The organism is Pseudomonas sp. 01L34, from assembly GCF_056400265.1.
Map to the genome: position 1 here is coordinate 1 of NZ_JBFTSX010000007.1, position 426,592 is coordinate 426,592.

Annotated in this window: 376 protein-coding genes, 6 tRNA genes, 1 rRNA gene, 5 pseudogenes and 1 riboswitch; of the genes and pseudogenes, 182 read left to right on the forward strand and 206 right to left on the reverse strand. The window is 59.1% G+C overall.

Annotation, left to right across the window (positions count from 1 at the left end):
• The 3 genes from AC1DQM_RS21715 to AC1DQM_RS21725 form a co-directional block, all read left to right on the forward strand.
• Positions 1-2,907, forward strand: a 2,907-nt coding sequence (locus AC1DQM_RS21715) for a beta strand repeat-containing protein (RefSeq protein WP_477746837.1), incomplete at its 5' end; no start/stop codon positions are given.
• 24 nt (positions 2,908-2,931) lie between these two features.
• Positions 2,932-3,633, forward strand: a complete 702-nt coding sequence (locus AC1DQM_RS21720) for a hypothetical protein (protein ID WP_477746838.1) — start codon at positions 2,932-2,934, stop codon at positions 3,631-3,633.
• A 715-nt stretch (positions 3,634-4,348) separates the two neighbouring features.
• On the forward strand, positions 4,349-5,560 hold the full coding sequence (locus AC1DQM_RS21725; protein ID WP_477746839.1) for a phage integrase: 1,212 nt from the start codon (positions 4,349-4,351) through the stop codon (positions 5,558-5,560).
• On the opposite strand, the gene AC1DQM_RS21730 is transcribed toward AC1DQM_RS21725, so the two are convergent.
• Positions 5,553-6,089: a hypothetical protein gene (locus tag AC1DQM_RS21730; RefSeq protein ID WP_477746840.1), complete on the reverse strand. Its 537-nt coding sequence runs from the start codon at positions 6,087-6,089 to the stop codon at positions 5,553-5,555. The genes AC1DQM_RS21725 and AC1DQM_RS21730 overlap by 8 nt on opposite strands.
• 116 nt (positions 6,090-6,205) lie before the next feature.
• Here AC1DQM_RS21730 and AC1DQM_RS21735 point away from each other — a divergent pair, with 116 nt between their 5' ends.
• From AC1DQM_RS21735 to AC1DQM_RS21765, 7 genes are all read left to right on the forward strand, one after another.
• Positions 6,206-6,406, forward strand: a complete 201-nt coding sequence (locus tag AC1DQM_RS21735; RefSeq protein ID WP_122683291.1) for a helix-turn-helix domain-containing protein — start codon at positions 6,206-6,208, stop codon at positions 6,404-6,406.
• Positions 6,407-6,791: 385 nt separating this feature from the next.
• Positions 6,792-7,082, forward strand: a complete 291-nt coding sequence (locus AC1DQM_RS21740) for a hypothetical protein (protein ID WP_477746841.1) — start codon at positions 6,792-6,794, stop codon at positions 7,080-7,082.
• On the forward strand, positions 7,079-7,351 hold the full coding sequence (locus AC1DQM_RS21745; protein ID WP_477746842.1) for a DUF3077 domain-containing protein: 273 nt from the start codon (positions 7,079-7,081) through the stop codon (positions 7,349-7,351). The genes AC1DQM_RS21740 and AC1DQM_RS21745 overlap by 4 nt, the downstream gene beginning before the upstream one ends.
• Positions 7,348-10,254 carry a DUF927 domain-containing protein gene (locus tag AC1DQM_RS21750; protein ID WP_477746843.1) on the forward strand — a complete coding sequence of 969 codons (2,907 nt, stop codon included), beginning with the start codon at positions 7,348-7,350 and terminating at the stop codon, positions 10,252-10,254. The genes AC1DQM_RS21745 and AC1DQM_RS21750 overlap by 4 nt, the downstream gene beginning before the upstream one ends.
• Before the next feature lie 93 nt (positions 10,255-10,347).
• A complete protein-coding gene (locus AC1DQM_RS21755; RefSeq protein ID WP_477746844.1) occupies positions 10,348-11,292 on the forward strand; it encodes a chromosome segregation protein SMC in 945 nt (314 codons plus the stop codon).
• A complete protein-coding gene (locus AC1DQM_RS21760; RefSeq protein ID WP_477746845.1) occupies positions 11,255-11,443 on the forward strand; it encodes a hypothetical protein in 189 nt (62 codons plus the stop codon). The genes AC1DQM_RS21755 and AC1DQM_RS21760 overlap by 38 nt, the downstream gene beginning before the upstream one ends.
• 68 nt (positions 11,444-11,511) lie before the next feature.
• A complete protein-coding gene (locus AC1DQM_RS21765) occupies positions 11,512-11,877 on the forward strand; it encodes a histone-like nucleoid-structuring protein, MvaT/MvaU family (RefSeq protein ID WP_477746846.1) in 366 nt (121 codons plus the stop codon).
• Positions 11,878-11,947: 70 nt separating this feature from the next.
• On the opposite strand, the gene AC1DQM_RS21770 is transcribed toward AC1DQM_RS21765, so the two are convergent.
• Positions 11,948-13,333, reverse strand: coding sequence for a GTP pyrophosphokinase (locus AC1DQM_RS21770; RefSeq protein ID WP_477746847.1), 1,386 nt, complete (start codon positions 13,331-13,333; stop codon positions 11,948-11,950).
• A 431-nt stretch (positions 13,334-13,764) separates the two neighbouring features.
• On the opposite strand from AC1DQM_RS21770, the gene AC1DQM_RS21775 reads away from it, so the two are divergent.
• Positions 13,765-16,500 (forward strand): tetratricopeptide repeat protein, encoded by a 2,736-nt coding sequence (locus tag AC1DQM_RS21775; RefSeq protein ID WP_477746848.1) that lies wholly within the window; start codon positions 13,765-13,767, stop codon positions 16,498-16,500.
• A gap of 240 nt (positions 16,501-16,740) precedes the next feature.
• On the opposite strand, the gene AC1DQM_RS21780 is transcribed toward AC1DQM_RS21775, so the two are convergent.
• Complete coding sequence (locus tag AC1DQM_RS21780; RefSeq protein WP_477746849.1) at positions 16,741-18,114, reverse strand: FRG domain-containing protein; 1,374 nt, start codon at positions 18,112-18,114, stop codon at positions 16,741-16,743.
• 135 nt (positions 18,115-18,249) lie between these two features.
• Here AC1DQM_RS21780 and AC1DQM_RS21785 point away from each other — a divergent pair, with 135 nt between their 5' ends.
• Positions 18,250-19,119, forward strand: a complete 870-nt coding sequence (locus AC1DQM_RS21785; RefSeq protein WP_477746850.1) for a TIR domain-containing protein — start codon at positions 18,250-18,252, stop codon at positions 19,117-19,119.
• A 739-nt stretch (positions 19,120-19,858) separates the two neighbouring features.
• Complete coding sequence (locus AC1DQM_RS21790) at positions 19,859-21,061, forward strand: GNAT family N-acetyltransferase (RefSeq protein WP_477746851.1); 1,203 nt, start codon at positions 19,859-19,861, stop codon at positions 21,059-21,061.
• Positions 21,062-21,598: 537 nt separating this feature from the next.
• On the opposite strand, the gene AC1DQM_RS21795 is transcribed toward AC1DQM_RS21790, so the two are convergent.
• Positions 21,599-21,675: transfer RNA gene (locus AC1DQM_RS21795), tRNA-Arg, on the reverse strand.
• A 291-nt stretch (positions 21,676-21,966) separates the two neighbouring features.
• Between AC1DQM_RS21795 and AC1DQM_RS21800 the strand changes: the two genes are divergently transcribed.
• The gene (locus AC1DQM_RS21800; RefSeq protein WP_018926377.1) at positions 21,967-22,200 is read left to right on the forward strand and encodes a hypothetical protein; all 234 of its coding nucleotides are present in this window, start codon (positions 21,967-21,969) and stop codon (positions 22,198-22,200) included.
• A gap of 23 nt (positions 22,201-22,223) precedes the next feature.
• On the forward strand, positions 22,224-22,403 hold the full coding sequence (locus tag AC1DQM_RS21805) for a PA3371 family protein (protein ID WP_018926378.1): 180 nt from the start codon (positions 22,224-22,226) through the stop codon (positions 22,401-22,403).
• Here AC1DQM_RS21805 and phnN read toward each other — a convergent pair.
• Positions 22,378-22,950, reverse strand: coding sequence for a phosphonate metabolism protein/1,5-bisphosphokinase (PRPP-forming) PhnN (gene phnN, locus AC1DQM_RS21810; RefSeq protein ID WP_026286446.1), 573 nt, complete (start codon positions 22,948-22,950; stop codon positions 22,378-22,380). The genes AC1DQM_RS21805 and phnN overlap by 26 nt on opposite strands.
• Positions 22,951-23,335: 385 nt before the next feature.
• Between phnN and AC1DQM_RS21815 the strand changes: the two genes are divergently transcribed.
• Positions 23,336-23,662 carry an Arc family DNA-binding protein gene (locus tag AC1DQM_RS21815; protein ID WP_018926380.1) on the forward strand — a complete coding sequence of 109 codons (327 nt, stop codon included), beginning with the start codon at positions 23,336-23,338 and terminating at the stop codon, positions 23,660-23,662.
• A 107-nt stretch (positions 23,663-23,769) separates the two neighbouring features.
• Here AC1DQM_RS21815 and mgtE read toward each other — a convergent pair whose 3' ends face one another.
• Positions 23,770-25,212, reverse strand: coding sequence for a magnesium transporter (gene mgtE, locus AC1DQM_RS21820; protein WP_018926381.1), 1,443 nt, complete (start codon positions 25,210-25,212; stop codon positions 23,770-23,772).
• Between the two features lie 321 nt (positions 25,213-25,533).
• Between mgtE and AC1DQM_RS21825 the strand changes: the two genes are divergently transcribed.
• Complete coding sequence (locus AC1DQM_RS21825; RefSeq protein ID WP_138866955.1) at positions 25,534-26,052, forward strand: cell envelope protein SmpA; 519 nt, start codon at positions 25,534-25,536, stop codon at positions 26,050-26,052.
• A gap of 19 nt (positions 26,053-26,071) precedes the next feature.
• Here the strand turns inward: AC1DQM_RS21825 and AC1DQM_RS21830 are convergent.
• From AC1DQM_RS21830 to ltaE, 7 genes are all read right to left on the reverse strand, one after another.
• Positions 26,072-26,148: transfer RNA gene (locus AC1DQM_RS21830), tRNA-Arg, on the reverse strand.
• 71 nt (positions 26,149-26,219) lie between these two features.
• Positions 26,220-26,296: transfer RNA gene (locus tag AC1DQM_RS21835), tRNA-Arg, on the reverse strand.
• A 107-nt stretch (positions 26,297-26,403) separates the two neighbouring features.
• A tRNA-Ser gene (locus AC1DQM_RS21840) sits at positions 26,404-26,494 on the reverse strand.
• Positions 26,495-26,556: 62 nt separating this feature from the next.
• Positions 26,557-26,745: a carbon storage regulator CsrA gene (gene csrA / locus AC1DQM_RS21845; protein WP_002554426.1), complete on the reverse strand. Its 189-nt coding sequence runs from the start codon at positions 26,743-26,745 to the stop codon at positions 26,557-26,559.
• 188 nt (positions 26,746-26,933) lie between these two features.
• A complete protein-coding gene (locus AC1DQM_RS21850; protein ID WP_007934911.1) occupies positions 26,934-28,175 on the reverse strand; it encodes an aspartate kinase in 1,242 nt (413 codons plus the stop codon).
• A gap of 91 nt (positions 28,176-28,266) precedes the next feature.
• Positions 28,267-30,888, reverse strand: coding sequence for an alanine--tRNA ligase (gene alaS / locus AC1DQM_RS21855; RefSeq protein WP_018926383.1), 2,622 nt, complete (start codon positions 30,886-30,888; stop codon positions 28,267-28,269).
• A 146-nt stretch (positions 30,889-31,034) separates the two neighbouring features.
• The gene (gene ltaE / locus AC1DQM_RS21860; protein WP_477746852.1) at positions 31,035-32,039 is read right to left on the reverse strand and encodes a low-specificity L-threonine aldolase; all 1,005 of its coding nucleotides are present in this window, start codon (positions 32,037-32,039) and stop codon (positions 31,035-31,037) included.
• Positions 32,040-32,237: 198 nt separating this feature from the next.
• A riboswitch (FMN riboswitch) is annotated at positions 32,238-32,408 on the forward strand.
• Positions 32,409-32,523: 115 nt separating this feature from the next.
• On the opposite strand from ltaE, the gene AC1DQM_RS21865 reads away from it, so the two are divergent.
• Entirely contained in the window at positions 32,524-33,033 is a 510-nt protein-coding gene (locus AC1DQM_RS21865; RefSeq protein WP_019582888.1) for a 6,7-dimethyl-8-ribityllumazine synthase, read from the forward strand.
• A gap of 186 nt (positions 33,034-33,219) precedes the next feature.
• On the opposite strand, the gene astE is transcribed toward AC1DQM_RS21865, so the two are convergent.
• From astE to AC1DQM_RS21900, 7 genes are all read right to left on the reverse strand, one after another.
• Positions 33,220-34,230 carry a succinylglutamate desuccinylase gene (gene astE / locus AC1DQM_RS21870; protein WP_477746853.1) on the reverse strand — a complete coding sequence of 337 codons (1,011 nt, stop codon included), beginning with the start codon at positions 34,228-34,230 and terminating at the stop codon, positions 33,220-33,222.
• Positions 34,231-34,242: 12 nt separating this feature from the next.
• Positions 34,243-34,533 carry a hypothetical protein gene (locus tag AC1DQM_RS21875; protein WP_018926388.1) on the reverse strand — a complete coding sequence of 97 codons (291 nt, stop codon included), beginning with the start codon at positions 34,531-34,533 and terminating at the stop codon, positions 34,243-34,245.
• A 72-nt stretch (positions 34,534-34,605) separates the two neighbouring features.
• Positions 34,606-35,952 (reverse strand): N-succinylarginine dihydrolase, encoded by a 1,347-nt coding sequence (gene astB, locus AC1DQM_RS21880; protein ID WP_018926389.1) that lies wholly within the window; start codon positions 35,950-35,952, stop codon positions 34,606-34,608.
• A gap of 51 nt (positions 35,953-36,003) precedes the next feature.
• The gene (gene astD, locus AC1DQM_RS21885) at positions 36,004-37,473 is read right to left on the reverse strand and encodes a succinylglutamate-semialdehyde dehydrogenase (protein WP_477746936.1); all 1,470 of its coding nucleotides are present in this window, start codon (positions 37,471-37,473) and stop codon (positions 36,004-36,006) included.
• The gene (gene astA / locus AC1DQM_RS21890; RefSeq protein WP_018926391.1) at positions 37,470-38,495 is read right to left on the reverse strand and encodes an arginine N-succinyltransferase; all 1,026 of its coding nucleotides are present in this window, start codon (positions 38,493-38,495) and stop codon (positions 37,470-37,472) included. Before astA ends, astD begins: the two co-directional genes overlap by 4 nt.
• Positions 38,496-38,574: 79 nt before the next feature.
• Complete coding sequence (gene aruF, locus AC1DQM_RS21895) at positions 38,575-39,594, reverse strand: arginine/ornithine succinyltransferase subunit alpha (RefSeq protein WP_007934901.1); 1,020 nt, start codon at positions 39,592-39,594, stop codon at positions 38,575-38,577.
• A gap of 132 nt (positions 39,595-39,726) precedes the next feature.
• The gene (locus AC1DQM_RS21900) at positions 39,727-40,947 is read right to left on the reverse strand and encodes an aspartate aminotransferase family protein (RefSeq protein WP_064616456.1); all 1,221 of its coding nucleotides are present in this window, start codon (positions 40,945-40,947) and stop codon (positions 39,727-39,729) included.
• Positions 40,948-41,233: 286 nt separating this feature from the next.
• Between AC1DQM_RS21900 and AC1DQM_RS21905 the strand changes: the two genes are divergently transcribed.
• On the forward strand, positions 41,234-46,090 hold the full coding sequence (locus AC1DQM_RS21905; RefSeq protein WP_477746854.1) for a dermonecrotic toxin domain-containing protein: 4,857 nt from the start codon (positions 41,234-41,236) through the stop codon (positions 46,088-46,090).
• A 31-nt stretch (positions 46,091-46,121) separates the two neighbouring features.
• Here AC1DQM_RS21905 and AC1DQM_RS21910 read toward each other — a convergent pair whose 3' ends face one another.
• The 7 genes from AC1DQM_RS21910 to acs all read right to left on the reverse strand — a co-directional run bounded on the left by AC1DQM_RS21910 (position 46,122) and on the right by acs (position 53,877).
• Positions 46,122-47,102, reverse strand: coding sequence for a GlxA family transcriptional regulator (locus tag AC1DQM_RS21910; protein ID WP_007934898.1), 981 nt, complete (start codon positions 47,100-47,102; stop codon positions 46,122-46,124).
• A gap of 112 nt (positions 47,103-47,214) precedes the next feature.
• Positions 47,215-47,979, reverse strand: coding sequence for an ABC transporter ATP-binding protein (locus tag AC1DQM_RS21915; RefSeq protein ID WP_477746855.1), 765 nt, complete (start codon positions 47,977-47,979; stop codon positions 47,215-47,217).
• 27 nt (positions 47,980-48,006) lie between these two features.
• Entirely contained in the window at positions 48,007-49,119 is a 1,113-nt protein-coding gene (locus tag AC1DQM_RS21920; RefSeq protein WP_018926394.1) for a succinylglutamate desuccinylase/aspartoacylase family protein, read from the reverse strand.
• Position 49,120: 1 nt separating this feature from the next.
• Positions 49,121-49,819 (reverse strand): ABC transporter permease, encoded by a 699-nt coding sequence (locus tag AC1DQM_RS21925; RefSeq protein ID WP_018926395.1) that lies wholly within the window; start codon positions 49,817-49,819, stop codon positions 49,121-49,123.
• Positions 49,816-50,505: an ABC transporter permease gene (locus tag AC1DQM_RS21930; RefSeq protein WP_007934894.1), complete on the reverse strand. Its 690-nt coding sequence runs from the start codon at positions 50,503-50,505 to the stop codon at positions 49,816-49,818. The genes AC1DQM_RS21925 and AC1DQM_RS21930 overlap by 4 nt, the downstream gene beginning before the upstream one ends.
• 90 nt (positions 50,506-50,595) lie before the next feature.
• Positions 50,596-51,369, reverse strand: a complete 774-nt coding sequence (locus AC1DQM_RS21935) for an ABC transporter substrate-binding protein (protein ID WP_096480937.1) — start codon at positions 51,367-51,369, stop codon at positions 50,596-50,598.
• 552 nt (positions 51,370-51,921) lie between these two features.
• Complete coding sequence (acs, locus tag AC1DQM_RS21940; protein WP_111454806.1) at positions 51,922-53,877, reverse strand: acetate--CoA ligase; 1,956 nt, start codon at positions 53,875-53,877, stop codon at positions 51,922-51,924.
• Positions 53,878-54,244: 367 nt separating this feature from the next.
• Between acs and AC1DQM_RS21945 the strand changes: the two genes are divergently transcribed.
• From AC1DQM_RS21945 to AC1DQM_RS21980, 8 genes are all read left to right on the forward strand, one after another.
• A complete protein-coding gene (locus AC1DQM_RS21945) occupies positions 54,245-54,508 on the forward strand; it encodes a DUF2790 domain-containing protein (protein ID WP_477746856.1) in 264 nt (87 codons plus the stop codon).
• A 182-nt stretch (positions 54,509-54,690) separates the two neighbouring features.
• Positions 54,691-54,963 (forward strand): hypothetical protein, encoded by a 273-nt coding sequence (locus tag AC1DQM_RS21950; protein ID WP_258613248.1) that lies wholly within the window; start codon positions 54,691-54,693, stop codon positions 54,961-54,963.
• Between the two features lie 655 nt (positions 54,964-55,618).
• Complete coding sequence (locus AC1DQM_RS21955) at positions 55,619-56,869, forward strand: ribonucleotide-diphosphate reductase subunit beta (RefSeq protein ID WP_007934889.1); 1,251 nt, start codon at positions 55,619-55,621, stop codon at positions 56,867-56,869.
• Between the two features lie 389 nt (positions 56,870-57,258).
• Positions 57,259-57,792 (forward strand): BRO-N domain-containing protein, encoded by a 534-nt coding sequence (locus tag AC1DQM_RS21960; RefSeq protein WP_082920829.1) that lies wholly within the window; start codon positions 57,259-57,261, stop codon positions 57,790-57,792.
• Positions 57,793-57,910: 118 nt separating this feature from the next.
• Complete coding sequence (locus AC1DQM_RS21965) at positions 57,911-58,624, forward strand: HNH endonuclease (protein ID WP_064621205.1); 714 nt, start codon at positions 57,911-57,913, stop codon at positions 58,622-58,624.
• 189 nt (positions 58,625-58,813) lie between these two features.
• Positions 58,814-60,004, forward strand: a complete 1,191-nt coding sequence (locus tag AC1DQM_RS21970) for an S-type pyocin domain-containing protein (protein ID WP_064616448.1) — start codon at positions 58,814-58,816, stop codon at positions 60,002-60,004.
• 10 nt (positions 60,005-60,014) lie between these two features.
• Positions 60,015-60,266, forward strand: a complete 252-nt coding sequence (locus tag AC1DQM_RS21975) for a pyocin S6 family toxin immunity protein (RefSeq protein WP_064616446.1) — start codon at positions 60,015-60,017, stop codon at positions 60,264-60,266.
• A 56-nt stretch (positions 60,267-60,322) separates the two neighbouring features.
• Entirely contained in the window at positions 60,323-60,520 is a 198-nt protein-coding gene (locus AC1DQM_RS21980) for a colicin E3/pyocin S6 family cytotoxin (protein WP_477746857.1), read from the forward strand.
• Positions 60,521-60,593: 73 nt separating this feature from the next.
• Here AC1DQM_RS21980 and AC1DQM_RS21985 read toward each other — a convergent pair whose 3' ends face one another.
• Positions 60,594-61,019 (reverse strand): helix-turn-helix domain-containing protein, encoded by a 426-nt coding sequence (locus AC1DQM_RS21985; RefSeq protein ID WP_082920914.1) that lies wholly within the window; start codon positions 61,017-61,019, stop codon positions 60,594-60,596.
• Between the two features lie 237 nt (positions 61,020-61,256).
• Here AC1DQM_RS21985 and AC1DQM_RS21990 point away from each other — a divergent pair, with 237 nt between their 5' ends.
• On the forward strand, positions 61,257-62,246 hold the full coding sequence (locus AC1DQM_RS21990) for a hypothetical protein (protein WP_064616442.1): 990 nt from the start codon (positions 61,257-61,259) through the stop codon (positions 62,244-62,246).
• Between the two features lie 7 nt (positions 62,247-62,253).
• Here the strand turns inward: AC1DQM_RS21990 and AC1DQM_RS21995 are convergent, their stop codons facing one another.
• Together AC1DQM_RS21995 and AC1DQM_RS22000 are read right to left on the reverse strand one after the other, a co-directional pair.
• A complete protein-coding gene (locus AC1DQM_RS21995) occupies positions 62,254-63,429 on the reverse strand; it encodes a hypothetical protein (RefSeq protein WP_477746858.1) in 1,176 nt (391 codons plus the stop codon).
• 100 nt (positions 63,430-63,529) lie between these two features.
• Entirely contained in the window at positions 63,530-64,348 is an 819-nt protein-coding gene (locus tag AC1DQM_RS22000; RefSeq protein ID WP_477746859.1) for a sulfite exporter TauE/SafE family protein, read from the reverse strand.
• A 112-nt stretch (positions 64,349-64,460) separates the two neighbouring features.
• On the opposite strand from AC1DQM_RS22000, the gene AC1DQM_RS22005 reads away from it, so the two are divergent.
• On the forward strand, positions 64,461-65,228 hold the full coding sequence (locus tag AC1DQM_RS22005) for an AraC family transcriptional regulator (protein WP_477746860.1): 768 nt from the start codon (positions 64,461-64,463) through the stop codon (positions 65,226-65,228).
• A gap of 58 nt (positions 65,229-65,286) precedes the next feature.
• Here the strand turns inward: AC1DQM_RS22005 and bglX are convergent, their stop codons facing one another.
• Positions 65,287-67,650 (reverse strand): beta-glucosidase BglX, encoded by a 2,364-nt coding sequence (gene bglX / locus AC1DQM_RS22010; protein WP_477746861.1) that lies wholly within the window; start codon positions 67,648-67,650, stop codon positions 65,287-65,289.
• A 254-nt stretch (positions 67,651-67,904) separates the two neighbouring features.
• Between bglX and AC1DQM_RS22015 the strand changes: the two genes are divergently transcribed.
• Positions 67,905-68,222 carry a helix-turn-helix domain-containing protein gene (locus AC1DQM_RS22015; protein WP_018926408.1) on the forward strand — a complete coding sequence of 106 codons (318 nt, stop codon included), beginning with the start codon at positions 67,905-67,907 and terminating at the stop codon, positions 68,220-68,222.
• An 11-nt stretch (positions 68,223-68,233) separates the two neighbouring features.
• Positions 68,234-68,428 carry an XRE family transcriptional regulator gene (locus AC1DQM_RS22020; protein WP_477746862.1) on the forward strand — a complete coding sequence of 65 codons (195 nt, stop codon included), beginning with the start codon at positions 68,234-68,236 and terminating at the stop codon, positions 68,426-68,428.
• 44 nt (positions 68,429-68,472) lie between these two features.
• Here AC1DQM_RS22020 and AC1DQM_RS22025 read toward each other — a convergent pair whose 3' ends face one another.
• Entirely contained in the window at positions 68,473-69,531 is a 1,059-nt protein-coding gene (locus AC1DQM_RS22025) for an MBL fold metallo-hydrolase (RefSeq protein WP_019581425.1), read from the reverse strand.
• 215 nt (positions 69,532-69,746) lie between these two features.
• Between AC1DQM_RS22025 and AC1DQM_RS22030 the strand changes: the two genes are divergently transcribed.
• Together AC1DQM_RS22030 and AC1DQM_RS22035 are read left to right on the forward strand one after the other, a co-directional pair.
• Positions 69,747-70,355, forward strand: coding sequence for a TetR/AcrR family transcriptional regulator (locus tag AC1DQM_RS22030; RefSeq protein ID WP_477746863.1), 609 nt, complete (start codon positions 69,747-69,749; stop codon positions 70,353-70,355).
• A gap of 141 nt (positions 70,356-70,496) precedes the next feature.
• Complete coding sequence (locus AC1DQM_RS22035; RefSeq protein ID WP_018926412.1) at positions 70,497-71,042, forward strand: DUF1003 domain-containing protein; 546 nt, start codon at positions 70,497-70,499, stop codon at positions 71,040-71,042.
• Here AC1DQM_RS22035 and AC1DQM_RS22040 read toward each other — a convergent pair.
• A complete protein-coding gene (locus AC1DQM_RS22040; protein ID WP_477746864.1) occupies positions 71,017-71,976 on the reverse strand; it encodes a LysR family transcriptional regulator in 960 nt (319 codons plus the stop codon). The genes AC1DQM_RS22035 and AC1DQM_RS22040 overlap by 26 nt on opposite strands.
• Positions 71,977-71,991: 15 nt before the next feature.
• Between AC1DQM_RS22040 and AC1DQM_RS22045 the strand changes: the two genes are divergently transcribed.
• Both AC1DQM_RS22045 and AC1DQM_RS22050 read left to right on the forward strand, forming a co-directional pair.
• Positions 71,992-72,699, forward strand: coding sequence for a CTP synthase C-terminal region-related (seleno)protein (locus AC1DQM_RS22045; RefSeq protein WP_477746865.1), 708 nt, complete (start codon positions 71,992-71,994; stop codon positions 72,697-72,699).
• Entirely contained in the window at positions 72,696-73,019 is a 324-nt protein-coding gene (locus tag AC1DQM_RS22050) for an antibiotic biosynthesis monooxygenase family protein (protein ID WP_064616427.1), read from the forward strand. The genes AC1DQM_RS22045 and AC1DQM_RS22050 overlap by 4 nt, the downstream gene beginning before the upstream one ends.
• A 72-nt stretch (positions 73,020-73,091) precedes the next feature.
• Here AC1DQM_RS22050 and AC1DQM_RS22055 read toward each other — a convergent pair whose 3' ends face one another.
• Complete coding sequence (locus AC1DQM_RS22055; RefSeq protein ID WP_019581430.1) at positions 73,092-73,418, reverse strand: DUF2025 family protein; 327 nt, start codon at positions 73,416-73,418, stop codon at positions 73,092-73,094.
• A 236-nt stretch (positions 73,419-73,654) separates the two neighbouring features.
• Between AC1DQM_RS22055 and AC1DQM_RS22060 the strand changes: the two genes are divergently transcribed.
• The 3 genes from AC1DQM_RS22060 to AC1DQM_RS22070 all read left to right on the forward strand — a co-directional run bounded on the left by AC1DQM_RS22060 (position 73,655) and on the right by AC1DQM_RS22070 (position 76,579).
• Entirely contained in the window at positions 73,655-74,782 is a 1,128-nt protein-coding gene (locus AC1DQM_RS22060; RefSeq protein ID WP_477746866.1) for a glycerophosphodiester phosphodiesterase, read from the forward strand.
• A gap of 172 nt (positions 74,783-74,954) precedes the next feature.
• Positions 74,955-75,260: a PepSY domain-containing protein gene (locus tag AC1DQM_RS22065; protein ID WP_007934833.1), complete on the forward strand. Its 306-nt coding sequence runs from the start codon at positions 74,955-74,957 to the stop codon at positions 75,258-75,260.
• A 158-nt stretch (positions 75,261-75,418) separates the two neighbouring features.
• A complete protein-coding gene (locus AC1DQM_RS22070) occupies positions 75,419-76,579 on the forward strand; it encodes a GAF domain-containing sensor histidine kinase (RefSeq protein ID WP_477746867.1) in 1,161 nt (386 codons plus the stop codon).
• Positions 76,580-76,595: 16 nt separating this feature from the next.
• Here AC1DQM_RS22070 and AC1DQM_RS22075 read toward each other — a convergent pair whose 3' ends face one another.
• Together AC1DQM_RS22075 and AC1DQM_RS22080 are read right to left on the reverse strand one after the other, a co-directional pair.
• Positions 76,596-76,958 (reverse strand): hypothetical protein, encoded by a 363-nt coding sequence (locus AC1DQM_RS22075; RefSeq protein ID WP_111454785.1) that lies wholly within the window; start codon positions 76,956-76,958, stop codon positions 76,596-76,598.
• Positions 76,959-77,252: 294 nt separating this feature from the next.
• Positions 77,253-78,878, reverse strand: coding sequence for a methyl-accepting chemotaxis protein (locus AC1DQM_RS22080; protein WP_018926422.1), 1,626 nt, complete (start codon positions 78,876-78,878; stop codon positions 77,253-77,255).
• Positions 78,879-79,153: 275 nt separating this feature from the next.
• Here AC1DQM_RS22080 and AC1DQM_RS22085 point away from each other — a divergent pair, with 275 nt between their 5' ends.
• The 4 genes from AC1DQM_RS22085 to AC1DQM_RS22100 all read left to right on the forward strand — a co-directional run bounded on the left by AC1DQM_RS22085 (position 79,154) and on the right by AC1DQM_RS22100 (position 83,858).
• Complete coding sequence (locus tag AC1DQM_RS22085; protein ID WP_018926423.1) at positions 79,154-80,176, forward strand: transporter; 1,023 nt, start codon at positions 79,154-79,156, stop codon at positions 80,174-80,176.
• Positions 80,177-80,450: 274 nt separating this feature from the next.
• A complete protein-coding gene (locus AC1DQM_RS22090) occupies positions 80,451-82,067 on the forward strand; it encodes an inorganic phosphate transporter (protein ID WP_477746868.1) in 1,617 nt (538 codons plus the stop codon).
• 205 nt (positions 82,068-82,272) lie between these two features.
• Positions 82,273-83,139, forward strand: a complete 867-nt coding sequence (locus tag AC1DQM_RS22095; RefSeq protein WP_138866930.1) for a 2OG-Fe(II) oxygenase family protein — start codon at positions 82,273-82,275, stop codon at positions 83,137-83,139.
• Entirely contained in the window at positions 83,136-83,858 is a 723-nt protein-coding gene (locus tag AC1DQM_RS22100) for a TylF/MycF/NovP-related O-methyltransferase (RefSeq protein ID WP_018926426.1), read from the forward strand. Before AC1DQM_RS22095 ends, AC1DQM_RS22100 begins: the two co-directional genes overlap by 4 nt.
• 60 nt (positions 83,859-83,918) lie before the next feature.
• Here the strand turns inward: AC1DQM_RS22100 and AC1DQM_RS22105 are convergent, their stop codons facing one another.
• Positions 83,919-84,356 (reverse strand): multidrug/biocide efflux PACE transporter, encoded by a 438-nt coding sequence (locus tag AC1DQM_RS22105; RefSeq protein ID WP_018926427.1) that lies wholly within the window; start codon positions 84,354-84,356, stop codon positions 83,919-83,921.
• Positions 84,357-84,445: 89 nt separating this feature from the next.
• Between AC1DQM_RS22105 and AC1DQM_RS22110 the strand changes: the two genes are divergently transcribed.
• A complete protein-coding gene (locus AC1DQM_RS22110) occupies positions 84,446-85,300 on the forward strand; it encodes a LysR family transcriptional regulator (protein ID WP_018926428.1) in 855 nt (284 codons plus the stop codon).
• A 123-nt stretch (positions 85,301-85,423) separates the two neighbouring features.
• On the opposite strand, the gene AC1DQM_RS22115 is transcribed toward AC1DQM_RS22110, so the two are convergent.
• The 3 genes from AC1DQM_RS22115 to AC1DQM_RS22125 form a co-directional block, all read right to left on the reverse strand.
• On the reverse strand, positions 85,424-86,659 hold the full coding sequence (locus AC1DQM_RS22115; RefSeq protein ID WP_477744600.1) for an RNA polymerase sigma factor: 1,236 nt from the start codon (positions 86,657-86,659) through the stop codon (positions 85,424-85,426).
• A 76-nt stretch (positions 86,660-86,735) separates the two neighbouring features.
• A complete protein-coding gene (locus AC1DQM_RS22120; protein ID WP_018926430.1) occupies positions 86,736-87,080 on the reverse strand; it encodes a YciI family protein in 345 nt (114 codons plus the stop codon).
• Positions 87,081-87,178: 98 nt separating this feature from the next.
• The gene (locus AC1DQM_RS22125; protein ID WP_018926431.1) at positions 87,179-87,604 is read right to left on the reverse strand and encodes a YybH family protein; all 426 of its coding nucleotides are present in this window, start codon (positions 87,602-87,604) and stop codon (positions 87,179-87,181) included.
• Positions 87,605-87,743: 139 nt separating this feature from the next.
• On the opposite strand from AC1DQM_RS22125, the gene AC1DQM_RS22130 reads away from it, so the two are divergent.
• Positions 87,744-88,229, forward strand: a complete 486-nt coding sequence (locus AC1DQM_RS22130) for a GNAT family N-acetyltransferase (RefSeq protein WP_018926432.1) — start codon at positions 87,744-87,746, stop codon at positions 88,227-88,229.
• 19 nt (positions 88,230-88,248) lie between these two features.
• On the forward strand, positions 88,249-88,854 hold the full coding sequence (locus AC1DQM_RS22135) for a pyridoxamine 5'-phosphate oxidase family protein (protein WP_007934805.1): 606 nt from the start codon (positions 88,249-88,251) through the stop codon (positions 88,852-88,854).
• Between the two features lie 53 nt (positions 88,855-88,907).
• Here AC1DQM_RS22135 and AC1DQM_RS22140 read toward each other — a convergent pair whose 3' ends face one another.
• The 5 genes from AC1DQM_RS22140 to AC1DQM_RS22160 all read right to left on the reverse strand — a co-directional run bounded on the left by AC1DQM_RS22140 (position 88,908) and on the right by AC1DQM_RS22160 (position 91,638).
• Positions 88,908-89,249, reverse strand: coding sequence for a type II toxin-antitoxin system RelE/ParE family toxin (locus AC1DQM_RS22140; RefSeq protein ID WP_477744598.1), 342 nt, complete (start codon positions 89,247-89,249; stop codon positions 88,908-88,910).
• The gene (locus tag AC1DQM_RS22145) at positions 89,242-89,508 is read right to left on the reverse strand and encodes a type II toxin-antitoxin system Phd/YefM family antitoxin (RefSeq protein WP_477744597.1); all 267 of its coding nucleotides are present in this window, start codon (positions 89,506-89,508) and stop codon (positions 89,242-89,244) included. Before AC1DQM_RS22145 ends, AC1DQM_RS22140 begins: the two co-directional genes overlap by 8 nt.
• Positions 89,509-89,607: 99 nt before the next feature.
• A complete protein-coding gene (locus AC1DQM_RS22150; protein ID WP_477744596.1) occupies positions 89,608-90,096 on the reverse strand; it encodes a GNAT family N-acetyltransferase in 489 nt (162 codons plus the stop codon).
• A 324-nt stretch (positions 90,097-90,420) separates the two neighbouring features.
• Positions 90,421-90,906: a GyrI-like domain-containing protein gene (locus AC1DQM_RS22155; protein ID WP_477746869.1), complete on the reverse strand. Its 486-nt coding sequence runs from the start codon at positions 90,904-90,906 to the stop codon at positions 90,421-90,423.
• A gap of 69 nt (positions 90,907-90,975) precedes the next feature.
• Positions 90,976-91,638 (reverse strand): LysE family translocator, encoded by a 663-nt coding sequence (locus tag AC1DQM_RS22160; RefSeq protein WP_018926436.1) that lies wholly within the window; start codon positions 91,636-91,638, stop codon positions 90,976-90,978.
• Between the two features lie 138 nt (positions 91,639-91,776).
• Here AC1DQM_RS22160 and alaC point away from each other — a divergent pair, with 138 nt between their 5' ends.
• Entirely contained in the window at positions 91,777-92,985 is a 1,209-nt protein-coding gene (gene alaC / locus AC1DQM_RS22165; RefSeq protein ID WP_007934798.1) for an alanine transaminase, read from the forward strand.
• A gap of 65 nt (positions 92,986-93,050) precedes the next feature.
• Here alaC and AC1DQM_RS22170 read toward each other — a convergent pair whose 3' ends face one another.
• On the reverse strand, positions 93,051-94,403 hold the full coding sequence (locus AC1DQM_RS22170) for a GntP family permease (RefSeq protein ID WP_018926438.1): 1,353 nt from the start codon (positions 94,401-94,403) through the stop codon (positions 93,051-93,053).
• An 81-nt stretch (positions 94,404-94,484) separates the two neighbouring features.
• Complete coding sequence (locus AC1DQM_RS22175; RefSeq protein WP_477746870.1) at positions 94,485-95,018, reverse strand: gluconokinase; 534 nt, start codon at positions 95,016-95,018, stop codon at positions 94,485-94,487.
• A gap of 215 nt (positions 95,019-95,233) precedes the next feature.
• On the opposite strand from AC1DQM_RS22175, the gene gntR reads away from it, so the two are divergent.
• Entirely contained in the window at positions 95,234-96,265 is a 1,032-nt protein-coding gene (gene gntR, locus AC1DQM_RS22180; RefSeq protein WP_018926440.1) for an HTH-type transcriptional regulator GntR, read from the forward strand.
• 64 nt (positions 96,266-96,329) lie between these two features.
• A complete protein-coding gene (locus AC1DQM_RS22185) occupies positions 96,330-96,962 on the forward strand; it encodes a glutathione S-transferase family protein (RefSeq protein ID WP_477746871.1) in 633 nt (210 codons plus the stop codon).
• A gap of 57 nt (positions 96,963-97,019) precedes the next feature.
• Here AC1DQM_RS22185 and AC1DQM_RS22190 read toward each other — a convergent pair whose 3' ends face one another.
• Positions 97,020-97,958, reverse strand: a complete 939-nt coding sequence (locus AC1DQM_RS22190) for a LysR family transcriptional regulator (RefSeq protein WP_477746872.1) — start codon at positions 97,956-97,958, stop codon at positions 97,020-97,022.
• 99 nt (positions 97,959-98,057) lie between these two features.
• On the opposite strand from AC1DQM_RS22190, the gene gstA reads away from it, so the two are divergent.
• The gene (gene gstA, locus AC1DQM_RS22195) at positions 98,058-98,660 is read left to right on the forward strand and encodes a glutathione transferase GstA (RefSeq protein ID WP_192351725.1); all 603 of its coding nucleotides are present in this window, start codon (positions 98,058-98,060) and stop codon (positions 98,658-98,660) included.
• A gap of 57 nt (positions 98,661-98,717) precedes the next feature.
• Here gstA and AC1DQM_RS22200 read toward each other — a convergent pair whose 3' ends face one another.
• From AC1DQM_RS22200 to AC1DQM_RS22215, 4 genes are all read right to left on the reverse strand, one after another.
• Positions 98,718-99,731, reverse strand: coding sequence for an ABC transporter substrate-binding protein (locus AC1DQM_RS22200; RefSeq protein WP_086944518.1), 1,014 nt, complete (start codon positions 99,729-99,731; stop codon positions 98,718-98,720).
• Complete coding sequence (locus tag AC1DQM_RS22205; RefSeq protein ID WP_018926446.1) at positions 99,728-100,291, reverse strand: sigma-70 family RNA polymerase sigma factor; 564 nt, start codon at positions 100,289-100,291, stop codon at positions 99,728-99,730. The genes AC1DQM_RS22200 and AC1DQM_RS22205 overlap by 4 nt, the downstream gene beginning before the upstream one ends.
• 158 nt (positions 100,292-100,449) lie before the next feature.
• Positions 100,450-101,241: a phosphate/phosphite/phosphonate ABC transporter substrate-binding protein gene (locus AC1DQM_RS22210; protein WP_111454771.1), complete on the reverse strand. Its 792-nt coding sequence runs from the start codon at positions 101,239-101,241 to the stop codon at positions 100,450-100,452.
• A gap of 24 nt (positions 101,242-101,265) precedes the next feature.
• On the reverse strand, positions 101,266-102,207 hold the full coding sequence (locus AC1DQM_RS22215) for a fatty acid desaturase (RefSeq protein ID WP_111454770.1): 942 nt from the start codon (positions 102,205-102,207) through the stop codon (positions 101,266-101,268).
• Positions 102,208-102,547: 340 nt separating this feature from the next.
• On the opposite strand from AC1DQM_RS22215, the gene AC1DQM_RS22220 reads away from it, so the two are divergent.
• The gene (locus tag AC1DQM_RS22220; RefSeq protein WP_477746873.1) at positions 102,548-102,967 is read left to right on the forward strand and encodes a GNAT family N-acetyltransferase; all 420 of its coding nucleotides are present in this window, start codon (positions 102,548-102,550) and stop codon (positions 102,965-102,967) included.
• Between the two features lie 19 nt (positions 102,968-102,986).
• On the opposite strand, the gene def is transcribed toward AC1DQM_RS22220, so the two are convergent.
• The 3 genes from def to AC1DQM_RS22235 all read right to left on the reverse strand — a co-directional run bounded on the left by def (position 102,987) and on the right by AC1DQM_RS22235 (position 104,824).
• Positions 102,987-103,526, reverse strand: a complete 540-nt coding sequence (def, locus tag AC1DQM_RS22225) for a peptide deformylase (RefSeq protein ID WP_477746874.1) — start codon at positions 103,524-103,526, stop codon at positions 102,987-102,989.
• The gene (locus AC1DQM_RS22230; protein ID WP_018926452.1) at positions 103,523-104,467 is read right to left on the reverse strand and encodes a YihY/virulence factor BrkB family protein; all 945 of its coding nucleotides are present in this window, start codon (positions 104,465-104,467) and stop codon (positions 103,523-103,525) included. The genes def and AC1DQM_RS22230 overlap by 4 nt, the downstream gene beginning before the upstream one ends.
• A gap of 165 nt (positions 104,468-104,632) precedes the next feature.
• Entirely contained in the window at positions 104,633-104,824 is a 192-nt protein-coding gene (locus tag AC1DQM_RS22235; RefSeq protein ID WP_018926453.1) for a CsbD family protein, read from the reverse strand.
• A gap of 201 nt (positions 104,825-105,025) precedes the next feature.
• Between AC1DQM_RS22235 and AC1DQM_RS22240 the strand changes: the two genes are divergently transcribed.
• Positions 105,026-105,403 (forward strand): hypothetical protein, encoded by a 378-nt coding sequence (locus AC1DQM_RS22240; RefSeq protein ID WP_018926454.1) that lies wholly within the window; start codon positions 105,026-105,028, stop codon positions 105,401-105,403.
• 217 nt (positions 105,404-105,620) lie between these two features.
• Here AC1DQM_RS22240 and fadD1 read toward each other — a convergent pair whose 3' ends face one another.
• Both fadD1 and fadD2 read right to left on the reverse strand, forming a co-directional pair.
• On the reverse strand, positions 105,621-107,321 hold the full coding sequence (fadD1, locus tag AC1DQM_RS22245; RefSeq protein ID WP_018926455.1) for a long-chain-fatty-acid--CoA ligase FadD1: 1,701 nt from the start codon (positions 107,319-107,321) through the stop codon (positions 105,621-105,623).
• 356 nt (positions 107,322-107,677) lie between these two features.
• Positions 107,678-109,366: a long-chain-fatty-acid--CoA ligase FadD2 gene (fadD2, locus tag AC1DQM_RS22250; protein WP_477746875.1), complete on the reverse strand. Its 1,689-nt coding sequence runs from the start codon at positions 109,364-109,366 to the stop codon at positions 107,678-107,680.
• 233 nt (positions 109,367-109,599) lie between these two features.
• On the opposite strand from fadD2, the gene AC1DQM_RS22255 reads away from it, so the two are divergent.
• Complete coding sequence (locus AC1DQM_RS22255; RefSeq protein ID WP_018926457.1) at positions 109,600-110,544, forward strand: alpha/beta hydrolase; 945 nt, start codon at positions 109,600-109,602, stop codon at positions 110,542-110,544.
• 43 nt (positions 110,545-110,587) lie between these two features.
• Positions 110,588-111,058 carry a MaoC family dehydratase gene (locus tag AC1DQM_RS22260; protein WP_019581456.1) on the forward strand — a complete coding sequence of 157 codons (471 nt, stop codon included), beginning with the start codon at positions 110,588-110,590 and terminating at the stop codon, positions 111,056-111,058.
• Positions 111,059-111,346: 288 nt separating this feature from the next.
• Here the strand turns inward: AC1DQM_RS22260 and AC1DQM_RS22265 are convergent, their stop codons facing one another.
• Positions 111,347-111,814, reverse strand: a complete 468-nt coding sequence (locus AC1DQM_RS22265) for a ferritin-like domain-containing protein (RefSeq protein WP_477744591.1) — start codon at positions 111,812-111,814, stop codon at positions 111,347-111,349.
• 202 nt (positions 111,815-112,016) lie between these two features.
• Between AC1DQM_RS22265 and AC1DQM_RS22270 the strand changes: the two genes are divergently transcribed.
• Both AC1DQM_RS22270 and AC1DQM_RS22275 read left to right on the forward strand, forming a co-directional pair.
• On the forward strand, positions 112,017-112,253 hold the full coding sequence (locus AC1DQM_RS22270; RefSeq protein ID WP_007949456.1) for a DUF3820 family protein: 237 nt from the start codon (positions 112,017-112,019) through the stop codon (positions 112,251-112,253).
• 25 nt (positions 112,254-112,278) lie between these two features.
• A complete protein-coding gene (locus AC1DQM_RS22275; RefSeq protein ID WP_477746876.1) occupies positions 112,279-113,460 on the forward strand; it encodes an aminotransferase class V-fold PLP-dependent enzyme in 1,182 nt (393 codons plus the stop codon).
• 2 nt (positions 113,461-113,462) lie between these two features.
• On the opposite strand, the gene AC1DQM_RS22280 is transcribed toward AC1DQM_RS22275, so the two are convergent.
• The 4 genes from AC1DQM_RS22280 to zwf all read right to left on the reverse strand — a co-directional run bounded on the left by AC1DQM_RS22280 (position 113,463) and on the right by zwf (position 117,401).
• Entirely contained in the window at positions 113,463-114,188 is a 726-nt protein-coding gene (locus AC1DQM_RS22280) for an intradiol ring-cleavage dioxygenase (protein ID WP_477746877.1), read from the reverse strand.
• A gap of 360 nt (positions 114,189-114,548) precedes the next feature.
• On the reverse strand, positions 114,549-115,214 hold the full coding sequence (locus tag AC1DQM_RS22285; RefSeq protein ID WP_018926462.1) for a bifunctional 4-hydroxy-2-oxoglutarate aldolase/2-dehydro-3-deoxy-phosphogluconate aldolase: 666 nt from the start codon (positions 115,212-115,214) through the stop codon (positions 114,549-114,551).
• Positions 115,215-115,231: 17 nt separating this feature from the next.
• Positions 115,232-115,945 carry a 6-phosphogluconolactonase gene (gene pgl, locus AC1DQM_RS22290; RefSeq protein WP_111454767.1) on the reverse strand — a complete coding sequence of 238 codons (714 nt, stop codon included), beginning with the start codon at positions 115,943-115,945 and terminating at the stop codon, positions 115,232-115,234.
• Positions 115,932-117,401, reverse strand: coding sequence for a glucose-6-phosphate dehydrogenase (zwf, locus tag AC1DQM_RS22295; RefSeq protein ID WP_018926464.1), 1,470 nt, complete (start codon positions 117,399-117,401; stop codon positions 115,932-115,934). The genes pgl and zwf overlap by 14 nt, the downstream gene beginning before the upstream one ends.
• A gap of 227 nt (positions 117,402-117,628) precedes the next feature.
• On the opposite strand from zwf, the gene AC1DQM_RS22300 reads away from it, so the two are divergent.
• Positions 117,629-118,489 carry a MurR/RpiR family transcriptional regulator gene (locus tag AC1DQM_RS22300; protein WP_172901244.1) on the forward strand — a complete coding sequence of 287 codons (861 nt, stop codon included), beginning with the start codon at positions 117,629-117,631 and terminating at the stop codon, positions 118,487-118,489.
• Positions 118,490-118,549: 60 nt separating this feature from the next.
• Here AC1DQM_RS22300 and AC1DQM_RS22305 read toward each other — a convergent pair whose 3' ends face one another.
• From AC1DQM_RS22305 to edd, 11 genes are all read right to left on the reverse strand, one after another.
• Positions 118,550-119,404 carry a D-hexose-6-phosphate mutarotase gene (locus tag AC1DQM_RS22305; RefSeq protein WP_064616385.1) on the reverse strand — a complete coding sequence of 285 codons (855 nt, stop codon included), beginning with the start codon at positions 119,402-119,404 and terminating at the stop codon, positions 118,550-118,552.
• A 116-nt stretch (positions 119,405-119,520) separates the two neighbouring features.
• Positions 119,521-120,867, reverse strand: coding sequence for a carbohydrate porin (locus tag AC1DQM_RS22310; protein ID WP_018926467.1), 1,347 nt, complete (start codon positions 120,865-120,867; stop codon positions 119,521-119,523).
• A 129-nt stretch (positions 120,868-120,996) separates the two neighbouring features.
• Entirely contained in the window at positions 120,997-122,157 is a 1,161-nt protein-coding gene (locus AC1DQM_RS22315; protein WP_018926468.1) for an ABC transporter ATP-binding protein, read from the reverse strand.
• 2 nt (positions 122,158-122,159) lie between these two features.
• Positions 122,160-123,005, reverse strand: a complete 846-nt coding sequence (locus AC1DQM_RS22320; RefSeq protein WP_019581464.1) for a carbohydrate ABC transporter permease — start codon at positions 123,003-123,005, stop codon at positions 122,160-122,162.
• Positions 122,998-123,906 carry a carbohydrate ABC transporter permease gene (locus AC1DQM_RS22325; protein ID WP_018926470.1) on the reverse strand — a complete coding sequence of 303 codons (909 nt, stop codon included), beginning with the start codon at positions 123,904-123,906 and terminating at the stop codon, positions 122,998-123,000. Before AC1DQM_RS22325 ends, AC1DQM_RS22320 begins: the two co-directional genes overlap by 8 nt.
• A gap of 142 nt (positions 123,907-124,048) precedes the next feature.
• Positions 124,049-125,350 (reverse strand): ABC transporter substrate-binding protein, encoded by a 1,302-nt coding sequence (locus AC1DQM_RS22330; protein WP_064616384.1) that lies wholly within the window; start codon positions 125,348-125,350, stop codon positions 124,049-124,051.
• 117 nt (positions 125,351-125,467) lie between these two features.
• Positions 125,468-126,727 (reverse strand): D-mannose isomerase, encoded by a 1,260-nt coding sequence (locus AC1DQM_RS22335; protein WP_477746878.1) that lies wholly within the window; start codon positions 126,725-126,727, stop codon positions 125,468-125,470.
• A 231-nt stretch (positions 126,728-126,958) separates the two neighbouring features.
• Positions 126,959-128,428 carry an ATP-binding protein gene (locus tag AC1DQM_RS22340; RefSeq protein ID WP_018926473.1) on the reverse strand — a complete coding sequence of 490 codons (1,470 nt, stop codon included), beginning with the start codon at positions 128,426-128,428 and terminating at the stop codon, positions 126,959-126,961.
• Complete coding sequence (locus tag AC1DQM_RS22345) at positions 128,418-129,149, reverse strand: response regulator (RefSeq protein ID WP_007934711.1); 732 nt, start codon at positions 129,147-129,149, stop codon at positions 128,418-128,420. The genes AC1DQM_RS22340 and AC1DQM_RS22345 overlap by 11 nt, the downstream gene beginning before the upstream one ends.
• Positions 129,150-129,309: 160 nt before the next feature.
• Complete coding sequence (locus tag AC1DQM_RS22350; RefSeq protein WP_086944506.1) at positions 129,310-130,260, reverse strand: glucokinase; 951 nt, start codon at positions 130,258-130,260, stop codon at positions 129,310-129,312.
• Positions 130,257-132,083, reverse strand: coding sequence for a phosphogluconate dehydratase (gene edd / locus AC1DQM_RS22355; RefSeq protein ID WP_018926475.1), 1,827 nt, complete (start codon positions 132,081-132,083; stop codon positions 130,257-130,259). The genes AC1DQM_RS22350 and edd overlap by 4 nt, the downstream gene beginning before the upstream one ends.
• Before the next feature lie 219 nt (positions 132,084-132,302).
• Between edd and gap the strand changes: the two genes are divergently transcribed.
• The 16 genes from gap (at position 132,303) to AC1DQM_RS22435 (ending at position 150,468) form a co-directional block, all read left to right on the forward strand.
• Positions 132,303-133,304, forward strand: a complete 1,002-nt coding sequence (gene gap / locus AC1DQM_RS22360; protein ID WP_477746879.1) for a type I glyceraldehyde-3-phosphate dehydrogenase — start codon at positions 132,303-132,305, stop codon at positions 133,302-133,304.
• Between the two features lie 18 nt (positions 133,305-133,322).
• Complete coding sequence (locus AC1DQM_RS22365; RefSeq protein ID WP_064616377.1) at positions 133,323-133,787, forward strand: methylglyoxal synthase; 465 nt, start codon at positions 133,323-133,325, stop codon at positions 133,785-133,787.
• A 206-nt stretch (positions 133,788-133,993) separates the two neighbouring features.
• The gene (locus AC1DQM_RS22370; protein ID WP_477746880.1) at positions 133,994-135,325 is read left to right on the forward strand and encodes a CoA transferase; all 1,332 of its coding nucleotides are present in this window, start codon (positions 133,994-133,996) and stop codon (positions 135,323-135,325) included.
• Between the two features lie 447 nt (positions 135,326-135,772).
• Entirely contained in the window at positions 135,773-137,200 is a 1,428-nt protein-coding gene (arcD, locus tag AC1DQM_RS22375) for an arginine-ornithine antiporter (protein ID WP_086944504.1), read from the forward strand.
• Positions 137,201-137,251: 51 nt separating this feature from the next.
• Positions 137,252-138,508: an arginine deiminase gene (arcA, locus tag AC1DQM_RS22380; protein WP_477746881.1), complete on the forward strand. Its 1,257-nt coding sequence runs from the start codon at positions 137,252-137,254 to the stop codon at positions 138,506-138,508.
• A 69-nt stretch (positions 138,509-138,577) separates the two neighbouring features.
• Positions 138,578-139,588 (forward strand): ornithine carbamoyltransferase, encoded by a 1,011-nt coding sequence (locus tag AC1DQM_RS22385; protein ID WP_064616373.1) that lies wholly within the window; start codon positions 138,578-138,580, stop codon positions 139,586-139,588.
• Positions 139,589-139,682: 94 nt separating this feature from the next.
• Positions 139,683-140,612 carry a carbamate kinase gene (arcC, locus tag AC1DQM_RS22390; protein ID WP_018926482.1) on the forward strand — a complete coding sequence of 310 codons (930 nt, stop codon included), beginning with the start codon at positions 139,683-139,685 and terminating at the stop codon, positions 140,610-140,612.
• A 79-nt stretch (positions 140,613-140,691) separates the two neighbouring features.
• Positions 140,692-141,054, forward strand: a complete 363-nt coding sequence (locus AC1DQM_RS22395) for a DUF5064 family protein (RefSeq protein ID WP_019651449.1) — start codon at positions 140,692-140,694, stop codon at positions 141,052-141,054.
• A gap of 145 nt (positions 141,055-141,199) precedes the next feature.
• Positions 141,200-142,711, forward strand: coding sequence for a sigma-54-dependent transcriptional regulator (locus AC1DQM_RS22400; protein ID WP_477746882.1), 1,512 nt, complete (start codon positions 141,200-141,202; stop codon positions 142,709-142,711).
• Between the two features lie 190 nt (positions 142,712-142,901).
• Positions 142,902-143,051 (forward strand): hypothetical protein, encoded by a 150-nt coding sequence (locus tag AC1DQM_RS22405; RefSeq protein WP_018926485.1) that lies wholly within the window; start codon positions 142,902-142,904, stop codon positions 143,049-143,051.
• 272 nt (positions 143,052-143,323) lie between these two features.
• Positions 143,324-143,698, forward strand: coding sequence for a glycine cleavage system protein GcvH (gcvH, locus tag AC1DQM_RS22410; RefSeq protein ID WP_018926486.1), 375 nt, complete (start codon positions 143,324-143,326; stop codon positions 143,696-143,698).
• A gap of 11 nt (positions 143,699-143,709) precedes the next feature.
• Positions 143,710-146,562, forward strand: a complete 2,853-nt coding sequence (gene gcvP / locus AC1DQM_RS22415; protein WP_086944501.1) for an aminomethyl-transferring glycine dehydrogenase — start codon at positions 143,710-143,712, stop codon at positions 146,560-146,562.
• Between the two features lie 180 nt (positions 146,563-146,742).
• The gene (locus AC1DQM_RS22420; protein ID WP_018926488.1) at positions 146,743-148,119 is read left to right on the forward strand and encodes an L-serine ammonia-lyase; all 1,377 of its coding nucleotides are present in this window, start codon (positions 146,743-146,745) and stop codon (positions 148,117-148,119) included.
• Between the two features lie 33 nt (positions 148,120-148,152).
• A complete protein-coding gene (gcvT, locus tag AC1DQM_RS22425) occupies positions 148,153-149,277 on the forward strand; it encodes a glycine cleavage system aminomethyltransferase GcvT (protein WP_018926489.1) in 1,125 nt (374 codons plus the stop codon).
• A gap of 393 nt (positions 149,278-149,670) precedes the next feature.
• A complete protein-coding gene (locus tag AC1DQM_RS22430) occupies positions 149,671-149,883 on the forward strand; it encodes a cold-shock protein (RefSeq protein WP_007934683.1) in 213 nt (70 codons plus the stop codon).
• A gap of 96 nt (positions 149,884-149,979) precedes the next feature.
• A complete protein-coding gene (locus tag AC1DQM_RS22435; RefSeq protein ID WP_019581477.1) occupies positions 149,980-150,468 on the forward strand; it encodes an RDD family protein in 489 nt (162 codons plus the stop codon).
• A 63-nt stretch (positions 150,469-150,531) separates the two neighbouring features.
• Here the strand turns inward: AC1DQM_RS22435 and nadA are convergent, their stop codons facing one another.
• The 18 genes from nadA to AC1DQM_RS22525 form a co-directional block, all read right to left on the reverse strand.
• Positions 150,532-151,590, reverse strand: a complete 1,059-nt coding sequence (gene nadA / locus AC1DQM_RS22440; RefSeq protein WP_018926491.1) for a quinolinate synthase NadA — start codon at positions 151,588-151,590, stop codon at positions 150,532-150,534.
• A 262-nt stretch (positions 151,591-151,852) separates the two neighbouring features.
• Positions 151,853-151,928, reverse strand: a tRNA-Lys gene (locus AC1DQM_RS22445).
• Positions 151,929-151,991: 63 nt separating this feature from the next.
• The gene (gene queC, locus AC1DQM_RS22450; RefSeq protein WP_018926492.1) at positions 151,992-152,684 is read right to left on the reverse strand and encodes a 7-cyano-7-deazaguanine synthase QueC; all 693 of its coding nucleotides are present in this window, start codon (positions 152,682-152,684) and stop codon (positions 151,992-151,994) included.
• Position 152,685: 1 nt separating this feature from the next.
• Positions 152,686-153,333: a 7-carboxy-7-deazaguanine synthase QueE gene (gene queE / locus AC1DQM_RS22455; protein ID WP_018926493.1), complete on the reverse strand. Its 648-nt coding sequence runs from the start codon at positions 153,331-153,333 to the stop codon at positions 152,686-152,688.
• Between the two features lie 166 nt (positions 153,334-153,499).
• On the reverse strand, positions 153,500-154,339 hold the full coding sequence (gene ybgF, locus AC1DQM_RS22460) for a tol-pal system protein YbgF (RefSeq protein ID WP_026286449.1): 840 nt from the start codon (positions 154,337-154,339) through the stop codon (positions 153,500-153,502).
• 6 nt (positions 154,340-154,345) lie between these two features.
• Positions 154,346-154,843 carry a peptidoglycan-associated lipoprotein Pal gene (gene pal, locus AC1DQM_RS22465; protein WP_003178634.1) on the reverse strand — a complete coding sequence of 166 codons (498 nt, stop codon included), beginning with the start codon at positions 154,841-154,843 and terminating at the stop codon, positions 154,346-154,348.
• A 52-nt stretch (positions 154,844-154,895) separates the two neighbouring features.
• Positions 154,896-156,164 carry a Tol-Pal system beta propeller repeat protein TolB gene (gene tolB, locus AC1DQM_RS22470; protein WP_018926495.1) on the reverse strand — a complete coding sequence of 423 codons (1,269 nt, stop codon included), beginning with the start codon at positions 156,162-156,164 and terminating at the stop codon, positions 154,896-154,898.
• 29 nt (positions 156,165-156,193) lie between these two features.
• The gene (gene tolA, locus AC1DQM_RS22475; protein ID WP_018926496.1) at positions 156,194-157,273 is read right to left on the reverse strand and encodes a cell envelope integrity protein TolA; all 1,080 of its coding nucleotides are present in this window, start codon (positions 157,271-157,273) and stop codon (positions 156,194-156,196) included.
• The gene (tolR, locus tag AC1DQM_RS22480; protein WP_167331185.1) at positions 157,273-157,725 is read right to left on the reverse strand and encodes a protein TolR; all 453 of its coding nucleotides are present in this window, start codon (positions 157,723-157,725) and stop codon (positions 157,273-157,275) included. Before tolR ends, tolA begins: the two co-directional genes overlap by 1 nt.
• A gap of 23 nt (positions 157,726-157,748) precedes the next feature.
• A complete protein-coding gene (gene tolQ / locus AC1DQM_RS22485; protein WP_018926498.1) occupies positions 157,749-158,444 on the reverse strand; it encodes a protein TolQ in 696 nt (231 codons plus the stop codon).
• A complete protein-coding gene (gene ybgC, locus AC1DQM_RS22490) occupies positions 158,434-158,901 on the reverse strand; it encodes a tol-pal system-associated acyl-CoA thioesterase (protein ID WP_007933231.1) in 468 nt (155 codons plus the stop codon). Before ybgC ends, tolQ begins: the two co-directional genes overlap by 11 nt.
• A 127-nt stretch (positions 158,902-159,028) precedes the next feature.
• Entirely contained in the window at positions 159,029-160,090 is a 1,062-nt protein-coding gene (gene ruvB / locus AC1DQM_RS22495; protein WP_018926499.1) for a Holliday junction branch migration DNA helicase RuvB, read from the reverse strand.
• Positions 160,091-160,702 (reverse strand): Holliday junction branch migration protein RuvA, encoded by a 612-nt coding sequence (gene ruvA / locus AC1DQM_RS22500; RefSeq protein ID WP_007933256.1) that lies wholly within the window; start codon positions 160,700-160,702, stop codon positions 160,091-160,093.
• Positions 160,703-160,817: 115 nt separating this feature from the next.
• Positions 160,818-161,342 carry a crossover junction endodeoxyribonuclease RuvC gene (gene ruvC, locus AC1DQM_RS22505; protein ID WP_018926500.1) on the reverse strand — a complete coding sequence of 175 codons (525 nt, stop codon included), beginning with the start codon at positions 161,340-161,342 and terminating at the stop codon, positions 160,818-160,820.
• A 163-nt stretch (positions 161,343-161,505) separates the two neighbouring features.
• On the reverse strand, positions 161,506-162,252 hold the full coding sequence (locus tag AC1DQM_RS22510; protein ID WP_018926501.1) for a YebC/PmpR family DNA-binding transcriptional regulator: 747 nt from the start codon (positions 162,250-162,252) through the stop codon (positions 161,506-161,508).
• A gap of 120 nt (positions 162,253-162,372) precedes the next feature.
• The gene (gene aspS, locus AC1DQM_RS22515) at positions 162,373-164,148 is read right to left on the reverse strand and encodes an aspartate--tRNA ligase (RefSeq protein ID WP_018926502.1); all 1,776 of its coding nucleotides are present in this window, start codon (positions 164,146-164,148) and stop codon (positions 162,373-162,375) included.
• Between the two features lie 122 nt (positions 164,149-164,270).
• The gene (locus AC1DQM_RS22520) at positions 164,271-164,492 is read right to left on the reverse strand and encodes an FmdB family zinc ribbon protein (protein ID WP_010457489.1); all 222 of its coding nucleotides are present in this window, start codon (positions 164,490-164,492) and stop codon (positions 164,271-164,273) included.
• A gap of 136 nt (positions 164,493-164,628) precedes the next feature.
• Positions 164,629-164,967, reverse strand: a complete 339-nt coding sequence (locus AC1DQM_RS22525; protein ID WP_258613221.1) for a ribbon-helix-helix domain-containing protein — start codon at positions 164,965-164,967, stop codon at positions 164,629-164,631.
• A 463-nt stretch (positions 164,968-165,430) separates the two neighbouring features.
• Here AC1DQM_RS22525 and AC1DQM_RS22530 point away from each other — a divergent pair, with 463 nt between their 5' ends.
• Positions 165,431-166,033, forward strand: coding sequence for a cold-shock protein (locus tag AC1DQM_RS22530; protein ID WP_019651434.1), 603 nt, complete (start codon positions 165,431-165,433; stop codon positions 166,031-166,033).
• Between the two features lie 60 nt (positions 166,034-166,093).
• Here AC1DQM_RS22530 and AC1DQM_RS22535 read toward each other — a convergent pair whose 3' ends face one another.
• Both AC1DQM_RS22535 and AC1DQM_RS22540 read right to left on the reverse strand, forming a co-directional pair.
• A complete protein-coding gene (locus tag AC1DQM_RS22535; protein ID WP_018926506.1) occupies positions 166,094-166,303 on the reverse strand; it encodes a SlyX family protein in 210 nt (69 codons plus the stop codon).
• A 3-nt stretch (positions 166,304-166,306) separates the two neighbouring features.
• Positions 166,307-166,732: an HIT family protein gene (locus AC1DQM_RS22540; RefSeq protein WP_007933275.1), complete on the reverse strand. Its 426-nt coding sequence runs from the start codon at positions 166,730-166,732 to the stop codon at positions 166,307-166,309.
• 897 nt (positions 166,733-167,629) lie between these two features.
• On the opposite strand from AC1DQM_RS22540, the gene AC1DQM_RS22545 reads away from it, so the two are divergent.
• Complete coding sequence (locus AC1DQM_RS22545; protein WP_477746883.1) at positions 167,630-168,958, forward strand: OprD family porin; 1,329 nt, start codon at positions 167,630-167,632, stop codon at positions 168,956-168,958.
• Positions 168,959-169,098: 140 nt separating this feature from the next.
• Here the strand turns inward: AC1DQM_RS22545 and AC1DQM_RS22550 are convergent, their stop codons facing one another.
• Together AC1DQM_RS22550 and AC1DQM_RS22555 are read right to left on the reverse strand one after the other, a co-directional pair.
• Positions 169,099-169,941, reverse strand: coding sequence for a mechanosensitive ion channel family protein (locus AC1DQM_RS22550; protein ID WP_477746884.1), 843 nt, complete (start codon positions 169,939-169,941; stop codon positions 169,099-169,101).
• Between the two features lie 136 nt (positions 169,942-170,077).
• On the reverse strand, positions 170,078-170,563 hold the full coding sequence (locus AC1DQM_RS22555; protein WP_018926510.1) for a YajQ family cyclic di-GMP-binding protein: 486 nt from the start codon (positions 170,561-170,563) through the stop codon (positions 170,078-170,080).
• Between the two features lie 140 nt (positions 170,564-170,703).
• Here AC1DQM_RS22555 and AC1DQM_RS22560 point away from each other — a divergent pair, with 140 nt between their 5' ends.
• From AC1DQM_RS22560 to AC1DQM_RS22570, 3 genes are read left to right on the forward strand one after another with little or no spacing between them, the layout of a single operon-like run.
• A complete protein-coding gene (locus AC1DQM_RS22560; protein ID WP_026346058.1) occupies positions 170,704-171,621 on the forward strand; it encodes a putative 2-dehydropantoate 2-reductase in 918 nt (305 codons plus the stop codon).
• A 45-nt stretch (positions 171,622-171,666) separates the two neighbouring features.
• Positions 171,667-173,703, forward strand: coding sequence for a sensor histidine kinase (locus tag AC1DQM_RS22565; RefSeq protein ID WP_064621203.1), 2,037 nt, complete (start codon positions 171,667-171,669; stop codon positions 173,701-173,703).
• A 2-nt stretch (positions 173,704-173,705) separates the two neighbouring features.
• The gene (locus AC1DQM_RS22570) at positions 173,706-174,287 is read left to right on the forward strand and encodes a cob(I)yrinic acid a,c-diamide adenosyltransferase (protein ID WP_018926513.1); all 582 of its coding nucleotides are present in this window, start codon (positions 173,706-173,708) and stop codon (positions 174,285-174,287) included.
• A 50-nt stretch (positions 174,288-174,337) separates the two neighbouring features.
• On the opposite strand, the gene AC1DQM_RS22575 is transcribed toward AC1DQM_RS22570, so the two are convergent.
• From AC1DQM_RS22575 to secA, 4 genes are all read right to left on the reverse strand, one after another.
• Positions 174,338-175,282, reverse strand: coding sequence for a Nudix family hydrolase (locus tag AC1DQM_RS22575; RefSeq protein WP_477746885.1), 945 nt, complete (start codon positions 175,280-175,282; stop codon positions 174,338-174,340).
• Entirely contained in the window at positions 175,279-175,911 is a 633-nt protein-coding gene (locus AC1DQM_RS22580; protein WP_477746886.1) for a glutathione S-transferase family protein, read from the reverse strand. The genes AC1DQM_RS22575 and AC1DQM_RS22580 overlap by 4 nt, the downstream gene beginning before the upstream one ends.
• A gap of 146 nt (positions 175,912-176,057) precedes the next feature.
• Positions 176,058-177,275 (reverse strand): bifunctional glutamate N-acetyltransferase/amino-acid acetyltransferase ArgJ, encoded by a 1,218-nt coding sequence (argJ, locus tag AC1DQM_RS22585; protein ID WP_019581492.1) that lies wholly within the window; start codon positions 177,273-177,275, stop codon positions 176,058-176,060.
• Positions 177,276-177,394: 119 nt separating this feature from the next.
• The gene (gene secA / locus AC1DQM_RS22590) at positions 177,395-180,130 is read right to left on the reverse strand and encodes a preprotein translocase subunit SecA (RefSeq protein WP_018926517.1); all 2,736 of its coding nucleotides are present in this window, start codon (positions 180,128-180,130) and stop codon (positions 177,395-177,397) included.
• Between the two features lie 307 nt (positions 180,131-180,437).
• On the opposite strand from secA, the gene AC1DQM_RS22595 reads away from it, so the two are divergent.
• Positions 180,438-180,893, forward strand: a complete 456-nt coding sequence (locus AC1DQM_RS22595) for a DUF721 domain-containing protein (protein WP_018926518.1) — start codon at positions 180,438-180,440, stop codon at positions 180,891-180,893.
• 59 nt (positions 180,894-180,952) lie between these two features.
• Here AC1DQM_RS22595 and AC1DQM_RS22600 read toward each other — a convergent pair whose 3' ends face one another.
• Complete coding sequence (locus AC1DQM_RS22600; RefSeq protein WP_111454752.1) at positions 180,953-182,440, reverse strand: helicase HerA-like domain-containing protein; 1,488 nt, start codon at positions 182,438-182,440, stop codon at positions 180,953-180,955.
• A 183-nt stretch (positions 182,441-182,623) separates the two neighbouring features.
• Here AC1DQM_RS22600 and AC1DQM_RS22605 point away from each other — a divergent pair.
• The 5 genes and pseudogenes from AC1DQM_RS22605 to AC1DQM_RS22625 all read left to right on the forward strand — a co-directional run.
• Positions 182,624-183,655, forward strand: a pseudogene (locus AC1DQM_RS22605) (HAMP domain-containing protein); the annotation flags it as partial.
• A 93-nt stretch (positions 183,656-183,748) separates the two neighbouring features.
• Entirely contained in the window at positions 183,749-184,513 is a 765-nt protein-coding gene (locus tag AC1DQM_RS22610) for a methyl-accepting chemotaxis protein (RefSeq protein WP_425439644.1), read from the forward strand.
• Positions 184,514-184,698: 185 nt separating this feature from the next.
• Positions 184,699-185,820 carry a glycosyltransferase family 4 protein gene (locus AC1DQM_RS22615; RefSeq protein WP_086944495.1) on the forward strand — a complete coding sequence of 374 codons (1,122 nt, stop codon included), beginning with the start codon at positions 184,699-184,701 and terminating at the stop codon, positions 185,818-185,820.
• Positions 185,813-186,589, forward strand: coding sequence for a DUF2334 domain-containing protein (locus AC1DQM_RS22620; protein ID WP_477746887.1), 777 nt, complete (start codon positions 185,813-185,815; stop codon positions 186,587-186,589). Before AC1DQM_RS22615 ends, AC1DQM_RS22620 begins: the two co-directional genes overlap by 8 nt.
• Positions 186,586-187,581, forward strand: a complete 996-nt coding sequence (locus tag AC1DQM_RS22625) for a lysylphosphatidylglycerol synthase transmembrane domain-containing protein (protein ID WP_138866910.1) — start codon at positions 186,586-186,588, stop codon at positions 187,579-187,581. Before AC1DQM_RS22620 ends, AC1DQM_RS22625 begins: the two co-directional genes overlap by 4 nt.
• 151 nt (positions 187,582-187,732) lie before the next feature.
• Here the strand turns inward: AC1DQM_RS22625 and AC1DQM_RS22630 are convergent, their stop codons facing one another.
• Both AC1DQM_RS22630 and purU read right to left on the reverse strand, forming a co-directional pair.
• On the reverse strand, positions 187,733-187,909 hold the full coding sequence (locus AC1DQM_RS22630; protein WP_173861182.1) for a hypothetical protein: 177 nt from the start codon (positions 187,907-187,909) through the stop codon (positions 187,733-187,735).
• A gap of 81 nt (positions 187,910-187,990) precedes the next feature.
• Positions 187,991-188,839 carry a formyltetrahydrofolate deformylase gene (purU, locus tag AC1DQM_RS22635; RefSeq protein WP_018926525.1) on the reverse strand — a complete coding sequence of 283 codons (849 nt, stop codon included), beginning with the start codon at positions 188,837-188,839 and terminating at the stop codon, positions 187,991-187,993.
• 327 nt (positions 188,840-189,166) lie between these two features.
• Here purU and mvaT point away from each other — a divergent pair, with 327 nt between their 5' ends.
• Positions 189,167-189,544: a histone-like nucleoid-structuring protein MvaT gene (gene mvaT, locus AC1DQM_RS22640; protein WP_007903853.1), complete on the forward strand. Its 378-nt coding sequence runs from the start codon at positions 189,167-189,169 to the stop codon at positions 189,542-189,544.
• A gap of 98 nt (positions 189,545-189,642) precedes the next feature.
• On the opposite strand, the gene sbcB is transcribed toward mvaT, so the two are convergent.
• On the reverse strand, positions 189,643-191,073 hold the full coding sequence (gene sbcB, locus AC1DQM_RS22645; RefSeq protein WP_477746888.1) for an exodeoxyribonuclease I: 1,431 nt from the start codon (positions 191,071-191,073) through the stop codon (positions 189,643-189,645).
• A 183-nt stretch (positions 191,074-191,256) separates the two neighbouring features.
• Between sbcB and AC1DQM_RS22650 the strand changes: the two genes are divergently transcribed.
• From AC1DQM_RS22650 to AC1DQM_RS22685, 8 genes are all read left to right on the forward strand, one after another.
• A complete protein-coding gene (locus AC1DQM_RS22650; protein ID WP_018926528.1) occupies positions 191,257-191,982 on the forward strand; it encodes an RDD family protein in 726 nt (241 codons plus the stop codon).
• Complete coding sequence (locus AC1DQM_RS22655; RefSeq protein ID WP_064616342.1) at positions 191,979-192,956, forward strand: stage II sporulation protein M; 978 nt, start codon at positions 191,979-191,981, stop codon at positions 192,954-192,956. Before AC1DQM_RS22650 ends, AC1DQM_RS22655 begins: the two co-directional genes overlap by 4 nt.
• A complete protein-coding gene (locus AC1DQM_RS22660; RefSeq protein WP_477746889.1) occupies positions 192,943-194,487 on the forward strand; it encodes a DUF4129 domain-containing protein in 1,545 nt (514 codons plus the stop codon). The genes AC1DQM_RS22655 and AC1DQM_RS22660 overlap by 14 nt, the downstream gene beginning before the upstream one ends.
• Positions 194,484-195,647: a DUF4350 domain-containing protein gene (locus AC1DQM_RS22665; protein WP_477746890.1), complete on the forward strand. Its 1,164-nt coding sequence runs from the start codon at positions 194,484-194,486 to the stop codon at positions 195,645-195,647. Before AC1DQM_RS22660 ends, AC1DQM_RS22665 begins: the two co-directional genes overlap by 4 nt.
• The gene (locus tag AC1DQM_RS22670; RefSeq protein ID WP_018926531.1) at positions 195,644-196,645 is read left to right on the forward strand and encodes an AAA family ATPase; all 1,002 of its coding nucleotides are present in this window, start codon (positions 195,644-195,646) and stop codon (positions 196,643-196,645) included. The genes AC1DQM_RS22665 and AC1DQM_RS22670 overlap by 4 nt, the downstream gene beginning before the upstream one ends.
• Before the next feature lie 205 nt (positions 196,646-196,850).
• Complete coding sequence (locus tag AC1DQM_RS22675) at positions 196,851-198,182, forward strand: DUF58 domain-containing protein (protein ID WP_477746891.1); 1,332 nt, start codon at positions 196,851-196,853, stop codon at positions 198,180-198,182.
• A 142-nt stretch (positions 198,183-198,324) separates the two neighbouring features.
• Positions 198,325-198,573: a hypothetical protein gene (locus tag AC1DQM_RS22680; RefSeq protein ID WP_064616337.1), complete on the forward strand. Its 249-nt coding sequence runs from the start codon at positions 198,325-198,327 to the stop codon at positions 198,571-198,573.
• Positions 198,574-198,847: 274 nt separating this feature from the next.
• Positions 198,848-199,234 carry a DUF6124 family protein gene (locus AC1DQM_RS22685; RefSeq protein WP_371924385.1) on the forward strand — a complete coding sequence of 129 codons (387 nt, stop codon included), beginning with the start codon at positions 198,848-198,850 and terminating at the stop codon, positions 199,232-199,234.
• A gap of 53 nt (positions 199,235-199,287) precedes the next feature.
• Here AC1DQM_RS22685 and AC1DQM_RS22690 read toward each other — a convergent pair whose 3' ends face one another.
• Positions 199,288-199,647: a PilZ domain-containing protein gene (locus AC1DQM_RS22690; protein ID WP_477746892.1), complete on the reverse strand. Its 360-nt coding sequence runs from the start codon at positions 199,645-199,647 to the stop codon at positions 199,288-199,290.
• 237 nt (positions 199,648-199,884) lie between these two features.
• Complete coding sequence (locus AC1DQM_RS22695) at positions 199,885-200,259, reverse strand: tetratricopeptide repeat protein (protein ID WP_064616335.1); 375 nt, start codon at positions 200,257-200,259, stop codon at positions 199,885-199,887.
• 173 nt (positions 200,260-200,432) lie between these two features.
• Between AC1DQM_RS22695 and pyk the strand changes: the two genes are divergently transcribed.
• On the forward strand, positions 200,433-201,884 hold the full coding sequence (gene pyk / locus AC1DQM_RS22700; protein ID WP_018926537.1) for a pyruvate kinase: 1,452 nt from the start codon (positions 200,433-200,435) through the stop codon (positions 201,882-201,884).
• A gap of 97 nt (positions 201,885-201,981) precedes the next feature.
• Here the strand turns inward: pyk and AC1DQM_RS22705 are convergent, their stop codons facing one another.
• The 3 genes from AC1DQM_RS22705 to AC1DQM_RS22715 all read right to left on the reverse strand — a co-directional run bounded on the left by AC1DQM_RS22705 (position 201,982) and on the right by AC1DQM_RS22715 (position 204,914).
• Positions 201,982-202,731: an enoyl-CoA hydratase-related protein gene (locus AC1DQM_RS22705; RefSeq protein WP_064616334.1), complete on the reverse strand. Its 750-nt coding sequence runs from the start codon at positions 202,729-202,731 to the stop codon at positions 201,982-201,984.
• Positions 202,732-202,879: 148 nt separating this feature from the next.
• Positions 202,880-203,815, reverse strand: coding sequence for an iron-sulfur-binding ferredoxin reductase (locus AC1DQM_RS22710; protein WP_018926539.1), 936 nt, complete (start codon positions 203,813-203,815; stop codon positions 202,880-202,882).
• Positions 203,808-204,914 carry a GGDEF domain-containing protein gene (locus tag AC1DQM_RS22715; protein ID WP_026286454.1) on the reverse strand — a complete coding sequence of 369 codons (1,107 nt, stop codon included), beginning with the start codon at positions 204,912-204,914 and terminating at the stop codon, positions 203,808-203,810. The genes AC1DQM_RS22710 and AC1DQM_RS22715 overlap by 8 nt, the downstream gene beginning before the upstream one ends.
• 461 nt (positions 204,915-205,375) lie before the next feature.
• On the opposite strand from AC1DQM_RS22715, the gene AC1DQM_RS22720 reads away from it, so the two are divergent.
• The 4 genes from AC1DQM_RS22720 (at position 205,376) to AC1DQM_RS22735 (ending at position 211,843) form a co-directional block, all read left to right on the forward strand.
• Positions 205,376-206,899 (forward strand): fumarate hydratase, encoded by a 1,524-nt coding sequence (locus AC1DQM_RS22720; protein WP_007938826.1) that lies wholly within the window; start codon positions 205,376-205,378, stop codon positions 206,897-206,899.
• A 216-nt stretch (positions 206,900-207,115) separates the two neighbouring features.
• Positions 207,116-208,876: a sensor histidine kinase gene (locus AC1DQM_RS22725; protein ID WP_477746937.1), complete on the forward strand. Its 1,761-nt coding sequence runs from the start codon at positions 207,116-207,118 to the stop codon at positions 208,874-208,876.
• A complete protein-coding gene (locus AC1DQM_RS22730) occupies positions 208,876-210,210 on the forward strand; it encodes a sigma-54-dependent transcriptional regulator (protein WP_477746893.1) in 1,335 nt (444 codons plus the stop codon). Before AC1DQM_RS22725 ends, AC1DQM_RS22730 begins: the two co-directional genes overlap by 1 nt.
• 313 nt (positions 210,211-210,523) lie before the next feature.
• Positions 210,524-211,843 (forward strand): MFS transporter, encoded by a 1,320-nt coding sequence (locus AC1DQM_RS22735; RefSeq protein ID WP_018926549.1) that lies wholly within the window; start codon positions 210,524-210,526, stop codon positions 211,841-211,843.
• A 112-nt stretch (positions 211,844-211,955) separates the two neighbouring features.
• Here AC1DQM_RS22735 and AC1DQM_RS22740 read toward each other — a convergent pair whose 3' ends face one another.
• Entirely contained in the window at positions 211,956-212,711 is a 756-nt protein-coding gene (locus tag AC1DQM_RS22740) for a COG4705 family protein (RefSeq protein ID WP_018926550.1), read from the reverse strand.
• 206 nt (positions 212,712-212,917) lie between these two features.
• On the opposite strand from AC1DQM_RS22740, the gene AC1DQM_RS22745 reads away from it, so the two are divergent.
• Positions 212,918-213,109, forward strand: a complete 192-nt coding sequence (locus tag AC1DQM_RS22745) for a hypothetical protein (protein WP_018926551.1) — start codon at positions 212,918-212,920, stop codon at positions 213,107-213,109.
• A 160-nt stretch (positions 213,110-213,269) separates the two neighbouring features.
• Positions 213,270-213,899: a flavin reductase family protein gene (locus AC1DQM_RS22750; RefSeq protein WP_018926552.1), complete on the forward strand. Its 630-nt coding sequence runs from the start codon at positions 213,270-213,272 to the stop codon at positions 213,897-213,899.
• Here AC1DQM_RS22750 and AC1DQM_RS22755 read toward each other — a convergent pair whose 3' ends face one another.
• Together AC1DQM_RS22755 and AC1DQM_RS22760 are read right to left on the reverse strand one after the other, a co-directional pair.
• The gene (locus AC1DQM_RS22755; protein ID WP_018926553.1) at positions 213,900-214,130 is read right to left on the reverse strand and encodes a hypothetical protein; all 231 of its coding nucleotides are present in this window, start codon (positions 214,128-214,130) and stop codon (positions 213,900-213,902) included.
• Positions 214,131-214,171: 41 nt separating this feature from the next.
• The gene (locus AC1DQM_RS22760; protein WP_026286455.1) at positions 214,172-214,525 is read right to left on the reverse strand and encodes a putative quinol monooxygenase; all 354 of its coding nucleotides are present in this window, start codon (positions 214,523-214,525) and stop codon (positions 214,172-214,174) included.
• A 336-nt stretch (positions 214,526-214,861) separates the two neighbouring features.
• On the opposite strand from AC1DQM_RS22760, the gene AC1DQM_RS22765 reads away from it, so the two are divergent.
• Positions 214,862-215,791: an AraC family transcriptional regulator N-terminal domain-containing protein gene (locus AC1DQM_RS22765; protein ID WP_476212286.1), complete on the forward strand. Its 930-nt coding sequence runs from the start codon at positions 214,862-214,864 to the stop codon at positions 215,789-215,791.
• Positions 215,792-215,914: 123 nt separating this feature from the next.
• Here the strand turns inward: AC1DQM_RS22765 and AC1DQM_RS22770 are convergent, their stop codons facing one another.
• The 6 genes from AC1DQM_RS22770 to AC1DQM_RS22795 all read right to left on the reverse strand — a co-directional run bounded on the left by AC1DQM_RS22770 (position 215,915) and on the right by AC1DQM_RS22795 (position 223,424).
• Positions 215,915-216,970, reverse strand: a complete 1,056-nt coding sequence (locus tag AC1DQM_RS22770) for an ABC transporter ATP-binding protein (protein ID WP_018926556.1) — start codon at positions 216,968-216,970, stop codon at positions 215,915-215,917.
• An 18-nt stretch (positions 216,971-216,988) separates the two neighbouring features.
• Complete coding sequence (locus AC1DQM_RS22775; protein ID WP_258613202.1) at positions 216,989-217,837, reverse strand: ABC transporter permease; 849 nt, start codon at positions 217,835-217,837, stop codon at positions 216,989-216,991.
• Positions 217,834-218,742, reverse strand: a complete 909-nt coding sequence (locus AC1DQM_RS22780) for an ABC transporter permease (RefSeq protein ID WP_019581522.1) — start codon at positions 218,740-218,742, stop codon at positions 217,834-217,836. The genes AC1DQM_RS22775 and AC1DQM_RS22780 overlap by 4 nt, the downstream gene beginning before the upstream one ends.
• A gap of 265 nt (positions 218,743-219,007) precedes the next feature.
• Entirely contained in the window at positions 219,008-220,111 is a 1,104-nt protein-coding gene (locus AC1DQM_RS22785) for an extracellular solute-binding protein (RefSeq protein ID WP_018926559.1), read from the reverse strand.
• A gap of 218 nt (positions 220,112-220,329) precedes the next feature.
• Positions 220,330-221,778, reverse strand: coding sequence for an aldehyde dehydrogenase family protein (locus AC1DQM_RS22790; protein WP_305411337.1), 1,449 nt, complete (start codon positions 221,776-221,778; stop codon positions 220,330-220,332).
• A gap of 8 nt (positions 221,779-221,786) precedes the next feature.
• Entirely contained in the window at positions 221,787-223,424 is a 1,638-nt protein-coding gene (locus AC1DQM_RS22795; RefSeq protein ID WP_064616327.1) for a 5-guanidino-2-oxopentanoate decarboxylase, read from the reverse strand.
• 159 nt (positions 223,425-223,583) lie between these two features.
• Between AC1DQM_RS22795 and AC1DQM_RS22800 the strand changes: the two genes are divergently transcribed.
• Positions 223,584-224,465 (forward strand): LysR substrate-binding domain-containing protein, encoded by an 882-nt coding sequence (locus AC1DQM_RS22800; protein ID WP_018926562.1) that lies wholly within the window; start codon positions 223,584-223,586, stop codon positions 224,463-224,465.
• A 60-nt stretch (positions 224,466-224,525) separates the two neighbouring features.
• Here the strand turns inward: AC1DQM_RS22800 and AC1DQM_RS22805 are convergent, their stop codons facing one another.
• Together AC1DQM_RS22805 and AC1DQM_RS22810 are read right to left on the reverse strand one after the other, a co-directional pair.
• Positions 224,526-225,140: an NAD(P)-dependent oxidoreductase gene (locus AC1DQM_RS22805; protein WP_477746894.1), complete on the reverse strand. Its 615-nt coding sequence runs from the start codon at positions 225,138-225,140 to the stop codon at positions 224,526-224,528.
• A gap of 191 nt (positions 225,141-225,331) precedes the next feature.
• A complete protein-coding gene (locus AC1DQM_RS22810) occupies positions 225,332-226,213 on the reverse strand; it encodes an MBL fold metallo-hydrolase (RefSeq protein ID WP_111454714.1) in 882 nt (293 codons plus the stop codon).
• Between the two features lie 114 nt (positions 226,214-226,327).
• On the opposite strand from AC1DQM_RS22810, the gene AC1DQM_RS22815 reads away from it, so the two are divergent.
• Entirely contained in the window at positions 226,328-227,233 is a 906-nt protein-coding gene (locus tag AC1DQM_RS22815; protein ID WP_258672547.1) for a LysR family transcriptional regulator, read from the forward strand.
• 94 nt (positions 227,234-227,327) lie between these two features.
• Complete coding sequence (locus AC1DQM_RS22820; protein WP_477746895.1) at positions 227,328-227,504, forward strand: hypothetical protein; 177 nt, start codon at positions 227,328-227,330, stop codon at positions 227,502-227,504.
• A gap of 133 nt (positions 227,505-227,637) precedes the next feature.
• Here AC1DQM_RS22820 and AC1DQM_RS22825 read toward each other — a convergent pair whose 3' ends face one another.
• Complete coding sequence (locus AC1DQM_RS22825; protein WP_477746896.1) at positions 227,638-228,549, reverse strand: helix-turn-helix domain-containing protein; 912 nt, start codon at positions 228,547-228,549, stop codon at positions 227,638-227,640.
• 179 nt (positions 228,550-228,728) lie between these two features.
• On the opposite strand from AC1DQM_RS22825, the gene pobA reads away from it, so the two are divergent.
• Positions 228,729-229,922 (forward strand): 4-hydroxybenzoate 3-monooxygenase, encoded by a 1,194-nt coding sequence (gene pobA / locus AC1DQM_RS22830; protein ID WP_018926568.1) that lies wholly within the window; start codon positions 228,729-228,731, stop codon positions 229,920-229,922.
• A gap of 78 nt (positions 229,923-230,000) precedes the next feature.
• On the forward strand, positions 230,001-231,518 hold the full coding sequence (locus tag AC1DQM_RS22835) for an MDR family MFS transporter (RefSeq protein WP_477744535.1): 1,518 nt from the start codon (positions 230,001-230,003) through the stop codon (positions 231,516-231,518).
• 277 nt (positions 231,519-231,795) lie between these two features.
• Here the strand turns inward: AC1DQM_RS22835 and AC1DQM_RS22840 are convergent, their stop codons facing one another.
• The 3 genes from AC1DQM_RS22840 to AC1DQM_RS22850 form a co-directional block, all read right to left on the reverse strand.
• Positions 231,796-232,665 carry a hypothetical protein gene (locus AC1DQM_RS22840; RefSeq protein ID WP_018926570.1) on the reverse strand — a complete coding sequence of 290 codons (870 nt, stop codon included), beginning with the start codon at positions 232,663-232,665 and terminating at the stop codon, positions 231,796-231,798.
• A gap of 116 nt (positions 232,666-232,781) precedes the next feature.
• The gene (locus AC1DQM_RS22845) at positions 232,782-233,774 is read right to left on the reverse strand and encodes an NAD-dependent epimerase/dehydratase family protein (protein ID WP_477746897.1); all 993 of its coding nucleotides are present in this window, start codon (positions 233,772-233,774) and stop codon (positions 232,782-232,784) included.
• Between the two features lie 68 nt (positions 233,775-233,842).
• On the reverse strand, positions 233,843-234,736 hold the full coding sequence (locus AC1DQM_RS22850; protein ID WP_018926572.1) for a LysR family transcriptional regulator ArgP: 894 nt from the start codon (positions 234,734-234,736) through the stop codon (positions 233,843-233,845).
• A 96-nt stretch (positions 234,737-234,832) separates the two neighbouring features.
• Here AC1DQM_RS22850 and AC1DQM_RS22855 point away from each other — a divergent pair, with 96 nt between their 5' ends.
• From AC1DQM_RS22855 to AC1DQM_RS22900, 10 genes are all read left to right on the forward strand, one after another.
• Positions 234,833-235,234: an ACT domain-containing protein gene (locus tag AC1DQM_RS22855; RefSeq protein ID WP_477746898.1), complete on the forward strand. Its 402-nt coding sequence runs from the start codon at positions 234,833-234,835 to the stop codon at positions 235,232-235,234.
• 7 nt (positions 235,235-235,241) lie between these two features.
• On the forward strand, positions 235,242-235,844 hold the full coding sequence (locus tag AC1DQM_RS22860; RefSeq protein ID WP_477746899.1) for a LysE/ArgO family amino acid transporter: 603 nt from the start codon (positions 235,242-235,244) through the stop codon (positions 235,842-235,844).
• Positions 235,845-236,020: 176 nt separating this feature from the next.
• Positions 236,021-236,617 (forward strand): superoxide dismutase, encoded by a 597-nt coding sequence (locus tag AC1DQM_RS22865; RefSeq protein WP_007938876.1) that lies wholly within the window; start codon positions 236,021-236,023, stop codon positions 236,615-236,617.
• A 341-nt stretch (positions 236,618-236,958) separates the two neighbouring features.
• Positions 236,959-239,010, forward strand: a complete 2,052-nt coding sequence (locus tag AC1DQM_RS22870) for a putative bifunctional diguanylate cyclase/phosphodiesterase (protein WP_477746900.1) — start codon at positions 236,959-236,961, stop codon at positions 239,008-239,010.
• A 144-nt stretch (positions 239,011-239,154) separates the two neighbouring features.
• Positions 239,155-240,489 carry an imelysin family protein gene (locus AC1DQM_RS22875; protein WP_305411326.1) on the forward strand — a complete coding sequence of 445 codons (1,335 nt, stop codon included), beginning with the start codon at positions 239,155-239,157 and terminating at the stop codon, positions 240,487-240,489.
• Positions 240,490-240,760: 271 nt separating this feature from the next.
• On the forward strand, positions 240,761-242,188 hold the full coding sequence (locus AC1DQM_RS22880; RefSeq protein ID WP_477746901.1) for a di-heme oxidoreductase family protein: 1,428 nt from the start codon (positions 240,761-240,763) through the stop codon (positions 242,186-242,188).
• Positions 242,189-242,215: 27 nt separating this feature from the next.
• On the forward strand, positions 242,216-243,280 hold the full coding sequence (locus AC1DQM_RS22885; RefSeq protein ID WP_018926578.1) for an imelysin family protein: 1,065 nt from the start codon (positions 242,216-242,218) through the stop codon (positions 243,278-243,280).
• Positions 243,281-243,294: 14 nt separating this feature from the next.
• Positions 243,295-244,392, forward strand: coding sequence for a DUF1513 domain-containing protein (locus tag AC1DQM_RS22890; RefSeq protein ID WP_018926579.1), 1,098 nt, complete (start codon positions 243,295-243,297; stop codon positions 244,390-244,392).
• A gap of 214 nt (positions 244,393-244,606) precedes the next feature.
• On the forward strand, positions 244,607-245,755 hold the full coding sequence (locus tag AC1DQM_RS22895; protein ID WP_477746902.1) for an efflux RND transporter periplasmic adaptor subunit: 1,149 nt from the start codon (positions 244,607-244,609) through the stop codon (positions 245,753-245,755).
• Positions 245,756-245,768: 13 nt separating this feature from the next.
• On the forward strand, positions 245,769-248,795 hold the full coding sequence (locus AC1DQM_RS22900; protein ID WP_477746903.1) for a multidrug efflux RND transporter permease subunit: 3,027 nt from the start codon (positions 245,769-245,771) through the stop codon (positions 248,793-248,795).
• A 57-nt stretch (positions 248,796-248,852) separates the two neighbouring features.
• Here AC1DQM_RS22900 and AC1DQM_RS22905 read toward each other — a convergent pair whose 3' ends face one another.
• From AC1DQM_RS22905 to colR, 4 genes are all read right to left on the reverse strand, one after another.
• On the reverse strand, positions 248,853-249,080 hold the full coding sequence (locus AC1DQM_RS22905; protein WP_082920824.1) for a hypothetical protein: 228 nt from the start codon (positions 249,078-249,080) through the stop codon (positions 248,853-248,855).
• Positions 249,081-249,221: 141 nt separating this feature from the next.
• A complete protein-coding gene (locus AC1DQM_RS22910) occupies positions 249,222-249,890 on the reverse strand; it encodes a class I SAM-dependent methyltransferase (protein WP_064616321.1) in 669 nt (222 codons plus the stop codon).
• A gap of 141 nt (positions 249,891-250,031) precedes the next feature.
• Complete coding sequence (locus AC1DQM_RS22915; RefSeq protein WP_064616320.1) at positions 250,032-251,312, reverse strand: sensor histidine kinase; 1,281 nt, start codon at positions 251,310-251,312, stop codon at positions 250,032-250,034.
• A complete protein-coding gene (gene colR, locus AC1DQM_RS22920; protein ID WP_007938890.1) occupies positions 251,302-251,985 on the reverse strand; it encodes a two-component system response regulator ColR in 684 nt (227 codons plus the stop codon). The genes AC1DQM_RS22915 and colR overlap by 11 nt, the downstream gene beginning before the upstream one ends.
• Before the next feature lie 201 nt (positions 251,986-252,186).
• Here colR and AC1DQM_RS22925 point away from each other — a divergent pair, with 201 nt between their 5' ends.
• A complete protein-coding gene (locus tag AC1DQM_RS22925; protein WP_138866895.1) occupies positions 252,187-254,136 on the forward strand; it encodes an LTA synthase family protein in 1,950 nt (649 codons plus the stop codon).
• Between the two features lie 53 nt (positions 254,137-254,189).
• Positions 254,190-254,933: a phosphatase PAP2 family protein gene (locus tag AC1DQM_RS22930; RefSeq protein ID WP_064616318.1), complete on the forward strand. Its 744-nt coding sequence runs from the start codon at positions 254,190-254,192 to the stop codon at positions 254,931-254,933.
• Between the two features lie 175 nt (positions 254,934-255,108).
• Here AC1DQM_RS22930 and groL read toward each other — a convergent pair whose 3' ends face one another.
• The 4 genes from groL to AC1DQM_RS22950 form a co-directional block, all read right to left on the reverse strand.
• Positions 255,109-256,755 carry a chaperonin GroEL gene (groL, locus tag AC1DQM_RS22935; protein WP_018926587.1) on the reverse strand — a complete coding sequence of 549 codons (1,647 nt, stop codon included), beginning with the start codon at positions 256,753-256,755 and terminating at the stop codon, positions 255,109-255,111.
• A 49-nt stretch (positions 256,756-256,804) separates the two neighbouring features.
• Positions 256,805-257,098: a co-chaperone GroES gene (locus AC1DQM_RS22940; protein WP_018926588.1), complete on the reverse strand. Its 294-nt coding sequence runs from the start codon at positions 257,096-257,098 to the stop codon at positions 256,805-256,807.
• Positions 257,099-257,343: 245 nt separating this feature from the next.
• Entirely contained in the window at positions 257,344-257,820 is a 477-nt protein-coding gene (locus AC1DQM_RS22945) for an FxsA family protein (RefSeq protein WP_019651370.1), read from the reverse strand.
• A 66-nt stretch (positions 257,821-257,886) separates the two neighbouring features.
• Positions 257,887-258,618, reverse strand: coding sequence for a HugZ family pyridoxamine 5'-phosphate oxidase (locus AC1DQM_RS22950; protein WP_026286457.1), 732 nt, complete (start codon positions 258,616-258,618; stop codon positions 257,887-257,889).
• 165 nt (positions 258,619-258,783) lie between these two features.
• Between AC1DQM_RS22950 and AC1DQM_RS22955 the strand changes: the two genes are divergently transcribed.
• Complete coding sequence (locus tag AC1DQM_RS22955; protein ID WP_018926591.1) at positions 258,784-259,542, forward strand: SDR family oxidoreductase; 759 nt, start codon at positions 258,784-258,786, stop codon at positions 259,540-259,542.
• Positions 259,543-259,606: 64 nt separating this feature from the next.
• Here AC1DQM_RS22955 and apbC read toward each other — a convergent pair whose 3' ends face one another.
• A complete protein-coding gene (apbC, locus tag AC1DQM_RS22960; protein ID WP_477746904.1) occupies positions 259,607-260,701 on the reverse strand; it encodes an iron-sulfur cluster carrier protein ApbC in 1,095 nt (364 codons plus the stop codon).
• A gap of 319 nt (positions 260,702-261,020) precedes the next feature.
• On the opposite strand from apbC, the gene metG reads away from it, so the two are divergent.
• From metG to AC1DQM_RS23000, 8 genes are all read left to right on the forward strand, one after another.
• Positions 261,021-263,075 carry a methionine--tRNA ligase gene (gene metG, locus AC1DQM_RS22965; RefSeq protein ID WP_086946091.1) on the forward strand — a complete coding sequence of 685 codons (2,055 nt, stop codon included), beginning with the start codon at positions 261,021-261,023 and terminating at the stop codon, positions 263,073-263,075.
• A gap of 144 nt (positions 263,076-263,219) precedes the next feature.
• Entirely contained in the window at positions 263,220-263,789 is a 570-nt protein-coding gene (locus AC1DQM_RS22970) for an electron transport complex protein RnfA (protein WP_064616316.1), read from the forward strand.
• A complete protein-coding gene (gene rsxB, locus AC1DQM_RS22975; RefSeq protein WP_477746905.1) occupies positions 263,786-264,790 on the forward strand; it encodes an electron transport complex subunit RsxB in 1,005 nt (334 codons plus the stop codon). The genes AC1DQM_RS22970 and rsxB overlap by 4 nt, the downstream gene beginning before the upstream one ends.
• Positions 264,777-265,769 carry an RnfABCDGE type electron transport complex subunit D gene (locus AC1DQM_RS22980; protein ID WP_018926597.1) on the forward strand — a complete coding sequence of 331 codons (993 nt, stop codon included), beginning with the start codon at positions 264,777-264,779 and terminating at the stop codon, positions 265,767-265,769. The genes rsxB and AC1DQM_RS22980 overlap by 14 nt, the downstream gene beginning before the upstream one ends.
• Positions 265,766-266,377, forward strand: coding sequence for an RnfABCDGE type electron transport complex subunit G (locus AC1DQM_RS22985; RefSeq protein ID WP_064616314.1), 612 nt, complete (start codon positions 265,766-265,768; stop codon positions 266,375-266,377). The genes AC1DQM_RS22980 and AC1DQM_RS22985 overlap by 4 nt, the downstream gene beginning before the upstream one ends.
• The gene (locus tag AC1DQM_RS22990; RefSeq protein ID WP_018926599.1) at positions 266,370-266,984 is read left to right on the forward strand and encodes an Rnf-Nqr domain containing protein; all 615 of its coding nucleotides are present in this window, start codon (positions 266,370-266,372) and stop codon (positions 266,982-266,984) included. The genes AC1DQM_RS22985 and AC1DQM_RS22990 overlap by 8 nt, the downstream gene beginning before the upstream one ends.
• A complete protein-coding gene (gene nth / locus AC1DQM_RS22995) occupies positions 266,981-267,619 on the forward strand; it encodes an endonuclease III (RefSeq protein WP_018926600.1) in 639 nt (212 codons plus the stop codon). The genes AC1DQM_RS22990 and nth overlap by 4 nt, the downstream gene beginning before the upstream one ends.
• 107 nt (positions 267,620-267,726) lie before the next feature.
• The gene (locus AC1DQM_RS23000; protein WP_018926601.1) at positions 267,727-267,906 is read left to right on the forward strand and encodes a PA3496 family putative envelope integrity protein; all 180 of its coding nucleotides are present in this window, start codon (positions 267,727-267,729) and stop codon (positions 267,904-267,906) included.
• 91 nt (positions 267,907-267,997) lie between these two features.
• Here AC1DQM_RS23000 and AC1DQM_RS23005 read toward each other — a convergent pair whose 3' ends face one another.
• Positions 267,998-268,624, reverse strand: a complete 627-nt coding sequence (locus AC1DQM_RS23005; RefSeq protein WP_018926602.1) for a response regulator transcription factor — start codon at positions 268,622-268,624, stop codon at positions 267,998-268,000.
• A gap of 565 nt (positions 268,625-269,189) precedes the next feature.
• Here AC1DQM_RS23005 and AC1DQM_RS23010 point away from each other — a divergent pair.
• Complete coding sequence (locus tag AC1DQM_RS23010) at positions 269,190-269,771, forward strand: hypothetical protein (RefSeq protein ID WP_477746906.1); 582 nt, start codon at positions 269,190-269,192, stop codon at positions 269,769-269,771.
• Between the two features lie 174 nt (positions 269,772-269,945).
• Here the strand turns inward: AC1DQM_RS23010 and AC1DQM_RS23015 are convergent, their stop codons facing one another.
• Entirely contained in the window at positions 269,946-271,163 is a 1,218-nt protein-coding gene (locus tag AC1DQM_RS23015; protein ID WP_020799894.1) for an argininosuccinate synthase, read from the reverse strand.
• Between the two features lie 129 nt (positions 271,164-271,292).
• Positions 271,293-272,201, reverse strand: a complete 909-nt coding sequence (locus AC1DQM_RS23020; protein ID WP_018926605.1) for a flagellar protein MotY — start codon at positions 272,199-272,201, stop codon at positions 271,293-271,295.
• 157 nt (positions 272,202-272,358) lie between these two features.
• Between AC1DQM_RS23020 and pyrC the strand changes: the two genes are divergently transcribed.
• Positions 272,359-273,405 (forward strand): dihydroorotase, encoded by a 1,047-nt coding sequence (gene pyrC / locus AC1DQM_RS23025; protein WP_018926606.1) that lies wholly within the window; start codon positions 272,359-272,361, stop codon positions 273,403-273,405.
• Positions 273,402-274,079, forward strand: coding sequence for a ribonuclease T (rnt, locus tag AC1DQM_RS23030; protein WP_007938919.1), 678 nt, complete (start codon positions 273,402-273,404; stop codon positions 274,077-274,079). The genes pyrC and rnt overlap by 4 nt, the downstream gene beginning before the upstream one ends.
• Before the next feature lie 76 nt (positions 274,080-274,155).
• Here rnt and AC1DQM_RS23035 read toward each other — a convergent pair whose 3' ends face one another.
• Positions 274,156-274,758, reverse strand: a complete 603-nt coding sequence (locus AC1DQM_RS23035; RefSeq protein ID WP_018926607.1) for a peroxiredoxin — start codon at positions 274,756-274,758, stop codon at positions 274,156-274,158.
• A 314-nt stretch (positions 274,759-275,072) separates the two neighbouring features.
• On the opposite strand from AC1DQM_RS23035, the gene AC1DQM_RS23040 reads away from it, so the two are divergent.
• Entirely contained in the window at positions 275,073-275,291 is a 219-nt protein-coding gene (locus tag AC1DQM_RS23040; RefSeq protein WP_018926608.1) for a bacterioferritin-associated ferredoxin, read from the forward strand.
• 200 nt (positions 275,292-275,491) lie between these two features.
• Positions 275,492-275,965, forward strand: a complete 474-nt coding sequence (gene bfr, locus AC1DQM_RS23045) for a bacterioferritin (RefSeq protein WP_007898512.1) — start codon at positions 275,492-275,494, stop codon at positions 275,963-275,965.
• 105 nt (positions 275,966-276,070) lie between these two features.
• On the opposite strand, the gene grxD is transcribed toward bfr, so the two are convergent.
• From grxD to AC1DQM_RS23060, 3 genes are all read right to left on the reverse strand, one after another.
• Positions 276,071-276,412, reverse strand: a complete 342-nt coding sequence (gene grxD, locus AC1DQM_RS23050) for a Grx4 family monothiol glutaredoxin (RefSeq protein ID WP_007938922.1) — start codon at positions 276,410-276,412, stop codon at positions 276,071-276,073.
• A 97-nt stretch (positions 276,413-276,509) separates the two neighbouring features.
• Positions 276,510-278,618 (reverse strand): molybdopterin oxidoreductase family protein, encoded by a 2,109-nt coding sequence (locus AC1DQM_RS23055; protein ID WP_477746907.1) that lies wholly within the window; start codon positions 278,616-278,618, stop codon positions 276,510-276,512.
• 133 nt (positions 278,619-278,751) lie between these two features.
• Positions 278,752-279,042: a hypothetical protein gene (locus tag AC1DQM_RS23060; RefSeq protein WP_018926610.1), complete on the reverse strand. Its 291-nt coding sequence runs from the start codon at positions 279,040-279,042 to the stop codon at positions 278,752-278,754.
• Between the two features lie 406 nt (positions 279,043-279,448).
• Between AC1DQM_RS23060 and argF the strand changes: the two genes are divergently transcribed.
• On the forward strand, positions 279,449-280,369 hold the full coding sequence (gene argF / locus AC1DQM_RS23065) for an ornithine carbamoyltransferase (protein ID WP_026286458.1): 921 nt from the start codon (positions 279,449-279,451) through the stop codon (positions 280,367-280,369).
• On the forward strand, positions 280,366-281,475 hold the full coding sequence (locus AC1DQM_RS23070) for an ABC transporter ATP-binding protein (RefSeq protein WP_019581557.1): 1,110 nt from the start codon (positions 280,366-280,368) through the stop codon (positions 281,473-281,475). Before argF ends, AC1DQM_RS23070 begins: the two co-directional genes overlap by 4 nt.
• 48 nt (positions 281,476-281,523) lie before the next feature.
• Here the strand turns inward: AC1DQM_RS23070 and AC1DQM_RS23075 are convergent, their stop codons facing one another.
• The gene (locus AC1DQM_RS23075) at positions 281,524-282,306 is read right to left on the reverse strand and encodes a PhzF family phenazine biosynthesis protein (protein ID WP_026286459.1); all 783 of its coding nucleotides are present in this window, start codon (positions 282,304-282,306) and stop codon (positions 281,524-281,526) included.
• A 117-nt stretch (positions 282,307-282,423) separates the two neighbouring features.
• On the reverse strand, positions 282,424-282,894 hold the full coding sequence (gene ybaK, locus AC1DQM_RS23080) for a Cys-tRNA(Pro) deacylase (protein WP_007938929.1): 471 nt from the start codon (positions 282,892-282,894) through the stop codon (positions 282,424-282,426).
• A 369-nt stretch (positions 282,895-283,263) separates the two neighbouring features.
• On the opposite strand from ybaK, the gene AC1DQM_RS23085 reads away from it, so the two are divergent.
• The 11 genes from AC1DQM_RS23085 (at position 283,264) to AC1DQM_RS23135 (ending at position 295,906) form a co-directional block, all read left to right on the forward strand.
• Complete coding sequence (locus tag AC1DQM_RS23085) at positions 283,264-284,115, forward strand: MIP/aquaporin family protein (protein WP_019581559.1); 852 nt, start codon at positions 283,264-283,266, stop codon at positions 284,113-284,115.
• A 76-nt stretch (positions 284,116-284,191) separates the two neighbouring features.
• On the forward strand, positions 284,192-285,697 hold the full coding sequence (gene glpK, locus AC1DQM_RS23090; protein ID WP_138866890.1) for a glycerol kinase GlpK: 1,506 nt from the start codon (positions 284,192-284,194) through the stop codon (positions 285,695-285,697).
• 95 nt (positions 285,698-285,792) lie between these two features.
• Positions 285,793-286,548 (forward strand): DeoR/GlpR family transcriptional regulator, encoded by a 756-nt coding sequence (locus AC1DQM_RS23095; RefSeq protein ID WP_007938932.1) that lies wholly within the window; start codon positions 285,793-285,795, stop codon positions 286,546-286,548.
• 321 nt (positions 286,549-286,869) lie between these two features.
• Positions 286,870-288,408 (forward strand): glycerol-3-phosphate dehydrogenase, encoded by a 1,539-nt coding sequence (gene glpD / locus AC1DQM_RS23100; RefSeq protein WP_018926617.1) that lies wholly within the window; start codon positions 286,870-286,872, stop codon positions 288,406-288,408.
• A 433-nt stretch (positions 288,409-288,841) separates the two neighbouring features.
• The gene (locus AC1DQM_RS23105) at positions 288,842-289,756 is read left to right on the forward strand and encodes a glutamate/aspartate ABC transporter substrate-binding protein (protein WP_026286460.1); all 915 of its coding nucleotides are present in this window, start codon (positions 288,842-288,844) and stop codon (positions 289,754-289,756) included.
• A 164-nt stretch (positions 289,757-289,920) separates the two neighbouring features.
• Positions 289,921-290,667, forward strand: a complete 747-nt coding sequence (locus AC1DQM_RS23110; protein ID WP_018926619.1) for an amino acid ABC transporter permease — start codon at positions 289,921-289,923, stop codon at positions 290,665-290,667.
• Positions 290,667-291,338, forward strand: a complete 672-nt coding sequence (locus tag AC1DQM_RS23115; protein WP_018926620.1) for an amino acid ABC transporter permease — start codon at positions 290,667-290,669, stop codon at positions 291,336-291,338. Before AC1DQM_RS23110 ends, AC1DQM_RS23115 begins: the two co-directional genes overlap by 1 nt.
• Entirely contained in the window at positions 291,335-292,069 is a 735-nt protein-coding gene (locus AC1DQM_RS23120; RefSeq protein WP_018926621.1) for an amino acid ABC transporter ATP-binding protein, read from the forward strand. The genes AC1DQM_RS23115 and AC1DQM_RS23120 overlap by 4 nt, the downstream gene beginning before the upstream one ends.
• Positions 292,070-292,341: 272 nt before the next feature.
• A complete protein-coding gene (gene aauS, locus AC1DQM_RS23125) occupies positions 292,342-294,243 on the forward strand; it encodes a two-component sensor histidine kinase AauS (RefSeq protein ID WP_064616311.1) in 1,902 nt (633 codons plus the stop codon).
• Entirely contained in the window at positions 294,240-295,568 is a 1,329-nt protein-coding gene (gene aauR, locus AC1DQM_RS23130; protein ID WP_086946084.1) for a two-component response regulator AauR, read from the forward strand. Before aauS ends, aauR begins: the two co-directional genes overlap by 4 nt.
• A gap of 8 nt (positions 295,569-295,576) precedes the next feature.
• On the forward strand, positions 295,577-295,906 hold the full coding sequence (locus AC1DQM_RS23135) for a GlpM family protein (protein WP_172901245.1): 330 nt from the start codon (positions 295,577-295,579) through the stop codon (positions 295,904-295,906).
• Positions 295,907-295,983: 77 nt separating this feature from the next.
• On the opposite strand, the gene AC1DQM_RS23140 is transcribed toward AC1DQM_RS23135, so the two are convergent.
• Positions 295,984-296,892, reverse strand: a complete 909-nt coding sequence (locus AC1DQM_RS23140; protein WP_111454730.1) for a hypothetical protein — start codon at positions 296,890-296,892, stop codon at positions 295,984-295,986.
• Entirely contained in the window at positions 296,889-297,584 is a 696-nt protein-coding gene (locus AC1DQM_RS23145) for a hypothetical protein (RefSeq protein WP_064616308.1), read from the reverse strand. Before AC1DQM_RS23145 ends, AC1DQM_RS23140 begins: the two co-directional genes overlap by 4 nt.
• Positions 297,585-298,160: 576 nt before the next feature.
• Here AC1DQM_RS23145 and AC1DQM_RS23150 point away from each other — a divergent pair.
• Positions 298,161-298,514 (forward strand): DUF6124 family protein, encoded by a 354-nt coding sequence (locus AC1DQM_RS23150; protein WP_477746908.1) that lies wholly within the window; start codon positions 298,161-298,163, stop codon positions 298,512-298,514.
• A 164-nt stretch (positions 298,515-298,678) separates the two neighbouring features.
• Here AC1DQM_RS23150 and AC1DQM_RS23155 read toward each other — a convergent pair whose 3' ends face one another.
• Together AC1DQM_RS23155 and metE are read right to left on the reverse strand one after the other, a co-directional pair.
• A complete protein-coding gene (locus tag AC1DQM_RS23155; RefSeq protein ID WP_477746909.1) occupies positions 298,679-299,713 on the reverse strand; it encodes an alpha/beta fold hydrolase in 1,035 nt (344 codons plus the stop codon).
• 244 nt (positions 299,714-299,957) lie between these two features.
• Complete coding sequence (gene metE / locus AC1DQM_RS23160; protein WP_477746938.1) at positions 299,958-302,270, reverse strand: 5-methyltetrahydropteroyltriglutamate--homocysteine S-methyltransferase; 2,313 nt, start codon at positions 302,268-302,270, stop codon at positions 299,958-299,960.
• A gap of 119 nt (positions 302,271-302,389) precedes the next feature.
• On the opposite strand from metE, the gene metR reads away from it, so the two are divergent.
• Positions 302,390-303,307, forward strand: coding sequence for a transcriptional regulator MetR (metR, locus tag AC1DQM_RS23165; protein WP_018926627.1), 918 nt, complete (start codon positions 302,390-302,392; stop codon positions 303,305-303,307).
• 167 nt (positions 303,308-303,474) lie between these two features.
• On the opposite strand, the gene AC1DQM_RS23170 is transcribed toward metR, so the two are convergent.
• The 4 genes and pseudogenes from AC1DQM_RS23170 to nosR all read right to left on the reverse strand — a co-directional run bounded on the left by AC1DQM_RS23170 (position 303,475) and on the right by nosR (position 306,670).
• Positions 303,475-303,990 (reverse strand): N-acetyltransferase family protein, encoded by a 516-nt coding sequence (locus AC1DQM_RS23170; protein WP_477746910.1) that lies wholly within the window; start codon positions 303,988-303,990, stop codon positions 303,475-303,477.
• Between the two features lie 2 nt (positions 303,991-303,992).
• Positions 303,993-304,631, reverse strand: a complete 639-nt coding sequence (locus AC1DQM_RS23175; protein WP_064616303.1) for a LysE family translocator — start codon at positions 304,629-304,631, stop codon at positions 303,993-303,995.
• Between the two features lie 36 nt (positions 304,632-304,667).
• A pseudogene (locus tag AC1DQM_RS23180) lies at positions 304,668-305,101 on the reverse strand (NUDIX hydrolase).
• A 216-nt stretch (positions 305,102-305,317) separates the two neighbouring features.
• A complete protein-coding gene (nosR, locus tag AC1DQM_RS23185) occupies positions 305,318-306,670 on the reverse strand; it encodes a response regulator c-di-GMP phosphodiesterase, NosR family (protein ID WP_019581571.1) in 1,353 nt (450 codons plus the stop codon).
• 257 nt (positions 306,671-306,927) lie between these two features.
• Between nosR and AC1DQM_RS23190 the strand changes: the two genes are divergently transcribed.
• From AC1DQM_RS23190 to AC1DQM_RS23215, 6 genes are all read left to right on the forward strand, one after another.
• Complete coding sequence (locus AC1DQM_RS23190; protein WP_018926632.1) at positions 306,928-309,234, forward strand: GGDEF/EAL domain-containing response regulator; 2,307 nt, start codon at positions 306,928-306,930, stop codon at positions 309,232-309,234.
• Entirely contained in the window at positions 309,231-311,093 is a 1,863-nt protein-coding gene (locus AC1DQM_RS23195) for a putative bifunctional diguanylate cyclase/phosphodiesterase (RefSeq protein WP_064616301.1), read from the forward strand. The genes AC1DQM_RS23190 and AC1DQM_RS23195 overlap by 4 nt, the downstream gene beginning before the upstream one ends.
• A 44-nt stretch (positions 311,094-311,137) precedes the next feature.
• Positions 311,138-312,097, forward strand: coding sequence for a cytochrome-c peroxidase (locus tag AC1DQM_RS23200; RefSeq protein WP_477746911.1), 960 nt, complete (start codon positions 311,138-311,140; stop codon positions 312,095-312,097).
• On the forward strand, positions 312,094-313,905 hold the full coding sequence (locus AC1DQM_RS23205) for a DAHL domain-containing protein (RefSeq protein ID WP_230139328.1): 1,812 nt from the start codon (positions 312,094-312,096) through the stop codon (positions 313,903-313,905). Before AC1DQM_RS23200 ends, AC1DQM_RS23205 begins: the two co-directional genes overlap by 4 nt.
• Positions 313,902-315,308, forward strand: coding sequence for an ATP-binding protein (locus AC1DQM_RS23210; protein ID WP_086946077.1), 1,407 nt, complete (start codon positions 313,902-313,904; stop codon positions 315,306-315,308). The genes AC1DQM_RS23205 and AC1DQM_RS23210 overlap by 4 nt, the downstream gene beginning before the upstream one ends.
• A 280-nt stretch (positions 315,309-315,588) precedes the next feature.
• The gene (locus AC1DQM_RS23215) at positions 315,589-317,208 is read left to right on the forward strand and encodes an FMN-binding glutamate synthase family protein (protein WP_018926637.1); all 1,620 of its coding nucleotides are present in this window, start codon (positions 315,589-315,591) and stop codon (positions 317,206-317,208) included.
• Here AC1DQM_RS23215 and AC1DQM_RS23220 read toward each other — a convergent pair.
• From AC1DQM_RS23220 to AC1DQM_RS23230, 3 genes are read right to left on the reverse strand one after another with little or no spacing between them, the layout of a single operon-like run.
• Entirely contained in the window at positions 317,186-318,781 is a 1,596-nt protein-coding gene (locus AC1DQM_RS23220; RefSeq protein WP_477746912.1) for a glycosyltransferase family 39 protein, read from the reverse strand. The two genes, AC1DQM_RS23215 and AC1DQM_RS23220, sit on opposite strands and share 23 nt — an antisense overlap.
• Positions 318,771-320,279, reverse strand: coding sequence for a glucosyltransferase domain-containing protein (locus tag AC1DQM_RS23225; RefSeq protein ID WP_477746913.1), 1,509 nt, complete (start codon positions 320,277-320,279; stop codon positions 318,771-318,773). The genes AC1DQM_RS23220 and AC1DQM_RS23225 overlap by 11 nt, the downstream gene beginning before the upstream one ends.
• A 1-nt stretch (position 320,280) precedes the next feature.
• Entirely contained in the window at positions 320,281-321,222 is a 942-nt protein-coding gene (locus AC1DQM_RS23230; protein ID WP_019651333.1) for a glycosyltransferase family 2 protein, read from the reverse strand.
• 257 nt (positions 321,223-321,479) lie between these two features.
• Between AC1DQM_RS23230 and AC1DQM_RS23235 the strand changes: the two genes are divergently transcribed.
• Positions 321,480-322,604: an OpgC family protein gene (locus AC1DQM_RS23235; RefSeq protein ID WP_138866879.1), complete on the forward strand. Its 1,125-nt coding sequence runs from the start codon at positions 321,480-321,482 to the stop codon at positions 322,602-322,604.
• A 54-nt stretch (positions 322,605-322,658) separates the two neighbouring features.
• Here AC1DQM_RS23235 and AC1DQM_RS23240 read toward each other — a convergent pair whose 3' ends face one another.
• A complete protein-coding gene (locus AC1DQM_RS23240; protein ID WP_018926642.1) occupies positions 322,659-324,080 on the reverse strand; it encodes an amino acid permease in 1,422 nt (473 codons plus the stop codon).
• 503 nt (positions 324,081-324,583) lie between these two features.
• On the opposite strand from AC1DQM_RS23240, the gene AC1DQM_RS23245 reads away from it, so the two are divergent.
• The 3 genes from AC1DQM_RS23245 (at position 324,584) to AC1DQM_RS23255 (ending at position 333,703) form a co-directional block, all read left to right on the forward strand.
• Complete coding sequence (locus AC1DQM_RS23245) at positions 324,584-325,042, forward strand: REP-associated tyrosine transposase (RefSeq protein WP_026286462.1); 459 nt, start codon at positions 324,584-324,586, stop codon at positions 325,040-325,042.
• 335 nt (positions 325,043-325,377) lie between these two features.
• Complete coding sequence (locus AC1DQM_RS23250) at positions 325,378-328,488, forward strand: transglycosylase domain-containing protein (protein WP_477746914.1); 3,111 nt, start codon at positions 325,378-325,380, stop codon at positions 328,486-328,488.
• A 148-nt stretch (positions 328,489-328,636) separates the two neighbouring features.
• Positions 328,637-333,703 carry an NEL-type E3 ubiquitin ligase domain-containing protein gene (locus AC1DQM_RS23255; protein ID WP_477746915.1) on the forward strand — a complete coding sequence of 1,689 codons (5,067 nt, stop codon included), beginning with the start codon at positions 328,637-328,639 and terminating at the stop codon, positions 333,701-333,703.
• A 51-nt stretch (positions 333,704-333,754) separates the two neighbouring features.
• On the opposite strand, the gene AC1DQM_RS23260 is transcribed toward AC1DQM_RS23255, so the two are convergent.
• The 7 genes from AC1DQM_RS23260 to AC1DQM_RS23290 form a co-directional block, all read right to left on the reverse strand.
• The gene (locus AC1DQM_RS23260; protein ID WP_018926645.1) at positions 333,755-334,969 is read right to left on the reverse strand and encodes a hypothetical protein; all 1,215 of its coding nucleotides are present in this window, start codon (positions 334,967-334,969) and stop codon (positions 333,755-333,757) included.
• Positions 334,970-335,007: 38 nt separating this feature from the next.
• On the reverse strand, positions 335,008-336,255 hold the full coding sequence (locus AC1DQM_RS23265; RefSeq protein ID WP_477746916.1) for a hypothetical protein: 1,248 nt from the start codon (positions 336,253-336,255) through the stop codon (positions 335,008-335,010).
• Positions 336,256-336,279: 24 nt separating this feature from the next.
• A complete protein-coding gene (locus AC1DQM_RS23270; RefSeq protein ID WP_457327279.1) occupies positions 336,280-336,780 on the reverse strand; it encodes a CS1 type fimbrial major subunit in 501 nt (166 codons plus the stop codon).
• Positions 336,781-336,783: 3 nt separating this feature from the next.
• Positions 336,784-337,524: a molecular chaperone gene (locus AC1DQM_RS23275; RefSeq protein ID WP_457327278.1), complete on the reverse strand. Its 741-nt coding sequence runs from the start codon at positions 337,522-337,524 to the stop codon at positions 336,784-336,786.
• Between the two features lie 41 nt (positions 337,525-337,565).
• Entirely contained in the window at positions 337,566-338,849 is a 1,284-nt protein-coding gene (locus tag AC1DQM_RS23280) for a hypothetical protein (protein WP_457327277.1), read from the reverse strand.
• On the reverse strand, positions 338,849-341,371 hold the full coding sequence (locus AC1DQM_RS23285) for a CS1-pili formation C-terminal domain-containing protein (RefSeq protein WP_026286465.1): 2,523 nt from the start codon (positions 341,369-341,371) through the stop codon (positions 338,849-338,851). Before AC1DQM_RS23285 ends, AC1DQM_RS23280 begins: the two co-directional genes overlap by 1 nt.
• Before the next feature lie 109 nt (positions 341,372-341,480).
• Positions 341,481-341,969 carry a CS1 type fimbrial major subunit gene (locus AC1DQM_RS23290; protein ID WP_018926651.1) on the reverse strand — a complete coding sequence of 163 codons (489 nt, stop codon included), beginning with the start codon at positions 341,967-341,969 and terminating at the stop codon, positions 341,481-341,483.
• A 517-nt stretch (positions 341,970-342,486) separates the two neighbouring features.
• On the opposite strand from AC1DQM_RS23290, the gene AC1DQM_RS23295 reads away from it, so the two are divergent.
• Together AC1DQM_RS23295 and AC1DQM_RS23300 are read left to right on the forward strand one after the other, a co-directional pair.
• Positions 342,487-343,068: a PadR family transcriptional regulator gene (locus tag AC1DQM_RS23295; protein WP_064616276.1), complete on the forward strand. Its 582-nt coding sequence runs from the start codon at positions 342,487-342,489 to the stop codon at positions 343,066-343,068.
• Complete coding sequence (locus AC1DQM_RS23300) at positions 343,065-343,856, forward strand: siderophore-interacting protein (RefSeq protein WP_111454748.1); 792 nt, start codon at positions 343,065-343,067, stop codon at positions 343,854-343,856. Before AC1DQM_RS23295 ends, AC1DQM_RS23300 begins: the two co-directional genes overlap by 4 nt.
• 175 nt (positions 343,857-344,031) lie before the next feature.
• On the opposite strand, the gene AC1DQM_RS23305 is transcribed toward AC1DQM_RS23300, so the two are convergent.
• The 3 genes from AC1DQM_RS23305 to AC1DQM_RS23315 all read right to left on the reverse strand — a co-directional run bounded on the left by AC1DQM_RS23305 (position 344,032) and on the right by AC1DQM_RS23315 (position 346,458).
• Positions 344,032-344,676 carry a Pr6Pr family membrane protein gene (locus AC1DQM_RS23305; RefSeq protein WP_477744512.1) on the reverse strand — a complete coding sequence of 215 codons (645 nt, stop codon included), beginning with the start codon at positions 344,674-344,676 and terminating at the stop codon, positions 344,032-344,034.
• 2 nt (positions 344,677-344,678) lie between these two features.
• Positions 344,679-344,909 carry a VF530 family protein gene (locus AC1DQM_RS23310; RefSeq protein ID WP_018926655.1) on the reverse strand — a complete coding sequence of 77 codons (231 nt, stop codon included), beginning with the start codon at positions 344,907-344,909 and terminating at the stop codon, positions 344,679-344,681.
• 160 nt (positions 344,910-345,069) lie between these two features.
• Complete coding sequence (locus tag AC1DQM_RS23315) at positions 345,070-346,458, reverse strand: aminotransferase-like domain-containing protein (RefSeq protein WP_477746917.1); 1,389 nt, start codon at positions 346,456-346,458, stop codon at positions 345,070-345,072.
• A 348-nt stretch (positions 346,459-346,806) separates the two neighbouring features.
• On the opposite strand from AC1DQM_RS23315, the gene AC1DQM_RS23320 reads away from it, so the two are divergent.
• From AC1DQM_RS23320 to lon, 6 genes are all read left to right on the forward strand, one after another.
• The gene (locus tag AC1DQM_RS23320) at positions 346,807-348,012 is read left to right on the forward strand and encodes a benzoate/H(+) symporter BenE family transporter (protein ID WP_477746918.1); all 1,206 of its coding nucleotides are present in this window, start codon (positions 346,807-346,809) and stop codon (positions 348,010-348,012) included.
• A gap of 140 nt (positions 348,013-348,152) precedes the next feature.
• Positions 348,153-349,391 carry a serine hydroxymethyltransferase gene (gene glyA, locus AC1DQM_RS23325; protein ID WP_305411269.1) on the forward strand — a complete coding sequence of 413 codons (1,239 nt, stop codon included), beginning with the start codon at positions 348,153-348,155 and terminating at the stop codon, positions 349,389-349,391.
• 242 nt (positions 349,392-349,633) lie between these two features.
• A complete protein-coding gene (locus tag AC1DQM_RS23330; protein WP_064616270.1) occupies positions 349,634-351,016 on the forward strand; it encodes a carbohydrate porin in 1,383 nt (460 codons plus the stop codon).
• A 150-nt stretch (positions 351,017-351,166) separates the two neighbouring features.
• A complete protein-coding gene (locus tag AC1DQM_RS23335; protein ID WP_477746919.1) occupies positions 351,167-353,575 on the forward strand; it encodes a glucose/quinate/shikimate family membrane-bound PQQ-dependent dehydrogenase in 2,409 nt (802 codons plus the stop codon).
• 368 nt (positions 353,576-353,943) lie between these two features.
• Positions 353,944-354,318, forward strand: coding sequence for a DUF6124 family protein (locus AC1DQM_RS23340; RefSeq protein WP_019651315.1), 375 nt, complete (start codon positions 353,944-353,946; stop codon positions 354,316-354,318).
• A gap of 275 nt (positions 354,319-354,593) precedes the next feature.
• Complete coding sequence (gene lon, locus AC1DQM_RS23345; protein WP_477746920.1) at positions 354,594-357,011, forward strand: endopeptidase La; 2,418 nt, start codon at positions 354,594-354,596, stop codon at positions 357,009-357,011.
• An 812-nt stretch (positions 357,012-357,823) separates the two neighbouring features.
• Here lon and AC1DQM_RS23350 read toward each other — a convergent pair.
• Positions 357,824-360,895, reverse strand: coding sequence for an efflux RND transporter permease subunit (locus tag AC1DQM_RS23350; protein WP_477746921.1), 3,072 nt, complete (start codon positions 360,893-360,895; stop codon positions 357,824-357,826).
• 6 nt (positions 360,896-360,901) lie between these two features.
• On the reverse strand, positions 360,902-362,002 hold the full coding sequence (locus tag AC1DQM_RS23355) for an efflux RND transporter periplasmic adaptor subunit (RefSeq protein ID WP_477746922.1): 1,101 nt from the start codon (positions 362,000-362,002) through the stop codon (positions 360,902-360,904).
• Positions 362,003-362,096: 94 nt separating this feature from the next.
• Here AC1DQM_RS23355 and AC1DQM_RS23360 point away from each other — a divergent pair, with 94 nt between their 5' ends.
• On the forward strand, positions 362,097-362,741 hold the full coding sequence (locus AC1DQM_RS23360; protein ID WP_018926667.1) for a TetR/AcrR family transcriptional regulator: 645 nt from the start codon (positions 362,097-362,099) through the stop codon (positions 362,739-362,741).
• 64 nt (positions 362,742-362,805) lie between these two features.
• On the opposite strand, the gene AC1DQM_RS23365 is transcribed toward AC1DQM_RS23360, so the two are convergent.
• Positions 362,806-363,588, reverse strand: a complete 783-nt coding sequence (locus AC1DQM_RS23365; RefSeq protein WP_086946360.1) for a class I SAM-dependent methyltransferase — start codon at positions 363,586-363,588, stop codon at positions 362,806-362,808.
• Positions 363,589-363,681: 93 nt separating this feature from the next.
• Here AC1DQM_RS23365 and AC1DQM_RS23370 point away from each other — a divergent pair, with 93 nt between their 5' ends.
• Entirely contained in the window at positions 363,682-364,302 is a 621-nt protein-coding gene (locus tag AC1DQM_RS23370; protein WP_018926669.1) for a hypothetical protein, read from the forward strand.
• A gap of 35 nt (positions 364,303-364,337) precedes the next feature.
• Here the strand turns inward: AC1DQM_RS23370 and AC1DQM_RS23375 are convergent, their stop codons facing one another.
• The 6 genes from AC1DQM_RS23375 to ppc all read right to left on the reverse strand — a co-directional run bounded on the left by AC1DQM_RS23375 (position 364,338) and on the right by ppc (position 370,960).
• Complete coding sequence (locus tag AC1DQM_RS23375; RefSeq protein ID WP_477746923.1) at positions 364,338-365,159, reverse strand: isocitrate lyase/PEP mutase family protein; 822 nt, start codon at positions 365,157-365,159, stop codon at positions 364,338-364,340.
• A gap of 31 nt (positions 365,160-365,190) precedes the next feature.
• Positions 365,191-366,051 (reverse strand): DUF72 domain-containing protein, encoded by an 861-nt coding sequence (locus tag AC1DQM_RS23380; protein WP_138867658.1) that lies wholly within the window; start codon positions 366,049-366,051, stop codon positions 365,191-365,193.
• Positions 366,048-366,353, reverse strand: coding sequence for a hypothetical protein (locus AC1DQM_RS23385; protein ID WP_007940187.1), 306 nt, complete (start codon positions 366,351-366,353; stop codon positions 366,048-366,050). The genes AC1DQM_RS23380 and AC1DQM_RS23385 overlap by 4 nt, the downstream gene beginning before the upstream one ends.
• A gap of 257 nt (positions 366,354-366,610) precedes the next feature.
• Positions 366,611-367,285 carry a tRNA (adenosine(37)-N6)-threonylcarbamoyltransferase complex dimerization subunit type 1 TsaB gene (tsaB, locus tag AC1DQM_RS23390; protein WP_477746924.1) on the reverse strand — a complete coding sequence of 225 codons (675 nt, stop codon included), beginning with the start codon at positions 367,283-367,285 and terminating at the stop codon, positions 366,611-366,613.
• A gap of 93 nt (positions 367,286-367,378) precedes the next feature.
• Positions 367,379-368,026 (reverse strand): adenylate kinase, encoded by a 648-nt coding sequence (gene adk / locus AC1DQM_RS23395; RefSeq protein WP_018926674.1) that lies wholly within the window; start codon positions 368,024-368,026, stop codon positions 367,379-367,381.
• 303 nt (positions 368,027-368,329) lie between these two features.
• Positions 368,330-370,960, reverse strand: a complete 2,631-nt coding sequence (gene ppc / locus AC1DQM_RS23400; protein WP_064616255.1) for a phosphoenolpyruvate carboxylase — start codon at positions 370,958-370,960, stop codon at positions 368,330-368,332.
• A 202-nt stretch (positions 370,961-371,162) separates the two neighbouring features.
• On the opposite strand from ppc, the gene AC1DQM_RS23405 reads away from it, so the two are divergent.
• The 3 genes from AC1DQM_RS23405 (at position 371,163) to lptF (ending at position 373,037) form a co-directional block, all read left to right on the forward strand.
• A complete protein-coding gene (locus AC1DQM_RS23405; protein ID WP_477746925.1) occupies positions 371,163-371,507 on the forward strand; it encodes a pilin assembly protein in 345 nt (114 codons plus the stop codon).
• A gap of 286 nt (positions 371,508-371,793) precedes the next feature.
• A complete protein-coding gene (locus AC1DQM_RS23410) occupies positions 371,794-372,192 on the forward strand; it encodes a DUF4398 domain-containing protein (RefSeq protein WP_018926677.1) in 399 nt (132 codons plus the stop codon).
• 56 nt (positions 372,193-372,248) lie between these two features.
• Entirely contained in the window at positions 372,249-373,037 is a 789-nt protein-coding gene (gene lptF, locus AC1DQM_RS23415; protein ID WP_305411259.1) for a lipotoxin F family OmpA-related lipoprotein LptF, read from the forward strand.
• A gap of 254 nt (positions 373,038-373,291) precedes the next feature.
• On the opposite strand, the gene AC1DQM_RS23420 is transcribed toward lptF, so the two are convergent.
• From AC1DQM_RS23420 to AC1DQM_RS23500, 17 genes and pseudogenes are all read right to left on the reverse strand, one after another.
• The gene (locus AC1DQM_RS23420; RefSeq protein WP_007940182.1) at positions 373,292-373,621 is read right to left on the reverse strand and encodes a PA3694 family proteiin; all 330 of its coding nucleotides are present in this window, start codon (positions 373,619-373,621) and stop codon (positions 373,292-373,294) included.
• Positions 373,618-374,532, reverse strand: coding sequence for an alpha/beta hydrolase (locus AC1DQM_RS23425; RefSeq protein ID WP_477746926.1), 915 nt, complete (start codon positions 374,530-374,532; stop codon positions 373,618-373,620). Before AC1DQM_RS23425 ends, AC1DQM_RS23420 begins: the two co-directional genes overlap by 4 nt.
• Positions 374,533-374,662: 130 nt before the next feature.
• On the reverse strand, positions 374,663-375,913 hold the full coding sequence (locus AC1DQM_RS23430) for a flavohemoglobin expression-modulating QEGLA motif protein (protein ID WP_172901247.1): 1,251 nt from the start codon (positions 375,911-375,913) through the stop codon (positions 374,663-374,665).
• Between the two features lie 63 nt (positions 375,914-375,976).
• Positions 375,977-376,531, reverse strand: a complete 555-nt coding sequence (locus tag AC1DQM_RS23435) for a hypothetical protein (RefSeq protein ID WP_064616250.1) — start codon at positions 376,529-376,531, stop codon at positions 375,977-375,979.
• Between the two features lie 71 nt (positions 376,532-376,602).
• Entirely contained in the window at positions 376,603-377,319 is a 717-nt protein-coding gene (locus tag AC1DQM_RS23440) for a TetR/AcrR family transcriptional regulator (protein ID WP_064616248.1), read from the reverse strand.
• A gap of 102 nt (positions 377,320-377,421) precedes the next feature.
• A complete protein-coding gene (lysS, locus tag AC1DQM_RS23445) occupies positions 377,422-378,924 on the reverse strand; it encodes a lysine--tRNA ligase (RefSeq protein WP_018926680.1) in 1,503 nt (500 codons plus the stop codon).
• A 68-nt stretch (positions 378,925-378,992) separates the two neighbouring features.
• Positions 378,993-380,088 (reverse strand): peptide chain release factor 2 gene (prfB, locus tag AC1DQM_RS23450; protein ID WP_096481021.1). Its coding sequence is split into 2 segments (ribosomal slippage): positions 378,993-380,015 and positions 380,017-380,088, totalling 1,095 coding nucleotides; the frame shifts between segments, so codons are not numbered across the junction.
• A gap of 283 nt (positions 380,089-380,371) precedes the next feature.
• Entirely contained in the window at positions 380,372-381,373 is a 1,002-nt protein-coding gene (locus tag AC1DQM_RS23455; protein ID WP_018926681.1) for a response regulator, read from the reverse strand.
• Between the two features lie 48 nt (positions 381,374-381,421).
• On the reverse strand, positions 381,422-382,432 hold the full coding sequence (gene cheB / locus AC1DQM_RS23460; RefSeq protein ID WP_477746927.1) for a chemotaxis-specific protein-glutamate methyltransferase CheB: 1,011 nt from the start codon (positions 382,430-382,432) through the stop codon (positions 381,422-381,424).
• A complete protein-coding gene (locus AC1DQM_RS23465; RefSeq protein WP_477746928.1) occupies positions 382,429-384,735 on the reverse strand; it encodes a response regulator in 2,307 nt (768 codons plus the stop codon). The genes cheB and AC1DQM_RS23465 overlap by 4 nt, the downstream gene beginning before the upstream one ends.
• Complete coding sequence (locus AC1DQM_RS23470; protein WP_018926684.1) at positions 384,732-385,415, reverse strand: chemotaxis protein CheW; 684 nt, start codon at positions 385,413-385,415, stop codon at positions 384,732-384,734. The genes AC1DQM_RS23465 and AC1DQM_RS23470 overlap by 4 nt, the downstream gene beginning before the upstream one ends.
• Positions 385,412-386,686 (reverse strand): CheR family methyltransferase, encoded by a 1,275-nt coding sequence (locus tag AC1DQM_RS23475; RefSeq protein ID WP_477746929.1) that lies wholly within the window; start codon positions 386,684-386,686, stop codon positions 385,412-385,414. The genes AC1DQM_RS23470 and AC1DQM_RS23475 overlap by 4 nt, the downstream gene beginning before the upstream one ends.
• On the reverse strand, positions 386,683-387,219 hold the full coding sequence (locus tag AC1DQM_RS23480) for a chemotaxis protein CheW (protein ID WP_477746930.1): 537 nt from the start codon (positions 387,217-387,219) through the stop codon (positions 386,683-386,685). Before AC1DQM_RS23480 ends, AC1DQM_RS23475 begins: the two co-directional genes overlap by 4 nt.
• A pseudogene (locus tag AC1DQM_RS23485) lies at positions 387,219-388,394 on the reverse strand (methyl-accepting chemotaxis protein); the annotation flags it as partial. The pseudogene AC1DQM_RS23485 and the gene AC1DQM_RS23480, both read right to left, overlap by 1 nt.
• Positions 388,368-389,021, reverse strand: a pseudogene (locus tag AC1DQM_RS23490) (MCP four helix bundle domain-containing protein); the annotation flags it as partial. The pseudogenes AC1DQM_RS23485 and AC1DQM_RS23490, both read right to left, overlap by 27 nt.
• Positions 389,022-389,223: 202 nt before the next feature.
• Complete coding sequence (locus AC1DQM_RS23495) at positions 389,224-391,638, reverse strand: hypothetical protein (protein WP_477746931.1); 2,415 nt, start codon at positions 391,636-391,638, stop codon at positions 389,224-389,226.
• Between the two features lie 285 nt (positions 391,639-391,923).
• Positions 391,924-392,046, reverse strand: a pseudogene (locus tag AC1DQM_RS23500) (tellurite resistance TerB family protein); the annotation flags it as partial.
• Positions 392,047-392,372: 326 nt separating this feature from the next.
• Here AC1DQM_RS23500 and ydcS point away from each other — a divergent pair.
• From ydcS to AC1DQM_RS23525, 5 genes are all read left to right on the forward strand, one after another.
• Positions 392,373-393,524 (forward strand): putative ABC transporter substrate-binding protein YdcS, encoded by a 1,152-nt coding sequence (gene ydcS, locus AC1DQM_RS23505; RefSeq protein ID WP_018926690.1) that lies wholly within the window; start codon positions 392,373-392,375, stop codon positions 393,522-393,524.
• A 272-nt stretch (positions 393,525-393,796) separates the two neighbouring features.
• A complete protein-coding gene (locus tag AC1DQM_RS23510; protein ID WP_018926691.1) occupies positions 393,797-394,834 on the forward strand; it encodes an ABC transporter ATP-binding protein in 1,038 nt (345 codons plus the stop codon).
• Between the two features lies 1 nt (position 394,835).
• The gene (locus AC1DQM_RS23515; RefSeq protein ID WP_019581622.1) at positions 394,836-395,780 is read left to right on the forward strand and encodes an ABC transporter permease; all 945 of its coding nucleotides are present in this window, start codon (positions 394,836-394,838) and stop codon (positions 395,778-395,780) included.
• Positions 395,770-396,594 (forward strand): ABC transporter permease, encoded by an 825-nt coding sequence (locus AC1DQM_RS23520; RefSeq protein WP_019581623.1) that lies wholly within the window; start codon positions 395,770-395,772, stop codon positions 396,592-396,594. The genes AC1DQM_RS23515 and AC1DQM_RS23520 overlap by 11 nt, the downstream gene beginning before the upstream one ends.
• Positions 396,595-396,750: 156 nt before the next feature.
• On the forward strand, positions 396,751-398,175 hold the full coding sequence (locus AC1DQM_RS23525) for a gamma-aminobutyraldehyde dehydrogenase (protein ID WP_477746932.1): 1,425 nt from the start codon (positions 396,751-396,753) through the stop codon (positions 398,173-398,175).
• An 88-nt stretch (positions 398,176-398,263) separates the two neighbouring features.
• On the opposite strand, the gene AC1DQM_RS23530 is transcribed toward AC1DQM_RS23525, so the two are convergent.
• Positions 398,264-398,449: a hypothetical protein gene (locus AC1DQM_RS23530; RefSeq protein WP_007940616.1), complete on the reverse strand. Its 186-nt coding sequence runs from the start codon at positions 398,447-398,449 to the stop codon at positions 398,264-398,266.
• Between the two features lie 410 nt (positions 398,450-398,859).
• Here AC1DQM_RS23530 and AC1DQM_RS23535 point away from each other — a divergent pair, with 410 nt between their 5' ends.
• A complete protein-coding gene (locus tag AC1DQM_RS23535) occupies positions 398,860-400,485 on the forward strand; it encodes a glucan biosynthesis protein D (RefSeq protein ID WP_019581625.1) in 1,626 nt (541 codons plus the stop codon).
• A 73-nt stretch (positions 400,486-400,558) separates the two neighbouring features.
• On the opposite strand, the gene AC1DQM_RS23540 is transcribed toward AC1DQM_RS23535, so the two are convergent.
• The 3 genes from AC1DQM_RS23540 to AC1DQM_RS23550 form a co-directional block, all read right to left on the reverse strand.
• On the reverse strand, positions 400,559-401,665 hold the full coding sequence (locus AC1DQM_RS23540) for an NADH:flavin oxidoreductase/NADH oxidase (protein WP_018926696.1): 1,107 nt from the start codon (positions 401,663-401,665) through the stop codon (positions 400,559-400,561).
• A 229-nt stretch (positions 401,666-401,894) separates the two neighbouring features.
• Positions 401,895-403,604, reverse strand: coding sequence for a single-stranded-DNA-specific exonuclease RecJ (gene recJ / locus AC1DQM_RS23545; RefSeq protein WP_477746933.1), 1,710 nt, complete (start codon positions 403,602-403,604; stop codon positions 401,895-401,897).
• A gap of 67 nt (positions 403,605-403,671) precedes the next feature.
• Positions 403,672-404,214, reverse strand: coding sequence for a YaeQ family protein (locus tag AC1DQM_RS23550; RefSeq protein ID WP_007940622.1), 543 nt, complete (start codon positions 404,212-404,214; stop codon positions 403,672-403,674).
• Between the two features lie 149 nt (positions 404,215-404,363).
• Here AC1DQM_RS23550 and AC1DQM_RS23555 point away from each other — a divergent pair, with 149 nt between their 5' ends.
• Positions 404,364-405,563 (forward strand): CaiB/BaiF CoA transferase family protein, encoded by a 1,200-nt coding sequence (locus AC1DQM_RS23555; protein WP_018926698.1) that lies wholly within the window; start codon positions 404,364-404,366, stop codon positions 405,561-405,563.
• Complete coding sequence (locus tag AC1DQM_RS23560) at positions 405,544-406,470, forward strand: TIGR02285 family protein (RefSeq protein WP_138866857.1); 927 nt, start codon at positions 405,544-405,546, stop codon at positions 406,468-406,470. The genes AC1DQM_RS23555 and AC1DQM_RS23560 overlap by 20 nt, the downstream gene beginning before the upstream one ends.
• Positions 406,471-406,641: 171 nt before the next feature.
• Here AC1DQM_RS23560 and AC1DQM_RS23565 read toward each other — a convergent pair whose 3' ends face one another.
• From AC1DQM_RS23565 to queA, 12 genes are all read right to left on the reverse strand, one after another.
• Positions 406,642-406,929, reverse strand: coding sequence for a DUF3509 domain-containing protein (locus AC1DQM_RS23565; protein ID WP_019581629.1), 288 nt, complete (start codon positions 406,927-406,929; stop codon positions 406,642-406,644).
• 343 nt (positions 406,930-407,272) lie between these two features.
• Entirely contained in the window at positions 407,273-408,628 is a 1,356-nt protein-coding gene (locus AC1DQM_RS23570; RefSeq protein ID WP_477746934.1) for a transporter substrate-binding domain-containing protein, read from the reverse strand.
• A 133-nt stretch (positions 408,629-408,761) separates the two neighbouring features.
• Positions 408,762-410,171 (reverse strand): threonine synthase, encoded by a 1,410-nt coding sequence (thrC, locus tag AC1DQM_RS23575; protein ID WP_019651847.1) that lies wholly within the window; start codon positions 410,169-410,171, stop codon positions 408,762-408,764.
• A 66-nt stretch (positions 410,172-410,237) separates the two neighbouring features.
• A complete protein-coding gene (locus AC1DQM_RS23580; protein ID WP_018926703.1) occupies positions 410,238-411,542 on the reverse strand; it encodes a homoserine dehydrogenase in 1,305 nt (434 codons plus the stop codon).
• 134 nt (positions 411,543-411,676) lie between these two features.
• Entirely contained in the window at positions 411,677-412,408 is a 732-nt protein-coding gene (locus AC1DQM_RS23585; RefSeq protein ID WP_477746935.1) for a DsbC family protein, read from the reverse strand.
• Between the two features lie 264 nt (positions 412,409-412,672).
• Positions 412,673-413,569, reverse strand: coding sequence for a site-specific tyrosine recombinase XerD (gene xerD, locus AC1DQM_RS23590; protein WP_019651849.1), 897 nt, complete (start codon positions 413,567-413,569; stop codon positions 412,673-412,675).
• A 136-nt stretch (positions 413,570-413,705) separates the two neighbouring features.
• Positions 413,706-414,254: a glycine zipper 2TM domain-containing protein gene (locus AC1DQM_RS23595; protein WP_018926705.1), complete on the reverse strand. Its 549-nt coding sequence runs from the start codon at positions 414,252-414,254 to the stop codon at positions 413,706-413,708.
• Between the two features lie 120 nt (positions 414,255-414,374).
• Positions 414,375-415,289, reverse strand: a complete 915-nt coding sequence (gene secF / locus AC1DQM_RS23600) for a protein translocase subunit SecF (RefSeq protein WP_018926706.1) — start codon at positions 415,287-415,289, stop codon at positions 414,375-414,377.
• A gap of 9 nt (positions 415,290-415,298) precedes the next feature.
• Positions 415,299-417,167: a protein translocase subunit SecD gene (secD, locus tag AC1DQM_RS23605; protein WP_018926707.1), complete on the reverse strand. Its 1,869-nt coding sequence runs from the start codon at positions 417,165-417,167 to the stop codon at positions 415,299-415,301.
• Between the two features lie 63 nt (positions 417,168-417,230).
• Positions 417,231-417,566 (reverse strand): preprotein translocase subunit YajC, encoded by a 336-nt coding sequence (gene yajC / locus AC1DQM_RS23610; protein WP_007934009.1) that lies wholly within the window; start codon positions 417,564-417,566, stop codon positions 417,231-417,233.
• A gap of 43 nt (positions 417,567-417,609) precedes the next feature.
• Complete coding sequence (gene tgt, locus AC1DQM_RS23615) at positions 417,610-418,725, reverse strand: tRNA guanosine(34) transglycosylase Tgt (RefSeq protein ID WP_019651852.1); 1,116 nt, start codon at positions 418,723-418,725, stop codon at positions 417,610-417,612.
• A gap of 14 nt (positions 418,726-418,739) precedes the next feature.
• Complete coding sequence (gene queA / locus AC1DQM_RS23620) at positions 418,740-419,789, reverse strand: tRNA preQ1(34) S-adenosylmethionine ribosyltransferase-isomerase QueA (RefSeq protein ID WP_105344839.1); 1,050 nt, start codon at positions 419,787-419,789, stop codon at positions 418,740-418,742.
• Between the two features lie 107 nt (positions 419,790-419,896).
• On the opposite strand from queA, the gene AC1DQM_RS23625 reads away from it, so the two are divergent.
• The 5 genes from AC1DQM_RS23625 to AC1DQM_RS23645 all read left to right on the forward strand — a co-directional run bounded on the left by AC1DQM_RS23625 (position 419,897) and on the right by AC1DQM_RS23645 (position 426,191).
• Positions 419,897-419,981, forward strand: a tRNA-Leu gene (locus AC1DQM_RS23625).
• Positions 419,982-420,144: 163 nt separating this feature from the next.
• Entirely contained in the window at positions 420,145-421,464 is a 1,320-nt protein-coding gene (locus AC1DQM_RS23630; RefSeq protein WP_090316474.1) for a tyrosine-type recombinase/integrase, read from the forward strand.
• A gap of 908 nt (positions 421,465-422,372) precedes the next feature.
• Complete coding sequence (locus tag AC1DQM_RS23635) at positions 422,373-423,350, forward strand: integrase domain-containing protein (protein ID WP_090316471.1); 978 nt, start codon at positions 422,373-422,375, stop codon at positions 423,348-423,350.
• The gene (locus tag AC1DQM_RS23640; RefSeq protein WP_090316468.1) at positions 423,347-423,622 is read left to right on the forward strand and encodes a hypothetical protein; all 276 of its coding nucleotides are present in this window, start codon (positions 423,347-423,349) and stop codon (positions 423,620-423,622) included. Before AC1DQM_RS23635 ends, AC1DQM_RS23640 begins: the two co-directional genes overlap by 4 nt.
• Before the next feature lie 196 nt (positions 423,623-423,818).
• On the forward strand, positions 423,819-426,191 hold the full coding sequence (locus AC1DQM_RS23645; protein ID WP_090316466.1) for a TOTE conflict system archaeo-eukaryotic primase domain-containing protein: 2,373 nt from the start codon (positions 423,819-423,821) through the stop codon (positions 426,189-426,191).
• A 277-nt stretch (positions 426,192-426,468) separates the two neighbouring features.
• Here AC1DQM_RS23645 and rrf read toward each other — a convergent pair.
• A 5S ribosomal RNA gene (rrf, locus tag AC1DQM_RS23650) occupies positions 426,469-426,584 on the reverse strand.
• Positions 426,585-426,592: the final 8 nt, after the last annotated feature.

The following is a 426,592-nucleotide window of genomic DNA, read 5'->3' on the forward strand; positions in this document are numbered from 1 at the left end:
ATCTCGGTCACGCTCACGGTCGACAGCGGCTCGTTAACGGCCGCGACAGCAGGCAGTGTCACGATCAGCGGCTCAGGCACCAGCAGCATCGTGCTCACGGGTACCCTCACCAACATCAACACTTACCTGGCCACGGTCGCCAACCAGCCGACCTACACCCCAGCTGCCAATGCCAACGGTACGGTCACCCTGACCATGCTGACTAATGACGGCGGCAACACGGGCACTGGTGGTGCGCTGAGCGACAGCGACACGATCAACATCAACATCACCGCGCTCAATGACGCACCGGTGAACACGCTGCCGGCAAGCTACACGACGAATGAAGACACCGCATTCAAGCTCAGCGGCCTGTCGGTGGCAGACGTCGATGCAGGCGCTGGCAGCATCTCGGTCACGCTCACGGTCGGCAGCGGCACCTTGACGGCCGCGGGAGCAGGCAGTGTCTCGATCAGTGGCTCGGGCACCAGCAGCATCGTGCTCACGGGTACCCTCGCCAACATCAACACTTACCTGGCCACGGTCGCCAACCAGCCAACCTACACCCCGGTTGCCAATGCCAACGGCACGGTCACCCTGACCATGCTGACCAATGACGGTGGCAACACGGGCACTGGTGGTGCATTGAGCGACAGCGACACGATCAACATCAACATCACCGCGGTCAATGACGCGCCGGTACTGTCCGGGACAGCTCCGACGTCGGTCAATGTCAGCGGCGGTGTATTGGTGAGTTCGTTCCTGAGTTCCACTGATGTGGACAGTGGTGCACTGAAGGGCATCGCGATCACCGCTGCGACCCGCACAAATGGCTCTACTGGCAAGTGGCAGTACTCAACAGACAGTGGATCGACGTGGACAGATGTCGGCACGGTAAGTACGAACTCGGCGCTGCTGCTACGTAGCGGAGACTTAGTACGCATGACCGGTAACGGAAATGCGGGAGATCTAACCTACAAGGCGTGGGATCAGACGTCGGGCACGTTTGCGACGAAGGTCGACCCTGGCTCAGGCGGGGGTGCCAGCGCGTTCAGCACGACCAGCGTTACATGGTCGGTCACTCACCCGGCAGGCACCGCCGGCGAGCCGATCAACTTGGCTCTGGTCAACCCGTCGGCGGATCACAGTCTTCCTGTCACGGTAACGATCACCGGTGTTCCAGCGGACTGGATAGTGAACGGCGCCACGCATCTCGGCGGCGGCAGTTGGTCGGTCACCACTATCGACCCCTCGGTACTCACCGTCACTACGACGGCAGGCTACGTCGGCGCTATGGTGTTACATGTAACGGAGACTTGGACCAATGCAGACGGGACCACAGGAAGCGCCATCATCTCGGACAACGTAGAGGCTTACGCCCCAGGCTCACCAATCTTCGCCTTGTCCCTCAACGACAACCTGACCGGCTCGTCCGGTGCCGACACCTTCGTCTTCGCCCAGCCGATCGGCAACAACCAGATCTACAACTTCGATGCCGCAGCGGACAAGATCGACCTGATCGGCTTCACAGGCGTCACCGGCTTTGCTGACTTGAGCATCACTAACGACGCAAACGGCAATGCGCTGGTCAGCATAGGCACTGGCCAGACGATCACCCTGAAAGGTGTCGATGCGGCGAGCTTGAGCGAAGCGAACTTCCAGTTCGATGTCGACCCGCTCACCAACAACACCGGTACCCTCACCATTGCCGACGGCGCGATCATGCCGTTCGGTGGCAGTATCCATAACAGCGGCACCATCGAGCTCGGCTCCGCCGGCAGCGCGACCAGCCTCGAGGTTCTGTTCCGTGGCGCGACCTTGACCGGTGGCGGCCAGGTGCTGCTATCCGACAACGCGCAAAACGTGATTTTCGGCGGCAGCGCCGACACCGTACTGAACAACGTCGACAACCGCATTTCCGGCGCCGGCCAGTTGGGTGCCGGGCAGATGGTGCTGATCAATTCGGGGCTGATCATGGCCAGCGGGCTGAACAGCCTGGTGCTCGACACCGGCACCCACACCATCACCAACAGCGGGGTGCTGGAGTCCACGGGCCCAGGCGGCATGACGGTGGCCAGTACGGTCGAAAACACCGGCCACCTGTGGGCCAATGGTGGTGACCTGCGCCTGCTGGCCGACGTGACCGGCGATAGCAGCGCGACCATCGACGGTAACGCGACCCTGACCTTCTCCGGTGCTGCACACGGGTCCGTCGCCTTCCACGGCGAAGGCGCGGGTACGCTGGTGATCGCACAGGCCGAAACAGCGGGCTCGCTGGCCGGCATCCTCGGCCTTGAGAGCAATGACATGCTGACGTTCGGCAATCTCACTTTCGGCGCCAACACCCAACTCAGCTACAACACCAACGCCTCTGGCGCCGGCGGCCTGCTGACAGTGGACGACGGCGTGCATCGGGCCGAGGTGAACCTGTTGGGGCATTACTCGGCGGAAGACTTCCAGGTCACCGACGGCGGCGCGGCCGGCACTCAAGTCAGTTACCACGGAGAATCCAGCGGCACGCTGGTGGGCACCATGCTCGCAGACACGATCAATGGTGGCGACGGCAACGACATCATCGTGGGCCGTGGCGGTGCAGACACACTCAGCGGTGGCGCGGGAGCCGACGTGTTTGCCTACTTCAACGTGAATGAAGGCGGCGATCATATCCTCGACTACAACTACGCCGAAGGGGACAAAATCGACCTCTCCGCACTGCTCAAGGCCAACTTCGTCGCCGGCACCAGCCAGGTGTCGGACTTTGTCCAAGTGGTGCAGACCGGCAACGACATCACCGTGAAGGTAGACCCTGATGGCGCAAGCAATGGCAAGAATTTCGTCGATGTGGCGGTGCTTGACCACGCTGGTACGCCTGGGCCCGATCTGGTGCGCACCTGGTTCGGGGATGCGGAGCATACGCTGACGGCTTGATCGTGGGCTGGGGTTGAGCAGTTGATGATGGTGGAGACCAGGGATGGTCGCCCCTTTAGCGCGCAGGCATCCCTGCAGATTACTGGCAACAAATATGAAGTCCACGACACCAACGTGAAATCCAAGCATGACGCGCCCAGAGGGGGGTGTATGTTCCGATGGATGAGGGAACTTTGGGTGGGATCGGAGCTGGTCGAGTTTGAGAGCTCGTTCGGACTGGCGGAATCTGTTGAGCGCCTGAAAGCCGCGACCCGGCACTGGGCTATGTTTACACCTTTTCGAGAAGCGGCCGTGGGAACGGTGACAGAGTCTCGCGTTTCGCTCCAACGTGTCATCCCGATGGTACGCAACTCATTCAAGCCACTTTTCGTCGGCCGATTCCAGGTGCGCCAAAACCAGGTCGTGCTAACCGGGCGTTTTGCGCTGCACTGGTCCGTTAAGCTCTTCATGGGCTTCTGGTTCGGGTTTTGTGTGCTTTTTACAGCATTGGCGTTGTTTACCGCCGTACCTGGGCCGCACGCCACATTCATGCCGCTGGAGGGGCTTGCGATGATGGCCTGTGGGATTGGCGTGATGCGGATCTGTATGTGGTTTTCCCGCAACGATCAGGCATGGCTGTCTGAGGTCATTCGCACGGCGCTGAGTAATCAGGTCGCGATGCATCAAAAGGTTTGCCGCCCAATGAGCTTCGGAGCTCCCCAAAGCGGCCACCCACTGTCATCGTGATTGTCACAGCGGTGCTCGCCCTCCAAGGGCTCATGTTCTGCGTTTCTGCCATAACGGATATCCAGCCTTCCCTGGGCGATCCAAGTGGTTCGGTCTTTACCCATTATGCAGACGTTAGACTTCGCTATCTTTCCGTAATCTATGGCGCCGTTATGCTCCCGCTGGCTTTCGACGTTTACCGACAGCGCATGTTTGCCTGGCGAATGGGGTTCCTGGCGCTTGTTGGGGGGGCAGCCCTCCAGGCGCTTGGCTTGCTTGCCCGAGAGGATCTTGGCAATGCGCGTCAAACCATAATCTTCTGCGTCGCCTCCCTGGTGATCACCATCGTCTGGGGGTGTTGGTGGTACGCGCAGCGCGTCCATTTTCACGATTGATCGGGAAAGAGTCGATAGACCGCATGACACGACAGTTATGAAAAAGCCCCGCCAGATAACAATCTGAGCAGGGCTTTTCTCTTTGCTTAAAGCATACCTGTTGCACCCACCTAGCACCCATGAGGGTTAAGCAGAGAAACAAAAAGACGCTGTAGGCCTTGGATTATATGGTGTCCCAGGGCAGGTTCGAACTGCCAACCTTCCCCTTAGGAGGGTCAATTCAAACGCCACCCCGCCTGACAAAGCCCCATAACCACGGGGCTTTTCGTCCGGTTGCGTCCGTGAAAACGGCCCCGTATAGTTATTTTTGCTGCCACGGTGCTGTCACGGAGTTGTACTGCTTGAAAACGAAGATCACCCAAAAGCTCATCAACAACTTGGCCACCGAGCCGAAAGCGTACCGCGTGCATGACACTGTGCAGCCTGGTCTGTTCATCCGCGTGCTGCCGAGCGGACATAAATCCTACATGGTCACCTGGGGGCGCAACAAGAATGCCACCCTCGGCCGCGTCGGGGTGATGACGCTTGATCAGGCGCGCACCGAGGCCGCCCAGTATCTTGCCGATGCGCACGCCCACGGAGAACCGCTGGCGATCACTCAGGGCCGGAAGGGAGCCGCCCTCCCCACCTTGCGCGAATTCATCGACGACACCTATATGCCGTGGTTCGAGATACATCACAAAGGACATGAGAAGACCCTGCACACGCTCGACAACAACTTCGAAGCGATCATGCCTCAGCGTCTCGACTCTATCACTGGTCGCGATCTTGAGCAGATCCGCACCGGATGGATGCAGGCCGGCAACAAGCCTTCGACTGTAAATAGAAAAATGGGTTCGATCAGCGGCGTGTTTAGCCGAGCCGTTGAATGGGAATACATCGCCGCGCATCCGCTGGCCAAGCTGAAACAGCTCAAGGTCGACTCAATGGGACTGGTCCGCTATTTGGATGCCGACGAGACAAAGCGGCTACGCGAAGCCTTGGATGCCAGACAGGAAGAAATGCGGGCCGAGCGCGAGACTGCAAACAAGTGGCGGGCAGACCGCGGCAAAGAGTTGATGCCGAGCTTGCTGCAACTGCCCTTCACCGACCACCTGAAGCCCCTGGTGCTGGTATCGCTGAACACCGGTATGAGACGCGGCGAGCTGTTCGACCTGAAATGGTCGGCGGTGAACTTTCAAACGAAGACAATCACCGCCGCCGGCGCCACCACTAAAACGAGCGACACGCGGCATATCCCGATGAACAAGGAAACCTTCGGCGTGCTGGAGGATTGGAAAAAGCAAGTTGGGAAGTCCCGGTACGTTTTCCCAAGTCAGGCCGGCGGCCGTCTGGAGGACGTTAAAAGCGCCTGGCTCAATTTAATGGCGAGGGCCAAGATCAAGGACTTCCGCTGGCACGATATGCGTCACGACTTCGCGTCACGCCTGGTAATGGCCGGCGTACCGCTGAACACGGTACGGGATCTGTTGGGGCATGCCGATATCAAGATGACACTTCGATATGCCCACTTGGCGCCGGAAACAAAAGCCGCGGCGGTTGAACTCATTTAGCCAGAGATTGAGCCCGCATACTTTTGTAATCGGCATAGCCCGGCTGAAGCGGCTTGTTGCTTGCCAGAAACCTCACATATTCCTCAACAATTGGCCACTCCTTCTCTACCAAGGCAAGGTTCACCCGAGGCTGAATTCGCGGCTTGAAACCAAACTTCTCTGTCGAACCATTCAAATCCCCGAAAACATCGAACTCCCCATCGAAATATTTATCGTCATTGATAAACATAGCGACCATCGACAACTCCTCCCCGGCGAAATCAGACCCGAGCGTTCCTGCGCGTAGCTTGTAGAGAGTTTCATTCTCCGACCAGATCGCAGTGAATGCGACCATGAAACTGATTTTTTCCAGCTTTTGCGGAGCTTTAAACGGGTTCGTGATGATTCTGTCATTCATCCCATTCTCAAGGCATGACTCCAGGATCTTCACGATTTTCTCGTTGCGTGATGCCGCCAGCAGTTCAAGCGCAGCTTTAAGGTAGGGATCGACCCTAGCCGATAGAACAACCTTCTTCGAACGATTTGCCATTTACTCGCCTCGCGATGTCTACAAACTTTTTGCTTGCAGATGATGTTACTTACAAATAGGATGTTTACGTCCGGGCTAGTATCGTACAGTCCGCCCCACCGTTCAAGGACAAGCTAATGAACAACCCCGAACACATCGCACCTCTTGCAGTTAGCGTTGAGGACGCTGCCCGCGTGGTTGGCTATTCGAGATCAGGAGTTTATGAGCTCATCGCTTCTGGCGACCTTAAGGCTTTCAAACTCGGACGGCGTCGTCTGATTTTGATGACTGAGCTCAAGGCTTGGATTGAACGCGCAGCAAAGGAAGGCGCCCGGTGAACGCGGTAGCGGTCGAGGGGGCAATATTGGCTGGGATGCTCCCTAGAAGACTGGCCCTAGGACTGGCTTTAGTAGAAAGAAGTGTCGAGCCAGTGTTCGTACCACTGACTCGACTGTCGCACAGCAAATCTGAGCAGACCACAATGCAACCGCCAAAGCATATCACCATCCATTTGATAGACCATAAGGGCGTGATCCTTGATAGGCACAGCTTGTCGAAAACGACACGTTTGATTGACCTTGAGGCACTCCGCTGTCGTGGCGTCTCTAGAGTGGAAGTACCACGTGCTATCCCCACTAAGCAAGATATGGACTCCGCTGAATGGGCAGGCTACAGCGCTCAAAAAAACAAAAAAGAAGACTTTGGAATCGCAGGGGAGCATCAATGAACAATGTCCTGAGTTTCACCCTGCCCGAAGATCTGCTCTGCGTAGACAAAGGCGTTGAAGCCGGTGTGCCGATCGACGCTATCACCTGCGCAATTGCACGCGCTGACTCGGTGTTGACCCTACTCGAAGACCACTTTGAAAGCGAAGGCGACAGACCTCGCTTAGCCAATCACGTACTGGCAGCGGTTATTTGGGACGTGCGCGGCACCTTGGGCCTCATCAAAACCCTCACGCTGCATGGTGACGCCTCCTCTGTTCCTATGGAGCAGAAAGGCGGTGCGCTATGACGCCACCCACCACACTTGGCCGAGCTGCGTTTACACGCGTGAACGCTACTAATCAGAAGCTGTTTCGAGTCAACGCCGGTATACCGGTCGAAGATGCGCTGGAGATGGCTTCGCAATTCCAGCAGCACGCCAATCAGCTCTCTTTTGAAGCTGCCATGAGCGACCACGGCGAACGTTTCAGTTGGCCTGCTCTGTACCTGGGCGAGATGGCCAAAGCCCTGATCGATGACATCAACGACGCGCTATTTGCGTCAAGGGTCGACACATGACCCAACACAAAAATACCACCAGTAAACGCCTCAGCTTCGCCGACGTAAAAGCCGCCGCGCTGAAAGACATTGATCGTGTCCTGTCGCACTGGCTGCCAAACGGCAAACGCGTGGATGGCGGCAAGGAATACACCGCCCCGAATCCGACCCGCAGCGATAAGCGCGCCGGGTCGCTCAAGATCAGTTTGAGCAAGGGCACGTGGGCCGATTTCGCCACCGGCGACAAGGGCGGCGACCTGATCGATCTGGTGCGTTATCTGGACGGCGGTACCGACGTCGAGGCCTGCAACAAACTGGCTGACTTGCTGAGCGTCTCACCCGGCGGCTCCCAAGCAAAGCCAGCGCCCGCTAAGACAAAAGCGCCTGAGTGGATAGCCATCCAGCCGATCCCCGCCGAGGCCATGAACAAGTGCCCGGCCACGCATCGGCAACACGGCGCGCCGTCCAAGGTGTGGATTTACCGAGACACACAGGGTCAGCCGCTCATGGCGCTTTACCGCTTCGACCTTGGTCCGGATGAGGACGGCAAGCCGAAGAAGGTCTTTGCGCCACTGACTTGGTGCCAGCGCGCCGATGGCCAAACCAAGCAATGGCGCTGGCAGGGTCTGCCAGAACCGCGTCCACTGCTGCGCCTTGATGAACTGACCCAGCGCGCTGACGCACCGGTTGCCCTGTGTGAGGGCGAGAAAGCCGCCGACGCCGCAGCTGAATTGCTGCCCGGTTACGTGGTCACCAGTTGGCCGAACGGCTCCAACTCCTGGCACAAAACCGATCTGACACCGCTCAAAGGCCGCGACATGCTGTTATGGCCAGACAACGACGTCAGCGGCAAAGCCTGCATGGAAGTCGTCGCCGACAAACTGCGCGAGATTGGCGCCGCGTCGGTCCGGGTAATTTCGCTTGATGTGTTCATACGGAAGCCTACGCTCAAAAACGACCGCGCCGCCTTCACCAAAGGTGGTCAATGGGACGACGGCGACGATGCAGCCGATGCACTCGCCAAAGGCTGGACAGCCGCCCATTTCACCGAGCTGGAAAGCAGAGGCGAACTGTTCGGTGATACTGTCGAAAAGTCGGAGCCTAAGCAGACTGAAACCAAACCGGAGCCGAAGGCAAAAACAGCGGCCAAGCGCCCTGCAAAATCGAAAAGTGACCTGATGCCCGGTGGTTTTCGCCTTACGTCCGAAGGGGTGTTTTATGCGGGCGATGACGGCGAGGCGCGGCCAGTGTGTTCCTCACTGGAAATCCTTGCCCGCACTCGTGACGACAAAGGCCACAACTGGGGCCTGCTGGTCGAGTTCGACGATCCAGACGGCGCGAAGAAGCGGTGGAACATCCCGGCACGCACCATGACCGGCGACTTCGGCAAGGACGTTCTCGGCCCGTTGGTGGATATGGGCTTGCGTCTCGCCGGAAGCCGCTCGGGACGCAATGCACGTAATGACCTGCAGAGTTACCTCGGCGGATTCGACAGCGCGCAACGAGCGCGGCTGGTCACTCGTTTGGGTTGGCACAACAGCGCCTTCCTACTGCCCGAGCAACAGGTCGGCGCGCACAGCGAACACCTGCACTTCTATGAAGCCGGTGCGCAGCTTCCACCCATCAGCGAAGCGGGCACGCTTGAGCAGTGGCAGGAGCAGATCGGCGCGTTGTGCGCGGGCAACCATCGCTTAGCGTTCGTGGTCGGCGTGGCCTTTGCTGGCCCGCTGCTCCACATGCTTGGCCATGAGTCGGGCGGGTTCCACCTGTACGGCGACAGCTCGGGCGGCAAGACCACGCACTTGCAAGTTGCCGCCTCGATCTACGGCGGGCCGCGCTTGGTGCGTTCGTGGCGGTCCACTGACAATGCGCTTGAATCCATCGCCGCCGCGCATTCCGACGGCCTTCTGGTGTTGGATGAAATTGGCATGTGCGATCCGCGCATCATCGGCGAGACGGTGTACATGCTCGGCAACGGCACCGGCAAGGCGCGCGCCAATGATCGAGGCCAAGCAGGCCGGCAGGTACAGGAGTGGCGTCTGCTGTTCCTCTCCACTGGCGAGAAGACACTGGCTCAGCACATGGCCGAGGCCAACAAGGAGCTGAAAGCAGGAATGGAGGTACGCATGCTCGCGGTCCCGGCCGATGCAAGCAAAGGCCTCGGCATGTTCGACGCACTCAACGGCTTTGAGGATGCGGCGTCACTGGCCGACGCGCTCAAGGCACGGGTAGCGAAGTATTACGGCACTCCACTCACCGCTTTCCTCACTGCGCTGTGCGAACCGGGCAAACACCACGGTTGGTCCGCCATCCTGCGACGCACGCTTGAAGGCTTTATCGCCCAGTCGCTACCGGCCTCGGCCAGCGGGCAAGCACAACGTGCAGCAGCTCGTTTTGGCCTCGCGGCCGCAGCGGGTGAGCTGGCCACCGCGATGGGGATTACCGGCTGGCCCGATGGGACTGCCACCACCGCCGCTCGTGTGTGCCTCAACGCATGGATGAACGAACGGGGCGGCGCGGGTAACTTCGAGGGGGATGCGATCTTGGCGCGGCTGCGCCAAGTCATTGAGCGCTTCGGCGAAAGTCGTTTCACACGTTGGGAATCGGCGGCGGCAAAGATCGACGAACACGGCCCGCGCACCATCGACCGCCTCGGATTTCGCAAGACGCTCGAGCACGGACTGGGCGACTCCCTTCACACCACCAATACCTACTACGTGCTGCCCGAGTCATGGCGCTCGGAGATCTTCCGGGGCATGAACATCAATGCAGTGAACAAGGAGCTGCTACAGCGCGGCGCTCTAGAGCCTGGGAGCGATGGCAAGGCATATAGCTTGGTCCGTCTGCCCGGCCTCGGCCCGCAACGTTGCTATATCGTGAAGACGATTCCGGGAATGGATGAGAGCGAGGCTCGGGCTGCCTGAGGGCATCTCCGCTGATCGAGGTAGCGCCGGCTTATTTCCGGCCTCGCCAGCCGTTCAGCCAACCCACAATCGAAATGAACAGAGACCAAACAGATGAACGAGATCCAAGAGCTGAAAGACCGTCGCGACCAACTGCTGACCGAGGCAGACCAACTGCACGCCGAACTGCTGCCACTTGAGGCCGTGCTGGAAAGCGAGGAACCCATCGAGCCAGATCGAGCACGCGAACTGCGGGACAAGTACAACGAGCTGAAAAGGAATTTCGATTCCCGCAAGTTCAACGCTGAGCTTGTAGATCGGAAGATCAGTCGCCGTGAGGACCTCGCCAATTGCGATTCCCTGATGGCTGGATACGTCGAAGCAATGACTAACTGGAAAGCGGATGAGCAGGAGCTGAACGAAAAGCGTCAGAGCCTCGGCACCCGCCTGGAGCAGATCCAACAACAGGCGGTAGAGGACATGGCCAAAGCTCGACAGGCCGAGACCGACGCCGCCACTGCGTATGCGCAGGCGGTCGCATGGGGTGACACAGAAGGCGAGGAATCTGCCAACACGGATGCGCAGAAGGCCGCGAAAAACCTTACAGCTGCCTCCGAGCATAACCGTCGGCAATCCCTGATCATGACTGCCTTGGAGCAGGAACTGGTCACCGTAGATACATACATCGCCGAAGCCCAGAAAAAATATGAGGGGATAGAACGCCACGCCCTCTTTCTTTCGAAGACGGTGTTAGAGGAGAAATGGAACCAGGCTGCAAAAGCGTTATTCGATGTGGGCGGAAAACTGTGGGCAAATTACAATCTACTTGGCCTTGACCAGGTTGCACTTATGAAACTGGCCGTTCCAGAGGAAGGTGAGAACTTCGGTAAGTGGACGTGGCAGGAACTTTCCGACCGCGCGCGTCAGCACACCGCACAGGACTTACTTCAGCTCAACGAGCTGCCGATACCGCAACAGACTGAAGAAGTGAGCCATCTGAAACAACGCAAGGATGAACGTAATGAACAAACCACTACAGAACAGCGCGAGCTTGTCTGATGCGCTCAAAATTCGGAAAGCCCATCTGAATGCCTTGCTGAAAACCATCGACGCGCGCCAGGGTAAAACCAGTCAAATACAAACACTGACCATCAATGCGATTAAATCGGAAATGGCGCATATTGAGAGCCAGCTGAAACGCCGAAAATAGTGCTGAACTCATAACCAGCTATACCCCCCTAATAAACACATACGGCCTCTCAGAACAAGGGAATCAGAATGTCCAAACTCGCAGAATACCGTCAGCTGGAAAAACATCTCGCCGAGCAACTCCAAGCATTGGAAGCACTGAAAGGTGATGATGGACTGAAGAAAGAAATCGAGTTCGAAACGAAGCTGCGCAAGCTGCTCGAGCACTATGGCTTCAGCCTGAAGCACATCATCAATCTGCTGGATCCGCATTCCACGGCCCGTCGCCAAGCCGCAGCTCCGGCCGCCAGCACACGCAAACCACGCGAACTCAAGATCTACAAAAACCCGAATACCGGTGAAGTCATCGAAACCAAGGGGGGGAATCACAAAGCGTTGAAAGAGTGGAAAGCAGAATACGGCGCTGACGTCGTCGAGGGATGGCTGAAGAAGTAAGACAGCTTCATCTGAAAAAGGGCCCAGGCGGGCCCTTTTTAGTTCATCCCGCCTCTTGGCCATGGGCCATTTAAGGGCGATGCGATTCAACTAGAGACTTCAATTGCTTCGTCAATTCACGTAGCTCTTCTGAAACCGCCTTAACGCTTTCCTGCTTCGGCGCATCAATGCGATGGACAAGCCGATTTCGGAATTCTTGAATCCGCTTAATTGCCGCTGCCTGGCCAATCGTGAGCCCAACTTGGGAATAATATCGTTGGAGCATCGAAAACATGCGCGAGGGCGCCCACAAGCCGGAATCAGCGGGACTCATATCTCTCAGTAACGTGGTGAGCAGCCGCTCGAATTCTACCCACAACTGAATGAACTCACCGATGGCCTCCTGCTGCTGACGTGTCTCGCCCGTTAGCAAAGATACCGAAGGCGTAGGCTCAACCCGCCGTATATGCTCATATATCGCGTACCGGCTCGGATCCTCTATCAGAATTTGGTCTATCACTTGTTCAGACAATGGGCGTTTTTCAAAGTCGTTATGCAGAGGCTGCACGTATTGGGCCAAGTTTTCGGGCTTGTTCAAGCCCAGCGACTTCAGTAAGTCAAACAATGTATCAACCTTACCCATTGCTGCTTCTGTCACGGTTGCCTCACCCAGTGCAGCTCTAGCGAGATCTATCAATGACGCCGCCAAGTCATAGTGATTAGAAAACTCACGACCTTGGGTAGATGCTCTTTGCTCACCAGCTCTTTGCAGCCGCTCAAGCGCAATTTCGCCGGATAGCACCAAACCGTTAAGCTCGTCTAAAATTGAATACTCCTCAACCGACAACTCACCTTGAAGCGGCTTGTATACCAAGTCATGCTCCACCTCTGACCATGCGTGCATAAGCACAGAAGCGACCTGAATTTCGACTTTCGCCTCGGCATACCGTTGATTGGAGTCATGCAACGACGCCTCTTTCAAAACCACACGGTAGTGCGTGGCCCAGTATCCAGAAAAACGTTTTTTATATGATGGTGCTGCAGCTGTTGGAAACTCTTTTGGTGCCTCGGTCAGATCGAATAACGCTTCAATTATGCGCCCCACCTCTTGCCGCTCACCTGGGAAATAAAGGGCAACCCGAACCCCTGCTAGGTCAACAATGTCATCGAAAATCGCAGAGACGGTCTCATACTGGCGCTTCAACGCGCGCTGTCTGACCTTTGCCTCCAGACGGGTCGGGTTTTTCGCTCGTGAGGTAACAATTGCTCGCACGCCCGCTGACCGCAAATTAGCCTCTAGGCTCTGAGCGACCATGCGACAGGCTTGTTCGTAGAAATCGTATTCCTTGCGGTAGCGGGCGATAAACTCTGAGACGAGATCCAAGATATTCTTCCATTGAATTAAGCTGCCGCGCGCTATCGACATTACACTTGCCAAGCGCTTGGTTGAATAGCAGGCAAGGTAGCGGATAGCCACCACTGTGTCTACGAATGGCCTGCTCCCCTGATAGCGGCAAATAGTTATTCGATAGGGTTAGCCGGCTATGCCCCGTTCTATATGTCGAATAGCAAAGGGTAACCGTTATCGCATTCTACCGCCCGCTCCCGGGCGAGACGACAGGCAGCAACCGGCCAAGAGCGGTCTCTCCACGTGTACAGAGGAAGGGGCGTATCGGGTTCCGTCGGCCATGCTTCCCTCCCAACGAGAGAAGCTGCGCTCGCCACTTCAAAAGCGACCCATTTAGAATCATTTCGATTCTCAAATCCTTACCTTCAGAATTAATGCAATCTTGCTCTAATCAATGCATAGCCTGCAGACCAGTTCGCCATACATCATGGATTGCCTGCAAAAATCGTGATAAAAGCATATTTTCGAGTCGACTAACTTCACAAAAGGACTAGCTGATCATGTCAGTCAACAGGCGGAAGACCGCAATGGTTTTGCATGAGTTGGAGATATCTCTAGGCAATTTTATCCTTGACACAGAGATAGATTCGTCGCGAATACCTGAAAACCTTATAGATGAAATAGTTGCAAGAGAAAAAAATAATCAACGCCCTTTCGACTCAAGCAAAATTAAAAACATCGTAGAGGCGACCTATATTGATGAGCTTTTTCAAATACTTATAGAAATAACTAAAGACACTTCCATTCATCAGTTCCTTATAGCTTTACGAGAAAATTTTATAAAGTACGGCATTTACGAGATCAGAAACACGATCTCTCATCCCAATAGACCTTTTCTTGATCCTTATTGGTACAGGCTTGCCGCTGTAGCATCTGACCCCATCATTGACATCCTAGGTTTAAACCAAGTCAGAAAGTCATTGATTTCCGCTGAGAACGGAGAAATTATTGACCCACCTGAAGATTGGATAACAAAATCTATTTGGCAAATCAAAAATAATCTTCCAGAGCGCTTTGATCATGCCATCACAGGTTTAGTAGGAAGAAAAAAAGAAGCTGATGATTTGCTTAAGCTTTTAAATAACCCAAGAGTTAACACTATTGCCATAGTCGCGCCTGGCGGACTGGGGAAAACCGCTTTAGCCTTAGACTTATTAGACAAAGTGGTAAAAACGCCGGAAACATCAACCTGGTGCGACTGTTGTATTTTTGCCTCATTAAAAACAGAGATGCTAACTTCTGAAGGATTAGTCAAGCTAGACGCAATTCAAACTATCGAGGAGATCAAGTCCTCGCTCCTTAAAAATCTTAATGAAATCTATGAGATTGAGGCAGCTAGCTTTGAATCCGCATGCGACTCATTAAAAGACAAAAAAGCGCTGCTTTTTATAGACAACTTAGAAACACTGCTAATTGACCACCCCAAAGAGTTTGAAAGCTTTAACTACTCACTCCCGCAGTCTTGGCGCCTCCTGGTAACAAGCCGAATCGCAATCAGCCATGCGAGCATCATCTCTCTAGAAGCGTTAAAGCCAAGTTCTGCTGCATATCTTGCAAGGGTTTACTCGTCTCGTCGTGGAGGCGGAACGCTTCAAGATGATAAGCTTAACGAAATCGCAACAAAGTGTTTTTGCAATCCGCTTGCAATACGATTAACGCTCGATCTCTTTCTCTCAGGTAAGGACATTCCGCAATCAATCAGTGTTGCAAATAAAGAGATCGCTAGTTTTTCATATAGCAATCTAATTGAAACGCTTCCCGATATCTCCGTGCGTATTTTGGAAGCTTTGTTTATTGAGGGCAATAGTACTAGATCGGATTTGGGCGAGTTATTAGGTCTTAACAGAGATGAACTCGCAGCGGGGATTTCAGAGTTAAGTAACACAAGTCTGCTAGGTAGAGAGCTGACAGATGATGGTGAAGTTTTTCAACTTAGCGGTTCAATCACCGATCTTTTGTTGACAAACCCAAAAAATATATCTATCCGACGTGAAATCCAAGACCTCGTCACAAGGCGTCGAACCAAGGTTAGGGAAATCGATATTCGTCAAGCAACCCAAAAAATCCCATCTTACCGGTGGGACTATATTCCTACCAATATTCATCAAGGCTTGAAAATTCTGTTAACAGATCTTAATCGCTCTATGAACAAGCTGTATCTAAAACAAGAAAAAGCCGTATTGTTCACCAAAAAATTCGCTGATGCAGAACACATATATGGCGAGCATGCAATCTTTAATAGAGGCTATGGAATAGTTTACCAAGCACTCAATGCAAAAGATTACGCAATAGATCACTATAAAAAAGCTATATCGCTCGATCCAGAAGATCCGAACGCCAAACTATTGCTAGCCTTGCTCTATCACTCGACAGCTGAATATGAACCTGCAATGGCGTTATACGACACTCTTGTAAGTGAGAGTTGGCATCAGAAAAAAGACCTTGATACATCGTTGGCTGCTGAGGTTGTGAACGGTCGCTTCCTGACTTTATTATATACTCACGGTTATAAAACTATTTTAGATGATACAAAGGACTGGAAGAATCAAGGTGAACTTCGAGGCTTATACGGTGCTTTCCGAGCGAGCGCTTTAAAGCGAGAGGCCGAGACAACCGTAAATGAGAGCACCGATTACACCATAGGTATTATGACTCGAGCTATTAGGATACTCGATGATGTGTTTAGGAATGACGGTTACACTAAGAGGATATGTCTCCAAGCAAAAGGTATTTTTGATGAGCTTGCCTTTCTCCTAAGCAGAAGCGATTATGACAGAGATCTTGAATTTTCGGAGCATGCACTACAGTTCATAAATCAGCATTTAACTAACTCTACAGAATATATGAAGTACCGCGAGGATGATTATGTTTCTCAGCTGGTGACAAAACTCTCCAAGCTCCAAATTCCGAACAACCCTTTTACAGGAAAAAACTGGTCTCAAATAACAAGCAAGCGAGCGACTGATATCTCTGAGGAAATAGAACACGATAAAGAGTTGGTGATAGTGTCTATTGCAAGAATCCCTAAGGGCAGAGATAAGGTTACGCCAAAGTTCTTGTTTGCGCTTAACGATACGACTGAATATTTTATTCACTTTGAGAATATGGTAGGCCATAGCTTCCAGGAGTGGCGCCAACTTAAAGTTGGCGGTCGGCTTGCAGTTAAGATCGCTCCGCCCGAAATGCAAGAGGCAGGCAAAGCTAGAAAAGTAATTGAAGCTCATGTATTGCGATGAATATCTAATTTAGATAAATGATTCAGCTCCCTTTATAAAGTTGTATTGGGGGCTGATTTCAAACATCGACTGCGCGGGCGAATCTCATCTCTTAAATCATATGATCATAGCCAGTTACGCTTGGCTATGACGGCGTACGCATTACATGATAAATTTTTTGTTCAAAGACATTACTTGTGGAGCAGTCCTCTCAGATCAATTTACTCCGTGATAATTTAAATTTATGTCCGCTCGAATACGCTAGTAGGGCTCGCCCCAAGTAGCACGTGGATCAGAGGTAAGATCAACACCGTTCTGAACGTATAGGCCGGGTTCGACACATTTCAACCACCGGTCCTTCAACGAAAGATCAATCCGGCCAAGTAAGCTGAAATTCTCTGCGTGATCCGACCCGCACCTGCAGTCGCCCTCATGCGTAACACGCTCCCAACCACCATTGCTGTCGATCCGGTAATGCAATCCATAGAAGCGACCGACGCCCATGATGCGCAGTCCCGGATGATCAACGCCATACTCAAAAACACAGACAATGTCTTCAGGCATCTTCACGATTCCCACGCCCTTCCCATATCGTGTGTCCATCCCATGGTAAACAAGACCATCCAGCTCGATAGAGATCTCGTCATACTCCTCAAGCAGCTTGTTGATCTCCGGAAGGATGAAGCGAGGCGCACTAGCTCCGTGATACAAGGAGCTACCGCATAGAAGCTGGGCCATTTGTGTGGGGGGCGCGGTCTGGCAAGCTGGCGGAGGCGGAAGATCTCTGGTCCAGAACGGTCGGTACATCGCGCTCCGAGGCGGCATGTGCTTTTGAAGATGCCAGGAGTACTCTGGAAGCTCCAGTGATCGCCGGAAGGCCTCGAGGCCGTCATCTGGGACGTGTCGCATCTTTTCCCATGGCATCGCCAGCAGCTCGCGATACACAGGATCGTCCGAAGGCTCAGGGAATAGCCAGCCAGCGCTATACTCCCCCGCGAAGTTGCGCAGAACCTCTGCCGACGCGGTGATATGACAAAGGATGCAATCACCACTTAGACCACTCTGAATCAAAGGGCCAACCATGTACGCGTCTTGTCGTACGTATCGCGGCGCTCCCTGGTCTGTGGCGATTTCTGATAGGTGAACCGCCTGAATTCCGGACTGTCGAAGCGACTTTTGGCATATTAGGTAGAGGTGACCTATGTCCTCGGTTGGTACAAACCACGCATTGAGTGTGCGCAGCCAGACCGGGTCCTCGAAACAGTCTTCAACCAAGTTAACTGCGATCTTTGACTCAAACTTATTGCTTGCAAACCAAGCGGCAACGCGCGGATCACCGGAAGCATCTAGGAAAAACGAGCGAAACCCATAGTGCTGTAGGATCGCTTGATTGGTGGCTATATCGCCGGTCTCCTTCCAGCCGAGTACTAGATGCTGCAGGGCCCTCTTTGCGTAATAGGTCCACTTAATCATCAGATCGGGCACGCACCCCTGACGCTGAAATGAGGTTGACAATGAAGGGAGACCATTAGAATTGGGGTAGTGCTGGGCTTGCCCCCTGTAAAGAACGCCGGGTCCAAATCGTTCGATAGTCACCCTGAGCTCTTCAAGTGTCTCGCAGTGCAGCCTTTCCATGCTCCCTCCCTTTTCCCGGCACTCAGGCTCGGTGGCCCCCGGCGCTAACACAGCTTAGCCCAGACAACCACCGCTATCCTTGCCTATAGGTGATAATGTCTTTATCACATATAGAACAAGAAAGGATTTGCTGCGATGGCCCGAGTTAACACCCCAGTAACTGCTATCCCAAAACCACAATTGAGTCCGCACGGCATCGAACGAGCCATTGATCGATTGCAGGAGCGTGTCGATGAGCTTGATGGGTTTGATGTCCAAACGCTCGTGGAGGGGCGTTCTCCCGAAATCACCTCATTAGAGGTAGCAATAAAAGACACGTTAGGACGTTGTTTTGGTGAACACACATCGGTTTTCAACCGGTTCCAATCGGCAGCCGATCTGCAGTACTTCAGCATGTCTTTGTATGGGGATGTAGATTACTTAACACCTACAAGAAGAAACATCGCCAATGCCATTGCGCTCCTGAAACAGGCGCAGCGTACTTTAAGGGAGGATCTGGCCGACCATGAGCATGCGGCTACGTTGAACACTCCAGTTGCCGTTGATAATGTTCAGCGAGCATTGCTGCGTAAAGTGTTCGTAGTGCACGGCCATGATGAAGGTGCACGGGAAACTGTCGCTCGTTTCCTAATGCAGCTGGGCTTCGACCCTATCATCTTGCATGAGCAAGCCAACCAAGGCCGCACGGTCATGGAGAAAGTCGAAGCGCATGGGGACGTGGATTTTGCCGTGGTGCTGCTGACCCCGGATGATGAGGGCAACGCCAAAGGTGGTACGCCAGAGCCGCGAGCCCGGCAGAACGTCTTGTTGGAGTTGGGCTATTTCCTGGGCCGCCTGGGTCGTGACAAGGTGTGTGCGCTGAAACGCGGCACTCTGGAGATCCCCAGTGATTTCGCCGGTGTGGTGTGGGAGTCCATGGACGGTAACGGCTGGAAGCAAGCCTTGGGCCGTGAACTGGAAGCCGCCGGTCATGAGATCGACTGGAACAAGGTCATGCGGGGCTAAGTGCTGGGTTTCCTTGGTTCCTGGCTATTAACTACATGCGTAACACCTTTCCGCAGTGTTACACCAAACACAGGTGAGACTCCAAGCAGGTGTTACTAAATTTTTAGCCTTTAAATTCAACGGGTTAAATAAATTTGTAACACCCGTAACTCACGTAACACGGTATTTGACAGGTATCTGTCCCCGCTCCCCGTTAGCAATGCGCTCCACCAGCGAGGCGATTCCATCAGGAGCCGGGGCCCCTGACGCATTAAGACAAACACGGGGTCGGAAACCCGCGTGATCGTGTTAGCGGAAAAATGCCCAGCTTAGTGAACAGGTGAACCAGGTGAACTGCAGTTCACCAGTGCATTTGCACTATGAATCGGAATGTCGCTGGGGACCCTGGGCATTTCAGATAGACACGGGGCAAAGAACCCGCGCGTTCGTGTTAGCGGCTGGATTTTTTAAGTTAGTTGACAGGTTGACGGAGTTGACTCGGTTGACCAACGCCAAGCGTGCGTTATCAGCAACACAAAGGGGCATCATTACCGACACGGTAACGATGCTCCTTTTTCTTCAAAATCCTTTCAATTTCAACGATTGAAATTTCAGTAAGCTGCGTAGCCTGTCGCTAACACGATGTCGCGGGTTTCCGACCCCGTATAGCGCGAAAGTCCTCAGGGTCCCCAGCAGTTTTTTCGACTGAGATAATCGATAATGGGTCTCCATGCTATGCATACCGTTTGAGTGGATGTAGATGCGTAAAAGACTTAGCTGCAAAACGCTTGAAACACTTTTCGAGCTGGTCAAGGAACAACGTCTCGCTCCGCCAGACCCACGATACTTATTTCCGGAAGAAGAGGGATTACTGAAGGCTCGAGCTATTCGCTCCGCCTCCCTGGAGGAGCTAATCGAGCGAACAGAACATCGAGGTCTCTCTCGCCTAAATCGGCTGATTCAGGACCTAGCTTCCTATTTCGACATCCCCAGCCAAACCATCTATTGGAAACCCAGTAGGCCTGATGACGAGGCACTCGGCTCTGCGGGCTTCACTGCCAGCGATGCAGTGGGGTTGCTGATTCATCTGCAAGGTTTAGGGCTGCGCGTCCGGCCTCATGTATTGGTGAAGCGGTTCCTGAAAGGCTTCACCGGCAGAGACCTGCTTACAGACACAGAGATGGAAATCTTCTACTACGAAAAAAAACGGCAACGCCAAATTTACATCCTTCGGTCTGATCATGAAGATCGATACGGCAGTCGGACCGAAGAGACCTTCAAAGATACTAATGGCTACCGATTTGTCATGACGCGTACAAACGGGGAGCCGCTTCAGCTGGAGGTACGCGGCCCGCAATACCGGGCAGTAAAGCAGATCGACAAGACCTGCAACTATTGCGGTGCTGCATACCTTACCAATAGCCCCAGTTCCGCAAGGGCTCACCGTCAAGAGCACACCCGTGTCAGGCATTTGATTGACCCCGCCCCAAGTCTTCGCTTCGCAAAGCGCTTAACTGCTCACTCGTGTCCGGAGAAGGTCGATTCAACTGCTCCACTATGGATGCACGAGGAGGTACGCAGAAGAGCCATTCAATTCCGACGAGATTTCCGCTATGACTTTCTGCAATGGGATGGCGGCGCAAATCGGGCTGCAAGCGGGGGTTGTCATGGACACCTCTTTGCGGTCAATGACACCGAACACCAGGGAGTGATTGCTGGCGCATGCGCCTTTTTTCCCGAAAAGGAAGGTCGGTGGTGTCTAGGCTGGATTTGGATAGCACCCCAGTATCGTAGGAAGGGAGTTCTCGAAAGCAGATGGAGCTCGTTTCTTGAGCAATATGGTGATTTCACAATTGAGCACCCTCTCTCCACCGCCATGCATGAGTTTGTCGTTAAACACGGCACGACTCATCAAAAAGGGCAGCTCAGCACCTTCCACAAAGAAATCACATCCACCGTCTAGCCACCGTCTCCGTCTAGCAACGAAGCTGCCTCCTCACGACAGGCCCAAAGTGACGTTACGGGTGTTACACGCGTTACAGAGCCACGCATACCATTGATATATATAGCTTTTATTGATGTAACACGTGTTTTTTTGCCCCTATAGGCAGCATGTTACGCATCCGATAGGTGTTACAGCGCCAGTCCTTATGCCACTTTGCTGGCGGGCTCCTCCCTTCCCCGCTGTGACTCAGGCAAGTCGCGGGCTTAGTAGCCCAAATGGGGCATGGGGAGCAGCGAGTTCAATTGGACGGGTGCCCCAGATAGATACGTGGCAACGCGACGGCAAAGCATCGTGCAAAAAAGATTGAATTGATAAGAGTGGAAACCGAATACGCGCCTATCGCTGAGCGCGAACGGCTCAAAGGCTCGATGACTGAGAGGAGTAAAACGCCAGAGGACAGCTCCCAATCGCCAGATTACGAAGCTCGTTGCTGTCACCCTGCTGTCACAGCTTTCTCTCGGCAAACAAGAATCAGGCTGTAAGCTTTGAATTATATGGTGTCCCAGGGCAGGTTCGAACTGCCAACCTTCCCCTTAGGAGGGGGATGCTCTATCCAATTGAGCTACTGAGACACAAGTTGCGCGCAAGGAATGCGCGGCGATGGACGGCGTGCATGTTAACGGGCAGGCCCGCTTTTGTCATGTCGTCCGTAGGGCTTTTTAAGTGTAGGCAGACGCCCCACGGTAGCGTGGCTTTGTTTACCGTGCAAATTGCATCACCGCAAAATGCCATCATTGCAAAATGCAATGCCGGCATTTTGTTAAAATAGCGTAATTCTTTGTTTTTAAAGGATTTAATAGCCGTTAAACTTTTGGCATGCGGGCTGCTTCGACTGTTCTCAAAGAACGAAGGAGATCAGCCCCATGAACAGCGCTCTTTTAGTCGCGAATGCAGTCGCCCTGGCGGTTCTGTTGGGTTTTCAGTTCTTCCCCGCAAACGACGCTGCGATGGTTGCCCAACGCACGCCCCATGACCTGCAGCTGCAAAAAGCGCCTCAATGGGCAGTCACGAGCGATCAACGCAGTTTTGTCAGCCAAGAGCTGAGCCAGGAAAGTCTTCAACCCCGCACGCAGTCTTTTGAACGCTTGGTATTTTGAACCACCTCATCAGGAAGCACAGCATGTCCAAATCAGCCGCAGGGTTTCTCATCCTCGCTCTACTGAGTGGCATCCTTCATCTGTCATTAGTCCAGGACACGATCGTCACCCTGCCCCTGATTGCCTGCGGCGTGTTCAGTGCGCTGTTCGTGCTGGCGCTGATCGCCGGGCGCAAGATCAAGTTCGATCCGGTTCTGCGCTGACGCTCAGCAACTCCAGAAGACTGGCAACGGTGACCGCAAGGTCGCCGGAGTTATCGAGTCGACGGATTTGCGTATCACCGATTGTGTCGTCAGCCGTGAACAGCGCATTGCGGCACAGTCTCGCTTCAATTTCTGCCGGGCTTTCACGCCCCCGCCGTAGCAGGCGCTCTCGCAGAACGTCATCCTTGACCGTCAACAGCACCGGCAACAGCGTGGGATAGCGCTGTTGCGCTTCTGTCAGGTGGCCGCGCGAAGCATTGATCAGCACATCGCGTCCTTCCTTGAGCCACTGGTCTATACGCACAGGAATACCGTAATCGAGCCCATTGGCCTGCCACGAAAGCGCGAAATCCCCATTGTTTCTGCGTCGCTCGAACTCTTCGCGGGACACCTCAATGGCGTCTTCGCCGACGGACTCAGCCGAGCGCGTAATAACCCGCCGCACGACTTCACAATTGCGCACCCGCAACGGCCCGCGAGCGGCTTCGATGAGGCTGTCCTTGCCGGATCCCGAAGGCCCCATTAAATAAATCAGCCTGCCATCCATCCTGAAATCATCCCATACCGTCCGTCTGCCCTAGTAAATCGGCCATTTGCCACTATCCTGTTAAGGTAAGGAACAAGGATCGAATCCGCATAGCATGCACCTTCAGGCGTCTTCGGGCATCACCTGTCGGGCAAGAGGACGCGGTCAGCGATACGGACTCATGGGATGTTTTCAAACCAGTCCGCATTTCTGATAATAGGTGCTGGCATTAAGCCTTTACCCAGATCAATATTTGTCACAGAATTGACGCCAATGATCTGGCTAATTTGAGGCATGATGCGCGCCTCTATCAATTCAGGTTGAACATTTGGTCGGAGTGCTTGTCCTATCTGACATCCTGCGGCCTATCCCGAGAACCGCTCCCCTGAACTAACCGGTTAAATATATGCGCCCATTGAAACAGGCAATTTATTCCAGCCGTACGGCTGACAAGTTCGTCGTACGTCTGCCAGACGGAATGCGTGAACGCATTGCCGAGGTGGCTCGCAATCATCATCGCAGCATGAATTCCGAAATCATCGCGCGTCTTGAGCAGAGTCTTATTCAGGAAGGCGCGTTGGGCGAAGAATTGAGCATGCGCCTGGACAGCCCCGAGCTGTCATTACACGAACGCGAACTGCTGCAACGCTTCCGCCAACTCTCCCACCGCCAGCAAAACGCTCTGGTTTCGCTGATCGCCCATGATGCCGAAATGGCTGCAGACGTTTCCTGATTCATCCTGAAAGCTCAAGCCAGCGTAATTGCTGGCTTTTTTTTGCCTGAAATTCAGCCCCTCAAAAAAAAACCCGCCGATTGGGCGGGTTCTTTTGAGGTAGAACGTCAGAGCAGAAAAATCGTCGCCAGCCCGAGAAAGATGAAAAAGCCACCACTGTCGGTCATGGCAGTGATCATCACACTCGCGCCCATTGCCGGGTCGCGCCCAAGCCGCGCCAGGGTCATCGGAATCAACACGCCCATCAATGCCGCAAGCAACAGGTTAAGCGTCATGGCGGCGGTCATCACCACGCCCAGGGACCAACTGCCATAAAGCAGGTAGGACACCACACCAATCACTCCACCCCAGACCACGCCATTGATCAAGGCGACCGCCAACTCCTTGCGCATCAACCTCGACGTATTGCCGGTACTGACCTGGTCCAGCGCCATGGCCCGAACGATCATGGTGATCGTCTGGTTACCCGAGTTACCGCCGATACCCGCCACGATCGGCATCAATGCCGCGAGCGCTACCAGCTTCTCGATAGAGCCCTCGAACAGGCCGATAACCCGTGATGCAACGAACGCGGTGATCAGGTTTATCGCCAGCCAGGCCCAACGGTTGCGCAGGGACTTCCAGACTGACGCAAAAATATCTTCTTCTTCGCGCAGACCCGCCATGTTGAGAACTTCGTTTTCGCTCTCTTCACGAATCAGGTCGACCATTTCATCGATGGTCAGACGACCGATCAGCTTGCCGTTCTTGTCCACCACCGGGGCCGAGATCAAGTCGTAACGCTCGAACGCCTGAGCGGCCTCGTAGGCGTCTTCGTCCGGATGAAAACTCACCGGATCGCTGGCCATCACTTCCGAGACCTGTTTATCCGGGTCGTTGACCAAAAGGCGCTTGATCGGCAACACGCCCTTGAGCACGCCGTCGTAATCGACCACGAACAGTTTATCGGTATGGCTTGGCAACTCTTTGAGACGACGCAGGTAACGCAACACCACTTCAAGACTGACATCCTCACGGATGGTCACCATCTCGAAGTCCATCAGCGCACCGACCTGCTCCTCGTCATAGGACAACGCGGAGCGGACGCGCTCACGCTGTTGAGCATCGAGGGTTTCCATCAGCTCGTGGACGACGTCTCGCGGCAGCTCGGAGGCCAGGTCAGCAAGTTCGTCGGCATCCATGTCCTTGGCCGCCGCCAGGAGCTCGTGATCGTCCATGTCGGCGATCAGGGTTTCACGAACCGAATCGGATACTTCGAGCAGAATGTCGCCGTCGCGGTCGGCCTTGACCAACTGCCAGACGGTCAGACGATCGTCCAGTGGCAAGGCTTCAAGGATGTAGGCAACGTCAGCGGAGTGCAGATCATCGAGCTTGCGTTGCAACTCGACGAGGTTTTGCCGGTGAACCAGGTTCTCGACCCGGTCGTGATGCGGACCTTCCTGGCGATGAGTCAGGTCTTCGACCACCCGCTGGCGCTGCAGCAGCTCAACGACTTGAGCAAGGCGGTCCTGCAAGCTTTCCTGCGTTTTCTTTACTTCAACTTCAGACATAGGCGAACTCCACTCCCAGCAGCGGGGCACGCCGGAAGGATCAATCAGTCAATTCATGATTGTAAAAACGGGGTACTGAGTAACTACTGGGTAAGTCCATGGAGGTATTCCACAAGCCCCGGCGGGGCTGACAGGCGCAATGATAACACCGCCTGACGGTTTTAAACGTGAAAAAATCGCGGCTGAAACAAGCGCTTGCGAGACAAACCTGAGCGCCGTCCTGATCCATGGAACTGCGACGACTCATCCTGAAAAGAAAACACACCGCAGTCGAAAAATGTAACGGCTACCCTTGATATGGACCGTCAAGGAGGACGTCGAATGCCACGGAATGCTAATTATTTTTTGCTTGCCGCCCTGCTCTGCCTGCCGCCCTGGGCGTTTGCTACGACCATCCACCGGTGTGAAGCCCCCGACGGACGCATCACCTTCACGACCTTGAGCTGTACGACCGGAGAAAGCCTTTCGCTTCAGGAAGTACGCACGTTTTTGCCTGGCAGCACGACAGCCCTGATGCCAGAAGCCGAGGTTCGCGAAACATCAAGTATGAAAAACCCAAGGAGAGAGCCGACGGTCGTTGGTCAGTCCGAGGACAAATGTGGAAATCAGCTCGGCGCGAAGGAACGCCGCATCGCGATCATCAATCAAAGAGTGGTTGCCGGCATGAGCCAGCAGGACGTCGAAAGCGCTCTCGGCAAGCCAGACAAAATCAGCACTCGCAATTCAGCCATGAGCTACCGCTACGACAACAAGCGAGGGCGCAGTGCTCACATCGAGTTCGATGAGAAAGGTTGTACCAAAGGAAAAGCCAAATCGCAGACGGCAAAAAGCCCGCGTTAAACGCGGGCTTTTTGGTGTTTGGTGCACTCGACAGGATTCGAACCTGTGACCGCTCGGTTCGTAGCCGAGTACTCTATCCAGCTGAGCTACGAGTGCATTTGTGTTTTTATACCAGATCACAACTGGTTGAAGCCAAGTTACTCACATTGCTGCAAACAACTCTTAAATGGTGCACTCGACAGGATTCGAACCTGTGACCGCTCGGTTCGTAGCCGAGTACTCTATCCAGCTGAGCTACGAGTGCATTTGTTGCCGCGCATTATAGGCCGTTAAATCTTTTTGTAAAGCACTTTTTCTAGTAATTTCAACAACTTACCGAAGAAGCCAGATTACAACGTACTAAACAAATAATGGCGGAGAACGGGGGATTCGAACCCCCGACACCCTTTTGAGGTGTACTCCCTTAGCAGGGGAGCGCCTTCGGCCACTCGGCCAGCTCTCCGCAACACGGGGCGTATATTAACCAGCTTTATCCCCGTTTGCAAACATAAAAAACGATAAAAATTAATGGCTTGGTTCTTCGTCCTTCTCTTTCTTGATACGCAGGTAAATTTCCTCACGGTGCACAGCCACCTCTTTCGGGGCGTTGACACCAATACGCACTTGATTTCCTTTAACGCCGAGCACGGTCACGGTGATTTCGCCATCACCAATAATCAGGCTTTCTGCGCACCGACGAGTCAGAATCAGCATACCTTTCTCCTCACGCATTTCATTTCAGGGACAACAGTCTGCAAAAAAAAGGCATTCGACCTACAACCGAAAAGGTCGCGGCCCTACATGCCTGAGTATTGACTAGCGCGAGCAAAAGAACAGTTTTGGTACGCACCATTCAAAAAAACGAAGGGCGCGGTCAGACCGCGCCCTTCGGGGGGAACGCATTACTCGCCCTGTCGGGCCGGCGCGTCCAGTTCGAAAGCTGTGTGCAGGGCGCGCACAGCCAGTTCCAGGTACTTCTCTTCGATCACCACGGACACCTTGATTTCCGAAGTCGAGATCATCTGGATGTTGATGCTTTCTTTGGCCAGGGATTCGAACATGCGGCTGGCCACGCCTGCGTGGGAACGCATGCCGACGCCAACGATCGAGACCTTGGCAATCTTGGTGTCGCCAACGACTTCACGGGCACCGATCTCGCGAGCGGTGTTTTCCAGCACGGATTGCGCCGCCTGGTAGTCGTTACGGTGCACGGTGAAGGTGAAGTCGGTGGTGTTATCGTGCGCAACGTTCTGCACGATCATGTCGACTTCGATGTTCGCGGCGCTGATCGGGCCGAGAATCTTGAACGCCACGCCCGGGGTGTCTGGCACGCCACGGATGGTCAGCTTGGCTTCATCGCGGTTGAAAGCGATGCCGGAAATGATCGGCTGTTCCATGGTTTCCTCTTCATCAATAGTAATGAGGGTGCCCGGACCCTCCTTGAAGCTGTGCAGTACGCGCAGCGGAACGTTGTACTTGCCGGCGAACTCGACCGCACGGATCTGCAACACCTTGGAACCGAGGCTGGCCATTTCCAGCATCTCTTCGAAGGTGATCTTGTCCAGACGCTGAGCCACAGACACCACACGCGGGTCGGTGGTGTAGACGCCGTCGACGTCGGTGTAGATCTGGCATTCGTCAGCCTTCAGGGCTGCCGCCAGCGCCACGCCAGTGGTGTCGGAACCGCCACGACCGAGCGTGGTGATATTGCCGTGCTCGTCGACGCCCTGGAAACCGGCGACAACCACCACACGACCGGCCTTCAGGTCACCGCGAATCTTCTGGTCATCAATCTGCAAGATACGCGCTTTATTGTGCGCGCTATCCGTCAGAATCCGTACCTGGTTGCCGGTGTACGACACCGCTGGCACGCCACGCTTGATCAGCGCCATGGCCAACAGTGCAATCGTCACCTGCTCACCGGTGGAAACGATCACATCCAGTTCGCGCGGAACCGGTTGGCCGTCGCCACTGATTTGCTTGGCCAGATCGATCAGACGGTTGGTTTCGCCGCTCATTGCAGACAGCACAACCACCAGGTCATCGCCCGCATCGCGGAATTTCTTAACCTTGTCGGCGACCTGCTCGATTCTCTCGACAGTGCCGACTGAGGTGCCTCCAAATTTCTGTACGATCAAAGCCATTTCAAAGCCGCCTCTGCCCATGAAGGGCGCCCAATAAATCACTCAAACAGCGTTCTGGCCCGCTACTAGACCGCGGACCAGGCACACTGCCTTATAAACCCTGCTCTACAAATGGAACAGTCAGGGCCAATGCGGCATCCAGTGCGCCAGCGTCAGTACCACCGCCCTGCGCCATGTCTGGACGACCACCGCCCTTCCCGCCCACTGCCGCAGCAGCCTGCTTCATCAAATCACCGGCTTTGAGTTGGCCAGTCAGGTCTTTGGTCACGCCTGCAACCAGAACGACCTTTTCCTCATGGACACTGCCGAGCAGGATCACTGCGCGGCCGAGTTTGTTTTTCAGTTGATCGACCAGCGCCAGCAGCGCCTTGCCGTCCTGACCGTCCAGACGCACGGCCAGCACTTTCACGCCTTTGACGTCCAGGGCAGAAGCCGACAGATCGTCGCCCGCCGCGCTGGCCGCCTTGGCCTGCAACTGCTCGAGTTGCTTCTCCAGCAGACGGTTGCGCTCCAGCACAGCCGACAGCTTGTCGATCAGGTTATCGCGGCTGCCCTTGACCAGGTTGGCCGCTTCCTTGAGTTGTTCTTCTGCAGCATTCAAGTAGGCCAGTGCCGCGGCACCGGTGACTGCCTCGATACGACGCACACCCGAAGCCACACCGCCTTCGCTGATGATTTTCAGCAGACCGATGTCGCCGGTACGGGTGGCATGAATACCGCCACACAGCTCGACGGAGAAATCGCCCATGCTCAGCACACGAACGCTGTCGCCGTACTTCTCGCCGAACAGCGCCATGGCGCCTTTCTGCTTGGCGGTTTCGATGTCGGTTTCTTCGGTTTCAACTTCGGAGTTCTTGCGAATCTCGGCGTTGACGATGTCTTCCAGCGCCTTCAACTGCTCAGGCTTGATCGCTTCGAAGTGGCTGAAGTCAAAGCGTAGACGCTGACTGTCGACCAACGAGCCTTTCTGCTGAACGTGCTCGCCCAGCACCTGACGCAATGCAGCGTGCAACAAGTGAGTCGCCGAGTGGTTCAGCGACGTCGCATGGCGCACTTCGGCATCGACATGAGTCTCCACCGGAGCACCTACGATCAGGCTGCCCGAATCCAGCACACCGTGGTGCAGGAACGCACCGCCGGTCTTGGTGGTGTCGCGCACGTCGAAACGCGCAGCGCCAGCCTGGAGGAAGCCGCAATCACCAATCTGACCACCGGATTCGGCATAGAACGGCGTCTGATCGAGAACGACCACGCCCTCTTCGCCTTCGCTCAGTACGTCAACCGATTGCCCTTCTTTATAGAGAGCAACGATTTTGGCGGAACCACTGTGAGCGGTGTAACCGGTGAACTCGGTGGCCACATCAACCTTGACCAGGCTGTTGTAGTCCATGCCGAAGGAGCTGGCGGAGCGGGCACGCACGCGCTGGGCTTCCATCTCGCGCTCGAAGCCTGCTTCGTCGATGGTCAGGCTGCGCTCACGGGCGATGTCGCCGGTCAGGTCCATCGGGAAACCGTAGGTGTCGTAAAGCTTGAACACCACGTCGCCCGGCACCACGTCGCCTTTGAGTTCGGCCAGATCCTGCTCGAGGATTTTCAGGCCCTGCTCCAGAGTCTTGGCGAATTGCTCTTCTTCGGCCTTCAGCACGCGCTCGATGTGCGCCTGCTGGGATTTCAGCTCAGGGAATGCTTCGCCCATCTCGGCGACCAGGGCCGCAACGATCTGGTAGAAGAAGCTGCCCTTGGCGCCCAGTTTGTTGCCGTGACGGCAAGCGCGACGAATGATCCGGCGCAGTACATAACCGCGACCTTCGTTGGACGGCAGCACGCCGTCGGCAATCAGGAAGCCGCAGGAACGGATGTGGTCAGCCACGACTTTCAGGGAAGCCTGATTGTCGTTGGTGCAACCGATGGCCTTGGCCGATGCGCTCAGCAGGCTCTGGAACAGGTCGATTTCATAGTTCGAGTGAACGTGCTGCAGCACGGCACTGATCCGCTCAAGACCCATGCCGGTGTCCACCGACGGGGCGGGCAACGGATGCAACACGCCATCGGCGGTGCGGTTGAACTGCATGAACACGTTGTTCCAGATTTCGATGTAACGGTCGCCGTCTTCTTCCGGCGAGCCCGGTGGGCCACCCCAGATGTCGGCGCCGTGATCGTAGAAGATCTCGGTGCAAGGACCGCACGGGCCGGTATCGCCCATGGTCCAGAAGTTGTCGGAAGCGTACGGCGCGCCCTTGTTGTCGCCGATGCGAACCATGCGCTCGGCCGGTACACCGACTTCTTTGGTCCAGATGTCGTAGGCCTCGTCATCGCTGGCGTAGACGGTCACCCAGAGCTTTTCTTTCGGCAGGTTCAGCCATTTGTCGGAGGTCAGGAACGTCCAGGCAAAGGTAATGGCGTCACGCTTGAAATAATCACCGAAGCTGAAGTTACCCAGCATTTCGAAGAAGGTGTGGTGACGGGCGGTATAACCGACGTTTTCCAGGTCGTTGTGCTTGCCGCCGGCACGCACGCATTTCTGGCTGCTGACGGCGCGGGTGTACGCGCGCTTTTCCTGGCCCAGGAAGCAGTCCTTGAACTGGTTCATCCCCGCGTTAGTGAACAGCAGGGTTGGGTCGTTGCCCGGAATCAAAGAGCTGGAGGCTACACGGGTGTGGCCTTGCTCTTCGAAGAAGCGAAGGAAGGCTTCACGGATTTCTGCGCTTTTCATTAGGTTCTTCCACGGAGGCTGCGGCCAAAGGCCTGTGCGAAACGTCAACAGACGAAGCGACGGCAAAGGGCCGCATTATATCGGCCCTGCGCGCGGGGTACAGCGTGTTTATACGATAGAAACGGTCAATTGGACCGCTAACGCGATCAGATGCGGGAAAACTCGACGAATGTAGCGACGACCTGCTCGATTTGCGCACGGTTGACGTCCATGTGCGTGACCATTCGCAGACGAGCGGCAGCGCTGAGCTTGACCCAGCGTGTCGCGGCGAAGGCCTTGATCGCTTCGGCCTTGTCGCCCATTTTCACGTAAACCATGTTGGTCTGCACCGGCTCGACCTCATACCCCGCCGCCCGCAGGCCTTCGGCCAGCCATTGTGCGTTGGCATGGTCGTCGGCCAGGCGCTGAACATTATTATCCAGCGCATACAGCCCCGCCGCCGCGAGAATCCCGGCCTGGCGCATGCCGCCACCGACCATCTTGCGCAAACGCCGAGCCTTGGCGATCAACTCGACCGAGCCGCACAGCACCGAACCGACTGGCGCACCCAGGCCTTTGGAGAGACAGACCGACACCGAATCGAAATGCTGAGTGATATCCCGGGCATCGACACCCAGCTTGACCGCCGCGTTGTAGAGCCGCGCGCCATCCAGATGCAGCGCCAGGCCATGCTCACGAGTGAAGCGGCGAGCCTGGGCCAGGTACTCCAGCGGCAGCACCTTGCCCTGCATGGTGTTTTCCAGTGCCAGCAAACGGGTGCGCGCGAAGTGGAAGTCGTCCGGTTTGATCGCGGCGGCGACTTGCGCCAGGTCCAGCGAACCATCGGCTTGCACTTCCAGCGGCTGCGGTTGGATCGAACCAAGCACCGCCGCGCCACCACCTTCGTACTTATAGGTGTGGGCCTGCTGACCGACAATGTATTCGTCACCGCGCTCGCAGTGGGCCATCAAGCCCAGCAGGTTGCTCATGGTGCCCGTTGGAACAAACAGCGCCGCGGCAAAACCCAGTCGTGTTGCCAGCTCGGCTTCCAGACGATTGACCGTCGGATCTTCGCCATAAACGTCGTCACCGGTGGCGGCATTGGCCATCGCGTCGAGCATCCCTGCGGTCGGTTGGGTGACGGTGTCGCTGCGAAGATCGATAACGCTCATGAATCTGGCCTCGGTAAACAGGGGAAAAATCCGTTTCGGAAAGGAATTACTGCGGTCATGCCGACAATTAATCAAGCCTTGAACGAGGAAAAGAGGCTGTATGCCTTCGGAAAAGCCGATAGCAATCATCAGAAAGCAGCCATGCACGCCCCATAAATATGTGTTAAAAACGCTTCGCCGCCAAACAATCTGGCGGCAAAACGTTCTCAGGGCGGGGTGTAATTCCCCACCGGCGGTAATTGCGCGCAATGCGCATAGCCCGCGAGCGCTTGGCGACAGGCACGGCAATGGCTGTGATGGCGGCAAGGTCAGCAGACCCGGTGTGATCCCGGGGCCGACGGTCATAGTCCGGATGAAGAGAGAACGGGATTGACGCCGCCCAGGTTCCGTACCAAAGCGCCGTCCGCAGACACGTGTGCCTGCGTACCCTTAAATCCCATTCGATTCATAACGCCCTGTTTTTCACACAAACAGGAGTCAGAACATGCAACCCACCGCAATCGATAGCAAAAGCAAAAACCATCAGGGCGAGCGCGTCGCGTTCATCCAGGCCTGCTGGCACAAGGAAATCGTCGATCAGAGCCGTAAAGGCTTCGTCGCTGAAATGATTGCCCAGGGTTATCAGGAGTCGGACATCGATTTCTTCGAAGTCGGTGGCGCCTTTGAAATTCCGCTGCACGCCAAGTTGCTGGCCAAGTCCGGTCGTTATGCCGGCATCGTCGCCGCGGGCCTGGTGGTCGATGGCGGCATCTATCGCCACGAATTCGTCGCCCAGTCGGTGATCAGCGGCCTGATGCAGGTTCAGCTGGAAACCGAAGTGCCAGTGTTCTCGGTGGTTTTGACCCCGCACCACTTCCACGCCGGTGAAGAACACCAGAAGTTCTTCTTCGAGCATTTCGTGCATAAAGGTCAGGAAGCGGCGAAGACGTGTGCAGATACGCTGCACAAGACTCGCGCATTGCGCCGCAGCGAGCCTCGCGCGGTAGCTGTCTAAACACCGATAAAACTTGTGGGAGGCGGGCCTGTGTGGCGAGGGGGCTTGCCCCCGTTCGGCTGCGAAGCAGTCGTAAATCCAGATAACTTGGTTTGTCTGGACCCAAACCGGGGGCCGCTTCGCGACCCAACGGGGGCAAGCCCCCTCGCCACACAGGCCCGCTCCTACATTTGACGGGTGTTGTGCCTAGACCAGGTTTTCGTCGGTGGTCGGTACGACCAGGATGCCAGCGCGCAGGCCGTTCTTGACCCTGGGGTTCGGGAAGATGATCCGGGCGCCCTGCTCTTCGATGATCCAGCGGGTATTGGCGATATCCTCGGCAAGCACATAACCCACTTTCAATTCCGAAAAGTTTTCGATGTCCGCCGGCAGGTTCAGACGGAAGTTATCGCTGTGCTTGATCACTTCCCGGGCCACGCTGAACAACTGCAACCCTTCCAGCCCTTCATCGGTCATTGGCGGCTCGGTGCCTTCGATGATCTGCTTCAGGCGGGTTTCCAGCAGGCTGACGTTGACCCCTTCGTTCTGCCCGAACGGCCGGGCCTTGCCCAGCTCCAGGGTGAAGGACTCGGCATCGAGCTTGTCGTAGGTGTAGGAGCTGAAGACGATGGAGGGTTTGTTCTGCAACAGCACCGCTTCCATACCGGCGGCGCGCAAGCGAGCCAGCTCCTGGCGCGAATGCTGACGGCCTTCTTTCCAGGGGTAGAGGGCGAATTGCTCGATTTTCGAGCCACGGATTGCCGTGTGCAGGTCGTAGTGCAGACGGTTACGGTCCGGCAGGCTGAAGAACGTCGCCGCCAGCCGCTCCAGCTCACAAGCGCGCAAGGCCTCGGAACCGCTGCTTTGTTCGTGACGGCCGTTGAACAGCCGATTGACGTCCTGCTCGATGAAACGCTCACCGCGACGGATGGCCTCGGGATTGCCGAACAGGAACAGAATACGGGCGCGCGGCTTCAAGTCACCGCGGGCGATGTCATGCAACAGGCGATCGAGCAGCTCGATCGGCGCTGTTTCGTTGCCATGGATACCGGCCGACAGCAGCAGGTCCAGGCCATTGTCGCGAGCTTCAGGTGGCCGGACTTCCAGCGCACCTTCGCTCAACCAGCGCATCCGTACGCCTTCGACAGTCAGTTGAGTCTTCTCCGCCGGTTCGCGGCCGGCGAGGGTCAGTTCAAGCAGTTTGCCGAGGGCGAGCATAGAGCGGTTTCCTTAGTGGTCGTGATTGCAATCCGGGCCGTGCACGTGGTCCTCATCATCACCGAGATCAGCCGGTTCCATCTCCAGTTGCAGACTTACCAGATTAGTCGCCAATGGGCGCAGCAGCAGGTTGGCGTATTCAGCGTCACCCTCTTCGACGTCCACGCCGATCAGCAGCTGGCCACGGCCGTCCTGCTGGATCCACAGCTCTTTGCCTTGCCACATGACCGCGACGCGGGTGCAGGAAGTTTCCAGTTGCGTGCCGTCGGTGTCTTCAAGGATCAGCTGCAGGGTATCGCTCATGTATTTACGCTCTCATCTGGAGATTAAGCGGCGCGCTTGCCATTCATATAAAAAGCCAAAGCGCGCCGACTATCAATTGATCTGGAATGGATAAACCGCGCCCAGTTTAAGGATTTGCGTCAGTTCATCCAGTGCCGTCCGGCACTCAAGCAACAATTGCGGGTCCGCCAGATCGTTTTCGGTCATGCGGTCGCGGTAGTGCTTGTCGACCCACTCGGTCAATGTGCCGTACAACGGAGCCGTCATGATAACCCCTTGGTTGACGGCCGCCAGTTCGGTTTCGTTGAGGGCGACGCGCAACCGCAGGCAAGCCGGGCCACCGCCGTTCTGCATGCTCTGCTTGAGATCGAAGACTTTCACTTCGCGGATCAGGCCGCCAGAGCTGGTCAGGCCTTGCAGGTACTGCCAGACGCGTTCGTTGCCATGGCATTCTTCCGGCACGATCAACAACATGGAGCCGTCAGGACGCGACAGCAGTTGGCTATTGAACAGGTAGGAACGAACGGCGTCTTCCACGGTGACCGCGGAACGCGGTACGCAGATCGACTGAAATTTCCCACCGACTTTTGCCAGTTTACCTTGCAGCTCAGCGAGCATCTGGTCGGTGTCGAGGAAGGCGTCCTCGTGATAGAACAGCACCTCGCCGTTGCCCACGGCGATCACGTCGTTATGGAACACGCCCTGATCGATCACCGAAGGGTTCTGCTGGGCGTAGACCACGCCGTCATCGCTCAAGCCATGCAGGCGAGCGACGGCCTGGGAGGCTTCGAGGGTCTGGCGCGCCGGGTACTTCTGCGGGGACGGATAACGGGTGTCGAACGCGCTACGACCGAACACGAAAAACTCGACGCCGGCTTCACCGTAGTCACGGCAGAAACGGGTGTGGTTGGCCGCGCCTTCGTCACCGAACTGCGCCACGGCCGGCAACGCGGCGTGGTGAGCAAAGTGTTTCTGGTCAGCGAACATCGCGCCCAGCACGCGACTGGTGGTCGGGTGCTCGATGCTGCGGTGGTATTTGCAGTTCAGGTTAGCGGCGGTGAAATGCACACGACCGTCGGCGGTGTCGGCACTCGGGCTGACCGTGGCGGCGTTGGCCACCCACATGCTCGACGCCGAGCAACTGGCAACCAGCAGCGGCATCGCGTCTTTGGCGGCTTGCTCGATCACTTGCGCGTCGGTGCCACTGAAACCCAAGCGACGCAGGGCGGCTACGTCAGGGCGTTCCTGTGGTGCGAGCACGCCTTGCTGAAAGCCCATATCCATCAGCGCTTTCATTTTCGCCAGACCTTGCAGCGCCGCTTCCTTCGGGTTCGAGGATTGCTGGCTGTTGCTCTGGGAGGCGACGTTGCCGTAGGACAGGCCACCGTAGTTATGGGTCGGCCCCACTAGACCGTCAAAATTGACTTCAAAGGATTTCATCAGCGAGGCTCCACAAGAATCTGTTGTTATAGGCTGCTACAAGGGTCTGTCTTACGACATGCGTACGCCGGGCGTAAGGGCCGCTGGCAAGGTCAGGCTCGGGGTTTCCAGCGAGGCCACCGGGTACGCGCAGTAATCCGCCGCGTAGTAGGCGCTGGCGCGATGGTTGCCCGAGGCGCCGACGCCGCCGAATGGCGCGCTGCTCGCCGCACCGGTCAGCTGCTTGTTCCAGTTGACGATACCGGCGCGGCTTTCCAGCCAGAACTGCTGATAACGCGCTTCGGAATCCGACAGCAAACCAGCCGCCAGGCCATAAGCGGTGTCGTTGGCTTCAGCGATCGCCGCTTCAAAATCAGCGTAGCGGATCACTTGCAGCAGCGGGCCGAACAGCTCTTCGTCTGGGCGATCGGCAACCGCTGTCACGTCCAGAATGCCCGGGGTCAGCAACGCAGCCTGAGCCTGGGGCTGAGTCATTTCCAGCAGCGCCACGGCGCCGTTGGCCAGCAGATGCTCTTGCGCTTCCATCAGGGCTTTCGCAGCACCGAGGGAAATCACCGAGCCCATGAACGGTGCTGGTTGCTGATCGAACGCACCGACTGAAAGGGTCGAGCTGACCGCCACCAGACGCGCCAGCAGCGTATCGCCCCAGGCGCCTTGCGGCACCAGCAAGCGACGGGCGCAAGTGCAACGCTGGCCGGCAGAAATGAACGCCGACTGAATGATGGTGTAAACGGCCGCATCGAGATCAGCGACCTGATCCACCACCAGCGGGTTATTACCGCCCATTTCCAGCGCGAGAATTTTGTCTGGACGACCGGAAAACTGCTTGTGCAGATGATTGCCGGTACGGCTGGAACCGGTGAAGAACAGACCGTCGATGCCCGGGTTCGCCGCCAGGGCGATACCGGTTTCGCGAGCACCTTGCAGCAGGTTCAGCACGCCGGCCGGCAGACCGGCTTCGATCCAGCACTTGACCGTCAGCTCGGCGACTTTCGGCGTCAGTTCGCTAGGCTTGAACAGCACACTGTTACCGGCCAGCAGCGCCGGCACGATGTGACCGTTCGGCAAGTGACCAGGGAAGTTGTAAGGACCGAACACCGCCACCACACCGTGCGGCTTGTGACGCAATACAGCGGTGGCGTCGCCCAACGGGCTGCTCTTCTCGCCGGTGCGTTCGCGGTAGCTCTGTACCGAGATGGCAATCTTGTTGACCATGCTGGTGACTTCAGTCGCCGCTTCCCACAAGGGTTTGCCGGTTTCTTCACCGATGGTGCGAGCCAGTTCGTCGGCGTGATTCTTCAGCGCGGCGGCAAAGGCTTCCAGCACACTGATGCGCTCTTCCAGGGTACGACGGGCCCAGCCCGGGAATGCCTGACGCCCGGCTTGCACGGCCGACTCGACCTGAGCAGCAGTGGCGCCTTCGCCGGCCCACAGCACTTGCTGGGTCACCGGGTTGACCGATTGAAAGCTTTCACCCTGGCCGGCCAGCCATTCACCAGCGATGTATAGCGAATTCATTATTTCGACTCCCGAGCTGCAGACAACGGAACGGCGCGTACTTGATCGCCAGCGTTGAGTTGAAGACGTTTGGCGGTCAGCGGATCAACCACCAACGTGCCAGCGGCAAAGCGTGCTGGCGCGGCAGTGATCCGGCAGTCTTCGCGCTTGCGGTTATGGATCAGGAACGGCGTGGCGTCATCACCCGGGGTGCCGATGGCCAGCACCAGCGCCTGGCTGTCGCGCACTGCGCGGATCTTGGCGGTTTCGCACTCCACCGCAGGGCCTGCGTCGAAAATGTCGACGTAGCCTTGGTAACTGAAACCTTCACTCTTGAGCATCGCCAGGGCCGGCTCGGTGTCCGGGTGAACCTGGCCAATCACGTTGCGCGCGTCTGGCGACAGGAAGCAGGTGTACAGCGGGAATTTCGGCATCAGTTCGGCTATGAACGCCTTGTTGCCCACGCCAGTGAGGTAGTCGGCCTGGCTGAATTCCATCTTGAAGAAATGCCGGCCCAGGCTTTCCCAGAACGGCGAACGCCCGGCTTCGTCGGACATGCCGCGCATCTCGGCGATGATCTTGTTGCCGAACAGTTGCGGGAACTCGGCGATGAACAGCAGCCGCGCCTTGGCCAGCATGCGGCCGTTGAGGCCACTGCGGTAATCGGCGTGCAGGAACAGCGAGCACAGTTCAGAGTTGCCGGTCAGGTCGTTGGCCAGGAACAGCGTCGGAATTTCGCGGTAGATATTCAGCTCTTGCGAGGCACTGACCGTCAGGCCCACCCGGAAGTTGTACCAAGGCTCACGCAGGCCGACGGCGCCGGCAATCGCGGAAATACCCACCACGCGGCCATTGTCGTCTTCGAGTACGAACAGGTAGTCCGCATCGCCCCGCCCGGCTTCGCCGCGGAAGGTTTTCTCGGCCCAGCCAACCCGATGGGCCAGACGCTCTTCGTTGGCCGGCAAAGTGGTCAGGCCGGTGCCGGTGCTGCGGGCCAGGTCGATCAGAGCGGGTAAATCGCTGCTGCGTACGGGACGAACGATCATGCTATCTCCTCAAACGGGCCGCTTGCGCCACCCGCGAAATTTCGCTGCTTTCCAGACATTTTTCTCCAGGAAGCAGGCGTCAAACCGCCACCAGGCGCACGCTGGCACCTTCACCGACGCCCAAGGCTTCGGCCGCTTCAAGATCCAGGGTCACCGGTTTGCCCGGCGCGTAATCGAGCTCGAGCAACACCGCGCGGTAATCCTGCAACTGGGCATTGGCCACCAGATACTGACGACCGGCGCCTTTGACCGGCTCACCGATTTTCACCGGGACCACACGGCTCTGGGCGATCGAACGGATCCCCGAGACGCGGGCATGCAGAGTCGGGCCACCATCGAAAATATCGATGTAGTGATCGGTCTCGAAGCCTTCGCGCATCAGGATGTCGAAGGTGATTTGCGCCCGCGGGTGCACCTGGCCCATCGCCTCTTGAGCGGAGTCCGGCAGCAACGGCACGTAGATCGGGTAATGCGGCATCAGCTCGGCGAGGAACGTGCGGCTCTTCAAACCACACAGACGCTCGGCTTCGGCGTAGTTGAGGTCGAAGAAGTTGCGACCGATGGCATCCCAGAACGGCGAGTCGCCATTTTCGTCGCTGTAACCGACGATCTCGGTCACCACGGAATCGGCAAAGCGCTCCGGATGGCTGGCCACGAACAACAGACGGCCACGAGAGTTGAGCTCCGCCCAAGGCGTGCCCACCAACTCCCTCTGCACGTAGAAACTGGTCAGCAAGCTGTTGCCGGTCAGGTCGTGGCACTGGGAGAGCACGTGGATCTTGTTGTGAATCTTCAGCTCGCGGGAGGCGTGCACGAACGTTTCGTTTCGAAAGCTGTAGAACGGCTCGGAATAACCGGCCGAGGCAACGATGGCCGAACAACCGACCAACTTGCCAGTGGCGGTGTCTTCGAGCACGAAGAAATAGCTCTCTTCACCGTTGAAGCTCACTTCGGCGGCGAACGAAGCTTCGCTTGCGGCGATCTTGTCGCTCAGGCGTTCAACGTCATCCGGCAAGGAAGTGACACCAATCGGGCTGTCCGCAGCCAGACGCTGTACCTCGCCCAGATCAGCCATTTGCGCGGGGCGCATCACCAGCATGGTGTCACTCCTTTCTTAACATCAGGTTGGCGAATTGCGCCAACTCAGGGAAAAAAATGCCGGGCAGGCCCGGCACAGGAAATAATCTCAACGCCTATCTATTACGATAGGCGCTGAGGAGCACTGTATGAATCAGGCTTGCGTCAGCTTGGCCACGGCGCGTTCGAAGCGGTCCAGACCGGCATCGATATCGGCGTCTTCAACCACCAGGCTTGGCGCGAAACGAATCACGTCCGGGCCGGCTTGCAGAATCATCAGGCCTTCACGCTCGGCGGCGTTGAAGATGTCCTTGGCCTTGCCTTTCCAGGCATCGGCCAGCACGCAACCGAGCAGCAGGCCCAGGCCACGGACCTGAGTGAAGAGGCCGTATTTCTCGCCGATCTGCTCAAGACGGGTCTTGAACTTGTCGTGCTTGGTTTTGACACCGTTCAGCACTTCGGGCGTGTTGATCACGTCGATCACCGCTTCAGCGACCGCGCATGCCAGCGGGTTACCGCCGTAGGTGGTGCCATGGGTGCCGACGACCAGGTGTTTGGCCAGGTCTTCGGTGGTCAGCATCGCTGCGATCGGGAAACCGCCGCCCAGGCTCTTGGCGCTGGTCAGGATGTCCGGGGTCACGCCGTAATGCATGTAGGCGAACAGCTCACCGCTGCGGCCCATACCGGTCTGGACTTCGTCGAAGACCAGCAGCGCGTTGTGCGCATCGCACAGTTCACGGGCGCCTTGCAGGTAAGACAGCTCGGCCGGCAGTACGCCGCCTTCGCCCTGGATCGGCTCCAGCACCACCGCGCAGGTCTTGTCGGAAACAGCGGCTTTCAGCGCGGCCAGATCGTTGTAAGGCACGTGGGTGATGCCGGTGATCTTCGGACCGAAGCCGTCGGAATACTTCGACTGGCCACCGACGTTCACGGTGAACAGGGTACGGCCGTGGAAGCTGTTGAGCGCGGCAACGATTTCGTACTTCTCGGTACCGAAACGGTCATGGGCCACGCGACGGGCCAGCTTGAAAGCGGCCTCGTTGGCTTCGGCGCCGGAGTTGCAGAAGAACACACGATCGGCAAACGTAGCGTCGACCAGCTTATGGGCCAGGCGCAAGGCCGGCTCATTGGTGAACACGTTGGACACGTGCCACAGCTTGTTCGCCTGTTCGGTCAAGGCAGCGACCAGCGCCGGGTGCGCATGGCCCAGTACGTTAACGGCAATCCCGCCGGCGAAGTCGATCAGCTCGCGGCCAGTCTGGTCCCAGACACGGGAACCGGCGCCACGCACAGGAATGAAAGCGGCAGGCGCATAGTTGGGAACCATTACCTGGTCAAAATCGGCGCGTTCTACCGCAGCGTGCTCAACGGACATCGGAGTCTCCTGATGAGGAACACTCGCCTGAAACTGGCGAGCGATGAGGGGATTGTAAGGACAGTTTTCAGCCCGGCCTTGCCGCCAAGCGACAACTTCTTATAGCGCAAACACCGGTTTTGCCCGGGTTTACGGCAATGCGACATATAGGGTCGCAAAGGCGCAGTTTAAACCGCCGGCACAGGTTATAGGCAGGCTTGTCGACCGATGCGGTAAATATGTACCGCACGCAGTGCTTCATCGTCTGTTTTGCTGGCGACTCATCCAAACGCTAAGGGAATAGCGCATGAGCCAACTCGAAAACGATCACCCTAGGGCCGCTGGCGACGATCACTTCGTCACGCAGCCGGATGATCATTACCATCACCTGTTCAACAATCTGCCCGCCTGGGCATTAGAGGCATCGCTTGAAACCCGCAGCGCTCTCAAGAACACCACGCTTGCGACTCCCCAATGGCATAGCACCGCGACACCTTCACAGCATGCCTCGCTGAAAAAGCTCAGCCAGGAACACTGGCACCATCGAAATCGTCTGGATTCAAAGCTGTCGACGCTGAAAAACCCACGGGCATTTGCCGAACCCCTTCTCATCGCGGCCCTGAAAACCCGGTTTGGTCTGGAACTGGACGTCAAGACCACCTTCCTGCGCCTGTACATCCCACAAACCGTGACCCTGTTCAAAATCAACACCGGGGCCGCCCGCACCTGGACGGTATCGCTGCTCGATGCCGCGCTGCATAACTTCCAGGAATCGGAAACAGCCGCAGATGCCTTCGAATCCGCTTCGACCTTCATTACCGAGCCGTCGTCCACAGGGCAGTTCGAAACGTTGCCGGCGATCAAGCACAAAATCACGGTCCAGGCCTTCGCCCGGCTATGCCGTGAACTCGATATCGGTGGCCAGTACACCGCGTATCTCAAGGAATTTGTGGGGCTGACCAACCCGGTGGCCGGTGCCGCGTTGAAATCCAGCACGATCGGCCTGAACAAGGCCGCACTCAGGTCGGCGCTGCAGATGGCACACATCCGCAAGGATATTCCAGATGATGCGCACCTCGCGCTCCTGCGCATGGTTGAAGGAGGTTCGAGGGCGCGACTCAATGGCCAGCCGCTCTATGGCCACGACCTGACCCTGATGTCATCCTCGCTGACCGGCATTGTCATTTTCGCGCCGAGCCTTGAGCGGGCACGCAAGAGTACGCGGCTCATTGCCTATATTCCCGATGACCCAGAACATCCGCTCAAGCAATATCCCGACACGCTGGCGTTCATGACCGATCTGACCCGCAAGCTGCGGACAGCCGCTTATCAAACGTTCTTCAGCCGGTTCGTCGAGCACAAGGAACGCGGACACTTTTTCGCCGATCTCAACAGCCGCCTCCAGACCGTGACCTGGCATCAGCACCAGCCCGGCGATCCATTGCCGAGCTGGCGCGAAACGCCGGTCGAGCGTCCCAATCTGCGTTTCTCCGTGCTCCCGATCAAAGCGGACCTGTGGAACCATGGCTATCAGCGGCAGCTGAACAAAATCCTCAACGACGCCGGCACTGTCGCCGTCTCCACCGCCAGCGCCGATCGAGACGCCCGCTGGGCATTGTGGGATGCCTTCAGCAAAGTGGCCTCCAGGATCCTTGAAGCTGCGTCGTTCGTGGCGGCGCCCTTGGTGCCGTTGCTTGGTGAATTGATGCTGGGATACATGGCCTACCAGTTACTGGACGAGAGCTTCGAAGGCATCGTGGACATGGCTGAAGGGCTGAAAACAGAGGCCTTCGGACACCTGATGACGTTCGTCGAAACCGTCGTTCAAGTCGGGACATTCGCGGTGGGCGGTGCAATCGCCGCCGGCGCCTTCAGCCGGCTTCTGCCCCGTGAAGCCGTCGCGCTCATCGACCCGCTCAAACCTGTCGCCACAGCCGGAGGCAAAACCCGTTACTGGATGCCGGATCTCACACCTTATGAACAGACACTCAGTTTGCCCGAAGGGGTAAAGCCCAATCATCTGGGCTTGTACCCACACGCGGGCAAAACGATGCTGCGCCTTGAGGGAAAACTGTACTCAGTGAAACCCGACCCCATGTCGGACAGGTTCCAGATTGAGCATCCGCGCCGCAACAATGCTTATCAGCCGTCGCTGCGGCATAACCACCACGGCGCCTGGCAAACCGAACTGGAGCAACCGCTGTACTGGGAGCGGGAAAAGGTCATGCGTCGTCTTGGCCATAGTGTCGAGTCGTTCACCAGTGCCGAGCGCGAACAGATCCTGCGGATCAGCGGCTACCACGACAACGTATTGCGCCAGGCGCATGTCGAAAACTATCGCCCGCCGTCGCTGCTGACTGACACGATCAAGCGTTGGCGGATCAACCGTGACATCGAAACGTTTATCGAACAGATCGGCAGCGATCAACCCGGGCACTATCAAAAAGCCGATACCGCCCTGCAGCATGCACTGCTGACACGCCATGACTCATGGCCGGTCGATACGCCACTGCCGTCACCGGCAACTCAAACGCCAGCCTTCAGACAGCAAACGGCAACACTGGCCCGCCAATATCGCAAGTCGTTGTTCGAGCGGCTCTACAGCACTCAGGAACACACCGATGATGTGCAGGTTCAGCAACTGCTCGCCGATGTGCAGGGCCTGCCGACCGATGTGGCGCAAGAGCTGGTGAGCAATGCCACCGGCACCGAGTTACGCCAGCTGCACGGTGGGCGCGTGCCTCAGCGGCTCAAGGACGCGGCGAACAAAGCCATGGAGGCAGTCCGCGCAACCCGCGCCTATGAAGGCCTTTATTCCGACGCGCTGGAAAACGTCGACACCCACAGAGTGGCCCTGCACAGCCTGAACGCACTGCCCGGCTGGCCGGACGGACTACGCATCGAAGTGCGGGATTACTCCAGCGAGGGCACCGTGCGCGACAGCATTGGCCCGACCGATGCAGCCATCGTGAAAACACTGCTGGCCAACGAGGATGGCTCCTATCACGTTGATCAGGAGACACCCGGTGATTTCTACCAGGCACTCTTTCAAACGTTGCCCCAGGCCCATCGCAATGCGTTCAGCCCTGCCATCGCTGACGCCCAGGCCCTCAGACAGCGCATTGCCGAAAACGCGCTGGACCAGCCGACGCTACGCACTCTGTTTGCCAGGCATCCCCATCGAAAACCCTACTACGACCCGGCCACCATGCGCCTTCCCGGTGGTGCGGAGGGCTATGACCGCGGCAATCGCATGACACCCACCCTCAACGACAGGGTCCGGGAGGTTTATCCCGATCTGTCCCAGGATCAATTGCAATCCGTGGTCCAGGCGTTGCAAAGCCACCCTGATGGCGCTCGGGTAGCACTCTCACGCGTACACCGCGAGCTGAACCGATTGCATCTGGATCTGGGTCGATGGATCAGCGAAGCCTCGACGGCGCACCCCGACACCGGGGTTGCGTTGAGCGCCCTGGAGCGCCAGGCCGAACAACACATTCGCAGGTTGCTGGCGCAGGAAATCCAGCGCGCCTGGCGGCGCCAAACCGATCGGGATTTTGACACCGCGGACGACATGGAGCGGTACGTGCTCAGGTTCGACGAACCGATGCTGGGTGATCTGCCATCGTTGACCGCAGATTTCAGTCATGTGTCGCTGCTGTCCCTGGAAGGCAGCCATGCAGCGCAAGGTGTTGCTGGTTTTCTACAGGGCTTCAGCGGACTTCGCCGACTGGAACTGCGCCGTTTCTCCCTGACCACCCTCCCCGATGCCATCACCCGGATGCCGCAGCTTGAAGCGCTGGTGTTAAGCGATTGCGGCATCAGGGTAGACGCCCCCACCTGGTTGAAGCTGACGTCATTAAACAAACTGACCATGCTGGATCTTTACCGCAACCCGTTTGAAACGGTGCCCCGCATCGACTCGATGACTGAATTGACCCATCTGGACCTGAGCAGCACCAACCTGACCGAAATCCCGCCCGGCACTCTGCAACACCCGCGCCTGGACACCCTTCTGCTGATGAACAATGGAATCAGCGAACTGCCGGCAGCCTTGTTCGACAGTCCGCTGTATGAAAAGCGTGGCATACACCTCACGCACAATCCGGTTTCCGACAGCTCGCGACAACTCATCAAAAACCATCACGTCGACAGCGCTTTCGACATGGGCGTTTTCGCACCCGAGGCAGACATTGATCGTGTCAGGGCACTCTACCCAGGCATGGAAGTCGAGCAAGCCAGCGAGTTCGTCTACGAATTGCCCGGCACGCTGGAGGAAGGTCGGGTAGCGTTGACGCGCCTGGAAGAAGAGCTGAGCCAATTGAGGAACGATCTGTCTGCCTGGACCGCCGCTCTTCCGGACCTGCATCCACTGACAGACGAACCCTTCAGCGCAGCTCAACTGCTTGTCGAGCACGCCAACCGCGACGAATTCAAGCAAGCCCTTGAGAACTGCTGGCAACGGGATGCGGAGCTGGATAACTTCAGCGATACGCTTGAACCCACCTACGATCTGACACTTTCCACGGTCATCAATGGAGAACTGCCTGCCCTGAGCGCTGATTTCAGCCATGTGTCGTCACTGGAGTTTCGCAGTGCGGAGGGGGTGACGCGCATCGGACGTTTCCTGGAGTCCTTTCCCAACCTGAAAAGCCTCAGGCTGCGCAGCTGTGACCTTGGCGACATACCGGAGGCGGTGTTCAAAATGGGTCAACTCAGGGCTATGTCACTCCCCGAGTGTCGCGTCAGTCTGTCATCAGAATCGGTCGCCGCCCTGGCGGGGATGGAACAGCTCGACTATCTCGACCTGGGCTCGAACCCGCTAGGACAGACGCCTGATGTGAGTCAGATGCCGGCACTGGCGACCGTGCTGCTGAACGACACCGGCATCAACCGGATACCGGATGGACTGTTACAGCTGGCCGAGCTGGACTGGGCAGACTTGAGCGGCAACGCCATCACCGAGGTGCCCAGTGACTTGTCGGAACTGCCGGTGGACGTCGCAGATAATATTTCGTTGAGGGGAAATCCATTTTCCGAGGAAAGCCTGTTACGGCTGATCGCTTACTTCGAACGCACGGGCGCGGATTTTGGTGTGGAAGCCGTGATCAATCGGGGTGAAATAGAAATCTCCGACTCTGAAGGTTCCGAGATCGACGAGTAGTACAGCGCTCGATCATGACGCGGTTGATCGATCAACCGCGCTCCGACGGCACCGACGACAACTCGAACGGGCTGCTGCTGCGCCGCTGGTTGCGATCTTCCCGCGGCGTAGCACCGAAGAAGTTGCGATAGGCGCTGGAGAAATGCGGCCCCGAAGAGAAGCCACACGACAGGCCGATCTGGATGATCGACTTGCTGGTTTGCATCAACATCTGCCGGGCCTTGTTCAGGCGCAGTTCCAGGTAGTACTGGCTCGGCACGCGGTTGAGGTATTGCTTGAAGATCCGCTCCAGCTGCCGACGCGATACGCACACATGCTGGGCGATTTCGTCGGTGGTCAGCGGCTCTTCGATGTTGGCTTCCATCAGCAACACCGCCTGGGTGAGCTTCGGATGACTGGAACCCAAGCGGTTCTGCAACGGAATACGCTGGCGCTCGCCGCCCTCGCGAATGCGTTCGACCACCAGTTCTTCCGACACCGCACCGGCCAGTTCGGCGCCGTGATCACGGGCCAGCACCGCCAGCAACAGGTCGAGCACCGACATGCCGCCGCACGCGGTCAAGCGATCACGATCCCAGTCGAACAGGTGACTGGTGGCAATCACCTTCGGGAAACGCTCGGCGAAATCGTCCTGCCAGCGCCAATGCACGGCAGCGCGATAACCGTCGAGCAAACCCAATTGCGCCAACGGGTAAACACCGGCTGACAATCCGCCGATCACACAACCGGCGCGCACCAGTTGTTTCAGCGCACTGCTGAGCGGCGGCGCGAGAGAAGTCGGTGGTTCGTCGGCGAGCAGGAACAGTTTCTGAAAGTTTTCGAGCTTGCCGGCCCATGGCTCACCGGGCAGTTGCCAGGCGCCGTCGGTCGGCGGTTCGGCCTGCAAAAACGACAATTCGTAAACAACGTCCGGGTGCACACGCTGGGCAACACGCAAGGCCTCCTCAGCCAGCGCAAGCGTCAGAGCTTTAGTGCTGGGCCAAATCAGGAAACCAATTCGATGGGCAGTCATGGCGGGCAATCCGAAACGAAAACAGTGTTAAAGCCAAAGGCGGCTGCAACCAAATTAGACCATCTGGCGCGCGGTGCGCAGCATGACCTAATTTGGTGCGTAACGGGAGCGATTACTTGAGGCTGCCCGAGAGGAATTGTTGCAAGCGTTCCGACTGCGGATTGACCAGCACTTCGCGCGGGTTGCCGCTTTCTTCGACGACGCCTTTGTGCAGGAACACCAGCTGGTTCGACACTTCACGGGCAAAGCCCATTTCGTGCGTCACCACCACCATGGTCCGGCCTTCCTGTGCCAGGGCCTGCATGACTTTCAGCACGTCACCCACCAACTCCGGGTCGAGGGCCGAGGTCGGTTCGTCGAACAGCATCACTTCGGGTTCCATCGCCAGCGCACGGGCAATCGCCACACGCTGTTGCTCGCCACCGGACATGTGACCCGGGTAGGCGTCCTTGCGATGAGCCACGCCAACCTTGTTCAGGTAGTGCTCGGCTTTCTCGCGGGCTTCGGCCTTGGACACACCGAGCACATGCACCGGCGCTTCCATGATGTTTTCCAGCGCGGTCATGTGCGACCACAGGTTGAAATGCTGGAACACCATCGACAGGCGCGAACGCATGCGTTGCAGCTGTTTCGGGTCGGCGGCTTTCAGCGCGCCGTTCTTGTTGGCAACCAGTTTCAACTCTTCGTTGTTGAGCAGAATCTTGCCCGCGTGCGGCTGCTCGAGCAGGTTGATGCAACGCAGGAAAGTACTTTTGCCGGAGCCACTGGAGCCGATGATGCTGATCACATCGCCAGCTGCCGCTTTCAGGGACACGCCCTTGAGCACTTCGTGACTGCCATAGCGTTTATGCAGGTCTTGGACTTCAAGTTTGTACATGCGGTCGGTTCTCACAAAAACAGTCAGTCAGTCGTTGAGCAAGCGCCCGTGACGCAGCGCTTCGCGCCCCGCCACCTTGGCCAGCCAGAAACCGGGTTGGGCGTAACGCAGCCGCTCAATGGCAAACAGCACCCCGGACGTACCAGCACACACCGTGCTGACCCGATCCGCCAGCGGATCGATCACTTCAAAAATCTCGTCGCCTGCTTCAACCCATTCACCGGGTTTACGCAGAAAACTCAGCACGCCAGGATGCGGCGCGAACAGCAATTCGGTGCCTTCGAACGGCATGCCTTCGCACGCGTCTTGCGCAGGCTTGGGCCATTCACCGCCGATCAAGCCTTGCTCGGCGAGGAACGCCAGAATGCCTTCGGCGTGAGCTTCTGCCTCAGCGCGACCGGTATCGGCCTGACCACCCAGTTCGATGGTCGTCGCCAGGCAGGCCAGTGGAATCTGCGCATCCGGGAACAGACGCGACAAACGCAGCCACGGCAGCGAGCACGCTTCGTCAAAGGAACTGCCGCCGGAATCTTCCGCCAGCAGACCGACCTTGACGTTCAAGTGCGCAGCCAGTGAACGCCAGTGCGACCAGTGTTGCGGCAAGGCGTACATGTGCAGCGCCGCTTCGCAATCGCAATGCAGATCCAGCACCACATCGGCGGTGCAGGCATGGCTGAGCAAGATACGCTGCATGCCTTGCAACTGGCTGCTCGCCTCTGGCAAAGCTGCCAGGTGATCGCTCATGGCCTGACGGATGAGTCGAATATTGGCATGCGGATCATCACCCAGATGCCCATCGAGTTCGGCGGCCACCGGCGCACTGAGTTCGACGAAATCCCGGTTGAAGTTCTTACCGCTGCCCGCTTCGAAACGCCCCTGATGATTGCCTTGCAGCAATTGACCCAGGCCCAATGGATTGGCCACCGGCACCAGTTCGATCACACCGTTGAGCAAGCCTTGAGCTTCAAGTTCGGTCAGGCGCTTTTTCAGCTCCCAGGCGGTGCGCATCCCAGGCAGTTCATCGGCGTGCAGGCTGGCCTGGATATAGGCCTTGCGCTCGCCAGCACCGAAGCGGAACACCGAGATCCGGCGTTCACTGCCCAGGTGGCTCCACGGCAAAGCATGATCGATACGTTCCATATCAATGCTTCCGCGGGGCCAGATAGCCCAGCCAGCGGTGTTCGGCCATTTTGAACAGGCGCACCAGAATGAACGTCAGGCACAGATAGAACGCGCCGGCGGTGATGTAGGCTTCGAACGGCAAGTAGAACTGAGCGTTGACCGTGCGCGCGGCACCGGTGATGTCGATCAGGGTCACGATCGACGCCAGACTGGTGGTCTGCAGCATCATGATCACTTCGTTGCTGTACTGCGGCAGCGCCCGGCGCAGGGCCGATGGCAGCAGGATCCGCTTGTACATCTTGATGCGTGACATGCCCATGGCCTTGGCCGCTTCGATCTCGCCGTTCGGCGTGGCGCGCAGGCTGCCGGCGATGATTTCGGCGGTGTAGGCGCTGGTGTTGATCGCGAAGGCCAGGCACGCACAGAACGAGGCACTGGACAGCCATGGCCAGAGGAAGCTTTCACGCACGGTTTCGAATTGCGCCAGACCGTAGTAGATCAAGAACAGCTGCACCAGCATCGGCGTGCCGCGGATCACGTAGGTGAACAGCCAGGCACTCATGTTGACCAGCGGCTGCTTGGAGACGCGCATCAGCCCCAGCGGCAGTGCCGCCAGCAAACCGAAGAACAGCGACAGCGCGAGCAGTTTGAGGGTGGTCACCAGCCCGCCGAAGTACAGCGGCAAGGCATCCCAAATGACGTTGTAGTCGAAGATCATAGCTCAGCCGCCCTTACGCCTACCGAGTAGCGCTTCTCAAGATGACGCAATGCCAGCAACGAGACGCTGGTGATCACCAGGTACATCGCCGCCACCGCGAGGAAGAAGGTGAAAGGCTCGCGGGTAGCGTCTGCTGCCTGCTTGGCCTTGAACATCATGTCTTGCAGACCCACCACCGAAATCAGCGCGGTGGCCTTGGTCAGTACCAGCCAGTTGTTGGTGAAGCCCGGAATCGCCAGCCGAATCATCTGCGGCACCAACACCCGGAAGAACACCTGAAAACTGCTCATGCCGTACGCCATGCCGGCTTCTGCCTGACCTTTGGGGATCGCCATGAACGCACCACGGAAGGTTTCCGACAGGTACGCACCGAAGATGAAGCCCAGGGTGCCGATACCGGCGGCCAACGGGTTCAGGTCGATGTAGTCGTCATAGCCGAGCATCGGCGCAACGCGGTTGAGCAGGTCCTGGCCGCCGTAGAAAATCAGCAGGATCAGCACCAGATCGGGAATACCGCGGATCACCGTGGAATACAGATCGCCCAGCCAGGCCAGCCAGCGCACCGGCGACAGACGCAGCGCAACGCCGATCAGCCCCAGGACGATGGCCAGGGCCATGGACGACAAGGCGAGCTGAAGCGTCAGCCATGCGCCATCGAGGATGACAGCCCCGTAGCCTTTCAACATGATTCAGGTCCTCGAAAGTTGGGATGAAAAAATGGCGCAAACCTCAGAGATCCTGTTGCTTGCGCCATTTCGGACTTGTTGCGGGGACGATTACTTGCCGTAGATATCGAAGGCGAAGTATTTGTCCTGGATTTGCTTGTACTTGCCGTTCGCGCGAATGGCCGCGATCGCGGTGTTGATCTTGTCTTTCAGCGCGTCGCCCTTGCGAACCGCGATCCCTACGCCGTCGCCGAAGTATTTGACGTCGGTGAAGGCTGGGCCAACGAAGGCGAAGCCCTTGCCGGCGTCGGTTTTCAGGAAGCCGTCATCCAGCAGGGTAGCGTCTGCCACGGTGCCGTCGAGGCGGCCAGCGGCCACGTCGAGGTAGATTTCGTTCTGCGAACCGTAAGGCTTGATCTCGGCACCCAGCGGGGCCAGGACTTCGCGGGCGAAACGCTCGTGGATCGAACCACGTTGCACGCCGATGTTCTTGCCCTTCAGCTCAGCCAGGTTTTCGCTGACTTGAGTGCCGGCCTTCATGACCAGGCGAGCCGGGGTGTTGTAGTACTTGTTGGTGAAGTCCACGGATTTCTTGCGGTCTTCAGTGATCGACATGGACGACAGGATCGCGTCGATCTTGCGCACTTTGAGTGCCGGGATCAGGCCGTCGAACTCTTGCTCGACCCACTGGCACTTGACCTTCATCTCTTCGCACAGGGCGTTGCCGATGTCGTAGTCGAAACCCACGATGCTGCCGTCCGGTGCTTTGGAGGCGAACGGAGGGTAAGCCGCTTCGATACCGATTTTCAGAGGTTTTTCATCGGCGAATGTCGGCAGGGACAGCACGGACAGTGCCAGGGCGCCAAGCAGCACGAGTTTCTTCATCTTGGGACTCCATCGGTAAAGGGCAAAAACGGCAGAGTGAGCGACAGCCCAATATGCGAATGGTTAAACCAAAAAGCGGTGCTGCGTCCTAGGAACCGTGCGCTGATTTCAACGCAGGCAACGACGAGCGAGTGATTGGCATTCTAACGACAGGCCAGAAGCCGATATTTCTTCAATGCGACAACAAATTACAGAAGCACCGAGAATGCCGCTTGGGCACGTTGACAGCTCTGCAATTTCATGCAAGAGCAAAAGACAGTGAACCGATCTATGTTGCAAATTGCGGGCCTATTATTGGCAAACCCTTCTAATCCGGCAAGCGTAGCGTTGTGTCTTATTTTTCATGACGATTGAGAAGCCCTGAAACGGGGCTTTGCGTTTCCCATTGCCTCGTTATCGGGCAGGCGGTTACACATTCAGTAACTTGAAAGGTGATGGGTAACAGTGGGAAAGGGCCTACGGGGGAAGCCGATAATTATTGGTTGAAGATCAGTACGAAAAAGCCCCACCAGGCTCAACACCTGGCAGGGCTTCGATGACTCCGAATGCTACTTACGCAACATTCATCGTCTTGTGCGTATCAATCAAATGCTGCACCACACCCGGATCCGCCAGGGTGGAGATATCGCCCAACCCATCGTATTCCGCCGTGGCGATCTTGCGCAGAATCCGGCGCATGATCTTGCCCGAGCGGGTTTTCGGCAGGCCCGGCGCCCACTGAATCACATCCGGCGAGGCAATCGGACCGATCTCTTTACGCACCCAGTTCTTCAGCTCCAGGCGCAGTTGCTCGCTCGGCTCTTCGCCCGCATTCAACGTGACGTAGACATAAATGCCCTGCCCCTTGATGTCGTGCGGTACACCCACCACCGCCGCTTCGGCGACTTTCGGGTGAGCGACCATCGCACTTTCGATCTCGGCGGTGCCCATGCGGTGGCCGGAAACGTTGAGCACGTCATCCACGCGACCAGTGATCCAGTAGTAACCGTCTGCGTCACGACGCGCACCGTCACCGGTGAAGTACATGCCACGGAAAGTCTTGAAGTAGGTGTCGACGAAACGGTCATGGTCGCCATACAGCGTACGCGCCTGGCCTGGCCACGAGTCGAGGATCACCAGGTTGCCCTCGGCAACGCCTTCGATGATGTTGCCCAGGTTGTCCACCAACGCCGGCACCACGCCGAAGAACGGCCGTGCTGCCGAGCCAGGTTTCAGCGCGTGAGCGCCCGGCAGCGGGCTCATCATGTTGCCGCCTGTTTCGGTCTGCCACCAGGTATCCACGATCGGGCAACGGGACTGGCCGACATTCTTGTAGTACCAATCCCACGCTTCCGGGTTAATCGGCTCACCGACCGAACCCAACAGACGCAGGCTGCTGCCATCGGCGCCTTCAACAGCGGCAGTGCCCGACGCCATCATCGCGCGGATCGCGGTCGGCGCGGTGTAGAGGATGTTGACCTTGTGCTTGTCGACAACCTTCGCCACCCGGGTGATATCCGGATAGTTCGGCACGCCTTCGAACAGCACCGTGGTCGCGCCATTGGCCAGCGGGCCGTAGACAATATAAGTGTGGCCAGTGACCCAACCGACGTCGGCGGTGCACCAGTAGATTTCGCCCGGGCGGTAGTCGAACACTCGCTCGTGGGTCATCGCCGCATACAGCAGGTAACCGCCGGTGGTGTGCTGCACGCCCTTCGGCTTGCCGGTGGAGCCAGAGGTATAAAGGATGAACAGCGCTTCTTCGGCACCCATCTCTTTCGGCGCGCAGACACTGCCCGCCACTTTCATCAGGTCTTCGTACCAGATGTCGCGATGCTGGTTCCACTTGATGTTGCCACCGGTGCGCTTGCACACAATGACTTTCTGGATGCTGCTGGTTTCCGGGTTGGTCAGCGCGTCGTCGACGTTAGCCTTGAGCGGGATCTTCTTGCCGGCACGAACGCCTTCGTCTGCAGTGATCACCACTTTCGAGCGGCAGTCGATGATGCGACCGGCCAGGGCTTCCGGCGAGAAACCACCGAACACCACCGAGTGAATCGCGCCGATCCGGGTGCAGGCCAGCATGGCGACCACGGCTTCGGGGATCATCGGCATATAGATGGTCACCACATCGCCACGGTGCACATCCTGGCCGCGCAAGGCGTTGGCGAACTTGCAGACTTGTTCGTGCAGCTCGCGGTAGGTGATGTTGCGGCTTTCGGCAGGGTCATCCCCTTCCCAAATAATCGCGACTTGATCGCCGCGCTCGGCCAGATGACGGTCGAGGCAGTTGTAGGAAACGTTCAGCGTGCCGTCGGCGAACCATTTGATGTCGACATGGTGATCGTCGAAGGACGTCTGCTTCACCGTGGTGAAAGGCTTGATCCAGTCAAGGCGCTTGGCTTGTTCGCGCCAGAAGCCGTCCGGGTTGACGACCGATTGCTGGTACATGGCCTTGTAAGTGGCCTCGTCAGTCAGCGTATTGGCTGCTACCTCGGGACGAACGGGATACAAAGAAGCCGCACTCATCTTTCTTACCTCGGTGGAATAGTTGTTTTTGTATGGCCCCAGTTGTAGCCGGGGCGGGCCTATAGAACCATTCGACGATGGTAGTAACAAGCCCCTACAAAATGTGGCTATACCGCGACGAAGCGCTCAAACCCACTGTTTTAGGGGGTTCGATGATTATTACCAAATCTGCCAAAGGTGTTTATCAAAAGCACAGCTATATGCCCGTCATGCCCAGGCCTAAAATCGGTCTCGCCAACACGGCAATGTGATTAACCCAGTTGCAGCCCCCACGAAGGCAGTTAATCCAAGACTCTTTACTAAAGCTCCACACGCAATCCTAAAAAGATTGCGTGACCCCATTCGACCTCAGAAAGGTAAATTCGAAATGAAAGCTTTATTGGTTCTGGCCCTCAGCAGTCTGTGCGCAACCGCCATGGCAGATGAGGCCCCGACTGATGTCGCACAGCAACCACCCGTCGTCGAGGAATACACCTACTCCACCCACCTGGACATCGCCAAAGTTATCTCGATGAGCGAAATCCCGAACGTCTGCGAAGTAGTCCCGGCCAAAATGGTCTACGACGACTCCAAAGGCCAGCGACACATTCTGCGCTACAGCGTCATGGGTAACGGCTGCTCCAACGGCTGATCCGCCCCACTTTTATCTCCCGAGGCTCGACCCATCCTTTTTTAGAGACCAGATGAAGCGCCGAGCCTTGCATCGATAAATACGATTGTTTTAAGCGTTTATTTGCACTTTTTAATCTAATTATCTGGCGTAGTATGAATTCCACACCAAGGCAAAACGCCAACGAACCTGGAGCCACTACCATGAAAACCAAACTGATCCTCGCCCTGACCCTTTCCGTTTTGGCCGCCAACACCTTCGCCGCTGACGGCTACGACCGCACTGGCTCGGCTGTTTTCAACGATGCGGCTGTCGCTTCTGACGGTTACGACCACACCGGTTCTGCCTCTTTCGCGGCTGACGGTTTTGATCGTACGGGCGCTGCCAAAGTCGCTGCCGATGGCGCCGATCACATCGGTGCAGCCAAAGTTGCTGCTGATGGCTCTGACCGCGTGGGTGCCGCTCGTTTCAGCTGAAACCCGGCGCGACATCACAGCCCGACTTCGGTCGGGCTTAGTTGTGTCTGGAGTGGTTGAAAATCGACCAAAACCACAACATGTAGTGAAAAACAGGGTTTTTTGGTTGTTTTTTGAACAACGCTTTTCAAGACTCTTTGCGGCTCAGAATTGCACACAATCTCGTCCACAAAACCCCGTCTATTGCTCTGTAAGCCCCGTCCCATCTGGCTTGCGCCGTCACAGCCGCCCGTAATGGTGCGAACACCCCGGCCTCACCGTCAAAAACCAGCCGAAACAGGCGAAAAAAAAACTTCCTCCGCCAAAGCCCTGTAAACCCTCGCTCCAACCTGAAAACGCCCCTCGCCGAGCCCTCCAGGTGCCATTTCGCCGCACCACGGGGCCGAAAATTTCCTTATAATGCGGACTTAAACGGGCCTGCAATATTCCCTTACAGGGGTGAAAAGCCAGTCTGAAGCCCACGCAGAGCGGTTCACGTTCTCTGCGCCCATCAGCGGCTTCGGAACACCCGTACAAAATTCTGTTTATTGCCTGCGTTGTACTGCTGCAACAAACGATTTCCTTTAGATCCAACGCGGCCAGAACCGGCCGTGTGAAAAACCAACCTATCAGTTTTCACACGGGCAACTGGCCCTCACGCAGGAGACGACACGTCATGCTGAGCTGGGACGAATTCGACAAAGAAGATGACGGCGAAGTCGCTGTAAAAGGCGCCAATGCCGGCCACGCTTCTGAAGCCAACATGGACCGCCTCGACAGCGCCGGTGGTGCCGCCGCTCAAGAGGCCCGCGCCGTGACCGCGACGGACTCCGCCGCGATCGCCCGCGCCAAGGCTGCCCTGGATTCCCTCGACGTCGCCGAAGGCCTCGCCGAACTGGAAGGCGCCTCTGCCCGTGTTGCTGTCGATGAAAAGCGCATGATCAACTGCCGCGCCGACCTCAACCAGCTCGTGCCATTCAAATACGACTGGGCATGGCAGAAGTACCTGGACGGCTGCGCAAACCACTGGATGCCGCAAGAAGTCAACATGACCGCCGACATCGCCCTCTGGAAAAACCCGGAAGGCCTGACCGACGACGAGCGCCGCATCGTGATGCGCAACCTCGGCTTCTTCTCCACCGCCGACTCCCTGGTTGCCAACAACCTGGTCCTGGCCGTGTACCGCCTGATCACCAACCCGGAATGCCGCCAGTACATCCTGCGCCAGGCCTTCGAAGAGGCGATCCACACCCACGCCTACCAGTACTGCATCGAATCGTTGGCCATGGATGAAGGCGAAATCTTCAACATGTACCACGAGATCCCATCGGTCGCGAAAAAAGCCACCTGGGGCCTGAAATACACCCGTTCGATCTCCGATCCGAAGTTCGAAACCGGCACCGTCGAAACCGACAAAGAACTGCTGCGCAACCTGATCGCCTACTACTGCGTTCTGGAAGGCATCTTCTTCTACTGCGGCTTCACCCAAATCCTCTCCATGGGCCGCCGCAACAAAATGACCGGCGTCGCCGAGCAGTTCCAGTACATCCTGCGCGACGAATCCATGCACCTGAACTTCGGCATCGACGTGATCAACCAGATCAAAATCGAAAACCCGCACTTGTGGGACGCCGAGATGAAGGAAGAAGCTTCGCAGATGATTCTGCAAGGTACTCAGCTGGAGATCGAATACGCTCGGGACACCATGCCTCGTGGGGTGTTGGGCATGAATGCGGCGATGATGGAGGATTATCTGAAGTTCATCGCTAACCGTCGTTTGTCACAGATTGGGTTGAAGGAAGAGTATCCGGGGACGACGAACCCGTTCCCTTGGATGAGCGAGATCATGGACTTGAAGAAAGAGAAGAATTTCTTTGAGACTCGGGTTATTGAGTATCAGACTGGTGGGGCTTTGAGCTGGGATTGATTTCCGAGTTCGCCGTGATTTGACGATGTAAATCGAAAAATCGAATTGCAAGAGGCCCCGATCTGATCGGGGCCTTTTTATTGGGTAAGAAGATTCTCACTGATTCGACCCTCATTACCAAAACTCCTACAACAATTCCAGCACCGTCCGCATTGATGTCGTTTCAGAGCATCTCTAAGCTCTATAGCAGGTGCCTAAGAAACGCCCAACGTAGAAGCTAACTTCCTTTCCACAGTACGCGCGCTGATATCAGCGATATACGCGTAATCCTGTGAGTGGGAGAAACAGCCTGTTGGGATTTCTTAGATCCTCTACGTCGGGTTCCGGCCCTCTTCCACTCATACGTAGAGGTAATGGATATGCCTGCAGAAACTCCACACCGATCGGTCATGCGTGATCCCTTTAGGCCGACGATCTTCACCCGCCACAACCTTCACCTCCATGCCCTTCTTCTTGAAAATCAACCATGGTTCTGCGCCCGCGATGTTGGCCGTTTGATGGGTGTCCATCTGAGTAATCGTATGGTCAACAAACTGGATAATGATCAGCGTCGCGTTTTGTGGATTGAGTATTTCCGGCAACCAGAAAAACAGTTGATGCTCAGCGAGTCTGGCGTGTATGCGCTGTTGGTGTATCACTACGTTCCAGGGAATCGGTTGCTGCGAGAATGGTTGACCCATCAGGTGGTGCCAGCCTTACGCGATGCAACCCCCTCGGAAAATTCGGATCGTCCGATGTTGAGTGTCTTAGATTGGCCGGAGATGTCGTTGAGTTTGCTTCATTGGCAGAATGAAAGTTGGATTCGGCTTCGGGACATGCCGTACCTGTTGAGCGATCAATCGCAGCGGCGCGTTACAGTGGTTAGGCCTTGGTGGCGGAAGGTTGCGGAGGTGTTTCAGTCTTCGAAGCATTCGGTGGGTTAGAGCGACGTGTATTTGTAGGATCGCTTGAGCGATGCGTCGGTCTTTTCTGTAGGAATTTTCGTAGACAGGTGTAATGGCCACTCAGTATCGTCCGAGGGTTTCAACCCTCGGCGATTGTATGGACACTGGAAAGAGCAACAGCGATTGGAGTGACGAGGAGATTCAGGCTGCGGTCGATGCCTATCTCAGCATGTTGTCACGCGAGCAAAGCGGTCAGAAGGTCAATAAGGCTCATGAGAATCGCGTCCTGCGCGAAGGAGCCTTAGCGGGCCGCACCAAAGGTTCGGTTGAATTTCGGATGCAGAACATCTCTACCGTGTTGGTCGAACTCGGGCGAGATCGCATTGAGGGATACAAACCTGCCAAGAATGTCGGCGCGAATGTTGCGCATAGCATTCGTGAAGCGTTGAACGCGCCGAATACTGTAACGCCAGAAGACTTTGCCCCGACCGCCGATGAAGCAACGCTAGAACAACGTGCTGCCAAACTTGAGAAGCAACCGTTCAAAGGCGAGCCGAAGGGGATTTTGAAACCACAACAAGTGCCGAGCTCGGGCAACTCTTTTGTACGCGATCCTGAGGTTAGAGCCTGGGTGCGGAAAGAGGCCAAGGGTATCTGCGAGGGTTGCGGAAAACCGGCTCCGTTTGAAAAGGACGGCAGGCCGTTTCTTGAGGTTCATCACGTTAAGCATTTGGCGCAGTTTGGATCGGATCGTCCTAGCAATGCTGTGGCTCTGTGCCCGAACTGTCATCGACGTTGTCACCATTCGAGCGACCGGGATGAGTTCACAGCTTCACTGTTTCAGAAGGTGAAGCGGTTGAAGTTTGAGTGATTGGGCCTGGAAAACTTCATCGGCGCATGTTCACTAAGGCGGCGAGTCGTAAGGATTGCGCTGCCGTCCTGAAAAAAGAAAACACCTAGAGTCATCCAGGACTCGTCCTACAGCCACGATTAGCCACGTTCGTTAATGTCGCGCAGCCCCTTTTCCGGGGCTGCCGATGGATGAACGAAAGGATGATCAGTGGCTGGCAATAAGGACATTCCGCGGATTAAGAATCCACCCTCCGGTGATGGGCATCACGTCACCCACCGCTACATGACGGCCACCGAATTGGCCGAGCGTGACGCCAGACAAAAAGCTTACGAGGCCATGCTGGCCAGGCAAGACGCCTTCGAACACAGCCGTCAGGTCATAGCGGAAAAGCAGAGGCTCACTCAAGCAGGATGTGTCTTCGCCAAGTCCTGCAAGCTGCCGGACGCCATCATCGACTACTCGAATCCCTCAGGGATGGTGCCGACCGATAGCCTGAAAGACTACGGCGACCTGATTCTGCTGGGTGCTCGCGAAGCGGATGAGTCAGGCGCTATGCCACTGAAGAAGATCAGTGGCGCAGCGATCCCCGTCGGTCTGGGCTCTCTCGCCTTGGTCGGGTCGGCATTCGCTGCTGCTCCCGTGGCCACAGCGAGCGCCGTAACAGCAACGCTGGTTGGCCTTGTTGCGCTGGTCATACCATCGAGTCTGGGCGACAGCTCGCTTTACACCGACGACCAACTCCGTGCGCTCAAACAGGCCCGTACCCGCGTTCGCCTGCAGGTCGAGCAACAGACTGACGGCAGCCTCAAGGGATATGGTTTCTACACCGGCAAAAATCGCGATTGGGAAATGGTTGATGTTGTGCAGTTCACATTGCGTGGCACCCAGCAGGTGGCTGACCTGGGTGACGGCATTGAACTGATCTGGACACCGGCCGTGGATGGTTCCGACATCCTGGGCATTCCGGCGCTGGAGGCTGCCCCGCAAGCGCCGCATATCTGGGTTTACCCGCCAACGAAAGCGGCTGATAGCATCATCGTGAACCCGGTTTATCCGCCGGAATACAAGGATTTCATCCTCGTGTTTCCGGCTGATTCAGGGATTAGGCCGGTTTACATTGTTCTCAGTCAAACCGGTGATCATTCGTATTATGACCACCCGAAAACGCTTCCCGCATTTCCAGATACAACCCGAGTAAAGTCGAAGTCATCTGTTCAAGGGGGAGGAAGGAAACGCGCTCGTTGGGTTGACCGTAAGGGGCGAATTTATGAATGGGACTACAAAAGTAATGCTGTGGAAAAATACGACAAACTCGGAGTCCATTTAGGCGAATTCAACCACATCACAGGCGAACAAACAAAACCTGCGAAACCAGGCAGAAAAACCTCAAGAAACTAAGGATTACAGCATGCGCTACCTTTCAATAACTGGCTTTTATCCGGATGACAAGCAGGACGACTCTTTGCAGTTTGAGCTGGATATCGAAGGAACTGAGCTCAATGAGAAAGTTGCCCATCTTATTGAATCGAAGCCACTAAACGAAGTGGAACCAGGAGAATTACTTTTAAGCGAGAGTCAGGTAATGACGCTGTCAGAACTTCTAGGCGTCAGTTTTCCTGAGGGTCTAGAGTACTTTATGGGCACTTGCGCCAAGCAATGAAATCCATTGTCACAATTAGTCAAATAAAGCCCTGACCAATCACACTGATCGGGCTTTTGCTCAAGAAAACCCAATACAAGGGAGGACTTCGGGATCGCAGGACTGATGCGAAGGGTAGAACAATTTACGAGTGGGATATTGTTCATGGTGAACCTGAAGCCCTGTCAAAATCTGCCGACATCCGAATCTTCCCCTTTAATCGCCCAGGCTTGCGCGTCTGCGGTGAATCGACATGGGGCAGCAGGCCCAGATAAGGCTTGCCGGCCTTGGTGATCACCACCCTGTCGCCCTGCCATGCACGCGCACCTACGGATTTTGCGTCATCACTCAATCGGCCGGGCCCTTATCGCCATCCTTGGTCTTTGTTGTGGCTCGCAACGTAGCCACTCTATTAAGCTGTCCTGCGGACTTGCGTTTAGGATTGGCGCCGCGAACGGGCGCTTTGGAAACCGGCTTTTGCTGCCCAAGCGGCGGCGTGTGAAGAGTTGTGGCAATGGTCAGCCCCAGACGCAGCCCGAACTTCCTCAGGATGGCTTCGAGGGTGCTGACGGTCGGATTAGCCTTGTCCTTCTCGATCTGGTACAGCGCCTTGGTCGACATCTTGCACATGGCTGCAAAGGTTTCCTGGTCGAAACCGGTCACCTCAAGCCTTAGCCGACGAATAGCGGTGCCCAGGGTTTCGATCCCCGTCACATGCTGCATGACGATGTCGTCAATGAGCTCCCTGCGCCGTTCGTTGGTGTTCTCTTTCATCGCAGCCCCCCATTCAACCAGGCGTCCTAGCATGGCTTGCCACACAGTCGGAACTATAATGCCAACTATCGTGGCTCAACCCTCCACTTCCAGCAGTATAATTCCGGTTATGCTCGCACGTCCTGCCTATTGACCGGTGCATTGCTACGGATTTTGCGCTGTGCCAAAAACATTCAGTGCAACCCTCCCCACCTCCCGCTATTAATACCCGTCCCCTCTCAAGGACCCGAGCCCGCCATGAAATTCGACCTCGCCTACTGCCTCAGCCTCGACGACAAGCTGTCGATCTATGATGTGCGCGATCTGAATTTCGATGAAACCATGGATTTCGATTCCGCCAAGGAGCATTTCCAGTGCCCCAACGATGCCTGCCGTTTGGCATTCGATGCGGCCAACGTGTTGGGAACGTTCAACGCCAAGAATGTGAATTACGTGCGCACGCCGCACTTCAAGAACATGCCCAGCACGCGGCATGTGGCGGATTGTCCTTATGTCAGTCTGAAGATGCCGGCGTCGGGTGTGGAGGCGGACGGGGCGGAATCGGATGACGGTCGGGAGGAGCATTTTCCGTCGGAGTTGTTGCTGACTCGGCGTGAGTATGTGCGTAAGCCTGCGAGCCCGGCGGTGGCAGCGGATGTTTTGCGCGATGCCCCGACTCTCACTTCAGCGAGCAGTAACGTCGAGCAGCCAAGCCGGGAGTCGGCGCCGGACAAGACCAGTGTCTTCGCACACCCGGTGGAGTGTTTTGTGTCGAACTTCACGGACAAGGAGCTGCTCAAGCGCATGCCGCTGAAGATTGGCGAGCACACGGCGCCCTATGGGTCGTTCTTCAAGAAGATCGAGTACCTGCAGGACAACAAGGGGCTGATTTACTGGGGCAAGATCAAGGAGATCAAGGATTACACCCAGAGCTTTCGCATCGATTTCGAACAGAAGGTCTGGTTCAAGCAAGCGGACGAGGCGAAGAAGAAGCCTTATTCGGTCAACGTTTATCTGAGTAAGAAGCTGATCGACAACTACCGCAAGCGCAAAGCGTTTCTGGAAGAGATCAAGCACGCCGTCGACAGTGATGCCGAGTTGTATTGCTTCTTTTATGGCGTGACGCCAGAGTTGAAGCAGGTGCCTAGCAAGAAAAACCCCGAACAGACGTTCGGGGTGTTCAGTGCCAACATCGAGAACCTGGATCACTTCATTATTCGTGAAGCGCCGGGGTTGGCGGATCAGTGACTTCGCCTCAGGGCAGTTGCAGCGCTACGCCGCCGGGATGTTGTTTGATGAGGCTGTAGGGCAGGACGCCCCAGCCAATGTTTCGGCAGACGGCAGACACGTGAGGGAAAGACGGCTCTAACTTGATGCCTTTTTCGGTGAAGTACCAATCCGGATAGTGCCAAGGGTAGTCGTCGTTGTAGCCGCAGTCGTTCTCCCCTTCAGCCGTTGTCGTCATTTCCTTGGGATACAGCTTAAGCAGTTGCGCCACCAGCCAAGGCGCCAGCTCCTTGGACCGGTAGTCGTAATAGACAGCGGATGACTCGGATGAAGATTCATCGTAGTCGTAGATTTTTTGCTCGAAATGCAGCGGTTTGCCCTGCCCCACCCACAGCACGTCATCAAGCGTCAGGACTTTCCCGGTACGGGTATCAAGATTGAGCGCCTCATTGTACTGATCCGGGTAAGCCCCACCGCAGTAGTACTCGAATGAGATAGTCGCGCTCATGACGGAGGACGTCATCCACAACGGCTGAATCCCCTGATTGTAGTAGCCCTGTTTGCCATCGACGTAGCACCCGAAATGCCCCACCACGCCCTGCCACAACCGCGCCATCAACTGCTGATTGATACGCTGGCGCGTTTCAGCGGTGTACCCCGAAACCACTTCAAACCCTTCCATTTTTGTCTGTGGCTCGCCCCACCATTGCAGCGTGTACCCTATGAACGTTTCGGTCCGTCCTTGTTTGAGTTTCAGGCCTTGCAGACGCAGATATTCGTATGGCGCCTTGTCATGGAGTCTGACGAGATAGGGCAACGTTTCGGCGGACACTGGCGGGAGTTTGGCTTGCTGTAATTCGACCTTGAGGACTTTGCCTTGTGGACTGGTCCATTCGCCGGACCAACCGTCGGGCTTGGGATGCAAGCGAATTTGCGGGACAGTTTTACCCTCATCGTCAGCCTGGCTGCCCTCGTCGAGTATCAGGGTTTCGCCTTCTCTATTTCCGGTGAGTACTAGATCACTGCGATACTTTTGGTAAAAGTACCGCCCCTCACTGCCGTTGGCGTTCACCTCCAGCACAATCGGCGATTTGCCCACAGTTCCGGTGTAAACCTGAGTGCCATTTTCAGCCCACAGCGCGGTAGAAAAAGTTGAACACACCAACACGACAATGCCGGTCAGACGAAACAGTCCTTTGAACATCAAAACATCCTTGAGTGAATCGAGCGCTGCTCGCGAGAAGTTGTCGCGGATTATGGCGAAGCAACGTCCGAGAATCGATGGAAAGCTACGCCGATAACACTCAACCCAGACACATGCTAAGCATCACCACTACCAGCAAACCAATATAAACCCGCGCATGCACCCGATCCGGTATCCGCCCGATCCACGGCGTGGCCAGCCGAATCCCCACCAGCGACCCAAACGTCAATACCGTAAACGCCAGCACATCCACATAACCGACAAACCACGGTCCCAGATCAAACTCGGTAAACCCCGCCATCGCCATATAGGTCAGCGTTCCGGCCACCGCAACCGGAAGACTCAATGGATTAGCCATGGATGTGGCTTGCGACATGCTGAGGCCACAGCGTCTTAGCAACGGCACGGTCATGACGCTGCCGCCCACCCCAAGAAACGTGGCGATAGCGCCAATTCCCACACCGCCGCCAGACACTTCTGCCCCGCCCAATCGCCGTGGGATTTCGATGTAGGACTGTGTAAGAAAACCGCGTCTGAACAAGCAATCCAGAATGGTCACGCCCAGGTAAACGATGAAGGCAAAACGGATCAACTCACCACTCGCCCACATCGCGACCACAGCTCCGACGATCGCGCCCAAGCCGATGAACCCGCCCAACGGCCACAAGTAATGGCGAATGAGATTGCCGGCGTGGTGATGTTTTCTGGTGGCGATTAGCGCATTGACGATCATCACGCAGGTCGAGGTGGCTACGGCAATGTGCATCGCCGCTTGGCCGATGGGGTCGTCGATGCCGTGGCTGGCCGTGAGCATGCGGTACAGCAAGGGCACGACGACAAATCCGCCGCCGAAGCCGAACAGCACGGCGGTGACGCCGGTCATGCAGCCGAAGAGTGCCAGCAAGAGGTAGAAAAACATCGCGCATCGTCCGTGGGTTGAGAGTGGCCGACGATAGAGCGATATGGCTTGGCCTGCTTCAGCAAGTCAGCCAATAATGTTTGCGTTTACGCCAACCGCTGGGTGCCGCTCGATGCGCAATGTTTCGATTGATCTGCTGGACGACACGCCACGGCCGGTGGTGGCCATCGGTACGGATTATCCCGACGGTCATCGGTTGCCGCGCCATACCCATCGACGGGCGCAGTTGTTGTATGGCGCCACCGGGGTGATGCAGGTGAGCACGCTCGACGGCAATTGGGTGGTGCCGCCGCAGCGGGCGGTGTGGATTCCGCCAGGGGTGGCGCATGAGGTGTTGATGCTGGGGGTGAGCACTCGCAGTGTGTATATCGAACCGGGGGCGGTTGATCTGGGCAGCCGCTGCCAGGTGATCAGTGTTTCGCCGTTGCTGCGGCATTTACTGATGGAGGCGGTGGAGGTTGCGCTGGAGTACGACGAGGCCGGGCGCGATGGGGCGCTGATCGACTTGTTGCTGCATGAACTGGCGCGTAGCGCTCATTTGCCGCTGCACATTCCGCTGCCTGTGGATTCGCGGTTGCTCGGGTTGTGTCAGAGGTTTCTCCGGCAACCGAACGCTCACCAATCGCCGCAACAATGGGCCGATCAGTTGCATATCAGTTTGCGTACGTTCAATCGTCTGTTCCGCCAACAAACCGGGCTGAGTTTCAGCCAATGGCGGCAGCGGGCCTGCGTGGTGCTGGCCTTGGCGCGGCTGGCGGTGGACACGCCGGTGACGCGCATTGCCCTGGATTTTGGTTATGAAAGTCCGGCGGCGTTTTCGACGATGTTTCGTCGCGTGTTGGGGCAGGCGCCGTCCGTTTGGTTGGAGGGGGCGAAATGACCCCGTAGGAGCGAAGCTTGCCCGCGAAGAATGCACCGCGGTTTCCAGGGATTACGCATCATCGTTCTTCGTGGGCAAGTCGGATCGCCGCACCGCTCGCGTCTACAGGTTCTGCACCAGGCGGATGATTGTCTTGAGTGGCTTGTTCTGACAGCAATTCAAAGCTCTGCTCCTTCACATCCTGGGAATCCAGGCCGATTTGCACCCGGAACTCACCCGGCTCGGCGACGTATTCCAGTTGGGCATTGAAGAACTTCAAGTCGTTCTCGTTAATGCTGAAGTGGACTGCTCTCTCCTCGCCGGCCTTGAGCATGATTTTTTGGAAGTTTTTCAGTTCTTTGACCGGCCGGGCGACGGAGGCAACGACATCGCGGATATACAGCTGAACCACCGTTTCGCCGTCACGCTGGCCGGTATTTTTCACCATGATGCTGGCGACGAGGTTGTCGGTCTTGTTCAGTGTGGTCGAAGACAGGGCCATGTCGGTCAGGCTGAAATCGGTATAGCTCAGCCCATAGCCGAAGGGGTAAAGCGGCCCATAGGATTGATCGAAATATTGCGACGTGTAGTTGCGAAGCGCACCCGGCAGATACGGACGGCCGGTGTTCAGGTGGCTGTAGTAATTGGGGATCTGCCCCACGGAACGTGGAAAGGTGATGGGTAATTTGCCGGACGGGTTGTAGTCACCGAACAATACATCCGCAACGGCGTTGCCTCCCTCGGTACCGCTGTACCAGGTTTCCAGAATCGCATCGGCCTGTTTCTGCTCCTTGCCGATCGACAACGGCCGACCGTTCATCAATACCAGTACCAGCGGCTTGCCGGTGGCTTTCAGGGCGGTGATCAATTCACTCTGGCGCCCCGGCAGATCGAGGCTGGTTCGACTGGCCGCTTCATGGGACATGCTGCGGGGCTCGCCCACCACGGCGATGACAACATCGGCTTGCTGTGCAACCTTGACTGCTTCGTCAATCATTTCTTCTGCCGGGCGAGGGTCGTTGGCGATTTCAGACACGCCCTGGTATTCCAGGTATTTAACAACCTCCTGATCCTCCTCGAGATTGGCGCCTCGGGCATAGATCAGCGAGCCCTGGCTCATCGCGCTTTTCAGCCCGTCGTAGATCGTCACCGATTGCGCGGGCACACCACTTGCAGACCAACTGCCCATGATGTCGACGGTACTTTTTGCCAACGGGCCGATGAGCGCGATCGTGCTCTCTTTTTTCAGCGGCAAGAGCCCGTTTTCATTCTTCAACAGCACCAGTGTCTTGCGTGCCACTTCACGGGCCTGCGCTCTGTGCAGATGGTTTTCGGCGTTGTTATCAGCAGCGCTTTCACTGGCAGCGCCGAGGCGCCGGTAAGGGTCTTCGAATAGCCCCATGTCGTACTTGGCACCCAGTACTTCCCGCACCGCGTCATCAATATCGCTCTGGGAAATGGCGCCAGACTCAAGCAGCCCTGGCAACTCCGGCCCATAGGAGGAGTCGTTCATGCTCATATCAATGCCGGCCCTGATGGCGAGCCTGGCCGCGTCGCGAGGATTCCTCGCAACACCGTGCTGAACCAGATCGGTGACCCCGTTATGGTCGCTGATGACCAGTCCCTTGAAGCCCCACGCTTTGCGGAGCAGGTCCTGCATCAACCATTTATTGGCCGCCGCCGGCACACCATTTATCGAGTTAAGCGCCGCCATGACGGCTCCCGCGCCACCCTCGATCGCCGAACGATAAGGTGGCAGGTAGTCCTGGTACATTCGGGTCAGGCCCATGTCGACGCTGTTGTAGTCGCGCCCTCCTTCGACAGCCCCATACAACGCAAAGTGCTTGGCGCTGGACATGATGCTGTCGGGCGCGTTCAGGCTTTGTCCCTGGTAGGCCTGGACCATCACTCTGGCAATGCGCGAAACCAGATAGGTGTCTTCACCGAAGCCTTCGGATGTGCGCCCCCAGCGAGGATCACGGGCGACATCGATCATCGGGGCGAAGGTCATATCGATACCGTCCGCACTGGCTTCTTTCGCCGCCGTTCGACCGCTCAACTCGATGGCGTCCATATCCCAACTGGAGGCCAGGGCCAGGCCAATGGGGAAAATGGTTCGATGACCGTGTATCACGTCCCAACCGAAAAACATCGGTATCTTCAGGCGGCTTTGTTGAGCCGCGTCCTGCATGGGGCGGTTTACATAACGGCTCACAGAGCCATACGTCCCCCCGATTCGCCCGGCAGTGATCTCCTGGCAGATTTTTTCGGGCGTCATCTTGTCATCGATAGCGATCAGCCGCAGTTGGCCGACTTTTTCGTCGAGGGTCATCTGATTGATGAGGTTGGTGACAAAGGCATCTTTGTCTGGCGATACCGTATCGGCCAGGACCGGCAGAGTTGTAAAGCTGATCAGGGCACATAGCAGACGTAGTCTTTTCATGATTCCCTTCCCCGCATAACGCTGTGGCGCACCGCCTTTGAAACGCCACCTTTCCGGCATTGAAGATCAGAAGGCTGGCGTTCAATCATTTGGAGCTTTCAGGAAACCGCCTAGAGACAGCGTAGTCGGTCCAACGCCCCTGCCTGAGCGAAAAAAGAGAATCGATCAAAAAATGAGTTTGATCCGGGCGCAAAACAACTGTACAAAAACACAGTACATTTTCGAATCGCCACGCTCGATCCCCGGAGAAAACCATGGCCTCTCTTGCAATGAAAATCACCCTGGAACGCATCGCCCTCTTCCAGTTCACCCCCGCCCACTGCGCCCAGGCCCGAGCGATGCTGGGTTGGAGTGTGGAAGAGTTGTCCGAGGAATCCGGGGTTTCCGTTGACGCCATCCAGCGATTCGAGGCGCAGCGTAATGTACTGGATGTCACGCGGCTGGCGTTGGCGTATCGGTTTGAATCGCAAGGCCTGGTGTTCTTCCCGGGGTTTGCACCGGGCCGAGGGATGAATGTGAAAGGGTCCACACCGAATCCGGTGGGGCGGGCGGATTATGCGATGGTTGAGTGAGGTTGCAGCAGATGCGGGCCAAAGCCGAACACGTTATGAAAATAGGCATGCTCCTCGAAACCGGTCAGCTGAGTCAGGCTGAGGCGGCCCATAGGCTTGGATTGTCTGAGGAGGAACTGAACGAAATACTCCGTGGAGAATTTTGCGATCTGACCGTGGCAAAAATCTCGGAATATACAAAGCCGTTACTGGACGAACACAGCTGAAAAGCCCGGGGCGCTTGCACCGCCAGCGCCCAGGCAGCACAACATCAAGCGTTCTGCACTGTCGCCTGATCGCTTACATCTTCCACACCCAACCACCACGCGCCACCACTCTGCGGATACATCACGTTGAACGCCTCGCCCATTTGCGGCGTGGTGATCGATACGTTCCGTTCCCAGGCCAGCGCCAGAATACGGTCGAAAGGTTCGTACCAGGCGTGCATCGACAGGTCGAAGGTACCGTTGTGGATCGGCAGCAACCAGCGCCCTTTAAGGTCGATGTGCGCTTGCAGGGTTTGCTCGGGCTGCATGTGCACGTGAGGCCACTCGACGTTGTAGGCGCCGGTTTCCATAAGGGTCAGGTCGAATGGGCCGTACTGCTCGCCGATGCGTTTGAAGCCGTCGAAGTAGCCGCTGTCGCCACTGAAGAAAATCCGCGTGTCGCCGTCGATCATCACCCACGATGCCCACAGGGTGCTGTTACCGTCGAACAGCCCGCGACCGGAAAAGTGCTGCGAAGGTGTGGCTACGAATTGAAGGCCATCGACCTCGGTGCCCTGCCACCAATCCAGTTGGCGCACTTTGCTGGCGTCGATGCCCCACTTGATCAGGGTGTCCCCCACGCCCAGGGGCGTGAGGAAGTAGCGGGTCTTGTCCGCCAGTTTGAGCACGGCCTGATAATCGAGGTGGTCGTAGTGATCGTGGGACAGGATCACCGCTTCAATCGGCGGCAGGTCTTCGAGGCTGATCGGCGGCTGGTGGAAACGCTTGGGGCCGGCCCATTGCACGGGCGAGGCGCGTTCGGCGAAGACCGGGTCGGTGATCCAGAACTTGTCCTGCAGCTTGAGCAGAAGCGTGGAATGGCCCAGGCGATAGACGCTGTGGTTAGGCGCGGCAATCAACGCCGCCTGGGTCAGGGTTTGCACCGGAACGGGGGCCGACGGCCGGGTGTCGTGCGGTTTGTTGAAGATGAAGTTCCACAGGATGCGCAAGGTTTTGCGAAAGCCTTCGCGCTGCACCGGCACATGGTTTCGGTACTGCCCTTGAGCCTGGCGGGACGCTTCAGGCGTTGAAGCGTTGTTCGCTGGGGAAGTTGAAGTGTCCATGACTGAATGACTCCAGAAAAACCGCACAATCGACGATTTTCCGCTTGGGACGATAAATGGCCAAGGCATGCACGCATCAGCCGAAGATTCAATTTCTCACGGTGCAGGATTAACACAACATTACACTGCACAGTGTAGTTTCTAGGTTGCATCAAAGCCGATCACAAGTAAACTACCAAGTGTAATTCTCCACTTTTTCCTGCCGAAGCGTACTTATGACAGCTCCACAGCGCCTCACCGACCGAAAACGCGAAGCCATCATCCTGGCGGCGATTGCCGAATTCCGTACCCACGGTTTCGACATCACCAGCATGGACAAGATCGCCGCCACCGCCGGCGTGTCGAAGCGCACGGTGTACAACCACTTCCCGAGCAAGGAAGAGTTGTTTGCCGAAATCCTCAATCAGTTATGGACCCGAGTAACGGCCGAACAGGAAACGGCCTACCGCCACGACCTGCCCCTGCGCGATCAGTTGCGCCTGATGTTGCAGGCGAAATTGCAGATGCTGGCCGATGACAATTTTCTCGACCTGGCGCGGGTGGCGATTGCCGCCACCATCCACTCTCCCGAGCGTGCGCAGAACATGGTTGCCCGAATGGGTGAGCGCGAAGAAAGTTTGACCGTGTGGATTCGTGCCGCCCAGGCCGATGGCCGCTTGAAACAGGTCGCGCCTGAGTTCGCTGCGCAACAGATCCACGGGTTGCTCAAGTCCTTTGCCTTCTGGCCGCAGATTTCCATGGGCCAAACGGGCCTGTCGCCCGAGATGCAGCACACAGTGGTGGAATCTGCGCTGGACATGTTCCTGGCGTGCTATGAGTGCTGAACCGAGCTGCAAAAAATGACAACGTCCGCCACTTTATCGCTGTTCGATCGCTCTGAATAAAAACACCGAAATGTGTTTCTGAATGAGACTGGCGCTGGAGCTATAGTGAGCCTCAGTCCCATCCCCTCTTCAGAGAGCATCATGAGCACTCCGACCCACGAAACCGAAACCGAAATCACCGGCCCCGTCGATCACCTGCGCTTCCATCGCCCTCACGCGCACTTGGCACCTACTTTCGGTACCGACCGTTTTGCCCTGCGCGCCGAGGCTTTTGCGCGGTTCTTTGGCACGCCGACCTTCCTTGGCGCCCAGACCTTGGTGGTGGTGATCTGGATTTGCCTGAACCTGTCCGGCGTAACCCAATTCGATGTGTACCCCTTCATCCTGCTCAACCTGGCGTTCAGCCTGCAAGCGGCCTACGCCGCGCCGCTGATTCTGCTGGCCCAGACGCGTCAGGCGGCGCGGGACAAAGCCCAGTCCGAAGCCGATGCGCGACATCGTGAAGCCTTGGCCATCGCCAACAGTGAACGTCAGGCCCAAGCCGCGCGGAACACTGCGCAACTGAAGGAGTTGCTGGAGCAAAACACCCGGCTCACCGAAATCACCAAGACCCTGACTGAGCGCATCGAAAGCCTGACCTCGGAAATGCATCAACACTTCATCAGCAAGGAGCCACCGAAGGTTTGATCCGGAGCGCCCGCCCCAACTCGTCGAACAACGTCACCACCGAGCGCAACGCGCGGCAGTCCGGGCGGGTCAGCAGCCACAGCGCGGTGTCGTAACCGTGCAGGGGCTCGGTCAACGGTTGCAGTCCGTCACCGATCAAAAAGTCCGGCAACGCCGCGACGCCCAGCCCGGCCCGCACCAACTCAGTCACCGACAACATGCTGTTGCAGCGATAGCCGGGTGTAACGCCAGGCAACTGCTGGCGCCGCCAGGCGACGGTGGGGTGATCGGGAAGAAAGTCGTCCGGGGCGATCCAGGTCAATGAGGCCAGGTCGTGGGATTCGACCGATTGCAGATAGGCCGCGCTGGCACAGACCCGGTAGGAAATGTCTGCCAATCGCCGGCCAACCAGATGCTCGGGCGGGGTGCGGGTCAGCCGCAAGGCGATGTCGGCGTCGCGGCGGCTGAGGTTGGCGAAGTCGTTGGAGGTGCAGAGTTCAATAGTCAGTGCCGGGTAAGACGGCATGAACCGCGCCAGTGCCGGTAACAGCAGACTTTGCAGGACCGAATCGGTGCAGGTCAGGCGCACGGTGCCGCTGATGATTTCTCCGCCCTGCTCCACGCCAAGGCGCGCCGCCTCCAGTGCTTGTTCGGCGCGTTCAGCCTGCTCGGCCAGGGTCTGAGCCAACGTGGTAGGCAGGTAACCGGTGCGGCTCTTTTCGAACAGTTGCTCGCCCAGCGCGGCTTCGAGTCGACGGACCGCGCGAAACACCGTCGAAACGTCGACCTTCAACAACGCCGAAGCCCGGGCCAGAGAGCCGCCGCGCACCAAAGCGAGGATCAGCGACAGGTCGGGATAGTCCAGCTGATAGTGCATCGATGCATTGATCACTTGGGATAACGCCAATATTGATTGCGTGAACGCCAATCTATAGTCGGTGCCAGAAATCAACAAGCGTCGAGATCACTCATGGAAACCAACGCCATCCGCATTGCCCTGATCGGTGACTACGATCCACACGTCACCGCCCATCAAGCCATCCCCGTCGCCCTCGGCATGGCCGCCGAACACACCGGCATGAACCTGCAGTTTGAATGGCTGGCCACCGACCGCATCACCGCCGATACGCCACTGGACGACTTCGATGGGTTCTGGTGTGTACCCGCCAGCCCTTATCGCAACATGGATGGCGCGCTACGGGCAATCCGCTTTGCCCGGGAACAACAACGGCCGTTCCTCGGCACGTGCGGCGGTTTTCAGCACGCGGTACTGGAGTTCGCCCGCAACGTATTGGGCTGGGAAGATGCCGAACACGGCGAGACTTCGCCCGACGCGACACGGGCGTTGCTCACGCCGCTGACCTGTGCGCTGGTGGAAGCCGTCGACAGCATTCATTTGGTTGAAGGCTCATTGATCGCCAAGGCGTACGAAAATGCGGAGATTCGTGAAGGCTATCACTGCCGTTACGGTGTGAATCCCGAGTTTGAACGGCAGCTACTGACGCGACAGTTGCACGCGGTTGGCCACGATTCGGCGGGGGATCTGCGGGCAGTGGAGCTGAAGGATCATCCATTCTTTGTCGCAACGCTGTTCCAACCGGAACGCGCCGCGCTCAAGGGCCTGCTGCCGCCATTGGTCAAGGCGTTGATCGAGGCCTGTGCGAGGAAAAATTCATGATCGCCCAGACACCTGCAGCACCTTACTACGCAGTGATTTTCACCTCGCTGCGCACCGAAGGCGACCAGGGTTACGAACAGGCCGCCGAACGCATGGTGGAACTGGCCCGTGAGCAACCCGGCTTCCTGGGCGTGGAATCGGCCCGGGGCGCGGATGGGCTCGGGATTACGGTGTCCTACTGGGACAGCGAAGCGGCGATCCTGGCCTGGAAGCATCACCCCGAGCACAGCGCGATTCGTGAACGCGGGCGATCGACCTGGTATTCGGCGTGTCATACGCGGGTGTGCAAGGTTGAGCGGGCCTATGCGTTCAAACAGTAAATGATGCGGCGTTCTGGAGGCCGTCTTCGCGGGCTTGCCCGCGAAGACGCCAGAACAGCCACCGCAAAACCCTCACCCCCGCACCAAACTCCTCACCGCCGTAATCTGCGGCACGTCCTGTCGATTCATGTACACCCGCAACGGCTCGGTGATGTTGATCCGGTCGTCGATGTTCTGGTCCAACAGCAACTGAATCAGTTCGCGCTTGAGCGTCATGGTCTGCTCGGGGCCGGGTGCCCAGACGAACTCACTGGTAGGGATGATGCCGTCGTCGGCCACGTCCATGCCGAAAGCGTCTTCACTGAAGCGCACGATGTACTGGCCGGTTTTGCGATTGAGGCCGACGAAGCCTTTGAGTTGGTCGGCGGCCTGGCAAATGAGCTGGGAAGTGATGCGCATGGTAAACCTCACAAAAGGTCGCTAAGGACCGGTGATCGATGGTTTACACGCAGGGCAAGTGAACGGGTTTCCCTCTGTCGGGGAAACTGCAGGTGTGAAGATTACTGCAAAGAGCCGCACAAAAGCGTCGAAGAAATCTTCTTTAAACACGTTTATGTCGGTCTGGTGATAGCACAAGCGGCGCTCAGTTGTTAAAAGATACGTCTTTGAAAACTCATCGCAAAAGGACTTCGACCATGCCTGCCACCTTCACCAAGAGCGCGCTGCTGCTGAGCCTGATGCTCGGCCTCGGCCAGGCACAGGCCACCAGCGAGCCAAGCCCCAGCGCACTGGCAACCCGCCTGGGCATTCCGCACCCGGCGGTGATCGCCCACCGTGGCGCCTCTTTCGATGCACCGGAATCCACCGCCGCAGCCTACAAACTGGCTCGCGACCTGGGTGCCGACTACCTGGAAATGGACCTGCAACGCAGCAAGGATGGTGTGCTGTTCGCCCTGCACGACAACAACCTGCAACGCACCACCGACGTCGCTACCAAATTCCCTGAGCGCAAGGATAGCCCGGCCAACGAATTCACCATCGCCGAACTGAAAACCCTGGATGCCGGCAGCTGGTTCAACACGGCGTACCCGGATCGCGCGCGTCCTGGCTACGTGGGTCTGAAGATCCTGACCCTGGACGAAATCATCGACATCGCCCAAGGCAATCCACTGCACAAGCCTGGCCTGTACATCGAAACCAAAGAGCCGAAGCAGTTTCCCGGCATCGAACGCGATCTCAAGGATAAATTGCAGGACCGTGGCTGGCTGAGCCCGACGGGTTCCAAACTGGCAAAAAGTAATCTGGCGGTCGGCCAAGGGAAAGGCAAAGTCGTGCTGCAAACCTTCGAGAAGAGCAGCCTCGAACTCCTCGAGAAGGAGATGCCGCAAGTGCCGAAAATCCTGCTGTTGTGGGTCGGCGAAGGCAGCATCGAGCCGAAATCCAAAGTGACGTTCGCTGAGTCCGGAGACAAGGACAAGGCGACTTACTACGCCAAACAGGAACCGAAGGACAAAGCCGAATTCCAGCAATGGGTCGAGTACGCCAAGGCCCAGGGCGCTATCGGCACCGGGCCTTCTGCCGCGCTGACCAAGGGCGGCGATCAGAGCTATTCGGACCTGGTGAAACCGTGGATGAACCAGTTCACCCACGATCAGGGCATGCTGGTGCACGTCTACACCATCGACGATGCCGTGGATTATCAGAAAGTGATGGATGCCGGTGTCGATGGCATCTTCACCAATCGCGCCAGCGAACTGCTGAAGTTCTATAAGCGCCCGGCGGCGGCGAGCGTTGCGCAGTTGTTGCAGAACAACGGGTACTGATTGGCGCCAGGCGCTGCACCGCGTCGTCCCCATCGCGGGCAAGCCACGCTCCCACAAGGTCTGCGCAAAACCTGTGAGAGCGTGGTTGCCCGCGATTGTTTTTTTAAGGGTGAATTAAGTTGCGCTGTTTAACCTGATCCCACTTAAACAGCTCCTCCAAGGAAAGAACTTGATGAAAACCTTAACTGCCCTGTTCACCGCTGCTGCCCTGACCCTCACCGCAGGCCTGGCCCAAGCTGATGTTCGCGTCGACCAGATCCCCGAGTTGGTCAAAAGCGGCAAGATCAAACCCCTGGAAGAAATGAACCAGGCCGCGCTGAAGTTGCATCCGGGCGCCACGATTACCGATACCGACCTGGATAACCACTTCAACGGTTACGAATATGAAGTGGAACTGCGTCTGGCTGACAACACCGAATGGGACGTGGACTTCGATGCCGCCACTGGCAAGGTCCTGAGCAACAAACAAGACAAGTGATTCAACGGCAAAAAGCCGCACGATCTTCGGGTCGTGCGGCTTTTTTGCGTTCGTCGTAAGGCAAATCGCTGAAGTAATGAACGAAGTCGCGCCCTTTTGCGCAGGCCCGCTAGAATCCCTCAACACCACTCAGCATGTTGAAGCAGAGAACCACGGATATGGGGCAAACAGCGGCAGCAGACATCGCTACGATCGGCCGGATCAGCGCGGTGCCGGCGGTTCTTCAGGTGATCAGTGAGCTGACCGGGTTGCGGTTCGCCGCGGTGGCCCGCGACATCGACAACACCTGGATCGCCTGCGCGGTGCTCGATCGACTGGATTTCGGCGTGCAAGTGGGCGATGAACTGCAGCTGGTCTCCACGCTAAGCGACGAAATTCGCCAGGGCCAGCACTCGGTGGTCATCGACAAGGTCAGTGAAGACCCGCTCAGCCGCGATCATCCCTTCGAAAGCTACATTGCGGTGCCGATACTTCGCACCGATGGACGCGTCTTCGGCACCCTCTGCGCCCTCGATCCTGATCCCGCGCCGCTCAGGTCCAGCACGATCCAGAGCACCATGGAATCCTTCGCCCGGATGCTCGCGCTGCAGATCGAGGCCGAAGAAAACCTGCAACGGACCGAAGCGGCGCCGATCAAGGAACATAAAACCACCGAACTGCGCGAACAGTTTATCGCCGTGCTCGGCCATGACCTGCGCAACCCCTTGTTCGCCATCAGCGCTGGCGCCGAAATGCTCCTGCGCAAACTCAAAGACCCGCCAAATGAGCAACGGGTGCGGCATATCCTCACCAGCGCCCGGCGTGCGACCAAACTGGTCGATGATGTGCTGGACTTCGCGCGCGGGTCATTGGGTCGCGGCATCCCGGTGAATATCGAGCCGTGCCCTGATTTGGGGGATGTGCTGCGGCATGTGATCGCCGAAATCCAGAGCATTCACCCCAAGCGCATTATTCAGTCGTCGATTGGCGACCTGAGCGACATTCACTGCGATCGCGAACGGGTTGCGCAGTTGCTGTCCAACCTGCTGGCGAATGCCGTTGTCCACGGCGATCCCGACGGCCCGGTCGAGGTCAGTGCGCAGGTCAACGAAGGGCACTTCATATTGAGCGTGAAAAACCACGGGCTGATTGCCGAGGATGCGCTGCAGCATCTGTTCCAGCCCTACTCGCGACCGACCGGCGGAACACCGCAGGCCGGCCTCGGGTTGGGGTTGTACATTGCCAATCAGATTGCGCTGGCCCATGGGGGGCAGCTTGATGTGAAATCGACGCAGTCCCATGGAACGACGTTCATATTCACGCTGCCTTTGACGCGGTGACGACAGCCTCAATGTCTTAGACCGCGTTAGCGTGACTCACGGACGATTGGCTGTTAAACATCTCGACCTTGGCACGGAAAGAACTTGAGGTGGAGGTCGATCCATCCAGATGCTTGATCGTGTAGTAAGCCTCCGCAGCGACAGCCACCTGACTCAGCGCTCCTTTGTCCAAAGGAATGTGTATGGGAAAGAAATCACCTTGTCGATATTTGTGATAAGCAACCTCCACGTTGCCAAACTTCACGAAGATTTCTTCGCCCTCTACAAATTCTTCCCGTGCCGGGATGATTACTTTCGGAATCACTGGGTCTGCTTCATCAACGAAAAAAATGATCGACTGTCCACCGACAACAGTCATAGGGTTCAATGTTTCGGTCATCGCAATGCTCCTTGTGAAAGTACTGGCACAGGTTCAGTTTGAGTAGGCGCGCCAAGGGATATCTAGCGCCGCGAGAAAAAAACTGTCTACTGTCAGAAATAACAGGTACCGCTGAAATCGGGCGTCTTGGTTGCAAGTACCCGATCAACGGCACACCGACCTTAACAAGGTGTACAGCTGTAATGCTTAGGGATCAGGCCGAGGTGCTGACCACCGAATCCGCCGTACTGCCACCTTCATCCTGCAACGCCTGTGTACCGACTCGGTAACCGATTCGATACACAATCCATTTCACTAGGCGCTCAACCGCGCCGTTACCTCATTCAATTGCCCTGACAGCCCATGCAGGTTGTGGCTGGCCGCTTCGGTGCGCTGCACGTTGTCCAGGTTGGTGCTGGCGATGCTGGTGATTTCGGTGAGGTTGCGCGAGATGTCTTCGGCCACTGAAGTCTGTTCTTCTGCGGCGGTGGCGATCTGGCGGTTCATGTCGCGAATGGCTTCCACGGCATGGGTGATCCGCTCGAGCATGGCGCCGGCCTGGGTCACTTGTTCGACGCTTTGCTCGCTGCGCGACTGGCCGCTTTCGATGGCCTGGGCCGCGTCCACCGCACCGGTTTGCACGGTTTGAATGATCTGGTTGATCTCGATGATCGACGCCGCCGTGCGCTGGGCCAGGCTGCGTACTTCATCAGCGACCACCGCAAAACCGCGCCCGGCTTCACCGGCACGGGCCGCTTCGATTGCCGCGTTGAGCGCCAGCAGGTTGGTCTGTTCGGCAATGCCGCGAATCACTTCCAGCACCTTGCCGATGCGCCCGCTGTCTTCTTCCAGACGACGGATGACCGTGGCGGTGTTGGCGATTTCGCCACGCATTTGGGTGATGGTGTGAATGGTGCCCTGCATGACCTTCTCGCCTTGCTGGGCGGACTGATCGGCATCGTCGGCCGCACGTGCCGCTTCGGCAGCGTGGCGCGCGACTTCTTGCGCGGTGGCGGACATTTCGTTCATCGCCGTGGCCACCTGATCGGTGCGATTGAACTGCTCGTTGGTGCCGCTGGCCATAAGGCCGGCAATCGAGTTCAGCTCACCGCTGGCACTGTCCAGGTCCGACGCGCTGCGCTGTAAACGACTGAAGGTTTCGGCGAGGAAATCGCGCAAGGTGTTGGCGGCTCTGGCCAGGTTGCCCAACTCGTCCTGACGGGTGCTGGCCACGCGCTCGGCGAACCGGCCCTGACTGAGTTGCGCCACGTAGTCGATCAGTTTGCGGATCGGCTCCACCAGGTTGCGATTGACCAGCCACAGACTCAACAAACCAATCAGCAGGCCCGACACCAGCATCACCGCGAGCCCCGACAACACCGTCTGATCGGCACTGGCACTGATCAATTTCGATTGTTCGACACTCTGCTTGCGCAGTTCGCCGACCAGTTCATTCATCTGCTCGCTGGCGGCGCGGTCCACGCCCTTGACCGCATTGTCGCCGGCCGCTGGGTCGGCACCGGCCGCCACGTAGGCATCACGGCCCTTCTGATACGCCGCACCTAATACACGATGCTCCTCACGCAGGCGTTCGATGCGGGTCTTGAGTTGCGGCTCCATACCCTTCTGCCCGGCCAGTTCACCAAGGATACCCTGCACATTGCGCTGCCCCTCCTCGAACTGCTTCCAGTATTTGTCCAGGTCCGCGGGTTGCTTGCCGCGCAGCAGGACGTTTTTCCACTCCTGAACCTGCACCTTGAATTGCAGGTTGGCTTCATCGATCAGTTGCGAGGTGTGCAACGGGCCTTCGATCAGGTTCGCGTAGTTCTGAACGCCGTTGGACAAAAAGTGAAAGCAGGCCAAAGCGATCAACAACATCGCCAACAGGCTGCCGCTCAACAGGGCGAGAATTTGTGCTCGAAGGGACTTTTGTAAAGACATCGGGAAGTACTCGAAACAGGAAAGAGGCACGCGGATGAAGGCGTGAAAAGTATCCGGACATCCCTGTCTGCCACGTTGGCCCTTGGCCGAAGGCGCGCAAACGTAACCTAAGCGTGATCGGCGTTCCAGAGCGATTCTTGAGGAGAATCCGACCATCGGTATCGCAATCGTTTGCGTACACCTTGCCGTCACAAAATCGTCATGAGCGCTTGCAATGATGGGGCTCAAGTGAACCTGTGAAACCCGCGACAGGCGCCTCCCCGCAGCGAGACTTCATGAACCACAGCATTGATCAACGCCATCGCGATTCCGACCTGTTCGGCCTGCTTTACGGTTTCAGTTTTCGCCCCGGCGAGCGCGGTCGAGAGATCGATTCGGCCAAGGCACTGCACTGCCTGCAACAACTGGACGACAGTGATGAGTTTCTCTGGCTGCACCTGAACCTGGCCCATGCGGCGTGCGAGCGCTGGATGAAAAGCCATCTGGAATTGCCCGACGAGTTTTTCGAAGCCTTGCACGAGGGGTCGCGTTCGACGCGCATCGAGCATGTCGATTCGGCGTTGCTGGCGGTGGTCAACGATGTGGTGTTCAACCTCAGTAGCATGGTTTCCTCGGATGTCTCGACGCTGTGGGTCTGCGCTCGCAGTCGGCTGATCATCAGCGCGCGCCTGCAACCGCTGCACTCGGTGGACAAGCTGCGCTCTTCGGTGAAGGCCGGTGAATGCTTTCGCTCACCGCTGGAATTGCTGGTGCATTTGCTGCGTGATCAGGGCGAAGTGCTGACGCAGATCGTGCGCAAGACCAGCCTCAGTGTCGATCAGATCGAAGATGAATTGCTGTCGTCGCGCCTGTCCACCAACCGCGCCGAACTGGGCGCCAACCGCCGGGTGCTGGTGCGCCTGCAACGGTTGCTGGCGCTGGAGCCGGGCTCGTTGCTGCGCCTGCTCAATCGTCCGCCGCAATGGTTGCAGAAGGAGGACGTCAAGGAGCTGCGCAAATCCACCGAGGAGTTTGCGCTGATCATCAACGACCTCACCGCCCTAGGTGAGCGGATCAAACTATTGCAGGAAGAAATCGCCGCCAATCTCAACGAGCAGAGCAACCGCACGCTGTTCACCCTGACCGTGGTCACGGTGTTGGCGCTGCCGATCAACATCATTGCCGGTTTCTTCGGCATGAACGTCGGCGGGGTGCCGCTTGCCGGGGATCCGGAGGGGTTCTGGATTCTGGTGGCACTGGTGGCGACGTTTACCCTGATTGCCGGGCGCTGGGCGTTTCGTAAGCGGCGCGATTATTAAGCAAAGTACCAAGGCCTTATCCCAATCCTGTGGCGAGGGGGCTTGCCCCCGTTGGGCTGCGTAGCGGCCCTTATCGGGTTTATTCATTCAAACCGCATTCTCTGGTTTTACGACTGCTTCGCAGCCGAACGGGGGCAAGCTCCCTCGCCACAGGTATTTGCCTGCCTTAGCATCCGGCATCACAAAAAAACCAAACACTGACCCAGCGCAGTCTCACTGTAATATTTAGCAACGATCATGGCCGATACTCCTTCTCTGCTCAGGATTGTCCGGCATGGCTACGCCTTCCTTCACCGCCGCCTCCCAGGCGCCCGCCAGCGGCGCCAGGCCGCAGTTCGATAAAAAACCCGGCCTGCTCACCTTCGTGATGTTCTTTGCCGTGCTGGGCAGCGGGCTGTTGTTCACCGCCTACAGCCTGATGCACGACATGAGCGAACTCGGCACGGTGGTCACCACCTGGACGCCGTTTCTGCTGTTGGGCGTGGCACTGCTGATTGCCTTGGGCTTTGAGTTCGTCAACGGTTTTCACGACACTGCCAACGCCGTGGCGACGGTGATTTACACCCACTCCTTGCCACCGAATTTCGCCGTGGCCTGGTCCGGGTTCTTCAACTTCCTGGGGGTGTTGCTGTCGAGCGGCGCGGTGGCGTTCGGCATCATCGCCCTGTTGCCGGTGGAGCTGATTCTGCAGGTCGGCTCCTCTGCCGGTTTCGCGATGATCTTCGCCCTGTTGATCGCCGCCATACTGTGGAACCTCGGCACCTGGTGGCTGGGTTTGCCGGCTTCTTCGTCGCACACCCTGATCGGTTCGATCATCGGTGTCGGCGTGGCTAATGCCTTGATGCACGGCCGCGACGGCACCAGTGGCGTGGACTGGGCCCAGGCAACCAAGGTCGGTTACGCGTTGCTGCTGTCGCCGCTGATCGGCTTCGCATTCGCCGCGTTGTTGCTGCTGGCGTTGCGTGTCTTCGTCAAAAATCGCGCACTGTACAAGGCCCCGAAAGGCGACACCCCGCCACCGTGGTGGATTCGTGGCATGTTGATTCTGACCTGCACCGGCGTGTCCTTCGCCCACGGCTCCAACGACGGCCAGAAAGGCATGGGCCTGATCATGCTGATTCTGGTGGGCACGCTGCCGATGGCGTATGCGCTGAACCGCACCATGCCGGCGGATCAGGCCTTGCAATTCGCCGCGGTGGCCGAAGTCACCCAGCAAGCCCTGATGAGAAACACACCGCTGCCGATGCCCACCGATCCACGCCCGGTGCTGACCGACTACATGCGCAACAAGGAAGCCACCCCGCAACTGATCCCCGCCCTCGCCGCGTTGGCGGGCCAGATCGGTAACGAAGTGAAGGGTTACGGCTCGCTGTCGAAAGTCCCGGCCGAAGCGATGGGCAACGTGCGCAACGATATGTACCTGACCAGCGAAACCATTCGCCTGATGGACAAGAACAAGGTCGGAAACTTCGACACCGACACCACCGGCAAGCTGCAGTTGTTCAAGCAACAGATCGACAACGCCACGCGGTTCATTCCGCTGTGGGTGAAGATCGCGGTGGCCATCGCCCTGGGACTGGGCACCATGGTCGGCTGGAAACGCATCGTGGTGACGGTCGGCGAGAAAATCGGCAAGACGCACCTGACCTACGCCCAAGGCGCCTCGGCAGAAACCGTGGCGATGCTGACCATCGGCGCCGCCGACATGTTCGGCCTGCCGGTATCGACCACCCACGTGTTGTCTTCAGGCGTGGCCGGGACCATGGTCGCCAACGGTGGCGGCTTGCAGATGAAGACCATCCGCAACCTGCTGATGGCCTGGGTACTGACCTTGCCGGCGGCGATTGTGTTGTCGGGCAGTTTGTATTGGTTGTTCACCAAGTTTTTCTGAAGCCCCGCAATACCCTGTGGGAGCGGGCTTGCCCGCGAAGGCGGACCGACAGTCGACTCATCGTCGAATGTAATACGCCCCTTAAGCATTTCGTCGCAAATTCATGGGATTAATCGTTTATTGATCCCTCTCCCGCCGGATAGCACTTCAGTTTGCTACCGTGTTGCCGACTATTAAGAGACTCGATGTATTCAGGAGGGGAACCGTGAATCTGTATATCAATCAGCTTCAGAAGAAAGCTGACTTCAAAGAAGCCATCTACGCAGGCGACATCTTCCTGAACACTCAGCTACGCACGGCCAAAGAATTGTGTGCGTTTGCCCAAGAAAGCATCACTGCCGCCTTCGACGGCGAGACCAATCACCAGGCGCTGCACACGTTGATGCCGGTGGAAGAATTCGTGGTCCTGGTCACTCGCCTCAAGAGCCAGTTCACTAACAGCCAACGCGCCAAGGACTTGATTCTGGGCTTCATCGATGAAATCGGTGTCGACCCTCGCGAGTACATTTTCGACGTGCCACGAATCCGCGTAGTGCCTAACTTCGACTACCTGCATGCCGGCGTCAGCTATGCCTACAAACCCCATCGCGACACCTGGTACGGCGGCGTCGACTGTCAGATCAACACCTGGATGCCGGTGCATACCATCAGCCCTGACCAGACCATGATGATCAATGGCGGTTATTTCGACCTACCGGTGAAGAACACTTCAAAGGATTGGAGCCTGTCCGACTGGATCAACAACCAGCGTCATCGAGCCAAGGAAAACCTCAAGGAGGAAGTACGGGTACACCCGGTTCCACTGGAAGAGATCAATACTTCTTCGGAAATCCGCGTGGCCGGCAACATGGGCGACATGCTGATTTTTTCCGGTTCTCACCTGCATGGTACGGTTCCCAACTACACGCAACAGACCCGCTTCAGTGTGGACTTCCGCCTGATGCACCTTGACGACCTCAAGCACAAGCGCGGGGCGATCAACGTCGACAGCGCCTGCCCGGACGTCGGTGCAGGGTTCAACGATTATTTCCACGCTCACGACTTTTCGAAATTCCAAGGAATCCAGCAATGACCAAGCGTCGCATTACGCCCGCCGAGGCTCAATACAACGAAACCCGTGCCAATGTCCTGAAACGGGTCGACGCCGAGTATGTGGCCGACGCGCCATTTGTCTTCGCCCACCGCATCGGCGTGACCGCTGCACTGTCGCGCATGGAGCTGTTCAAGAAAGTCGCCGAAATCCCTGGCGCGATCATTGAATGCGGCGTGTACAAGGGCAACTCGCTGATGCTCTACATGCACCTGTCGATGATTCTGGAACCCTACGCGATCAACCGGTCGATCATCGGCTTCGACACCTTCGAAGGCTTCCAGAGTATCGACAAGAAAGAAGACCCGGCGGACGTCAACGAGACCATGTTCTCCGACACCGACCAGTCGCTGATCCAGGACATGATCGACGCCAACGACCTGTTGCGCCCGGTCAACCGTATCCCGCGCTGCGAGCTGGTCAAAGGCGACATCGTCAAGACTGTGCCGGAGTGGGTCCAGACGCGTCCGGACCTGGTGGTGGCGATGCTGATCCTCGACACCGACCTGTACGAGTCGACCAAAGTCGCTCTGGAAACCTTCCTGCCGTACATGCCAAAAGGCGCGATCGTAGTGCTCGACGAAGTCGCCTATCGCAACTTCCCCGGCGAAACCAAAGCCCTGCGCGAAGTGCTCGACCTGAACAAGATCGAACTCAAGCGCCTGCCGTTCGATTCGTGCGTGGGCTACTTCCACGTTTGATGCACAAGTTCCTGTAAACAAAGATCAAAAGATCGCAGCCGAAGGCTGCGATCTTTGCTTTTACCCTTCCAACGCCCTGCGCACCATCAACCGCTCCCGCACCACGTCGTAACCCCAGTGATACACGTAGGTGTACGGCAGGAAAAACAGCAGCACGCCGATGTCCAGCAGGAACGCCTGCCACAGGCTGATCTTCAGCCACCAGGCAATCAACGGCACCCCAAACGCCACCAGCCCGCCTTCGAACAACAGCGCATGCACCACGCGGATCCAAGCGTTACGCACAATGGCGAAGCGCTTGAGCATGCGGTCGAACAGGCCGTTGAAGACCACGTTCCAGGCCAGGGCAAGGGCTGCAATCGCCATGGTTGCCACGCCCATTTCCAACATGGGTTTGTCCATGATCCAGGCCAGCAGCGGAGTACAGATCAATATCGCCAGCAGCTCGAAACCGATGGCCTGGAAGATGCGTTCAGTGATGGATTTGTTGGCGTTCATGGCCAGACTCCCTGAGTGACTGTGGTTGCCATGATCTGCCATCGAACCGATACTTCATAACCAATAACCATCGATCAAGGCGATAGTTCATGGCTTCCCACGAAGTGTTGCTGGCGTTTGTTGAGGCCGCGACCCAAGGCTCGTTTTCCGCCGCGGCGCGCAAGCTCGGGCGCAGTCAGTCGACCATCAGCGCCGCCGTGGCGAGCCTGGAAATCGACCTGAACCTTGTCCTCTTCGACCGCAGCAGCCGCAAGCCGAGCCTGACCCCGGCCGGGCACGTCATGCTGCAACGGGCCGAGGAGATTCTGGCCGCCACCAGCCGTCTGGAAATGACCGCCAGCCAACTGTCCCAAGGCATCGAGCCAAAGTTGACCGTGGCGATTTCCGACACTTACCAGTCCGACCGTTTCGAAGCGGCGCTCAGTGCTTTCGAGCAGCGTTACCCGGACCTGGAACTTGAATGCCTGATCGCCGAATGCGATGACCTGGTAGCACTGGTACAACGCGGCCGCGCGCACGTCGCCTTCGCCGAAATGCAGGACAGCTACCCGCCGGACCTGGTCAGTTCGACGGTGGACGAGCGCACGGAAATCGCCCTGTTCGTGTCCCACGCGCACCCATTGGCAACGCTGAACGACATCGATCAGGACGTGCTGCAACAGCACCGCGAACTGCGTCTGGCGACGATCGTCAATCCGTATGAAAGCCGCGCGAAGGGGCGGGTCTGGTCGGCGCCAAGTTACCTGATGCTGCTGGAAATGGCCCAGGGCGGGTTCGGCTGGGCACCGTTGCCGCGATGGCTGGTGGGGCGGTTCGGGGCTGGTTCGTTGGTGGAATTGAAAGTGCGCGGCTGGCCGAAACCGGTGTATGTCGATGCGCTGTGGTCGCGTTTGCACCCGCCGGGGCCAGCGGGGAGTTGGTTATTGGGCAAGATGCTGGAATGAAGGTCCTGCGGACCTTATCGCGGGCAAGCCACGCTCCCACAGGATTGTATCGAATCGCAAAGGTGTGATCGCCTCAATCCTGTGGGAGCGTGGCTTGCCCGCGATGGGGCCATTGAAATCACATCACTCCAACGCCCGGAGCCGTCCCTCGATAAACCGCCGCTCCGGCACCTGCTGTGTCAATTCCAGCGCCCGTTGATACGCCGCTCGCGCCTCTTCCACCCTTCCCAACTGCCGGCAAAACTCTGCCCGTGCCGAATGCGCCAGGTGGTAATCCAGCAACTCGCCCCGGGCCAGAATCCCTTCGATCAACGTCAGCCCGGCCTGTGGGCCATCGCGCCTGGACAGCGCCGCCGCGCGGTTCAGTTCGATCACCGGCGACGGCACCGCCCGCAGCAGCACGTCGTACAGACCGACAATCTGTGCCCAGTCCGTCTCTGCCGCCGAGGGCGCTTCGGCATGCACCGCGGCAATCGCCGCTTGCAGGCAATAAGGCCCGAAGCGCCTTGTCGTCAACGCCCGCTCAATCAAGGCGCAGCCTTCGGCAATCAGCTCGGCGTTCCACAACGAGCGATCCTGTTCATCCAGCACAATCAGCTCACCGCTCGCGGAGGTCCTGGCCGGGCGCCGGGACTCATGCAACAGCATCAGCGCCAACAGCCCCATCACCTCCGGTTCAGGCAACAGCTCCATCAACAACCGACCGAGACGAATCGCTTCGCGCGTCAGGTCTTCACGGATCAGTTCGTTGCCGATGGACGCCGAATACCCTTCGTTGAACACCAGGTAAATCACCCGCAACACGCTGTCGAGTCGCTCGGGCAGTTCCGTCAGGGTGGGCACTTGGTATGGGATTTTCGCGTCACGGATCTTGGCCTTGGCGCGCACGATGCGCTGGGCGATGGTGGCCGGTGCCGAGAGGAAAGCCCGGGCGATTTCTTCCGTGGTCAGGTCGCAGACTTCACGCAGGGTCAGCGGCACTTGAGCGTCCGCCGCCAGTGCCGGGTGACAACAGGTGAAGATCAGGCGCAGGCGATCGTCTTCCACGTCTTCGTCACTCCAGTCGGCCTGCTCCAGCGCCTCCAGTTGAGCGATCAACACCGGCCGGGATGCGTTAAAACGTGCGCGCCGACGCAACACATCGATGGCCTTGAAACGGCCAGTAGACACCAGCCAGGTACGCGGATTGTCCGGCACGCCGTCGCGCTGCCAGCGCTCGACCGCGACGAAGAACGCCTCGTGCAGCGCTTCTTCGGCGAGGTCGAAATCGCCGAGCAAGCGGATCAGGGTCGCCAGGATTCGCCGCGACTCATCGCGGTAAACCTGCTCGACTTGCGCCCGTACCGATTCGCCCGGCATCAGTCCGGCATGCCTGGGGCCATTTTTCGCTGGACGGATTGCACACTCATAAAAGAACTCCTGTTGTGATAGTTATTCAGACATTTAACTGGCGAACGGGCCGCACCTCGACGCAGCCGACCCGGGCCGCCGGAATGTTACCGGCGACCTGGAGGGCTTCATTGAGGTCTTTGGCATCGATCAGGTAGAAGCCGGCCAACTGCTCCTTGGTTTCAGCGAACGGGCCGTCGGTGATCGACATTTTGCCGTTGCGCATGCGCACGGTGGTCGCGGTCTGCACCGACTCCAGCGCTTCGGCGGCGATCATCCGGCCGCTGCCCTGGATCGACTCGGCATAGGCCATGCACTCGGCGTCGTTGGGGCTTTCGGGCATCGAGTGCAATTCGTGCTCGTTGCTGTAGACCAGGCATAAATACTTCATGGGACTCTCCATTTCAGGCGGCTTTGCCGTGACCGAACTGATCAACTATGGCTGTCGATTGGCGCTTTGGCGCTGCTTTCCGATAAACAACCCGACCATCAGGGTTCCAGGTTGAACAGCGCCGCGCCGCTGGTCATGTCGAACGGAGCCGACCAGTGTTCGTGGACGATCTGCCAGAGCCCCGCTTCCTGCCGATAGCACGCGGTGACGCGCATCCAGCAAGCCTGGGTTTCACCCTTTTCATTGGTGCCGCCGCAATGCGCCAGCCAGTGAGCGAAAGCGATCTCCTGCGACGGCACGACGTTGATTTCATGGAACTCGAAAATATGCGGGCCGGGGCACATCTCCATGCATTCCTGCCAATGCGCACGGTAGGCCGCCTTGCCCTTGAATTGCAGGGCTTTGACGGCATCGAAGGAGACGATGTCGTCGGCGTACAGGGCCATGACCTTTTCCACATCCTTGGCGATGACCGCCTGACGGTAGTTCTCGATCAAATTATGGATTTGTGTCTGAGCGTTCATGAGGGTTCTCCACGTTTTTTGTTGAAGACACCTTTAGTCGTCTGGCGAAAAGCCAAATCGACAACCGAAATAAAAATAATCCATGGAGGCAAACTCGCTAGAATCCGAGGCTCATTTGTGTTGGAAAAAGGACACTCCAGTGACAGCCCGACTCGTGCCTTACGAAAGCCTGAACGCCTTGCAGCGCCGACAGGTCGAGGCCATCGAAATCCACGCCGAACAAATCAGATTCTCCGGCGACATCCACGGTGCATTGCACACCTTGCTGTCCAAACCGGGGCCCGGCGTCAAAGGCTTTGCCCTGCTGGCCGAAGAGGTTCCGGTGGCCTTCCTGCTGCTCAAGCGCCCGCCGGTGCTGCCGGCCTGGGCCGACGAACACAGCGCCACCCTGCACGCCCTGCAAGTCGATCACCGCGCCCAGGGCAAAGGTTACGGCAAGGCCTGCCTGCAAGCCCTGCCCGAGGTTGCGCGCCAGGCCTGGCCGGAGATCAAGGGGCTGGAGTTATCGGTGGATGCCGACAATGAATCGGCCATCGCGCTGTATGCCAAATACGGTTTTGTCGACAGCGGCGAAGCGTACAAAGGCCGGATCGGTTACGAACGACGGATGGGACTGGTTTTCTGATTCATGGAGGGATGAACGAATGTTGAACTCAATCGAAGCGCTGGAAGCGATCTACGGCCTGCCCCATGAGCGCGCGGTGCGCAAGCAGATCCCGTTTTTGAACGAGGACTATCAGGCGATGGTCCGTGCCTCGCCGCTGGTGATTATCAGCTCGGTCGGCCCCGACGGCATGGACGGCTCACCGCGCGGCGATACGCCGGGTTTTGTGCGGATCATCGATGAGCGCACGCTGGCGATCCCGGATCGCCCCGGCAACAACCGCATCGACACGCTGCGCAATGTCGTGCTCGACTCACGGGTATCGCTGCTGTTCATCATTCCGGGAATTGGCGAGACGTTGCGGGTCAACGGCACAGCGCAGATCAGCGCCGAGCCCGCATTGCTGGAGAGTTTTGCCGTCAATGGCAAACCGGCGCGCACGGTAATGCTGGTGACGGTGGAAGCGGCGTATTTCCATTGTTCGAAAGCGATTGTGCGTTCGGACTTGTGGAACCCTGAACGCTACCTCGACCGCTCTGCCCTGCCGACGGCAGGGGCGTTTCACAAACGGCTGAACGATGGGCAGTTCGATGCCGAGACGTACGACCGGGAAGCGCCGGCGAGAGTGCGCGATAGTCTTTACTGATCACAACTGAAAAGGGTTGCCTTGTGGCAACCCTTTTAGGATGTAGCGAACGATTAGAGCAATAGGCAGTAATCGAGCAGTTGCTTCTCGATACTTTGACGCTGGCCGATGATCAAGGCGACCACGACAAGGTTTTCGCCCGGGAATACTTCATACAAAACCCGCTGTCCCAAAGGCAGGTACTCACGAAAATGAGTCACCCCAAGGGACGCTGCTTCCTGACAAACGCCGTAAACATGAGCCTGACTGCCGAGAGCCGTGACGATCTGCATGACCAATTGATCGACCATTTCAGCCGCTTTTTTGCGGCCGCATTGCTGAGTCAGATAGTGCTCAAGCGAAATCACACCATGTTCCGCAGCGGTCGCAAACTCCACCCTATAGGTTTCAGGCATCGTTATCGTCTTGCAACAATTGACGTCGCTGGGCCAGCCTGTCCAAGAGAGTGTCGCCAGAAATAAGCCTTCCCTGGTCCTTGTCTCGGGAGGCAAACGACAGCAGCTTGATCAGAGCGATCGCCTCGTCTCGACGTTTACGCTCTTCGTAAGACTCGATCACATAGGCCGGAACGCCATTCTGAGTGACCAGCATGGGCTCGGAGAGATCCAGCGCTGCCGCATTTTTTTTAACAAAACTGATTGTTTCAACTCGCATCGTTCACTCCTCTGCTCGCCATCCGAACAGGATGATCAGCGCAACAAGGTCTGAATTTAGGCCATTAAAAAACTTATCACAAGAAATCATTTTCTTCTGCTACAGCGCCAACACCATCTCATGCCACGCCATCCCGCCATGGTCAGACGCCGAAGGCTTGATGTAGGCAAAACCAAACCCGGCATACAGCGCAATGTGCCGCTCTTTGCACATCAGGTGGATGCTGGCCTTGTTCAGTGCGCGCATGCGCTGGATGAATTCTCCCATCAAGTGTTTCGCCAGGCCCTGCCCTTGATAATCCGGATGCACCACCACCGACATGATCACCACGTGCGGGCCGGCCGGGTCGTGGCCGATCAGTTCCTTGAACGCCTCGTCCGACATTTCCACCTCAAACGCCGCACCGGAATTGACGAAACCGGCTACAACGCCATCCACTTCGGCGACGATGAAGCCCTCGGGCCAAGTGGCGATGCGGGTGGCGATTTTCTCGCGGGTGGCGGCTTCGTCGCCTTCGTAGGCAACGGTTTCGATGGCGTAGCAACGGTCCAGGTCAGCGGGAATGACGTGGCGGATGACGGTGTTCATGGCAGCTCGGAATCGGCGGGGGAAAGGCTGGGATCATAAATTAATAAGGTGTTCATATCGATCACGACAAGTGCCGTAAAGCCTTCGTATAGGCACTTTCATTGCGCGTCGCCCGGGGCTATTTGTGTTGCCTGTCTCTAGTCACCATGAGGGGAACACACCATGAGCAGCGTCCAAATCGGTCTTCTTATGCTGTTGGGCATCAGCACGTTCGGCTTCGTTTCTTTGGCGATCGACCTGTTGCGGGCGCGACGGGTGAACAAGGGAAAATAGTGCCCGCAGGACATTCAGAGGCGGCGGGTCGAGCCGCCTCTGCAGGTGCGATCAGGACTTGATCGGCAGCCAGATTTCCAGCACGCCGGTATTGAGCTTCGGGTTGAAGTCTTCGCTGTAGCGTTCGAACTCCGGGGCATCCGCTGCCTCGTGACCGGACTGCGGCAACCAGGTGTTCCAGATGTACTGAAAGGTCTGGGGCAAGGTATCCAGCGAGCCCTTGTGCTCGAAAACCACGTAATACTGGGGCTGAATCTCGACCCAACGGTATTTCTCGGGCAGGTCGTCGAGCTTGCTGATCTCGACACCGGCGATGTATTCGAAACCGCCCTTGCCGTCCGGGTTGCAGCAAACGCCGTAGGTCACTTCGCCCTTTTGCCCGGGAACATTGCCGATGTGGGGAACGAATTTATCCCAGAGCTCGGGAATCTTGCCGGCCGTCTCTTGGGTAAATCGCCCGCCAAGCCCCGCTATGAGCATGAAGTGCCCGTGTTCGAAGCGTTGCTCAACCTGATCATCGCGTATTTGCTCATCCATGACTCGACTCCTGGGAACGTAAAAAGTGGGTTCGGCTGGGAGTATAGAAGCCAAACCCGATTCGCCCAGTCAGAGCCCCGGAAGCTGTCCGGCGGTGGGCGCACCGACAAACTCGTTGTAACCCGAAAGAATCACGTACACAGCGAAATAGCAGAAGATCGCGGCCGATGCCATGTAGGAATAACGCAGCAGTTTGTCTCCGAGCAGCTTGCCGCCATGGCTCGCCGCAAAGCACAGCGTGACGCACCAGAGAATTCCCGCGCAGAGAAATCCACCGAGAAACAACGCCGAACTGAGGGTGCCGCCGCCACCGGAACGGGCAATCAGGGTGCCGCCCACCGCGGCGAACCAGAGAATCGCACTGGGCGACGACATGGCGAGGAAAATCCCCCGCAAGAACTCTTTGCGATGGGAGTTGTGGCCAACGTCGGCGGTCTCGGCCAACACGGCACTGTGGTAGATCGCCGAATGAATCATCTTCGCCGCGAAGTACAGCAGCAACGCCGACCCGCCGATCCACAACACCCAACGCACGGTTTCGTATTGCAACAATACGGTCATGCCGGCCAGTGCCAGCACTGCGTAAATCAGGTCGCCGACGCAAGTCCCCAGCCCCAGGGCAAAACCCTGGAAATAGCCGCGCTGCATCGCCAGCGTGATCATCGCGATATTGGCCACGCCGATGTCCAGGCACAGTGAAAGGCTGAGCAGGAAGCCGCTGGTAAATTCCATCAACCCGTTTCCTTCGGAAAATTTGTTTACGTAGAGGCTGGACAGTTTGCCACACCTGCCCTTACATTCCGCCACAGGCCACCGCAGTGGCCAGCGTCGCTCGGACGGTTCCGGGCGCTTACGTTATTCGAGGCAACAATGGCCGAACAAGGTTCGCCGCGCCGCTTTGCGCGCATAGATCGACTCCCCCCTTACGTTTTCAACATCACTGCCGAGCTGAAGATGGCCGCCCGTCGTCGTGGCGAAGACATCATCGACTTAAGCATGGGCAACCCCGACGGCGCCACGCCGCCGCACATCGTCGAAAAACTGGTCACCGTCGCCCAGCGCGAAGACACCCACGGCTACTCCACGTCCAAAGGGATTCCGCGCCTGCGTCGGGCGATTTCCAATTGGTACAAGGATCGCTACCAGGTTGATATCGACCCGGAAAACGAAGCCATCGTCACCATCGGTTCCAAGGAAGGCCTGGCGCATTTGATGCTGGCCACCCTCGACCAGGGCGACACCGTGCTGGTGCCGAACCCGAGCTACCCGATTCACATCTACGGTGCCGTGATTGCCGGCGCCCAGGTGCGGTCGGTGCCGCTGATCCCTGGCGTGGATTTCTTCGCCGAGCTGGAACGGGCGATTCGCGGTTCGATCCCGAAACCGAAGATGATGATCCTGGGCTTTCCGTCCAACCCCACCGCCCAGTGCGTGGAGCTGGACTTCTTCGAGCGGGTGATCGCCCTCGCCAAACAGTACGACGTTCTGGTGGTGCACGACCTGGCCTACGCCGATATCGTCTACGACGGCTGGAAAGCCCCGTCGATCATGCAAGTGCCCGGCGCCAAGGACATCGCGGTGGAGTTTTTCACCCTGTCCAAGAGTTACAACATGGCGGGCTGGCGCATCGGCTTCATGGTCGGTAACCCGGAGCTGGTCAACGCTCTGGCGCGGATCAAGAGCTACCACGACTACGGCACCTTCACCCCGCTGCAGGTCGCGGCCATCGCGGCGCTGGAAGGCGATCAGCAATGCGTGCGCGACATTGCCGAACAGTATCGCCAGCGTCGCAACGTGCTGGTCAAAGGCTTGCATGAATTGGGCTGGATGGTCGAGAACCCGAAGGCGTCGATGTATGTCTGGGCCAAGATTCCCGAGGCGTATGCACACCTGGGCTCGCTGGAATTCGCCAAGAAACTGCTGGCCGAGGCCAAGGTTTGCGTCTCGCCGGGTGTCGGGTTTGGTGAGTACGGGGACGATCATGTGCGCTTCGCGCTGATCGAAAACCAGGACCGGATTCGTCAGGCCGTACGCGGAATTCGCGGGATGTTCCGGGCGGATGGGTTAGTCACCAAATAACCCCCCGTAGAAGTCGCTCAAAAAAAAACCGCATCGCTGCGGTTTTTTTGTGTTGGCCGTTCGTGTCAGACGAACAATGACAACAGCAGGATGAAGCCCAGGCCTACCACGGACAGGATGGTTTCCATCGCGGTCCAGGTCTTGAAGGTTTCCGCCACGGTCATGTTGAAGTACTGCTTCACCAGCCAGAAACCGGCGTCGTTGACGTGGGACAGGATCAACGAACCGGCACCGGTGGCCAGCACCAGCAGCTCACGGTTCACGCCCGGAATCATCCCCACTACCGGCACCACGATGCCAGCGCCAGTGATGGTCGCCACGGTTGCCGAACCAGTCGCGATGCGAATCACCGCGGCTACCAGCCAGGCCAGCAGGATCGGCGAGATCTGAGCCGCCACCGCCATGTGACCGATCACATCACCTACACCGCTGGTCACCAGCATCTGCTTGAAACCGCCACCGGCACCGATGATCAGGATGATCGCGGCGGTCGGCGCAAGGCTCGAGTCCAGCCATTTGAGCATCTGTTGCGAGCCGATGCCCTGCTTGTAGCCGAAGGTGTACAGCGACAGCAGCAATGCCAGCAGCAGCGCCGAGATCGGGTGACCGATCAGGTCCATGAAGGTGCGGAAGAAGTTGCCATCCGGCAGCACCACATCGGCAAAGGTCTTGAGCAGCATCAGGAACACGGGCGACAGCACGGTGACCAGGGTAATGCCGAAGCTCGGCAGATCGGCGGAATCCGACTCCCGCGCCAGTTGGTCCACCAGTTCCTGATTCGGATGACCGGGAATGTGCTTGGCAATGAACGTACCGTAGATCGGACCGGCGATGATGGCAGTCGGCAGCGCAACGATCAGGCCGTAGAGAATGGTTTTACCAATGTCGGCACCGAACACGCCGATCGCCAGCAGCGGACCCGGGTGCGGAGGAACCAGACCGTGCACGGCGGACAGACCGGCCAGCAGCGGGATACCGATCTTGATGATCGACACGCCGGTACGACGGGCGACGATGAACACCAGCGGGATCAGCAGCACGAAGCCGATTTCGAAGAACAGCGGGATGCCGACCAGGAAGGCCGCGAACATCATGGCCCACTGCACCTTGTCCTTGCCGAAGGCCCGAATCAGGGTCTGGGCGATCTGATCCGCCCCGCCGGACTCGGCCATCATTTTGCCGAGCATGGTGCCCAGCGCCAGAATGATCCCGACGAAACCGAGAACGCCGCCGAAACCATCCTGGAATGCCTTGATGATGGTGCCGATCGGCATGCCGGAGGTCAGCCCGAGGAACGCGGCGGCGATGATCAATGCAATGAACGGGTGAAACTTGAACTTGGTGATCAGGACAATCAAGCCGATCACCGTGACCACTGCATCGAGCAGCAGAAACGACTCGTGGGACATGCCAAACATGGGGGGTGTCTCCTGTTTGTTGTTGTTATTAAAGCGATTAATCAGAAGCCGTCAGGACAGCGCTATCTTTTGCAGCAAAACTCAACTGGCGAGTTTCAAGCCGTGATCGAGCCACCAACGGTGGGCCTGAGTGGCCAATTCGTCGACGCTGTAACTTGAAGCATCCAGAGCCAGGGTCAGGGGCTCACCAACGGGCGATTCAAGGGTGGCGAACTGGCTGTCGATCAGGGTCGACGGCATGAAGTGGCCCGGCCGATGGGAGACACGATCGGCGGCGACTTCAGGGGTCAGCTCAAGGAACACAAAGCCCAGGCCCGGCAAGGCACTGCGCAAGCGTTCGCGGTAACTGTGTTTGAGGGCCGAACAGGTCAGCACCGGGCGCTCGCCACGGGCATCGACGCGGCGCAGTTCATCGCACAGGCTGTCGAGCCAGCCGGCACGGTCTTCGTCGTTCAGGGGGATACCCGCGCTCATCTTTTCGATATTGGCGGCAGGGTGGAAAGTGTCGCCTTCAATGGCGGTGGCGCCGCTGAGCTGGCACAGGGCCTGGCTGACGCACGTCTTGCCGCAACCGGCAACGCCCATGATGACCAGGGCGGTGATGGAATGATTCATGTAACACCTCAGCGCGCAGACAGCGCTACCTTTGCTACGTAAAACTCTAGTGCAAAAGCAGATGTTGCCGACGCCTTCTTGTCATTTTTGTGGGTTGCAGCATGTTCGTTCTCGATGCCGAAAAGCGAGGATCAGGCAAACCCCGCTCACGCATTTGCAGCTGCATCGAGACAGCGCTACCTTAGTGCCTTGAATTTTGTTTGGCAAGCCGTCCGATGAATACCCCTAAAAACGATAAAAATACACGAACCACTGGCCGTCCTACCCTCAACGAAGTCGCGCGCCTGGCCGGTGTCAGCCCGATTACAGCCTCCCGCGCCCTGCGTGGCGTCAGCACGGTGGCCACCGAACTGGTGGAAAAAGTCCAGAAGGCTGCCCTCGAGTTGAACTACGTGGTCAACCCCGCCGCCCGCGCGCTGGCCTCGGCCCAGAGCCATTCCGTCGTGGTGTTGGTACCGTCATTATCCAACCTGCTGTTCATCGACACGCTGGAAGCCATTCATCAGGTTTTGCGACCAAAGGGCTTCGAAGTGCTGATCGGTAACTTCCATTACTCGCGCGATGAAGAAGAAAACCTGCTGCGCAACTACATGGCTTATCAGCCGCGCGGCTTGCTGCTGACCGGTTTCGACCGCACCGAAAGTTCGCGGCGGATGATCGAGGCCAGCAACATTCCCTGCGTCTACATGATGGAACTGGACAGTGCGGCGGGACTCAATTGCGTCGGTTTTTCGCAACTGGCCGCCGGCGAAACGGCGGCCGAGCATTTGCTGTCGCGCGGTCGCAAACGCCTGGCTTATATCGGAGCGCAGCTGGATCAGCGCACGTTGCTGCGGGGCGAAGGCTTCCGTCGGGCGCTGCAAAAGGCCGGGCGCTACGACCCGGATCTGGAAGTGTTGACGCCACGGGCCTCATCGGTCGGACTCGGTGGCGAACTGTTCCTGCAATTGCTGGCTGCGCATCCAGACCTCGATGCGATCTTCTTCGGCAACGACGACCTGGCCCAGGGCGCACTGCTCGAAGCCTTGCGCTGCGGGATCAAGATCCCCGAACAGGTGGCGATCCTCGGCTTCAACGACCTGCCCATGTCCGAACACATGGTGCCGCGCCTGAGTAGCATCAATACGCCTCGAGAGGCCATTGGCCGTCGTTCGGCCGAGTTGATGCTGACCTTGATGGCCGGTAATTCGGTGGCCAAACCGGTGCAGGACATGGGGTTTGAATTGAAGGTGCGCGAGAGCACCTGATACGCAATCGTCCCTTTGCTCGTGCTAGATTCCCGGCACCTGTAACAGCAAACGGAGAAGCTCAATGGGACATCCGCTGAAGATTTTGGGTCGGGCCTCGTCAATCAACGTCAGAAAGGTCCTGTGGGCCTGCGACGAACTGGGCGTTTCCTACGAACGGGAAGACTGGGGCAGCGGTTTTGCCTCGACCCAGAGTCCGGAGTTTCTCCAGCTCAACCCTAACGCACAGGTGCCGGTGCTCATCGACGAAGCCGGCGTGCTGTGGGAGTCCAACACCATCTGCCGCTATCTGGCCGGCAAATACCAAAACACCGATCTGTTGCCCATCGAGCCGGCGGCGCGCGCTCGTGTGGAACAGTGGATGGACTGGCAAGCCACCGAACTCAATCCGTCCTGGGGCTACGCCTTTTTTGCGCTGGTGCGGCAATTGCCGAACTTCCAGGATCCGCAGCGGATCGCCGATGGCGTTCGCGGCTGGAACGCGAAAATGGGCATCCTCGAACAGCAACTCGCGTCGACCGGTGCGTATGTCGCCGGACCTCGGTTCACCCTGGCCGATATCCTCATCGGCTTGTCGGTCAACCGCTGGCGGATGACCCCGATGGAACGCCCGGACTATCCCGCCGTCGACGCCTATTGCCAACGACTGGCGCTGCGACCGGGGTTCATGGCACACGCCTGTAATGGCGTGCCTTGATTTCACCTCCCCACGCAAATTCATGTAGGAACGAGGCTTGCCCGCGAAGACGATGTGTCAGTCGACATCATCGTTACCTGATACACCGTCTTCGCGGGCAAGCCTCGCTCCTACAGGCGATAACGGACGATCTGCGAGCATCCCCAACAGCGCCTGCACTGCTGCCGAAGGTTCTTTATCAGGCGCAACCACCAAGGCAAACTCCCGATCGATGCGCGGCGTCACCGGCACTATCCGCAGGCCTTGGCGATTGGTCGGCAGGGTCATTTCCGGTACCAGGGTCACACCGATATTCTCCCGCACCAGGGTGAACGCACTGCTCCACTCACGCACCTCGGCCCGCACATCCAGCAGTTGCAACCCGGCATCAGCCGCCAGGCTGCGGGCATTGGTCGAACACCCGCCCGTGGCCAGCACAAAGGGTTGCTCCGCCAGTTCCGCCAGTGAGACGCCCTCTTCATTCGAGCGGCGCGCCAAAGGATGGCCACCGGGCAGAACCGCCACCCAGGCATCACGCCCCAAACGCCCGGCATTGCGCGCAGGTGCCGGGTTCAACGCCACACCGACATCCACCAACCCGGCACTGAGCAACGTTTCCACTTCATCGTCGCTGACCTCCAGCGCCACCACTTGAATGCCGGGATACAGCCGATTGAACTGGCGCAACAGTGGCGGCAGGAACGTCGTCAGCACCATAGGGAAACTAGCCAGACGAATCGTCCCGCGCTGGATGCCTTTAGCGGCGTCGACGGTGCTGCGGATGTTTTCCAGGGCACCGAGCATGGTTCGTGCCTGTTCGATCACAGGCAAGCCGATGGCGGTCGGCAAGGTCTGGCGGTTTTCCCGGCTGAACAGCTGAACGCCCAGGGTTTCTTCGATCAAGGCCAGTGCCTGGCTGGCACCGGATTGGGTCATGCCGACCCGCTCAGCGGCGCGGGTAATGTTGCCGGTATCGGCCACCGCCACCACCATTCGCCAATGCATCAGGTTCATCATGGCAGTAGCTTTCCTTATGGCAGTTTTCTGAAAGATTAATTTTACCGAGGGTGCCGCGCACTATGACACTGGCGCAAATCCGCAACCAGAGCCCTGCCCATGAAGTTGTATTACATCCCGCAAGCCTGCTCATTGGCGCCGCACATTGTGCTGCGCGAACTGGAGCTGCCGTTCGAGTTGGTCCGCGTCGACAACAGCAGCAAGAAAACCGTCACCGGCGATGACTTCCTCGCCATTAACCCCAAAGGCTACGTCGCGGCATTGCAGCTGGATAACGGCGATGTGCTGACCGAGGGCCCGGCGATCCTGCAGTACCTGGCGGATCTGCACCCGGAGGCAAACCTGGCACCGGCGAGCGGAACGTTCGAGCGGGTGCGGTTACAGGAATGGCTGAACTTCGTTTCGACCGAGATTCATGGCGGGCTGGGTTGGCTGTTCAATCCGCAGTTTGCGGACGAGGTGAAGGCGCTCATCAAAGAGAAACTGTTCAAGCGCTTTGCCGTGTTGAGCCGGACGCTGGAGCGGCAGGACTACTTGATGGCCGGCGGGTTCAGCATTGCCGATGCGTATCTGTTTACGGTGTTGCGTTGGGCTCGGTTGTTTGCGATTGATCTGGATGATTGGCCGGCGTTGGCGCGCTTTCAGGCGCGGGTTGATCAGCGGCCGAGCGTGAAAGCGACATTGGCGGCGGAGTTGGTGTAAGGCTTTAGATCGCTTCGCGGGCAAGCCCGCGATAGCTATCTATCAAACACCGCTGAACTACAAACTCGCACTCACTTTGCTCGCCACCTCACCCGGCACCCAGCCCTTCCACACTTGCGGCTGATCGCGCAAAAACGCTTCGGCGACCTGACGCGGTGGCTGGCGTTTTTCGCTCATCTGCCCCAGGGTCTGGTTCAGCAGATCGATCGGCAAATCGACCTTTTCGAAGAACGCCACCAGGTCCGGGTACTGCGCCTTGAACGGTGCCGACACGCCGATGGCCAGGCTGGCCGGCATCGAACGCGTGCCCTTGGGGTTCGGATTGTTGGCATCGGCCAGGGTTTTCCAGGCTTGCGCGTCGAACGGTGGCTCTTCGAGTTTCACCAATTTGAAGCGGCCCAACAGTGGCGTCGGCGACCAGTAGTAGAACAGCACCGGTTTGCCCCGGCGGATCGATGAAGCGACCTCGGCATCCAGCGCCGCGCCGGAACCGGTGCGGAAGTTCACGTAGCTGGCGGTCAAGTCATAGGCCTTGAGTTTCTGGCTGTTGACGATCTCCGACGTCCAGCCGGTCGGGCTGTTGAGGAAGCGTCCGCGGCTTGGGTCTTCGGGGTCGCGGAATACGTCCTTGTAGCGAGCCAGGTCGGCGACGGATTTCAGCTCCGGCGCCAAGGGTTTAATGCCGCGTTCCGGGTCGCCCTTGATCACGTATTCCGGCACCCACCAGCCTTCGGTGGCGCCTTTGACGGTATCGCCCAAACCAAACACTTTGCCCTCCGATGCCGCCTTGACCCAGGCCGGACTGCGCCCGGCCCACTCTTCGCCGATCACCTGGATGTCGTTCTTGGCCAACGCGGCTTCGAGGCTGACGGTGCTGCCGGGCAAGGTGTCGGTTGGGTAGCCATAACCTTTCTCGACGATCAGCCGCAGGATCTCGGTGATCAGGCTGCCGCTTTCCCAGGTGATGTCGCCGAAATGGATGGGTGTGGCTTTTTCTGCGGCGGGAACATGGCCAGCCACAAGGCTCAGGGCCAGCAGCGAACTGCCGAGCAGGGTTTTGATCGATCTCATGCGGACCTCCGGGTCTGGGGTGTTCGGTTCAAGGACGTTCGGTTCAGGGGTTCGTTGGCGCTGTGCAGCGTGCACAGAGCCTGGGAACGGGTCATGTAGACGCTGACCGAACGCTGGGAAATGCCCAGTTCGGCGGCAATTTGTGGGTAGGTCAGGCCGTCGACTCGCGACAGCAGAAACGTTGCCCTGACCTGGCCCGGCAGGCGGTCGAGGGTTCGATCCAGGTGCTTCAGGGTCTGGGAGAACTGCGCCAGGTCTTCAGGCGATGGCCCGCCAATCGGATCAGTCGGCAGTAACTGCTCGAGGTGTTGGCGTTCCAGATCCCGATGGCGCCACAGCTGATAAATCAATCGCTGGGCGATGGTAGTGAGTAAGGCGCGGGGTTCGCGAATCGGCGTCAGGCCTGGCGACTCGAGCAATTGCACGAAGGTTTCGGCGGCAATGTCTTCGACACTGGGACTGGCTCCCAGATATCGGCGCAGACGTGCGCACAGCCAGGTGTAGTGGGCGCGGAACAATCCGCCCACGTCGTTGCGATGGGAAACGTCGGCGCCGGACATAGGGGCTCCTTGGGTTAGGGGTCGCTGAATGTCCGGTGATCCGGTGGCGCGATCCTAGCAAGGAGCCTTATTCGTTAAAAATACTTAAAATGAATTTTTATATTCCATAAATGAATTTACACGAATGACGCCTGATACGTCGCTATCGCGGGCAAGCCTCATCGCAACCGCCCATACCCCAGCGCTTCGGCGTCCCGCTGATAATCGAGAATAATCTGATAGTCGCTCTCGCTGGCGGGCAACACTTCTTGCAGGCCCAACGTCTCGGCGACCTCGGGCAGTTCCTTCAATGTCTGGTTCATCACCTGTCGAAGCTGTTCAGCCTGCACATCAGTGGTGTCAGCCGCCGCGATGTACGGCAACGTCGGACTGAACGCGGTGCGCGCCAATATTCTCAAGCCAGCGACTTCTGCCTGGGCGTGCTGCGCCAGATAGGCGAAGGTCACGCTGTCGATGGCGGCCAGGTCCGCCAGGTCGTCACGCAGCCAGCGCAGGCTTTCGCGGTGGCTGCCGCTGATGGCGACACGGGCAAAAAACTGCCCGTCGCGGTGCAACGGCGCCAGTCGGTGACGCAACAGGTTCATGCCACTGTTGGAGTCTTCGCCGTTGATCACGCCGCGACTGCCGCGCAAGGCCGACAACGTTCTTCGAGGATCATCGGCGCGAGTCAGCAACAGGCTGCAATGGTTGCCGCCGCTGCTGTCCGGCAGTTCATAACGAGGACGACCAATGACCCGGACGCGACCGCGCAAGGCTGTCATCAACGGGTAACCACAGGTTTGGGTCAGCAGCAGGTGCGGGGATAGCCAAAGGTCCATCAGCGACAGTTCTTCGGCATCAAGGCGGGTGCTGCCGAGCTGTTCGAGTATCTGCGACAGCCAACGCTCGTTGGCTTGGTGGATCGGCTCGGGAGCGACGTACATCAGTAATTCAGCAAGGTGTTGTGTCATCGAATATTTCTTCACCAGTGAAAATCAATGAAACGGATGCCGCGGACTGTCAATCGCCCTCACCCCGTGCCAACGCACCCACTGGCCATAACCCCGCACCAGAAACCCGCCACTGCGCGCCAGCCATTGATCGCGATGCGCGCGGTACACCCGTGGCAAGTCGTACCAGGGCAGCCCCGGCAAGTCGTGGTGCACCAGGTGCAGATTGAGATTCAGGAACAGCCAGCGCCACGGCCACCCCGCTTCATTGATGACGGTGCGTTGCTCCGGTTGCGCATGCGGACGGTGTTCATAGTAGGAGCGAATCATCGCAATCGACAGCGCCGGCACGCTGATCAGCAACAGGTAATACCAGACCGGCAGCACGCTGTAGCGCGCGATGAACGCCAGCATCAGCAGCGTCAGCGCACCATGGCTCAGCCACATCAACCAGGCTTGGCGCTCACCCGTTTTCAGCCGTTGCAGCTCCTCCCGCGCCAGCGCCAGCAAGGCCAGTGGCGCACCGAGGGCCAAGCGCCCCAGCACGGTTTTGTTCAGCCAGTGCAGGCCCTGTTCGAACAGCGAACTGCGCTGCCACTGTTCAGCGCTCAGGTAACGGCTTTCCGGGTCGCTACCTGGGATGGTCAGGTCTTCGTCGCGGTGATGCAGCAAATGGCTGTCGCGGTACAAGGTGTAGGGATACCAGACCGCAAACGGCGCATAACCGAGGACTTTATTCAGCATTGGCCAACGGGTGGGATGACCGTGCAGCAATTCGTGCTGCACCGACAACCACAACACCAGCAGTGGAATCAGCAACAACGTGCTCCACCAGAGCCCCAACCGGGCACTGCCCAGCACAATACTGAACCAGCCGACGTAAACGCCGATCAGCAACAGCCAGGTCGGCCACTCGGTGCGAGCGGTGAAACGTTGGCGCAGGGTTTCGATTTCTTCACGATGGGCAGCGTCAAAGTAATGGGGCATGGCTTTGCTCAGAACGGGAACCAATCCCCCTCTGTGCAACGGCGCCGGGATTTCTTGCAGATTGTTTGGTTATTTCGATAGACGCAAAAAACAGGAGCCCGAGGACTCGGGCTCCATGGACGCGGGATCAGTGGCCGAACACATTCACCTTCTTGGCTTTCTTGTCCGCGCGTTTTTCAATTGCGGTTTTCGCCGGTTTTTTCTTCGCGGCTTTCTTTGATTCCATACCTTTGGACATGATGCGTACTCCACTAACAGGGGATGTGAGATCAGGTATACACCTATCCCGGCGCGCGTGTTCTTTTATAATCTGTGCCCTGCCCACCGACTGTCCGAGCCCATGCCCAACACCCAGTACACCGTGCTCGACGCGCCATCATGGCCGTTGATGAACAAGTTTTACCGCGCCCACCAATCGTCGATGAAAGCGGTGCGAGACGCTCAATTGTGGGTCGCAAGACGTGAAGAGATCATCGCGGCGCTGTGTTTGCGGCCGGTGGCCGGCGGGCATTGGCTGACCGGGCTGTTTGTCGACCCGAGCTGTCGCGAACAAGGAATCGCCGCGACGTTGATCGCCCACGCCGTCAAGCACCTTGAAGAGCCGGTCTGGCTGTTCTGCCATCCGGATTTGCGTGGCTTTTATGAGCGTCGTGGTTTTACCTTCGACCCGCCCCTGCCCTACGCCCTGGCCGAACGGTTGAGCCGTTATGCGCGCAGCAAACCGATGATTGCCATGGGTTTGCAACCAGGTTCGGCATGAACAGCGATCCTTTAGCGATTCAATCGTCCGCCGCAGGATCAAGGTCCGGGAACATCACTTCGGTAAACCCGAACTTGCTGAAGTCTGTGATGCGCGAGGGGTATAACCGGCCGATCAGGTGATCGCATTCATGCTGCACCACCCGTGCATGAAATCCGGAGGCAATGCGCATGATCGGCTCGCCCTTGGGATCAAAGCCTTCATAGCGAATCTGCTGATAGCGATCCACCGCCCCACGCAGGCCCGGCACCGACAGGCAGCCTTCGAAACCCTCTTCGAGGGTCGGGCTCAAGGGCGTGATCAGCGGATTGATCAGAATCGTCTGCGGCACCGCTTCGGCGTCCGGATAGCGCTCGCTGTGCTCGAAACCGAAGATCACCAGTTGCAGGTCGACACCGATCTGCGGCGCGGCCAGGCCGACCCCGCCGACGCTTTCCATGGTCTGGAACATGTCATCGATCAGTTGCCACAATTCGGGGCTGTCGAACATTTCCGCCGACACCGGCGGAGCGATGCGCAGCAGGCGTTCATCGCCCATTTTCAGAATTTCACGGATCATTTTATGACTTCGTCAGTGGTCGGCTGGATAGAGTGATCTCGCCCCAGTCCTGAGACATGCTGTTTGGGTTCTTCGTGCACCTTTTCACCGGGTTTCTTGCCTTCGGATGACATGTGCTCGATCACCGCGTTCATTTCCGCACCGAGCAGCAGCACCGCGGCGGAAATATAGAAGTACAGCAACAACACGATGATCGCGCCGATACTGCCATACATGGCGTTGTAGTTGGCGAAGGTTTTGACGTACAGACCGAAGCCCAGCGAAGCGACGATCCAGACCACCACGGACAACACCGCACCCGGGGTGATGAAGCGAAACTCTTGTTTGACGTCGGGCATGACGTAGTAAATCAGCGCCACCGCCATCATCAACAGAATCACGATCACCGGCCAGCGCGCGATGGTCCAGACGGTCACAATGAAATCTTCAAGGCCCACCTGCGAAGCGATCCAGGCCATCACCTGCGGCCCGAGCACCATCAGCGCAGCGGCGGCCAGCAGCATGCCGGCAATGCCGATGGTGTAGAAAATCGACAGCGGAAAACGCTTCCACACCGGACGGCCTTCAACCACGTCGTACGCGGCGTTCATCGCACTCATCATCAGCCGCACACCAGCGGACGCGGTCCACAGGGCGATCACAATACCCACCGAGAGCAAACCACCCTTGGATTGCTGGAGCTGGTCGATCACCGGGTTCACCTGCTCCAGCGCCTGGGGCGGCAGCACCAGTTCCGATTGCAGGCGCAGCCAGGAGAAGAAGTCCGGCAAGTGCAGGAAGCCGATCAGGGCGATCAGGAACAGGATGAAAGGGAACAGCGAGAACAGCATCTGATAGGCGAGCGCCGAGGCATAGGTCGACATCTCGTCGGCGACGAACTCGGTGACCGTACGCATCATCACGCGATGCAGGGGCAGACCTTTCATGGTCGGGAAAAACATTAGCGTCTCGCCGCAAAAAAGTTGAAGTCATGGCGACTCAGGGGCCGTTTTCTACAACAAAGTAGCCTACTTGGCGACTTTGAAACAATTTCCTTGCTCAAGTTCAAGCTGACACAAAAACGGCCATCCGCGGATGGCCGTCTCTGTTACTCGTCAAACGCCGGGTTACGCCTTGTCGATACCTTTTTTAAGAGCATCCTTGACCTTACCGATCGCTTGCTGGGCTTCGCCTTTCTGTTCCTGCCTGACGCCTTCGGCGCGCATTTTGTCATTACCGGTGGCCTTGCCGACGCCTTGCTTGACGTTGCCGACCGCTTCGTTTGCCATGCCTTTAACTTTATCGCCAGTGCTGCTCATGGTATGTCTCCTGAGAACATTTCAACGGGGAAAGTCGTTACATAAGAGTGGACCGAAAGCCTTTGCGCGGAGTTTCATTTATTTCCCAACAGAACATTTCATCGCGCAAGGCAGGTTAGGCTTTATGTTTGCAGTCTTTGCCCCGAGAATGCGCAACGTATTCAGGCCATGGCGCTGAAGATCCAATCCCGTAGGAACGTTATGAAACTCGATAAAAAGCAGGCCATTGCCCGCAGAAACCAGGAACTTGGCGGTGCCGTGCTTGGCGTCAACAACTGCCATTTCACCGAATTGAACCGTAACCGCAACATTTTCTGGTTCGATATTCCGGTCGCGCGGCTGGCCATTGGTCAGTACGAATGGATTCACTTGCTGATGCACACCCCGGACACCGACGAACTGCTGCACCTGAAAGTGCCGACGGTGTTCCTGCGCGAGAAGCTGGAAGGCCTGGTGGTGCGCAACCAGGGTAAACGCAAGGCCGCCCTGAGCCTGGAACTGAGCGCCGACAAGGACTCGTACCTGCAGGACATGCGTCCGGCGGGCACCAACGTCAATTTCGCGCAGTTCCGCCAGTAATCCTCTCAAGCCATCAAAGAGTCCCCTGTGGCGAGGGAGCTTGCTCCCGCTGGGGTGCGTAGCGCCCCTAAATCAGGTACCTCGATTCACCTGATCAGGCCGCTGGCTGCTTTTGCGACTGCTGCGCAGCCGAGCGGGAGCAAGCTCCCTCGCCACAAAAGCGCTTTTGATACCGCTTTAAACAAAAAGCCCCGCATCTGCGGGGCTTTTTGTTTAATCAGGCGCTGACTTTCTTCACGCCCAGCTTTTTCAGCTCTTCGTCGCGCAACTCGCGGCGCAGGATCTTGCCGACGTTGGTAGTTGGCAGCGCGTCGCGGAACTCCACGGCTTTGGGCACCTTGTAGCCGGTGACATTGGCGCGCATGTGCTCCATCACCTGTTCCTTGGTCAGGGTCACGCCCGGTTTGGCAACGATGAAGATCTTGATCGCCTCCCCCGACTTCTCGTCCGGCACGCCGATGGCCGCGCATTGCAGCACGCCCGGCAGGGTCGCCAGCACGTCTTCCAGTTCGTTGGGGTACACGTTGAAACCGGAGACCAGGATCATGTCTTTCTTGCGATCGACAATGCGCATGTAGCCATCGGGCTGAATCAGAGCGATATCACCGGTCTTCAACCAGCCTTCGCTGTCGAGTATTTCATCGGTGGCTTCCTGACGCTGCCAGTAGCCCTTCATGACTTGCGGACCTTTCACACACAGTTCACCGATGCCGCCCAACGGCTGCTCAACGCCGGCATCGTCGATGACTTTGCACCGGGTCGACGGCACCGGAATACCGATGGTGCCGATCTGGATGTTCTGGCTCGGGTTCACCGTAGCCACCGGGCTGGTTTCGGTCATGCCGTAACCTTCGCAGATCGGGCAGCCGGTGACCGCTTTCCAACGTTCAGCCGCGGCCAGCTGCAAGGCCATGCCGCCGGACAAGGTGATTTTCAGGTTCGAGAAATCCAGCTTGCGGAACGCTTCGTTGTTGCACAACGCGACGAACAATGTGTTCAAGCCGACGAAACCGCTGAACTTCCACTTCGACAGTTCCTTGACCATCGCCGGCAAGTCGCGCGGGTTACTGATCAGGATGTTGTGGTTGCCGATCAGCATCATCGCCATGCAATGAAAGGTGAAGGCATAGATGTGGTACAGCGGCAGCGGCGTGATCAGGATCTCGCAACCTTCGTTGAGGTTGGAGCCCATCAGCGCCTTGCACTGCAGCATGTTGGCCACCAGGTTGCGGTGGGTCAGCATCGCGCCCTTGGCCACGCCGGTGGTGCCGCCGGTGTATTGCAGCACCGCCACGTCGCTGCTGGCCGGGTTGGCTTCAACCACTGGCTGGCCATGGCCTTTGCTCAACACGTCGTTGAATTTGATGGCCTTGGGCAAGTGATACGCCGGGACCATCTTCTTCACGTACTTGATCACGCTGTTGATCAGCAGACGCTTAAGCGGCGGCAGCAGGTCGGCCACTTCAGTGACGATCACGTGCTTGACGCCGGTTTTCGGCACGACGGTCTGTGCCAGATGCGCCATGTTGGCCAGGCAGACCAGGGCTTTGGCACCGGAGTCGTTGAATTGGTGTTCCATTTCCCGCGCGGTGTACAGCGGGTTGGTGTTGACCACGATCAGCCCGGCGCGGATGGCACCGAAGACGGCGACCGGGTACTGCAACACGTTGGGCAATTGCACGGCGATTCGATCGCCCGGCTGCAAATCGGTATGCTGTTGCAGGTAAGCGGCAAAGGCACCGGACAATTCGTACAGCTCACCGTAGGTGATTGTCTTGCCCAGGTTGCTGAATGCCGGTTTGTCAGCGAAGCGTTGGCAGGATTGCTTCAACACTGCCTGAATATTCGGGTACTCGTCTGGATTGATCTCGGCAGCAATTCCAGCTGGGTACTTATCCTTCCAAAAGTCTTCGATCATGGAAGCCCACTCCTCAGCAACGCGAATTCAACACCGCATTTGATGCGATTATTATTGGTGTTTGTCTATTGGTGAATCTGGCTTTACATAGGCCGAGAAGTCACAAAGCGCGCCGAGAGTAGCAGCTTTGCCAAGGGCCGACTAGAGCCTAAATAGCCCCCTACAGTCACTTTGGTGACTCAAGAATGGCAAGCGGTCATTTTAGAGCAAAAATCCTATACCGCTCTGAAAGCCGCTGAATTCGCGGCTTTCAACGCAAAAGATCGCAGCCTTCGGCAGCGCCTACAGAGGAATGCGATCCCCTCAGGAGCTGCCGAAGGCTGCGATCTTTTGGCATCACCTCGGTCTACGACCGTTTATGCGATGTCCCGCAACTCCCGCCGCAAAATCTTGCCCACCGGCGTCATCGGCAACGACTCACGCAACACGATGTGCTTGGGCACTTTGTACGCCGTGAAGTTTTCCTTGCAGTAAGCCTTCAGCTCTTCAAGGCTGACCCCCGACTCACGGGCCACCACAAACAGTTTCACCGCCTCCCCCGAACGCTCGTCCGGCACGCCGATCACCGCACAGTTGGCGACTTTCGGGTGGGCCATCACCACGTCTTCGATCTCGTTCGGGTACACGTTGAAGCCCGAGACGATGATCATGTCTTTCTTACGATCGACAATACGCACGAAACCATCCGGGTCGATCACCCCGATGTCGCCCGACTTGAACCAGCCATCAGCATCCAGCACTTCGGCGGTGGCTTCGGGTTTCTGCCAGTAGCCCTTCATGATCTGCGGGCCCTTGATGCACAGTTCGCCACGTTCGCCCAGCGGCTGCTCGACGCCTTCGTCGTTGATCACTTTCAGGGTCGTGCCCGGCACCGGCAGGCCGACCGTGCCGATGCGCGATTTGTCGCCGTAAGGGTTGGTGCAGGCCACCGGCGAGGTTTCGGTCAGGCCGTAACCTTCGGTGATCCGGCAACCGGTGAGCTGTTCCCAGCGCTCGGCGGTGGCCTTGACCAGCGCCGTGCCGCCGGAGTTGGTGAGTTTGAGACTGGAGCAATCCAGGGTCTTGAAGTCGGGATGCTCCATCAGCGCGACGAACAGCGTGTTGAGCCCAAGCAGCGCCGAGAACCGCCAGTTCTTCAGCTCCTTGATGAAGCCCTTGATGTCCCGTGGATTGGTGATCAGCACGTTGTGGTTGCCGGTCACCATCATGCACATGCAGTTCGCCGTGAAGGCATAGATGTGGTACAGCGGCAGCGGCGCGATCATCACTTCCTGGCCTTCGCGCAGCAGCGGCTGACCGTCGGCACCCAACTGACTGAGGCATGCCCGCGCCTGCTGCATGTTCGCCACCAGGTTGCCGTGGGTCAGCATCGCACCCTTGGCCAGCCCGGTGGTGCCGCCGGTGTATTGCAATACGGCAATGTCGTCGAGACCGACATTCAGTGGTTTGATGCCCAGGCCCCGGCCCAGACGTAGCGCGCTCTTGAAGGAGATGGCCCGGGGCAATGAATAGTCCGGGACCATTTTCTTGACCTTGGCGACCACGGTATTGATCAGCCAGCCCTTGGCGGTGGGCATCAGGTCGCCCATCTTCGCTTCGATCAGGTATTGGATGTCAGTGTCGGGCAACACTTCCTGGACCTTCTGTCCAAACACGTTCAGGTACACCAGCGCCCGGGCACCGGAGTCCTTGAACTGATGACGCATCTCCCGCGCGGTGTACAGCGGGTTGGTGTTGACCACGATCAGCCCGGCACGCAGGGCGCCAAACACGGCAATCGGGTAATGCAGGACGTTGGGCATCTGCACCGCGATGCGATCCCCCGGCACCAGGTCGGTGTGGGCTTGCAGATAACCGGCGAACGCGGCGCTGTAACGTTCCAGTTCAGCGTAGGTCAGGGTCACGCCCATGTTGCTGAATGCCGGGCGGTCAGCAAATTTCTTGCAGGAACGCTCGAACACCTCGATCACCGACTTATAGGCCCCAAGGTCAATATCCAGGGGCACGCCGGCCGGGCGTTTGTCATTCCAGAAATCAGGTTGCATTGTTCTTGTCCTCATTACCTGAATCTATCCGGGGCCGCTTTCTCTATCACTTCTGAAAAGCGGTGCTTCCCGGACACTAGCAGCTATGGTGAATCAGGCAAATATGCGCACAGTCCTCATTGATCCCGTGAATCTTGCTGCCCCGGCGCTGCCTGATCAGACGGCGCGCGCGGGATGCGCTATACAATGCAACGACGCCCATGCCGCATGCAGTCCCATGCAAAGGAATCGCCATGATCCATGACACTTTCTGGCTGACCGCGAGCGACCGCAGCCGCCTCTTCGTCAACCAGTGGCTGCCGACTGCACCGCTCAAAGCCGTGATCCTGCTGGCCCATGGCATGGCGGAACACAGCGGTCGCTACGCTCGCCTGGCAGAAAAGCTCTGCGAACAGGGCTACGGTGTTTACGCACCGGACCTGCGTGGACATGGCAAAACCGCTGAAAACGGCACCCTGGGCCACTTCGCCGACAGCGATGGCTGGGGCAAAGTGGTCGGTGACCTCGCCTGCCTCAACCAACATATCGGCCAACAGCATCCCGGCGTGCCAATCGTGCTGTTGGGCCACAGCATGGGCAGCTACATCGCCCAGGCTTACTTGCTGCACCACAGCGCCAGCCTGCACGGGGCGATTCTCAGCGGCTCGAACTTCCAGCCCGTGGCGCTCTATCGCGCAGCGCGGCAAATTGCTCGTCTCGAACGCCTGCGCCAGGGCCCCAAGGGTCGCAGTGCATTGATCGAATGGCTGTCGTTCGGCTCGTTCAACAAGAAGTTCAAGCCAGCTCGCACCTCGTTTGACTGGCTGAGCCGCGACCCGGCCGAGGTCGACAAGTACGCCAACGACCCGCTCTGCGGCTTTCGCTGCACCAATCAGCTATGGATCGATTTGCTCGGCGGCTTGCAGCAAATCAGCAAAGCGTCCAATCTCGCCCAGATCGATCCGGGCCTGCCGCTGCTGGTAATTGGCGGCGAATGTGATCCGGTGAGCGAAGGCAAACGTCTGAAAGATCTGGCCCACGCCCTGCGCGACGCTGGCTGCCAGAGCCTGCACTTGAATATTTACCCGCAGGCCCGGCACGAACTGTTCAATGAGAGCAATCGCGATGAAGTGACTGCCGACGTGCTGAACTGGATCGCCCAGGCCTTGAGCAACCGCCGGCCCCCCAGAGCCGAATAGTTTTTTTGTGGATTCATTTAATTCGTCACAGGAATCGAGACAGATGACCCAGGTTACCAACACCCCTTACGAAGCCCTCGAAATCGGCCAGACCGCCAGCTACAGCAAAACCGTCGAAGAACGCGACATTCAGTTGTTCGCCGCGATGTCCGGCGACCACAACCCGGTGCACCTGGACGCCGAATTCGCCGCTGCCTCCATGTTCAAGGAACGCATCGCCCACGGCATGTTCAGCGGCGCGTTGATCAGCGCGGCGGTGGCTTGCGAGCTGCCTGGTCCGGGGACTATTTATATCGGTCAGACAATGAGCTTTCAGAAGCCGGTGAAGATTGGCGACACGCTGACTGTGCGCCTGGAAATTCTCGAGAAAATGCCGAAGTTTCGTGTGCGGATCGCCACCCGAGTGTTCAATCAGCGTGATGAACTGGTAGTGGATGGCGAGGCGGAGATTCTGGCGCCGCGTAAACAGCAGACCGTGACATTGCCGACGTTGCCGGCGATCAGCATCGGCTGATTCATCACTTCCTTGTGATGAGAGGCTTCCCCTATGGTGAGGGAGCTTGCTGTGGCGAGGGGGCTTGCTGTGGCGAGGGGGCTTGCTGTGGCGAGGGGGCTTGCCCCCGTTCGACTGCGAAGCAGTCGTAAAACCTGCTACCGCGTTTAATCAGGTCAAATGCGGCGCCTGTTTCAGGGGCGCTGCGCCCCCCAACGGGGGCAAGCCCCCTCGCCACATAGGAGACCCACAGGCTGGGTACAAAAAAAAACGCCAGACTGGCTGGCGTTTTTGATGGGTAACGAACGCTTACGAGCGTGCGCGAGCCTGGTTGCGCAGGGCTTTGACCTGATCGTGGTTGCGTTGCACGCCGTGATACTGGCGTTCAACGATGTCACGAATGCCCACCAGGTTGTACTTGTTGATTTTATCCAATGCGTCCTTGTAAGCCTTCTTCGCATGGTCTTCACCGCGTTCGGCCTCGTTCAGCACCGCCTCTTCATCCTTGCCGGTGAACATCGACTTCACATCCACCCAACGACGGTGCAGATCGCCGCTGACACTGGTGGAGGTTTCCGGATCACCGCCCAGGGAACGCACAGTGGCCTGCAGTTCGGCAGCGGCAGAGGCGCAGTCGGCGGAGCGCTGAATGAACAGGTTTTTGAGTTCGGGATTCTTGATGTCTTCAGCGCAAGTCTTGAACCCTTCCTGACCGTCTTTACAGGTTTCAATCAGGTCGTTGAGTACAGAGATCGCTTCTTTATTAATGTCGGTCATTTTTCAATTCCTTGCGGTTGATGAAAGATGCAATCAATCGTTGCACCCTGCATGCCAGCTTCGAATTGAAATTTTTTACTTATATTTCAATTAGTTAATCTTTAGTCGAAATCTGTATCCGCTTTTTTTGCATGATCTGTCAATTGGCCTGCATGCAGAATGCCTGTATTTTCCAGACTGCTCTAAATCAAGACGACTGATGATGAATCCCGAAAAGCTCGAACTGCTGATTACCCGCGAGATGCCCTTCGGCAAATACAAGGGCCGTATCATCGCCGACCTGCCCGGTCAGTACCTGAACTGGTTCGCTCGCGAAGGTTTCCCTCACGGGGAACTGGGCGGGTTGCTCGCCTTGATGCAGGAAATCGACCACAACGGCCTGTCGGAACTGCTCGAACCGCTGCGCGCCAAGCACGGCAAACCTGCCCCTCGTCACTGAACCGCCCTATCGCACCGAGTCGCCCATGCCCGATAACACCCGCCGTGCCCGTGATGAAGCCTTTTGGCAGACCTTTGCCGACCGCTATGCTGTCGAACCCGGCCCCCTGAATCTGGAGAACGGTTACTTCGGGCGCATGTCACGCACCGTGGTCGAGGAGTATCAGCGCAACATCGAGCTCATCAACCGCGGCAACTCGGTGCATGTGCGCCAGCGCTTCGAACAGGGCGAAAGCGTCAAGATTCGCGCGCAGCTGGCCGAGCTGATCGGTGCCCCGGCCGAAGCCGTCGCCTTCACCCGCAACGCCTCGGACGGCTTGCAGTCGCTGATCCGCAACTACAATCGCCTGGAACCGGGCGATCAGGTCCTGCTGTGCGATCTGGAGTACGACACGGTCAAGAGCGCAATGCGTTGGCTGGCCCGCTATCGAGGCGTGGAAGTGATCGAGATCGAGCACCGTCACCCCGCCAGTTTCGACAGCTTGCTGGCCACGTACCGCGAAGCTTTCACACGTTATCCGCGACTGAAGTTGATGGCCCTGACCCACGTCACCCATCGCACCGGTCTGGTAATGCCGGTGCAGGCGATCGCCGCTGCCGCCAGGGAGCATGGCATCGATGTAATCCTCGACGGCGCCCATGCTCTGGGCCAGATCGAGTTCAACCTCGATGAACTGGGCATCGCCTTCGCCGGCTACAACCTGCACAAATGGATCGGTGCGCCGCTGACTCTCGGCTTCATTTACATCGCGCCCGAGCGCCTGGCCGACATCGACCCGGACATGGGCGAGATGCATTTCCCGGACACCGACATTCGCGCCCGCACGCCATACAGCACCCCGAACATCCCGGCCCTGCTGACCCTGCCGCTGGTGTTCGAAGAGCATCAGGCCATGGGCGGTTCCGTCGCCAAGGGCGCTCGGCTCAATTACCTGCGCAACCGCTGGGTCGATGCCGTTCGGGAGTTACCGGGGATCGAAGTCCTGACCCCGGATGACCCGCGCCTGTATTGCGGCATCACCTCGATGCGCTTTACCCGGCATGCCGACCAACAGGCGATGGTCGAGCGCCTGCTCAACGACTACAACCTGTTTACCGTGGCGCGCAGCGGCGCGGCGTGTGGCCCGTGCATCCGCATCACACCGGGGCTCACGACCATGGCAGCGGACATGGATGTACTGGCCCGGGCGTTGAACGAATTGCGCTGACGTCACACAGTGTATTTATCAAAGTCCTCGGGCTTGATTTGCGATGACACCGCAAACGTGTCGACACCGATGGTCATGTGCCCAAAAAAGCCGTCCTCATTCGAGTCTCGACCGATGGTGTGAATATTCAGGGTCGAGGCCTCGCCGCCCATGCGCTGATAAAACATATCCTGCGCATTGATCAGCGGTGAGACGGCTCGACCGCTGTACTCACGGGCGTTGAGCACCGACCTTGATGCGACCTCGGGAAAGTAAAGCTGGCCGACCCAGGCGACGTGCCGCTCTTCCAGATAGTTATTACCGGCGGTGATGCGTACCGTGACGTGAATATGCAAAGCGCGGCCGGCATAGAACCCCGGATAAATCGTGGTAAACCGCACGATGCCCATTTTGTCGGTGAATTGCCCACCACGCAGGTAGGTGTCGTCGTCGGTGCGCGGGATCGACCCGATATCATCCACATCGACTTCTTTGTCCGGGTTGACCTTGCTCCAGCCCGAATACGCTCCGCGCGCATTGCAATGCCAGATATCGACCAATGCCCCGGTAACCGGTTGACCGGTCATGGCATCGATGATCGTGAGCCGCAGCACCAAGGGAATGCCGTCCATGCCTTCGCTGACGTTTCGCCTGATCAGTTTTGGATTTCGAAAATACGGACCGGCGATCTGCTCGGGTGACAGTTGATAAACCGGTAGTGGGGATGCAGCCGAGGTGTTGTCGTCCATGACGTTCTCTCTTCCATAAGATGAACGCAGGTTAACGCTGGACGTGCGGCGAGATGCGGTAACTATGTATCGCGTGATGTCGATCCGTAGCAGCTGCCGAGCCTGCGAGGCTGCGTTCGGCTGCGCAGCAGTCGTAAAACCAGAGATTGCGGTATGTCAGGCAGACCGCGTCAGCCGGATTCACGACTGCTTCGCAGCCGAACGCAGCCTCGCAGGCTCGGCAGCTGCTACAACGAGCGTTTCGACGGCCACAGGAGTTTTCACCAGGCAAAAAAAAACGGTGCACCGACCAAGCGCACCGTAAAGCCGTAGAACACACAACGAAGTGTTTGGTAAATCCGGTATATCCGGTAAATCAGATCAGTCCAGCAGCGCCAACGCCTCGGCGGTGCACTCCTGGATGCGGGCCCAGTCGCCGTTCTTGATCCACTCGGGGTCAAGCATCCAGCTACCGCCCACGCACATCACGTTCTTCAACGCCATGTAGCTCTTGATGTTGGCCGGGCTGACGCCGCCGGTCGGGCAGAATTTAACTTCGCCGAACGGGCCGCCCAGGGCCTTGATGGCCGCGACGCCGCCGCTGACTTCCGCCGGGAACAGCTTGAAGCGGCGATAGCCCAGGCAATAGCCTTCCATGATGCCGGAGGCGTTGCTGATGCCCGGCAACAGCGGAATCGGGCTGGCGACACTGGCTTCGAGCAAGTCACGGGTGATGCCCGGCGTCACGATGAATTGCGAACCGGCGGCTTCGGCAGCGGCCAGCATGCTGCGATCAAGCACCGTACCGGCACCGGTCACCAGTTCCGGACGCTTTTCGCGCAGGATCTGGATGGCCTTGAGGCCGAACTGCGAACGCAGGGTCACTTCCAGCGCCGTGAGGCCACCGGCGGCCAGGGCGTCGGCCAACGGCAGCACGTCCTGTTCGCGAGCGATGGTGATCACCGGCAGGATCCGCGCCTTGGCGCAGAGGCTGTCGATCAGGGCAACTTTGTCCGCCATGGAAACGGTCGGGGATGTGTTTGTCATAGCGGCTGATCCTTGGTTCATGGGCACCAGTAAATCTCTAACGTAGGTTGCAGAAACGCCCGAATCGGCATGGCGGCGACATCGTCACCGGCCAGTGCGGCGCTCAGGGTGGTCAACTTGGACTGACCGGAAATCGATAGAACGATGTGCCTGGCCGAGGCCAGCAGCGCGCGACTCATGGTCAGGCGCTGACGCGGTACGGTCGGCGCCAGCATCGGCCAGCAACGACGAGTGCCGTCGACTTTCAAGGCGTCGGCAAGGTTCGGGCTGTTGGGGAACAGCGATGCGGTGTGACCGTCGTCGCCCATGCCCAACACCAGCACATCGATCGCCGGCAATTCGGCGAGCAAGCGATCAGCCTGCTCGGCGGCCTGCTCCAAGTTGGCGGTGGCACTGTAGAGGCTCAGGAACTGGGCCTTGGCCGCCGGACCTTGCAACAGGTAACGCTTGAGCAGACCGGCATTACTGTCGGCATGCTCCACCGGCACCCAGCGCTCGTCAGCCAGGCTGACCACCACCTTCGACCAGTCCAGCGCCTGCTTGGCCAGGTGCTGGAAAAATGCCACCGGGCTGCGTCCACCGGACACCACCAGCGTCGCTGTGCCTTGTGCGGCAATCGCGTCGCTCAGTTGTTTGGCCACTGCCAATGCCAGGCCTTCGGCCAGCAGCATCGGTTTTTTGAACTCATGGGCGCTGACGCCCTGAGGCAGTTTCAATTCAGATATCGCCATACCACGACCTCCCGTCCCGCGTGATCAGTGCAATGGAACTCATCGGCCCCCAGGACCCGGCCGCGTACGGCTTGGGCGCATCACCGGACTTTTTCCACCCGGCAATCAACTGGTCACACCACTTCCACGCGGCTTCGATTTCATCTTTACGGACAAACAGGTTCTGATTGCCACGCATCACTTCCAGCAACAACCGCTCGTAGGCATCGGGAATCCGTGCGCTGCGCCAGGTGTCGGAAAAATTCAGCTGCAACGGACCGCTGCGCAACTGCATGCCCTTGTCCAGGCCTTGTTCCTTGGTCATCACGCGCAAGGAAATGCCTTCGTCCGGTTGCAGGCGGATGATCAGTTTGTTGCTGATCTGCAAGCGCTGCTCGGGAGCGAAGATGTAGTGCGACGGTTCCTTGAAGTGGATGACGATCTGCGACAGCTTCTGCGGCATGCGCTTGCCGGTACGCAGGTAAAACGGCACCCCGGCCCAACGCCAGTTGCGAATGTCGGCACGCAGGGCAACGAAGGTTTCGGTGTCGCTCTGGGTGTTGGAGTTAGGCTCCTCCAGATACCCCGGCACCGACTTGCCTTCGCTGTGACCGGCGATGTACTGGCCGCGCACCACTTGAGTGGTCAGGCCTTCCGGGCTGATCGGCGCCAGTGCCTTGAGCACTTTGACTTTCTCGTCGCGGATGCTGTCGGCGGACAAGTCGGCCGGCGGGTCCATGGCGATCAGGCACAGCAACTGCAACAGGTGATTCTGGATCATGTCCCGCAGCTGGCCGGCCTTGTCGAAGTAACCCCAACGGCCTTCGATCCCGACCTGCTCGGCCACGGTGATTTCCACGTGGGAAATGTAATTCTGGTTCCACTGGGTTTCGAACAGGCTGTTGGCGAAACGCAGGGCGATCAGGTTTTGTACGGTCTCTTTGCCCAGGTAGTGGTCGATACGGTAGGTGCGGTTCTCCGGGAAGAACTGCGCCACGGCGTCGTTGACCTTGCGCGAGGATTCCAGGTCAGAACCGATGGGTTTTTCCAGCACCACGCGGGTGTTTTCGGTCAGGCCGACCTTCGACAGGTTCTCGCAAATAGCACCGTAAACCGCAGCCGGCGTGGCGAAGTAGGCAATAACCCGCTGGGCACTGCCGGCCTGCTCGGCCAGGGCGACGTAATCGTCAGCCTTGAGGAAGTCGACATGCAGGTAACTCAACCGGGCCAGGAAGCGCTCGAGCACGGCTTCATCCAGCTCTTTGGCGCCCACGTAGCGACGCAACTCGGTGGCGATGAACGCCAGATGCTGCTGCTCGCTGCCAGGTTCACGGGCCAGTGCGATAATGCGCGTATCCTCATGAAGCAGGCCGGCACCATCGAGTTGATAAAGGGCAGGAAACAGCTTGCGCAGGGCTAGATCGCCGAGAGCGCCGAACAAGGCAAAGGTGCACGGTTCAACCGTAATCGAAGGCATGATGTTTGTTCTTTTATCAAGTTAAGCTACAAATACCTTTTTTCAAGGCATCACTCAAGGGAAAATGTAGTAATAACCACAACATTTTCGCAAAATATAGATTCCGAGTGGTGGTCGGTCGGAGCCATCAGTAGGATAGGCCACCGTTATGGGCCGTATCAAAGGCCCAATTTGCATAGCCGCGCGCTCGTTTGCGCAGGTGAATTTAGGAACCCCATATGGACCGCGTGCGAAATTTACTGGAACAGATCCAGAGTCGCCTCGAAGACCTGAACAAGGCAGAACGCAAAGTCGCCGAAGTGATCCTGCTCAACCCACAGCAGGCGACCCGGTTCAGCATCGCCGCCCTCGCCCAGGCCGCGTCGGTCAGTGAGCCGACGGTCAACCGTTTCTGCCGCTCATTCGGTGTCAGCGGCTACCCTGAACTGAAACTGCAGCTGGCCCAGAGCCTGGCCAGCGGCGCGGCGTATGTCAGCCGTGCGGTGGAAGCCGACGACAACCCCGAGGCTTACACCCAGAAGATCTTCGGCAGCGCCATCGCGTCCCTGGACAGCGCCTGCCAGGCACTGGACCCGAACCTGATCAGCCGCGCCGTCGACCTGTTGATCCAGGCCCGGCAGATCCACTTCTTCGGCCTCGGCGCCTCGGCCCCGGTGGCACTGGATGCGCAGCACAAGTTCTTCCGCTTCAACCTGGCAGTGACCGCCCATGCCGATGTGCTGATGCAACGCATGATTGCCTCGGTGGCCCACACCGGTGAGTTGTTCGTGATCATCTCCTACACCGGCCGCACCCGCGAATTGGTGGAAGTAGCGCGCATCGCCCGGGAAAACGGCGCTTCGGTGCTGGGGCTGACGGCCGAAGGTTCGCCGCTGGCCAAGGCCAGTACCTTGAGCCTGAACATTCCGTTGCCGGAAGACACCGACATTTACATGCCGATGACCTCGCGGATCATTCAGCTGACCGTGCTCGATGTGCTCGCCACCGGCATGACCTTGCGCCGAGGCGTGGATTTCCAGCCGCATTTGCGCAAGATCAAGGAAAGCCTCAATGCCAGTCGGTATCCGATTGGGGATGAGTTTAATTAACCCACTGTGGCGAAGGGGCTTGTCGGAACGCCGCACCGCCACAAAGGTTGTGCGCATCGGCTAAGCCCCAACCCGCGCCTGCAAACTCAGATGCGCCCGCTCCCCCGGCGCCAGGCACAGGCTGTCGGTGCCGCCGCTGGCCGCTTCCACACAGACGAACTCGGAAATCTCGTTCCAGCTCACGCCCAGTAATGGCCGCGAGCCGGGATGCCAGACCACCGTGTCCGCATGATCACCGGTGTCGATGCACAGTTCGCGCTGCCAGGCGTGATCCTTGAGCTGCAGTTCGCCGTCATGCTGGAACACGCGCTGACACCCACCGTCGACCCGCAACTCGCCTTCCTGTTGGCAAGCCTGGCGGTTCAACTGGTCGTAACCTTGCGCTCCTTCGAGCCCAGACAGCGCTATCTCACCGACGTCACCAATACGCCAATAGGCGTGCAACGCCTGACTCAGCTGGCACGGCATGTCGTCCTGATGCTCGGTGCTCAGGTGCAAATCCATGCGTTCGCCCAGGTGCGCATGCAAGTCCACTTGCCAGTCGCACAGCTGTAACTGCCAGTGCAGGCGCACGCCATCGTCGTCACTGCTGCTGTCGAGCAGCTTCCAGTCGAGCAGGCGCGCCCAACCATGGGACGGCCAGGCGTTTTCGCTTGGGTGGCGGCCATACCACGGCCAGCACACCGGCACGCCGCCGCGAATCGCACCCACGTGCGGCCATTTCGCCGCGCACCACAACCAGGGTTTCTGACCCTTTGGCTGGAAGTGCAACAACTGCGCGCCCTGACGACTGAACACCGCCTGACACAGCGGATGGTCGATCACCAGCACGTCGCGCATCTGATAGCGCTCCCACGCAAACACCGGACGTTCGCGCAAGGATTTGAAGAAGCGTTGTAGCGGATGCTCAAGCATGTGCCACGGTCCTGAAAATCATCTGTCACCCGAGGGTGCGCCGCCCCCAAAAAAAAGCGGACAGCCATGGCCGTCCGCAAATATGCGCACATAGAGAGGAGCTTATCGCAACAGCGTTAGAACACCGACTGAATTTTCAGGCCGGCGACCAGCGCGTTATCAACTTCATCCACACCACCCGGGTGAGTGATGTATTGCAAGTTAGGACGCACCGTCAGCCAGTTGGTAACGTGGAAACCGTAGTTGATCTCGTAGTTGTACTCGGTGCTGCGCAGTGGCGCGAACAGTGGATCGTTGTAGTCGGTGACACCATTGGCGGCGTTGACCAACTCGGAGTTTTTCTTCACGTCATCGTTGACATGGATACGGGAGAAACCGATCCCGACGTCGTCTTTTGGACGCGCATCGAACGGGCCCTTGTAAACAAACATCAGCGACTGGTAGTTGTCGACGAAGTTGGTGTCCTTGTCGTGGAAGGTGGCGTTGGCCGCGATGTTCAGACCGCGCGAAGCATCACCGTTATGGGTGGTCAGTTGTTGCTGCGCCACGAACCAGTAGCCGTGCTTGCTGTCATGGCTGCGATAGGCATTGCCGGTGGTCGCTGCATCATTGCCGTTGTCGTCTTTACGGACGTCATTGGCGTCGGCCGTGCTCTTGTAGTAACCGACACGGTATTCGCCCGGCAGGTTGTTGACCTTCGGCGACCAGACCAATTCAACCGGCAAGACGGTGCCTTTGGTGCCACTGCCGCTGAGCTTGAAACCGTTACCGTGCTCAAGTTGCGATGGGTTCTGGTTGTACGCGCCGATCTGCGCATAGAACTCAGGCGTGATGTTGTACTTCACGCGAACCGCTGCCTGCATGACCGGCCAGTTGTACCAGATACCGGTCGCCCAGTTACCCGCCTGGGAACCGCAGAATGCCAGGTTCTGGAACTCGCAAGGGAAGGTGTTGAAGTCTTCGCCTTCGCCGAAGTAACCAGCCTTGACGTCCAGTTTCCCGTCGAGGAACTGGTGCTTGATCCACAGCTGGGTCAGACGGACCATGTGGCCACGGCCGTAGACTTCCTGGGAGGAGCTCAAGGTGCCGGCACGCGGGTCGCCGACACGGTCATTGGAGATGTTCTGACCGTTACGGTTGGTAAGCTGGATCTTGGCCTGGGTGTTATCCCAGCCCCACAGTTTTTGCAGGTCCAGCGCCACGCCCAGACCAAACTGGTCGGCGTAACGCGCCGTTTTGTCGTCGTTGTAGCCGCCGTGCAGGTTGGCGCCCACTTCACCGACATAGTCGGCCTTGATGTCGATACCTTGCTCGATCAGCTTGGTCCGCTCGCCACCCCAGTCCCCCGTCATCCACTGGGAATCGGCACTGAACGCGTCAGCCGCGTGTACGCTACCGGCCAGCATCATCGCCGCAACCGCTGACAATTGGCAGATCAGCTGAGCGTTGTTCTTCTTCTTCATCCCTACATCCTCGTTTTATTGTTATTAACTGTTTTTATCTAACGCGGTTTACATCGATTGCGACGGATGTCTCCATCCGCCACTAATCCCCCCTGTGAGAGCGGGCTTGCTCGCTCCCACATTTGATCTTCAGCGGCCTTTGAACTGGGCCACGTTGGCGCTGTGAGCTTCGGTTTTTGGCAGGCCGGCAACGCCCAGACGCTCACCGGTCTTGGCATCGAACAGCAGCACTTTCGATGGATCGAATTGCAACGTCAGGGTCTCGCCCGGGGCTGGTGCGACGTCCGGTGCCAGACGGCAGCAGACCTTGGTGTCGTTGAGATTGACGAATACCAGGGTGTCGGGACCGGTCGGTTCGGTGACCTGCACTTCGGCGCGGATGGTCGGCAGGCCGTTGGCTTCGCCGTTCGCCAGCACGATTTGCTCCGGGCGCATGCCGAGGATCACTTCGCGGTCTTCGAGACCGGCATCCTGCATGCCCAGCGGCAATTCGCAGCGCGCCTGACCGCTGTCGAGCAGCGCCAACAGACGGCCGTCCTTGCGCTGCAAACGCAGGGGGATGAAGTTCATCGGCGGCGAACCGATGAAGCTCGCCACGAACAGGTTGGCCGGGTTGTTGTAGATGTCTTTCGGCGTACCGAACTGCTGGATAATCCCGTCCTTCATCACCGCCACTTTGTCGCCCAGGGTCATCGCTTCGATCTGGTCGTGGGTCACGTAGACCGTGGTGGTTTTCAAGCGCTGGTGCATCAGTTTCATTTCTGTGCGCATCTCGACCCGCAGCTTGGCGTCGAGGTTGGACAGCGGTTCGTCGAACAGGTAGATCTTCGGCCGACGCGCCAACGCCCGGCCCATGGCCACGCGCTGTTGCTGACCACCGGAGAGCTGACCCGGCTTGCGGTTGAGCAGGTGTTCGATTTGCAACAGCTTGGCCACGCGAGCGACTTCCGCGTCGATGTCGGCGGCAGGCATCTTGCGGATCTTCAAACCGAACGCGATGTTTTCGCGCACGCTCATGGTCGGGTACAGCGCGTAGGACTGGAACACCATGGCGATGTCGCGGTCTTTGGGGCTCATGCCGCTGACGTCCTGGTCACCGATCATGATCGCGCCGCCGGTGATGGTCTCAAGGCCGGCGATGCAATTCATCAGGGTCGATTTACCGCAACCCGAAGGGCCTACAAGAATCAGGAACTCACCGTCCTTGATCGACAGCTCGATGTTCTTGAGGGTGTCCGGCAGGCCGGGGCCATAGGTTTTGTTTACATTGCGAAGTTCGAGCGTAGCCATGATTACCCCTTGACTGCGCCGGCAGTCAGCCCGCGCACGAAATACTTACCTGCGACCACATAGACCAGCAGGGTCGGCAGCCCGGCGATCATTGCCGCCGCCATATCAACGTTGTATTCCTTGGCCCCGGTACTGGTGTTGACCAAGTTGTTCAACGCCACCGTAATGGGTTGCGAGTCACCGCTGGAGAACACCACGCCGAACAGGAAGTCGTTCCAGATCTGGGTGAACTGCCAGATCAGGCAGACCATGATGATCGGGGTGGACATCGGCAGGATGATCAAGCGGAAGATGGTGAAGAATCCCGCGCCATCGAGCCGCGCCGCCTTCACCAGTGCATCGGGAACGCTGACGTAGTAGTTACGGAAAAACAGCGTGGTGAACGCCAGGCCGTAGACCACGTGCACGAACACCAGGCCTGTCGTTGTGCTGGCCAGGCCCATCTTGCCGAGGGTGAACGAGGCCGGCAGCAGGACCGTCTGGAATGGCAGGAAGCAACCGAACAGCAGCAGGCCGAAGAACAACTGCGACCCGCGAAAGCGCCACATCGACAGCACATAGCCGTTCAACGCACCGATGGCCGTGGAGATCATTACCGCCGGAACGGTGATCTTGATCGAGTTCCAGAAGTACCCGTCAACCGTGCCCCAGGCCTTGATCCAGCCAATACCGCTGACCACGGTCGGCCAGCTCAGCAGGTTGCCGGAGTTGATGTCTTCCGGCGTCTTGAAACTGGTCAACAGCATGACCACCAGCGGTATCAGGTACAGCAATACCGCAAGGAGCAGTACGCCATAGATCGCGATGCGACTCAGGCTGATGGCAGGTTTGGCAGCGAAACTAGTCATGACGTTTGGCCCTCAGCTCGGAGTACAGGTAAGGCACGATGATCGCGAGAATCGCACCGAGCATCAGAATCGCACTGGCCGAGCCCATGCCCATCTGGCCGCGACTGAAGGTGAAGGAATACATGAACATCGCAGGAAGATCGGAGGAATAACCCGGGCCACCGGCGGTCATTGCCGCTACCAGGTCGAAACTCTTGATAGCGATGTGGGCCAGGATCATCACTGCGCTGAAGAACACCGGGCGCAGGCTCGGCAACACCACTTTCAGGTAAATGCGCGGCATGCTCGCGCCATCGATCTGGGCGGCACGGATGATCGATTGATCAACGCCACGCAGGCCGGCGAGGAACATCGCCATGATAAAGCCCGAGGCTTGCCATACCGCCGCGATCACCAGGCAGTACACAACGCGATCCGGATCGATCAGCCAGTCCAGGCGAAAGCCTTCCCAGCCCCAGTCACGCAGCAATTTGTCCAGGCCCATGCCCGGGTTGAGCAGCCATTTCCAGGCAGTACCGGTGACGATCATCGAAAGCGCCATCGGGTACAGGTAAATGGTGCGAATGAAACCTTCGCGACGAATGCGCTGATCAAGAAACACCGCCAGCAACACACCGATCACCAGGGTGATACCGATGAACATGCCGCCGAAAAGCGCCAGGTTCTTGCTCGCTACCCACCAGCGATCGTTGTCGAACAGCCGCTGGTACTGCGCCAGACCCGCCCATTTGTAAGTCGGCAGGAAGGTCGAAGTGGTGAACGACAGGACGAAGGTCCACAGGATATAGCCATAGAACCCCACCAGAACAATGAACATGCTCGGCGCCAGCACCAGCTTGGGGAGCCAGCGCTGCAGCGCATCGAACGGCGAGGCCTTGCTGAACACAGCAACAGAACTCATGGGAAGATCCAGTACGAGAGAGAGAGAATTCGGGCAGGTCCCCTGTAGGAGCCGGCTTGCTGGCGAAGGCGGTGTGTCAGTCGACATCTGCGTTGAATGACACATCGCTATCGCCAGCAAGCCGGCTCCTACAGGCCAAGCATTACTTGGCTGCTTTAATGGCAGTGCCGAGTTGCTTGGCGGCAGTGGCAGGATCGGCTTTCGGATCGTTGATGAAGTTGGTCACGACATCAAAGAAAGCACCCTGTACCGCCAGCGTGGTCGCCATGTTGTGCGCCATGCTCGGCTGCAAGCCACCAGTCTTGGCGTCCGCCAGGAAGTCTTTGGCAGCCGTCTGGGCGCAGGAGTCGAAACCGTACTTGCCCATGTCACTCAGCATGTCGTTTCGAACCGGGATCGAACCCTTGTTGATGCTGAAGACTTTCTGGAAGTTCTCACCCAGCACGATCTTGGCAATGTCCTGCTGAGCTGCAGCAGTGCCCTTGTCTTTCTGCTTGAACACGGCCAGCGAGTCGATGTTGTAGGTGAAGGCCTTGTCGGTGCCCGGGAAGGCTACGCACTCGTAATCCTTGCCGGCGACTTTCTTGGCCGCTGTCCACTCGCTCTTGGCCCAGTCACCCATGATCTGCATGCCGGCCTTGCCGTTGATGACCTTGGCCGCCTCCAGGTTCCAGTCCTGGCCTTTGCCGTCGGCGTCCATGTAGGTCGCGACTTTCTTCAGCTCGGTCAGCGCCTTGACCATGTCAGGACCGGTCAGCGCCGCGTTATCCAGATCGACCAGGGCTTTCTTGTAGCCATCGACGCCCATGACCGACAGGACCACCGCTTCGAACACGGTGCTGTCTTGCCAAGGCTGGCCACCGTGGGCAAGCGCAATGAAGCCCGCAGCCTTGAGCTTGTCACCGGCCGCGTAGAATTCCTGAAGGGTGGTTGGCGCTTTTTCGATGCCGGCTTTCTTGAAGACTTCCGGATTGATCCACAACCAGTTGACGCGGTGAATGTTCACCGGCACGGCCACATAGTTACCGTCGTACTTCACGGTATCGGAGACTTTCTTGTCGAGCAGGCTGTCCCACTTCTCAGCTTTGGCAGCGTCTTTCAAGACGTCGGTATCGAGCAGACCGGTAGACGCCCATTCCTGAATGTCCGGACCTTTGATCTGCGCTACACCGGGCGGGTTACCGGCCACGGCGCGGCTTTTGAGTACGGTCATGGCCGTGGCACCGCCACCGCCGGCGACTGCGCCGTCTTTCCAGGTGAAACCGTCTTTTTCGACTTGAGCCTTGAGCACATCGACAGCCGCTTTTTCACCACCAGACGTCCACCAATGAACGACTTCCACCGAACCTTTGGAATCGGCGGCAAGGGCACTGAGCGGGAATGCAGCAACGGGAAGCAGTGAAGCGAGAGAAATGACAGTAGCGAGGCGAGAAATCGCATTCATCTAGTAGTACCTTTCTTGTTGTTATGCATGCAAGTCTGGTGCTTGCGCTGCATAGGATTTTAAACAGGGGATAGCCCTTCGCAGGTAACGAAGGGACGCGCGAATGTCACCACATGGTTACACAGGAGCGCTCTGGGACAATTGCGCCAGCGCACTGGCCATACTCGGCGCCAATGGCAGGCGCGGGATCAATACGGCTTGCCAGGCGTGATACAGGTCAGGTTTACCGGCCCAGATATCGGCGCTCGGGCGGTTCAGCGGATCGAGCTCGTGATGCCAGCTGCCATCGCAGCGGTCGATGAAATGACTGTCACAGAATTCCCAGAACAGTCGGTACCAACGCTCGTACTGCTCATCACCGGTGCGTTTTAGCAGCGCACTGGCGGCGGCGCTGGCTTCGCAATGAGTCCAGTGCAAACGATGACGAACCACCGCGCGATTGTCCCAGTCGAGGGTGTAGACAATGCCCGGCGCGCCGTCGATGTCCCAGCCGTGACGGCAATTATGCTCGAAGAGTTTTTGCGCATCGGTGACCAGCCAGCCCGGCGTGAGCATCCCGGCTTGCACCCGCGCCGCTTCAAGGTGCAGTAACAACCGCGCCCATTCGAAACCATGACCCGGCGTGGTGCCGTAAGGGCGGAAACCGTCGGCCGGGTTGTCGTGGTTGTAGTCACGCAGCGGCTGCCAGTCGCGGTCGAAATGTTCGACCACCAGGTAATCGTTGGCGGCGGCGTGTTCGTGAATGACACGCTCGACGATGCGCTGCGCGCGAATCAGCCAGCGGTGGTCCTCGGTGACATCGGCCAGGGCGAGAAAGGCTTCGGTGGCGTGCATGTTGCTGTTGGCGCCGCGATAGGCTTCCTCGCAACTGAAGTCGCGGTTGAAGGACTCGCGCATGGCGCCCTCCTCCTCGCTCCAGAAATGGCTGTCGATGATGTGGATCGCATCATCGAGCAAGGCTTGCGCACCGGGACGCTGGGCAACCACCGCAGAACTCGCGGCCAACGCCACGAAGGCATGCAGGTAAGCGGCTTTGCCGGTATTGCCGTCGCGGTGTTCGGGCGTGGCGAACCAGCCACCGTGTTCGGCGTCACGCAGCGGCCCGCTGAGGGCTTTGATGCCGTGATCCACCAGCTCGGCGAACCCCGGTAAACCCTGGATGTGGGCCATGGCGAAGCTGTGGGTCATGCGCGCGGTGTTCATGGTTTCGGCTTGCGCGTTGACCGCCAGGCGTCCCTTTTCATCAAGGTTGCCGAAACCTTCGGGAAGTTTTGAAGCCCTGGCAAATGCCAGCAGGCGCAGGCCTTCGGCGGCGAGCCATTGCTGATGGGCAGGCGCGTTCAGCCAACTGCTGAAGGCGGGTTGGAAGGTGTCCATGCGGTACCTTTTTTTGTTGTTATGACTGGGACCAGTCTAAACAACGGTCGGTGGCGGGCAGGTAACGAAGGGGGCGGCTTTTGTCACCGAGCTGTGACATTCACCCTGATTTTGAAGTGAGTGGTTACTTGTGGTGAGGGGGCTTGCTCCCGTTGGACTGCGCAGCAGTCCCTCTTTCAGGGCCGCTCCGCGCCCCAACGGGGGCAAGCCCCCTCACCCACAGGGTCGCTTTCAATCCATTGGTCGCGGCAACTGCAACGTCACGCGCAACCCGCCTTCACGCAGGTTTTGCAGGCTGACTTCGCCGCCATGGCTATGGGCGATGTTGCGGGCAATCCCCAGCCCCAGGCCATAACCCTGTTGCTGCCCGGCCAGGCGGAAGTGCGGCTCGAACACTTGCTCCAGCCGCTGCTCCGGCACACCCGGGCCTTCGTCGTCGACATGCAGGACGAACGCGCTCTCGTCGTCATCGATGTGCAGATGCGCGTTCTGCCCGTACTTCAAAGCGTTGTCGATCAGGTTGCCGATGCAGCGCTTGAGCGCCAGTGGCTTGCCGGGATACGGCGCCAGCGCCCGCCCCTGCTGAGTCACGCGGCCATTGCCGTTAGGCGCCAGATACGGTTCCACCAGGCAGTCGAGCACATGATTGAGGTCCACCGGTTCGATGTTTTCGTGGATGTCGGTGTCTTTCACGCATTGCAGCGCGCCTTTGACCAGCAACTCCAGCTCATCCAGGTCACGTCCGAACTTGGCTTGCAGCTTTTCGTCTTCAAGCAATTCGACCCGCAGTCGCAGCCGAGTGATCGGTGTGCGCAAGTCATGGGAAATCGCGCTGAACAACTGGCTGCGCTCGGTCAGGTAACGGCTGATGCGTTCACGCATTGCATTGAACGCGCGACCGACTTCCACCACTTCACTGCCACCGCCCTGAGCGACCGGTTCGACGTCGGCACCCAGGGACATGTCCCGCGCCGCCCGCGCCAATCGTTTGAGCGGTCGGCTCTGCCAGTGCACCAGCAGGCCGATGAACAGGAGCAAGAAGCCGCTGGTGAGCACGATAAACCAGACTTGCTGTGCCGGCAGGCCTTGCTCTTCGAGACTGGTGTAGGGCTCGGGCAACAGCGAAGCGATGTACAGCCATTCCCCCGGCGCCATCTGGATTTGCGTGACCAGCACCGGCGGGTTCACTGGCTCCAGGGTCAACGCGTAGTGCGCCCAGGAGCGTGGCAATTCATCGAGTTTCAGCCCGCTATTGAAGATCCGCAGGTCTTCGGGGCTGACGAACGTCACCGAAATATCCGCGTCCTGGCCCAGCGACTGGCGCAGCACCTCGTCCACCGCTTTGAGCACCGCTTCTTTGCGCGGCGTGATCGGCAGCACTTCCATGCCTAAGGGTTTGTCGTTGAGGGTCACCACGAACCGGGTGCCGCCCATGCTGCGCAACTGGTCGAGCACCAGCGGCCTGAACGCCACCGGCAACGAGCGGAAATAACTGACGCTGGCAGTCATCGAATGGGCCAGGCTGCGGGCGCTGGTGACCAGGCCTTCGAGTTGGGTAGCACGCAGTTGCGAAACCCAGATCACGCTCGACAGCGTCTGGGCAAACAGCACCGCCAACAGGGTCAGCAGCAACATGCGCCCGAGCAGCGAGCGCGGCACCGGCACGCGCCCGGCGAGCTTGCGCAGGAACTCAGTGACCATTGCCGGCAACCACGTTGGCTGCCAATTGGTAGCCGCTGCCACGCACGGTCCGGATCAGCCGCGGCGGTTTTTCGGTGTCGCGCAGACGCTGGCGCAAACGGCTGACCGCCATGTCGACGATGCGATCGAGCGGCATCAGGTCACGGCCACGGGTGGCGTTGCCGATGGTGTCGCGGTCGAGGATTTCCTGGGGGTGATCGAGGAACAGTTTCAGCAGGGCGAAATCGGCGCCGGAGAGAATCACTTCCTCGCCGTCGGTATGGAACAGCCGATGGCTGACCATGTCCAGCCGCCAGTCGTCGAAGGCCAGCACTTCACCGCCGGAACGCTCCTGACCGAACTGCGCGCGACGCAACAAGGCTTTGATCCGCGCCTGCAATTCACGGGGGCTGAAGGGTTTGCCGAGGTAGTCGTCGGCGCCCAGTTCCAGGCCGATGACGCGGTCGGCCTCATCGGAACTGGCGGTGAGCATGATGATCGGCACGTGGGCCTGGCGCGGGTGCTGGCGGATCCAGCGGCAGAGGCTGAAACCATCTTCGTCCGGCAGCATCACGTCGAGGATCACCAGATCGCTCGGCGCCTCGTTCAGCGCCTGACGAAAGCCTGCGCCATCGGGCGTAGTGCGGACCTGGAAACCGGCACGGGTCAGGTAGGTGTCCAGCAACTCGCGTATCTCTTGATCGTCATCGACCAACAAAATCGACTTGTTGACTGAGCTCACGGGGCGGCGTCCTTGTTGTTTGTGTTAGGGAGGATTATGCCTGATCGATCATGGATCTATGTTGTCTGTTCCGGCCTCTTCGCGGGCAAGCCTCGCTCCTACAGGGTTCGTGACATTCCTTGTAGGAGCGAGGCTTGCCCGCGAATGAGGTGACGCGGTCTCAGGCCTGCTCCAACGCCACACCCGCGCCAACAAGGCCGGAATACGGCGCTGTCACCAGCCACACCGGAATGCCTTTGAAGTAATCGCTCATGCAACCCTTGTCGGCAAAGCACCGGGCGAAACCGCTTTTAACGAAAAAGTCGGCAAACCGTGGAATCACCCCGCCAACGATGTACACACCACCCCGTGCACCGGTGGTCAGCACATTGTTGCCGGCCACGCGGCCGAGCCAGCAGCAGAACTGCTCGAGCACTTCCAGGGCAATCGGATCGCCCGCCAGCCCGGCCGCCGTGATCGCCTCAGGCGTGTCGAGCACAGGCGTGTGGCCATCCACCGCGCAGATCGCCCGGTACACTCGCGGCAAACCACTGCCGCTCAACGCCGTTTCAGCGCTGACATGGCCGATCTCGTTGTAGATGTGTTGCCACAGCTGGGTTTCTCGTGGGCTGCTCAGCGGCAGATCGACGTGACCACCCTCCCCCGGCAACGCGGCAAAACGGCCCTCGCCCAGATCGAGCAACGTGCCTACGCCCAGCCCCGTGCCCGGACCGATCACCACCGCTGGCCGCAACGGTTCCGGCGTGCCTTCGCAGACCACCCGGAACTCGCCCGGCTGCAAGCGGGTCATGCCCAGCGCCATGGCTGAGAAATCGTTGACTAGCAGCAGTTGATCCACCTGCAAGGTCTTGCAGAAACCCTTGCGACTGAGCCGCCAGTGATTGTTGGTGAACTTGAATTCATCACCGCTCACAGGGCCGGCCACCGACAGGCACACCGAACCGATCGAACCCGGCGCCAGACCGAGCCCGTTCAGATAGAGCGCGATAGCCTCCTCCGGACTGGCGTGGTCTGCCGTCGCCAGCACCTGGACTGATTCCAGTTGCTGGTTTTTCCACAACGCGAAACGTGCGTTGGTCCCACCGATGTCACCGACCAAAGCCAGTTTCAATTAAGCGTCTCCAGGGCAGAAGTAAAGGCGCTGGCGCCTTGCTCTGCGGAGCTGAAGGCCATGCGCATGAAACCAAACAGTTCGCGACCGGTGCCGATGTTGTTGCCCAACAGGCCTTTGGCCGGCTCGCGTGCTGCGAATTCTTCGGCGTCCACCTTAAGCTCCAGGGTGCCTTTGACGCCATCGACGCGGATGATATCGCCCTCACGCACCCGTGCCAAAGCGCCGCCCACATAAGCTTCGGGGCTGACGTGGATCGCCGCCGGGATTTTCCCCGAGGCGCCGGACATGCGCCCGTCAGTCACCAACGCAACTTTGAAGCCACGGTCCTGCAACACGCCGAGGAACGGCGTCATCTTGTGCAGTTCCGGCATGCCGTTGGAGCGCGGGCCCTGGAAGCGCATTACCGCGACAAAATCCTTCTCCAGCAATCCGGCCTTGAACGCATCGGCCAGGTCCTGTTGATCCTGGAACACCATGGCCGGGGCTTCGACGACCTGGTTTTCCAGGGCGACTGCCGAGACCTTCATCACGCCACGACCGAGATTGCCTTCCATCACGCGCAAACCGCCTTCTGGCGAGAATGCCCGAGCCACTGGGCGCAGGATGTTTTCGTCGAGGCTTTCGATCGGGCCTTCGCGCCAGACCAACTCGCCGTTATCGAGGAACGGCTCCTGGGTGTAGCGGCTCAGGCCGTGGCCGAGCACGGTGTTGACGTTTTCGTGGAGCAGGCCGGCTTCCAGCAGTTCACGGATCAGGAACGACATGCCGCCCGCCGCCTGGAAGTGGTTGATGTCGGCTTTGCCGTTCGGGTACACGTGGCTCAGGGTCGGCACCACCTCGGAGAGGTCGGCCATGTCCTGCCAGGTCAACTGGATGCCCGCAGCCATGGCGATGGCCGGCATGTGCAAGGTGTGGTTGGTCGAGCCGCCGGTGGCGTGCAGGGCCACGATGGAGTTGACCAGCGAACGCTCGTCGACGATTTCGCCGATCGGCAGGAAGTTGCCATTCTGCTTGGTCAGGCGCGTGACCTGATGCGCCGCTTCGCGGGTCAGGGCATCGCGCAACGGCGTGTTCGGGTTGACGAACGAGGCGCCCGGCAAGTGCAGGCCCATGACTTCCATCAGCAACTGGTTGGTGTTGGCGGTGCCGTAGAACGTGCAGGTGCCAGGGCTGTGGTAGGACTTCATCTCCGATTCCAGCAGCTCTTCGCGGGTCGCCTTGCCTTCGGCGTAGCGCTGGCGCACATCGGCTTTCTGCTTGTTGGAGATGCCCGACACCATCGGCCCGCCCGGCACGAAAATCATCGGCAGATGACCGAAGCGCAACGCGCCCATCATCAGGCCCGGCACGATCTTGTCGCAGATGCCGAGCATCAGCGCGCCGTCGAACATGTTGTGGGACAGCGCCACGGCGGTGGACAACGCGATCACTTCACGGCTCGGCAGGCTCAGTTCCATGCCCGGTTCGCCCTGGGTCACGCCATCGCACATGGCCGGGGTGCCACCGGCGAACTGGCCGACGGAGCCGATTTCGCGCAGGGCTTTTTTGATCTGTTCAGGAAAGACTTCGTACGGCTGGTGCGCCGAGAGCATGTCGTTATATGACGAAACAATTGCGATGTTGGCGGAGTTCATCATCCGCAGGCTGTGCTTGTCGTCGCTGCCACATCCGGCCACGCCGTGGGCGAAGTTGGCGCATTGCAGCTTGCCGCGCATCGGGCCGTCACTGGCGGCGCCACGGATCAATGCAAGGTAAGCCTCACGCGTGGCGCGGCTGCGGGCGATAAGCCGTTCGGTGACCTCAAGGACGCGGGGATGCATGTGTAGAACTCCAGGCTAACGGATGTGGCGACCTGATTGTCTATGCTGATCAAACGCCGTTGTGATCGGGATGACAGACGGCTTTCTTGATCATTCGGACCAGTTGATTCAGGTCACTCGTTGTAGATAAAACAAAATATTGCCACTAAAAAGGCTTGTTTTCTATTTTTTTGCGAATAATCTTGTAATTCCAACAACAAAACGACGGCGGCGCTGTAAATGACTCTTCGAATCGCAATCAATGGTTTTGGCCGTATCGGCCGTAATGTCCTGCGCGCACTGTATACCCAAGGCTATCGTCAGGATCTGCAGATCGTGGCAATCAATGACTTGGGCGACAGCTCGATGAATGCTCACCTGCTCAAGTACGACACCGTTCACGGCACATTCGATGCCGATGTCCAGCACGATCAGGAAAGCCTGACCGTCAACGGCGACCGTATTTCGGTCAGCGCCATTCGCAACCCGGCCGAATTGCCTTGGGCCGCGGAGAAGGTCGACGTCGTGTTCGAATGCACCGGTCTGTTCACCGACCGTGCCAAAGCCGCCGCCCATATTACGGCCGGCGCGCGCAAAGTGATTATCTCGGCCCCGGCCAAGGGCGCCGACGCCACTGTGGTTTATGGGGTTAACCACGACATTCTGCGCCAGTCGCACCAGATCATCTCCAACGCTTCGTGCACCACCAACTGCCTGGCCCCGGTGGCCCATGTGCTGCACCGCGAGCTGGGCATCGAAAGCGGTCTGATGACCACTATTCACGCCTACACCAACGACCAGAACCTGACCGACGTCTACCACACCGATCCGTACCGCGCCCGTTCCGCCACCCAGAACATGATCCCGAGCAAGACCGGCGCCGCTGAAGCGGTGGGCCTGGTGCTGCCGGAACTGGCGGGCAAACTGACCGGCATGGCGGTGCGTGTTCCGGTGATCAACGTGTCGCTGGTGGACCTGACCGTGCAGCTCAAGCGCGAAGCGTCGGCCGATGAAGTCAACGCATTGCTCAAACAAGCCAGCCAACACTCGAAGATTCTCGGCTACAACGCCCTGCCGCTGGTATCCAGCGACTTCAACCACAACCCGCTGTCGTCGATCTTCGACGCCAACCACACCAAGTCCAGCGGCAAGCTGCTCAAAGTGCTGGCCTGGTACGACAACGAGTGGGGCTTCTCCAACCGCATGCTCGATAACTGCCTGGCGCTCTGCAACGCAGAGTAAACCGTGGAGCAGCAACCGATGATCGGTATCAGCTTTACGCATAAGACCATGGCGGCGCGCAAGCGTATCGCCCTGGTCGCCCATGACCACTGCAAAGTGTTTTTGCTGGACTGGGCCGAGCGACAGAAAGACAAACTCGCGCAGCATGAACTGGTCGCCACCGGCACCACGGGGTTGTTGTTGCAACAACGCCTCGGCCTGCCGGTAGAAAGTATGATCAGCGGTCCACTGGGCGGCGACCAGCAGCTCGGCGCGCAAATCGCCGAGCAGCGGGTCGACATGCTGGTGTTCTTCTGGGACCCGTTCGAACCGCAACCCCACGACCCGGACATCAAGGCATTACTGCGGGTCGCGGCGGTGTGGAACATCCCCGTGGCCTGCAACGAATGCAGCGCCGACTACCTGCTCAGCAGCCCGTTGATGGATCAGGCTCACGAACACCGCATCCCGGATTACGCGACCTATCTGCAGGGGCGCGGGTAAAGCGCTGGCATAAATCCTCTGTGACAACAGGCTCGCTCCCACGGGAATGCATATCCCCGTAGGAGCGAGGCTTGCCCGCGACGGCCGCGACACGGTCAACGACTTCGCGGGCAAGTCGGATCGCCGCACCGCTCTCTCTACAGGATTTCATCTGGCCGAGCCGTCTTTTTGAACTATGCTCGGGCTCTCGCTCCGGAGGGCCTTCGATGACTGATTTACTCACGTCCATTCAAGCCGCACTCGGCTTGCCTCACACCCCAATCCCGTTCACCTCGAGCGGCGCCCTGCCCTCGGCATTTGCCGTGACCGATCTGGCCTGCGCCAGCATTGCTGCCGCCGGCCAGGCCGCCAGCGAACTGCTGCACCGGCAAACCGGTCGTTTGCCCAGCCTTGAAGTTGACCGCCGCCTGGCGTCGTTCTGGTTCGCCACCTCGATCCGCCCCGTGGGCTGGAGCGTCCCGCCGCTGTGGGATCCGGTCGCCGGTGACTACGCGACCAAGGACGGCTGGATCCGCCTGCACACCAACGCGCCCCATCACCGCGCCGCTGCTGAGTCAGTGCTCGGCGCCTGTGCCGACCGCGCAGCGATGGCGAGCAAAGTGGCTCAGTGGGCGAAAAGCGATCTGGAACAAGCAGTGGTCGAGGCCGGTGGTTGCGCCGCCGAGATGCGCAGCTGGAAGCAATGGCAAGCTCACCCCCAAGGTCGGGCCGTGAACGCCGAGCCGTTGATTCAGTTCAGCGTCGATGGCAACCAAACCGCCAAACCGTGGCAAGGCTCGGTGGCGCAACCGCTGGCCGGAATCAAGGTACTGGACCTCACGCGAGTGCTCGCCGGCCCGATCGCCAGCCGCTTCCTCGCCGGGCTCGGCGCCGACGTGCTGCGCATCGACCCACCGACCTGGAACGAACCGGGCGTGGTGCCGGAAGTCACCCTGGGCAAACGCTGTGCGCGCCTGGATCTGCACGACAAAGCCGATCGCGCGGTGTTCGAAAGCCTGCTCAAGGACGCCGACATTCTGCTCCACGGCTACCGCGCCGACGCCTTGGAACGCCTGGGTTACGGCATCGCCCAACGCCAGGCACTGGCCCCGGGCCTGATCGATGTTTGCCTCAACGCTTACGGCTGGAGCGGCCCTTGGCAGAACCGTCGCGGCTTCGACAGCCTGGTGCAGATGAGCAGCGGGATTGCCGACGCGGGCATGCACTGGAAGAAGGCGGATAAACCGACACCGCTGCCGGTCCAGGCCCTTGATCACGCCACGGGGTATTTGATGGCGGCCAGTGCGATCAAGCTATTGGGGCACGGTGGCTCTGCGCGGCTGTCGCTGGCACGGACGGCGAAGCTGTTGATCGAACATGGCGCCGGAACCAACGAGCCGTTGCGCGCAGAGGATGACCACGATCAAGGGATGTTGATTGAGCAAACGCCGTGGGGACCGGCCCATCGGTTACAGGTGCCGTTGAAGATCACCGGGACGCCACTGCAATGGGCGCTGCCGGCCGGGGAACTGGGCGCCCATCGCGCGCAGTGGTGGTGATCACCAGATAGCTTTCGCGGGCAAGCCCGCTCCCACAGGTAGAGCGTGATCCTGTGGGAGCGTGGCTTGCCCGCGATGAGGCCCGAACAGTCACCGCAAACACTGTCATGTAGTTATTTTTAACTAAACAGATAAAACGAAATAACGTTTATTCATTAATTCCAGTACCGCGCACCAGATAAATCAAATCTGTCATATAAAACAGTTATCAGAAAATTGGCGAAACCGCAGAAACACACTAATTTCAAAACCCAAGCAATACCGCTTACGCCCACCTGACTTACCCCCCTCTGAACAGGGCTTCCCCGGCAAAACCGCGATGTCCGAGAAAGATACATAAGTCTTTCATTAACAATGGAATGTGCCCATGCACTGATCTATGTCAGCTGATTGAACAGCCAGCAGAACTACTCTGTTGTCTCTCTTCTCCTGCACTGGAGTCATGCTATGTCTGAATCCCCCGGAAAACTGAAACTCGGTGCGCTCGTTGCTTTAGTGGTCGGTTCAATGATTGGTGGCGGAATCTTCTCTTTGCCCCAGAACATGGCCGCCAGTGCGGATGTCGGTGCTGTTCTTATTGGTTGGGTAATCACCGCAGTGGGCATGTTGACCCTCGCTTTCGTCTTCCAGACCCTGGCCAATCGCAAGCCTGAGCTGGATGGCGGTGTTTATGCCTACGCCAAGGCCGGTTTCGGCGACTACATGGGTTTCTCGTCGGCCTGGGGATACTGGATCAGTGCCTGGCTGGGCAATGTGGGTTACTTCGTTCTCTTGTTTAGCACCCTCGGCTACTTCTTCCCCATTTTTGGGGAGGGAAATACCGTGGCTTCGGTAATCGGCGCCTCGCTGCTGCTTTGGGCGGTGCACTTTCTGGTTTTACGGGGAATCAAGGAAGCGGCGTTCATCAACCTGGTGACCACCGTCGCCAAGGTCGTACCGCTGCTGCTGTTCGTGTTGATCGCCTTGTTCGCGTTCAAACTGGAGATCTTCACCGCCGACATCTGGGGCATCAAAAACCCTGACCTGGGCAGTGTGATGAACCAGGTGCGCAACATGATGCTGGTCACCGTGTGGGTGTTCATCGGCATCGAAGGCGCGAGCATTTTCTCGGCCCGTGCCGAAGTACGCAGCGATGTGGGTAAAGCCACCGTCATCGGGTTCATCACCGTGCTGCTGTTCCTGATGCTGGTGAACGTGTTGTCCCTGGGGATCATGACCCAACCTGCGCTGGCGAAACTGCAGAACCCGTCGATGGCCGCGGTGCTGGAACATGTGGTTGGTCATTGGGGCGCGGTGCTGATCAGCGTCGGCCTGATCATTTCCTTGCTCGGGGCGTTGCTGTCATGGGTGTTGCTGTGCGCGGAGATCATGTTCGCTGCCGCCAAGGACCACACCATGCCGGCGTTTTTGCGCCGTGAAAACGCCAACCTTGTACCGGCCAACGCGCTGTGGCTGACCAACGCGATGGTGCAGCTGTTTCTGATCATCACACTGTTTTCGGCCAGCACTTACCTGTCGCTGATCTACCTCGCTACCTCGATGATCCTGGTGCCCTATCTGTGGTCGGCGGCCTATGCCCTGCTGCTGGCAGTGCGCGGCGAGAGCTATGAAAACGCTGCGGCCGAGCGCAGCAAAGACCTGGTCATCGGTGGCATCGCACTGATCTACGCGATCTGGCTGCTGTACGCCGGCGGCGTCAAATACCTGCTGCTCTCCGCCCTGCTGTATGCCCCCGGCGCGATCCTGTTCGCCAAGGCCAAACTTGAAGTCGACAAACCGGTTTTCACTAACGTCGAGAAGCTGATTTTCGCCGCCGTCGTCGTAGGCGCCCTGGTGGCGGCCTATGGGCTGTATGCCGGTTTTCTGACCCTTTAGCACTGTAATGAAAAGCAGCACCTGATTGTTTTCATCTGGAGGAACACGGTAATGACCACGGAAAAAGTTAAGTACGGCGTCCATTCCGAAGCCGGCAAACTGCGCAAAGTCATGGTTTGCTCCCCCGGCCTGGCCCACCAGCGGCTGACCCCGAACAACTGCGACGAACTGCTGTTCGATGATGTGCTGTGGGTCGCCCAAGCCAAACGCGACCACTTCGACTTCGTCACCAAAATGCGCGAGCGTGGTGTCGACGTGCTGGAAATGCACAACCTGCTGACCGACATCGTCGCGATGCCTGAAGCGCTGGACTGGATTCTGGAACGCAAGATCACCGCCAATTCGGTCGGTCTCGGCCTGGTCCATGAAGTGGGGGCCTGGCTACGTAGCCTGGAGCCACGCAAGATCGCCGAATTCCTCATCGGCGGGGTTTCCGCCGATGACCTGCCGGACAGTTTCGGTGGCAAGACCATTCAGATGTTCCGCGACTTCCTCGGTCATTCCAGCTTCATTCTGCCGCCGCTGCCCAACACCCAGTTCACCCGCGACACCACCTGCTGGATCTATGGCGGCGTGACCCTGAACCCGATGTACTGGCCGGCGCGTCGTCAGGAAACCTTGCTGGCCACCGCCATCTACAAATTCCACCCGCAGTTCACCAACGCCGACTTCCAGATCTGGTACGGCGACCCCGACCAGGACCACGGCAACGCCACCCTTGAGGGCGGTGACGTGATGCCGATCGGCAACGGCGTGGTGTTGATCGGCATGGGCGAGCGCTCGTCCCGCCATGCCATCGGCCAATTGGCGGTCAACCTGTTCAAGAACAAAGCCGTGGAACGAGTCATCGTCGCCGGCCTGCCGAAATCCCGCGCGGCGATGCACCTGGACACCGTGTTCAGCTTCTGCGACCGCGACCTGGTGACGATTTTCCCGGAAGTGGTGAAGCAGATCGTCGCCTTCAGCCTGCGCCCCGATGAAAGCAAACCGGGCGGCATCGACGTGCGCCGTGAAGAAACCAGCTTCCTCGACACCGTGGCCAAGGCCCTCAACCTCAAGGCGCTGCGCGTTGTCGAAACCGGCGGTAACGCCTTTGCCGCCGAACGCGAGCAATGGGACGACGGCAACAACGTGGTGGCGGTGGAGCCAGGCGTGGTCATCGGCTACGACCGCAACACCTACACCAACACCCTGCTGCGCAAGGCCGGCGTCGAGGTCATCACCATCAGCGCCAGTGAGCTCGGGCGCGGGCGTGGCGGTGGCCACTGCATGACCTGCCCGATCATTCGCGACCCTATCGATTATTAACTTTCGAGCCTTGGCCGATGCTTATCCAGCACGGCCGAGGGGATAACCGAAACCCAAGGAGATCCAATCATGGCTTTCAACATGCGCAACCGCAGCCTGCTCTCGCTGATGCACCACACCACTCGCGAGCTGCACTACCTGCTGGACCTGTCCCGCGACCTCAAGCGCGCCAAATACACCGGCACCGAGCGTCCGCACCTGCAAGGCAAGAACATCGCGCTGATCTTCGAAAAAACCTCGACCCGCACCCGGTGCGCCTTCGAAGTCGCGGCCCATGACCAGGGCGCCCACGTCACCTACATCGACCCGGTGTCGTCGCAGATCGGCCACAAGGAAAGCATGAAGGACACCGCCCGCGTGCTGGGGCGGATGTTCGACGCCATCGAGTACCGTGGCTTCGAACAGGAAATCGTCGAAGAGCTGGCCAAGTTCGCCGGCGTACCGGTATTCAACGGCCTGACCGCTGAATTCCACCCGACGCAAATGATCGCCGACACCCTGACCATGCGCGAACACAGCGACAAACCGCTGCACGACATCAGCTACGCCTACCTGGGCGATGCGCGCTACAACATGGGTAATTCGTTGCTGATGATCGGCGCCAAACTCGGCATGGACGTGCGCATCGCCGCACCGAAAGCGCTGTGGCCGCATCAGGACTTCATCGATCAGTGCAAAGCCTTCGCCGAAGAGAGCGGTGCGCGCATCACCATCACCGAAGACCCGAAAGCCGCGGTCAAGGGCGTGGACTTCATCCACACTGACATCTGGGTGTCGATGGGTGAGCCGGTGGAAGCGTGGGACGAGCGCATCGAGCAACTGCTGCCGTACCAGGTCAACGCCGACATGATGAAGGCCTCGGGCAACCCGCGCGTGAAGTTCATGCACTGCCTGCCGGCGTTCCACAACAGCGAAACCAAGGTCGGCAAGGACATCGCCGCACGCTATCCGCACCTGGCCAACGGCGTCGAAGTGACTGAAGAAGTCTTCGAATCGCCGGCCAACATCGCCTTCGAGCAAGCGGAAAACCGTATGCACACCATCAAGGCTATTCTGGTGTCGGCGCTGGCGGATGTCTGAGGCTGAACACTTGCTGATGATCGTTCCCACGGTCCCCGTGGGAACGATCATCAGGGAGATCAGATTGCCCGCCCCTATTTAGAAGGACTGCACTATGCGTATCGTCATTGCTCTGGGCGGTAACGCCCTGCTCCGCCGGGGGGAGCCCATGACCGCGGACAACCAGCGCGCGAACATCCGGATCGCCACCGAACAGATCGCCAAGATTCATCCCGGCAACCAACTGGTGATTGCCCACGGCAATGGTCCGCAGATCGGCCTGTTGTCGCTGCAAGCGGCGGCCTACAGCCAGGTTTCGCCTTACCCGCTGGACGTACTCGGCGCCGAAACCGACGGCATGATCGGCTACATCATCGAACAGGAACTGGGCAACCTGCTGGACTTCGAAGTGCCCTTCGCCACCCTGCTGACCCAGGTCGAAGTCGACCCCAACGACCCGGCGTTCCAGGCCCCCAGCAAACCGATCGGCCCGGTTTATTCCAAGGCCGACGCCGAGAAACTCGCCGCCGAGAAAGGCTGGGCCATCGCCCCGGACGGCGACAAGTTCCGGCGCGTGGTCGCCAGCCCGAAACCCAAACGTATCTTCGAAATCCGCCCGATCAAGTGGCTGCTGGAAAAAGGCAGCATCGTGATCTGCGCCGGTGGTGGCGGCATCCCGACGATCTACGACGCCAACGGCAAACTGCAGGGTGTGGAAGCGGTGATCGATAAAGACCTGTGCTCGGCACTGCTGGCCGAACAGTTGGAAAGTGATCTATTGGTGATCGCCACTGACGTCAATGCGGCCTTTATCGATTTCGGCAAGCCCACCCAGAAAGCCATCGCCCAGGCTCACCCCGATGAAATGGACAAACTCGGCTTCGCCGCCGGCTCCATGGGACCAAAGGTCCAGGCGGCCTGCGAGTTCGCCCGCCATACTGGGAAAGTCGCGGTAATCGGTTCACTCTCGGACATCGAAGCGATCATCCAGGGCAAGGCCGGCACCCGTATCAGCACAGCGACGCCTGGCATCAGTTATCAATAGAAAGAAACGAGTAGAAAGAAACGCAGGGGGGCAGGCGTGAGGTCTGCCCTGATTCAATGCCTTTGAAGGAGAGACGCCAATGGCTACGTTCGAACCCGGACACCTGCACATCGAGCGCCATGCGCTGAACAAGGACGATTACAGCTACAACCTGCACATTGAATACAAAATTGCTCAGGATCCCAAGGAAGGCCAAGGCATGCTCTTCAAGCTGCGTGGTTCGGTCGAGGGCAAGGAGCTGAATAATGAAGAGTTTTATCTGCCCAAGGACCAGGCCTTCGACTTTGCCCGCCACGCCACGCGCATCGCGCAAAAGTACGGCATGCCCAAGACCGCCAACATCGGCGCCATGCACAAGTACTACGACGAAATGTTTGAAGACGTGCGGGCCCAACTCGACGTCAAATCCGGCGACCCGGTCAAACCTGAACACCTGGGATAAAACGGTGAACGCTGAACCTGTGGGAGCGGGGCTTGCCCGCTCCCACAGGAGATCATCGTTGTCATGAAGTCCTGTACAGGATTTCACCATTGGCCCGCCCCAAGGCATACTTGCCACCCTCCGCACTCCAGAACCAAACCGCCCCATGCGCATCCACGTCAGTTTCATCGACCGCGTCGGTATCACCCAGGAAGTCCTGGCCCTGCTCGGTGGGCGTAATCTCAATCTGGATGCGGTGGAAATGGTGCCGCCCAACGTCTACATCGACGCCCCGACCTTGAGCCCGGCCGTGCTCGAAGAGCTGCGCGATGCGCTGTTCAACGTGCATGGCGTACAAGCGGTGACGGTGGTCGACATCCTTCCCGGCCAACGCCGTCACTTGCAGCTCGATGCGCTGCTCGCCGCCATGACCGACCCGGTGCTGGCCCTGGACAGCGCCGGCAAGGTGCTGCTGGCCAACCCGGCACTGATTGCCCTGTACGGTCGCGAACCGGCGGGTGAAAGCATCAGCGAGCTGTTTGCCGACCCGGCACTGCTCGACACATTGCTGGAAAACGGCTTCCGCCTGCCGCTGCGCGAGATCACCGTCAACGGTCAAACCCTGCTGCTGGATGCCACGCCGATCACCGACGCCGGCGCCCTGCTGACCCTGTATCAACCGAACCGCATCGGTGAACGCCTCTCGGCGCTGCACCACGATCACGCTGAAGGTTTCGATGCCCTGCTCGGCGAATCCCCTGCCATTCGTACGCTCAAGGCCCGCGCCCAACGCGTCGCAGCCCTTGATGCACCGTTGCTGATCCAGGGTGAAACCGGCACCGGCAAAGAATTGGTGGCCCGCGCCTGCCACGCCATCAGCGCCCGCCACAGTTCGCCGTTCCTGGCCCTGAACTGCGCGGCACTGCCGGAAAACCTCGCCGAAAGCGAACTGTTCGGCTACGCCCCCGGCGCTTTCACCGGCGCGCAACGGGGCGGCAAGCCGGGGCTAATGGAACTGGCCAACCAGGGCACGGTATTTCTCGACGAGATCGGTGAGATGTCGCCGTACTTGCAGGCGAAGTTGCTGCGGTTCCTCAACGACGGCAGCTTCCGTCGGGTCGGTGGCGATCGTGAAGTGAAGGTCAACGTGCGGATCCTCAGCGCGACCCATCGCGACCTGGAAAAAATGGTCAGCGAAGGCACTTTCCGCGAAGACCTGTTCTATCGCCTCAACGTGCTGAATGTCGAAGTCCCGCCCCTGCGCGAGCGCGGCCAGGACATTTTGCTGCTGGCGCGTTACTTCATGCAGCAGGCCTGCGCGCAGATCCAGCGTCCGGTCTGTCGCCTGGCCCCCGGCACTTATCCGGCGCTGCTGGGCAATCGCTGGCCAGGCAACGTACGGCAATTGCAGAACGTGATCTTCCGCGCCGCGGCGATTTGCGAAAGCAGCCTGGTGGACATCGGCGACCTCGACATCGCCGGCACCTCTGTGGCGCGCCAGAGCGACATTGAGGTCGACAGCCTCGAACAGGCCATGGAAGCGTTCGAGAAGGACCTGCTGGAAAAGCTCTACGCCAGCTACCCCTCGACCCGCCAACTGGCCAGCCGCCTGCAAACCTCCCACACCGCGATTGCCCATCGGTTGCGCAAGTACGGGATTCCCAACAAGCCCCTGTAGAAGCGCAATGCCGTTCACTTAAGGAAGTATTGAGTCAGAGAGACCTGTGGCGAGGGAGCTTGCTCCCGCTTGAGTGCGCAGCACTCACAAAAATCGGCAATGGTTGTCAGATTTTTGGGGCCGCTACGCAGCCCAGCGCGAGCAAGCTCGCTCGCCACAAAAGGTAGGCATGACTGAAGAGTGTGTTTAAGTGAACAGCATTACTGTAGGAGCGAGGCTTGCCCGCGAAGAGGCCATCAAGACCGCTAAAAGCTTCGCGGGCAAGCCTCGCTCCTACATAAAAGGTTTCTTCAGGGATTACCGGGAAAAACCCATTAAAAGCGACCTCCATCTGTACTGAAAGCGCTACAGTGGAATGATATCAATACACCCCATCCTGATCACCGCTGTCCAAGGCTTTGATCCACCTAGGCTTTTTTCTTTGCTTCAGGCTGTAGCGATTTCGCTACAGCTGCAGAAATATAACGGCTTACGAAAACTTATAAGTTATTGTTTTTAAACATAAAAATAACATTGGCCGCCTTTTTGCTTAGTAACCTCCTATAAAGCAGGGTTTTTGCCCCTGCATTCCATCGCGTCCACCAGACGAGTCTGGCCCCCTTAGGAGTTTCCATGAGCGAGTTGCGTTTTACTGAAGATCACGAATGGCTGCGCACCGAAGCTGACGGCACCGTTACGGTCGGCATCACCGCTTTCGCACAGAACGCACTGGGCGACGTGGTTTTCGTACAACTGCCTGAGCTGCAGTCCTACGACAAAGGCGCAGAAGCCGCCACCGTGGAGTCGGTAAAAGCTGCCAGCGGCGTGTACATGCCTCTGGACGGAGAAGTGGTCGAGACCAACCCGGCCCTCGATAGCAGCCCTGAACTGGTCAACGAAGATCCGCTGGGCGAAGGCTGGTTCTTCCGCTTCAAGCCAACCGACGCCTCGGCTGTCGGCCAACTGCTGGATCAAGACGCTTACGACCGTCTGATTGCCCAAGCCTGAGGAGCGCCGACATGACTCAAGTCAATCTGACGACCGCCAACGAATTCATCACCCGCCACATCGGCCCGCGTGCAGGCGACGAGCAAGCCATGCTCAACAGCCTCGGGTTCGACTCCCTGGAAGCCCTGAGCGCCAGCGTCATTCCCGACAGCATCAAAGGCACCAGCGTCCTCGGCCTCGAAGACGGCCTGAGCGAAGCCGATGCCCTGGCGTTGATCAAATCCATCGCCGGCAAAAACCAGCTGTTCAAGACCTACATCGGTCAGGGCTACTACGGCACTCACACGCCGTCGCCAATCCTGCGCAACCTGCTGGAAAACCCGGCCTGGTACACCGCCTACACCCCGTACCAACCGGAAATTTCCCAGGGTCGTCTCGAAGCGCTGCTGAACTTCCAGACCCTGATCAGCGACCTGACCGGCCTGCCGATCGCCAACGCCTCGCTGCTGGACGAAGCCACCGCTGCCGCCGAAGCGATGACCTTCTGCAAACGCCTGAGCAAGAACAAAGGCAGCCACGCCTTCTTCGCCTCCGTTCATTGCCACCCGCAAACCCTCGACGTTTTGCGCACCCGTGCCGAGCCTTTGGGCATCGACGTTGTGGTGGGCGACGAGCGTGAACTGACCGACGTGACGCCGTTCTTCGGCGCCTTGTTGCAATACCCGGCCAGCAACGGTGACGTGTTCGACTACCGCGAACTGACCGAGCGCTTCCACGCGGCGAATGCGCTGGTCGCGGTCGCTGCTGACCTGCTGGCCCTGACCGTGCTGACCCCACCGGGCGAGTTCGGCGCCGACGTGGCCATCGGCAGCGCGCAACGCTTCGGTGTTCCGCTGGGCTTCGGTGGCCCGCACGCGGCGTACTTCTCCACCAAGGATGCGTTCAAGCGCGACATGCCGGGCCGTCTGGTCGGCGTTTCCGTGGACCGTTTCGGCAAGCCGGCCCTGCGCCTGGCCATGCAGACCCGCGAGCAACACATCCGTCGCGAGAAAGCCACCAGCAACATCTGCACCGCCCAGGTGCTGCTGGCCAACATCGCCAGCATGTACGCCGTGTACCACGGCCCGAAAGGCCTGACGCAGATCGCCAATCGCATTCATCACCTGACCGCGATCCTCGCCAAAGGCTTGAGTGCACTGGGCCTGAGCGTCGAGCAAGCCAGCTTCTTCGACACCTTGACGATCAAAACCGGCGCGCAAACGGCGGCCCTGCACGACAAGGCTCATGCGCAGAAGATCAACCTGCGCGTGGTCGATGCTGAGCGTCTGGGTCTGTCCCTCGACGAAACCAGCAGCCAGGCTGACGTCGAAACCCTGTGGAGCCTGCTGGCCGACGGCAAGGCACTGCCGGACTTCGCTGCCCTCGCCGCCTCGGTCCAAAGCACCCTCCCGGCCGCACTGGTTCGCCAATCGCCAATCCTCAGCCACCCGGTGTTCAACCGTTATCACTCCGAAACCGAGCTGATGCGCTACCTGCGCAAACTGGCGGACAAGGACCTGGCCCTGGATCGCACCATGATCCCGCTGGGTTCCTGCACCATGAAACTCAACGCCGCCAGCGAAATGATCCCAGTGACCTGGGCTGAATTCGGTGCCCTGCACCCGTTCGCTCCGGCCGAGCAAAGCGCCGGCTATCAGCAACTGACCGATGAACTGGAAGCGATGCTCTGCGCCGCCACCGGTTACGACTCGATCTCCCTGCAACCGAACGCCGGTTCCCAGGGTGAATACGCCGGTCTGTTGGCGATCCGTGCCTACCACCAGAGCCGTGGCGAAGACCGTCGCGACATCTGCCTGATCCCGTCGTCCGCCCACGGCACCAACCCGGCCACCGCCAACATGGCCGGCATGCGTGTGGTTGTGACCGCGTGCGATGCCCGCGGCAACGTCGACATCGAAGACCTGCGCGCCAAGGCCATCGAGCACCGCGAACACCTCGCCGCACTGATGATCACCTACCCGTCGACCCACGGTGTGTTCGAAGAAGGCATCCGCGAAATCTGCGGCATCATTCACGACAACGGCGGTCAGGTATATATCGATGGCGCGAACATGAACGCCATGGTCGGCCTCTGCGCACCGGGCAAGTTCGGCGGCGACGTATCGCACCTGAACCTGCACAAAACCTTCTGCATCCCACACGGCGGTGGCGGCCCGGGCGTCGGCCCGATTGGCGTCAAGTCGCACCTGACGCCGTTCTTGCCGGGCCACGCCCAGATGGAACGCAAGGAAGGCGCGGTCTGCGCGGCACCGTTCGGCAGCGCGAGCATTTTGCCGATCACCTGGATGTACATTCGAATGATGGGTGGCGCCGGCCTCAAGCGCGCTTCGCAATTGGCGATCCTGAATGCCAACTACATTTCCCGTCGCCTCGAAGAGCACTATCCAGTGCTGTACACCGGCAGCAACGGTCTGGTGGCGCACGAATGCATCCTCGACCTGCGTCCGCTGAAAGACAGCAGCGGCATCAGCGTCGATGACGTGGCCAAGCGCCTGATCGACTTCGGCTTCCACGCCCCGACCATGTCGTTCCCGGTGGCCGGCACGTTGATGATCGAGCCGACCGAGAGCGAATCCAAGGAAGAACTGGACCGCTTCTGCGACGCCATGATCCGCATCCGCGAAGAAATCCGCGCGGTGGAAAACGGCACACTGGACAAGGATGACAACCCGCTGAAAAACGCCCCGCACACCGCTGCGGAAATCGTCGGCGAGTGGACTCATCCGTACAGCCGCGAGCAAGCCGTTTACCCGGTAGCGTCGCTGATCGAAGCCAAGTACTGGCCACCGGTCGGTCGCGTCGACAACGTGTTTGGCGATCGCAACCTGGTCTGCGCCTGCCCGTCGATCGAAAGCTACGCTTGATCTAAGGGGGGCGAGTTGCTCGCCCCCCTCAAGAACACCGCACTCTCTGTAGGAGCGAGGCTTGCCCGCGAAGGCGATTTCATATTCAGCATTGATGGTGGCTGATACAACGCCTTCGCGGGCAAGCCTCGCTCCTACGGTTTCATCTAACGCCTATAACAAGAAAACCGGAGAACAACCATGTCGTTAAGCGTGTTCGACCTGTTCAAAATTGGTATCGGCCCCTCCAGCTCCCACACCGTCGGCCCGATGCGTGCCGCTGCGCGCTTCGCCGAAGGTCTGCGCCGTGAAGGGCTGCTATCGGCAACTACCTGCGTCAAAGTCGAGCTCTACGGCTCGCTCGGCGCCACCGGCAAAGGCCACGGCAGTGACAAGGCCGTATTGCTGGGCCTGGAAGGCGAACACCCGGACACCGTGGACACCGAAACCGTCACCGCCCGCCTGCAAGAGATTCGCAGCAGCGGTCGCTTGAACCTGCTCGGTGAACACAGCATCGCGTTCAACGAGAAAGAACACCTGGCAATGATTCGTAAACCGTTGGCCTATCACCCCAACGGCATGATCTTTCGCGCGTTCGACGCAGCCGGCCTGCAAGTGCGCAGCCGCGAGTATTACTCGGTCGGTGGCGGGTTCGTCGTCGATGAAGACGCGGCCGGCGCCGACCGCATCGTTGAAGACGCCACGCCGCTGACCTTCCCGTTCAAAAGCGCCAAGGACTTGCTTGGTCACTGCAGCACCTACGGTTTATCGATCAGTCAGGTGATGCTGACCAACGAAAGCGCCTGGCGCCCGGAAGCGGAAACCCGCGCCGGACTGCTGAAGATCTGGCAAGTGATGCAAGACTGCGTCGCCGCCGGTTGCCGCAACGAAGGCATCCTGCCCGGTGGGCTGAAGGTCAAACGGCGGGCGGCGGCGCTGCATCGGCAACTGTGCAAAAACCCGGAATCGTCGCTGCGCGATCCACTGTCGGTACTGGACTGGGTCAACCTGTACGCCCTGGCGGTCAATGAAGAAAACGCCAACGGCGGACGCGTGGTCACTGCGCCCACCAATGGTGCAGCCGGCATCATCCCGGCGGTGCTGCATTACTACATGCGCTTCATCCCCGGTGCCAACGAAGACGGCGTGGTGCGTTTTCTACTGACGGCCGCTGCAATCGGCATTCTGTACAAGGAAAACGCTTCGATCTCCGGCGCCGAAGTCGGCTGTCAGGGTGAAGTCGGCGTTGCCTGTTCCATGGCGGCCGGGGCCTTGTGCGAAGTGCTCGGCGGTACGGTGCAGCAGGTGGAAAACGCGGCCGAAATCGGCATGGAACACAACCTCGGCCTGACCTGCGACCCGATTGGCGGACTGGTGCAAGTGCCTTGCATCGAGCGCAACGCCATGGGGTCGGTCAAGGCCATCAATGCGGTGCGCATGGCCCTGCGTGGCGACGGTCAGCACTTCGTCTCCCTCGACAAGGTCATCCGCACCATGCGCCAGACCGGCGCCGACATGAAAAGCAAATACAAGGAAACCGCCCGTGGCGGTTTGGCGGTCAACATTATCGAGTGCTGATGCGCGCATCTGCACTATTTTCAGGAGCTGTATATGTCCACCGAACAACTGTTGAAGACCCCGTTGCACGCACTGCACCTCGAACTCGGCGCCCGCATGGTGCCGTTCGCCGGTTATGACATGCCGGTGCAATACCCGTTGGGCGTGATGAAAGAACACCAGCACACCCGTGATCAGGCCGGGCTGTTCGATGTCTCGCACATGGGCCAGATCCGCCTGACCGGCGCCAACGCCGCCAAAGCCCTGGAAACCCTGGTGCCGGTGGACATCATCGACCTGCCGGTGGGCATGCAGCGCTACGCGATGTTCACCAACGAGGCCGGTGGCATCCTCGACGACCTGATGGTCGCCAACCTCGGTAACGACGAACTGTTCCTGGTGGTCAACGCCGCCTGCAAGGACCAGGACCTGGCGCACCTGCGCAAGCACATCGGCGACCAGTGCACCATTGAACCGCTGTTCGAAGAGCGTGCCCTGCTCGCTCTGCAAGGCCCGGCTGCCGTCACCGTGCTCGCACGCCTGGCACCGGAAGTTGCGAAGATGACCTTCATGCAGTTCACCCGCGTGAAACTGTTGGGCGTGGACTGCTTTGTCAGCCGTTCGGGCTACACCGGCGAAGACGGTTACGAAATCTCCGTGCCGGCGGCCAACGCCGAAGCGCTGGCTCGCGCCCTGCTGGCCGAACCGGAAGTCGAGGCCATCGGCCTCGGCGCCCGCGATTCCCTGCGCCTGGAAGCCGGTCTGTGCCTGTACGGCCACGACATGAACACCGAAACCACGCCGATCGAAGCAAGCCTGCTGTGGGCCATCTCCAAGCCTCGACGTGCCGATGGTGCGCGGGCCGGCGGCTTCCCTGGCGCCGAAACCGTGTTCGCCCAACAGCAAACCGGTGTCAGCCGCAAGCGCGTTGGCCTGCTGCCGCAGGAACGTACACCGGTGCGTGAAGGTGCAGAGATCGTCAACGAAGCTGGCGAAATCATCGGCAGCGTTTGCAGCGGCGGCTTCGGTCCGACCTTGGGCGGTCCTTTGGCCATGGGTTACCTCGACAGCGCTTATACCGTTTTGGAAACGCCAGTTTGGGCCATTGTGCGTGGGAAAAAGGTGCCTTTGCTTGTAAGCAAAATGCCATTTGTTCCACAACGCTACTATCGTGGCTGATTGACTGTTTCTATAAGTAACGCGGTTGCGTTAACAGTGCACTAATCTGTAACGCAACCGCCATAAAATAGTGCATACGTTTCGTTTATGAACGTTACTTATAACAATCGAAAAGCAATGAACAACTCGATCGAATAAGCCCGCACTAGTGATCACTCTAATTGCCATCAACCTGAGGAAATCCGGGCCTTCGCAGGGCTTGTTTTTTCTCCCGTAGTTGGCGTAGAGTTTGTTCACTGTGTTTGCATGGGTCGCTTGGAAATCGTGACCTGGGCAGTAGCCTACAAGTTAGCTACATCCCGCTCGACGTCTTCTTACTCTCCTGCAACCAGCCCCAGTACTCTTTCACGAGAAGGAGACTGTCATTCATTTTTGCGTCAAAGGAAATAAGAAATGTCCCAACGTCAGAGCGGTACCGTCAAGTGGTTTAACGACGAGAAAGGTTTTGGTTTTATCACTCCAGAAAGCGGTCCGGATCTGTTCGTGCATTTCCGCGCTATTCAGGGCAACGGCTTCAAGAGCCTGAAAGAAGGCCAGAAAGTGACGTTCGTTGCTGTGCAAGGCCAGAAAGGCATGCAGGCTGACGAAGTACAAGCAGAAGGCTAATCTTCTGTTACGAAAAAGCCCCTGATGCTGACATCAGGGGCTTTTTTGTGCGCGCAAATCCGTAAAATGGCTTCTTTTTTCCGTTCTGAGGCAGCCATGTCGAAACACCTGCTCAACCCCCAAGGCGACTTTCCCGCCGCAGGCCTGGGTCGTCGCCTGGCAGCGATGTTCTACGACTTCCTGCTGTGCACCGCGCTGCTGATCGTCACCAGCGGCATCTACAAGATGATCCAGATGGCGATCATCGGCGAAGACCGGATGCGCACCCTGACTGAGGCCGGCGCCCTGGACGGTGACCCACTGCTGTCGACGGTTCTGCTGTTTGTGCTGTTCGGCTTCTTCGCCAAGTTCTGGACCTGGTCGGGCCAGACCCTGGGCATGCAGGTGTGGTGCATCCGCGTACAAAACGCCGACGGCTCATCCATCAGCCTGTGGCAGGCGCTCCTGCGCTTTGTGGTGTCGATCGCGTCCTGGTTATGCCTCGGGCTGGGGTTCTTCTGGTCGCTGTTCGACAAGCAGAAGCGCAGCTGGCACGACATCTATTCCAACACCCAGTTGGTGCGGATTCCGAAGAAGACCAAATAATCCTCCAGATGCAAAAACGCCCCGATCAACCCGGGGCGTTTTTTTTGGCTCACTGCCAACGAATCAGGCGTTACCCGCCAGCTTCATCCGCGCCGCCTGCGTGAAATCGAGCATGCGCTTCAACGGCCGAATCGCCTGCGGAATCAACGCCGGATCGACGAAGATCTCGTTGGTCCCCTCCTTCAAGCTCTTCAGCGTGCGTTCAAGGGTGTTCATCGCCATCCACGGGCAATGCGCGCAACTGCGGCAAGCCGCGCCGTTACCGGCCGTTGGCGCTTCGATAAAGACCTTGTCCGGGCACAGCTGCTGCATCTTGTAGAAGATGCCGCGGTCGGTGGCAACGATCAGGGTCTTGTTCGGCAGGCTTTGCGCAGCAGCGATCAGCTGACTGGTGGAACCCACCGCATCGGCCAATTCGATCACGGCGGTCGGCGACTCCGGGTGCACCAGAATGGCCGCGTCCGGGTACAGCGCTTTCATGTCTTCGAGCTGCTTGGCCTTGAACTCTTCGTGAACGATGCAGGCACCATCCCACAGCAGCATGTCGGCGCCGGTCTGGCGCTGAATGTAAGTGCCCAGGTGCTTGTCCGGGCCCCAGATAATGGTTTCGCCGTTATCCATCAGGCTTTCGACGATTTCCAGCGCGCAACTGGAAGTCACCACCCAATCCGCCCGGGCTTTGACTGCCGCCGAGGTGTTGGCATACACCACCACCGTGCGTTCCGGGTGCTGATCGCAGAACGCCGAGAACTCGTCCACCGGGCAACCCAGATCCAGCGAGCAGGTCGCTTCCAGGGTTGGCATCAGCACACGTTTTTCAGGGTTGAGGATCTTGGCGGTTTCGCCCATGAATTTCACACCGGCGACCACTACGGTCTTGGCCGGGTGAGCATTGCCGAAGCGGGCCATCTCCAGAGAGTCGGAGACGCAGCCACCGGTTTCTTCGGCCAGGGCCTGAATGACTGGATCACAATAGAAGTGTGCAACCAGCACCGCGTCCTGAGCTTTGAGCTCGGCTGCGATGGCTGTGCGGTAATAAGCCTCTTCCTCGGCCGTCAGCGGTTTGGGCTGCTTGGCGTCGAGGTGGGCTTGAACCAGAAGGCGTTCGGAAATCTGCGTCATGTTCGCAAGACCTGCAGGCGCTTTCGCGCGAAAGTCGAGTATACACCCGGCTCCGGACCCTTCGGGGTACCGCCGGGAGAGTGAGTATTCATCAGGCACGGACAGCGTTGAAGCTGCGCAAGGCTACAGAATATCCGGCGGATGCAAAAGATGATTCTGACCTGCGTCACTCGGTGCGATCCCGGACCGGGACAACCTCAAATCGCGGGCAAAAAAAAACCCGGAAATCCTCACTTACGTGGGCCTTCCAGATTTTTTAAAATGGTGGGTCGTGTGGGATTCGAACCTACGACCAATTGGTTAAAAGCCAACTGCTCTACCAACTGAGCTAACGACCCGCTGTGTGGTGGCGCGTATAATACTGATTTTTAAGGACTATTCAACACCTAATTTGAAATAAATCAAAAATAAGGTGTCGGGTCGCTGATTCCGGCCGCCGCAAAGCCTTCTGCACGCAGACGGCAGCTGTCGCATTTACCGCAAGCACGGCCGTTATCGTCCGCCTGATAGCAGGAAACGGTCAGCCCGTAATCGACGCCAAGCTTCACGCCCGCCTGAACGATCTGCGCCTTGCTCAGGTTCTGCAGGGGCGCCTGGATACGGAAGCCATTCCCTTCTACACCGGCCTTGGTCGCCAGATTAGCCATGAGCTCGAAGGCTTCGATGAACTCGGGACGGCAATCCGGGTAACCGGAATAATCCACCGCGTTTACACCGATAAATATGTCACGCGCACCCAGCACTTCGGCCCAACCCAACGCCAGGGACAGAAACACCGTGTTGCGCGCCGGCACATAGGTCACCGGAATGCCTTCGCTCGGCGCCTCCGGTACGTCGATGGAACTGTCGGTCAGGGCCGAGCCGCCGATACCGTTCAGGTTCAGGCCGATCACCTTGTGCTCGATCACACCCAAGTCGCGGGCAACACGCTCGGCGGCTTGCAGTTCGGCACGGTGGCGCTGACCGTAATCGAAGCTCATGGTGTAGCAGCTGTAGCCTTCGGCACGGGCCATGGCCACGACCGTCGCCGAGTCCAGGCCGCCGGACAGCAGGATGACCGCACGTTTTTCAGCAGTGTTCAGTTGTTCAGTCATTTCAGCGCCCCGGCTCGTCATTCCAAAGATATTTATGCAGCTGCAATTGCAGACGCACAGGCAGATTGTCCGCCACCACCCAGTCCGCCAGATCACGTGCATTCAGGTCATGGTGGCTCGGCGAGAACAGGACTTCGCCGGCACGCTCGTTCAAACCGTATTGAATCAGCTTGGACACGGCCCAGTCATAGTCTTCCCGCGAGCAGATGACAAACTTCACCTGATCGTTGGGCGTGAGCAGTTCGATGTTCTCGTAGCGGTTGCGGTGGGCTTCTTTCGAACCCGGGGTTTTCAGGTCGACGACGCGACTGACCCGTGGATCGACCGCCGAGATGTCCAGAGCGCCACTGGTTTCCAGCGACACTTCGTAACCGGCGTCACACAACTGCTTGAGCAAGGGAATGGCATTGGGTTGCGCCAGGGGCTCACCGCCCGTGACACAGACGTAACGCGGGCGAAAACCGGCCACTTGCTCGAGGATGTCGTCGAGCGTGCGGAGGGTGCCGCCAGTGAACGCGTAGGCGCTGTCGCAGTATTGGCAACGCAATGGGCAACCGGTCAGGCGCACAAAAACAGTGGGCAGCCCGGCAGTCCGCGTTTCACCCTGCAACGAGTAGAAAACTTCGGTGATTCTCAATGTGTCTTGCATAGTCGCCACGGGCGTAACAGCTAAACAGGCTGTCCGCCTCCGTCAGGCACTTCAAGGAACCCCGCCAACGCGCAGATCCCAAAAAGCGTGTTTCATAAAAAGGGCATGAATTCTAACGAAAAAACCCGCGACAAGCGCGGGTTTCTTCAAAACGGGCTAAACAGGCTTACATGCGCTGCAAGTCCCGTTGCGCCAGCTGAGCGGCGGAAGTGCCCGGATATTGGGACACGACCTGTTGCAGAATGCCTTTGACCCGGTCGGTATGACCGAGACGACGCTCTACATCAGCGAGCTTGTATAGCGAATCAGGCACTTTGGGGTGCTTGGGGTACAACTGCGAAACCTTGGCAAATGCCTGACCTGCACCTTGCAGATCGCCTTTGGCCAGGTTCACTTCACCCAACCAGTACTGGGCATTGCCCGCGTATTGGCTGTTCGGGTATTTGCGCAGGAATGCGGCGAAAGCCTGGCTGGCCTTGTCGAAATCCTTGGCTTTGATCAGGTCGAAGGCTGCATCGTAATACAGTTTTTCCTTCGCCGGGTCAGCCGGTTCGCCACCCGCGGCCGGGGCTTGAGCGGCAGCCGCTCCCGCACCTGCGCCGGCTGCTGCACCGGGGGCATTCAAATTGCCACCGGCGGAAGAATTATCAGGAGTCGCGGCTGGTGCAACGCCGGTTCCTATGCGCCGATCAAGATCCTGATATCGCTCCAGGTTCTCTTGCTTCATGCGCGCTACATCATTTTGCAGAACTTCAATGATGCCTTGTTGGCGCGAGATCTGCTCCTGCATCGATTGCAGTTGGTTGAACAGCTCGCCCTGTGCCGAGACAGGGGCCGAAACCCCTCCCCCGGCATAGGCGCCGTTCGTACCGTAACCTGCAGGCGGATAACTGCTCCCGCTATTGTTATAGCCGGAGTTGTCCTCGACCACAGGAACCGCAGCCCACACCGCAAGCGGTGCGAGACTGAGAGCCAAAATAGTTACAGCACGACGGCACGTTCGCATGACGAATTACTTACGCAGTTCGACGCGACGGTTTTGAGCCCAGGACTGCTCGTCGTTGCCGGTAGCAACTGGACGCTCTTCGCCGTAGGAAACCAGTTCCAGCTGAGCTGGGGAAACACCTTGCAGTACCAGGTAGCGCTGAACGGCTTTCGCACGACGCTCGCCCAGTGCCATGTTGTACTCACGAGTACCACGTTCGTCGGTGTTGCCTTCCAGAACAACGCGAGCGCCGTTTGCTTTCAGGTCTTTGGCGTGAACGTCCAGAGCGCGCATGGCTTCTGGCTTCAGGTCCGAGCTGTCGTATTCGAAGTAGAAGGTGGTGATTGCGCGCAGAGCAGCTTCTTCGCTCAGGGAGCCGTCAACTGCACCAGTGTTAGCGCCGTAACCAGCGTTTGGATCTACAGCGCCTTCACCGGCGTTGTCGCCGCCTTTGGACGAGCAACCTACAGCTACAGCCATGGCCAGAGCCAGCGCAGCAAATTTACCAAACTTCAGCATTTCCATCGTGAAACTCCTAATGAACCCCAGTGTGTTAAGTAAAACGTATAGCGCCGCGTCAGTTCAGGTAAGGGGACCAGGACGGTTCTCTGACTTCGCCTTGTGCGGTAGGAAGCGGGAGCCTCACGCGTCCATTAATAGACACGAGCATCAAGACTCCCCGGCCCTGCTGGCGGGTGGCGTAGATTACCATGGTGCCGTTGGGCGCAACAGTAGGAGACTCGTCCAGAGTGCTATCAGTGAGGATCTTTACACTACCGCGCTGCAAATCCTGGGCCGCCACCTTGAAGTTGGTGAAACCGTCCTGGCGGTGAATCATCACCAGGGTCTTTTCATCGGCCGACAGTTTAGGGTTGGCATTGTAGTTACCGATGAAGGTCACACGCTCCGCACCACCACCGCCTGCGCTGGTTTTATAGATCTGAGGCTTGCCGCCACGGTCAGAGGTGAAGTAGATGGTCGAACCATCCTTACCCCAGAACGGTTCGGTATTGATGCCAGGACCATTGGTGACACGGGTGATCTGACGCGACCCCAGGTTCATCACGTAGATGTCCGGGTTACCGTCTTTCGACAACACGAATGCCAGGCGATTGCCATCCGGCGACCAGGCTGGCGCGCCATTCAGGCCTTCGAAGTTGGTGATCTGCTCACGGCGACCGGTGTCGATGTTCTGCATGAAAATGCGTGGACGCTTCTGCTCGAACGACACGTAGGCAATGCGCTTGCCATCCGGTGCGAAACGCGGCGACAGGATTGGCTCGCGCGATTGCAGCAGCGTCACGGCACGGGCACCGTCGTAGTCCGAACGTTGCAGTGTGTAGCGAGTGTTCTTCTCAGAGAAACGCTCGGCCGTCACGTACAGCAGACGCGTCGAGAACGCACCTTTGATACCAGTGAGTTTTTCGAACGACTGGTCGGAGATGTAGTGCGCCATGTCGCGCAGTTGATCGACGCCGCCCGACACGCTGCCGGTCAGCACTTGCTGCTCGGTGGCGACGTTGAACAGTGCGTACTGCACCTGCAGGCGACCGCCCGCCGGAACAATGCTGCCGACCATGACGTACTGGGCACCCACCGCCTTGAAGTCACGGTAGATGATTTCGCTGGCCTGGCTTGGCTGGCTGATCATGTTCTGCTTTGGAATCGGCGCGTAGTAACCCGAATTGCGCAGGTCGTTACCGATAATCTCAGCCATGTCGTCCGGCAGCACGCTACCGCCCTGGAAGCCGAAAGGCACAACGGCAATTGGAGTTGCCTGGGAGCTGCCACTGCTGACCAGGATATTTTTTTCATCTGCCGTGGCCAGTCCTGCAAAGCAGAACATGACTACAAGCAGTCCTCGAAGAAGGTTTCTCACAAGGCTAGATCCTCAGGTGTGAATGTCATCTTGAATGAACGATAGGGTGCGAAATCAGCTGGCTTCAGACCCTGCATTTCGGTCAATCGACCAATATTTTTTACAGCCGCGACTGCAGAACTGTCGAACGGCGCGTCACCGCTGGAATGAGCAACCGAAACACCGGAGATCGTTCCGTCAGGGAGCATGTTGATTTGCAGAATCACCTTCATGCCCTTGCGGGCCGACGGTGGCTGCGCCCAACCTTCAGATGCTCGCGAACGAATCAGATCATCAAAGTTGCCCGCGGTTTCATCGCCTTGCTCATCCGCCAAAGCCTGCTGACGCTCGGTCTTATCGGACAGCAAGTCAGCCAGAGCCTGAGCCTTCTTGTCCTCTACCGATTTGCGAGCCGCATCCTGCGCTTTCTTCTTCGCGGCATCGGCAGTCGCTTTCTTCTTCGCGTCTTCGGCGATTTTCTTCTTCGCCTCTTCCGCTTCAGCTTTCTTCTTGGCGTCTTCCGCGGCTTTCTTCTTCGCGTCTTCGACGATCTTTTTCTTCGCTTCTTCAGCGGCCGCTTTCTTGGCCTCTTCTTCAGCAGCTTTTTTGGCTTCTTCTTCGGCTTTCTTCTTGGCTATATCAGCCAATTGTTTCTCTTCGGCCTTTTTGGCTTCGGCGGTCTTCTTCGCTTCGTCGGCTTTCTTGGCTTCATCAGCCTTTTTCGCCTCTTCCGCTTTCTTCGACTCGTCGGCCTTCTTGGCTTCCTCGGCCTTTTGAGCCGCTTCTTCTTTCTTTTGTTCCGCAGCCTTCACCGCTTCCTGCTCGACCTTCTTCTGTTCCATCTGCTCGACTTCGGTCTGACGCGCAGCAGATTTCTGCGCCTCACCCGCGATCTTCTGATTGGTCTGGGTGGTCGCCCGACTTTTCGATTTCAGCTGGTACAGGGTTGCCTGGACAATCGGCTTGGCCGGCGGCAGCTCCGGTGTGAAGGCGAAACTGACGAACAGCATGCCGAACACCAGCACGTGCAAGACAATCGCCCAGACACTAGGCCAGAAGTAGCTTTCCGAGGCGGACGGCTCTCGCAGTTGCTGCATCAGGGCGCCTCGGTAATCAAGCCAACATTACCGACCCCGGCCTTCTGCAACCCGCCCATGGCGCCCATGACGGAGCCATAATCGACGGTTTTGTCGCCACGAATGAACACCTGCGTGCGCTTGCCGTTACCGTTGCCAACGCGAATGATCTTGGTCACGGCGTCGGTCATTTGCGGCAAGGTCATGGCCTTGTCCTGCTGCTTTTCGGTGTCGACTTCGCTGCCAAGGTTCCAGTAGTAGGTCTTGTCAGCCTTGATCGAAATGGTCAGGACCTGAGTGTTGTTGTCCTGCGGCAAGGCTTCGCTGGAAACCTTGGGCAGATCAACTTTCACGCCCTGATTGAGCATCGGCGCGGTCACCATGAAGATGACCAGCAGTACCAGCATCACGTCGATGTAAGGCACCACGTTCATCTCGGCAACCGGCTTGCGCTTTTTGCGAGCTCGAGCGATTAAAGCCATTGGAAATTACCTGCTTATTCTTCGCTGGTGTGCACTTTGCGGTGCAGGATCGCCTGGAATTCGTCGGCGAAGGTGTAATAGCGGCCCAGCAGGGTTTCGCTGCGGGCAGCAAAACGGTTGTAGGCGATAACGGCCGGAATGGCGGCAAACAGACCGATCGCAGTAGCAACCAGTGCTTCGGCGATACCTGGAGCCACAGTGGCCAGGGTCGCTTGCTGGGCAGTCGCCAGACCACGGAAGGAGTTCATGATGCCCCAGACTGTACCGAACAGACCGATGTACGGGCTGACGGAACCGACGGTGGCGAGGAACGGCAGGCTCTGCTCGAGCTTCTCTTCCTCGCGGGAGATGGCTACGCGCATGGCACGCGCCACGCCTTCCATGACCGCTTCCGGATCAACGCCCGACTGCTGGCGCAGACGGGAGAATTCCTTGAAGCCGGCACGGAAGATCTGCTCGACACCGGAATCCGGATCAGGGTTGCTGCCAGCCTGACGGTAGAGTTTGGACAGGTCGATACCGGACCAGAAGCGCTCTTCAAAGCTCTCCAGGGCACGTCGACCGGCGCGCAGCAAGTTGCTGCGCTGAAAGATCATGATCCACGAGGTCACCGATGCGGCTACCAGGATCAGCATTACCAGTTGCACCACGACACTGGCATTGCTGACCAGGCTCCACATGGAGGAATGGTCGACGACGTTAGCTTCCACGCTTTATCTCCTGCTTTGAGTGTGTACCCGCGCCGCTCACGTCGGCAAAGGCCGCACGTAGAGCTTCGGGAATGGCCCGGGGTTTCAAACTGTTAGTGCGCACACAGGCCACCAGAAACTGCCCTTCGCAGAGCAGCACGTTATCCGTAGCCCGCCTGACCTGCTGCTTGAAGCGCAGGCTGACCCGGTTCAATTCAATTACTTCGGCGCTTACCAGCAGTTCGTCGTCCAGTCGCGCCGGCGCGTGGTAACGCGCTTCGCTGGAATGCACGACGAACAACAGGTCCTCCCCTGCCAGCGCCGACTGGGCAAAGCCCAGCTCTCGGAGCCGCTCGGTTCGAGCCCGTTCCATAAACTTGAGGTAATTGACGTAATACACGATGCCGCCGGCATCGGTGTCCTCGTAATAAACGCGACAACGATGTGCGAACGGCTCAAGCCCGTTTTGCGCGCGCATACTCTAGTGCTTACTCCTCAGGTTGCCAATCCGGCCAGGCAACTGTTTTTCATTGATTCGCGGCTTTCTGGCGAAAGTACCGTCCTGGGACAGCACAAACCCCGAATAAATCAGCACGCAAAGGTGATTAATCGTCCACGGCATCGAGGAACTCGTCTACCACGGGCATCTCGCCCAATCGTGACGGAATGTTTAAGCCGAAGTGCAAATACGCATGCCGGGTCACTACCCGCCCCCGCGGCGTGCGCATGATATAGCCCTGCTGGATCAGGTACGGCTCCAGCACGTCTTCAATGGTGTGGCGTTCTTCGCTGATCGCAGCGGCCAGACTGTCCACCCCCACCGGCCCACCGTCGAACTTCTCGATCATGGTCAACAGCAGGCGTCGGTCCTGATGGTCGAAGCCACGCTCATCGACATCCAGCAGGTTCAAGGCCAGGTCGGCGATCGGTTTAGTGATGTGGCCCTTGGCACGAACCTCGGCAAAATCCCGGACCCGGCGCAGCAAGCGGTTGGCGATTCGCGGTGTACCGCGGGCACGCCGGGCGATTTCAAAGGCGCCTTCCGGGTCCAGCGGCAAACCGAGAATGTTCGCCGAACGGCTGACAATCGTTGCCAGATCGGCGGTGCTGTAGAACTCCAGGCGCTGGACGATCCCGAAACGGTCGCGCAACGGGTTGGTCAGCATACCGGCACGGGTCGTTGCGCCAACCAGGGTAAACGGTGGCAGATCGAGCTTGATCGAGCGCGCGGCCGGCCCTTCGCCGATCATGATGTCGAGCTGGAAATCTTCCATGGCCGGGTACAGCACTTCTTCGACGATCGGCGACAACCGATGGATCTCGTCGATGAACAGCACGTCATGGGGCTCAAGGTTGGTCAGCAATGCAGCCAGATCACCAGGACGCTCGAGGACCGGCCCCGAGGTGCTTTTGATCGACACGCCCATTTCCTGGGCAATGATGTTGGCCAGGGTGGTTTTACCCAGGCCCGGCGGGCCGAAAATCAGGGTGTGATCCAGCGATTCATTGCGCCCGCGCGCGGCCTGGATGAACAACTCCATTTGCTCGCGAACGGTCGGCTGGCCAATGTATTCGGCCAGGCTGACGGGACGAATCGCCCGGTCCTGGACTTCTTCGCGCTCACGGGGGCCACCCGTAGCGGCGATCAGACGATCAGCTTCAATCACTTAGATCATTCCCTTCAGGGCACGACGAATCATGTCTTCACTGCTCAAACCCTTCTCCTTGATCGCGGAAATCGCCTTGCTGGCTTCCTGCGGCTTGTAGCCCAGGGAAATCAGCGCGCTTACCGCGTCATTTTCGGCGGCAGCGACTTGTTGCGCTGGCGCATCCGGCTGGTTCGGCACCAACGCAAACATGCTCGGTACGGTTTCCCAGGCCTTGAAGCGATCCTTGAGCTCCACCAGCAAACGTTCGGCAGTCTTCTTGCCCACCCCCGGCACCTTGGTCAGCGCCGAGGTGTCCTGGGACTGCACGCAACGGATCAACTCGTCGACTTCCAGGCTCGACATCAGGGCCAGCGCCAGTTTCGGCCCCACCCCATTGAGACGGATCAGTTCGCGAAAAAAGTCTCGCTCACGCTTGCCGAAGAAGCCATAGAGTAACTGCGCGTCTTCGCGTACGACCAAATGGGTGTGCAAGGTCAGCGGTTCACCGACCGACGGCAAACGATAAAGCGTGGTCATGGGCACTTCCAGCTCATACCCCAGACCGTTTACATCCAGAATCAGGTGCGGCGGCTGTTTCTCAGCCAATGTGCCGCGCAAGCGTCCAATCACGTTTCAGATCCTTGAGCGTTGGCCAGATCAGTGCTGGCGACTGACAGAACAAGGGTTTTGCGCCGACAACACAGGCGCAAAACCCTCATCCCACAAAAAATGATTGCTGATGCTATCAGAGACGCAGGCGCCCGCCACGACTGCGTGCCGCGCCCAGGCCATGAGGCAACAGGCTGGAACGGGTGTGAGCGTGGCAAATCGCGATGGCCAGGGCATCCGAGGCATCGATTTGCGGCTTGCTGGTCAGTTTCAGCATGTGCATGACCATCATTTGCACTTGTTCTTTATTGGCGGCGCCGGTGCCGACCACGGCCTGCTTGACCTGGGTTGCGGTGTACTCGGCAATTTCCAGGCTCTCTTCGGCGCCGGCGACAATCGCCGCGCCACGGGCCTGCCCCAGTTTCAGCGCGGAGTCGGCATTGCGCGCCATGAACACCTTCTCGATGCCCATGGTGACCGGGCCATAAGTCTGAATGATTTCACGCACGCCGCGATAGACGATCTGCAGACGCTCATGCAACTCGCCAGCACCGGTGCGAATACAGCCCGATGCCACGTAAACACAACCACGGCCAGTATCGCGAACAATGCCGTAACCGGTGATACGCGAGCCGGGGTCGATACCAAGAATTAAAGTCATAACGCCTGCGAAGCTAGTGCGAATATCTGAGAGTAACCGTAGGAGCTGCCGAAGGCTCGGGCCGCGTTCGGACGATCTTTAAAATAAATAACTGTAAATCAAAAGATCGCAGGCTTCGCCAGCGCCTGCAGGGCTGATGAAGGCTGCGATCTTTATAAAGGCATCAACCGAGCTGCGCGGCCACCGCCTCTGGAATGTCCGCGTTGGAGTACACGTTCTGCACGTCATCCAGGTCTTCGAGCATGTCGATCAGCTTGAGAACCTTCTCGGCGCCTTCCAGATCCAGTTCGGCACTGGTGGTCGGCAACATGACGATTTCCGCATCGCTGCCCTTGAAGCCTGCGGCCTCCAAGGCGTTACGCACGGAATAGAAGCCGGCGAACGAGGTGAACACGTCGATGGAGCCGTCTTCGTTGGTCACCACGTCATCGGCGTCGGCTTCCATGGCTGCTTCCATCAGCGCGTCTTCATCAACCCCTGGCGCGAAGGAAATCTGCCCTTTGCGTTCGAACAGATAAGCCACCGAACCGTCGGTACCGAGGTTACCGCCGCACTTGCTGAACGCATGGCGAACAGCGGCTGCGGTACGGTTGCGGTTGTCGGTCATGCATTCGACCATCACCGCCACACCGCCCGGGCCATAGCCTTCGTAGGTCAGCTCGACCATGTCATCGGTATCGGCAGCGCCGGCACCACGGGCCACCGCGCGGTCGATGATGTCGCGGCTCATGTTCGCACCCAGCGCTTTATCCAGCGCCAGACGCAGACGCGGGTTGGAGCCCGGATCAGCGCCGCCCTGACGGGCAGCGACCGTCAGCTCACGAATCCACTTGGTGAAAATCTTGCCCTTCTTGGCATCCTGACGTTCTTTGCGGTGCTTGATGTTCGCCCACTTGGAATGACCCGCCATAACTCGCTCCGAATTTCTCTTTGAAACATCGCCCGCCACACAGGGAGTGTCGGCCAGCAACAAAAAAATCTCGACCTAAAGAAAAGGCGCATCCCACAGGATGCGCCTTTGCGGTCAGCCTTACTCTGCCTTTGGCGTTTCGCGCAGACGAATGTGCAGCTCACGCAACGCCTTGGCATCTACCACGCCCGGAGCCTGCGTCATCACGTCCGCAGCACTCTGGGTTTTAGGGAAGGCGATCACTTCACGGATCGACTGGGCGCCGGTCATCAGCATCACCAGACGGTCCAGACCGAAAGCCAGACCACCGTGCGGCGGCGCGCCATATTTCAGGGCGTCGAGCAGGAAGCCGAATTTCTCTTCCTGTTCCGCTTCGTTGATACCCAACAGACGGAACACCGACTGTTGCATTTCCTTACGGTGGATACGGATCGAACCGCCACCCAGCTCGGTGCCGTTCAGAACCATGTCGTAGGCACGGGACAAAGCGCCAGCCGGGTTGGCTTCCAGCTCTTCAGGAGTGCACTTCGGCGCGGTGAACGGGTGGTGCAAGGCGCTGAAGCTGCCGTCGTCGTTCTCTTCGAACATCGGGAAGTCGACGACCCACATTGGCGCCCACTTGCAGGTCAGCAGCTCGAGGTCATGACCCAGCTTGATCCGCAGCGCGCCCAGGGCTTCGCTGACGATCTTGGCTTTGTCGGCGCCGAAGAACACGATGTCGCCATCGACCGCACCCACGCGATCGAGGATCACGTTCAGGTTGGCTTCCGGGATGTTTTTCACGATCGGCGACTGCAGACCTTCAACACCGGCAGCACGCTCGTTGACCTTGATGTACGCCAGGCCCTTGGCACCGTAGATGCCGACGAACTTGGTGTAATCGTCGATCTGCTTGCGCGGCATGCTCGCACCGCCTGGAACGCGCAAGGCGGCGATACGGCATTTCGGGTCATTGGCCGGGCCACTGAACACCTTGAAATCGACTTCCTTGAGCTGATCGGCAACATCCACCAGTTCCAGCGGGTTACGCAGGTCTGGCTTGTCGGAACCGTAGCGGCGCATGGCCTCTTCGAAGGTCATGTGCGGGAATTCGCCGAATTCCAGACCCAGCACTTCCTTGAACAGGTTGCGGATCATGCCTTCGGTCAGGCCCATGATGTCTTTTTCATCGAGGAAGCTGGTCTCGATGTCGATCTGAGTGAATTCCGGCTGGCGATCAGCCCGCAGGTCTTCGTCGCGGAAGCACTTGGCGATCTGGTAGTAACGGTCGAAGCCGGCCACCATCAGCAGCTGCTTGAACAGCTGCGGCGATTGCGGCAAGGCGAAGAACGAACCGGCGTGAGTACGGCTCGGCACCAGATAGTCACGCGCGCCTTCCGGCGTCGCACGGGTCAGGATCGGCGTCTCGACGTCGAGGAAACCGTTCTCGTCCAGGTAGCGGCGGATGCTGGTGGTCATGCGCGAACGCAGACGCAGCTTCTCGGCCATTTCAGGGCGACGCAGATCAAGGAAGCGATAACGCAGGCGGGTTTCTTCGCCAACGTCAGAGAACTCGTTCAGCGGGAACGGCGGTGTTTCCGATTCGTTCAGCACTTCCAGCTCGTAGCCCAGGACCTCGATCATGCCCGACGCCATGTTGGCGTTGGTTGCACCGGCCGGACGCAGGCGAACCTTGCCGGTGATCTTCACGACGTACTCGCTGCGCACGCGATCGGCGGCGGCGAAGCTCTCGGCACGGTCCGGATCGAACACCACCTGGGCCAGACCGTCACGATCACGGATATCGAGGAAAATCACCCCGCCATGGTCACGGCGACGGTGAACCCATCCGCAAAGGGTAATTTCCTGGCCTTCCAGGCTTTCGTTCAGTTGGCCGCAATAATGGCTGCGCATCATGGTAGTGGTTTCACTTCTCGTAATTCGAAATTCGGGTGGAGGTCTTGCCGCACCACCGCACTTGAATAAGGTGCCAGATGATGCAAGAGCTCGCGCGTGTCGTTCAGCCCGGGCGCTAGACCCTAGTCAGCTTTGTCGCCACCGGCCAGATTTTTCTTGGAACCGGTCTTGAAGTCGGTTTCGTACCAGCCGGTGCCACTGAGGCGGAAACCGGGCATGGACAGCATCTTTTTAAGCTCTGGCGCCTGGCAGGCAGGGCAGTCGACCAGCGGTGCTGCGCTGATCTTTTGAATGGCTTCCAACTGATGACCACAGGAAGCACATTGGTAATCGTACATCGGCATGGGGGTTGTCTCGGCGATCAGATTGCTACCGCGCATGCAGGGCTTCGCGGCAAAGAGCGGGATTATATCCATTAAATGCAGCCTGTGCAGCCGTAAGACTGCACAGACCGACACTCGACTCATTCAGCCGCTCTCGCTAAGCCATGACGGGGCAACTGCCCTCCTTCAGGCTGTGCACGACGCAGACAACCCGCACCAGCCCGGTGAAATTTTTCACCCCGCCATGGCGCAAGTGCACCTCGCGATCCACCTGAGACAACAGCGCACTGACCGAGCAGCAATTGACCTTGGCCATGTTGCCCAAAATATCCCAATAGACCTGCTCAAGCCGCAAACAGGTCGCAAAGCCATTCAAACGCACCGACCGGGATAAGGGCTGGGCCAGCCCCATATCGAATTCGCTGACAAGTGAATCAATCCTTATATCCTTGAGTGGACCGATCCTCCCCTCGTCTTGTCTTTCTTCATGAACCATACCGTTGACACTCCTTTGTCATCCTTGCTGCTTGTAAGGGCCATATTCCGTTTCCTTATAAAAGCGCAGGCGCAACGGTATATCCAGATGACTTTATGACCATCAACGTAGGATAAGCCAACAATGGAGGGGCGATCATGGAGCTCGTCCTAGGCCGGACGATTTCCTACGAAAACTGACGCAACATCACTCAACGAAAAGGCGAAAGATCCGAGAAACACAGCGCACGAATAACACTCGGCATCGTCATCCGCGCGCCATGCCAATGGAAACACCGCCGGACCGCCTGATTTGAGTAGCCGCAGGCTTTGCTGTTAAATAGGCAGTGTGTCGCTACCACCTATTTTCCGGGGGCTGCGCATAGGCTGATATCAGGTACGTGCCCAACGCCTCTTATTGTTCTGAAGCGAACCGTGCTCTATCAGCTCTTCCTTGTGATCCGTCTTAACGTGAGTTAATCAAAATGTTGAAAATCGTCCACCTGCTAATGGGCGCAGCAGCCCTGCTGCTGTCCTTCATCCCTAGCCTGCGATCCGAAGCGGTACCTTACCTGCAACAACCCGATGCGCTTTACCTGGCCTTTTTCGGCCTGCTCAACCTCACCCTCGCGCCTGTTATCCCTTACTGGAACAAAGGCCCGCGTCATCAATTGCAAAACCTGGTCAGCGCTTTGCTGGTTCTGGCTGTCGTACTGCAAACCCTGACGCTGATCGCTCCGATGCCTGTCATCGCCGGTCAACCTGCCGTTCTGTTCAGCCTGGTCGCTGCCCTGATCGCCGTATTCCTGCACCTGGCCATCAGCTTCTACAAATCTTCACCGGCCGCCGCCGCGCCAAGCTATGACATGAGCAACCGCGATACTGGCACCGTCAAATGGTTCAACACCTCCAAAGGCTTCGGCTTTATTTCCCGCGACTCCGGCGATGATATTTTCGTGCATTTCCGGGCGATTCGCGGTGAAGGCCACCGCGTTCTGGTGGAAGGCCAGCGCGTGGAGTTCTCCGTCATGAACCGTGACAAAGGCCTGCAAGCCGAAGATGTGATCGCCGCACTGCCGCGCCGCTGATTCAAGGCTAAAAAAAACCGCGAACAGCTTGGCTGTTCGCGGTTTTTTATCGCCTGCTTCTCAGTAATGAGGCGGTGGCGCCTCTTCTTCTTCAAGCGTCGCAAACTGGCCGGCCATTTCCTCCTGCCGCTTGAGCAACGCCGACATTTGCAATTGCAGACGCTCGACCATCCGCTGCTGCGCCACCAGCACATCATTCAATGCCTGGATGGTGTCATCCTGAAATGCCAGTCGGCTTTCCAGATCGGTAACGCGTTCGCCCAGGCTCATGATTCAGCCCTCCAGAAACTTGAAATCGTCGGTCAATACCAGACGCAGTCGCTCGCGAATCGTCGCGATCTGCTCTGAACTGTATGGCTTGGCCTCCTGTTTGCCCCAGATCGGAGCTGGCCAGGCGGCGTCCTCACGCTTGCGCACAATCACATGCATATGCAACTGATTGACGACGTTACCCAGGGCCGCGACGTTCAACTTGTCCGCGTCGAAAGAGTCCTTGAGGATTTCCGCCAGCTCAGTCGTTTCCCGCCACAGCTGCTGTTGATCTGCGCCATCCAGCTGAAATATTTCACTGATATCCTCGCGGCGTGGCACGAGGATGAACCAGGGGTAATTCGAATCATTGGACAGCAGTAACCGGCAGAGCGGGAAATCGCCGATTGGCAACGTGTCTTGTTGAAGTCGTGGATCTAAAGCGAACACAGCGCACACTCCCCTCTGGTCATCCTTTTTCAGCTTAGCGCCCCCACCGAAAGACGGCGCACCAAGCGACAGGACGGCAGCATACCTGCGAATGGCATGCGCTTCACGACGAACTGCCGCCAGCACCGCCCTGCGGGCGCGCCGAGATGCGCCATTTTGATTCGGGACGCACCATGACGGAACCGGCCATCACGGAAAAAACGCCGAAACAGCCCATAAACAACGCACTGTTCGAACCCACGGCAACACCACCATGTGTGAATTCAGTACAGGAAATAAAATTTTTTGCACCAAAACCGCACAACGCGTCTACGCTCAGTGCGTCAGCATCCGCCAATTACTCACTGACGGGGTGAACCGGTAACATTTTTGGTTGTCACCTCGCAGCTCCAATGTGGTAACCACGATGCAAAGCATGGCGTCAAGCCTAAGAAAAACGAGCTTGAACCCCCCGGTTTTATGAGGTTTTTACAGCAACAGGCAGGCTTTCAGAAAAAAACAGCAACAGAATTCTGGTTTGTGCACGCTTGTTGCATTCACCCCCGTATCGTCTATAAGTGCTCCGCTGGAAGTGGAAGCCTTAAGGCCAATAAAAACAGTGGCAGGGTTGCCCGATGGAGATTCAAGTGCAGGACCAGGGACTCTTTTTTACCGATGCTCAAGCCCTGGAAAACAGCGCTGAAGTTGTCAGTCCGATTGCGTCGGGACTGTGAATTTGCGACATCTACCCAGCCATTTGCGACAGGGTCGTAAAGAAGCTGAAAGGTTAGATGTGCAAGTATCGCCAATAGGGTCGGCGTGATATAAGTTTGCGCCGACACAAAAAGAAAGAGCCGCCCAGATAATAAAACAGGTGGGACGGCAGTACTCTTCTAAAAACCAAAGGAGCAAATCACGATGCGCGTGATGAAGTGGAGCATGATCGCACTGGCAGTTGCAGCAGCAGCCAGTACTCAATTGGCTACGGCCGCACCTTTCGTAAGTGACCAGGCTGACGCCAAAGGTTTTGTTGAAGATAGCAAGCTCGACTTGCTGGTTCGCAACTACTACTACAACCGTAACAAGAAAGACGGCGCCGTCGATGACAAAGACTGGACCCAGGGCATCCAGGGCATGTACAGCTCGGGCTACACCCAAGGTCTGATCGGTGTTGGCGTTGAAGCTTGGGGCCAACTGGCCATTAAGCTGGACGGTTCCGACAAGTATTCGGGTACCGGCAACATGCCCGTGGGCAATGATGGCGAAGTCGAAAACAACCAGGGCAAAGCCGGCGCTGCCGCCAAGTTCCGCATCTCCAAGACCGAGCTGAAAATCGGCGACATGCAGCCAAGCACTTCTCCGGTGTTCGCTGTTGGCGGCTCCCGCATCCTTCACCAAACTGCCAGCGGTATCCAACTGCAGAGCAGCGAAGTCAAAGACCTTGACCTCGAAGCCGGTCACTTCTACTCGGCGACCAGTCAGGACCGAAATGCCCGTGATGGCGACCTGTGGGCAACCTACGCTGGCGTGCAAGCCAACTCCATCGACTACTTCGGTGGCAAGTACGGCATTACCCCAGACCTGAGCGTGTCGCTCTACGGTGCCAAGCTCGAAGACATCTGGAACCAGTACTACGCCAACGCGAACTACACCCTCGCATTGGGTGGCGATCAGTCGATCAACTTCGACGGTAACATCTACAACACCAGGGACACTGGTAGCGCTAAAGCAGGCGAAATCAATAACACCGCCTACTCCCTCGCTGCTGCTTTCTCGTTCCTGAAGGCACACACCATCACCCTGGGCTTCCAGAAAGTGAATGGCGATACTCCGTTCGACTATATCGGCGTGGGTAAAAACAACCGTGGTGGCGACTCGATCTTCCTCGCCAACTCCATCCAGTACTCTGACTTCAACGCCCCTGGCGAGAAATCGGTACAGGCCCGTTACGACCTGAAAATGGCCGAATACGGCATCCCTGGTCTGAGCTTCATGACCCGTTACGTGAAAGGTTGGGACATTGACGGCACCAACACTCCAGCAGGCAGCCCTTACGCTGGCCTGTACGGTGCAGACGGTAAACACCACGAAACCAACGTGGAAGTTAAATACGTAATTCAGTCCGGCCCAGCTAAAGATCTGTCGTTCCGCATCCGTCAAGCATGGCACACCGCCAACGCAGACGAAGGCGAAGGCGATATCTCTGAGTTCCGCCTGATCACCGACTACCCGCTCAACATTCTGTAATTGCAGAAAGTTAGTTCGCGGTAATCAAAAAAAGGCCCATCTTCGGATGGGCCTTTTTTATTGGCTACAGCATTGTTTAAAGGATCGGGGCTTGCAAAATGTTTGACCAAAAGGTCAGACATCAGTTGATTGACTGTTCCTTACACCGCCGCCGATTCCTGCACCACGCGAATAACCCGCTGCGGAAACGGAATATCGATACCGGCATTCTTCAAACGATCACGCGATTGCTCGTTAAACATGAACATCACATTCCAATAGTCGGCAGTCTTCACCCACACGCGCAGGGAAACAGTGATCGAACTGTCACCCAGCAAGGAAATCACCGCTTCCGGTGCCGGATCAGCCAATACTCGCGGATCCTTGGCCAGTTCCAGCAACACTTCACGGGCCTTTTGCAAGTCCGCTTCGTAAGCCACACCTACATCAAACACAACCTTGCGGGTCGGCTGACGGTTAGTGTTGGTGATAATGCCGTTCGACAGATTACCGTTAGGCACGATGATGGTTTTGTTATCGCCTGTGCGCAGTACGGTGTGGAAGATCTGGATGCTGTCGACAGTACCGGCAACACCTTGGGCTTCGATCCAGTCACCGATACGGAATGGACGGAACAACAGAATCAACACGCCGCCGGCGAAATTCGCCAGGCTGCCCTGCAGGGCCAGACCGATGGCCAGGCCGGCTGCACCGATAGCCGCGACGAAGGAGGTGGTTTCCACACCGATCATCGACGCCACGCTGACGATCAACAGAACCTTGAGAATGATGTTCGCCAGGCTGCTGATGAAGCCTTGCAGCGCCAGGTCGGCGTTGCGCAACGCCAACAGGCCGCCCAGTTTTTGCGTGACTTTGTTGATCAGCCACCAGCCAATGGCCAGGGTGATCACCGCCAGCAACACGCGGCTGCCGTATTCCATGATCATCGGAATCCAGGCTTGAGACGCCTTGACCAGGTTGTCCACTTCAGTATTCAAATCCATCTACTTTCTCCTGATTTCCGGCTGCCCGGCACGCAAAAAATGAGCGGCAGAAAGACCGACCCCATAAGGCTCGGTCGTTTCTGCCGTTGCTTGGGCCTCGGACGTCGAAATCGCCGAGAGGTTCCCGCTTGAAAGATCAGTCGCGGAAGTTATTGAACTGCAGCGGCATGTCGAAAGTTTTGGCACGCAGGGCGGCGATGGCTTCCTGCAGATCGTCACGTTTTTTACCGGTGATACGCACCTGCTCACCCTGAATGGCAGCCTGGACCTTGAGCTTGGCATCTTTGACGTGAGCGACAATTTTCTTCGCCAGCTCTTTGTCGATGCCTTCCTTGAGGACCGCTTCCTGCTTCATCAGCTTGCCCGACGCATAGGCATCCTTGACTTCAAGGCATTGCACGTCGATCTTGCGCTTGACCAGGGCCAGCTTGAGGATCTCGATCATCGCTTCGAGCTGGAAATCGGCTTCAGCGGTCAGGTTGACGGTCAGGTCTTTTTCCTTGAACTCGAAGCTGCCCTTGCCTTTCAGGTCATAACGACGATCGAGTTCCTTGACGGCGTTCTCGACCGCGTTGGTGACTTCGTGTTTGTCCAGTTCGGATACCACGTCGAACGACGGCATGTAATTTCTCCAATAAAAAGGCGCGCTCGATAACGATGGAGCGCGCTTGGCTTGCGGTTAAAATCGGGCTCATTATAACGGGTCTTTTCCAACCGATACTGCGAGCCTCACATGCCAGCGACAAACCGAGTAAAAAGCTGATGTCTACCCCTTGGCATGTTCTGGGCGCCGGCAGCCTCGGCACGTTGTGGGCCACCCGTCTGGCACGGGCTTCAGTGCCGGTCAGGCTGATCGTACGGGACGCGGCACGCCTGCAGGCCTATCAGGCGGCGGGCGGGCTGACACTGGTCGAGCACGGCGAAGCGCAGCTGTACCCGGTGCCTGGCGAAACAGCCGACAGCGACGGGCCGATCAGCCGTCTGCTGGTAGCCTGTAAAGCCTATGACGCCGTAACAGCCGTGGCCCAGCTCGCCCACCGCCTGACACCGGACGCCGAACTGATCCTGTTGCAAAACGGCCTTGGCAGCCAGGACGCCGTCGCCGCGCAAGTCCCGCATGCCCGCTGCATCTTCGCTTCCAGTACCGAAGGCGCGTTTCGCGATGGCGACTGGCGTGTGGTGTTTGCCGGTCATGGTTACACCTGGCTGGGAGATGCCGGCCATCCAGTGGCACCGTTCTGGCTGGAGGACTTGAGCGACGCCGGCATTCCCCATGAGTGGAGCACCGACATTCTCACAAGGCTGTGGCGCAAGCTGGCGCTCAATTGTGCGATCAACCCGTTGACCGTCCTGCACGAATGCCGCAACGGCGGTTTGCAGCAACATCAGTGCGAAGTGGCCACCCTGTGCGCCGAACTCACCGAACTGCTGGAGCGCTGCGGCCAGCCGGCGGCAGCCGAAAACCTCCGGGAGGAAGTCGAACGGGTGATCAAGGCTACCGCGACCAATTTCTCCTCGATGTACCAGGATGTCGCCAATCAGCGCCGCACCGAAATCAGCTACCTGTTGGGCCATGCCTGTAAAGTTGCGTCGCGGCATCAGTTGAACCTGCCCCACCTCAATCAATTGCAGCAGCGCTTGATCGCTCATCTGCACAGCCTTGGATTGCCCAGCGACTGAGCAGCGGCTACGCTGGCCACTTGTTCCTTTTCAGCGATGAACCTGATGCCATTGCGCCAGCGCCTTGAAAACCTTCCGGTCGGCCAGAAACTGCTGGCCGCCCTGCTGGTGCTGTTGACCACCGTTTTGCTGGTCGCCAACCTGACCTTTATCAGTGCCGCGTATTACATCTCCCAGGAAAGCATGGCCCCCCAGGCCCTGCAGACCATCGGCCGACTGGTGTCCAACCCGAGCCTGGTGTCCGACGCCCTGAAGTCGCCGCAAAACGCCGAACGCCTGCTCAACGAACTCAACAGTTATTCACCACTGCGTGCGGCAGCCCTTTACGACGGCACGGGTACGCGTCTGGCGCAGCTGCAACACGGCGACATGCTGAGCCTGCCAGAGCACTACCAGCACCTCGAAGCCTGGCAAGCCACGGAGTTTCGCAGCAATCAAGTGATCACCCTGCCCCGCCCCGGCACCGCTCCCGGGCATTTGCTGCTGGTGGCCAGCAGCGAGTTGCCGATGGCGTTCTACACCGGGACCCTGACCGCCAGCCTGGGGATTCTGATCTTCAGCGTGCTGTTGTGGCTGGTGATCGCCCGGCAGATCAAACGCCTGATTACCCGCCCCATCCATCAGCTCGAAGAGCTGTCCCGGCAAGTCACCCGGGAAGAGAACTACGCCCTGCGCGCCTCTCGCGGCAACCACGACGAAATCGGCAGCCTCGCCGAAGCGTTCAACACCATGCTCTCGCGCATCGAGGCCCGGGAGCAGCAGCTCAAACGCGCCCGCGACGATTCCCAGGCGGCTTACGACCAGGCCCAGGGGCTGGCCGAAGAAACCCGTCACACCAACCGCAAGCTGGAACTGGAAGTTCAGGTGCGGAGCAAGATCGAGAAAAAACTTACCGGTTTCCAGAACTACCTCAACAGCATCATCGACTCCATGCCATCGGCACTGATCGCCCTCGACGAGCAGCTTTACGTGACCCAGTGGAATCAGGAGGCCAGCGCACTGTCCGGCACGCGCCTCGACGAAGCCTTGAACCAGCCGATCTTTCTCGCCTTCAAACCCCTCAAGCCGTTCCTGCCGCAGCTCAAGCAAACCGTCGAGCAGCATACGGTGGCCAAGATCGAACGCGTTACCTGGCCCAAGGACGACGAACCCCGGCATTACGCCCTGACGTTCTACCCGTTGATGGGCGGTGCCGGACGTGGCGTGGTCATCCGGATCGACGACATCACCCAGCGTCTGTCCCTGGAAGAGATGATGGTGCAGTCGGAAAAAATGCTCTCGGTCGGCGGCCTCGCCGCCGGTATGGCCCATGAGATCAACAACCCGCTGGGCGCAATCCTGCACAATGTGCAGAACATTCGTCGACGTCTGTCCCCCGACCTGCCGAAGAACCTCGAACAGGCCGAGCAAATGGGCATCGAACTGGAAACGGTCAATAAGTACCTGAAAGCGCGTGAAGTACCGCAGCTGCTCGACGGCATTCAGCAGGCTGGCGCCCGGGCGGCGAAGATCGTGACCCACATGCTCAGCTTCAGCCGCCGCAGCACTCGGCAAATGGCGCCATGCGACCTGCCGGCACTGATCGATCAAGCGGTGGAAATCGCCGGCAACGACTTCGACCTGGCCATCGGCTTCGACTTCAAGGGCCAGGCGATCATTCGCCAGTTCGATCCGGCGCTGGGCCCGGTACCCGGCACCGCCAACGAACTGGAACAGGTGCTGCTCAACCTGCTGAAAAACGCTGCGCAAGCCATTCACCAGCGTACAGACGACCGCGAACCGGGGCGGATCATTCTGCGCACAAAACTGAATCCGCCGTGGGCGGAAATCCAGGTCGAGGACAACGGCATCGGCATGAGCGAAAGCGTGCGCAAACGCACGTTCGAGCCGTTCTTCACCACCAAGGAAATCGGTCAGGGCACCGGTCTTGGGCTCTCGGTTTCGTATTTCATCATCACCAACAACCACAAGGGCCAGATGGAGGTGCAATCGACGCCGGGCCAAGGCACTTGCTTCACCTTGCGCCTGCCTTTGTCGGGCACTGCGGTGAACTCTCAAGAACTCAATCAGCTGTCGAGGTAACCATGGGCTTTCGTTTGTCGAAGATTTACACCCGCACCGGTGACAAAGGCGAAACCGGGCTTGGTGACGGCCGCCGGGTGCCCAAGGACCATCCGCGAATCGAGGCCATTGGCGAGGTCGATACGCTGAACAGCCAGGTGGGCGTGCTGTTGGCCGGGTTGGCGGCGCAAAGTGGCGAGTTTCCAGGGCTTGGCGAAGTGATCGAGGTATTGGCGCCCTGCCAGCATCGGTTGTTCGACCTCGGTGGCGAACTGGCGATGCCGGTGTATCAGGCACTGAACACGGCAGAAATCGAACGGCTGGAAGCGGCCATTGATGTGTGGAATGAAGAGCTGGGGCCGCTGGAGAATTTCATTCTGCCCGGCGGTTCGGCGCTGATTGCCCAGGCCCACGTGTGCCGCAGCCTGGCGCGTAGTGCCGAACGCCGGTGTCAGCAGTTGAATACGATCGAACCGTTGGCCGGGGTGGGCCTGGCGTATATCAATCGGTTGTCGGATTTGTTGTTTGTGGCGGCACGGTTGATTGCCAAGCGCCAGGGGATTGCCGAGATTTTATGGCAGCCTGCGGCGAAACCTTCAAACTGATCGACTGATCATTCCCACGCGGAGCGTGGGAATGATCACAGCACTGCAAATCAAGCCTCAGGCCAGAACGCCCGAATCCCCGCCACACCCTGCGCGCCCGCTTCCCAGGCTTTCTGCCGCTCTACCAGGCCAACACCACCCAACAAGAACACCGGTTTGCTGAAGCCTTCGATCAAAGTCGACGCCAGCTCCCAACCCAGCGGCTGAGCATCCGGGTGCGTCTGGGTCGGCTGCACCGGCGACAGGGTCACAAAGTCCACGCCCATCTGCTCGGCCAGCGCCAGTTCTTCAGCGTTGTGGCAGGACGCCGCCAACCAGCGCGACGCTGGTAGCGGTCGGCCGGCCGCCGCGTACTTGCGCAACTGCGCGGCAGTGATGTGCCAACCGGCGGACGGGAAGTCCCCCAGCCATTCAAACGGCCCCTTGATCATCAACTGCGCCTTGCCGGCACACAGCCCCGCCGCGTCCACCGCCAGATCGCGGTATTGCGGGTCATAGCCATTGGGCGCACGCAACTGAATCAGCTTGATGCCGCCCGCGATGGCTTTCTGGATACCGCGCAGCAAGGCCGGGGTTTCCAGACCGTCCGGGGTGATCAGGTATTCGCCGGGCAAGCGTGCAGCCGCGACGATCGGCTGGTTGGCGGCCGGAAACTCGTAGTCCAGCAGTTCCCGCGCAGTCACCCAGGCCAAAGGCTGGCCTTCGGCACCATGGGGTTCGCCGGTAAACGCCGAGACTTCCCAGACATCCAGCAACACCTGCTTGTCCGGGTAGTCGTGGCGAACCTTGATCAACGGTCGCGCGGTATTGACCACAATGCCCAACTCTTCGTGAAGCTCGCGGGCCAGGGCGGTTTCGACGGATTCGTTATCCTCGACCTTGCCACCGGGGAACTCCCACAAGCCGCCCTGATGCTGGGTGTCGGCACGCCGGGCGATGAGGATCTTGCCGTTGCTATCGCGGATAACCGCCGCGGCCACGTGTACTCGTTTCACTGCCCGACCTCCTCCAGACCTGCCTTCTGCCAGGCCTTGAAAGCTGGCCATTGGTAAATGGTTTCGACATAGGCTGCATCGACCTCGGGCAGCTTCACTTGATAGGTGCGCAGGCGGACGGCGATCGGTGCGAAAAACGCATCGGCCAGGGTCGCGCCACCGAACAGGAACGGGCCGGCTTCAGTCGCGGCCGCACGACATTCAGCCCACAACGCCAGCATGCGCTCGATCTCGGCCTGAACGTCAGGCGGAGTCGGCAACAACGGCGCATTGTGGCTCAGGTCGAACGGCATGTTGCCGCGCATGGCGAAGAAACCGCTGTGCATCTGCGCGCAGGCCGAACGCGCCTGGGCTCGGGCGGCGGTGTCTTTGGGCCAGAGGCCGGCATCGGGAAATTGCTCGGCCAGGTACTCGGCAATCGCCAGCGAATCGGCGATGGTGCCGTGTTCGCTTTTCAGCAGCGGGACTTTCCCGGTCGGCGAATGCTTGAGCACGCGTGCGCGGGTGTCCGGCTGGTTCAGCTTGATCAGTTCTTCGGTGTAGGACGCGCCGGTCAGGTCGAGGGCCAGCGCGGCGCGCAGGGACCAGGAAGAATACAGTGTGTCGCCGATGATCAGGTGGAGGCTCATGTTCGGGCGCCTTTTGGTAAGAGTACAAGCCAGAATCTTTAGCGTCTGGTGGTCCGTCTTCGCGGGCAAGTCGGATCGCCGCACCGCTCGCTCCTACAGGTGGTGTGACCTGTAGGAACGAGGTTTGCCCGCGAAAGCGATCTGTCTTACGTGCGGTACTCGGCGTTGATCTTCACGTATTCGTGGGACAGGTCGGTGGTCCAGATGGTTTCGCTGCAATCGCCGCGACCCAGCTCGATGCGGATGGTGATTTCTTCCTGCTGCATCACCGCCGCGCCCTGGGCTTCGGTGTAGGTGGCAGAACGCGCGCCACGGCTGGCGATGCACACCTCGCCAAGGAATACGTCGATCTTGCTCACGTCCAGGTTCGGTACACCGGCACGGCCTACAGCGGCCAGGATGCGGCCCCAGTTCGGGTCGGAGGCGAACAGCGCAGTCTTGATCAGCGGCGAGTGGGCCACGGTGTAACCGACGTCCAGGCATTCCTGGTGATTGCCGCCGCCGTTGACTTCAACGGTGACGAACTTGGTCGCGCCTTCGCCGTCACGCACGATGGCCTGGGCCACGTCCATGCACACTTCGAATACCGCTTGTTTCAACTTGGCGAACAGCTCGCCTTCGGCACGGGTGATTTCCGGCAGTGCGGCCTTGCCGGTGGCGATCAGCATGCAGCAGTCGTTAGTCGAGGTGTCGCCGTCGATGGTGATGCGGTTGAACGACTTGTTGGCGCCGTCCAGCAGCAGGTTTTGCAGCACCTCGCGGGAGACTTTGGCGTCGGTGGCGATGTAACCGAGCATGGTCGCCATGTTCGGGCGAATCATGCCCGCGCCTTTGCTGATGCCGGTGACAGTGATGGTCACGCCGTCATGCTGGAACTGACGGCTGGCGCCCTTGGGTAGAGTGTCGGTGGTCATGATGCCGGTGGCGGCAGCTTCCCAGTTGTTTTCCGACAAATCATCGAGGGCAGCTTGCAACGCGCCTTCGATTTTCTCGACCGGCAGCGGTTCGCCGATCACGCCGGTGGAATACGGCAGCACCAGGCTGGCATCAACGCCGGTCAGCTCGGCCAGCTTGGCGCAGGTGCGCTCGGCGGCGGCCAGGCCTGGTTCGCCGGTGCCGGCGTTGGCATTGCCGGTGTTGGTCAGCAGGTAACGTACCGGACCTTGCACGCGTTGCTTGGCCAGGATCACGGGAGCGGCGCAAAAGGCGTTCAGGGTGAACACGCCCGCCACTGTGGAACCTTCGGCACAGCGCATGACCACGACATCCTTGCGCCCCGGGCGCTTGATACCGGCCGAGGCGATACCGAGTTCAAAACCGGCAACCGGGTGCAACGTTGGCAAAGGACCAAGACCAACAGCCATGAATGCGCTCCTTAAAAAATGTTGGCACCGTCAGTGCGATGGACGGTGGTTTAAATGGCAAAACGCCGCGACGGCAGAAGCCGGTCGCGGCGCGGGTATTTCAGCGTTTGAAACGGGGTTTACTGGATCTGCCCGTGGCAATGCTTGTACTTCTTGCCCGAGCCGCAGTAGCACAGCTCGTTGCGGCCCAGCTTCTGCTCGTTGCGTACCGGTGCGGTGGCGAGAGCTACATCGATCTCTTCACCCAACACTTCCGGTTGCTCCAGGCCAGGCGCTTCGTCGTGCTGGAACTGCATGCGCGCAGCCAGCGCCTCGGCTTCCTGACGCAGACGTTGCTCTTCGGCTTCCGGATCTTCGCGGCGCACCTGAACGTGCGACAGCACACGAATCGAGTCGCGCTTGATCGAATCCAGCAGCTCGGAGAACAAGGTGAAGGACTCGCGCTTGTACTCTTGCTTCGGGTTCTTCTGCGCATAACCACGCAAGTGAATGCCGTGACGCAGGTGATCCATGGTCGACAGGTGGTCTTTCCACAGGTCGTCGAGCACGCGCAGTACGATTTGCTTCTCGAAGGAGCGCAGTGCTTCGGCACCGGCCTGGTCTTCTTTCTCGTTGTACGCGGCGATCAGTTCGTTGAGCAGCTTCTCACGCAGGGTTTCTTCGTACAGGTGGTCGTCTTCGTCGAGCCATTGCTGGATCGGCAGCGCCACACCGAAGTCGCTCTGCAACGCCGCTTCCAGACCGGACACGTCCCACTGCTCAGGCAGCGATTGTGGCGGAATGTGTGCGCTGACGGTTGCGTTGAGCACGTCCTGACGGAAATCGGCAATGGTTTCGCCAATATTGTCGGCGGCCAACAAACTGTTACGCATGTGATAGATCACTTTACGTTGTTCGTTGTTGACGTCGTCGAACTCAAGCAGCTGCTTACGGATGTCGAAGTTGCGGCCTTCAACCTTGCGCTGAGCCTTCTCGATGGCGTTGGTCACCATGCGGTGCTCGATCGCTTCACCGGACTGCATGCCCAGCGCCTTCATGAAGTTCTTCACCCGGTCAGAGGCGAAGATGCGCATCAGGCTGTCTTCCAGCGACAGGTAGAAACGGCTGGAACCGGCGTCGCCCTGACGACCGGCACGACCGCGCAACTGGTTGTCGATACGACGCGATTCGTGACGCTCGGAAGCGATCACCTGCAAGCCGCCCGACTCCAGCACTTGCTGGTGACGTTTCTGCCAGTCGGCCTTGATCTGGGCAATCTGCTCAGGGGTCGGGTCTTCCAGCGAAGCCACTTCCACTTCCCAATTACCGCCCAACAGGATGTCGGTACCACGACCGGCCATGTTGGTGGCGATGGTCAGTGCACCCGGACGACCGGCCTGAGCGATGATTTCGGCTTCTTTTTCGTGGAACTTGGCGTTCAGAACCTTGTGTTCGATGCCTTCCTTCTGAAGCAGGCCGGACATGTGCTCGGACGTTTCGATGGTGGCGGTACCCACCAGCACTGGACGGCCCTGAGCCATGCACTCCTTGATGTCGCCGATGATCGCCGCGTATTTCTCTTCGGCGGTCAGGAACACCAGGTCGTTGTAGTCTTTACGCGCCAACGGCTTGTTCGGCGGGATGACCATGACCTGCAGGCCATAGATCTGATGGAATTCGAACGCTTCGGTGTCCGCGGTACCGGTCATGCCGGACAGCTTGTTGTACAGACGGAAGTAGTTCTGGAACGTGGTCGACGCCAGGGTCTGGCTCTCGGCCTGGATGTTCAGGTTTTCCTTGGCTTCGATGGCCTGGTGCAGACCTTCGGACAAACGGCGACCCGGCATGGTACGGCCGGTGTGTTCGTCGACCAGCACCACCTGACCGTCCTGCACGATGTACTCGACATTGCGATGGAACAGTTTGTGCGCACGCAGGCCGGCATAGACGTGAGTCAACAGGCCCAGGTTATGCGCCGAATACAGGCTCTCGCCTTCAGCCAGCAGGCCGACGCGGGTGAGCATTTCTTCGATGAACTGGTGACCGGCTTCGTTGAGTTCGACCTGACGGGTCTTCTCGTCGATGGTGTAATGGCCGGCCTTGGTGACTTCCCCTTCGACTTCCTCGATGTGCAATTCAAGCTGCGGGATCAGTTTGTTGATCTCGATGTACAGCTTGGAGCTGTCCTCGGCCTGACCGGAGATGATCAGCGGGGTACGGGCTTCGTCGATGAGGATGGAGTCGACTTCGTCGATCACGGCAAAATTGAGTTCGCGCTGGAATTTTTCTTCCATGCTGAACGCCATGTTGTCGCGCAGGTAGTCGAAACCGAATTCGTTGTTGGTGCCGTAGGTGATGTCGGCGGCGTAAGCGGCGCGCTTCTCTTCCGGCGGCTGGAATGGCGTGACCACGCCGACCGTCATGCCGAGGAATTCATAGAGCGGACGCATCCAGTTGGCGTCACGACGTGCCAGGTAGTCGTTCACCGTCACAACGTGCACGCCCTTGCCGGACAGCGCGTTGAGGTAAACGCCCAGTGTTGCCACCAGGGTCTTGCCTTCACCGGTACGCATTTCCGCGATCATGCCTTCATGCAAGGTCATGCCGCCGATCAGCTGGACATCGAAGTGGCGCATACCCATGACGCGCTTACCGGCTTCGCGGGCGACCGCAAAGGCTTCTGGCAGCAGCTTGTCGAGGGTTTCCCCTTTGGCGAGGCGGGCCTTGAACTCGTTGGTCTTGGCACGCAATTGATCGTCCGAAAGGGCCACCATTTGCTCTTCGAAGGCATTGACGAGCTGCACCGTCTTGAGCATGCGTTTGACTTCACGCTCGTTCTTGCTTCCAAAAAGTTTCTTTAACAAAGGCGCAAACATATCGGCAGGATCTTCCACACTAAAGGGATGGAGGGCGGCCCCGTGAGTCGCCCGTGCAGCCCTCATGGCCGCATGCGAACGAGCATTCTACCCGGAAACGATGGTGAGGAAAGTGGCGTTGTTCCACGATGCATGCACTGCGCTGTGACGGGGCTCACTTAAAATAAGGGCTTTTTACTGAACTTCAACCCATTGAGGGTACAAGTTACTCGTTGATTTAATGGGTAAAGCGCTCGTAAAGCAATGGGTCGGGACCAGCGGGTGCTTTCTGTTACCATGGCCGTTCTGTTACTTCAGGTGTTCGATCATGGCATTTCGCCCTCTCACGGCCAGAGCACCCGCCGTTCTGCTTCGCGAAGCCAAACCGCTGAAAGCCATCTTTGGCCACGCTCAACGCCTGGGTCATTTGCAACGTCTGGTGGAAAGCCAGCTGCAACCGGCCGCCCGCGAGCATTGCCATGTGGCGTCGTGGCGCGAAGGCAGTTTATTGCTGATTGTCACCGACGGTCACTGGGCCACCCGCCTGCGTTATCAACAAAAGCGTCTGCAACGCCAGTTACAGCTGTTCGACGAGTTCGCCAGCCTGACGCGGATCCTGTTCAAGGTGCAGCCACCGACCGTTCAGCAAGGAGCGGCTGGGCATACCATGGATTTGTCGACGGATGCCGCGGCGACCATTCAAGCGACGGCTGACGGGATTACCGACCCGAATCTAAGGGCGGCGCTGGAGCGCCTTGCGGCGCACGCAAAACCTAAATCCTGACTCAAATTTAATGTGGGAGCGCCACACCGCCGCTCCCACATTTTGACTGCGTACACTCGCTAGCGGCGCTTACTGCCCCCAAGCAATGACCCCATCAACCCGCGTACCAGTTGTCGGCCCAATTGATTGGCCGCCTGTCGCATCGCCGATTTAAGCGCCTGTCCTGCGGCCGTACCGAGGAATTCCCCGGCCTGTTCGGTGAAACTCGGCTCTTCGGGGGCAGGTTTGCCCGGCGCGGTTTCAGGCTCCGGCGCCAACCCCTTGCGCCCCATCAGCACTTCATAGGCCGATTCGCGATCAACCGGTTTGTCATATCGCCCTTTAAACGGCGAACCGGCAATCAGCACCGTGCGCTCAGTCTCGGTCAGCGGCCCGATCCGCGATTGCGGCGGTGCGACCAGTACACGCTGGACCATCTCCGGCGTGCCCTTGTCCTGCAAGGTGCCGACCAACGCCTCGCCGATGCCCAGCTCAGTCAACACCGACAAGGCATCAAATGCCGGGTTCGGCCGGAAGCCCTCGGCCACTGCCCGCAGGGATTTCTGCTCTTTGGCGGTGAACGCGCGCAAGCCATGCTGAACACGCAGGCCCAACTGAGCCAGCACATCATCCGGCAAGTCCCCCGGCGATTGGGTGACGAAATACACGCCCACGCCTTTCGAACGGATCAGCCGCACCACTTGTTCCAGACGATCCTGCAACGCCTTGGGCGTACCGGCGAACAACAAGTGCGCCTCGTCGAAAAACAGCGCCAGCAGCGGTTTATCGGCATCGCCGCGTTCCGGCAGTTGCTCGAACAATTCAGCCAGCAACCACAGCAGGAACGTCGCGTAGACCTTCGGCGCTTCGTGCACCAGACGGCTGGCGTCGAGCAAGTGGATGCGCCCGCGACCGTCCATCGCCGGTTGCAAAATATCTTCCAGTTGCAGTGCCGGTTCACCGAACAACGCTTCGGCGCCCTGCTGTTCCAGCGTCGCCAAACGGCGCAACAGTGCCTGGCTGGAACCGGTGGTCATCAGTGCCGCGTCATCGCCCAGTAATACGGGGTTATCACGCAGGTGATTGAGCAGAGCCTTCAAATCTTTCAAATCCAGCAGCAACAGCCCTTCGCGGTCGGCCACCTTGAACGCCGCATAAAGTGCCGACTGCTGACTGTCGCTCAGCTCCAGCAGGCTGCCGAGCAGCAACGGCCCCATTTCGCTCAAAGTGGTGCGCAATGGATGACCGGACTGACCGTGAATATCCCACAGGGTTACCGGATACGCCTGAGGCTTATGGTTCAGCCAGGGCATGCCGGCGATCCGCTCCGCGACCTTGCCTTGAGGGTTACCGGCGGCGCCCAGGCCGCACAAGTCGCCTTTGATGTCCGCCGCGAACACCGCCACGCCTGCATCGCTGAACGCTTCGGCCAGGCGCTGCAACGTAACGGTTTTACCGGTCCCGGTAGCGCCCGCTACCAAACCGTGACGGTTCGCCAGGCGCATGGCCTGGGCGATTGGCTGGCCAGCGAGGTCAGCGCCGATAACGAGTTGCGATGAGTCAGGCATTTTGTCACCCATGGTTAATCTTTGATCCTGCATGGCCGATAACAACCGAGAGACCAGACTGAAAATAGCGTCGGTAATTCCTTAAGGAGAGACGGAACTATCAGCTTACTTTCAACACTGCCCAATTTGCGCGCCTTTATAAAGCACGCCCTGGACATTAAGACTTTAGCGGACCCCCAAGCCATGAATAAAAATCTGCGCTTCAGCCATAAGATACTGCTTGCCGCCGCCCTGATCGTTATTGCCGCCTTCGCCTCCTTCACGCTGTACAACGACTATTTGCAGCGCAATGCGATTCGTGAAGATCTGGATAACTATCTCACCGAGATGGGAGACGTCACCGCCAACAACATCCAGAGTTGGCTCGCCGGTCGTATCCTGCTGATAGAGAACCTCGCTCAAAACATTGCCATCAACCCCGAACAATCCAACGTCGTCAGTCTGCTTGAACAAAATGCTTTGGCATCGACCTTCATGGCCAGATACCTGGGTGATGCCAGCGGCAACTTCATCAACCGCCCGGACTCCAAGATGCCGGACGGCTACGATCCCAGAGTTCGCCCTTGGTACAAAGGCGCGGAAAACAGCAACGGCTCGACGCTGACCGAACCTTATGTAGATGCGGCGACCGGTCAAACCATCATCTCCATTGCCACCGCTTCGAAAAAGTCGGGGAAAAGCGTGGGGGTGGTAGGCGGTGACTTGAGCCTGCAAACCCTGATCGACACCCTGATCGCGCGTGATTTCGGCGGCATGGGCTATGCCTTTCTGGTCAGCGCCGACGGCAAGATCCTGGTTCATCCGGATAAAGCCATGGTGATGAAGTCCCTGAGCGAGGCGTACCCGAAAAATACCCCACGCATTAGCAGCAACTTCACTGAAGTAGACGTCGACGGCAAAACCCGCATCGTCTCTTTCACCCCGATCAAAGGCTTGCCGTCGGTCAATTGGTACATCGGCCTGTCGGTGGACAAGGACAAAGCCTTCTCCATGCTCAGCGAATTCCGCACCTCGGCGATCATCGCGACCCTGATTGCAGTGGCCATCATCATTGGCTTGCTGGGCATGCTGATCCGCCTGCTGATCCAGCCGCTGCACGTGATGACCCGCGCCATGGAAGACATCGCCGACGGTGAAGGCGACCTGACCAAACGCCTGACCATCCAGAATCAGGACGAATTCGGCGTCCTTGGCACGGCGTTCAATCGTTTCGTGGAGCGAATTCATACATCGATCCGCGAAGTGTCCTCGGCCACCGGCCAGGTCAACGAAGTGGCCTTGCGGGTGGTGGCGGCCTCGAACTCGTCGATGTTCAACTCCGACCAGCAAGCTTCGCGCACCAGCAGCGTCGCCGCGGCCATCAACCAGCTCGGCGCCGCGGCTCAGGAAATCGCCCGTAACGCCGCCCAGGCATCGAATCAGGCCAGTGATGCCCGCAGCCTGGCCGAAGACGGCCAGCAAGTGGTGGATCGCAGCATTGCCGCGATGAATCAGCTGTCGAGCATGCTCAGCGCTTCGAGCACCAACATCGAATCGCTGAACAGCAAAACCGTGAACATCGGGCAGATTCTCGAAGTGATCACCAGCATTTCCCAGCAAACCAACCTGCTGGCGCTCAACGCCGCCATCGAAGCAGCGCGGGCCGGTGAAGCCGGGCGCGGTTTTGCCGTGGTGGCCGACGAGGTGCGCAACCTGGCGCACCGCACACAGGAGTCGGCGCAACAGGTGCAGACCATGATCGAGGAGCTGCAAGTCGGCGCCCGTGAATCCGTCAGCACCATGAGCGACAGCCAGCGCCACAGCCAGGACAGCGTGGAAATCGCCAACCTGGCGGGCGAGCGCCTGAACAGCGTGACGTTGCGCATCGGCGAAATCGACGGCATGAACCAGTCGGTGGCCACGGCGACCGAGGAACAGACGGCAGTGGTGGAGTCGATCAATGTGGACATCACCGAGATCAACACGCTGAACCAGGAAGGCGTGGAAAACCTGCAATCGACCCTGCGGGCGTGCTCGGACCTTGAGCAACAGGCTTCTCGATTGAAGCAATTGGTAGGCAGTTTCCGTATCTAGCGTCTGAACTGGCCTCTTCGCGGGCAAGCCTCGCTCCTACACAGGTATATGTGTAGGAGCGAGGCTTCCCGCGAAGGCGTCCATCCAGACACCGCAAATCCCGCTGCGCCCCCCCACCGCAAAACCCAACCGAACATCTATCCTTCATATAGGTCAACCAAAGGGAGCACATCGAACCCGGAGGGATGTTCATCGTGCATATCGCTGACATAACCATGTTCTACGCCCCTGCCAGCGGTGGCGTGCGCACGTATCTGGATGCCAAGCACCGTCGTTTGGGCATCAAACCCGGCATTTGCCATAGCCTGCTGATCCCAGGGGCGCATTTGAGTGAACAGGATGGTGTCTATACGGTTCCGGCCCCCGCCCTGCCCTTCGGCAAGGGTTATCGCTTCCCCCTCCGTCTCGGGCCGTGGCGCAATGTTCTGCGAGATTTACAACCCGATCTGATTGAAGTCGGCGACCCTTACCTGACCGCCTGGGCCGCTTTGGACGCCAAGCGACAACTCGATGTGCCGGTAATCGGTTTTTATCACTCCGACCTGCCGATGCTGGTCAGCAATCGCATGGGCAACTGGGTTACACCCAATGTCGAGGCTTATGTCAGCAAGCTCTACGGCAACTTCGACCGGGTTCTGGCGCCAAGCCAGGTCATGGCCGACAAACTGATCGGGTTGGGGGTGAAGAACGTTTTCGTACAGCCCTTGGGCGTCGACCTGCAAACGTTCAACCCCAGCGTTCGGGATCCAGGCCTGCGGGCCGAATTGGGCATCGATGAAAACACTCACCTGCTGATCTTCGCCGGCCGTGGCTCCAAGGAAAAAAACCTGCCGGTGCTGCTCAACTGCATGAAACGCCTGGGTCGTCGCTACCACTTGCTGCTGGTGGGCTCGTCGATGCCGACCCTGGTGCCGCGCAATGTCACCGTCCTCGATGAATTCTGCCCGGCAGCGCAAGTCGCACGCCTGATGGCCAGCGCCGACGCGCTGGTGCATGCCGGCGACCAGGAAACCTTTGGCCTGGTGGTTCTCGAAGCCATGGCCAGTGGCATTCCCGTGGTGGCCGTGGCGGCCGGGGCTTTCCGGGAGATTGTCACCGATCAATGCGGCTTGCTCTGCGCGCCGAACAATCCAGTGGCGATGGCCAACACCGTTCGCGAACTGTTCAGCCAAGGCAGCGCCGCGTTGGGCAAACAGGCCCGACGGCATGTCGAGCAACATTACGCCTGGGACACCGTGGTCCACAGCCTGCTGGGGCACTATCACGCCGTACTCGGCACGCAATGGCCGCTGATCGCCAATGGCTGAGCCCATGAACACACCCGGTCTGTTATTGGTGCTACACGACGTTGCACCCCAGACCTGGCCCGATTACCAGGCCTTCGTCGAAGCCGTCGACGCATTGGGTACAGTGCCGATGACCTGGCTGGTGGTGCCGAATTTCCACAAACATGACGACCTTGACGCACATCCGGAGTTTCGACGTTTGCTGAGCCGTCGCGTCGCTCGCGGCGACGAACTGGTACTGCACGGTTACTACCATTGCGATGAAGGGCCGATTCCCACCACTCCCCGAGACTGGTTCATGCGCAGGATCTATACCCATGAAGGCGAGTTCTATGACCTGCCTCTAGACGCCGCCCTCGCCCGCCTGCGCGCCGGAATCGAGGTATTCCATCGCTACAACTGGCCGCTCGAAGGCTTTGTCGCCCCCGCCTGGCTGATGAGCGAAGGCACCCGTCAGGCGTTGCGTCAGTTACCGCTGCGCTACACCAGCGATTCGCAGCACCTGTATCGTTTGCCGGATTTCACTGCGATCGATGCCCCAGGCCTGGTCTGGAGCGCACGCAGCGCCTGGCGCCGTGGCCTGTCGAAAATCGTCAGCGATCAGCGCGAACAGCGCTGGCGCCAGGCGCCGGTGATTCGTCTCGGCTTGCACCCGGTGGACATGCGCCATGAGTTCTCGCGTCAATATTGGCTGCAAACGCTCAAGCGCTTGCTCGACGAGGGCCGTGTGCCGATGACCAAGGCCGGTTGGTTGAAACTGCAACGCGACCCCATCGGTCGCGCAGCATGAGCCGGGGAATTCTGCTGGTCATAGCGCTGCTCGCTGCGGTGCTCATCCCGGCGTTGCTGGGCGGCGGCGAGACATGGTCGCGGTTGCAACGCTTCCCGCTGGAATGGCTGCTGATCATGTTCGGCATGATCCTGTTGTGCTGGGTGCTCAACACCCTGCGCTTGCGCCTGTTGCTGGGCGATCAGCGTGACAAGGTGAGCCGACTCAAAAGCCTCGGGGTGGTGATGTCCGCCGAGTTCGCCTATTGCGCCACCCCCGGTGGCAGCGGCGGCCCGCTGACCATCATGGCCCTGTTGGCGCGCCACGGCGTGCGGCCGGCCAGGGGCAGCGCCGTGTTCGCCATGGACCAGTTGAGCGACTTGCTGTTTTTTCTCTGCGCGCTGAGCGCGATTCTGATTTATGCACTGTTCCAGCACCTCAGTCAGCGCCTGGAATGGATGCTGACGGTCAGCGCCATCTCGTTGTTCGGCGGGCTGTTCAGCTGTGTATTGATGGCTCGCTGCCACCGTTCGCTGATTCGCCTGAGTGGTCGGTTGCTCGCCCGTTTCAATGTCAAGGAAGCGACCCGGCTTCGTTGGGCGCGAAAGCTCCTGCACTTCCTGGCGGCATTCACCGACACACTGAAGTTACCCTTTCAAACATTGATCACGGTGTTTGCCCTGACCTGTCTGCATTGGGTCTTGCGGTATAGCGTGCTGTATCTGGCGTTACGCGGGCTGGGCGTGGACTTGCAATGGGCCTGGTGCTTTCTGATCCAGATGCTGTCATTGAGTGCGGGGCAATTCAGTCTGTTGCCGGGCGGTGCCGGGGCGGCGGAACTGACATCGGCGGCGCTGCTGGCGCCGATGGTGGGGAAATCCACCGCGGCGGCAGCGATTCTGATCTGGCGGACGGTGACTTATTACTTCTATCTGGTGGTCGGTGGCCCGGTGTTTCTGCTGATGCTCGGGCGGCCATTGCTGAAGAAGTTGATGAAGTTCAAGCAAGCTTAAAGATCATCTGTGGCGAAGGGGCTTGTCGGAACGCCGCACCGCCCCTTCGGCGGCGCAGCCGTCGCAAGATCAGCACGCAAGGTCTACCTGAAAGAGTGCCGGGGCCGCTTCGCAGCCCAACGGGGGCAAGCCCCCTCGCCACAGGGGCTTTTCAGGCACCACCGGCTGTATCTTCAGAATCGTCCTGCAACTGCTCCCACAACTCGGCGGCGCCGGGAAACTCCGTGCCGTCTTCGGGGCTCAGGTCGTCCGGATCGTAGCGGCTCAAACAGCCCTCGCCCAATGTGGCGGGCGCCTTGGAAACGGCTTTATCCAGCGGATCGGCCATGGTCATGTCCTCGGTGCAGAAACGGCGAAGGGCCTGAAGCGATTGAACGCCCAGGCCCTTCGGATTTCAACCGTATGGTTGTCAGAACACGACGGTTTTGTTGCCGTGCACCAACACCCGGTCTTCCAGGTGATAACGCAGACCACGGGCCAGCACCATTTTCTCGACGTCACGACCGAAGCGCACCATGTCTTCAATACTGTCGCTGTGGCTGACACGCACCACGTCCTGCTCGATGATCGGACCGGCGTCCAGCTCTTCGGTGACATAGTGGCAAGTGGCACCGATCAACTTCACACCGCGCATCGAAGCCTGATGATACGGCTTGGCGCCGACGAACGACGGCAGGAAGCTGTGGTGAATGTTGATGACTTTGTGGGCATATTCGCTGCACAAGTCAGGCGGCAGAATCTGCATGTAACGGGCAAGTACCACCACTTCGGCGTCGTGCTGTTTGACCAGGCGCGAGACTTCGGCGAAGGCCGGTTCCTTGTCCTGCGGGTTGACCGGTACATGGTAGTAAGGAATACCGTGCCACTCGACCATGCTGCGCAAATCGTCATGGTTGGAAATCACGCAGGCGATTTCGCAGTCCAGTTCGTCGCTGTGCCAGCGGTGCAACAAGTCAGCCAGGCAATGGGACTCACGGCTGGCCATCAACACCACGCGCTTCTTCTGCTCGGTGTCGGTGATGCGCCAGTCCATCGAGAACTCTTGGGCAATCGGTGCAAACGCTTCGCGAAAGGCTTCGATACCGAAAGGCAGCGAATCGGCACGAATTTCGTGACGCATGAAGAACCAGCCACTCTGATTGTCCGAGTGATGGCTCGCTTCAGTGATCCAGCCGTTATGTGACGCCAGAAAGTTACTGACTTTAGCAACGATACCGACGCGGTCCGGGCAAGCAATCACCAGCCGAAAAGTGCGCATGAGGGGGAAACTCCAGAACTTCGCAAAGGCCGCCATTCTAGCGATTGCGCAGCAAAACTGCAGTATTGATGACGCGCGGCTGCGGATTGCGGTCATCGGCACAGGTTCCGGCGGTGTCATACGCCAGTGCATGGTGCTCTTGTAGCCAGCCTTCAAGAGGTTAACTGTGAATATTTGTGACGCTATTTAACTGTCTCTCCAATGTGTGTCCTATTCACCGCAACTAATTTAAGTAAAACTTCGGTTAAATGTTTACTTGATGAAACACCCTGACTATTATTGTCGCACTGTCACCCTGTCATCCAGCGCCAACATAAGGTAGTCCTCATGTCCTTGATCAACGAATATCGCGCCACCGAAGAAGCTATCAAAGAGCTGCAAGCCCGTTTGAAGAACCTGTCCCAAGACGACAAACTGCAAACCGAGCTGGAATTCGAAGGCAAATTGCGCACCCTGATGGGCGAATACTCCAAATCCCTGCGTGACATCATTGCCCTATTGGATCCAGAGTCCAAAACCAAGGCTCCACGTGGCGGCGCAGTAAAAACTACTGGCACCAAGCGTGCTCGCAAAGTTAAACAATACAAAAACCCGCACAACGGCGAAGTCATCGAAACCAAAGGTGGCAACCACAAAACTCTGAAAGAGTGGAAAGCCAAGTGGGGCGGTGACGTGGTTGAAAGCTGGGCTACCCTGCTGGGCTAAGCCGCAAGCGCGTCGCAGACTGATCCGCGACCAAAAGAACGCCAGCAAATGCTGGCGTTTTTTTATGCCCGGAATTCAATCGCAAGTCATTTTCGTTTTCAAAGATTCAAACGTTTGCGTAATGCCTGGACATGAATCTGCCATTCATCCAGGACCTCTTGCTGAAACGATGCAGGACTAATCGTCAATTGGGCGGCCGCTGTCAGAAAACTTTCCAGCGTATTGGGAGCGCCCCACTCCGGTGCGGACAAACGTTGCTGACAGAATATTCGCCAGCGCTCTTGCTCTTCCAGGCTCAACGTATCGGGAAAGTTGCGTGCGCGATAACGAAATAATAATTCAGGCAAGCGTTCATCATCGAAAGGCCACTGCTCTTGTGCTAATTGCGCAGGGTCGGCGGCTCTGACTTGCTCACATAGACGTCGATCCCGATCGCCAATAAAACCGTCGTATAACTGTTGCTCGGGATCCAGGCTCGCAGCGAAATCCTCACGAGCATAAATTCCCGAGACTTTATCTTGCCAAAGTTGTTGTGCGGCACTTAGCCGCAGCGCCCGTTCCTGATAGAGCGCCATGTCCAGCCCCAAACGTTGCTGATCTTCGGGACGAAGTACCGATAACGGCGCCACGACCGGGCACTTGTTGATGTGTATGAGCTTGAGCGGCACGGGCAGTTCGCCTTCGGCCAGATCGTCACGGCGTGTATAAAGCCGCTGACGCAAGGTTTCGGTATCCAGATCGAGCAGCCCCTGAGGGTCCAGGTGCAGGTCACAGACAATCAGCGCGTTGCGATTGCGTGGATGCCAGGCCAGTGGCAGTACCACGCCGACATAATGGCGGGCCGCCGAAAAGCGTCCGGAAATGTGCACCATCGGCTGCAACAGCCGAATCTGGTCCATCACCTTTTGTTTGCTGCGTAACTGAAACAGCCAGTCATACAACTTCGGCTGTTTTTCACGAATCAGACGCGCCAGGGCGATTGTGGCGCGAACATCCGATAGCGCCTCGTGGGCATTTCCGTGATCGATGCCATTGGCGGCGGTCAGGCGTTCGAGCTTGAGCGTCACCCGCCCTTCGTCATCCGTGGGCCAGACGAAGCCATCGGGACGCAACGCATAAGCCGCGCGCACGATGTCGATCAGGTCCCAGCGGCTGTTGCCGCCCTGCCACTCCCGTGCGTAGGGGTCGAAAAAGTTTCGATACAGGCTGTAACGGGTCATCTCGTCGTCGAAACGCAGCGTGTTGTACCCTGCCCCACAAGTGCCGGGCAGGGCGAGCTGGGCATGAACCCGTGTCATGAAATCGGCTTCGCTCAAACCTTGCTCGGCCAGAAGGCCAGGCGTGATACCGGTGATCGCGCAGGCTGCCGGATGCGGCAGGATGTCGTCACTGGGCTGGCAGTAGAGATTAACCGGCTCGTCTATTTCATTGAGATCGAAGTCAGTGCGAATCCCCGCCACTTGCAACGGACGGTCGCAACGGGGGTTGATGCCAGTGGTTTCGTAGTCGTACCAGAAGATCGAGGTCACGGGTTGTTCCTGAACAGAAGACCGGCGAAGTCTAGGCGCACACAGGCTGCCTCGACCAGAAATGTTGTCATTCAATCACCTCCGGCCGCATACCGTGCAATACATAGTTATGTCGTTTCCCCCCGAGAGGCTGCTAGCATCGAACGGACATCGAATCGCAAACCGGCCACAGCAAGGTTGCCCATGCTCGAGACCACAGCACTGCCACGGAAAGCAACGCTGGCCCCGCCACTGGATACGCGGTATCAGGTCGAAACGCCCGAAGGCATCGACTTGCCACTGCGCCCGGCCGGGTTGATGGTCCGTGCGCTAGCGTTCACCATCGACCTGGGCCTGCGCGGGTTGATCCTGGGCCTGCTGTTCATGGTGCTGGCGTTCCTCGGCAAACTCGGCGCCGGGCTTGGCTCGATTTTGCTGTTCGTGGTGAGCTGGTGGTACATGGTGCTGTTCGAGGTGCTCAATCAGGGGCGCTCGCCGGGCAAGCAATGGATGGGATTGCGCGTGGTGCACGACGATGGCACCCCGATCGGCTGGTCCGCGTCCTTGCTGCGCAACCTGTTGCGATTTGTCGACATGTTGCCGTTCGGCTACTTCCTCGGGGCGATCAGTTGCCTGCAACATCCCACCTTCAAACGCCTCGGCGACCTGGCCGCCGGCACGCTGGTGATCTACCGCGAACAACCGCTCACCCGACCGCAGTTACCCGATGCCCCGCCGCGCCGTGCCGCTTTCGCGCTGACGCTGACCGAGCAACGCGCCATCCTCGGGTTTGCCGAGCGCCAGGGTGAACTCTCCGAGGCGCGGGCAGGTGAACTCGCCTCGATACTCGCGCAACCGCTGCACGTTTCAGCGCCGCAGGCCGTGGCCGAACTCAACGGCATCGCCCGCGGACTGTTGGGCCCGACATGAAGCAAAGCCTATTCGAAAGCCGCCACAAGACCGAATGGGAGCAGTTTGCACTCATGCTCGAACGGCTGGAACGCGGCAAGGAAACCTCGCGAGTCGCCAGCTTCCCCAGCGACTATCGACGGCTCTGCCAACACCTGGCCCTGGCTCAGGAGCGTGGTTACAGCAGCTTTTTGGTCGACTCGTTACAGCAACAAGTGCTGCGCGGGCATCAACAGCTTTATCGGCATCGCAGTTGGCTGAGGGCCAACGTACTGAGCTTCATCCTTGCCGACTTCCCGCGACTGGTGCGCGAACAATGGCCCTTCGTGCTTGCCGCCAGCCTGATATTTTTTGGCAGCCTGATTGGCATCGGGCTGCTGGTGTATCTGTTCCCGGAACTGGTCTACAACCTGATCCCGGCCGAGCAGGTCAGTGAGATGCAAAGCATGTACGACCCCGTCGCCGGTCATCTGGGGCGCTTGGCAGAACGGGCGGCCAGTGAAGACTGGGAGATGTTCGGTTACTACATCATGCACAACATCGGCATCGCGTTTCAGACCTTCGCCAGCGGTTTGCTGTTTGGCCTGGGCAGCGCGTTTTTCCTGTTCTTCAACGGCTTGATGATCGGTGCGGTGGCCGGGCACCTGACGCACATCGGCTACGGGCAAACCTTCTGGTCATTCGTGATCGGGCACGGCGCCTTCGAACTGAGCGCCATTGCCCTGGCCGGTGCCGCCGGCCTGCAACTGGGCTGGGCGTTGATCGCGCCGGGACGTTTGCCCCGCGCCGAAGCCCTGCGAGTGGCGGCGAGCAAGAGCGTGTTGCTGATTTGCGGGGTCATGCTGTTTTTGTTGATTGCAGCGTTTATAGAAGCCTACTGGTCGTCGCGGACCGGAGTCACGCCGCTGACCAAATACCTGGTCGGCGCAGCGCTCTGGGTGTTGGTCGCGACTTATCTGCTGTTTGCCGGACGGACCCGCCATGCGCCTGAGTGACGCCAGTGCAGTGATTCGCCCACGCACAAACTGGGAAGCCATGGACCTGGGGGTGCTGCTGAGTCAGCGCCATCGACGCCTGTTGATGACCAGTTGGGCGATCGTGACCCTACCGATTTTTACCTTGCTCAGCTTGATGCTGTGGGAGTCGCCCTCCCTCGCCCTGTTCCTGTTCTGGTGGCTCAAACCGGCGTTCGATCGGCTGCCGCTGTACATCCTGTCCAAAGCCATGTTCGGCGAAACACCCACGCTGAAACAGGCCCTGCGCCAATGGCCGCGCCTGCTCCCGCCGCAACTGCTGGCCAGCCTGACCTGGCGCCGCCTGAGCCTGAGCCGCAGCTTTCTGATGCCGGTGGTACAACTCGAAGGCCTGGAGGGCGAAGCACGACAACAGCGTTTACGCGTGCTGTTGCAGCGCAATGCCGGTGCCGCGCAATGGCTGACGATCATCGGCGTGCACCTGGAAACCGCGTTGTGGATCGGCCTGATGGTGCTGTTCTACATGCTCCTGCCACTGCAGGTCGAAATCGACTGGGGCTGGCAGACCTTGATTGCCGCCGCCACACAAGACTGGCGCTGGCTGGAACACCTGACCAATGCTTTTTACGCCCTGGTGCTGGTGGTCTGGGAACCGATTTATGTCGCCTGTGGTTTCAGCCTTTACCTGAACCGGCGCACACGGCTGGAAGCCTGGGACATCGAACTGGTGTTCCGCCGCTTGCGCCAACGCCTGAGCAGCGCAGTCATCACGCTACTGCTGGCGGCGTTTGTGCTGGTGCCGACGGGGCAAAGCGTATGGGCCGCCGAACCGGGCATGTCACCGGACAGCCCGCGTCTGCTGGAGCAACCGCTGACCAGTCAGGCATCCCGAGACAGCATCAAGGCCATCCTCGATCAGCCACCGTTCAAGAACAAGGAAACGGTGACCCGCTATCGGTTTGGCGAAGACAAGCCCAACGACGATACTGCGCACGGTGGTCAAACACCCGCCTGGCTGAAAGCGCTGTTCAGTTTGCTCGACAGCCAACGTTTCGGCGCATTGGCCAACCTGATCGAGGTGTTGCTGTGGGGCGCGGTGATCGGCGCCATTGGCCTGTTTATCTGGCGTTACCGCGACTGGTTGCAGGCGTTCGTCAGCCGCCGGCCAGCACTCAACCGAAAAGTGACGCGACCATTGCCGCAGCAGGCGTTCGGCCTGGACCTCAACCGCGAAACCCTGCCCGCCGATATTGCGGCCAGCGCCGAAAGTCTCTGGCAAACCAACCCGCGTGAAGCCCTTGGCTTGCTCTATCGCGCCTTGCTCAGCCACTTGCTGAACGACTTCGACATGACGCTCAAGCCCGCCGACACCGAAGGCGAAGTGCTTCAGCGCGTTGAACATTTGAAGCAACCGGCGTTGCTGGCCTTCAGCAAAAACCTGACTGCACACTGGCAGAACATGGCCTACGGGCATCGCCTGCCACCGGCGCATTTGCAACAGGAACTGTGTGACGGCTGGCGCGCATTGTTCGGCCCCGGAGCGGTCCGTTGAATCGCAGGGCATGGCTGGCGGTCGGCGTGTTCATCGTCGTGCTCTTGGGTGCGCTGAGTGTTTACCTGTATTTCAAGGCCACACCCTATCAGGTACAAATCGAACACGGCCCGTCCCCTGAAGCCCAGGCCAATCCCTACCTGGCCGCCGAGCATTTTCTGCGCAAACAGGGCCTGACCGTCAGCCACGCCAACAGCCTCGACATCCTGCCGACCCTCGAACCGCGTCAGCACAGCCTGTTGTTGCTCGGCGACCGCTCGAACATGTCGCCGCGCCAGGTGGATCAGGTGTTGAACTGGACCCGGGCCGGTGGGCGCCTGGTATTCGTCGCCGAAGCCCTGTGGGATGAAAAGACCGGCCAAAGCAATGACCTGCTGCTCGACCGGGTGCAGTTGCACCAGTTCCTGAGCAAAGACCTCAAGGACTCGCCTCCCGATCTGCGCGATGATCCCTTCCCCAAACTGACCAAGCTCTACCTGGAAAACGAAGAGGCGCCGGCCTACTTCAGCTTCGATACTGCGTTCCACCTCGACGACCCGAAAAACCTCGCCCAGGCCTGGGCCAACAGTGGCAAGGCCACGCACATGATGCAGCTGAGCCACGGGCTGGGTTCGATCACCGTGGTCACCGATGCCGACCTCTGGAAAACCCCGGCCATCAACCAGTACGACAACGCCTGGCTGCTGTGGTACCTGACGGCCGACACCGATGTGACCCTGCTGTTCAATACCGAGCGCGACAGTCTGCTGACCTTGTTGTGGCGTTACTTTCCCCAAGCCCTGGTGGCCCTGATCGCCTTGGTCGCTTTGGGTTTCTGGCACGTTGGCGTGCGCAGCGGCCCGTTGCTGGAGCCGGCCCCAAGGGCGCGTCGGCATCTTCAGGAACACCTGCGCGCAAGCGCCGATTTCATGCTGCGCCGCAGCGGTCAGCACAGCCTGTTGCACGCCTTGCAGCAAGACATCCTGCGTCGTGTCCGCCACCGTCATCCCGGTTTTGAACAACTCGGCGTCGCCGAACAATGGCTGGTGCTCGCACGCCTGACCGGCCACCCCACACGCGCCATCAGCCAGGCCATGAGCCCGCGACCGAAACAGCGGCTGTCCAGCGCTGAATTCAGCCGTCAGGTCGCCCACCTGCAAACCTTGAGGAACGCCTTATGAGTGAACAGATCGAGCCCGGCACCCAGACCCACGCCGCCCAGCAGCGCCAGCGCGCCAGCCAGTTGGCCCAGGCGATAAGAACGGAATTGCAAAAAGCGGTGATTGGCCAGAACACCGTGATCGACGATGTGCTCACCGCCCTGATCGCCGGCGGCCATGTGCTGCTCGAAGGCGTGCCGGGGTTGGGCAAGACGTTGCTGGTGCGCGCCCTCGCCCGTTGCTTCGGTGGCGAATACGCCCGCATCCAGTTCACCCCGGACCTGATGCCCAGCGACGTCACCGGGCATGCGGTGTACGACCTGCAAACCGAGCAATTCAAACTGCGCAAAGGCCCGTTGTTCACCAACCTGCTGCTGGCCGATGAAATCAACCGCGCCCCGGCAAAAACCCAGGCCGCGTTGCTCGAAGCCATGCAGGAACGCCAGGTCACCCTCGAAGGCCGCGCTTTGCCCATCGCGCAACCGTTCATGGTGCTGGCCACGCAAAACCCCATCGAACAGGAAGGCACTTACCCGTTACCCGAAGCCGAGCTCGACCGCTTCATGCTCAAGGTGCGCATGGACTACCCCGAGGCCGATCAGGAACTGGACATGGTGCGTCAGGTCAGCCGCTCGACCCGCGCCGACATGCTCGATGTACAACCGCTGCGCACCGTGTTGCAAGCCAAGGACGTGCTGGCCTTGCAGCGCATTGCCAGTGACCTGCCGCTGGACGATCAGGTGCTCGATTACGCCGTGCGCCTGGCCCGCACCACCCGCACCTGGCCAGGCCTGACTCTCGGCGCCGGGCCTCGCGCCTCCATCGCCCTGGCACGTTGCGCCCGCGCCCGCGCCTTGTTGCGCGGGGGCGAGTTCGTGATTCCCGACGACATCAAAGGTTGCGCCCTGGCGGTACTGCGTCACCGCGTGCGGATTGCCCCGGAGCTGGACATCGAAGGGCTGGACGTCGATCAGGTGCTCAAGCAACTGCTCGACCAAGTGCCGGCGCCACGGTTATGACCCCCTCTATTTCGTTACACGCCACTCCTGTGGCGAGGGGGCTTGCCCCCGTTGGGTTGCGAAGCGACCCCAAAACCTGCAATCGCATATCGACAGACACACCGCGGTTGTCGGGTTTGCGACTGCTTCGCAGCCGAACGCGGGCAAGCCCGCTCGCCACAGAATTACCGTGCCAGACCAACCCTTGCCACGAAGTCGCGACGCCATGAAACCCTCGCGCCTGCTCTTGACCTGGCTCACTATCCTGCTGGCCATCGGCATCGTGCTGGGCGCCTTACGGGCGCTGGACATCGCCGTTCCATCTAGCCTTTTATCGATCAACTGGGGATTACTGCTGGCCCTGCTGGCCCTGGCGATACTCGACGCCATTCGCCTCAAGCGTTTGCCCTCACCGCGCCTCCAGCGACAAATGCCCGGCAGCCTGGCACTCGGTCGATGGAGCGAAGTGCGACTGGAGGTCGAGCATGATTTTACCCAGCCACTGAACATTCAGATCTTCGACCACGTACCCGACGGCCTGAGCGTCGAAAACCTGCCCCTGTCGGTCGAACTGCAACCCGGCCAACAGAGCCAGATCAGCTACCGCCTGCGCCCGCTCATGCGCGGCCATTTCAGCTTCGAATACTGCGAAATCAACCTGCCGAGCCCCATGGGGTTGTGGTCCGACAAACGCCTGCTCAACATACCCGACACCACCCGCGTCTACCCCGACTTCGCCCGCCTCTACGGCGGCCAGTTGCTGGCGGTGGACAATTGGCTCAGCCAACTCGGCGTACGCCAGCGCCAACGTCGCGGCCTGGGCCTGGAATTCCATCAACTGCGCGAATTCCGCGAAGGCGACAGCCTGCGCCAAATCGACTGGAAAGCCACCGCCCGCCAACGCACCCCCATCGCCCGTGAATACCAGGACGAGCGCGACCAGCAAATCATCTTCATGCTCGATTGCGGCCGTCGCATGCGCAGCCAGGACGGCGAGCTCGCGCATTTCGATCACGCTCTCAATGCCTGCCTGTTGCTCAGCTACATCGCGTTGCGCCAGGGCGACGCGGTGGGCTTGAGCACCTTCGCCAGCAACCATCCGCACTACCTTGCCCCGGTCAAGGGCACAGGCCAGCTCAACGTATTGCTCAACAGTGTCTACGACCTCGACAGCACCCAACGCCCGGCCGACTACCAGGCTGCCGTCACGCAACTACTGGCCCGACAAAAACGCCGGGCACTGGTGGTGCTGGTGACCAACCTGCGGGATGAAGACGACGAAGAACTGCTGACTGCGGTCAAACGCCTGAGCAAACTGCATCGGGTGTTGGTGGCGAGCCTGCGTGAAGACTTGCTCGACAATCTACGGCACGCCCCGGTGCAGACCTTGCCTGAGGCGCTGGCCTATTGCGGGACGGTGGATTATTTGAATGACCGGGCGCAGCTCCATGAGCGGTTGAGTGCTCATGGAGTGCCGGTGGTGGATGCTCGGCCCCAAGAGTTGGGGGCCGAGTTGGTGACGGCGTATTTGGGGTGGAAAAAAGCTGGAACGATGTAACGTCGAATCGTATATAAAATCGTCATATCACGATGCCGACATGGATATGACGTGCGAGCACGTACGACAAGCCCTCAATCCGGGTACTTACGAAAACCAGTCCCACTCAACAACCTGAAAGCTCTATCGCAAGGAATCCATCATGGACGAGACAAAACTATTTGCTTCAGTGCTAACGCAGATCAATGAGAACCAACTGGCTTTGGGGGCCGCTATAGAAGAACTATCGAATTGGATAGCGCAACGAGGTGCTACCGAAATAGCGGATAACATCCGATGTGCATTGCAAGCGATAGATCGAAACCAAGAATTCATCTCTTTGGCACTTATTTCTATCTCCACCGATTTTAAAGAATCACAAGCTCCAAAAAAGCATGACCCTAATGACTAGCTAACCATCAAGAGTCGTAATTCTCCTCGGCTGTTACCCGATGCTCCTCATCGGGTAACAACTGACGTTCATGGTCAGTAATATGCTTGTTGTCCTCCTCCCGACTTCTCGAATAGCAGCGCTAACGGCTACAAAATGAAGCGCATCTGCCTACAAGTGTCAGCGACCCAGGCTGATTGTGGGTGGTGTCCGTCCCAACATAAGGTTCTCCTTCCCTCGCTGCCGTCCATTCGTCTACCTCCGAATCGGCGGTAGCTCCAACAAGGAGTTAACCGTGTCAATGCCTCGACCCAATTCACTCAATACCATCCCGCGCTCCCCCTACGGAACCCTCGACTCAAGAAAACTCCAAGACGCTGCCAACAGGGCTCTAGATCACTATCTCAAACAGGAAAACACTGAGCCGTGTTTTGCCAACGAACGCCCCACCGAGGAACGATCCATGAAAATGTTCACCGTTGTCCCCGATGCCAATCCCGAAGCCTTGACCATCGAGACCTACGAAACCTTTTCGACGGTCAGCATTCTGCTACTCGACCTGGCGGAAAGCCTGGACGACAAGCCGCGGCATCTGGCCATGGCAATTTACCGGATGAGTGAGTTGGGGCTGATGCTGGTAGAACGGTCGCTGGATAACGAGAAGGCGATTAAAACGACGTAGCGACGAATCCCAGTAGCAGCAGGCTGCGCCAGCTGCTACTGGTTGCGGATTTGTCAGGCTGAAGCAGGCAATGGCTGAAAGCTGAAATACTGCGTCAACGCATCCACCAATTGCCCGTACTCCGGCGGTGCCCGTTGCAGGCTGAACCCGGCGTCGTAATGATGGGGCGTGACGTCTTCATGGCACCACAGACAACACGCCTTCAGGTCAATGACCTGCTGGCAGCCGTCGCTGGCGGGGATTTTCAATCGCAGGTCAAAGTCGACGCCCACCATTATCGGCAACTGGCTGATAAGCATCAGCCCGTCGTTGGACAAGTTGCCCAGAAAGCCGATGGGTTTGTCGGTGACGCTGTTGAACACTTTCAGAAAATACGGCAGTTGATGCCGCTCGATCCGGCGGTCGGTAAACATGCGCAAATGGCCCAGCAAGGCCCTTAAGCAGGGCCGCACTAATGCTTCGGAACGTGCCGGCTGCTTGATAAGCCTGGGCGCGCTCTCCCCGATCCTGGTGCGTCAGCCCTTACAACGCTGACGTTTACTGCTGCCGATCACAGGTATCACCCCGGTTTAGAGGCAAGGTTCTAAAACCGATCTCTTGGACTATAGCTCACCACCGCCGGGCGGCCAGCCGTTGCATGACAGCGGCCATCAGAACTGCGTCGGGCGAACGGCCGCCGCGCTGCGCGTCGGGTAATGGCCCAGGCTCTGCAAGGTTTCCAGACGGGCACGGGCGCGATAGGCATATTCGCTTTGCGGGTACGAGGCAATGATGAACTGATAAGTCTGCGCCGCATCGATGAACAGCTTCTGCCGTTCCAGGCACTGGCCGCGCATCATCGACACTTCCGGCTGTACGTAGCGGCGGGAACGACTTTCACGATCGACCTTGGACAGTTCGAGCATCACCTGTTCGCAGTTGCCGCGTTCGTAGGCGCTGTAGGCATTGTTCAAATGATGGTCCATCGACCAATGGGTGCAGCCCGCAGCACTGAGGGCAAGGACGGCAATGAGCACGAATCGCATAAGGGGATCTCCTGTCTTGCGCTCTGTATCGACCCGTTGTCGGAAATCTTCAGGATGGCGTGCTGCAAAGTTGTCACGTTCAATAAAGAAAGCAATAAGTAGTGCAAACGAACAATGACTACACCCAAAGACCATAGTAGCCTCTGCTAGCGCTTGAACTCAGGAGTCTTTGCATGTCCGTTCGTCGTACCAAAATCGTCGCTACCCTTGGCCCGGCCAGTAACTCGCCGGAAGTTCTCGAACAGCTGATTCTGGCTGGCCTGGACGTCGCCCGCCTGAACTTCTCCCACGGCACCCCCGACGAGCACAAGGCTCGCGCGAAGCTGGTGCGTGACCTCGCTGCCAAGCACGGCCGCTTCGTCGCCCTGCTGGGTGACCTGCAAGGCCCGAAAATCCGTATCGCCAAATTCGCCAACAAGCGGATCGAGCTGAAGATCGGTGATCAATTCACCTTCTCCACCAGCCATCCGCTGACCGAAGGCAACCAGCAAGTGGTCGGCATCGACTACCCGGACCTGGTGAAAGACTGCGGCGTGGGCGACGAGCTGCTGCTCGACGACGGCCGCGTGGTGATGCGCGTCGATACCGCCACCGCCACCGAACTGAACTGCACCGTGACCATCGGCGGCCCGCTGTCGGACCATAAAGGCATCAACCGTCGCGGCGGTGGCCTGACGGCACCGGCCCTGACCGAGAAAGACAAGGCCGACATCAAGCTCGCCGCCGAAATGGAAGTCGACTACCTCGCCGTGTCCTTCCCCCGTGACGCCGCCGACATGGAATACGCCCGTCAACTGCGCGACGAAGCCGGCGGCACCGCCTGGCTGGTGGCGAAGATCGAACGCGCCGAAGCCGTGGCCGACGACGAAACCCTCGACGGCCTGATCAAGGCCTCCGACGCGGTGATGGTGGCCCGTGGTGACCTGGGTGTGGAAATCGGCGACGCTGAGCTTGTGGGCATTCAGAAGAAAATCATTCTGCACGCACGTCGCCACAACAAGGCCGTGATCGTCGCGACCCAGATGATGGAGTCGATGATCCAGAACCCGATGCCGACCCGCGCCGAAGTGTCCGACGTAGCCAACGCCGTGCTCGACTACACCGACGCCGTGATGCTCTCGGCTGAAAGTGCTGCTGGCCTGTACCCGCTGGAAGCGGTGCAAGCCATGGCGCGCATCTGCATCGGCGCTGAAAAGCACCCGACCAGCAAGACCTCCAGCCACCGCATCGGCAAGGAATTCGAGCGCTGCGACGAGAGCATCGCGCTGGCAACCATGTACACCGCCAACCACTTCCCAGGCGTGAAAGCGATCATCGCGCTGACCGAAAGCGGCTACACCCCGCTGATCATGTCGCGTATCCGCTCGTCGGTGCCGATTTACGCGTTCACTCCGCACCGCGAAGCCCAGGCCCGCGCAGCGATGTTCCGTGGCGTGTACACCGTTCCGTTCGACCCGGCCTCGCTGGCACCGAACGAAGTCAGCCAGAAAGCCATCGACGAGCTGGTCAAGCGCGGCGTCGTGCAGAAAGGTGACTGGGTGATCCTGACCAAGGGCGACAGCTACCACACCACCGGCGGTACCAACGGCATGAAGATCCTGCACGTGGGCGACCCGCAGGTCTGAGTGACCGATTGCTGAAAAACAAAAGCCCCGCCATGTGAATGGCGGGGCTTTTTTCGTCTGTGGTGATCGTTCCCACGCAGAGCGTGGGAACGATCGGTTAGTGTTTGCTGATAAACGCTGACAACGCCGCCATCGCTTCCGGCGAGCGCAACCGCTGGGTGAACAACGCGCCCTCTTCTTCTATGACCTGGCGCAGCTGTTCCCGGTCCGGCGCTTTCATCAATTGCTTGCTGATGCGCACCGCTTCCGGTGGCAAAGACTCGAACCGCAACGCCATCTCCCGCGCCTTGGCCAACGCCGCCTCGCCACTGCCCAAGGCCTCAGTCGCAATGCCCCACGCGGCGGCCTGTTCACCACTGAAACCTTCCCCAAGCAATAACAACTCCGCCGCTTTGGCCTGCCCAAGCAAGCGCGGCAGGATCAGGCTGGAGCCGAACTCCGGGCATAACCCCAGATTGACGAATGGCATGCGCAACCTCGCAGCCGCACTGACATAAACCAGATCGCAATGCAGCAGCATCGTCGTGCCGATCCCCACCGCCGCGCCGGCTACCGCAGCGATCACCGGCTTGCGGCACTCAAGAAGGCCGAGCATGAAGTGGAACACCGGGCTGTCGAGGTTGCCCGGCGGTTGCTGGATGAAGTCGGCGATGTCGTTGCCAGCCGTGAAGCATTCGGCGCTGCCGGTGATCAGCACGGCGTTGATGTCGGGATCGCTGTCGGCAAGCCGCAAGCCCTCCGCCAGTTGGCTGTACATGGCACGGTTCAGGGCGTTTTTCTTTTCCGGGCGGTTGAGGCGCAGGGTCAGTAAACCGCGCTCACGTTCAAACTGGATGGCGTCGGGCATGGCGTGTCCTGATCTGAGAGGATCAACTGTGGCGAGGGAGCTTGCTCCCGCTTGACCGGGCTGGCGCTCCAGTGCGCAGCGCTCACAAACTTTTGGGGCCGCTTCGCAGCCCAACGGGGGCGAGCCCCCTCGCCACAGCAATCAGCGCTCAACCATGGGGGACAAAGACATCCGCCAGCAGTTGATTGCGCGGCAAACCCGCCAGGTACAGGCGCCGGGCAAAGGCGTCGACGCTGTCGGGTGCTCCGCAGACTAAAGCCAGGGTTTGCCGGGAAACAAGGCGCAGTTGCGCCAAAGCCGCGGGCAACTCGGCCGCCGTCCACAGCTCGACATTAAGGTTTTCACGGCCCTCGGCCATGGCTTGCAGGGGTTTGGCCAGATAATGCTCACTGGCATCATGGGCCAGGTGAATGACGCGGATGGCGCCCTGGTGATGCTGACGCAACGCTTCGCGCAAGATGCCGAACAGCGGCCCCAGACCGGTGCCGGCCGCCAGTAACCACAGCGGGCGGGTGTGCCAGTCCGGATCGTAATGCAGCGCCCCGCCGCGCAACTCGCCGAGGCGGATCGGATCGCCGATTCTCAAGCGACGCGCCGCGTCACTGAACTCCCCCGGTTGACGGCAATCGAGGTGGAATTCCAGAAAGCGGTCTTCTTCCGGCAGGCTGGCCAGGGAATATGGCCGCGCCACCTGCCCCGCCCACAACACCAGATGCTGCCCCGCCTGATAGCGCAACGGGCGCTCGCTGCTCAGGCGCAAGCGCAACACGCTGGCGCTCAGCCAATCGCTGGCGACCACTTGCGCGGCAAGACCATCGCGCAGCGGGTCAAAAGTTTCGACTTGCAGATCGTCAACCACCTGGCACTGACAGGCCAACCGCCAACCCTGCTGGCGCTGTTCATTGCTCAAGGCATCGGGACGGCTGTCGCTGGGCAGGCCCTCGACACATTTGACCAGGCACGCGTGGCAACTGCCGGCGCGGCAGCTATAGGGCACCGGCACGCCGTTTTGATTGAGGGCATCGAGCAGGTTACTGCCTACCGCCACTGCCCATTGGCGTTCGCCGACCCGTAACTCAGGCATCGACATTCTCCCAGGCGGCCGCGCAACGGTTACGGCCGTCACGCTTGGCGCGGTACAGCGCCTGATCGGCGCGGTGCAAGGCGTGATCCAGATCGTGGCCCAGTTCCAACAAGGTCATGCCCGCCGACAGGCTGAGATGGGCGATCTCCAGGCCGACCAATTCGACATCCATGAAGGCTATGCGCAAGCGCTCGCAACAGGCCGTCAGGCGCTCGGCATCGCAATCGGGCAACAGCACCACGAATTCTTCACCGCCATAACGGGCCAGAATATCGCCATCGCGCAGGCAGGCCGTGGCCACTCCGGCGAATGCTTGCAGCACCTGATCACCGGCGGCGTGGCCGTGAACATCGTTGATGCGTTTGAAGTGGTCGAGGTCGATCAGCGCCAGGCCATGCACCACACCGACTTCCATGGCATTCAACTCGCGGGAGGCCAGGCGCAGGAAATGCCGGCGGTTGAACAGCCCGGTGAGTTCGTCGGTCGCCACCAGGCCTTCGAGCTGGCGCATCATCCCGCGCAGGGTGTCCTGATGCGCCTGCAAGGCGAACCGCCGCTGCCGCATACGCTGGCGCGACACCTGGACGTAACGGGCATAGAGCACCAGCCAGCCGAGCACCACAAACAGCACGCACACCTGCAACAGGGACTGCGTCGGGTCGTGCAGCTCGAAGTGGTAGAGCTCCCATAACGTGATGGCGCTGAAACTGAAAAACACCAGCAACGCGCAACGCACAAAAGCAATACGCGACAGATGAAACAGCCCGAACAACAGGATCAGCAGGTAAAACACCAGAAACGCACCGCGCGCCTCGTCCAGATGGGCGATCAGCCAGGATTGCCAACCCAGCCCCAGCAGAATTTGCACTTCGGTCAGGCTGGGGTCGGAACACCGCAGGTTCGTGCCGCTGTAAAACACCGCGAACAACACGGCCTGACTGAACACCGTCAACACGCTGCCGATCACCATGCCAGCAAGGGAGTCGTTGTAATGGCCGGTGAAAAACGCCAGCCACACCAGCAGCAAGGCCAGGGCATAAGTGCCGGCCGCAAGGGCAAAGCGTTTGAGCAAAAGCCGCTGGATGGCGTTATGGGTCAATCGTTGATTCACCGTGCGAAAGGAGGCTGTCAGAGTGTCCTACTCTACAGGCCGGATGCCACTTTAGTGGCGAGTCTGATAAATGACCATTCAATTTTTGTGGCGAAAATCTGGCGTCAAACCCATGACCCGCTTCCTGTGAGTCGAGCCTTGCTGCATTCCAGGTAGCAGCTGCCGAAGACTGCGTTCGCTGTAGCAGCTGTCGAGCTTGCGAGGCTGCTGCTACAGGTTCGCGTTGTGCGGCTATATTAGGATTCGTGGCGATCCGCACCGGCGATGTATGCGACCAACGTTTGACTGTCAACAGATGTACCCGCCTTTGATGCGCGGTATACTGCCGCGCCTTTTTAGCGTCGCGCCAGCATGCCCGGCGTGCCTTGAAAGGTGTCTGCGACCGACCGATGCACCCAAGCCGCAGGCACCTTATTGAATGTTCCCGTCTTTTAGAGGAGCGCGACTCGATGACCGTGATCAAGCAAGACGACCTGATTCAGAGCGTTGCTGACGCCCTGCAATTCATTTCTTACTACCACCCCGTGGATTTCATCCAGGCGATGCACGAGGCCTACCTGCGTGAAGAATCGCCGGCAGCCCGCGATTCCATCGCGCAAATCCTGATCAACTCGCGCATGTGCGCCACCGGCCACCGCCCGATCTGCCAGGACACCGGCATCGTCACCGTGTTCGTGCGCGTAGGCATGGACGTACGTTGGGATGGCGCCACCATGGGCCTGGACGACATGATCAACGAAGGCGTGCGCCGGGCTTACAACCTGCCGGAAAACGTCCTACGTGCCTCGATCCTCGCCGACCCGGCGGGCGCTCGTAAAAACACCAAGGACAACACCCCGGCCGTTATCCACTACTCCATCGTTCCGGGTAACACCGTGGAAGTGGACGTGGCGGCCAAGGGCGGCGGTTCCGAGAACAAGTCGAAAATGGCCATGCTCAACCCGTCCGACTCGATCGTCGACTGGGTTTTGAAAACCGTTCCGACCATGGGCGCCGGCTGGTGCCCACCGGGCATGCTCGGCATCGGCATCGGCGGCACCGCCGAGAAAGCCGCCGTGATGGCCAAGGAAGTGTTGATGGAATCCATCGACATTCACGAGCTTAAAGCACGCGGCCCGCAGAACCGTATCGAAGAGATGCGCCTGGAGCTGTTCGAGAAGGTCAACCAACTGGGCATCGGTGCCCAGGGCCTGGGCGGTCTGACCACCGTGCTCGACGTGAAGATCATGGATTACCCGACCCACGCCGCCTCCCTGCCGGTGTGCATGATCCCGAACTGCGCCGCCACCCGTCACGCGCACTTCGTGCTCGACGGTTCCGGCCCGGCCTCGCTGGAAGCGCCACCGCTGGACGCCTACCCGGAAATCGTCTGGGAAGCCGGCCCGTCGGCCCGTCGCGTCAACCTCGACACCCTGACGCCGGAAGAAGTGCAGAGCTGGAAGCCGGGCGAAACCGTCCTGCTCAACGGCAAGATGCTCACCGGTCGCGACGCCGCGCACAAGCGCATGGTCGAGATGCTGAACAAGGGTGAAACCCTGCCGGTGGACCTGAAAGGTCGCTTCATCTACTACGTCGGCCCGGTTGATCCGGTGCGCGAAGAAGTGGTTGGCCCGGCTGGCCCGACTACCGCTACGCGGATGGACAAGTTCACCCGTCAGATCCTCGAGCAAACCGGCCTGTTGGGCATGATCGGCAAATCCGAGCGCGGCCCGACCGCAATCGAAGCGATCAAGGACCACAAAGCCGTTTACCTGATGGCAGTCGGCGGCGCGGCTTACCTGGTGGCGCAAGCGATCAAGAAATCCCGCGTGGTGGCGTTCGCCGAACTGGGGATGGAAGCGATCTACGAGTTCGACGTGAAAGACATGCCGGTCACCGTTGCGGTGGACAGCAAAGGTGAGTCGGTACACATCACTGGCCCTGCGATCTGGCAGCAGAAGATCAGCGAAAGCCTGGCGGTGGAAGTGCAGTAAGCGCTTCAGTCTGCCCGTACGGCCGGCTCATCGTTATGGATGACCCGGCCGTTTTTTTATCCAGTGTCCAAACCGTTCGCGATAGAAAAACCTGGTACTTTGGCAACTCTCAAGCCTGTCAGTCGCCCGAACGATCGGTGAGTGCGCGAACAGGACGCCGAGCCGATCACCTGCATGGTATGGTGCCCGCCCGACTTACTCTCTGTTTGCGCCAGCATGCTGCCGACCTCCCGTACCCTGCGTCTGTCGTTGTACTCCCTGCTGATCGTCGCCGGTGCCGTCCTCGCCGCCACCCTGGCCATCCGCCACGCCGAACGCCAGGCGCTGGAAGAAGACGCCGCCCGCGCCAACCAGCAACTGGCGCTGTACGCCAATTCCCTGCATACCCTGATCGACCGCTACCGCGCCCTGCCCGCCGTGCTGGCGCTGGACCCGGAGTTGCGCGCCGCGCTCGATGGCCCGGTAACGCCTGAGCAACAGGACGCACTGAACCGCAAACTGGAAAAAATCAACGGTGCCGCGCAGTCCTCGACCCTGGAACTGCTCGACCGCACCGGCCTGGCCGTGGCCGCCAGCAATTGGCGTTTGCCCAGCAGTTACGTCGGCCACAACTACGGTTTTCGTCCTTACTTCAGCCAGACCCGCACCCAGGGCGCCGGGCGCTTTTATGCGGTAGGCGTCACCAGTGGCATTCCCGGTTACTTTCTCTCCAGCGCGGTGACCCGCGACAGCGGCGAGTTCCTCGGCGCCATGGTGGTGAAACTGGAATTCCCGGAGCTGGAGCGCGAATGGCGTCAGGGCAGCGACACGTTGCTGGTCAGCGATGCGCGCGGGATCATCTTCATTGCCAACCAGCCGGGCTGGCGCTATCGCCTGTTGAAACCGTTGAACGACAGCGATCACACCGAGCTCAAGGCCACCCGCCAATACGACAAACAACCGCTGACACCGCTGGATTACCAATCGCTGCAGCGCTTTGACGACAACAGTGATCTGGCGCGCGTCGTCGGCCCTGACGGCACGGCAAACTACCTGTGGGAATCGCTGCCGCTGACCACTGAAGGCTGGACCTTGCACCTGCTGCGCCGCCCGCAAGTCGCCTTCGAAGACATCCGTAACGCCGCGCTCGCTGCTGCCGGGTTGTGGCTGGCGCTGGTGTTTCTGTTGCTGTTCCTTAATCAACGCTGGCGCCTGGCCAAAATGCGCCAACGCAGCCGCGAAGAACTCGAACAACTGGTGGAAGAACGCACCCGTGACCTGCGCACCGCTCAGGACGGACTGGTGCAATCGGCCAAACTCGCGGCGCTGGGGCAGATGTCCGCAGCGCTGGCCCATGAAATCAATCAGCCCCTGACCGCCCAGCGCATGCAGCTTGCTACGCTGAGGTTGCTACTCGATCACGGCCGGGTCGACGACGCCTACAAGGCGCTGAAACCGGTGGACGACATGCTCACGCGCATGGCTGCCCTCACCGGCCACCTGAAAACCTTCGCGCGCAAAAGCCCCAGCGGTTTGCGCGAACGGCTGGATCTGGCGGCGGTGGTGGATCAGGCCCTGCAATTGCTCGACGCGCGCCTGCGCGATGAACAGGTCAGCCTGGTGCTGCACCTGACCCGTCCGGCCTGGGTGCGTGGCGATGCGATTCGTCTGGAACAGGTGCTGATCAACCTGCTGCGCAACGCCCTGGACGCCATGCAGGGCAAACCCTGCAAGCGTCTGGAAATCCGCCTCGAAGCCGATGAACAGCTATGGCGCCTGAGTGTGATCGACAATGGCGGCGGCATTGCCGAAGAACATTTGAGCCTGGTGTTCGATCCATTCTTTACCACTAAACCGGTGGGTGATGGCCTGGGCTTGGGGCTGGCCGTGTCCTTTGCCATCGTCCACGAAGCAGGCGGACGCCTGAGCGCCGATAATGGCGAGAAAGGCGCGGTATTCACCCTGACGTTGCCCATTGATCTGGAGGTATTTGCCTGATGCTCAATTCGGTGATGGTGGTCGATGACGAAAGCAGCATCCGCAGCGCCGTCGAACAGTGGCTGAGCCTGTCGGGGTTCGAGGTGCAGCTGTTCAGCCGCGCCGATGAGTGCCTGGCGCAACTGCCGAAACACTTCCCCGGGGTGATTCTCAGCGATGTGCGCATGCCCGGCATGAGCGGGCTGGAACTGCTGGCCGAAGTGCAGCGCCGCGACGCCGATTTACCGGTGATCTTGCTGACCGGTCACGGCGATGTGCCGATGGCCGTCGAAGCGATGCGCGATGGCGCCTACGATTTCCTCGAAAAACCCTTCAGCCCGGAAACCCTGCTGAGCAGCCTGCGTCGGGCGCTGGACAAGCGCCGGCTGGTGCTGGAAAACCGTGCCCTGCACGAACAGGCCGACAATCGCGCCAAACTCGATGCCACCCTGCTGGGAGTGTCCCGTGGTTTGCAGACGCTGCGCCGGCAGGTGCTGGATCTGGCGACGCTGCCGGTCAATGTGCTGATCCGTGGCGAAACCGGCAGCGGCAAGGAACTGGTTGCCCGCTGCCTGCACGACTTCGGTCCCCGCGCCGACAAGCCCTTCGTCGCCTTGAACTGCGCGGCGATTCCCGAGCAGTTGTTCGAGGCCGAACTGTTCGGCCATGAGAGCGGCGCGTTCACCGGCGCCCAGGGCAAGCGCATCGGCAAGCTCGAATACGCCGACGGCGGCACGCTGTTTCTCGATGAAATCGAAAGCATGCCGCTGGCGCAGCAGGTGAAGCTGCTGCGGGTGTTGCAGGAACAGAAGCTTGAGCGCTTGGGCTCCAATCAGAGCATCCGCGTGGATTTGCGGATCATCGCCGCGACCAAACCCGACTTGCTGGATGAAGCCCGGGCCGGGCGTTTTCGCGAGGACCTGGCGTATCGCTTGAACGTCGCCGAGCTGCGGCTGCCGCCGTTGCGTGATCGGCGTGAAGACATTCCACTGTTGTTCGAGTTCTTCGCGCAGAGTGCCGCCGAACGTCTTGGCCGTACCTTTCCACCGTTGAGCGGGCCGCAATTGAGCCATCTGCTGAGCCACGACTGGCCAGGCAATGTGCGCGAGCTGGCCAACGTCGCCGAGCGCCAGGTGCTGGGCCTCGGCGAACCGGAACCGGTGGGGATCGATCCCGGCCAGTCACTGGCGGCGCAGGCGGAAGCCTTCGAAGCGCATTGCTTGCGCGCGGCGCTGACCCGGCATAAGGGCGATGTGAAAGCGGTGCTTGAAGAACTGCAACTGCCGCGCCGGACCTTCAATGAAAAGATGCAGCGCCATGGCTTGAGCCGGGAGATGTTCATATCCGACACATGACCTGTGGCGAGGGGGCTTGTCGGAACGCCGCATCGCCCCGTTCGGCTGCGAAGCAGTCGTAAAATCTGCAAATGTGGTGTACCTGAAAAAATGCCGGGGAGCGCTTCGCACTCCAACGGGGGCAAGCCCCCTCGCCACAAGTGATCGGCGGAAATCCGCTCATACTTACGCATACCTTGAGCGACTATCCGCTCAACAAAACCTCTCACCCCCTCTAAACCGGCCCTCCTCCCCTTGGCACAGCTCCTGCTATAGCCCCTGCAGGCTGCGTTTACACGCGCTCCACAAAAACAATTAAACGAAGGATCCTTCAATGGATAACTCCAACGCCCTGCCCCTTGGGTCGGCTGCCGTGCCGGCTAAAGAAAGAAGCACCGCCAGCCGGATCAAATCGATCTTCAGCGGCTCTGTCGGCAACATGGTCGAGTGGTATGACTGGTACGTCTACGCCGCCTTCTCCCTGTACTTCGCCAAAGTCTTCTTCCCCAAAGGCGACACCACCGCCCAACTGCTCAACACCGCCGCAATCTTCGCCGTGGGCTTTTTGATGCGCCCGATCGGCGGTTGGCTGATGGGCCTCTACGCCGACAAGGCCGGCCGTAAAGCCGCGCTCATGGCGTCGGTCTACCTGATGTGCTTCGGCTCGCTGCTGATCGCCCTGAGCCCGGGCTATGAAACCATCGGTATCGGCGCGCCGATCCTGCTGGTGTTCGCCCGCCTGCTGCAAGGTTTGTCGGTGGGGGGTGAGTACGGCACCTCGGCAACGTACCTCAGCGAGATGGCGACCAAGGAACGTCGCGGCTTCTACTCCAGTTTCCAGTACGTGACGCTGATCTCCGGCCAGCTCATCGCCCTGGGTGTGCTGATCGTGCTGCAAAACTTCCTGACCACCGAAGAGCTGTACGCCTGGGGCTGGCGCATTCCGTTCGCCATCGGCGCGCTGTGTGCCGTGGTCGCGCTATACCTGCGTCGCGGCATGGAAGAAACCGAGTCGTTCACCAAGAAAGAGAAAGCCCGAGAAAGCGCGATGCGCACCTTGCTGCGCCATCCCAAGGAACTGATGACCGTGGTCGGCCTGACCATGGGCGGCACGCTGGCGTTCTACACCTACACCACGTACATGCAGAAATACCTGGTGAACACCGTCGGCATGAGCATCTCCGACTCCACCACGATTTCCGCGGCCACGCTGTTCCTGTTCATGTGCCTGCAACCGATCATCGGCGGGCTGTCGGATAAAGTCGGTCGGCGGCCGATCCTGATTGCCTTCGGCATTCTCGGGACGCTGTTCACCGTACCGATCCTGACCACCCTGCACACCATCCAGAGCTGGTGGGGCGCGTTCTTCCTGATCATGGCGGCGCTGATCATCGTCAGCGGCTACACCTCGATCAACGCGGTGGTCAAAGCCGAATTGTTCCCGACCGAAATCCGCGCCCTGGGCGTCGGCCTGCCGTACGCACTGACCGTGTCGATCTTCGGCGGCACCGCTGAATACATCGCCCTGTGGTTCAAGAGCATCGGCATGGAAACCGGTTACTACTGGTATGTCACGGCGTGCATCGCGGTGTCGTTGCTGGTGTACGTGACCATGAAAGACACCCGCAAGCATTCGCGGATCGAGACCGACTGACAGCAACATTGATGGCGGCTGTACCGGCCTCTTCGCGGGCAAGCCTCGCTCCTACAGGGGTACGCGATCATCTGTAGGAGCGAGGCTTGCCCGCGAACGGGACACCTCGGTATCAGGTCAACTCAGCCGCCGTCTGCTTCGCGTACTTGCCCTGCACGTAAGACGCCCCCGCAATCATCACCACCAGAACCCCCGCCAACACCAGCGAAGAACCGATGGTGCCGAAATCCAGGCCACCCTTTGCATGGGGTTTGGTCAGGAAGTCGCCCAAGGTTGCGCCGAATGGCCGCGTCAACACGAACGCCACCCAGAACAGCAGCACCGACGAAATCTTCGTGAAGTATTTCAACAGCACCACCAGCGCAATGGTCGAACCGATCAACAGTGCGCCGCCGGCAAAACCCAGGCCCGAGTCGTCGGCCAGGTAATCGCCAAGCGCCGTGCCCAGGGTGTTGGAAAACAGAATCGCCATCCAATAGAACATCTCGCCCCGGAAGGTCTGGACCTTGGTGACGTTCAGCGAATCGCCGCTCAAGCGCCAGGCCGCGAATATCCCCAGCAGAATCGCAATCAGGATCATCGAACCCGTGGCGTAGCCCAATTCAAGGGTGCGGTCCATGAAGTCGGACATGGTGGTGCCTGCGGTGCTGGTCGACAGAATCACGATCCAGTACAGCACCGGCTTGTAGGTTTTGGACATCAACTGCGTGACCAGCGTCAGCACAAAGACGCTGATCAGAATCAGCGAGCTGATGGCGTAACCGACATTAAGGGTCATCGACAACAAATCCCCCGCGGTTTCACCCAGGGTCGTTGCGCAGATTTTCATGACCCAGAACGCCAGGGTGATCTGAGGAAGTTTATTCATTCAAGGCAAGCTCCAGTTCGTGGCAGTCGTTTCTTCGGGTTATTGACCGGTGCGCAGACTGGCGGTGGAGCGGTGAAAAATAGGTAAGTGCAGGATGAAAATTCTGTCACGCAGACAAGAGAGCCCGATTAATCGCTGGTTAATGCCCAGTACGCATCCTGCCCCCCGTCGATCAATTCATTGCAATGTGCAAACTGGAGTTACCCATGAAAACCAAACTGATGCTTGCCCTGACCCTCTCTGTGCTGGCGGCCAATACCTTCGCCGCCGATGGTTACGACCGCACCGGTTCCGCCGTCTTCACTGCGCAAAGCAACACCGCAGACGACAGCCGCACCGACGCGGCCAAAGTCGCTACCGACAGCGTCGATCGCACCGACGCTGCCCGTACCAACTGATCCCTGTACGCACCACACAGCCCGGCTCTGGCCGGGCTTAGTCATTTCTGGGGAAAGCAAAACCCGGTGATCGCCACAGAAGCCCCACTCCCACTGATTGAAATCTGCCGCTGGCCCTTGCACCATGCTCACCTCCCGGACGCCCTCAGGAATTCACTCCATGCCCGACGATATCCATTTCTACGAACCCGCCAACGGCCATGGCCTGCCCCATGACCCGTTCAACGCCATCGTCGGCCCGCGTCCCATCGGCTGGATTTCCTCCCAGGACGCCAACGGTCGCCTGAACCTGGCGCCCTACAGCTTCTTCAACGCCTTCAACTACATCCCGCCGATCATCGGGTTTTCCAGTGTCGGGCGCAAAGACAGCCTGAACAACATCGAGCAGACCGGCGAGTTCGCCTGGAACCTGGCGACGCGTCCGCTGGCCGAGCAGATGAACCAGAGCTGCGCCATGGTCGGGCCGGAAGTCAACGAGTTCGAACTGTCCGGGCTGACCACCGCCGCGTCGAAGATCATTCAGGTGCCACGGGTCGCCGAAAGCCCGGTGTCCTTCGAGTGCAAGGTCACGCAGATCATTCAGTTGCAGCGCGCCAACAAGGAAGTGGTGCCGAGCTGGCTGATTCTCGGCGAAGTGGTCGCCGTGCACATCGCCAAATGGCTGTTGAAGGATGGGGTGTACGACACCGCCGCGGCAGAACCGATTCTGCGCGGCGGCGGGCCAGCGGATTATTTTCAGCTGGGGCCAGAGGCACTGTTCAAGATGTTCCGCCCGGGGGCGGTCAAGTGATTACCAGAGCAGGTCGGCGTCTTGTTTGACGTCTTTGAGGTGGGTCAGCTCTTTGGCCGCGGCCTCGTCGGCTTCATGAGCGGTCTTGAACGTCTGGCCTTCCAGCACTTTGTGAAAAACCGGGGCACCGGAACCACCGAGGGCTTTGACGGCAATCGCGGCGTGGTAACCGCCCTCGCTCGGTACTACTGCTGAAACGGCTTCGAAGTGTTCAAAGGCTTTACGTGCCATGTCGCGGATCCTGGCTAATGGAGAGTTGCGCCATTAAACCCTCAACCGGCCAGTTTGTGTACCGCTGCCTGGGACTGGCCGAGGGCCTGGGTCGCCGAGACATCCTTGAAAGTATGGAAATCCAGGCTGTTGACCACCATTTCCTGCACCAGTTCGGCAAAAATCTGCATCGCCGGGCTGCCGAAGTAAGCGGTCATCGCCTGTTGGCTGGCCCAGAAACCGGACACCAGCCACAGCTCGGGATCACATTGCGAGTGCTGCAGGGCGAAGCTCAGGCAACCCGGCGCGTTGCGCGACGGTTCGATCAGGGCGCTCAGGCGCGCACCGAGTTCTGCCGAACGCCCGGCGCGGGCGCGAACGAAGGCCATATGACTGACGGGGATCTGCGTAGACATGTTCAACCCTCCCAGGGAGTCGAGTGGCAGCCGTGGGACGGGCTGCGACAGGATCCAAGATTAGGCGGCGCATCACAGTCAGCGTTAGTCGATTTCTGCCGGCTTATTGCACAATCCTGCGCAACTGCAAAAAGCCTCTGTAACAGCGCGCAAAGTATTGTCACACCGCTGTCACACCACTTTTAAGCAAGTTTCATCCACGTTGCCCTGCTATGGCAGCCTCGTGTATTCACCCCGCGCAGAATCAGGCAAGCTTTTGACAGGATGTGTCTACCGCTGTCCCTTGCACAAATTTAAGCTCGGCCCATGACCAACACTTCACGGAGGATTCCCTGCATGTCGTCGCTCGATCACTTTCAGGCTCCGCTTCCCGCTGACATGGAAAAACAGCGCGCGGAACTGGCCGACCTCATCCGTCGCAACACGCTGGACGATGGTTCCTACGCCACCGCCGTCGGTTCGCTGTTCATGTCGCGTCACAGCAAATCCCATGATTTCGCCCCGGGGCTGGCCCAACCGGCCCTGTGCATCATGGCCCAGGGACGCAAGGAAGTTCGGTTGGCGGACGAACACTTCAATTACGACCCGCTGAATTACCTGGTGGTATCGGTCTCGATGCCCCTGAGCGGGCGGGTGGTGAATGCCTCGCCCGAAGAACCGATCCTCGCGGTGCGGCTGGACATCGACCCGGCGGAAATCACCGCGCTGATTGCCGACGCCGGCCCCATCGGCCTGCCCACACGGCCCACGGGCCGAGGCCTGTATGTCGAGCGGATCGACGCGGCCATGCTCGACGCCGTGCTGCGCCTGGCGCGTTTGCTGGACACACCGAAAGACATCGCCATGCTGGCGCCGCTGATTCGTCGGGAGATTCTGTATCGGCTGTTGCGCAGCCAGCAGGGGCATCGGCTGTATGAGATTGCCATCGCCAACAGCCAGAGCCATCGCATCGGCCAGGCGATCAAATGGCTCAACGGCAATTATGAGCAACCGCTGCGCATCGATGATCTGGCGCGGGAAGTGAACCTGAGCGTGTCGACGCTGCATCACCGCTTCAAGGCGATGACGGCGATGAGTCCGCTTCAATATCAGAAACAGCTGCGCCTGCAAGAAGCGCGGCGGTTGATGCTGGCCGAAGGGCTGGAAGCGTCGGCGGCAGGGTATCGGGTGGGGTATGAAAGCCCTTCGCAGTTCAGCCGCGAGTACAGCCGATTGTTCGGGGCACCGCCGCTGCGGGATTTGGCGCGGTTGCGGTTGTCCGTGTAATCAGATTCATACCCTGTAGGAGCGAGGCTTGCCCGCGAAGGCGTCGTATCAGCCAGCATCAATGCTGAGTATGAAATAGCCTTCGCGGGCAAGCCTCGCTCCTACGAGGATGGGGGTGTTTGTTCAGGCGCTCAGTACTCGGCACGCCTCAGCCGGCAAGGTCACCGACACCGGATTGCCAATGCTCAACCCAACGTCCTGACACGGCGTGCTCAACGCGGTAAACGACACCCCGGAACATTCGACGGTGGTTTCGATGGTCGCGCCGATATCCCGCACAAACGTCACCTTGCCCAGCAAGCGATTCCCCGCCGTGGCCTGCGGTTGCGACAGCTGCAGGTCTTCGGGGCGAATCAGCATTTTCACCTTCTCCCCCACCACGATGCTGCTGCAGATCGGCACTTGCAGCGCATCACCGCCGGGCAGGCTGACCTTGCCATTGCCCAACGCCGTGGCCGGGAAAATATTCCCCGAACCGATGAAGTCCGCGACGAATTCGTTGGCCGGGTGCCGATAAATCTCAATCGGCGTGCCCACCTGCTGCACCCGATGCTCACCCAGCACCACCACGATGTCGGCCATGGTCATGGCTTCGCGCTGGTCGTGGGTGACCATGATGGTGGTGATGTTCAAGCGCTGTTGCAGCTGACGGATTTCCACCTGCATCGACTCGCGTAACTTGGCGTCCAGCGCCGACAGCGGTTCGTCGAGCAGCAGGATTTTCGGCCGCGAAGCAATCGCCCGGGCAATCGCCACACGCTGACGCTGACCGCCGGAGAGTTTCGCCACCGGGCGATCAATCATTTCCTGCAGTTGAATCAGCTCAAGCAACTCCACCACCCGCGCCTGCTGATCAGCCTTGCTGACCCCACGCAGTTTCAGCGGATAGGCAATGTTCTCCCCCACCGTCATGTGCGGGAACAGCGCCAGGGATTGAAACACCATGCCGAAATTGCGCTGATGCGCAGGGGTATGGCCGATGTCTTCACCGTCCAGGCGAATCTCGCCGCCGGTCAGGGTTTCGAGCCCGGCGATCATCCGCAGCAAAGTGGTTTTACCGCAGCCCGACGGGCCGAGGAAACACACCAGTTTGCCCTCGGGCAAATGCAGGTTTACATCCTTTACCGCGCAGGCCGAGCCGTAATGTTTCTCGACGTTTTCCAGAATCAGACCAGTCATTTGAATCACCTCAAGAAATCAGAACGAAACGCCGCCTTCGCCAACCAACTTTTCCAGCGCCCAAATGAGCACGAAGTCGATCAGCACGATCAGCACGGCAAACGAGAAAACGGTAGGGTCGAGCGAAGACACGGTGCGGCTGTACATCCAGATCGGCACGGTCATGACGTCGATGGTGTAGAGGAAATAGGTCACGGTGAATTCGTTGAACGAGACGATGAACGCCAGCAGCATGCCCGCCAGAATCCCCGACTTCATCAACGGCACCACCACATCGACAATCGCCCGAGTCGGTGAAGCGCCGAGCATTTGCGCGGCCTCTTCGACTTCGCTGCCGATGGAGAGCATCGCTGCCGTGCAGTTCTTCACCACGAACGGCAGCGCTAGAATCACATGGGCAATCACCAGCCGCGAGGTGGTGATCTGGAATGGCAGGCTGTCGAACACCAGCAGCAAGGCCAGGCCCAACACCACCATCGGGAACACCAGTGGCAGCGACATCAATTGCAGCGCCACGGCCTTGCCGCGGAACTCGCAACGGGTCAGCGCGTAAGCCGCCGGCACCGCGATGATCGTGGCGAAGATCATGGTCAGGCAGGCCACCATCAGGCTGGTGCTCATGGCTTTGCCCAGGCTCAGCACGTCGCTGGCATCCGGTGAGACGAACGTGTGCCAGGCGGCCTTGTACCATTGCAGGCTGTAGCTGCTGGGCGGAAAGTCGAGGTTCGAGGCGCCGCTGAACGACATGACGATCATGGTCAGGATCGGCAGCACCGCCAACAGCAAAATGAAGCCCGAGAGGATGCCGGCGAACTTGCCGGTATCGCCCGGCAGCAACGACTGACGCTTCTTGATCAAAGTGCTCATTGGGAAGCCTCCAGCATGCGCCGACGACGGCCAGTGATGTATTCGGACAAGGTCATGATTGCCAGGGTGGTAACGATCAGCACCACGCCGGCAGCGGACGCGGCGGGCCAATTCATCAGCGGGGCGATCTGGTCATGGACCATCACCGCCAGCATCGGCACGCGCCGACCGCCGAGCAGCAAAGGCACCACGAAGCTGCTGGCGTTGTAGGCAAACACCAACGTCGCGCCGGTGATGATCCCCGGAAAACTCATCGGCAACACCACTTGGCGAAACACCTGCAGGCGACTGGCGCCCAAGGTTGCAGCGGCTTCTTCGTAAGTGCGGGCGACTCCGCGCATGGCACTGGCAATCGGCAGCACAGCCAACGGGAACGCGGTTTGCACCAGGCCCATCAATACGCCGTTCTGGTTGTACAGCAGCATGATCGGCCGCTTGATCAGGCCCAGGCCCATCAGCGCCTGATTGAGCATCCCGCCCGGGCCGAGAATCACCAGCCAGCCGTAGCTTTGCAGCAACAGGTTGACCAGCAACGGCAACAGCACCGCCGCCAGGAAAATCCGCCGCACGAACGGTGAGGTCAGCCGCGACATGGTGTAGGCCACCGGGATCGCCAGCAGCACCGCGATCACCGCGCTGATCAGCGCCAGGCGCAGGGTCAGCAGCAAGGATTTGAGGTAGTACGGTTCCAGCAATTGCGCGTAACTGGCCAGGCTGAAGCCGGACCACTCCGCACCTTTGGTGCCCACGCTCATGCGCAGCACCAGGAGGCTGGCGGCAATCAGCACGCCGAGAAACAGCATCGACGGCGACAGGAAAAACCACGCACGCACTGTCGGTGAGACACCCCGATTAGCGCGCGTGGGTGCGACGCTTACCGGATGGGTCAGAGGTTGGTGTTCCATAGCAAGGGTCTCGTCAATGGAAAGCAGCTGGCAAACACAGCCCTCAAAACCGCCGTGAATCCTGTGGGAGCGGGCTTTGTGGCGAGGGGGCTTGCCCCCGTTCGACTGCGAAGCAGTCGTAAACCATCTCATGCGGTACACCTGATGCACCGCGATGACAGGATTCAGGGCCGCTTCGCGCCCCAACGGGGGCAAGCCCCCTCGCCACAAAGCCCGCTCCCACATTTGATTTGCGGTGATTTCAGGGCTTGTGTTCGCCACTCGATCAGGAAGAAAAGATTTCCGTGTAACGACGAATCCATTGGTCATGCACGGTGGCCAGGAAGGCGTTGTCGTGCATGATCGCCTTCTCGGCAATCTGCTCCGGCGTAAGGATATACGGGCTCTTGCGGGCTTCGGCGGAGATGATCGCCTTGGCGTTGACTGGGCCGTTGTAGATGTCTTCGGCCATCTTGCCCTGCACTAACGGGTCCAGAGAGTGGTTGATGAAGGCATAGGCCAGGTCGGTATCGCCCGGACGATTTTTCGGCATCACCGAGAGCATCAGGTCGGTGTAGAAACCTTCCTTCATGCCGAACGTGGCGCCCAGACCGTAGGCCGGGTCGCGGATCTGTTTCGGGAAAAACGCCGGCGCGTACAAGCCGCCCATGTCCAGGGAGCCGGTACGGAACAGCTCGGCGATCTGGTTCGGGTTTTCGCCCAGGGTCACCACGCGGCTCTTGAGCTCGGCGAGTTTCTTGAAGCCTGGCTCGATGTTGTGTTCGTCACCACCGGCCAGTTTGGCGGCGATGATGATCAGGTCCATGGCCTCGGTCCAGTTCGGCGGCGGCAGGAAAATGTTCGGCGCCAGGTCGGCGTCCCACATCGCGGCGTAGCTGTCCGGGGCTTCTTTCTGGGTACGGGTGCTGTAGACCAGGCTGTTGCACCACAGCAGGTAACCGATACCGTGGCCATTGGCGCCGGTGCGGTATTTCTCCGGCACGTCCACCAGGTTGGGGATGCGGTTGAGGTCGGGTTTTTCCAGCAGGTTGGCGGCGGCCAGGCCTTCGGCGCCGACGCCGGCCAGGGTGATGATGTCGTACTGCGGACGATCACCGCCGGCCTTGAGTTTGGCGACCATTTCCGAGGTGCTGCCGGTGCGGTCAGCAATGACCTTGCAGCCGTACTTGTCTTCGAAGGTGGCCGCGATATTGCGCAATGCTGCCAGGCCAGTGTCATCAGACCAGGTCAGCAAGCGCAGGGTCTTGCCCGTAAAGCGCGTGTCGCTGGCATTGGCCCGGATGAACGGCATGCTCATGGCTGCCGCGGCTACCGACGCCACACCCACGGTTTTGATGAATTGACGTCTGTTCAGATCATGCTTGCCCATGAAGGACTCCCTTTGTTTTTTTAAGTATGAGGTTGGTCGCAACCGTTGCATCCGCGCGGCCAGATCGGCTTGAAGTCCCCGGTTTCAAAGGACTTGAGCTTGACCTGCGGGTTCATCCTGAGGTCGTGCAAAACACCTGACTATCGATAAATACTCATTGAAGCCATGACGTTGGCGCATGCCTCCTTTCGAGGCATGCGCTCACTGTTTTCGTGCTGTCAGACGGCCCGAATCACGTGTTTGATTTCCTGGAAAGCCTGCAAGCCCCACGGCCCCAATTCGCGGCCGATGCTGCTCTGTTTGTAGCCACCCCAGGCGGTCTGCGGGAAGATCACTTGCGGTGCGTTGATCCACACAAGCCCCGCCTGCAAAGCGTTGGCGACCCGATCGGCGGCCTCGCTGTCGCGCGTGACCACACTGGCCACCAGACCGAACGGGCTGTCGTTGGCCAAGGCGATCGCCTCGGCTTCAGAGCTGAAACTGCGCACGCAAATCACCGGACCGAAAATCTCTTCGCACCACAACGCACTGTCGAGGGGCGCGTCGATGAAAACGGTCGGCTGCAAAAAATATCCGCGTGAAAGGTCCGCCGGGCGATTGCCGCCGCAGATCAGCTTCGCGCCAGCGCTCAAACCGCGATCGATGTGGCCCAGCACCCGCTGGTATTGCGCCTGGTTGACCAGTGCGCCCATCTCCACGTTCGGGTCGAACGGGTCGGCCACGCGAATGGCTTCGGCACGGGCCTTCAATCGCGCGACAAATTCATCCGCCAGTTCATCGGCGACCAGTACGCGGCTGGTGGCGGAACACATCTGCCCGGCGTTGAAGAAACCGCCGCCACAGGCCACTTCCACGGCCAGTTCGATATCGGCATCGGCGAGCACCAGCAGCGAGGATTTACCGCCCAGTTCCAGGCTCACGCCTTTCACGGTTTCCGCCGCCCGCTGCATCACCTGCACGCCCACCGCATTGCTGCCGGTGAAGGAAATCTTGGCGATGCGCGGGTCAGCCGACAGCGGTGCGCCAACGGCAAGGCCGGTGCCGCAGACCAGGTTGAACACACCGTTTGGCACACCGGCCTCGGCAATGATCGTCGCCAGTTCCAGCTCCGGCAGCGGCGTCACTTCAGACGGTTTGAGCACCACGCAGCAACCGGCGGCCAGGGCCGGGGCGAGTTTCCAGGCGGTGGTGACCATCGGGAAATTCCACGGCACGATCAGCCCCACCACACCGCACGGTTCGCGGCGCAAACGGGCGCTGAAATCGTCGCTCGGCAATGCCACGACACTGTCTTGTTTCGCGTCCAGGCCTTCAGCCAGACCGGCGTAATACTCGAAGGTGGCGATCACGTCGTCGACGTCGATGGCCGCTTCGAACAGCGGTTTGCCGTTGTTGCTCGACTGCAACTTCATCAACTGTTCACGCCCGGCCTGCACGCCTGCGGCGATTCTGCGCAGGATCGCCCCGCGCTCGGCACCGGTGGTTTTCGACCATTGCTTGAACGCGTTGGCCGCCGCCGTGACGGCCTGATCGACAGCGTGAGCATCGCCGCCGTTAACGGTGGTCAGCAGGGCTTCGGTCGCCGGATTGATCACACGCAGATGCTCGTTGCCAGCGGACCATTGACCATCAATGAACAGGCCGTCGAGGGTCGTCGGAAAGGTCATGGGAACACTCATTGCGACACCGCCTTCATCCACTGGGTCTGGTCGATTTCAATCAGGGTCGGGCCCTGACGATCGGTGGCCAGGCGCAACGCATCACGCAACCCGTCAACACTGTTGACCGCTTCGGCCGCACAGCCCAGGGCCTTGGCCACACCGATAAAGTCCGGGGTATAGATGTCCACGCCCACCGGCTCGATGGCGCGGTTGACCATGTATTTCTTGATCTCTTCGTAGCCCTGGTTATTCCACAGCAACACGATCACCGGCGTACGCGCTTCCACCGCGCTGGCCAGTTCCGGCAGGGTGAATTGCAGGCCGCCGTCGCCGATCAGGCACACCACCGGCGGGCGCGTGCCGCCTTCGACGCTGCCACCGAGCCAGGCGCCAATCGCCGCCGGCAAGGCGTAACCGAGGGTGCCGTAACCGGTGGACGAGTTGAACCAGCGACGCGGACGCTCCGGGTTGAAGGTCAGGTTGCCGGTGTACACCGGTTGGGTCGAATCGCCGACGAACACCGCGTTCGGCAATTCGTACAGCACGGTTTCCAGGAAGCGGGTCTGGGCCAGGGTCGGGGCGTCCCAGGTCGCGGCGAGCTCTTCTCGCAAGCGAGCGGCGCGCACCTGGCCCCAGTCATTGCGGCGCTCGGCCAGCGACTTGTGGGACAGCGCACTCAGCAGGGCCTGGGCGGCATTGCGCGAGTCGGCCACCAACGCCACCTTCGGCGGGTAATTACGCACGGTCTGGTCTGGGTCGATGTCCACGCGCAGCAGCACGCCCGGGATTTCGAAACCGCCGGCGAAGGTGATGTCGTAATCGGTTTCGGCCAGTTCGGTGCCGATGGCCAGCACCACGTCAGCCTCGGCCACCAGCGCACGGGTGGCCACCAGGCTTTGGGTCGAACCGATCAGCAGCGGATGGCTGGATTCGAGCATGCCTTTGGCATTGATGGTCAGGGCCACTGGCGCATCCAGCAGCTCGGCCAGTTCAGTCAGCTCGGCCGCCGCATCGATGGCGCCGCCACCCGCGAGAATCAATGGGCGTTTGGCACCGGCCAGCAGGTCGGTCATGCGGCTGATCGCGCTGGGCGAAGCACCGGCACGATCGATGTTCACCGGCACGCTGGCGAGCAAGTCATCGGCCTCTTCGACCAGTACGTCCAACGGGATTTCGATGTGCACCGGACGCGGACGCCCGGCCTGGAACAGCGCGAAGGCCCGCGCCAATACGCCCGGCAATTCCGCCGCCGACATCAAGGTATGGGAGAACGCCGCCACGCCGCCGACCAGTGCGCTCTGGTTCGGCAGCTCATGCAGCTTGCCGCGCCCACCGCCCAATTGGCTGCGCGATTGCACGCTGGAGATCACCAGCATCGGGATCGAGTCGGCGTAAGCCTGGCCCATGGCGGTGGTGATGTTGGTCATGCCTGGACCGGTGATGATGAAGCACACGCCCGGTTTGCCGCTGGTGCGGGCATAGCCGTCGGCCATGAACCCGGCGCCCTGTTCGTGACGTGGAGTGACGTGGTTGATGCTCGAACGGGCCAGCCCGCGATACAGCTCCACGGTATGCACCCCGGGAATGCCGAACACCTGCTCGACCCCGTAATCTTCGAGTAACTTGACCAATACTTCGCCGCACGTCGCCATGTGTTTGCCCTTTTTGTTCGTTTGAGACGCCGGGCCTGCGCAGTGTTTATGATGGATTGGCAGGCCCGGGAATGGCCTCATTGGAACGGGCGACACGTAGCCGCAACAATGGATAAAAAGTCATACTAGCCATGTCCTCACGTCATACCTTGGATCCCAATGAAACGACTGCCTCCCCTGCCGGCGCTGCACACTTTTCTGATCACCGCGCAGTGCTGCAACTTCACCCGGGCCGCCGAACAGCTGCACATCACCCAAGGCGCGGTGAGCCGGCAGATCGCCGGGCTGGAAGATCATCTGGGCTATGAACTGTTCATTCGCCAGGCGCGGGGCTTGAGCCTGACCGCCGAAGGACGTGAGTGGTTGCCACGGGTGCAGCAGATTTTCGGCCTGATCGATGAGGCCGTGGAGCAGATCGGCGAGAAGCGCGAAACCTTGCAACTCAAGGCGCCGACCTGCGTGATGCGCTGGCTGTTGCCGCGCCTGTTGCAGTGGCAAAAGGAACGCCCGGATGTGCCGGTGGAATTGACCACCACGGTGAAACACGGCGTGGACTTTCATCGTGAACAATTCGACGCGGCGGTGATGTATGGCCCGCCGCCGGAGAGCTCACTGGCCTCCCATCATTTGTTCGATGAGCAACTGACGCCCGTGTGTTCCCGGCCGATGCTTGAAGGGCCACTGGCCTTGCAGACACCGGCAGACCTGCAACAACACTTGTTGCTGCATCCGACCCGGGATGAACGGGACTGGAAAGCCTGGTTGAAAGCGGCGGATATTCATCTGAGTAATGTCGGCAAGGGCCAGCACTTCGAAACCCTGGACCTGGCGATGTCGATGGCGTCCCAGGGGACAGGCGTGGCGATTGGCGATTGGTCGTTGATCGGCGATGACCTGAGCGCCGGGCGGCTGGTCATGCCCTTTGATTTGAAGGTGAAAACCGGATTGGCGTATTACCTGGTGTTCCCCGAAAAACCTGCGCCTTCGCCGAAGTTGCGCGAATTGATGGGGTGGTTGGTGGAGCAGGCGCAGGCACGCTGAACCGAAATCGCCCTGTAGCAGCCTGCGTTCGGCTGCTACAGGGGATGTGGTGTTGCGAAGTTAATACCCGACCGTAAACCGCTGGCGGGAATGCTTCGGTGTTTCCACTTCATCCAGCAACGCGATCGCGTAATCGGCAAAGGTAATCCAGCTGCGGCCCTGCGCACTCACCAGCAAGTCATCCTTGCCGACTCGAAACGTGCCCGTACGCTCACCTTCGACAAACTCCGCCGACGGCGACAGGAAGGTCCAGTCCAGGTTCTGTTCCTGACGCAAGGTGTTGAGGAAATCGGCACCGGCGCTGGCCTCAGCCTTGTATTCCTTCGGGAAGCCTTCGCTGTCGATCACCCGTGTGCCGCCCGGCAGCAACAGCGAACCGGCACCGCCCACCACCAGCAGACGCTTGACCCCGGCCTGCTTCACCGGCTCGATGACGGCGCTGGCGGGGATGGTGGAGAAATGTGCAGCACTGATTACTGCATCATGACCAGCGACGGCGGCTTGCAAAGCGGCAGCATCGAGCACGTCGACGTTTTTGCTGACGACACCGGCACGCTGGCCGATTTTAGAGGTGTCGCGGGCGATGGCGGTGACGCTGTGACCGCGACGCAGGGCTTCTTCCAACAGTTGGCTACCGGCACGACCGGTGGCACCGATGATTGCGATTTTGCTCATGACGTTCTCCAGTTGGCTTGGGTGAATCTGTATTGATGTGTATGGCACGGGGCGACGAAAATCCTGTGGGAGCGAGGCTTGCCCGCGAAGAAGGCGCCGCGGTTTTTTCAGGGATTACGCGTCATCGTTCTTCGCGGGCAAGCCTCGCTCCTACAGGTTCTGCGTCGCCCCCCTCGCCACTGTTCAGCGGATTACCACTTCATCTCGCCCTTGGCGACTTTGGCGCTCAGCTCGAGCGAGCTTTCTTCGCCCAGGGTCGGGTAGCGTTTTTTCATCGCGCCGATCAGTTCGGCTGAATCTTTCGCCTTGGCGGTTTCTTCGTCGAACGCCTTGATGTAATCAGCGGTGAACTGCACAGCCGCCAGAGAGCGAGCGCTCTCACCGAGGTAGTGACCCGGCACGATGGTGTTCGGCTTCAAGGCTTCGATCGTGTGCAGCGTCGTCAGCCAATCGGCATGGGACTGCGTGGTCTGGGTATCAGCCATCCACACATGAATGTTTTCGGCGACAACCACGCCACCGACCACTGCCTTGATCGACGGAATCCACACAAAGCTGCGATCCGGTTGCTTGCCATCCAGGCCGAGCACCTGCAGTTTCTGCCCTTCCAGCATCAGGCTGTCGCCCTTGAGCACGTGCGGCACGATGGTTTTGTTCGGCACGTCGGCGCCCATTTTCGGCCCCCAGAACGCCAGTTTGCCGTCGACGGTTTTCTTGATGTGATCAACCGTCGGTTGCGAGGCCAGTACCTTGGCTTTCGGGAACGCTTTGGTCACGGTGTCGAGGCCGAAGTAGTAATCCGGGTCACCGTGGCTGATGTAGATGGTGGTCAGTTGCTTGCCGCTGGCGCGGATTTTTTCCACCACTTGTTCGGCCTGGGATTTGCCGAATTGGGCGTCCACCAGAATCGCTTCCTTCTCGCCGCTGACCAGTACCGAGGTCACTGGGAAGATCGCGTTGGTGCCCGGGTTGTAGACGTCCAGGGTCAGGGTCGACGCCGCAGCGGCGTGGGCCGCGAAGCCCAGTGCCGCGGTTGCCAGAAGAATGCGTTTGATTGAAGTGAAGCCGATCATCTGTTGCTCCGTTGTCCGAATGCCGTGCTTGGCGATGGGACAGAGCTTAGTTGCCTGGTTCGATACAAAAAATGCGATGCTTGAACATAGTTTGTTTCTGAAAGCGGGCAAATCATGGATCGTCTACAAGCAATGCGGGTGTTCGTCACGGTGGTGGACCTGGGCAGCCAATCGGCCGCCGCCGATCACCTGGACCTGTCGCGGCCGGTGGTTTCACGGTATCTGGCGGAGCTGGAAGATTGGGTCGGCGCACGCCTGATGCACCGCACCACGCGCAAATTGAGCCTGACCGCCGCCGGCAGTGAAATCCTGCCCCGGTGCCGGCAGATGCTCGATTTATCCAGCGACATGCAAGCCGCCGTCAGCGAGCCGGACGACGCACCGCGCGGCCTGCTGCGGATCAGCGTCAGCACCTCGTTCGGCCAGGCGCAACTGGCCGATGCCATGGCCGCCTACGTCAAACGTTACCCCGGCGTAAGCATCGATCTGCAAATGCTCGACCGCACGGTGAACCTGGTGGATGAGCGCATCGACCTGGCCATCCGCACCAGCAACGACCTGGACCCGAACCTGATCGCCCGGCGGCTGACGGTCTGCCGCTCGGTGATCTGCGCCTCCCCCGCTTACCTGCGCGAGCACCCGGCGCCGCAGCGGGTCGAAGACCTGAGCCTGCACAATTGCCTGACCCACTCCTACTTCGGCAAAAGCCTCTGGCATTTCGAGCAGGATGGCGAACCGGTCTCGGTGCCGGTACAGGGCAACATCAGCGCCAACGAAGCCAGCACGCTGTTGCGCGCGGCGATGGCCGGGGCCGGCGTGGCGATGCTGCCCAGTTACCAGGCCGGCGTGCATATCCACAGCGGCGAACTGATCCGCCTGCTGCCCCAGGCCGAGCCCCGTCAGATGAACATCTATGCGGTGTATGCCTCACGCAAGCACATGCCGGTGGCGTTGCGCAGCATGCTGGATTTTCTGGTGCTCAGATTTCCCGAAGAACCGGCATGGGATGTGGGCCTTTAACCGGAGCGAATGTGGGGTGGTTTTGATGGCAACTCACCGGCGCTGACCTATGCTCAAAGCAGTACCCAAGGGTATTCGTTCAGAGGTCAACGCCATGAACATCAAAACAAGAAGATACCTCGCCATTTTCATCACCTGCGCGGCGACGCTGGCGCTGTATGGCACAGCCGCCTGGCGTGTCGAACAGTTGCGCAAAGTGCCCCATGACTTCGCGAGCTGCAACTTCGAGCACTGCATCCCCCACAGCGCAAGCCTCAACGCCCTCCGCTGACGAACACCTTGTGGCGAGGGGGCTTGCCCCCGTTGGGTCGCGAAGCGGCCCCAGCATTTCAATGAGAACACCGCATTCACCGAATTACGACTGCTGCGCAGCCGAACGGGGGCAAGCCCCCTCGCCACAAGGGTCAGGCCTCGCTCTTCTGATCGGCAGCGTCCTGATCGGCCTTCAAGCGGTCGCGAAAAGCCTTGGGCGAGATCCCCACCCGACGTCGGAACAAGCGTGTGAAGTTGGTCGGATCGGAAAACCCCAGCACATCGGACATTTCATAAATGGTCATGCTGGTGTAGGTCAGCAAGCGCTTGGCCTCCAGCAACTGACGCTCGTGCATGATCTGCAACGCCGGCTGCCCCGCCAGTTCACGGCACGTGCCGTTGAGGTGGGACACGGAAATCCCCAGCCGATGGGCCAGGTCCTCGACCTTGACGTGCTGGCGATAGGTCTCCTCCACCAGCTGGATAAAACCGTTGAGGTATTCCCGGGCACGCTGCGGACGCTGATTGGCAGCGCGGCGCTGGATCACCTGGCGGCTGACCCACACCATGATCACGCTGACCAGCGAATGCATGAGCATTTCCCGCGCCGGTTGATGGCCGGTGTATTCGCTTTGCAGCGCTGAAAACAGGCTGCTGAGGTACTCGCTGTCCTTGCCCGCCGGGTAGCTTTCGGCTTGGGCCAGGGCATTTACCGAATTGCCCAACTGCGCCTGAAGATGGGCGACCAGCGGCGCGGCCAGGGTGACGACGAACCCTTCGACGTCCTCGGAAAACCGATAACCATGCACCGATAACGGCGGCAGAATGATGATTGCCGGCTCAGCCAATTGTGAGCGTTTCCCTTCGATCTCAAGCTCTGCCTGACCTTTGAAGACGAAGAGCAACTGACACAAATCAGCGTGGCGATGGGGTTTTATTTCCCATTGATGTTCGCGGCTGCGTTTTGAAATGGTTTCACAGTGGAGCAAATCGGGGGTCGGCCAATCCAGGCTTTCACCGTAGAGTTTGAACACCGGAATCGATGGCAGGGCGGGCTTGTTCATCACTTCAATCCAGGCCTCGAAGGTAACGGGGCGATAATCGCACCGATTGGCAGAATGTACAGGTATCGGCTCAGTTTTCACCTTCAATTGACGGACCCGCAAGTGAAAAATGCAAGCACTCGATTCATAAAAATCATCCACCGGCGTTGGTCGCGTGGAGCTTGCGAGTCATAAAAACAATGAAAACACTAAAAACCCAAATCGCCATCATCGGCGCCGGCCCCTCTGGTTTGCTACTCGGCCAATTGCTGCATAACGCCGGCATCGACACCCTGATTCTCGAACGCCAGACCCCGGACTATGTGCTGGGACGCATCCGTGCCGGTGTCCTCGAACAAGGCATGGTAGAGCTGTTGCGTCAGGCCGGAGTGGGCCAGCGTATGGACGCCGAAGGGCTGGTCCACACCGGCTTCGAACTGGCCCTGGACGGGCGCCGGGTACACATCGATCTGCAAACATTGACCGGTGGCAAAACCGTGATGGTGTATGGCCAGACCGAGGTCACCCGCGACCTGATGGCCGCTCGTCGGGACACTGGCGCGCAGACAATTTATTCGGCCGGCAACGTCGTCCCCCACGGCATGAAAAGCGCTGAACCCTATGTGACCTTCGACAAGGACGGCGAAACGTATCGACTCGATTGTGACTACATCGCCGGTTGCGACGGTTTCCATGGCGTGGCGCGACAGTCGATTCCTGCCGACTGCCTGAAGGTATTCGAGCGGGTGTATCCGTTCGGCTGGCTGGGGATTCTCGCTGACACTCCGCCAGTTCACGAGGAGTTGGTCTATGCGCGGCATGAACGGGGCTTTGCGTTGTGCAGCATGCGTTCGCCGACACGCACCCGTTATTACCTTCAGGTACCGGCCCAGGATCAGGTCGATGACTGGTCCGACCAACGCTTCTGGGACGAACTCAAATCCCGTCTGCCAGCCGCCCTCGCCGATGTGCTGGTGACCGGCCCGTCGATCGAGAAAAGCATCGCGCCGCTGCGCAGTTTCGTGGTCGAGCCGATGCAGTACGGGCGGATGTTCCTGGTCGGCGACGCCGCGCACATCGTCCCGCCCACCGGTGCCAAAGGCCTGAACCTGGCGGCCAGCGACGTCAGTACGTTGTTCAATATTCTGCTGAAGGTTTACCGCGAAGGCCGTGTTGATTTGCTGGAGAAGTATTCCGAAATCTGCCTGCGGCGGGTGTGGAAAGCCGAACGGTTTTCCTGGTGGATGACCTCGATGTTGCATCGCTTCGACGAGCACGACGCGTTCAGTCAGCGCATCAGCGAATCGGAACTGGCCTATTTCGTTGACTCCGAGGCGGGCCGAAAAACCATCGCGGAAAACTACGTCGGCCTTCCGTACGAGGCTATCGAATAGGCTCCTATCGACTTACACTGGCGAGCACTCCCGCTCGCCTTGCTCCTTGCGGGTCCATTACTGTCCGCAGGTTTTACCGTGACCAATCTCAACCGGCCTGAAACGCCCAAACCGGCTATTCGCAGCGTGCTGATCGCCCTGATGCTGGCGATCTTTCTGGGCGCGCTGGACCAGACCATCGTCGCTGTGTCGATGCCGGCGATTTCCGCGCAGTTCAAGGACGTCAGCCTGCTGGCCTGGGTCATTTCCGGCTACATGGTGGCGATGACCGTGGCGGTGCCGATCTACGGCAAGCTCGGCGATCTGTATGGCCGCCGCCGGTTGATGCTGTTCGGCATGGGCTTGTTCACCCTGGCTTCATTGTTCTGCGGCATGGCGCAAAGCATGGAGCAACTGGTGCTGGCGCGGATCTTTCAAGGCATCGGCGCCGGCGGAATGATTTCGGTGAGCCAGGCGATCATCGGCGACATCGTTCCACCGCGCGAACGCGGTCGCTATCAGGGCTATTTCAGCAGCATGTACGCGGTGGCCAGCGTGGCCGGCCCGGTACTCGGTGGCTACATGACCGAATACCTGTCCTGGCGCTGGGTATTCCTGATCAACCTGCCGTTGGGCCTGGGTGCCTGGTGGGTGGCTTATCGCACGCTGGTAGGGCTGCCGGTGCCGCAGCGCAAGCCGATCATCGACTACCTCGGTACGTTGCTGATGATCATTGGCCTGACGGCGTTGTTGCTGGGCATCACTCAGGTTGGCCAGGGGCATTCGTGGCGCAGTCCCGAAGTGGCGGGTTTGCTCGGTTGTGCGGTGGCGGTGCTGGCGGTGTTCGTCTGGCATGAACGGCGGGCGCGGGAACCGTTGCTGCCGATGCATTTGTTCGCCAACCGCAATGCGATCCTTTGCTGGTGCACGATTTTCTTCACCAGTTTCCAGGCGATTTCCCTGATCGTGCTGATGCCGCTGCGCTTCCAGAGCGTCACCGGCGCCGGGGCCGACAGCGCGGCACTGCACCTGTTGCCGCTGGCCATGGGCTTGCCGATAGGCGCCTATTTCGCCGGGCGCCGGACCTCGGTGACCGGTCGTTACAAACCGATGATCCTGACCGGCGCGTTGCTCATGCCGTTGGCGATTCTCGGCATGGCGTTCAGTGCGCCGCAGGCGTTTGTGCTGAGCAGCCTGTTCATGTTGCTCAGCGGCATCGCCAGCGGAATGCAGTTCCCGACGTCGTTGGTGGGCACGCAAAACTCGGTGGATCAACGGGACATTGGCGTGGCCACCAGCACCACCAATCTGTTCCGTGCTCTGGGCGGTGCAGTGGGCGTGGCGTTGATGTCGGCACTGTTGCTGGCGTTGTTGCAGGATTCCAGTTTCGCGCACCTGGCCGGCTCGTCGCTGATTGCCGAGGGTCGTTCGGGGAATGTCTTGCTCGATGGTTTGAACGCCGCGCCGGGGGATGCGCAAAACGCCTTGCGCGCCGAGCTGCTGCTGACCTTCAGGCATTTGCTGATGGTCAGCGCGGCGGTGTCGCTGCTGGGGTTGGTGGCGGCGATTGCCATGCCGAACAGGGTGTTGCGCGGGCGGGAAGACAAGGTTCGCTAGAAAGACCGAGTCGCCTGCATTCGCGAGCAAGCCCTGTGGCCAGTGTAGTGAGAGGGATTATCTGTGGTGGGCGGATTATCTGTGGCGAGGGGGCTTGCCCCCGTTCGGCTGCGCAGCAGTCGCAAATCAGGCACCACGGACTATCTGAAAAGCCGTGGTGAATGGAGATGGGGCGGCTACGCCACCCAACGGGGGCAAGCCCCCTCGCCACAAGCAAGCTCCCTCGCCACAAAAGTCCCACTCCCAGGCCCACTCCACATAACATCACTGCATCGGGCTATTGAGGCCGGGCGTGCAGCTGTTGTTGCAGGTTCTGGATCTGCGCCTGCAGGGTGTTGATGTTGCGGGTGACCTGGCCACGGAAGGCGTCGAACTCGGCGGTATTGTTGCCACCTTGCGCCGCGGCCGGGCGGTTGTCCTGTTGGCTTTTGAGCACGATCATGTCTTGCTCCAGACGCTCGACGGCGGCGCTCGGGTTACCTTGCCGCTTCAGCGCAGCGATATCGGCGCCAAGGCTTTTGAGTTGGGCGTCGACTTTGCTGGTATCGGCCGGTGCGCTCTTCAACGCGGCCAGCTCGCCGCTCAAGGCTTTGACCTGGGCCTGCAACTGAGCATTGGCGGCTTGTTGTTCGCTGGCCTGCGTGGTCATTTGCGCCAGGCGCTTGTCCAGATCGGAGGTCTGGCCGAGCACGCCTTGCTGCTGTTTACTCTGATCCTGGAGTTTGCTTTCCAGCTGTTTGCTCTGGTCCTGGAGCTTGCCTTCCAGTTGTTTGATTTGCAGCTTCAACGCTTCACTGCCGGTGTTGACCGTGGACTGGCTGGCCACGACCTTGCCGGAAATGTCCTGCAAGCGCCCCGCCGCTTCCTCACTGATACGGGCGAAACTTTCCTGGGTCGCCACCAGTTGTTGTTCCATCAGCGATATCTGCTGGAAACTCCACCAGGCAAGGCCAGCGAAGGCAAAGAACAACGCACCGACCAACGCCCATAGCGGGCCGGTGCTCGGGCCTTTGACCTTGACTACCGGTGTGGTGCGCGAATGCACGGAAGTGCGCGCGGTGGTCGGAAAATCATCGTCGTCGAGGCTGTCGGCACGCAGGCTCGGTACATCGTCGAAGTCGTCGTTGGCATCGTTACGCATGGACATTGAGTCAACCTTTGTAAAACGCGGTGATGGCTTGATGCGGCGAAGTATAACCCTCGCTGCCGCACCGGTTGACCCTGAACCCCGAACTCGGTTCAGTGAGGGCCGGCCCTTGTGTGTCAGCGAGTGTCCTGAGCCTTCCACCAGGCGCAAAATTCATCGAGGGCGGTCCAGAGACTGACTTTCGGATCGTAATCCAGATAATGCCGGGCGCGACTGATGTCCAGGGTGAAATTTTTGTTCATTACCTGCATGCCCAGCCGCGACAGGGTCGGCTCGGGACGACCCGGCCACAGCTTGCAAACACCCTCGTTGAGCGCGGCAAGGCTGTAGGCCAAGCCGTAGGAACGGTAACGGGTCACCTGTGGCACATCCATTTTTCGCATCACGTAATTGACCACATCCCACAACGGCACCGGCGCTCCGTTGCTGATGTTGTAGGCCTTGCCCAAGGCCGAACCGCTGGCCAGCAAGCTGCTGAACAACGCCTCATTGAGGTTTTGCACACTGGTGAAGTCAACCTTGTTCAGGCCATTGCCGATAATCGCCAACCGCCCTTTGCGCTGCATCTTCAGCAACCTGGGGAAAATGCTCATGTCGCCTGCGCCCGTCACGAAACGCGGGCGCAGGGCCAGGGTTTCGAGGCCGAACTCCTGCGCACCGAAAACTTTCTGCTCGGCCAGGTATTTGGTTGCGGCGTAAGGATGCTTGAAGCGCTTGGGCACCTGGTCTTCGGTCAACCCCAGATGATCGCGGCCATCGAAGTAAATCGATGGCGACGACAAGTGCACCAAGCGCCGCACCCGTTGTTTCAGGCAGGCCTCGACCACGTTCTCGGTGACCTCGACGTTGCCTTGATGGAAGTCCTGATAGCGCCCCCACAAACCGACAGAGCCTGCGCAATGGACCACGGCTTCGACGTCGGAACACAGGTCGCGCGCCAGTTGCGGGTCGCTCAAGTCGCCCTGGATGAACTCGGCACCACGGCGAACCAAATGCTCGACGCTCTCGGCCCGGCGACCGTTGACCCGCACATCCAGGCCCTGCTCCAGGGCGAAACGCGCAAAGCGCCCGCCAATGAAGCCGCTTGCGCCGGTGACCAGAATCTTCATGTATTGCTCCGAATATTTCGTTTTGCGTTTTACGTTTTGCATAGGGCGTGAGGTCTTGACGCCAGCCGTCAGTCCAACGGCACCAGCCATTGCTTCGACGAGCGCACCAATTGATCGGTGAGTAACCCCAACAGCTGACCGCCATTGCGCCAATGATGCCAGTACAGCGGCACATCGATCGGCTTATCTGGCAAAAGCTCCACCAATTGGCCGCGCGCCAGTTGCTCGCGCACCTGCAATTCAGGCACCAGGCCCCAGCCAAGCCCTGCTTCCGTGAGACGAAGAAACCCTTCGGAAGACGGGCATAAATGGTGTTCGAAACCGCCATTCACGCCGACTGACGCGAGGTAACGATGCTGCAGGAAATCGTCCGGGCCAAATACCAGCGCCGGGGTTCTGGCCAACTGATCGGCGCGCACACCTTGGGGAAAATGCCGGGCAATGAATGCAGGGCTGGCCAACGCACGGTAGCGCATCGCCCCCAACAGCACGCTGCGCGCACCGGCCACCGGCCGCTCACTGGCGCACAGACACCCCGCCACTTCGCCTGCGCGCATGCGTTTGAGGCCGACGGTCTGGTCTTCCACCACCAGGTCGAGCAACAGATGCTCCTGCGCGCAAAAATCCCCCACCGCCGCAGCCCACCAGGTGGCCAGGCTGTCAGCGTTCAGCGCGATGCGCAGGCGTTCCGGCAGGCCTTCTTCGTCCAGCGCCGGCACCAGGCTTTGCAGATCGCGCTCCAGCAATCGCACCTGCTGCACATGGTTGAGCAATCGCCGGCCAATCTCCGTCGGAGCGGGAGGCGTGACCCGCACCAGCACCGGTTGGCCGACCCGCGCCTCAAGCAGTTTGATGCGCTGGGAGATGGCCGATTGGGACAAGCCCAAGACCTGCGCGGCGCGTTCGAATCCGGCCTGCTCGATCACGGCGGCGAGCGCGGACAGTAATTTGTAGTCGAACATCAGTTTTCCTAATGAGCGATCAGCACTATTGGTTTTTCTTATACAACTTCCCACCGGAGAATGGCCAGCAAGAACTCTTGAACAAGGATCACCAACATGGCTGGCGAAACCTCATTGGCAACCCTGCTGCGCAGCATGAGCCCGCAACTCAACGACGGCGAATACGTGTTCTGCACCTTGCCCGACGGCAAGCTGCCCACTGGCCTTGAGATTGTCGGCAGCTTCCGCGAACAGGAAGGGCTGACGGTGATTCTGCAACGTTCCCACGCCGAGAAGGCCGGTTTCAGCTTCGACTACATCGCTGCCTGGATCACCTTGAACGTGCACTCAGCCCTTGAAGCCGTCGGCCTGACCGCCGCGTTCGCCACGGCACTGGGCCAGGCCGGCATCAGTTGCAACGTGATTGCCGGCTACTACCACGACCATTTGTTCGTCGGCCAGGCCGATGCCGAACGCGCCCTGCAGGTACTGCGGGATCTGGCGGCCAACGCGGAGTAAAAATCTTATGTGGCAAAGCTATGTGAACGGCCTGTTGGTGGCCGCCGGGCTGATCATGGCGATCGGCACTCAGAATGCGTTTGTGTTGGCGCAGAGCCTTCGACGTGAACATCACCTGCCGGTGGCGGCGCTCTGCGTAACCTGCGATGCGTTGCTGGTAGCCGCCGGGGTGTTCGGCCTGGCGACGTTGCTGGCGCAGAACCCGACTCTGTTGGCCATCGCTCGTTGGGGTGGCGCGGCGTTTCTGCTGTGGTATGGCAGCCTGGCGCTGCGTCGGGCCTGCTCGAAACAGAGCCTGCAACACGGCGAGAACCAGACCGTGCGCTCATTACGGGCGGTGCTGCTCAGCGCTTTGGCGGTGACCCTGCTCAACCCGCACGTTTATCTGGACACCGTGTTGCTGATCGGCTCCCTTGGCGCACAACAGACCGAGCCCGGTGCTTATGTCGTGGGCGCGGCCAGTGCTTCGTTGCTGTGGTTTTTCACCCTGGCCTTCGGCGCAGCGTGGCTGGCACCGTGGTTGGCACGCCCCAGTACCTGGCGAATTCTCGACCTGTTGGTGGCCGTGATGATGTTCACCGTAGCGATTCAACTAGTCATCGCCGGGTGATTTATTCCAAAAGGCTCTGGAACCTCTATCCCACACAGTTGTTGCGTGGTTATGCCGCACCCCCGGTGCTATGATCCGATCCCTGCGCCGCAAAGAGTACAAACTCCCCGGCGCATGTCTGGCCGCCCGTGATCGGCCTTGCGCTCACCGCAACTGACCTGATTAGGAGAATCATCATGGCTTTCGAATTGCCGCCGCTGCCTTACGCGCACAATGCCCTGCAGCCGCACATTTCAGAGGAAACTCTGCAATACCACCACGACAAGCACCACAACACCTATGTCGTGAACCTGAACAACCTGGTGCCAGGCACCGAGTTCGAAGGCAAGACCCTGGAAGAAATCGTCAAGACTTCCTCGGGCGGTATCTTCAACAACGCCGCTCAGGTCTGGAACCACACTTTCTACTGGAACTGCCTGGCGCCAAACGCCGGCGGTCAACCAACCGGCGCTCTGGCTGATGCCATCAACGCTGCTTTCGGTTCGTTCGACAAGTTCAAGGAAGAGTTCAGCAAAACGTCCATCGGCACCTTCGGTTCCGGTTGGGGCTGGCTGGTGAAAAAGGCTGACGGTTCCCTGGCCCTGGCCAGCACCATCGGCGCCGGCAACCCGCTGACCAGCGGCGACACCCCGCTGCTGACCTGCGATGTCTGGGAACACGCTTACTACATCGACTACCGCAACCTTCGTCCGAAGTACGTCGAAGCGTTCTGGAACCTGGTCAACTGGAAATTCGTGGCAGAGCAGTTCGAAGGCAAAACCTTCACCGCTTAAGCTTCGCGCCAGTCAAAAAACCCGGCTTTTATGCCGGGTTTTTTACGCCATCGAAAATCCGTACGTGGGGCGTGCTTTCCCACAACGCGAGCCGCATTCGCCCTCTTGCCCCCGCAGCACAGCGGTCTAACATCAACACAAGGAAAAATTGCCTCAACCTCCTCAAGTTGAAGGCCCCGGCAACCGACACAGTGTTAATAGGGCAAATACTCCAAACAGCAGCCTATCGGCCAAGCTACCGGCAATATCCCCCGGGTTGGATTGTCCCTTTGACTGCCATCACGGGATTGCCAATACTCATGGCAACTTGACGCTACCCGCACGGAACAAGGAATAACCCTTTGAAGCTGGAACTCAAGAACAGCTTGTCGGTGAAGTTACTCCGGGTCGTGCTCCTGTCGGCATTGATCGTCGGCGTAGTCTTGAGCTGCGCACAAATTGTTTTCGATGCCTATAAAACACGTCAGGCGGTTGCCAACGATGCCCAGCGCATCCTCGACATGTTCCGCGATCCCTCCACCCAGGCGGTCTACAGCCTGGATCGGGAAATGGGCATGCAGGTGATCGAAGGCCTGTTCCAGGATGACGCCGTGCGCATGGCCTCCATCGGCCACCCCCACGAAGCCATGCTCGCGCAAAAATCCCGCGAGCTTCAGCAGTCCCACAGCCGCTGGCTGACTGACCTGATCCTCGGCCAGGAACGCACGTTCACCACCCAACTGGTGGGTCGCGGTCCCTACAGCGAGTACTACGGCGACCTGAGCATTACCCTCGACACCGCCACCTACGGCCAGAGCTTCATCGTCAGTTCGGTGATCATCTTCATCTCTGGCGTCTTGCGCGCCCTGGCCATGAGCCTGGTGTTGTATCTGGTTTACCACTGGCTGCTGACCAAACCATTGTCGCGGATCATCGAACATCTGACTGAAATCAACCCGGACCGGCCCAGCGCCCACAAGATCCCACAGCTCAAGGGTCATGAAAAAAACGAGCTGGGGGTCTGGATCAACACCGCCAACCAGCTGCTCGAATCCATTGAGCGCAACACTCACCTGCGCCACGAAGCAGAAAACAGCCTGTTACGCATGGCCCAGTACGATTTTCTCACCGGTCTGCCGAACCGCCAGCAATTGCAGCAACAGCTGGACAAGATCCTTGTCGACGCCGGCAAACTGCAGCGTCGGGTCGCGGTGTTGTGTGTCGGGCTCGATGACTTCAAAGGCGTCAACGAACAGTTCAGCTACCAGACCGGCGACCAGTTGCTGCTGGCCCTGGCCGATCGCCTGCGGGCTCACAGCGGCCGCCTCGGCGCCCTCGCCCGCTTGGGTGGCGACCAGTTCGCGCTGGTCCAGGCCGACATCGAACAACCCTACGAAGCCGCCGAACTGGCCCAAAGCATTCTCGATGATCTGGAAGCGGCGTTCGCCCTCGATCATCAGGAAATCCGCCTGCGCGCCACCATCGGCATCACCCTGTTCCCCGAGGACGGTGACAGCACCGAGAAGCTGCTGCAAAAAGCCGAGCAGACCATGACCCTGGCCAAGACGCGCTCGCGCAACCGCTATCAGTTCTATATCGCCAGCGTCGACACGGAAATGCGTCGGCGTCGCGAGCTGGAAAAAGATCTGCGCGACGCCTTGATCCGCGACCAGTTCTACCTCGTCTACCAGCCGCAGATCAGCTACCGCGATCATCGCGTGGTAGGTGTCGAGGCGTTGATTCGCTGGCAGCATCCCGAGCATGGGCTGGTGCCGCCGGACCTGTTCATCCCGCTGGCCGAGCAGAACGGCACCATCATTGCCATTGGCGAATGGGTTCTGGACCAGGCCTGCAAACAACTGCGCGAGTGGCACGATCAGGGCTTCGTCGACCTGCGCATGGCGGTGAACCTGTCCACCGTGCAATTGCACCACGCCGAGTTGCCGCGGGTGGTCAATAACCTGCTGCAGATCTACCGCCTGCCACCGCGCAGCCTGGAGCTGGAAGTCACCGAAACCGGCCTGATGGAAGACATCAGCACCGCCGCCCAGCACTTGCTGAGCCTGCGTCGCTCCGGCGCGCTGATCGCCATCGACGACTTCGGCACCGGTTATTCGTCATTGAGTTATCTGAAAAGCCTGCCGCTGGACAAGATCAAGATCGACAAGAGCTTCGTTCAGGACCTGCTCGATGACGACGACGATGCGACCATCGTCCGGGCCATCATCCAGCTGGGCAAAAGCCTGGGCATGCAGGTGATTGCCGAAGGCGTGGAAACCGCCGAGCAAGAGGCCTACATCATCTCCGAAGGCTGCCACGAAGGTCAGGGTTATCACTACAGCAAACCGCTGCCGGCGCGGGAATTGAGCGTCTACCTCAAGCAGGCCCAGCGCAGTAACGCGGCCATCCTCTGAAACAACGGCGATCTTTTGATCTGCGTGAATAAGAAATATTTGCAGGCGCAACCCTTTACAGATAATGCGAAAGATTTGCATTATGTGGCACTTTTGCGCACCGCCCGTGCGCGCCCACTCCATCACCGAAGCAGGATGTTCGCCATGATTCGTATGCCTCTGGCCACCGCCAGTCTGCTGGCCATCGCTATTTCCCTCGCCGGTTGCGGCGAAGGCAAAGACAAGGCTGCCGCTCAACAAGCGCCGACCCCGGCCGCCAGCACAGCTGCGCCTGCTACCACCGCTAAAGTCGATGAAGCCGCCGCCAAGGCTGTGGTCGCGCATTACGCCGACATGGTCTTTGCCGTTTACAGCGATGCCGAATCCACCGCGAAAACCCTGCAAACCGCCGTCGACGCGTTCCTCGCCAAGCCGGACGCCGACACTCTCAAAGCCGCCCGGGCTGCCTGGGTCGCGGCCCGCGTGCCTTACCTGCAGAGCGAAGTGTTCCGCTTCGGCAACACCATCATCGACGACTGGGAAGGTCAGGTGAACTCCTGGCCACTGGACGAAGGCCTGATCGACTACGTCGACAAATCCTACGAACACGCACTGGGTAACCCGGGCGCCACCGCCAACATCATCGCCAACACCCAGATTCAGATCGGCGAAGACAAGGTCGACGTGAAAGACATCACCCCGGAAAAACTCGCCAGCCTGAACGAGCTGGGCGGTTCCGAGGCCAACGTCGCCACTGGCTACCACGCCATCGAATTCCTGCTCTGGGGCCAGGACTTGAACGGCACCGGCCCTGGCGCCGGCAACCGCCCAGCCTCCGACTACCTGGAAGGCAAAGGCGCTACCGGCGGTCACAATGATCGTCGTCGCGCTTACCTGAAATCCGTGACCCAACTGCTGGTCAACGACCTGGAAGAAATGGTCGGTAACTGGAAGCCGAACGTGGCCGACAACTACCGCGCCACCCTGGAAGCGGAACCGGCTGAATCCGGTCTGCGCAAAATGCTGTTCGGCATGGGCAGCCTGTCCTTGGGCGAACTGGCGGGCGAGCGCATGAAGGTTTCCCTGGAAGCCAACTCCCCGGAAGACGAACAGGATTGCTTCAGCGACAACACCCACAACTCGCACTTCTACGATGCCAAAGGCATTCGTAACGTGTACCTGGGCGAATACACCCGTGTCGACGGCACCAAAATGACCGGCGCCAGCCTGTCGTCCCTGGTGGCCAAGGCTGACCCTGCTGCCGACACCACGCTGAAAGCCGACCTGGCTGCGACCGAAGCCAAGATCCAGATCATGGTCGATCACGCCAACAAGGGTGAGCACTACGACCAACTGATCGCTGCCGGCAACACCGCTGGCAATCAGATCGTGCGCGACGCCATCGCCTCGCTGGTCAAGCAGACCGGTTCGATCGAAGCCGCTGCCGGCAAACTGGGCATCAGCGACCTGAACCCGGACAACGCTGATCACGAGTTCTGATCAACGCTGGCTGAGCGAATACAAAGGCGACCTTCGGGTCGCCTTTTTCATGCCTGTCTTTTGGGTGATGCTGATGACCTCATCGCGGGCAAGCCACGCTCCCACGGGGTCAGCGCAAAACCCTGTGGGAGCGTGGCTTGCCCGCGATGGGGGCGACGCGGTCTGACATCAAACCCTGCCTCACATCAACCAAACGATAATTCCTCTTATTCAAACTCCCCTGCCCTGTTAGACTTTGCGCCCTTGTTTTGCTCGTCTTGCAGGATGTCCGATGCCCACGCTGCCTCTTCGCTTGTCTGCACTGTTGCTGGCCCTGGGCCTGAGTGCCTGCGATGACGCCCCGCGTTTTACCCAGGCCGAACCTGGTGAAGCCCGGTCCGGTGGCAGCGCGACAGTGCGCAAGACCGATAAGAACGCATTCTCCTTGCCCTCCGCCAATCTGCCGCCGTCACGACGCGTCGACTTCAGCGTCGGCAACAGCTTCTTTCGCAGCCCCTGGGTGATCGCGCCGTCGACCACCACCGCCCGCGATGGCCTCGGCCCGTTGTTCAATACCAACGCCTGCCAGAACTGCCACATCAAGGACGGGCGCGGTCATCCGCCAACGCCCGATGCGCCGAATGCGGTGTCGATGCTGGTACGCCTGTCGATCCCCAATGCCCCCGCCTACGCCAAGGTCATCGAACAACTGGGCGTGGTGCCGGAGCCGGTCTACGGCGGCCAGTTCCAGGACATGGCGGTGCCCGGCGTCGCCCCGGAAGGCAAGGTGCGCGTCGATTACACGCCAGTCCCGGTACGCTTCAAGGACGGCAGCGAAATCGAGTTGCGTAAACCAATCTTGCAGATGACCCAACTCGGCTACGGCCCGATGCACCCGGACACACGTTTCTCGGCGCGCATCGCACCGCCGATGATTGGCCTGGGCTTGCTTGAAGCGATTCCCGACGAGGCCATCCTGGCCAACGCCGAGGCTCAGGCCCGGGAGAAAAACGGCATCGCCGGACGACCGAACCGGGTCTGGGACGACGCGCAGCAGCAGACTGTTCTCGGACGATTTGGCTGGAAAGCCGGGCAACCGAACCTCAATCAGCAGAATGTTCATGCGTTCTCTGGTGATATGGGCCTCACGACCAGCCTGAGACCCATTGATGACTGCACCGACGCCCAAACTGCTTGCAAACAGGCGCCCAACGGCAATGGCCCCGATGGCGAGCCGGAAGTCAGCGACAACATTTTGCGTCTGGTGCTGTTCTACAGCCGTAACCTCGCCGTGCCGGCCCGTCGCGATGTTGGCGCACCTGAGGTGCTGGCCGGCAAGAATCTGTTTTTCCAGGCCGGATGCCAGTCCTGTCACACCCCTCAATACACCACCGCCGCCAACGCCGCGGAACCTGAATTGGCCAATCAAGTGATTCGCCCTTACAGCGATCTGCTGCTGCACGACATGGGCGACGGTCTGGCCGACAACCGCACCGAGTTCCAGGCCAGTGGCCGCGACTGGCGTACGCCGCCGTTGTGGGGCATCGGCCTGACGCAGACGGTCAGCGGACACACCCAGTTTTTGCACGACGGCCGCGCCCGCAACCTGCTCGAAGCCGTGCTCTGGCATGGCGGCGAGGCAAAAGCGGCGCAACAACAGGTTTTGTCTTTCAACGCCGAGCAGCGCGCGGCGTTGCTGGCGTTTTTGAATTCCCTTTAATACGTATTCCTTCAGCGGGAGCCCGACATGTTCCGTCCCAAATTGTTGTTCACCAGCCTTGCCGCCCTCGCCCTGGGCGCCTGTTCGCCCCAGGATCCGCAAGCGGTCACCTCGGCGGCCATCGCCAAGCAAGTGATCCTGCCGAGCTACAGTCGTTGGGTGGAAGCCGACCGGCAATTGGCGGTCAGCGCCCTGGCGTTCTGCCAAGGCAAGGAAACCCTGGACACCGCTCGCGCCGACTTCCTGCACGCGCAAAAAGCCTGGGCCGAGTTGCAACCGCTGCTGATCGGGCCGCTGGCCGAAGGCAACCGTTCGTGGCAGGTGCAGTTCTGGCCGGACAAGAAAAACCTCGTCGGCCGTCAAGTCGAGCAACTGGTCACTGCGCAGCCGCAGATCGATGCTGCCGCCCTGGCCAAGTCCAGCGTCGTGGTGCAAGGCCTCTCGGCTTATGAATACATCCTGTTCGACAGCAAGATCGACATGGCCGACAGCGCTCAGAAAGCCAAATACTGCCCGCTGCTGACCGCCATTGGCGAGCGTCAGAAGCAACTGGCCGAAGAGATCCTGTCGCGCTGGAACACCAACGACGGCATGCTCGCGCAGATGAGCAAATTCCCCAACCAGCGCTACGCCGACTCACACGAAGCGATCGCCGATCTGCTGCGTGTGCAAGTGACTGCACTGGACACCCTGAAGAAAAAACTCGGCACGCCGATGGGCCGTCAGAGCAAGGGTACGCCACAGCCATTCCAGGCCGATGCCTGGCGCAGCCAATCGTCGCTCAAAGGCATGGAAGCAAGCCTGAGCGCTGCGCAAACCGTCTGGGTGGGTGTCGACAACAAAGGCCTGCGCGGTCTGTTGCCGAGCGAGCAAAAACCGTTGGCCGACAAGATCGACGCGGCCTACGCAGCGTCCCTGAAACTGCTTGCCGGCAACCAGCGCTCGCTGACCGACATGCTCACCGACGATGCCGGTCGCCAGCAGCTGAACGACATCTATGACAGCCTCAACGTTGTCCACCGCTTGCACGAAGGCGAACTGGCCAAGGCGCTGGGCATCCAACTGGGCTTCAACGCCAACGACGGCGACTGATGAGGGCAAGTGCCATGCTGCGACGCCAGGCTCTGACGTTAGGGAGTTTGCTGCTGGGTGCGGTGACACTGGGCGGCTGGACGCTGTTCAAGCAAAAGGACAAAAGCCCGCTGCTGCTCTCGGCGCGGGACGACGGTGACGGCAAGCACTATGCCGTCGGTTATCGACTGGACGGCACCCGGGTGTTTGCCACCCAGGTCGGTCAGCGCTGCCATGACATCATCAACCACCCGACACTGCCGATTGCGCTATTCGTCGCTCGGCGTCCGGGCACCGAGAGCTACCTGATCGACCTGCGCGACGGCACGCTATTGCAAACCGTGGTGTCGCAGCCGAACCGGCACTTCTACGGTCACGCGGTGATTCACCAGAGCGGTGACTGGTTGTACGCCACCGAGAACGACACCTCCGATCCGGGCCGTGGCCTGCTTGGTGTGTATAAGTTCGAAGGTGAGCGACTGGTGCACAGCGGCGAAATTTCCACCCACGGCGTCGGCCCGCATCAGGTGTCGTGGATGCCCGATGGCGAGACGCTGGTGGTGGCCAACGGCGGTATTCGCACCGAGGCCGAAAGCCGGGTCGAGATGAACCTCAATGCCATGGAACCGAGCCTGGTACTGATGCAGCGCGACGGCACGCTGCTGAGCAAGGAAACACTGGCCCAGCAGATGAACAGCGTGCGGCACTTGGGTATCGCCAGTGACGGCACCATCGTCGCCGGTCAGCAGTTCATGGGCGATGCTCACGAGTCTTCGGAGCTGCTGGCGATCAAGCGCCCCGGTCAACCGTTCGTGGCCTTCCCGGTGCCTGAGCATCAGTTGCAGGCCATGGGGCATTACACCGCCAGCGTTGCCGTACACAGCGAACTGCGTCTGGTCGCCCTGACCGCGCCGCGGGGCAACCGCTTTTTTATCTGGGACCTGGACAGCGGTGAAGTACGCCTGGATGCACCGCTTCCCGATTGCGCCGGGGTCGGGGCCGTGGCCGATGGTTTTGTCGTGACCTCCGGGCAAGGCCGTTGCCGGTTCTACGATTGCCGCCAGACAAACCTTGTTGCAAAACCTCTGGAATTGCCTGCGGGGCTCTGGGACAACCACCTTCACCTGATCTGAACACGCAACCTGTAGCGGCTGGCGCAGCCTGCGTTTGGCTGCGCAGCAGTCGTGAAATCAGACACCGAGTTGTATCAGACGAACCGCGGTGTCTGGATTACGACTGCTTCGCAGCCGAACGCAGGCTGCGCCAGCTGCTACAGTTGGAATCCCCTTCGCAGTGGGAGTAATGTTTTCGCCTGTCTCACCTGATTTTCTCCAAGGAAATGGAAATATGCTGCGTCGCCGCATGCTGATCATGTTGGGTGTTGTCCTGCTAATCTTGCTGGTCCTGGCCGGTTACAAAGCCTTCTCCATCTATACGATGATGAAGGGCTTCTCTGTACCGAAACCACCGATCAGCGTCGCCGTGGCCACCGCCACCGAACGTCCGTGGCAAAGCCGTTTGCCAACGGTCGGCACCCTTACGGCGCTGCAAGGGGTCGATCTGAGCCTGGAGGTCGACGGCACCGTCAAGGAAGTTCAGTTCGAGTCAGGACAGAAGGTCAAGGTCGGTCAGCCGCTGCTGCAACTCGACAGCGCCGTGGAAACCGCCCTGCTGGCAACCGCCCAGGCCGACCTGGGACTGGCGCAACTGGATTACGGTCGCGGCAGCCAACTGGTAGGCAGCCAGGCTATTTCCAAAGGTGAGTTCGACCGACTCTCGGCGGTATTGCAAAAGAGCCGGGCCACGGTCAATCAGCTCAAGGCGGCGCTGGAGAAAAAACGAATCCTCGCACCGTTCAGCGGGACCATCGGTATTCGTCGGGTAGACGTCGGCGAATACGTGGCCAGCGGCACGATGATCGCCACCCTGCAAGACCTCAGCAGCCTCTACGTCGACTTCTTTGTACCCGAGCAGGACGTGCCGAAGATCACCCTCGGCCAATCGGTACAGGTCATCGTCTCGGCCTACCCGACGGAAACTTTCCCCGGCACCGTCAGCGCCATCAACCCGAAGGTAGAAAGCAGCACCCGCAACGTGCTGGTGCGCGCGACCCTGGCCAACCCCGATGGCAAACTCCTGCCGGGGATGTTTGCCAGCCTGCAGGTGTTGTTGCCCGACCCGCAGCCGCACATCGTGGTGCCGGAAAGCGCGATCAGCTACACCCTTTATGGCAACTCGCTGTATGTCGTCGCGCAGAAAAAGGCCGAAGACGGCAGCCTCGAAAAAGACGACAAGGGCGAACCGGTTCTGATCGCCGAACGACGCTTCGTCGAAACCGGCGAGCGCCGCGACGGGATGGTCATGATCACCAAAGGCGTGCAGAACGGCGAAAAAGTGGTCACGGCTGGTCAGCTCAAACTGGACCACGGCGCGCACGTTGCCATCAGCGACGACAAGACCCTGGCTGAGAAGAACAGTCAGCCGCGCGCTGACTGATCAAGGAATCCCCATGGCTTTTACCGATCCGTTCATCCGCCGCCCGGTGCTCGCCACCGTGGTCAGCCTGTTGATAGTGCTGCTGGGCTTCCAGGCCTGGAGCAAGTTGCCGCTGCGCCAATACCCGCAAATGGAAAACGCCCTGATCACGGTGACCACCGCTTATCCCGGAGCCAACGCCGAGACCATCCAGGGCTATATCACCCAACCGATGCAGCACAGCCTGGCCAGCGCCGAGGGCATCGACTACATGACCTCGGTCAGTCGCCAGAACTTCTCGGTGATCTCGATCTACGCGCGTATCGGCTCCAACACCGACCGCCTGTTCACCGAACTGCTGGCCAAGGCCAACGAGGTCAAGAACCAGCTGCCCCAGGATGCCGAAGACCCGGTGCTGAGCAAGGAAGCCACCGGCGCCTCGGCGCTGATGTACATCAGTTTCTTCAGCAACGAGCTGAGTAACCCGCAGATCACCGACTACCTGTCCCGGGTTATCCAGCCGAAACTGGCGACCCTGCCGGGCATGGCCGAAGCCGAGATTCTCGGCAACCAGGTGTTCGCCATGCGCCTGTGGCTGGACCCGGTGAAGCTCGCCGGTTTCGGCCTGAGCGCCAGCGATGTGACCAACGCCGTGCGCCAGTACAACTTCCTCTCCGCCGCCGGCGAAGTGAAAGGCGAGTACGTGGTCACCAGCATCAACGCCAACACCGAACTCAAGTCCGCCGAGGCCTTTGGCGCAATTCCGCTCAAGGTCGACGGTGACAGTCGTGTGCTGTTGCGAGACGTGGCGCGGGTCGAGATGGGCGCGGAGAACTACAACACCATCAGCTCCTTCGGCGGCACACCTTCGGTGTACATCGGCATCAAGGCCACACCCGGCGCCAACCCGCTGGACGTGATCAAGGAAGTGCGCAAGATCATGCCGGACCTGGAAGCCCAGCTGCCGCCAAACCTCAAGGGCGAAATCGCCTACGACGCCACGCTGTTCATCCAGGCCTCCATCGACGAGGTGTTGAAAACCCTGTTCGAAGCGGTGCTGATCGTGATTGTGGTGGTGTTCCTGTTCCTCGGCGCCCTGCGTTCGGTGGTGATCCCGGTGGTGACCATTCCACTGTCGATGATCGGCGTGATGTTCTTCATGCAGATGATGGGCTACTCGATCAACCTGCTGACCTTGCTGGCGATGGTCTTGGCCATCGGACTGGTGGTGGACGACGCCATCGTGGTGGTGGAAAACATCCACCGGCACATCGAAGAAGGCAAGACACCGTTGGATGCGGCCATCGAGGGCGCACGGGAGATCGCCATGCCGGTGGTGTCGATGACCATCACCCTGGCGGCGGTCTATGCGCCGATCGGCTTCCTGACCGGCCTGACGGGGGCGTTGTTCAAGGAGTTTGCCCTGACCCTGGCCGGGGCGGTGGTGATTTCCGGTGTCGTCGCCCTGACGCTGTCGCCGATGATGTGCGCCATGCTGCTGCGCCACGATGAAAACCCCAGCGGCCTGGCCCATCGCCTGGACGTGATCTTCGAAGGCCTCAAACGCCGCTACCAGCGCGTGCTTCACGGCACTCTCAACACCCGGTCGGTAGTGCTGGTGTTCGCGGTGATCGTGCTGTGCCTGATCCCGATACTGCTCAAGTTCACCAAGTCGGAACTGGCGCCGGACGAAGACCAGGGCGTGATCTTCATGATGGCCAACGCCCCGCAACCAGCCAACCTCGACTACATGAACGCCTACACCGACGAGTTCGTCGCCATTTTCAAGGAGTTTCCCGAGTACTACTCCTCGTTCCAGATCAACGGCTTCAACGGCGTGCAATCGGGGATCGGCGGCTTCCTGCTCAAACCCTGGAATGAACGCCACCGGACCCAGATGCAGATCCTGCCGCTGGTCCAGAGCAAACTGGAAAGCATTCCCGGACTGCAAATATTCGGCTTCAACCTGCCGTCCCTGCCAGGCACCGGCGAGGGCTTGCCGTTTCAATTCGTGATCAACTCGGCTAACAGCTACGAGGCGCTGCTGCAGGTGATGGACCGAGTGAAAAAAAGAGCGATGGAATCCGGCAAGTTTGCTTTTGTCGACGTCGACCTGGCCTTCGACAAGCCCGAAGTGGTAGTGGATATCGATCGCGCCAAGGCTGCGCAGATGGGTGTGTCCATGCAGGACCTGGGCGGTACTCTTGCGACGATGCTGGGCGAGGCGGAGATCAACCGGTTCACCATCGAAGGTCGCAGCTACAAGGTCATCGCTCAGGTGGAACGGCCCTACCGCGATAACCCTGACTGGCTGAACCATTATTACGTCAGGAACACCAAGGGCGAACTGCTGCCCCTGTCGACCCTGATCACCGTGACCGACCGCGCGCGGCCGCGTCAGTTGAACCAGTTCCAGCAACTCAACTCGGCGATTCTTTCCGGGGTCCCGCTGGTCAGCATGGGTGAAGCCATCGACACCGTGCGCCAGATCGCCCGGGAAGAGGCACCGACGGGTTACGCCGTCGACTATGCCGGTGTCTCACGGCAATACGTTCAGGAAGGCAGCGCGCTGTGGGTCACCTTCGCCCTGGCCTTGGCGATCATCTTCCTGGTGCTGGCGGCCCAGTTCGAAAGCTTCCGCGATCCGCTGGTGATTCTGGTGACTGTGCCGCTGTCGATCTGTGGCGCATTGATCCCGTTGTTCCTCGGCTGGTCGAGCATGAACATCTATACCCAGGTGGGGCTGGTGACGTTGATCGGACTGATCAGCAAGCACGGGATCCTGATCGTCGAGTTCGCCAACCAGTTACGCAAGGAGAAAGGCCTGACACCTCGCGAAGCGGTGGAGGAAGCGGCGGCCATTCGCCTGCGCCCGGTATTGATGACCACAGCGGCAATGGTGTTCGGCATGGTGCCGTTGATCATCGCCACGGGCGCGGGAGCCGTCAGCCGGTTCGACATCGGCACGGTGATCGCAACGGGGATGTCGATCGGGACGCTGTTCACCTTGTTCGTGCTGCCATGCATTTACACATTGCTGGCCAAACCCGATAAACCTTAACGTCAAAAAGCAAAAGGCCTCGCAACTGCGAGGCCTTTTATTTGGGCTTCAATCTGTTCAACTCTGTGGCCTCAGTCCCTGAGAAAGTCCGAACATGAACAGTAACAAGTCATGATCGGGTTGAGTGGCCACGGGTGCTTTGGCTACCCGGGGCAACGGACAACGTGCGTCGCCGTGCACGGAACTGAGGACTTGCGTGCGGGGCTGCTCCCAGGCAGCCACCGCCAAAGAAGCAACTGCCAAGGCTCCGGCTAAAAACAAACCTCGTGCAATTTCGAGTTTCATTGCAATAAGCCTTTGATAGCGCTGCCAAACGCCTTGTTATAAAAGTAGACGAGTTTTTCCCCGTCTGTATCGCTGAACGACGAGTGGCGACGCCTTTGCTTCAGGTCATGGGGCGCAGCTGCATAGTGCACTGTCATTCCGTTACCTCTTGCGTAATACATAGACCCGCCACATGGCATAGAGCGGTAAAAAATCCATTTGCCCCTGAATATGGAAACCCGCCTGCTCGAACTCCTTTTCAATCGTGGCAGCCGGTAACACAAATCGAGTCTGGTAACCTTCCTGCCCACGCATCCTCTCGGCGCGCTTGCGTTTCCAGGCCTTGAAATTGCCGTCTACCCACAACGAAACAATCACGCTGTCGCGGGTGACACGCTCGAATTCACGCAGGATGGTCAGTCGTTGCTCGGCTTCACCGATGTGATGGAGCAGACGCATGCAGAAAATGCTGTCGACCGCGTTATCGGGCAAGGCAATGTCGAATGCAGACGTGTGCAAGGGTTGTACCCTTTTGACCACGTCGGCGGGTTGAGTGCGCATGGCAGTCTTGAGCATGGACACCGAGTTGTCGGCCCCGATGATGACACGGTTGTGCTTTTCCGCGAGCAACGGCCAGAAACGCCCGGCACCGCAGGGCAAATCGAGGACCAGGCCAGGTTCACCGGCCAACGCCAGGGCCTTTCGCGCCAGGTGTTCATCACGCCATTGGGACAGCCGGCGACCGAGCCCCACCTGGTGCTTGCGCACATTTTTCTGTGCGGGTTGATCGTCGTATTTTTCGGAGAAGCCGAGCTTTATCGGGCCAGCCATGACTGCAATCTCCTGAGCTTCTGATGACAACCACCTTAAGTTGCGGGGTGTCAGCGTCAGGTCATGCGTTGGTGAAAATTTCGTCAGGTAAACCCGGAATCATTTCAGGGTTTTACGGAGCCGATTTATTTTTCAACCCATTCACCGCTTTTTCTGACTCAACTCCACCTGGAAGCGACAACCGTTGGGCTCCATGTTCGTCAGGCTGACACTCCAGCCCTGGTTCTCGCAGATCCGTTGCACCAGCGACAGCCCCAGCCCCAAGCCCTCGCCACGCTTTTCGCTGCCGCGCACGAAAGGCTCGAACATCGCCTCGCGTTTTTCTTCCGGAATGCCCACACCACTGTCCTCGACCACGAACCCCGTATCCGTCAGGGCCAAGCGGATAAACCCATGCTCGGTGTAATGCAGCGCATTACGCAACAGGTTGCCCATCACCGCGTGCAGAAGCGTCGCGTTATAGCGAGTGTCCGGCGGGTTGCCCAACTCGACGTTCAACGTCAGGCCCTTGGCTTCGATCGGTTCGCGCCATTGGCAAAGCAACCCGTCGGCCACCTGACTGAGGCTCTGCTGGGGGCCCATGCTGGCGTCTTCATGCTGAGCGCGGGCCAGCATGAGGAAGGTCTGCACCAACTCGCGCATCTCTGCGCAAGCCCGGGCGATCCGCTCGACCTGGGCACGCCCGCGCTGATCGATGCCGGGGTTTTCCAGCAACAATTCACAGGAACTGGCCAACACCATCAATGGCGTGCGCAGTTCGTGGCTGACGTCACTGGTGAACAATCGCTCACGGGTCAACGCCTGACGCAAGCGCCCGAGGGTGGCGTCGAAGGCCACGGCCAGCTCGCCCACTTCATCGGCGGCATAATCCGGCGCCAGTGGCGGTGCCAGGCCCAACAGCTGATCGCGATGGCGCACCTGGCGGGCCAGTCGCACCACCGGCGCCATCACCTTGCGCGCCAGCACCCAGCCCAGAAATACCGCCAGCGCCAGGCTCAGTACGAACCCCACCAGCACTACGGCAAACAGCACCCGTTCACGCTCTTCGAAATCGCTCTGGTCCTGCAACAGCACGTAGCGCCGTCCGTCGACGATTTCGACCATGGCGTGATACGACAGATGGTCGCGAAAGACTTCATGAAAACCCGAGTCCAGGTGCCGCAAATCCTTGGGTAACTCAAAATCGCCCGGCCCGCCGCTGAAATAGAACAACTGGTCCGGCTCGGGGCGGTGGCTCCAGTCCGTCACGCTGTCCATCAGCAACAGGCGTTGCAAATCGCCACCCAGACCTGACGAAATCAGTTTCTCCTCCACCAGGTGCACGGTCGCGATGATGCCTATCGCGAAGGCTCCCGCGACCAATGCGCTCATCAACGCAAAGGCGATGATGATCCGTTGCGAAAGGCTCTGCTTAAACTCCATCACGGCCCTCGGCCAAGCGATAACCGACGCCGTGCACCGTGTGCAGCAGGGGTTTGGCGAACGGCTTGTCGATCACCTGGCGCAATTGATGGACGTGGCTGCGCAGGCTGTCGCTGTCCGGGCAGTCGTCGCCCCACAGGGCCTCTTCGAGAATTTCCCGGCGCAGCACGTGCGGGCTTTTCTGCATCAACACCGCCAGCAACTTCAGGCCCACCGGGTTGAGTTTCAGCAGACGGCCTTCGCGCGTCACCTCCAGGGTATCGAGGTCGTAGCTCAGATCGCCGACCTGCAAGGCACGGCGACCGCCACCTTGGGCACGGCGCATGACCGCCTCGATGCGCGCCGCCAGTTCTGACAGGGCAAAGGGTTTGATCAAGTAATCGTCGGCGCCGGATTTGAAGCCTTGCAGACGGTCGTCCAGTTGATCGCGCGCAGTGAGCATGATCACCGGCGTATCACGGCGGGCGTCTTCGCGCAGGCGTTTGCACAGGGTGTAGCCATCGATACCGGGCAGCATGATATCGAGTACGATCAAGTCGTAATGCTCGGTGGCCGCCAGGTGCAAGCCAGATAAACCGTCCTGCGCGCAATCCACGGTGTAACCTTTGAGCCCCAGATAATCGGCCAGGTTGGCCAGGATATCGCGGTTGTCTTCAACCAATAGAATTCGCATCGGCACCTCCTCCGTATACAGTAACGGCCGTCTTGGCCCGCGCAGCTTAAGGCCTAGTGTGACTCAGGGCTAGGGCGGCCGGTCGTAGAATCGATGCGCTCAACCAAATAATGGTGCTAACAAGTTTTTCACTGTCGGTTCACAACCCGACTACAGCGTTCAAGAGAAACTTTCGCGCGATTGATATAGGGAATGTAGATAATGGATTGTTTGAAGACGGCGCCAATGCGCTTTCTGCTACTGGTAACCGGTTCCTGGCTGGTCATTTTTCTCCTGACCCGAAGCGTTCTGCTCCTCACTCACCTGGATGAGGCCGGCAGCGGGCTCCTGTCCGTGTTTGGCATCGGCCTGCTTTATGACCTGGGTTTCATTGCCTACGCGGCGCTGCCCATGGGCCTCTATCTGCTGCTATGCCCGCCGGCCTTGTGGCGCCGCCGTGGCCATCGCTGGTTCCTTCAGGGCCTGCTGACCGTCAGCCTGTTCGCCATGCTGTTCACGTCGGTGGCCGAATGGCTGTTCTGGGATGAGTTCGGTGTGCGTTTCAACTTTATCGCCGTCGATTACCTGGTCTACTCCGACGAAGTGCTGAATAACCTGCTGGAGTCGTACCCGATCGGCAAGCTGCTGAGCCTGCTCGCGGTGCTGGCCGTGGTCCTGAGCCTTGCGCTGCGCAAATCCTTCAACGCTGCGCTGGACGCACCATTGCCTGCCATGCGCGGGCGTCTGCTGAATGCGCTCGGCCTGCTGATCGTCGCGGGCCTGAGCGCGCAACTGCTCAGCCAGGATGCGCCGCGCGCTCAGGGCGGCAATGCCTATCAGAACGAACTGGCGAGCAATGGCCCGTACCAGTTCTTCGCCGCCTTTCGCAATAACGAACTGGATTACCCGCAGTTCTACAGCACCCTGCCGACCTCCGTCGTCGCGCAACAGATTCGCGCTGAACTGACCGAGCCCAACGCTCGCTTCATCGGCGAGGATCCGCAGGACATCCGCCGGATGATCGATAATCCCGGCACCGAACGAAAACCCAACATCGTGCTGGTCACCATCGAAAGCTTCAGTGCCAAGTACATGGGCAGCAATGGCGACGATCGCAACCTGACACCAAACCTCGATGCCTTGCGCAAACAAAGCCTGTACTTCAATAATTTCTACGCCACCGGCACCCGCACCGATCGCGGCCTGGAGGCCATCACCCTGGCCATTCCACCGACGCCGGGGCGCTCGATCGTCAAGCGCGTGGGTCGTGAAAGCGGATTCGCCAGCCTCGGCCAGCAACTTGGCGCCGTGGGTTACGACAGCGTATTCGTGTATGGCGGGCGCGGTTACTTCGACAACATGAACGCGTTCTTCAGCGGCAACGGCTATCGCGTCGTCGACCAGAGCAGCGTCGATGAATCAGAGATTCACTTCAAGAACGCCTGGGGAATGGCTGACGAAGACCTCTATAACCAGACCCTGAAACTGGCCGATGCCGACTACGCCAGGCAACAGCCGTTTCTACTGCAACTGATGACCACCTCCAACCATCGCCCCTACACCTACCCGGATAACCGTATCGATATCAAATCCGGTAACGGACGCGACGGTGCGGTGAAGTACACCGACTTCGCCATTGGTCAGTTCCTCGATCAGGCGCGCAAAAAACCCTGGTTCGATAATACAATCTTCGTCTTCGTTGCCGACCACACGGCTGGCAGCGCCGGCAAAGAAGACTTGCCGATCAGCAACTATCAGATTCCGCTGTTCATCTATGCACCGAAGCTGATCGACGCTCGGGAAACCGCACAGCTGGCCAGTCAGATCGACCTTGCGCCAACGTTGCTCGGGCTGCTGAACCTGGATTACCAGTCGACGTTCTTCGGTCGCAACCTGTTGCAGGACAATCCACTGCCGCCGCGAGTGGTGGTGGGCAACTATCAACATCTGGGCTTGTTCGATGGTAAGGATTTAGCGATCCTGAGCCCGCGTGAGGGTCTGCGTCGCCACGACGATGCACTGACCGACAGTCGCGAATCACAGGCAACCACAGGTGATCCGTTGATCACCCGCGCAATCACTTACTACCAAACTGCCAGTCATGGCTTCAAGCAACAGCTGCTCGGCTGGAAAGCGCCCACGGAGGGCATCCGCCAAGTCAGCGAACGTTAATCGAATGGCCCCGGGCTGATGCCCCGGGGTTTTTCCATTCATCAGGATCCACCATGTCATCAACCGCTGTCCGTCCCGTCTCCCGCCCGCTCAATTTCTGGCTGTGCCTGGGAGTGCCCGCCATTGCGGCGATCACCCTGATGCTGCTCGAGTTGACGTCCCTGGACATGGACCTTGCCAAGCTGTTCTATGATCCGGTCGCCGGTGCGTTCATCGGGCGCCACAGTTATTTCCTGGAAAACATCCTGCATGACCGGGCCAAGCAAGTGGTCATTGCCTTTTCGGTGTTCTCTATCCTCGGCTTTGTCAGTTCCTTTTTCATTGAAAGGCTCAAACCGTTCAAACGTGAAATGGGTTGCCTGGTGTTGTCTCTGGCGCTGTCAACCTCCTTTGTCACTCCGCTCAAAGCGGCAACGGCGGTGCAATGCCCATGGAGCCTGGAACAATTCGGCGGGCACGAAACCTACAGCGAACTGCTGAGTCCTCGCCCGCATACCGACAAGCCAGGCCGCTGCTGGCCCGGTGGTCATGCGGCGACCGGTTTCACCCTGTTTGCGTTGTTCTTTGTGTTGCGTGACCGACGCCCACGGCTGGCACGCTATGCGTTTATCTTCGCTTTCACGTTGGGCTCGGTGTTTTCCATCGGCCGGATGATGCAGGGCGCGCACTTCTTCTCGCACAACGTGTGGACGGCGATTTTCTGCTGGCTGTTTTGCCTGGGTGCGTACTACAACATCCTGTACCGGCCGGCCTCCAAGACTGAACAGGCGAACGAGGCAAAACCGGTCAGCGCCTGAACCGACGCCATTGCGAGCAAGCCCTGCTCCCACAGGTTTACGCAATCCACTGTGGGATCGTGGCTTGCCCGCGATGGATGGCCGCGACGCGATCTGCGGACCTACCAAAATGAAGGCAATAAAAAGCCCCGCCTGCTCGACGCAGGCGGGGCTTTTTTATAGGGGTAAGGCTGGCTTACATCATGCCGCCCATGCCACCCATACCGCCCATGTCTGGCATACCGCCGCCAGCTGCACCGTCTTTCTTCGGTGCTTCGGCAACAGCGGCCTCGGTGGTCAGGATCAGACCGCCAATCGAGGATGCAGCTTGCAGAGCCGAACGGGTCACCTTGGTTGGGTCCAGGATGCCCATTTCGATCATGTCGCCGTATTCGCTGGTGGCAGCGTTGTAACCGAAGTTACCCGCGCCTTGCTTGACCTTGTCGACAACCACGCTTGGCTCGTCGCCGGAGTTGGCAACGATCTGACGCAGTGGCGCTTCAACCGCACGACGCAGAACAGCGATACCGACGTCCTGATCGGCGTTGTCGCCTTTCAGTTCGCTGATGGCTTGCAGGGCACGGATCAGTGCCACGCCGCCGCCAGGTACCACGCCTTCTTCAACGGCTGCACGGGTAGCGTGCAGGGCGTCTTCAACGCGGGCTTTCTTCTCTTTCATTTCAACTTCGGAACCAGCGCCGACCTTGATCACTGCAACGCCGCCGGACAGTTTGGCCAGGCGCTCTTGCAGTTTTTCACGGTCGTAGTCGGACGAAGTGTCGGCCACTTGTTGACGGATCTGGGTCACGCGAGCCTGGATATCAGCCTCAACGCCGGCGCCGTCGATCACGGTGGTGTTTTCTTTGGACAGGATCACGCGCTTGGCATTACCCAGGTGTTCCAGGGTAGTGCTTTCCAGGCTCAGACCGATCTCTTCGGAGATCACGGTACCGCCGGTCAGAACAGCGATGTCCTGCAGCATGGCCTTGCGACGGTCGCCGAAGCCTGGAGCCTTGACGGCTGCGACTTTAACGATGCCACGCATGTTGTTCACAACCAGAGTCGCCAGGGCTTCGCCTTCAACGTCTTCGGCCACGATCAGCAGTGGACGGCCGGCTTTGGCAACGGCTTCCAGTACTGGCAGCATTTCGCGGATGTTCGAGATCTTTTTGTCGACCAGCAGGATCAGCGGACCGTCCAGCTCGGCAGTCATGGTCTCTGGCTTGTTGACGAAGTACGGGGACAGGTAGCCACGGTCGAACTGCATGCCTTCAACAACCGACAGTTCGTTTTCCAGGCCCGAGCCTTCTTCAACGGTGATCACGCCTTCTTTACCGACTTTTTCCATGGCTTCGGCAATGATGTCGCCGATGGAGTTGTCGGAGTTGGCCGAGATGGTACCTACCTGAGCGATTGCCTTGGTGTCAGCGCAAGGCTTGGACAGGGCTTTCAGTTCCTTGACGATCGCGATGGTCGCTTTGTCGATACCGCGCTTCAGGTCCATCGGGTTCATGCCGGCAGCGACGGCTTTCAGGCCTTCGTTGACGATCGACTGAGCCAGAACGGTAGCGGTGGTGGTACCGTCGCCTGCGTCATCGTTGGCACGGGAGGCAACGTCTTTGACCAGCTGCGCGCCCATGTTTTCGAAGCGGTCTTCGAGTTCGATTTCTTTGGCTACGGAAACGCCGTCCTTGGTGATGGTCGGAGCGCCGAAGCTCTTCTCGATGATCACGTTACGGCCTTTCGGGCCCAGGGTCGCTTTTACTGCGTCAGCCAGAACGTTGACACCGGTGAGCATTTTCTTGCGGGCGGAGTCGCCGAATTTAACTTCTTTAGCAGCCATGATCGATATTCCTTAAATACTTTGTAGTAGCGGGAAAATGAGCGGGGAATCAGCCTTCGACAACAGCGAGAATCTCGTTCTCAGCCATGATCACCAGGTCTTCGCCATCGACTTTCACAGTGTTGCTGCCGGAGTACGGGCCGAACACCACCTTGTCACCCACTTTCACGGACAGTGCACGCACTTCGCCGTTGTCCAGCACTTTGCCTGGGCCTACAGCTAGGACTTCACCCTGGTTTGGCTTCTCAGCAGCCGAACCTGGCAGGACGATACCGCCAGCGGTTTTCTTTTCTTCTTCGCTGCGACGGATAACGACGCGGTCATGCAGAGGACGAAGCTTCATTGTCGATCTCTCCTAATTGTGGTTTTCATCGGCCGGTGTAGTCCCGGCGGGTTTAACAAATCCGGCGGCGCCGGGTGCGGTTCGTCGAGCGAACCGCGGAAGTCTGTCTGGCGCAATTGCCAGAAACCTTGCGGTGACCGTTACATAAGGGCGCGCGAGCCTATTTCAAGGGCCGAGAGCGAAATTTTTACGTCGATACCCTGAAAATGAACACGGCACCCAAAGGTGCCGTGTCGATGGACATGTTACTTGGAGTCGCGGTGTTCGAACTCGCCTTCGATCACGTTAGGCTCACGGCCCAACGGCTGACGTGGAGCAGGACCGCCCCGCGGCTGAAGGTCATCGGCGAACGCACGCTGGCGCATCGCTTGTTCCTCGGCGCGCTGGCGCATTTTATTGGCCAGCAGTCGACGAGAGATCGGCAGCAACATAATCAGACCCAGCACGTCGGTGACGAAGCCCGGCAGAATCAACAGCCCCCCCGCCAGGGCCAGCATCAGGCCTTCGAGCATGGTCTGGGCCGGCAACTCGCCGCGGCTCAGGCTTTCACGAGCGCGCAGCGCAGTAGCCAGACCGGCGATACGCAGCACGAACACGCCGAGCATCGAGCCGAGAATGATCAGCAGCAGGGCCGGGAAAAACCCGATCGCTCCGCTGACCTTGACGAATACGAACAGCTCCAACACCGGAAACAGTACAAAGAGCAACAAAAAAGGGCGCATCAAATGGTTCCTCAACGCAAGTAAGCCTTGCCAGTGTTCCTTAGATGACGTCGCCGTTTCGTGAATTCAAGCATCGGCCACTTGATTTTTCGGCCAATGTTCGGCGTGAGCCAGGAAAACCAAGGCTTCCCGGACTTGTGTCGGCGTATTACAAGGCGCTTGAAACGGCAGCCAGTAGAGCCCCTGGCCGATGCGCAAGTGCATGCCTTCGCTGTCGATGCCGACCAATTGCGCCGGCACGGTTTTCGGCAGGCCCGCCAAGTCGACATAGTGGGCGATGGCTTTGGCGTGATCGGCATTCATGTGCTCGACCATGCTCACTTCGGCCTTGCCGGCGAACGGGTTGGCGAGGGTCAGTTGGTCGACCCAGTGAATCGCGCCGAAGCCGCCGATGTAACGGTGGCGTACCGGTTTGAGCACCCAGAAATCGAAATCGTGGGCCTTGTGATAGTTCTGCGAATCCGGGAAATAGCGGTAGTAACGCTCGGCTGCCGCTTCGATGGCTGCGGTGTCCTCGAGTTTTTCCCCTTCGGCCAGGTAGGTCAGCCGACCAACGGCTTGCACGTCTTCGGCCTCGCGTTCACCCACCAGCAGCGAGCATTTCGGATCCTTCAGCAGGTTGTGAGTGTGCTGAGCGATGCGGCTGATAAGGATCAGCGGCCGGCCCTGTTCGTCCAGACAGTACGGAACCACGGAGCCAAACGGGAAACCGGGCATCGCTTTGGAGTGCGTCGAGAGCACTCCACGGTATTCCTTGAGAAGCAATTCTCGGGCATGCTTAGCCACTACAACGCTCAATTTATGACTCCTTATATAGATTCCGTCGAAAAAACGGACAGGCGTTTGGGTGAAAGTTCCAGTACGCCACAGGGGCAGTTCTCATGTGCAGCCAGGCCACATCAGGCTCAGATCGAGAGGCCCTCTAGAAGGAGAAACACTCCGATCGGCTATGGGGCTATGCGAATGCAACTCACTGACAAAGTAATCATTATCACCGGCGGTTGCCAGGGTTTAGGCCGTTCCATGGCCGAGTATCTTGCAGGTCGTGGCGCCAAGCTGGCCCTGGTGGACCTGAACCAGGAAAAACTCGACGCCGCCGTCGCCGCTTGCAAGGCCAAGGGTGTCGAGGCCCGTGCCTACTTGTGCAACGTCGCCGATGAAGAGCAAGTGACCCACATGGTCAGCCAGGTGGCCGACGATTTCGGCGCGATCCATGGCCTGATCAACAACGCCGGCATTTTGCGTGACGGCCTGTTGCTGAAGGTCAAGGATGGCGAAATGACCAAGATGAGCCTGGCCCAATGGCAAGCGGTGATCGACGTCAATCTGACCGGCGTGTTCCTGTGCACCCGTGAAGTCGCGGCAAAAATGGTCGAGCTGAACAACAGCGGCGCGATCATCAATATCTCGTCGATCTCACGCGCCGGCAATATCGGCCAGACCAACTACTCCGCCGCCAAGGCCGGTGTCGCTGCGGCGACCGTGACCTGGGCCAAGGAACTGGCGCGCTACGGGATTCGCGTGGCGGGCATTGCGCCGGGCTTCATCGAAACTGAAATGACCCTGAGCATGAAACCTGAAGCGCTGGAAAAAATGACTTCCGGGATTCCGCTCAAGCGCATGGGCAAACCCGAAGAGATCGCCCAGTCGGCGGCCTACATTTTCGAGAATGACTACTACACCGGTCGGATTCTGGAGCTGGATGGCGGGTTGCGTATCTAAAGCAATATCAAAAGATCGCAGCCTCGTGTCGAGCGAAGCGAGGCTGCGATCTCTTTTCAGCGATTTAATCGTCGCTGACGGTGATGTTCGGCATCGCCGGCGTCGCAGCTTCCTGCAACACGATCCGCGCGCCGACATGGCGGGCCAGTTCCTGGTAAACCATCGCAATCTGGCTGTCAGGCTCGGCGATCACCGTTGGCTTGCCGCCATCGGCCTGTTCGCGGATCAGCATCGACAGCGGCAACGAAGCCAACAGTTCGACGTCGTACTGGTTGGCCAGCTTCGCACCCCCGCCCTCACCGAACAAATGCTCGGCATGCCCGCAGTTGGAGCAGATGTGCACGGCCATGTTTTCGACCACGCCCAGCACCGGGATGTTGACCTTGCGGAACATTTCCACGCCCTTGCGCGCATCCAGCAATGCCAGATCCTGCGGGGTGGTCACGATCACCGCACCGGCCACCGGGACTTTTTGCGCCAGGGTCAACTGGATGTCGCCGGTGCCTGGCGGCATGTCGATGACCAGGTAATCCAGGTCGCCCCAGGCCGTTTGCGTGACCAGTTGCAACAAGGCGCCGGACACCATCGGCCCACGCCAGACCATCGGCGTGTTGTCGTCGGTCAGGAAGGCCATGGACATCACTTCGACGCCATGGGACTCGATCGGAATGAACCATTTCTGATCCTTGACCTGAGGACGGGTGCCTTCAGGGATGCCGAACATGATGCCCTGGCTCGGACCGTAGATGTCCGCGTCGAGAATCCCCACTTTGGCACCTTCACGAGCCAACGCCAGCGCCAGGTTGGCGGCCGTGGTGGATTTGCCCACGCCTCCCTTTCCAGACGCCACGGCCACCACGTTTTTGACGTTGGCCAACCCCGGAATCTGTGCCTGGGCCTTGTGCGCGGCAATCACGCTGGTGATCTCGACACGGGCAGTGACCACGCCATCCAGGCCCTCGATGGCCATCTGCAACAACTGCGCCCAGCCACTCTTGAACAGACCGGCGGCGTAACCCAGTTCCAGCTGGACGCTGACGCGATCGCCCTGAACATCGATGCTGCGCACGCACCCGGCGCTGACCGGGTCCTGGTTCAGATAAGGGTCGGTGTATTGGCGAAGGACGGCTTCCACCGCTGCGCGATTGACGGCGCTCATGGGCAACTCCGATAGCAAGACTGAAAATCAGGCGGGTATCCTACGCCGGACACACATTTGTGGCGACAGAATACCGTGGCGAACAGGTTTACCTGTGGCGAGGGGGCTTGCCCCCGTTGGGGCGCGAAGCGGCCCTAAGTGTTTTTTGCCTGGAATACCGTGCTGACTTGCTTTACGACGGCTGCGCCGCCGAACGGGGGCAAGCCCCCTCGCCACAGGTTATGGCAGTCGATGCATCCGGAAACAGGCCCGAAGGGTGAAAAATATGCGCCGGCGCTTTATAGTGGCCGACCTCCGTTTCATCAAGTAGCCGAGCCCCATGTCCGAGCCACGCAAGATCCTCGTCACCAGCGCCCTGCCCTATGCCAATGGTTCGATCCACCTCGGCCATATGCTGGAATACATCCAGACCGATATGTGGGTGCGCTTCCAGAAGCATCGCGGTAACCAATGCATTTATGTCTGCGCCGACGACGCCCACGGTTCGGCCATCATGCTGCGCGCGGAAAAGGAAGGCATCACCCCGGAACAACTGATCGCCAACGTCCAGGCTGAACACAGCGCCGACTTTGCCGAGTTCCTGGTGGACTTCGACAACTTCCACTCCACTCACGCCGAAGAAAACCGTGAGCTGTCGAGCCAGATCTACCTGAAGCTGCGCGACGCCGGGCACATCGCCACGCGCTCGATCACGCAGTACTTCGACCCGGAAAAGAAAATGTTCCTGGCCGACCGCTTCATCAAGGGCACCTGCCCGAAATGCGGCACCGAAGACCAGTACGGCGACAACTGCGAAAAATGCGGTGCAACCTACGCGCCGACCGACCTCAAAGATCCGAAGTCGGCGATCTCCGGCGCCACGCCGGTGCTCAAGGATTCCCAGCACTTCTTCTTCAAGCTGCCGGACTTCCAGGAAATGCTGCAAGCCTGGACCCGCAGCGGCACCTTGCAAGAGGCCGTGGCCAACAAGATCGCCGAATGGCTGGACGCCGGCCTGCAACAGTGGGACATCTCCCGCGATGCGCCGTACTTCGGCTTCGAAATTCCCGATGAGCCGGGCAAGTACTTCTACGTGTGGCTGGACGCGCCGATCGGCTACATGGCCAGCTTCAAGAACCTGTGCAACCGTACGCCTGCACTTGATTTCGACGCGTTCTGGGGCAAGGACTCCACCGCCGAGCTGTACCACTTCATCGGCAAGGACATCGTCAACTTTCACGCCCTGTTCTGGCCAGCGATGCTCGAAGGCGCCGGTTTCCGTAAACCGACCGGCATCAACGTGCACGGCTACCTGACCGTCAACGGTCAGAAGATGTCCAAGTCCCGCGGCACCTTCATCAAGGCCCGGACCTATCTGGATCACCTGTCGCCGGAATACCTGCGCTACTACTACGCAGCCAAGCTGAGCCGTGGCGTCGATGACCTGGACCTGAACCTCGAAGACTTCGTGCAGAAGGTCAACTCGGACCTGGTCGGCAAAGTCGTCAACATCGCCAGCCGTTGCGCCGGTTTCATCAACAAAGGCAACGCTGGCGTGCTGGTGGCCGGCAACGCCGCGCCAGAGCTGACCGAAGCGTTCCTGGCCGCAGCACCGAGCATCGCCGAAGCCTACGAGGCGCGTGACTTCGCCCGGGCCATGCGCGAAATCATGGGCCTGGCCGACCGAGCCAACGCCTGGATCGCCGACAAGGCGCCATGGTCGCTGAACAAACAGGAAGGCAAGCAGGATGAAGTCCAGGCCATTTGCGCCCTGGGTATCAACCTGTTCCGCCAATTGGTGATTTTCCTCAAGCCGGTGCTGCCGCTGCTGGCCGCCGATGCCGAGGCGTTCCTGAACGTCGCACCGCTGACCTGGAACGACCACGCCACCTTGCTCAGCAACCATCAGCTGAACGAGTTCAAACCGTTGATGACCCGCATCGACCCGGTAAAAGTGCAAGCCATGACCGACGCCTCGAAAGAAGACCTGACCGCCAGCCAGACCGACACCGGCGAAGCTGCCGCGCCTCAAGGCAACGGCGAACTGGCCAAGGATCCGCTGTCGCCGGAGATCGAGTTCGATACCTTTGCCGCGGTCGACCTGCGCGTCGCCCTGATCCTCAAGGCCGAAGCCGTCGAAGGTGCCGACAAACTGCTGCGCCTGACCCTGGACATCGGTGACGAGCAACGCAACGTGCTCTCCGGCATCAAGAGCGCCTACCCGGACCCGGCCAAGCTTGAAGGTCGCCTGACCATGATGATTGCCAACCTCAAGCCCCGCAAAATGAAATTCGGGATCTCCGAAGGCATGGTGATGGCGGCCGGCCCTGGTGGCGAAGAAATCTATCTGCTGAGCCCCGACAGTGGCGCCAAGCCAGGTCAGCGCATCAAGTAAGGTCCTGCGCTAAACCGATCCCACAGTCGTGCCCGGCGCGACTGTGGGATTTTCATATCTGGCCCACCCTCCTTCCTTGCCGGATAATGCCTAATCTCTTTTTAGAGAGCCCCTTAAGAAAGCCCTGTTCTTACCGGCACGATCATGACCGAACTGCTTCTTACGCTTATCAGCGCTGCCCTGATCAACAACCTCGTGTTGCACTGGCCGCTGGGCGTCGATCCGGTGCTGGGCAGCGAGCGGCGACAAGTGCATGCATTGGGCATCGCGACGACGTGCCTGATGCTGATCGTCGGCACGCTCGGCCATGCGCTCTACCACTGGCTGCTGGTGCCGCTGGGGCTGACGTCGCTGCGACTGTTCGTATTCCTGCCGCTGAGCGTTCTGCTGATCGGCCCGCTGCTGAAACTGCTTCCACGGTTATTCGCCAAGCTTTCATTCGAGGGTCTCTGGCCCCTGCTGCTGGGCAATGCCGGCGTGCTTGGGCTGACCCTGCTCAACGCTCAGGACGACAAGGGACTTTTCCACGCCATAGCCTTGAGCCTCGGTGCCGGGCTGGGTTTCTGGCTGGTGCTGAGCCTGTTCAGCGACTTGCGCCAACGCACACTCGATAACGATGTCCCCCTGCCCTTTCGCGGCCTGCCGATCGAATTGATCGGCGCCGGATTGATCGCAGTGGTTTTTCTCGGATTCAGCGGGCTGATCAAAACATGAGTCTGATTCAACGCATCGATGCCCTCTTGCCGCAGACCCAATGCGGCAAGTGTGGCCACCCCGGATGCAAACCGTACGCCGAAGGCATCGCCAGCGGCGAGCCGATCAACAAGTGCCCACCGGGCGGCAGCGAAACCATCGCGGCCCTCGCCGAGCTGCTGAAAGTGCCGGTGCTGGAACTGGACGTCAGTCGCGGTTCGGCACCGGCGCAAATCGCGTACATCCGCGAAGCCGAATGCATCGGCTGCACCAAATGCATTCAGGCCTGCCCGGTCGACGCGATTGTCGGCGCGGCGAAATTCATGCACACGGTCATCGTCGACGAATGCACCGGTTGCGACCTCTGCGTGGCGCCCTGCCCGGTGGATTGCATCGAGATGCATCCGCTACCGCTGGCCACGCTGCCGATTGTCGGTGGGCTGGCGTTCAGCCTGGAGGAGCAACAGGCCCGGGCCGCCAAGCGCAACCGCGCGCGACGTCGCTTCGAACAGCGCAATGCCCGCCTACATCGCGAAGAGGAACAGAAACTCGCCGAACGTCAGGCCCGCGCCCAACGCGCCGTGCAGCACAGTGAAGTGACGCTCGACCCGGTTCAGGCCGCGCTCGAGCGCGTGCGTGCGCAGAAGGCCGCCAATGCCGATGCGGCGCTGAAAAAGGCCAAGGTCGATCTGGCGATGAGTCGGGCGCAGCTGAATAAATCGCTCAAGGCCTTCGGGCATCCACCGACCTTCGAACAGCAATCGCAACTGATCGTGCTGCAACAGCAGTTCGAAGCTGCCGAACAGGCGCTGTTGCTGCTGGAAAGCAGTGCACCGGTGGTAGCTACTCCACCTGTTCCGACAAACGATGCCGAGCTGAAACGGGCGAAGATCCAGTTGGCCATGCGCCGCGCCGAACTCAAGAAGGCTCAAACAAACGAAGCGCCGGCCGAACAGATCACAGCATTGCAACATGCGCTCAGCGAAGCCGAGCGGCAGGTGGATGCCTATGCCGCCCCTTGAATCGGTGGATGAACGCCTTCAGCAGGCCATGAAGCTGGTGTTGCTGGCCACCCTGCCGGGAATGCTGATGTTGTTCTGGCTGTACGGTTGGGGCGTGTTGATCAACCTGATTCTGACGGCAGCTACTGCACTGGCCGTTGAAGCAGCGGTGTTACAGCTGCGCAAGCAACCTGTAAAACCGACAGTGAGCGATGGCAGTGCGCTGGTCAGCGCGACCCTGTTGGCCCTGGCCTTGCCGCCTTATTGCCCGTGGTGGCTGACGGTCAGCGCAGCGGCATTCGGACTTTTTTTCGGCAAGCACCTGTATGGCGGCGTCGGCAGGAATCCGTTCAACCCGGCGATGCTCGGTTTCGCCCTGGCTTCAGTGACGTTTCCTCAGCAAATGACCCATTGGCCGTCGTCCCATGGCATGGACTTCCTCGCTGGCCTGCAACAAGTGTTCGGCTTCAACCTCGGCCAGACACCAGACGCGTGGGCCCAGGCCACCGCGCTGGACAGCCTGCGAATCAACAAAAGCCTGACCATGGACGAACTGTTTGCCGGCAACCCGGCATTCGGCCATTTCGGCGGCCGGGGCGTGGAATGGGTCAACCTGGCCTTCCTGGCCGGCGGCGCGTTTCTGCTGCAACGGCGGGTGTTCAGCTGGCATGCGCCGGTCGGCATGCTCGCCAGCCTGTTCGTCATCAGCCTGTTGTGCTGGAACGGTTCGGGCTCCGATTCCCATGGCTCGCCACTCTTCCATCTGCTCACTGGCGCGAGCATGCTGGGTGCCTTCTTCATCGTGACGGAACCGGTATCCGGCGCGAAAAACCCCACGGCCCGGTTGCTGTTCGGCGCCGGAGTGGGGCTGCTGACTTACTTGATTCGCACGTGGGGCGGCTATCCCGACGGGGTGGCTTTTGCCGTCCTGCTGATGAACCTCTGTGTACCGGCGCTGGAGCGGTTTGCTGCCTCCAGACAAGCGCAGGTCAGCCCATGAACCGAGCGACAAGCGTTGTGACCCTGGTATTACTGGCAGGCCTGGGGACAGGCGCGACTTACCTCGCGCAGTACACCAGCGCCGCACGCATTGCCGCTGAACAACGCCTGATCGACAGCCGCAATTTGCTGGATCTGCTAGCGCCCGACAGCTACGACAATCAGCCACTGGAACACCCCCTCAACGTCGAAAAAACACGCCTGCCCAACAGCACGCTGCTGAATGGCTATCTGGCGTCCAAGGCCGGCCAACCGAGCGCGGTATTGCTGCGCAGCCAGACACTGGGCTACGCCGGCGCCATCGATTTGCTGATCGCCATCGACCCCCATGGCACGTTGCTGGGGGTCAAAACCCTCAAGCAATCGGAAACCCCGGGGCTGGGCGGCAAGCTCGCCGACTGGCCCAATGCCTGGCTGCAAGTGTTTACCGGCAAGTCTCTAGGCGAACCAAGCGACACTGGCTGGGCCTTGAAAAAGGACCGAGGGCAATTCGATCAGATCGCAGGCGCGACCATCACCTCAAGAGCGGTGATCAATGCCACCCACGATGCATTGCGTTACTTCGATGAACACCGGCAACCGCTGATCGGGAGCAGCGCCCATGAATAAGTCATCAACCCTGCAGAACTCGCTGATGCTTGCGCCTCTGATCGGCGTCACTGATTCGTTGGTAACGGCTCTAGGCCTGTGGCTGATGTTCGCTCTGGTGCTCAGTGTTTATGACGTGAGCATGGGTATCTTGCGCTCACGACTGATTCCGGCAACCCATTTACTGGCCTGCCTCCTGCTGGCTGCCACACTGACCAGTTGTGTAGAACTCGCCATGCAAGCCTGGTCGCTTCAATGGCACCAGCATCTGGGGTTCTATACCGGATTGATCGCCTTGCAATGCGTGGTGCTGGAACATAACGGTTTTTTCCAGGGCACAAGGCGTGACCGCCTGCGCCTGTGCGGCCTGTTCGGCGCCTTGATGATTGGCCTGGGCCTGCTCCGCGAGCTTATCGGCAACGGGACACTGGGTAGCCATCTGCCCTGGCTGACCGCTGCCATGCAACCGGACTGGCAAGGTTGGGTGCTCACCGCTGACGGTGGCCTGCGCTTGGCCACGCTGGCCCCCGGCGGGTTTATTCTGCTGGGGCTGCTGATCGCCGCACGTCAGGCCTGGACCCGCCCCTCCCCCACATTGACCTCCTTCGAGGAAACGCATCGCCCATGAATGCCGCAAAACGTCTGGAAATTTTCCGCAGGTTTCACGAAGACAATCCTGAACCGAAGACCGAGCTGGCCTATTCCTCGCCGTTCGAACTGCTGATTGCCGTGATTCTCTCGGCGCAATCGACCGATGTCGGCGTCAACAAGGCCACCGCCAAACTGTTTCCGGTGGCCAATACGCCGGCGGCGATTTATGCCTTGGGCGTTGAAGGATTATCGGAGTACATCAAGACCATCGGCCTGTATAACAGCAAAGCAAAAAACGTGATCGAAACCTGTCGCTTGCTGGTAGAGCGCCATGGCGGTGAAGTACCGCAGACCCGCGAAGCGCTGGAAGCGTTGCCCGGCGTCGGCCGCAAGACCGCCAATGTGGTGCTCAATACCGCCTTTCGTCAGCTGACCATGGCCGTGGACACCCACATTTTCCGGGTCAGCAACCGTACCGGCATTGCTCCGGGCAAGAATGTGGTCGAGGTGGAGCAGAAACTGATGAAATTCGTGCCGAAGGAGTATCTGCTCGACGCCCATCACTGGCTGATTCTCCACGGACGCTACGTTTGCCTGGCCCGCAAGCCGCGTTGTGGCAGCTGCCGGATCGAGGACTTATGCGAATACAAGCAAAAGACCTCGGACGATTGAGGCTCTATTAGTTTTCTTGATTAGCCGATTGAAAAAATCTTTTTTACCCGCCGGGAAATTGTCGATATAAGGAGCGCCAAAGGCAGTCTTAGCCTGGAGTTAACCTTATGAGCACTGGCAAAGAGCAATTGGACGTAGAAGACGACTTCACCGCCGTTGAGGCCGATGACGCAGAACCGGTGGTGGAAGTAGCGAAGACCAACCTGAGCAAACGCCGCACCATCGACAATCTGCTGGAGGAGCGCCGATTGCAAAAGCAATTGGCCGATTACGATTTTGACCTATGACACCTAAAAGCCTCCCGAAACGGAGGCTTTTTACTAAGTGCCCATCCCCGACAAACGCCCGCTCATCGCCCCTCGTCAAACGCTGGCATACTCATACCAGGCCATTACGTTGAGCCAATTCAATAAGATCGACCAGTGAGCGAGCATTGAGCTTCAGCAACAGGCGAGTCTTGTAAGTACTGACGGTTTTATTGCTGAGGAACATCCCATCGGCGATTTCCTTGTTTGTCTTTCCTCGGGCCAACTGCTGAAGGACCATCATTTCCCGCCCGGACAAACGATCCACCATATCGGCTTCACTGGCATTCCCAAGACTGGAGCGCACAGTATGCAGCGCCTGATTAGGAAAGTAGCTATAACCTGACAATACAGCCTTTATTGCACTGAGCAACTCAGTAAGGTCCTGTTGTTTACAGACATATCCGGCGGCACCCGATTGCATACAACGCATGGAAAAATGTCCTGGAGCCTGGGACGTCAATATCAGCACTTTAAGAGGCATCGCCGCCGAGGTCAGGCGCGCGATAACTTCCAACCCATCCAGCTTCGGTATTCCAATATCCAGGATAACGATATCCGGCATAAGTTCACGAGCAAGTTGCAATGCATCCACGCCATTGTCTGTTTCTGCAATGACTTCGTAGCCATGACGCTCCATTAGCATACGTACCGCAAGACGAATGACGGGGTGATCATCCACGATCAGCACTTTATTCATGGGCAATTCCAATTTTCGCTGTTCGAATTTTTAGAGCCCGCACCATAGCCTAGTCGTTTCACCCATGGCATGCCGTCCCCCTCGACCACTCGCACCGAGAGACATTACCTACAAACAACACGGATTATTCCTACAAGAAATCATTGCGCATGATGAGCCAGGGATTTTATTGGCCGAACACTGCTAAACGCTTCGACAATGTCTTTGTAACAATTCACACCCCAAAAAAACAGAGTTCAACGCCCTTGGTCCGACAGACCGCGACTATTAAGCTACCCTTAAAGGTAACGAGTATCTTGCAGAATTTTACATAACCCGGCCCGAACCACTCGAAAAAACTTACATACAGCAACACTTCACAACCCAAACAAACCCACACAACTTTAAAACAAATAAACAGCCATACCCAGACCCAGAACAATACAGTTACTATATCAACCTCAACCACACAACAAAAAGAAACTTAAAATAACAAATACAAAAAAACACACTCATACATGCATCAACACCAAAGCACACCCTATAAACCAACAGAGAAAAAGATAATACCTAATGAGTAAAAAACATGACAAAACTCAAAAAAAGAATCACCAACCCCATGACAATCATTGCAATATTTGCAGCACTGTCCGAAACATCAGCTGCTGTATCGCTGCCCTTTCTTGACCACAAGGAGAGAGAACTCTACATCTGGTTTCTGATCAGCTTTCCCTTTTATTTGCTTTTTCTTTTCTTCGCCACACTTAACTTCAATTATCGATCGCTTTACGCGCCCTCCGATTTCGAGAAGGGAAAGCATTTTATAAAAGTCATGGACAACGCTGATCACTCTGGAAACAGCACTTCCAGTGTGTCGCCTGAACGCTCGGTCCAACACCATGTGCAGCTGCCCTCGCCGCTAAAGGATCTGCACATCATTGATGCACGCTGGATAACCAAAAAAATGGGGTTCAGCGCCCTGATGGAGAGTATCCAGCACGCTCCGGATAATCCTGCACACGTGATCGTATTTCTCACGTGTGCCGATTCGGAGGTAGTGCTGAAGGACAGTGCGCTCAAACACTGGAAACAACTAAAGAAACGTAGCAACGCAACGTTCTGTGTTTCTTACAATTTGAGCTCACATGGCGTGACGATCATGGGCTAGGTTTTGACCCGTCGCACAGAGCAAGGCAGCCCTTGAAGTGAGATCAAAGGCAGGCAGCAAAAGGAACGGTTGGAAGAAACCAGCAGAAAGCGAAACGTAATATGCAGCAGCCCTTTTTCAGAACTGTGGCCTTGTCATCGACAAGGCCACAGTTCCATTACCGCATCAAAGGTCTCAGAACAGCTTGCGGCCTTTGTTCGCCGCGATACGCATGCGCAAGGCGTTGAGCTTGATGAAGCCCGCCGCATCGGCCTGGTTGTAGGCGCCGCCATCTTCCTCGAAGGTCGCGATGTTGGCGTCGAACAACGACTCGTCGGACTTGCGTCCGGTAACGATCACGTTGCCCTTGTACAGTTTCAGGCGCACTACGCCGTTCACGTGGGCCTGGGAAGCATCGATCATCTGTTGCAGCATCAGACGCTCTGGGCTCCACCAGTAGCCGGTGTAGATCAGACTGGCGTATTTAGGCATCAGCTCGTCTTTGAGGTGAGCCACTTCGCGGTCCAGGGTGATCGATTCGATCGCACGGTGAGCGCGCAGCATGATGGTGCCGCCAGGCGTCTCGTAGCAGCCACGGGATTTCATGCCCACATAGCGGTTTTCGACGATATCCAGACGGCCGATACCATGTTCGCCACCGATACGGTTCAAGGTCGCCAGCACGGTGGCCGGGGTCATTTCGACACCGTCCAGTGCAACGATGTCGCCGTTGCGGTAGGTCAGTTCCAGGTACTGCGGTTTGTCGGGAGCTTTCTCCGGGGAGACGGTCCAGCGCCACATGTCTTCTTCGTGCTCGGTCCAGGTGTCTTCCAGCACGCCGCCTTCATAGGAGATGTGCAGCAGGTTGGCATCCATCGAGTACGGGGATTTTTTCTTGCCGTGACGCTCGATCGGAATCGCGTGCTTCTCGGCGTAGTCCATCAGCTTCTCACGGGACAGCAGGTCCCATTCGCGCCATGGAGCGATCACTTTCACGCCTGGCTTCAAGGCGTAGGCGCCCAGTTCGAAACGAACCTGGTCGTTGCCCTTGCCGGTCGCGCCGTGGGAAATGGCGTCAGCACCGGTTTCGTTGGCGATTTCGATCAGGCGTTTGGCGATCAACGGACGAGCGATGGAAGTACCCAGCAGGTACTCGCCTTCGTAAACGGTGTTGGCGCGGAACATCGGGAACACGAAATCACGCACGAATTCTTCGCGCAGATCGTCGATATAGATTTCTTTTACGCCCATGGCCTGTGCCTTGGCGCGGGCCGGTTCGACCTCTTCGCCCTGACCCAGGTCAGCGGTGAAGGTCACTACTTCACAGTTATATGTATCCTGCAGCCACTTGAGGATCACCGAAGTGTCCAGGCCGCCGGAATACGCCAGAACGACCTTGTTTACGTCCGCCATGCCATCACTCCACGGGGTTCTACGGAAAGCTGTCAAGTCTACCGCTCATGCAGGATAATTTACAGAGGCGCGACAGCTTATGACGACGAAGCGACAGATTATGTCGAGCGAGCGACGAATTCAGCAGGTTCAGGAGGTCGTCGCGCTGCTCGCGGCGGCGGTGGCTTGAGGCGCAGGTTTCTCGGTCGGTGCGACCCGCTCGAGACGTACGGCAACCCGGCGGTTCTTCGCCCGGTTGGCGGCATTGTTGTTGGGCGCCAGCGGATAGCGCTCACCGTGAAAACGCAGGGTGATCTGCGATTCCTGCACACCATTGGCCTTGAAGAAATCCATCACCGCCAGCGCCCGGCGTCGTGACAGTTCACGGTTGGTCAGCCGGTTACCGCTATTGTCGGAATGGCCATCGAGTTCAATGTGGTTGACCGTCGGATCGGCCTTCATGAACTCCAGCATGACCTGCAACTGGGCCTTGGCCCTGGCATCGAGATCGATACCCTCCCCCGGAAAGCCGACCTCGGATTGCTTCACTTGCTCGAAATTCTGTGGCAACAGCTTGGCGACGCAACCCTGATAGTCACCATAGGCCTTGCTGAACTTGACCGGCAGCAGACGCACTTCAGACACCCGACCGTCGCCCGATGAGTGTCGTACGACCGGGCTGCGCCCCTCCATCAGCCCGCTGATCAGGCGCCCGGCCTGCACTTGCGAACTGTTGAACAGCACGTTGCCACTACCGATTCTCACCGAGCCCAGGTTAATGTCGCCACGCCCCGGCTGCCATGGCGCAGCCGCCGCCAGCAAGGTGGCGGAACCCCCACCGATCATTGAGTTGTAGGCCTTCAGTCGAAATGTCGCCTGCTCTCCGGCGCGCCGCACAAACTCACCCGAACCGAAATCGGTGATCGGTTGAGTCAGGCGGCATTCGAACTTGTCGCCTTCGACCGTCCACTCGATGCTCTCCAGGCGAGTCTGGAAAGTGAGCGCCATCGCGGGAAGGCTGGCAAACACACTGAGCAAGGCTAAATAACGCTGGCGCACGGGAGGCTCCACTGGCTTCTACGACAAAAAGACCGACACACATATTCACGGCCTGCCTGTTGGGTATCGGAAGCTTGTCGTAAAACTTGATAGCGAGTGCCTGGAAGAGTCTTTTCCGGTAGCATTCCCCTGAGTTTGACCCGCCTGGAATTCCCTCATGTCCGACCGCCTGACCCTGCTGCGTCCCGACGACTGGCACATTCATCTTCGCGATGGTGCCGTGTTGACCAATACCGTCGCGGATGTCGCGCGCACCTTTGGTCGCGCCATCATCATGCCCAACCTGGTACCTCCGGTGCGCAACGCTGCTGAAGCCGATGGCTATCGCCAGCGGATTCTCGCCGCACGTCCGGCCGGCAGCCGTTTCGAACCGCTGATGGTTCTGTACCTGACCGACCGCACCCAGCCCGAAGAAATTCGTGAGGCCAAGGCCAGCGGTTTCATTCACGCCGCCAAGCTGTACCCGGCAGGCGCGACCACCAATTCGGACTCTGGCGTCACCAGCATCGACAAGATTTTCCCTGCACTGGAGGCCATGGCCGAAGTCGGGATGCCCTTGCTGGTTCACGGTGAAGTCACCCGTGGCGATATCGACGTTTTCGATCGGGAAAAAATCTTCATCGATGAGCACATGCGTCGCGTGGTCGAGCGTTTCCCAACGCTCAAAGTGGTGTTCGAACACATCACCACCGCCGATGCCGTGCAGTTCGTCAACGCGGCTTCGGCCAACGTTGGCGCCACCATCACCGCGCATCACCTGCTGTACAACCGCAACCACATGCTGGTGGGTGGGATTCGGCCGCACTTCTATTGCCTGCCGATCCTCAAGCGCAATACCCACCAGGAAGCCCTGCTCGACGCCGCCACCAGCGGCAGCGACAAGTTCTTCCTCGGCACAGACTCGGCCCCCCATGCCCAGCACGCCAAAGAAGCGGCTTGCGGCTGTGCCGGTTGCTACACCGCTTATGCCGCGATCGAGATGTATGCCGAAGCCTTCGAACAGCGTAATGCGCTGGACAAGCTCGAAGCCTTCGCCAGCCTCAATGGCCCGCGTTTCTACGGTCTGCCGGCGAACACCGATCGCATCACCCTGGTCCGCGAAGAGTGGACCGCCCCAACCAGCCTGCCATTTGGCGAGCTGACCGTTATCCCGCTGCGCGCCGGTGAAAAACTGCGCTGGCGCCTGCTGGAGGAACACGCGTGAGTGAAGACCATTTCGACGACGAACAGGACGGTCAAGGCGGTGGAGGTGGTCCTCGTCATCCAATGGCTGCCAGATTCCGTGGTTACCTGCCGGTTGTCGTCGACGTAGAAACCGGTGGCTTCAACTCGGCCACCGACGCCCTGCTGGAAATTGCTGCAACCACTATCGCCATGGATGAAAAAGGGTTCGTGTACCCCGATCACACCTACTTCTTCCGGGTTGAGCCATTCGAAGGCGCCAACATCGAAGCAGCAGCCCTGGAATTCACCGGGATCAAACTCGATCACCCGTTGCGCATGGCAGTGAGTGAAGAAGCGGCGCTGACCGATATCTTCCGTGGCATTCGCAAGGCCCTGAAAGCCAACGGTTGCAAACGGGCGATTCTGGTCGGTCACAACAGCAGCTTCGACCTGGGTTTCCTCAACGCGGCAGTCGCGCGCCTGGACATGAAACGCAACCCGTTTCACCCGTTCTCCAGCTTCGACACCGCGACCCTCGCCGGTCTTGCCTACGGTCAAACCGTACTGGCCAAGGCCTGTCAGGCAGCGGACATCGACTTCGACGGTCGTGAGGCTCATTCGGCTCGCTACGACACCGAGAAGACTGCCGAGCTGTTCTGCGGCATCGTCAATCGCTGGAAACAGATGGGCGGCTGGGAAGACTACAACGACTGAGGCTGGTCGCCGGTTTATCCCGCCCATAAAAAAACCGGCCTCAGTGAGGCCGGTTTTTTATTGCCGGACGCCTGGCTTACAGCGCAGCAGCGTGCTCGGTCAGGTAAGCCGCAACGCCTTCTGGCGAAGCGTTCATGCCTTTGTCGCCTTTTTTCCAGTTGGCAGGGCAAACTTCGCCGTGCTCTTCGTGGAATTGCAGAGCATCAACCAGACGGATCAGCTCTTCCATGTTACGGCCCAGCGGCAGGTCGTTGACGATCTGCGAGCGGACAACGCCTTTGTCGTCGATCAGGAACGCACCACGGAAAGCCACGCCGTCAGCGGACTGAACGTCGTAAGCCTTCATGATTTCCTGCTTGATGTCAGCAGCCATGGTGTAACGAACCTGGCCGATACCGCCATTGTTCACCGGGGTGTTGCGCCACGCGTTGTGGGTGAAGTGCGAGTCGATCGAAACGGCGACCACTTCAACGTTGCGTGCCTTGAAGTCAGCCATGCGGTTGTCCAGAGCGATCAGCTCGGACGGGCAAACGAAGGTGAAGTCCAGTGGGTAGAAGAACACCAGGCCGTATTTGCCTTTGATGGCCGAGGACAGGGTGAAGCTGTCGACGATTTCGCCATTGCCGAGTACGGCCGGTACGGTGAAGTCAGGGGCTTGTTTGCCTACGAGTACGCTCATTGGATATCTCCTGGTGTAATAACGTTGAAGAACAGGGCTCATGCCAGCCTGTCACCCTCAGGCGACAGCCCTGTGACACGAACCTCCTTCGCAAAAGGCCGACCATCATACACCGCGTTTTTCGCCTGTCCTTAGCGGTTTTTTTCTGGCGGGCAAAATGGCCGCTGCTATTTTTTTTCGCAAGGCGCGAGAGGAAACCGTTCGTCAGTCAAAGGCCCTTATGACGAAAAGCCTTCAGAAACCACTTTGACAATCATTCTCGTTAACATTAAGATCCATCGCAATTGAGTCACAACCAGCGACGGTTCTCACTTATGTATGTCTGCCTCTGCACCGGCGTCACCGACGGTCAAATCCGCGATGCAATCTATGAAGGTTGCTGCAGCTACAAGGAAGTCCGTCTGGCTACCGGCGTAGCCGGCCAATGTGGCAAATGCGCTTGCCTGGCCAAGGAAGTGGTGCGTGAAACACTGGGCAAACTGCAAACGGCCCAGGCGGCGATCCCCTACCCCGTAGAATTTACAGCCGCATAACTACCGTATTTCGAAGAACCGGACTTGATGTCCGGTTTTTTTATGTCTGAAAATCAATCGCTTAGGCCTTAGACGCGGAACACAAACATTCTTATTCCGATTAATTTTCATTTAAGTTTCAATAACTTAGGTTTGACACTATTAATTACGCGGCTCAAACTCCGCCTTATATACAGCTAATACAGGGCAGGACTCCCACCATGAAAGGCGACGTTACAGTCATCCAGCATCTCAACAAAATCCTTGCCAATGAACTGGTCGCGATCAATCAGTACTTCCTGCACGCGCGCATGTATGAAGATTGGGGCCTGAACAAGCTCGGCAAGCACGAGTACCACGAATCCATCGACGAGATGAAGCATGCTGACAAGCTGATCAAGCGCATCCTGTTCCTTGAAGGCCTGCCGAACGTCCAGGACCTGGGCAAGCTGCACATCGGCGAACACACCAAGGAAATGCTTGAGTGTGACTTGAAGATCGAGCGCGACGGTCATGCCGACCTGAAAGTCGCTATCGCCCATTGCGAAACCGTTGGCGACTTCGGTAGCCGTGAACTGCTCGAAGACATTCTTGAGTCCGAAGAAGAACATATCGACTGGCTGGAAACCCAGCTGGGCCTGATCGATAAAGTCGGCCTTGAGAACTATCTGCAATCGCAGATGGGCGAAGAGTAAGTTCTACGCCGCTAACCCCGACGCAATAAAAAGCCCCGCTCTCTTTACAGAGGCGGGGCTTTTTACGTGCTGAAGATCAAAAGATCGCAGCCTGCGGGAACCGAATCAGGCTTCGGTCTTGGCAGCGGCGGCTTTGGCGGCGGCGTCTTTGATCAGTGCCTGCAACGAACCGTCGGCAGACATTTCAGTCATGATGTCGCTACCACCAACCAGCTCACCGGCAACCCACAGTTGTGGGAAGGTTGGCCAGTTGGCGTACTTTGGCAGGTTGGCGCGGATTTCCGGGTTCTGCAGGATATCCACATAGGCAAACTTTTCACCACAGGCCATCACAGCCTGGGCGGCTTTCGCGGAGAACCCACACTGCGGGGCATTCGGCGAGCCTTTCATGTAAAGCAGAATGGTGTTGTTGGCAATCTGCTCTTTAATCGTTTCGATGATATCCATGGAGCACCTCGGCTGAACTTTCCGACTCAGTGGTCGGCACGGTGGCGCATTGTAACGGAAACCCGAGCGCCATGCTCGGCCTCCCCGACAGACATGTTCACGCCGCCGCCACGGTCACCGGCACGCCGTTCAATGCCGCATTGCCCGACAACTCATCGAGCTGACATTCGTCAGTCAGGTCATTGGCGCTGGAACCTGGCTGGCCACTGGCAATCGTCATCTGCACGCCCGGTCGCGCATGACCCCAACCGTGGGGCAGGCTGACCACTCCTTTCATCATATCGAGGCTGGCGACCACTTCAACCTCGATCACGCCGACCCGTGAACTGACGCGCACCCGCTGCCCATCGCTGAGCCCGCGGCTGGCCAGGTCGTCCGGGTGCATCAGCAGTTGATGGCGCGGCTTGCCCTTCACCAGGCGGTGATAGTTGTGCATCCATGAGTTGTTGCTGCGCACATGGCGGCGACCGATCATCAGTAACTCATCGGCGGCTGGTGCTTGCAACGCCGCAAAGCGCGCCAGATCGGCGAGGATCTCCACAGGCGCCGCCTGGACGCGCTGATTGGCCGTCTTCAGACGAGGCGTCAAATTGGGCTTGAGCGCGCCGAGATCGATACCGTGAGGGTGATCGAACAAGGTCGCCAGCGACAGTTTGTGCCCTGAAGCATCGCCATACAGGCCCATCCGCAGCCCCCGGTCAATCATCTGCGCCGGCGCAATGGTCGGTTTCAGCGCCTTGCCGGTCTTCGCCGCAAAGGCCTTGGCCAGCCCCACGAAGATCTCCCAATCATGCAGCGCGCCTTGCGGCTTGGCGAGAATCGCCCGGTTGAAACGGGTGACGTTGCGCACCGCGAACATATTGAAGGTGGTGTCGTAATGATCGTTTTCCAGCGCCGAAGTCGACGGCAGGATCAGGTCGGCATAACGCGTGGTTTCATTGATGTACAGGTCGACGCTGACCATGAACTCCAGTCCGTCCAGCGCCTGCTCCAGCTGTCGGCCATTGGGCGTGGACAACACCGGATTACCCGCCACGGTGATCAGCGCACGGACCTGCCCTTCCCCTTCGGTGAGCATCTCTTCGGCCAGCGCCGACACCGGCAACTCGCCACCGTATTCAGGACGCCCGGACACGCGGCTTTGCCACAGGTTGAAATGGCCGCCCGACGTGGACGCCACCAGGTCCACCGCCGGCTCGGTGCACAACGCACCGCCGACACGATCAAGGTTGCCGGTCACCAGATTGATCAATTGCACCAGCCAATGGCACAAGGTGCCGAAGGCCTGGGTCGAGACGCCCATGCGGCCATAGCAGACCGCCGTCGGGGCTGCCGCGAAGTCCCGCGCCAGTTGACGGATCTGTTCGGCGGGGACTGCGCACAGCGGGCTCATGGCCTCGGCAGTGAAACCTGCGATCGCCTTACGCACTTCATCCAGCCCATCGACCGGCAAATGACTGTCGCGGGTCAGGCCTTCAGCGAATAACGTATTGAGCAACCCGAACAACAGCGCCGCATCGCCGCCGGGGCGCACGAACAGATGCTGGTCGGCAATCGCCGCCGTTTCGCTGCGACGCGGATCGACCACCACCACTTTGCCACCCCGGGCCTGAATCGCCTTGAGGCGCTTCTCCACATCCGGCACGGTCATGATGCTGCCGTTGGAGGCCAGCGGATTACCGCCCAGGATCAACATGAAATCAGTGTGATCGATGTCCGGGATCGGCAACAGCAAGCCGTGGCCATACATCAAATGACTGGTCAGGTGATGGGGCAACTGATCGACCGACGTCGCGGAAAACCGGTTACGGGTTTTCAACAGGCCGAGGAAGTAATTGCTGTGGGTCATCAACCCGTAGTTGTGCACGCTGGGGTTGCCCTGATAGACCGCCACCGCGTTCTGCCCGTGACGCTCCTGAATCGCCGCCAGGCGTTCGGCTACAAGGCTGAACGCATCTTCCCACTCGATAGGCTGCAACTCGCTACCCACTCGCTGCATCGGCTGACGCAGGCGATCCGGGTCGTTCTGAATGTCTTGCAGGGCCACCGCCTTGGGGCAGATATGCCCACGGCTGAAGCTGTCCTGAGGGTCGCCCTTGATCGAGGTGATCTGCACGCCGCTGCCTTCGACCTCGGTGGTTTCGATGGTCAGGCCGCAGATGGCTTCACACAGGTGGCACGCACGGTGATGGAGAGTCTTGGTCATGGCCAGTCTCTGTTTTGTTCTGGGCGGGCAATGTCAGCCGCGGGAACAAAACTATGGCGCGTGACTTGCCACCGCGCCAGCGACGTTCGTCTTGTGAATCGACGACCATCAGGCCGGCCGATGGCAGCAAGGATCAGTTCGGCGGCAGACTCGGCGGCGCCTGCAGCTGGATTTCCTCGATGGTTTCGATCTGCTCGTGGGCGACGTGCACGCCGGTGAGCTCGCCGATCAGCCGCCAATGCTCGTCGAGCCCGGCACTGATGGTGGCCATGCGGTCGATCATGCGCCGGCCAGCCGCCTTGGTGACTTCATCTTCACTGCGTAACAACTCGAAAGACATCGAGGTCATGGAAGCAGTGAGGTGGGTCAGAGAGCGAGCCGTAAGGCCGAGTAGCTCCATCAATAACTGTTCTTTCGATTCCATTCCTGAGGCTTCCTGCGTCGCTCGTGCTTTAGTTATAACCCAGCACTTTGCATTAGCAAATGTTTCAGACTAGACACATTGCCCGCCAAAGGCTCGAATGACAGATCAAAAACCGACTGCCAATCTGTCGCCCGCGCCCTGCCTGATTGCCAAGCCCGGCGAGCCCAGTGTACAAATGCTCAGCTGCTGTCAGGAAACAGGCTTCAAAAGCGCTACTGCGGTCACCCCGTAGCCTCTCTGAAATCCTCTAAACACCGTAGCCTATTGGAAAAACGCGACATTTAATGTCAATATCGCGCCTCCCCCTATTTCGTCGCCCCGTGCGGCTTACGCCGCAGGTCTCGCCCGTTTTTCAGTTAAACAAGGCTTTGAGTATCTGCGGTCTGTTGCAAAAAGGTAGTCAATGATGAGCGCAAGGCACTTTCTCTCCCTGATGGATTGCACGCCCGAAGAGCTGGTCAGCGTGATCCGTCGAGGCGTTGAGCTCAAGGACCTGCGTAACCGCGGCGTACTGTTCGAGCCTTTGAAAAACCGCGTCCTGGGGATGATTTTCGAGAAGTCCTCGACCCGTACCCGTATTTCGTTCGAAGCCGGCATGATCCAGCTCGGTGGCCAGGCGATCTTCCTGTCGCCGCGCGACACTCAGCTGGGCCGTGGCGAACCGATCGGCGACGCCGCCATTGTCATGTCGAGCATGCTCGATGCAGTGATGATCCGTACGTTTTCGCACAGCACCCTGACCGAATTCGCCGCCAATTCGCGAGTCCCGCTGATCAACGGCCTGTCCGATGACCTGCACCCGTGCCAGTTGCTGGCTGACATGCAAACCTTCCTCGAACATCGCGGTTCGATCCAAGGCAAGACCGTGGCCTGGATCGGCGACGGCAACAACATGTGCAACAGCTATATAGAAGCGGCGATCCAGTTCGACTTCCAGTTGCGCATCGCCTGCCCGGAAGGTTACGAACCCAACCCTGAGTTCGTGGCCAAGGCCGGCGATCGGGTAAGCATCGTCCGCGATCCTCGGGAAGCCGTACGCGGCGCGCATCTGGTGAGCACCGACGTCTGGACCTCCATGGGCCAGGAAGAGGAAACCGCCAAGCGCCTGAAGCTGTTCGCACCGTTCCAGGTCAACCGGGCGCTGCTCGACCTGGCCGCACCGGACGTGCTGTTCATGCATTGCCTGCCGGCCCACCGTGGCGAGGAAATCAGCCTCGACCTGCTCGACGACCCGCGTTCGGTGGCCTGGGATCAAGCCGAAAACCGTCTGCATGCACAAAAGGCCCTGCTCGAGTTTCTCGTCCCACCTTCGTACCATCACGCATGAGCCAGCCATTACTGCTGAACCTGCGCAATCTGGCCTGTGGTTATCAAAACCAGCGGGTTGTGCAGAACCTCAACCTGCATTTGAATGCCGGCGATATCGGTTGCCTGCTGGGCTCTTCGGGCTGCGGCAAAACCACCACCCTGCGGGCCATTGCCGGTTTCGAACCGGTGCACGAGGGTGAGATCCAGTTGGCGGGCGAGACCATCTCCAGCGCCGGCTTCACCCTCGCCCCGGAGAAACGCCGGATCGGCATGGTGTTCCAGGATTACGCGCTGTTTCCGCATTTGAGCGTGGCCGAGAACATCGCCTTCGGGATCCGCAAGCACCCGCAAAAGGATCGTGTCACCGAAGAACTGCTCGAACTGGTCAACCTGAAAAACCTCGGCAAGCGCTTTCCCCATGAGCTGTCCGGTGGCCAGCAGCAGCGAGTTGCACTGGCCCGCGCCCTGGCACCGGAACCGCAACTGTTGTTGCTCGACGAACCGTTCTCCAACCTCGACGGTGAGCTGCGACGCAAGCTCAGCCATGAAGTACGCGACATCCTCAAGGCTCGCGGCACCAGTGCGATTCTGGTGACCCACGATCAGGAAGAAGCTTTCGCGGTCAGCGACCATGTCGGCGTTTTCAAGGAAGGTCGCCTGGAACAATGGGATACCCCCTACAACCTCTATCACGAACCGCTGACACCGTATGTGGCCAGCTTCATTGGCCAGGGTTACTTCATTCGCGGTCAGTTGAGCAGCCCGGAGTCGGTGCAGACCGAATTGGGTGAATTGCGCGGCAACCGTGCCTACACCTGGCCGATCGGTGGCGCCGTGGACGTATTGCTGCGTCCGGACGACATCGTCTATGCACCGTCCAGCCCACTGAGGGCGCAGATTGTCGGCAAGAGCTTCCAGGGGGCCTCAACGCTGTACCGCTTGCAGTTGCCTACGGGCGCACAGCTGGAGTCGATTTTCCCAAGTCATGCCGATCATCTGGTCGGTGCTGAAGTCGGCATTCGGGTAGCGGCGGAACACCTGGTACTGTTCCAGGCCTCCGGCAGTACAGCGGCACAGATTCCGACGATCGAGTCCGGGGTTCGGCGCTACGGCGCCGCCAGCTGAACAACGCGGACATAGGTGGGAGCTCGCTCCCATCTATTGGATTTTCGTTTAACCCAGCATTAGCGTTCCGCTCGCGACCAGCGTCGCATTCCCGCCAATACTCACCCGATCCCCTTCCAGCTGACAAAACAACTCCCCACCCCGCGCCGAGCACTGATAAGCCGTCAGACTCGACTTGCTCAAGCGTTTCGACCAGTACGGAATCAGGCTGCAATGGGTTGAACCGGTCACCGGGTCTTCGTTGATGCCGATCGCCGGGGCAAAGTAGCGCGACACAAAGTCATGCTTGCTGCCTTTGGCTGTCACGATGGCGCCCGGCCATGGCAATTTCGCCAGGGCAATCATGTCTGGCTGACAATCGAGCACCGCCTGCTCGGACTCCAGCACCACGAACAATTCGTTCGACCCCAGCACATCGACCGCCTCGACGCCCAAGGCGCGCTCGACATCCAGGGTCACGCCCACTTCCGACGGCACGACTGCCGGGAAATCCAGCCACAAGCGCCCACCCTCTCGGGTGACACTCAATGGGCCGGACTTGCAGATGAAGTCCAGTCGCTCGACCGGTTCTTTATAGAGTTCAAACAGTACGTAGGCACTGGCCAGGGTCGCATGACCGCATAACGGGACTTCGGTGGTCGGAGTAAACCAGCGAATGCGCCAGACAGCACCCTCACGCACCAGGAACGCGGTTTCGGCGAGGTTATGTTCGGCGGCGATTTTTTGCATCAACTCATCGTCAAGCCAGGCATCGAGCCGGTACACCATCGCCGGGTTACCACTGAACGGCCGATCACTGAACGCATCGATCTGATGAAACTCAAGCTGCATGGCACTTCTCCCTTTCTTCAGGTCGCCGAGCATGAAGCCCGGCATAGCCCTTCACCAGTGACAGAACGAACCAATTTCCACCATACAGCGCCGGGTTGTTAGCCCAAGACCTTCTGCTCAGGCTCGACCGATATCGGCGAACTTCGCCTGGGTGTGTTCGGCCAACACGGCAGGCGCCAGTTCGACTTCCAGACCGCGCCGCCCGGCGCTGACGAAGATACTGGAAAACGGCTGGGCCGAATGATCGATAAACGTGCGCAGGCGCTTCTTCTGCCCGAGCGGGCTGATACCGCCCAACAGATACCCCGTCGAACGCTGCGCAGCGGCTGGATCGGCCATTTCGACTTTTTTCACGCCTGCGGCCTGTGCCAGCGCCTTCAAGTCCAGACTTCCGACGACCGGCACCACCGCCACCAATAACTCCCCCTTCTCGCTGGCCGCCAGCAATGTCTTGAACACCTGCGCGGGGTCCAGGCCCAGTTTTTCCGCGGCCTCCAGACCATAGGACGCTGCCTTCGGATCATGTTCGTAACTGTGCACACGATGTTCGGCACGAACTTTTTTCAACAAATCCAATGCGGGGGTCATGACAGCTCCAGACTTGGCGGCAGAAGAAAAATACTGCGCAGGATTCTAGGTCATTGATCGATAAAAGGCTCTATTGCGCTGCTATTTCCAGAGCCTGGCCGGGCTTTCGGTCGTTCGTCCACACGCTTCTCACCGGATGAACGATGCGATCATTCACAGGACTAATAGTTTAAATATGACTAATGGTTCACTTTCGACCTTTGACAGCAGTGCTTCTTGTCTATATTTTTTCGAATGTGAACACAGCACGAACGTCTCACCGCAGCACCCGGCAGTAAGCCGAGCACAGGATGGGGATCCTGCCTCGGTGAAAATCGCGCTTTGACCTCGATGGAAAAGCGCCAGACAACAACAAAAACGAGGTTTTCAATGACAACTGCGTTACAACAACCGTCGCTCTCGAGCCAATGCATGGCCGAGTTTCTGGGTACTGCACTGCTGATCTTTTTCGGTACCGGCTGCGTTGCCGCGCTCAAGGTGGCGGGTGCCAGCTTCGGGTTGTGGGAAATCAGCATCATCTGGGGGGTTGGCGTCAGCATGGCGATCTACCTCACCGCCGGTGTTTCCGGTGCGCACCTCAACCCTGCCGTGAGTATCGCGCTGAGCATTTTCGCTGACTTCGAAAAGCGCAAACTGCCTTTCTATATCTTCTCCCAGGTCGCCGGTGCCTTCTGCGGGGCATTGTTGGTTTACACGCTGTACAGCAACCTGTTCTTCGATTTCGAACAAACTCACCAAATGGTTCGTGGCACCGAAGCCAGCCTTGAATTGGCCTCGGTGTTCTCCACTTTCCCGAACCCTGCCCTGTCCACGGGCCAGGCCTTTCTGGTTGAAGTGATCATCACCGCCATTCTGATGGGCGTGATCATGTCGCTCACCGACGACAACAATGGCCTGCCCAAAGGACCGCTGGCGCCGTTGTTGATCGGCCTGCTGATTGCCGTGATCGGCAGCTCGATGGGGCCGCTGACCGGTTTCGCGATGAACCCGGCCCGCGACTTCGGTCCTAAACTGATGACTTTCTTTGCAGGCTGGGGTGAAATTTCCTTCACTGGCGGACGCGATATCCCGTACTTCCTGATTCCGGTTTTTGCACCGATTGTCGGTGCCTGTCTCGGTGCTGCAGCTTATCGCGGGCTGATTGCCCGTCATCTGCCCAGCGCCATACCTGCTACAAAGGACGCAGCACTGGCCATTGACGGCAAACCAAGAACGTCTTGAAACCGTTGGCGCGTGATCCTGCCCATTTTGATCCCGCGCCTGACTTCACTTCCTTATTTCGTCCAAGGCAATCGACATGACCGACATTCAGAATAAGAACTACATCATTGCCCTCGATCAGGGTACGACCAGCTCCCGCGCGATCATTTTCGATCGCGACGCGAACGTGGTTTGCACCGCCCAGCGTGAATTCGCACAGCATTACCCGCAAGCCGGTTGGGTCGAACACGACCCGATGGAAATCTTCGCCACCCAGAGCGCCGTGATGGTCGAAGCCCTGGCTCAAGCCGGCCTGCATCACGACCAGGTCGCGGCCATCGGCATCACCAACCAGCGCGAAACCACCGTGGTCTGGGACAAGACCACTGGCCGCCCGATCTACAACGCGATCGTCTGGCAGTGCCGCCGCAGCACCGAAATCTGCCAGCAGCTCAAGCGCGACGGCCACGAGCAATACATCAGCGACACCACGGGCCTGGTTACCGACCCGTACTTCTCCGGCACCAAGCTCAAGTGGATCCTCGACAATGTCGAAGGCAGCCGTGAGCGGGCGCGCAAGGGTGAACTGCTGTTCGGCACCGTCGACAGCTGGCTGATCTGGAAATTTACCGGCGGCAAGGTGCACGTCACCGACTACACCAACGCCTCGCGCACCATGCTCTTCAACATCCACACGCTGGAGTGGGACGCGAAGATGCTGGACGTCCTCGACATCCCGCGTGAGATGCTGCCGGAAGTTAAGTCCTCGTCCGAAATCTACGGCCACACCAAAAGCGGCATCGCCATTGGCGGTATCGCCGGCGACCAGCAGGCCGCCCTGTTCGGCCAAATGTGCGTCGAGCCAGGCCAGGCGAAAAACACCTACGGCACCGGCTGCTTCCTGCTGATGAACACCGGCAACAAAGCAGTGAAGTCCAAGCACGGCATGCTGACCACCATCGCTTGCGGCCCGCGTGGCGAAGTGGCCTATGCGCTGGAAGGCGCGGTGTTCAACGGTGGCTCCACCGTGCAGTGGCTGCGAGACGAGTTGAAAATCATCAACGACGCCCACGACACCGAATACTTCGCCAACAAGGTCAAGGACAGCAACGGCGTGTACCTGGTGCCGGCCTTCACCGGTCTGGGCGCTCCGTACTGGGACCCGTATGCCCGTGGTGCGTTGTTCGGCCTGACCCGTGGCGTACGCGTGGATCACATCATTCGTGCCGCGCTTGAGTCGATTGCCTACCAGACCCGCGACGTTCTGGACGCCATGCAGCAGGATTCCGGCGAACGCCTGAAAGCCCTGCGCGTGGACGGCGGTGCAGTGGCGAACAATTTCCTGATGCAATTCCAGGCCGACATCCTCGGCACTCAAGTCGAGCGCCCGAAAATGCGCGAAACCACCGCGTTGGGCGCCGCTTACCTGGCGGGTTTGGCCTGCGGTTTCTGGGGCAGCCTGGACGAGTTGCGCGGCAAGGCGGTGATCGAGCGCGAGTTTGAACCAGCGCTGGACGAAACCGCGAAGGAAAAACTCTACGCTGGCTGGAAAAAAGCCGTCAGCCGCACTCGCGATTGGGAACCGCACGAAGGCGCTGAATAAGCCACGGACCGGACTCGTATCCGGTTGTAACTGGTAGGGAGCGGATTCCTGCGGCATCATGGGCAAATTTTGCACGGCAGCCCAAAGGAAGCCCCATGAATCTGCCTCCCCGTCAGCAGCAAATCCTGGAACTGGTCCGCGAACGCGGCTATGTCAGCATCGAGGAAATGGCCCAGCTGTTCGTCGTTACACCGCAAACCATCCGCCGCGATATCAATCAATTGGCGGAAGTGAATCTGTTGCGTCGCTATCACGGCGGCGCAGCCTACGACTCCAGCGTCGAAAACACCGCCTACGCCATGCGCGCCGATCAGATGCGCGATGAAAAGCAGCGTATCGGCGAAGCCATTGCGGCGCAGATTCCCGATCACGCCTCGCTGTTCATCAATATCGGCACCACCACCGAATCCATTGCTCGGGCGCTGCTCAACCACAGCCACCTGAAGATCATCACCAACAACCTGCATGTGGCCTCGATGCTCAGCGCCAAGGACGACTTCGACGTGCTGCTGACCGGTGGCAACGTGCGGCGTGACGGTGGCGTGGTCGGTCAAGCCAGCGTCGACTTCATTAACCAGTTCAAGGTCGACTTCGCCCTGGTCGGCATCAGTGGTATCGATGAAGACGGCAGCTTGCTGGATTTCGACTATCAGGAAGTGCGGGTATCCCAGGCGATCATCGCCAACGCCCGACAGGTGATTCTCGCGGCGGACTCCAGCAAATTCGGGCGCAACGCCATGATTCGCCTGGGGCCGATCAGCCTGATCGATTGCCTGGTCACCGACCAGCCGCCTTCGCCGGCCCTGGCGCAGTTGTTGAGCCAGCACAAGATTCGGCTGGAGGTCGTGTAAGCACATCCCCCCTGTGGCGAGGGGGCTTGCCCCCCCCCGTTCGGCTGCACAGCAGACGCCAATCAGACAACATGTTCTTCCTGAGATACCGCGGTAGCCGGTTATAGGACCGCTTCGCAGCCCACCGGGAGCAAGCTCCCTCGCCACAAAAGCAGTCCCTACCATCATTCAATGTTCGAAAATTTTCCTTTAACGGCCCTTCGATCAGTATTTTCAATCGAAGCACGCTGGCTGTGGGCGTCTTTATGGGCTAGTATTTTCGCAAATGAACATTAATGTTCGAATTCAAATATAGAAATCAAAAAAGCCCGAGGCCAGCCGATGCCCACTTCTACCTTGCCTACGCCCCCTCTCGCCGAGGTCTACGATATCGCCGTCATTGGTGGTGGGATCAATGGCGTGGGGATCGCAGCGGATGCCGCCGGTCGCGGCCTTTCGGTGTTCCTTTGCGAAAAGGATGATCTGGCCAGCCACACCTCGTCGGCCAGCAGCAAGCTGATCCACGGTGGCCTGCGCTACCTGGAGCATTATGAGTTCCGCCTGGTGCGCGAAGCCCTGGCCGAGCGCGAAGTGCTGCTGGCCAAGGCGCCGCACATCGTCAAACAGATGCGCTTCGTGCTGCCCCACCGCCCGCACCTGCGTCCGGCCTGGATGATCCGCGCCGGTCTGTTCCTTTATGACCACCTCGGCAAACGGGAAAAACTCGAAGGCTCGAAAAGCCTGAAGTTCGGCCCGGACAGCCCGCTGAAAAGCGAAATCACCAAAGGCTTCGAATATTCCGATTGCTGGGTCGATGACGCACGCCTCGTCGTACTGAACGCCATGGCTGCCCGCGAGAAAGGTGCTCACGTTCATACGCAAACCCGCTGCGTCAGTGCCCGTCGCACCAAGGGCCTGTGGCACATGAACCTGGAACGCGCCGATGGCAGCCTGTTTTCGATCCGCGCCAAGGCACTGGTGAACGCCGCCGGCCCATGGGTCGCCCAGTTCATTCGTGACGACCTGAAGATGGAATCGCCATACGGCATCCGTCTGATCCAGGGCAGCCACCTGATCGTGCCAAAACTGTACGAAGGCGAATACGCGCACATTCTGCAAAACGAAGATCAGCGCATCGTCTTCACCATTCCGTACCTGAACCACTTCACCCTGATCGGCACCACCGACCGCGAGTACACCGGCGACCCGGCAAAAGTGGCGATCACTGAAGGCGAAACCGATTACCTGCTGAAAGTGGTCAATGCCCACTTCAAGAAACAACTCAGCCGCGCGGACATCCTGCACAGCTACTCCGGCGTTCGTCCGCTGTGCAACGACGAATCCGACAACCCGTCGGCCGTCACCCGCGACTACACCCTGGCGTTGTCGGGTTCTGGTGAAGAAGCGCCGTTGCTGTCGGTGTTCGGCGGCAAGCTGACGACCTACCGCAAACTGGCCGAGTCGGCGCTGGCGCAACTGGCCCCGTACTTCACGCACATCAAGCCAAGCTGGACCGCCAGCGCGCCCCTGCCCGGTGGCGAAGACATGACGACTCCACAGGCATTGAGTTCGCGAATCCGCGACAAGTTCGACTGGATCCCCACCGAGATCGCCCGTCGCTGGTCCACCACTTATGGCAACCGCACCTGGCGCATGCTCGAAGGCGTGGAAAACCTCGGTGACCTGGGCGAACACATCGGCGGCGGCCTCTACACCCGCGAAGTCGACTACCTGTGCAGCGAAGAATGGGCGACCACCGCCGATGACATCCTGTGGCGCCGCAGCAAGCTTGGGCTGTTCACCACTGCGGCGGAACAGCAGAAGCTCAAGGATTACCTGAACAAGCTCGAACAGAACCGCAGCAAGATCGAAGCGGCCTGATCGGGTATCCGGTTAAACCAAAGCCCCTGAATCTCACGATTCAGGGGCTTTTTCATACCGCGCATTACTGTAGGAGCGAGGCTTGCCCGCGAAGAACGATAAAGCGGTTCAACAGACAGACCGCAGTGCCCCCTTCGCGGGCAAGCCTCGCTCCTACAGTTTTGTGTGAATCAATCCATTCGGTTTTCCGAACGCGACTCCTCGGTCGATTCGGAAAACCGGATCATCCGACAACAAACTCAACGTCACCAACATTAAAATACTCTTAAAAATCAATAATTTGATAGATGATGCATGGTCTGGCACGAGTCATGCTCTACTCTCCCGGACGAATGTTTATTGCGCTACTCCTTCAGGAGCCGCCAGGCATTCGAAGCACCAAAAAAGGCCGATGAACTGGCTCCATAAAAAAAACAATGTCGAGGAAAATTTGATGCGCATCGTTCCCCATCTCCTGGGCGCAGCCATTGCTGCCGCTCTGATTAGCACTCCAGTTTTCGCCGCCGAACTCACCGGCACACTGAAGAAGATCAAAGAGTCCGGCACCATCACCCTCGGGCATCGTGACGCTTCCATTCCGTTTTCCTACATCGCGGACGCTTCCGGCAAACCGGTTGGCTACTCCCACGATATCCAGCTGAAAATCGTCGAAGCCATCAAGAAAGACCTGGACATGCCCAACCTCCAGGTCAAATACAACCTGGTGACCTCGCAAACCCGTATCCCGCTGGTGCAGAACGGCACCGTGGACGTCGAGTGCGGCTCCACCACCAACAACGTCGAGCGTCAGCAACAAGTTGATTTCTCCGCCGGCATCTTCGAAATCGGTACCAAGCTGCTGGCCAAGAAAGACTCGCCCTACAAAGATTTCGCCGACCTCAAAGGCAAGAACGTCGTGACCACCGCCGGCACCACGTCCGAGCGCATCCTCAAGTCGATGAACGCCGACAAGCAGATGGGCATGAACGTGATCTCCGCCAAAGACCATGGCGAATCCTTCCAGATGCTGGAAACCGGCCGTGCCGTGGCCTTCATGATGGACGACGCCTTGCTCGCCGGTGAAATGGCCAAGGCCAAGAAGCCGGATGACTGGGCCGTGACCGGCACACCACAATCGTTCGAAATCTACGGCTGCATGGTTCGCAAGGGCGACGCACCGTTCAAGAAAGCCGTCGACGACGCAATCATCGCGACCTACAAGTCGGGCGAGATCAACAAGATCTACGAAAAATGGTTCATGCAGCCAATCCCGCCAAAAGGCCTGAACCTGAACTTCCCGATGAGCGACGAGCTCAAGACCCTGATCGCCAATCCGACCGACAAAGCGGCTGACGAAAAGAAATCCTGATTTCTGACTAACGTTCCCCCCTGAGAAGGCCTCTGCCCTTTCAGGGGTTGTCACTCCCTGCTGGCATTTCTGGAAACACTCGAACCGGTGGTTGTCGAGCCGTTCGCGTGTGCCTGACCGTCATCGGGCACTTGTACATCGATCGAATCCGAGGGGAGACCCTAATGAATTACAACTGGGACTGGGGCGTGTTCTTCAAGTCCACCGGCGTGGGCAGCGAAATTTATTTCGACTGGTACCTCTCCGGTTTAGGCTGGACCATCGCCATCGCCGTCGCCGCCTGGATCATCGCGCTGCTGCTGGGCTCGATCCTGGGTGTCATGCGCACGGTGCCGAATCGCATCGTATCGGGCATCGCGACCTGCTACGTCGAACTCTTCCGTAACGTGCCACTGCTGGTGCAGCTGTTCATCTGGTACTTCCTGGTGCCCGACCTGCTGCCGCAAAACCTGCAGGACTGGTACAAGCAGGACCTGAACCCGACCACCTCGGCCTTCCTCAGTGTCGTCGTGTGCCTGGGCCTGTTCACCACGGCCCGGGTTTGCGAACAAGTGCGCACCGGTATCCAGGCGCTGCCCCGCGGCCAGGAATCCGCTGCCCGCGCCATGGGTTTCAAGCTGCCGCAGATCTACTGGAACGTGCTGCTGCCCCAGGCTTATCGCATCATCATTCCGCCGCTTACCTCGGAATTCCTGAACGTGTTCAAGAACTCCTCCGTCGCGTCGCTGATCGGCCTGATGGAGCTGCTGGCGCAGACCAAACAGACCGCCGAGTTCTCCGCCAACCTGTTCGAAGCCTTCACCCTGGCAACGCTGATCTACTTCACCCTGAACATGAGCCTGATGCTGCTGATGCGCGCGGTCGAGAAGAAAGTCGCCGTGCCGGGCCTGATTTCCGTAGGGGGTAAATGATGGAATTCGACTTCTCGGGCATCATTCCGTCCCTGCCGGGTATGTGGAACGGCATGGTCATGACCCTCCAGCTGATGGCCCTGGGCGTGAGCGGCGGGATCATCCTCGGCACGGTCCTGGCGTTGATGCGCCTGTCCCACAACAAACTGCTGTCGAACATTGCCGGCGCCTACGTCAACTACTTCCGCTCGATCCCGCTGCTGCTGGTCATCACCTGGTTCTACCTGGCGGTGCCGTTCGTATTGCGCTGGATCACCGGCGAAGACACCCCGATCGGCGCGTTCGCCTCGTGCATCGTGGCGTTCATGATGTTCGAAGCAGCGTACTTCTGCGAAATCGTCCGGGCCGGGGTGCAGTCGATTCCCAAGGGCCAGATGAGCGCCGCCCAGGCCATGGGTATGACGTATGGCCAGATGATGCGGTTGATCATCCTGCCGCAAGCGTTCCGCAAGATGACCCCGCTGCTGTTGCAACAGAGCATCATCCTGTTTCAGGACACCTCGCTGGTCTACGCGGTCGGCCTGGTGGACTTCCTCAATGCCTCGCGTGCCAGTGGCGACATCATCGGCCGCTCCAATGAGTTCCTGATCTTCGCAGGTCTCACGTACTTCATCATCAGCTTTGCCGCCTCGCAGCTGGTCAAGCGTCTGCAAAAAAGGTTCGCCGTATGATCTCTATCAAGAACGTCAACAAGTGGTATGGGGACTTCCAGGTACTGACTGATTGCAGCACCGAGGTCAAAAAAGGCGAGGTGATCGTGGTGTGCGGGCCGTCCGGTTCCGGCAAATCCACCCTGATCAAGTGCGTCAATGCACTGGAACCGTTCCAGAAAGGCGACCTGATCGTCGATGGCACGTCCATCGCCGATCCGAAGACCAACCTGCCGAAACTGCGTTCGCGGGTGGGCATGGTGTTCCAGCATTTCGAACTGTTCCCGCACCTGACCATCACCGAAAACCTGACCATCGCGCAGATCAAGGTGTTGGGTCGCAGCAAGGAAGAAGCCACCAAGAAAGGCCTGCAACTGCTTGAGCGCGTCGGGCTGTCTGCCCATGCGCATAAGCACCCGGGCCAGCTTTCCGGTGGCCAGCAACAGCGTGTGGCGATCGCCCGTGCGCTGGCGATGGACCCGATCGTCATGCTGTTCGACGAACCGACCTCGGCACTGGACCCGGAAATGGTCAACGAAGTGCTGGATGTGATGGTGCAACTGGCCCACGAAGGCATGACCATGATGTGCGTGACCCACGAAATGGGATTCGCCCGCAAGGTCGCGGACCGGGTGATCTTCATGGACGCCGGCAAGATTATCGAAGACTGCAGGAAAGAAGAGTTCTTCGGCGACATCAACGCCCGCTCCGAGCGTGCGCAGCATTTCCTCGAGAAGATTCTGCAGCACTAAGAAGGAAGGCACCGCTCCCCTAATTGTGGGAGCGGGCTTTTGTGGCGAGGGGGCCGCTGTGGCGAGGGGGCTTGCCCCCGTTGGACTGCGTAGCAGTCCCACTACCTGAATACTCGGATTGTCAGATACAACCCGAATCCAGATATTGGGGCCGCTTCGCGACCCAACGGGGGCAAGCCCCCTCGCCACAAAAGCCCCCTTGCCATACAGCAACTCCCACGGGGCCCGTGGGGATATGGATATTGTGTTGTGGTTGACCCAAGGCATCTGTGATGAAATGCGACTCCACTCTCTATCGCGCCGCGCCGCCATCACTCGCCGTGAAACCCCGTTTGATTCGCCATCTGTTCCTGCCGCCGCTGATCATCGCCCTGATGATCGGATTGGGTTACATCGGCTTCTGGGTCAGTGAACACTACGGCATTCGCAGCCTCAGCGAGAATGGCCAGCGTCAGCTGGAACTGCACGCGCGCGCCGTCGAAAGCGAGATCAGCAAATACACCTACCTGCCCAGCCTGCTGGAACTCGAATCGAGTGTTTCCCAGCTGTTGGCAGACCCGTCGCCGGAACTGCGGCAGAGGGTCAACGAATACCTCGAAGGCCTGAACCGGCGCAGCCGCAGTCGGGCCATTTATGTGATGGACACCACCGGACGCGTACTGGCCACCAGCAACTGGCGCGATGTCGACAGTTATCTGGGCGAAGACCTGTCCTTCCGCGCCTACTTCCAGAACGCCGTGCGCGGCCAGCCGGGGCGGTTCTACGGCATCGGCAGCACCAGCGGCGAACCCGGCTATTACCTGGCTCATGGCCTGGAGGAACATGGCAAGATCACCGGCGTCGCGGTGGTCAAGGTGCGCCTCGAAGCCATGGAAGAACGCTGGCAGCGCGCACGCCTGGAAGCGTTCGTCAGCGATGAGAACGGCATCATCATCCTCTCCAGCGATCCGGCGCGGCGGCTCAAGTCGGTGCTGCCGTTGAGCGACGACACCAAGGAACGCCTGGCCCGCAGCCTTCAGTACTACTGGTATCCGCTGAATGAACTGCAACCGCTGGCCCGAGAGAAACTGGCTGAAGGCGAGGAAAAACTGACCTTCCCCGCCAACAGCGAACTGGTGTCCGATGAAGAGAACATCAGCTACCTGTCGCAAACCCGGCCGCTGAGCGACACCCCGTGGAATTTCACCCTGCTCACGCCCCTGCAAGACCTGCGGCGTGAAGCGATCAATCAGGGAATCCTGGTGGCGGTGGCGTTTGCCCTGGTGGCCTTCCTGCTGATCGCCTGGAACGAGCGGCGCAAAGTGATCGCCACCCGCCTCGCGGCGCGGGAAGCCTTGCAGGAAGCCAACAATCAACTGGAGCGTCGGATTACCGAACGCACCACTGACCTGCGTGCCAGCAACGAACGGCTCAAGGGGCAGATTCGTGAGCGTCGGCAGGCTGAAGAAACCTTGCGCCGCGCTCAGGATGAACTGGTCCAGGCCGGCAAACTGGCGGCCATCGGCCAGATGTCCACCAGCATCGCCCACGAATTGAACCAACCGCTGGCAGCCTTGCGGACCTTGTCCGGCAATACCGTGCGCTTTCTGGAGCGCGGTCAGCTGGATGTGGCCAGCACCAATCTCAAAACCATCAATGAACTGATCGACCGCATGGGCCGGATTACCGCCAGCCTGCGTTCCTTCGCCCGACGCGGCGATGACCAGGGCCAGGCCAGCCTCGGCAAAGGCGTGGACGCCGCCCTGCAACTGCTGGGCAGCCGGATGGAAAGCGTGCCGCTGCAACTGCATCGCGATTTCACCGACGTGCAGGTGCAGATCGACCAGACCCGTCTGGAGCAGATCCTCGTCAACCTGATCGGCAACGCGCTCGATGCCATGCAGTCGCAGCCCCAACCGACGTTGTGGCTCGAAGGCGAGGAATACGACGGCAAGTATCGCCTGCGGGTGCGCGACAACGGCCACGGCATCGATGCCGAAGCGCGCAAGCATCTGTTCGAACCGTTCTTCACCACCAAGCCCGGCGAACAGGGCCTGGGCCTCGGCCTGACCCTGTCGGCGAGCCTGGCCGCCGCCACGGGCGGGCATCTGGGTGTCGAACACCCGGCCAGCGGTGGCACCACCTTCGTCCTCAGTTTACCGTTGGTAAGCCCTACTCCCGCCGAGCCAATATGAACAACGACCTTAGTGTGCTGATCGTCGAAGACGACCCCCATGTGCTGCTCGGTTGCCAACAGGCACTGACGCTCGAAGACATTCCCTGCATCGGCGTCGGCAGCGCCGAAGAAGCGCTGGAGCGGGTGGGCGATAACTTCGCCGGCATCGTCATCAGCGACATCCGCCTGCCGGGCATCGATGGCCTGGAACTGCTGACCCGGCTCAAGGCCCGCGATCGCAGCCTGCCGGTGGTGTTGATTACCGGCCACGGCGACATCTCGATGGCCGTCGGCGCGATGCAGAAAGGCGCCTACGACTTCATGGAGAAACCCTTCTCCCCCGAACGCCTGGTGGACGTCGCCCGCCGTGCACTGGAGCAACGCAGCCTGGCGCGGGAAGTCACCTCGTTACGTCGCCAACTGTTCGAGCGCGATTCCCTCGAAGGCCGGATCATCGGTCGCTCGCCGGCCATGCAGAACCTGCGGGAACTGATCGCCAACGTCGCCGATACGTCGGCCAACGTGCTGATCGAAGGCGAGACCGGCACCGGCAAGGAACTGGTTGCACGTTGCCTGCACGACTTCAGCCGTCGGCACAGCAAACAGTTCGTCGCGCTGAACTGCGGTGGCCTGCCGGAGAACCTGTTCGAAAGCGAAATCTTCGGCCACGAGGCCAACGCTTTCACCGGTGCCGGCAAACGGCGGATCGGCAAGATCGAACACGCCGATGGCGGCACGCTGTTCCTCGACGAAGTGGAAAGCATGCCGCTGCCGTTGCAGATCAAGCTGCTGCGGGTGCTGCAGGAACGCACCCTCGAACGCCTGGGTTCGAACCAGAGCGTGGCGGTGGATTGCCGGGTGATCGCCGCGACCAAGTCCGACCTGGATGAGTCGAGCAAGGCCGGCGAGTTTCGCAGCGACCTGTATTACCGTTTGAACGTGGTCACCCTGGAACTGCCGCCGCTGCGCGAACGCCGCGAAGACATCCTGCAATTGTTCGAGCACTTTTTGCAGCAGTCATCCCTGCGCTTCGACCGCTCGCTGCCTGAACTGGACAACCAGACCGTGTCGATTCTGATGAGCCACGACTGGCCAGGCAACGTGCGCGAACTGCGCAACGTCGCCGAACGCTTCGCCCTCGGTCTGCCGGCCTTCAAGAAGACCGGCGCCAGCGGCAGCAATCAGGGCCTGGCCTTCGCCGAAGCGGTGGAAGCTTTCGAACGCAACCTGCTGAACGATGCCTTGCAGCGCAGCGGCGGCAACCTGACCCAAGCCAGTCAGGAACTGGGGATGGCCAAGACCACACTGTTCGACAAAGTGAAGAAATACGGGCTGAGCCACTGATGGACCTGATTTTCAAAGCAACCCTGGGCGCGGCGGTGGTGGTGATCCTCGCCATGCTGGCCAAGACCAGAAACTATTACATTGCAGGCCTGGTGCCGCTGTTTCCGACCTTTGCGCTGATCGCTCATTACATCGTCGGGAAAGGGCGTTCACTGGATGATCTGAAGACCACCATCGTGTTTGGCATGTGGTCGATCATTCCGTACTTCGTCTATCTGGCGACCTTGTATGTGATGGTCGACCGGATGCGACTGGAGGCTTCGCTAGCGGTGGCGGCAGTGGCGTGGTTGATGGCGGCGACAGTGCTGGTCAGCGTGTGGGTGCGCCTGCACGGCTAAATTCAAAAAAATCGCGGCCTGCTGCATTTGCATACACCTGCAGGAGCTGCGAAGGCGGCTCCTGCAGGTGTAAGTGGTTACTGCCCGTAAACCTTCTGCAACTGCGTTGGTGTCAACGCATCCTCAAACGGCACCGGCACCGATTTCACCGCCCCGTAGAGGTTGCGATAACGCCAATAGTTTCCGTTGTTGGCCAGTTGATAACCACGCTCGACCACTCGCTGGCCATCAAGGTTATAACGCAAGGTTTCCTGGGCGGTCGCTGGCGGTGTCGGCTGCATCAGGTCAGTGGCCAGAACCCGCATCGATTCATCGATACACTCGTCGAGCACCGCCGTGACCTTCGCCAAATCGAGGTCGCCGTCGTCGATGCACTGCTTGCCACAGCGCCGAATCGGCTGGCTGACGACTTCGATCCGCATGCGATACAGCGCCGAACCGGCAATATCCTGGACCTGCACCTGATTGATCAGCACGAAACTGCCGCGATCGGGGGTAAGCATCAGTTTGGGCTCAATCACCAGGCGTGCGGTGACCTGCCCTTCTCCTTGCTTGAACCCGGCCGCTTGCGAAGCCTGTTGATAGCGCTGTTGCAGGCGCTCCTGCAATGGAACGCCTGCAAGCAAGTCGGCCATCGGTCGCGCCTCGTTGAGCGCGGTTTTTTCCGCATCGCGCTGCAAGCTGCCGCTGCCCATCTGGGTGTTGATCAGGCTGGCCACCAGCAAACCGGCAAGCCCGGCACCGTTGCCTGAACTGGCCACCAGATTATGACTCGACGACGCAGCCTTCAAAGCGGCCTGCGAGTCAATCACGGTGCTGGCACCCACAAAGGATGGCGGCAACTGCACGTCGACCTTAAGCCCGTGGGCCTGGATGTAAGGCAAGGCACTCTGGTCCTTGAAACCGGCCTCAGGAGCCGGTTTTTGCGCACACCCCGTCAGCATCAGCAGGGCCAGCGCACCCGCCACTATGGGCAGGCGCGTCATTGCGCGAACGGGGTGATCATTTGCTGACGGCTATTGTCCATAGCCTGATAGAACGCGTTGGACAAGTTGGTATAGGTCGGCTCGTCCCATTCGCCCTGGGCGGCTTGCGTAGCGACAAAGGGTTTGAACCACAGCAGTTTGTTGTCTGCCAGATCGATTACCATGCCCTGTCCGCCCACCTGCGCCATCGGTACGCTGGTCGGCACAACGCTGTAGTAGCTGCGGGTGGCACCGGTGGCGTAGACATTCACCAGCAGCAGACGATCGACGCCGTAGGCGGCCTTGACCGGCGTCATGTCACGGGTCATGTAGCCTTCGCGGAAACTGGTTTCCTTATACGCATTCAGGTCGACCGGCTCGTTGATCCGCTTGGCTTTGTAACCCTTGGCCTGCAGCTTGGCGACAAGGACATCCGGCAAGGTGTGAAGGTCGCCCACTTGCCATTTTGCGACGTTGTCACTGAGCTTGCTGTTAACGCCCTTGTTGATGGCGTAATCGAGAAGCCCCTGATTGCCGGTCAATGCCAGCACCGGCTCGGGCACCACAGTGATCGCCACGCCAATAGTCGGTTCTTTGGCATCCCAGAACTGCTGGTCCAGCGGTACTGGAGGTTGCACGTGGGCACAACCGGTGAGGGTCAGGCAGGCGAACAACATCAGTGCTGCCCAGGTGCGTAGAACGTGAAGATTCATGGATCAAGTCCCTATGATTATTAACGATGCTGCTTATGTCGGCAGCATCGGCAAAAACTGTAGTGGCACATTGATATGTCTTCAGGAGGAGAAAGTTTGAACGATATGCCCGCAGGCTGAGCCTGTGTGGGAGCCGTGCTTGCCTGCGATGACGGCCCAGACGACATCTGCGGTGACTGACACACCGCCATCGCGGGCAAGCCCGCTCCCACAGGTTTTGGGGTGTTTGGGCAGACGTGTTTAGTTCTGTTTAGCGTTACTTCCTGAAAGCTACAGCGCCTTGCGTCGTCGCCTACAACCACGTCAGAATCCGCTGGCTTGTGCGCCTGGGGGCCCGTCGGTAACTTGGTTCGTGTCACTGATTCCCAGTGATCGGGTTTAGTAGCCCGGCTTTTTCCGGTCGCATAAATGTCATCCAGTCAGGCAGTTGCCTGCACTTGAAGGTGGCTGTGCGCATGGCGCCCTCGGGCGCGCCGGTTTTGACTGGAGGCCGGTCTACTAACTTGCGCACAGCTGCCACCCATTCCGTTTAGTAGCGAGATGAGTTGCAGCTCTACTAACAGGAGCTCCAGTTCAATGTTCAAGATCACGCCAAATCCACCGGAAACCGACGACGTTTCCCCCTACGAAACCCCAGACTCCAAAAAGCTCAACGAAGCCGCCGAGCGCGCCCTCGATTACTACCTCAAACCGGTCATTCCCAAAGACACCCCACGCAAACCCAGCACCCTTTACCTCGTCGCCCCCAACGCTGATAACGAAACCCTGCTGGTCAACGCCTGCGAGTCCCTGGCGGCGAGCGTGATGTTGAGTGATTTCGCGGGGCAGCTGAACGGCCCGCAGCGCAATACCGTGCTCGGCATCCAGAACTCCGTCATGCTGGGTGAACTGGCGGTGAACCGGATGCTCGATAACTTCGTCCCAACGTAAAACAGCTTCCTCTGTAGTTGAGGCGCTTTTGTGGCGAGGGAGCTTGCTCCCGCTCGGCTGCGCAGCAGTCGTAAACAGGTCAATGCGGATTACCTGAGACTGAGCAGCCCAGCGGGAGCAAGCTCCCTCGCCACAAGAGCCCGCTCCCACATTTGGATTGGGAACTACAGAAGATTGGGAGTTGCCACCGGATCGATCTGCGCCCAGTGGGAAGTATCTTCGCGATGGGCCTGCAAATACGGCAACACCGCCGCCAGCAACGGTGCCTTGAACGCTTCCTGAAAACGATGGGCCAGCCCCGGAATCAACTTCAACTGACTGCCACGAATGTGTGCCGCCAGATGCACGCCATGCATCACCGGCAACAACGGATCAGCGGTGCCGTGAACCACCAGCGTCGGCACGCGCAGTTGGTTGAGCAGATCTACACGACTGCGCTCGGCAAGGATCGCCATGATCTGGCGCTTAACGCCTTCCGGGTTAAACGCCCGGTCATAAGACAGCGCCGCTTGATGCAGCAACGCCTGCCGATCGTCAGTGACCGAAGGACTGCCCAGCGCCGCCAGCAAATCAGCCTGTTGCTCCAGCGCCACTTCACGATTCGGCGCACTGCGTCGCGCGAGCAACTGCACCAGCGCCGCACTCGGCGCCGGCAAGCCTTCGGCACCCGAGCTGGTCATCAGCAACGTCAGGCTCTCGACCCGCTGCGGCGCCATCGCCGCCAGATGCTGGGCGATCATCCCGCCCATGCTGGCGCCCAGCACGTGAAATTGCTCGACGTGCAAGGCGTCCATCAACCCCAGTGCATCGTCGGCCATGTCGGTCAGCGTATAAGGCGCGGCCACCGGTAAACCGAGTTTGTAGCGCAGCACTTCGAACGTCAGGTTGGCCTCGGCCGGTGCCTGGCGCCAAGTGGACAGGCCGACATCACGATTGTCATAACGAATCACCCGGAAACCCTGCTGACACAACGCGACCACCACTTCGTCCGGCCAGTGAATCAACTGCCCGCCCAGGCCCATCACCAGCAACAACGCAGGGTCGGACGCACGGCCGATGCTCTGGTACGCCAGACTCACCTGATCCAGATCGACCTGTTCGGTCGGAACATTGACATCGCAACGAGACGCCGCCAAAGACGGGAAATTGAACAACACAGCGATCAGAAAGACCGCTGTGGATAAAAATCGTGCACGCATGAAAAACACCGAAACGCAGAACTCCAGTAGAGCGCGAGTCTGATGAAGTTTGTACAAGCGCGCTGCCACAGTTACGTGACAGTTTGATGAAGAGTGCTGAACGGTCATTTTCAAGACCGCGTTATCGTTCTTCGCGAGTAAGCCCGCTTCCACAGGATTGATGTCGTACACAACTTCTGTGATCGACCTCTCCCCCGTGGGAGCGGGCTTGCTCGCGAAGGCGCCAGAACAGGCGCCGCAGGATTTAGGCCAACTGACTGCGCAACTGCCGCGCCGCCGCCACCATGTTCACCAGCGCCGCCTCAGTCTCAGGCCAAGCTCGGGTCTTCAACCCGCAATCGGGGTTTACCCACAACCGCTCGGCCGGAATGCGCTTCACCGCTTTGCTCATCAACTTGACCATCTCGGCCGTGTCCGGCACCCGGGGCGAGTGGATGTCGTAGACGCCCGGGCCGATGTCGTTCGGGTAGTCGAAGGCTTCGAAGGCCTCCAGCAATTCCATGTCTGAGCGCGAGGTTTCGATGGTGATTACGTCGGCGTCCATGGCGGCGATGGACTCGATTACGTCGTTGAATTCGCTGTAGCACATGTGGGTGTGGATCTGGGTTTCGTCACGCACACCGGAGGCGCTCAAGCGGAACGCTTCCACCGCCCAGTCGAGGTATTCCTGCCATTGCGCCCGGCGCAGCGGCAGGCCTTCGCGGAACGCGGCTTCGTCGATCTGGACGATCTTGATGCCGGCAGCTTCCAGGTCGACCACTTCATCACGCAGGGCCAACGCCAGCTGCTGCGCCTGGATTTTGCGCGAAACGTCTTCGCGCGGGAACGACCACATCAGCATGGTCACGGGACCGGTGAGCATGCCTTTCATGACCTTGTCGGTCAGGCTCTGGGCATAGGTGATCCAGTCGACGGTCATGGCGTTTGGGCGGCTCAGGTCGCCGTAGATGATCGCCGGTTTGACGCAGCGCGAACCGTAGCTCTGCACCCAGCCGAACCGGGTGAAGGCATACCCCTCAAGCTGTTCGGCGAAATACTCGACCATGTCGTTGCGCTCGGCTTCACCGTGCACCAGCACGTCCAGCCCCAGGCGTTCCTGGATTTTCACGGCGTGGCGGATTTCGCTGTGCATGGCATCGGTGTAATCGTTGGCCGAGAGTTTGCCTTGCTTGAAGGCCTGACGAGCCAGGCGGATCGAACCGGTTTGCGGGAACGAGCCGATGGTGGTCGTCGGGAATGCCGGCAGCTGCAAGCGCGCACGCTGCTGCTCGATCCGTTTGGCAAACGGCGAATGGCGTTGGCTGTCTGCCGCGCCGATGGCGTTGATGCGGGCCTGGACATCCGCCTTGTGGATACGCGGCGATTGGGCGCGGCTGGCCTGGATGGCGCGGCTTTCAGCCAGGGCGGCTTGCACCTTGGGCGCTTGCGGATCGTTCAGGGCATCGCGCAGCACGGCGATCTCACCGCACTTCTGCACGGCAAACGCCAGCCAGCTTTTCAGTTCGGGGTCGAGTTTGTCTTCACGCGCAAGGTCCACCGGGCTGTGCAGCAGCGAGCAGGAACTGCTGACCCACAAGTTATCGCCGAAGCGCTCCTGGGCAAATTGCAGTTGTGCCAGGGCTTGCTCCAGTTCGCAGCGCCAGACGTTGCGGCCGTTGACCAGCCCCACCGAAAGAATCTTGTAGGTCGGCAGTCGATCCAAAACCTGGCCGAGCTGATCCGGCGAACGCACCGCGTCAATGTGCAAACCTTGTACAGGCAGGCCGACGGCCAGCCCGAGGTTGTCTTCCAGGCCACTGAAGTAGGTGGCCACGAGTTTTTTCAGTGGCGAGTATTGGAGGATGTGGTAAGCGCGCTCGAAGGCGTTTTTCCAGGCCTGTGGCAAGTCGAGGGTCAGGATCGGCTCATCGATCTGCACCCACTCCACGCCTTGGGCGGCGAGGCGGCCGAGGATTTCACCATAGATCGGCAGCAGGCGCTCCAGCAGGTCGAGCTTGTCGAAGTCGTTGCCTTTGGCTTTGCCCAGCCACAGGTAAGTCAGCGGGCCGATGATCACCGGTTTGACGTTATGGCCGAGGGCCTTGGCTTCTTCGACTTCATCGAACAACTGTTCCCAGCTCAGTTTGAATGATTGGTCTGCGCTGAATTCCGGGACCAGGTAGTGGTAATTGGTGTCGAACCACTTGGTCAGTTCCTGGGCGTATTGCGCGGTGCCGTGTTCGCTGCCGCAGCAGGCTGCCGTGGCGCCACGCGCCATGGCGAACAGAGTGTCGAGGGTCGGCAGGCCGCGTTCATCCTTGACGCTGTCGAAACGCTCGGGGATCACACCGAAGGTCAGGGAATGGGTCAGTACCTGGTCGTACCAGGCGAAGTCGCCGACGGGCAGCAGGTCGATGCCGGCGTCTTTCTGCAATTGCCAGTGGGTGGCGCGCAGTTGGCGGCCGACGCTGTTCAGGGCGTCCTGATCGAGATCGCCCTTCCAGTAGGCTTCGAGGGCTTTTTTCAGTTCGCGGTCGGCACCGATGCGCGGAAAACCAAGTGTGTGGGCCAGGGCCATGGTGAATTTCTCTCTATAAAGGATGCTGTAAAACATGCTGCTATTGTCGACAGCTCAGCCAACATGAGACAAACTCAACCTTTTCGTGTTGATCACAAGTTTTCCTCATGGAGCCCTCGGTGCTTGAAATCCGTCACCTGAAAACCCTGCACGCCCTGCGCGAAGCCGACAGCCTGGTGGATGCAGCCGACCGCCTGCACCTGACCCAATCGGCGCTGTCCCACCAGTTCAAGGAGCTGGAAGAACGCATGGGCATGCCGCTGTTCGTGCGCAAGACCAAACCGGTGCGCTTCACCAGTGCCGGCTTGCGCCTGCTGCAGCTGGCCGACGCCACCCTGCCGTTGCTGCGCAGTGCCGAGCGCGACATTGCACGGCTGGCCGGTGGCACGGCGGGGCGTCTGCACATGGCGATCGAGTGCCACAGTTGCTTCCAGTGGCTGATGCCGACCATCGACCAGTTCCGCGATGCCTGGCCGGAAGTCGAGCTGGACCTGGCCTCGGGCTTCTCCTTCGCCCCGCTGCCGGCGCTGGCCCGAGGCGACCTGGACCTGGTGGTGACCTCCGATCCGCTGGAACTGGTGGGCATCACTTACGTGCCGTTGTTCACCTACGAAGCCATGCTCGCGGTGGCGAACCAACACCGCTTGGCGAGCAAGCCGTACATCGTGCCCGAAGACCTGCTCACGGAAACCTTGATCACCTACCCGGTGGAACGCGATCGGCTGGACATCTTCACCCGCTTCCTGGAACCGGCCGACATCGAACCGGCGCAGGTGCGCACCTCGGAACTGACGGTGATGATGATGCAACTGGTGGCCAGCGGTCGCGGTGTCTGCGGCATGCCCCATTGGGCGCTGCATGAGTACAGTTCACGGGGTTATGTGAAGGCCAAGCGACTGGGGGAGAAAGGCTTGTTTGCGACGTTGTATGCCGGGATCCGCGCCGACATGCTGGATGCGCCGTACATGCGCGACTTTTTGCTGACGGCCAAGGACACGTCGTTTTCGACGCTGGATGGGGTTAGTGCCGTCCGATAGAACGACCGATTTCCTGTAGGAGCGGCTGTGGCGAGGGGGCTTGCCCCCGTTCGGCTGCGCAGCAGTCGTAAACCCGGTGAATGCGGTTTATCAGAGACCACCGGGTTGAATGGTTTCGGGGCCGCTTCGCAACCCAACGGGGGCAAGCCCCCTCGCCACAACAGCCCTTATGCCGTTGGTTGCGGGGTCACTTCCCGCCACATGTGGATCTTGTCGAAGTAGTCTTCGCCGACCCGCACCGCCAACGGTTCCAGGCCAAACTGCACGAAGCCGCAGCGCTGATACAGCCTGAAGGCGGCTTCGTTGCCGGCGGTGACGGTCAGCTGGATCAGCCTCAGGCCTTGATGACTCTGCGCTTCAGCCAACGCCGCCTGTAACAGTTGATAACCGAGCCCGCGCTGGCGCACCTTGCCGGTCACGTACATGCCAAACAGCGTCGCCTTGTGCCGGGCCTTTTCCCGAGACTCGAAGGCCAGGCCGACGATGCCTGCCAGTTCCCCTTCCTCGAACGCCCCGAGCACCCGGTCCAGCTTGCTGGTCAGGCGCGACTCCCACCACCCCAGCGGCATCGTGGCGCGCTCGCGCACGCTGGAAGTGAACGCCTGGGGATGCGAGTCGTAGGCTTCGAGCATCAGCGCCCGATAATCCAGGGCATGACTGGCATCAAGCCGCTGAATCCACATGTTCAGGCCACTCGCCGCTGCTCAAACATCAACCGCACCGCCAGCCCGGACAGGACGAAGCCCATGAAATAGCGCTGCATCGCCAGCCAGTTCGGGTTGTTGACGAACCAGGAGGCGATGCCTGCGGCGAACAGCGCGATCAGCAGGTTGACGCTGAAGCTCACGCTGATCTGGGTCAGGCCGAGGATGATGCTCTGGTTGAACACCGAACCGTGCTCAGGGGAAATGAACTGCGGAAACACCGACAGATAAAACACCGCGATCTTCGGGTTCAGAGCGCTGGTGAGAAAACCCATCGTGATCAATTTGCGTGACGAGTCCGCCGGCAACTGCTGCGCCTCGAACGGCGAACGCGCACCGGGCTTGACCGCCTGCCAGGCCAGCCACATCAGGTACAACGCACCGGCCCACTTCAGCACCTCGTAGGCCACCGGCACGGCCATGAACACCGCGGTCAAACCCGCTGCAGCAGCGAACAGGTGCACTAGAAATCCCGCGACCACACCCAGCAATGACGTCACCCCGGCCTTGCGTCCCTGGCAGATGGAACGGGAGATCAGGTAGATCATGTTCGGCCCCGGCGTGAGTACCATCAGCAACGCCGCGGCGGCAAAAATCAGCAAGTCTTGAAGTGGAATCATGGGCATCCTGTCCTTGAAGTCAGAGGGTCTGGGTGATCAGGCGGTTTCGATCAGTGAAGCTCGATAAAACGGCAAGATCAGGTCTCGTGTCAATGGCGCCAGCGTGAGATCGCCGTCGGTGGCCGGGTCGATCCAGCGCACCTCTTCGATTTCCGCCGCCGGGCAAACGTCAGAATCGATGGTCAGCTGAAACAGTTCGGCCTGTACGACAAAACCCGGCTCGTTGGCGGCCGGTGCCGAGAATGGCCCCAGGTAGGTGGCGTGCGCCGGATCGATGACCAGTCCCAATTCCTCCTCCAGCTCACGGGCCAGGGCGTGGACCGGTTGCTCATGAGCCTCGATCTTGCCCCCGGCTGCATGAACGCCTGGGTGCCGCGCTTGCGCACCAGCAAGGTGCGACCGTCGGGGCCGATCAACAGGGCAGCGGCAATGTGGATGATGCGGGGCGAAGCGGCGGATGAAAGCGTCATGGATCAGGATTGGCCTTGGGTAAAGGCGCAAGGATCACATGAGCGCCGGCTTTTCGTCACGCCGAAAAGCATTGTGGCGAGGGGGCTTGCCCCCGTTGGGCTGCGAAGCAGCCCCAAAGTCTCTGATGTATCAAAGATCTTGTGAGTGCTACGCACTCAAACGGGGGCAAGCCCCCTCGCCACAGCCCGCTCCCACTGTTGATCAGTGCTGATAGCTCAACTCGTCTCGAGAATCGCCACTTCCTCCGGCACTTTCACAAAAATGCTGTACTTGGCACCTTCCATCGCCTCGAACGCGATCAGTTTCTCCACCAGCGGCCCGTTCAACACCTTGCCGGCATTGAGCAGCAGCATGCCGTTGTCGGCATTCAGGTTGCGCGCCAGGATCATGCCCGCCGCCAAGTCCCGGGTGGTCAGCACCTTGACCGTCGGATCGGCCAGCGTCACATCGCTCAGGTAAGCAGCACAGACCTTAATGAAATCCTCCACCAGTTCCGGGTCATAGAGCCGACCGGCGTACTGGCGGATATACACCAGGGCTTCATCGCTGTTCATCTGCCGTTCGAGGATCAGCCCGCGCTGCAACTCGATGAAATCCACCGCCAGTTTCAGCAACCGTGAACCGAGCGGAATGGCCTCGCCCTTGAGCCGATCGGGAAAACCGCTGCCGTCCCAACGCTCCTGGTGATGCAGGATCAGCCGCGCGGCATCTTTCATCGGGTCGAGCGTCATCAGCAGCGACTCACTCTGCTTCGGATAACCCCGATAGCGCTCGCGGTCATTGTGATGCAGCAGATCCGAAGGCGTGCTCATCATGCTGTCGGTCCAGCTCAATTTACCGATGTTGTAGAGCGCCGCCGCCATGGTCAGGTCTCGACTGGTGGCTTCGTCCAAGTAATGGAGTTTGCAGTACACCCGCACCAGTTCGATGATCTGCCGGTTGGTCTGCTTGGCAGGTGGCAGGCGCAGGTTGGCCAGCAACGAAAACACTTCCGTGCCGGTGACATAGCTGCGTTTGAGCTCTTCGTAAGCCAGGTCCAGCATGTCAGCGGTCTGTTGCAGCTCGCTGGTGCGGGCCGCGACGTGTTTTTCCAGGGTGGTGTTGAGCAGCTTCAGTTTTTCGTTCTGGTCCCAGGTCTCCTGCACCAGACGCAACCGCTCACGCTCGGAATACTGATAGGCCAGCGATTGCCGCAGCGTCAGCAGCATTTCCTCATCGTGCCAGGGCTTGCTGATGTAACGATGGATCTGCCCTTCATTGATGGCTTTGATAATGGCCGAGGGGTCGGCATAACCGGTCAACATGATCCGGGTGGTGTCGGGGTAGCGCTGATGGACGTGGGCCAGCAGCGTGGCGCCGTCCATATTGGGCATTCGCGCGTCACTCATCACCAGATCGACCGACCGCTGCTCCATGATTTCCAGGGCCTGGGCACCGCTGGTGGCCAGCAGCACCTCATAGGGCTGGCTGCGCAGCAGGCGGCGCAGGCTGTTGAGAATCGACTCCTCATCGTCGACCAGCAGTAACGTGGGTTTATCGGTCACAGTCGTGGGGAGCTGCTCTTCCATGGCGATACCTCAAGTGAAACCAGCCTCTTTATGTCAGGCGCGAAAAAACTTCCTCTGACTTTCCCGAGCCTGAGCTACAGGCTAGATGATTTTCCGACCGACTCCGCAAATGATTCGTTTCAGTCAACCGGGCGAATATCCGACCGGACGACTATGCTCAGGTCACTCGGATCCAAACGATGCCCGCTCCGTCCTGCACTCAGGGAAGGGATACCCTCTATGAGCTCATCGCACCAAACTGCTGTCGGTACAGGCGCATGTCAGTGAATACGCTGCTTGCGCGGACTAATCGTCGGATTCTCATCGTCGACGACACCGCGTCGATCCACGAGGATTTCGCCAAGATTCTCAGCCCGTCATCGATCGAAGACGACAGTCTGGCCAGCGCTGAAAACGCCCTGTTCGGCACCCCCGTGTCGGTATCGTCGCAAGGTTTTATCATCGAATCCGCGTTTCAGGGCCGTGAGGCGCTGGACAAGGTCGAGACCGCGCTGGCGAATGACTCACCCTACGCGATGGCCTTCATCGACATGCGCATGCCGCCGGGCTGGGACGGCCTGGAAACCATCGAACGCCTGTGGCAGGTCGATCCCAAGCTGCAAGTGGCGCTCTGCACCGCGTATTCCGACTATTCCTGGGAAGACATCGACGAGCGCCTGGATCTGGGCGATCGCCTGCTGATCCTGAAAAAACCCTTCGATGCCATCGAAATCCGCCAGATGGCCAGCGCATTGACCGCCAAGTGGCAAATGACCGAAGACGCGGCGCTGAAGATGTCCCTGCTGGAGCAAGCGGTCGAGGAGCGCACCCGGGAGCTGTCCGACGCCAACATCATTGTGCAGAACAGCCCGACCATTCTGTATCGGCTGCGCGGCGAACCGTCGTTTCCGTTGATGTATATCTCCCACAACATCACCAAATACGGCCACATCGCGGCGGCCCTGGTGGCTTCTTCCAACTGGGCTCAGGAGCTGATCCATCCCGACGACCAAGAGAAAGTCGACACCGCCATGGCGCGGGTGCTGGACCGCCATGCAGCCGGTGCTTCCATCGAATTCCGGATGCGCACCGGCGACGGTGACTGGCGCTGGGTCGAAAACCGCTACATCCCGGTGCGCGACGATGAAGGCCGCTTGCTGGAAGTCGAAGGCATCATCATCGACATCACCGAACGCAAACTGGCCGAGGAAAAGATCGCCCTGCTGGCCCGCACCGACGGGCTGACCGGGCTGGCCAACCGCGCGACGCTGATCGAGCGCCTGCATCAGGCGTTCGCCGCCGCCCGGCGCGGGGCCACCCCGTTCGCCATGTTTTACCTGGACCTGGATCACTTCAAACGCATCAACGACACCCTGGGCCACCCGGTGGGTGACCTGTTGCTGCAGGAGGTCGCCCGACGGATCAAAACCTGCGTGCGGGAAAACGACGTGGTCGCCCGTCTGGGGGGCGACGAGTTCGCGATTCTGCAATTGGACGTCGGCGATCCGACCCAGTCAGCAGCCCTGGCCGCCAAGGTCCGCGATGCACTGGTGCTGCCCTACTCCCTGGCCGGCAACGACGTGCGGGTCTCGGTCAGTATCGGCATTAGCAGCTACGCCCAGGTCAGCCTCAGCGCCGACAGCCTGTTGACCCAGGCCGACATGGCGCTGTATCGCTCCAAGGAAAAGGGCCGCAACCAGTACCACTTCCATTCCGAGGAAATCAATCAGGAAGTGGTCGAGCGCATGACCATCGCCAACGACTTGAAAACCGCCATCGAACGCGACGAGCTCGAACTGCGTTACTGGCCGGAAGTAGACCTGAGCAGTGGCAAGATCCTCGGCATGGAAGCGCAGGTCAGCTGGAATCACCCCATACGCGGTTTACTGGAAGCCCCCGCATTCCTGCCCGCGGCGGAAAAGACCGGCATCATCATCGCCCTCGGTCACTGGGTGCTGGAGCGCGCCTGTCGGCAAATGCACCAGTGGCGCGATGAAGGCATGGCACCACCGGTGGTGGCGATAAAACTGTCCCTGGCCCAGCTCAAGAGTGGTCCCGAGCTGATCTATGACGTGTTGCGCACCACTGCCCGCTGGGATCTGTGCCCGTGGGACCTGCGTTTCGACGTCACCGAAGCGACCCTGGCCCAGACCAAGTGGACGCACAACGATATCCTGCCACGCCTGCGTGAGCTGGGGGTGAAGATCGCCATCGATGACTTCGGCACCGAATACTCTTCGTTCGACTACCTCAAGACTTACCAGGTCAATCACCTGAAACTCGCTCAGGCGTTCATCGACACCGCCGCCCACGACGCGGCCAGCGCCACCACCTTGCGGGCCATTATCAATTTCGCCCGCGACGTCGGGATCGGCATCATCGCCGAAGGTGTCGAAACCCAGGAGCAACGTACTTCGCTGATGGCCACCGGTTCACCGATGAATGCCCAGGGCTACTACTTCAGCAAAGCGGTCAGCAGCCAGCAGGCCGCCGAACTGTTGAAAGCCGGGAGCATCGTGTGCGCGAATCACAATCCCGGAGCAATGCCGGGTGATTCGCAACGTGCCACGGAGGACAAGGAATGAAAACTCCGTTCATCCAGGCCAACCGGCGCATTCTGATCATCGATGACACGCCCTCGATCCATGAGGACTTCCGCAAGATCCTGGGCGCCGATACCGACGATGAACTCACCCTCGCCGGCACTGAAGCCGCGCTGTTCGACACCCCGCAAACGACTCGGCTGGTCTTCCAGCTCGACTCCGCCTATCAGGGCCAGGAAGCACTCAAACTGGTCAAGCGGGCCCAGGCAGAAGGTCGCCCTTACGCCATGGCGTTCACCGACATGCGCATGCCGCCTGGCTGGGATGGTCTGGAAACCATCGAGCGGCTCTGGAAGGTCGACCCTAACCTGCAAATCGCGCTGTGCACGGCGTTCTCCGATTACACCTGGGAAGCCATGGCCGAACGGCTGGAGTTCGGCGATCAATTGCTGGTGTTGAAAAAACCTTTCGACAGCCTGGAAATCCGCCAGATGGCCAGCGCCCTGACCTGGAAGTGGCAGATGGCGCAGGACGCGGCGATGAAAGTACTGAGCCTTGAGCAAACCATCGAAGCCCGGGTCCATGAACTGCTCAAGGTGTCTCATCTGTTGCAGTACGACGTGTTGACCGAGCTGCCCAACAGCACCTTGCTGGGTGACCGGCTGAACCAGTCCCTGGCCTTGTCCAGACGCCATGACAAACAACTGGCGGTAATGTTTCTGGGGCTCGACCGCTTCAAGCGGATCAACAATGCGTTGGGCCACCCGACCGGTGACGAGATGCTCAAGCGTGTCGGGCAAAGCCTGGTGGCCTGCGTGCGCGCCTCCGACTCGGTGTTTCGCTACGGCTCCGACGAATTTGTGGTGATCCTGGCCGACATCCACCACCCCCAACAGACCAAGGGCATCGCCGAAAAACTGTTGAACGCCATACGTGCGCCCCAGCACGTCGCCGGGCACGACTTGAGCGTGACGGCCAGCCTGGGCATCAGCATCTATCCCGATGACGGTTTCGATGCCATCGCACTGATCAAGAAAGCCGAAACCGCGATGCGCAACGTCAAGGAAAGCGGCCCCAACGATTTCAGCTTTTTCATCGATGAGATGAACCAGCGCGCGCGGGAACAGCAGACCATCGAGTCGGGGATTCGCCTGGCACTGGAGCGGAACGAGTTTGTCCTGCACTACCAACCGAAACTCGACCTGGGCAGCGGCAAGGTGGTCGGCGCCGAGGCGTTGATCCGCTGGCAAAAACCGGGGCACGGCTGGATCTACCCGACAGACTTCATTGCAGTGGCCGAAGACAGCGGCTTGATCGTGCCGTTAAGCAAATGGGTGCTGGCCCAGGCCTGTCGGCAAGCCCGTACCTGGCAGGCAAAAGGCCTGCCGAATCTGTGCATGTCGGTGAACGTGTCGGCCATCGATTTCCGCCAGCGGGATTTTGTCGACGGCATCGAACAGATACTCCAGAACACAGGCATGGACCCGGCCTTGCTGGAGCTGGAAATTACCGAAGGCGTATTGATGCAGAACGTCGATGCCACGATGGTCGCGCTGAGTCGGCTCAAGGCATTGGGGGTACGGCTGGCCATCGATGACTTCGGCACCGGCTATTCCAGCCTGAGTTACTTGCAACGGTTTCCCATCGATGTACTGAAAATCGATCAATCGTTCATTCGTGGCCTGGGCCGTGACAGCAACGACGCGGCTCTGGTCGGCGCCATCATCAGCCTGGGCAAAAGCCTCAATCTGACGGTCATTGCCGAAGGGGTGGAAACCCTCGAACAACTGAATTTTCTCAAGGCGCTCCATTGCGAGGAAGGCCAGGGTTACTACTTCAGCAAAGCCGTGGAGCCGGACGCCTTCGTGCAATACCTGACCTCCGTAAAGCCCCTCTCCTGAACGATGTGCAACGACACACAGGCCCTGAGCCAAGGAATCACAAGATGTCACGTTCCTTCTGCAACTTGCTCCTTGCGCCTCTACTCGGTTGTTGTCTGATAGCCAGTGGCGCACCGCTGGACGAACCGCTCAAACCCTTGCCCGCAGTGCCCGAGCAGAATCCCTTGCAAGTCGAACTCGGTCGCCGGTTGTTCAACGAACCACGGCTGTCGGTCAACAACAGCCTGTCCTGCGCCAGTTGCCATCGTCTGGAAATCGGCGGCGCCGACGACAAGGCATTGTCCACTGGCTTCAAGGGCGATCCCTTGACGATCAATACCCCGAGCGTGTTCAACGCGAGCCTGAACTTCCGGCAATTCTGGAATGGCCGCGCCGATTCTCTGGAAACCCAAGCCCACGAAGTGGTGCAGAGCCCCAGTGAAATGGGCAGTCATTGGGAACAAGTGGTCCAGATGCTCTCCGCCGACCCGGATTACAAAAACGCTTTCACCAAGGCCTACCCGGACGGCGTCACCATGAACAATGTGCAAAGTGCCCTGGCCACCTACGAGCGCACGCTGATCAGTGCCAACTCGCGCTTCGACCAATACCTGTCGGGCAATACCGAGATCCTCACGACTGACGAGAAATACGGTTACCAACGTTTCAAAGACTACGGCTGCATTGCCTGCCATCAGGGGGTGAACATCGGCGGCAACATGTTCCAGAAATTCGGGGTCATGGGTGATTACTTTCAGGCTCGTGGCAACCCCACCGAAGCCGATCTGGGCCGCTATCTGGTCACCAAGGCCGAAGAGGACCGCAACGTGTTCAAGGTGCCGAGCCTGCGCAATGTCGCCGTGACCGCGCCGTACTTTCACGACGGCTCGGCTAAAACCCTCGAAGAAGCGGTAGACGTGATGTTCAAGTTCCAGCTCGGTCGTGTGCCCTCCGACAAGGACAAGGACCTGATCATCAAATTCCTCAAGACCCTGACCGGTGAATGGGGAGGCAAACCTTTATGAAAACATTCCCCCGTCGCAACCTGGCACTGCTCGCAGCCGTGGCCGTGCTGCTGGCCTCGACGCTGTTGTTCCTGTACCTCAAGTCCAGCTCGAACGAGACGTCGACCTACGCCGAATCCCGGGACCTGATCGGTCGGATCAAACAGTTGAACGCGCAATGGGAAACCGAGATTCTCAAGGCCAGGATCGCCATCAGTCACAACTACGATCCACTGGTGACACCGCTGAGCGAGATGACGCGCCTGTGGCAGCGGTTCGAGAGCATGGAGTCCAATCACGGCCGCAACGACACGCCGACCTGGCGTGCCAGTCATGAGGCATACCTTGCCGCCATCCAGGAAAAAACCCGGCTGGTGGAGCAATTCAAATCCCACAACGCGGTGCTGCGCAACTCACTGGCGTTCCTGCCCACGGCCGAAGACGACATCCAGCAACCGCTTGCCCAACTGCCTGATGAAGACAAGCTGCAACTGCAGAACATCGCCACCGACACTTACGACTTGCTGCTCAGCAGCCTGGAATTCGCCCAGGTCACCTCCGACGATAAAGCGGCGGATATTCTGCTGGGGATGAACAAACTGGGGGTTAACAAGCAACGATTGCCGGAGCAGTTTCACAGCCCGATCGATATTTTGAGTAACCACGTCACCCTGATCCTGCGTGAGCAACCGGTGGTCAATCGGTTACTGGAAAACATCGAGGCCATTCCCGTGGCCGAACGACTGGACGACATTACCAGCCTGCTGAACGAAGACCAGCAGCAAACCGATGCCATCGACCAGCGCTACCACTTCTACATGCTGGTGTTTTCGACGCTGCTGGTGCTGGTGCTGGTGTACCTGGCAATCCGCCTGATGCGCAGCTTCGGGGAGACTCAGCGGGTCAACAAGGAACTGCAAACCGCCAACGAAGTCCTCGAACAACGGGTCGAAGAGCGCACCCGCGAACTCAAGGATACCCAGAGCGAATTGCTCGACACCGCGCGTCAGGCCGGCATGGCCGAAATCGCCACCAACGTGCTGCACAACGTCGGCAACGTGCTCAACAGCGTGAATATCTCGGCCGATCTGGTCAGCCGCCGGCTGCGTAGCAGCAAGGCCCAGGGGCTGGGCAAGGCGATGCAGCTGATCAACGAGCATCAAAGCGACCTCGGCACTTTTCTGACCCAGAACGAAAAAGGAAAACTACTGCCAGGCTATTTGAATCAACTGGTGGAGGCGATTGCCCTCGAACAGCAAGGCATGACCGAGGAACTCGCGCAGTTGAGCAAAAGCGTCGATCACATCAAAGACATCGTCGCCACCCAGCAGTCCTACGCGGGGGCCAACAACCTGGTGGAACCGCTGTACATCAGCGAATTGCTCGAGGACGCCCTGCGCATGAACGCAGGCGCCTTGACCCGGCATCACGTCACGGTGGTCAAGGAGTACGGCGACGTACCGCAAGTGATGGGCGACAAGCACCGCTTGTTGCTGATCCTGATCAATCTGATCAGCAACGCCAAATACGCCATGTCCGACCTCAGCAACCGAGCCCGACAGATCACCCTTGGGGTAAAAGTCGTCGAGGACACGATCCTGCAAATCAGCGTCAAGGATGACGGCGAAGGCATTGCGCCGGAAAACATGACGCGGATCTTTGCCCACGGTTTCACCACCCGCAAGGAAGGCCACGGCTTCGGCCTGCACAGCTGCGCGCTGGCCGCGATCGAAATGAACGGCCACCTCACCGCCCACAGCGACGGGCCGGGCAAGGGCGCCCTGTTCACCTTGCAGATCCCGTTGAACCCCGTCATGGAGGAAGCATGAGCGACCTATCAAACCGCCGCATTCTGCTGATCGACGACACCCCGTCCATCCATGATGACTTTCGCAAGATCCTCACCCCGACATCAGCCAAACATGCGGAACTGGACGAAATGGAGGCCGCGCTGTTCGGCAGCGAAGTGAAATCCACCCAACCGCTGTTCGAACTGGATTCGGCCTACGGCGGTCAGGAGGGCCTGGGCAAACTCGTCCAGGCCTTACAGGAAAACCGCCCCTACGCCTTGGCCTTCGTCGACATGCGCATGCCCGAGGGCTGGGACGGTGCACAGACCATCGAACACCTGTGGCAGGAAGACCCGAGCCTGCAAGTGGTGGTGTGTACCGCCTATTCCGACTATTCGTGGGATGAACTGCTGGAGCGCCTGCACGCCCACGACCGCCTGCTGATTCTGAAAAAACCGTTCGACAATATCGAAGTCCAGCAGATGGCCAACACCCTGCTCACCAAATGGGACATGACCGAACGGGCGTCTATCCAGATGAGTCATCTGGAGCATCTGGTGGATCAGCGCACGACCCAGTTCAAGCAGGCCAGCGAAGCATTGCAGCGGGAAATCGACGAGCGCAAACAGCTGGAAAGCCAACTGGTGCAGTCGGAAAAACTCGCCTCGCTGGGGCAACTGGCGGCGGGTGTCGCCCATGAAATCAATAATCCCATCGGCTTCATTTCCTCCAACCTCGGCACCCTCGATGGCTATTTCAAGCAACTGCAGACCATGCTCGATGCCTATCGGGAGGCGGAGGCGGCCATTACCTCAAGCGAGGTCCTCGAACGTCTCGGCCAGCTCCGGGAAAAGGTCGAGCTGGAGTTTCTGCGCGAAGACATTCCGCTGCTGATCAAGGAGTCCAAGGACGGCATCAATCGGGTCGGGCAGATCGTCAAAGACTTGAAGGACTTCTCCCGCGTCGACTCCAATCAGGAATGGCAGTGGACCAACCTGCAACAGGGCATCGAGTCGACGCTGAACATCGTCGCCAATGAACTCAAGTACAAGGCCGATGTGGTGAAGGAGTATCAAACGCTGCCTGACATCGAATGCCTGCCGTCGCAGATCAATCAGGTGATCATGAACCTGATCGTCAACGCGTCTCAGGCCATGGGGCCGAAACGGGGCACCATCACCCTGCGTACCGGGCTTGAAGGTGAAACGGTGTCGATCGAAGTCGCGGACACCGGATCAGGCATCGAACCGGAATGCCTGCAGAAGATATTCGACCCGTTCTACACCACCAAACCGGTGGGCCAGGGGACAGGGCTCGGGTTGTCCCTGTCCTATGGCATCGTGAAAAAACACCGGGGCGACATTTCGGTACGCAGCGAAGTCGGCGTGGGTACCACGTTTCGGGTCGAGCTGCCGGTGCGCCAATCGAAAGCGGCTGTCTGACCAGCCGAGCAAGGGATCAAATCTCAATCCAGGCTGTTTTCGTTTATTCTCCAGGCGCAGAATGCCTGACGCTCTGTGCTTACACAGGAGATCTCTGTGGCGAGGGAGCTTGCTCCCGCTGGATCGCGAAGCGATCCCAAAACAGGCAATGCGTTCAGTCAGACAAATCCCGTCAGCAGGTTTTGCGACTGCTGCGCAGCCGAGCGGGAGCAAGCTCCCTCGCCACAAAAGCCTGTATACCACGGTCCTATATGACCGAGTCCGAACCCAAGGAAACCGTATGAGCCTGTCACTCCTGAGCCGCTACGCCTTCTTTGCCGTCTGTGTGATATTCACCCTCGCCAGCCTGCCCTTCCTGGCATACGACTGGCTCTGGCCGATCGCCGCCGTCACCGGCGTCCTCAGCCTGGTGGGCCTGTTCGACCTGCTGCAAAGCCCTCATGCGGTGCGCCGCAACTACCCGATCCTGGGCAATATCCGTTATCTGGTGGAGGGCATTCGCCCGGAAATCCGCCAGTACCTGCTCGAATCCGACAGCGATGCCCTGCCCTTCTCCCGGGCCCAGCGTTCGCTGGTGTATTCGCGGGCCAAGAACGAGAGCGCCGACAAACCTTTCGGCACGCTGATCGACGTGTATCAGTCGGGTTTCGAATTCATCGGCCACTCGATGCGCCCGGCGCCGTTGAGCGACCCGAGCAGTTTCCGGGTGATGGTCGGCGGCCCGCAATGCACCCAGCCGTACTCGGCGTCGGTGTTCAACATCTCGGCCATGAGCTTCGGCTCCCTCAGCGCCAACGCCATTCGCGCGTTGAACCAGGGCGCCAAACTCGGCAACTTCGCCCATGACACCGGCGAAGGCAGCATCAGCCCCTATCACCGGGAAAACGGCGGCGACCTGACCTGGGAACTGGGCAGCGGCTACTTCGGCTGCCGCACCGCCGATGGGCGCTTCGACCCGGAACGCTTCGCCGCCCAGGCACAGAACCCGCAAGTGCGGATGATCGAAATCAAAATGAGCCAAGGCGCCAAACCCGGCCACGGCGGGATTCTGCCCAAGCACAAAGTCACCCAGGAAATCGCCGAAACCCGTGGCATCCCGATGGGCGAAGACTGCATTTCGCCGTCGCGCCACAGCGCGTTTTCCACGCCGATCGAAATGATGCACTTCATCGCGCAACTGCGTGAACTGTCCGGCGGCAAACCGGTGGGCTTCAAGTTCTGCCTGGGCCACCCGTGGGAATTCATGGGCATCGCCAAGGCCATGCTGGAAACCGGCATCCTCCCGGACTTCATCGTGGTCGACGGCAAGGAAGGTGGCACCGGCGCCGCGCCCGTGGAATTCACCGACCACATCGGCGTACCGATGCGTGAAGGCCTGTTGTTCGTGCACAACACCCTGGTGGGCCTGAACCTGCGGGACAAGATCAAACTCGGCGCCAGCGGCAAAATCGTCAGTGCCTTCGACATCGCCAGCGTCCTGGCCATCGGTGCCGACTGGGCCAACTCGGCGCGCGGCTTCATGTTCGCCATCGGCTGCATCCAGTCACAAAGCTGCCACACCAACAAATGCCCGACCGGCGTCGCCACCCAGGACACCCTGCGCCAGCGCGCGCTGGTCGTTCCGGACAAGGCCCAGCGCGTGTACAACTTCCATCGCAATACGCTGAAGGCCCTGGCCGAAATGCTCGCCGCCGCAGGCCTCGACCATCCTTCACAGCTGTCGGCCAAGCATCTGGTGCGACGCATGTCGGCGACCGAGATCAAGCTGTTCTCGCAGCTGCATGTGTTCTTGAAACCGGGGGAATTGCTCACTGGCGAAGTGAACGGCGAGTTTTATTCGCGGATGTGGCAGATGGCACGGGCGGACAGTTTTGAGCCTAACGAAACGGCTGCCGCATAGGGTGTTTTTGCGCGCCGACCTCAACGGTTGGCGCTCCCTCCAGAATGAACAAACGAGCCTCACTGTCTCCCTCTTTCAACGTCAGCACCTGTTTCCAGTGTTCGGGAAACAAGGCGTCATGTTCAGGGCGCACATAACCCGTTACCCACCAGACCCTCTTGGCGTTCAGTTTCAGGGTCGAAAAGTCATTGAAGAGAATCCAGAGCAGGTGGCGGGGAATGAGTGCCCAACCACCGTATTCGGCGGTTCCCCACAGGGTGCCGGTCGGCGATTTGACGACGTATAGCCTTGGTTGAATGCCGGTGGCGTTGTAGTAGGTGAACGGCAAGTACCAATACAGGTTATCCACAATGATCTCGTCACCCGGACGCACCTCGCGACCAAGACCTGCGACCACGGCGTCCAGTTTCGCGTCTCTGCGAATGCTGGTGCCGTTCATCTCATCCGTTTGTGCGTAAATCGCCGACAGCCCGTGCACTTCCACCAAGACAATAAAAACCATGGCGACAGCAGCAAGGACAGCGTGGCGTTGGCTCAATGCGTCCAGCGCGAGCGCAACGATAAGGGGCAACGCAGCGGCGGCGAATACCAGGTACCTGGCATTGAAAACCGGCACGATCAGCGACACCAGAAACACGGTCAGCGCCGGCACAAAGAAATAGCCCACCAGCAAAACACTGAAGGGTCGCTCGTTGCGTGCCTTGAACAGTACGGCAGCGGCGCAAACCATGATCAAAACCAAGGGTGTCACGCGCCATAAGTCACTGGTCGAACCCTCCATCACCACCAGTTGCCAAACGAAGGCCAGCACCGTCGGCCAGGTCAGCGGCGGTATCCATTCGAGCCCATCCATTCGCAGCAATTGACTGACGAGAGGCGGTGCCCACGGCAGGTACAACACGACGATTGCACTGTTGGCCAGTATCCACGCACGTACGGGGACCGTGTCCTGGACCTTGCGCACTCGCCACCAAAAAAGCCAATGCACCAACACGCACAATGCGGCGAAGTAGTGCGTGTAAAAAGCCGCCGTCATCAGCAGCACGTAAACGGCCGGGTAACGCTTTTGATCCGGCGCCTTGACACAGCACACCAGCGCCACAGTCGCCCCCATCAGCCAAAACCCCAGCAAGGTATACATTCGCACTTCCTGGCTGTAGCGCACCGATATCGGCAGCAACGCCAACAACAATGCTGCGATCCATGTCGCCCTTCGCGTCGCCAACAGGCTCATCAATTTAATGCCCAGCAACAGCGTGCCGACATCAGCCAGTGCGCTCAGGGACCGCGCAGATAACACGCCATGACCGAACAGCACCATCCAGTAATGCAGCAAGACATAGTAAAGCGGCGGATGAACATCCCGAGCCGTCGTGGCCCAGATGTACGCAGGCGAGCCCTCGGCCAGCAGTATGCTGTAAGCCTCGTCGTACCAGATGACCGGCACGGTGATGGCGTGAAATCTCGCCAACAATGCGATCGCCAGCACCCCCAGCAAACCCGCACCGTCGGCAACCCCGGATGGCAAGCGTTTGAGATAGATCACAGGAGCGCTCACCGTTTCACCACGCAAGCGTGGCGATCGGCGTCGGCTCTTTCATCACGATAAAACCGTAGTCACCCAACAGATAGAGGTTGTAGAACTTGTTATCCACCAGCGGTGGATAACCCTGATAACCCATCAACGTCGCGTTGCGTCGCTCCCGCTCCGCGACCACGTTGGTGATGCCCGCTTTCGGCAGGTTTTCCGCCAGCATGTAGAAGTTGATGTTCAGCAGATAATGCAAAACCGGCATCCGCTTGAACGAGCCCGCAGCCTCCACCAGCCAGTGATCGGAATAACTCACCGACATGTAAATGCGCTTGGCCTCGCGCAGTTGCCGATGGGATGCAATGTCATGCCCCAGGGAAAACAACGCGCTGGAAGCGAAGGTGTTCTGCACCGACAGTACGCGACCATAGCCGTAGGACAGCGAAAGCATGGCCAGCAACGGAACCACCAACAGCAGCGTCAGCCGCTCATGAATATGTGCCAGCGCCAGATGGCTCAAATAGAACAGCAGCACCAACAGCACTGCGAACCCCATCAAGGTTCTGGCGCCTTCATTGAAATCCCGGAAAAACAACACAGCCCCCGACACTAGAAAAATCACGGTCGGCACAGTCAGCACACACGCCAGGCCCATCAGCACTTTTCTCAACGCCGTGTCCTGGCGTGCCACCACGTTCCGGGCCAGCTGCACGCTGCCCGCGATGGCGCACAACAGCAGCACGGCGAACACCCAGGTGAATCCACCGTGAAACAGCAGCACGACTTTTTCCAGCACGCGGCCGATGTTGATTTCCAGTTGCAGCCAGGGTGCTGCCGCCCAGTTCAGGAACAAAACACGGGTCTGATCCATGTATGGATAAGCGGTGACGCTGTAGATCAAGCCGCCGAGCACCACCTGGGCGAGTTTCCAGCCGATCAACTCGCACCATTGCGGCCAGGCCCATTTATCGTTCGCGCCCCTGAGCAGTTCGAGGCAACACAGGCCCAGAAATACATTAATACTCACCTGATAGAGCCCCAGCCCCAGGGCAATCAGGAAGGCCGGCACCAGCCATTGCAGGATGCGCGAAGGATGACGAAACGTGATCGCATAGATCACCGCCACCAGGCTCAAGGCATTGGCCGGTCCGTCGTATTGATACGACAGGTTCTGCAGGAAGAACGGGTTGTACCAAAGCGGCAACACCACCATGCAGCAGGATAGCGTCGGCTGCGGGTAGTAATGAAACGTCAGGCTGGTCAACGCAAAAGTCATGGCCAGGGAGGCGATCAACAGCGGCAATGGAAAGATGTTCGGTGCGGCATCGCTGAAGGTCAGCGCGTTGTAAAACAGCTCGGTGAATAACCGCCCCTGCCCCACCCAGTCCGTGCCGGCGGACAGCGAACGCCAGTTGTCATCGATGTAGGGATAGTCGGCGAGGATCAGCGGAATGACATAGATCAGCGTCGCGAGTTGAAAAAACAGCCAGACCCGACGACGGCCGATTTCGCCGCTGAAAAAATCGCTCAGTCTGCCCATGCTAAAGCCCGACCCGGTCTTTGCCGCCGATGACGTCTTTGATCACATACCGGGGCCGATGCTTGGCTTCGATGTAGATGCGACCGACATACTCTCCAAGAATGCCGATGCCGATCAGTTGCACACCGCCCAGAAACAATATGGCCGTCATCAATGAAGGGTAACCGGGGACGCTGTTGCCGAAGAAAATCTTGTCCAGCACCATGTACACCGCATACAGCACCGCGAAGATTGAAATGCCGCCGCCGATGTAAGTCCACAACTGCAAGGGTACGGTGCTGAACGAGGTAATGCCTTCCAGCGCCAGGTTCCACAGCTTCCAGCCATTGAATTTGCTGCGTCCCGCCACCCGCTGGGCCCGCTCGTACTCCACCACCACGGTGGTGAAACCGGCCCACGAAAGAACGCCTTTCATGAACAACTGATGCTCGGGGAGTGCGCGAATCACATTGACCACCTTGCGGTCCATGAGGCGGAAATCCCCGACGTTCTCTTCGATACGGGTGTAGGAAATCCTGTTCAGCAGGTGGTAGAACATTGCCGCACTGTGGCGTTTCAAATAACTGTCGCTGGTACGATCCCGGCGTTTGGCGAGCACCACATCGGCACCCTTTTGCCACTCGGCAATCAACCGCGGGATGACGCTGATCGGGTCTTGCAGGTCCACGTCCATGGGGATCACCGCATCGCCGGTGGCATACTCCAGCCCGGCAAACAACGCCGGTTCCTTGCCGAAGTTGCGCGAGAAATTGATCAGCAATACCTGTTCATCGACCTGGGCCAGCGCCTTGGCCTGCTCAGCCGTCTGATCGGTACTGCCGTCGTTGATGAACACGATCTCGACTTCATAAGGGTCAAGTTTCAACTCACGACGCACCGCCTGGTGGAACAGACTGATCGCCTGCTCTTCGTTGAATACCGGGACAATCAGCGAAACCTTCACGTTTCACACTCCTGAGAACCGAAGTGTAGATGCTCGCCAGATGCCATCATGGGGAGTTCTGGTGCACGGACAGTCCGGCAGACCGACGGCCACGCCGTTCGATCCGTTCGCTATAAGCATCTGAGACATTCGGTAATATCCAGTCTTTTGCAATTGCCTGTGAATAACGGCACCCTGCGCGCCGCCAATGTGCGGCGCCCCCTCTTTTGCGGCGCCGGCAACTCCTTATTCAACAGCCCGTTCAAGAGCCCGCCTTCATGACGTCTGGACGCGATCACCGAATCGACTTTTTCCGCGGCCTGGCCCTGATCTTTATCTTCTGGGACCACGTGCCGCAGAACCCGCTCGCGCAGTTCACGGTGCGTAACTTCGGCTTCAGCGATGCGGCGGAGATTTTCGTGTTCCTGGCCGGTTACGCGGCCGTGCTGGCCTACGGCAAGATCGCCCGGCGCGACGGGCTCATGGTCGCCACGGTGAAAATCCTGCGACGCGCCTGGGTGCTTTATGTAGTGCACATCTTTTTGCTGGCGCTGCTGATGGGCATCGTGTTTTTCGCCAACAGCCACGTGGAAACCCGCGATCTGGTGCAGGAAATGGGCTTGCAGTATTTCCTCAGCAATCCGCAGCAGGCGTTGATGGACGAGTTGCTGCTGCGCTTCAAGCCGAACCTGATGGACCCGTTGCCGCTGTACATTCTGTTGCTGCTCGGCCTGCCGCTGGTACTGCCGATGCTGCTGCGCAAGGCTGAATACGTGGTGGGGCTGTCGGTGGTGTTGTACCTGCTGGCGCCATGGTTGCAGTGGAACCTGGCGGGCACCGACGGGGGCGTGTGGTTTTTCAATCCGATGGCCTGGCAGCTGCTGTTTATTCTCGGGGGCGCGGCGGCGATTCACCGGCAAAGGCCTCGGGCGCCGCAACCTCGACCGCTGACTCGACAGCCGGTTTTCATCGCGGCTCTGACCTATCTGGTAATGAGCGGGATGATCGCGCTGTCGTGGAAATGGCCGACCGTGCATGACGAGTTCATGCCCCAATGGCTCGGCGAATGGCTCTATCCGATCAGCAAGACCAACCTCTCACCGGCGCGTCTGCTGCACTTCCTCGCCCTCGCCTACGTCACCGCCAGGTTGTTGCCGAACACGGGCTGGACGCAACACTGGCTGGCGCGACAAAGCTGTCGCATGGGCCGATATTCTCTGGAGGTGTTTTGTTTTGGTGTGTTGCTGGCGCCGTTGGCGGACATGCTCAATGCCTTGGGTGGGAACGTATTGGCGATGCAGCTATTCAGCGCAATGTTGGGGGTCGGATTGATGGCGTTGCTGGGGGTTTGGCTGGATTTCAATAAGCGGTTGAATGTGCCGATACCCGTGGCAGCCGTTTAAATGCAAAAGCCCCGATCATTCTGACCGGGGCTTTTGCATGGCTGGCGTTACAACTTACGAAGCCGAACGCACCGCGCCTTGCGCCACATTGGTCGGCTGCAACTTGAACATGTAGAACAACACCGTCAGCAGTACCAGGAACGCCGGGCCCACATACAGCGCCACTCGGGTGTCCGGGAAGTACGCCATCAGGCCGACCACCAGCACCAGGAAGGCCAGCGCCAGATACGAACTGATCGGGTACAGCCACATGCGGTATTTCAGGCCGGCACGCTCGCTGGCACTCAGGCCTTTGCGGAACTTGAGCTGGGCCAGCAGGATCATCACCCAGGTCCAGATCGCACCGAAGGTGGCTATCGCGGTAACCCAGACGAAAACCTTCTCAGGCACCATGTAGTTGAGCAGCACGCCCAGCAACAACGCGCCGATCGACAACAGCAACGCACGACGGGGCACACCGCCGTTCGAGGTTTTGGCGAAACCGGCCGGGGCCTGGCCGTTCTGCGCCAGGCTGTAGAGCATGCGCCCGGTGCTGAAGATGCCGCCGTTGCAGGACGACAACGCCGCGGTGATCACCACGAAGTTGATGATGCCGGCGGCGGTCTTGATGCCCAGACGCTCGAAGGTCATCACGAACGGGCTGCCCTGGGTGCCAATTTCGTTCCACGGGTAAATTGACAGGATCACGAACAAGGCGCCGACGTAGAACAGCAGAATCCGCCAAAACACCGAGCCGATCGCATTGGGGATGGTCTTCTGTGGGTTCTTCGCCTCACCGGCGGTCAGGCCGATCATCTCGACGCCGAGGTAGGCGAACATCACCATTTGCAGGGACATCAACACGCCTTGCACGCCATTGGGCATGAAGCCGCCGTGGGCCCACAGATTGGAAATCCCCAGGGCGACGCCGTCGTTGCCGAAGCCGAACGCGATCACGCCGATACCGCCGACCACCATCGCAATGATGGTGACGATCTTGATCAGGGCGAACCAGAATTCGAACTCACCGAAGGCTTTCACCGCGATCAGGTTGATCGAGCCCATGCTGACCAACGCGGCAAGTGCCCAGATCCAGCGCGGCACGTCGGGGAACCAGACGCCCATGTACACCGCCACTGCGGTGATTTCCGCGACGCAGGTCACCAGCCACAGGAACCAGTAGTTCCAGCCGGTCAGAAAACCCGCCAAAGGCCCGAGGTAATCCTGGGCATAACGGCTGAACGAGCCGGCGACCGGATTGTGCACGGCCATCTCGCCGAGGGCACGCATGATCACCAGGATCGCCAGACCGCCGATGATGTAGGAGAGCATGATGGCCGGGCCGGCCATTTCGATGGCCTTGGCCGAGCCCAGGAACAGGCCGACGCCGATACAGGCACCGAGTGCCATCAGGCGAATATGCCGTTCGCCCAGTTCGCGTTTAAGCGGGCCGCCCTGAGCGGTCTCGCCGTGAGGCAGGTGATTGCCGACTGGCATAGGGGTGCAACCTCGTCTTGTTATTGGATATGACCACCGAGTGTCGAAGCGCCGACCGATAGGCCAGCGCCTGGTGAAACCGGGCCTGTCTTGTGGACAGACACGTCTTGTAGGACAAAACCTCCAAGATCAGCGGGGCGTGCAGTATAAAAAGCTAACGACAGGTGTTTTCACTATATAAAACACAATATTCAGCGATAACTAACGGGTAATTCCCGCAGAACGGAGTGGCATTACCTGGCTTATGCAGGTTTTTTCGCCACTGAAACCGCACGGAGTATTGCACAGCAATGGTGCATCGTCATGCCCCTACCTAGGCAGCATTTACCTCGTTGATGCGTCTAGCTCAACCCTTTCAGACGACACCCCTTGTGGGCAGGGGGCTTACTGTGGTGAATCCTTCGCAGGAATCAGAATCTTCACTCAGCATTTGCAGAACCGAAACAGACAAGCGGGCACTAGCGTGGAAGGGTCACCTGACTATTACGCAAGGAAGCAATGGATTGCCTACTCAACCAAACTCTCATCGCCTGCGCTTTGGCAGAGCCTCTGAAAACGGCCGCGCTTACCTCATCACCGCAGTTATTCACGAGCGCCAACCCATATTCTCTGACTGGCGATTGGGGCGTCTGCTTGTCGCAGAACTGCGCCGAGCTCACGATGCGGGTTTAGTGAATTCAATTGCCTGGGTTGTGATGCCCGATCATTTTCATTGGCTAATGCAGCTGCAGGGCAACAATCTGGGCAATGTTGTCGGCTCTACCAAGTCACGCTGCACCCTGGCAGTGAACAAAATGAACGGTCGGTGTGGTCCGCTATGGCAAAGCGGCTACCACGACCGGGCAATCCGCGATGGAGAAGAACTCCTGCCATTCGCTCGTTACATTGTTGCCAACCCTTTAAGAGCGGGGCTGGTCAATAAAATTGGCGATTACCCGCTATGGGATGCCTGCTGGCTATAAACATCTGTGAGGGATTTCTGTGACGAGGGGGCTGTTGTGGCGAGGGGGCTTGCCCCCGTTGGACTGCGCAGCAGTCCCCAAAAAACAGCAGCACTGAATTTTTCAGGCACGCCGCATTTAAAGGGCTCACGACTGCTGCGCAGCCGAACGGGGGCAAGCCCCCTCGCCACAGGCAAGCCCCCTCACCACAGTAAGTCCCTGTCCACAGTAAGCTCCCTTGCCACAGTTGATGATGCATACCTGATATTTGGTTGTTCACAATTTTTTCACCAACGCCAACCACCGTCTAAGCTTCAAACAAGTCCGATCAATCTGCGTGAATGGATCAGTCGACTATGGGCGCTTTGTGGCAAACCGATTCGAGTGACACTGTGGTTCCGACTGAGCGTGTGGATGAAGCGCCTTTACCTGAAAAACCCCGTCGTTCACGGCACGGCTGGGGGGCGTTCTGGTTGCTGCTGCTGATTATCCTGATTGTCCTGGGCCTGGCCGCGGCCAAGGAAATGCGCACCTCCAAGTTCCAGGCCCGGGAAATCAGCAAATATGCCGCCTCGCTGAAATACGAACTGCAACCCGGCCCCAGCGACGCGATTCGCTACCCTGGCGAAGGCCCGTTCGATCAGCGTCTGGGCTACAGCTCCCTGGATGAATTTCTGCCGCGCCTGCTCAAGCGCGATTACGTCATAGCGGCGCAAACCCGCTTTTCGCCTGCGCTGATGAAGTACAGCGACAAGGGCTTTTTCATTCCCTATACCGAGAAAATCCAGGCCGGGCTGTCGATCACCGATTGCCGTGCGGCCCCGCTGTACCAGTTCAAGTATCCACAACAGCTCTATTCAAGCTTTGCCGCGATCCCGCCGGTGGTGGTCAACAGCTTGCTGTTCATCGAAAACCGCTTTCTGCTCGATCCGCACCAGCCCCTGGCCAACCCCGCCGTGGACTGGCCGCGGTTCGGCATGGCGGCGTGGTCCCAGGTAGCCAAGCTGTTGCGCCTGCCCGGCCAATCGGCGGGCGGCAGTACGCTGGCGACACAGCTTGAGAAATATCGACACTCGCCCGACGGCTTGACCGTGTCGGGCGCGGAAAAAATCCGCCAAATGATTTCCGCCAGCGTGCGGGCCTATCAGACGGGGCCGGAAACCCTTCAGGCACGGCAAAATGTGATTCGCGATTACCTCAACAGTGTTCCGCTGTCCGCGGTACCGGGCCACGGTGAAGTGCACGGCATGGCCGAAGGTTTGCGCGTGTGGTACGGCGCCGATTTCAACAAGGCCAACGAACGGCTGGCCAGCACCGACACCGATCAGAAAAGCCTGGCGGAAAAAGGCCTGGCCCTGCGTGAAATGCTGTCGCTGATGATTGCTCAACGCCGCCCTTCGCACTACTTGACCAAGGGCCGCGATGAATTGGCCAGCCTGACCGACAGCCATATTCGCCTGCTGTCACAAAATGGGGTGATCGATGCACCGCTCGCGGCGGCAGCACTGGCCAGCCAAGTGACCTACCGCGACTGGCAGACCCAGCCCACCATCCAACCGATCGAAACCAACAAAGGCATCAGTGTCGCGCGCAGTCGCCTGGGCAGTTTGCTCAACCGGCCGCTGTATGACCTCGACCGCCTCGACCTTTCCGCCACCAGCACCCTGCAAGGCGAGCTGCAAACCCAGGCCACCGCATACCTCAAGCATCTGGCCGACCCAGCCTATGCAGCGGAAATCGGCCTGATCGGCGAACGCCTGCTCACCCCCACCAGCACCACGCAGGTGCGCTACAGCTTCACCCTGTTCGAACTGACCCCGGACGGCTCGCGGGTACGGGTGCAGACCGACAGCACCGACCAACCGTTCGACATCAATGAAGGCAGCAAGCTGGAACTGGGCTCCACCGCAAAAATGCGTGTGCTCACCACTTACCTGCAGATCATCTCCGAATTGCACGATCGCTACGCAGGCATGACCGTTGCCGAACTGAAGAAAACCGAAGTCGCCGAACAGGATCGCCTGAGCAGCTGGGCCGTCGATTACATGATTCAGAACACCGACCGCAGCCTGCCAAAAATGCTCGGCGCCGCACTGGATCGCAAATATTCGGCCAGCCCCGGCGAGGCGTTTTTCACCGGTGGTGGGCTGCACACGTTCGTTAACTTCCGCAAGGAGGACAACGGCCGCATGCCGTCCCTGCGCGATGCCATTCGTGAGTCGATCAACCTGCCGTTCATCCGGCTGATGCGCGACCTGGTGCGCTACAGCACCTACGCAGGCCCCAATAGCAGCGCCGAATTGCTCAAGGACGACCGCGACCCGCGGCGTCAGGAATACCTGGCCCAGTTCGCCGACCGCGAAGGCACCGCATTCCTGTTGCGGTTCTGGAAGAAGTACCAGAACAAAGACACCCAGACCCGCCTCGAGACCTTCCTCGACAGCATGCACCCGACACCGATCCGTATGGCGGCCGTGCATCGCTACCTATTCCCGCAGGCCGACCAGGAGAGCTTCAACACCTTCGTGCGCTCACACCTCAAGGGCGCCAAGCTCACGGAAAAACTCACCGACGAACGCCTCGAACGCCTGTACCTGAGTTACGGCCCGGGCAGCTACGACCTGCCGGATCAGGGCTTCATCGCCAAGGTCCACCCGCTGGATCTGTGGCTGATGGGCTACTTGCTGAACAACCCCGACGCCAAGTTCAGCCAGATCGTCAAAGCCAGCGAATTCGAACGCCAGGAGGTTTACAGCTGGCTGTTCAAAAGCAAACACAAGGGCGCCCGTGACAGCCGCATCCGCACGATGCTGGAGATCGAGGCGTTCCTCGACATTCATCAACGCTGGCAGAAAGTCGGCTACCCGTTCGATCACCTGGTGCCCTCGCTGGCCACCGCCATCGGCAGCTCCGGCGACCGCCCCGCCGCACTGGCGGAGCTGATCGGCACCATCCTCAACGACGGTGTACGCCTGCCGACGCTGCGTATCGACAGCCTGCACTTCGCGGCCGGTACGCCCTATGAAACCCAACTGATCAACAATCCGGTCGTCGGCAAACGCGTAATGCCTTCCGAGGTGGCAACCGCCATGCGCGAGGCCTTGTCGCAAGTGGTGGATGCCGGCACGGCCAAACGCGTGGCAGGCAGTTTCAAACTGGCCAACGGCACCCCGCTGGCCATGGGCGGTAAAACCGGGACCGGCGACAACCGCATCGAAGCCATCGGTCCGGGAGGGCGGATTCTGAGCTCGAAATCGATCAACCGCACAGCAACATTCGTGTTTTACATCGGCGATAGCCATTTCGGCACCTTGACCGCCTACGTGCCGGGGCGCTCGGCCGAAGCCTTCAAATTTACCTCGGCGTTGCCCGTGCAAGTGCTCAAGGGCATGGCGCCCATCCTGATGCCGTATCTGCAACCGGGGAGTGGCACCGGATGTTTGCCCGTGGAGCTCTCCCGCCGCTGACCGGGTGGTAAATAGTTATTTTCGGCATGGAAAATTCCAATGCTTTCGGCACTCTCCACAGGTGTTCCGCGCAGTAATTCAGACTTTTACTTTGAGCGACGAAGGATAGGCTGTTGCCTTCCATAACTGCTCAAGGCTGATAAAAACAATGTCAGATTTACAAGGACGTAAAACTGCCCGCCCAGGAGGGGCAGACGACGATAAGGGCCGTCACTACGCTTTCATCCAGAGTCGAATTCACCCGACATTCAAGGATGCTTCGTTGCGCAGGGCGCGGGAACTGAGCCTCACACAACCCCGTTCCGGACAATGGATCAGGACCGCCACTCAATCTGCTCACACACAGTTACAAGATGCCAACCTTGAACTCTGGTCTGCCCAGAACAAGGTGGATCGGTTTCTCGAAGAGTTACAAAACGTTGATGACTTCGCTGAACCCTTGCTCATCGATGCATTGATGAAACAGTACGGGGTCGATGTCGATGTCAGAACCACTTACTTGCATCTTTACTTACCCAAGGAACGCCCCTGGTATGCCATCGACGTCACAGGCGGTGTCGTCACCCGAACCGTCTCCCTGCTGAACGCTGCCCTGCACAACTTCGCACGCAGCGAAACCTGCGAGCCGGATTCCGATTTCATCAGCCAGCCCGATGAGCGCGGTCTGTTCGACGTCCTGCCGGTCAAACGCAAAATGTCCATCGCCCAGTTCCAGACCCTGTGTCGTGAGCTGGACATTGGCGCGCGCTATGCCCGATACCTTGAAGACCGCTTGCTACCCGGCGATGCCGTCGCCAGGCGTTTTCTGCAACTCAAAATCATCGACAGCGAGAAAGCTGCCTTTAAGGCAGCCGTTCAACAAGCGCTGATGACCGGCGACATTGATGCCGACGCGAGCGACCTGATCCTGAAGATGCTCGATGGCCAGCGCAACCTCACCCGCAAGGGCCGGGTAATGCATTTCGCTGAACTGTCCATTCTGGACAGCCGGCTGGCCGGGATCGTACTGATCACACCGGACCTGTACCGTGAGCACAGGCGAGAGGTCGTGCCGATATTCGCGTATGTCCCACAAGACCCTGAACATCCGTTGAAAGAGTACCCCTCAACGGTCGCCTTCATGAATGAACTGACTCGCCAGCTGCGGGACAACCCGCTCATCTCATCCACTGGAATGACTTATCGCCAGTTCTTCAGCCGGTTCGTCGATCAGCCGGAGCGAGGGCATTTTTTCGGCGGGTTGCAGCAGCGTCTGTTCGAGGTGAAATGGCATCAGAAAGATCCGCTGGATCCAGGGCCCAGCTGGCGGGAAGTGCCGGTCGAGCAGCCCAATCTTCGTTTCAGCGCCACACCGATCCGCGGCGAATTCTGGAAATACCGCTTTGAGCAGAAGCTGAACAAAATCCTCAATGACGCCCGACACATCGCCGTGTCCACCGCCGACACCGATCGCAATGCCCGATGGGCCTGGTGGGAGAATTTCAAGAAAATAGTCTCGGACATCTTCAACGTCGCCCTGATGGTCGTCACACCGTTCGTGCCGGGGTTGGGGGAATTGATGATGGCCTACACCGCCTATCAGATCGCCAACGATGTCATCGAAGGCTTCGTCGACATGACGTTGGGGCTGTGGAACGAAGCCGTCGAGCACATCGTGGGTGTGGTGGAAGATGCCATTCAACTGGCGGCGTTCGCCGCCGGGGCAAACATTGGCGAGGTCGTGCGTCTGAAACTCTCGCCACTGATCGAAGGCATGAAACCGGTCACGCTGCCCAATGGCGAGCCACGCCTGTGGCATCCCGATCTGCGGCCTTACGAACTGCCGGATGTGAAGCTGTCGGCCGACTCCGGTCCTGACGAACTGGGCCTGCATACCCACCAGGGCCAGGACATCCTGCCGCTGGATGAAACACACTTCGCCGTGCAGAAAAACCCGCAAACCGGCAACTACCACGTCAAGCATCCACACCGCGCCGATGCGTATTCACCCGAGTTACGACACAACGGCCTCGGTGCCTGGACTCACGAAGGCGAAAACCCGCGAGCATGGAGTACCCCGAAACTGCTGCGCCGTCTCGGCCACACCGTCGACGGTTTGACCGACGCGGATCTCGAACGCGTGCGCATTGCCAGCGGCACCGACGACGGCGCACTGCGCCGGATGTACATCGACAACACGGCTGCGCCACCGCTACTGGACGACAGTCTCGAACGCTTGCACCTGCAGCGCCAGGCCCGGAACGGCATTGAACGGATTCGCACAGGGCTGGCGCTGGATCCGTCCTCCTACTGGTTTGAACCGCTGGCGACCTACCTGGACGGCTGGCCTGCGGATAAATCGCTGAAGGTTTATCACAACGACGACCTGACCGGTCCCTTTCGCCAGTACGGCAATCCCGAGGCAACGGCGGGGCAGACGCTGGCCACCAGCCTGTCGCACCTGTTGAGCGACCAGTTTGCGCCAAGCCTCGTCAACTTCCTCGATGAAGCGGAACTGCAAGCAGTACTCGGCCGGCCAATGGCGAAAAGCGAACAGGTGCAAGCGCTGCGCGATCGGCTGGCGGACGAAGCCAATCGCCTGCTTCCAGACATCGTCAATCAGCTGTACCAAGGTGCACAAGCATCGGACGATCCCCGGGTCAGGCTCGTGCGCCATGAGTTTGCACAGCTGCCGTCCCGTGCGGTGAAGACCCTGCTGAGCCGTGCCGACAGCCCTGACCTCAAGCGAATGGAACAAGAGCAGCGCCTGCCTTTGAACATCAAGATCCGCGCCCGTGAAGCGGACTTCGAAGTCCGGGCAAACCATGCCTATGAAGGGTTCTACGACGATGCGCAGTGGGTGCCGGAAACCGAAAGCCTGGTGCTCAATGCGCTCAGGATTCATTCCGACACGTTCAATGAGTTACGCATCGAAGTACGCGAAGGCAGCGATGCCGGCCCCGTGCGCTGCAGCGTGGGTACGCAGGACGCGTCGACCGTCCGGATACTGGTCCGGGATGAGGTGAACCGCTTCGAAGTCTGGGACGCGCAAAACCACAAATTGCGGGAAGCCGCCGATTTTTTCGAAGCGGTGCTCAACGCCTTGCCGAAAAACAAACAGACGCAATTGGGTTATCGACCCGGCCAGGGCCGTTTTTTCAAACAATGGGTCATGGTCAAGACCCAGACACCTGCCGAACGCCGCACCGTGCTCCTCGCGCCACCGATCCGCCCGCGGGCGGATCACGAAGACATGATGCTGTTGCGCGGCCCTGGCTTGTCCACCCGCAAAGCCACCCTCACGGAAAGGGTGCGGGACCTCTACCCCCACTTCAACGAACGAGAAGCCGATACCTTTGTGCGATCCCTTGGCTCGCCGGAACAAGGGCATCAGACCCTGACACGACTGGACCGCGAACTGCATGATCTTGAGGTGCTGCTCAATAAATGGCGATATCGGCAACCTGATAGCTGGGGTCCGGATCGCCAAGGGTTCGTCCGCGGTGGCGGGCTGCACATCAGCGAACGGCTCATCGATTGTTTCAGGAGAAAGCCCACCGTATTCGGCGAGCGCAGCACCACTTCCGATGGCGGCTATGCACTGGACCTTTCCACGGAAATCGACGCTGTCGACCTCAAGCGTTGGTGGAAGGAACTGCCGGACATCAAGCACTACCTCGATCAGATCACCACGTTGAACCTGGACCGCACGACGTTCTCCCAGAAAGCCTCCGGCCTGTTGAAAGACTTCCCCCACCTGCGGCAACTGAGCGCCCGCGGTTGCGGCTTGACGCAGTTGCCCGACAGCATCGGCAAAATGCATTACCTGCGCACGCTACGCCTGATGAACAACGACATCAGGCTGACGCCGGCGTCGGTCGAGCAGCTGCGAAACCTGACCCGTATCGAAACACTCAGGCTCGATGACAACCCAAGGCTGGGGATGCTGCCGAACGTTGAGCGCATGCCCAGGCTCAGCATCCTGAGTCTGAGCAACACGGGGGCCACCACGTGGCCCGACGGGCTCTTTGCGCCCAACAAGCGTCGGCCTCGAGGATTTTTTCTGGATCTGCAGGAAAACCCGATCAGGATCATTCCCACCGTCGTGCCCGGCTCTGACGATGCGTTTATCGTGGCGCGGACCCGCCTGTTCGAAATGAACCTGTCTCAGGCCAATGTCGTCAAGTTCCAGGCGTATCGACGCTCGGTCGGCATCTCGCCCACACAGGTCTATACCGACGCCGCCACCGACGCGATGGCCCAATGGCCGATGAAGGATGACTCGGAGTGGTGGAGTGCCGAAGTCTCCGGGTTGGGGACCTTCCGCCAGGAAGCCTGGCACGACCTGATGTCCGAGCCTGGCTCTGAAGGGTTTTTCGCCTTGATCCAGAAACAGACCACCTCGGCCGATTACCGGGCCGGCGGTGAATTGCGTAATCAACTGAGCAGCCGGGTATGGCGAATGGTCGAAGCCGTCGACCTGGACAGCGAGTTGCGCGCCGATCTGTTCGAAATGGCAACGTCGCCCACGACCTGCGCCGATGCGGGAGCCCAGATGTTCAACCACATGGGCATCAAGGTGCTTGCCTCCGAAGCCTATGCCTTGTCGACATCGGGCGCCATGCTGGAAAGCAGGTTGGTCAGGTTGGCAAAAGGGGCGGCCCGTCTTGCGCGGGTGGAAGATATTGCACGGGCCGATTTCGCCAAACGTCCGGGCGGCGACGAAATTGAAGTGTACCTCGCCTATGAGAGCGGCCTGGCGCAACGTCTCGATTTGCCGTGGCAATCGACATTGTTGCGGTATCCCGAATTGGCCAGGGTGAACGCTGAAATGCTCGACACGGCGTTCGACACGGTAATGTCGATGGAAGCCGGCGACGGGTTGGTCAATGGAATGATCGAACAGCCGTACTGGGAGAAATACCTGCGTGACACCTATCCCGCGGAGTTCCGGCGCAATGCCCGGATGTATGAACACAGGACCGACCTGCTGGATGAACTGCGCGAGGCCCAACGCGCCTGGGCCGGTTCCAAAGAGCAGTTGATTGTGCAACGACGCGCGCTCAAGCAGCGGTTACTCGACCTTGCCAGTCAACTCAACGTCCCGGAAAGCCTTGTGCTCACCGGCGAGGAAATGACGGACGAGGTCTATGGCGGTTTGCTCAACGACATCGGCTACGAGGAAAAACAGCTGAGCCGTCGGTTGACCCGAGCGGCGCTGCAAAACGCCGGATAATCAGCCCCCGCCCTGAAGGCGATCATGCCTTCAGGGCGTCTTCCACTGTTATCACACTTCGGAGTCCCATATCACGGTGATGTTTCCGGAGTATCTGGACGACACCCCGGGCTGGATCATGTACTCCACATAATTGGGTGCAATCTCGAAATGCAGGGTACCTGGCGCGCGATCCACGTAGAAACCGGGTTGGAATTTCTGGGCATTTGCCTGCCCGACATGCAAAGGACGCCGCGTGACCGGTTGCCCGAAGATATCCGTCAAACCGTTGGGCAAGGTGACGCTCAGTTTCACCACGGCAGGTCGCTTCGAAACGGGGTCGAGAATCATGCAATCGGTTAATCCGGTGATTTGACACTGAAGCTGCATCTTGAAACGGCTGGACGAAGAAATGTTGAAGGTTTGATCACGAAACAACCGGGTCGGTTTTCGCCCCTGGGTCAGCCAGGCCTGCCATCCCCCTGACGGAACGAGTTCCACTTGATTGCCGCCTGGGGGAATATCCACCTTCAAGGTGTGCTCGACATTCAACGTGAAGTTGAGGGTGATCAAATCGTCGTCAGGCAACATGACATCGCCCATGTCGAAATCCTGATGCGGCCCGACGGTGTAGTTCAGCACGCCACGATAGGTGCCTGCCGACATCTTGAGCGGGTTGGGCGTGGCCAGCTCGTAGCTGAACCCCGTGTTTTCATAAGCGAACTGGTAGTCCTGGGTAATGTCCTTTTGTGCCTGCTTGGCACACACACCCGCATTGGCCGGCACTCGCCAGAAGAACGCATAGTACAAGGCAGTGCCATAACCCACCCCGCCATATCCACAAGGGGGAGGCGCATTGACCCAGGTACTTTGCCAGACCCCTGTGGGCAGAGGCGTCTTGATCGTGTAAGCGGCCCCGATCCCGTTCACGCGCATCCTGAGCGTCTCGGACTCTCCGGTCACGTCGTGCACCACCGTGACGTCTCGCCAGGATGAAGGAACCCGGAACATCGCGCCCCGACGCTGCTCATGCAGCGCCGGTATATCTGCCGCCGCCCGGAAGCGAACGGGCAACAAAATGCTGAAAACACCCTCCTCGCAGTACTCGGGATGATCTCCGCAATACCCGCCCTGAGGGGTCGTATTGATAAAGGTGTTTTGCATCGGCTTCGCCGGATCGGGACGAAATACCGCGGTCATTTCAACGGTGCTGGCGACCGCGGTCTGCATGAACGCACCCGCCAATCCCAAGCCGCTCAGCTGGATGATTTTCCTGAGTATTTCCATGATTGCTGCACTCCTTTTCACTGCATTGGCGCAAGACACTAGACTTCTGAATCCCATATAACCGTCACGCGTCCCGAATACCGTCGTTGTTGCCCGGGGCGAATCATTTCTGCCACTTCACTGGCGGGTATTTCGAAATGCAGCGTTCCCGGTTTGCGATCCACATAAATCCCTGGCATGAACAACTGCGTGCCACTGCCGTCCAGGCGCAATGGCCGACGATTGACAGGTTGGCCGCCCGCGTCCGTCAAGCCATGGGGCAAACTGACGCCGACGTTCAATGGCACAAAGTCGCCGGACAACGGCTCATTCAGCGAGCAGGTATTGCCCAGGACGTGCTGGCACTGCAACTGCATCTTGAAACGTGAACTGGCGGAAATGTTGAAGGTCTGGTCGCGGAACAGCCGCGTCGGTTTGCGCCCTTGCGTCAGCCAGGATTGCCAGCCACCCTGCGGGACCAGTTCAACACGGGTTCCACCAGGAGGCACCTCGATCTTGAGGGTGTGCTGTACGTCCAGGGCGAAGTTCAACGTCAATGAAGGACTGCTGGGCCGCATGATGTCGCCCAAGTCGAAATCGCCGTGGGGGCCGATCGTGTAGGTCAAGTTACCTAGATATTTTCCCGAGGACATGCCCAAAGGGTTAGGGGTCACCAATTCATACGCAAAATCGACATATTCGTAACGCATCCACGGCACGTCGAATTTCGCCTGTTTCTGGCATGAAACTTCAGAAGGTGTTTTCCAGAAAAAACGATACCTTTGTGGCGCAAAAAAACCCACGCCACTGTATAGGCAGGGTGATGGCGCATTCACCCAACTGCTGCCCCACAATTTATTATGGGCCTCTCGATAATCGTTACCTGCGCCCACCAGCTGAATCACATCGTCAGTAACATAGGCAGAGCCGAACCCGGCGATTCGAACCTTCACGGTTTCCGGCTCGCCTGTCGTTTCATGAATGACCGTCAGCTCTCGCCATTGTGCCGGGACCTTGATCATCGCGCCTTGCCGGGCATCACCATGATTGGCCACGATTGGTCCGCTGGAGTCGAACTCAATAGGCACCCGCAGACTGAACATCGCATTGTCCCGGCATTCGCTGGGATAGCTGGCGCAGTAACCACTGGGAGGGGTGTCATTCTGGAATTGGTTACGCTGCGGATTCGCCGAGTCCGGCTTGAACGAGGCTTGAATCTGTACCTCCTGCGCCCAGACCGATGACAGCGATCCCAGGAGCACGGCCATTGCGCCCGCCCATGGTTGTAACGCTTGAAAACGAATCATCCCTTGCGCCCCACACAATCGGTATCAGGCATCCGGCATCACCGCGTTGAAGATCATGTTGACGCTGCCAAAGTAATTGCCGGGCTTGTAAACCCCATCGGCAGGCGGCATCGGGAGGATTTCCAGCACCACGCGTTTACCAGGCGCGGCCTCGGCCATGGACACCACCTCGCTGCTCTCGTGCTCGCTCAACTGTTTGCCGTTGAACAGCACCCGCAAGGCAATGTCATGGGCGTCGGTGCCGTTGGACAGATACGGTCGGCCTTCCAGCCGCGCCTCGATCGAGCCCGCTTCGTTCTTCACATCGAAGTACTTGCGCAAGCCACCCAGTGTCGACGACGTCAAGTTCCAGGGCAGTTGCTGTTCGCGATGGATCCAGCCCGGGTCCGATGGAATGACATAAAACGCCTGGGTCGGAATCGTCACGAACACTTCGAAGGTGTGCTCTTCCCGGGCGGCGAAGACATCAGCGCTCGTCCACATCGCGACAACCGACAAAAAGACCTGGGTCAGCTTCCTGCTCATGGGTTATCCCTTCACGTCCAGTTTTTTGCTGCGTTCACCTTCAACCAGGGTGAAGCGATATTCGCGACCGGCCTGTTTTTCGAACTCAAAGGTACGGCCCGCGAGGATGTGATGCTTGGTGGTGGGCTGGCAGTCCTGCTCGTTTTTAACCGAACAATCCTTGAACTCATCGACCACCACCACGCTGTTGCCGTTGTTGCGGATCCGATACGTGCCTGTGTTGTTTTCAATCGCACTGTCGAAGCGTGTTTCCTTTGGCCGTACGAAAAACACCGCGCCATAACCTGCCAGTACGGTGACCCCGGCCGACAGGGATTTTTTGTAGTCCTCCCGCTCTTCGCCGGACACCGCGAATTCGTCCTCCTTCTCCGGCACCACGGGTACGAATCGCACCCGGAAATAACGCTCCCTGTCCCGTTCGCCCATGAACAGCAGACGGGTGCCCTGCATGCCATTGGCAGGCACGATCAGTCGCGCGGGACTTGCCATCAAACCATCGCGGGACTTGCCGTCGGTGTTGGATTTGAGCGGCACTTCCTGCGACTTGCCGTCGGCGTCGTAGAGAATTTCGAGAATGTTGACCTTGACGAACGCCGTGCTGTCGCCGCCATTGAATACACGCTTCAGATAGGTGCTCTTATCACCGTCCAGATAATCGTAAACGGTGCCGATATTGATACTCGGTGCGGCATGAACCGTTTGGGCAAACAAACAAAAACCCATTAAGGCTAACAAGCTCTTCATGTTTCAGTACCTCACTTAATAAACTTGAATATCGAAAACAATCAAATTTCCGAATCCCAGATAACCGTTACATTGCCGGAATAATATCGTGATCGGCCCGGCCGAATCATCTCAGCCACTTCGCGGGAGGGGATTTCGAAGTGCAGAGTCCCCGGCCTTCGCTCCACATAAAAACCGGGTTGAAACAGCTCGGTACCACTACCATTACGAAGTAGTTGTCGACGGGTCACTGGTTGCCCACTTGCATCGGTCAAGCCGTGTGGAAGACTTACGCTGATATTCAATGGAACAACGTGGCCCGAAATTGGCTCTTGCAAAGAGCAGGTATTGCCATCCTGGGTGTACTGACACTCCAGCTCCATTTTGAAACGCGAACTGGCCGAGATATTAAACGTTTGGTCCTTGAATAAACGCGTCGGCTTTCGGCCTTGTTGCAGCCAGGATTGCCAGCCACCCTGCGGGACCAATTCCACACGATGACCACCGGGTGGAACTTCAACCTTGAGCATATGCTCAACGGTAAGCGTGAAGTTCAGCGTTAGAGAGTCTTCACTGGGCAACATGACATCACCCATATCAAAATCCTTACCCGGGCCAACGGAGTACTGAATACTTCCGGTGTAAGTACCTTGCGACAACTTCAAGGGCTCAGGGGTTTGAAGCTCGTAAGCAAAGTCAAAAGACTTATAATCAAACTCTGGAATAATGTAGTTAGGTGCTTTATGACAAGTGCTACCCGCCGGAGTAAGCCAGAACGTTTCATGCTCCCTCATATTTGTACTCGCCATTATCGCCCACTGACAGGGTGACGGAGGACTCAACCATAGCCCTCCTTGCCATAGAAGTCCGTGAGCGGCGTGAGAACCCAAATCTGGACGCCCAACCAAATCGCGTGCATCGTGGCTGAGGCGATAGTTAACCGCGAAACCAGGCATACGTACTTTCACTTCCGCCGTTTCAGTGCTTGCACCCCCCATTTTGGTAACTGTCAATGTTCGCCATTCCGCCGGGATGCGGAACATTGCGGCTTCGCGGCGATTGGTCTCATGGACCCGGATTGGTCTGGTTGCAGTGAATGTAATGGGTGTCCTGAAACTGGACAGTCCTCGTCGCTCACACGCCGGTTCGTTACCCTGGCAGAACCCGGTGAACTTCGTTGTATTGATAAATTTATTGACCAGCGGGTTGGATGGATCCGGACTGAATTTCGCTTCTATCTCCATGACAGCCGCTTCGCTCACTGCCCCCAGCAATCCAGACAACATCAAAACGTTGGCCGTCCGTTTGAGTAGGCGTATCACGCTGATTCTATCCTCCACGCCCACTAACCCCGTCTTTCAGATAGATAAGTCGCATCCGCCAACGTATCCGGCGTGCAACGCAAATCGCCGATCATCAGCACGTTGTTTTCGGTACGTCCACTGTTCGGGTCCAGGCGGAACTGGCACAGCAACTGGCTGCCGTGGCGCACTTCCAGGGTTGGCGAACCGGCATTCATTTCCATGGAGAAGAAACCGTCCACTTCGCTCACCCCACGGCTGGCGTGGTTGATGATGTGATGGCCTTTGAGTGGGTTGCCCTGCGGGTCGATCAGGCGCCCGAGGACGGTCAGGGTTTTCATCACTTTCACCTGGCGATATTCCACACCGCCCTTGTTCAGGTGATAGCTGGAACGGGCCGGTTGGATGGTGGCGGCGGGAACGTGGTTGCCCTCGAAATCGAAACTGACCGAGCTGCTTTTGTACGCGGTGATCGGCACGAAATTGCGCCCGGGCTTGAGCACCGCGCTGCCACCGCTCAAGTCATCGGCGCGCAAGGCGATGTCCTCGATGTCCGACTCCACGTCGATGATCATGCCGGCACCGTTGCGGTGATATTGGCTGGTCATGACCATTTTTTGCCCGCCGACGGCCACGGTGCTGTCGAGGTTCAAGCCTCCGGTTAGGTCGTTGTTGAAGGACGAGCGCTGGATGAAGCCGTCGCCGTTGACAAGGTCAGAACTCATGGTCGCCATGGCATTCAACCCGATGCCGTAGGTGTCGGTGATGGCCGTGGCGGAGACGCTTTGCAGCAGATGGTCCTGAAGGGTTTTGCGGTAGGTGATCGAAGCGTTGTTATCGCGCCCGCCATCACGGTCGGTGCGAGTGCCTATGCTGCCGGAAAGCTGTTCACCGGGGCCACCCAACGCGATGTTGACACTCAAATCGATACCCCGATTGCGGTCGTCTCCCGAACTCACGCTGCCTGGTCGATCAAACAGCGACAGGCGCCAATTGGCGTCACTGCCAAACAGTTGGGTGCGCTGGGTCCAGCCCAGATCCACGCCCGTCCCGTTGGTGTTGCCTTCGCTGTGGGACACCCGGGCATTGACCGAGCTTTTGCTGTTGAGTCGATGGTTTATCGACAGGGAAGAGTTGCTGGTCTGGCCAATGAATACATTGCGCTGACGCACCCGCGTGCCATCGGGCAGCGTGTCGTACAGCCGGGTGGTATCGAGCCAGCTACGGTTATGGCTGGCGACGATGCTGCCGCTGCCATAGGAATAAAGCCCTTGCACGTCGAAGCCGGTACCGTAGTCCTCGGTTTTGTAGACGTTGGCATAGACGCTGGCGTTGTTGACGATTGCCCAATCGACCGACGTGCCGTACTGCAGAGCGTCGCGCACCTGTCGACCCGACAGGCCCAGGATGACTCGCGGGTGCAGCAGGAAGTTGAACGCGGCCCCCGCCGTCATGTCGCCGTCGGCCTGCTCTTCCCAGTTACTGAGCAATTTCGATTCGCGGCCGGCGAACAGGTTATAGCGCCAGCGCTCGTCATGGTTACGCCAGTTGTTGGGTTTGTAGACCAGCTCCAGGGTGCTGGAGGTGATTTGGCCGTCTTCGATCAGACGCACTTCCACTTCATAAATACCGCCGGGCAGCGGACGCGTATCGAGGGTCTGCAACCCGGCAGGCACCGCCTGGGTGTTGATCAGCAAACCGTCGCGGTAGATCTCCACCGAACCCTGTCGATTGGCGGTGACGTAGATCGGATAGACCGCCGGTTTCGGGTTGTTGATGGCCAGGCTGTCGGAGCTGCCGTACATGACGCCCAATGCGGTGTCGGGGCTCGCGCCGAAGGCACGTGGCTGACGGGTCAGGCCTTCGGACGTCGGTGTGAAATAGCCCAGGCGCAGAAAATTGCCCTCCAGCTCGCGCTGGGTAAAGAGCTCATGCACCGCGTGATACAGCTTGTTATCCAGACCGCCCAGTCGAGACAGTTGCATATTGACGGCCTGGGTCCAGTTACCCAGGCTGCTGCTGGCTTCCAGGCCGTAGCGCCCGCCCAGGTCCTGGTTCTGCCCGCCGTTGAGGTTCAGCTGGTTACGCACGATCAACCCGGTGCTGCCATTTTCGGGCAGGTTGTAATAACGCTGTACCTGATCGTCGCGCTCAGCGTTTTGGGTGAGGATCGACACCAGTGAGTTTTCCAGGCTGTAGTGCACGGCCAGCAGTTGCTCGGGGCAATTGGCCTGGCAGCCACCGAGCGCCACTCCTTGTTTCAGATAGTTGGCCCAGATGTCGCGTTCACTGGGCTTGATCATGCTGTCGCTGACATCGGCGAAGTCAACGAGGGTGATGCGATCGTCGCGGGTCAACACGACCATCGCCTCACCGAGAAACTGTTGGTCAAGTTCCACGCGCACCGCCAGTGGCACATCAAAGAAATGCTCTTCGAATTCGGTCGGCAATCCCTTGGCCTGCGCCAACAGACTTCGAGGTGTATGGCCGTTTTCCGTGGGCGCGGCCAGGGCAGTTGCACAAAAACATAGGGCAAGCGCCGTCGCGATGGGCGTCATCGGGAACATGAACGAAATACTCTGAAGATAAATTCGTTGAAACCCGATCGACAGGCAAAACTTGCCCGCCGATCGGTAAGTGTTATGAATTAAGGATGAACCTTAGTTAATAACGGTATTACGGAATGCGAGGAATGGCATCGAAGATCACCACTGGATTGGCGGTGTACAGGCCATTCTGGGTGTCGGTTGGTTTGGCAGCGGCAATCACCAGGTCAGCTTGCATGCCGCCGTTGGACTCGGAGTCACCGACCACTTCCTGCGACACGCCGGTCAGGGTTGTGCCATTGAACATGTAACTCAATGCGATGGTGTTGATGCCGTTGGACAATGGCTGTGGGCCACCTTCGACGTAGGCGCCGACCGAACCGTTGGTGTGTTGTACATCATAAGTCGCACGGATTGGAGTCAGCGTACCGGCCCCCAGTACGTAGGCCATTTTTTCATCTTTACCGAAGTTCGGGTCCCGCGGCTGAGCATGGAATACCTTGCTTGGAATGGTGGCGCTGATGTTGATGGAGGTGCGCGATTCTTCCGCAGCGAACGCTACCGAAGAGCTCAGGGCCAGCAGGGTCATCGGAACGGCGATTGCAAACTTCTTGAACATTGTTGAGTACCTGTCTTTTTCAAAGGATCGGACCGTGGAAAGTCACAACAAGCCAACACCCGGCACGAAGCATGGCGTTTTGGCTTAACTTTCGACGCCGGAGAATGATCGACCAATCGCTTGAGAAAGTAAGTACGTAACTTCCGAAGAACATGTAGTAACAACGGCTCTCGAACAGCAGGAAAAAAGTTAAAGAAACAGTAACTTTATTGTTTTGCCCTCAGAGAAATACTACACACAGTTTTAACTGAAAAAACACACAGACAAGAACTGATTTAAACTTCCGTAAGACCAATACTACTGTTCGCACACGAATAGACCAGCACTAAACGGAAGAACTTCATAATTAGTTCAATTACTCTAAAAATCAAACCTTCGTAGCATCCTCGTCACTCCCGTGCGCTCCCCACTCGCGCCTTTCCCCAAGCCCTCCAATCTCGACCGTTGGTCAAAAACGCTTGCGCCAGCCTAAAGATATATCTTAAGTTGTATCTAAACACGACGAGAGAAAGCAAAAATGAGAGACCATCATTCCCCCCACCGCGAACACGGCGACGGCCGCGACGGCTTCGAGAAACGCCCGGGTCCCGGCCGCGAGCGCGGCGGTCGCGGCCCACGCGTATTCGCCCCTGGCGACCTGAAATTGCTGCTGCTGGCGCTGATCGCCGAGCAGCCGTGCCACGGCTATGACCTGATCCGCCAGATCGAAAGCATGTTCGACGGCGCCTACAGCCCCAGCCCTGGCGTGATCTACCCGACCCTGACCTTCCTTGAAGAAAGCGAATTGATCCTGGGCGACGCCGAGGGTGGCAAAAAACGCTACAGCATCACCGACGCCGGACGTCTGTCATTAAGCGAGCAGGCGATTGCCCTGGACGGTGTGCGCATGCGCATCGAAGTCAGCAAGCGCTCATTGCGCGGCCAGGACCGCCCGGCCGAGATCCATGAAGCGGTGCACAACCTGCGTCATGCCTTGCAAATGCACCATGGTCGCTGGAGCCCGGAAGAAATCCTGCGGGTGCGCGACCTGCTCAACAACACGGCCAAAGCCATCGTCGACGGCCCCACCGTTCAACCCGTTTCGGAGAAAGTCGAATGACCGACGTTATCGTGCCATCCCAAACCATTCACCGTGTCAGCCACGAGATCAAACGCCGTCGCCTGCAAGTGCTGCGGGTGGTTGACCTGACGCCGCGCATGCGCAGGATTACCCTGGGCGGCCCGGAACTCGCAGGCTTCGTCAGCCTCGGCACGGATGACCACGTCAAACTGTTGTTCCCGCAAAACGCAGCGGAACAGGCAGCGCTGGAAACCCTGGTACTCGGCGCCGGCAAGGACAACGGGCCGATGCCCGCAATGCGCGACTACACGCCCCGTCGTTACGACCTGGACACGCTGGAACTGGACATCGACTTCGTGCTGCACGGCGACGGCCCTGCCTCGACCTGGGCCGAGCAGGCCAAACCCGGCCAGTTCCTGCACATCGGCGGGCCGCGTGGCTCGATGATCGTGCCGGACATCTTCGACAGCTACCTGCTGATCGGCGACGAAACCGCTCTGCCCGCCATCGCCCGCCGCCTCGAAGGCCTGGCGGCCAATCGGCGCGCACTGGTGATCGTGGAAGTGGAAAACGGCGCCGAACAACAACGCCTGGAAAGCGCCGCGCAGGTCGATGTGATCTGGGTGCTGCGCGAAGGAGGCAAAAACAACCTGCTGACCACCGTGCAACAGATCAAAGTGCCCGCTGGCAATCTGTATGCGTGGGTGGCGACCGAAACCAAAGCGTCGCGGCAGATCCGCCGGGCATTGCTCGATGAGCACGGGCTGGACGAGCAGTTTGTGAAGGCTGTCGGCTACTGGCGGCTGGAAGACAGCGACGAGGAATAAACGCTGTGCATGCTTTCTGTGGCGAGGGGGCTTGCCCCCGTTGCGTCGCGCAGCGGCGCTAAAACCTGCAACGGAGTTTTAACCGGCACAGCATATTTGCTGATTTTGCGACTGCTTCGCAGCCGAACGGGGGCAAGCCCCCTCGCCACAAAAGCTCCCTCGCCACAGTCAGTGTTCACTTGCGATCCGTGCGCCACCGATCCAACCCGATCACCAGCAGTGAAATCAGCACAAACCCCGCCAACAATCCCCCGGCATTCACGAACACCTGTGGATAACCCAGCTTGTCGACATCAATGAACGGGTAGGGATAAACCGCCAGCAGATGCCCGCGCCACAACGTATAGCCGAAGTACACCAGCGGATAGATCACCCACAAGGCAATGTGCCGCAGCCGCAATGTTCCTTTGGGCACACAGAACCACCAATACACCAGGAACAGCAGCGGCATGACGTCATGCATCAGCTCATCGGCCAGCCATTGCCAGCCTTCGGGATGCCATAAATGGCGCAACAACAGGCTGTACGCCACGCCGACCACCGCGATACTCACCGCAATGGCACTGCTCACCCACGGCTGTAAAAACCAGCGTCGCGCCGCCGACTCGCGGGACGTCAGTTCACAGGTCAGCACCACCGCCACCAGCGTATTGGTCAGCACCGTGAAAAAGCTGAAAAAACTCACCAGCCCGCCCAGCAGGCTGGCCGCGATACTCCAGCGGGCATAGAGAATCAGGTACATCTGAATGCTCAAGCCTGCCCAGCCCAGAATCGCCGCCACGGCCACACAACGACGCCTCGCGATCGAGGGTATGACCATGCTCAGACCGGGCGCTTGGTGCGCATCAGTTTCACGTACAGACGCTCGACCTTCTCCCGCGCCCACGGAGTTTTGCGCAAAAAGGTCAGGCTCGACTTGATGCTTGGGTCGCTCTTGAAGCAGCGGATATCGATACGCTCGGCCAGCCCAGACCATTCGTAGTGCGCAACCAGGGCGTTGAGGATTTGCTCCAGCGTCACGCCGTGCAGGGGATCAGGGTTGTGTTCGGTCATGCCGGGCCTTCGAACGATGAAAGGATGGGAAGCCGCGCACCTTAACGGAGGCTTTCGTCCGGTGGAAGGGCTCCGGACAGAGGCATTCGTCAGAGACTGAATTAACTGTAGGTGAGTTGGCCATCATCCGAGGGACAAACGTCAGGAGATAGCGCCCGGCTCAGTAATAACGACGCGGATCCGAATCGATCAGGCTGGCCAGCTTGGTCAGGGCAAACCGCAATTCGTCCTGGCTGGTGGGCGACATCAACACCAGTCGCACGCAGCGCGTAATGCCGTTACGCTCGGCCTGGAACTGGGTACCGCTGAGGACCAGAACACCGTTGGCACGGGCCAGCATGGTGAATTCGTCGCTGGTCCAGGGCTCGGGCAACGTCAACCAGACGTGGTAGGCATACGGCTGGGTCTTGAGCTCGAAATTGGCGAAGATTTCCTGAGCGATCGCCTGCCGCCCGGCGGCTTCGTTGCGCTGAATACGGATCAGCTTTTTATCCAGCCCCTCGGTGATCACGTTGCTGGCCAACTGAGCGGTCAATGGCGACGGCATCCAGACGCTGCTGCGCACCATGGAGGTCAGGCGCGACAGCAGTTTCGGCGGGCTGTAGAGATAGCCAATCCGCAAGGCCGGCATGATCGACTTCGACAGACTGGTCAGGTACACCGAACGATCCGGGGCAAACGCCGACAGCGGTTTGATCGACGGGTCGGTGGCCAGAAAACCGTAGATGTCATCGTCCAGGATGATGAAGTCGAACTCCTCGGCCAATGCCGCGATTTGTGCCCGACGTTTTTGCGACATGATCGCCGCCGTTGGGTTCTGGCACGTCGCCACGCAGACCAGCATCGCCGGTTTCTCACGCTGGCACAGCTCACGCAGCGCTTCGGGAATGATCCCTTCATCGTCCATTGGTACGCCACGCAGGCGTCGTTCGAGTCCATGGGCAAGGGAAATGATGCCGGGGTAGCAGAGCTCCTCGCAGAGCACCAGATCACCGGCGTTGGTCAACGCACTCATCGCGACCATCAAACCATGCTGTGCGCCGGCGGTGATCACCACTTGCTGCCATTGTGCATCGGGCAACGAATGGCGCAGCCATTGCGCGCCCGCCTCGCGATGAGCCGGATGACCGCCATCGGGGGCATAGTCGAGGGTATGGGCAAAATCCGTGCTTTTGGCCATGCCCACCAAGGCTCCACGCAACCAGTATTCCAGGGTTTCGCTGTAAGGCTTGATGATCGAAAGGTCCAATAACTCAGACTGCCCAAGATTCAGCGAAACGGCACTGTTGCTGGCCGGCAGTTCCAACTGTTTCTGGTTGAGCACATAAGTGCCCCGCCCTACTTCCCCCTGCACCAGACGCCGCCGATGGGCTTCGCTATAGGCACGGCTGATGGTACCGGGCGTGACATTCAGCGTGGTGGCCAGCTCCCGCAGGGTCGGCAGACGATCACCTTCGTTCAACACGCCGTTGCTGATATCGCGCGCCAACGCATCGGCAATCGACAAATACATCGGCTGGTTGAATTCGCTTAGCTGAGGAACCCACATGAATGACCGCTACCATCGTAGAAATGATGAATATCCGAGCATATCACAGGGTGGTCAGGCAACTAATAAATGGACTCAATCAATAAATTGAGTCGATTGATTCGGCGAACGAATCGAAAAGCATCTTTCACGCAAAATATTTTCAAACCAATAAATATATTTACAAATCAATTAGTTATTTAAAAAAAACCTGACAAATACACCTTGATAACCAAAAAGCATCTCGTAACAACTCACCCACCTATTGAATCAACTCAATTCATTCAAATACACTCATCTCGAATCGAATCAATCGACTCAATCTCAATTCTGAATCACCGCGTGCCCGCCACGCCAAGTCGAGACATCATGGACACTCTCAGAAAGGATCTATCCCTGTCAGCGGTCATTGCAGGCTTCATCGCCGTGATCATTTCGTATGCCGGCCCGCTGATCATCGTGTTTCAGGCGGCCCGGGAAGCGCACCTGCCCAACGATCAAGTGTCGTCCTGGATCTGGGCCATATCCATCGGCAGCGGCATTACCGGTCTGTTGTTGAGCTGGCGTTTGAGGATTCCGGTGATTACGGCATGGTCGACACCGGGTGCGGCGTTGCTGGTGTCGATGCTGCCCACGGTCTCCCTGCCCGAGGCCATCGGCGCCTATGTGGTGGCTTCGGTGATTATCGCGGTGGTCGGCTTGTCTGGTGCGTTCGACAAACTGATGAATCGCCTGCCCAAAGCCATCGCCGCCGCCATGCTCGCCGGCATCCTGTTTCGTTTCGGCGCCGAACTGTTCACCTCGATCAAGCTGCAGCCGAGCATGGTGCTGTCAATGATCGCGGCGTACCTGATCTTCAAACGCTTTTCACCGCGCTACGCCATCCTGTCGGTATTGATTGTCGGCTGCGCCGTGGCCGCCTCGTTCGGCACACTCAACACCGGTTCGATTACCATCGATCTCGCTCACCCGATCTTCATCGCCCCGCAGTGGAGCTGGCACGCGATCATCAATATCGGCCTGCCGCTGGCCCTCGTCACCCTGACCGGGCAGTACGTGCCGGGCATGGCGGTGTTGCGCACCTCGGGCTACAACACCCCGGCGCGTTCGATCATTTCGGTCACGGCCATCGGCTCGATTTTGATGGCGCCATTCGGCTCCCATGGCTTAAACCTGGCGGCCATCACCGCCGCTATCTGCACCGGCCGCGAAGCCCATGAGGATCGCGACAAGCGCTACATCGCCGGGATCGCCTGCGGGGTGTTCTACATTCTGATGGGCATCTTCGGCGCGACCCTCGCTTCGGTGTTTTCTGCCTTGCCCAAAGAGCTGATCGCCTCTCTCGCCGGCCTGGCCCTGTTCGGGGCGATCAGCGCCGGGCTGACCGGCGCCATGGCTGACGAGAAACAACGTGAAGCGGCGCTGATCACCTTCCTGGTCACCGCCTCGGGCATGAGTTTCCTGGGGCTGGCCGCGGCATTCTGGGGGCTGATCTTCGGGCTCGTGGCACATTTCGTACTGACCTACACCCGGGAAAGCAAAGCCGGCACCGTCGCCGAGGGCAGCCGACCATGACCGTTCGTTACGACTTCACGGGCAGGGTCTGAAAGACACGTCCATTTTTCTTTCCGATACCAGCAAAAGCCAGTCACGGGTGTTGCCGCGTCACGCGCCAGCCCCCTTGGCTGAAGCACTCATTTAAAGGAATGCCCTCCATGAGCCTGCAGAATCTAGACCCCACCCTCGCTCGCCTGATCGGCCGCGAACGCAACCGCCAGGAAACCCACCTGGAGTTGATCGCCTCGGAAAACTACGTCAGCGAAGAAGTGCTGGAAGCCCAAGGTTCGGTGCTGACCAACAAGTACGCCGAAGGCTACCCAGGCAAGCGCTATTACGGTGGCTGTAAAGTGGTCGACGAGATTGAAAGCCTCGCCATCGAACGTGCCTGCAAACTGTTTGGTAGCGAATATGCCAACGTCCAGCCGCACTCCGGCTCCCAGGCCAACCAGGCCGTGTTTCTCGCCGTGCTCAACCCTGGCGACACGATTCTGGGAATGTCCCTGGCCGATGGCGGCCACTTGACCCATGGCGCCTCGGTAAACTTCTCCGGCAAGTTCTACACCGCCTATTCTTACGGCCTGGAAAAACACAGCGAAACCCTCGACTACGCCGAGATGGAAGCCCTGGCCCGGGAACACCGGCCGAAAATGATCATTGCCGGTGCCTCGGCGTATTCAAGGACCATCGACTTCCAGCGTTTTCGCAACATCTGCGATGAAATCGGGGCGTACCTGATGGTCGACATGGCGCACTACGCCGGACTCATCGCAGCCGGCCTGTACCCCTCGCCGGTTGGCATTGCCGACTTCGTCACCTCGACCACTCATAAAACGCTGCGCGGCCCACGGGGTGGTCTGATCCTGGCCAAACGCGAACATGCGGCGTTGCTCGACAAGACGATATTCCCGGTCTATCAGGGTGGACCTCTGATGCACGTCATCGCCGCCAAGGCCGTAGCGTTCAACGAAGCCCTCGGTGATGAGTTCAAGCACTATCAGCAACGCGTCATCGACAACGCCAGGACCATGGCGAATATCCTTACTCGACGCGGCCTGCGGGTGGTGTCAGGGGGCACCGACTGCCACATGTTCCTGCTCGATCTGCGCGCCAAGAACATCACCGGAAAAGATGCCGAGGCGTTGCTCGAGAGCGCCCACATCACCTTGAACAAGAACGCGATCCCCGACGATCCGCAAAAACCTGCGATCACCAGCGGCATCCGCATTGGCACACCCGCCCTGACCACGCGGGGCTTCGGTGAAGCCGAATGCGCCGAAGTGGCCAACCTGATTGCCGACCTGCTTGAGCAACCGACCAATGCGGCACTGCTGGACAATGTCCGTCGACGGGTGATGCATTTGTGTGAATGCTTCCCGGTCTATCTGTTGAATTGACGGCCCTGAAACATAGCGAGGCGGACTATTCAGTCCGCCTTTTTTTGCGCCGCCTGGTACTGCGGCGACCGGTCGCAGCCGACTGTTACCAAATCCGAAATGATCCATGTCAGTAAAAGCCCTTTCTCAATGTGTTACAGAACATTATCCTTACGCCCGTCCAGCTGAAACGCTTCTCCCCTGCTGCATTCCTGCTGCGTTCAGCGCATCCCCTTTAGAAAAAGATCAAGAACTCCGTCTCTATGCCTGATTTTCAAACTCCGCGAGACAGCGCTGTCTCACCCGCTGTGTCCAGCCGAAAAGCCCTGAAGCTGATCAGCGGGTTCACCGCTCTGGGCCTTGCCACTTGCGCCCAGGCCGCGCCAGCCTTCGATAGCAACTCGCCATGGATGCTGGGTGACTGGAACGGCACTCGCACCGAACTTTCGGAAAAAGGCTACGACTTCAAAGTCGATTACACCGGCGAAATGGGCAGCAATCTGCACGGTGGCTACGACCATGACCGTACCGCGCGCTACAGCGATCAGTTTGCCTTGGGCACTCACCTGGACTTGCAGAAGATTCTGGGTTGGGACGACGCTGAATTTCAGCTGACCATCACCGAACGCAATGGCAACAACATCAGCAACGACCGGATCAACGACCCGCGTGTCGGCGGTTTCACCTCGGCGCAAGAAGTCTGGGGCCGTGGCCAGACCTGGCGCCTGACGCAGATGTGGTACCAGCAGAAATTCTTCGACCAGAAGCTCGACATCAAGGTCGGCCGCTTTGGCGAGGGTGAAGACTTCAACAGCTTCCCCTGCGACTTCCAGAACCTGGCGTTCTGCGGCTCCCAGGTCGGTAACTGGGTCGGTGGCATCTGGTACAACTGGCCCGTCAGCCAGTGGGCCATGCGCGTCAAATATCACCTGACGCCCGAGCTTTACGCACAAGTCGGGGCTTACGAGCAAAACCCGTCCAATCTGGATCGCGGCAACGGTTTCAAGCTCAGCGGCAGCGGCACTCAGGGCGCAATCCTGCCGGTAGAACTGGTCTGGACCCCGAAGCTCAATGGCCTGCCGGGTGAATACCGCGCCGGTTACTACTACAGCAGCGCCAAGGCCAGCGACGTTTATAAGGACGGCAATGGCCAGCCGGCCGCCCTGAGCGGCGAGGCTTACCGCAGTGCATCGAGCAAACATGGCGTATGGCTCGGTATTCAGCAGCAACTGACCAGCCGCGCCAGCGACAATTCACGCGGCCTGAGTGTGTTCGCCAACGCCACGATGCACGACAAAAAGACCAACGCCATCGACAACTATGTCCAGGCCGGTGTCGTCTACAAAGGCCTGTTCGATGCCCGCGCCAAAGACGATATCGGCTTCGCGCTGGCCCGTGTCCACGTCAACCCGGCCTACCGCAAGAACGCCGAGGCCACCAACCAGGCCCGCGCCGCCTTCGACTTCGACGATCCGTCGTTCCTGCCCCCGCAAGACACCGAATACAGCAGCGAGCTCTATTACGGCGTGCACGTCACCAACTGGCTGACCGTGCGCCCGAACCTGCAATACATCCGCCACCCCGGTGGCGTGGACAAGGTCGACGACGCGCTGATTGGCGGGATCAAGATCCAGTCATCGTTCTGATCAAACGCATAAAACCTGTGGGAGCGGGCAAGCCTGCTCCCACAGGGACCGCATCAACCAAACACTTTTTCGATGAACCATGCCCGCGCCAGATCGTCATCTACAGTGAACTTGCGCGGGACTACTTAAAACGTCACGGAGAACCACACTATGAGCACTGATGGTGCTTTGAGTCGAAGCCGTTTATTGCCGACCCTGCTCGGCATTCTGCTTCTACTAATGGGCCTGGCCTTGCTGGCCGGGGGGATCAAGCTGAGCATGCTCGGCGGCTCGCTGTATTACCTGCTGGCCGGTATCGGCCTGATGGTGGCCGGTGGGCTGCTGCTGGCCGACCGTTATGCGGCGCTGAGCGTGTACGCTATGGTGCTGTTCGCCAGTACCGTCTGGGCACTGTGGGAAGTCGGTCTGGACTGGTGGCAACTGGTGCCGCGTCTGGCGCTGCTCTTTACCCTCGGCATCGTCATGCTGCTGCCATGGTTTCGTCGCCCGTTGCGTCGCGGCGACTTCAACCCGGTCGGCACCGGTGTGCTGAGTGCTGCCGTGGTCATCGCCGGTATCGCCGCGCTGGCCAGCCTGTTCACCAACCCCGGTGAAATCAAAGGCCAACTGGACCGTGACGCCGTGCCTGGCATGAGCAACACCGCCCCGGCCATGCCGGATGGCGACTGGAACTCCTACGGCCGCAGTGCCCATGGCGATCGCTACTCGCCACTGGCGCAAATCACCCCGCAGAACGTCAGCAAACTGGTTCCCGCCTGGACGTTCCGCACCGGTGACCTGCCTGGCCCGAACGACCCGGGCGAAACCACCGCCGAAAACACCCCGCTCAAAGCCAACGGCATGCTCTATGTCTGCACGCCGCACAGCCAGGTGATCGCACTGGACCCGGACACCGGCAAGGAAATCTGGCGTTTCGATCCGAAGCTCTCCACGCAGAACGCGGCGAACTTCAAGGGTTGGGCGCACATGACCTGCCGTGGCGTGACCTATCACGATGATGCCGCCTACGCGTCCGAGCAGAGCCCGACCGGCACTGCCAACACGCCAGTGACCAGCGTCTGCCCGCGCCGGATCTTCCTGCCGACCGCCGACACCCGCCTGATCGCCCTGAACGCCGACACCGGCAAAATGTGCGAAGACTTCGGTAACGGTGGCCAGGTCGACCTGACCGCCAACATCGGCGGCTTCACCCCTGGTGGTTACTACTCCACTTCGCCACCGGCGGTCACCAAAGACCTGGTGGTGATTGGCGGCCACGTCACCGACAACGTTTCCACCGACGAGCCAAGCGGCGTCATCCGCGCGTTCGACGTGCACACCGGCAAACTGGTGTGGAACTGGGACAGCGGCAATCCGGACGACACCACGCCGATTGCCGAAGGCAAGGTCTACACCCGCAACTCACCGAACATGTGGTCCATGTTCGCCGTCGACGAAAAACTCGGCATGCTCTACCTGCCGATGGGCAACCAGACTCCGGATCAGTTCGGTGGCGCGCGTACCCCTGAATCGGAACTGCACTCCGCCGGCCTGACCGCGCTGGACATCGCCACCGGCAAAGTGCGCTGGCACTTCCAGTTCACTCACCATGACCTGTGGGACATGGACGTCGGTGGCCAACCAACCCTGATGGACCTGAAAACCGCAGACGGTGTGAAACCGGCGGTGCTCGCATCCACCAAGCAAGGCAGCATCTACGTGCTGGACCGCAGCAACGGCCAACCGATCGTGCCAATCAATGAAATCCCGGTGCCGCAAGGCGCGGTGGAAGGCGACCACACTTCGCCGACCCAACCGATGTCCGACCTGAACTTCGTGCCGCCGACCCTCAAGGAACGCGACATGTGGGGCGTGACCCCGTTCGATCAGATGCTGTGCCGGATCGACTTCAAATCCCTGCGTTACGACGGCATGTTCACGCCGCCGTCGCTGCAAGGCTCGATCGTTTATCCGGGTAACTTCGGCGTGTTCGACTGGGGCGGCATGTCGGTTGACCCGGTGCGTCAGATTGCTTTCGTGAACCCGAGCTACATGGCGTTCAAATCGAAACTGATCCCGGCGGCCGAAATCGCCAAACAAGGCCCTCGCGTCAGCGAAACCCAAGGCGTACAGCCCAACAAAGGCGCGCCATACGGCGTGATCCTCGAAGCCCTGCTGTCGCCAATGGGCCTGCCGTGCCAGGCACCGGCGTGGGGTTACGTGGCGGCGGTCGACCTGACCACCCACAAAACCATCTGGAAGCACAAGAACGGCACCGTGCGCGACAGCTCACCGGTTCCGATCCCTCTGAGCATGGGCGTACCGAGCCTGGGCGGGACCTTCACCACTGCCGGTGGCGTGGCCTTCCTGAGCGGCACCCTCGACCAGTACCTGCGCGCCTACGACGTGAAAAACGGCAAGCAGCTGTGGGAAGGCCGCCTGCCAGCCGGCGCGCAAACCACACCGATGACCTACACCGGCAAGGACGGCAAGCAATACGTGCTCGTCGTCGCGGGTGGTCACGGCTCGCTGGGCACCAAGCAAGGTGACTATGTGATTGCGTACAAACTGTCGGAATAAGCGGTAACGGCAGTTAAAACAAAGGCGACGCCCTGTGAGGGGCGTCGCCTTTTTTGTGCTCGATGGCTTCAGATCACCCGCTCCTACAAACGTGGTGTTTTTTGAGAACTTTCCGACAGGTTTTGACGGTTGTCGCTCGGAAGTGGCGTGGATAGGCTTTGGGGGTCGCTGCAAATTCAGCGACCGGGCTTGGTCGCCCAGGTTTAGAATGGTGCACTTTTCGTGCTGGCTTCATGGCGAACTGTGCGTGGGAGGGCTTTGGCCCTGCCGGGTTTCCATTCCCTGGTCGACCAACCTGCGTACGGTTCGCCACCCTCCTGCTTGGTCGCAGTGGTGGCGAACTCCAAATCCTCGAATGGAGTTTCACCATGTTCAAAGCCACACCGAATCCCCCTGAAACCGACGATGTTTCACCTTACGAATCCCTCGATTCGAAAAAACTCCACGACGCCGCCGAACGCGCTCTCGACCACTACCTCAATCCCACTCCGAAAAAAACCGAAGGCCGCAAGCCAAGCAGGATGTTTATGGTTGCGCCCGACATGGATAACGAAAGCCTGCTGGCCCATGTCTGCGAATCACTGGCCTCAGCCAGCGTCATGACCAGCGACATTGCCGCGTATGTCGACGCCCCACAGCGGCATACGCTCCTGGCGATTCAGCAAGTCATCATGCTGGCCGAGCTGGCAGTGAATCGAGTGCTGGATAACGTCGACGTACCGAAGCCTGCACCACACAGCTGACCCGTTGTAGGAGCGAGGCCGTGGCGAGGGGGCTTGCCCCCGTTTGAGTGCGTAGCACTCACAAGATCTTTGGGACATCAGAGATTTTGGGGTAGCTTCGCAGCCCAACGGGGGCAAGCCCACTCACCACAGGCTTGGTCCTACAGTAGTGCGGGGCCCTTTGGAGACCCAAGACCTGTCAAAACCCTGAACACACACTCTGAAATAGCCAGGGCCATTGAAACCACCCCCCACCTGCCCCATCTAAGATCCATACCCTATTGCGCAGGTGCCCCATGACCGACCAGCAAGAATTCCCCGAAGACCCGAGCGAATACACCGAAACAGACAAAGCCGAACACCCTTCAACCGGCAAAGGCCTCACCCTGCCTGGCCAGAACCTGCCGGACAAGGTCTACATCATCCCGATCCACAACCGGCCTTTCTTCCCGGCGCAAGTGCTGCCGGTGATCGTCAACGAAGAGCCGTGGGCCGAGACTCTCGAACTGGTGAGCCAGTCCGACCACCATTCCCTGGCCCTGTTCTTCATGGACGCCCCCCAGGACAACCCGCGCCATTTCGATACCAAAGCCCTGCCGGAATACGGCACGCTGGTCAAAGTCCATCACGCCAGCCGCGAAAACGGCAAACTGCAATTCGTCGCCCAGGGCCTGACCCGGGTGCGCATCAAAACCTGGCTCAAGCACCATCGCCCACCATACCTGGTGGAAGTCGAATACCCGCACCAGCCCACCGAGCCGACCGACGAGGTCAAGGCCTACGGCATGGCGCTGATCAATGCGATCAAGGAGCTGCTGCCGCTGAACCCGCTGTACAGCGAAGAGTTGAAAAACTACCTCAACCGCTTCAGCCCCAACGATCCGTCGCCCCTGACCGACTTCGCCGCCGCCCTGACCTCGGCCACGGGCAGCGAGTTGCAAGAAGTGCTCGACTGCGTGCCGATGCTCAAGCGCATGGAAAAAGTCCTGCCGATGCTGCGCAAGGAAGTCGAAGTCGCGCGCTTGCAGAAAGAGATTTCCGCTGAAGTTAACCGCAAGATTGGCGAACATCAGCGCGAGTTCTTCCTTAAGGAACAACTCAAGGTCATCCAGCAAGAGCTGGGGCTGACCAAGGACGATCGCAGCGCCGACATCGAACAGTTCGAGCAACGCCTGACGGGCAAGGTGTTGTCGCCCCAGGCGCAGAAACGCATCGTTGAGGAAATGAACAAACTGTCGATCCTCGAAACCGGATCGCCGGAATACGCGGTGACCCGCAACTACCTCGATTGGGCGACTTCGGTGCCGTGGGGCGTGTATGGCGAGGACAAACTCGACCTCAAGCATGCGCGCAAGGTGCTGGACAAACACCACGCCGGCCTCGACGACATCAAGGACCGCATCCTCGAGTTCCTCGCAGTCGGTGCCTATAAAGGCGAGATCAGCGGCTCCATCGTGTTGCTGGTGGGCCCGCCGGGCGTGGGCAAGACCAGCGTTGGTAAATCCATCGCCGAATCCCTCGGTCGACCGTTCTACCGCTTCAGCGTTGGCGGCATGCGTGACGAAGCCGAGATCAAGGGCCATCGCCGCACCTACATCGGCGCACAACCGGGCAAACTCGTCCAGGCGTTGAAAGACGTCGAAGTGATGAACCCGGTGATCATGCTCGACGAGATCGACAAGATGGGCCAGAGCTACCAGGGCGACCCGGCCTCGGCGCTGCTGGAAACCCTCGACCCGGAACAGAACGTCGAATTCCTCGACCATTACCTGGACTTGCGCCTGGACCTGTCGAAAGTGCTATTCGTCTGCACCGCCAACACCCTGGACTCGATCCCCGGCCCGTTGCTGGACCGGATGGAAGTGATTCGCCTGTCGGGTTACATCACCGAAGAAAAAGTTGCCATCGCCAAGCGTCACCTGTGGCCGAAACAGCTGGAAAAGGCCGGCGTATCCAAAGGCAACTTGAGCATTAGCGACACTGCATTGAGGGCCTTGATCGACGGCTATGCCCGTGAGGCCGGAGTCCGTCAGCTGGAGAAAAACCTCGGCAAACTGGTGCGCAAAGCGGTGATGAAACTGCTCGATGAACCGAAAGCCGTCATCAAACTCGGCCCCAAAGACCTGGAAGCCTCACTCGGCCGCCCGGTGTTCCGCAACGAGCAAGTGCTGTCCGGCGTCGGCGTGATCACCGGGCTGGCCTGGACCAGCATGGGCGGCGCGACCCTGCCGATCGAAGCCACGCGCATTCACACCCTCAACCGAGGCTTCAAACTTACCGGGCAACTGGGGGACGTGATGAAAGAGTCGGCAGAAATTGCCTACAGCTACGTCAGCTCCCATCTGAAGCAATTCGGCGGTGACCCGACATTCTTCGATGAAGCCTTCGTCCACCTCCACGTACCGGAAGGCGCAACACCGAAAGACGGCCCGAGCGCCGGCGTGACCATGGCCAGCGCCCTGCTTTCGCTCGCCCGTAACCAGCCACCGAAAAAAGGCGTAGCCATGACCGGTGAACTAACGCTGACCGGGCATGTACTGCCGATTGGCGGCGTGCGCGAAAAAGTCATCGCAGCGCGTCGGCAGAAGATCAATGAACTGATTTTGCCGGAGCCTAATCGGGGTAATTTCGAAGAGTTGCCGGAATACCTGAAAGAAGGGATTACCGTGCACTTTGCCAAGCGCTTCGCGGATGTGGCGAAGATATTGTTCTGAGCCGTCACCTGATCGTTTCCATGGGTTGGGAATAATCAGACTCAACAAAAAGCCCGCTGACCTTTTAAGGGGGCAGCGGGCTTTTCATTTGTGCTACGTCTGCGGATCTAGATTATCGAGCACGCAGTTCATCATCGACTATCAAGCTCGCCTCCACGAATGCTGTCTCAAAAACTCACGAAACTGAGTTCTGAATACAACATCCCGATCATTTGACTCAGTTTCAAACGATTCTGAGACAAGCGTAGGAGCTGCCGCAGGCTGCGATCTTTTGATCTTGAAAATCAGATGCGGATCAAAATCAAAAGATCGCAGCCTTCGGCAGCTCCTACGTGAGGTGTGTACACACGCTATTGATTGGTCGGCTGTCAGGCCGCCTTCGCGGGCAAGTCGGATCGCCGCACCGCTCGCTCTACGGTGGAGCGGCGCACACCCGCCCCTCACCACTCAACAGGCAGAGCGTTAGCTCGCCTGCCGCTTTTGATCTTGATTCACCCGCCCCTTCGGGAGGCTGAGTGGAGGTGTTCATCTGGGGATTGGCGCGCAGCGCCGTTCGACGCAGTCGAACACATCGCATGTAGGTCGTAGCGAAGCAGACCGTAGGGCGATGCCCCCAGATGGATACCGGAGCGAAGGAACGCCGAGCCTTAGCGAGGGGCCGGACGCTTGGGGCGAGCGTTTTTTGCTTCCTTTTTTTGGCGTTTGTAAAAAAGGGAGTCGCCGTAAGGGCGAAACCATAAGCCGCCGTTACCGCAGCAACGGATATGTACACACCACCAACAAAAACATGGTCGGCCCGAAGGCCGCCAAGATCAAACGGGCTCTTTCCTGACCCTGAACCAAGCCGCATACAACGCCGGCAAGAACAGCAACGTCAACGCCGTCGCCACAATCAGCCCGCCCATGATCGCCACCGCCATCGGCCCGAAAAACACACTGCGCGATAATGGAATCATCGCCAGCACCGCCGCCAGCGCGGTCAACACAATCGGCCGGAAACGTCGCACCGTCGCCTCGATGATCGCCTGCCAGGGCTTGAGCCCGGCAGCGATGTCCTGCTCGATCTGATCCACCAGAATCACCGAGTTACGCATGATCATCCCGGACAGCGCGATGGTCCCGAGCATGGCGACGAAACCGAACGGCTGACGGAACACCATCAGGAACAGCGTCACCCCGATCAACCCCAGCGGCGCTGTCAGAAACACCATGGCAGTGCGAGAGAAACTGCGCAGTTGCAGCATCAGCAACGTCAGCACCACCACGATGAACAGCGGCACGCCGGCCTTCACCGAGTTCTGCCCACGGGCCGAGTCTTCCACCGTACCGCCGACTTCCAGCAGATAGCCGTCCGGCAGTTCGGCGCGGACCGGATCGAGGGTCGGCATGATTTGCTGCACCAGTGTCGCCGGTTGTTCCTTGCCGTAGATGTCGGCGCGAACCGTCACGTTGGGCAGGCGGTTACGGTGCCAGATGATGCCTTCTTCGAAGCCGTATTCCAGCGTGGCAATCTGCGACAGCGCCACGCTGCGACCGTTGTCGGTCGGCACGGCCAGGCTCGGCAGCAATGCCAGTTCAGTGCGCTCATGCACCGTGCCGCGCAGCAGGATCTCGATCAATTCGTTGTCTTCGCGGTACTGACTGACACTGGAGCCGGTCAGCGAGCTTCGCAGGAACCCCGAGAGGTTCGCCGTGCTCACGCCCAGCGCCCGCGCGCGATCCTGATCGACGTTCAGGTACACGACTTTGCTCGGCTCTTCCCAATCCAGATGCACGTTGGCCACGTGTGGGTTCTCGCGAACCTTGGCCGCGACTTTACGCGCCAGGGCGCGGACGTCCGCAATGTTCTCACCGGTGACCCGGAACTGCACCGGATAGCCAACCGGCGGGCCGTTTTCCAGACGCGTGACCCGCGAGCGCAGGGCCGGGAATTGTTCATTGAGGGTTTCGATCAGCCAAGTGCGCAGGGCTTCGCGGTCTTCGATGGTTTTGGCCAGGACAACAAATTGCGCAAAGCTTGCAGCCGGAAGTTGCTGGTCCAGCGGCAGGTAGAAACGCGGCGAACCGGTGCCGACATAAGCCACATAGTTGTCGATCCCGGCGTGATCCTTGAGCAGGCCTTCGAGACGCTTGACCTCCTCGGCGGTGTTGCTCAGGGAGGCACCTTCGGCGAGTTTCAGATCAACCATCAATTCCAGTCGCCCCGATGCCGGGAAGAACTGCTGCGGCACGAAACGGAACAGCACCACGGACGCGACGAACATCACGATGGTCAGCACGATCACCGTTTTGCGTCGGCGCACGCACCACTCCACCAGCCGTCTGACGCGCTGATAGAACGGAGTGCCGTAAGGGTCGGGTTGGCCGTCGCCGGCGCCGTGTTTGGCGGCGTGAATTTTTGCCAGGTCCGGCAGAAGTTTCTCCCCCAGATAAGGCACAAAAACCACGGCGGCCACCCACGACGCCAGTAGCGCGATGGTCACCACCTGGAAGATCGAGCGGGTGTACTCGCCGGTGCCCGATTGCGCGGTGGCAATCGGCAGGAAACCGGCGGCGGTGATCAACGTACCGGTGAGCATCGGGAACGCGGTGCTGGTCCAGGCATAGCTAGCGGCCTTGATCCGGTCGAAGCCCTGCTCCATTTTGATCGCCATCATTTCCACGGCGATGATCGCATCATCCACCAGCAAGCCCAGCGCCAGCACCAGCGCGCCGAGGGAAATCTTGTGCAGGCCTATCCCTAAGTAATACATGCAGGCGAACGTCATCGCCAACACCAGCGGTATCGCCAGCGCTACGACCATGCCGGTGCGCACGCCGAGGGAGAAGAAGCTCACCAGTAACACAATCGCCAGGGCCTCCACCAGCACCTGAACGAACTCGCCCACACCGGTTTTCACCGCGGCGGGTTGATCGGAGACTTTGCGCAACTGCATGCCGGCCGGCAGGTTTTGCTGAATCCGGGCGAACTCGATTTCCAGCGCCTTGCCCAATACCAGAATATCGCCACCGTCCTTCATGGCCACCGCCAGACCGATGGCGTCTTCAGCCATGAAGCGCATGCGCGGCGCCGGTGGATCATTGAAGCCACGACGAACGTCCGCCACATCACCGATGCGGAACGTGCGATCTGCGACGCGGATCGGGAAGTTCTTGATCTCGTCGACCGTCTGAAAATTCCCCGAGACCCGTAGCTGCAAACGCTCGCTGGTGGTTTCGAAGAAGCCGGCGGTGGACATCGCGTTCTGTTCTTCAAGTGCCTGCTGCACCGCCGCCAGCGGCACCCCGAGGGTGGCCAGTTTAACGTTGGAGAGTTCGATCCAGACCTTCTCGTCCTGCAACCCGAGCAGGTCGACCTTGCCCACATCCTTGACCCGTTGCAGCTGGATCTGGATGCGGTCGGCGTAATCCTTGAGCACTGCGTAATCAAAGCCCTCGCCGGTCAGGGCGTAGATGTTGCCGAACGTGGTGCCGAATTCATCGTTGAAAAACGGGCCCTGGATACCTGGTGGCAGGGTCTGGCGAATATCGCCGATCTTCTTGCGGACCTGATACCAGAGGTCCGGGATATCCACCGAATGCATGGAATCGCGCGCCATGAACGTCACCTGGGACTCGCCCGGGCGGGAGAACGAGGTGATCCGTTCGTACTCCCCGGTTTCCATCAGTTTCTTTTCAATACGCTCGGTGACCTGGCGCGAAACTTCCTCGGCCGTGGCCCCCGGCCAGTTGGTACGAATTACCATGGCCTTGAAGGTGAACGGCGGGTCTTCGCTTTGGCCAAGCTTGGTGTAGGACAACGCCCCGACCACAGCCAGCAGGAGCATCAGGAACAGTACGATCTGGCGGTTACGCAGCGCCCATTCGGATAGATTGAAACCCATCGGGGATTACTCCTTGTGCGCCAGATTGACCACGCGATTGGAGCGATCCACCGGGCGCACTTGCTGCCCGTCGTGAAGCACATGAACACCGGCCGCCACCACCCAGTCGCTGGCGTTCAGTCCCTCGAGCACCGGCACGGTTTTCTCGCCAAATGCACCGACCCGCACCGGGACTTTTTTCAAGGTGTTGTTGGCGCCGACCACCCACACGTAGGTGGCGCCGTTTTCTGCGGTGAGGGCCGACAGCGGCACTGACAACGGCACCACTTCGGCAGTCTGGATGAACACCCGGGCGCTCTGGCCAAGTTCGGCGGGAACCTTGCCGGCGGTAAAAGCGATACGGGCGGCAAAAGTGCGGGATTTGGGATCGGCGGCAGGCGACAACTCACGGATCTGCCCAAGGAAACGCTGATCGGGTTGGGTCCAGAGCTCCACCGAGACCGGCTGACCGACCTTGAAGCGGCCGAAGCTCTGCTCCGGCAGGCTGATCAATACTTCGCGCTCGCCATCGGTGGCCAGGGTAAACACGGTTTGCCCGGCCGCCACCACTTGCCCGACTTCAACCGCGCGCTTGGCCACCACGCCATCCTGCGGCGCACGCAGCACCGCGTAACTGGCCTGATTGGTCGAAACGTTGAATTCGGCTTTGATTTGCTTGAGGCGGGCCTCACCGGAGCGATAGAGGTTTTCCGCGTTGTCGTACTGCGAACGGCTGACCATCTGCCGCTCCATCAGGGTCTTGTAGCGATCACGCTCGGCGCGCACCAGGTTCAGATTGGCTTCGGCAGCCGCGACCTGGGCACGGGTGGCTTCCAGTTGCAGGCGCACGTCCTGAGGATCGAGTTCCGCCAGGGGTTGGTCAGCCTTGACCCGCTGCCCTTCTTCGACCAGTCGTCGGCTGACTTTGCCGCCAATCCGGAAGGCAAGGTCCGGCTCATAACGCGCGCGAACTTCGCCGGGATAGCTTTCCATTGCCTGGGCCGAGGGCTCTGGCTGCACCACCATGGCCGGGCGCACGCTGACCGGAGGGGCTTCTTCATGGCCACATGCCGACAATAGAAAAGCCAGACTGACCGGCAACGCGAGGGGCAAGGCAAAGCGCAGCATGGTGAACGACCTTTCGCTAATGGGGCTTGGAATAATTATACTGACCAGTATGTTATTAATAGCAAACTCACCAGTCCAGTATTAAAAGCGAAGAATGTCAGACAATCTTTCCACCCCCAGCGGTCCGGGCCGTCCCAAGGATCTGGCCAAGCGCCGGGCAATCCTCGACGCGGCGAAAATCCTGTTTTTGAGTAAGGGATACGCCAACACCAGCATGGATGCCGTAGCGACTGAGGCCGGCGTGTCGAAGCTGACGGTCTACAGCCATTTCAACGACAAGGAGACGCTGTTCTCTTCCGCTGTCGTGGCCAAATGCGAGGAGCAATTGCCTCCGCTGGTTTTTGAATTGCCGGACGGCGTCGCCGTGGAAACCGTGCTGCTGAACATCGCACACGGCTTTCATCAACTGATCAACAGCGACGAATCGGTGAACCTGCACCGGCTGATGATGACGCTGGGCAGCCAGGACCCGAAACTCGCACAGATCTTCTTCGAGGCCGGGCCGGAACGCGTGCTGCACGGCATGGAGCGTTTGCTGAGCAAGATCGATCAGAGTGGCGTGTTGAGCATCGACAAACCGCGCAATGCCGCCGAGCACTTCTTCTGCCTGCTCAAGGGCGCGGGGAATTTCCGCTTGCTGTATGGCTGTGGCGAACCGGTAACCGGGGATGCGGCCGAAGCCCATGTGCAGGAAGTGGTGGGATTGTTTATGCGGGCGTATCGGCCGGAGTCGGCCTGATAGATATTTGGCGTGATGATCGTTCCCACGCTGCGTGGGAACGATCAGTGAAGGCGACTCGATCTTAAGGCTTGAGCGCTTTCTTCGGATAAATGTCATACCGGCTGGACTTGCCGTCCAGCGCATGGCTCGGCTTCGGCCCATCGATGCACGGCGCCTTGCGCGGGCGTTTGACCACCACCCGGTGACTGGCCAGGGCCAAGGCCGCTGCGAGCAGGGCCGGTGCATCCGGATCATCGCCGACCAGCGGCCGGAACAGGCGCATTTCCTTCTTCACCAACGCGGTTTTCTCACGATGGGGAAACATCGGGTCGAGGTAGATCACCTGCGGCGGCTCGCCTTCCCAGTTGCGCATCACCTCGATCGAATTGCCCTTGAGCAAACGCATACGCGCCACGATCGGCGCTACGTCGAAATCTTCCGCGCCGCGTGCCAGACCATCTTCAAGCAAGGCGCCGATCAGCGGCTGGCGCTCGATCAGGCTCATCTCGCAGCCCAGGCTGGCCAGCACGAACGCGTCCTTGCCCAGCCCGGCCGTGGCGTCCAGCACCCGTGGCCGCACGCCTTGGGCGATGCCGACCGCCTTGGCGATCATCTGACCGCTGCCGCCGCCGTACAACCGACGATGGGCCGCGCCACCCTCGACGAAGTCGACCCGCACCGGCCCCGGTGCATCCGGCCCCAGTTGTTGCAGTTGCAAACCCTGCTCACCCACCTGCAAGGCAAACTCGCCGTCATCCACCTGCAACGGCAAACCCAGGCGCTCGGCCCATTGCTCGGCCTGTGGCTGGAACGTCGCGCCCAAGGCTTCGACATGGATGCGGCAGGCCGCAGGTTGCTCAATCATGGGAAAACACGCTCAAAAAATTAATGATCGGCAAAAACGGCCGATAACCAAACTATCGAGCATTTTGCCAGAGCTGAGCGTCGACCGAGAAAAATGTCAGGCATTCAACGCACATCGATAGGTTACATCTCGCCCCACGGCGATTTTGGCCTGCGAAACTCCCAAGCACTGAGCGGCGTCAGTCACCTGTGGCAAGATTTTTTTGCCCAGGCCCTGGCCGATCAGTCGGGCGATGTGGTGCCGGCGTCTCTGGACTTCCCGCCGGTCGATCTCGACAGCCCGGTCGAACCGACCGTCGGCAGCGAGCTGCTGGCGCACATCATTTCCCAGCGCGAATGTGATGTGAAAGAAACCGAAGTCCGTCCGCCGGAGCCATTGTTTCTGCCAATTGCCGAGTTCGAAATGGACCTGGCCGATAAACCGTTCCCACCGTTCCCGCCGGAAGAAATCGTCGCGCAACAGAAACAGCAGGACTTCGAAAGCGGCTGGGTTCGCCCGATCGTGCTCACCGCCGGTCAACCGCTGCCCGAGCCTGGTGCCGCGCCGCAACCGCGTCCGCTGCACTTGCCAATCGCCGAGTTCGAACTCGACCTGCTGGACAAGCCATTCCCGCCGTTCTCACCGCAAGAGTTGGTGGAACAGCAGAAACAACTCGATTTCGATAACGGCTGGGCGCGCCCGATCGTTCTGCAGAACCTGCGCATCGCCGCATAACCCCTCAGCGGCCCAACCATCACGGCCCGACCTCGTCAGCCTTTGAAGAATTGATTGGCCTTCTGGAACGGCATCGACCGGGAAGTGAAGCCAAAGGTCCCGTGTTGCTGGATTTCCTCGGCCGCGCGCAAGAACTCGCCATACGCTGCCAAAGCCAGGGCCGAACCGACGCTGATACGCTTGACGCCCATTTCGCTCAACTGCGCTACCGTCAGCTTGAGCCCGCCGGACATCAACACATTCACCGGTTTCGGTGCCACGGCGCGAACCACCGCCAAGACCTCTTCGGCATTGCGCAGGCCTGGGGCGTAAAGCACGTCCGCGCCGGCCTCGGCGAATGCCTGCAAACGGCGAATGGTGTCGTCGAGGTCAGGATTGCCGTGCAAATAGTTCTCGGCACGCGCCGTCAACGTGAAGGGGAAAGGCAAACTGCGCGCTGCTGCGACAGCGGCTTCGATACGCGCCACGGCATGCTCGAAGCAGTAGATCGGACCGTCTTCACGCCCGGTGGCATCCTCGATCGAACCGCCTACGGCACCGGCCTGAGCGGCCCGCAGAATACTTTGGGCGCACTCGGCAGGAGCGTCGGCAAAGCCGTTTTCGAGATCCACCGCGACCGGCAAATCAGTGGCCGCGACAATCGCCTCAACGTTTGCCAGGGTATCGTCGAGCGTCAGCCCACCATCAGGACGCCCCCGGGAAAAGGCATAACCGGCGCTGGTGGTTGCCAGTGCCTCGAAGCCAAGGCTGGCGAGCATTTTCGCCGAGCCGGCGTCCCAGGGGTTGGGAATAACAAAAGTGCCCTCGCGTTCGTGCAGTGCTTTGAACGCCTGGGCTCGAAGGGTTTGCGCATCCATTGGCAGACTCCTGAAAAAGGGAAAACCCGCTTCAGAGCAAACCAAGTTGCTCGGCGGCGGGTTCTCTGTATAGCTCAGGCAGCGGCGGCAAGCCAGGCAAACGCTGCATCAGTTGTGCGTGAAAACGTTGTGCCAGTTTCGCCGCCAGCAGGTTATCGGCGGTGTGCAGGAAGATATATGGCGTGCGGCCCTCTTCGATCCAGACGGCGATTTTCTCGACCCATGGCACCAGGAACGGATCGTTGGCTTCAAGCTCCGGATGGCCGATGAAACGCACCTGCGGAAACTGAGTGAACGCCGCGGGGCGAGGCGGCACCCTGGGCTTTTTCGATTGGGCGTGAAGCACCGAAGGATCGGTCGAGGTGCAGCTGAACAGCGCGCGCGGATCGAGGCAGATGCGCTCGACGCCACGATCCAGCAGCAGGCGATTGAGCATTCGCTCGGCATCGCCCTTGGCAAAGAACTCGTCATGCCGCACTTCGACCGCCAACGGCCGGTCCACCGCATCAATAAAACCGGCCAGTTCCGACAGTCGTTGCGGGGTGAAGCTTTTGGACAATTGCAGCCACAATGGCGAAACCCGCTCCCCCAGAGGGCTGAGCAATTGCAGGAACGTTTCTGTGGCGGTCAATTGTTCGCGCAGGTCACCGCTGTGGCTGATGTCGCCGGGGAATTTGGCGGTGAAGCGAAAGTGTTCGGGCATGGTCTCGGCCCAGCGCTGCACGGTGGCGGCAGCCGGGCTCGCGTAGAAGGTCGTATTGCCTTCCACGGCGTTGAACACTTGAGAATAAAGATCAAGAAACTCGGCGGGCCTGGCGTCCTGTGGATACAAGTAGTCGCGCCAGGCGTTTTCGCTCCAGGACGGGCAGCCGAGGTAATAAGGCAGCATCAGATGTACAGGTCGAGACCCAGCACATCCGCATCCCAGTCGACAAAAGTGGCCGTGCTCAGGTAACTGGCCAGTGCCATCGCCACGCTTTTGCTCATGGCGCGGTGATAAATCATGTCTTGTTGACGCGCGGGAAGATTGCTCAGGCGTTGCGCGGAGGCTTTGGCGGCGCGGGCGGCCAATTGCTCTTCGGTAGGGAATTCCAGCTCGCCGTCGATATCGACGGAGTCATCCTCAGACACATGGCCTTTGCGGGGCTTGCGCTTGATTGGGTAGGACTGGGAGGAAACGCCGTCTATACGCATAAGTGCATGCTCGGTATCGATGATGGCAGTTTAGTGGCGCATTACCCACTTCGCAAACCGCCGAGTGATAACTAGAACACAGAAAAGCGAAAAGGTTTAAAAGCGGCGGGCAGAAACTGATGATTAGCTATTTCCGTTAGATCGCCTTCGCGGGCAAGCCTCGCTCCTACAGGTATTGAGTCGGACACAATAGTGCGGCGTCTTGGTACCTGTAGGAGCGAGGCTTGCCCGCGAAGGGGTCAACTCGGAATCAAGGATCAACGCGCTTTCGGCGTCGCGACTTTATCGCGCAAATACACCGGCTGCGCCTGATCGGCCACGATCGCTTCACCGCGTTCCCAGGCGAAACGCGCCAGGGTCAGCAAATCTTCGGCGTGGGGCAGCATGCCCGCATCCTGGCCGCTCAGGTTCACTGCAATACGCTCGGCATAACCCCAACCGGTGCCCGCGCCGAACCACTCGCCGCTGGCATCGACCGGCAACGCGGCGGCTTCCGGTGGCAATACCGCTTCGTTGCCCACCAGCCGCATCTCCCCCGCCGTTTCGCGGTAGCAGCCCCAATACACCTCATCCATACGCGCATCGATGGCTGCCGCGACCTGGCTGACGCCGTGTTCGCGATAAGCCCGCTGGGCGAGCACCGCGAGATTGGAGACCGGCAACACCGGACGGTCCAGCGCAAACGCCAGCCCTTGCACCACGCCGATGGCGATCCGCACACCGGTAAACGCGCCCGGCCCACGACCGAACGCAATGGCGTCGACCGCTTGCAGCGTGGTCCCGGCATCGGCCAGCAGTTGCTGAATCATCGGCAACAGCTTCTGCGCATGCAGGCGCGGGATCACCTCGTAATGGCTCGTGACCTTGCCGTCATGCAGCAAGGCAACGGAGCAAGCTTCAGTCGCGGTGTCCAGGGCCAGCAAGGTGCTCATCGATGTATCCGTAAGAGAGGTCAGAAAAAGTGCACCAGTATAAACAACTACGGCCCGCAAGCGGGCCGTAGAAGATGAAGCCGATCAGACTTTTCAGCTCAGTGCTTCAAGCACCTTGCCGGTAATCGTCTCAACCGAGCCGACACCCGGAATATGGCTGTACTTCGGCTTGCCCTGAGCAGCGGCCAGGCCTTGGTAGAACTCCACCAGAGGTTTGGTCTGGGAGTGGTAGACCGACAGACGATGACGCACGGTTTCTTCGGTGTCGTCCTTGCGCTGCACCAGCTCTTCACCGGTGATGTCGTCTTTACCGGCGATTTTCGGCGGGTTGTACACGGTGTGGTACACGCGGCCGCTGGCCTCGTGAACGCGACGACCGGCGATACGCTGAACGATCTCTTCGTCATCGACGGCGATTTCGACCACATTGTCCAGTTCCACGCCAGCTTCTACCAACGCTTCAGCTTGCGGAATGGTGCGCGGGAAACCGTCGAACAGGAAACCGTTGGCACAGTCAGGCTGCGCAATACGGTCCTTGACCAAAGCGATGATCAGATCGTCGGAGACCAGACCACCGGCATCCATGATGCTTTTGGCTTTGATGCCCAGCTCGGTGCCGGCTTTTACAGCAGCACGCAGCATGTCACCGGTAGAGATTTGCGGAATGCCGAACTTTTCGGTGATGAACTTAGCCTGAGTACCTTTACCGGCCCCGGGAGCTCCCAGCAGAATGACGCGCATTAGATGTGCTCCTCAATTTTTTATTTAGAATTACTTAAACAAAACAAAGGATTCGCCTCGTAGGGCCAATCTCAAAAAATAGGGTCGTGACCGCCCAAACGGCCAAAGGCTGATCAAGATACACAGCAGGCCCTGCCCACACAAGCCGCCGAAAGTCGGAGAAACCTGCGCAGGACGTGCCCTTTCGAAGGGGTACCCCAAGTCGCAACCCCGTCATTAACTGTCGCCTGACAGACCTTCTCAACCGCTCGCCGACAGGCACTCGACGCTCGCGCCAGGTGCCTGTTCCCTATGACGAAAACCTTAGCCGGTATTTCGCAAACCGGCGGCAATCCCCGCCACAGACACCAGCAACGCCTGTTCTACCGGGCTGCCCTGCGCTTCATCCTGCTGCCGCGAACGGGCCAACAGTTCGGCCTGCAATAGATGCAGCGGGTCGAGGTAGGTGTTGCGCAGGCGGATGAATTCAAGGGTGTCTGGGCTATGTGCCAGTAGCTGGGACTGACCCGTCAGCCCCAGGACCACCGCACAGGCCTGCGACAATAGGTCGCGTAAATGCGCCCCCAAAGGGAGCAGATCCGGCTCGACCAGGCGCTCGTCGTAAGACTGGGCGATATCGGCGTCGGCCTTGGCCAGCACCATTTCCAGCATATCGATGCGGGTGCGGAAGAACGGCCATTGCTCGCGCATCTGCCCCAGCAGCTCCCCTTCGCCGCGCTCCAGCGCCTTGCTCAGCGCCGTTTCCCAGCCGAGCCAGGCCGGCAACATCAGGCGCGTCTGGGTCCAGCCGAAAATCCACGGAATGGCGCGCAGGCTTTCGATGCCGCCGGCGCGGCGCTTGGCCGGGCGGCTGCCCAACGGTAAGCGCCCCAACTCCTGCTCCGGGGTGGACTGGCGGAAATACTCGACGAACTGCGGATTTTCCCGCACCACGGCGCGGTAAGCCTTGACCCCATCGGCGGCCAGTTCGTCCATCAAATGGCGCCAGGCAGGCGTAGGAGGTGGTGGCGGCAGCAAGGTCGCTTCCAGCACCGCCGCCAGGTACAGATTGAGGTTTTGCTCGGCGATGTCCGGCAGGCCGAATTTGAAACGAATCATTTCCCCCTGCTCGGTGGTGCGGAAACGCCCCGCCACCGACCCCGGCGGCTGCGACAGAATCGCCGCGTGCGCCGGGCCGCCACCACGGCCCACGGTGCCGCCACGGCCGTGGAACAACAGCAGCTCCACTTGTTGCTCCCGGCAAATATCCACCAGACGCTCCTGCGCCCGATACTGCGCCCAGGCCGCCGCCGTAGTGCCGGCGTCCTTGGCCGAGTCGGAATAACCGATCATCACTTCCTGCGGCCCTTGCAGGCGCGAGCGATAACCCGGCAGCAACAACAGTTTTTCGATCACCGGGCCGGCGTTATCGAGGTCGGCGAGGGTTTCGAACAGCGGCACCACACGCATCGGCCGTAATACGCCGGATTCCTTGAGCAGCAACTGCACGGCCAGCACGTCGGAAGCAGCGCCAGCCATGGAAATCACATACGAGCCGAGGGAAGCCCCCGGAGCGGCAGCGATTTCCCGGCACGTCGCCAGCACTTCGGCGGTGTCGGCAGACGGCTTGAAGTAGGCCGGCAGCAACGGCCGGCGATTGTTCAGTTCGCGCATCAGGAAGGCGATGCGCTCCTCTTCGTTCCAGTCTTCATAACGACCCAGGCCGAGGTAATCGGTGATTTCGGTCATGGCCGCGGTGTGGCGCGACGAGTCCTGTCGCACATCGAGGCGCACCAGGAACAGCCCGAACGTTACCGCGCGGCGCAGGCAGTCGAGCAACGGGCCATCGGCGATGACGCCCATGCCGCATTCATGCAGCGAGTGGTAACACAGCTCCAACGGGTCCAGCAGGTCGCGGTTGTTTTGCAGCACATCGGCGGACGCCGGCGTGGTGGCCGTCAGGGAGGCCTGGGCCCAGTTACGAGTTGCGCGCAGGCGCTCACGCAGCTGTTTGAGTACCGCGCGGTAAGGCTCGGCGCTGTCGCCAGCCTTGGCTTTCAGGGCGTCGCTGGCCTGTTGCATCGACAATTCGGCGGCGAGGTGATCGACATCGCGCACGTACAAATCGGCGGCCATCCAGCGTGCCAGCAGCAATACTTCGCGGGTCACGGCGGCGGTGACGTTGGGGTTACCGTCGCGGTCGCCGCCCATCCACGAGGCGAAGCGAATCGGCGCGGCCTCCAGCGGCAGGTGCAGGCCGGTGGCGGCATGCAGGGCCTGGTCGGCCTTGCGCAAATAGTTGGGAATCGCCTGCCACAGCGAATGCTCGATCACCGCAAAGCCCCACTTGGCTTCGTCTACAGGTGTCGGGCGGGTGCGGCGGATTTCTTCGGTGTGCCAGGCTTCGGCGATCAGGCGCTGCAAGGTGGTCTTGATCTGCTCGCGCTCGGCGCTGGTCAGGTCGCGATGATCCAGGGCCGCCAGTTGCGCGGCGATCGCGTCGTATTTCTGGATCAGTGTGCGTCGCGCCACTTCGGTGGGGTGCGCCGTCAATACCAGCTCGATGTCCACCCGCCCCAATTGCCGGGCCAGGGATTCGGCGTCATGCCCCGCAGCCAACAGGCGAGTGAGCAGCTCCGGCAACACCCGGGCCTCGAACGGCGCGGGTTGTGACTCTTCGCGGCGGTGAATCAGCTGATATTGCTCGGCGATATTGGCCAGGTTGAGGAACTGGTTGAACGCCCGCGCCACCGGCAGCAATTCGTCCTCGCTCAACTGGTTGAGGCTGGCGCTGAGTTCGGCATCCATCGAACCGCGACGGTCGGCCTTGGCGCCTTTGCGGATTTGCTCGATCTTGTCGATAAAGCCATCCCCGTACTGCTCGCGAATGGTGTTGCCCAATAGCTCACCCAACAGGTGAACGTCCTCGCGCAAGCGTGCATCAATATCGGTCATCAGCAGTTCTCCAGCGAAAATCCGGGCGGCTATGCTTTGATAATAGAGAGTGCCGTTGTAAAGCGGTTCTTACAAGTAAACCAGGGACTGCAAACCCCGAACGTTGCAGCTAGGCTCAACACCAAGCCGTACAACGGCTTACCACCGGCCACCGCCGGACACTCACCCGGCCTGCCATGAGCAGGTGCGTAATGAGGTCATTATGAAAATCCGCGAGCTCGCCAAGTACTGGGAAGAAAACGCCAAGGGTCGACTGACCGACACTGGCTATACGATTCGTCTGGACGTGGAAGCCGCCGCACGGCTGGCGGCGATTATCGATATGTACCCCAAACGGCACCCTGAAGAACTGCTCGGAGAATTGATCGGCGCCGCCCTGGAAGAGCTCGAAGCGAGCTTTCCGTATGTGAAAGGGTCAACGGTGGTCGCCACCGATGAAGAAGGCGATCCGCTGTACGAAGACGTCGGTCCAACCCCGCGTTTTCTCGCCTTGTCCCGTCGTCACTTGCACGATTTGTCGACCGAAAACGACAAGCCAAAACACTGATTTGCGCGTCTTGCTCCCCTTCCAGAAATACGTATTTCCTGGCCCGTGCAGGGCCGGAAATACCCCTGCGCACGACTAAAGTTCCCGATTTAGAGCCTTGTCCGTCAGGTCAAAGTTTTTTCGGGCGAAAGGCCATTTTCTCTGAACTTTTAAAAAACGCCTCGGGTCAACCCAGTAACCACGCCTGGGACGGCCGTTTCAAAATGCTCTGGAAATCGAAGGTTGCGGCTCCTTGCCCAGGATGGATTCAGATGTATTTCAGGAGTTATCCAACGGAGTTGAAACCATGAAGACCAGCACTGCTTCATCCTCGTCCACCCACCTGCGCGGTCTCAAACTGGCGGCCCTGGCCATCGGCAGCAGTTTGGTTCTGGCCGGATGCGCCGGCAACCCGCCCACCGAGCAATACGCCGTGACTCAATCGACCGTGAACAGTGCCGTCAGCGCCGGAGGCACCGAATTCGCCGCGGTGGAAATGAAGTCCGCTCAGGACAAGCTCAAACAAGCCGAAATCGCCATGCACGACAAAAAGTATGACGAAGCCAAAATGCTCGCCGAACAGGCCGAGTGGGACGCCCGAGTGGCAGAACGCAAAGCCCAGGCGATGAAAGCCGAACAGGCTGTAAAGGACTCACAGAAAGGTGTTCAGGAACTGCGTCAGGAAAGTCAGCGCACCGTGCAGTGAGCGCGCATCCCGATTTTCAGGCCTGACACTTTTATCGATAGAAAGGACGAACCACCATGCGCAAACAACTGATGATACCCGCCCTCCTGGCCGCAAGCATTGCACTGGCTGCCTGCTCCACACCGCCCAACACCAACCTGGAGCAAGCCCGCACCAACTACGCCGGCCTGCAAGCCAACCCGCAAGCCAGCAAAGTCGCGGCACTGGAAACCAAAGACGCCAGCGATTACCTGGACAAGGCCGACAAGGCTTATCAGGACAAGGAAGACCAGAACAAGGTCGACCAACTGGCTTACCTGACCAACCAGCGCGTTGAAGTGGCCAAGCAGACCATCGCCCTGCGCACCGCGGAAAACAACCTGAAGAACGCCGCGGCTCAGCGAGCCCAGGCGCGTCTGGATGCCCGCGACCAGCAGATCAAACAATTGCAGGCCAGCCTCAACGCCAAACAGACCGATCGCGGCACACTGGTAACGTTCGGTGACGTGCTATTCGCCACCAACAAGGCCGACCTGAAACCCAGCGGCCTGGTGAACATCAACAAACTGGCGCAGTTCCTTCAGGAAAACCCCGACCGTAAAGTGATTGTCGAAGGCTACACCGACAGCACTGGCGCGGCGTCGTACAACCAGTCGCTGTCCGAGCGCCGCGCGACCTCGGTGCAAGTGGCCCTGATCAAGATGGGTGTCGACCCGGCGCGCATCGTGGTCCAGGGTTATGGCAAGGAATACCCGGTGGCCGAAAACACCAGCGTCTCCGGCCGTGCGATGAACCGTCGGGTGGAAGTGACCATTTCCAATGACAATCAGCCAGTGATCCCGCGTTCGGCTGTCAGCTCGAACTAAGTTTCACCTGCTGAAACACAAAAGCCCCGCCTGATCGGATCAGGCGGGGCTTCTTATTGATCGAACACTTGTCTTGGGGCCAAGCAACCCTGTGGCGAGGGGGCTTGCCCCCGTTCGGCTGCGAAGCAGTCGTGAAACCATCCCGCAAGGTGTACCTGACAAAACGCGAATGCAGGTTTTAGGGCCGCTTCGCGACCCAACGGGGGCAAGCCCCCTCGCCACAAGGGTTCATCATTGCCAATGGAGGTAGGATTTTACTGTTCGAGTTTTTGCGGGGTTTCCTGGCCCATGCAGCGCACGGCTTTTTTCTTGTTGTTGACCAGTACGCCGGTCAGGCCTTTCTGTTCGGTATCAAACATCACCAGCACGCCATCGATGCACTGCGCCACTTGCGCGGCCGGTTCCAGGGAGATTTTGTAGTCTTCGCCCGGTACGGTCTTGAGCATGGTGAAGTCGCTGAGCAGCAACGCATCCTCGGGTTTGGCGAAGTGCAGGTAGCCGTACCACCACAGGGCCCCGACGGTGCCGAGGATGCTGCAAATACCGGTGATGATCAGCGGGATGGCGTTACGTTCTTCACTCATTGCGGACTCTCTGGTGGTTCATCTTCAGAATTCGGGGGTGCCGGGTAATTCGGAATTTCACCCAGGCGGCGCAGGCCGTTGAAATGCTGCGGGTCTTCGAGGTAACGCAGCATGACTTTTCGCCAGACCGGGTCGACGAAGGTTTGCACATGACCGCCCCGGGTCAGTTGCAGCACTCGCGGCGGCGGCGCAGCTTGATACAGTCGGATGCCGTTGGAAAGGGGCACCAGCTGATCATCGATACTGTGATAGATCAGTTTCGGTACACCATTGAGCTGCGTCATGGAACGGATCGCGCTATCTCCATCCGGCACCAGCCAGGACAACGGCACCTGGAACGGCCAGGTCATCCAGGAGGTGCTAAGGGCGAAACGCCCGACATCGCGGTAGCTGGCAGGCACGCCATCGAGCACGAAAGCCTTGAGTTGCCGCTGGCGCTCGGGATGCTGGGCCAGGTAATGCACGGCCATCGAACCGCCAAGGCTCTGACCGAGAAGGATCAACGGCTTGCCCTTGACCTCCGGCGCCTGGTCGAGCCATGTGAAGGCGGCGTCGATGTCCTGATAAATCTCCGGTAACGCCGGCTTACCTTCGGACAATCCGTACCCGCGATAGTCCACCAGCAACACCTGATAGCCCTGCTTCGGCAACCACCAGCTCGCACCCAGATGCCACGCCAGGTTGCCGCCGTTACCGTGCAGATGCAGCACAGTGCCTTTGACTTCGACGCCTTTTTTCGCCGGCAGCCACCAGCCATGCAGCTTGAGGCCGTCGGCAGTGGTCAGGGTGACGTCGCGATAGTCGAGCTTGGCTTTTTCCGGGGTGAACGGCTGGCCGGGCTCGGGGTAGAACAGCAAAGAGCTGCAACCGCCGAGGGCCAGGAGCAGGCAGAAGATGCCGAGGATTCTCATCCGGTGAAGCCTCAATGTGGGTGATCGTTCCCATGCTCCGCGTGGGAATGCATACCGTGACGCTCTGCGTCACAGTGGACGCGGAGCGTCCATGGCGGCATTCCCACGCAGAGCGTGGGAATGATCTGAATCAAAGGATATTGGAGTAATCCGCTTCGATCCGGTCCAGGCTCAGGTGGTTGAGGAAGTTGGAGAAGCACATCCACGCCGACAACGCGTTCATGTCGCGGAACTGCTCGGGCAGGTACTTGGGCGGCACCACCAGGCCTTCGTCCACCAATTGGCGCAAGGTCCGCATGTCCTCCAGCGTAGTCTTGCCGCAGAACAACAGCGGTATCTGCTCCAGCTTGCCTTTGCGCACGGCCAACTGAATGTAGTTGTAAATCATGATAAAGCCCTTGAGGTAGGACAAGTCTTTGGTAAATGGCAGACCATTCGGCACCGAGCCGCGGAACACCCGACTGGCATTGCCGTAGCTTTCGGCCATTTCAAAGCCCTGAGCCCGGAAGAACTCAAAGATCTGCAAGAAGTCCGCGCCCTCCTCCACCATATGAATGGCGCGGGTGCGGTTGGTCAGTTTGCGCAAGCGGCTCGGGTAGGAGGCGAAGGTGATGATTTCCATCAGGATCGCCAGGCCCTCCTGAGTCACGGTGGACGACGGCGGGCCCTTGGACAGGAACGTACAGATCGGCTGATTCAGGCCGTTGAGGGTGGTGCCCACATGCACCAGCCCTTCATGGACTTCCAGCGCACGCACGTCGCGATTGTTGAACATCGCGTCGGTGCGGATCTTGATGTAGTCGGCGCCGGCCGCCGCGTCGGCGACGATCCCGTCGGACTCGAACACCCGGATGGTTTCCTCGTTTTCGCCAAACACCTTGTTCAACCGATGTTGCAGCAGGTCGACGGCTTCCTTGGCGGTGAGGACTTTCGGTTCGTCCTTGAGGTCGCCACGGCCGTCGATGTTGTTCAGGTAATCGGAGAGCATCAGCCCCAGGTCGGCCAGGGTCGGGTCGCCGGCGTGAAACGCATCGGAGGCCGCGCCGTACAATTCCTGGGAAATCAGCCCGAAATCCTCGGTGCCGCGCGCTTCAAGCATGCGCACCACCATGCGGTATTCCTTGCACATGCGGCGCATGATCTGCCCGACCGGGTTGAACTGGCCGAGTTGCCGAGTGATGTCGCGCTCGATGTTCTGGAACTCCAGCTTCACTTTGCTGGAGTCGAACGACAGCGGTCGATTGAGGTAGTAGTCGCGGTCCACGGCCGGCATTTCCTTGCCCTTGCCCTTCAGGAACCCCTTGCGAATACTGTCATCCCACTTGACCGCATCCAGAATGCGAATCGGCGTCTGCGCCAGCACTATGCGATCGGACAACATGCGTATCGTCTGCTGGTATTCGTCCACCCGAGACTCCTGTAGTAAAGCTCTTACGTGCTGGGTTTATTTGGTTTTGGCCAGGCGCTGATAGCGTACCGCTTCGACGAAGACATCGGAATTGGCCGGGTCGTCGAGGTAGGCGAATACCTGATCCAGGCTGTTGTTGATCAACACCCCATCGCCATCTTCAGTCTGAAAGCCTTCGCCACTGAGGGCTTCTTGCCCCATGGCCTGTCTGATCTGCTCAAGGTCGAGGTTGTAGACCACCAGTTCGTGCTTATCGTTGAGCTCGAAACCGGCGATGGTGAAATGCCCGCCGAACTGCGCCGGCACCTTCGCCGACAGGTACCAGCGATTGCCATGGCGCGACACCGTGAAAGGATAGGCTTCGCGCTCATGGGGTTTGGCCTTGAAGTAGCTGACCGCCTGGTAGTGATTGTCGCCGACGCGTGTCAGTTCCAGGTTCATCGGCTCGCCCCAGGCATTGGTGCTGGCCCATTTGCCGAGCAACCCTTTGGGCGCGGACTCGCTGGCGGGCAGCGACTCCTTGAAGGTCACCAGGCAGCCACTGAGCAGCAGGAACGACAAGGCGATCACCACGACACGCCAGGCTTTCATTCAACACTCCCTATCGACACACGATGCCCCCTACTGGCCACTCTCCCACAGGGTTGAGTCCCCACAAGGGGTTACACCGACGCCAGTACCAGGTGCATGTAGCGGGTCAGGATGCCGAGCATTTCCTCTTCGGCAACAGGCTCGGCATCGTTGAGCAGGCCCTGATATTCCATCCGTCCGACAATCGCCGTCAACACTTTGGCATCTTGTTGTGGCTCGCGGGAACCCAATACTTCGAAAAGCTGGCAGGTGCCCTGCAAGAGAATTTGTTGATGGGAACGCACCAACAACGCCAGACGCGGGTTGAGCAACGCTTCCTGGCGGAAGGCTTGCTCGGCCATCAGGTGCTCGCGGCGATTGATCAATTGCCGATGAACATAGTCAGCCATCAGCCGTGCGATATCGTCCGCCAGCTGTGAGCGGGACTCGGCGGTGCCATCACTGCTGACAACCATCTCGCGCAACAGGCCTTCGTTGCTGGCCCACAACCGGGCCATGTATGCCGCGCTGCGCTCCACGTATTGGGCGAAGGTATCGGTGAGCAGGTCATCGATGTCCTTGAAATAGTAAGTGGTGGCCGACAGCGGCACACAGGCCTCGGCTGCCACCGCACGGTGCCGCACGGCCCGCACGCCATCGCGCACGACAATGCGCATCGCCGCGTCGAGAATGTCCTGTCGACGCTGTTCGCTGCCCTGTCGGCTGGCCTTGCGGCCCTGGTACTGAACACTTTCAGCGACCGCAGTGGCGATATCCGCTGCACCTTCTTGAGCAATTGCACGATTCACGACAGGTATTCCTCTCTAACGTCAAAAGTAACCAATTGATACGTTTGTACCAGACAGGCAATAAAAAGCCGCCTGTTTTAGGCGGCTTTTCAATTGAAACATTTACGCTTGCGGGCGCATGTGCGGGAACAGGATCACGTCGCGAATCGACGGTGAGTTGGTCAGCAACATCACCAGACGGTCGATGCCGATCCCTTCACCGGCGGTCGGCGGCATGCCGTACTCCAGCGCACGAACGAAGTCGGCGTCGTAGTGCATGGCTTCATCGTCGCCAGCATCCTTGTCGGCCACCTGTGCCATGAAGCGCTCGGCCTGGTCTTCCGCGTCGTTCAACTCGGAGTAGGCGTTGGCGATTTCACGGCCGCCGATGAACAGTTCGAAACGGTCGGTGACGTTCGGGTTCTCGTCGTTACGACGGGCCAGCGGCGACACTTCGAACGGGTACTGGGTAATGAAGTGCGGCTGTTCCAGCTTGTGCTCGACCAGTTCTTCGAAAATCATCACCTGCAGTTTGCCCAGGCCTTCGAAGCCGAGCACCTTGGCGCCGGCCTTCTTGGCGATGGCGCGGGCCTTGTCGATGTCGTTCAGGTCGGCAGCGGTCAGTTCAGGGTTGTACTTGAGGATCGAGTCGAACACCGACAGGCGCACGAACGGCTCGCCGAAGTGGAACACCTTGTCGCCGTAAGGCACGTCGGTGCTGCCCAGAACCAGCTGCGCCAGTTCGCGGAACAGTTCCTCGGTCAGGTCCATGTTGTCTTCGTAGTCAGCGTGGGCCTGGTAGAACTCGAGCATGGTGAACTCGGGGTTGTGCCGGGTCGAAACGCCTTCGTTACGGAAGTTGCGGTTGATTTCGAAGACTTTTTCAAACCCGCCAACAACAAGCCGCTTGAGGTACAGCTCCGGCGCAATGCGCAAGAACATTTGCATGTCCAGCGCGTTGTGGTGAGTTTCGAACGGCTTGGCCGCCGCACCGCCCGGAATGGTTTGCAGCATCGGCGTTTCGACTTCCAGGAAGTCACGCTTCATCAGGAAGCTGCGGATGTGCGCAATCACTTGCGAACGCACGCGGAAGGTCTGGCGCACGTCTTCGTTGACGATCAGGTCGACGTAACGCTGGCGGTAGCGCTGCTCGGTGTCGGACAGGCCGTGGTGCTTGTCTGGCAGCGGGCGCAGGGATTTGGTCAGCAGGCGCACGTTGGTCATTTCAACGTACAGGTCGCCCTTGCCGGAACGGGCCAGGGTGCCTTCGGCGGCAATGATGTCGCCCAGGTCCCAGGTTTTCACCGCGGCCAGGGTCTCTTCGGACAGGGTTTTACGGTTGACGTAAACCTGGATGCGCCCGGACATGTCCTGAATCACCATGAACGAGCCACGGTTGAGCATGAGACGACCGGCAACCTTGACCGGGATCGCAGCCTCTGCCAGCTCTTCCTTGGTCTTGTCCGCGTACTTCTTCTGCAAGTCTTCGCAGTAGGCGTCGCGGCGGAAGTCGTTGGGGAAGGCCTGGCCCTTGGCGCGCTCGGCAGCAAGCTTTTCCTTGCGCAGGGCGATCAGGGAGTTTTCTTCCTGTTGCAGGGCTTGCGGGTCGAGTTGTAGGTCGCTCATGTCTTTAAAAATTCCATCACAGATTCGTTGCCCCCAGCCTTCGGCTGGGGATCGCTGTAGGGCGTGCCTTACAGCCCTTGTTTCAGGCTCGCCACCAGGTATTCGTCGATGTCGCCGTCGAGCACCTTGTCGCAGTCGCTGCGTTCGATGTTGGTGCGCAGATCCTTGATCCGCGAGGCATCGAGCACGTACGAACGGATCTGGTGACCCCAGCCGATGTCCGACTTGGTGTCTTCCAGGGCCTGGGAGGCGGCGTTGCGTTTCTGCACTTCCTGCTCGTACAAGCGCGCCCGCAACATTTTCATCGCGGTGTCTTTGTTGGCGTGCTGGGAGCGTTCGTTCTGGCAGCTGACCACGGTGTTGGTCGGTACGTGAGTAATCCGTACGGCCGAGTCGGTGGTGTTTACGTGCTGACCACCGGCACCGGAGGAGCGGTAGGTGTCGATGCGCAGGTCCGACGGGTTGATGTCGATTTCGATGTTGTCATCGATTTCCGGCGACACGAACACGGCCGAGAACGAGGTGTGACGACGGTTGCCGGAGTCGAACGGGCTCTTGCGCACCAGACGGTGCACGCCGATTTCGGTACGCAGCCAGCCAAAGGCGTATTCGCCCTTGATGTGCACGGTCGCGCCTTTGATACCGGCGACTTCACCGGCCGACAATTCCATGATGGTCGCGTCGAAACCGCGTTTATCCGCCCAGCGCAGGTACATGCGCAGCAGGATGTTGGCCCAGTCCTGGGCCTCGGTACCGCCGGAGCCGGCCTGGATGTCCAGGTAGGCGTTGTTCTGGTCCATCTCGCCGCTGAACATGCGACGGAATTCGAGCTTCTCGAGGGCTTCGCGCAAGCGCTCCACTTCAAGGGCTACGTCGTCGACGGCGGCCTGGTCTTCTTCCTCGGCAGACATCAACAGCAGGTCCTTGGCATCGGCCAGACCGCTGGACATTTCATCGAGGGTTTCTACGATCTGGGCCAGCGCAGAGCGCTCGCGACCCAGGTTCTGAGCGTACTCAGGGTTGTTCCAGACACTCGGATCTTCAAGCTCGCGATTGACTTCGGTCAGACGCTCATGCTTTTGATCGTAGTCAAAGATACCCCCGAATAGTTTCGGAGCGCTCGGACAGGTCCTTGATACTGTTAAGGATCGGGTTGATTTCCATGGCGGGCAGCACTCGTTGGCGAACTTTTGAAAGCCGGCGAGTATAACGTAATCACGCTGTCAAGGCAGCCCGCCTGGCGGCTTTAGGGGCGAATGGTTTACGGAATAACGCGGGGGGCCCGTAGCAGCTGCCGAGCCCGCGAGGCTGCGTTCGGCGGCGCAGCCGTCGTAAAGTCAGACAACGCGGTCATTCAGGCAAACCGCATACACAGGACTTGCGAGGACTTCGTCCTCGAACGCAGCCTCGCGGGCTCGGCAGCTGCTACAGCGCTACAGTCAGCGGGTTACTCAATTCCCACCTGATTGCGCCCATTGTTCTTCGCCAGGTACAGCCCCTTGTCCGCCGCCAAGATCAATTGCCGGCAGTCGCTGCCCGGCTGCGGGATCACGGTCGACAGGCCGATGCTGATGGTCAGGCACGAACCTTCGGTCGGGAAAACGTGCGGGATCTTCAATCCGACCACGGTCTGGCGCAGTTTTTCCGCCACCAGCCGCGCACCGCCCGGCGAGGTGTTGGGCAAGACCAGGACGAACTCTTCGCCGCCGTAACGGGCCGGCAGGTCCGATGGCCTGGCGCTGGCGTCGCGAATGGCCGTGGCGACTTTGCGCAAGGCTTCATCGCCTTCGAGGTGGCCAAAACTGTCGTTGTAGGACTTGAAATAGTCGACATCGATCATCAGCAACGACAATTGCGTCTGGTCACGCAACGAACGCCGCCACTCCAGTTCCAGGTATTCGTCGAAGTGCCGACGGTTCGACAGCCCGGTCAGGCCGTCGGAGTTCATCAAGCGTTGCAGCACCAGGTTGGTGTCGAGCAACTGTTGCTGGCTGACCCGCAACGCACGGTACGCCGCGTCACGCTGCAGCAGGGTCATGTAGGAGCGCGAGTGATAGCGGATGCGCGCCACCAGCTCGATGTTGTCCGGCAGCTTGACCAGGTAATCGTTGGCCCCGGCGGCAAACGCCGCGCTCTTGATCAGCGGGTCTTCCTTGGTCGACAGGACAATGATCGGAATGTCCTTGGTCGCCGGGTGATTACGGTATTCGCGCACCAGGCTCAGGCCGTCCAGGCCGGGCATGACCAGATCCTGAAGGATCACCGTCGGCTTGATGCGGATCGCCTGGGCGATGGCCTGGTGCGGGTCGGCGCAGAAGTGGAAGTCGATGTTTTCTTCGTTCGACAGACCACGGCGCACCGCCTCGCCGATCATCGCCTGATCGTCCACCAACAACACCATGGCGGCGTTTTCGTCGGTTTTGAAGTCATCGAGCTGTAATTCATTCATGTGCGGTCACCTGAGTACTGCTTGGGCCACGATTGCTGCTAATGATAGTCATTTTTGGAAAATCTCCAGCAAACGTGGCGCTATCTTGTCCAGCGGGCGGATTTCCACGGCAGCGTCGATGGCTGCGGCCGCCTTGGGCATTCCGTACACGGCACTGCTGTTCTGGTCCTGAGCGATGGTCAGGTAGCCCTGTTGGCGCATGAGTTTAAGCCCCTGGGCGCCGTCACGCCCCATACCGGTCAGCAGAACGCCCACGGCGTCACCGCTCCAGTAACTGGCCACACTCTCGAAAAACACATCGATCGAAGGCCGATAGATCTCGTTGACCGGTTCGGCGGTGTAGGCCAGCGTGCCGTTTTTCAGCAAGCGGATATGGTGATTGGTACCGGCCAGCAGGATCGTGCCGCTTTGCGGCGGTTCACCTTCCTGGGCCAGGCGCACGTCCAGGCCGCTGGCGCTGGCCAGCCATTCGGCCATGCCGGCGGCGAACACCTGATCCACATGCTGGACCAGCACGATGGCCGCCGAAAAATCCCGGGGCAGGCCCTTGAGCAGCACTTCCAGCGCCGCCGGCCCGCCAGCGGATGAACCGATCGCCACCAGGTGCTGGCGCGAGGCCGAGTTGCGGTGCGGGCTCGGTGCCGATCGCTCCCGATTGCTGTGGGCACCGATCAACCAGCCAATGTTGAGGATCTTGCGCAGCAGCGGCGCAGCGGCTTCCTGAGGGTTACCAGCGCCCAGCGCCGGGGTATCGACCACATCCAGTGCGCCGTAGCCCATGGCTTCGAACACCCGGTGAACGTTCTGCTGACGGTCGACGGTGACGATGACGATCGCGCACGGGGTCTCGGCCATGATCCGCCGGGTCGCTTCCACGCCGTCCATCAACGGCATGATCAAGTCCATCAGGATCAGATCCGGGGTGTATTCGGTGCAACGTTGCACCGCCTCGGCCCCGTTGCTGGCAACCCAGACCACCTCGTGTGCCGGTTCGAACGCCAGGGCGCGGCGCAAGGCCTCTACCGCCATGGGCATGTCGTTGACGATGGCGATTTTCATGTTCGCGCCCCTCCAATGAGCTCAACGACTGCATCCAGTAAGGCGTCATCATGAAAACTGGCCTTGGCTAGATAATAGTCGGCGCCGGCGTCCAGTCCACGACGACGGTCTTCTTCGCGGTCCTTGTAGGACACCACCATCACCGGCAGCGATTGCAGGCGATTGTCGCGACGCAATAAAGACACCAGCTCGATGCCGTCCATGCGCGGCATGTCGATGTCGGTGATCAGCAGATCGAAATCCTCCGAACGCAGGGCATTCCAGCCATCCATACCGTCCACCGCCACGGCGACGTCGTAGCCGCGATTGAGCAGCAACTTGCGCTGCAACTCACGAACGGTCAGCGAATCATCCACCACCAGAATCCGTTTGCGCGCGGCCTCAACGGCCTGATTGGCGTGCCGGGCAATGCGCTCCAGACGCCCGGTATTGAGCAGTTTGTCCACCGAACGCAGCATGTCTTCGACGTCGACGATCAGCACCACTGAGCCGTCGTCGAGCAAAGCCCCGGCGGAAATGTCCTGTACCTTGCCCAGACGCTCGTCCAGCGGCAGCACCACCAGCGTCCGCTCGCCGATAAACCGCTCGACCGCCACCCCGTAGATCGCCTCGCGCTCGCGCATGACCACGACTTTGAGGGTCTGCGCGCTGTTCTGGCTCGCCGGCCGATGCAACAGCTGACTGGCGGCGACCAGCCCGACATGCCGGCCTTCGTACCAAAAGTGCTGCCGGCCTTCGACCTGCACGATGTCTTCCGGCTCCAGGTCGCACATGCGCTCGATGTGCGCCAGCGGGAAGGCATACGCCTCGTCACCGACTTCCACCACCAGACTGCGCACCACCGACAGCGTCTGCGGCACTTCAAGATGGAAACGACTGCCCGCGCCCGCCGTCTGCTCCAGCACCACGGCGCCGCGCAACTGCCGGACCATGTGCTGAACCGCATCCAGCCCGACGCCGCGCCCGGACACTTCGGTGACCGTGTCGCGCAGGCTGAAACCCGGCAGAAACAGGAACGTCAGCAGCTCTTCTTCGCTCAACTGCGCGGCAGTCTCGGCTGGGGATAACTGCCGCTCGACGATCGTGCGGCGGACCTTTTCCAGGTCGACGCCATTGCCATCATCGCTCAGCTCCAGCACCAGCAGACCGGCCTGATGGGAGGCTCGCAAACGGATCACGCCTTCCTCCGGCTTGCCCGCCAAGCGTCGCTGTTCCGGGGTTTCGATGCCATGATCCACCGCATTGCGCAGCAGGTGTGTCAGCGGCGCTTCGAGCTTTTCCAGTACGTCTCGGTCGACTTGGGTCTTGTCGCCCTCGATCTCCAGCCGCACCTGTTTGCCAAGGTCGCGCCCAAGATCGCGGACCATGCGTACTTGACCGCTCAGCACGTCGGCGAACGGCCGCATGCGACAGGCCAGCGCGGTGTCATACAACACTTGTGCGCGCTGACTGGCGTGCCAGGCGAACTCGTCCAGTTCGGCGTTTTTTTCCACCAGCAATTGCTGGGACTCGGCCAGCAATCGGCGGGCATCGCCCAAGGCTTCCTGGGCTTCGAGGCTCAAGGCATAGTCCTTGAGATGAACGTTGAGGCTTTCCAGCGCCCGCAGGCCATTGCTCTGCATGCGTTTAAGGCGCTGCATGGTGGCCAGGTGCGGCTTGAGGCGCTGGGTTTCCACCAGGGATTTACTCGACAGGTCGAGCAGGCTGTTCAAGCGCTCGGCCGTGACACGCAATACGCGCTCGCCAGTGTCGGTGGCGCGCCTGGTCTTGGACGCAGGCTCAGCGGGCTCTGCCTGAGGTGTTTCAATGAGTGTTTCGACGGGTGTTTCGGCGGCACGAACGGGCGGCTCGACCCTGGGTGTCGACGGTTCGAGCTGAGGTTCTGCCATCGGCAGCGCGATGGGAACAGTCGCCATGTGCTCAAGCAGCCGTCCCATCAAAACAACGTAAGCGTCGATATCCGCAGGCGCCGGAGCATTGTTCGGCGTCGCAATCCGCATCAGCAGATCGGTGCCCTGCAACAGCGCATCAATGTGTTCGGGTCGCAGGTACAGGCGCCCTTCCTGGGCGCTGACCAGGTAATCCTCCATCACGTGGGCGACGCTGACCCCGGCATCGACGCCTACAATCCGCGCCGCGCCCTTGAGCGAATGGGCCGCGCGCATGCACGACTCGAGGTAATCGGCCTGGGTCGGATCGCGCTCCAGCGCCAGCAGACCGGCGCTCAGCACCAGGGTCTGGGCCTCGGCTTCCAGGCTGAACAGCTCCAGCAAGGAGGCGTCACGCATTTGGTCGGGGGTCATGTGAGGCTCCGGGTCACGGCAGACAGCAGCTGCTCTTCATCCAGCCAACGCAGGCTGCGACCTTTGAATGGCAAGACGCCGCGGGTGTATTTGGCGCTGGCCTGGGTGCCGGACTGGGACGCGGCATCGAGAATGCGCTCGTCGATGGCGTGAATCCCGTCCACTTCGTCCACCGGCACCACCACCGGCCCGCCGTGGGCGGCGATGATCAGCATCCGCGGCGTTACCCGCGCGCCGGGCGCCACGCTACTGGTGTCGTCGAGCCCCAACAGCTCCACCAAAGACAGGCACGCCACCAAGGCACCGCGCACATTCGCCACGCCGAGCAATGCCCGGGAACGCTGGTGCGGCAAGGAATGGATCGCTTGCAGCGGCGCCACTTCGACCAGGCTGCGAGTGGCCAGGCCCAGCCACTCTTCGCCGAGGCGAAACATCAGCAGCGAACGGGTTTTCACCTCGCTCTCGGCTACCGTGGAGATTTGCCCACGGTCGCCCTGCGACAAGGCGTAACGGTCGAGCAAGCGCGTGGCGGCAGCCGAATACACCGCGCAATTGCGGCAATGAATGTGCTCGCTCAGCAGCGGGCAGGACTGATCGCCGTGGATACCGATGCGGTTCCAGCAGTCGTCGATGGCCTGGGCATCTTCATGGGTGACGCTCAAGGTGTCGGAGGCGTTCATCGTTTACGCTCACTGTCAGCGGCGCGCTCGCTGCGGGCGGCGCGGGCCTGCAATCGTCTGGCACCCGCCGTGTCGCCCTGGGATTGCAACAAGGCAGCCAGGTGCATCAACGCGTCGGGGTGTTGCGGTTCGAGGTACAACGCCTTGCGATAAAAACCCTGGGCCTCCAGGGCACTGCCGGCGACATCGCTGAGCAGCCCCAGCCAATAGAACACTTGGGCCACCGGTTCGTGACTGCGCAAATAACTTTCGCATGCGGAGCGGGCCTCGGCACTTTTGCCTTCATTGGCCAGCGCGGCGATATTCGCCAACAGCGTGGCGGCGTCCGAAGAAGTGGCCGAAGGGATGGCGACAGCCTGAGGCATCGGCACGACCGTCGCAAAAGGCCGACTGCGCACAGGCGGCGGAGTCACGCTGCGCAATGGTTGCTGCACTGGCAGCGACATCGGCGCGAAGGTCGCAGGCGGCTCGAGCGCGCTCTGGCGACTGAAGGCAAACGACTGCGGGATACCGATCGAGCGCATGCCGAAACGGCCGAGCAGACTGCCCTCGGCCGGGCCGATAAATAGCACGCCATCGACGTGAGTCAGGCGCTTGAGCACTTCGAACACTTGCTGCTGGGTCGGCTGGTCGAAATAAATCAGCAGGTTGCGACAGAACACGAAGTCATAGGGCGGCTCGTTGACCAGCAAGGTCGGATCCAGCAGGTTACCGACCTGTAGACGCACCTGTTCGAGCACGCGCCCGCTGAGGCGATAGCTATCGTGTTCAGCGGTGAAGTGGCGCTCGCGAAACTCGAGGTCCTGGCCTCGAAACGAATTCTTGCCGTACAGCGCGAGCCTGGCCTTTTCCACCGACAGCGGGCTGACGTCCATGCCGTCGACCTTGAACTGGTGCGGCGCCAGCCCCGCATCAAGCAATGCCATGGCGATCGAGTACGGTTCTTCACCGGTAGAACACGGCAAGCTGAGAATCCGCAGGGCGCGCATGTTGTTGATCGCCGCCAGCCGCTTGGCCGCCAGCTTCGCCAGCGTGGCGAAGGATTCCGGGTAACGGAAAAACCAGGTTTCGGGGACGATCACCGCTTCGATCAGCGCCTGCTGTTCGTCGCGCGAGCCCAGCAAAGTGTGCCAGTACTCATCGGCCGTCCGCGCCCGAACCGCCGTAATGCGCTGGCGCACCGCGCGCTCAATGATCGCCGGGCCGACCGAGCCGACATCCAGGCCGATACGCTCCTTGAGAAAATCGAAAAACCGTTGATCGCTGCTCATCCCTGCTCCTCAAACTGCGCCAGGTCCAGCGGCGGCGAGGGAAACAATAAGGCGCGAACCTGTGCATCCAGTAAATCGGCAACCCGCACCCATTGCAGCAGCCCCTGGGCATCTTCGCGCACCGGGCCGAGATACGGCGCCTGGCGATTGTCCAGGCCATAAGGCTGAAAGTCCGCCGGGTTGCAGCGCAACGTGTCGGTGACCTGCTCCAGAATCAGCCCGAGCAATTGCGCAGGCGTTGCCTCATCCGGCCGATAGTGCACCAACACCAGCCGCGTGCTGGTGCGGGCCTGGGCCGGTTGGCCAAACGTCAGCGCGCTGAGGTCGATCACCGGCACCACCGCGCCGCGCCAGGCGAACACCCCCGCCACCCAGTCTGGCGCCCGGGGAATGGGTTTCAACGGCAGTTGCGGCAGCACTTCGGCCACCTCGATGGCCTGCAAGGCGTAGCGCTCGCTGCCGATGCGGAACACCAGAAACAACGACTGCTTCGCCGGCATCGCCACGCCGCGCCTGGCCGTAAGTTCGCTCATCAGACTTTGAATCGCGAGACACCGCCACGCAGCCCCACGGCCACCTGGCTCAGTTCGTCGATGGCGAAACTGGCCTGGCGCAGGGACTCAACCGTCTGGCTGCTGGCATCGCCCAATTGCACCAGCGCGTGGTTGATCTGCTCGGCGCCGGTGGCCTGGGCCTGCATGCCTTCGTTGACCATCAACACCCGTGGCGCCAGCGCCTGGACCTGATGAATGATCTGCGACAGCTGCTCGCCCACCTGCTGCACCTCGGACATGCCGCGGCGCACTTCCTCAGAGAACTTGTCCATGCCCATGACCCCGGCCGACACCGCCGACTGGATCTCGCGCACCATCTGCTCGATGTCGTAGGTGGCCACGGCGGTCTGGTCTGCCAGACGTCGCACTTCGGTGGCGACCACGGCAAACCCGCGACCATACTCGCCGGCCTTCTCGGCTTCGATCGCGGCGTTCAGGGACAACAGGTTGGTCTGGTCAGCGACCTTCACGATGGTCACCACCACCTGGTTGATGTTGCCGGCCTTCTCGTTGAGGATCGCCAGCTTGGCGTTCACCAGATCTGCCGCGCCCATCACCGAGTGCATGGTGTCTTCCATGCGCGCCAGGCCTTGCTGACCAGAACCGGCCAGCACCGAAGCCTGGTCGGCGGCGGTGGAGACTTCGGTCATGGTGCGCACCAGGTCGCGCGAGGTGGCGGCAATTTCACGGGATGTCGCACCGATTTCGGTGGTGGTGGCCGCGGTTTCGGTGGCGGTGGCCTGTTGCTGCTTGGAGGTCGCGGCGATTTCGGTGACCGACGTGGTGACCTGCACCGAGGAGCGCTGGGCCTGGGATACCAACGAGGTGAGCTCGGTCATCATGGCGTTGAAGCCGGTTTCCACCGCGCCGAATTCGTCCTTGCGATCCAGATTCAGGCGACTGCTGAGATCGCCGGTGCGCATGACTTCGAGGATATCCACAATGCGATTCATCGGCGCCATGATCGCGCGCATCAACAGCAGGCCGCAGAGGCCGGCGACGATGACTGCCACCAGCAAAGAGACGCCCATGCTGATTTTGGCGGCCGTCACCGCGTCACTGATGGCCAGCGTGGATTGTTCAGCCAGGGCGTGATTATTTTCAAGAAGGCTGTTCAATTGCTTGCGCCCATTGACCCAGGCCGGCGTCAGTTTTTGCTCCAGGGCAAGCACCGCCTGGTCGTACTCTTTGCGCTGATAGAGATCGATAACGTTGTTCATCTCTTTGTTGTAGAGCTGATGACGCACTTCGAACTCCTCGAACAGAGCCCGATCGTCCTCCGTGAAAATGGTTTTACGGTAGTTGGCTATTTGCTCGTTCAAGCGCTCTTCGAAACTTTTGTACATGGTCTGGTCGGCGACGGTCATTTCGCGATGCCCGGAAAGGCCGACAAGCTGTTGGGTGAGGTTAAAACTGTCGACCCACGCACCGCGGATCATCGAACTGTAATACACCCCCGGGACCGCATCGGTGCGAACCGATTCTGCGCCGGCGTCGATCTTCATCAGCCGAGAAAAAGACACCACAACCATCAGCAGCATGATTGCGATAATTACCGCAAAGCTCGCCAAAATGCGTTGGCGCAACGTCCAGTTCTTCACAGTCAGTCCTCGGTGCGGATCAAATTGCGGGGGAGTATAGCCGAGGGTCTGTGGGAGCGGGCTTGCTCGCGAAGAACGATAAGGCGGTTCCTGACGAACATTTGTGGCGAGGGGCTTGCCCCCGTTCGGCTGCGCAGCAGTCGCAAACCCGGCCAATGCGGTTTGTCTGAATAACCGCATCTGTAAATTTTGGGGCGGCTTCGCCACCTAATGGGGCAAGCCCCCTTCGCCACCGACGCAGCCTCCAGGACGGCGTCGTTTGTAAGCAAAAAGATCGCAGCCTTCGGCAGCTCCTATGCCGATCGCGTGCACCCGTTCCTAACGGATAAACGCGATCTGAAGGAGCTTCCGAAAAGCTGCGCCCCGTTAAAGCCGCTGACGCTCACTGCCAGTTAACGGCATGGACGTTAGAGGACAGATTCGACTCGATATCGACCAAACGGTGGTAGCGATATCCGCGACCAAGCCAGGCGAGTTGATTCCAGGTCGTATGATTGGCCGGTATGCCAAACTGGTATCCACCACCTGCCTCAGTAGTCAGTAATACTGTTCGCGCATAGGGACGAGCATCGCAAGTACCGAAGAACGTGACCCAATTATTCGCGTTACCCCCCGAAGGAACGTAACTTCCTTGAAACAGAACGTAAGAGATGGTTGGAGCTTTTAACGGAGCCAGCACTGTAAACGTACGAGGGGCAGACTCCGGCTGAGGCCCGTAAACAGTTCTGGCCACAAGACGATGGCTCGTCAAACCCAGCCCCGTGACGGTATGGGTCGAAATACCCTGGTCATTGGCAAACTGCCTGCTGACAGACGTTTTGCCATCCAGAATCTGCACTTCAAGTTTCGGACTCGACGCGACAGTCACGGTGACGCGAATATCGGTGGTGTAGCCCCCTTCTTTGATCTCCCCCTTGCTGTCCTTCAGTGACGTGATATTCGGCGTCTGCAGTGCCAGGGTAGTGACCGCGTAACTTTGCAGCGGGAAGGTCACGATCGTCTGTTCGTTTTCGTTGGGGTGCAGGTCGACTTTTGCCCGAATCGTCAGCTCACTGCCGTTCCTGAGTTTCAGCAGTTTTTGACGCAACAAAGGTATTTGCAAGCCCTTTTCTACCTCCGTCGCCGTTGTTTCTTTTCCACTGGTAATCGGGATCGTGACGGAGTTGCCATTGCTGTCGGTTCCGCTGGCATCCAGCGTATACGGTTGGCCGATATCGATAAATGACCAGGGCACGACCGCAACATGAGCATCCCCGACGAACGAACGGGTATCCAAATCGCGCCCATTCGCCTCTGCAACTTCAGGCGCCGGAAAGTTCGGATCCTGTTCTTTGTACTTTTCTACGGTGACAATCAATGACTCGGAGACGGTCTCGTTGCCGTTGCGCAGCAGAGTCCATGAGAATTCGACTTGGCGCCCGATATTGGCACTGATGAATTTTGTGTCGAGCTTGAAGTTGGCCCGTGAGTTGGAATTGAACGGCTTAAATCCAAACTTGGGTGACCCTGCGCCCGACGCGCCCTTGACCACCAGTTTGGCCTGATCTCCCGGAAGAAACCCGATCAGCTCGACACGCCCGTTGGCGCCTTCGAGGTTTTTACCCGGTGAAAGAACACCGCCCTCGACCACTTGTACCGTCGGCACAGGCAAAACACCCTCGCCTCCCCTGAGCACACGCGCTTTGGTGTTATAGGAGCTGGCGATCACCATGCCGTTTCTGATCAGTTCGCAAGTCATTTGTACCTGCCCGCCCGGGAAAACCTTGCTCGCGGGTATTTTCAACAAATAAGTCGATGGCACTCTGCCGACAGTCACCTGCGGATTATCTGTCACCGACGAACCTGTAAGTGGCACGCAAACATAATTGCCCTGGATAACATCCTTGGCTTCAAAAAGCCCTTTGAACGCGTGTACCCGTGCATGGAGAAACTGTGTTCTGTTCACTTTGACGGGGTCGATGGTGTCAGCGTCGTCGCTCTCGTCATTGGGGTCTTCAATCAAGTCCGGCCCCGCCAGTTGTTTCTCCATAAGGTCAATGTCCCGCTCAACCCCCTTGGACCAGAGCGATCTTTCAGTGTAGTTTTCCAACTGATCCCTGACCGTGTACACAAACAGGAAAGCCGGATGACTCCCGGCCTCTTCGAACACGTCCTTGCTGACCCGAATCTTGATAGGGCTGCCGACCACATCCGGTTCTTGTGGATCGTCCGAAACACCGACCACGCGTCTGACTTCAACCCCATTGCACTTGAGAGTGATGACATCGTGGAGCTTCATGAAAAGGTAAGAAACAGTGACCCAAACACCCTTCTTGACTTCATTTGGCCCAATGTCTTCTGGCACTTCGATACCCAGGCCGTCGTGGTAGTTATCGCGAGGGTCGACGTCCCTCCCGGCAGGGCGATGCTGACTGTATTCACAAAAGAGCGCCGCTGACTCACTGCTATTACCACTCAGACGCGTTACTGAATAAGTGAACCGCTGAAGCCCCTCACGCAGTAGTGCTTTAGGCACCCAAAAACTGCGCCGAAGTTGCTCATCAATCTCAGCCTCGACATCAACTTTCACCCCATTGAGAAAAAGAATGACTGCCGTAACAGGGTTGCCTGGCTGATCGATAGGGGGATCAACGACAACACGAAGCCTCCCGCTCTCGGTCAGCCTGAGGGGAACACCGACCAGAGGTTTCCCCGCACCAGAGTTTTCGCTTTTGACATCCGCTGTAGCCCCCGGAATAGACGGTGAATAATCTTGCAGGACATTATTTTCAGCTGTCATCGAGAGATCGTCACCCATCACATACGCTCCTTGTCTGCTGGTCGCGAACAGCGGCCTGATAAGCGACATCAGGCCATTGAGCCGTAGATTTGGCTACTGTCAGAAATAACAGGTAAAGGTCTATTCCAGACAAACGGTAAATCGGAACGGCATCCGAAAAAAGTGCTGAAACAACAAAACCCGCCACCTCAACAAGAGGTGGCGGGTTTTGTTTGAGGATCGTTAAAGGTGCTGCTTACGTTTACATAGAAGCCTGCCGCACCTGCGTCTCCAACTCGGCCTTCAACCCCGGCTCCAGCTTCAACTGCCGCCGAGCAAACCGCCCAACCCACCGCTGGATGATTTGTTCTGCGTGCCACCGGCCTTGTTCTGCAACAGATCCCGACCGGACTTGAGCAGTTGATCGAGCAATCCACGGATATTCATTTTACCGCCTCCACGAAATCGGGTTAACCGGATCATTAAGGCCACCAGCCTGGATTGAAAGTGCCCGGTTCCTCTTCGCGAGAGTGCTTCCAGATGTTGCTCATATCTCGATAAACAGTCGGTAACGCACCCACACAATCTATTTCATCGAATGCAGCCCCGGGGATTTGTCGACCGTGACATCGGGCACTAGTCTGGATAAACCCATGACACAGCCCGGCCTCGGTCAGGCTCCCACAAAGCGCACTACGCTAATAACAAGCCACTCGTGGCGAACTACCCCGTTCAACGCTGTCCCGACCCTAATTAAAGAAGAGGGAAACCCCATGTTCGAACACAAGACCGCACTGCTCAGTGCAATCGCCACGGCGCTTCTGGCCAGCGCCAGCCTGCAGGCCGCCGAACCGCTGAAAGCCGTCGGTGCCGGCGAAGGTCAGCTGGATATCGTTGCCTGGCCCGGCTATATCGAACGGGGCGAAAGCGACAAGGCCTACGACTGGGTCAGCGCTTTCGAGAAGGAAACCGGCTGCAAGGTCAACGTCAAGACGGCCGGCACATCCGATGAGATGGTCAGCCTGATGGCCAAGGGCGGTTACGACCTGGTGACGGCGTCCGGCGATGCCTCCCTGCGCTTGATCGCCGGTAAGCGCGTCCAGCCGATCAACACCGCATTGATCCCCAACTGGAAGAATCTCGATCCGCGCCTGAAGGATGGGCCGTGGTACGTGGTCGACAAGCAAACCTATGGCACCCCGTACCAATGGGGGCCGAATGTGCTCATGTACAACACCAACGTGTTCAAACAGCCGCCGACCAGTTGGAGCGTGATACTCGAAGAGCAGAAGCTGCCCGACGGCAAATCCAACAAGGGCCGCGTGCAGGCGTATGACGGCCCGATCTACATCGCGGACGCGGCGCTGTACCTGAAAACCGCCAAGCCGGAACTGGGCATCAAGGACCCTTACCTGCTCGACGAAAAACAGTACAAGGCCGTTCTCGACCTGCTGCGCGCCCAGCAAAAGTTGATCCACCGCTACTGGCACGACACCACCGTGCAGATGAGTGACTTCAAGAACGAAGGCGTGGTGGCTTCCAGTTCCTGGCCGTATCAGGTCAACGGCCTGATGAACGAGAAACAGCCAGTCGCCTCGACCATCCCCAAAGAAGGCGCCACCGGGTGGGCCGACACCACCATGATGCACGCCGAAGCCAAGCACCCGAACTGTGCTTACAAATGGATGGACTGGTCGCTGACGCCGAAGGTCCAGGGTGATGTGTCCGCCTGGTTCGGCTCGCTGCCGGCGGTCCCGGCGGCGTGCAAGGCAAGCGAACTGCTGGGGGCCGAGGGGTGCAAGACCAACGGTTTCGACCAGTTCGACAAGATCGCCTTCTGGAAAACCCCGCAGGCTGAGGGTGGCAAGTACGTGCCTTATAGCCGTTGGACCCAGGACTACATCGCGATTATGGGAGGCAGGTAATACACCCCCTTGTGGCGAGGGTGCTTTATGGCGAGGGGGCTTGCCCCCGTTGGGTGGCGAAGCCGCCCTGGAACCAGTCACCGCGGTCTAACAGATAAACCGCGCTCTCCTTTTCAGGGCTGCTACGCAGCCCAATGGGGCGGTGCGGCGGTCCGACAAGCCCCCTCGCCACAGTGAGCATTCCAGCTAAAAAAGCACACCGATTCAGCTTTTTCAGAAGTCCAGGCAGGGGCCGCTGTGATGGGCCCCCGCTTTTTGGGAGCACCGTATCCATGACGCTTGCAGTCCAGTTCACCAACGTTTCCCGTCAGTTCGGTGAGGTGAAGGCCGTTGACCGGGTTTCCATCGACATCCAGGACGGCGAGTTCTTTTCCCTGCTGGGCCCTTCTGGTTCGGGTAAAACCACCTGCCTGCGCCTGATCGCCGGTTTCGAACAGCCGAGCACCGGCTCCATCCGCATCCATGGCTTGGAGGCCGCCGGGCTGCCGCCGTATCAGCGCGACGTGAACACCGTGTTCCAGGATTACGCGCTGTTCCCGCACATGAACGTACTCGACAACGTCGCCTACGGTTTGAAAGTCAAAGGCGTCGGCAAGACCGAACGCCACAAACGCGCCGAAGAAGCCCTCGACATGGTCGCCCTCAACGGCTACGGCGAGCGCAAACCGGTGCAGCTGTCGGGCGGCCAACGCCAGCGTGTGGCCCTGGCTCGCGCGCTGGTCAATCGCCCTCGCGTGTTGTTGCTCGACGAACCCTTGGGCGCCCTCGACCTGAAGCTGCGCGAGCAAATGCAAGGCGAACTGAAGAAGCTGCAACGTCAGCTCGGCATCACCTTTATCTTCGTCACCCACGACCAGACCGAAGCGTTGTCGATGTCCGACCGCGTGGCGGTGTTCAACAAGGGGCGTATCGAACAGGTCGACACGCCGCGCCACCTCTATATGAAACCGACAACCACCTTCGTCGCCGAATTCGTCGGCACGTCCAATGTGATACGCGGTGATCTGGCCCGGCAGTTGAGCGGCAATCCTCAGCCGTTTTCGATCCGCCCGGAACACGTGCGTTTCGCCGAAGGGCCGCTGGCCAGCCATGAAATAGAAGTCAGCGGCGTGCTTCATGACATCCAGTATCAGGGCAGCGCCACCCGCTATGAACTGAAACTGGAAAACGGCCAGACCCTGAACATCAGCCAGGCCAACGTCCAGTGGCTGGACGTCAGTGCGCAACATCAGCCCGGGCAACGCATCAGCGCTCGCTGGGCGCGCGAGGCGATGATCCCGCTGCACGACAATGTTGTAGGCGGGGTATGAGATGGACAGTGTGATCTCTCGAACCCCGGCCAACGGCTCGCCGCTACGCCGGTTTTCCAACTTGCTGTACCGGCGGCCGAACCTGTATCTGTCGCTGCTGCTGGTGCCGCCGTTGCTGTGGTTTGGCGCCATCTACCTCGGCTCGCTGCTGACTCTGCTGTGGCAAGGCTTCTACACCTTCGATGACTTCACCATGACGGTCACCCCCGACCTGACCCTGGCGAACTTCGCAGCGCTGTTCCAGCCATCGAACTTCGACATCATCCTGCGCACCCTGAGCATGGCCATCGTCGTGTCGATCGCCAGTGCAATCGTGGCGTTCCCGATCGCCTACTACATGGCGCGCTACACCAGCGGCAACACCAAGGCGTTTTTCTACATCGCGGTGATGATGCCGATGTGGGCCAGTTACATCGTCAAGGCCTATGCCTGGACCTTGCTGCTGGCCAAGGGCGGCGTGGCCCAGTGGTTCGTTCAGTACCTGAACCTGGAGCCGGTGTTGCAGTTCGTACTCGGGATGCCGGGAGTGGGTGGCAGCACCCTGTCGACCTCGCACCTGGGGCGGTTCATGGTGTTTGTCTATATTTGGCTGCCGTTCATGATCCTGCCGATCCAGGCGTCACTGGAACGCCTGCCGCCGTCCTTGCTGCAAGCTTCGGCGGATCTGGGCGCCAAGCCGCGTCAGACCTTCATGCAAGTGATTCTGCCGCTGTCGATTCCGGGGATCGCGGCCGGTTCGATTTTCACGTTTTCACTGACACTGGGCGACTTCATCGTGCCGCAACTGGTGGGCCCACCGGGCTACTTCGTCGGCAGCATGGTCTACGCCCAGCAAGGGGCGATCGGCAACATGCCGATGGCGGCGGCCTTCACGCTGGTGCCGATCGTGCTGATCGCCATTTACCTGTCCATCGTCAAACGCCTGGGGGCCTTCGATGCGCTCTGACGCTTCCTCTCAAGACCGGGCATCCCTGGGCCTGCGCATCGCCGCCTGGGGCGGGTTGCTGTTCTTGCACTTCCCGATCCTGATCATCTTCCTCTATGCCTTCAACACCGAAGACGCGGCGTTCAGCTTTCCGCCCAAGGGCTTCACCCTGAAGTGGATCGCCGTGGCGTTCTCGCGGCCCGACGTGCTGGAAGCGATCAAGCTGTCGCTGCAGATCGCCGCCATCGCCACGCTGATTGCGCTGATCCTCGGCACCCTCGCCTCGGCGGCGTTGTACCGGCGGGACTTCTTCGGCAAGCAAGGTATTTCGCTGATGCTGATCCTGCCGATTGCCCTGCCGGGGATCATCACCGGGATCGCGCTGCTGGCGACTTTCAAGACCCTGGGGATCGAGCCGGGGGTGTTCACCATCGTGATCGGTCATGCGACCTTTTGCGTGGTGATCGTCTACAACAACGTCATCGCCCGATTGCGCCGCACGTCCTACAGTTTGATCGAAGCGTCGATGGACCTCGGCGCCGACGGCTGGCAGACCTTCCGCTACATCGTCCTGCCGAACCTCGGCTCGGCGTTGCTGGCTGGCGGCATGCTGGCGTTTGCCCTGTCGTTCGACGAAATCATCGTCACCACCTTCACCGCCGGCCACGAACGCACCTTGCCGTTGTGGCTGCTCAACCAGCTCAGCCGCCCTCGGGACGTGCCGGTGACCAACGTCGTGGCGATGCTGGTCATGATGGTGACCATGTTGCCGATTCTCGGCGCGTATTACCTGACCCGTGGTGGGGAGAGTGTTGCGGGTAGTGGCGGAAAATAACTGACAACTCATTTCCCAATGTGGGAAGCGGATTCTGTAGGAGCGAGGCTTGCCCGAAGGCGTCCTCAAGGACGTCAAAAGCTTCGCGGGCAAGCCTCGCTCCTACAGAGATTCGGTTCCCACAGAGGGAAAACAACAGCTTCGGAGGACAAAGCCATGCAAACCAAACTCTTGATCAATGGCCAACTGGTCGCCGGCGACGGCCCCGCCCAAGCCGTGTTCAACCCGGCCCTCGGTCGCGTACTGGTGGAAATCAACGAAGCCAGCGAAGCCCAGGTCGACGCCGCCGTGCGCGCCGCCGATAGCGCCTTCGAAGGCTGGTCGCAAACCACGCCGAAAGAACGCTCGCTGTTGCTGCTCAAACTCGCCGACATCATCGAAGCCCATGGCGAAGAGCTGGCCAAACTGGAGTCGGACAACTGCGGCAAACCCTACAGCGCCGCGCTGAACGACGAGATCCCGGCGATTGCCGACGTGTTCCGATTCTTCGCCGGGGCCAGCCGTTGCATGAGCGGTGCGCTGGGAGGTGAATACTTGCACGGCCACACCTCGATGATCCGCCGCGACCCGGTCGGCGTGATTGCCTCCATCGCGCCATGGAACTACCCGCTGATGATGCTCGCCTGGAAAGTCGCCCCAGCCCTGGCCGCCGGTAATACCGTGGTGCTCAAGCCGTCGGAACAAACCCCGCTGACCGCCCTGCGCCTGGCAGAACTGGCGTCGGAGATTTTCCCGGCGGGTGTGCTTAACCTGGTGTTCGGTCGTGGTCCTTCCGTTGGCACCCCACTGGTCACCCACCCGAAAGTGCGCATGGTGTCGCTGACCGGCTCCATCGCTACCGGCTCGAACATCATTTCCAGCACCGCCGGCAGCGTCAAACGCATGCACATGGAACTGGGCGGCAAGGCGCCGGTGATCATCTTCGACGATGCCGACATCGACGCCGCCGTGGAAGGCATTCGCACCTTCGGTTTCTACAACGCCGGGCAGGACTGTACTGCCGCTTGCCGCATCTACGCTCAGGCAGGCATCTATGACACCTTCGTCGAGAAGCTCGGCGCCGCGGTCAGCAGCCTCAAGTACGGCTTGCAGGATGATCCGTCGACGGAGCTGGGCCCATTGATCAGCGCCCAACATCGTGACCGCGTAACCGGGTTTGTCGAGCGGGCCATGGCGCAACCGCACATTCGTTTGATCACCGGCGGCAAGCCAGTGGAAGGCAATGGCTTCTTCTTTGAACCGACGGTGCTGGCCGACGCACAACAGGACGACGAGATCGTGCGCCGCGAAGTGTTCGGGCCGGTGGTATCGGTGACCCGATTCACCGATGAAGCGCAGGCGCTGGCCTGGGCCAACGACTCGGAGTACGGCCTGGCATCGTCAGTCTGGACCTCGGACGTCGGCCGCGCCCATCGCCTGTCTGCGCGCCTGCAGTATGGCTGCACCTGGGTGAACACCCACTTCATGCTGGTCAGCGAAATGCCGCACGGTGGTCAGAAACTGTCCGGTTATGGCAAGGACATGTCGATGTATGGGCTGGAGGACTACACCGTTGTAAGGCATGTGATGTTCAAGCATTAAAAGCGAAAAGATCGCGGCCTGCGGCAGTTCTCCTGTAAGCGCTGCCGCAGGCCGCGATCTTTTGCTCAACGGACAAAGCCTTTGCACCTCAAAACCGCGAAACACTCCTCATCGCATCCACCAGATAGCGCATCGCAATCCGGTCACTCTCCGACAGCTCGCGATAGCGCTCCACCAACTTCAACTCCTCCGAACTGAGACGACGCCTTCGCCGCCCGGTGGCCAGGCAGGGAAAGAGTCCTAACATTTCAGTGATGCCTTGTACTTTCGACATGGACGATGTCCTTCTATACGTCAAAGAAAACTGCAAAACCGCATCGCCCTATCACTTTCAGCGGCCGTCTTGTGTGCACTGAACCCACCGGCCTGAAGGGCCGAAACCGGTCATGCCCATAGAATAGAAATTAAATCGGCGCTGAAAAGCGGTTTTTAGAGTAATTAGTCGAAAAAAGCAGATATGCCCTATAAATCAGAAAACGCTGTGAGAAACGTTACCTGACATGTCTTGTTTCATTGCCGCGCTGTCGCGGTGCTATCAATCATTTTTGCTCTGTAATCGAACGGTTTAAGCTATTTGGCATCTCTTTACAGTCCGTTGTGTTTGGCCAAGGCATGTCCGAACCGCTATTTCTGATCCAGCACGTGCCAGGAACGGCGCGGGATTGTTCACGACAGGTTGTACTTATGCATCGCAGGAATTTGCTCAAAGCGTCCATGGCCATCGCGGCTTACACCGGTCTCTCGGCCACCGGCCTGCTGGCCGCAAACGCCTGGGCCGGCAGTGGCACTGCCGATGGCGACGCCCAGGCGTTCGACTTCGAAGCGCTGAAGAGCCAGGCCAAACAGCTCGCCGGCAAGCCGTATCAGGACACCAAACAGGTGCTGCCGCCGACGCTGGCAACCATGACGCCGCAGAACTTCAACGCGATCCGCTACGACGGCAATCACTCGCTGTGGAAGGATCTGAAAGGTCAGCTGGACGTGCAGTTCTTCCACGTCGGCATGGGTTTCAAGCAGCCGGTGCGCATGTACAGCGTCGATCCCAAGACTCGACTGGCGCGCGAGGTGCATTTCCGCCCGTCGCTGTTCAATTATGAAAAAACCACCGTCGATACCCAGCAGCTCAAGGGCGACCTGGGATTTTCCGGGTTCAAGCTGTTCAAGGCCCCGGAGCTGGATCAGCACGACGTCTTGTCGTTCCTCGGCGCCAGCTATTTCCGTGCGGTAGACGCCACCGGCCAGTACGGTTTGTCGGCCCGCGGCCTGGCAATCGACACCTACGCCAAGAAGCGTGAAGAATTCCCGGACTTCACCAAGTTCTGGTTCGAGACACCGGACAAGGACAGCACCCGATTCGTGGTGTACGCCCTGCTCGATTCGCCAAGCGCCACCGGGGCCTACCGTTTTGACATCGATTGCCAGGCCGAGCGCGTGGTGATGGAAGTCGACGCCCACGTCAATGCCCGCACCGCCATCGAGCAACTGGGCATCGCACCGATGACCAGCATGTTCAGCTGCGGCACCCACGAACGCCGTATGTGCGACACCATTCACCCGCAAATCCACGACTCCGATCGCCTGGCCATGTGGCGTGGCAACGGCGAGTGGATCTGCCGTCCGCTGAACAACCCGGCCACCCTGCAATTCAACGCCTTCGCCGACACCGACCCGAAAGGCTTTGGCCTGGTGCAGACCGACCATGAATTCGACAGTTATCAGGACACCGTCGACTGGTACAGCAAGCGCCCGAGCCTGTGGGTAGAACCTACAACCGCGTGGGGCGAAGGCTCTATCGATTTGCTGGAAATTCCTACGACCGGCGAAACCCTGGACAACATCGTCGCGTTCTGGACGCCGAAGAAACCGGTCGCCGCCGGTGACTCCCTGAACTACGGCTACAAGCTCTATTGGAGCGCCCTGCCACCGACGGGTACGCCGCTGGCGCGGGTCAACGCGACCCGTTCGGGCATGGGCGGCTTCGTCGAAGGCTGGGCACCGGGTGAGCATTATCCTGAAGTCTGGGCACGCCGCTTTGCCGTGGACTTCACCGGCGGCGGGTTGGACCGCTTGCCCGAAGGCGCGGGGATCGAACCGGTGGTGACCTGCTCGAACGGTCAGGTGAAGGATTTCAACGTGCTGGTGCTCGATGACATAAAGGGCTACCGAATCACCTTTGACTGGTACCCGACCAATGACAGCGTGGCGCCGGTGGAGCTGCGGTTGTTCATTCGCACCAATGACCGCACGTTGAGTGAAACCTGGTTGTACCAGTATTTCCCGCCGGCGCCGGATAAGCGCAAGTACACCTGATATAGGCTGCGATCTTTTGGCGTTAAAAAGCCCCGGTCAACCCGACCGGGGTTTTTCGTTTTTACAGCGGCCTTCAGTCACGCAAATCCGATTCATGAATCGGCTGGTCACGATGAGTGGCCCGTTGGTATTGCGCCGGCCAGATCGCCTTGTGCCCACCCAGATCGTCATCGGCATGCAGCGGCCAATACGGATCACGCAACAACTCCCGGGCGAGGAAGATGATGTCGGCCTGACAGGTACGCAGAATATGCTCGGCCTGGGCTGGCTCGGTGATCATGCCTACCGTGCCGGTGGCAATGCCCGACTCTTTACGTACCCGCTCAGCAAATCGGGTCTGATAACCGGGCCCTGTAGGAATCTCGGCGTTCACCGCCGTACCACCTGACGAAACATCAATCAGATCCACACCCAGGTCTTTCAGGCGTCGCGCCAGCTCCACGGTTTCGTCAGGGTTCCAGCCATCCTCCACCCAGTCGGTGGCCGAAACCCGCACAAACACCGGTAACTCTTCAGGCCACACGGCCCGCACCGCTTCGGTGACTTGCAGCACCAGCCGAATACGATTCTCGAATGAGCCACCGTACTGATCGCGCCGTTGATTGCTCAAGGGCGAAAGAAATTGATGTAGCAGATACCCATGGGCGGCGTGCACTTCGACCACTTTGAAACCGGCGATCAACGCCCGTTTGGCCGAATCGACGAAAGCCTGGACGACCTCGGCGATCTCACTTTCATTAAGCTGCTTGGGTGGTGTGTGCTGGGGGTCGAAAGCGATCGGCGAAGGGCCGACCGGAATCCAGCCGCCATCTTCCGGTTTGACGCTGCCATGCTTGCCCAGCCACGGCCGATGCGTGCTGGCCTTGCGCCCGGCATGGGCCAGCTGGATGCCGGCAACGGCGCCCTGAGCGGCAATGAAACGCGTAATACGTTGCAAGGGTTCGATCTGTTGATCATTCCAGAGACCTAGGTCCTGGGCGGTGATACGCCCATCGGCGGTGACCGCCGTGGCTTCGGTGAATACCAGACCTGCGCCGCCGATCGCGCGGCTGCCGAGATGGACCAGATGCCAGTCATTAGCCAGCCCATCGACGCTGGAGTACTGGCACATCGGTGACACCGCGATGCGGTTAAGCAGGGTCAATTGACGAAGGGTATAGGGTTCAAGCAGCAGACTCATGGGGCACCTCTCAAATCAGTGGGCAGGCTCCAGGGTTCTGTTTGAATAGTCGACGAGTGACAGGAAAAAGGTGCAGCACCCGCCCCCGCGGGCAAAAAATTCGACAAGACGTCACAAGGATAATCAAGCAGTGCTTAGAGCCTAGTCGACATCGCGGGATCAGGGAGGGTTCAAGAAATGAAACACCGCCAATTTGAGGTCAAACCAAAACCACAACAGCAGTTAGACATTATCGCGGTTCGATGTGGGCAATCATCAACTGTACAGTCTCGTTTCCGCGAAACTCGTTGAGGTCGAGCTTGTAGGCCAATTCGACCCACTTGATGGTCGGATTCGGCCAGATGTCCCGGTCGATCCCGAAGGCGATGCCATCCAGCTTCACCGAGCCGCATTCACTTTTCAGCACCACTTTGAGGTGCCGCTCGCCAACCACTCGTTGCTCGACCAACTGGAACACCCCGTGAAACAACGGCTCCGGAAAGTGTTGCCCCCAAGGCCCGGCGTGGCGCAGGGCGCGGGCCAGTTCCAGGTGAAACTCCTCGACCGCCAGGGTGCCGTCCGACAGCAGTCGCCCGGTCAGGTCTTCTTCGCGCATTTGCCTGCGCACTTCGGCATCGAAGGCTTCGGCGAACAACGGAAAATTCGCTTCCGGTAAGGTCAGGCCGGCCGCCATGGCATGGCCACCGTATTTGCTGATCAGGTTTGGATGCTGCGCCGCGACCACGCTCAAGGCATCACGAATGTGAAAGCCCTGAACCGAACGCCCCGAGCCTTTGAGCAGGCCTTCGCCAGCATCGGCAAAGGCAATGGTCGGACGGAAATAGCGCTCTTTCATACGCGACGCGAGGATACCGATGACGCCCTGGTGCCACTCGGGATCGAACAGGCACAGGCCGAACGGCATCGATTCCACCGGCAGATCCTTGAGTTGGGCCAGCGCCTCGCGCTGCATGCCCTGCTCGATGGATTTACGGTCCTGGTTCATGCCATCCAGCTGAGCCGCCATTTCACGGGCGGCGCCAGCGTCTTCGGTGAGCAGGCACTCGATGCCCAGGCTCATGTCATCCAGCCGCCCTGCCGCGTTCAGACGCGGACCGAGGATAAAGCCCAGGTCAGTGGAGGTGATGCGCGAATGATCACGCTTGGCCACTTCAAGGATCGCCTTGATCCCCGGCCGTGCGCGCCCGGCGCGAATTCGCTCCAGGCCCTGATGCACCAGAATCCGGTTGTTGGCATCCAGCGGCACCACGTCGGCGACGCTGCCCAGCGCCACCAGGTCGAGCAATTCGCCAATGTTCGGCTGCGGCTTGCTCTCGTACCAGCCCAGGCTGCGCAAACGCGCACGCAGGGCCATCAGTACATAGAAAATCACTCCGACACCGGCCAGGGCTTTGCTCGGGAATTCGCAACCCGGCTGGTTCGGATTGACGATGGCATCGGCCAACGGCAGCTCGTCGCCGGGCAAGTGGTGATCGGTGACCAGCACCTTGAGCCCGGCCTTTTTCGCCGCTGCCACGCCTTCGACGCTGGAAATGCCATTGTCCACGGTGATCAGCAACTGCGGCTCGCGGGTCAGCGCCACTTCGACGATTTCCGGGGTCAGGCCGTAGCCGTACTCGAAGCGGTTTGGCACCAGATAGTCGACATGCGCCGCGCCCAACAGACGTAACCCCAACATGCCCACGGTACTGGCCGTCGCGCCATCGGCATCGAAGTCGCCAACGATCAGAATCCGCTGACGCTGCTCCAGCGCCGTTACCAGCAAATCCACCGCCGCCTCGATGCCCTTGAGCTGCTGGAACGGAATCAGCCGCGCCAGGCTCTTGTCCAGTTCAGCCTCGGACTGCACGCCCCGAGCCGCATAAAGGCGGGTCAGCAGCGGTGGAATATCACCGAGGAATGGCAGGGTGTCGGGCAACAGGCGAGGTTCGATGCGCATGGGGTGACAGGTGCTTCTCTTGAATACGTAGGATAAAACCGGGGGGACGCGGCCAAGCGGCGAATAATCAGCCGCGTTCGCCGGCCAGCCATTGCAACTGGACTTCGTGCTGACCACGGTCGTCGGTGACGAAAATCGTTCCTTCGCTGATCATCACGTCCCACTTGATAACGCGCGGCATGTCCTTGGCCAGGGTTTCCAGCACTTCCTGGGGCACGGCGGCGATGTTGACGTTTTTCAGGGTCTTGATCGCCGGGATCACTTTGCCTTCCCAGACACGCAGGCTGCCGTAAGCCAGCAGGCTGGTGCGTTCGGTGCGGCGCGAGCACCAGGTCAGGCGGTCGGCGTCTGGCTGGCCGACTTCGATCCAGTGCAGGACACGGTCGTCCAGGCTCTTTTCCCACAGCGCCGGTTCATCCACGTCTGACAGACCACGGCCAAAGGACAGCTGCTCGTTGTACCAGAAGGCGTAGGCCAGCAGCCGCACGGTCATGCGCTCTTCGGTTTCCGAAGGGTGACGGGCGATGGTCTGCTTCACGTTCTCGTAGACGCTGCGGTCGAGGTCGGTGAGGTTCAGTTCAAACTTGTAGGTCGTGGACGGCTGGGCCATGAACGGGCTTCTTGATACGGGGAAAGGCGGCAAGTCTAACCGATGCAAGAGGGCAATCAACGAATTGAAGGCGAATCAACTTTGGGCGATGGATGTCGGCCTATGATAAAACGCTGTATTCGCTCAGCCTTTGTCCTACAGGATTTCGCATGCCGTTCTCCAATAAACCGCTCTCGGGTCTGAAAGTCATCGAATTGGGTACGTTGATTGCCGGGCCGTTTGCCTCGCGTATTTGCGGCGAATTCGGCGCCGAAGTGATCAAGATCGAGTCACCGGACGGCGGTGATCCGTTGCGCAAATGGCGCAAGTTGTATGAAGGCACCTCGCTGTGGTGGTTCGTTCAGGCGCGCAACAAGAAATCCCTGACCCTGAACCTGAAACACCCCGATGGCCTGGCGATCCTGAAACAGCTGCTCAGTGAAGCGGACATCCTGATCGAGAATTTTCGCCCCGGCGTGCTGGAAAAGCTCGGCCTGGGCTGGGAAGTCTTGCACGCACTGAACCCGAAACTGGTGATGGTGCGGCTCTCGGGCTTTGGCCAGACCGGCCCCATGAAAGATCAGCCGGGCTTCGGTGCGGTCGGTGAGTCCATGGGCGGCCTGCGCTACATCACCGGGTTCGAGGACCGGCCGCCAGTGCGCACCGGGATTTCCATCGGCGACTCGATTGCCGCGCTCTGGGGCGTGATCGGCGCACTGATGGCCTTGCGTCATCGCGAGGTCAACGGCGGTTTGGGGCAAGTGGTTGACGTGGCGCTGTATGAAGCGATCTTCGCCATGATGGAAAGCATGGTCCCGGAGTTCGATGTGTTCGGCTTCATCCGCGAACGCACCGGCAACATCATGCCGGGCATCACACCCTCCTCCATCCACACCAGCGCCGATGGCAAACACGTGCAGATCGGCGCCAACGGCGATGCGATCTTCAAGCGATTCATGCTGATCATCGGCCGCGAGGATCTGGCCAACGACCCAGTGCTGGCCAGCAACGACGGGCGTGACAGCCGTCGCGACGAGATTTACGGGGTGATCGATCGCTGGGTCAACTCACTGCCGCTGGACGCGGTGATCGAGCAATTGAACCAGGCCGACGTTCCCGCCAGCCGGATCTTCAGCGCCGAAGACATGTTCAGCGATCCGCAATACCTGGCCCGGGAAATGTTCCTGCAAGCCAAGCTGCCCGACGGCAAGGACTTCAAGATGCCCGGCATCGTACCGAAGCTTTCCGAGACACCCGGCACCTCGGAATGGGTCGGGCCGCAGTTGGGTGAACACAATGCGCAAGTCCTCCACGATCTGGGCTACGACCCGGCACAGATCGCACGACTGCGTGAAGACGGGGCCATCTAAGCTGAATCGCCTGCTTTCATCTGTCCTCGATTACGCCGGCATCGGGCGCCTGCTGGCGGCGCTCGGGCTGTTGTCGGGCCTGATATCCCCGGCCCTGGCGCAACCCAAGGAGCATTTGTTCTGGCTGTTGCGCGACCTGCCGCCACTGACGATCTTCGAAGGCCCGAAAAAAGGCCAGGGCGTCATTGACCAACTGATGCCCCTGCTGATCGCCGGTATGCCGCAGTACGAACATACCCTGATACGGGTCAATCGCGCCCGCGGCATGCAGATGCTTCACGAAGAATCCTTTACCTGCGACCCCTCGCTGGTCTGGAGCAGGGAGCGCGAACAGTGGATCACGTATTCCATTCCGGCCTTCCGGGTGGTCAGCAATGGGCTGGTGATCCGACGTGAAGATCGGTCGGTGCTGGAGCCGTTTCTTTCCAACGGTGCAGTCGATCTGGCGGCCCTGTTGGCCAGCGGTCGACAGAAAGTCGGTGTGATCGCCGAGCGCCGTTACGGTGAGTTCCTCGACACACTGCTGCAACAGGCGCCAGCCGGCGCGCTGACGCCCCACTATGGCAATGACGCCCTCGGCAGCCTGCTGCAGATGCAACGCTTGGGTCGTTTGCAGGTGGTATTGGGTTACTGGCCGGAAATCCGCTATCAGGCCCATCAGGAAAACCTGGCCGATGAGCAACTGGAGTTCTACCCGGTCAAAGGCACGGGCAACTACATGCCCGTGTACATCGGTTGCTCGAATACGCCCCTGGGTCGACAGGCGATCAGTGAAATCAACCGACTATTGCGCGCCCTGCCCCGCGAGCACCTGGACCCGTTGTATGCCGACTGGCTCGACCCGCAAAGACGCAAGAATTACCTGGAAGAAACCAAGGCCTTTTTCGAGCATCAGGCCACGCAATGACAAATCGCAGGCAAAAAGAAACCCCGAGAAGTGGGGAGACAACTCGGGGTTAAACGTGGCCTGTATTACAGACCCGTAGCAGCAAGCTACAAGCACCGGAGCACAATGCTTGATCCTGCCGTTACATGGTCTGACTGACCTTGGCGCAGGAAGGTTCCCACAAAAAACACTTCAATTTCGGCTGGCCAGGCGCTTGTCCTGAGCAGCATTGCGCAACGCCGCGATAACACAGGGCTCCAGGCGTCCTTCAGCGATCAGCACGTCACGGTGCAAGCCGTCGACGACATCCGTCAGCAGACGTTTATCGGTTAACTGGGCCTGATTGAACAGCCGTTCGACCACGATAGCGCCGGTCGCACTCTTGAGCGTCACCAGGCATTCGCCATGGGCACCCGATGGGGTCAACGTGACTTGGTACGGGCTCAGAGCCTCGCCGAGCAATAGACTGATACTTTCCATCTCGATCACCACTCAATAGTCCGCAAACAAAGTGCCTGGGGCGTATCCACAGTAAATGACCCCAGGCCCGAGAAGAAAGTTCTGGATTCCAACGGCAGGCGCACCGGCGCCTCTGGTGGATAAAGCATGCCCGGAAAAGATGACAGTAAAAAAACAGCCGCGTTTAAACCCTTTCACCCGAGACGCATTCCTTGTAGCAGCTGCCGAAGGCTGCGTTCGGCTGCGCAGCAGTCGTGAATCCAGGCCACGCGGTGCTTCAGTCAGACCTTGCAAGCAGGTTTTACGACTGCTGCGCAGCCGAACGCAGCCTCGCAGGCTCGGCAGCTGCTACAGGCATTGCGCTTTACAACTGCCTTGTCCGCTTGGCCAGATCGGTCCATCCGCCCAGCAGTCCTCGCAATTGACCGTCGGCACTGTAAAACGGCACCGTCCACTGATAGATGTCCCTGACGCCGTCCTTGAACATCAACTGACGTTCGCTGAAGCGGGTCTTGCGCGTACCGAGCTGGGCCATGAACTCGGCGTGCAGTTGCTCGGCGGTTTCTTTGGGCAAGACATCGAGTTCGATCAGTCGACGCCCCTGAATCTGGTCGAAACGGGTCGACAACCCCTCTTCATAACTCTTGTTGCACATGATCAAGCGCCCTTCCAGATCACGCACGAACATCGGATCGGGCATGGCGTCTATCAAGGCATGCTGGAAGGCGAGCTGGTCATTGAGGTCTTTTTCGGCGTCCCGACGTTGCTGGATCAACACCGTGAGTCGCCGGTTCCACAGCAGGGATAGCAGCGCAAAAACACTGGCGAAAAAAACGCTCCAACAGCCCCATTCGGTTATTTGCTGCCAGGTCGAAGGCGTCTGTACAGGAACAATGCCATCGAGCCACTTCAAGCGAATCGCGCGTAACTCGGCAGGCGGAAACGCTTCGAGCGCCTTGTTGAGGATGCTCAACAATTGCGGCTGCCCTTTGCGTAGCGCCAGATGATCAGCTTCCCATTTACCCTCCACCGTATCGCCCACCTTGAGCTGCCCTGACGGATAGAGCTGCGCCCCGGTTTCATTCTCGATGGTGGCGTAGGCTTCGCCGCTTTCGACCAACGCTCTGGCCTCGGCGTAGGTTTTGACCGAACGTAGCTCGATGGCCGGATAGTCGCGACGAATGGTCGCCTCCAGCGCATGCCGGGCTGGCAGCACCAGTACTCTTTTCGACAGTTGCTGCATGGATTGCACCGTTGGCGCGCCCGCTCGCCCGACGAACACCCAGCCCGCACCACCGAACGCATGACTGAAATCCAGGAACTCCTTGCGCTCCTCACTCATTGCCAGTGTGGTGCTAATGTCTGCCGCGCCGCTTTCCAGCCGCTCCAGCAATTGATCGGTGGAAAACGTCTCTTCATGGAGGAACTTCAGCCCTGTCATGGCGCTGATGCGGTTGAGCACATCGTTGTTCAACCCGCTCCAGTGTCCATGCTCATCCTTGAACAGATACAACGGGTACTGCGCCGACGCGACGGTGACCGTCGGATGTTCCGCAATCCATTGCAGCTCCTGAGCGTCTAGCCCGATAGCGGCCTCGGCGACCGCCCCCCGGGGCTCATAAGCCGCCAATTGCGCCGCCAGCCCCCATTGAGCAACGCTCATGGCTCCGACCAGAAATATCCAGCACGCAGCTGGTTTAAACCCTCTAAAAAACAGCATTGCCACTTCCTTGGTGATCGTCTCGCCCGCCCTTCATGGGCGGCTCTTCATTTACGAAACCCGACAAGTGTGGCATGCAGAAATGAGAAAGCCCGTCAGGAGACGGGCTTCAAAATGTGACAGCTTTTACCGGTTACAGTGGCTTGCCGCGGTTGCCATGCTGACTGACAAAGGCCTGCACGGCTTTCAGGTCATTCGGCAACACGGTGCAACGCTCGTCTCGCTCAAACAAATCAGAAAGATGTGCAGGTAGTTCGAGTGCTTTTCCTACACCAGCTTTTTCCACCGCGTCCGGGAATTTGACCGGATGAGCCGTGCCCAGGATCACCATAGGGATATCCAGGCTGCGACGGCATTCGCGCGCGGCCTTCACGCCGATGGCGGTGTGTGGGTCCAGCAGCTCGCCGGTTTGCTCGAAGACTTCGGCAATGGTTTCGCAGGTTTGGGCGTCATCCACCGCCAGCGAATCGAACAGCTTGCGCGCCTCGGTCCAGCGTTCCTGCTCGACGCTGAAACCGCCGCCCTGCTTGAAGGTGTCCATCAAACCGGCAATCGCCGCGCCGTTGCGACCGTGCAGGTCGAACAGCAGGCGTTCGAAGTTCGACGAGACCATGATGTCCATGGACGGCGATAGCGTGGCGTGCAGGGTTTCCTTGACGTACTGATTGCCGCTCATGAAGCGGTGCAGGATGTCGTTGCGGTTGGTGGCGACGATCAACTGGTTGATCGGCAGGCCCATGTTGCGCGCCAGGTAACCGGCGAAGATATCGCCGAAGTTGCCGGTCGGCACCGAGAACGATACCGAACGCGCCGGGCCACCCAGTTGCAGGGCTGCGTGGAAGTAGTAAACGATCTGGGCCATGATCCGCGCCCAGTTGATCGAGTTCACCGCTACCAGGCGAGTGCCCTTGAGGAAGCTCTGGTCGGCGAAGCTCGCCTTGACCATTTCCTGGCAGTCATCGAAGTTGCCTTCGATGGCGATGTTATGGATGTTCTCGCCGAAGATGGTGGTCATCTGGCGACGCTGCACTTCGGACACGCGGTTGTGTGGATGCAGGATGAAGATGTCAACGTTTTCGCAATGCTTGCAGCCTTCGATGGCCGCCGAACCGGTGTCACCGGAGGTAGCGCCGACGATCACCACGCGCTCACCGCGTTTTTCCAGTACGTAGTCGAGCAGGCGACCGAGCAGTTGCAGGGCGAAGTCCTTGAACGCCAGGGTCGGGCCGTGGAACAGCTCCAGCACCCATTCGTTGCTGTTCAGCTGACGCAACGGCGCCACGGCGTTGTGGGAAAACACGCCGTACGTTTCTTCAAGAATCTTTTTGAAATCGGCATCGGGGATGCTGCCGGTGACGAACGGGCGCATCACCCGGAAGGCCAGTTCGTGATACGGCAGGCCGGCCCAGGAAGCGATTTCTTCCTGAGTGAAACGTGGCAGGTTTTCCGGGACGTACAGACCGCCGTCGGTGGCTAGACCGGCCAGCAGGACGTCTTCGAAATTCAGGGCCGGTGCCTGGCCGCGGGTACTGATGTAACGCATGACTGACTCCAATGGACAGTGTTCGCAATGCCGGGCCCGCGTGCGGGCCCGGTGAACGATAACGGCTTAGTTCAGGTGCTCGACGCGGATCCGTACAACCGGACCGACCACGCCCGCCAAGGCTTCCAGGGCAGCGATCGCATCGTTGATGTGCTGTTCCAGCACACGATGGGTCAGCAGGATCATCGGCACCAGGCCGTCGTGTTCCTCGACTTCCTTCTGCATGATCGATTCGATGTTGATGCCGCGCTCCGACAGGATGCTCGCCACCTGGGCCAACACGCCCGGATGGTCCTTGGCCTGAATGCGCAGGTAGTAAGCGCTTTCGCAGGCTTCGATCGGCAGGATCGGGTGGGCCGACAGCGAATCCGGCTGGAAGGCCAGGTGCGGTACACGGTTTTCCGGGTCGGAGGTCATGGCGCGAACCACGTCCACCAGGTCGGCGATTACCGACGAAGCAGTCGGTTCCATGCCGGCACCAGCACCGTAGAACAGGGTCGAACCGGCAGCATCACCGTTGACCATCACCGCGTTCATCACGCCGTTGACGTTGGCGATCAGGCGATCGGCCGGGATCAGCGTCGGGTGCACGCGCAACTCGATACCGGCCGCGGTGCTGCGCGCCACGCCCAGGTGCTTGATGCGATAGCCCAGCGCTTCGGCGTAGTTCACGTCAGCGGTGGTCAGCTTGGTGATGCCTTCGGTGTAGGCCTTGTCGAATTGCAGCGGAATGCCGAACGCGATGGAAGCCAGGATCGTCAGCTTGTGGGCGGCGTCGATGCCTTCGACGTCGAACGTCGGGTCGGCTTCGGCGTAGCCCAGGGCTTGCGCTTCGGCCAGCACGTCTTCGAAGGTCCGGCCTTTTTCACGCATTTCGGTAAGGATGAAGTTACCGGTGCCGTTGATGATGCCGGCCACCCAGTTGATACGGTTGGCGGACAAGCCTTCACGGATCGCCTTGATCACCGGAATGCCGCCGGCCACGGCCGCTTCGAACGCAACGATCACGCCCTTCTCGCGAGCCTTGGCGAAAATTTCATTACCGTGAACGGCAATCAGTGCCTTGTTCGCGGTGACCACATGCTTGCCATTCTCGATGGCCTTGAGTACCAGCTCGCGGGCAACGGTATAGCCGCCCATCAGCTCTATGACGATGTCGATCTCAGGGTTCGTGGCCACTTCGAAGACATCGTTGGTAATCGCAATACCGGTCGTCTGGAACTGAGGCTTTGGCGTGCGCATGGCAATTTGTGCCACTTCGATTCCACGCCCGGCACGACGAGCAATTTCCTCGGCGTTGCGCTGAAGTACGTTGAAGGTACCGCCACCGACGGTCCCTAACCCACAGATGCCTACTTTGACCGGTTTCACTGTGAACTCCCCATAAAACGGCCGACTCGAGGCCGGCCGTGAAAACAGCCGCAGGTTCGCGGCTCTCTATTGATGGCCCGGCAAATGCTGCCGCCGGACCACGCTCGTCAAAGGCTGGCCGTGACGATGCGAATTTACTTCGCGCCCAGTGCCAGTTTGGCGACTTGTGGCGCAGGCTGGTAGCCCGGAATGACCTGACCGTCAGCCAAAACGATGGCCGGTGTACCGTTCACGCCAATCGACTGACCGAGGGAAAACTGCTTGGACACCGGGTTATCGCACTTGGCGGCCTTGATTTCCTTGCCATCGACCATTTTGTCCATGGCGGCTTTCTTGTCTTTCGAACACCACACGGCTTGCAGTTGCTCGTCACCCGGCGAGCCCAGGCCCTGGCGCGGGAACGCCACATAACGCACTTCGATGCCGCGCTTGTTCAGCTCAGGCACTTCGGCGTGCAGCTTGTGGCAATACGGGCAAGTGGTGTCGGTGAACACGGTGATGTGCGACTTGGTTTCGCCGATGGCCGGGTAGACCACGGTTTCCGCCACTGGAATGTCGTTGATCAGCTTGGCAATGCCCAGGCGTTCGGTCTTCTCGGTCAGGTTGACCGGTTTACCGTCCTTGAGCTGGAACAGGTAGCCCTGAACGACGTATTGGCCGTCGGCGCTGGCGTAAAGCACGCGGCTGCCCTTGAGCTTGACTTCGTACAGACCTGGCAGCGGGCTGGCGGTGATGGTTTCGACCGGCACGTCGAGCTGGAGGTTTTCCAGGCTTTTACGAATGGCTTGGTCGGCCGCGTCATCGGCGACGGCAAAGGTGCTGACCAACGCAATGGCTGCAGCGGCGAAAATCTGGGTCAGACGCATGAGAACTCCTGAAGGCGGACAAATGGGACGATCAGAACGCCCGTGCCGAAACACCGGGTCATAACCGCCCATCGTGCAAACCGGCAAAGCCTACCACATAAGGCCCGTGTGGCGAGGGGGCTTGCCCCCGTTGGGTTGCGAAGCAGCCCCTCTTTGGCGATCCCTATCCGACATATGGACCGAGGCGTGAGGCTTGACGACTGCTGCGCAGCCGAATGGGGGGCAAGCCCCCTCGCCACAGGGTTTGTAACCATCCCGCATTGATTAGCCTCTGGGGTGATGCTTGGCATGCAGATCCTGCAAGCGCGCCCGAGCGACGTGAGTATAGATCTGGGTGGTGGAGAGATCGCTGTGGCCGAGCAACATTTGCACCACCCGAAGGTCGGCACCATGGTTGAGCAGGTGCGTGGCGAAGGCATGACGCAAGGTATGCGGCGACAGCGACTTGCCGATCCCGGCGACCTTGGCCTGGTGCTTGATGCGATGCCAGAAGGTCTGGCGGGTCATCTGCTCACCGCGCAGGCTGGGGAACAGCACATCGCTGGGACGCCCGCCCAGCAACTCGCCACGGGCATCGCGCATGTAACGCTCGACCCAGACAATCGCCTCCTCGCCCATCGGCACCAGCCGTTCCTTGCTGCCCTTGCCCATCACCCGCAGCACGCCTTGGCGCAGGTTGACCTGTTCCAGCGTCAGGCTGATCAGCTCCGTCACCCGCAAGCCACACGCGTAAAGCACCTCAAGCATGGCGCGATCACGCTGACCGATGGCCTCGCTCAAGTCCGGCGCGGCCAGCAAGGCCTCCACATCGGCTTCCGATAAGGATTTAGGCAATGGCCTACCCAGTTGCGGCATATCCACGCGCAGGGTCGGATCCACGGCAATCAGCTTTTCCCGCAACAAATAGCGATAGAAACCACGCACGCCGGAGAGGAATCGCGCCGTAGAACGGGGCTTGTAGTTTTGCTCCAGGCGCCAGGCCAGGTGATCGAGGATCAACTCGCGCCCGGCGTTGATCAGCTCCAGGCCTTTTTCCTGCAACCAGCCGTTGAACAAGGCCAGGTCGCTGCGATAGGCATCGCGGGTGTTATCGGAAAGGCCTTTCTCCAGCCACAGGGCGTCGAGGAACTGGTCTATCAGGGGATGATCGATGGCAGGCATGGGGGCTCAGGACTGGCGGGCAAAAGGCCGCAAAAATGAAGAGTCTTGCATAACACGTTGAAGGTGACACATGAAATTCGGGCACAAAAAAAGCATCCCTTGCGGGATGCTTCTTTTTGAGTAGACGCTCAGCTCATTACCGGGCCGGTTCGTTCTGCCCCAGGATCAGCTTGCCATCCTTGTCGACCGGAATCTGATTGCCCGGATCGCGATCCATCCGCACCTTGCCTTCCTTGCCGTCCAGCGAATAACGAACGTCGTAGCCTACGACCTTGTCGCTGATGTCATTGACCGTGTTACAGCGAGTCTGAGTCGTGGTGTAGGTGTCACGCTCCTGCATGCCTTCCTGCACCTTGTTACCCGCATAACCGCCGCCGACCGCACCGGCCACTGTGGCGATTTTCTTGCCTGTACCGCCGCCGATCTGATTGCCCAACAGGCCACCAGCCAGGGCGCCGACCACCGTACCGGCGATCTGGTGTTGGTCTTTCACCGGCGCTTGCCGGGTCACCGTAACGTCCTTGCACACTTCACGTGGAGTCTTGATTTGTGTCTTGACCGGTTCAACGGCCAGCACTTGTGCATACTCAGGGCCGCTTTTAACCAGTTTGTAGGTGGCAACAGCACCACCGGCAGTCACACCGACAGCACCCAATACCGCACCAACCAGCAACGACTTGTTCACATGAACCTCCTGGCTATAACAGACGGGACAAACCCGCGCTTCTCCCAGCCTTGGAGCATGAAAAAAGGCGCGAGTTCAACACTCGCGCCTTCTCGGCTTGCAGCAGGAAAAAGATAACCGTTATGGACGGTCGTCGACTTCCTTCTCGCTCGTCGCCACAGGAATCAGGTCTTCGCTGTTCAGGTTCAGCCAGATCAGCACCACGTTCGCGATGTAGATCGAGGAGTAAGTACCCGCCAGAACACCGATGAACAGGGCAATGGAGAAACCGAACAGGTTGTCGCCACCGAAGAACAACAGGGCCGCGATCGCCAGCAAGGTGGAGATCGACGTCGCCATGGTCCGCAGCAGGGTTTGCGTGGTCGAGATGTTGATGTTCTCGATCAGGCTGGCCTTGCGCAGGACGCGGAAGTTCTCACGAACCCGGTCGAATACCACGATGGTGTCGTTGAGCGAGTAACCGATGATCGCCAGTACCGCCGCCAGCACCGTCAGGTCGAAGGTGATCTGGAAGAACGACAGGATACCGACGGTCACGATAACGTCGTGGATCAAGGACACGATCGCACCGACCGCAAACTTCCACTGAAAGCGGAAAGCCAGGTAGATCAGGATGCCACCCAGCGCCATCAGCATGCCGAGGCCGCCCTGGTCGCGCAGTTCTTCACCCACCTGCGGGCCGACGAACTCGACACGCTTGACCTGAGCCGGGTTGTCGCCGCCGACTTTCTGCAGCGCTTCAGCCACCTGGTGACCCAGTTGCGGATCTTCGCCAGGCATGCGCACCAGAAGATCGGTAGTCGCACCGAAGTTCTGCACGATGGCTTCGTGATAACCGGCTGTAGCCAGTTGCTCACGCACCTTGGTGACATCGGCCGGACGCTCGTAGGTCAGCTCGATGAGCGTACCGCCGGTGAAGTCCAGGCCCCAGTTCATGCCCTTATGAAAGACACTGAACATTGCCAGCGCGGTAAGGAACAATGTGACGCCGAACGCAAAGTTGCGAACGCCCATGAAGTTGATTGTACGTAACATGGCAGCCCCTTAAATCCACAACTTCTTGAAGTCACGACCGCCGAAGATCAGGTTGACCATCGCGCGGGTCACCATGATGGCCGTGAACATCGAGGTAAAGATCCCGAGGGACATGGTCACGGCGAAACCCTTGACCGGGCCGGTGCCCATGGCAAAGAGAATCCCGCCCACCAACAAGGTTGTCAGGTTGGCGTCGAGAATCGCGGTGAATGCCCGGCCGAAGCCTTCGTTGATTGCCCGTTGTACGGTCATGCCGGCCGCGATCTCTTCACGTATCCGCGAGAAGATCAGGACGTTGGCGTCGACCGCCATACCCATGGTCAATACGATACCGGCGATACCCGGCAGGGTCAGCGTTGCACCCAGCAGCGACATCAAGGCCAGCAGCATCACCATGTTCACTGCCAGCGCAACGGTGGCGATGAGGCCGAAGAAGCGGTAGATGGCCATGATGAACAGCGAGACAAACAGCATGCCCCACAACGATGCATCGATACCTTTGGTGATGTTGTCGGCACCCAGGCTTGGGCCAATGGTGCGCTCTTCAGCGAAGTACATCGGAGCCGCCAGACCACCGGCACGCAGCAGCAGCGCCAGCTCGGACGATTCGCCCTGGCCGTTCAGGCCAGTGATGCGGAACTGGGCACCCAGCGGCGACTGGATGGTCGCCAGGCTGATGATCTTCTTCTCTTCCTTGAACGTCTGAACCGGCACGTCTTTCTCGACGCCGTTGACCACTTGCTTGACGTAAGTGGTGACCGGACGCTGTTCGATGAAGATCACTGCCATGCTGCGGCCGACGTTGCTGCGAGTCGCACGACTCATCAGCTCGCCACCGTGGCCATCCAGACGGATGTTCACTTCTGGCGTACCGTGCTCGCCGAAGCCGGCCTTGGCGTCAGTCACCTGGTCACCGGTGATGATCAGGCCACGCTCGATCAGAGCCGGAGGACGCTTGCCTTCACGGAACTCGAATTCCTCGGAAGTGGCTTTCGAAGCGCCAGGCTCAGCCGCCAGACGGAACTCCAGGTTGGCCGTCTTGCCGAGGATACGCTTGGCTTCTGCGGTGTCTTGCACGCCCGGCAGCTCAACCACGATGCGGTTGGCGCCCTGGCGCTGAACGATAGGTTCGGCAACACCCAGCTCGTTGACGCGGTTACGTACCGTGGTCAAGTTCTGCTTGATGGAGTATTCACGGATTTCCGCCAGCTTGGCCGGGGTCATCGCCAGACGCAGTACCGGTTGGCCATTGAGGTCGGCCGGAACAATGTCGAAATCGTTGAAGTTCTTGCGGATCAGCGCACGGGCCTGTTCGCGGGAGTCTTCATCAGTGAAGCCCAGCTGAATGGCACCGCCCAGTTGCGGCAGGCTGCGATAGCGCAGTTTCTCTTTGCGCAACAGGCTCTTCACATCGCCTTCGTAGACTTTCAGGCGTGCGTCGAGGGCTTTGTCCATGTCCACTTCCAGCAGGAAGTGCACACCACCGGACAAGTCCAGACCCAGCTTCATCGGGTGCGCGCCCAGGCTGCGCAGCCATTGCGGGGTGGTTTGCGCCAGGTTCAGTGCAACGACGTAGTCATCGCCCAATGCCTTGCGCACAACGTCTTTGGCTGGCAACTGGTCTTCAGCCTTGACCAGGCGAATCAGACCGCCCTTGCCGTTTGCCGCCAGCGTGGCCGCCTTGACGTTGATCCCGGATTCCTTGAGCGCGGTGCTCACACGGTCCAGATCAGCTTGATTGACTTGCAGCGCAGTGCTTGCACCGCTGACCTGAATGGCCGGGTCATCAGGATATAGATTGGGAGCGGAATAAATCAGACCGACCGCCAGCACCGCCAGGATCAGAATGTATTTCCACAGAGGGTATTTGTTCAGCATCACGCCGCCCGCTTATGACGCGGGGCGCCTTGCGCGCCCCGTCGATTGAGTAGAAGTTGTAACTTAGATCGCTTTGAGCGTGCCTTTTGGCAGCGTGGCGGCGATGGCGCCTTTCTGGAACTTCATTTCAACGGTATCGGACACTTCCAGAACCACGAAGTCGTCGGACACTTTGGTGATTTTGCCGGCGATACCACCGGTGGTCACAACTTCGTCACCTTTTTGCAGGCTGCTCAGCAGGTTCTTCTGCTCTTTGGCGCGCTTGGCCTGTGGACGCCAGATCATCAGGTAGAAGATAACCAGGAAACCGACCAGGAAAATCCACTCAAAGCCGCCGCCCATCGGGCCTGCCGCAGGTGCAGCAGCGTCAGCCATGGCATTAGAGATAAAAAAGCTCATTTAGCACTCCAGTTGCAAATGTTGAATCTTGGGGTCAGAAAACTCAGTCCAAAGGCGGAACAGGCAACCCGCGTTTGGCGTAGAAGGCATCGACAAAGGCGGCCAATGTACCCTGTTGAATAGCCTCGCGCAAACCAGCCATAAGCACTTGATAATGGCGCAAGTTATGGATGGTATTGAGCATGCTTCCCAGCATTTCGCCGCACTTGTCCAGGTGATGCAGATAAGCGCGGGAGAAGTTCTGGCAGGTATAGCAATCGCAGGTCGGATCCAGCGGCGAATCATCATGGCGATGGAACGCGTTACGGATCTTCAGCACGCCTGTATCAATGAACAGATGCCCGTTGCGGGCATTACGGGTTGGCATCACGCAATCGAACATGTCCACACCGCGGCGCACACCCTCAACCAGATCTTCCGGTTTGCCAACGCCCATAAGGTAACGAGGTTTGTCAGCCGGCATCTGACCCGGCAGGTAATCGAGCACCTTGATCATCTCGTGCTTGGGCTCGCCCACCGACAGACCACCGATGGCCAGGCCGTCGAAGCCGATCTTGTCGAGGCCTTCCAGCGAACGCATGCGCAGATCCTGGTGCATGCCGCCCTGGACGATGCCGAACAACGCCGCCGTGTTGTCGCCATGTGCATTCTTCGAACGCTGAGCCCAGCGCAACGACAGCTCCATCGATACGCGAGCGACGTCTTCGTCGGCCGGGTACGGGGTGCATTCGTCGAAGATCATCACGATGTCCGAGCCCAGGTCACGCTGGACCTGCATCGACTCTTCCGGCCCCATGAACACTTTGGCGCCGTCGACCGGAGAGGCGAAGGTCACGCCCTCCTCCTTGATCTTGCGCATGGCGCCCAGGCTGAACACCTGGAAACCGCCGGAGTCGGTCAGAATCGGGCCTTTCCACTGCATGAAATCGTGCAGGTCGCCGTGCTTCTTGATCACTTCGGTGCCAGGACGCAGCCACAAGTGGAAGGTGTTGCCCAGAATGATTTCCGCGCCGGTGGCGACGATATCCCGCGGCAGCATGCCCTTGACCGTACCGTACGTGCCCACCGGCATGAAGGCCGGGGTCTCGACGGTACCGCGCGGGAAGGTCAAACGACCGCGACGCGCCTTGCCGTCAGTAGCAAGCAACTCAAACGACATACGACTTTGGCGACTCATTCTTTGTCCTCAGGGCCACGTGGTGCGGGATTACGGGTGATAAACATCGCATCACCGTAGCTGAAAAAGCGGTATTCGTTGTCGACGGCGGCTTTATAGGCGGCCATGGTCTCGGGATAACCGGCGAACGCCGAAACCAGCATCAACAGTGTGGATTCGGGCAAATGGAAGTTGGTGACCAGAGCATCGACCACATGAAATGGCCGGCCCGGGTAGATAAAGATATCGGTGTCGCCACTGAACGGCTTGAGCACGCCATCGCGCGCGGCGCTTTCCAGCGAACGCACGCTGGTGGTCCCCACGGCCACCACACGACCGCCGCGAGCGCGGCAGGCCGCAACGGCATCGACCACGTCCTGGCCAACTTCCAGCCATTCGCTGTGCATGTGGTGATCTTCGATCTTCTCCACGCGCACCGGCTGGAACGTGCCCGCGCCGACGTGCAAGGTCACGAATGCGGTCTCGATGCCCTTGGCGGCAATCGCCTCCATCAGCGGCTGATCAAAATGCAGCCCCGCCGTCGGCGCCGCCACCGCGCCCAGGCGCTCGGCGTATACCGTCTGATAACGCTCGCGGTCCGAGCCTTCATCCGGGCGGTCTATATAAGGAGGCAACGGCATGTGCCCGACGCGGTCGAGCAGCGGCAACACCTCTTCGGCAAACCCCAGTTCGAACAACGCATCGTGACGCGCCAGCATCTCGGCCTCGCCACCGCCGTCGATCAAAATCTTCGAGCCGGGCTTGGGCGATTTGCTGGAACGCACATGGGCCAGCACGCGATGACTATCGAGCACCCGCTCCACCAGAATTTCCAGCTTGCCGCCGGAAGCTTTCTGGCCAAACAGCCGCGCCGGAATCACCCGGGTATTGTTGAACACCATCAAATCGCCTGGGCGCAAATGCTCAAGCAAATCAGTGAATTGACGGTGTGCCAGGGCGCCGCTGACCCCATCCAGGGTCAACAGGCGACTACCGCGACGCTCGGCCAAAGGATGGCGAGCAATCAGCGAATCAGGGAGCTCGAAGGTAAAGTCAGCAACGCGCATGATGGGGTTCGTCTAGCAGGGCCGGGAAGTCTAGCGGAAATATCAAAAATTCTCCATGTACCTGATTGACCAGCGGTATTCACCTCTCTATACTTCGCCGCCATTGAGCCCTGATGGCGGAATTGGTAGACGCGGCGGATTCAAAATCCGTTTTCGAAAGGAGTGGGAGTTCGAGTCTCCCTCGGGGCACCATTTGATGTACATAGACGTCCAAGGACGTCTACGCAACACCCCTAGAGCCCGCTAACTGCGGGCTTTTTGGTCTTTGGGGTTCCATCCCCGTCCCTTGCCAGCCAGGCTCTTTTTGGTACATTTTCTGTACATATTCCAGTTCGAGAACCGGAGGTGTACAGCCATGCCCCTCACTGCCTTGCAAATCAAAGCCTCCAAGCCGGCCGACAAGCAATACACGTTGGGTGATAGTTCGGGTCTTGCCCTGCTGGTGAAACCCAACGGCAGCAAGTACTGGCACTTCCGGTACACCTATCAGGGCCGACCGGCGCGCATGTCACTGGGCGTGTATCCGCATATCTCTTTGCAAGAAGCCCGCGAACGGGCTGCCGAATGCCGCAAGCTGCTCAAGGACGATATCAATCCTGGAGCCAAGCGACGGGATGACAAGCAGCAGCAACGGGAGGCTGGGCTTAATACCTTCCGGCGGGCTACGGAGTACTGGTATCAGTTCAAGGCTGACTCTGGTCGCAGCCCTGCGACGCTGAAAAAGATTCGCGACTACCTAGATAAGGATCTGCTGCCGGCGCTTGGTGAGAAGCAGTTGGAGGACATCACTCGGGCCGACTGCGCGAAGCTACAGGCCAGCATCGAAAAACGTGGCGCGTTCAACGTGGCAGACAAGGCCCGGACCTGGCTCAAGCAGATTTTCAGCCAGGCGATTGCGCGGGGGTTATGCGAACACAATCCGGCTTCAGAACTTCATGCCATCGCGTTGGCGCCGCCTCCCCCTGAGCACTATCCGCATTTGCGTGAAAGCGAGCTGCCGGATTTTCTTCAGGCGCTGAGTAAGACCACCAGCCGGTTACCGTCAAGGATTGCTTCGTGGATGGCAATACTGACGGCGAGCCGACCCGGCATGGTTCGGTATGCGACGTGGGATGAAATCGACTTTGAAGAAGGGACGTGGACCATACCGGCTGAACGCATGAAGATGCGCCGAGACTATGTCAGTCCCCTACCCCATCAACTGATCGCGATGCTGATCAAGCTACACCAATGCACTGGGCGCAGCCGCTACTTGTTTCCGGGGAGTGGTGAGAAACGCCCCGTCATCAGCGAGAACACGATCAATCTGGTGTTTGCCAAGATTGGCTATAAAGCGCGGATGGTGAGCCATGGCGTTCGCCACACCGCGAGCACGCTACTGCGCGAACATGGGTGGCTGAAGGATCATGTTGAAAGTCAACTGGCGCATGTCGAGGGTGGCATTGCTGGGGAGTACAACCAGGCGCTGTACCTGACGCAACGGCGGATCATGATGCAGTGGTATGCCGATTATCTCGATGCGCTCAGGGTTGGGCTTACGGCGAGCCTGCGGGATCAGTTTGATACGCGGGTTAATCAGTTTCTGTCGCGCAAGTCTTCGGAGCTTCTCGGGGTCAACGCGGTCGGTGGCGGCATCAGCGCCTTGGAAGATGAGCGTGGCGCATTCCAGCGCTAACACGCCAGTGAAATCTCCACAGCTTTGCCTTCCACGCGGGCCCTTCCAAACAGGGCTGCAAAGCCGCCCTGTTTGGAAGGGCCTCACTTGAAAAATCTAAAAACCAGCGTAACCGTCCTCTAGAAACCACGGATTTCCATAGACGGCTTATGCCATTCGCAGCCGCAGAATTCTCGAAAAAACGAGCCTTGACCCTGTCTATCGTCGAGCGTAGTAAAGATCGTGCAAGTGCTGTCGTTGACAGCAACCCAGGTAGCCCGAACCTTTAAGGCTACGCCACACCGTGGTGGTTCTCCCAAAGTGCGATTTGCGTCCGGCGGCTCGCACGGTCACAGCGATGTGATGGATGCCTACTTTTACTAGTGTGCCCACTGCGGCAACTCATACCCCTTCATATCTGCCCTGCAGCAACTTATCCGCGTGGCCATTTCATTGCGCCAACCTGCGCCCGTCTCTTTCTCCCGGAAAGAGACGGGCGCTCCTACCACTGCTGCAGCCCACCTCGTACCAGGTTTTGCGGCATTCCCCCTCGTGACAATCGGCGCGACAAACACCGATGTCACCAGCAACAGCGATGCCGATGATGGTGCCGCAGCCCACGGAATGGACTGCACCTGACTGACAGTCAGGTATGCCCCGGTCGTCGCTTCACTGCCTTCACCTGACTCAGGATCTCGCGGCGCTGGTCTCGTCAGCCAATGCAGCCTCCACCCGCCCACTTCCTCGGAAGTGTTCAGGAGGCCAGATCATGAGATGCCCAAGCTCCCGGCCGTAAGGAGCCGCCAGTCCCGCGTTAGTGGACAACCCTCATAGGTCGCAGGGGCCTTGATCCCTGATAACACTCAACATTCTTGGCGGGATGACGTGGGGGAAGGTTTTAAGAGTTTGGCTTCGAGAGGAATGTGATCATGGCGTTGGTCGGTAGACGGGATGGGCGCAATTTTGGCTATGGTCGGCAGCTGAGCTATGCCGGGCCGCAAGCGCTAAAAGATCTGTTTGGCGGCGGGCATTACGGCACCGTTAAAGCGCACAGCGATCGTTGGCAGGCGTTCGTGCGCTGGTGTCGGTCGGAGGATGGCCCGGGATTTAATGACGCTCGGCAGATTGATCGGCAGACCTTGCTGGATTACGCGAAGCATCTGCGTCACCTGGTTGAGCGCAGCGATCTCGCCATCGCTACCGCACAAAATCGACTGTCCAGCGTCAACCGAACCATGGCTGCGCTTCGCGGTGATCAATATGTGAAAGTGCCAAGTCCAAGCAAGGCTTTGGGAGCGCAGCGCATCACCGTGCGCACGACAAACCCTCAAGGCCAAGATCACGAGCAAGTGATACGCACAGTCGATGCGCTCCGCGAACAGCATCCGCGTGCCGCCGCCATCGCACAATTGGCACGTGCCACTGGCATGCGTCTGCGCGAAGCGATTCTGGCCGACCTACCGCGACTCAAGCGCGAAGCCGAACACTACGACAAGATCAACATCCAGGACGGCACCAAAGGTGGCCGCGGCGGAGCAACCGCGCCTCGTTGGATCACGGTGGATGACCATATTCGCGCAGCGCTCAGGTACGCGGAACAGGTCTCACCCGACGGTAGCCGCAACCTGCTGGCACCAAACGAGAGCTACCTCGATTTCCAACGGGAAATCGTCCGCCCCGCCCGAGATATCCTCCATACGCACAACCTCCAAGGCTTCCACGAACTGCGCACGGCCTATGCGTGCGAACGCTATGAGCAGATCACCCATCACCTGGCGCCCATCAACGGTGGCAGGTGCAGGCGCCTCGATCCACGCCTTGATCGAGAGGCACGCTTACAAATCAGCTATGAGCTGGGACATGGTCGAATCGACGTGGTATCGGCGTATATCGGTGGTCGGGCATGAATAAACCATTCGATATGGAGATCTTCTTGGCTGGGGTGCTGACTGGGGCACATGCCACACGCGAACGTCACATCCGCCAGGCCAAGACTATTCAAGCAGCCATTTCTGAACGCTGGAACCGAGAAAATCCATGGACATGGCAAAGAAAACATCTCGTTTGGTTTTTGAACCACCACATGAACTCAAACTCGAAATCGACGCGCTACTACTACCTACTGACCACAAACTTGATCACTCTGCGCCGAGGAAAACCCTGGAATTTTCCACGCTAGCCGAATGCCAGCAACTTCGCGTTCTGTATCCCTCACCGGCAGATTGAGCCAGCCAACGATTTGATTGGGATTAGGGCGGACCTCTTGAGCTCCTGAACCAAACCTCTGTTGTTTGATAACCTCTATGTTTTACTGGTGGTCTGAGGGTTGTAGCTCGAGGCTACAGGCTTCACTTGAGACGTAGAGGCTGAAGGCGGTGATAGACACTAGTCTGGTGGCGCAGTTAAGGGCTGAGAATGCAAGATTGGTTGCCTTGCTGGATGCTCATGGCATCGATTGGCGCCCGCCTGCTGAGCCGGTCAAGATTGCGATTGTCCAAACACAACAATCACAGCAGCTCGATACTGAAGGGAAGCTTGCCCTATTCCGAGGCTTATTTCGCGGTAGAACGGACGTCTACCCCATCCGCTGGGAAAGCAAGACAGGCAAATCAGGATACGCACCCGCTTGCGCAAACGAATGGAGACCAGGCGTTTGTGAGAAGCCCCGAATCAAATGTGGTGACTGCGGTAACCGTCAGTTACTTCCACTGATCGATGAGGTGATCTATCGCCATCTAGCAGGTGAAGTGGTTATCGGTATCTACCCCCTGCTTCCTGATGACACCTGTTATTTTTTGGCTGTCGACTTCGATGAAGCCGAATGGCGTGATGATTCCAAAGCTTTTGTGCAGTCATGCCATGAGCTGAACGTCCCGGTGGCGCTCGAAATATCGCGCTCAGGCCAAGGGGCTCATGGCTGGATTTTCTTTGAGCGTAATGTTCCTGCCTGCGATGCGCGCCGCCTCGGTGCCGCAATCATCAGTCATGCCTGTGAGCGCACCCGCCAGTTGGCGCTCAGCTCCTATGATCGACTGTTTCCAAACCAGGACTATATGCCCAAAGGCGGCTTTGGAAATCTCATCGCGCTCCCTTTGCAAAAGCGCGCTAGGGCCCAAAACAACAGCATTTTTGTAGACGACTCGCTTGAGCCTCATCCTGATCAATGGGCCTTCCTGGCATCGATTCAGCGCATGAGTCCAGAAGATATCCAGCCCGTTATTATCCAGGCGATGGGTAATCGAGACCCTCTAGGGGTCGCCTATGTCGATGACGAAGGTGATGCAGAACCTTGGAAAGATCGTGAATCGAGATCACGTAAATTGACATGCCCGTTGCCTGCTGCTGTCAACATCACGCTGGCCAACTTAATTTACTTTGAAAAGTCGGGATTGCCACAGCCATTGGCAAACCAGCTTGTCCGGCTCGCTGCTTTTCAAAATCCTGAGTTCTACAAAGCTCAGGCCATGCGCATGTCAGTGTGGAACAAGCCAAGGATTATCGGCTGTGCCCAGAACTTCCCCAAACATATTGCGTTACCGCGTGGCTGTTTGGATGCTGCGCTGGAGCTTTTAGTGGAAAACGGGGTTACCCCTATTCTTAAAGACGAACGCTTCGCGGGCGACCCCATCGACGTGAGTTTTCTCGGGACCCTGCGTTCTGACCAAGAGGCTGCTGTCAGCGCAATGCTAAGTCATGACACCGGTATTCTCTGCGCACCGACTGCTTTCGGTAAAACTGTCAGTGCTGCTGCGTTGATTGCCGCACGTGGCATTAACACGTTGGTGCTTGTGCATCGGACGGAACTGTTAAGGCAGTGGCAAGAGCGCTTGCAGGTGTTCTTGGGAGTCGGGAATGGTGTCGTTGGAACTCTTGGAGGCGGAAAAGCGAAGCTTACCGGCATCATCGACATTGCCGTAATGCAGTCTTTATCGCGAAAAGGCGAGATCAGCGATCAGGTAAAAAACTACGGCCAGATCATCGTTGATGAGTGTCATCACCTATCAGCAGTGTCATTCGAGGCACTACTGAGGAGCGCGACCGCGCGGTACGTGCTGGGACTCACGGCAACCCCAGTGCGCCGAGATGGGCAGCAGCCTATTATTTTCATGCAGTGCGGACCGATCCGACATTCTGCTGCTCGGCCAGCGAATGCGCCTCATGACCTATCTGTCGTGCCTCGATTGCTGTCCAAACCAATAGTGGTCCCCGACGGCTTTGGGATTCAGGACGTTTTTCGGCATCTAGCCGACGACTCTGAGCGGACAGCCAAAATCGTCTCGGAGATTGAGCTGGCGTACAGCGAGGGTAGAAAAATTCTAGTGCTAACGGAGCGGACGGAACATGTGGATGCCCTTGAATTAGAATTGAAGCAGCGTGTGCATAACCTTTTCACGCTTCATGGGCGAGTGCCTAAGAAACAGCGCCTTTCCCGTATGCATGAGCTTGAGTCCCTTCCCCCTGATGCTCCACGGGTGCTGTTGGCAACAGGAAAACTAGTAGGTGAAGGCTTCGATCACCCGCCGTTGGACACGCTGGTGCTGGCAATGCCCATCTCATGGAAGGGAATCCTTCAGCAATATGCGGGGCGGTTGCATCGATCGCATGCCGATAAGGCCGACGTGCGAGTGATCGACTTCGTTGACGAGGGAAATGTCGCGCTGCTGAGAATGTGGAATAAGCGCCAGGCGGGTTACAAAGCGATGGGCTACCGCATGGCTGACTCCATGGCCACCATGGACCTACTCTAACGTGGTTGACGGTTCAGAGTGTGTTGGAGATTTCTGCACCGATGACTCTATGCCCTGGGATGAACAACGCTCAGAGAAAAACCATAGCGCAGCGCCAGACTCACTTGGATTTCTTTTGCATGAACTCCAGATCGACAATGATTGATCCAACAGCAGAGATCGTTCGGAATGTCCACGAAACCAGATGCAATTCAATCTCCGTAGCAGTCTCAGGTTGCTTTTTCGAGGACAAACAAAACCCCTACCTGTATGCGCAGATAGGGGTTTCGGAATTTAATCTTGACGATGACCTACTCTCACATGGGGAAACCCCACACTACCATCGGCGATGCATCGTTTCACTGCTGAGTTCGGGATGGGATCAGGTGGTTCCAATGCTCTATGGTCGTCAAGAAATTCGG

Bases quoted from the DNA above. Each gene is read 5' to 3' on its own strand.
- AC1DQM_RS21720 (WP_477746838.1), top strand. From the start codon at position 2,932: ATGATGGTGGAGACCAGGGATGGTCGCCCCTTTAGCGCGCAGGCATCC.
- AC1DQM_RS21730 (WP_477746840.1), bottom strand. From the start codon at position 6,089: ATGGCAAATCGTTCGAAGAAGGTTGTTCTATCGGCTAGGGTCGATCCC.
- AC1DQM_RS21735 (WP_122683291.1), top strand. From the start codon at position 6,206: ATGAACAACCCCGAACACATCGCACCTCTTGCAGTTAGCGTTGAGGAC.
- AC1DQM_RS21740 (WP_477746841.1), top strand. From the start codon at position 6,792: ATGAACAATGTCCTGAGTTTCACCCTGCCCGAAGATCTGCTCTGCGTA.
- AC1DQM_RS21745 (WP_477746842.1), top strand. From the start codon at position 7,079: ATGACGCCACCCACCACACTTGGCCGAGCTGCGTTTACACGCGTGAAC.
- AC1DQM_RS21750 (WP_477746843.1), top strand. From the start codon at position 7,348: ATGACCCAACACAAAAATACCACCAGTAAACGCCTCAGCTTCGCCGAC.
- AC1DQM_RS21755 (WP_477746844.1), top strand. From the start codon at position 10,348: ATGAACGAGATCCAAGAGCTGAAAGACCGTCGCGACCAACTGCTGACC.
- AC1DQM_RS21760 (WP_477746845.1), top strand. From the start codon at position 11,255: ATGAACAAACCACTACAGAACAGCGCGAGCTTGTCTGATGCGCTCAAA.
- AC1DQM_RS21765 (WP_477746846.1), top strand. From the start codon at position 11,512: ATGTCCAAACTCGCAGAATACCGTCAGCTGGAAAAACATCTCGCCGAG.
- AC1DQM_RS21775 (WP_477746848.1), top strand. From the start codon at position 13,765: ATGTCAGTCAACAGGCGGAAGACCGCAATGGTTTTGCATGAGTTGGAG.
- AC1DQM_RS21780 (WP_477746849.1), bottom strand. From the start codon at position 18,114: ATGGAAAGGCTGCACTGCGAGACACTTGAAGAGCTCAGGGTGACTATC.
- AC1DQM_RS21785 (WP_477746850.1), top strand. From the start codon at position 18,250: ATGGCCCGAGTTAACACCCCAGTAACTGCTATCCCAAAACCACAATTG.
- AC1DQM_RS21790 (WP_477746851.1), top strand. From the start codon at position 19,859: ATGCGTAAAAGACTTAGCTGCAAAACGCTTGAAACACTTTTCGAGCTG.
- AC1DQM_RS21800 (WP_018926377.1), top strand. From the start codon at position 21,967: ATGAACAGCGCTCTTTTAGTCGCGAATGCAGTCGCCCTGGCGGTTCTG.
- AC1DQM_RS21805 (WP_018926378.1), top strand. From the start codon at position 22,224: ATGTCCAAATCAGCCGCAGGGTTTCTCATCCTCGCTCTACTGAGTGGC.
- phnN (WP_026286446.1), bottom strand. From the start codon at position 22,950: ATGGATGGCAGGCTGATTTATTTAATGGGGCCTTCGGGATCCGGCAAG.
- AC1DQM_RS21815 (WP_018926380.1), top strand. From the start codon at position 23,336: ATGCGCCCATTGAAACAGGCAATTTATTCCAGCCGTACGGCTGACAAG.
- mgtE (WP_018926381.1), bottom strand. From the start codon at position 25,212: ATGTCTGAAGTTGAAGTAAAGAAAACGCAGGAAAGCTTGCAGGACCGC.
- AC1DQM_RS21825 (WP_138866955.1), top strand. From the start codon at position 25,534: ATGCCACGGAATGCTAATTATTTTTTGCTTGCCGCCCTGCTCTGCCTG.
- csrA (WP_002554426.1), bottom strand. From the start codon at position 26,745: ATGCTGATTCTGACTCGTCGGTGCGCAGAAAGCCTGATTATTGGTGAT.
- AC1DQM_RS21850 (WP_007934911.1), bottom strand. From the start codon at position 28,175: ATGGCTTTGATCGTACAGAAATTTGGAGGCACCTCAGTCGGCACTGTC.
- alaS (WP_018926383.1), bottom strand. From the start codon at position 30,888: ATGAAAAGCGCAGAAATCCGTGAAGCCTTCCTTCGCTTCTTCGAAGAG.
- ltaE (WP_477746852.1), bottom strand. From the start codon at position 32,039: ATGAGCGTTATCGATCTTCGCAGCGACACCGTCACCCAACCGACCGCA.
- AC1DQM_RS21865 (WP_019582888.1), top strand. From the start codon at position 32,524: ATGCAACCCACCGCAATCGATAGCAAAAGCAAAAACCATCAGGGCGAG.
- astE (WP_477746853.1), bottom strand. From the start codon at position 34,230: ATGCTCGCCCTCGGCAAACTGCTTGAACTGACCCTCGCCGGCCGCGAA.
- AC1DQM_RS21875 (WP_018926388.1), bottom strand. From the start codon at position 34,533: ATGAGCGATACCCTGCAGCTGATCCTTGAAGACACCGACGGCACGCAA.
- astB (WP_018926389.1), bottom strand. From the start codon at position 35,952: ATGAAATCCTTTGAAGTCAATTTTGACGGTCTAGTGGGGCCGACCCAT.
- astA (WP_018926391.1), bottom strand. From the start codon at position 38,495: ATGATCGTTCGTCCCGTACGCAGCAGCGATTTACCCGCTCTGATCGAC.
- aruF (WP_007934901.1), bottom strand. From the start codon at position 39,594: ATGCTGGTGATGCGCCCCGCGCAAATGGCTGATCTGGGCGAGGTACAG.
- AC1DQM_RS21900 (WP_064616456.1), bottom strand. From the start codon at position 40,947: ATGTCCGTTGAGCACGCTGCGGTAGAACGCGCCGATTTTGACCAGGTA.
- AC1DQM_RS21905 (WP_477746854.1), top strand. From the start codon at position 41,234: ATGAGCCAACTCGAAAACGATCACCCTAGGGCCGCTGGCGACGATCAC.
- AC1DQM_RS21910 (WP_007934898.1), bottom strand. From the start codon at position 47,102: ATGACTGCCCATCGAATTGGTTTCCTGATTTGGCCCAGCACTAAAGCT.
- AC1DQM_RS21915 (WP_477746855.1), bottom strand. From the start codon at position 47,979: ATGTACAAACTTGAAGTCCAAGACCTGCATAAACGCTATGGCAGTCAC.
- AC1DQM_RS21920 (WP_018926394.1), bottom strand. From the start codon at position 49,119: ATGGAACGTATCGATCATGCTTTGCCGTGGAGCCACCTGGGCAGTGAA.
- AC1DQM_RS21925 (WP_018926395.1), bottom strand. From the start codon at position 49,819: ATGATCTTCGACTACAACGTCATTTGGGATGCCTTGCCGCTGTACTTC.
- AC1DQM_RS21930 (WP_007934894.1), bottom strand. From the start codon at position 50,505: ATGTTGAAAGGCTACGGGGCTGTCATCCTCGATGGCGCATGGCTGACG.
- AC1DQM_RS21935 (WP_096480937.1), bottom strand. From the start codon at position 51,369: ATGAAGAAACTCGTGCTGCTTGGCGCCCTGGCACTGTCCGTGCTGTCC.
- acs (WP_111454806.1), bottom strand. From the start codon at position 53,877: ATGAGTGCGGCTTCTTTGTATCCCGTTCGTCCCGAGGTAGCAGCCAAT.
- AC1DQM_RS21945 (WP_477746856.1), top strand. From the start codon at position 54,245: ATGAAAGCTTTATTGGTTCTGGCCCTCAGCAGTCTGTGCGCAACCGCC.
- AC1DQM_RS21950 (WP_258613248.1), top strand. From the start codon at position 54,691: ATGAAAACCAAACTGATCCTCGCCCTGACCCTTTCCGTTTTGGCCGCC.
- AC1DQM_RS21955 (WP_007934889.1), top strand. From the start codon at position 55,619: ATGCTGAGCTGGGACGAATTCGACAAAGAAGATGACGGCGAAGTCGCT.
- AC1DQM_RS21960 (WP_082920829.1), top strand. From the start codon at position 57,259: ATGCGTGATCCCTTTAGGCCGACGATCTTCACCCGCCACAACCTTCAC.
- AC1DQM_RS21965 (WP_064621205.1), top strand. From the start codon at position 57,911: ATGGACACTGGAAAGAGCAACAGCGATTGGAGTGACGAGGAGATTCAG.
- AC1DQM_RS21975 (WP_064616446.1), top strand. From the start codon at position 60,015: ATGCGCTACCTTTCAATAACTGGCTTTTATCCGGATGACAAGCAGGAC.
- AC1DQM_RS21985 (WP_082920914.1), bottom strand. From the start codon at position 61,019: ATGAAAGAGAACACCAACGAACGGCGCAGGGAGCTCATTGACGACATC.
- AC1DQM_RS21990 (WP_064616442.1), top strand. From the start codon at position 61,257: ATGAAATTCGACCTCGCCTACTGCCTCAGCCTCGACGACAAGCTGTCG.
- AC1DQM_RS21995 (WP_477746858.1), bottom strand. From the start codon at position 63,429: ATGTTCAAAGGACTGTTTCGTCTGACCGGCATTGTCGTGTTGGTGTGT.
- AC1DQM_RS22000 (WP_477746859.1), bottom strand. From the start codon at position 64,348: ATGTTTTTCTACCTCTTGCTGGCACTCTTCGGCTGCATGACCGGCGTC.
- AC1DQM_RS22005 (WP_477746860.1), top strand. From the start codon at position 64,461: ATGCGCAATGTTTCGATTGATCTGCTGGACGACACGCCACGGCCGGTG.
- bglX (WP_477746861.1), bottom strand. From the start codon at position 67,650: ATGAAAAGACTACGTCTGCTATGTGCCCTGATCAGCTTTACAACTCTG.
- AC1DQM_RS22015 (WP_018926408.1), top strand. From the start codon at position 67,905: ATGGCCTCTCTTGCAATGAAAATCACCCTGGAACGCATCGCCCTCTTC.
- AC1DQM_RS22020 (WP_477746862.1), top strand. From the start codon at position 68,234: ATGCGGGCCAAAGCCGAACACGTTATGAAAATAGGCATGCTCCTCGAA.
- AC1DQM_RS22025 (WP_019581425.1), bottom strand. From the start codon at position 69,531: ATGGACACTTCAACTTCCCCAGCGAACAACGCTTCAACGCCTGAAGCG.
- AC1DQM_RS22030 (WP_477746863.1), top strand. From the start codon at position 69,747: ATGACAGCTCCACAGCGCCTCACCGACCGAAAACGCGAAGCCATCATC.
- AC1DQM_RS22035 (WP_018926412.1), top strand. From the start codon at position 70,497: ATGAGCACTCCGACCCACGAAACCGAAACCGAAATCACCGGCCCCGTC.
- AC1DQM_RS22045 (WP_477746865.1), top strand. From the start codon at position 71,992: ATGGAAACCAACGCCATCCGCATTGCCCTGATCGGTGACTACGATCCA.
- AC1DQM_RS22050 (WP_064616427.1), top strand. From the start codon at position 72,696: ATGATCGCCCAGACACCTGCAGCACCTTACTACGCAGTGATTTTCACC.
- AC1DQM_RS22055 (WP_019581430.1), bottom strand. From the start codon at position 73,418: ATGCGCATCACTTCCCAGCTCATTTGCCAGGCCGCCGACCAACTCAAA.
- AC1DQM_RS22060 (WP_477746866.1), top strand. From the start codon at position 73,655: ATGCCTGCCACCTTCACCAAGAGCGCGCTGCTGCTGAGCCTGATGCTC.
- AC1DQM_RS22065 (WP_007934833.1), top strand. From the start codon at position 74,955: ATGAAAACCTTAACTGCCCTGTTCACCGCTGCTGCCCTGACCCTCACC.
- AC1DQM_RS22070 (WP_477746867.1), top strand. From the start codon at position 75,419: ATGGGGCAAACAGCGGCAGCAGACATCGCTACGATCGGCCGGATCAGC.
- AC1DQM_RS22075 (WP_111454785.1), bottom strand. From the start codon at position 76,958: ATGACCGAAACATTGAACCCTATGACTGTTGTCGGTGGACAGTCGATC.
- AC1DQM_RS22080 (WP_018926422.1), bottom strand. From the start codon at position 78,878: ATGTCTTTACAAAAGTCCCTTCGAGCACAAATTCTCGCCCTGTTGAGC.
- AC1DQM_RS22085 (WP_018926423.1), top strand. From the start codon at position 79,154: ATGAACCACAGCATTGATCAACGCCATCGCGATTCCGACCTGTTCGGC.
- AC1DQM_RS22090 (WP_477746868.1), top strand. From the start codon at position 80,451: ATGGCTACGCCTTCCTTCACCGCCGCCTCCCAGGCGCCCGCCAGCGGC.
- AC1DQM_RS22100 (WP_018926426.1), top strand. From the start codon at position 83,136: ATGACCAAGCGTCGCATTACGCCCGCCGAGGCTCAATACAACGAAACC.
- AC1DQM_RS22105 (WP_018926427.1), bottom strand. From the start codon at position 84,356: ATGAACGCCAACAAATCCATCACTGAACGCATCTTCCAGGCCATCGGT.
- AC1DQM_RS22110 (WP_018926428.1), top strand. From the start codon at position 84,446: ATGGCTTCCCACGAAGTGTTGCTGGCGTTTGTTGAGGCCGCGACCCAA.
- AC1DQM_RS22115 (WP_477744600.1), bottom strand. From the start codon at position 86,659: ATGCCGGGCGAATCGGTACGGGCGCAAGTCGAGCAGGTTTACCGCGAT.
- AC1DQM_RS22120 (WP_018926430.1), bottom strand. From the start codon at position 87,080: ATGAAGTATTTATGCCTGGTCTACAGCAACGAGCACGAATTGCACTCG.
- AC1DQM_RS22125 (WP_018926431.1), bottom strand. From the start codon at position 87,604: ATGAACGCTCAGACACAAATCCATAATTTGATCGAGAACTACCGTCAG.
- AC1DQM_RS22135 (WP_007934805.1), top strand. From the start codon at position 88,249: ATGTTGAACTCAATCGAAGCGCTGGAAGCGATCTACGGCCTGCCCCAT.
- AC1DQM_RS22140 (WP_477744598.1), bottom strand. From the start codon at position 89,249: ATGCCTGAAACCTATAGGGTGGAGTTTGCGACCGCTGCGGAACATGGT.
- AC1DQM_RS22145 (WP_477744597.1), bottom strand. From the start codon at position 89,508: ATGCGAGTTGAAACAATCAGTTTTGTTAAAAAAAATGCGGCAGCGCTG.
- AC1DQM_RS22150 (WP_477744596.1), bottom strand. From the start codon at position 90,096: ATGAACACCGTCATCCGCCACGTCATTCCCGCTGACCTGGACCGTTGC.
- AC1DQM_RS22155 (WP_477746869.1), bottom strand. From the start codon at position 90,906: ATGGATGAGCAAATACGCGATGATCAGGTTGAGCAACGCTTCGAACAC.
- AC1DQM_RS22160 (WP_018926436.1), bottom strand. From the start codon at position 91,638: ATGGAATTTACCAGCGGCTTCCTGCTCAGCCTTTCACTGTGCCTGGAC.
- alaC (WP_007934798.1), top strand. From the start codon at position 91,777: ATGGCCGAACAAGGTTCGCCGCGCCGCTTTGCGCGCATAGATCGACTC.
- AC1DQM_RS22170 (WP_018926438.1), bottom strand. From the start codon at position 94,403: ATGTTTGGCATGTCCCACGAGTCGTTTCTGCTGCTCGATGCAGTGGTC.
- AC1DQM_RS22175 (WP_477746870.1), bottom strand. From the start codon at position 95,018: ATGAATCATTCCATCACCGCCCTGGTCATCATGGGCGTTGCCGGTTGC.
- gntR (WP_018926440.1), top strand. From the start codon at position 95,234: ATGAATACCCCTAAAAACGATAAAAATACACGAACCACTGGCCGTCCT.
- AC1DQM_RS22185 (WP_477746871.1), top strand. From the start codon at position 96,330: ATGGGACATCCGCTGAAGATTTTGGGTCGGGCCTCGTCAATCAACGTC.
- AC1DQM_RS22190 (WP_477746872.1), bottom strand. From the start codon at position 97,958: ATGATGAACCTGATGCATTGGCGAATGGTGGTGGCGGTGGCCGATACC.
- gstA (WP_192351725.1), top strand. From the start codon at position 98,058: ATGAAGTTGTATTACATCCCGCAAGCCTGCTCATTGGCGCCGCACATT.
- AC1DQM_RS22200 (WP_086944518.1), bottom strand. From the start codon at position 99,731: ATGAGATCGATCAAAACCCTGCTCGGCAGTTCGCTGCTGGCCCTGAGC.
- AC1DQM_RS22205 (WP_018926446.1), bottom strand. From the start codon at position 100,291: ATGTCCGGCGCCGACGTTTCCCATCGCAACGACGTGGGCGGATTGTTC.
- AC1DQM_RS22210 (WP_111454771.1), bottom strand. From the start codon at position 101,241: ATGACACAACACCTTGCTGAATTACTGATGTACGTCGCTCCCGAGCCG.
- AC1DQM_RS22215 (WP_111454770.1), bottom strand. From the start codon at position 102,207: ATGCCCCATTACTTTGACGCTGCCCATCGTGAAGAAATCGAAACCCTG.
- AC1DQM_RS22220 (WP_477746873.1), top strand. From the start codon at position 102,548: ATGCCCAACACCCAGTACACCGTGCTCGACGCGCCATCATGGCCGTTG.
- def (WP_477746874.1), bottom strand. From the start codon at position 103,526: ATGATCCGTGAAATTCTGAAAATGGGCGATGAACGCCTGCTGCGCATC.
- AC1DQM_RS22230 (WP_018926452.1), bottom strand. From the start codon at position 104,467: ATGTTTTTCCCGACCATGAAAGGTCTGCCCCTGCATCGCGTGATGATG.
- AC1DQM_RS22235 (WP_018926453.1), bottom strand. From the start codon at position 104,824: ATGAGCAGCACTGGCGATAAAGTTAAAGGCATGGCAAACGAAGCGGTC.
- AC1DQM_RS22240 (WP_018926454.1), top strand. From the start codon at position 105,026: ATGAAACTCGATAAAAAGCAGGCCATTGCCCGCAGAAACCAGGAACTT.
- fadD1 (WP_018926455.1), bottom strand. From the start codon at position 107,321: ATGATCGAAGACTTTTGGAAGGATAAGTACCCAGCTGGAATTGCTGCC.
- fadD2 (WP_477746875.1), bottom strand. From the start codon at position 109,366: ATGCAACCTGATTTCTGGAATGACAAACGCCCGGCCGGCGTGCCCCTG.
- AC1DQM_RS22255 (WP_018926457.1), top strand. From the start codon at position 109,600: ATGATCCATGACACTTTCTGGCTGACCGCGAGCGACCGCAGCCGCCTC.
- AC1DQM_RS22260 (WP_019581456.1), top strand. From the start codon at position 110,588: ATGACCCAGGTTACCAACACCCCTTACGAAGCCCTCGAAATCGGCCAG.
- AC1DQM_RS22265 (WP_477744591.1), bottom strand. From the start codon at position 111,814: ATGACCGACATTAATAAAGAAGCGATCTCTGTACTCAACGACCTGATT.
- AC1DQM_RS22270 (WP_007949456.1), top strand. From the start codon at position 112,017: ATGAATCCCGAAAAGCTCGAACTGCTGATTACCCGCGAGATGCCCTTC.
- AC1DQM_RS22275 (WP_477746876.1), top strand. From the start codon at position 112,279: ATGCCCGATAACACCCGCCGTGCCCGTGATGAAGCCTTTTGGCAGACC.
- AC1DQM_RS22280 (WP_477746877.1), bottom strand. From the start codon at position 114,188: ATGGACGACAACACCTCGGCTGCATCCCCACTACCGGTTTATCAACTG.
- AC1DQM_RS22285 (WP_018926462.1), bottom strand. From the start codon at position 115,214: ATGACAAACACATCCCCGACCGTTTCCATGGCGGACAAAGTTGCCCTG.
- pgl (WP_111454767.1), bottom strand. From the start codon at position 115,945: ATGGCGATATCTGAATTGAAACTGCCTCAGGGCGTCAGCGCCCATGAG.
- zwf (WP_018926464.1), bottom strand. From the start codon at position 117,401: ATGCCTTCGATTACGGTTGAACCGTGCACCTTTGCCTTGTTCGGCGCT.
- AC1DQM_RS22305 (WP_064616385.1), bottom strand. From the start codon at position 119,404: ATGCTTGAGCATCCGCTACAACGCTTCTTCAAATCCTTGCGCGAACGT.
- AC1DQM_RS22310 (WP_018926467.1), bottom strand. From the start codon at position 120,867: ATGAAGAAGAAGAACAACGCTCAGCTGATCTGCCAATTGTCAGCGGTT.
- AC1DQM_RS22315 (WP_018926468.1), bottom strand. From the start codon at position 122,157: ATGGCTACGCTCGAACTTCGCAATGTAAACAAAACCTATGGCCCCGGC.
- AC1DQM_RS22320 (WP_019581464.1), bottom strand. From the start codon at position 123,005: ATGACTAGTTTCGCTGCCAAACCTGCCATCAGCCTGAGTCGCATCGCG.
- AC1DQM_RS22325 (WP_018926470.1), bottom strand. From the start codon at position 123,906: ATGAGTTCTGTTGCTGTGTTCAGCAAGGCCTCGCCGTTCGATGCGCTG.
- AC1DQM_RS22330 (WP_064616384.1), bottom strand. From the start codon at position 125,350: ATGAATGCGATTTCTCGCCTCGCTACTGTCATTTCTCTCGCTTCACTG.
- AC1DQM_RS22335 (WP_477746878.1), bottom strand. From the start codon at position 126,727: ATGGACACCTTCCAACCCGCCTTCAGCAGTTGGCTGAACGCGCCTGCC.
- AC1DQM_RS22340 (WP_018926473.1), bottom strand. From the start codon at position 128,428: ATGGTCACTGAGTTCCTGCGCAAGCTCGCCGGGCGCGTGCCGGTGCCG.
- edd (WP_018926475.1), bottom strand. From the start codon at position 132,083: ATGCATCCCCGCGTCCTTGAGGTCACCGAACGGCTTATCGCCCGCAGC.
- gap (WP_477746879.1), top strand. From the start codon at position 132,303: ATGACTCTTCGAATCGCAATCAATGGTTTTGGCCGTATCGGCCGTAAT.
- AC1DQM_RS22365 (WP_064616377.1), top strand. From the start codon at position 133,323: ATGATCGGTATCAGCTTTACGCATAAGACCATGGCGGCGCGCAAGCGT.
- AC1DQM_RS22370 (WP_477746880.1), top strand. From the start codon at position 133,994: ATGACTGATTTACTCACGTCCATTCAAGCCGCACTCGGCTTGCCTCAC.
- arcD (WP_086944504.1), top strand. From the start codon at position 135,773: ATGTCTGAATCCCCCGGAAAACTGAAACTCGGTGCGCTCGTTGCTTTA.
- arcA (WP_477746881.1), top strand. From the start codon at position 137,252: ATGACCACGGAAAAAGTTAAGTACGGCGTCCATTCCGAAGCCGGCAAA.
- AC1DQM_RS22385 (WP_064616373.1), top strand. From the start codon at position 138,578: ATGGCTTTCAACATGCGCAACCGCAGCCTGCTCTCGCTGATGCACCAC.
- arcC (WP_018926482.1), top strand. From the start codon at position 139,683: ATGCGTATCGTCATTGCTCTGGGCGGTAACGCCCTGCTCCGCCGGGGG.
- AC1DQM_RS22395 (WP_019651449.1), top strand. From the start codon at position 140,692: ATGGCTACGTTCGAACCCGGACACCTGCACATCGAGCGCCATGCGCTG.
- AC1DQM_RS22400 (WP_477746882.1), top strand. From the start codon at position 141,200: ATGCGCATCCACGTCAGTTTCATCGACCGCGTCGGTATCACCCAGGAA.
- gcvH (WP_018926486.1), top strand. From the start codon at position 143,324: ATGAGCGAGTTGCGTTTTACTGAAGATCACGAATGGCTGCGCACCGAA.
- gcvP (WP_086944501.1), top strand. From the start codon at position 143,710: ATGACTCAAGTCAATCTGACGACCGCCAACGAATTCATCACCCGCCAC.
- AC1DQM_RS22420 (WP_018926488.1), top strand. From the start codon at position 146,743: ATGTCGTTAAGCGTGTTCGACCTGTTCAAAATTGGTATCGGCCCCTCC.
- gcvT (WP_018926489.1), top strand. From the start codon at position 148,153: ATGTCCACCGAACAACTGTTGAAGACCCCGTTGCACGCACTGCACCTC.
- AC1DQM_RS22430 (WP_007934683.1), top strand. From the start codon at position 149,671: ATGTCCCAACGTCAGAGCGGTACCGTCAAGTGGTTTAACGACGAGAAA.
- AC1DQM_RS22435 (WP_019581477.1), top strand. From the start codon at position 149,980: ATGTCGAAACACCTGCTCAACCCCCAAGGCGACTTTCCCGCCGCAGGC.
- nadA (WP_018926491.1), bottom strand. From the start codon at position 151,590: ATGACGCAGATTTCCGAACGCCTTCTGGTTCAAGCCCACCTCGACGCC.
- queC (WP_018926492.1), bottom strand. From the start codon at position 152,684: ATGACTGAACAACTGAACACTGCTGAAAAACGTGCGGTCATCCTGCTG.
- queE (WP_018926493.1), bottom strand. From the start codon at position 153,333: ATGCAAGACACATTGAGAATCACCGAAGTTTTCTACTCGTTGCAGGGT.
- ybgF (WP_026286449.1), bottom strand. From the start codon at position 154,339: ATGCGAACGTGCCGTCGTGCTGTAACTATTTTGGCTCTCAGTCTCGCA.
- pal (WP_003178634.1), bottom strand. From the start codon at position 154,843: ATGGAAATGCTGAAGTTTGGTAAATTTGCTGCGCTGGCTCTGGCCATG.
- tolB (WP_018926495.1), bottom strand. From the start codon at position 156,164: ATGTTCTGCTTTGCAGGACTGGCCACGGCAGATGAAAAAAATATCCTG.
- tolA (WP_018926496.1), bottom strand. From the start codon at position 157,273: ATGCAGCAACTGCGAGAGCCGTCCGCCTCGGAAAGCTACTTCTGGCCT.
- ybgC (WP_007933231.1), bottom strand. From the start codon at position 158,901: ATGCGCGCGCAAAACGGGCTTGAGCCGTTCGCACATCGTTGTCGCGTT.
- ruvC (WP_018926500.1), bottom strand. From the start codon at position 161,342: ATGACTTTAATTCTTGGTATCGACCCCGGCTCGCGTATCACCGGTTAC.
- AC1DQM_RS22510 (WP_018926501.1), bottom strand. From the start codon at position 162,252: ATGGCGGGTCATTCCAAGTGGGCGAACATCAAGCACCGCAAAGAACGT.
- aspS (WP_018926502.1), bottom strand. From the start codon at position 164,148: ATGATGCGCAGCCATTATTGCGGCCAACTGAACGAAAGCCTGGAAGGC.
- AC1DQM_RS22520 (WP_010457489.1), bottom strand. From the start codon at position 164,492: ATGCCGATGTACGATTACCAATGTGCTTCCTGTGGTCATCAGTTGGAA.
- AC1DQM_RS22525 (WP_258613221.1), bottom strand. From the start codon at position 164,967: ATGGTTCATGAAGAAAGACAAGACGAGGGGAGGATCGGTCCACTCAAG.
- AC1DQM_RS22530 (WP_019651434.1), top strand. From the start codon at position 165,431: ATGTTGAAAATCGTCCACCTGCTAATGGGCGCAGCAGCCCTGCTGCTG.
- AC1DQM_RS22535 (WP_018926506.1), bottom strand. From the start codon at position 166,303: ATGAGCCTGGGCGAACGCGTTACCGATCTGGAAAGCCGACTGGCATTT.
- AC1DQM_RS22545 (WP_477746883.1), top strand. From the start codon at position 167,630: ATGCGCGTGATGAAGTGGAGCATGATCGCACTGGCAGTTGCAGCAGCA.
- AC1DQM_RS22550 (WP_477746884.1), bottom strand. From the start codon at position 169,941: ATGGATTTGAATACTGAAGTGGACAACCTGGTCAAGGCGTCTCAAGCC.
- AC1DQM_RS22555 (WP_018926510.1), bottom strand. From the start codon at position 170,563: ATGCCGTCGTTCGACGTGGTATCCGAACTGGACAAACACGAAGTCACC.
- AC1DQM_RS22560 (WP_026346058.1), top strand. From the start codon at position 170,704: ATGTCTACCCCTTGGCATGTTCTGGGCGCCGGCAGCCTCGGCACGTTG.
- AC1DQM_RS22565 (WP_064621203.1), top strand. From the start codon at position 171,667: ATGCCATTGCGCCAGCGCCTTGAAAACCTTCCGGTCGGCCAGAAACTG.
- AC1DQM_RS22570 (WP_018926513.1), top strand. From the start codon at position 173,706: ATGGGCTTTCGTTTGTCGAAGATTTACACCCGCACCGGTGACAAAGGC.
- AC1DQM_RS22580 (WP_477746886.1), bottom strand. From the start codon at position 175,911: ATGAGCCTCCACCTGATCATCGGCGACACACTGTATTCTTCCTGGTCC.
- argJ (WP_019581492.1), bottom strand. From the start codon at position 177,275: ATGGCTGTTGGTCTTGGTCCTTTGCCAACGTTGCACCCGGTTGCCGGT.
- secA (WP_018926517.1), bottom strand. From the start codon at position 180,130: ATGTTTGCGCCTTTGTTAAAGAAACTTTTTGGAAGCAAGAACGAGCGT.
- AC1DQM_RS22595 (WP_018926518.1), top strand. From the start codon at position 180,438: ATGGCATTTCGCCCTCTCACGGCCAGAGCACCCGCCGTTCTGCTTCGC.
- AC1DQM_RS22600 (WP_111454752.1), bottom strand. From the start codon at position 182,440: ATGCCTGACTCATCGCAACTCGTTATCGGCGCTGACCTCGCTGGCCAG.
- AC1DQM_RS22610 (WP_425439644.1), top strand. From the start codon at position 183,749: ATGTTCAACTCCGACCAGCAAGCTTCGCGCACCAGCAGCGTCGCCGCG.
- AC1DQM_RS22615 (WP_086944495.1), top strand. From the start codon at position 184,699: ATGTTCATCGTGCATATCGCTGACATAACCATGTTCTACGCCCCTGCC.
- AC1DQM_RS22620 (WP_477746887.1), top strand. From the start codon at position 185,813: ATGGCTGAGCCCATGAACACACCCGGTCTGTTATTGGTGCTACACGAC.
- AC1DQM_RS22625 (WP_138866910.1), top strand. From the start codon at position 186,586: ATGAGCCGGGGAATTCTGCTGGTCATAGCGCTGCTCGCTGCGGTGCTC.
- AC1DQM_RS22630 (WP_173861182.1), bottom strand. From the start codon at position 187,909: ATGGCCGATCCGCTGGATAAAGCCGTTTCCAAGGCGCCCGCCACATTG.
- purU (WP_018926525.1), bottom strand. From the start codon at position 188,839: ATGCGCACTTTTCGGCTGGTGATTGCTTGCCCGGACCGCGTCGGTATC.
- mvaT (WP_007903853.1), top strand. From the start codon at position 189,167: ATGTCCTTGATCAACGAATATCGCGCCACCGAAGAAGCTATCAAAGAG.
- AC1DQM_RS22650 (WP_018926528.1), top strand. From the start codon at position 191,257: ATGCTCGAGACCACAGCACTGCCACGGAAAGCAACGCTGGCCCCGCCA.
- AC1DQM_RS22655 (WP_064616342.1), top strand. From the start codon at position 191,979: ATGAAGCAAAGCCTATTCGAAAGCCGCCACAAGACCGAATGGGAGCAG.
- AC1DQM_RS22660 (WP_477746889.1), top strand. From the start codon at position 192,943: ATGCGCCTGAGTGACGCCAGTGCAGTGATTCGCCCACGCACAAACTGG.
- AC1DQM_RS22670 (WP_018926531.1), top strand. From the start codon at position 195,644: ATGAGTGAACAGATCGAGCCCGGCACCCAGACCCACGCCGCCCAGCAG.
- AC1DQM_RS22675 (WP_477746891.1), top strand. From the start codon at position 196,851: ATGAAACCCTCGCGCCTGCTCTTGACCTGGCTCACTATCCTGCTGGCC.
- AC1DQM_RS22680 (WP_064616337.1), top strand. From the start codon at position 198,325: ATGGACGAGACAAAACTATTTGCTTCAGTGCTAACGCAGATCAATGAG.
- AC1DQM_RS22690 (WP_477746892.1), bottom strand. From the start codon at position 199,647: ATGTTTACCGACCGCCGGATCGAGCGGCATCAACTGCCGTATTTTCTG.
- AC1DQM_RS22695 (WP_064616335.1), bottom strand. From the start codon at position 200,259: ATGCGATTCGTGCTCATTGCCGTCCTTGCCCTCAGTGCTGCGGGCTGC.
- pyk (WP_018926537.1), top strand. From the start codon at position 200,433: ATGTCCGTTCGTCGTACCAAAATCGTCGCTACCCTTGGCCCGGCCAGT.
- AC1DQM_RS22705 (WP_064616334.1), bottom strand. From the start codon at position 202,731: ATGCCCGACGCCATCCAGTTTGAACGTGAGCGCGGTTTACTGACCCTG.
- AC1DQM_RS22710 (WP_018926539.1), bottom strand. From the start codon at position 203,815: ATGCCTGAGTTACGGGTCGGCGAACGCCAATGGGCAGTGGCGGTAGGC.
- AC1DQM_RS22720 (WP_007938826.1), top strand. From the start codon at position 205,376: ATGACCGTGATCAAGCAAGACGACCTGATTCAGAGCGTTGCTGACGCC.
- AC1DQM_RS22725 (WP_477746937.1), top strand. From the start codon at position 207,116: ATGCTGCCGACCTCCCGTACCCTGCGTCTGTCGTTGTACTCCCTGCTG.
- AC1DQM_RS22730 (WP_477746893.1), top strand. From the start codon at position 208,876: ATGCTCAATTCGGTGATGGTGGTCGATGACGAAAGCAGCATCCGCAGC.
- AC1DQM_RS22735 (WP_018926549.1), top strand. From the start codon at position 210,524: ATGGATAACTCCAACGCCCTGCCCCTTGGGTCGGCTGCCGTGCCGGCT.
- AC1DQM_RS22740 (WP_018926550.1), bottom strand. From the start codon at position 212,711: ATGAATAAACTTCCTCAGATCACCCTGGCGTTCTGGGTCATGAAAATC.
- AC1DQM_RS22745 (WP_018926551.1), top strand. From the start codon at position 212,918: ATGAAAACCAAACTGATGCTTGCCCTGACCCTCTCTGTGCTGGCGGCC.
- AC1DQM_RS22750 (WP_018926552.1), top strand. From the start codon at position 213,270: ATGCCCGACGATATCCATTTCTACGAACCCGCCAACGGCCATGGCCTG.
- AC1DQM_RS22755 (WP_018926553.1), bottom strand. From the start codon at position 214,130: ATGGCACGTAAAGCCTTTGAACACTTCGAAGCCGTTTCAGCAGTAGTA.
- AC1DQM_RS22760 (WP_026286455.1), bottom strand. From the start codon at position 214,525: ATGTCTACGCAGATCCCCGTCAGTCATATGGCCTTCGTTCGCGCCCGC.
- AC1DQM_RS22765 (WP_476212286.1), top strand. From the start codon at position 214,862: ATGTCGTCGCTCGATCACTTTCAGGCTCCGCTTCCCGCTGACATGGAA.
- AC1DQM_RS22770 (WP_018926556.1), bottom strand. From the start codon at position 216,970: ATGACTGGTCTGATTCTGGAAAACGTCGAGAAACATTACGGCTCGGCC.
- AC1DQM_RS22775 (WP_258613202.1), bottom strand. From the start codon at position 217,837: ATGAGCACTTTGATCAAGAAGCGTCAGTCGTTGCTGCCGGGCGATACC.
- AC1DQM_RS22780 (WP_019581522.1), bottom strand. From the start codon at position 218,742: ATGGAACACCAACCTCTGACCCATCCGGTAAGCGTCGCACCCACGCGC.
- AC1DQM_RS22785 (WP_018926559.1), bottom strand. From the start codon at position 220,111: ATGGGCAAGCATGATCTGAACAGACGTCAATTCATCAAAACCGTGGGT.
- AC1DQM_RS22790 (WP_305411337.1), bottom strand. From the start codon at position 221,778: ATGACCTTTCCGACGACCCTCGACGGCCTGTTCATTGATGGTCAATGG.
- AC1DQM_RS22795 (WP_064616327.1), bottom strand. From the start codon at position 223,424: ATGGCGACGTGCGGCGAAGTATTGGTCAAGTTACTCGAAGATTACGGG.
- AC1DQM_RS22800 (WP_018926562.1), top strand. From the start codon at position 223,584: ATGAAACGACTGCCTCCCCTGCCGGCGCTGCACACTTTTCTGATCACC.
- AC1DQM_RS22805 (WP_477746894.1), bottom strand. From the start codon at position 225,140: ATGAGCAAAATCGCAATCATCGGTGCCACCGGTCGTGCCGGTAGCCAA.
- AC1DQM_RS22810 (WP_111454714.1), bottom strand. From the start codon at position 226,213: ATGATCGGCTTCACTTCAATCAAACGCATTCTTCTGGCAACCGCGGCA.
- AC1DQM_RS22815 (WP_258672547.1), top strand. From the start codon at position 226,328: ATGGATCGTCTACAAGCAATGCGGGTGTTCGTCACGGTGGTGGACCTG.
- AC1DQM_RS22820 (WP_477746895.1), top strand. From the start codon at position 227,328: ATGAACATCAAAACAAGAAGATACCTCGCCATTTTCATCACCTGCGCG.
- AC1DQM_RS22825 (WP_477746896.1), bottom strand. From the start codon at position 228,549: ATGAACAAGCCCGCCCTGCCATCGATTCCGGTGTTCAAACTCTACGGT.
- pobA (WP_018926568.1), top strand. From the start codon at position 228,729: ATGAAAACACTAAAAACCCAAATCGCCATCATCGGCGCCGGCCCCTCT.
- AC1DQM_RS22840 (WP_018926570.1), bottom strand. From the start codon at position 232,665: ATGTCCATGCGTAACGATGCCAACGACGACTTCGACGATGTACCGAGC.
- AC1DQM_RS22845 (WP_477746897.1), bottom strand. From the start codon at position 233,774: ATGAAGATTCTGGTCACCGGCGCAAGCGGCTTCATTGGCGGGCGCTTT.
- AC1DQM_RS22850 (WP_018926572.1), bottom strand. From the start codon at position 234,736: ATGTTCGACTACAAATTACTGTCCGCGCTCGCCGCCGTGATCGAGCAG.
- AC1DQM_RS22855 (WP_477746898.1), top strand. From the start codon at position 234,833: ATGGCTGGCGAAACCTCATTGGCAACCCTGCTGCGCAGCATGAGCCCG.
- AC1DQM_RS22860 (WP_477746899.1), top strand. From the start codon at position 235,242: ATGTGGCAAAGCTATGTGAACGGCCTGTTGGTGGCCGCCGGGCTGATC.
- AC1DQM_RS22865 (WP_007938876.1), top strand. From the start codon at position 236,021: ATGGCTTTCGAATTGCCGCCGCTGCCTTACGCGCACAATGCCCTGCAG.
- AC1DQM_RS22875 (WP_305411326.1), top strand. From the start codon at position 239,155: ATGATTCGTATGCCTCTGGCCACCGCCAGTCTGCTGGCCATCGCTATT.
- AC1DQM_RS22880 (WP_477746901.1), top strand. From the start codon at position 240,761: ATGCCCACGCTGCCTCTTCGCTTGTCTGCACTGTTGCTGGCCCTGGGC.
- AC1DQM_RS22885 (WP_018926578.1), top strand. From the start codon at position 242,216: ATGTTCCGTCCCAAATTGTTGTTCACCAGCCTTGCCGCCCTCGCCCTG.
- AC1DQM_RS22890 (WP_018926579.1), top strand. From the start codon at position 243,295: ATGCTGCGACGCCAGGCTCTGACGTTAGGGAGTTTGCTGCTGGGTGCG.
- AC1DQM_RS22895 (WP_477746902.1), top strand. From the start codon at position 244,607: ATGCTGCGTCGCCGCATGCTGATCATGTTGGGTGTTGTCCTGCTAATC.
- AC1DQM_RS22900 (WP_477746903.1), top strand. From the start codon at position 245,769: ATGGCTTTTACCGATCCGTTCATCCGCCGCCCGGTGCTCGCCACCGTG.
- AC1DQM_RS22905 (WP_082920824.1), bottom strand. From the start codon at position 249,080: ATGAAACTCGAAATTGCACGAGGTTTGTTTTTAGCCGGAGCCTTGGCA.
- AC1DQM_RS22910 (WP_064616321.1), bottom strand. From the start codon at position 249,890: ATGGCTGGCCCGATAAAGCTCGGCTTCTCCGAAAAATACGACGATCAA.
- AC1DQM_RS22915 (WP_064616320.1), bottom strand. From the start codon at position 251,312: ATGGAGTTTAAGCAGAGCCTTTCGCAACGGATCATCATCGCCTTTGCG.
- colR (WP_007938890.1), bottom strand. From the start codon at position 251,985: ATGCGAATTCTATTGGTTGAAGACAACCGCGATATCCTGGCCAACCTG.
- AC1DQM_RS22925 (WP_138866895.1), top strand. From the start codon at position 252,187: ATGGATTGTTTGAAGACGGCGCCAATGCGCTTTCTGCTACTGGTAACC.
- AC1DQM_RS22930 (WP_064616318.1), top strand. From the start codon at position 254,190: ATGTCATCAACCGCTGTCCGTCCCGTCTCCCGCCCGCTCAATTTCTGG.
- groL (WP_018926587.1), bottom strand. From the start codon at position 256,755: ATGGCTGCTAAAGAAGTTAAATTCGGCGACTCCGCCCGCAAGAAAATG.
- AC1DQM_RS22940 (WP_018926588.1), bottom strand. From the start codon at position 257,098: ATGAAGCTTCGTCCTCTGCATGACCGCGTCGTTATCCGTCGCAGCGAA.
- AC1DQM_RS22945 (WP_019651370.1), bottom strand. From the start codon at position 257,820: ATGCGCCCTTTTTTGTTGCTCTTTGTACTGTTTCCGGTGTTGGAGCTG.
- AC1DQM_RS22955 (WP_018926591.1), top strand. From the start codon at position 258,784: ATGCAACTCACTGACAAAGTAATCATTATCACCGGCGGTTGCCAGGGT.
- apbC (WP_477746904.1), bottom strand. From the start codon at position 260,701: ATGAGCGCCGTCAATCGCGCAGCGGTGGAAGCCGTCCTTCGCCAATAC.
- metG (WP_086946091.1), top strand. From the start codon at position 261,021: ATGTCCGAGCCACGCAAGATCCTCGTCACCAGCGCCCTGCCCTATGCC.
- AC1DQM_RS22970 (WP_064616316.1), top strand. From the start codon at position 263,220: ATGACCGAACTGCTTCTTACGCTTATCAGCGCTGCCCTGATCAACAAC.
- rsxB (WP_477746905.1), top strand. From the start codon at position 263,786: ATGAGTCTGATTCAACGCATCGATGCCCTCTTGCCGCAGACCCAATGC.
- AC1DQM_RS22980 (WP_018926597.1), top strand. From the start codon at position 264,777: ATGCCGCCCCTTGAATCGGTGGATGAACGCCTTCAGCAGGCCATGAAG.
- AC1DQM_RS22985 (WP_064616314.1), top strand. From the start codon at position 265,766: ATGAACCGAGCGACAAGCGTTGTGACCCTGGTATTACTGGCAGGCCTG.
- AC1DQM_RS22990 (WP_018926599.1), top strand. From the start codon at position 266,370: ATGAATAAGTCATCAACCCTGCAGAACTCGCTGATGCTTGCGCCTCTG.
- nth (WP_018926600.1), top strand. From the start codon at position 266,981: ATGAATGCCGCAAAACGTCTGGAAATTTTCCGCAGGTTTCACGAAGAC.
- AC1DQM_RS23000 (WP_018926601.1), top strand. From the start codon at position 267,727: ATGAGCACTGGCAAAGAGCAATTGGACGTAGAAGACGACTTCACCGCC.
- AC1DQM_RS23005 (WP_018926602.1), bottom strand. From the start codon at position 268,624: ATGAATAAAGTGCTGATCGTGGATGATCACCCCGTCATTCGTCTTGCG.
- AC1DQM_RS23010 (WP_477746906.1), top strand. From the start codon at position 269,190: ATGACAAAACTCAAAAAAAGAATCACCAACCCCATGACAATCATTGCA.
- AC1DQM_RS23015 (WP_020799894.1), bottom strand. From the start codon at position 271,163: ATGGCGGACGTAAACAAGGTCGTTCTGGCGTATTCCGGCGGCCTGGAC.
- pyrC (WP_018926606.1), top strand. From the start codon at position 272,359: ATGTCCGACCGCCTGACCCTGCTGCGTCCCGACGACTGGCACATTCAT.
- AC1DQM_RS23035 (WP_018926607.1), bottom strand. From the start codon at position 274,758: ATGAGCGTACTCGTAGGCAAACAAGCCCCTGACTTCACCGTACCGGCC.
- AC1DQM_RS23040 (WP_018926608.1), top strand. From the start codon at position 275,073: ATGTATGTCTGCCTCTGCACCGGCGTCACCGACGGTCAAATCCGCGAT.
- bfr (WP_007898512.1), top strand. From the start codon at position 275,492: ATGAAAGGCGACGTTACAGTCATCCAGCATCTCAACAAAATCCTTGCC.
- grxD (WP_007938922.1), bottom strand. From the start codon at position 276,412: ATGGATATCATCGAAACGATTAAAGAGCAGATTGCCAACAACACCATT.
- AC1DQM_RS23055 (WP_477746907.1), bottom strand. From the start codon at position 278,618: ATGACCAAGACTCTCCATCACCGTGCGTGCCACCTGTGTGAAGCCATC.
- AC1DQM_RS23060 (WP_018926610.1), bottom strand. From the start codon at position 279,042: ATGGAATCGAAAGAACAGTTATTGATGGAGCTACTCGGCCTTACGGCT.
- argF (WP_026286458.1), top strand. From the start codon at position 279,449: ATGAGCGCAAGGCACTTTCTCTCCCTGATGGATTGCACGCCCGAAGAG.
- AC1DQM_RS23070 (WP_019581557.1), top strand. From the start codon at position 280,366: ATGAGCCAGCCATTACTGCTGAACCTGCGCAATCTGGCCTGTGGTTAT.
- AC1DQM_RS23075 (WP_026286459.1), bottom strand. From the start codon at position 282,306: ATGCAGCTTGAGTTTCATCAGATCGATGCGTTCAGTGATCGGCCGTTC.
- ybaK (WP_007938929.1), bottom strand. From the start codon at position 282,894: ATGACCCCCGCATTGGATTTGTTGAAAAAAGTTCGTGCCGAACATCGT.
- AC1DQM_RS23085 (WP_019581559.1), top strand. From the start codon at position 283,264: ATGACAACTGCGTTACAACAACCGTCGCTCTCGAGCCAATGCATGGCC.
- glpK (WP_138866890.1), top strand. From the start codon at position 284,192: ATGACCGACATTCAGAATAAGAACTACATCATTGCCCTCGATCAGGGT.
- AC1DQM_RS23095 (WP_007938932.1), top strand. From the start codon at position 285,793: ATGAATCTGCCTCCCCGTCAGCAGCAAATCCTGGAACTGGTCCGCGAA.
- glpD (WP_018926617.1), top strand. From the start codon at position 286,870: ATGCCCACTTCTACCTTGCCTACGCCCCCTCTCGCCGAGGTCTACGAT.
- AC1DQM_RS23105 (WP_026286460.1), top strand. From the start codon at position 288,842: ATGCGCATCGTTCCCCATCTCCTGGGCGCAGCCATTGCTGCCGCTCTG.
- AC1DQM_RS23110 (WP_018926619.1), top strand. From the start codon at position 289,921: ATGAATTACAACTGGGACTGGGGCGTGTTCTTCAAGTCCACCGGCGTG.
- AC1DQM_RS23115 (WP_018926620.1), top strand. From the start codon at position 290,667: ATGGAATTCGACTTCTCGGGCATCATTCCGTCCCTGCCGGGTATGTGG.
- AC1DQM_RS23120 (WP_018926621.1), top strand. From the start codon at position 291,335: ATGATCTCTATCAAGAACGTCAACAAGTGGTATGGGGACTTCCAGGTA.
- aauS (WP_064616311.1), top strand. From the start codon at position 292,342: ATGAAATGCGACTCCACTCTCTATCGCGCCGCGCCGCCATCACTCGCC.
- aauR (WP_086946084.1), top strand. From the start codon at position 294,240: ATGAACAACGACCTTAGTGTGCTGATCGTCGAAGACGACCCCCATGTG.
- AC1DQM_RS23140 (WP_111454730.1), bottom strand. From the start codon at position 296,892: ATGACGCGCCTGCCCATAGTGGCGGGTGCGCTGGCCCTGCTGATGCTG.
- AC1DQM_RS23145 (WP_064616308.1), bottom strand. From the start codon at position 297,584: ATGAATCTTCACGTTCTACGCACCTGGGCAGCACTGATGTTGTTCGCC.
- AC1DQM_RS23150 (WP_477746908.1), top strand. From the start codon at position 298,161: ATGTTCAAGATCACGCCAAATCCACCGGAAACCGACGACGTTTCCCCC.
- AC1DQM_RS23155 (WP_477746909.1), bottom strand. From the start codon at position 299,713: ATGCGTGCACGATTTTTATCCACAGCGGTCTTTCTGATCGCTGTGTTG.
- metE (WP_477746938.1), bottom strand. From the start codon at position 302,270: ATGGCCCTGGCCCACACACTTGGTTTTCCGCGCATCGGTGCCGACCGC.
- AC1DQM_RS23170 (WP_477746910.1), bottom strand. From the start codon at position 303,990: ATGTGGATTCAGCGGCTTGATGCCAGTCATGCCCTGGATTATCGGGCG.
- AC1DQM_RS23175 (WP_064616303.1), bottom strand. From the start codon at position 304,631: ATGATTCCACTTCAAGACTTGCTGATTTTTGCCGCCGCGGCGTTGCTG.
- nosR (WP_019581571.1), bottom strand. From the start codon at position 306,670: ATGGAAGAGCAGCTCCCCACGACTGTGACCGATAAACCCACGTTACTG.
- AC1DQM_RS23190 (WP_018926632.1), top strand. From the start codon at position 306,928: ATGTCAGTGAATACGCTGCTTGCGCGGACTAATCGTCGGATTCTCATC.
- AC1DQM_RS23195 (WP_064616301.1), top strand. From the start codon at position 309,231: ATGAAAACTCCGTTCATCCAGGCCAACCGGCGCATTCTGATCATCGAT.
- AC1DQM_RS23200 (WP_477746911.1), top strand. From the start codon at position 311,138: ATGTCACGTTCCTTCTGCAACTTGCTCCTTGCGCCTCTACTCGGTTGT.
- AC1DQM_RS23205 (WP_230139328.1), top strand. From the start codon at position 312,094: ATGAAAACATTCCCCCGTCGCAACCTGGCACTGCTCGCAGCCGTGGCC.
- AC1DQM_RS23210 (WP_086946077.1), top strand. From the start codon at position 313,902: ATGAGCGACCTATCAAACCGCCGCATTCTGCTGATCGACGACACCCCG.
- AC1DQM_RS23215 (WP_018926637.1), top strand. From the start codon at position 315,589: ATGAGCCTGTCACTCCTGAGCCGCTACGCCTTCTTTGCCGTCTGTGTG.
- AC1DQM_RS23225 (WP_477746913.1), bottom strand. From the start codon at position 320,279: ATGGGCAGACTGAGCGATTTTTTCAGCGGCGAAATCGGCCGTCGTCGG.
- AC1DQM_RS23235 (WP_138866879.1), top strand. From the start codon at position 321,480: ATGACGTCTGGACGCGATCACCGAATCGACTTTTTCCGCGGCCTGGCC.
- AC1DQM_RS23240 (WP_018926642.1), bottom strand. From the start codon at position 324,080: ATGCCAGTCGGCAATCACCTGCCTCACGGCGAGACCGCTCAGGGCGGC.
- AC1DQM_RS23250 (WP_477746914.1), top strand. From the start codon at position 325,378: ATGGGCGCTTTGTGGCAAACCGATTCGAGTGACACTGTGGTTCCGACT.
- AC1DQM_RS23255 (WP_477746915.1), top strand. From the start codon at position 328,637: ATGTCAGATTTACAAGGACGTAAAACTGCCCGCCCAGGAGGGGCAGAC.
- AC1DQM_RS23260 (WP_018926645.1), bottom strand. From the start codon at position 334,969: ATGGAAATACTCAGGAAAATCATCCAGCTGAGCGGCTTGGGATTGGCG.
- AC1DQM_RS23265 (WP_477746916.1), bottom strand. From the start codon at position 336,255: ATGATTCGTTTTCAAGCGTTACAACCATGGGCGGGCGCAATGGCCGTG.
- AC1DQM_RS23270 (WP_457327279.1), bottom strand. From the start codon at position 336,780: ATGAGCAGGAAGCTGACCCAGGTCTTTTTGTCGGTTGTCGCGATGTGG.
- AC1DQM_RS23275 (WP_457327278.1), bottom strand. From the start codon at position 337,524: ATGAAGAGCTTGTTAGCCTTAATGGGTTTTTGTTTGTTTGCCCAAACG.
- AC1DQM_RS23285 (WP_026286465.1), bottom strand. From the start codon at position 341,371: ATGTTCCCGATGACGCCCATCGCGACGGCGCTTGCCCTATGTTTTTGT.
- AC1DQM_RS23290 (WP_018926651.1), bottom strand. From the start codon at position 341,969: ATGTTCAAGAAGTTTGCAATCGCCGTTCCGATGACCCTGCTGGCCCTG.
- AC1DQM_RS23295 (WP_064616276.1), top strand. From the start codon at position 342,487: ATGAGAGACCATCATTCCCCCCACCGCGAACACGGCGACGGCCGCGAC.
- AC1DQM_RS23300 (WP_111454748.1), top strand. From the start codon at position 343,065: ATGACCGACGTTATCGTGCCATCCCAAACCATTCACCGTGTCAGCCAC.
- AC1DQM_RS23305 (WP_477744512.1), bottom strand. From the start codon at position 344,676: ATGGTCATACCCTCGATCGCGAGGCGTCGTTGTGTGGCCGTGGCGGCG.
- AC1DQM_RS23310 (WP_018926655.1), bottom strand. From the start codon at position 344,909: ATGACCGAACACAACCCTGATCCCCTGCACGGCGTGACGCTGGAGCAA.
- AC1DQM_RS23315 (WP_477746917.1), bottom strand. From the start codon at position 346,458: ATGTGGGTTCCTCAGCTAAGCGAATTCAACCAGCCGATGTATTTGTCG.
- AC1DQM_RS23320 (WP_477746918.1), top strand. From the start codon at position 346,807: ATGGACACTCTCAGAAAGGATCTATCCCTGTCAGCGGTCATTGCAGGC.
- glyA (WP_305411269.1), top strand. From the start codon at position 348,153: ATGAGCCTGCAGAATCTAGACCCCACCCTCGCTCGCCTGATCGGCCGC.
- AC1DQM_RS23330 (WP_064616270.1), top strand. From the start codon at position 349,634: ATGCCTGATTTTCAAACTCCGCGAGACAGCGCTGTCTCACCCGCTGTG.
- AC1DQM_RS23335 (WP_477746919.1), top strand. From the start codon at position 351,167: ATGAGCACTGATGGTGCTTTGAGTCGAAGCCGTTTATTGCCGACCCTG.
- AC1DQM_RS23340 (WP_019651315.1), top strand. From the start codon at position 353,944: ATGTTCAAAGCCACACCGAATCCCCCTGAAACCGACGATGTTTCACCT.
- lon (WP_477746920.1), top strand. From the start codon at position 354,594: ATGACCGACCAGCAAGAATTCCCCGAAGACCCGAGCGAATACACCGAA.
- AC1DQM_RS23350 (WP_477746921.1), bottom strand. From the start codon at position 360,895: ATGGGTTTCAATCTATCCGAATGGGCGCTGCGTAACCGCCAGATCGTA.
- AC1DQM_RS23355 (WP_477746922.1), bottom strand. From the start codon at position 362,002: ATGCTGCGCTTTGCCTTGCCCCTCGCGTTGCCGGTCAGTCTGGCTTTT.
- AC1DQM_RS23360 (WP_018926667.1), top strand. From the start codon at position 362,097: ATGTCAGACAATCTTTCCACCCCCAGCGGTCCGGGCCGTCCCAAGGAT.
- AC1DQM_RS23365 (WP_086946360.1), bottom strand. From the start codon at position 363,588: ATGATTGAGCAACCTGCGGCCTGCCGCATCCATGTCGAAGCCTTGGGC.
- AC1DQM_RS23370 (WP_018926669.1), top strand. From the start codon at position 363,682: ATGTCAGGCATTCAACGCACATCGATAGGTTACATCTCGCCCCACGGC.
- AC1DQM_RS23375 (WP_477746923.1), bottom strand. From the start codon at position 365,159: ATGGATGCGCAAACCCTTCGAGCCCAGGCGTTCAAAGCACTGCACGAA.
- AC1DQM_RS23385 (WP_007940187.1), bottom strand. From the start codon at position 366,353: ATGCGTATAGACGGCGTTTCCTCCCAGTCCTACCCAATCAAGCGCAAG.
- tsaB (WP_477746924.1), bottom strand. From the start codon at position 367,285: ATGAGCACCTTGCTGGCCCTGGACACCGCGACTGAAGCTTGCTCCGTT.
- adk (WP_018926674.1), bottom strand. From the start codon at position 368,026: ATGCGCGTCATTCTGCTGGGAGCTCCCGGGGCCGGTAAAGGTACTCAG.
- ppc (WP_064616255.1), bottom strand. From the start codon at position 370,960: ATGACCGATATTGATGCACGCTTGCGCGAGGACGTTCACCTGTTGGGT.
- AC1DQM_RS23405 (WP_477746925.1), top strand. From the start codon at position 371,163: ATGAAAATCCGCGAGCTCGCCAAGTACTGGGAAGAAAACGCCAAGGGT.
- AC1DQM_RS23410 (WP_018926677.1), top strand. From the start codon at position 371,794: ATGAAGACCAGCACTGCTTCATCCTCGTCCACCCACCTGCGCGGTCTC.
- lptF (WP_305411259.1), top strand. From the start codon at position 372,249: ATGCGCAAACAACTGATGATACCCGCCCTCCTGGCCGCAAGCATTGCA.
- AC1DQM_RS23420 (WP_007940182.1), bottom strand. From the start codon at position 373,621: ATGAGTGAAGAACGTAACGCCATCCCGCTGATCATCACCGGTATTTGC.
- AC1DQM_RS23425 (WP_477746926.1), bottom strand. From the start codon at position 374,532: ATGAGAATCCTCGGCATCTTCTGCCTGCTCCTGGCCCTCGGCGGTTGC.
- AC1DQM_RS23430 (WP_172901247.1), bottom strand. From the start codon at position 375,913: ATGTTGTCCGATCGCATAGTGCTGGCGCAGACGCCGATTCGCATTCTG.
- AC1DQM_RS23435 (WP_064616250.1), bottom strand. From the start codon at position 376,531: ATGAAAGCCTGGCGTGTCGTGGTGATCGCCTTGTCGTTCCTGCTGCTC.
- lysS (WP_018926680.1), bottom strand. From the start codon at position 378,924: ATGAGCGACCTACAACTCGACCCGCAAGCCCTGCAACAGGAAGAAAAC.
- AC1DQM_RS23455 (WP_018926681.1), bottom strand. From the start codon at position 381,373: ATGAATGAATTACAGCTCGATGACTTCAAAACCGACGAAAACGCCGCC.
- cheB (WP_477746927.1), bottom strand. From the start codon at position 382,432: ATGAAAATCGCCATCGTCAACGACATGCCCATGGCGGTAGAGGCCTTG.
- AC1DQM_RS23465 (WP_477746928.1), bottom strand. From the start codon at position 384,735: ATGACCCCCGACCAAATGCGTGACGCCTCCTTGCTGGAGCTGTTCAGC.
- AC1DQM_RS23470 (WP_018926684.1), bottom strand. From the start codon at position 385,415: ATGAACGCCTCCGACACCTTGAGCGTCACCCATGAAGATGCCCAGGCC.
- AC1DQM_RS23475 (WP_477746929.1), bottom strand. From the start codon at position 386,686: ATGAGCAGCGATCAACGGTTTTTCGATTTTCTCAAGGAGCGTATCGGC.
- AC1DQM_RS23480 (WP_477746930.1), bottom strand. From the start codon at position 387,219: ATGAGCGAACTTACGGCCAGGCGCGGCGTGGCGATGCCGGCGAAGCAG.
- AC1DQM_RS23495 (WP_477746931.1), bottom strand. From the start codon at position 391,638: ATGGGTGACGATCTCTCGATGACAGCTGAAAATAATGTCCTGCAAGAT.
- ydcS (WP_018926690.1), top strand. From the start codon at position 392,373: ATGTTCGAACACAAGACCGCACTGCTCAGTGCAATCGCCACGGCGCTT.
- AC1DQM_RS23510 (WP_018926691.1), top strand. From the start codon at position 393,797: ATGACGCTTGCAGTCCAGTTCACCAACGTTTCCCGTCAGTTCGGTGAG.
- AC1DQM_RS23515 (WP_019581622.1), top strand. From the start codon at position 394,836: ATGGACAGTGTGATCTCTCGAACCCCGGCCAACGGCTCGCCGCTACGC.
- AC1DQM_RS23520 (WP_019581623.1), top strand. From the start codon at position 395,770: ATGCGCTCTGACGCTTCCTCTCAAGACCGGGCATCCCTGGGCCTGCGC.
- AC1DQM_RS23525 (WP_477746932.1), top strand. From the start codon at position 396,751: ATGCAAACCAAACTCTTGATCAATGGCCAACTGGTCGCCGGCGACGGC.
- AC1DQM_RS23530 (WP_007940616.1), bottom strand. From the start codon at position 398,449: ATGTCGAAAGTACAAGGCATCACTGAAATGTTAGGACTCTTTCCCTGC.
- AC1DQM_RS23535 (WP_019581625.1), top strand. From the start codon at position 398,860: ATGCATCGCAGGAATTTGCTCAAAGCGTCCATGGCCATCGCGGCTTAC.
- AC1DQM_RS23540 (WP_018926696.1), bottom strand. From the start codon at position 401,665: ATGAGTCTGCTGCTTGAACCCTATACCCTTCGTCAATTGACCCTGCTT.
- recJ (WP_477746933.1), bottom strand. From the start codon at position 403,604: ATGCGCATCGAACCTCGCCTGTTGCCCGACACCCTGCCATTCCTCGGT.
- AC1DQM_RS23550 (WP_007940622.1), bottom strand. From the start codon at position 404,214: ATGGCCCAGCCGTCCACGACCTACAAGTTTGAACTGAACCTCACCGAC.
- AC1DQM_RS23555 (WP_018926698.1), top strand. From the start codon at position 404,364: ATGCCGTTCTCCAATAAACCGCTCTCGGGTCTGAAAGTCATCGAATTG.
- AC1DQM_RS23565 (WP_019581629.1), bottom strand. From the start codon at position 406,929: ATGGAAAGTATCAGTCTATTGCTCGGCGAGGCTCTGAGCCCGTACCAA.
- AC1DQM_RS23570 (WP_477746934.1), bottom strand. From the start codon at position 408,628: ATGCTGTTTTTTAGAGGGTTTAAACCAGCTGCGTGCTGGATATTTCTG.
- thrC (WP_019651847.1), bottom strand. From the start codon at position 410,171: ATGCGTTACATCAGTACCCGCGGCCAGGCACCGGCCCTGAATTTCGAA.
- AC1DQM_RS23585 (WP_477746935.1), bottom strand. From the start codon at position 412,408: ATGCGTCTGACCCAGATTTTCGCCGCTGCAGCCATTGCGTTGGTCAGC.
- xerD (WP_019651849.1), bottom strand. From the start codon at position 413,569: ATGCCTGCCATCGATCATCCCCTGATAGACCAGTTCCTCGACGCCCTG.
- secF (WP_018926706.1), bottom strand. From the start codon at position 415,289: ATGTTACGTACAATCAACTTCATGGGCGTTCGCAACTTTGCGTTCGGC.
- secD (WP_018926707.1), bottom strand. From the start codon at position 417,167: ATGCTGAACAAATACCCTCTGTGGAAATACATTCTGATCCTGGCGGTG.
- yajC (WP_007934009.1), bottom strand. From the start codon at position 417,566: ATGAGCTTTTTTATCTCTAATGCCATGGCTGACGCTGCTGCACCTGCG.
- tgt (WP_019651852.1), bottom strand. From the start codon at position 418,725: ATGTCGTTTGAGTTGCTTGCTACTGACGGCAAGGCGCGTCGCGGTCGT.
- queA (WP_105344839.1), bottom strand. From the start codon at position 419,789: ATGCGCGTTGCTGACTTTACCTTCGAGCTCCCTGATTCGCTGATTGCT.
- AC1DQM_RS23630 (WP_090316474.1), top strand. From the start codon at position 420,145: ATGCCCCTCACTGCCTTGCAAATCAAAGCCTCCAAGCCGGCCGACAAG.
- AC1DQM_RS23635 (WP_090316471.1), top strand. From the start codon at position 422,373: ATGGCGTTGGTCGGTAGACGGGATGGGCGCAATTTTGGCTATGGTCGG.
- AC1DQM_RS23640 (WP_090316468.1), top strand. From the start codon at position 423,347: ATGAATAAACCATTCGATATGGAGATCTTCTTGGCTGGGGTGCTGACT.